Origin of the sequence: Citrobacter sp. 21OH12SH02A-Citro (genome assembly GCF_027919895.1) — a bacterium.
GTDB classification, from domain to species: Bacteria; Pseudomonadota; Gammaproteobacteria; order Enterobacterales; family Enterobacteriaceae; genus Citrobacter; species Citrobacter braakii.
This window is the reverse complement of sequence record NZ_CP114801.1, coordinates 1672092-2130049: the sequence shown is the minus strand read 5'-3', so window position 1 is coordinate 2130049 and position 457958 is coordinate 1672092. Positions and strand designations below refer to the sequence as shown.

The window sequence follows — 457958 nt, the reverse complement described above, 5'->3', positions numbered from 1 at the left end:
AATCCAAACAGCGAAGCGACAGAACTTACATCATACAATAATTGTGCTGTGTATTTATATTAATGTGCTATCTCATTAGACGTCATCAGCCGTATAACGTAACACTATTTCCAGGGTTTTTCTGATAATGTCTGCCTTGACAACGTCAGTTGTTGACTCCAGAGAACTAATCAGGCTTAAAATGATGTTTTTATTATTAACATTATCACCTGCCAGAATTACATTTGTTACCGCCTGCCCCAATACCACTGACTCATCTGCTAATAGTTCACCTGCATTATGGAAGTAACTTGATAAAGCTTTATCCGTCATTACACTGTGGACATTAATTTCATGAAGCATGGTAACCTCGCTTGTATAGTCTGGAGAATTATCTTTAATGTAATTTAGGGTTTTTGCTGGCACTGAAAGCACTCTCATCTCTCGTTTTTTCCGGTTTTCTGCTTATCTTCCCCGGATTAACATTTGTGAAATCATTGATAACGCTGTCAATTAATTGTTTACGTGTACCATCCATTTCACTGGCATGCATAAGCCGCAATTGCTTAATCAGTGCAGCTAACGAAACGTCTTTATGCATTCGCAAAATTTCTAGCACAGCCAAACCTGTAATTTCATGTTTCAAGCGTTCACTGTCAGGTTTCTTCATAACTCCTTCACTACTTACCCATAATCATAGTAGGGCTTTATTTTATTCGAAAAGCAGGCCGATTAACGCATTGTAATGTTTCTGTTCATTCTCACCTGATGCATTTTCAAGACGGTGCAGAAGTTTGGTACACAGTGATTTGCGACTGAGATTGCGCCCATCTTTTAGTATCTCAGTCACGATTTCGCCCAACGTTTCCTGTTGGGTTGGCAGATGCGCTTTAGCAAAGTAACGAGAAATCGCGCTTGCAGAATCAGTGCGAACGGTATGCTGCTGCATGGAGTGCTCCTGTAACAAAATGCTGGTGAATATTAAGTTTTATAACAGTAGCAAAGCTGTACCGAAAATGTGTACAACATAGCACGCTAATTTTTAGCAAAAAATGCTAAACCAATTAAATCATGTGGTTACGATAGTTAAAATCTCCATGAAATTCAATTTCTTTGTACAAATCACTTTGTGTTATCAATGAAATTGATCTGTATTAGCCCGATTACTTGTAAAGACAAAGTTAGAATTATGTATTAAAATCAGGGCGTAACCTGGTTTGTCTGATACTGACCAGACCTCTTCTCTTTCCTTGATCCCGGACTGTCCATGCTCACGACCATTATTTACCGTAGCCATCTACGTGAAGACGCCCCTCTCAAAGCGCTTGAGGATATGGTGACAGCCGCAAATATCAAAAACAGGCGATCAGATGTTACGGGGATCTTACTCTTTAACGGCCATCACTTTTTCCAACTGCTTGAAGGCCCAGAGGAACAGGTAAAAGAGATCTATCGTTGTATTTGTAACGACCCTCGGCACCACAATATCGTTGAACTGATGTGTGATTACGCGCCTGCGAGAAGATTCGGAAATGTAGGGATGGAGTTATTTGATTTACAAAAACATGAACGGAATGACGTCCTGCAAGCTGTACTCAATAAGGGTACGTCCAAATTTCAGCTCACGTATGATGACAGAGCATTACAGTTTTTCCGCACATTTGTCCTCGCCACGGAAAAATCGAGCTATTTTGAAATACCTGCGCCTGATTACTGGAGTTTTATAACCGACAATACCTGTACCATCCTGGATGAAAGCACACTCCCGTCAGATACAGATTTCAGCTTTGCTTTTCAACCAATTATCGATCCTATGTCACAGCGCGTCATTGCGCTGGAAGCCCTTATTCGCGGTAAAGACGGTGAAACGCCCGCAACGTATTTTGACAAATTCAAACCTGAAGATGTGTATACCGCTGATCTGCAGAGCAAAAAGACTGCATTTGCAATGGCAAGCGCACTGGGTCTTAATCACAAAATGCTGTCGGTTAATCTGTTACCCATGACCCTGGTAAACAGACCCGATGCAGTCAGCTTTCTTATAAACGAAATCGCGGCGCATGGACTGGTACCTGAACAAATCATTGTTGAGTTTACCGAAAGTGAAGTTATTTCGCGTTTTGATACGTTCGCGCAGGCCGTGAAGTCACTCAAGGCAGCGGGTATATGTGTGGCGATAGATCATTTCGGGGCAGGTTTTGCCGGGCTTCAGCTTTTGTCTCGCTTTCAACCGGACCGAATTAAGATAAGCCGCGAACTCATCACTGATGTGCATAAAAGTGGACCACGGCAGGCCATCATTCAGGCCATAATCAAATGCTGCGCTTCACTGGAGATTATGATTTCTGCGGTCGGCGTCGAAAAACCTGAAGAGTGGATGTGGCTTGAATCCGCGGGTATTGAGATCTTCCAGGGTAACCTGTTTGCAAGAGCCTGCCTGAATGGTACTCCGTCTGTCGCGTGGCCAGAGAAAAAATGATTTCTCAGCGTTATAATAATTAACGTATTGTTATTACACAATAATCCCGCCACCTCTTTTATGCTGAACATAAAAATTCAGCATTTACTCCCTACGTGATAGTAAAGTAAATCTTAATTTTGCTAGAATCCTATGTATGTTTTGTACAATTTGATGCATGTTGTACAAAGTAGCAGGAACCGCATATCGGTGACGGAGAATCAGGAGTGTCTGGGGGAATTATGGCTTATTACAGCATTGGGGATGTCGCAGAACGTTGCGGGATAAATCCTGTCACCCTTCGGGCATGGCAACGACGTTACGGTTTACTCAAACCTCAACGCAGCGAAGGTGGCCACCGACTCTTTGATGAAGAGGATATTCAACGTATTGAAGAAATAAAACGTTGGATTAGCAGTGGCACACCCGTTGGCAAAGTTAAAGCATTGCTGGAAACCAGTACCCGTGAAACTGACGACGACTGGAATCAATTGCAAGAAGAGATGATGGGCATTCTTCGTATGGCGTATCCCCCGAAGCTGCGAGCCAAAATTATCGCACTCGGTCGCGCCTACCCCGTAGATGCGTTGATTGATCGCGTTTATCTTCCTGTGCGTCAGCGGTTGATACTTGACCATAATACATCCCGCATCATGAACAGTATGCTTGATGGCGCATTGATTGAATATGTAGCCACCCTGCTGTCTGAAACGCGCCGCAAATCAGGGAAAGATGCCATCCTGATGGCTTGGGATGTTGAAGACCGAACCCGTTTATGGCTCGAAGCCTGGCGTTTATCGCAATCGGGCTGGCATATTGCCGTGCTTGCTGAACCCATTGAATCGCCAAGACCTGAACTTTTCCCCGGGCAAACGCTTTTTGTCTGGACTGGTATTACGCCAACCCGCAGACAAAATGAACTTCTACAACACTGGAACGAACAAGGTTATAAAGTCATTTTTCACAGCCCGTAACCAACATGTATCGCAGTAATGAGCTGAGTGAGATAAATCTTACTAATTCTCATTTTTTGGGTGGTTATTTTGAATGCCATCCAATGAATCTGTGTTCACCACCAGCCTGACTTAATACCCGCAGTAGCATAAAAACAAAACAATATACTCACCCGTGGGTATTATTTTTTTGCAAACGACATCACCTTTTTCCTAAGTAAAATTTATTAGATCAACTGGCGCACGCCTAATACTTATTCTAGGGTTAAACCATGTCTTCTTGTACCACATTATTGTTTTTCTAAAGTAATAAATGTGGTTATTTGAAAAAGGTAAAGGATATGGCTCTAGTCTTAGACAAACGCTTAATTCTTTGTTGCTGCGCCTTTTCCATTATTCCCGTGGCAAATGCAGCAACCGTTAACGGAACATTTCAGGTACTGATGACGATTCAAAAGGCCTGTACCGTGACTGCCGGTTCGGCTTCAAATATCACGCTTGGGCCGGTGAATACCACGGCAACAAATACCAATGCAAGCAACACGATTTCGATTAATTGTTCTAAAACCACGCCCTATTTTATCGGTCTGGCGCCGTCGGCCGCCAATGGGGGGACGACGACGGGCTCAGGCGCCATGTCCTCCGTGGCTAACGCAGCCACCAATACCGATAAAGTGCCCTACCAGCTAAATCGAACATCAGCAACAGGCCCGGTGTGGGGGAACACCGCCACCGACACCGCGCCTGGAAACGGCGTAGCGGCGACGGGGACCGGGCTGGTGCAAACGTTTACGGTTTATGCCACCGCACCGAGCGCCAACTTCACTCCTGACGACTATGCCGACACGGTAACGGTTAACGTTAACTACTAACTTCAGGAAGCCACATGAGAGTAAAACTGCCTGTTCAGCAGTGTGCCTGCGCATGCCTGTTAGGGATGGTTGCGAGCCTCACCCCTGCTGCCGCCAGCGGGCTGCAAATCGCCCCGGTCACGTTAACTTTGCTCGCGACGCAAAATGCCGATGGTATCTGGCTTAGTAATGCGGGTGAAAACGCGCTCAATGCCCAGGTTCGGGTTTTTCGCTGGAGCCAGAGCGCTTACGGCGACAAACTTTCCCCCTCTCAGGGGCTGGTTATTAGCCCGCCGATGCTGGCATTAGCCCCCGGAGAACGTCAGTTGATTCGCGTTATTCGGACCGGCCCACCTTCGGCACATGCTGAAGACGCTTATCGGTTATCGATAGATGAGTTACCGCCTGCAAAAGTAGAAAAAAATAAGCTTCAGTTTGTGCTGCATTATTCCGTCCCCGTTTTCATTCAACCAACATCAGCGGCGCAAACGCAGGCAAAATTGCAATGGAAATTACAACAGCTTGATGGCAAAAAATTTATTGAAGTGAGTAACCAGGGAAATGGGCATGCACAATTATCTGCTGCAACATTTATAAGCCCTGACGGTGCTAAAAAAGTTATTACGCCCGGACTGTTAGGCTACGTTTTACCCGGCTCAACGATGCGCTGGATAGTCTCTCCGTCGGCCAGTAATACTCATGATGGCGGGAAAGTTGAAGTCACAATCAATGGCCAAAAAACAGTACAAGATCTGTAACAGATCCTGGCTTCTGGTGAAATATTGCTTTCTCAATGGAGTATTAATATCGGGAATGGTTTGCGCACAAACGCTGAATAATAACCAGAACGAAGATGGTGTTATTAATGGCGCAGCGCAGCTCGTGGGGGTCAATTTGTATCTCGACGTCACCTTAAATGGGAATCCCGTTGGGCTGGTGCATTTGGGTTACGATAATGGAAAGCTCTATGCTGGGGCAGATACCCTGCGAAAAATGGGCTTTCGCTTTGCGCCTGACGCCACTCACGCCGTCTGCCTGAACGATATCCCCGAGCTAACGATTGACTATAACGTTCAGTTGCAAACGCTTTCGCTTACTGCGCCACTCAGTTCACTCGATCTTGCGACCACGCAGCATAACTCCCCCGTAGAGACCGCGCCGACGGCGACAACATCACGCGGAGCGCTGCTCAATTACGATATCTATACCCAACAGGGGGATGAAAGCGCAATAAATACCTTCAGCGAACTCCGCGCTTTCAATGCTGCAGGCGTGCTCAGCACCACCCAGTTGACGCAGTATTCCACCGAGGAAAATGCGGATAACAGCGTTGAGCGACTCGATACCAGCTGGCGTACGTCATTTCCCGAAACGATGCTGGCGGTAACCGTTGGCGATACCCTGACCAGTTCACTTATCTGGTCCCGGCCGACGCGTATCGGCGGCATTCAGATAGGAACCGATTTTGGTTTGCGGCCCTATATGCCAACCACCCCGCTCCCTGCATATCTTGGCTCCGCGACGTTGCCGTCAAACGTTGAGCTGTACGTCGACGGCGTCAGGTACTACAACGGAGAAGTCCCCGCGGGTAGCTTTCAGATCAACACAATGCCGAACATCAGTGGCGCGGGAACGGGTCAGGTGATGATGACGGATGCGCTGGGCAGAACGAGCGTACAAAATTTTTCGTTCTACAACGATCAGCAACTGCTGCGGGAAGGATTAACTGCCTGGTCTGCAGAACTGGGTACGGTACGCGAAAACTATGGTTACTCCTCTTTTGATTATGCCAGCGCACCGGTACTGAGCGGTACATGGCGTCGTGGGTTTAGCAATACGTTCACCGCCGGGACTCACGCTGAAACCAGCGATGGACTGATTAACGCGGGCTTCAGTGACGACTGGATCCCAGGCACCCGCAGCGGCACGTTTTCGACCTCAATTGCCGCAAGTACCGACGCAGGAAAGAACGGTTTTCTGTACAGTTTCGGTTATCGTTGGTCCGGTGAACGGTTTAATTTCAGTACCAGTACGACGGCCACTTCCGGCGATTATCGTGATGTCGCCACCCATTATGGCGAGCCGCCACCGACGCTTAACAGCAATACGGTCATTGGCTATTCGCTGGAAGCTGCCGGTAATGTCAGCCTGAGTTACCTGCAGTTTCGTTATCCGCACGAAAATGCGGTGCGCTACGCCAACGCCAGCTGGTTCAAATCGATTACCGACAACATTTCACTGAATGCCGGATTCAACCAAAACATCGACGATAACCGCGATCGCAGTCTCTATTTGATGGTGACAATAACCACTGATAATAATCTCAGTGCCAGCAGCACCCTACAACGCACCAATGATGAGACCGGCTACCAGCTCAACGCCAGCCTGACGCCCCCTGCCGACGGTGGTTGGGGCTGGAATCTGGCCGCCAGTCAGCAGGCTTCCCGGCAAAGCGGTCAGGGAGAAGTGGGATATCTGGGTCGTTATGGTAAAGCGTACGCGGGATTCAGCCGTTTACCGGATAACCATTACGGCTACGCAGGCGCCACCGGATCGCTTGTTACCATGGGAGGCGGCCTGTTTGCAGCACGTGAAATCAACAATGGCTTTGCCGTCGTATCAACTGACGGCGTTCCTGACGTCCCGATTAAATTACAAAATAACCTGATTGGTCGCAGCGACGACCAGGGGCTATTGCTGGTCACGCCGCTGAACAGTTATCAAAAAAACCTGATCAGTATTGACCCAATGGATCTCCCCGCCAATATGCGGATCGCACGCGTTGAGACGAATGCAACGCCTGCCGATCGTTCCGGTACATTGGTTAGCTTTGGCATCACCCCGGTACGCGCTGCGCAGGTCATCCTCGTCGACAATCAGGGTAAACCCATTCCCGAAGGCAGCATGGCATACGCCATCAGCGGAGCAGGACAATCGTCTGTCGTTGGTTTTGATGGGATGACCTGGTTCGACACGCTGGAACAGCACAACGCGCTGCGCGTTGAGACAGACACCGGCAGTTGTCGCGTGCAATTTGACTATCCCGCTTCCGCAAAGGGGATTGTGCAAATAGGTCCACTGGTTTGCCGGCCACACTAACAGGAGTGCGCTCATGAGGTTAAGGCATCTGTTACTCATCGCAGCCGTACTCTTTTGTCCGGCGATTAGCCATGCCGTAACCTGTTCGGTGAGCAATGTACAACCCATAAATTTGGGCTCAGTCAATCCGCTGTCTGCGACAGGCGCAACGTCATCAATGACGTTCAACTACACCTGCACCAAAGAGCTTGGCGACGCGCTGGCAGGGATCAACCTCTGTTTTAATATTGGCGCCTCAGCCGTCAGTGGCCAGGTGACACCTCGAAATATGTCATTAAGCGGAACACCTGCCAGAACGCTGGCATACCAGCTTTACCAGGATGCCGGACACACCAAAGTCTGGGGGAGTCAGTATCAGTCGGGAACGACTTTTCCAATGGTACAGCTTAACCTGCTGAATCTGACGCCAGTGACGGGCTCACTCACGGTATCAGCACAGATTGTCACGCCACAAACCTCAGCGGTCCCCGGAAGCTATCAGGATAGCTATACGGCGGCGACAGCCCTCGTCACCCTCAATCCTGGATTGCTTTTCCCGCCGACCACCTGTGGCGATACCGTTGCCGCCAGGCTTCCCTTCACCGTATCGGCGACGGTCAGCAAACAGTGCAATATCACCTCTGCAACCAATATTAGCTTTGCGCCAGCCGGGGCGACCGGGCGTAACCTAACGGCTTCAAATACCGTGGGCGTAGCATGTTCCAATAACACGCCTTACACCATCGGACTTCAGCCCTCTAACGGCAATACGGCAGGCAGCGGCGTGATGGCCGGCACGGGGTCAAATACGGACAAGGTCCCCTACCAACTTAGCTCGACGCCAGGGCCGTCCGGTACGGTTTGGGGCAATTCATCGCTCAATACCGTCGCGGGCAACGGTACGGGAACCACCACCACCTACCCGGTTTACGCCACCGTTCCCAGCGCGAACTACACGCCTGACAACTATGCTGATACCGTTACCATCGCCGTGACCTACTGACCCCAGCTTAATCGCAATAAAGCAAATACATTTTATTATCATATTATTTACTTTTAGAGGTGCGTCATAAATCTGACAAATTGCGATTTTTATAAATCATGCATATTAAATTATCTAGCCAGCAAAATTACCGAAATATCAGCACAATCAGAGAATAACTATTCACCTCCCAGGCAAAGCCCACACGCTTCATGCCGATAAACCGTGTTAGCCGGACAGGCCATTCTATGAAATAAATGTTAAATTTAGGTTCATATGGTGTGATTCACTGTATACCACGGCCAAATTAAGAACATATTACTTTTATAACTAAGGTTTATCATGGATAAGTTATCTTACGCTTCAGATAGCAGCACATCTGCCTGGAATACCTACCTGCAACAAATCGAGCGTGTGGCCCCTTACCTGGGCGAACTTTCCCATTGGGTGGATACCCTGCGCCACCCAAAACGCGCGCTGATTGTCGATATCCCGGTGCAGATGGATGACGGTACTATCCGTCATTTTGAAGGGTATCGCGTGCAACATAACCTCTCCCGCGGGCCGGGCAAAGGCGGTGTGCGTTATCATCCTGATGTTGATCTTAATGAAGTGATGGCCCTGTCCGCATGGATGACCATCAAATGCGCAGCGTTGAACCTGCCGTACGGCGGTGCGAAAGGTGGCGTGCGCGTCGATCCGTTCTCGCTTTCCGAAGGTGAACTGGAGCGTTTAACCCGCCGTTATACCAGCGAAATCGGCATTATCATCGGGCCGCAGAAAGACATTCCTGCGCCGGATGTGGGGACTAACGGAAAGGTAATGGCCTGGATGATGGATACCTACTCCATGAACCACGGCACCACCGTGACCAGCGTGGTCACCGGTAAACCTATTCACCTCGGCGGCTCGTTAGGTCGTGATAAAGCCACCGGTCGTGGTGTTTTCGTCAGCGGTCTGGAAGTGGCGCGTCGTGCCAACATCGACGTTGAAGGCGCTCGCGTAGCGGTGCAAGGTTTTGGTAACGTCGGCAGTGAAGCCGCCCGCCTGTTCGCGGCAGCAGGAGCACGCGTGGTCGCGATTCAGGATCACACCGCAACGCTGTTTAACTCAACGGGTATCGACATGGCCGCGTTGTCTGCCTGGCAGCTGGAGCACAAACAGATTGCCGGTTTCCCGGGCGCTGAAACCATTGCCAGCGAAGCCTTCTGGAGCCTGGAGATGGATATTCTGATCCCGGCCGCGCTCGAAGGCCAGATCACCCGTCACCGCGCGGAAACGCTGACCTGTAAACTGGTACTCGAAGGCGCTAACGGCCCAACCTATCCCGATGCCGACGACGTTCTGGCAAGCCGCGGTATCGTGGTTGTCCCAGACGTTGTTTGTAACGCCGGCGGCGTAACCGTCAGCTACTTCGAATGGGTTCAGGACATGGCTAGCTTCTTCTGGAGCGAAGAAGAGATTAACAATCGCATGGACAAAATCATGACCGATGCGATGGTACACGTGTGGGAAAAAGCGGCAGAGAAATCCTGCTCACTGCGTACGGCAGCCTACATTGTTGCCTGCGAACGCATTCTGCTGGCACGTAAAGATCGCGGAATTTATCCGGGCTAACGCCGAAATCGACCATGCCTACAAACCACCTGCTCTGCAGGTGGTTTGTTTTCCATAAACACCCGTGAATCAGCTTCCCGGCCAAATACGGCCCAACCTCTCATTTTCGCTGTTTTATGCACCATGACGTTCCAATACGGAACATTATTATGTTGCTACGTTTCGTATTGAAACGCCCATTACAGCAATTTTCTTTTGCCAACCCGTGTGCAAAATTACCTTATCGGCAGCGAGCAGTCGCCGTGGCGTTGTATAACCCGATACCCTACATCAGATGCCTGCCCGAATCTGGCAGCCATCCAGGACTGTCTGCGGAGCATAAATAATGAAAAAATTGATTAACCGTGTTGAAGACGTACTGACTGAACAACTCGCCGGACTGGCGAAAGCGTATCCTTCCCTGGCACTGCATCAGGATCCGGTATATGTCACCCGCGCAGATGCGCCGGTAATGGGCAAAGTGGCGCTGCTTTCCGGCGGCGGCAGCGGACACGAGCCTATGCACTGCGGCTATATTGGTCAGGGCATGCTCTCTGGTGCCTGCCCGGGTGAAATTTTTACCTCACCCACGCCGGATAAAATGTTCGAATGCGCCATGCAAATTGATGGCGGCGAAGGCGTACTGCTGATCATCAAAAATTACACCGGCGATATTCTTAATTTCGAAACCGCCACCGAGCTGTTGCATGAAAGCGGCGTCAAAGTCACCACCATGGTAGTGGATGACGACGTGGCGGTGAAAGACAGTCTGTATACCGCCGGTCGTCGTGGTGTGGCGAATACCGTATTGATCGAAAAACTGGTCGGCGCGGCCGCCGAACGCGGTGACTCACTGGAAGTCTGTGCGGCGCTGGGTCGTAAACTGAATAATCAGGGCCACTCCATTGGGATAGCCATTGGCGCCTGTACCGTTCCGGCCGCCGGACAACCGTCGTTCACGTTGCAGGATAACGAAATGGAGTTTGGCGTGGGTATCCACGGGGAACCGGGCATTGACCGCCGCACCTTCACTTCCCTCGATCAGACCGTTGATGAAATGTTCGATACCCTGCTGGAAAACGGCAACTACAGCCGTACGCTCCGCCACTGGGACAACGTTCAGGGCGCGTGGCAGGAAGGCAAAGAAAGCAAACGCGCGTTGCAAAGCGGCGATCGCGTCATTGCGCTGGTCAATAATCTCGGTGCGACGCCGCTGTCAGAACTCTTCGGCGTGTATAACCGCCTCGAAAGCCGTTGCCAGGACGCCGGCATCGTCATTGAGCGCAATCTGATCGGTTCTTACTGTACCTCTCTGGATATGACCGGCTTCTCAATCACCCTGTTACAGGTGGATGACGACACGCTGAGCTTATGGGATGCACCGGTTCACACCCCTGCTCTCAACTGGGGTAAATAAGGAGATACATGATGTCCCTCAACAGAACACAAATTGTTAACTGGCTCTATCGCTGCGGTGAGATCTTCACCACCGAAAGTGATTTTCTCACCGGTCTTGATCGGGAAATTGGTGATGCCGACCACGGTCTGAACATGCACCGCGGCTTTAGCAAAGTCGTCGAAAAGCTGCCGTCCATCGCCGATAAAGACATTGGTTTTATTTTGAAAAACACCGGCATGGTGCTGCTCTCAAGCGTCGGGGGGGCCAGCGGTCCACTGTTTGGTACCTTTTTTATCCGCGCCGCCCAGGTGACCCAGGCTCATCAAAGCCTGACGCTTGAGGAGTTGTATCAAATGATTCGTGATGGCGCAGAAGGTGTGATTAGCCGCGGTAAAGCTGAACCTGGCGACAAAACCATGTGCGATGTCTGGCTGCCGGTAGTGGAATCTTTACGCCAATCCTGCGAGCAAAAGCTGAGCGTACAGGCGGCGCTGGAAGCGGCAAGCCAACAAGCGGAAGCAGCAGCGCAAAGCACCATCACCATGCAGGCCCGCAAAGGCCGCGCCAGCTATCTCGGTGAGCGCAGCATTGGGCATCAGGATCCCGGCGCAACGTCCGTAATGTTTATGATGCAAATGCTGGCTCAGGCGTCCAGAGAGTAAGGATAAAGCGATGGTAAACCTGGTTATTGTTTCTCACAGCGCCCAGTTGGGCGAAGGCGTCGGCGCGCTAGCCCGGCAGATGTTAATGGGTGATGGATGCAAAATCGCTATTGCCGCAGGCATTGACGATCCTGAGAATCCGATTGGTACCGATCCTATCAAGGTGATGGAAGCCATTGAGTCCGTGGCCGATACGGATCACGTGCTGGTGATGATGGATATCGGTAGTGCGCTACTGAGTGCGGAAACCGCGCTGGAACTGCTCGATCCGGCCATTGCCGCCAAAGTACGTTTGTGCGCCGCGCCGCTGGTCGAAGGCACGCTCGCCGCAACGGTTAGCGCTGCCGCAGGTGCTGACATCGAGCGGGTCATCTGTGATGCCATGAATGCCCTCGACGCCAAATGTGAGCAACTGGGTTTACCTTCGCCATCTGCAGCAAAGCCGACATCTGCCGAATTCGCGCCCGATGCAGATGCTCATTCAGTGGCCATTGTGGTGAAAAACCCAAACGGCATTCATGTGCGTCCGGCTTCACGGCTGGTTTCCGCGCTGTCTGGCTTTAACGCCGATATGTGGCTGGAGAAAAATGGCAAGTGCGTCGTCCCTGATAGCCTGAATCAGATTGCCCTGCTGCAGGTACGCTGTAACGACACGCTGCGCCTGATTGCCAAGGGCGAACAGGCAGAGGATGCACTGGCCGCATTCAAACAGCTGGCGGCTGAGAATTTTGGTGAATCGCTCGAGCCCGCGCATGCTGATACCGTGGTGACGAAGGTTCCCTCACAGGTCACGGGGACGGCATTCTGTTACACACCGTTCTCACCACAGGTAAGCCAGCAGCCTGTAGCCTCACTCCAGATTGAGCAGCAACGGTTACGGGTCGCTATCCAAAGCACGCTGAACGACTTAAGCGAGCTAACCGCGCTTGCAGAAGAGAGATATTCCGCAGATATCGCCGCTATTTTCTCCGGTCACCACACGCTGTTGGACGATCCGGATCTGTTCGATATGGCTTGTGATCTAATGCGTGAAACGCAGTGCAGCGCGGCCTGGGCCTGGCATCAGGTGCTGAGCGATCTCAGCCAGCAGTATTTACAGCTCGACGATCCTTACCTGCAGGCGCGATACATCGATATTGAAGATTTGTTGTCTCGTTCACTGCAGTATTTAACGGGAGAGACTGCACAAATTCCCGCGTTCATCCGCCCCACTATTTTGGTCGCGGAGGTCATCTATCCATCTACGGTGCTGCAACTCGATCCGAAGACCATCAAAGGCATCTGCCTGCGGGACGGGAGCGAAGCGTCCCACCCGGCGATTATCGCCCGTGCAATGGGGTTATGTTGGTTATGTCAGCAAGGCGAGGCCATCGAGAGTATCACGATGGGTGATACCCTGACCCTTGACAGCGTGGCCCAGCGGATAACCCGCGCGGACTGATGTCGGTTGCACGCCCTTTGCCGACAAAGGGTGTGCATCTTTTCGATTCGCGTCGGGAAATGTCTGTTTATTCGCAAAATGGGGCGTCGATCACGCGCAACGGTCGATCCTGAACTAAGGTTTTCTCATGGTAAATGCCGCTGCTTCGGCACACCCTAAGGAGATTAACCGATGATAACGCCTGCAACTCGCCATCCAGGCCTGCTCTCTGTTGCAATAAAACTGACGCTCGCAAGCACCTTTTTTGCCCTTTCCTCTTTTGCCGTCAACGCCGAGGACGCGCCAACCGCAACGCCTCAGCCGCCTGATATTTTGCTTGGCCCACTGTTTAACGATGTACAAACGGCCAAACTGTTTCCTGACCAGAAAACCTTTGCTGACGCCGTCCCTAACAGCGATCCATTAATGATCCTTGCCGATTACCGGATGCAGAAAAATCAGTCCGGATTCGACTTACGTCATTTTGTGGAAGTGAATTTCACCTTGCCGAAAGCTGGCGAGAAATACGTCCCTCCAGCCGGGCAATCGCTGCGCGAGCATATTGACGGACTGTGGCCGGTACTCACTCGTTCGACAACCGACGCTGAAAAATGGGACTCTCTGCTGCCGCTCCCGGAACCGTATGTCGTGCCTGGCGGGCGTTTTCGCGAAATATATTATTGGGACAGCTATTTCACCATGCTGGGGCTTGCCGAGAGCAATCACTGGGATAAGGTCTCCGACATGGTGGCAAACTTCGCTTACGAGATTGATTCCTGGGGGCACATTCCTAACGGCAACCGCACCTACTATCTGAGCCGTTCTCAACCGCCATTCTTTGCCTTTATGGTGGAACTGCTGGCGCAGCATGACGGGGATGACGCGCTGAAAAAATACCTCCCGCAGATGCTCAAAGAATACACCTACTGGATGGAAGGCGTCGAAACGCTCCAGCCCGGTCAGCAGAATAAGCGCGTGGTTAAACTGGATGACGGCACCATTTTGAATCGCTACTGGGATGACCGCGATACGCCGCGGCCAGAGTCTTGGGTGGAGGATATCGCCACAGCGAAAAGCAATCCGAACCGACCGGCCACAGAAATCTACCGCGACCTGCGTTCTGCCGCCGCGTCGGGTTGGGACTTTAGTTCCCGCTGGATGGATAACCCCAATCAACTAGGCACCCTACGCACCACCAGCATTGTTCCAGTCGATCTCAATGCGTTGATGTACAAAATGGAAAAGATGATCGCCCTCGCCAGCAAGGCCGCCGGGGATAATGCCAAAGCTGCACAATATGAAGGCTTCGCTAATGCCCGACAAAAAGGGATCGAAAAGCACCTGTGGAACGACAAAGAAGGCTGGTATGCCGATTACGATCTGAAGAGCCACAAAGTACGTAACCAACTCACGGCCGCCGCCTTGTTCCCGTTGTATGTCAATGCAGCAGCAAAAGATCGCGCCAGTAAAGTGGCCGCGGCAACCCAGGCGCATTTGCTGCAACCCGGCGGCCTGGCCACCACGTCAGTGAAAAGCGGCCAGCAGTGGGATGCTCCCAACGGCTGGGCCCCGCTCCAGTGGGTCGCCGCATCGGGATTACAGAATTACGGTCAGGATAACGTCGCCATGGACGTGACCTGGCGATTCCTCACCAACGTGCAGCACACCTACGATCGTGAGAAAAAGCTGGTTGAAAAGTATGACGTGAGTAGCACAGGCACTGGCGGAGGCGGCGGCGAATATCCGTTGCAGGATGGTTTTGGCTGGACCAACGGCGTAACGCTAAAAATGCTCGACCTGATCTGCGCCAAAGAAAAGCCCTGTGACAGCGTGCCCGCATCGCGCCCGGCCCCGGCAAGTACCACGCCAGTCGAGCCTAAAAAACAGGCTCAGCCGACGTCTTAATGCCGTTACCTGAAGCGTTTTACTCCCCGAATCCGCGCTGCGTCGCGGATTTTTTCAGGCTTATATTTCGCCATTCCTGTTGTCTCTACGCCATCTAGCCCTTATGGGGTATTCCGGGTTTTCATCCGTGAGAAATTGATTCTGAACATGTTTTTATTCGCTGTATATGTAAATATATAGCGATTTTATCACCTTCAGGATAACAATTATGCCACTGACAAGACGGATGTTTGCCCAGCTTGTGGCATCTGCACTGCTGCTACGCCATCTTCCCGCCTTGGCTCAAACGCCGCTAACCGTTGCCGTTGGAGGCCACCCAGCGCCAGAGGCGACCCAACGCGTGGTCAGCGCAGGCGCACCCGCCGACATGCTGCTGCTGGCCGTCGCGCCGGAAAAACTGGTTGGTTTTTCATCCTTTGATTTTTCTCGTCAGACCGCCATCCCGTTTCACGAAGACATTCGGGCTTTACCGAAACTGGGCAAGCTGGCGGGGCGCGCCAGCACACTCTCGCTTGAAGCGCTACTGGCGCTTAAACCCGACCTGGTGATTGACTGCGGCAATGCCGATGAAACCTGGCTTTCTCAGGCCAGACAAGTGAATGCGCAAACGCAAATTCCCTGGCTGCTGATTAATGGCGAACTGCGGCTCAGCCCGCAACAGCTACTCGCGGCAGGTGAAGCGCTGGGAGTCGCAACACGGGCCAGGACTCAGGCCAAACTGGCCCAGCGTTTTATTGATGAAGCCCTCGCGTTTTCACACTCTCCCGCAGCAAAGCTGCGTTTTTATGCCGCGCGCGGCGCCCGCGGACTTGAAACAGGATTACAAGGTTCATTGCATACCGAAGCGGCAGAACTACTGGGATTACACAATGTGGCGCAAATTCCTGGGCTGCACGGGCTGGCGCAGGTTTCAATGGAAAACCTGTTGAGCTGGCAGCCCGATATTATTCTGGTACAGGATGCGATTACGGCACAGTACCTGCGAGAAGATCCCGTCTGGCAAGGAGTCAAAGCGGTTGCCGATCGGCGCATTCTGTTTCTCAGCGGCCTGCCGTTTGGCTGGCTGGACGCGCCTCCCGGCATCAATCGTTTGCTGGGGTTACGCCGTCTGCATGCCTGGCTTGATCCACAGGTTGAAGCGGGCTTTAAAACCGATATGCAGCGCTACAGTGAACTGTTCTGGCACACCACGTTAAGCGACGCACAGTATCAACAACTGGTGAGCGTCTGATGAAAACATCTACCCTCGGTTTTCTGATGATTACGACGGTGGTGCTTTGCGCGAGCATCGCCGCGGTGTCGGGTGCTTATCGCCTCGATGCACAACAGGTCGTGGATCTTATTGCGGGCAGGGATGGCGTCCCGATGCAGGACAAAATCGTCTTCTGGCAAATCCGACTGCCGCGCATTCTGGCTGCATTGTTACTCGGCGCAGCGCTGGCTGGCGCAGGAACCACTTATCAGGGAATGTTCCGTAACCCACTGGTTTCGCCGGATATCCTCGGCGTGGCGGCCGGTGCCGGTTTGGGCGCCTGTACGGCAATCCTGCTGGGGCTACCAATCCTGTTTATTCAGCTGTATGCGTTCACTGGCGGTTTGTTAGTGGTCGCCGGTGTCTGGCTGATTACCCGGCGAGTCAAGCGTCACGATCCGGTGTTAACACTGGTGCTGGTCGGGATTGCGCTGGGTACGGTCTGCGGTGCGGGAATTTCGCTCATCAAAACGCTGGCCGACCCGTATACCCAACTTCCGTCGATCACCTTCTGGCTGCTCGGCGGTTTATCGACAATTACTCTGCACGATCTGTGGTTCTCAGCACCGCTGATCCTTGCTGGACTGGTCCCGTTATTGCTGTTGCGCTGGCGCATGAACCTGCTCACCCTGTCGGATGATGAAGCCCGATCGCTTGGGATCAACGTCTCCCGACTGCGGCTGGGACTGATCGTCTGCGCAACGTTAGTCACCGCCTGTACCGTCGCCATTGCCGGCATTATCGGCTGGATTGGACTGGTGGTGCCGCACATCGGCAGACTCCTCAGCGGGAATAACCACCAGCAGTTATTGCCGGTGTCCATGGGGATCGGCGCCATTTTACTCCTGCTCACCGACACCCTCGCCCGCACGCTGAGCCGCACGGAAATCCCGCTGGGGATCCTGACTGCATTTATTGGCGCACCGTTCTTTTTGCTGCTTTTGCTGCGGGGAAACCGCCCATGACGCTATTACTCGTGCGCCACGCGTCGCTGGGATACCACAGTAAACAACCCGTGTTACGTGATATCTCCTTTCAGGTTTCGCCCGGTTCTGTCTGTTGTCTGATTGGTGCTAACGGCAGCGGTAAAACCACCCTGATGCGCACCATTCTCGGCGTTCTTCCGCCGCTTCGCGGTGACATTCTGCTTGATGGCGTCGCAGTGAATCATCTCTGCGATCGGGAACGCGCCGCAGCCATCGCCTGGGTTCCTCAGGCGCACGACGGCGCGTTTGCCTTCACCGCCCTGGACATGGTGATGATGGGACTGGCCCCGCAACTGGCGGCATTTGCGGTTCCCGGCGCTAAAGAGCGTGAAATTGCGCATCAGCAACTGGCGATGCTGGAGATTTCTCACCTGGCACTTCGACGCTGGAACACCCTGAGCGGCGGCGAACGGCAACTGGTGTTGATCGCTCGCGCGCTGGCGCAACGTCCGCGTCTTTTATTGCTGGATGAACCCGCATCCAGCCTTGATTTTGGGCATCAAATCCGTCTGCTCGACACGCTGGTGACGCTGAAAAATTCCGGTATGGCCCTGCTGATGTCGACCCATCACCCGTTGCACGCCCGGGCAATCGCCGACAGCGTGGTACGGGTTGAACCAAACGGCGAGGTGTCGCAGGGTCTGCCTGAACATCAGCTCGCCGCCGACCGCCTGGCCGCGCTGTATCGCGTTACACCGTCACAAATTACCCACCATCTTTATGGTTCACTCAATTAAGGAATACTCATGCTCATTGACGACATTGATTTTGCCGATCTTTACCGTAAGCAATTACAGTTGGCGAACAGAACCGAGAAAAAGCCGGAGCACTGGGACAAACGTGCGGAAAAAATGGCGGAGAATTGCGCCTCATTAACCGACAGCTATCTGCTGCAACTGCTGGGGAAAATCGACCTGCAAGGTGCAGAGTCGCTGTTTGATATGGGTTGCGGCCCCGGTACAGTCTCGCTGGCGCTGGCTAAAAAAATGCCAATAATTTACGGCGTAGATTACAGCCAGGGAATGCTGAGCGTAGCTGCCCGCCGCGCCGCACAAATGAACGCCCGTCACGTACAATGGGTGCAACGAGCCTGGGAAGAGCACTGGGATGATTTACCCCAGTGCGATATCGCCGTCGCCTCGCGCTCCACGCTGGTTGCCGATATGCGCCAGGCAATGAGCAAGCTGAATAATCAGGCCCGGCTGCGGGTTTATACCACCCACCTTGTCAGTTCATCTTTCGTTTCTCCCACCATTCAGCGCGCACTTGGCCGCGAAGTGATTGAACTGCCCAACTATATCTATGCGCTTAATGTTCTGTATCAGATGGGGATCCACGCGCATGTTGATTTTATCCGCGGTCCCAACTGTCAGCAGGACAACAGCACCTGGACGCGTTTTCTGGAAAACGTGCGCTGGAGTATGGGTGAACTGAGCGCCGACGAGGTCGAACGTCTGGAAAACTGGTATCAACAGCAGGATCCACGCGCTATTGCCCCCGCCAGCCGTGACTGGGCGCTTATCTGGTGGGACAGCATCCCGCGGGAGGCGCTGCGATGATCTACTTTTCGCAGGCGCAAACTGACGCGCTGCTGCTGGAAGATATTCAGGGCGGCGATCTGACCACCCGCGCGCTGGGTATCGGCGCCCAACCAGGCGTCATCGAGTTTAACCATCGCCAGGGCGGATGCGTTAGCGGTACCGCTGTTGCCAGACAAATGCTGACGTCATTGGGATTAACCGTCACCGATATTTTGTCTGATGGCGAACGGGCGAACGCCGGACAGCGACTGATTCGCGCACACGGACCGGCGGCGGCGCTGCACCAGGGCTGGAAAGCGGTACAAAATGTACTGGAGTGGAGCTGCGGCGTGTCGGGCTATCTCGTCGAGATGCTGAGCATGCTGCATCAACGCTATCCCGATGGGCAGATTGCCTGCACCCGCAAAGCCATTCCCGGTACGCGTTTACTGGCGACTCAGGCAATACTTGCCGCCGGGGGCATTATCCATCGGGGAGGATGCGCCGAAACGGTACTGCTGTTTGCTAATCACCGCCGTTTTCTTACCAACCCAAACGACTGGACAGGCGCGATTGCGCGCTTACGCAGCCATGCGCCAGAAAAAAAGATCGTGGTCGAAGCGGATACGCCAGATGAGGCATTGGCCGCCCTACGCGCCGCCCCTGATGTCCTACAACTCGACAAATTTACCCCCGAGCAGGCGGCAGAAATTGCCCGTCAGGCCCCTGCTCTGGCCCCCCATTGCACGCTGGCACTGACCGGCGGCATTACCCTCGCCTCGCTGGCGGGTTATCTCGACTGCGGTATCAGACTCTTTATCACTTCCGCGCCTTACTACGCTCCACCTGCGGATATCAAAGTGAGCCTGAGCCCGGACGCACGTGGCCTATAACATCAAAAAATGGACTAAAAATAATGAATTTCAACAAAAGTTGTCTTTACACAGCCCTGTCGTTTGCTTTCGCGCACAGTGCTTTTGCTGGGCAGGAAAGCGAAAACATGACCGTCTGGTCTAGTCCGGTCTCCGCGGCAACCACCACGGTTCTCGGCCAGGAAACGATACAACAGCTGGATAAACAGAACGTGGCGCAGGCGCTGAGCGTCGTCCCCGGCGTCGTGCTGCAAAAGTCAGGCAACCGCAACGAGCAACAGGTAAAAGTGCGCGGATTTGACAGCCGTCAGGTTCCCGTCTTTTTTGACGGCGTGCCGGTGTACATCCCCTATGACGGCAACCTCGATTTAGGCCGTTTTCTGACATCCGATATCGCTTCGGTTGAAGTCTCCAAAGGCTACTCGTCTCTGTTGCAGGGGCCAAACCAGATGGGCGGTGCCATCAATATCACTACAAAAAAACCGACCAAACCGCTTGAAGGCAGCATTGGCTATCGCCAGGGCTGGAGTCGCAGCAAAGACAACGCCCACGATATGCACGCTTCATTTGGCGCCAGTAACGATCTCGGCTATATCCAGCTCAGCGGCAGTCAGTTGAAGCAGGATTTTCTTGGATTACCGCATGGCGTGGACAACCCGGTTGCGGGCAGTCACGGCAAGATGATCAACTCTTCCGCTGATGACAAGCGTGGCATCGTGAAGCTGGGCTTTACCCCTCGTGGAGATGATGAATATGTGCTGACCTATATAAATCAGGACGGTGAAAAAGATAATCCACCGTACGCCGGAACCAGCAGCCAGAAATCACGCTACTGGCAATGGCCACAATACGATAAAGAGAGCTATTACTATCAGGGAACCACGCATCTGGGCGACCGTTTTACTCTGAAAAGCCGTCTGTATCGCGACACCTTTGAAAATACGTTGATGATGTACAACTCGCTGGCCGATCTGAAAAATAAGAAAGGCAGCTACAGCCATTATTCGGACTATAGCGATGGGGCTGGCCTGCAGCTCGCTGCGGATATGCGAGAAAACGATCTGCTCTCTTTCGCCGTGAACTGGAAGGACGATGTTCACCGCGAGAAAGGCGCACCGAATGCGGCTTACGACCGCTACGAAGACCGCACCTGGTCCGTGGCCAGTGAATACCAGTGGGCTGCGGCGGATAATGTCGATGTGGTGGCGGGAATAAGCTATGACTGGCGAGACAGTCTGGAAGGTATGAAGCACGAGAAAAACGGCAGCGTCACGCACTACGATGACAACAATCAGTCGGCCTTTAACTGGCAGGTGATGACCAAATACCACTTTGAAAATTCAGACACATTAGCGCTGTCTTACTCTGACAGAACGCGTTTCCCAACGTTAAAAGAACGCTACACGACCTCGAAACCGGCCTATAACCAGGTAGCCCTGGTCAATCCACAGCTTAAACCGGAGCGCGCCCGCAGCGTGGACCTGACATGGAATGGTTCACTTAGCCAGAACTGGGGATTCGAAGCCAGCGTGTATTACAACCGCATCAGCGACGCGATTCTTTCGCACAATATTGATGCCGATACCATCCAGAATCAGAACAGTGGTCGGGTGGATTACACCGGCCTGGATGCAGGCGTTAAAGGTAAAGTTTTTAATATGCTGGACGTCGGGCTGAGCTACGGCCTTATTCATGCGGACGCCAAACGCAGCGATATCGGTAAGATTACCGATCTGCCGACGCAAACCCTGACCGCCTGGATGACGCTGAAACCGTGGGAGCCACTCAGCATTACGCTGTCCGAAGAGGCCCGTTCGTCAAGCTATAGCAATACCGACGGCTCGCAGAAAGCCGCTGGTTTCGCCATTACCCATTTGCGCGCTGATTACGCCATTGGCCACGGGTTTAGCGTTAACGCTTCGGTCAATAACCTGTTCGATACGCAGTACGTTTACAGTGAAGGATTTATTGAAGAGGGGCGTAATTACTGGGCGGGCATTGAGTATCAGTTCTGACTTAACAATGCAGAAAAACGGCCCCGTCAGGGGCCGTTCGATTAATCTCGTCGTACAAGCCGAAAGACACCCAGCACAACAATCGCGCCGACCACGGCCACCAGGAAGCTGTGGAGATTAAACCCGCTGATATCGCCGCCGATACCGAACATCGTAGCCAGCCATCCACCGACCACCGCACCGATAATACCGAGAATGCAGGTCAGGATAAATCCACCGCCATCGCGCCCCGGCATAATCAGTTTGGCGATAACCCCCGCAATCAGACCAAAAATAATCCAGGTAATAATTCCCATTTCCAGGCCCTCTTTCCAGTGAACGCACGCGCAAGACATTCTTGCGCCAGCACGTTAAGTATAGGCAAGCCATCGCTACGTGCTTTTTCCCTCAGACTTAATTCATTGGGTTTGGTAAAAAATTTCATCCATTTGTATTAAGTTCCGTTGATTGATGCCGATAATCCAACGATAAACCAGGCATCCAGGAGTCATTAGGTGTGAGTAACTACAATGAGCAGTTCCTGAAGCAAAATCCGTTAGCGGTGTTAGGCGTACTCCGGGACTTAAATTCGCAGCAGGTTCCGCTGCGTATTTCCTGGTCAGGTGGCCAGTTCATCAGCAAAATACTGGCGGTCAGCCCGGACGAACTGATCATGGATTTTGGTAGTCAGGAATATGAAAACCAGGCCGTGCAGCGGGCCAGTCAGATAAAGATTATCGCCGAAACGCAGGGAGCCAAAGTGGAGTTCACCCTGCCACAGCTGAAAAAAGGCGAATACCAGCGGCTACCCGCATTTATCTCATCATTGCCGCCATCTCTGTGGTTCGTCCAGCGTCGGGAATATTTCCGTATCGGTGCTCCACTGCATCCCCCCTATCGCTGCACGGTAAAAATGCCGGATAACAGCACGCTGTGTTTTCGCTTATTCGATTTGTCTCTTGGCGGTATGGGCGGGCTGTTAGAAACGGCAAAACCAGAGGGACTGGTAGAAGGCATGCGCTTTTCACAGGTTGAACTGAACATGGAGCAATGGGGAGTGTATCAGGTGGACGCCCAGCTAATTTCCATTAGCGAACGCAAAGTTATCGACGGGAAAAACGAAACAATTACCACTCCCCGCCTGAGCTTTCGTTTTCTCAACGTCGGCCCGGCGGTGGAGCGTAACCTACAGCGGATTATTTTTTCCCTCGAGCGCGAGGCCCGGGAAAAGTCGAATAAGGTGCGCGATTAGCATCACCTGAATTACATCACATCCAGCGCTTGTTGAAGCTTCCAGATATAGCGCGGAGCCTGCGGCGCCGGATGATTATCCGCAACATGTTCAATAAATTCATCCGGGCTGAGATCGTTTATCTTATTAATGGCTTTTTTCCTGTCAGAGGAGAACGTTCGCAGCAGCGCGCCCGCACCGTTGGCGTACGATACCACCAGCGCATATTGCATCACCTGCGGATCTTCGATCCCGGCCAGCGGCCCGGTCTCAAGAATGCTCAGGTATGCGGCCCCCATCGAGATATTGCGCTCAGGATTTTTCAGCTCGCTGGTCGACGGCTCGCCACTCCACCCCATGCGACGATAAACATCACGCCCTGACGTAGAGGCTTTTAACTGCATCAGGCCAATCGCATTAGACTTACTGACCGCATTCGGGTTTCCACCTGATTCAATGGCGATGATAGCGGTAATCAATTGTGGACTGACACCCCAGGCCGCACCGGCTTTTTCGCTGATCGGCATCCATTGCATTGCGCGTTTAACCGGAACTTCAGCATTCCACGGCGAATTTTTGTAATCCTGTTTTGAACTACAGCCCGCAAGTAATACAACCAAAAAAGCAAACCATCTCAATTTCACGTCATCTATCCTTATAGCCGGAACCTGTCGCTGAGGTGACAACGACATACCTACGCGGCATGATATACATTTGGTTTTAGTTGTAGCAAGGAAATGCCATGTCCCGGTTTCACTTAATTGCCCCGTCGGGCTACTGTATCAACCAGCAGGCTGCCTTACGCGGGCTGGCGCGTCTTACTGAGGCCGGTCATCAGGTCGACAATTCAGCGGTCATTGCGCGCCGCTGCCAGCGTTTTGCGGGTACAGAAGCAGAACGGCTTGCTGATGTGAACGCGCTCGTAAATCTGAACACGCCCGATACCATTGTGATGGCAGTACGCGGCGGCTATGGCGCGAGCCGTTTACTGGCAGAGATTGACTGGCAGGCGCTGGCGAACCGTCAGCAACACAACCCGCTGCTGCTGTGCGGACACAGCGATTTTACCGCGATCCAGTGTGGTCTGCTGGCGCAGGGGAATGTGATTAGCTTCAGCGGCCCGATGCTGGCGGCTAACTTTGGCGCCGAGGAGATGAACGCATTTACCGAGCACCATTTCTGGCAGGCTGTTCGCAATGCCCAATTTACCCTCGAGTGGCAAGGTAACGGTCCGGCATGTGCGACCGAAGGTACGCTATGGGGCGGAAATCTGGCGATGCTCATTTCTCTGATGGGCACGCCGTGGATGCCCGCTATCGAAAACGGCATTTTGGTGCTGGAAGACATTAACGAGCATCCTTTTCGCATTGAACGCATGCTGCTGCAACTGTATCACGCAGGAATACTGGCCCGACAAAACGCCATTATCCTCGGCAGTTTTAGCGGCAGCGCACCTAATGATTACGACGCGGGTTACAGTCTTGACTCAGTTTGTGATTTTCTACGCGCCAGGTTATCGGTTCCGGTGATCGACGGCCTCGATTTTGGTCATGAACAACGCACCGTCACCTTGCCGTTGGGGGCAAGAGCGGTACTGAAAAATGATAAAAACGGCGCTCAGCTCACCTTAAGTGGGCATCCGGTACTTAAATCGTAAAAAAAGCGGTTAACAGGGCTAAGTAAAACGCTGTTTCTGTCGTTATTATGTTAGGGTTTATAAATACGAAACAGCGTAATTCAGGAGTAACCGAACGTTGGATGCCGCAGCAATAATTAGCCTTTTTATTTTGGGTTCCGTACTCGTCACCTGCAGTATCTTACTCAGTTCATTCTCATCACGTCTTGGTATCCCTATTCTGGTGATATTTCTCGCTATCGGTATGTTAGCGGGAGTCGACGGCGTGGGCGGTATTCCTTTCGATAACTACCCTTTCGCCTATATGGTGAGTAACCTGGCGCTGGCGGTTATCCTGCTCGACGGCGGGATGCGCACCCAGGCCAGCTCATTTCGTGTCGCGTTAGGCCCGGCGCTGTCGCTGGCGACCGTCGGGGTGCTGATTACCTCCGGACTCACCGGCATGATGGCCGCGTGGCTGTTTCATCTGGATCTTATTGAAGGACTCCTGATTGGCGCGATTGTCGGTTCAACCGATGCCGCGGCGGTTTTTTCCCTGCTCGGCGGCAAGGGGCTTAACGAACGTGTTGGCTCTACGCTGGAAATTGAATCCGGGAGTAATGACCCGATGGCGGTGTTTTTAACCATCACGCTTATCGCCATGATTCAAAATCACGAGACTGGATTAAGCTGGATGTTTGCGGTGCATATTATCCAGCAGTTCGGCTTAGGGATCATACTGGGCCTCGGTGGGGGCTACCTGCTTCAGCAAATGATTAACCGCATTTCACTGCCTGCCGGGCTTTATCCGCTACTGGCCTTAAGCGGTGGGATACTGATTTTTGCCCTGACCACTGCACTGGAAGGCAGCGGTATTCTGGCGGTCTATCTGTGTGGTTTCCTGCTGGGTAATCGCCCCATCCGCAACCGATTTGGCATTCTGCAAAACTTCGACGGTCTGGCATGGCTGGCGCAAATCGCCATGTTCCTGGTGCTGGGACTGCTGGTTACGCCGTCCGACCTGCTGCCTATCGCGATCCCTGCGCTGATTTTGTCTGCATGGATGATATTCATTGCCCGTCCGCTTTCGGTCTTCGCCGGACTGCTGCCGTTTCGTGGCTTCAATCTGCGCGAGCGCATTTTCATCAGTTGGGTGGGCCTGCGCGGTGCAGTCCCCATCATCCTCGCCGTGTTCCCAATGATGGCGGGTCTGGAGAATGCGCGCCTGTTCTTTAACGTCGCGTTCTTCGTGGTTCTGATCTCGCTGCTGTTTCAGGGAACGTCGCTTTCCTGGGCCGCCAAAAAAGCCAAAGTGGTGGTTCCTCCCGTCGGCTGGCCCGTTTCGCGCATTGGTCTGGATATTCACCCGGAAAACCCCTGGGAGCAGTTTGTTTATCAGCTCAGCGCGGATAAGTGGTGTGTAGGAGCCGCATTGCGTGACCTGCATATGCCGGAAGAGACGCGAATTGCCGCCCTGTTTCGGGACAACGTGCTGTTTCACCCATCCGGCAGTACGCGGCTGCGTGAAGGCGATGTTCTGTGCGTCATTGGCCGCGAGCGCGATCTCCCTGCTCTCGGCAAGCTGTTCAGCCAGTCGCCGCCGGTGTCGTTAGACCAGCGCTTCTTCGGTGATTTTATTCTCGAGGCCAGCGCAAAATATGCCGATGTGGCACTGATTTATGGCCTGGAAGATGGCACAGAGTATCGTGATAAACAGCAAACGCTGGGTGAAATTGTCCAGCATCTGCTTGGCGCCGCGCCGGTCGTCGGTGACCAGGTCGAATTTGCTGGCATGATCTGGACGGTTGCTGAGAAAGAAGATAATGCGGTGCTGAAGGTCGGTGTTCGCGTTGCTGAAGATGAGGATGAGGCGCGTTGATGCTTTTTGCCGGGCGGCGGCAGCGCTTTGCCCGGTTTGCGCTCTGCGTCGCATAAACGGTGGAGCCGGATGAAGCGCATCAGCGTCGACATCCGGCTTCATATACGTTACACCGTCACAACCGGCACGCGCAGCGCCAGAGAACACATCAACTCGTAGCCCACCGTACCCGCTGCGCTGGCCACATCGTCAATTTTAATCTCTTTGCCCCACAGCTCTACCGGCGTCCCGATCCCCGCCTGCGGACACGGTGTCAGATCTACCGCCAGCATATCCATTGAGACCGTCCCCACCGTTGTAGTGCGTACGCCGTCCACCAGCACCGGCGTTCCGCTTGGCGCATGGCGCGGATAACCGTCTGCATACCCGGTCGCCACAATGCCAATACGCTGCTCGCCACTGGCGGTATAGCGTCCCCCGTAGCCCACCCGGTCTCCTGCTTTCAGCGTCTGTATGCCGATTATCTCGCTGCTCAGGGTCATGACCGGTTTCAGGCCAGTATTGGCGATGTCCCGCCACTGTCCCGAAGGTGATGCACCATACAAAATAATGCCCGGGCGCACCCAGTCATAATGTGCTTCAGGGTGCCACAGCGTGGCGGCCGAATTGGACAGCGACCGTCTGCACTCCAGCCCTTCTGTCGCCTGTGCAATCCGCGCCATAGCTTCCTGAATACCTTCCGGGTGCTCCGCATCTGCAAAGTGGGACATCAGCGTCATTTCACCGACGTTGGGCATTGCCCGCAGCTGTTGCCAGACCGTTGATACTCTTTCCGGTAAAAAACCCAGTCGGTTCATGCCGCTGTTCACCTTCAGGTAAACATCCAGCGGCGCGTTGAGGCGCGCATTCTGCAGCGCTTTTAATTGCCAGTTACTGTGTACACAAGTGGTCAGACGATATTTGTCATACACCATCAGGTCTTCGGCGTGGAAAAATCCCTCCAGCATGAGTATCGGGCCTTTCCACCCGCGCTCACGCAGGGTTATCGCTTCTTCAAGATTGAGCATGGCAAAACCGTCGGTTGTGCCCAGCGCATTCCAGACACGTTCAATGCCGTGTCCGTATGCATTGGCTTTCACCACCGACCAGACGCGGGCGTCCGGCGCGGCCTGGCGGGTAATGGTCAGGTTTTGTTTCAACGCCTGCAGGTCAATGCTGGCCAGTATCGGGCGAGTCATCTCACGTCCTTATCAGTTATGTGCGCCATGTAAATGCCGTGGACGAGATGGGGTAAACCCCGGGCTGTAACGCGCCACGCTCAGATCGTCGTAAGGAATGGCTGGTGTGCGGCCAGACAGAATGTCGCTCAGCAACTGACCCGAACCGCAGGCCATGGTCCAGCCCAGCGTGCCGTGGCCGGTATTAAGCAGTAGATTCTTAAAGCGCGTTCGCCCGATCACTGGCGTACCGTCCGGCGTCATCGGACGCAGCCCGGTCCAGAAGGTTGCCTGCTCCACATGCCCACCGCGTGGGAAGAGATCGCGAACGACCATCTCCAGCGTTTCACGGCGGGGTTGCAGCAATTCCGTATTGAAGCCGACAATCTCCGCCATGCCGCCAACGCGAATACGGTTATCAAAGCGGGTAATGGCGATTTTGTAGGTTTCATCAAGGATCGTTGAAACCGGCGCGCCGTCATCTTGCGCCACCGGAATGGTCAATGAATAGCCTTTGAGCGGATAGACCGGAATATCAACGATCCCCTTCAGCATCGCCGTAGAGTACGAGCCGAACGCCATTACATAGGCATCGGCTTTGACTATCTCCTCGCCACACTGAACGCCATAAATCTGCTCACCATCGCTCAACAGCTTATCGACCGGAGTATTAAAGCGAAATTTCACACCCGCCTGCTCCGCCATCAGCGCCAGACGCTGGGTAAACAGCTGGCAGTCACCCGTTTCGTCATTCGGTAAACGCAGACCACCGGTCAGCTTGTGTGCCACTTCCGCCAGCGCCGGTTCAACTTCCGCCAGGCGGCTTGCTTCCAGGAGCTGATACGGCACGCCGGCGTCTTCGAGGACGGCGATGTCGCGGGTCGCGTTCTCATACTGTTGAGCGGTACGGAACAGTTGCAACGTTCCACCCTGGCGTCCTTCGTACTCGATACCGGTAGAGGCGCGTAGCGCTTTCAGGCAATCACGGCTGTATTCCGCCAGTCGCACCATCCGGCCCTTGTTTTCCATGTAATGGCTGGTGTCGCAGTTGCGTAGCATCTGCCACATCCATTTCAACTGGAACTGCGTCCCGTCGAGGCGAACGGCCAGCGGCGCATGGCGCTGAAACATCCATTTAATTGCTTTAAGCGGTACGCCTGGCGCCGCCCAGGGTGCTGCATAACCTGGAGAGATTTGCCCCGCGTTCGCCGCACTGGTTTCCAGTGCCGGACCGGGCTCACGATCAATGACGGTGACTTCGTGTCCAGCCTGACTTAAGTACCAGGCGCTGGTCACGCCAACGACACCACTTCCCAGTATGACAACTCGCATAGCCACTCCGTTAACAGTAAAAGAACAATCATCTAATTACATCTTGATAACTCAGTTGAAAATATTATTCAACATATGGCTTTTTTATGGTGACTTATCTCACATATGGCGGTGATGGCGGGGAACTCCCTGCTTTGGTATCTCCTGCTGTGCGTTATTTTTATCCAGCATAAAATTTTGCGGCCATACCGTTTTTCGACGCCTCGCTAACAAGAAATCGCAAAGAAAAAAATTCAGCCGCAGCACGTTTTTTAACACCATGATCTATGCTTGAAATGAGGTACTCCAGACAGAGAGTGCCGCCAACAATGAGGGTGCGCGAATGGCTACGATTGATTCCATGAACAAGGACAGCACACGGTTAAGCGATGGACCCGACTGGACGTTTGATCTGCTGGATGTCTATCTGGCGGAAATAGACCGCGTGGCGAAACTCTACAGACTGGATACCTACCCGCACCAAATCGAGGTGATCACCTCCGAACAAATGATGGACGCTTACTCCAGCGTCGGGATGCCAATCAACTATCCGCACTGGTCGTTTGGTAAAAAATTTATTGAAACCGAGCGTTTGTATAAGCATGGTCAGCAGGGGCTGGCCTATGAGATTGTTATCAACTCCAATCCGTGTATCGCGTATCTGATGGAGGAGAACACCATCACCATGCAGGCGTTGGTGATGGCGCATGCCTGCTACGGACATAACTCCTTCTTTAAAAACAACTATTTGTTCCGTAGCTGGACGGATGCCAGCTCCATCGTTGATTACCTGATCTTCGCGCGAAACTATATTACCCAGTGTGAAGAGCGTTACGGCGTGGATGAAGTCGAAAAGCTCCTCGACTCCTGTCACGCGCTGATGAACTACGGCGTGGATCGTTACAAACGCCCGCAAAAAATCTCCCTACAGGAAGAGAAAGCCCGACAGAAAAGCCGTGAAGAGTATCTGCAAAGCCAGGTAAATATGTTGTGGCGTACGCTGCCGAAGAAAGAAGAAGAGAAAACCGTTGCAGAAGCCCGACGTTATCCTTCTGAACCGCAGGAGAACCTGCTGTACTTCATGGAGAAGAACGCCCCGCTGCTGGAATCCTGGCAACGCGAAGTGCTGCGCATTGTGCGCAAGGTCAGCCAGTATTTTTATCCGCAGAAACAGACCCAGGTGATGAACGAAGGGTGGGCCACTTTCTGGCATTACACCATCCTTAATCACCTTTATGACGAAGGTAAAGTCACCGAACGGTTTATGCTGGAGTTTTTACATAGCCATACCAATGTGGTGTTCCAGCCGCCGTACAACAGCCCGTGGTATAGCGGGATAAATCCCTATGCTCTGGGTTTTGCCATGTTCCAGGATATTAAACGAATTTGTCAGTCGCCTACCGAAGAGGACAAATACTGGTTCCCGGATATAGCGGGTTCTGACTGGCTGGAAACCCTGCATTTCGCGATGCGCGATTTCAAAGATGAGAGCTTCATCAGCCAGTTCCTGTCACCGAAGGTTATGCGTGATTTCCGCCTGTTCACCGTGCTGGATGACGATCGTCATAATTATCTGGAGATTTCCGCGATTCACAACGAGGAAGGATATCGTGAGATCCGCAACAGGCTGTCGTCGCAATATAACCTGAGCAACCTTGAGCCGAATATTCAAATCTGGAATGTCGATCTGCGCGGCGACCGCTCGCTCACCTTGCGCTATATTCCGCATAACCGCGCTCCGCTGGATAAAGGACGCAAAGAGGTGCTCAAGCATGTGCACCGGCTCTGGGGTTTTGACGTGATGCTGGAGCAGCAGAATGAAGACGGCAGTGTGGAACTGCTGGAGCGTTGCCCGTCGAGGATGAACGGTCTGTAAATCTTATTGCCGGATGGCGACGCGAAAACGTCTTATCCGGCCTACAAAGCATTTCGTAGGCCGGATAAGCTGCGATTAGCGCCCCTGAATAGCTAAATCGCCCGGCAGGTTTTTCTGCATACGATGCCAAATTTCGCCGCTGTCGTGACCATAGCGACGCACCGTTTCATATACCTGCTCATGAGCACCCTGATCACAAAGTTCTGACAGCTTACGGTAAAAGCTCAGCGCCAGCGCGCGGGCTTCCGGATTGGCGAAATAATGGCGGCCAATGCGGGTATATAATCCCTTCATTCCATTGAGGATCAAACCGTAAATCGGATTGCCAGAGGCAAATGCCAGACCGCGGAAAATGTTATAGTCCAGATCGGCGAACGCATCAGCATGGTCGGCCACCTGATTTGCCGTTGCCAGAACCTCCTGTGCTTTATCAGGATGCTGGCGAAACGCGGTACGAACAAAGATCGTCGAGATGTTGGTACGCACGGACAGCAGATTATCAATAAGCTGCGGCACGCTCTCGTGATCGAGACGCGCCAGCGTTTCAAGGATATTTAGCCCGGAGGTTTCCCAGAAGTTATTCACCTTCGTCGGCTTGCCGTGTTGAATGGTCAACCAGCCGTCCCGCGCCAGACGCTGTAATACCTCGCGTAACGTGGTACGTGTCACTCCAATCAGTTCAGAGAGTTCACGTTCAGCAGGCAAAATAGTGCCAGGTGGGAAGCGGTTATTCCAGATACTTTCAATGATGTACTCTTCCGCGAACCCAGCCGGGCTTTGCGCCTTAATGACCATAGTGATAATTCCATTACACAGCAAAACATAGTTACAGTTATCATACCAGACGGGCTACATGGCTGATAGCTGACGCAATGAAGAAAAAGTGGATCAAGGCTTCATTTTCCAGATTACGCTGAAGCACAGCCAGCCTTGTCCGTCGCGTGAATAGCTTGCCTGTACTCCCTCCTCCCGCTAAGCTTTGCGGTCAAACATAAAAACATGATTTCATTTTTAAAGGTAGGGAAATCACCATGGAGCTATCATGGGGCCGCGCTATGTGGCGCAATTTTTTAGGTCAATCACCTGACTGGTACAAACTTGCACTACTCGTATTCTTAGTCGTTAACCCGGTTATATTTTTCATCAATCCCTTTATTGCGGGCTGGCTGTTGGTGGCCGAGTTCATTTTTACGCTGGCGATGGCGTTAAAATGTTACCCGCTGCTACCAGGCGGGCTGCTAGCCATCGAGGCGGTCATCATCGGCATGACCAGTGCCACACATGTGCGTGAAGAGGTTGCCGCTAACCTTGAGGTGCTATTGCTGCTGATGTTTATGGTGGCTGGCATCTACTTTATGAAGCAGTTGCTGCTGTTTATTTTCACCCGCCTACTGCTTACGATTCGCTCCAAGATGCTGCTGTCGCTGGCATTTTGCGTTGCCGCCGCCTTCCTTTCTGCATTCCTGGATGCGCTGACCGTCGTTGCCGTGGTAATCAGCGTAGCGGTTGGTTTTTATGGTATCTACCATCGTTTCGCCTCTTCCCGCACGGAAGACAACAATATGCTCGATGACAGCCATATCGATCAGCACAATAAGGTCGTACTGGAGCAGTTCCGTGGTTTTCTACGCAGCCTGATGATGCATGCGGGTGTCGGTACGGCGTTAGGCGGCGTAATGACTATGGTCGGCGAACCGCAAAACCTGATTATCGCCAAAGCGGCTGGCTGGCATTTTGGTGACTTTTTCCTGCGCATGTCGCCGGTCACCGTCCCGGTGCTGATTTGCGGCCTGTTAACCTGCATGCTGGTTGAGAAATTGCGCTGGTTTGGCTATGGCGAAACGCTGCCGGAGACCGTCCGCGATGTCCTGCAACAGTTTGACGATCAAAGCCGTCAGCAGCGTACTCGTCAGGAAAAAATCAAACTGATTGTCCAGGCGATTATCGGTATCTGGCTGGTGGTTGCCCTGGCCCTGCATCTGGCGGAAGTCGGATTAATCGGTCTGTCCGTCATTATCCTGGCCACGTCGTTGACCGGCGTTACTGACGAACACGCGATTGGTAAAGCGTTTACCGAGTCGCTGCCTTTCACCGCCCTGCTGACCGTGTTCTTCTCTATCGTTGCGGTGATTATCGATCAACAGCTCTTTTCACCGATTATTCAGTTTGTTTTGCAGTCTTCTGAACATGCTCAACTGACGCTGTTCTACCTCTTTAACGGTCTGCTGTCTTCAATCTCGGATAACGTGTTTGTCGGCACCATCTACATTAACGAAGCCAAAGCCGCGTTGGAACATGGGACCATCAGCCTTAACCAATTTGAGCTGTTAGCGGTGGCGATCAATACCGGGACTAACCTGCCTTCCGTTGCTACACCAAACGGCCAGGCGGCATTCCTGTTCCTGCTGACCTCCGCGCTGGCACCATTGATTCGACTCTCTTATGGCCGCATGGTGTGGATGGCTCTGCCTTATACTCTCGTCCTGACGCTGGTTGGTCTGATATGCGTCGAGTTCACGCTTGTTCCGGTGACTGAGTGGATGACCCAGGCGGGCTGGTTAGCTACACTTTCATAACAATTTACCGGGCAAATCACTGCCCGGTTTGACTTTTTGCATGATAATTATCCGATTACTCAAATTTTCAATTCCTGCTAGTGGCGCATAAATTGAATTGGTTTAAACTGCGCTCTCTACGCATGTTGCAGGGAAATTATTATGTTGCGATTTTTAAACCAGTGCTCCCGAGGTCGTGGTGCATGGTTATTGTTGGCGTTAACCGCCTTTGCGCTGGAGCTTGTCGCGCTGTGGTTCCAGCACGTCATGCTGCTAAAACCTTGCGTGTTGTGTATTTACGAACGTAGCGCATTATTTGGCGTGATGGGCGCGGGGCTGGTGGGGGCTATCGCACCAAAAACGCCGCTGCGCTATGTGGCGATGATTATCTGGATTTACAGTGCCTGGCGCGGGCTGCAGTTAGCTTATGAGCACACCATGATTCAGTTGCACCCATCACCGTTTATGACCTGTGATTTTGCAGCACGCTTCCCGAGCTGGCTGCCGCTGGACAAATGGCTGCCGCAGGTGTTTTTAGCATCCGGTGACTGTGCTGAACGCCAGTGGTCTTTTTTAACCCTGGAAATGCCACAGTGGCTGTTGGGGATCTTCGCCGCTTACCTGGTGGTCGCCGTGCTGGTAGTCATAGCACAGCCGTTTAAACCGAAAAAACGTGACCTCTTCGGTCGCTAACAGAGACGCTCCTTCGGGAGCGTTTTTTTTGCCTTAAATTCATTGCCTGCTGGCATCTATAAGATGTATATTAAATGCATCTTATAGATGCCACACCAAGGAGATGTCTGATGTCCCATTTACGCATCCCGGCAAACTGGAAAGTAAAACGCTCTACTCCCTTCTTTACCAAAGACAACGTCCCGGCAGCACTTCTTTCTCACCATAACACCGCAGCAGGCGTGTTTGGACAGCTCTGCGTAATGGAAGGTACGGTAACGTATTATGGCTTTGCCAATGAAGACGCAAAAGAACCTGAAGTGAAAGTGGTGATTAATGCCGGTCAGTTCGCAACCAGCCCACCGCAGTACTGGCATCGCGTTGAATTAAGCGACGATGCGCAATTCAACATTAACTTCTGGGTGGAAGATGACAACCACTCCGATGAGATGTATCAGGCGAAAAAGTCTTAACCCTTAACGCCTGCTAATCGATGGGCGGCTCAGTCCGCCCATGAAGGTTTGTTCAGGATATGATCCTGCCAGTCACGCACTTCCGATTCTTTCACCGCAATATGACGAACTGAGATACGTTCACCGTGCATCGCCGCTTTTGATCCTGTCAGCAACGGGTGCCACTCCGGCAGCCCTTTTCCTTCTGCGAGCAGACGATAGGCGCAGGTCATCGGCAACCATTCAAAAGTCGGCAGATTATCACGCGTCAGTTTGATGCAGTCAGGCTCGTACTCGAATCGACGTTCGTAATTACGACACTGGCAGGTTTTAATGTTGAGCTGACGACAGGCGACGTTGGTAAAGTAGATTTCGTCAGTGTCTTCATCCATCAGCTTATGCAGGCAGCATTGACCGCACCCGTCACATAATGACTCCCACTCGGCATCGGTCATTTCATCAAGGGTTTTACTTTGCCAGAAAGGTATGTCGCTCATCAGGGTTTCCGCTATTGCAATAAAGCTGCACCTTATAACCAGTCTGGCACGCTGATGCAAGTTTTGCCGCCCGAAAAGGCGGCAAGCAGAGATTACAGCACGCGGGTTGTTAGCGTTTGACCGTGAAAACTGATGGCCAGTTCGTCGCCGCTGCTTAAAGGTCCCACGCCTGCTGGCGTTCCCGTTAGCACCACATCGCCCGCTTTGAGGGTAAAGAAACGGCTCATATAAGCAATCAAGGGAACGATGTGATGGATCATGTCCGCCGTGGAGCCGTGCTGGCGAGTTTCACCGTTGACCGTTAATCCAAGCATCGTATCCTGCGGATCGCCATTAAATTCCGCCACCGGAATAAATCCAGACAGCGGGCAAGAGTTATCAAAACCCTTCGCTTTTTCCCATGGCTGCCCCGCCTTCTTCATTTTGCCCTGAATATCGCGCAGGGTCAGATCCAGCGCGACACCATAACCGGCAATGGCTTTGCGCACATGATCTTCTGTCGCTTGCCGCAGGGTCGCGCCGATCAGCACAGCCAGCTCAACTTCATGGTGGACAGACCCCATATCAGATGGGATCACCAGCGGCTGGCGCAAATCGCACAGCGCGGTTTCCGGTTTAATAAACAGAACCGGTTCTTCCGGGGTGGTTCCGCCCATCTCTTTAATATGGTTGGCATAGTTACTCCCTACGCAAACCACCTTACTCACCGGATAATCCAGCAGAGCACCATGCCAGTTGTGATGTTGATACATTACTTTCCCCTAACGTAGTCATAGATTTCAGGTACTGCATCGATGGAACGTGCTGCTGCCGGATGCAGTTTAACGTTTAGCGTCTGGTGTATTTTGTTTTGCCGCTGCCAGATGCTGTTTAAGTAAATCTTCTGGCGGCGGGGGTATTTGTAAATAATAGCCCTGCTCAGTCAGGGCCTGTTTTACTTTTTCAAGATCGGCATTAACTAATTTTTTACGCCCATCAAGCGGTAACATCATTGCCAGCGTCGGCTGACCAAATCCTCTCATCAGTTCTTCAGGAACGCGCGAGAAATCGTCTTTTTTTTCGACATATAAATAGGTCTGGTCACGTTTGCTGCTTCGGTAGATCACACAAAACATATCTTTTACTCTGAATTCACGGAATGGTGGCTTGCCTCAATATAATACTGACTATAACATGCCTTATAGTCTTCGGAATATCACCCCGCGCTGGGGATGATAAATAGCAAATTGAGTAAGGCCAGGATGTCAAACACGCCAATCGAGCTTAAAGGCAGTAGCTTCACCTTATCAGTGGTTCATTTACATGAAGCAGAACCCGAGGTTATTCGTCAGGCGTTGGAAGACAAAATCGCGCAGGCACCGGCTTTTTTAAAACATGCTCCCGTGGTGGTTAACGTGAGTGGTCTTGAAAGCCCGGTAAACTGGTCAGCGCTGCAGAAAGTTGTCGCGTCTACCGGATTGCGCATTATTGGCGTTAGCGGATGCAAAGACGCCAGACTAAAGGCAGAAATCGACGAAATGGGTCTTCCTTTACTGACTGAAGGTAAAGAAAAAGCTATTCGTCCTGCGCCTGTTGAGGTCCCGGCTCCCGTCGCTCCGCCGCAAAACGTTACTCCCATCACAAAAACACGATTAATAAATGTGCCGGTTCGTTCCGGTCAGCGCATTTATGCTCCACAATGTGATCTGATTGTTACAAGCCACGTCAGTGCGGGCGCAGAGCTTATCGCTGATGGCAATATTCATGTTTATGGAATGATGAGAGGCCGTGCGCTGGCAGGTGCAAGCGGCGATCGTGAAGCGCAAATTTTTTGTACCCATCTGACGGCAGAACTGGTGTCTATCGCAGGTGTTTATTGGCTGAGTGATAAAATCCCAGCAGAATTTTATGGCAAAGCGGCCCGTCTGCAATTAGCAGAGAACGCTTTGACAGTTCAACCGTTGAATTGATCCCTTTTTAACAAGGAATTTCTATGGCACGCATTATTGTTGTTACTTCGGGTAAAGGGGGCGTTGGCAAAACCACCTCCAGCGCGGCCATCGCTACAGGTTTGGCCCAGAAGGGAAAGAAAACTGTCGTTATTGATTTTGATATCGGCCTGCGTAACCTCGATCTGATTATGGGTTGTGAACGCCGCGTCGTTTACGACTTCGTCAACGTTATTCAGGGCGATGCGTCGTTAAATCAGGCGTTAATCAAAGATAAGCGTACCGAAAATCTCTTTATTCTTCCGGCCTCACAGACTCGCGATAAAGACGCGCTGACGCGTGAAGGCGTCGCGAAAGTTCTGGACGACCTGAAAACGATGGAATTCGATTTCATCGTCTGCGACTCCCCAGCGGGTATTGAAACCGGCGCGCTGATGGCCCTGTATTTTGCCGATGAAGCGATTATCACCACTAACCCGGAAGTCTCCTCTGTACGTGACTCTGACCGTATTCTGGGTATTCTGGCGTCGAAATCTCGTCGTGCGGAAAACGGTGAGGATCCGATTAAAGAGCATTTGTTGCTGACGCGCTACAACCCTGGCCGCGTAAATAAAGGTGACATGCTGAGCATGGAAGACGTACTGGAAATTCTGCGAATCAAGCTGGTTGGCGTGATTCCTGAAGATCAGTCAGTCCTGCGCGCGTCTAACCAGGGTGAGCCGGTTATTCTCGACATCAATGCTGATGCCGGTAAAGCCTATGCTGATACCGTAGACCGTCTGTTGGGAGAAGAACGTCCTTTCCGCTTCATTGAAGAAGAGAAGAAAGGTTTCCTCAAACGCCTGTTCGGAGGATAAGTTATGGCATTACTGGATTTTTTTCTCTCGCGGAAAAAGAGCACAGCGAACATCGCTAAAGAGCGACTGCAGATTATTGTTGCGGAACGTCGTCGTAGTGACGCCGAGCCACATTATTTACCGCAACTGAGGAAAGATATTCTCGAGGTTATCTGCAAGTATGTACAAATTGATCCCGAAATGGTCACCGTACAGCTTGAACAAAAAGACGGCGATATTTCTATCCTCGAACTTAACGTGACATTACCTGAAGCTGAAGAGTCTAAATAACGGCTTTGCTCAGTGAGTTATAGTTGCAAAAAAGGCAGATTATTCTGCCTTTTTTATTTTCAGTTTCTTGCCAGCTGTTGCGGATTTATTCCAAAGTAAACTTTGGATAGTTTTCGGCAAAATAGCGGCGCAAATACTCAACCGTAATACGGATTTTTGCCGACGTCGCCAGCCGAGAAACATAAACCGCCCATATATTTGCTGGTTGATAATACTCGGGTAATACGTGTACCAGATGTCCACCGGCAATGTTGTCGCAAACGTCCCACCACGAACGCAGGGCAATTCCCTGCCCATCAAGACACCACTGATGTACCACTTCGCCATGATTAGACGACAGAGGCCCCGTAACTTTAATTGAGTGAGCGCCCTCTTTATTACGCATTTGCCAGATGCCAAACGGATGGTCGCGCTCTTTGATAACCAGACAAGGAAAAGTGGAGAGATCGTTGAGTTGCTTCGGCGTCCCGTGCTGCGCCACAAATTCCGGCGAAGCGCACAGAATACGGTAGTTAGTCGCCAGCTTGCGGGCAATCAGGTTCGGCGCGATATCATCCCCGATACGAATATCAAGATCGACGCCCTCATTCACCATATCCACCAGGCGGTCTTCAACATCGAACCTCAGTTCTAACTGCGGGTACGCTTTTGCCAGCGCAGACAGCGCCGGAGCCACCACCCGACGGCCAAAACCAAAGCTACTAATAATGCGTAGCATCCCCTGCGGGATCTGCCTGGCATCAGACAACTCGTCCATCATCTGATCGACATCCTGCAGGATCCGCTGCGCCCATTCGTAGATCCGCTCCCCCTCTTCCGTGATGGTTACACGCCGCGTTGTCCGGTGCAGCAGCACCACGTTCAGCGTCTGCTCCAGCAGGGCTACTCGCTTACTGATAAAAGCCGGTGATACACCCAGTTCCTCGGCAACGGCGGCAAATCCTGCCCGACGGGCAACCAGCATAAAGACGCGTAAATCATTTAGCAGCGGCAGATTATTCATGATCTGTGTTTTATGTTTCACCAGTTAGGGGGATTAACTATTAATCAGTCAATTATAGGATAAGGGGAAAGTCAATTTTGATGGCGTACAAGTGAGAGCTGCTATGAAGAAAACCTGTCGTATTGCCGCTATCCCCGGAGATGGCATTGGTAAAGAAGTGCTGCCTGAAGGCATTCATGTGTTACAGGCAGCCGCCGAGCGTTGGGGGTTGTCGCTCAGCTTTGAGCAAATGGAATGGGCGAGCTGCGAGTACTACACCCATCACGGTAAAATGATGCCGGATGACTGGCATGAGCAGTTGCAATCCTTTGATGCTATCTATTTTGGCGCCGTTGGCTGGCCGGACACCGTACCGGACCACATCTCTTTATGGGGCTCGCTGCTTAAGTTTCGCCGCGAATTCGACCAGTACGTCAACCTGCGTCCGGTACGCCTGTTCCCGGGAGTCCCTTGCCCACTGGCGGGCAAACAGCCAGGCGACATTGATTTCTACGTCGTACGCGAGAACACCGAGGGAGAATACTCTTCTCTCGGCGGACGCGTGAGTGAAGGGACGGAACACGAGGTGGTTATCCAGGAGTCGGTCTTCAGGTGATGCTGCCAACTTACTGATTTAGTGTATGATGGTGTTTTTGAGGTGCTCCAGTGGCTTCTGTTTCTATCAGCTGTCCCTCCTGTTCAGCTACTGACGGGGTGGTGCGTAACGGCAAAAGCACCGCCGGACATCAGCGCTATCTCTGCTCTCACTGCCGTAAAACATGGCAACTGCAGTTCACTTACACCGCTTCTCAACCCGGTACGCACCAGAAAATCATTGATATGGCCATGAATGGCGTTGGATGCCGGGCAACCGCCCGCATTATGGGCGTTGGCCTCAACACGATTTTCCGCCATTTAAAAAACTCAGGCCGCAGTCGGTAACCTCGCGCATACAGCCGGGCAGTGACGTCATCGTCTGCGCGGAAATGGACGAACAGTGGGGATACGTCGGGGCTAAATCGCGCCAGCGCTGGCTGTTTTACGCGTATGACAGGCTCCGGAAGACGGTTGTGGCGCACGTATTCGGTGAACGCACTCTGGCCACACTGGAGCGTCTTCTGAGCCTGCTGTCGGCCTTTGAGGTCGTGGTATGGATGACGGATGGCTGGCCGCTGTATGAATCCCGCCTGAAGGGAAAGCTGCACGTTATCAGCAAGCGTTACACTCAGCGCATTGAGCGGCATAACCTGAATCTGAGGCAGCACCTGGCAAGGCTGGGACGGAAGTCGCTGTCGTTCTCAAAATCGGTGGAGCTGCATGACAAAGTCATCGGGCATTATCTGAACATAAAACACTATCAATAAGTTGGAGTCATTACCGGTCTTCACCCGTCGCGGCGTGGATCGTATATTGCGTTACGCTTTCGAGCTGGCGCAAAACCGCCCGCGCAAAACCCTGACCTCGGCGACCAAATCCAATGGTCTGGCCATCAGCATGCCTTACTGGGACGAGCGTGTTGAAGCAATGGCGGCTAACTATCCTGAGATCCGTTGGGATAAACAGCATATCGATATACTGTGCGCCCGCTTTGTGATGCAGCCGGAGCGCTTTGACGTTGTGGTTGCTTCCAACCTGTTCGGCGACATCCTCTCCGATCTGGGTCCGGCCTGTACCGGGACGATTGGCATCGCACCTTCTGCCAACTTAAACCCGGAACGCACCTTCCCGTCCCTGTTCGAGCCAGTACATGGTTCGGCTCCCGATATTTACGGAAAAAACATCGCCAACCCGATTGCCACTATCTGGGCTGGCGCCATGATGCTGGACTTCCTTGGCAACGGTGATGCCAACTATAAGGCTGCCCACGACGGTATTCTGGCGGCAATTGAGCACGTTATTGCCAGTGGCCCGAAAACACCGGATATGAAAGGCTGCGCCACCACGCAACAGGTGGGAGAAGCCATCTGTCAGGCACTACGTTAGAGGTCAAACCACGAAATATGAGCCGCGTCACTGACGCGGCTTTTTTATGCGCTTTGTGGAGCCAATAACCTGCGCTAATTCACCTTTTATTATTTCCGTTCCGTGTTTTATTGCTTCACACATCGGGCAATTGTTTAATTCATGTAAAGAACAAATAATAAAATTGTTAAATAAAAAATAACTCATTCTACCCCTACAGCATGATAACAACGACAGGCTAATGCCATACGCGGGCAACTGTGCCCAGGAGATCCCATGTTGAGCAACGTCAAGAAAAAAGACATGCCGCTGATAGCCATCAGCCTGGTGGCTATTCTTTTCATCGCCGCCACACTTAGTCTCTTCCCTCAGCAGTCTGCACAAGTCGCAAATACCCTTTTTAACGGCGTTACCCGGATGCTGGGTTCCGCCGTGCAGATCCTCGTTCTGATGGCTATGGGTCTGGTCGTCTGGCTGGCTACCAGCAAATACGGCAACATCCGTCTGGGAGAAGGTAAAGCGGAATACAGCACGCTCTCTTGGCTGTTTATGTTTATATGCGCCGGATTAGGCTCCTCCACGCTCTACTGGGGCGTTGCTGAGTGGGCCTATTATTACCAGACCCCGGGTCTGAATATCGCGCCGCACTCGCAAAAAGCGCTGGAATACAGCCTGCCCTATTCCTTTTTCCATTGGGGGATCAGCGCATGGGCGACCTACACGTTGGCCTCATTAACCATGGCCTACCACTTCCATGTGCGTAAAAACAAAGGACTGAGCCTGTCCGGGATTATCGCCGCTATTACCGGCGTGCATCCGCAGGGTGTCTGGGGTCGCCTGGTTGACCTGATGTTCCTGATCGCGACAGTTGGCGCGTTAACTATCTCTCTGGTCGTCACCGCCGCCACCTTTACCCGCGGTTTGTCTGCCCTGACGGGGTTACCGGATAACTTCACGGTGCAGGCGTTTGTGATCCTGTTCTCTGGCGGCATTTTCTGCCTGAGTTCCTGGATTGGCATCAATAACGGTTTGCAACGTCTGAGCAAAATGGTCGGCTGGGGGGCGTTTTTACTGCCGCTGCTGGTGCTGATCGTCGGCCCGACCGAGTTCATCACCAATAACATCATCAACGCCATCGGCCTGACGACACAAAACTTTTTGCAAATGAGCCTCTTCACCGACCCGCTTGGCAACGGTGAGTTCACCCGTAACTGGACAGTGTTCTACTGGCTGTGGTGGATCTCCTACACGCCGGGCGTGGCAATGTTTGTCACTCGCGTATCTCGTGGTCGCAAAATCAAAGAGGTTATCTGGGCATTAATCCTCGGTAGCACTGTTGGCTGCTGGTTCTTCTTTGGCGTGATGGAAAGCTACTCCATTCACCAGTTTGTGAACGGTGTGATCGACGTACCGCAGGTTATGGCGACGCTGGGCGGTGAGACAGCCGTACAGCAAGTATTGATGTCGTTGCCTGCCGGGAAACTGTTTCTGGTGGCGTATCTGGCGATCATGATTATATTCCTCGCCTCACACATGGATGCTGTGGCCTACACCATGGCGGCCACCAGCACGCGCAACCTGCAGGAAGGGGAAGATCCGCAGCGCAGTCTTCGTCTGTTCTGGTGCGTGGTCATCACCCTGATCCCATTATCGATTTTGTTCACCGGCGCGTCCCTGGAAACCATGAAGACCACGGTGGTTCTGACCGCTCTTCCATTCCTCGCCATCCTGTTGGTGAAGGTTGGCGGTTTTCTGCGCTGGGTACGGCAGGACTATGCCCACGTTCCTGCGCATCAAATTGAAAGTCATATTCCCGAAGCGCCCGTTGACGTCCCGGTCGCGCCACCGGCCGGGACACTACTCAAAGGCGACAATTAAGCGCCAGTACAAAAATCCTCTTACTCACAAATTAAAGGTATTCCAATGAGCAATCTGAGCCCTGAGTTTATTCTGCCGCAAAATTTCTGTGCCAACCCGCAGGATGCCTGGACTATTCCGGCCCGGTTTTATACCGACCACCAGGCTTTCGAACACGAACAAGAAAAGGTGTTCGCTAAAAGCTGGATTTGCGTCGCCCACAGTAGCGAACTGGCGAAACCCAATGATTATGTTACCCGAGAAGTGATTGGCGAGAATATCGTGCTGGTACGTGGGCGCGATAACGTGCTGCGGGCCTTCTACAACGTCTGCCCGCATCGCGGTCATCAGTTGTTGAGCGGTGAGGGGAAAGCGAAAAATGTGATTACCTGCCCTTACCACGCATGGGCGTTCAAACTTGACGGCAATCTGGCGCATGCGCGTAACTGCGAAAACGTCGCCAACTTCGACAGCGAAAAAGCGCACCTTACACCGGTACGCCTGGAAGAATATGCCGGATTCGTGTTTATTAACATGGATCCGAACGCGGGCAGCGTGGAAGAACAACTCCCTGGACTTGCGGACAAAGTTATCGAAGCCTGCCCAGACGTGCATGACCTGAAACTTGCTGCACGTTTTACTACCCGTACCCCAGCCAACTGGAAGAATATCGTCGATAACTATCTGGAGTGCTACCACTGCGGTCCGGCCCATCCAGGTTTTTCCGACTCGGTCCAGGTTGACCGTTACTGGCATACCATGCACGGCAACTGGACGCTGCAATACGGTTTCGCCAAACCTTCAGAACAGTCATTTAAGTTCGAAGAAGGGGTTGATGCCGCCTTCCACGGTTTCTGGCTGTGGCCGTGCACCATGCTCAACGTGACGCCAATCAAAGGCATGATGACCGTTATCTACGAATTCCCGGTAGATGCGGAAACCACGCTGCAAAACTATGACATCTACTTCACCAACGAAGAGCTGACCGAAGAGCAGAAACAACTGATCGAATGGTATCGCAACGTCTTTCGTCCTGAAGATTTACGTCTGGTTGAAAGCGTACAAAAAGGGCTGAAATCGCGCGGGTATCGCGGCCAGGGACGCATTATGGCGGACACCAGCGGCAGCGGCATCTCCGAGCATGGCATTGCCCATTTCCATAATCTGGTCGCCCAGGTTTTTCAGGAATAACCCGGGGCTTTTACGACAGATTCCGGCGCGTCGCTGAGCCGCGTCGGACAGATTTTTTAGGGAGGCCGCAATGTCTGATTATCAAATGCAAGAAGTCCGGGTCAGCCGGATTGAGACGATTACCGCGCAGGTAAAATGCTTCACTTTAACGGCGACCTCAGGCCAGCCGTTGCCTGCGTTTCAAGGTGGCAGCCATATTATCGTGCAGATGCGCGATGGCGAGAATCTGTACAGCAATGCGTACTCGCTGATGAGTTCACCACGCGATACGCGCGCCTATAAAATCGCCGTACGCCTGGAGGAGGCGTCCAAAGGCGGCTCACGATATCTGCATCAAAACGTGAAGCCCGGCGACACGCTCACGATCTCCACACCAAATAATCTCTTCGCCCTCGCTCCTCAGGCACAAAAACATCTGTTAATTGCCGGAGGTATCGGCATCACACCGTTTTTATCGCAACTCCCGGAGCTGGAACAATCTCAGACGCAATGGCAACTGCACTATTGCTCTCCCAGCAAGGAGACCTGCGCGTTTCATGACGAACTCATGCAACACCCCAGCGCCAATCGCATTCATCTGCACCTGTCGAACGCAGGCACCCGCCTCGATTTAGCCCGTCTGCTGGCAGATGTTGAACCCGGCACGCATATCTACACCTGTGGCCCTGCGGTGCTCAACGATGCTGTCAGAGAAGCGGCTTCCCGCCTTGGGCTGGACAGCAATACGCTACATTTCGAACAATTTGCCGTGGAAGAGAAAGGCGGCGACGCCTTCACCCTGGTGCTGGCGCGTTCCGGGCGCGAGTTTGTGGTCCCGGAAGAGATGACCATTTTGCAGGTTATCGAAAATAACAAAGCCGCCCGGGTTGAGTGCCTGTGCCGGGAAGGTGTTTGCGGCACCTGCGAAACGACGATTCTCGAAGGGGAAGCGGATCACCGCGATCAGTATTTCAGCGACGACGAAAAAGCCAGCCAACAAAGCATGCTCATCTGCTGCTCGCGCGCCAAAGGTAAGCGCCTGGTGCTCGATCTGTAGCGTTGCGCAGGCCGGGTCAGCAAACGCGCGACCCGGCGAGCCTGGTGACTTACTGCGGGTATTCCTGCAGCAGCGCGTTGAGGCGATCGGACATCAATTCGCCACGCCAGCCGGAAACCAGCTCTGGCAGGGATTGCTGCGGCTTTAATTTCCAGTGCCAGTTGAGCAACTGGTTGATCTGGCGACGCGAAGCAAGCAGTTCGACGCTGAGATTATGTTCCGCACTCACCTCGGCAACCAGCGCTTTGATGGCTTTGAACGCTTTGCGATACCCTGGCATATCCATCAAATTCAGCAGCGGCTGCGGTAGCGACTCTTCCGGTAAAGCCTGTGCCTTTTCCACCAGGGCGATCAGCGTTTTACCGTGGAAACGAATTTCACTCCCGGAAAGACCCAGGCTATCCAGTTCACCCAGGCTGCCCGGCATATAACGCGCCACCGCCCACAGGTGCTCTTCACGCACCACGAAGTTTACCGCCAGATCGCGCTCGCGTGCTTTACGCAGTCGCCAGTCGGCAAGCAATTGCAGGCAGGCTAGCTGACGGGTGCGCAGTTGCCATGCGTTGGTGATGTCACGCCAGGCGTCTTCTGGCGCCAGAATCTCCTGGCGACGCTGCTGCATTAAGCGGCATTCGTCCAGCGCAGCTGGCAGCCAGCCGCTGGCTTCGGTTTCAGCCATCAGTTTTGTGGTGATCGGTAACAGATACCAGACGTCAGCCGCCGCGTATTCGCACTGACGCTCGGTCAGCGGTCTGGCCAGCCAGTCGGTACGCGATTCACTTTTGTCGAGCGCCACACCCGTAAACTCTTCCACCATCGAGGCGAAGCCCCACGACAGCGGACGACCGCAAAACGCGGCCAGGATCTGTGTGTCAATTAACGGCTGCGGAAGTTCGCCAAAAGCGTTGAGAAACACTTCCAGGTCTTCACTTCCCGCATGCAGGAATTTGGTGATGGCGGTATCACGCAGAATATCGCGCAGGGGCGACCAGTCGGTGATCCCTAGCGGATCAATCAGAGCAACGTGTTTGCCATCAAACAGCTGGATCAGCCCCAACTGCGGATAATAGGTACGTGTGCGAACAAATTCGGTATCCAGGGCTATCGCCGGAAATTCACGGACGGCTTCGCACAGCGTGGCTAACGCGTCGTCCGTGGTGATCATTTGATAATTCAAATCGTGCTCTCTTAGGTTTGCGCCAAAAAAAACGCCGGTTTACCCGGCGTTTTCTGCTGGCTGACTTAACGCTCAGCCTTTATTGTCCACTTTGGCGCGCGCTTCGTCACGTAATTCTCGTCGCAAAATTTTACCGACGTTAGATTTCGGCAACTCGTCGCGAAACTCCACCAGCTTCGGTACTTTATAGCCCGTCAGGTGACGACGGCAGAAAGTGATAAGCGCCTCATCAGTTAACGAGGCATCTTTCTTCACCACAAAAATTTTCACCGCTTCACCGCTGCTGCCCGACGGAACGCCGACCGCAGCCACTTCCTGTACGCCAGGATGTTGCATAACCACGTCTTCAATTTCGTTTGGATAGACGTTAAAGCCGGACACCAGGATCATATCTTTCTTACGATCGACAATACGCAGGAAGCCTTCATCATCCATCACCGCAATATCGCCGGTGTGTAGCCAGCCGTCTTTAACGATTTCGTCGGTGGCGTCTGGTCGCTGCCAGTAGCCCAGCATCACTTGCGGACCTTTCACGCACAGTTCGCCCGGTTCTCCCGGCGGCACTTCGTTATCGTCGTCATCCACCAGTTTGACCTCGGTGGAAGGAACCGGTAACCCGATACTGCCGCTGTGGTAGTCGATATCATGAGGATTGACGCTCACCAGAGGGGCACACTCCGTCAGGCCATAGCCTTCCAGCAGATACTGACCGGTCAGCTTCACCCAACGTTCAGCTACCGCCTGTTGAACCGGCATCCCGCCGCCTGCCGAAAGGTGCAGTGACGAGAAGTCCAGTTGTTGGAACTCTTTGTTATTCAGCAGCGCGTTAAACAGCGTGTTGACGCCGGTCATAGCGGTGAACGGATACTTCGCCAGCTCTTTTACCAGTCCCGGAATATCACGCGGGTTGGTAATCAGCAGGTTTTGACCGCCCAGCTCAATAAACAGCAGACAGTTCATCGTCAGCGCAAAAATGTGATACAGCGGTAGGGCCGTTACCACCAGTTCTTTACCCGGATGCAGCAACGGGCCATAAGTGGCGTTAACCTGCTCAAGGTTAGCCAGCATGTTACGGTGCGTAAGCATCGCGCCCTTCGCCACACCGGTAGTCCCCCCGGTATATTGCAGGAACGCCAGATCTTCCGACACCACTTCGGGTTTCACATACTGCATGCGATAACCGTTTTGCAGCGCACTACGAAAAGAGATGGCATCCGGCAGGTGGTATTTCGGCACCAGACGCTTGATATACTTGACGACGAAGTTAACCAACGTCCCTTTGGCGGTCGACAGCTGATCGCCCATACGCGTCAGGATCACGTGTTGCACCGACGTTTTGTCGACGACTTTTTCCAGCGTGTGGGCAAAGTTAGACACGATGACAATCGCCGACGCGCCGCTGTCGTTGAGCTGATGTTCCAGCTCGCGAGGCGTGTACAGCGGGTTCACGTTCACGACGATCATGCCAGCACGTAAAATCCCAAACAGTGCGACCGGATATTGCAGCAGGTTCGGCATCATCAATGCGACGCGATCGCCCTTCTTCAGCCCGAGTCCCTGTTGCAAATAGGCCGCAAATGCCCGGCTACGCTCTTCAAGCTTGCGGAAGGTCATCACCTCCCCCATGTTTACAAACGCGGGCTGATCGGCATACCGTCTTACTGAGTGTTCAAAGAGTTCCACCAGGGATTGATAACGGTCAGGATTGATCTCCGCAGGAACACCAGCGGGATAACGGTTAAGCCAAACCTTTTTCAATACATCACCTCTAAAATGCGTATTCGTCGTCATCACAACCCCAGGCAATAAACAAACTGTTAACATAATATTAACTCAGCGTACCAGTTTGTTTATTACACAACGACAAGGTTGCGAAGCACGTCACTATTTATTTTTCTTATATCCACGTTAATGCAGAAACAGCGGACGAGCCGCTGTTTCTTTTACTCATAAAACAAAGAGTTACTCAGTTACTATGGTCTGAACCTGTGCCGGGCCGGGATTGTACCATCCCCATCCACCGTAGCCACCGTAAGGCCAGCCACGCGCACCGTAGAACCAGGGGTCGATCGGCTGAGGCGGCATAACAATTTGCTGAGTAATATGCCAGCGTTTATAGCCAGTTACCTGCATCAGCATGAATTTATACGGCGTATTACCGATTTTTCCATCCACAGTACCGCTAATCGGACCGACGACGGTAACCAGTTGACCGCGGAAGTCCACCGGGTCGAGGAAACCATTTACATCAGCATAAATTCGCCCGCGGGAGGCTTCGCCCAGCACCGGTCGCGCCCCGCTATCAAGAGGAACAGTGGCAATTTCCAGACGGGATTTCCCCTGCTGGTTCTGAATATCCACCACTTTACCGCCGAAACGCGCTTCCTGTCCGACATACAGCTGCGGGGCATTCATCACCCGCACCAGATCCTGCTGCGGCGTAGGGCTCGAACCTTTAATCGCGTCCGGGATGGTGACACAACCGCTAAGCATTAACGCGAATGCGCCCGCCAACACACCTTTCAATAACTGCTTTTGCACCGCCATATTGCGACTCCCTTTTCTTAGCTTCTGCCCCGACCAATTCACCATGCTGCGCACTGACGGCTGTGCGAATTGACCAGGGATGTACTACTAAGATTCATTCTTTACCGGGAAGTTTCTTCCATGCCACGGTGTTACGTAAATAAACCGGTTCCGCATGTTCAACCGCCACGGTCTTACCGGCAGCCAGCATTTGCGTGGCAACAGGCAGCATATCTTCAGCCGCCGGAAGCAAAACGTCGCCATCGCTCAGCGTCAGACCACTGTCTTTACCGAGCTCAGGCCAGGCAGGCCAGCCCGTTCCGACCGTTACCCACTCGCCAGACAGTTGCAGTAAACGCGCATGCACCTGCTCGGGGGTTAGCACCGCTTCGGTTTCTTCACCGTGCCAGTTGCCGTGCTCATCACGCAGGTATTCGGCCCAATAGACTTCGCCCATTCGCGCGTCGATCGCGGCCAGTACGCGGGTCGCGCCCGACTTACGCCAGGCGCCCTGCGCCATTGTTGCCAGGGTGGAAACGCCGATCATCGGTAAATTCGCGCCTAACGCCAGCCCCTGAGCAATGCCAATCCCAATACGTACACCGGTGAAACTGCCAGGACCGCGACCAAACGCCAGAGCGTCGATATCGGTTAACGTAAGACCGCCAGCGGCCAGGATTTCCTCGACCATTGGTAAAATTCGTTGGGTGTGTTCTCGTGGGCAAAGCTCGAAATGAGCCTTGGTAGTACCGTCATTCCACAGGGCAACAGAGCACGCCTCTGTGGCGGTATCGATAGCCAGAATTCGCATGGGTGTTTGTGATCAGGTCAATAAATTTGGCGCGCATCTTACCACACTCCGTAACAAATTACTCAGTCGTTGGTATGGCAAGAAAACGAACAGCGCGAGCAATATCACGCGTCCGCGGCGCAGGCGGAAGACTTGCCAGGAAAGTGGCACCGTAAGGTCGCATCACCAGACGGTTGTCGCAAATCACCAGCACCCCGCGGTCGTCAGCGTCACGAATCAGACGCCCCACGCCCTGTTTCAGGGTGATTACCGCATCCGGCAACTGAACGTCTTCAAACGGATCGCCGCCGCGCAAACGGCAGTCCTCCATCCGCGCTTTTAACAGCGGATCGTCCGGCGAGGTGAACGGCAGTTTATCAATAATCACCAGCGACAACGTATCGCCACGCACGTCCACCCCTTCCCAGAAGCTGCTGGTGGCAACCAGTAACGCATTACCTGCGCTGACAAACTGCTGTAACAGTTGCCCTTTACTGGTTTCGCCCTGCAGCAGCACGGGAAGGGTCATGGTGGCGCGGAATTGTTCCGCCAGATCGCGCATCATCGCGTGCGAGGTACACAGCATAAAGCAGCGACCGTTGTTCGCTTCGATAATGGGACGCAGCATGGATGCCAACTGACGCGCCGCTCCCGGTTGGTTTGTTTGCGGGAGATTACGCGGCACGCACAGCAGCGCCTGGCGGGTGTAATCAAATGGGCTTGGCAGCAGCATCGACTCGGCATCTTCAATACCCAGCCGCGCGGTGAAATGATGAAGATCATCGTTTACCGACAGCGTCGCGGAGGTAAAAATCCAGCAGCCCGGCTTCTGTTCCATCACTTCTTTGAATTTATCCGCCACCGTGAGCGGCGTCAGCGCAAGGGTGAAATGCCGCGAGGTGCATTCATACCAGTAGCTGAAACCTGGCTGGTTGATCTCTTTCAGGCGCTTCAGACGAGTACGGTAAAGCGTGGCACGTTCAAACGCGGCATCCAGCAAGGCGGAACGTCCGAGAGACAGTTTCGCCACGTCGTAACACAGCTCCAGCGTGTCATCGAGCAACAAAAACGCGCGCTGCACGCGCGGGTCGGCCAGCAGTTCCCGCAAGTTTCCTCGATAGCCCGGCTCGCCCAGTTGCAGGCGGAAGTCCTGCGCGCTTTGCGCCAGCCGGTCGGCGCATTTTTGAAGCTGCTGAGTGTCTTTCAGCTCGGTGCGATAGGCAATGGTGATGTCTTTCGCCAGATCCAGCAGTTGGCGACTGGAGAGCGATTGACCAAAATATTGGCTGGCGATATCCGGTAACTGATGCGCTTCATCGAAGATCATCACTTCAGCTTCCGGGATCAGCTCGCCAAACCCACTCTCTTTTACCACCATATCAGCGAGAAACAGATGGTGGTTTACCACGACGACATCTGCATCCATCGCCTTCTTGCGCGCTTTAACGACAAAGCACTCTTTGTACAGCGGGCAGTCGCTCCCAAGGCAATTATCGTTTGTGCTCGTCACCAGCGGCCAGGCCTGAGAGTCTTCCGCCACGCTGACGCAGGTGCTGATGTCACCATCAAGGGTTTGATTTGACCAGGAGCGTAGCAGAATGACGTCACTTAAAGTTTGTACCGGCAGGTCACCGCCCGCCAGCGCCTGTTGTTCGAGACGCTCAAGACACAGATAGTTTGAACGCCCTTTCAGCAGCGCCAGTTTACCCGTGAATTCCAGAGCCTTCGCTACTGTGGGTAAATCGCGGCTGTATAGCTGATCCTGCAACGCCTTCGAGCCCGTGGAGACAATTACTTTCTTTCCGGCACGCAGCGCAGGGGCAAGATAAGCGTAGGTTTTACCCGTTCCTGTTCCGGCTTCGACAACAAGCGGCTGTGATTTTTCGATAGCATGACTGACGGCGAAGGCCATCTGCCGCTGTGGTTCACGCGGTTTAAAACCGGGTATCGCTTTAGCCAACTGACCGTCTGCTGCAAAATCGTCCGTCACACTGCCCCCTGTTCATTTGAACAGGGATTATGTCAGGCCAGCGGCTCTTTCGCCAGTTGAAGAGGTGACGTGGACACAACATTATGGCAGTCTTGGCGCAACCCGAAGCCATTATGAAAAAACGTAAATGAGGAATGATTTATGACGATTGTGCGCATTGATGCCGAAGCGCGTTGGTCCGACGTGGTTATCCACAACAACACGTTGTATTACACCGGCGTACCGGAAAATCTGGATGCCGACGCCTTTGAGCAAACGGCAAATACGCTGGCGCAAATTGATGCGGTGCTGGAAAAACAGGGCAGCAGCAAGTCACGTATTCTTGATGCCACCCTGTTCCTGGCGGACAAAAATGATTTTGCCGCCATGAACAAAGCCTGGGACGCATGGGTTGTTGCTGGTCACGCGCCGGTACGTTGTACCGTTCAGGCCGGGTTAATGAACCCGAAATACAAAGTTGAAATTAAGATTATCGCTGCGGTATAAGCGGCGTTATTCGTCTTCATCTTCAAAACGCGCCACGATCCGCTCGCCGGTATGGCTGGCGCGTAATTCAGCAGCCACTTTCGTAATCGCCTCGCCACTGCTCATCCCCTGGGATATCAGTTCATGAATGCGTTCAACCGCCTGTTGCTGCTGATCGTGCGTGAGTGAAGGTAAACCTGCAATCATGGTGAACTCCTGCTAAATTATTAGCGCTAATTATTTCATGCTACCCGGCACATAGCCAGTGAAGTAGCAACGAGTCAGGACTGATGAAGACGTTATCTCCCGCTGTAATCACACTCCCCTGGCGTCTGGACGCCGCTGAGCACTATTTTGCCACATTAAGCCACCAGCCCTGGGCAATGCTTTTGCATTCAGGCCATGCCGACCATCCGCATAATCGCTTTGATATTCTGGTCGCCGACCCCATTACAACGCTGGTCACACATGCAGAAGAGACCGTTGTGCATGACCATCACGGCACTATGCAAACGGTTGATGATCCGATGACAGTTTTACGTTCGGCGCTGACATCGCTGACTATTCAGCCCGATTATAATCCCGATTTTCCCTTCCAGGGAGGCGCATTGGGTCTGTTCGGTTATGACTTAGGCCGTCGTTTTGAATCTCTGCCAACGGAAGCCGAACAGGATATCACGCTACCGGACATGGCGGTTGGCATTTACGATTGGGCGCTGATTGTCGATCATCAGTTGCAAAGGGTGTCGCTACTTAGCCACTCCGATGTACAGGCACGACACCGTTGGCTGGAAAATCAACAGATACCCGTGCGCGAACCGTTTTCGTTAACATCCTCGTGGCAGTCAAACATGACCCGCGAGCAGTATGGTGAAAGGTTCCGTCAGGTGCAGCGTTATCTGCACAGCGGCGATTGCTATCAGGTCAATCTTGCCCAGCGCTTTCAGGCGCATTATCAAGGCGATGAGTGGTTGGCGTTTGTACGTCTCAACCATGCGAACCGCGCCCCGTTCAGTGCGTTTTTACGTCTTGAGGAAGGGGCGATTCTCAGCCTTTCACCTGAGCGTTTTATTCTGCTGGAAAACCAGCACATCCAGACGCGCCCGATTAAAGGCACGCTGCCCAGACTTGAAGATGCCGATGCCGATCGTCTACAGGCTCAATCACTGGCGAACTCCCCAAAGGATCAGGCGGAAAACCTGATGATCGTCGATTTAATGCGTAATGATATCGGCCGCGTTGCCGAACCCGGTTCGGTACAGGTTCCGGAACTGTTCGTTGTCGAACCGTTCCCTGCCGTTCATCATTTGGTCAGCACCATTACCGCGCGTCTGCCAGAATCATTGCACGCCACTGACCTGCTGCGCGCCGCCTTCCCCGGCGGCTCTATTACCGGTGCGCCAAAAGTGCGGGCAATGGAAATTATTGACGAACTGGAACCGCAAAGACGCAACGCCTGGTGCGGTAGCATTGGCTATCTGAGCTTTTGCGGCAATATGGATACCAGCATCACCATTCGCACGCTGACAGCCACCAACGGACGCATTTATTGTTCCGCTGGCGGTGGCATTGTGGCGGACAGCCAGGAAGATGCGGAGTATCAGGAAACATTTGATAAAGTGAATCGTATTTTGCACCAACTGGAGAACTGACACGTGGAATACAGCAGCCTGACGCTTGATGATTTTTTATCGCGCTTTCAACTCCTGCGCCCGCAGGTTAATCATACTGCGCTAAACCAGCGTCAGGCCGCCGTACTGATCCCCGTCGTGCGTCGTGCACAGCCGGGGTTACTATTAACTCAGCGTTCCGTTCATCTGCGCAAGCATGCCGGACAGGTCGCCTTTCCCGGCGGCGCGGTGGATAGCAGCGATGCCTCGTTAATTGCCGCCGCCCTTCGCGAAGCGCAGGAAGAAGTGGCGATCCCACCATCCTGCGTGGAGGTGATTGGCGTTCTGCCGCCGGTCGACAGCGTGACCGGTTTCCAGGTCACGCCGGTGGTAGGCATTATCCCGCCAAATTTGCCATATCGCGCAAGTGTTGATGAAGTTTCCGCCGTGTTCGAAATGCCGCTGGCACAAGCCCTGCATTTAGGTCGTTATCATCCGCTGGATATCTACCGTCGCGGCGATTCACATCGTGTATGGCTTTCCTGGTATGAGCAATATTTCGTCTGGGGAATGACCGCCGGAATAATTCGTGAGCTGGCGCTGCAAATTGGCGTCAAGCCCTGACTATACTTATCTTTACGCACACCATAGACAACTTGAAACTCAGGTCACAACATTAGTAAAACCGCGGTTATCTATTAGTTTAATTCATGTGAATAGTTAAGCCGATCGCCGCGTTCCCTCTTACACTATGCGCAGTTATAACATCGTTACTGGAAACCCCAGTCGCCCTGTAGGAGTATTATCGTGATTAGTCTATTCGACATGTTTAAGGTGGGGATTGGTCCCTCATCTTCCCATACCGTAGGGCCTATGAAGGCGGGTAAACAGTTCGTCGATGACCTGGTCGAAAAAGGATTACTGGACAGCGTTACTCGTGTCGCCGTCGACGTGTATGGTTCACTGTCGCTCACGGGTAAAGGTCACCATACCGATATCGCCATTATTATGGGTCTGGCGGGCAATGAGCCTGCTACCGTGGATATTGACAGCATCCCCGGATTTATCCGCGACGTAGAAACGCGTGGACGCCTGCTGCTTGCGCAGGGCCAACACGAAGTGGATTTCCCGCAGAATGACGGAATGCGTTTTCACAACGGCAACCTGCCGCTGCATGAAAACGGAATGCAGATCCACGCGTACAGTGGCGAAACCGTCATTTACAGCAAAACCTACTACTCTATCGGCGGTGGATTCATCGTTGATGAAGAACATTTTGGTCAGGATGCCGCGGGCGAGGTCAGTGTGCCTTATCCGTTCAAATCCGCCACTGAAATGCTGGAATACTGCAACAGCACCGGCCTGTCTCTCTCTGGCATGGCGATGCAGAACGAACTTGCTCTGCACAGTAAAAAAGAGATTGAAGAGTACTTTGGTAACGTCTGGCAAACCATGCAGGCTTGTATCGATCGTGGTATGAACACCGAAGGCGTGCTGCCGGGTCCGCTGCGCGTTCCTCGTCGTGCTTCAGCCCTGCGTCGTATGCTGGTTTCCAGCGACAAGCTGTCCAACGATCCGATGAACGTGATCGACTGGGTGAACATGTTCGCGCTGGCCGTTAACGAAGAAAACGCCGCGGGTGGTCGCGTAGTTACTGCGCCAACCAACGGTGCTTGCGGTATCGTGCCTGCGGTACTGGCCTATTACGATCATTTCATCGAGTCCGTCAGCCCGGATATCTATACTCGTTATTTCCTGGCGGCCGGCGCGATTGGCGCGTTGTATAAAATGAACGCGTCTATCTCTGGTGCAGAAGTGGGTTGTCAGGGTGAAGTGGGCGTAGCCTGTTCCATGGCTGCCGCGGGTCTGGCTGAACTGTTAGGCGCAAGCCCTGAGCAGGTGTGTGTTGCTGCTGAAATCGGCATGGAACATAACCTCGGCTTAACCTGCGATCCGGTGGCGGGACAGGTACAGGTTCCGTGCATCGAACGTAATGCCATTGCGTCAGTGAAGGCGATCAACGCTGCGCGTATGGCAATGCGCCGTACCAGCGCTCCGCGCGTCTCGCTGGATAAAGTCATTGAGACCATGTACGAAACAGGTAAAGACATGAACGCCAAATACCGTGAAACGTCACGCGGTGGTCTGGCAATCAAAGTTCAATGTGACTAATACTTATTTTTCGCCCATCTGCGACGGATGGGCGAATTTGCCCCCTCTCCCTCGTCTGGCGTAATTTTCCCCACTACACTTGCTCTGTTGCTGTTGGCTACTGTGACCAACGGCTTATCGGGCGGCCCGCATGCAAACAGCGCAAAGGATCATCAAGAACTATCGCCGGAATCGCTTAATCGTCTGCACATTATGTGCACTACTGACGCTCATTCTCACATTAACTGTCCGATTTATTTCGGAGCGTAATTTAAATCATCGCAATACCGTTACCTTTGCCAACCACGCCGTTGAAGAGTTGGATGACGTGCTTTTGCCCCTACAGACCGGACGCGATGTACTGCTACCGCTGATTGGGCTTCCCTGCTCAGTTGCGCGTTTACCTCTGAGTAAGCATGCAGCCAGACTGCAAACGGTACGTTCTATCAGCCTGATTCAGAGCGGGATCCTTTATTGTTCCAGCATTTTTGGCTATCGCAATGTGCCTATTCGCCAACTGGAGCCTGAGTTACCCAGTCGGGAGCCGCAATTGCTGCTGTCTACCGACCATTCGTTGATTAAGGGCAGTCCGATTCTGACGCAATGGTATCCAGCATCTGCCGATGGCTCAGATGGCGTGCTGGAAATCGTTAACATTGATTTATTATCGTCCATGTTGCTTGAACCCCAGCCACCGCAAATTACCCATGCCAGCTTAACCGTCGGTAATCGCCATTTGCTATATGGACAGGGTGTTGTCGATACGCTACCTGAACTGGATAATGAAAAACGCTACCAGCTCTCATCGCAACATTTCCCCTTTACTATCAGCGTCACCGGTCCGGGTGCCAGCGAACTGGCTATAAAACATCTACCAACACAACTGCCGCTGGCGGTGATCCTAAGTTTTTTAGTGGGCTACCTGGCATGGCTGGCGACCGCCAGCAGAATGAGCTTCTCCTGGGAGATAAATCTGGCCCTTGCTGCACGGGAATTCGAGCTGTTTTGCCAGCCGCTACTTAATGCGCAAACCCAGCAATGTATGGGAGTGGAAATCCTTTTACGCTGGAATAACCCGCGCCAGGGTTGGATCTCTCCCGAAGTGTTTATTCCCATCGCAGAGGAGCACAACCTGATTGTGCCGCTTACCCGTCATGTCATCGCAGAAACCATTCAGCAACGGCACGTATTCCCGATGAGCAGCCAGTTTCATATTGGGATAAATGTTGCCGCCAGCCATTTTCGTAACGGTACGCTGCTAAAAGATCTCAACCAGTACTGGTTCAGCCAGCACCCTATTCAGCAGTTGGTTATCGAACTCACCGAGCGCGATGCGTTGCTGGATGTGGATTATCGGGTCGTGCGCGAGTTAAATCGGCTTGGCGTAAAGCTGGCAATTGACGATTTCGGCACCGGCAACAGCTCGCTCTCCTGGCTGGAAAAGCTTCGCCCGGATGTGCTGAAGATTGATAAATCATTTACCTCGGCAATCGGGACAGACGCCGTGAACTCAACCGTCACAGACATCATTATCGCTTTGGGGAAAAAACTGAATATCGAACTGGTGGCGGAAGGCGTTGAAACACAGGCGCAGGCACAGCATTTGCGCCGACACGGAGTACATTTATTGCAAGGCTTTTTGTATGCAAAGCCGATGCCGCTGCGCGATTTTCCCAAATGGCTGGCGGGCAGCACGCCGCCGCCCGCCCGGCATAACGGGCGACACAGTATGCACGTTATGCCGTTTCGCTAACCCCGCTTACTCGTCTTCGTCGTGAGCGGGTTGTTCTTTAACAATGCGAACTAAATCCACACGATAGTCATTGGCTTCGACAATCGTAATGCTCAACGGTGCAACATCGATAACATCACCTACGCGTGGAATATGGCCGTTAGCGGCAATGACTAAACCTGCCACCGTGGCGATGTCTTCATCTTCATTCACTAACGTATCCACGTCCAGCGCCTGTTGCAACGCATGCAGATCGGTACCACCTTTCACCAACCAACCGCCTGCATCAGCAATAATTTCAGGCGTTTCATCAGCATCCGGGAATTCACCGGCAATAGCTTCTAATACGTCCAGCGGCGTGACCAGACCCTGGACTACACCAAACTCGTTAGTGACGATAACAAAGCTGCCGCGGGCGCGTCGCAGAACACCTAACAGATTGATAGGATCCAGCGTTTCCGGGACAATAATAGCCGGAGACGCGGAGGCAATGGCCGCCACATCCACACCGTCTTCCAGCGCGACCAGTAGCTCTTTAGCACGCACAATACCGATGATTTCATCCAGTTCGCCACGACACACCGGGAACAGGCTGTGTGGTGACGAGAGCAATTGCTCGCGAATTTCCTCCACGCTCAGGTCTGCATCAACCCAGCTAATTTCGCCACGAGGCGTCATAATGCCGCGTAATGAACGCGATGCCAGAGAAAGGACGCCGTTGATCATATAGCGTTCTTCTTCCACAAATGCGCCTTCCGGGACGGGAACCGGCACCGGGTTGTCGGATTCCATCTGCGCGCTGGCCTGACTTTTACCCCCCATCAGACGCAGGATTGCATCGGCAGTGCGCGCACGCAGCGGCAGCGTCGACTGGTGGCGAATAAAGTTCCGACGGGCAATCTGGTTAAACAACTCAATGATGATTGAGAAGCCAATCGCCGCATACAGATAGCCTTTCGGAATATGGAAGCCAAACCCTTCGGCAACCAGGCTCAGACCGATCATTAACAGGAAGCTCAGACACAGCACCACCACCGTCGGATGTTGGTTCACAAATCGTGTCAGCGGCTTAGAAGCCAGCAGCATCACGGCCATAGCAATCACGACCGCCGCCATCATCACCGGCAGATGGTTGACCATACCGACCGCCGTAATAACGGCATCCAGCGAGAATACCGCGTCGAGTATGACAATCTGCGTCACAACAACCCAAAAACTCGCATACCCTTTTGCCTGGCCGGTATCATGTTCACGGTTTTCCAGCCGCTCATGCAGCTCTGTCGTGGCCTTGAACAAGAGGAAAATCCCCCCCAGCAGCATGATCAGATCGCGCCCCGAGAACGAGTAGTCCATTACCGTAAATAGCGGCTTAGTTAGCGTCACCATCCACGAAATCACGGACAACAAGCCCAGGCGCATAACCAGTGCCAGTGACAAACCGATTAAACGCGCTTTATCTCGCTGTTTTGGCGGCAGCTTATCAGCCAGGATCGCAATGAAGACCAGGTTATCGATACCCAGAACAATTTCGAGAACGACAAGCGTGAGCAAACCCACCCAAATCTGCGGGTCCATTAATAATTCCATGACAAGCTCCTGCTTAAGGAATGACCAAACTGCGCGCTGAGGATCTCAGGCGTTGAAGCGATATGCAGAGAAAATTTGTGGCAAAAAGTGCCAATCTGACAGGCTTGATACGGCCTGATAGTGAAATGACGTCGGTGACGATCCATATGGTGAGCTACTGCCCTATACTCCTGAGTAATTAAACCGATGCTAAACATAACAGAGACAACCGTTTTTTAGCAAAGATTTACCTTCCTTTGCAATAAGTTGTTTCGGAGATATTTTACCCTTCGAAATTTCTTTTTATCGGAAGTTAAATTACGGATCTTCATCACATAAAATATTTTTTTCGATATCTAAAATAATTCACGAAAATCATAGGTTTTTCTTTGTAACCCTTATCTGAATCGATTCGATTGCGGACGACGATTCAAATACATCTTCACGTTGATGTGTTAACGATAATAAAGGAGGTAGCAAGTGACCATTGCTATTGTAATAGGCACACATGGTTGGGCTGCAGAGCAGTTACTTAAGACAGCAGAAATGCTGTTAGGCGAGCAGGAAAACGTCGGCTGGATCGATTTCGTTCCAGGCGAAAATGCCGAAACGCTGATTGAAAAGTACAACGCTCAGTTGGCAAAACTCGATACCAGTAAAGGCGTGCTGTTTCTCGTTGACACATGGGGAGGCAGCCCGTTTAACGCTGCGAGCCGCATTGTCGTCGATAAAGAGCATTACGAAGTCATCGCCGGTGTGAACATTCCCATGCTGGTTGAAACCTTCATGGCGCGTGATGACAACCCCAGCTTCGATGAATTAGTGGCACTGGCCGTTGAAACCGGTAGTGAAGGCGTGAAAGCGCTGAAAGCAAAACCGGTGGAGAAAGCCGCTCCAGCCCCAGTCGCGGCGCCAAAAGCAGCAGCTCCCGCCAAACCGATGGGTCCGAACGATTATATGCAGATCGGCCTGGCGCGTATTGATGACCGCTTAATCCATGGTCAGGTGGCAACTCGCTGGACCAAAGAAACCAACGTAACACGCATTATCGTCGTCAGTGATGAAGTTGCCGCCGATACCGTGCGTAAAACGCTGCTGACCCAGGTTGCACCTCCGGGTGTGACGGCGCATGTGGTTGATGTCGCGAAAATGATCCGCGTCTACAACAACCCGAAATATGCAGGTGAGCGTGTGATGCTGTTGTTTACCAACCCGACCGACGTAGAACGTATCGTTGAAGGTGGTGTGAAAATTACCTCTGTAAACATTGGCGGTATGGCTTTCCGTCAGGGTAAAACGCAGGTAAACAACGCAATTTCTGTCGATGAAAAAGACATCGAAGCCTTCAAGAAACTCAACGAACGCGGTATTGAGCTCGAGGCTCGTAAGGTTTCTACCGATCAGAAACTGAAAATGATGGATTTGATTGCCAAGGTGAAATAACGCCCTGGCATTTACTTAGTTTTCACACTTAAGTCTGTATAGCAATAGGAGAAGTACAATGGAGATTACCACTCTTCAGATTGTGCTGGTGTTCATCGTCGCATGTATCGCGGGTATGGAGTCGGTACTCGATGAATTTCAGTTCCACCGTCCGTTGGTGGCCTGTACGCTGATTGGTGCCGTTCTCGGTGATATGAAAACCGGTATCATCATCGGTGGTACCCTGGAAATGATCGCCCTGGGCTGGATGAACATCGGTGCTGCGGTTGCACCTGATGCCGCATTGGCCTCAATTATCTCTACCGTTCTGGTTATCGCGGGTCACCAAAGCATTGGTGCAGGTATCGCGCTGGCTATCCCACTGGCAGCAGCAGGCCAGGTACTGACCATCATCGTTCGTACTATCACCGTAGCATTCCAGCACGCAGCGGATAAGGCGGCAGAAAACGGTAACCTGACGGCGATCTCCTGGCTGCACGTATCCTCCCTGTTCCTGCAGGCTATGCGTATCGCTATCCCGGCGGTAATCGTGGCGATTTCTGTTGGTACCAGTGAAGTTCAGAGCATGCTTAATGCCATTCCGGAAGTTGTGACCGGCGGTCTGAACATCGCAGGGGGTATGATCGTAGTGGTTGGTTATGCGATGGTCATCAACATGATGCGCGCAGGCTACCTGATGCCATTCTTCTACCTCGGCTTCGTCACCGCGGCATTTACTAACTTCAACCTGGTTGCTCTGGGTGTGATTGGCGCAGTAATGGCTATCCTCTACATTCAGCTGAGCCCGAAATATAACCGCGTAGCCGGTGCACCTGCTGCTGCGGCTGGCAATAACGATCTCGATAACGAACTGGACTAGCAGGTGAGCGAAATGGTTGATATGACTAAAACTACCACCGAGAAAAAACTCACTCCGAGTGACATTCGTGGCGTGTTCCTTCGTTCTAACCTGTTTCAGGGTTCCTGGAACTTCGAACGTATGCAGGCGCTGGGTTTCTGTTTCTCCATGGTGCCGGCTATCCGCCGCTTGTACCCGGAAAACAACGACGCACGTAAGCAGGCTATTAAGCGTCACCTGGAATTCTTTAATACCCATCCGTACGTAGCGGCCCCCGTATTGGGCGTTACGCTGGCGATGGAAGAGCAGCGTGCAAACGGCGCAGAGATTGACGATGGTGCCATCAACGGTATCAAAGTTGGTCTGATGGGACCGCTTGCAGGCGTGGGCGACCCGATCTTCTGGGGTACCGTACGTCCGGTATTCGCCGCACTTGGCGCAGGTATCGCGATGAGCGGCAGTCTGCTTGGACCACTGCTGTTCTTCATCCTGTTTAACCTGGTTCGTCTGGCAACCCGTTACTACGGTGTGGCATACGGCTACCGTAAAGGTATCGATATCGTTAAAGATATGGGCGGCGGCTTCCTGCAGAAACTGACTGAGGGGGCGTCAATCCTCGGCCTGTTTGTCATGGGGGCATTGGTTAACAAGTGGACGCACGTAAACATCCCGCTGGTGGTTTCCACCATCACCGGTCAGGATGGTCAGACTCGCGTCACCACTGTGCAGACTATCCTTGACCAGCTGATGCCGGGTCTGGTTCCTCTGCTGTTGACTTTCGCCTGTATGTGGCTGCTGCGTAAAAAAGTGAACCCGCTGTGGATCATCGTTGGCTTCTTCGTCATCGGTATCGCGGGCTACGCTGTCGGACTGCTCGGCCTGTAAGACTGTTGTACACCGCCGGGGGCTTGCCCCCGGTTTTTCTATTTAGAGGGTTGAGGATTCATGACTATCACGGACCTGGTGCTGGTTCTTTTTATCTTTTCGCTGCTGGCGTATGCCATTTACGATCAGTTCATCATGCCCCGCCGTAATGGCCCTACTCTGTTGTCTGTCGCCCTGCTTCCTCGTAGCAGAGTCGACAGCGTTATCTTCCTTGGCTTGATTGCTATTCTTATCTACAACAACATCACCAGCCACGGCGCGCAATTTACCACATGGTTATTATGTGCACTGGTATTGATGGGACTGTATCTGTTTTGGATCCGTACGCCAAAAATCATCTTCAAACAGAAAGGCTTTTTTTTCGCCAATGTCTGGATTGAATATAACCGGATTAAAGAGATGAATTTATCTGAAGACGGCGTCCTGGTGATGCAATTAGAACATCGAAGATTACTGATTCGCGTACGGAATATAGACGATCTCGAAAACATATATAAACTTTTAATTTCAAATCAGTAAGTTACAAATATAGCCTGAACTATGTTTTTTATATATCCATTCAAAAATAAACATAGCTAAGGCTATATCCCACCGCTCATAATGTTATTTATTTTAACGTTTTATTTATAAATAAATCTAAATGAAAATCGTTTTCAATTAGAGGCCAAATATTATTTCTGCGTTTCTTGTTTTATATTCTCAAAATATGTTAAGGTTGCGCCCGTCGTTGGGGAGTAGCCGATTTCCAGACTCCGGAAATGTACGTGTCAACATACTCGTTGAAAAACGTGGCGCGTACGGACTGATCTTACAGGTTCAGTCAGGCGAGACCATAGGCACATCAACTGCAATGCATACCTGAATGGCGCTGTATTTACAGTGATTCCAGCCTGTATGCATGGTTACTGGGGGCAGTGATGTGTGTTATGGATACCCCGGTCAGGACGCTGTTATGAATCTCACCGCTACTGTTCTTCTTGCTTTCGGCATGTCGATGGATGCTTTCGCTGCATCAATTGGCAAAGGCGCCACCCTGCATAAACCCAAATTTTCTGAAGCACTGCGCACCGGCCTTATTTTCGGTGCCGTTGAAACGCTTACGCCGCTCATTGGCTGGGGCATGGGTATGCTCGCCAGCAAATTTGTACTGGAGTGGAACCATTGGATCGCCTTCATTCTGCTGATCTTTTTAGGCGGACGAATGATAATAGAAGGCTTTCGCGACGACGGGGATGAAGATGAAGAGCCACAGCGCCGCCATGGCTTCTGGCTGCTGGTCACCACCGCCATTGCAACCAGTCTCGACGCAATGGCCGTCGGGGTGGGTCTGGCTTTCCTGCAGGTCAACATTATTGCCACAGCGCTGGCCATCGGCTGCGCCACGTTGATTATGTCTACGCTCGGCATGATGATCGGTCGTTTCATTGGCCCGATGCTGGGCAAGCGAGCTGAAATTTTGGGCGGGGTGGTACTGATAGGTATTGGCGCCCAGATCCTCTGGGCACACTTCCACGGTTAATTCAGGCGCTGCCAGATATGAATACTAAAGTCTGTCTGGCAGTCAAACGTCGTTTTACCGGCTAACGTTTCCCACACTTCCGGCTTTGCCCGCCAGGCGAACGGCGTCATTTGCAGTAACGCAACGGCCTCGCTACCTTTGAGCTGCATCTGATACCCCAGCGCAAGACTCTCTTGCAGAACAAAACCGTCCAGTTGCTCAGTGTGCGGCGCATGCAAACGCACCTCATCATAAATCAGCCCTTTCAGCTCCATTAAATGACGCGGACCCGGCGTGGCGGTAATAACCCAGCCCCCCGGTTTGACCACGCGAGCCAGCTCCGGCGCTTTACAGGGAGCGTAGATCCGGATGATGGCATCCATTGACTCGTCGGCAAACGGCAGGCGATGGCTGGAGGCAACGCAAAAGGTCACCTGCGAATAACGTCGGGCTGCGGACTTAATCGCCACTTTAGAGACGTCAAGACCAAAGGTTGTACAGCCCGTCAGCGCATCGGCAAACGCATGGGTGTAATACCCTTCCCCACAGCCAATATCCAGGATCGCCGCATCTTCTGAACTCAACCTCTGGGTGAGCGCATCCACAATTGCATCGCGCAGCGGCTGATAATGTCCGGCATCGAGAAATGCCCGGCGCGCCTGCATCATCTCCGCGCTATCACCCGGATCGCGCGACCGTTTGTGCTGAACCGGCAGTAAGTTGACATACCCTTCTTTCGCCACGTCAAACTGGTGCCGCCCAGGGCAGACAAAACTGTTATTCGCTTGAGTAAGAGGCTGGTGGCAAAGAGGACAGGAAAACGACATGACAACTCCGGCAGGTGACTTAAGGGCGCAAGTGTAACGCGAATTACGCCCTGGGAAAATAACTTACAGCGACGGCGAGGATACGTTGCTGCCGTGCATTACCAGCAGATGCTCGGAGTCGGCAGGCATACCGTCAGGCTTTACGTTTTCCAGACGCAGGACATCACCCATTATCTGGCTGAATACCGGTGCGGAGACTGCCCCCCCATAATAAGCACCGTTTTGCGGGTTATTTATAACCACAACCAGCGCGAACTTTGGGTCGCTTGCTGGCGCAACGCCCGCCGTATAGGCCACATATTTATCGACATATTTGCCGTCATCGCCAATTTTCTTTGCCGTTCCGGTCTTAACCGCGACGCGATAATCTCTGACCGCAGCCTTGGTTCCCCCGCCGCCGGGTAGCGCGACGCTTTCCATCATATGTTCAACCTGGTGAACCAACGCCTCCGGCATCACCCGCGTACCTATTACCGGCGGATCGATACGCGTAATAGAAAGGGGTCGATAGATACCAAAACTGCCGATGGTGGCATATACATGCGCCAGTTGGAGCGGCGTCACCATTAATCCATAGCCAAATGCGAAGGTTGCCCGGTCCAGATCGCTCCAGTAGCGGCGTTGAGGCATTAATCCGCGACTTTCCCCGGTTAAACCCAGTCCGGTTGGATCGCCAAAGCCAAAGCTTTTATAGGTATTCAGTAATTTCTGTACCGGCATCGCCAGCGAAAGGTGTGACACGCCGGTATCGCTCGATTTCTGCAAGATCCCGGTCAGCGATAGCTCCGGGTAAAATCCGACGTCGCGGATGCGATGCCCATCAACAATAAAAGGATGAGTATCAATCACGCTGTCAGGCTGTACTATCCCCTGCTGCAGAGCGGTCATAATCACCAGTGGTTTTACGGTTGAACCGGGTTCAAAGGTATCGCTAATTGCACGATTACGAAAATCATCCAGTACCGCGCCATCACGGTTATTGGGATTGAAATCGGGAAAGCTTGCCATGGAGAGTATTTCGCCGGTGGCAATGTTGACCAGCACTGCGGCCCCTGATTCCGCTTTATTCCATGTCACGGCATTGTCCAGCGAGTCTTCAGTAACCGTCTGCAAACGCTCATCAATGCTGAGCTGTAATTCATGCGCCGGCACCGGCATCACTTCCGTGATATTTTCGATGACATGGCCAAATTTGTCTTTCCGTACCAGGCGGGAGCCAGGTTTGCCCATCAACTGGCTATTGAAGCTTTTCTCCAGCCCTTCAATCCCCTGACCGTCAATGTTGGTGAAACCAATCAGATTGGCCGCAACATGTCCGGCGGGATAAAAGCGGCGGGACTCTTCACGCAGGTTGATTCCCGGCAGATCCAGTTTATCGACCCATTCTGCCTGCTGAGGAGAGATCTGGCGCGCCAGATAGATAAACCGCCCGGCTGGATTGCTGTTAACGCGTTCAGCCAGCGTGCTGAGCGAAATATGCAGCGTTTTCGCTAACGCCTGCCAACGTTCGTTATAGCCAACGCCACCCTTGCTGATAATCGTCTTCGGATCGGCCCAGACGGCGTTAACCGGAACGCTTACCGCCAGCGGTCGCCCTTCTCTGTCGGTTATCATTCCGCGTGGCGAAGCGATGGACACCTCGCGTAAGGAACGCATGTCTTCCTGTTTCACCAGATTCGTCGGCGTGACAATTTGCAACCACGCAACCCGCCCCAGCAGCAATCCAAGGCTCAATAATATTGCCACGCAAAGCAGGGCAAAACGTACGGGAGTAAAATTGCGCGCATCGCCGTCGTTTTTCTTTTTCACCCGAACTCCAACAAGATAGTTATTCAGGTGTCTGATTTAACGGGAAATGCCGTAAGAAAGCGGGGAAAACTATGCTACGAACATCACGCCTTTGCAACAAAGCGCTAATGGATGGGCATTCAGTAATATTTTGACGTAATTTGAATTAAAAAGCCCCGCATAAGCGAGGCTTTATATCTGAGATGGATGCGCAAAAGCGCTTCAAATCAGTGGTGTCGATCAGATAGCTGTTACGTTAACAGCAGCCGGACCTTTCTGGCCGTCCTGAATTTCGAACTCAACGTTCTGGCCTTCAGCCAGAGTTTTGAAGCCGTTACCCTGGATAGCGGAGAAGTGTACGAACACGTCTTTGCTGCCATCAGCCGGAGTAATGAAACCAAAACCTTTAGACTCGTTGAACCACTTAACTTGACCTTTAATCTTTGCCATTTGCAAAATTCCTTAGAGTATTTTCTTCGCCCGCGGGCATAACATAGATAAAACTGAGACATTACTGCTTGAGGCACTAATATAAGGTTCGGCAGAGAAGCGGTATTCAACGTCAACGTGTTTACTCAGGACTTCTTTACTGAAAATGCCACACATAAACAGAACTGTACCTCGTTTAACCCAAAACGTGTTATCACATACAACGTTAATAATGGCAAGCCATTTTTAAACGTGTCTCGATCGGTCGCACAAATCCCGTCGTCCATCAAACAGCAACTGCACAGTTATGCGCCAGATCGAGTAGAATTATATTCTCGCCTCTCTCCCCTATCCCCGCCTGACTTGCGCCATAGCCGGGATATTTCTACCATAGCTCAATAGCTTCAGTTGTTCCAGGTTATCTGTTACGGGTTCTGCCAGATATCATTTTTTATGCTTAGTAATGCATAAAATGTCACAAGCGTAAAAATGAGATCCGCCTTCTGGTTTTGCACCAAAATAATGAAAGAATGATGACAAGGCACAAAAAAAGTAAGAGAAACGTTTCGCTGTTAATAAAACGATCGTTATCACAAAAATGACATAATCATATTTTTTACGTATGGAAGATTATATTTATATCAGACTGGGGATAAGATATTAATTAGTCGGAGCATCTGAAAATACTGAGAATAGATGACTGCCCGGCCGCCAATTACACGACGGGGACAGAAGAAAATAATCTGACGCGCTGACGACAGGATGAAGCAACTGAGAACAACAACAGCCTTTCCTCATCCTGCCATACCTTTTTTACCGCTCAGCTACCAGGCGGATGATGTCATCGTCTTCATCCTTAATGGGCAGTGCAGTAGGCTCTGCTGCTTTCTCGGGTTCGTTAGCTTCGCAAAGGCGACGTAACAAAGCGTTCTGTCTTTTTTGCTGATCTAACAATGCTTCAAGCAGCTCAATCTGCTCGTTAGTACGCGAACTTGCCCGATTGATAAAAAACCAAAGAACAAGCCCAACAATCAGAACCACCACCGATACCGCTAAAGACGCAAAACTCAACGCGCCAGAATTCAAAACTTCGTTCATTTTACCACCTCAATGTAGACAGTGTAGTTTACCACTGCCGCACAAGAAGGTAATCAACTGTTGCGAAAATGCGCTTACCAGGGAATAAATTTATTGAAGGCACAAATACCGCTGAAAAATTGTACGTCCTGATCGCACATGATGTTGAACACCTGCGCCCACATCAGTATGCATACCAGTACAACAACAATCAGCACTACCCAGCGAATTTTTTTCACTCCAGCTCCACTCTTCAACTCCACATCTTATGTCTATAAATTATCATGCGTTACCTAAACCCAGCGTTAACTGTATAGGCATTCAATCTTTTTAGGAATGATTGACTTGTTTCATACCGTGTACAGGCTAATCTAATAACAATGAGAAAAGATAAGAGGTTGTAATGCGTCTGATTATCCGCGCTATTGTGTTGTTAGCTCTGGTTTGGATCGGTTTATTATTGAGCGGCTATGGAATTTTGATTGGAAGTAAGGAGAATGCTGCCGGTCTGGGTCTGCAATGCCAATATCTGACTGCCCGTGGAACCAGCACGGCACAGTACGTCCACACCAGTAGCGGTATCATTGGCCTGTCGGATTGTCCCCTGTTAAGGAAAAGCACGGTCATTATCGATAACGGCTAATAATGCAACATTACATTCGATACGTTTTTTACGCCAGGTAACGTTATGACTGTTCATAAAAAACCCCAGGTACAAAATACTTGGGGTTTTTTACATTCGCGATTACGTCAGATTAGAACGGATAGTCGTTATAGCCCATTTGTTCTGAAATCTTGCGCGCTGCCGTATGCAGCATTGCCACATACTCGTGTAAACGCTCTTCTGAGAAACGCAGCGTTGGGAATGAAATACTCAACCCCGCAATAACCACGCCGAAACGGTCAAACACCGGTACGCCGATGCAGCGCAGGCCTTCTTCCTGTTCTTCGTTATCTTCGCCGTAACCCTGCTCACGTACTTTATCCAGCAGTAGCAGTAATTCATCAGTATTCGTAATGGTACGATCGGTGCTGCGTTTGTACTCAATGCCATCCAGAATCTGCTTCACTTCATCGCGGTCACGCCATGCCAGTAGAACTTTACCGATAGCTGTACTGTACAGCGGATTACGACGACCAACGCGGGAATACATGCGCAGATTGTACATAGAGTCGATTTTGTGAATGTAGACAATGCTGTCTTCATCCAACGCACCGAGGTGTACAGTCTCTTTAGTCAGGCGCGAAAGTTCGCGCATCTGAATGTCAGCGCTACGGATAAGATCGACGTTTTGCAACGCGCGCGCGCCCAGCTCGAATAATTTCAGGGTCAGTGAGTATTTCTCTGACTCCCCTTCCTGTGCCACATAACCCAGCGTTTTCATGGTCTGCAAAAAGCGATAAACGGTGCTTTTCGACATCATGACGCGTTGCGACAACTCGGTAATACCAATTTCGCGCTCTTCACCCAGCGCCTGCAGAATGCCAAAAACTTTCAGCACGGAAGATACAGAATCGGGTTGCTTATCCAGATCTGCGATTGCCATTTATCACCCCTTTCGAGTGTTTTATAAAAATCAGAACCGGTTTTTATTATAATTTCACGTACCAACCCTCGCAATCGCTCTTTGCTCACTTAGTTACAAATCTGCGACCTAACACCTGAATATCAATGCTAAAATTATTACTCTCATCATAAATTCCACAAATATCGACTTTCTATGGAAAAAATTCAGGCCGATGGTCTGCCATTGCCCCAGCGATATGGCGCAATTTTAACCATTGTTATTGGCATTTCTATGGCAGTACTCGACGGTGCAATAGCGAACGTGGCCCTGCCAACTATCGCCGCCGATCTTCAGGCCTCACCTGCCAGCTCAATCTGGATTGTGAACGCCTATCAAATCGCGATCGTCGTTTCGCTCCTGTCCCTCTCTTTTTTAGGCGATATGTTCGGTTACCGGCGCATTTATAAGTGTGGCCTGGTCGTGTTCCTGCTTGCATCGCTATTTTGTGCCTTGTCAGATTCGTTGCACATGCTGACGCTGGCTCGCGTCGCCCAGGGTTTTGGCGGTGCGGCGCTAATGAGCGTGAATACGGCATTGATCCGACTTATTTATCCCCAGCGTCAGCTTGGGCGGGGGATGGGGATTAACTCTTTTATCGTCGCGGTCTCCTCGGCTGCGGGTCCGACCATTGCCGCAGCAATTCTTTCTATTGCCTCCTGGAAATGGCTGTTTCTAATTAACGTCCCGCTGGGAATAGTTGCCCTGTTGCTGGCGATGCGCTTTTTGCCGCCCAATGCGTCCCGCGGCACTAAACCACGCTTTGACCTGCCCAGTGCGATAATGAATGCCTTAACGTTTGGCTTGTTAATTACGGCGCTCAGCGGCTTTGCACAAGGACAGTCGCTAAAACTGATTGGTGCCGAGCTTGTGGCGCTTATGGTGGTAGGTTTTTTCTTTATCCGACGCCAGCTCGCGCTGGAGGTGCCGTTACTGCCGGTTGACCTGTTACGCATTCCACTGTTTTCACTCTCGATTTGTACCTCGATATGTTCATTCTGCGCACAAATGCTGGCATTGGTTTCCCTGCCCTTCTTTATGCAAACGGTGCTCGGACGCAGCGAGGTCGAAACAGGCCTGCTGTTGACGCCATGGCCGCTGGCAACCATGGTGATGGCGCCGCTGGCGGGATATCTGATTGAACGCATTCACGCCGGGCTGTTGGGCGCACTGGGCATGGCGTTGATGGCCAGTGGGTTGTTTTCGCTGGTGCTGCTGCCCGTTTCCCCCTCCGATTTTAATATCATCTGGCCGATGATTCTGTGCGGCGCGGGCTTTGGCTTGTTCCAGTCCCCAAATAATCACACCATCATCACCTCCGCGCCGCGTGAACGCAGCGGTGGGGCGAGCGGAATGCTGGGGACGGCGCGCTTGCTGGGTCAGAGTACCGGGGCCGCGCTGGTCGCGCTGATGCTAAACCAGTTTGGCGACAGTGGAACGCACGTCTCGCTGATAGCCGCAGGCATTCTGGCCTCGCTGGCAGCAATTGTGAGTGGTTTACGTATTACGCAACCGCGAGTTCAGGCATAAAAAAAACGGGAACCTCTCGGTTCCCGTTTTCACACAACCCAGTATCTGGATTACATGTTTTCGATGATTGCGTCGCCAAACTCTGAACATTTCAGCAGTTTAGCGCCATCCATCAGGCGTTCGAAATCGTAAGTTACGGTTTTCGCGTTAATCGCGCCTTCCATACCTTTAACAATCAGGTCAGCCGCTTCAACCCAACCCATGTGGCGCAGCATCATTTCAGCGGACAGAATAATGGAACCTGGGTTCACTTTATCCTGACCTGCATACTTCGGTGCAGTACCGTGGGTTGCTTCGAACAGCGCACATTCGTCACCGATGTTCGCGCCCGGCGCGATACCAATACCACCAACCTGTGCGGCCAGCGCATCGGAGATGTAGTCGCCGTTAAGGTTCATACAGGCAATCACATCATATTCAGCCGGACGCAGCAGGATCTGTTGCAGGAACGCATCGGCGATAACATCCTTAACCACGATCTCTTTACCGGTTTTCGGGTTCTTGATTTTCACCCACGGACCGCCGTCGATCAGTTCACCACCGAATTCTTCACGCGCTAACTGGTAGCCCCAGTCTTTGAACGCGCCTTCGGTGAATTTCATGATGTTACCTTTGTGTACCAGGGTAACAGAATCACGATCGTTAGCGATGGCGTATTCGATCGCCGCACGGACCAGACGTTTAGTCCCTTCTTCAGAACACGGTTTGATACCAATACCGCAATGCTCCGGGAAGCGGATTTTCTTCACGCCCATCTCTTCGCGCAGGAATTTAATCACTTTCTCGGCATCTGCAGAGTCCGCTTTCCATTCGATACCTGCGTAGATATCTTCGGAGTTTTCACGGAAGATGACCATGTCGGTCAGTTCAGGGTGCTTAACCGGGCTAGGCGTGCCCTGGTAATAACGCACCGGGCGCAGGCAGACATACAGGTCAAGTTCCTGACGCAGGGCAACGTTCAGAGAGCGAATACCGCCGCCAACTGGGGTGGTCAGTGGGCCTTTGATGGCAACACGATATTCACGAATCAGATCAAGGGTTTCAGCAGGCAGCCAGACGTCCTGGCCATAAACCTGAGTGGATTTCTCGCCGGTGTAGATTTCCATCCAGGAGATTTTACGCTCGCCTTTATAGGCTTTCTCGACAGCAGCATCGACAACTTTGATCATCGGTGGGGTTACATCAACGCCGATACCGTCGCCTTCAATGAACGGGATAATCGGATTTTCAGGAACGTTGAGTTTGCCGTTTTGCAGGGTGATCTTCTTACCTTCCGCCGGAACAACTACTTTGCTTTCCATTCACCTCTCCTTCGAGCGCTTCTGGTTCTGCTCGTCTGTCATCGCGCTGCATGTGCGTTTGCGTCCTGCTGCACGAATGCGTTAGAGCAATTTTTTGTTAATGTTTTGTAATGAGCATGTCAATACTACCCTAATGTTCGTCGCCATGAAAGACACTCGTTCTTAGGCTATAATGCGGCAATTGATATAATCTGAAAATACCATGCAAAAAACTTCTTTTAGAAATCACCGGGTTGAGCGATTCAGCTCACGACAAGTCACCAGGCAGCGTAAAGAAAACCAGCCAAAACGCGTGGTTTTGTTCAATAAACCCTACGATGTTTTGCCACAATTTACTGACGAGGCGGGCAGAAGCACGTTAAAAGATTTTATTCCCGTGCCGGGAATCTATGCTGCGGGCCGACTCGACCGGGACAGCGAAGGACTTTTGGTGCTGACCAATGACGGCGCGCTGCAGGCGCGGTTAACGCAACCTGGCAAGCGCACGGGGAAAATCTATTACGTCCAGGTCGAAGGCGAGCCGACAGCAGAAGCGCTGGATGCGCTGCGTACCGGGGTGACGCTCAATGATGGTCCCACGCTGCCCGCAGGTATTGAAATAGTAGAGGAACCCACCTGGCTGTGGCCGAGAAACCCGCCTATTCGGGAACGGAAAAATATCCCCACCAGTTGGCTGAAAGTTACTTTATATGAAGGCCGTAACCGCCAGGTTCGTCGTATGACAGCGCATGTTGGATTCCCGACGCTGCGCCTCATCCGCTATGCCATGGGAGATTACACGCTGGAAAATCTCGCCAACGGTCAATGGCGGGATGCAACTAACTGAATAAGGAACAGGTATGTTCAAACCGCACGTCACGGTCGCCTGCATTGTGCATGCAGAAGATAAGTTCTTAGTCGTTGAGGAAACAATCAATGGCAAAGCCCTGTGGAATCAACCTGCAGGACATCTGGAAGCGGATGAAACCCTGGTGCAAGCCGCCGCTCGCGAACTGTGGGAAGAGACGGGCATCAAAGCGCAGCCGCAAAACTTCATCCGGATGCATCAATGGATCGCGCCGGACAAAACGCCCTTTTTACGTTTTCTGTTTTCTATCGAGCTTGCCAATATGTGCGCTACTGAACCTCATGACAGCGATATAGATTGCTGTCGCTGGGTCAGCGCAGAAGAGGTTCTCTCAGCGCCAAATCTGCGTTCGCCGTTGGTTGCGGAGAGTATTCGTTGCTATCAGAGCGGACAGCGCTACCCGCTGGCGATGATCGGCGAATTTAACTGGCCGTTTACAGAGGGTGTCAAGTAAGGGGCTGCGTGCTAGAATATGCCGCCTTGAAGTTCAATGTCGTGAGTATTCCTATGTCTGAAAGCCCAAAAAAAGTGATCGTCGGCATGTCCGGCGGTGTCGATTCCTCCGTTTCTGCCTGGCTGTTGCAACAACAGGGTTATCAGGTAGAAGGCCTGTTTATGAAGAACTGGGAAGAGGACGATGGCGAGGAATATTGCACAGCGGCCGCCGATCTTGCGGATGCGCAGGCTGTCTGTGACAAACTCGGCATTGAACTGCATACCGTCAACTTTGCTGCAGAATACTGGGACAACGTCTTTGAACTGTTCCTTGAAGAGTACAAAGCGGGCCGTACGCCAAACCCCGATATTCTGTGCAATAAAGAAATCAAGTTTAAAGCCTTCCTCGAGTTTGCCGCCGAAGATTTAGGTGCCGATTATATCGCCACCGGTCACTACGTGCGCCGCGCCGACGTCGACAGCAAAAGCCGCCTGCTGCGTGGACTCGATGGCAATAAAGACCAGAGCTATTTCCTCTACACGCTCGGTCATGAACAAATCGCGCAGAGCCTGTTCCCGGTAGGCGAACTGGAAAAACCGCAGGTGCGTAAAATTGCCGAAGATCTCGGTCTGATTACGGCCAAGAAAAAAGACTCAACCGGTATCTGCTTCATCGGCGAACGTAAGTTCCGCGAGTTTCTCGGTCGTTATCTGCCGGCTCAGCCAGGCAAAATCATCACCGTTGATGGCGAAGAGATTGGCCAGCATCAGGGCCTGATGTACCACACGCTGGGTCAGCGTAAAGGTCTGGGCATTGGCGGGACGAAAGAAGGCACGGAAGATCCGTGGTACGTGGTGGATAAAGACGTCGAGAACAACATTCTGGTTGTTGCTCAGGGTCATGAACACCCGCGTCTGATGTCCGTTGGCCTGGTGGCGCAACAGCTGCACTGGGTCGATCGCGAACCGTTCACCGGCACAATGCGCTGCACGGTGAAAACCCGCTATCGTCAGACCGACATTCCGTGCACCGTTAAGGCGCTGGATGCTGAGCGTATTGAAGTCATTTTCGACGAGCCAGTCGCGGCGGTAACGCCGGGTCAGTCGGCTGTCTTTTACAATGGCGAAGTGTGCCTCGGCGGCGGCATTATCGAACAACGATTGCCTCTGCCGGTATAATTACTTACACATCTAATACAAGGAAGCAGTGAACGTGGCAAAGAATTATTATGACATCACCCTCGCTCTGGCAGGCATTTGTCAGTCGGCACGCCTGGTGCAGGAACTGGCGCACCAGGGGCATTGTGATGCCGATGCATTGCACGTTTCACTGAACAGTGTCATCGACATGAATCCCAGCTCTACGCTGGGCGTGTTTGGCGGTAGCGAGGCCAACCTGCGTTTAGGTCTGGAAACGATGCTCGGCGTGCTCAACGCCAGCAGTCGTCAGGGGCTGAACGCGGAACTCACCCGCTACACGTTAAGCCTGATGGTGCTGGAGCGTAAGCTGTCAGCCGCTAAAGGCGCTATGGACACGCTGGGAGACCGCATCAACGGCTTGCAGCGCCAACTGGACCATTTTGATTTGCAGTCAGAAACGTTGATGAGTGCGATGGCAGGCATTTATGTTGACGTCATCAGCCCACTCGGCCCACGTATTCAGGTTACGGGCTCCCCGGCCATCCTTCAGAGCCCACAGGTTCAGGCTAAAGTACGCGCTTCCCTGCTGGCTGGCATTCGCGCTGCCGTGCTCTGGCATCAGGTTGGTGGAGGCCGTCTGCAACTCATGTTTTCTCGTAATCGCCTGACGACTCAGGCTAAACAAATTCTTGCTCATTTAACCCCGGAGTTGTGATCTATGGAATTATCCTCACTGACCGCCGTTTCCCCTGTCGATGGACGCTACGGCGATAAAGTCAGCGCGCTGCGCGGGATTTTCAGCGAATACGGTTTGCTGAAATTCCGTGTACAAGTTGAAGTACGCTGGCTGCAAAAACTGGCCGCGCACGCAGCGATCAAGGAAGTTCCTGCTTTTGCTGCCGACGCAATCGGTTTCCTTGATGCGATTGTCGCTAACTTCAATGAAGAAGATGCCGCGCGTATCAAAACCATTGAGCGTACGACCAACCATGACGTGAAGGCAGTTGAGTATTTCCTGAAAGAGAAAGTGGCGGATATCCCGGAACTGCACGCTGTTTCCGAGTTCATCCACTTCGCGTGTACCTCAGAAGACATCAACAACCTGTCTCACGCGCTGATGCTGAAAACCGCCCGTGACGAAGTGGTTCTGCCGTACTGGCGCAAACTTATCGACGCGGTTAAAGATTTGTCCGTACAGTATCGCGATATTCCTCTGCTCTCCCGTACCCACGGTCAGCCAGCCACCCCGTCTACGCTGGGCAAAGAAATGGCTAACGTGGCTTACCGTATGGAGCGTCAGTACCGCCAGCTCAATCAGGTCGAAATCCTCGGCAAAATCAACGGTGCAGTCGGTAACTATAACGCCCACATCGCCGCTTATCCGGAAGTGGATTGGCATCAGTTCAGCGAAGAATTTGTCACCTCGCTGGGCATCCAGTGGAATCCGTACACCACGCAGATTGAGCCGCACGACTATATTGCCGAGCTGTTTGATTGCATCGCCCGTTTCAACACTATCCTGATCGACTTCGACCGCGATGTCTGGGGTTACGTGGCGCTGAACCATTTCAAACAGAAAACCATCGCGGGTGAAATTGGTTCCTCCACCATGCCGCACAAGGTGAACCCAATCGATTTCGAGAACTCCGAGGGTAACCTGGGCCTGTCTAACGCGGTTCTGCAGCATCTGGCGAGCAAACTGCCGGTCTCCCGCTGGCAGCGCGATCTGACGGACTCTACCGTTCTGCGTAACCTGGGCGTGGGGATTGGCTATGCGCTGATCGCTTATCAGTCCACGCTGAAAGGTGTGAGCAAACTGGAAGTGAACCGCGATCACCTGCTGGATGAACTGGATCATAACTGGGAAGTGCTGGCAGAGCCGATCCAGACCGTGATGCGTCGCTATGGCATTGAAAAACCATACGAGAAGCTGAAGGAACTGACCCGCGGCAAACGCGTTGACGCCGAAGGTATGAAGCAGTTTATCGACGGTCTGGCGCTGCCTGAAGACGAGAAAACACGCCTGAAAGCAATGACGCCGGCCAATTACATTGGTCGCGCCGTCACCATGGTTGATGAACTGAAGTAATCTGTTTTACGCCTGTCAGGCCTGCATCATATCGTAGGCCTGACAGGCGTAGCGCCATCAGGGATTATTGAGTCTTATGGCATTTCCGGCGGTGTAATACCAAAGTGGTTCCACGCCCGCACCGTTGCCATACGTCCGCGCGGAGTTCGCTGCAGAAAACCTTGCTGAATCAGATACGGTTCCAGCACGTCCTCAATGGTTTCACGCTCTTCCCCAATCGCCGCCGCCAGGTTATCCAGTCCGACCGGTCCACCGAAGAACTTATCGATAACCGCCAGCAGCAGCTTACGGTCCATATAATCGAATCCTTCCGCATCCACATTGAGCATATCCAGTGCCTGAGCGGCGATATCTGCTGAAATTGTGCCGTCATGCTTCACTTCGGAGAAGTCGCGTACCCGGCGTAATAAACGGTTGGCGATACGCGGCGTACCACGGGCGCGGCGTGCCACTTCCAATGCGCCTTCATCGCTCATTTCCAGCCCCATAAAGCGGGCGCTGCGTCCAACAATGTGCTGCAGGTCTGCCACCTGATAGAATTCCAGGCGCTGTACAATACCGAAGCGGTCACGCAGCGGAGACGTTAACGAACCGGCGCGCGTCGTCGCCCCGATCAGGGTAAACGGCGGCAGATCGATCTTAATCGAACGTGCGGCTGGTCCTTCGCCAATCATGATATCCAGCTGATAATCTTCCATCGCCGGATACAGCACCTCTTCCACCACCGGTGACAGGCGATGGATTTCATCGATAAACAGCACATCGTGCGGTTCAAGGTTGGTGAGCATTGCCGCCAGATCGCCCGCTTTTTCCAGTACCGGACCGGAAGTGGTGCGCAGATTAACGCCCATTTCATTGGCAACAATATTGGCAAGCGTGGTTTTACCGAGACCTGGAGGACCGAAAATCAGCAGGTGATCGAGGGCTTCACCGCGCAGCTTCGCCGCCTGGATAAAAATCTCCATTTGCGAACGCACCTGAGGCTGGCCAATATACTCTTCCAGCAACTTGGGGCGGATCGCGCGATCCACCAGATCTTCAGGGGTCGTGCTGACAGCCGAAATCAGGCGATCTGCTTCAATCATCCTTTACCTCACAATGCCGCGCGAAGCGCTTCACGAATCAGGGTTTCACTGCTGGCATCAGGGCGAGCGATTTTGCTCACCATGCGGCTGGCTTCCTGTGGTTTATAGCCTAACGCCACCAGCGCAGCAACCGCTTCCTGCTCGGCGTCATCCGTTGCAGGACTGGCCGGAGAGGTCAGGACCAGATCCGCCGCCGGCGTGAAGAGATCGCCATGCAGGCCTTTAAAGCGGTCTTTCATTTCCACAATCAAACGCTCTGCGGTTTTCTTACCTATGCCCGGTAATTTCACCAGCGCGCCAAGCTCTTCGCGCTCAACGGCATTAACGAACTGCTGTGCAGACATACCGGAGAGGATCGCCAGCGCCAGCTTCGGCCCGACGCCATTGGTTTTGATTAACTCTTTAAACAGCGTGCGTTCTTGTTTGTTGTTAAAACCATATAGCAGTTGAGCGTCTTCACGCACCACAAAATGGGTGAAGATAATCGCTTCCTGCCCGGCTTCCGGCAACTCGTAGAAACAGGTCATCGGCATATGGACTTCATAGCCTACTCCGCCGGTTTCCAGAAGGACCAACGGGGGTTGTTTTTCAAGAATGATGCCTCTGAGTCTGCCTATCACGTGACGCTCCTGCGTTAAGGGCTAAAAGGTAATGCGCTATCATAAAAAAAGGCTGGATAGATATCCAGCCTCATTTGTCACTAACGTAACCGACCTCGCGCCAGATTCAGCCGCGACTCGCTCATTTGCATGGCGTTCTGGCTGACGTGGCAATGGGTAATAGCAATCGCCAGCGCATCCGCGGCATCCGCCTGCGGATTTGCCGGGAGTTTTAGCAGCGTGCGTACCATATGCTGAACCTGGCTTTTTTCCGCGCTGCCGATACCCACCACGGTCTGTTTTACCTGGCGGGCCGCGTATTCAAAGACCGGAAGATCCTGATTAGTAGCCGCAACGATTGCCACGCCGCGCGCCTGCCCCAGCTTTAGCGCCGAGTCGGCATTCTTCGCCATAAAGACCTGCTCAATGGCAAAATAGTCGGGCTGGAACTGGGTGATGATTTCCGTCACGCCTGCATAAATCAACTTCAGACGTGAAGGAAGATCGTCGACTTTGGTGCGAATGCAGCCGCTACCGAGGTAGGTCAGCTGTCTGCCGACCTGACGAATTACGCCATAACCGGTGATGCGCGACCCCGGGTCAATGCCGAGAATGATAGACATCACGCATCTCCTGTTAGTTTATGGCTTAACCACATCATTCGAGCGTTGCAGCAACCTCATCGGAGATTTCGCCGTTGTGGTAAACTTCCTGCACGTCGTCGCAGTCTTCCAGCATATCGATCAGACGCATCAGCTTCGGCGCCGTTTCTGCATCCATATCCGCTTTGGTGGAGGGGATCATAGACACTTCAGCCGCGTCAGCTTTCAGACCAGCCGCTTCCAGCGCATCACGCACTTTGCCCATCTCTTCCCACGCGGTGTAAACGTCAATCGCGCCATCGTCGAAGGTCACAACGTCTTCAGCGCCCGCTTCCAGTGCCGCTTCCATAATGGCGTCTTCGTCGCCTTGTTCAAAAGAGATCACGCCTTTTTTGCTGAACAGGTAAGCTACGGAACCGTCGGTACCTAGGTTGCCGCCCGTTTTAGTGAATGCGTGACGCACTTCCGCAACGGTACGGTTACGGTTGTCAGACAGACACTCAATCATAACGGCTGTTCCGCCAGGGCCGTAACCTTCATAGATGATGGTTTCCATGTTCGCATCATCGTCGCCACCAACACCACGCGCGATTGCACGGTTCAGGGTGTCACGGGTCATGTTATTTGCCAGCGCTTTATCAACCGCGGCGCGCAGACGTGGGTTAGCATCCGGATCGCCGCCGCCCAGTTTGGCTGCCGTCACCAGCTCACGAATGATTTTGGTGAAAATTTTACCGCGTTTAGCATCCTGCGCTGCTTTACGATGTCTGGTGTTGGCCCATTTACTATGACCTGCCATAAATAATCTCTCCAAAAAGCGCGCCTTCTCAGGCGACGTTAATTACAAACTCTTCAATCGCCTGCCGGTTACTCCACGACTTGGTTAACTGCGCGGCTTCGTGCGCATTAACCCAACGGTAGGTCAGATGTTCGGTGAACACGATCTCTCGTTCAGAGGGAAGTGCCAGGCAAAACCAGGATTCAGTATTACGCTCAATTCCCGGCGCATAGCGATGACGTAAATGGCTAAAAATCTCAAATTCCACCGTGCGCTGACAGTCAATTAAGGTCAGTTGCTCAGTCGCAACATCAATGGCGACCTCTTCCTTTACTTCGCGCATCGCGGCTTGCGACGCGGTTTCACCCTCTTCAAGGCTGCCGGTGACCGACTGCCAGAAATCAGGATCGTCGCGTCGCTGTAACATCAGCACTCTCCCGGTGTCCTTTGCATAAATCACGACTAACACCGAGACAGGCTGTTTGTATCTCATATCAGTTATTCTCGGCCTTCTTAACAACCTGAATGCTCAGTTCCGCCAGCGCGGCTTCATTGGCAAAGCTTGGTGCTTCAGTCATCAGACATGCTGCAGCCGTGGTTTTCGGGAAGGCAATAACGTCACGAATGTTGTCAGTACCGGTCAGCAGCATAGTCAGACGATCCAGACCAAACGCCAGGCCCGCATGCGGCGGTGTACCGTATTTTAGCGCATCCAGCAGGAAGCCGAACTTCTCGCGCTGTTCTTGCTCGTTAATGCCCAGAATGCCGAATACAGTCTGCTGCATATCACCGTTGTGAATACGCACGGAACCACCGCCCACTTCATAGCCGTTGATGACCATATCGTACGCGTTGGCAACCGCGTCTTCCGGCGCAGCTTTCAGCTCAGCGGCAGTCATGTCTTTTGGCGCGGTGAACGGGTGGTGCATCGCGGTCAGACCGCCTTCACCATCATCTTCAAACATCGGGAAGTCGATAACCCACAGCGGCGCCCATTTGGCTTCGTCGGTAATGTTCAGGTCTTTGCCCAGTTTCAGACGCAGCGCGCCCATCGCGTCGGCAACCACTTTCTTGTTGTCGGCACCGAAGAAAATCATGTCGCCGTCTTGCGCACCAGTACGCTCCAGAATCGCATCTACGATTTCTGCGTTCAGGAACTTAGCAACCGGGCTGGTGATGCCTTCCAGGCCTTTCGCACGCTCGGTGACTTTGATGTAAGCCAGACCTTTCGCGCCGTAAATCTTAATAAAGTTACCGTAATCGTCGATCTGCTTACGGCTTAAGCTCGCACCGCCCGGTACACGCAGGGCAGCCACGCGGCCTTTCGCATCGTTCGCCGGACCAGAGAACACGGCGAACTCAACGCCTTTCACCAGATCGGCAACGTCAACCAGTTCCATCGGGTTACGCAGGTCTGGTTTATCAGAACCGTAACGACGCTCGGCTTCGGCAAAGGTCATGATCGGGAAATCACCCAGATCCACACCTTTAACTTCCAGCCACAGGTTACGCACCAGCGCTTCCATCACTTCACGCACCTGCGGCGCGGTCATGAAGGAAGTCTCAACGTCGATCTGAGTAAATTCAGGCTGACGGTCAGCACGTAAGTCTTCATCACGGAAGCATTTTACGATCTGATAGTAGCGGTCAAAACCGGACATCATCAGCAGCTGTTTAAACAGCTGAGGAGACTGCGGCAGCGCGTAGAACTTACCTTTATGAACACGAGAAGGAACCAGGTAATCGCGCGCGCCTTCCGGCGTAGCTTTGGTCAGCATCGGAGTTTCGATGTCGAGGAAGCCGTGATCGTCCATAAAACGACGCACCAGGCTGGTAATTTTTGCACGCGTTTTCAGGCGCTGCGCCATTTCAGGGCGACGCAGATCCAGGTAGCGATACTTCAGTCGCGCTTCTTCGGTGTTTACGTGGTTAGAGTCCAGCGGCAGCGAGTCTGAACGGTTGATGATGGTCAGATCGGAGGCCAGCACTTCAATTTCGCCAGTCGCCATATCGGCGTTGACGTTTTTCGCGTCACGCGCACGCACGGTGCCCGTAACCTGGATACAGAACTCATTACGCAGTTCGGAGGCCAGCTTTAACGCATCCGCACGGTCCGGATCGAAAAATACCTGCACGATACCTTCGCGGTCGCGCATATCGATAAAGATCAGGCTACCAAGATCACGACGACGGTTGACCCAACCACACAGAGTCACCTGCTGCCCCTCGTGGGACAGACGTAGCTGTCCGCAATATTCTGTACGCATGAGATATCCCTTAACTTTGCCGCAGGCGGATTGTCACCTGTCTCGCAGGTGACGAAGTCGCAGCTTTAGCTGAATGTCACAACTGAATGAAAAAAGGCGGCTATTATACTGGAAATTCTGCCGCACGATAAGTCCGGTACTGACTGTACGCCTGTTTCCTGGACGGGCATTGCGTAATCTCACAAAAAATAACAAAAATTGTCGTCCCTTTCACACTGATTCGCGATTAAGGTGTAACGGAATTCTTTTTTTACTGGAGTGATCATGCTGGAACTGAACGCAAAAACAACCGCTCTTGTTGTTATTGATCTACAGGAAGGTATCCTGCCTTTCGCTGGCGGCCCATACTCGGCAAACGACGTGGTTGCCCGCGCCGCGCAGTTGGCGGAAAAATTCCGTGCCCACGGTTCCCCGGTGGTAATGGTGCGCGTCGGCTGGTCTGACGATTATGCCGAAGCGCTGAAACAGCCAGTTGATGCTCACGCTCCGGCCAAAGCGTTACCCGAAAACTGGTGGAATTACCCGAGCGCTCTGGGTAAATGCGCCAGCGACCTCGAAGTGACCAAACGCCAGTGGGGGGCTTTCTACGGCACCGATCTGGAATTACAACTGCGTCGTCGGGGCATCGAGACCATCGTCCTGTGCGGCATTTCCACAAATATTGGCGTGGAGTCAACGGCGCGAAATGCGTGGGAGCTGGGTTTTAATCTGATCGTTGCAGAAAACGCCTGTAGTGCCGCCAGCGCTGAGCAACATCAGGGCAGCATGACGCATATTTTCCCGCGTATCGCACGCGTACGCAGCGTGGACGAGATCCTGCAAGCGCTATGATTTATATCGGTTTACCCCAGTGGGCGCATCCCAAATGGGTGCGTCTGGGGATCACCAGCCTTGAAGAGTATGCCCGCCACTTTAACTGTGTGGAGGGCAATACCACGCTGTACGCGCTGCCAAAAGCCGACATTGTGGCCCGCTGGCATGCGCAGACTACCGATGCGTTTCGATTTTGTTTTAAGTTTCCGGCCACCATTTCGCATCAGGCCGCACTGCGTAATTGCGATGACCTGGTACAAGAGTTTTTCACGCGCATGTCGCCACTTGAATCACGCATTGGGCAATACTGGCTGCAATTACCCGCAACTTTTGGCCCGCACGACCTGCCAGCCTTGTGGCAGTTTCTCGATGCGCTCCCCAAATCCTTTACCTACGGTGTGGAAGTTCGCCATCCGGACTTCTTTGCCAAAGGCGAAACAGAGCAACGATTCAATCGAGGCCTACATGAGCGCAGGGTAAATCGGGTGATTCTGGACAGTCGACCGGTACATGCCGCAATACCACATACTGAAGCGATACGTGACGCCCAGCGCAAGAAGCCAAAGGTTCCGGTGCATGCAGTGGTGACGGCAAACCATCCGATGGTACGCTTTATCGGCAGCGATAATATGGCACAAAACAGCGCGCTTTTTGCCGTCTGGCTGACCAAGCTGTCGCAATGGCAACAAACCACAACGCCGTATCTGTTTTTACATACCCCGGATATCGCGCAGGCCCCGGAGCTTGTCGATACGCTATGGGCAAATTTACGCAGCGCCCTGCCAGAGATCGGATCAGCTCCGTCTATTCCACAGCAATCTTCTCTTTTCTGAAAATGCCACCTATCATAGTCAATGCCATCAGCCATTTTAAAAGGGAGTTTGTATGGTAAGCGCGCTTTATGCCGTATTGGGTGCGTTATTGTTAATTAAGTTCTCCTTTGACGTCGTTCGCCTGCGCATGCAATACCGCGTTGCATATGGTGACGGAGGTTTTAGCGAACTACAAAGCGCTATCCGCATTCACGGTAATGCGGTGGAATATATTCCCGTCGCATTGGTGCTGCTGTTATTTATGGAAATGAACGGCGCAGAAACGTGGATGGTGCATATTTGCGGGCTGATTCTGATTGCCGGGCGACTGATGCATTATTACGGATTCCACCACCGGCTTTTCCGCTGGCGCCGTTCAGGCATGAGCGCGACCTGGTGTTCGCTGTTGCTAATGGTGCTGGCGAATCTTTGGTATATGCCCTGGGAGTTGGTTTTCTCCCTGCATTAGCGCACAATACGCCACTTTATTTTTCCCGGATTTTTACGTTATGTCTCACCGCGACACGCTTTTTTCTGCGCCTATCGCCAGTCTGGGTGACTGGACCTTTGATGAACGGGTAGCTGAAGTCTTCCCGGATATGATCCAGCGATCCGTTCCTGGCTATTCCAATATCATTTCTATGATTGGGATGTTGGCCGAACGTTTCGTACAACCCAACACACAGGTCTACGATCTGGGCTGTTCTCTGGGCGCGGCGACGCTCTCGGTGCGTCGCAATATTCATCACGAGAATTGCAAAATTATTGCCGTCGATAACTCCCCGGCCATGGTTGAGCGCTGCCGCCGTCATATTGACGCCTATAAAGCGCCGACACCGGTTGACGTTGTCGAAGGCGATATTCGCAACATTACTATCGAAAACGCCTCGATGGTGGTGCTGAATTTTACCCTGCAATTCCTTGAGCCACCTGAGCGCCAGGCATTGTTGGATAAGATTTATCAGGGGCTGAACCCCGGCGGCGCGCTGGTACTGTCTGAAAAATTCAGTTTCGAAGACGCTAACGTTGGCGAGCTGCTGTTCAACATGCACCACGATTTCAAACGGGCAAATGGCTATAGCGAGCTGGAAATCAGCCAAAAGCGCAGCATGCTGGAGAACGTGATGCTGACCGATTCGGTCGAAACGCACAAAGCGAGACTGCATCAGGCGGGCTTTGAACACAGCGAATTGTGGTTCCAGTGCTTTAACTTTGGTTCTCTGGTGGCACTGAAAGCTGAGGTTAGCGCATGATCGACTTTGGTAACTTTTATCAACTGATTGCCAAAAATCACCTTTCCCATTGGCTGGAAACGCTCCCGGCGCAAATCGCGACCTGGCAGCGCGATCAGCACGGCTTGTTTAAGCAGTGGTCAAATGCCGTCGAGTTTCTGCCCGAGCTGACGCCGCATCGCCTGGACTTACTGCATAGCGTTACCGCCGAAAGCGATGAGCCGCTCAGCGACGGTCAGCTCAAACGTATCGACACCCTGATGCGTAACCTGATGCCATGGCGTAAAGGGCCGTACTCGTTGTACGGCGTCAATATAGATACCGAGTGGCGCTCGGACTGGAAATGGGATCGCGTTCTGCCGCACTTGTCTGACCTCACCGGGCGCACCATTCTTGATGTCGGCTGCGGGAGTGGATATCACATGTGGCGCATGATTGGCGCGGGGGCGCATCTGGCAGTTGGTATCGATCCTACCCAGCTGTTTCTGTGCCAGTTTGAGGCAGTACGTAAACTGCTGGGCAATGACCAACGCGCTCACCTGCTGCCGCTGGGTATTGAGCAGCTTCCGGCGCTCAACGCCTTTGATACCGTATTCTCCATGGGAGTGCTTTATCACCGCCGTTCACCGCTGGAACACCTGTGGCAGTTGAAGGATCAGTTGGTGAAAGATGGCGAACTGGTACTGGAAACGCTGGTCGTCGAAGGTGATGAAAATACCGTACTGGTACCGGGCGATCGCTACGCGCAGATGCGTAACGTTTACTTTATTCCTTCTGCGCTGGCGTTAAAAAATTGGCTGGAAAAATGTGGGTTTGTTGATGTGCGCATTGCTGATGTCTGCGTCACCACCACCGAAGAGCAGCGCCGCACCGAGTGGATGATAACCGAATCACTGGCCGACTTCCTCGACCCGAACGATCACAGCAAAACGGTGGAAGGCTACCCGGCCCCATTACGCGCGGTATTGATTGCACGTAAGCCGTAGTTATTTTTGCCAGATAGCACTCTTTCTGCAAAATAGTTCAACTTGCAGCAAGGCAGACAACTCCGCTGCGGCTTGAAATATGCAGGATAAAAAAAGGCCCCTGTTGAAATTGCAGGGGCCTGGTACGAGCAAGCATCATATTGGGCGACATGATGCAACGGTAAAATCAGCTGGCCTGGTGGTGTGCAATGATTGCTTTCATTTCCGCAACCGCCGCCCCGTCTACTGCATAGCGTGAATACTCATCCGCCTGTGCATCCGAAGACATCGACAACCCCGAATTGCGATAACGCATGGGGGAAGCCAGCCATACTCCGGCAGAACTGTGGACTTCCTGCACTCCAGCATCAAGGAACAGGGACAAATTCGAGGCGCGAACCCCCGCTCCGGCCATAATGATTGGAGCATTCACCTGCGCAATAAGTTCCATAATTTTTGTTAAACCTTGCGCCGCATCTGATTTTTGCCCGGAAGTCAGCACTCTGGCGATGCCCAAATCAGCTAATTTTTTTAGCGCATTGAGTGGGTTAGCGCACATGTCAAAGGCCCGATGAAAAGTGACGTGCAGCGGTCCCGCCGCGATCATTATTTTCTCCATGCGCGGCATATCGACATCACCATCTGCATCTAAAATGCCGGTTACCAACCCTGAGAACCCCAGATCTCTTACCATTGCAATATCATCCAGCATTGCAGCGAATTCACCGTCGGTGTAACAAAAGTCGCCCCCACGCGGGCGAATAATGGGATTGACCGGAATCGAGATATGCTGGCGAACCGAACGCAAGACGCCCAGGGACGGCGTTAAGCCCCCCTCTTTGGGCGCCGAGCAAAGCTCAATGCGATCCGCGCCGTTTTGCTGCGCCGTGCGCGCGCACTCCATGCTGTAACAGCAGATTTCCAGTAATGCCATACTCACTCCTGACGTTCGCTTGCCACAATGGCCTCAATCGACCACGGATGGAATTTTATCGTCACGCTGCCATCGCTGACCGCCAGCGTTGGATTCGGTAAACGTTCGCGCTCGCCTTTTGGCGAACTGGTTTTTACAAATATACCCGGCTGGCTCAGCCCGTGATCTGAAAGCAGCGCCAGCGCTCGTGCATTCAGCGTCTCCACCTCACCCGGCAGAACAATTTCAACATGCTCCCAGCCTTCATGCGGATAACGCTTTTCGCCCGGCCACGGCAGTTCTACGATAGTAAATTGCCAGTGTTGCACACAAACTGGCTCATCGAGTTTGAACAAGCAAATCGGTCGGCCATTGATGATATTTTCTGACAACAATTCGCCACACTGTTCAAACCCACGACGCCAGCGCTCTGCGGTGGTATTTTGATGACAACGCAGAGAAATGTGATCGGCTTCAAGCGATGAGATATCCAGCCCAAGGCGAGTGGAAAGATCCGTTAACGCCTGAATGAAATGCGGTAAATCTGCGGAAATATCATGCAATTCTGCAACTGTCTGCCAGTTCGCCATAATGAAAGCTCATATCCATATTCAAAGCCGCTAATTTACCTTGTTGCGCAGCCCCAACCAACTGCTGATTTTCTTAAGCGCAATATGAATAATTATACGTAATGACAATGTTTATATTTCAGGCTGCTGGCGATACTCGCAATGCTGACGGCAACGGGCATTTGCAGTATACTCCCGCCCTTAATTCTTAAACTGGTGCGGTGCATTTTAAGCCGCTTCATAAATGTAAGGTATTCCGGTGAATATTCAGGCTCTTCTCTCAGAAAAAGTCAGTCAGGCCATGATTGCTGCAGGCGCGCCTGCAGATTGCGAACCGCAGGTTCGTCAGTCAGCAAAAGTACAGTTCGGCGACTATCAGGCTAACGGCATGATGGCTGTCGCTAAAAAACTGGGTATGGCGCCGCGACAACTGGCTGAGCAGGTGCTGACTCATTTGGATCTCAACGGGATCGCCAGCAAAGTTGAAATTGCAGGCCCGGGCTTTATCAATATTTTTCTCGATCCGGCATTTCTGGCGCAGCACGTTCAGCAGGCGCTGGCTTCCGATCGTCTGGGCGTCACCCAACCGGCTAAACAAACCGTTGTGGTTGATTACTCCGCACCTAACGTAGCGAAAGAGATGCACGTTGGTCACCTGCGTTCCACCATCATCGGTGACGCTGCGGTGCGTACGCTGGAGTTCCTCGGTCACAATGTTATCCGCGCCAACCACGTCGGCGACTGGGGTACTCAGTTCGGTATGCTCATCGCATGGCTGGAAAAACAGCAGCAGGAAAATGCTGGCGAGATGGCGCTGGCTGACCTTGAAGGTTTCTACCGTGATGCGAAAAAACATTACGACGAAGATGAAGCCTTCGCGGAACGTGCCCGGAGTTATGTCGTGAAGCTGCAAGGCGGCGACGAGTACTTCCGTGAGATGTGGCGCAAACTGGTCGACATCACCATGTCGCAAAACCAGTTAACCTACGATCGCCTGAACGTCACCCTGACCCGTGACGACGTCATGGGTGAAAGCCTGTACAACCCGATGCTGCCTGGCATCGTGGCCGATCTCAAAGCTAAAGGCCTGGCTGTTGAAAGCGAAGGCGCTACCGTCGTATTCCTTGATGAGTATAAGAACAAGGAAGGTGAACCGATGGGCGTAATCATTCAGAAGAAAGATGGCGGCTATCTCTACACCACGACCGACATCGCCTGCGCCAAGTACCGTTATGAAACGCTGCATGCCGACCGCGTACTTTATTACATCGACTCCCGTCAGCATCAGCACTTAATGCAGGCCTGGACCATCGTGCGTAAAGCCGGTTATGTGCCGGACTCTGTGCCGCTGGAACACCACATGTTCGGTATGATGCTGGGTAAAGACGGCAAGCCGTTCAAAACCCGTGCGGGTGGCACGGTTAAACTGGCCGATCTGCTGGATGAAGCGCTGGAACGCGCACGCCGTCTGGTAGCGGAGAAGAACCCGGACATGCCTGCCGACGAGCTGGAAAAACTGGCGAATGCGGTCGGTATCGGCGCGGTGAAATATGCCGATCTGTCCAAAAACCGTACCACCGACTACATCTTCGACTGGGACAATATGCTGGCGTTCGAAGGGAACACTGCGCCGTATATGCAGTACGCCTACACCCGCGTACTGTCCGTGTTCCGTAAAGCGGATATCGACGAAAGCGCGCTGGCAAATGCGCAGGTGATTATCAGTGAAGATCGCGAGGCTCAGCTGGCTGCGCGTCTGCTGCAGTTTGAAGAAACGTTGACCGTTGTTGCACGTGAAGGTACGCCGCACGTGATGTGTGCTTACCTGTACGACGTTGCCGGTCTGTTCTCCGGCTTCTACGAGCACTGCCCAATCCTTAGCGCTGAAAACGAAGAGATTCGTAACAGCCGCCTGAAACTGGCACAGTTGACGGCGAAAACCCTGAAGCTGGGTCTGGATACGCTGGGTATCGAAACCGTAGAACGTATGTAAATCAGCTCACCTATCAGGTCTGACTCCGAAATTCGGACTCAGGCCTTTTTTATTTCTGTAACAGGCCATCTGTAACAACTCACAAGGAATGACACATTTCCGTAGAGATATGGAACATTTTTTGCCTGTCATCCCGTTTAAGCCTCCGTATCATGAGGCGGCGAATTAATCGGGTACGGGTCAATGACATTCAGAGATTTTGAGGCGGAGGAAAAACTCTTCCAGCGGCGTGTATTGGTGGCCTTTGGCCTGGTGGTCATCTGCTTTGGCATCCTGATTTACAATCTCTACAACTTACAAATCTGTCAGCACCAGTATTACACCACCCGCTCAAATGCAAACGACATCAAAATGCTGCCCGTGGCCCCGACGCGCGGCATGATTTACGATCGCAACGGCATCCCGCTGGTGCGCAACGTAACCTGGTACGACATTTCCGTTACGCCTTATAAAATCAGTGATATGAATGCCCTGATCAGGCAGCTCACGCCTATCATTGACCTCACTCCTGATGACATTGACCAGTTTCGCCATGCGCTGAAAGCCAGCAGCCGCTATCGCCCGGTCGTGCTAAAAAATGCGCTGACCGATGTGGAAATCGCCCGCTTCTCGGTTAACCAGTTTCATTTCAGCGGCGTCAATATCAATAGCTATGAAGACCGCCAGTACCCTTATGGCGCAGCGCTGGCGCATGTCCTTGGCTATGTGTCAAAAATCAATGACAACGACCTGAAAGCGCTCGATCAAAAAGGCCTGACAGAGAACTACGCCGCCGATCACAACATCGGTAAGCAGGGTATCGAGCACTACTATGAAAATGAACTGCATGGGAAAACCGGTTATCAGGAGGTCGAAGTTGATAACCACGGACGCATCGTACGCCTGATCAAAGATGTGCCGCCCGTTGCCGGAAAAGATATCCATCTGACGCTGGACCTCCATTTACAGCAATATATTGAGAGTCTGTTGGTGGGCCAGCGGGCCGCCGTTTTGGTTGAGGATCCACATGACGGTTCCGTGCTGGCAATGGTTTCGAACCCCAGCTATGACCCCAACCCGTTTGTCAAAGGTATCAGCTATCAGGACTATAACAAGCTGCTTCAGGATAAGGACCTGCCGTTAATCAACCGCGTCACGCAGGGGTTGTATCCTCCCGCCTCCACGGTCAAACCGTATATGGCGATGTCAGCATTACTGGACGGCGTGATCACGCCGCAGACCCGTTTCTTCGGCGCCCCCACCTGGACGCTCCCCGGCACGGAGCGACATTACCGTGACTGGAAAAAAACGGGCCACGGTATGCTGGATGTCACCAAAGCAATTGAAGAATCTGCCGACACATTCTTTTATCAGGTGGCGTATATGATGGGGATTGACCGTATTAACAGCATGCTCAGCCAGTTTGGCTATGGCAAGCCGACCGGCATCGATCTTGGTGAGGAGTATAACGGCCTGCTCCCGAGCCGCGAATGGAAGCAGAAAGTGCATAAAAAAGCCTGGTATCAGGGAGATACCATTTCGGTTGGCATCGGCCAGGGCTACTGGATTGCCACGCCGATCCAGATGGTTAAAGCCATGGTCGCGCTGATTAACAACGGCAAGGTTATCGCCCCTCACCTGCTACGTGATGAAGAGAGCGGAAAAGTCATCACGCCGTACCAGGCTCCCGAAGCACCGTCACAAATTGCCTCTGCTTCGTCCCCCTACTGGGGACTGGTGCGTCAAGCGATGTTCGGCATGGCGAATGAGCCAAACGGTACCGGTTATAAGTTCTTTCACACCGCGCCTTACGGCATTGCAGCGAAAAGTGGCACATCACAGGTCTTTAGCCTGAAAGAAAATCAGACCTACGATGCGAAAATGATCCCCGTACGTCTTCGCGACCACGTGTTCTATACCGCATTTGCGCCATATAAGAACCCGAAAGTCGCCATAGCGTTAATTCTGGAAAACGGCGGCAGCGATGGCGTCACCGCCGCACCAGTCATGCGTCAAATCATGGATCATCTGTTTGCTGCGCAGGACGACGACGCACAAGCGGGTCCGATAGCCGCAACGCCATCGGACACCGATATCAAAAATACTTACGCAAGTATTCGGTAAGGCACAGCATCGCCATCGCCTGACCGTAAGGCATGGAGGTCCGGGGGATGTTGCGGTAGAAATCGAGATTGTGGCCCATCCCGGTACCAAACGAGGTATGCAGCAATTCACCTTCCGGCGAAATATGTTGCACAATGCCTCTGATGGCTTTTTCGGCTACAGCCGCATAGTCTTGTCCGACATAGCGTTTACGTACCGCTTTGAGGATCCCATAGGCAAATCCGGCGGTTGCCGAGGCTTCCAAATACGACTGCGGGTCGTCCAGCAAGGTGTGCCACAGTCCGCTTTCATCCTGGCACTTCGCCAGCGCCGCGATTTGCGCGTTCAAAACCTGCACCAGATAGCGGTGCACTGCATTGTTTTCCGGCAAATCAAGTAATTCGAGGAAATCCGGGATGACTATAGTTAACCAGCTGTTGCCACGCGCCCAGCGAGCGTTGGCGAAGTTATGCTGTCCTTCATAGCTCCAGCCGTGGAACCACAGCCCCGTTTCTTTATCCATCAGGTTTTGCACGTGCAGCAGGAACTGATAGGTTGCCTCTTCAATATACTCGGGACGGTTGAGCAACTTGCCAATCTTCGCCAGCGGTAAGACCGTCATCATCAACGTGTCATCCCACATCTGCTGGTGATTTTCTTCCGCCAGCGTAATGTGCTGCATACCGCCGAATTGGGTACGCGGCATGTCATGCATTGCCCACTCAGCCCAGCTGTCGAGCCACGGCAGATACGCGGGATTACGCGTCTCTTCATAGCGATATGCCAGCGTTAAAAACGGTGCCATGGTGTTGACGTTTTTGGTCGTTGCACCTTCCGCAAAGCGATCGGCAAACCAGCTGTCGATAATATCGCGCATCGCGGCATCGCCGGTTTGCTGATAATATTGATACATCCCGTACAAGCCGATGCCGTGCGTCCACTCCCATCCCGCCCAGCCTTTGGTATCAATAACGCGTCCGTCATCCAGACGTAGCAAGAACTCGCCGGTCTCATCATGAATATTGACCAGATTATGCGTCACCTTTTTGATCAACGCTTTTAATTCATCCCTGGCAATAAAATGTTCTGGCTGGCGCAACAATGGGCTGTGTTTAACCGGATAAACAATCATTTACTTAACCTCTGTCAATGTCGAATTCAATACAGCACCCTTTTCCAGTTTCGGTGCAGCTGGTTTATTACGATTCAGGTAACCAATATTGTTGTTACCCCAAAGTGATTCATAAGGCATGCCCGATAGCATCTCTACGGTCGCGCGTCCTTTAGCGGATAGTCCTTCCAACACGGGTTGCCCGGACTCACGCATTTTTGCTGTCTCTTCACGCAGGGTGCTGTGCGTTTGCAGGTTCAGTTTGAAGCGCAAGGAAACCAGGAAACCCATCGCCAGAACAATCAGCGTTCCGCAGCTCAGAATTAACAGGATGGTATGACTGACCGCCGCGGGTTGTGCGCTCTGACCGGAGACAAAACCAGACAACTGCATCACAATCCCCACCAGCATCACCGCTCCCGCCTGCGACGCTTTACGCGTTAACGTCATAATGCCGGCGAAGATCCCTTCCCGACGCTGACCGGTAATCACTTCGTCAACGTCGGCAATATAGGTGTAGATATTCCAGGGAACGTAGTTGATACCACCGCGTCCTAAACCCGCAACGGCGGAAACCAATAGCAACAGAGAATAAACATCGCTTAATCCGGCGTAATACAGCCCCGCATAGGAGAGTGAACTGAGGCCAAACAGGACGACCACCATGCGATAAGACGGCGCAGGTCCGAAACGGATGCACAATGGGATCATGGCGATAACGGCAATAAACTGGAAGATAGCCATCGTACCCAGCAGGTTTGACGCCATTGATGCTTCCTGCATCAGCACAAACACCACATAGTAAGTAAAGACGGCGTTAAAGACGTCCTGGGCAATATAGCCGCCAAGATACATTCCTAAATGCTGGCGAAAGATACGGATGCGCAGTGTTGAACTCAGTTCCACAAATAAACGGTTCATACTCTGACTCAAGGTCAGGCTTTTCTTCTCTTCTTCGGCTCGCAGCGCCGCCTCAGTCCACTCTTCCCGTGGGCGTTCCCAGGTAAAGAACCAGACGAAGGTCAGCATCAGTGCACACAGCACAGAAAACACCAGGCTGGCGTAGAAAAAAGAGACGGGGTTGTCCTTGCCAAACAGCGTCAGCAGAACGCCAGGTAAGAATGAGGCCAGAATGGCAGACATTTGCGCCATCGAAATGCGCGCGCCGGAGAATTTGGTTTTCTGTTTAAAGTCATCGGTCATTTCGGGTACCAGCGTTTCGTATGGCACCAGAATCATGGTGTAGACCACGTCAAAAATCAGATAGGTGAGCAGGTAGTACCAGAACCCCATATCACCCACCCACATTAGTGAGTAGCTAAAGACACAGGGGATCCCCAACAAAATAAAAAACTTACGTCGCCCAAAGCGTTTGCCGAGCCAGGTGGAGCCAAAGTTATCGGTTAAAAAACCCATTAATGGGCTAACAACGGCATCCAACACCCTGGCGGTAGCGAAGATAAAGGTTGCTTCGATTGGCGTCAGGCCACAGAACGTCGTGTAAAAATAGAGTAGCCAGGCAGCGGTTAACGCCGTGGTGCCTGCGCCTAAAAAATCCCCCGAACCGTAGGCAAAATAGTTAACCAACCCAATTTTACGTGTATTCATTGCCGTTACCCCTGCACATTATTGGGAGGCCCCGCAATCCTCGCTTTGACATTGGGCCTCCTTACAGGGCCACAGTAAAAGCTAACAGCAAGTGAAACCTTTCTATTTTTGCCAGGGGTATTCGTGAAATGGCAACAGCACAAAGAGTCCGGCAACGTATGTCACCTATTTTATAAAACAGCGTTTCTATTTAATCAAAGAGGCGGACTAGAATTGCGAAGCAGCCAGCAGTTTCTGCTGCTGGCCGGAATGAAGGGAGGCGTTAACGATAGTTCACAATCACCTGATTGCTCTGAACTTGCAAGGCGGGGATCAAGCGACCGCCACCGGGTACTTCCCAGACAAAATGCATCGGTTCGATGGCGGGAACATTATTGAATCCGTTGGTGGTCCCGCTTTGCCCGTCCAGCTCAACACAGCGGGACTGAGAACATAAACGCACCCGTAAACCCGCGGGCGTTGGGCCATTGAGCTCATAGCGCCAGGCCACCAGCGTCATCAACCCCGAGACCGGCTGGCTGGGCGTCAGAGGTGAAGACGAGGCTGACTGGCCGCGGTGATTTAAAGTAATCCCCATACCGCTGGCCTGCCAGGCGCCTTCTCCGGCAGCCTGCGCTACCAGAGGAAAAAACAACAACCACAGTAATTTACGCATTACTTACCTCCAATAGTCGCCGTCATACGGATATGGCGGTTGTCAGACAGCTCCATGTTCGATAACACCACCAGTTGCGGAATGCTGCGACGTAAAAAGCGAGCCAGTAACGGACGCAACGCGTGGTTAACCAGTAAGACCGGCGGCGCACCCAACATTTCCTGACGGGACAGCGCTTCCTGAGTCTGGGCCAGCAGTCGGTCTGCAAGACCCGGCTCCAGACCGCCGCCGCCCTGCAGCGCCTGCAGAAGCAAACGTTCGAGCGGAGTATCAAGGCCGATAACCTGAACCTCTTCATTACCCGGGAACCACTGCTGAGTGATGGCGCGTCCCAACGCAACACGTACCACCGCGGTAAGCTCATGCGGATCGTTTTGCAGCGGTGCATGTTCAGCCAGCGTTTCGAGAATGGTGCGCATATCGCGAATCGGTACTTTCTCATCCAGTAAGTTCTGCAGCACTTTATGCAGCGTAGTGAGCGTCACGACGCCCGGGACCAGGTCTTCTGTCAGTTTTGGCATCTCCTGCGAAACGCGGTCCAGTAGCTGTTGCGCCTCCTGACGGCCAAACAGCTCAGCAGCGAACTGCCCAATCAGGTGATTAAGGTGCGTGGCGACAACGGTACTGGCTTCAACAACCGTAAAGCCCTGAATCTGCGCCTGTTCCTTCAATGCGCTTTCAATCCAGATAGCGTCCAGACCGAAAGCCGGATCGACCGTTTTCTCGCCCGGCAGTGACCCGGCGGCAGTACCAGGGTTAATGGCCAGCCAGCGTCCCGGATAGGCGTCACCGCTGCCAATTTCCACCCCTTTCATCAAAATACGATAGCGGGCTGGCTGCAGATCCATATTGTCGCGGATATGTACCACCGGCGGCAGAAAGCCCATATCCTGGGCAAATTTCTTACGAATACTGCGAATTCGCCCCAGCAACTCGCCATCTTGCTGAAAGTCCACCATTGGGATCAGGCGGTAGCCTACCTCCATACCCAGGGAATCCTCCAGCTGTACGTCATTCCATGTTGCTTCCACCACGGAGTTGTTTTCCGGCATTTTCACCGGCTGCGGCTCATCGGGAGCTTTTTGCTCACGACCACGCATCCACCAGGCCAGACCCAGTAACGCGGCGGTAAACATCAAAAATACCAGGTTCGGCATCCCCGGAACCAAACCCAAAAGACCAAGCACCGCCGCACTAAGCAGCATGACACTAGGATTACTGAACAGTTGGGTCACCATCTGTTCGCCTACATCCTGGTCGGTACTCACGCGGGTCACGATTACCCCCGCCGCGGTGGAGATTACCAGCGCAGGAATTTGCGCCACCAGCCCGTCACCGATGGTCAGCAGGGTATAACTTTCCGCTGCGCTACCCATGCTCATACCATGCTGCAACACCCCGACTAACAGACCGCCGACCACGTTGATCACCATAATCAAGATACCGGCGATGGCATCTCCACGTACGAATTTACTCGCACCGTCCATAGAGCCGTAGAAATCCGCTTCCTGCGTCACCTCCGAGCGCCGTTTTTTGGCTTCATCTTCGCCAATCAGACCCGCATTCAAATCCGCATCAATCGCCATTTGCTTGCCTGGCATACCATCCAGCACAAAGCGCGCGCCAACCTCGGCGATACGTCCGGCACCTTTGGTGATAACCATAAAGTTGATAATGACGAGAATAACGAAGACCACGATACCGATCGCAAAGTTACCGCCCACCAGGAAGTGACCAAAAGCTTCAACCACCTTTCCCGCCGCCGCCGCGCCGGTATGCCCTTCCATTAAAATGATACGCGTCGACGCAACGTTCAGGGCGAGGCGTAATAATGTGGTAAACAGCAAAATCGTCGGGAATGCGGCAAACTCCAGCGTACGCTGGGTGAACATCGCCACCAGCAGCACCATGATCGACAGCGCAATGTTAAACGTGAACAGCAAATCGAGGACGAAAGCCGGCAACGGCAACACCATCATCGACAAGATCAGCAGGATAAGGATCGGTCCGGCAAGGATTTGCAGTTGCGTGGATTTCAGGTTGCTGGGCAAACGCAACATCGCGACCAGATTAGCCATCAGTATTCTTCTCGTTCATGAAATCCAGTGCTTCAGGCACCGGAAGGTTTTCAGGTTGTGGTGGACGCTTGCCGCCGGCGAGACGCCAGCGTTTTAGCTGCCATACCCATGCCAGCACTTCGGCAACGGCGGCATATAATTGACCCGGTATTTGTTGCCCAATCTCAGCATGACGGTATAGCGCACGCGCCAGCGGCGGCGCTTCTAACGTAGGGACTCGATGTTCAGCGCCAATCTCACGAATGCGCAGCGCCACCAGCCCCGCGCCTTTGGCAACAACTTTCGGCGCGCTCATTTTGTTCTCGTCATACTTCAACGCCACCGAATAGTGCGTGGGGTTGGTAACAATCACGTCCGCTTTCGGCACATCCGCCATCATGCGACGCTGCGCGGCCGCGCGCTGCATTTGGCGTATTTTGCCCTTAACGTGCGGGTCGCCTTCGCTTTGCTTAAATTCGTCACGAATATCCTGACGCGACATGCGCAGCTTTTTCAGATGGCTGTAAATCTGGAAAAAAACGTCGAACCCCACCATCGGAATAACGCCAAGCACCACCAACAGCGCGCACATGCCAACTAAATCCAGAGCGTTGCCCATCGCCGTAATCGGCGACTCCGCCATCAAACGCATCATCGCCGGCCAGTTATGCCAGAGATAAAATCCGGCCACGCTCCCCACCAGCGTGGATTTCAGTATCGCTTTGAGCAGTTCCGCTCCGGTTTGCGCTGAAAACATGCGTTTAATGCCCGGCAACGGATTCAGCTTAGAGAACTTGGGCTGCAGAGATTTACCGCTGAAAATCAAGCCGCCAAGCATCACCGGGGAGATTAATGCCACCAGAACGACGCCGGTAATCAACGGTAACAGCGCAATCATCGCGTCTTTAATCAGCAGGATGATTTGGCTGAGGATCAGGTTAGGGTCATTGACCATACTGTGGTCAAAACGTAATCCGGCCGACAGCATACCGGCCAGTCTGCGGGCAAGCGACTCCCCGCCAATCCAGATAATGCACACGCCCACCAGCAAAATAAGCAGTGAGGTCAGCTCTTTGGATCGGGGGACTTGCCCTTCTTCCCGTGCTTTTTCAAGTCGGTGGGGTGTGGGGGCTTCTGTTTTGTCGTCGTCGCTTTCTTCTGCCACGGCATTACTCTCGTCGTCACGGTCACGAGTATTATCGCGACCGCAACCATTGCCAATGCGTCGAATAGCGAAACGAAAACAGAGGAATTCGAGCGTTCGTTTGCCACGACAGCGCGAACGCTGCCGTGACAATCACGCGGTTAGCGCTGCCAGATAACGCGATAATGGCCCGATCCCACCTGCGCGCCATAGCCGCCATCTACTGGCGCGAAGTCGAGGCCATCGGTATCGAGCAGCGTTTGTGCGCCATCGAGGATCACCATTGAGTGAGTATTCGGTGGAATATCTACCTCAAGAGTGATGGTCTGCAAGCCATCGCGCGCCGGTTCCTGCGTCCAGTAGACGGCAATATCACCATATACCGAGCCGTATCGCGCTTTCAGCCATGTCAGGCCACCGCCCGGAATAGGCCGCAGTACCGAAGATTTAAATCCCGGCGCGTGTTCTTCGGTATTTATTCCCGCCGCCACGCGATACAGCCATTCACCGATCGCCCCGTAGGCATAATGGTTGAAGGAGTTCATGTCCGGGCTCCACATTGTGCCGTCCGGTTTCACGCCATCCCAGTGTTCCCAAATCGTCGTCGCCCCAGCTTTTACCTGATACAACCAGCTTGGGAAATCCTCTTTCATCAGTAATTGCCACGCCGCGTCGGCCTGCCCGTTTTCGCTCAATGCGAGACAGAAATAGGGGGTGCCGACAAACCCCGTCACCAGATGACCGTCATTTTCCGCCAGCAGTTCCAGCAGCGTTTGCACGGTGCGCTCGCGGTGCGCGTCCGGCACTAACTGGAAGTAAAGCGCCAGAATATGCGCCGTTTGCGTGCGTGCCGCCAGCCGCCCGGTGGCGGTAAAAAACTCATTGCGGAAGCTTTCGACAATCGCGGTATGCAGCGCCTGATAATGAGTGTGGTCAACGTCATTTCCCAGTGCTTTGGCTGATTTCGCCAGCAGCAGCGTGGACAACGCATAGTAGGCCATGCAGGTCAGTTCATTCGGCGTTGCGCCAAAATAGCTGCCCTCTTTGGCATCCAGCGCAACCCAATCGCCAAACTGCAGTTTCCACGACCACTGGTTCTCAACAGCGTTGTCATGCATAAACTCCACCCAGGCTTTCATGCTGTCGTACTGGCGGGCCAGCGTCTGTTTATCGCCGTACATCAGGTACAGCGTCCACGGGTTAATCACCGCCGCATCGGCCCAGGCTGCGGCGGAATGGGTGCGCCCGTGGGATAAAAAGCGGTCGTTGTCGCATTTGCCGGTAAGGATATCGGGGATGACGTGCGGCACACCGCCCTCCGGCGTTTGGTCGTGCTGAAGATCGGTCAGCCATTTGGCAAAAAAAGTGCGCGTCTGCATCAGATAACTGGCGGTGCGGCAGAAAATTTGCGCATCGCCCGTCCATCCCAGACGTTCATCGCGCTGCGGGCAGTCGGTTGGGATATCGACGAAATTGCCCTTAAGCCCCCACATGATGTTGTGATGCAGTTGGTTGAGATCCGCATTTGAGGTTTCAATGTGACCCGTCGGCGTCATCGCGGAATGCAGCACAACCGCGACAAAATCATCCCGCGTCGGCGTGCCAGGCCAACGTTCAATCAGCACATAACGGAAACCCTGAAAGGTAAAATGCGGGTGAAAACATTCTTCACCCTCGCCGCGTAAGGTGTAATCAATGCACTGTTTGGCGGTGCGCAGGTTCGCCAGATAAACATTGCCTTCGGCATCCAGCACTTCAAAATGGCGCAGCACCACGCGCTCACCTGCCGCACCGCGCACCCGAAACTCCACCCAGCCGCTGAGATTCTGGCCAAAATCAAGCACCGTCTCACCTTTTGGCGTCGTGATGATTGAGCACGGCGCAAGCCGTTCTATTTCTTGTACCGGGCAGGCCGTTTGCGGTTGCAGCACCGAAGTCTCTGCCGCAAGCGTCGTCACCGCGCGCCAATGCCCGGCGCTAAACGCAGGCTCGCTCCAGCCACGCTGCTCCCGACGTGCGTCATACACTTCGCCATCATAAATTTCAGCAAACAAAATGGCGTCATCGCTGCCCTGCCAGTGTGCATCCGTGGCGATTATCCGCTGGCTACCATCGCGGAGCGTCACCACCATATGGCAAATAAACCCCGTCTGCTGGCCGTAATAGTTGCGATAGCGGTTGAAGCTCATATCCCCTTTATACCAACCCGCCCCCACCATCGCGCCAATCACGTTTTCGCCTTCTCGCAGGTGCTCGGTCACATCCCTGGTTTGATACAACAGATGGTGGTGGTAGCTCGTCCAGCCGGGCGATAACTCATCACGCCCGACTTTTTCGCCGTTGATCCACAGTTGATACAGCCCCAGCGCGCTGGCATGTACCACCGCCGAAACAATGTCATCACCGTCGGGCAAACTGAACGCATGGCGCAACAATGTGCCTTTTGAGTTGTCTTTATCCTGCGGCGTTTCAGCCGAGATAAACACCCCTTGCCACGCTCGCGCTGGCAGGCCGGTAATAAACGTTGCCGCCGGGCTCCAGCCGCTCTCTTCACCGTGGTTGTCGGTAATATGCACCCGCACAAAATAGCGCGTCGAGTGCTGGCAGGCGACGTCGGGCAATTCGATATTACTGGAGCGGTCATCGTGCATTTCGCCGCTGTCAAACAGGCATTGGGCAAAATCTTCTTGCGCCGACAGCTGCAAACGCCAGCTACGCTGCTGTACATCGCGCAAGGTGCTGGTGATTATCCAGCCGAAAACCGGCAACGTTTCGCAGCCCGTCAGCGTGGTTTCATAGTTGAGCGTAATCTTTTCTACTGCCAACATAATTTTTCCCTCAGTGGCTCATATTCAGGCTTTGGCCCGCAAAGTATCGTGCGACGCCTGTCCGTTATCAGGCGTCGCCACCATTTCTGTTTCTGCATTAAATTCATTACGTTGCTTGCCGTGGAAGCACAGCCAGCCGATAACCATGCCTATCGCCACAATCGCCGTCAGCAGGCAATAAAGAACCACCGGCCCCGCGCTCAACAGCACAGGAGTGACGAACGCCAACAAGCCGCAGGTCAGACGGGCGACACCGACAATCACCCCTTGCGCGGTGGCGCGGAGCATGGTGGGGAATGACTCTTGCGCCCACACTTTCATGATGCCTTCGAAGGCAAATCCTGTGCCGATATTGGTAAACAGCAGGCAGCAGAACCAGGAGAGTGGCGAGAAATTAAACAATACCGGCACGAAATAACCACCGGACATCATCACCGCGCCAAAAATAAAGAATGGAACCCGTTTTGAGGTATCAACGACGCGCATAAACATCAACCCAGACGCCACGCTCACTGGCAGAATCAACAGCCCCCACAGAGAGTGCGTGCTGACCGAAATGCCCACCACATTTACCGCTACATAAGCCCCAAACTGCCCGCCGGTATTGGCCGCCAGATTGGTGAAGGTATAAAAGATACACAGCGAGATAAACGGCCACAGGTATTTGCCTTCAAGCAGATCGCGCCAGCCGGTTTTCTGCGCCCGCACGGTGGCGATGCCACGACGCAGTTCATCCTTTGCCGCCAACCACAGCGGCGACTCAGGGATAGACCAACGCAGGATCATCAGCACAACCGCCACCAGCCCAACGTGCATATACATGATTTGCGCGCCAATCAGCCCCCAGTCGCCGACGATAGCGGAGATCCCCATCGTGGCACCAATTCCCACCAGCCAGAGTAAATTGGACAAGCCGATAATCTTGCCGCGGTTTTCATCGTTCGCCGCTTCGGAGATAGTCGCCAGAGAGACAGGTAAATCAGCCCCTGTCGCCAGCCCCACCAAGAGTGTGCCCAGCACCAGGAACGGGAAGTTCAAACCAAAGGCCAGCGCCAGCGTGCCGATAAAAATCATCGCCATCGTAATAATAAAAACATTACGACGACCAATACGGTCTCCAAGACGACCGCCACCAAAAGCCCCAGCGGCAATACTCAGCGTTAATAATCCAGATAAAATGCCAATTTGTAGTGCAGTAATACCCATTGTTTTTTGATAAATGACTAAGGCTGTACCACTGGAAACAATAGCCGCCGAATCAATATATGATGCCATTCCAGACACCACCCCAATATACCAGGGGTTAGGTGTTTTATTTTTTGACATAACGATTCCCTTAAATTTACAGATAGTAAGGCGAGAAATAAGCGTATGGCCTACCCCCGTCACGATGGATGGTAGTAATAATTTTTTATTGTTATTAACCTAACAATTAAATCGCTATTAAAACTCGTGAATGAAGTTCACGTTCATGGCTTGGAGGATAATGAAAATACCGTCGATACGATTCAGTCAACCTGATCGCATTCATAAAACCACAACGTGCCGCAATTTCACTGATGGTTTTATCCGTAGTGCGCAGTAATTCTTGAGCTTTTAATACACGATACAACATCTGGAATTTAACCGGAGTATAACCGGTCACTCGCTTAATTAAGCGATACATCGTGCGCCTGGCGACACCGTTATCATCACTCAACACATTCCAGTCCAAATGACGCAAGCTACTGGTCTTGAGCATACGGATCAGGTTGGCTCGCCCTCGCTCATCAGGGCTAAGCGCCTCGGTCTGGCGGTCGCACTGGCAAAGCGTGTTGATGATGTTCAGCAAAGCGACTTCACACAATGAAAAATAGAGCACGTCATAGTTACTCTCGTTACGTGAGATTATCTCCTGGCTCAATACCTCAATACGCGCCAGCGCTCCCTGAGTTAGCGCCAGCGCGGTAGGCTGTAGAAGTTTTTCTTTTATACAATCGAGCAAATTATCAATGTGCTGTAAAAAATGAAAACTGCGCGGGCGACGAATTAATATATTAATAACCGACAGATTATTAGTTGAAACATAACTATGGGTATCGTTAGCGGTCACTAAAAAAAAGTCACCCTGGCAGATAAAACGAACCAAGTCATTAATAATATGAAACCCGCTACCGCTACGGACAATCACCAGTTCATCAAAATCATGCCCGTGCACACCTTCCATTAATTGGTTATTCATCGAAAAAAGACAAAACGCATGTTGCTCTGAATGAAAAAAATCATTCTCACGTAAAATTCGCATATCTCCCCCGCCGCTATTCGAGTAAAAACACTCGGGATATCGATAAATAACCTACTGACATAATATATTGCCTTGCACTGATAACCATTTAACTGCAATTATTATGACAAGTCTATATATCGCACTGTCACTCAGGCGTAACCTGCTGTGACCTCAGCATCATTTCGGTAAATAACCGCCAAGTTATGGCATAAAAAAGAGGATATACGCCGTGCAGATGAACCCACTTCATCCTGGCATTCAACCGGGTACGAATCATAGTGCAGGGCACATTGTCCCGACTGGCGGCCCAATAACCCTGCGGGATCCACAAAAGCGCCGCGCTCGGTATGCAGCGAGCGAACCCGTTCTGGCAACGTCACCGAAAAAATGGATAGTAAATAAAGAGAACGATAGGTATCTGTAGGCCGGATAACGCGCAAACCGTTATCGGTTAGAATGCCCGGCGGCGAGCGCCTGCCGGGCCAGCAAATAAAAACGCTACGGATCAGAACCCGAGGCTATCCAGCAGGTCGTCAACCTGATCCTGACTTGCCACCACGCCGGCTTTTGAGGTGTCAACCTGCGGGCCGTTAAGCAAGCTTTCGTTTTCACGTTTTGGACGAGCGCCCTGCTCTGGAATGTTTTCCAGCAGAACCATCAGCAGCTGACGTTCAATCTCCTGGATAACATCCATCATGCGCTTGATGACCTGACCGGTGAGGTCCTGGAAATCCTGCGCCATCATGATGTCCAGCAGTTGAGCGTTAGTAAAGCTGGTATGCCCTGGCACATCACCCAGAAACTGGCGGGTATCGGTGACCAGTTCACGGGCGTCAGACAGCTCGATCGGATTTTCGAACCATTCATCCCAGCGTTTGGTCAGGTCTTTGGCCCCTTTTTCCATCGCGTCCTGGTGCGGCTGCGAAGCTTCCACACTGTTCAGCGCGCGCTCTGCCGCCTGTGCGGTCATCTGCACAACGTAATCGAGACGATCGCGGGCATCGGGAATCGCTTCTGCCGCTTCGGCAATAGCCTGATCCAGCCCCAGTTCACGCAGGCTGTCGCGCAGCATTCGGGTCAAACTGCCGATGCGCGCGATGATGTCCCCGGCTGAATGTTCGTCAGCAGGTTTAATTTGTGGTTGCATCATCATTATCACACCCTCACATGCCCAGTTTCTCAAAGATTTTATTGAGTTTCTCTTCTAGCGTCGCCGCCGTGAACGGTTTCACGACATAGCCACTGGCGCCAGCCTGTGCCGCCGCAATGATATTCTCTTTCTTCGCTTCTGCCGTAACCATCAGCACCGGCAGGGCGGACATTCCGCCATCAGCACGAATGGTTTTCAGCAGTTCCAGGCCATCCATGTTCGGCATATTCCAGTCGGAAATGACAAAACCAAATCCCCCAGCCTGCAGCTTATTCAGCGCGTCCACGCCGTCTTCGGCCTCTTCAACATTGTTGAAACCCAGTTCTTTGAGCAGGTTACGCACGATGCGACGCATGGTGGAAAAGTCATCCACAACCAAAAACTTAAGCTCTTTATCCGCCATAAAAAATAAACTCCTGATTCAAATACGTATTGCCTGTCCGGCACTGATTTTCGCCAGCATTTGCTGGCTTACCTGGCTAAGATCGACCACTTCGCTTACGCCACCCATATTGATGGCCTCGCGCGGCATGCCGAACACCACACAACTTGCTTCGTTTTGCGCAATGGTCCAGGCACCCGCCTGGTTCATCGCTAACATTCCGGCGGCGCCATCGTTGCCCATACCCGTCAGGATCACTCCCACGGCATTACGCCCCGCATGTTTTGCCACCGAATGGAACAGCACATCCACTGAAGGTCGATGCCGGTTAACCGGTGGACCATCATGAATTTTGATCTGGTAGTTCGCCCCGCTGCGCGCCAGTTCCATATGCTTGTCACCAGGGGCGATATACGCATGCCCTGGAAGCACGCGCTCCCCGTCCTCAGCCTCTTTCACGGTGATCTGACACAGTTTGTTCAGACGCTCGGCGAATGAGCGGGTAAATCCTGGCGGCATATGCTGGGTAATAAGAATACCGGGACTTGAAAGCGGCAATGGCTGGAGTACATGGCGAATTGCCTCTGTTCCTCCGGTTGAGGCGCCAATCGCCAGCAGTTTTTCAGAACTGAGTAACGGCCCCGCTTTCAAGGTCACCTGTGCCGTCATGGGTTTGTGGGCCGCCAGTTTTGCCCGCGACGCGGTGCGGATCTTCTCAGCGATCATTTCGCTGTAGGCCAACATCCCTTCACGGATCCCCAACTGTGGTTTGGTGACAAAATCAATCGCCCCCAACTCCAGCGCCCGCAGCGTGACCTCAGAACCTTTACCGGTCAGCGAAGAGACCATAACCACTGGCATCGGACGCAGACGCATCAGCTTCTCAAGAAAGTCGAGGCCGTCCATGCGCGGCATTTCCACATCCAGCGTCAGGACGTCGGGATTGAATTTTTTGATTAAATCCCGGGCAACCAACGGATCCGGCGCCGTCGCCACCATTTCCATATCACTGTGGCTGTTAATAATTTCGGTCATGATTTGACGCATCAATGCAGAATCATCAACCGATAAAACCCTGATTTTACTCATGCTTTATCCTTACCTGGCGCATGCGCATACACCGTCTGTCCACGCAAGCTAAACTCGCGCACGAGGTTGCTAAAGTTTTCTGAATGACCTGCAAACAGCAGCCCATCTGGTTTAAGAAGTGGAACAAAACGGTGCAAAATGTCCTGCTGCGTCGTTTTATCAAAATAGATCATCACGTTACGGCAAAATATGGCATCGAAGGGGCCTGGCACGTTGTACTGCTTATCCAGTAAATTCACGCTGGAAAATTCAACATGCCCCGCCAGTTCCTGCCGAACGCGTACCAGTCCTTCATGCGGTCCGGTGCCACGCATGAAATAACGCTGTAGCTGCTGCGGTGACAGCGTCTTTAGCTCATCAAGGCGGTAGATGCCGCTTCTGGCTTTTTCCAGCACTTCGGTATCAATGTCGCTGGCAAAAACACGCCAGCGGCCCGGAGCCATACCTAAGGTATCGGCGAGCGTAATCGCAATGCTGTACGGCTCTTCTCCGGTTGACGCCGCCGCGCTCCAGACACGGTATTCACCGCTGCGCCGACGAGCATGATCTGACAGCACTGGAAAATGATGCCCTTCGCGAAAAAACGCGGTCAGATTGGTAGTCAGGGAGTTAATAAAAGCCTGCCACTCAGCACTGTTCTGATTAGCTTCCAGCATGCTGAGATAGCGACCAAAGTCATCCAGTCCCAGGGTTCGCAGACGGCGGACCAGGCGGTTATAAACCATGTCCCGCTTATGGTCGGCCAGTACGATCCCCGCACGCTGGTAGATTAATTGACATATCCGACGAAAATGCGCGTCAGACAGCGCGAGGCGCTGTGTCATCTGTAACAATAATGACGTTTGCCCAGGGGGCAGAGATGATGTCATAGCGCCTTCTCAATCACATTCAGGATACAACGGGCACAACCTGCGGCTGCGCCAATTCTTGTTTTGCTACGGTTTGCTCTTCAAGCTTAAAAAATGCGACACAAGCAGAAAGATTATCGGCCTGCATGGCAAGTTGTCCGGTGGCGGATGCGGCTTCTTCCACCAGCCCGGCGTTTTGCTGCGTCACAGAGTCCATCTGGCTGACGGCCTGCGCCACCTGCTCGATGCCTCTGCGCTGTTCATCAGAAGCAGAAGCAATCTCGCCCATGATGTCGTTAACCCGGGTAACCGAGCTGACAATTTCCGTCATGGTACGCGCTGCCATATCAACCAACTGCGAGCCCTGATGCACTCGGGTGACAGACTCCTCAATGAGCCCCTTAATTTCTTTCGCCGCCTGTGCGCTACGGCTTGCCAGATTGCGCACTTCGCCCGCAACCACGGCAAAACCACGCCCCTGCTCACCCGCGCGAGCGGCCTCAACCGCAGCATTCAGCGCGAGGATATTGGTCTGAAAGGCAATGCTGTCAATCACGCCGATGATGTCGCCAATTTTCTGCGAGCTCGCGGAAATCTCATGCATGGTGCTGGCGACCCGGGAGGTCTGTTCGCCGCCTTTATGCGCTGTATCTGCCGCACTTTTGGCAATTCCTGACGCCTGGCGCGCGTTATCCGCATTCTGTCCTACGGTGGCGGTCAGTTGTTCCATGCTGGCTGCCGTTTGCGCCAGCGCGGCCGCCTGCTGTTCAGTGCGCGAAGACAAATCGTTATTACCCATCGCGATTTCTGAAATGCCGCTATGCATGGCTGAGCTGCCCAGGCGTACTTCGCTTACCGTTTCACGCAGTGCCTGCTGCATTTTCTTCAGACTGGCAAAAATGGCTGAGATCTCATTGCGCCCATAAACCGCTACCGGCCGGGCCAGATTACCCGCGGCAATGCTGTCGAAATGACTGCCCACGATCGCCAGCGGCTGGACAATCATCTTGCGCGACCAGTACAGCGCACCGCTGGTGAGCAGTGCCGCCAGTACCACCATGGCGGCGAAAATCACCCCCGACATATGGTAATTTCGCTGGCTCTGCTCTCCTGCCGTTTGCAACACGCGATCGATGTTGCTCTGCCACGCATTCACATTTGCATCAAAAGCATCCTGAGCAGCCTGCACCGGCGCGGTCAGAAAATCTGACAACTGATTGTTTTCAAGCCAGGTGGCCTGATGCGCGAGAGCGCTGTGCCACTGGCTGAAACTTTTCTCCGTTGCGCCAAACAGCGCCTTCCCTTGTGCCGTCGTATCCGATGTCGCCATAAAGCGTTTAAACATCAATTCAGACTGCGCCAGGCTATCACGTGCGAGGGTCATCAGCGTGTTGATATCCTCTGGCGGATAGCTCAGGGCGGTCAGCGTCCCTGCCTTATTAAGGGCCGTACTGGCCTGTAATAACACAGCGCGGGTTTGGGCCAGCGCAGCGCGTTGCTGATTACTTCGTTCGACCTGATTCAGGTTCTGAAAACCGTCCCGAAATGCCCAGAAGGACAAGCCATTACTGCCAATCTGCAAAACACCGCAGAGGATTAAAATCAAAAACAGCGTGGTCGAAATTCGAATACGATTAAACATCAACGCTCCCATTGGGCGGCACTGGCCGCGGTTTAACTATCAGTCAAAATGTTTCCCAATTCGTATCTTGTTCATTGTTCTGGCGCGGATAGGATGCGGCCGCCGTTGCAGGTAATCGTGTATCGTGCGGCTTAGCCGACGCCGGACGTGACGCGAGGCGGAAAGTCGACACCGACTGCGTCAGGCGGCTGGCCTGTTCTTCAAGAGCAGCGGCAGCGGCAGCCGATTCCTGTACCAACGAAGCGTTCTGCTGCGTAACGCGATCCATCTCGGATACCGCAAGCGCCACCTGATCAATCCCCCGGCTTTGCTCGTCGGAGGCCGAGGCAATCTCGCCCATAATGTCGGTCACCCGCGTTACGGCATTTACGATGTCGTTCATCGTTTCGCCTGCGCTTTCTACCAATACGGACCCGGTATCCACTCGGGAAACCGAATCCTCAATCAACGCTTTGATCTCTTTCGCCGCCTGCGCACTGCGACTTGCCAGATTACGCACTTCGCCCGCCACCACGGCAAAGCCACGGCCTTGTTCACCGGCACGCGCCGCTTCAACCGCCGCGTTCAGTGCGAGAATGTTGGTCTGGAAAGCAATACCATCAATAACACTGATGATGTCGGCGATTTTCTTCGAGCTATCGGCGATTTCGTGCATGGTGTTCACCACGCTATCAACCACTTTGCCGCCATGCTGTGCGGTATCGGAGGCGCTTTTCGCCAGTTGCGAGGCCTGACGCGCGTTGTCCGCATTTTGCTTCACGGTTGCGGTCAACTGTTCCATGCTGGCTGCGGTCTCTTCCAGCGCAGAGGCCTGCTGTTCAGTACGAGATGAAAGGTCGGTGTTCCCGCTGGCAATTTCGCTGGTCCCGGAATAAATCGCATCAGAACCTTCACGCACCAGGGTGACGGTTTCCGTCAGCGAGCGCTGCATATGATCAACCGTACTGGCCAGCTCGCCGATTTCATTACGACCGCTGACGGCCAGGGTCGCGGTCAGGTTACCGCTGGCGATTTCCCGAATATGGGCAATGACGCGAGACAGAGGATTAAGCAGGGTATGGCGGATGCCGTACCACACCACCACCAGAATCAGCACCAGCACTACGGCCAGCACGCCAAGCTGCCATTGGGCGAAGTGGTAATCCCGCGCACTTTTATCGAATGCCTGAGCGTAAAGTTTTTCGCTAACGCTGGCGTACTTGCCCAGCGCCTCACCGAGCGCGTTTTGCATTCCCTGAGTCGGTTGCGCGAAATAGGCGTCCATATTGCCGTTCTCCAGAAACTGAACCAGTTCGGTTAAGGCCGCATGGTACTGCTGATATTTCTCCTCAACGTTGCCGCTGGCTTCTGCCATCTCGGGTAACGGTGTGATGTTTTTAAATTTTGCGTAATGTGTTTCGGCCTGCGCCAACGATGCTTTCGCATTCTTCAGCAGATCGTTTTTCGCGCTGCTTTGCTGGTTGGACGCGTCCATCATCATGCGTGCAGAAGAGCGGCTTAAATTGATACGTGTTTGCAGCATCAGATCCCATGTTGAGGTGAGTTCACTTTGCTGCTGTCGAAGATCGTTAGAAATAACAAAACTTTGCTGATTCTGCTGCAATGAAGAAAACAACAGACCACCGGAAACAAGCTGTAGCAGTGCGAAAACCCCCAGCACCATCATCAGCATTGTGACAACGCGGATACGGTTAAACATAAGGCACCTTCCTGAAAACGAGTTATCAACGTTATCGGCAGTCGCTGAGATAACTTTACGTTTGCGAAAAGGAAATCCTGAAGGGACGTGAAGCCTCGCGGAAGGAGGGGAAGACGGGTGTACGGCAACCACAAATCATTCACATAAAAACGTCACAATTATCATGTGAATAACATTCAAATTTATCTGTGGGCGCGGTCATATTGGATGAAATAGTCATTATTTCGTGACCAAGATCACAAATACATATCCTCTGCACCACAACAAAATGGATAAAAAATTAAAAAAAGTTGTATCAGCTGGCGCTTTAATTCAATTTATATGATGAATACTTAGTTACCAATTAATAAATATAAAAAATGAGTAACCGAACAATAAATGTTAAATCCTTACTGAGGGCTTTTTAGTGGCAAATGCAAACAAACTCACGTTGTTTATCGTGATCTTCATGTTGGCGGGGATCCTGTCAGGGGCGGTGATCCACTCTTATGCCGCCCCCGGCGTAGTGTCCGCCTGGGCCGATAATATTACGCTTCTCACCGACATCTTTTTGCGCCTGATTAAAATGGTGATCGCACCTTTAGTATTCAGCACCCTGACCGTCGGTATTATGCGCCTGGGGGAAACGTCCACCATCGGGCGCGTAGGCGGCAAAGCGATGATCTGGTTTATCAGCTCTTCCATACTGTCTATTCTGGTCGGTCTGTTTGTGGTTTCTCTTGAGCAACCCGGCAGCGGGCTGAACCTGGCGATCCCGCTGGAAGCCACTGATACCGGCCTGGCCGTGAGCGGCATGAGCCTGAAAGGTTTCCTGACTCACACCATCCCAACCAGCATAGCCGAGGCGATGGCCAACAATGAGATCCTGCAAATTGTGGTGTTCTCGATGTTCTTCGGTATTGGTGGCGCATCCCTTGGTGAGAAGTTCAATGCCCCGCTGGTTGCCGCGCTGGATGTGGTCTCCCACATTATGCTTAAGGTGACTGGCTACGTGATGTACGTTGCGCCGCTGGCCATTTTCGCCGCCATTTCCTCCGTTATCTCCACCCAGGGTCTGGGGATCCTGCTTAACTATGCGTCGTTCATCGGCGGCTACTATGTGGCTATTTTGCTGACCTGCCTGGTTCTGCTGGCGGTCGGTTATGTCATGCTGAAAAAAGAGGTTTTTCGTCTGGTAAGCATGCTGAAAGATCCGGTTCTGGTCGCATTTACTACCAGCAGCTCGGAAGCCGCCTATCCGAAAACGCTGGAGCAATTAACCAAATTTGGTTGCTCGCCTAACATCGTGTCATTTGTATTGCCTATCGGTTATTCATTTAACCTGGTCGGCTCGATGGTTTACTGTTCATTTGCCTCGATGTTTATCGCGCAGGCCTATAACATTCACCTCTCCTTTGCAGAAATCACCGTCCTGATGCTGACGCTGATGCTGGCGTCAAAAGGGATTGCCGGCGTGCCGCGTTCTGCGCTGGTGGTGCTGGCAGCAACCATTCCGAGCTTTAATATTCCGGTTGCCGGGATTCTGTTACTGATGGGTATTGACCACTTCCTGGATATGGGACGTTCAGCAATCAACGTATTAGGTAACGGGATTGCAACGGCGATGCTGGCACAAGATGAAGGTTTACTGGAAGAAGAACCGGAGCTGGTTGAGCGGGAAGCGTAAGGGGAAATCTGCCGGATGTGCTACGCGTATCCGGCCTACAACCGCAATCATTGTAGGCCGGATACGGTATAGCGGTTACGCGACGTGACTGGCGGCAATATCCAGCAGCGCCATTTCTTCGCTATTGAGCAGCTTCTCAATGTTAACCAGGATCAGCATCCGGTCACCCAGAGCCCCCAGTCCCGTCAAGTATTCCGTCGACAGCGTTACGGCAAATTCCGGTGCCGGACGGATTTGATCCGTTGTCAGCGACAGCACATCCGAGACGCCATCGACCACAATCCCGACCACCCGCTGGCCCAGATTCAGCACAATCACCACGGTGTTTTCGTTGTAATCCACATCGCTCTGGCTAAACTTCACGCGCAGGTCAACAATCGGCACAATCACACCGCGCAGATTGGTGACACCTTTGATAAACGCAGGCGTGTTAGCAATACGCGTCACCTGATCGTACCCTCGGATTTCCTGCACTTTCAGGATATCGATACCGTACTCTTCATCTCCCAGCGTAAACACGAGGAATTCCTGACCTGACGGTTCGCCGGCCAGTTTAGTTACATTACTCATACCGGTCATATTATTCCCTTCTCACTCAATCAGGCGGCTGTGATCGCCACACGTTGTTCGCGGTTTAATCCCTGCAATGCAGAGACATCGACAATCAGCGCGACGCTGCCGTCGCCGAGGATCGTTGCTGCAGAAATACCTGGCACTTTGCGGTAGTTGCTTTCCAGGTTTTTGACGACCACCTGGTGTTGACCAATTAACTGATCGACCAGCAGCGCGTAGCGACGCCCTGCACTTTGCAAAATCACCACAATGCCTTGAGTCGCTTCGGTTTTTGCGCCTTCAACCTCAAAGACTTTCCACAGCTCAACCAGCGGTAAATATTCGCCACGCACTTCCAGCACGCGCTCTCCTCCGGCCAGCGGATGGAGATCTTCTTCGCGCGGTTGCAGTGATTCCATAACGGCATTCAGCGGCAGAATAAAGACTTCGTCGGCCACGCGCACGGACATGCCGTCGAGGATCGCCAGCGTCAGCGGCAGCAGAATTCGGATAGTCGTCCCCTGTCCCTGTTTGGACTGGATCTCAACATGGCCCCCCATCTCCTGGATATTTCGCTTCACCACATCCATACCCACGCCGCGGCCAGAGACATCCGTCACCTGTTCAGCAGTCGAGAAGCCCGGAGCGAAGATCAGCATACCGACTTCGTCATCGCTCATGTTTTCGTGGATCGGCATCCCCTGGGAGATAGCTTTGGCGAGGATTCGTTCACGGTTCAGACCGGCGCCATCATCGGTGACTTCAATACAGATATTCCCGCCCTGGTGCTCCGCGGAAAGCGTCAGATTACCGATTGGGCTTTTCCCGGCTTCAAGGCGTTTTTCCGGCAGTTCAATTCCGTGATCGAGGCTGTTACGCACCAGGTGCGTCAACGGATCGATGATGCGTTCAATCAGGCTCTTGTCGAGTTCGGTTGAGCTTCCCACCTGTGTCAGTTCGACCTGTTTACCCAGCTTACCGGCCAGGTCGCGCACCAGACGCGGAAAACGGCTGAACACGTACTCCATGGGCATCATACGAATCGACATCACCGACTCTTGCAAGTCGCGGGCGTTACGTTGTAACTGACCCATACTGGTGATGAGATCGCCATGATTGACGGGATCCAGTTCGTTAGAACGTTGTGCCAGCATAGACTGGGTGATGACCAACTCACCGACCAGGTTAATGAGCTGATCGACCTTCTCAACCGCTACGCGGATGCTGGTTGACTCGCTGGCGCGGGCGGGTTTGTCGCGTTCCGCGCGTCCGTTTGGCGCTTCGCTGGCGGCGGCTTTCGCCGCTGGCGCAACGGCAACCGGCTGCGGCTTCGCGACAACGGCTACCGTTTCAGCTTCAGCTTCAGCTTCAGTTTCAACGGCTACGGGCGCTGCGCTGACGGTTTCGAATTCAATCTGATCAGCTTCAATCACAAAGCACAGCACCGCGATGATGTCATCTTCCGCGAGGTTGCCATCAAGCGTTGCTGACAACGTGTCGCTCCCTTTCACCACATCGGTTAAGGTCGCCAGGTTCCCCAGCTCCTCTTCCAGTAAATCCACTTCATTGGCTTTCAGGCGCGTGAGAATAATGCGTTTCTTGCTCTCTTCGCTTGCGGACTCAGGCTGTGCAACCGCCTCTTCCTGCATTGCAGCGCTGTCAACAACGCTCAGTTTTGCGGTGTTGACGACTGCCGGTGCGGTTTCACCTTTCGCTTCGAGCGCTAGCTGTCGTAACGCATTACAAATGTACTCAAAGCTGGCGGCATCCGGCTCCTCTGAGTTTTTATAGGCGTCGAGCTGTTCCTGCATAATATCTTTCGTTTCCAAAAACAGGTTGATAATGTCGGCATTGAGCTGCATCTCGCCACGCCGCGCTTCATCCAGCAGGTTTTCCATCAGATGGGTCGTTTCCTGCAAAATGGTAAAGCCGAAGGTGCCCGCCCCGCCTTTTATCGAGTGCGCAGCACGAAAAATTGCATTCAGCTGTTCGGAATCCGGGGCTTCAGGAACCAAATCAAGCAGGTGTTGCTCCATGTCAGCCAACAGTTCGTCAGCTTCATCAAAAAATGTTTGATAAAAATCGCTTATATCCATGCTCACGCTATCACCTCGGATTGGCTGGTGGCGATGTGGGAACGCTTGCCGGCGGGAGTTCCGCTGGCTGTTGTAAGACACTTACCGGCTCATTCTGGCTTTCAGCGTTTTCATGCAAAATGGCCTCTTCCGCCTGCTTATTGAGAACCAGCAGGCTAATACGGCGGTTGATAGCGTCTTCAGGACCGCGATCGCTCAGACGCATCGTGGCGGCCATACCTACCACACGTAATACTTTTCCATCATCCAGACCGCCGCTAACCAGTTCGCGACGCGACGCGTTAGCGCGATCGGCGGACAACTCCCAGTTGCTATACCCTTTTTCACCATTGGCGTAAGGGTAATCATCCGTATGGCCGGAAAGGCTGATTCGATTAGGAATGCCGTTAAGCACTGGCGCTATGGCTCGCAGGATATCGCGCATATACGGTTCCACCTCAGCGCTACCGGTTTTAAACATCGGGCGATTCTGACTGTCGATAATCTGTATCCGCAGCCCTTCCTGAACTAAATCAATTTTCAAATGCGGGCGCAGCGCACGCAGTTTGGGGTCAGATTCAATCAACTGATCGAGATCGCCGCGAAGTTTGCTCAAGCGGCTTTGTTCCATGCGTTTTCTCAGATCATCGATATTCGGCTGCTTGTTCACCTCTCCCTGCTGCTGGGTGTAATCATCCCCGCCGCCTGGAATGGGACTTTGGCTATTCGAAATACGATTTCCCCCGGTTACCGCAGTAGCCAGCGGCGTACGGAAATATTCGGCAATCTGGATCAATTCTTTAGGGCTAGAGATGGAAATGAGCCACATCACCAGAAAGAAGGCCATCATCGCGGTCATAAAATCGGCGTAGGCGATTTTCCACGAACCATGCGCCCCACCACCGTGACCTTTATGCTTGCGTCGCTTTACAACGATAATGGGATGGGCCTGATTTTTCATGCGTCCTCGGTCGTCTGCTGCGCAGTTGGATTTCTCACCGCACGAACATGCTCTTCCAGTTCGATAAACGATGGACGTTCGCTGGAATACAGAGTCTTACGACCAAATTCGACGGCAATTGGCGGCGCGTAACCATTCAGATTGGAGAGCAGAGTTATCTTCACACACTGCATCATTTTGGTGGTTTCAGCGCTTTTCTGGCGCAGAACGCTGGCAAGCGGAGAAATAAATCCATAGGCCAGTAAAATACCGAGGAATGTCCCTACCATGGCATGTGCAATCAGCGAACCCAGTTCAGCCGCCGGACGATCGGCAGAAGCCAGCGCATGGACAACCCCCATGACCGCCGCCACGATCCCGAACGCCGGTAATGAATCCCCCACCATCGCCAGACTGTTGGCCGGGACTTCGGCCTCACTTTCGTGAGTCTCAATCTCTTCATCCATCAGCGCTTCAATTTCAAACGTGTTCATGTTGCCGCTGATGATCAGACGCAGATAATCGACAATGAAATCAAGCATCACGGCATCAGCAAGAATGCGCGGATAGCTGGCGAAAATTTCACTCTCTTTGGGGTTTTCGATATCGCGTTCAAGCGAGAACATGCCCTGCTGACGTGACTTGGCCATCAGGCGATACAACAGCGCCAGCAGATCCATATACATCGCTTTGGTGTATTTTGAACGACGAAAAAGCATCGGGATGGCTTTCATCGTCCCCTTAATGGCTTTCCCGTTATTGCCGACGATGAATGCCCCAATACCCGCGCCACCGATAATCACCAGCTCAGCCGGTTGATAGAGTGCCCCAAGGTGTCCGCCGGTCATCATGTAACCGCCGAAAACTGTACCAATAACAACCAGGTAACCTAATAAGATAAGCACGACATCATCCTTTCGCAATTGACTATGACAGGATGCGCAGTCGGGCAGTTAACTCGAGGTCAGGACAAAAAAAAGCAGCGGTAATCGCTTACCGCTGCTGGAGTGTTTGTCCACACCGTATCAGTTAAACAGCCTGTTCGATCTGTTCATCCAACAGTTGTGGAATAATATCGGCAGCATTCTGGGAAAGTTTACGTCTTTTTACGGCGCGTGATGGCGGTTGGCATAAACTGCAGGCAAAGCTGCCTGCGGGTTGGTGAGCGTGGGTAATAAAATTCCCACCGCAGCAATTGCATCGGGACAACTCCAGCAATCCGCTGTCGACAAAACGCACCAACGTCCATGCGCGAGTTAACGCCAGCAGTGGCCCTTCTTCTGGCTGCGGGCACTGCTCAAGGTATAAACGATACGCTTTGATCACGGCATCCACGCCGCTGCACAAACCAGTTTTGAGCAGGAATTGCCATGCGTTGCAAAACATCGAAGCATGAATGTTTTGTTCCCACGTCATAAACCAGTCGGTGGAGAAAGGCAGCATCCCTTTTGGCGGAGGGCTGCCGCGTAATTCTTTATACAGCTTGATAAGTCGGCCACGGCTTAATTGCGTTTCGCTTTCCAGCATTTGCAAACGGGCGCCCAATGTGATTAATTCCATCGCTAGCTGGATATCACGCGCTTCCTGAACAATGCTTTTTTCGCTCATCATCAAGCCCTTTTCTTGCGCGCTGCTTCATCGATGTCGCTTAACAGTCGCGTTGAAAGCATGATACCGGTATGAATTTGCTGAAGATCGTCAACGCGGGAGTCTTGCGTCAGGCGAGTAACGGTCTGGTGATCGTCGAAACGGAAATGACAGACCAGTTGGTTTGTTTCAGCCAGTTTGACCATTTGTGGAAGTGTTAATGTTGCCAACGTGTCCGCCATTTCTTCGCTGATACCAAGGCGAAACATCGCAGATGCTTTGTCCTGAACGATCAAACGCTGTGCAAGCAATAAATATGACAAATTGATGTCATAGATGTGTTTCAGCAACTCGGATGTATGCATTATTTGCATCCATAATAACCAACATTGTTTTCATGCGGTGAAACCGCACCCCGTGATGTCGCCGGGAAGGCCCGGTAAAAAAAAGCAAAAGGTCAAATACATAGCAGCGTGACGGCACTTACGCGTTGTCTAAACATTCCCTTTTCAGAAAGCCGCGCCCCTTACAAGCTCACATCAATTCTTACAAATGTCTAAGATTTTTCCTAATTCGACGCAACTCTACCCGCCGCCCGTTACACATACAACGTAGCTATGCTGCGAATTTGAAGAATATGTGACATAGATCACATAAACCAGCTAAACACTTAACATAAATCCATCAGCACAGCTTTTACTTTGCTTATTTTTTAATCTCAAGTTCGCCATTTCAATTCCTGACATACGAATATTCTTGCAATAAAAGCGAATAGTATTTTGTTCACAAACGTTAATATCACCTTGTGAAATAGCGAGCTTGATCACATATTTAATGTAAAACACTATTTTAATTAAATCCTTTATAAACAATGACTTAAATATTAAGGGTGATTAATTAATACCGGGTAGTGATAACCCGTTAAATGTTAACTTATGTTAATTTTTAATTAACACATTGTTTTCATTAGCGGTGAGTTTTACTTAAGTAAGCTGAACGTATTTCCAAGTTATATGACGCAATTATTCTATTTATAAGAATAATTAATGAATAAGCATGATGACATTCACACTATCCGGGAAGGAAACGTTGCAGTATGGAGTAAGCCGAGCAATGCTGAGAAACCCTCTCATAATTCTTGAAAAAAGGAGCGAGTTATGAGCTATACACACATTCTTGTGGCCGTTGCCGCCACCCCTGAAAGCCAGCAGTTGTTAGCCAAGGCGGTTTCAATCGCTCGCCCTGTCAACGCTCGTATTAGCCTGATAACCCTGGTCTCAGACCCTGAACTGTATAATCAGTTTGCAGCACCTATGCTGGAGGACCTGCGTGAAGTGATGCAAGAGGAGACTCAGGATTTTATCGACAAGCTCAGCAAAGAAGCACAGTACCCCATTGAGCATACCTTTATTACCTATGGGGCACTGAATGAACATATTCTGGATGTATGCCGTAAACACGCGGTCGATCTGGTCATTTATGGCAACCATAACCACAGCTTCTTTTCGCGCGCATCCTGCTCAGCAAAAAGCGTGATCGGTGCCAGCCACGTGGATGTTCTGCTGGTTCCACTGGCTGGAGATTGACCTGCGTTTTCTGAGCGTTACGCCAGTTTAGTGCAGGGAGAAACGTTGTCTGGCAATGGCTGTTTACTCTGACGTTGGATAACTTTTTCCAGATCGCAAATGAACCTCGCCTGCCAGTTGTCGATATCGTTTTTAATGATAGTTTCGAGCATCTCAGCGTGGCGGGAGATACGCTCAGCAAGCGGCATCGTCAGAGCCTGGTTTAATGCGCCAGCCACTTCGTCGCGGTCATAAGGATTAACAATAAGCGCGGCAGTTAGCTCATTCGCGGCCCCGGCAAATTGCGATAACACCAGCACGCCGGGGTTGGCAGGATCCTGCGCGGCCACGAATTCTTTCGCAACCAGGTTCATACCATCTCGCAGCGGCGTCACCAGCCCTACATCAGAGTAGCGGAAGATTTTCATCAGCAATTTACGATCAAAGTACTGGTTCAGATAATAGAGCGGCGTCCAGCCCAACTGCCCATATTTACCGTTAATCCTCCCCGCTTCAGTCTCCAGTTGGTGCCGAATATCCTGGTAGGCCTGCACCTCTTCACGCGAAGTTGGCGCTATCTGGGTGTAGCGAATTTTACCATGGTGCTGCGGATAGTGTTCCAGCAGAGCCTCATAGGCCTGAAAGCGCTCCGGCAAACCTTTAGAATAATCCAGACGCTCAACGGAGAAGATATTCTGCACATTTTTAAGTTCTGCTTTCAGTTGCGCCAGCTTCGGCGGCAAAGGGCCGGAAGCCTGACGGGCGATCTCATCCGGCTCAATACCGATGGGATAGACCTGGGTACGAAACGCTTTTCCCCATGCACGGTGGTGTTGCTCGCTCTGAGTGGTTACCTGAGTCTGGGCTGCCAGACAATCCAGAAAAGCCTGACGATCGTTTTCGGTCTGGAAACCGAGTAAATCAAAGTCACACATCTGCTCAAGTAGCGTCTGATGTGGGGGTAAGGCATTAAAGATTTCCGGCGTCGGAAAAGGGATATGCAGGAAAAAACCGATACGGTTATTCACGCCGCGTTTACGCAGCTCGCTGGCAAACGGCAACAGATGGTAATCATGAACCCAGATTATGTCGTCATCGTTGAGCAGCGGCAGCAGTTTATCTACCAGCAAGGCATTCACCCGCTGATAGCCCTCCCATGCAGGACGCTGAAACTGCACCAAATCGAGGCGATAATGAAATGCAGGCCATAAAACCGCATTAGAAAACTGGCAGTAATACTCTTCGTAATCCTGTTCACTCAAATTAAACGAAGCCCAGGTAATGTTGCCACGCGTGACTTTTTTTAATGGTTTGTCCTCATTACCCGTGTCGCCACTCCAGCCAAACCACAGGCCACCAGCAGCCTTCAACGCGCCAAGCACACCGACGGCAAGCCCACCTGCGCTCCCTTTGTCATCGGGTGAGGCGATACGATTAGATACTACGACTAAACGACTCATAGCCACCTCTTCTGTTATTCGTTGCTTTCGATTCTTGCTGCGAAGAGTTAATTTGTTCCAGCCAGTGCCAGACATCACTCACGCCATCCAGACGCCATGTCGCCTGCGTCGCTCCATTCCCCACCTTCACGGAAATGCCCCCTGCGCGATTAACCACGCCAAATCCTGTTTCGTCCGTCAGATCGTCACCAAAAAAAACGGGGATCCGTCCGGCAAAAGGTGCTTCCTGCATAAATGCGGCAATTGCGTCGCCTTTGTTCGTACCCTTTGGTTTTATCTCCACAACGCATTTTCCGTGCTGTAAAGCCAACTGCGGCCATCTGTGCGTGATGCGCTCAGCCAGATTAATTAGCGCCGCTTCATGTTCTGGGGCCTGGCGATAGTGCAGTGCGAACGCCATCCCTTTTGCTTCAAGCGTTGTACCCGGCATCGTCGCCAAGGCGGTACTTAATAGCTCTCCTGCTTCGCGCTCTATTGCCGCAGCCAGGCGCACTATATGAGTTTGACCATTGATGTCACGGCGCTCTGCCCCATGCACTCCGGCGAGCGGAAAACGAAAGGGAGTGGTAAGCGCGTCAAGCTCAGCCATCGAGCGCCCTGAAATCAATGCCAGCGCACCCGCATTATGCGTCGCCAACTGATGTAATAACTGCAGGATTGTCTGAGGGACAACGACCTGGTCTGGATAAGGTTTGATCTCAGCCAGTGTTCCATCGAGATCAAAAAAATAAGCACAGCTTGCAGATTGTTCAGGGGGTAAGATCAGTGATGCTGTCACCCGGTTATCCTCCTCATCATGGTCTGTACGCCGCGCGGATCGCGCCGTATATATGATGTATGACGGATATAAGTATAGACAGTGTGACCATGCTCGCCATTTGGAAAAACAATCGCCAGCCGGGTAGCGGCTGGCGATGAGCTAAAGCTAGACTAAAAAGTTGGGGTTAAAATCATCAAACAGTACGCTTCGCTTTTTGCTTGTAACGGTCGAAGATCACCGCCGCCAGCAGGATCAGACCACGTACGACATACTGTGCGAACGGAGAGATGTTCAGCAGGTTCATTGCATTCTCAACCGTTCCCAGAATCAACACTCCGGCTACCACATATGAGATTTTTCCGATGCCGCCTTTAAGCGAAACGCCCCCTAACACGCACGCGGAAATCACGATCAGCTCATAGCCGATTGAGGTCATTGGCTGGCCGCTGGTCATACGTGATGCGAGGATAATCCCGGCGATGGCGGATACCAGCCCGGACAGAATAAAGATAATAATTTTGGTACGAACGACCGGAACCCCAGCCAGACGTGCCGCCTCTTCATTCCCCCCAATGGCCAGCGTGTTACGACCAAACGTGGTTTTATTGAGCAGTAAGCCAAAAACGATGAAACAGACGACCGTGATCCAGATAGGTGCCGGCAGACCAAACCAGTTGGCGTAGCCGAGAGTGAAGAAGCACTCGTCTTCAATCCCTACCGCCTTACCGTCGGAAATAATGTAGGCCAGACCACGCACAATCTGCATCGTCGCAAGGGTCGTGATCAGGGCGTTAATTTTCAGCCGCGCAATCACGAACCCATTCACCAGACCACATAGAATACCGAGCAGTAGCCCGGCAGCCACGCCAATCCACAGGCTTTCGGTCATATTAATGACCACGGCTGTAGTGACCCCGGCGCAGGCAATCACGGAGGCAACGGACAGGTCAAAGTCACCGGATGCCAGGCAAAACAGCATCCCACACGCGACCATACCCGACATCGATACCGCCAGCCCCAGCCCCTTCATGTTGATGAAAGTGGCAAAGTTAGGCACAAAGAGGGAACAAACCAGGAACAGCGCGGCGAACACGACCAGCATCCCGTATTGATCCCAAATGCGACCAAGATTTAGCGCCGACTTTGCAGCACCTGAACCCGATGTTGAAACGGAAGACATCATTCTCTCCTTATTCAGGCTACAGCCTGGCTAACTTTTGGCATAGCAAGGCTTAACGCCTGGCGCTCATCCGCCTGTTCATGAAGTAACTCACCGGCAATTTCGCCTTCTCTCATCACCACAATACGGTCGGCGACACCGAGCACTTCTGGCAGATCGCTGGAAGCAAACAGCACGGCCACGCCGCGCGCCGCGAGGGCATAAATCACGTTATAAATTTCATGCTTGGCGCCCACATCAATACCGCGTGTAGGTTCGTCCAGCAAAATCACTTTCATCTCTTCCGATAACCAACGGCCGAGAATAGCCTTCTGTTGATTACCCCCGGAGAGGTTCATAATCAGTTGCTCCGCGCCCGGCGTTTTAATATTGAGTGAGCGAATATGGTGATCGGCATTGGTCTCTTCCCAGCCGTTGTTGATCACGCATCCGCCCAGAACATGTTTACGACGGGCACTGATGTTGATGTTGTTACGCACCGAATGGACCGGAATGATCCCTTCAGCCTTGCGATCTTCCGGGCACAGCATCATCCCCGCTTCAATGGCGTGGCTCGGTTTACGGATATCAATAGGCTGTTCATCGATAAACACCTGGCCTGCCGTGATACGCGTGCCGCCAAACAGACCTTTCATTAATTCGCTACGTCCGGCGCCCACCAGTCCAAACAATCCGACAATTTCACCACTGCGCACTGATAAACTGATCGGGGTACGCACGCCTGGGGCTTTGACGTCATGCAAACGCAGGCGCTCTGCACCATAAGGTCTGGATTTCCAGCCATAAATATCACCGAGGTCGCGTCCGACCATCGCCTGCACCAGCGCGTCGTGATCGACCTGCTGCATATCCGTGAACGTTTTGACGTAATGACCATCTTTAAACACGGTGATGGCATCGCTAAGGGCAAAGATCTCCTCCATACGGTGCGAAACGTACAGGATGATGCGCCCTTCGTTGCGTAGCTCACGGATGACGCGAAACAGATTCTCAATCTCGCGCGCTGAAAGGGAGCTGGTCGGTTCATCAAACGCGATAATTTTGGCGTTGCGCGCCAGCGCTTTCGCAATCTCCACCATCTGCCATTGACCAATGGAGAGGTATTTCAACGGCGTATCGGGATCGATATCCATGCCCAGATGCTTAAGCTGGAGACCCGCTTCATAGTTCAGCAGCGAGCGGTTCACAATCCCGCCTTTGTGCGGCATCTGCCCTAAATAAATATTCTCGGCAACGGTCATTTCCGGGACGAGATGCAGCTCCTGGTAAATAATGGCAACACCGGCGTTCAGCGCGGCATTGGTGTCCGCAAACGAAACCTCTTGTCCGCGGATCGCCAAAGATCCCGTCGTTGGCGCATAGTTGCCGCTGAGAATTTTTAATAGTGTTGATTTCCCGGCACCATTTTCGCCCATCAGCGCATGCACCTGACCGGCATAGCAGTCGAAACTGATATCCGTGAGCGCTTTAACGCCGGGGAACGTTTTGCCAATGCCGCGAAATGAGAGATACGGGGTAGACTGTTGCATAACGTCTCCGTGAGTCAGATCTTTATGCCGGATAGCGGCTTTGCCTTATCCGGCCTACTGAGTACGCAATTCGTAGGCCGGATAAGACGCGTTGGCGTCGCATCCGGCATTTGTGTTATTTACCGCCTAAGCCTTTCTTCGCCAGTTCTTCTTTAAAGTTATCGCGGGTAATCAGCACCACATCCGTCACTTCAGTAAACGCCGGTGGCTCTGCACCTTTCGTTACCCAGTTGTAGAGCATCTCACTTGATTTGTAGCCGTGAACGTCCGGGCTTGGCAGGAGTGAACCGTAGAACCCGGTCGCTTCGCCTTTGGAGAGTTCGCTCACGGCATCAACGCCGTTGATGCCGATACCAATGACATTCGGCGCTTTGAAGCCCTGCCCTTCGGTCGCACGTACGCCGCCCAGCACGGTGTTGTCGTTCATGCCAACAATCAGCCAGTGTTTGACTTCAGGGTGCTGAACCAGCATGGAGTTAGCGGCATCGAATGCCCCGGGGATATCATTCGATTTAGTGGGGACCTGGTAGATCTGTTTTTCCGGGAAGCCAGCGGCTTTAAGCGCGTCCATTGAACCCGATGTACGGCGACGCGCGGTATCGAGTTCATTCGCGGTAATGGCCATTACGGCTGTGGATTTCACATCCCAACCGCGCTTTTGCATCTCCTTATACAGCTCCTGGCCCTGGCGCTCACCAATTTTGGTTGCAGCCATCATCACCAACGGCACGGTATCCATCGGCTTACCTTTGGCGTTAGCAAACTGGTCATCGACGGCAATGACTTTCATATCGTAGCCACGCGCCTTGGCCATAATGGCAGGCCCGAGTTTGGGGTCCGGCGTACAAATCACAAACCCTTTTGCGCCACTTGCAGCCAGGCTGTCGATGGCGTTAAGGGTCTTCTCACCATCCGGGACGGCAATTTTAATCACCTCAAAGCCAAGGTCTTTACCGGCTTTATCGGCAAATTTCCATTCAGTCTGGAACCACGGTTCTTCCGGTTGTTTGACCAGGAAACCGAGCTTCATGGATTCAGCGATAGCGGATTGTGACATAATGGCAGCCAGACCGATGGCAGCCAGCGCTTTAGTGAATTTGTGCATGGTTAACTCCAGCTTTAACGTTCTTTTATGTAGGGTAAAATCAGACGATTTTTTGTAATTCGGACGTAAAACAAGGCATTACCTTTTAGTGATAAGATCAATGCCAGTGCTGAGAGTAGTTTTAGCGGGAAATTGATTCTCCATAAGAGAGCGGCATCACACCACAGAATTACAGTAATTGCGTACATAAATTCAGCGGGAAATGACATAAAAAAACGCGGTTTTGACGACGGGAAAAAAGAGGGATAGCAGATTAATCCATAACATCAGCTAACGAATCCTTGTTCCCGAATACCGAAGCATTCGGGAACATGATTACCATCGGTAATAAATGTGGTCAGCGTGATCGCGAACCGGAATGTCATCTCCCAGCAGGCGCGCCGCAAGCGTCAATGCAAAATCGAAAATATGCCCTAACCCTTTGCCGCTGATCAGATTGCCATCTTCAACAACCGGCGCATCGATATATTCCCCGTCCGTGACGTTTTGCCACAGATCTCCTGAGCAAACATAGCGACGCCCCTTCAGCAGACCGTTGCCGCCCAACACGCGCGCGGCCGCAGAACATACCGGGCAAATGAGCTTTCCTGCCTGATCATGACGAGATACAAACTGGATGACCGCATCACTGGCGGCAAGATTAACGCTGCCCTGCGGCCCGCCTGGCAATACGACGGCATCGTAGAGATATGTCTGGCGCGCGGCCAACGTGCTATCCATTACCATCGGTACGTCATGATAACTCACCACCGCACGTGACTCTGCGCAGGCCAGGGTTTCGACTTCGATATTCAGGCGACGCAGAATATCCAGGGTAACAATCGCCTCCGCCTCTTCAAAACCGGGTGCCAGCAGCACCGCAACCTTCTTCATATGTAACTCCTTGCTTAATCCACATAAACGAAACAATTAATGACGACCAGTGCAGACTGTTAAATTTCTCAATTTGATTAAAACTGATCTGGCGCAAAAAATTAGCCATCAGATAATTTGTACTAATCCATCCCGATCGTGAAATTGCCTTTCAACTTGGGCAGATAATCATCAGATGCCAGACAATACCTTATTGTGGAATTTAATTTTGTGATATGAAACACCATTTCATTATCATGAAAATCATTTAATAACATAAATTTCAACCTCTTACATTCATGTCATCTATATGCCAAAACAGCAGAAGCATGAATACTGTTATGACAATATGTAAAAAAACATAAATACGCAGATTTAAGGATTTTCTTATACCAGGGCAAGCGTTATGCTGAATCTCGATCGGAGCGAATATAATTCGTGATCACTAAAGGACCGGCGGAACGGATTTATTCTGCTAACAGTTTTAATTGTACGTAGAGGTGAAGTGCAGCGGCAGCCCGCTGTACTGGCGTGAGTAACGTACATCCCCCTTTCTGGAAATAAGGATATTGATATGGCTGCAGTTGGAATTGTTCATAAACTCAATACACAAATGAATCTCGAGTTCTACGCCTCGAATCTTTACCTGCATCTCAGCGAATGGTGCTACGAGCATAGCCTGACAGGTACAGCCACGTTTCTACGCACGCAGGCGCAGGGTAACGTGACTCAAATGATGCGTATGTTCAATTTTATGAAAAGTGCCGGGGCTAATCCCATCGTCAAGGCCATGGATGTGCCGGGTGATGAACTGAGTTCCCTTGAAGAATTGTTTCAGAAAACGTTGGATGAATATCAGCAGCGTTCGAGTAAGCTCTCGCGTTTAACCAATGAAGCTGAAGCATTAAACGATGCGCCAACCATTGATTTTCTTCACGACCTGGAAAAAGAGCAGCAGCAGGATGGCGTGCTGTTACAGACGATTCTTGATGAAGTCCGCAGCGCCAAACGCGCGGGGTTGTGCATGGCGCAAACCGATAAGCACTTGCTCAACGTCGTTAACTACCAGCATCACTAATCTTCAGTTTTCATCGCGTTAATGCCGGATAGCGATGCTGCGCACCTTATCCGGTCAACCTCTGATTTTCCCTGGCACGCGCCTCCCATTCTGCGAGGCGCAAAAAAACCTTTCTAAAACCTGAAACAACGGTTTATTTTAGTGGGATTCATTCTGCGGCGTGAATTTCAACTCGATCAAGGCAACCGCTTTTTGTATTGCGCGCATAGTGACCGGATCGGCCCCTGCAGGATGGCTGGAAAAATCGATGTTTTTCAGTTGGCTGGACATTTTTTCCCGAACTTCTACCGGGGCAATAACATCAAGAACATCCAGAATTTGCTTGATAACCAGCTGACAGGCAACAACGTCCGAGAGCAGTTCCTGATCGGCATTCAATGTTTGGGACATAGTGAGCTCCTTATAGAAAGGTCGTCATAGTACCTATTCAGCGATCGAAACGATAGCCGCGCACACATTACAAATGCGCTGAAAATAAAAAAGGTCCAGTCAGTTTCTTTTGAGATGGCAAGCACAACATGAGTGAACAGTTAGCGGTTGAGAACCAACGCGGTCTTTCCCCGGCAGCATTACTTGTTGCCGGGGCTTTCTTTATGGAATTTATTGACGGCACGGTGATTGCCACAGCCCTACCCGACATGGCCAAAAGCTTTGGCGTACAGGCGGTAGACCTGAACATTGGTATCAGCGCCTACTTGATCACCCTCGCGGTGCTTATCCCCGCCAGCGGCTGGATTGCGGATCGCTTCGGCGCCCGAAAAGTGTTTACCCTGGCGCTGGCGATTTTTACTCTCGCTTCGGTTTTATGCGGTTTGTCCGAAAGCCTTGAGAGCTTTGTAGCAATGCGAATTTTACAGAGTGTAGGTGGCGCGCTAATGGTTCCTGTTGGCCGTCTCGCGGTACTGCGCACCACGCCTAAACATCAGCTGCTCACCGCCATTGCGACCCTGACCTGGCCCGCGTTAGTCGCGCCTATCATCGGGCCACCGCTTGGAGGATTCATTACCAGCTATGCTAACTGGCGTTGGATCTTCTTTATTAACGTACCGCTGGGAGTTTTGGCGATCGCGCTGGCGCTACGTTTTATCCCAGATATTCATGACGACGAGCGCCGTCCATTTGATATAGCGGGTTTTATCGCGACCTCAGTTGCGATGGTTAGCCTGGTGTATGCCATGGAGTTACTGGGAACCCAGCAGCCGCAGGGCTGGCTAACCGCCGGGCTGCTGGCGCTAGGAACCGTGACCTTTCTGTTTGCCCTGCATCATTTTCGTCGCACTACCTGGCCGATGATTCGTCTTGATGCCATGAGCGTCCCTACTTTTCGCGTCACCCTGTACGGCGGGTCGCTATTTCGAGCCTCTATTAGCGCTGTACCATTTCTGCTGCCGTTAATGTTCCAGGTCGGTTTTGGCATGAACGCTTTTCACGCGGGTTCGCTGGTTCTGGCGGTGTTTGTGGGCAATCTGACGATAAAACCTGCCACCACGCCGTTGATACGCTGGCTGGGCTTTAAGAAACTACTGTTAATCAACGGTGCGCTAAACGTCCTGGCGCTGTTGGCCTGTGCATTAATTACGCCGCAGACCCCGGTGTGGGTTATTTTGTTGGTGTTGTATCTGGGCGGCGTGTTCCGCTCAATTCAGTTTACCGGCATCAGCACGCTTGCCTTTGCGGACGTCCCCGGACCACAAATGAGCTACGCCAATACGCTGTTCAGTACGGCAACACAATTAGCGGTAGGCTTGGGCATTTCGTTGGCCGCTATCGGGATCCGTATCGGTGATGAGGTGAGTGAATGGCTGGCGTTAGGCAATATTCCGGGGATCAGTTTCCGGCTGGCCTTTGTCGCTATTGCGATTATTTGTCTGGTAGGTATGGTTGATACGCTGCGGCTTGCCCATGATGCTGGAAGCGCGGTATCTAGCAAGAACAAATAGCCCGGCAAGCGAACACCGCCGGGCCAACAGGATTTAGCCAACTATCTCGCGTACAAACGCTTCGATCGCTTTGTCCTGGCAGTTTTCAAAGAAGCACTGCTGGAAGCGCGGACCAGATACGGCGGTTTTTACCAGTTCAGGATCGATAGCGCGCAGAGTGTCCAGATAGTTTTCTTTTACCACCGCCGCTTTCACCTGGTTCAGGATCCCCGCGTTACGCACCTGCGGCTCTTTACGCTCTGGTGGATACCCTTCGCCGTTACGACCAGTGAATGCTTTTTCAAACATATAGCGCACATTCAGCTCAGCACCCCAGCCAAAACCTTTGGCGAATGCCAGAGAAAGCGCATTCCCGTTGTTGATCTGAGAGAACAAGAATGCGTCTGCCGGATCGAGACAGTAACCACACACCACGCCCGGATGAATATTCAGTGACATCATTGCCCCCTGACCCGTACCGCAACCCGTAACCACAAAATCCACGGCTTTGGAATTGAGCAGGATGCTGGCCATAATCCCTAAATGGATGTAGGTCAGATGATGGTCATTTTCGTCGCTCATCCCGACGTTATACACTGGAAAACCTTTCTCATCCGCAACGGCTTTAAGCTCGTTATGAATGATGGCATTTTTGCTTGCCTGGCTGTTTTCCATCATCAATGCAATTTTCATTCTGTAATCTCCTGAATGCGCTGCGGAGGCCCGCTGAAAGTCATAACATTCAGGCCACATTACTATTTTGCAAACTCACTTTCAAATTTAATGAAATTTTGTTTTATAAAATAATGAGGTGCTCACATTTTTCCTGAGACAGCTCAGAATAGCCTCAATAAAATGACGTCGTTGCGATTAATCGCAGGTGATCTTCAGGCTATTCAAGCCATTGATGCGCCCCACATATGCCATGATAGCCTATCTCCGAACTTTCAGAGCGATCACATGAAGACCTTTATCCTTGCCCTTTTGCCGCTCGTGCTGACAGGATGCACTATTACTAAACAGGCGCAGGTCAGCGAAGCCAGTGCCATCACCGGCGTCGTTCGCCTGACCTACAACCAGGCCATGCTACAAACGGCGCGTACCGATAACTACGTGACCCAAGGCACAGCCACCAAAGAGTGTCAGCGCCTGGGTTATGCCAACGCCATGGCGTTTGGTCAGCCGGTATCAACCTGTAGCGTATATGCCGGTTCTCTGTGTTTAAATACCAAAATCACGCTCGCCTGGCAGTGTCACGGCGTTGCGGTATCCCAATCGCCTGCCTTCAATTATTAATATTTTCGACCAGCACATTATTGCTGGTCTTCTGCCTTTTCATTATTTATATTCTCCGCTTAATAGCGTTAATGCGTTTTATTCCCATTCGCATTTTTAATAAATAAATTTATTATTTTACCTTTTGCAAATAATTAAATAACAAATTATAGTGACGCCACGCTAATATATAATAACGTTTGTGGAGCACAACCATGCTGAAAACAGAAATGATCGACCAACTGAATGAGCAAATGAACCTTGAATTATATTCATCTCTGCTCTACCAACAGATGAGCGCGTGGTGCAGCTATCACAGCTTTGAAGGTGCCGCCGCGTTCCTGCGCCGTCACGCCCAGGAAGAGATGACGCATATGCAGCGTCTGTTTGACTACCTGACCGATACCGGCAGCTTGCCGTGTATTAACACCGTTCCTTCCCCCTTTGCTGAATATGCGTCTCTGGACGAACTGTTCCGTGTTACTTACGAACACGAGCAGTTGATCACCCAGAAAATTAATGAGCTGGCACACGCGGCAATGACCCACCAGGATTATCCGACGTTTAATTTCCTGCAATGGTATGTTGCCGAGCAGCATGAAGAAGAAAAATTATTTAAATCTGTCATTGATAAGTTATCGCTGGCAGGGAAAAGTGGCGAAGGTCTTTATTTCATCGATAAAGAACTGGCTACGCTTGATACACAGAATTAATGTTGTGGGGTAATGAAGGCAACCCGCCATCATTACCCGCTAAAATCAGTGACGGCAGATCTTGCTTTCGTGCGTAGAGAAGCCGTCTTCTTTTGCAATAAACTTTCCCTTCGCCGCTAAAAACGCCACCAGCTCAGCTGCCGACATATCCGCCGCAGAACAGGTGTGAAAACGAGCCTGCTCGCCAAACCGTGCCGTTATCGCCGCTTCAAGGCTGGCATTTGAATACTGCTCGCCAGATTCAATCATCATGTTGAGCACTTCGTGACCGTGAATAGATTCCATACTACCTCCTCAATAAAGTCCGTAGCCTAATGTGAACGGCACGGCCTTGCTTTGCGCTAACGCAGGTTTACCCGCAGATAAATATCATTTGTGATACATCTTAACGCGCCAAACATCGTAAAGATTAATGTACATTCATTGTAACGGTGATTTGACGAAAATAGCGTTTTGCCTTAACCTGCGCCGCAGATATAACCGTTGATTATCTCTGGGACAGAGGAAAGCGTGAAAAACAGAACCCTGGGTAGTATTTTTATCGTGGCGGGAACCACGATTGGTGCCGGTATGTTGGCAATGCCGCTGGCCGCGGCAGGCGTGGGGTTTAGCGTCACGCTGGTATTGTTAGTGAGTCTTTGGGCGCTAATGTGCTACACCGCTCTGTTGCTGCTTGAAGTGTATCAACACGTACCGGCAGACACCGGGTTGGGTACGCTGGCAAAACGTTATCTTGGTCGCTACGGACAATGGGTAACGGGCTTTAGCATGATGTTTTTAATGTACGCGTTGACGGCAGCGTATATCAGTGGCGCTGGTGAGTTGCTGGCTTCCAGCATCAGCGACTGGACCGGGACAACGCTCTCCCCGACAACAGGCGTACTGCTGTTCACCTTTGTTGCCGGTGGCGTGGTTTGCGTTGGCACATCTTTGGTCGATCTGTTCAACCGCCTGTTGTTCAGTGCCAAGATAATCTTTCTGGTGGTGATGCTGGCCCTGTTAATGCCGCATATCCATAAAGTAAACCTGCTTACGTTGCCGCTTCAGCAGGGGCTGGCACTTTCTGCAATCCCGGTTATCTTCACTTCGTTCGGTTTTCACGGCAGCGTCCCCAGTATCGTCAGCTATATGAACGGTAACATCCGTAAACTGCGTTGGGTGTTTATCACCGGTAGTGCCATTCCGCTAGTCGCCTATATCTTCTGGCAACTGGCCACGCTTGGCAGTATTAACTCCTCAACGTTCATGGGGCTGTTAGCCAACCACGCTGGTTTAAACGGTTTATTACAAGCATTACGTGAAGTCGTGGCTTCGCCGCACGTCGAACTGGCGGTGCATCTGTTTGCCGACCTTGCGCTGGCAACCTCTTTCCTCGGCGTCGCATTGGGATTATTTGACTACCTGGCCGACCTCTTCCAGCGCCGCAATACCGTAGCAGGAAGAATGCAAACCGGCGTGGTGACCTTCCTGCCGCCGCTGGCATTCGCGCTGTTCTATCCGCGTGGTTTCGTCATGGCCCTGGGGTATGCGTGCGTTGCCCTGGCGGTGCTGGCGCTGCTCATTCCCTCGATGCTGGCATGGCAGAGCAGAAAACAGAATCCACAGGCTAAATATCGCGTGGCAGGGGGTGCTCCGGCGCTGGCGCTGGTATTTTTGTGCGGCATTGTGGTGATAGCCGTACAGTTTTCTACTGTAGCAGGATTACTACCGGAAGTGGGTTAAAACAAAAGGGGCTTAACGCCCCTTTTTCTTAATGCAAACAACACTGCTTATATTTTTTACCGCTACCGCACGGACAAGGGTCATTGCGCCCTACTTTGGCATCCACTTTGACCGGTACTTTAACCGGCGTTTCCTGAGGATGCGCCATCCAGTAAGCATGCAGATCCAGCGCCGCCAGGCGGATGGCATCCACGCTATCTTCGAACGCTTCTGGCGTCATTTTCTCAACGACCGCAAAGTTTTCTTCCGTACCGTGCAGCGCAATAGCCTCGAGCGCCGGTTTTAACGAGTCTGGTAACGCGGACCAGTCCGACAGCGCGACGCCGCGCATATAACCAAAACACCACTCTTCAACGATGGTCAGTTCATGCTCGTCAATTTCACGCAAACCAAACAGCGGCTCAAACTGCTCAGGATATTCATCCAGGCGATCGGCCGTATCCGCCATATGTTGAAACGCCAGGTTCATGAAACGCGTCATTTCTTTTTCGGAGGACCAGCGAGGAACATACTGCGCGCCGCCCCAAATAGCGACCAGCCACTGCTCCGGTTCAATTTCATACGGTGAACTCAGTACCGCCGTCAGTAAACCATCCAGTTCTGACACATCCAGAATAGCCTTATCTGTATTGTACTTAGTCAGTACATCATCCAGCCATTCCAGTTCGCTCTCGTTTAATGGTCCCGTTTTCATAACGCTTTTCCTTAGTCAAAAAATCTTGCCTGTGATCATCCTACATGGCTGGAGGGATAACAGATATAAATGGGCATTTGCGGCTTACAGCAGCCGCCTGTTCAGGTTAACAGGAAAAGAGGGGAATTCCGGTAGTTAACGCACAAAAGAGAACACTAAGCCGCCGGGCATCATACCGGGAAAACACAATAAAACCACCCGCAGGTGGTTTACTGTTGTTCAATACGGTTGAGCGTTGCGGTATAGCCCGTTTTCGCTACTGCGTTAAGTAGAGTATCGGTTGGGAAACCTTCTGGCACGATGGCTTCTGCCTGCCGGGTTTTGAGAGAGGATTTTGCTTTAATCACGCCGTCGGTTTCACGTAGCGCCTGATTGACTGAAATAACGCATAACGAGCAGGTCATATTTTGTATATCCAGCACCACTTTTTGATTGGCCGCCTGAGCCCACAGCGGCAACAGCAAGCATGCAACTAACGCGAAGATCTTCATTCAAATACCTCATAAAACCAGGCAACAAGCGTTGGGTAAAATAGCACCGGCAAAATCAATGCCAGCGCGCACCAGTAGAGAACGCGCGCTTGCTTCAGAGTTAACCACCCGGAGCACCACAACCGTTTGGAAAAATAGAGCCGCCAGAAGACACGCAGTAATAATCCCAGGGACAGCAGTACCAGAGGAGTTCGCAAAAACTCAAACCGGGTGAAAACGGCGAAGCTCGCCGCCGAAATACCAAACAGCAGGTAAAGTAGCGGTCCAACACAGCATAAGCCAGCGGTGACGGCGGCCGCAGCAGCCGTCAACAGGGTAAGCCCCGCACCTTTAGCGTTGTTCTGTGGCGACATAGCTGTAGGAGAACGCTTTAGGATCATAAAAATTGATCGGGTCGCCATCGACTTCAGCGTAAGGATAACCAAAGTTATTCATGGCCCCCTGCTCCGTTGCCGGATACAACTCGAAATCACGTCCGTAGTTGAATCCAACCCAGTTCATTTCCCAGTTACCAAACAGGTAAGCGTTAACCGCCTGGACATCGGCATCCTGATGCGTTTTTTTCTCTGCCAGACGCATTTTGGTCACGTCAGCAGGATCGCACGGTAACCAACCGTAACCTGCCAGATAGAACTCAGCACGGCAGTGTTGACCGCCGCTCACATTGGCAACGCCTGCACTGTCGGCTGTGCCAAAAGCACTTTTCGAGTAACGTTCGAGCTTATTGGCCTTGCCCAGACGGATGCCAAACAGTTCGCGCGCCGGAATACCGCTGGCCCGCGCCAGAGCAACAAAAACGGAGCTCATGTCGGTGCATTTTCCTTTGAGCTTACCGCTTTTTAATATCTCCGCCACATCCCCCGTGCCGCAGCCAATAACGTCGTTGTCACGCTCCATATGTCTGCTGACCCATTCGTAAATCAGGCGCGCTTTTTTCAGCGGATCCTGCTCATTACCGGTGATTTTACGCGCGGTTTCCAGGACCAGTCCATCAACTGGGGTATGTGCCGTCGGCAACAGATACGGTTTTACATCCAGCGGATAAATAATCTGCTCAGGTGCCTGCCAGTTTTTCAGCGCGTCCTGCTTCAGCGGTTCCCAGTCGGCGGTTTCAATGTCGATATCAACGTTAACCAACAATTCACCCTGCGAGTCAGCCCAGGTGGCAAACAGCGTTTTCGCGCCGTAGGTATTATTGGTGGTGACGTACGCCTGCTTATAGTTTCCGCTAAAGGCAAGCGCCGTCATTTGTTGAAACGCGGTATCCACCGGTAGCGGGATCCACAGTTTCACCACGCCGCTCGATCCCTTAGGAGGATTAAGTTTATACGTTTGAGATAAGACAAAGCGTCGACGAGCTATTGGCGCAACGGATGGCTCCGCGGCACGTACCGTCTGGCTAATGACTGCAGGGCCGACTAATCCGGCGGCGGAAAGGAGAACGCTATTTTTGAGAAACTGACGACGTTGCATTGCTGTCTGTCCAGGTTGTAAGAGTTGAGCTACGGCTAAAGGGGAAACCGTACGCGATCATCACAGCAGACAGAGGCTGGCATAAAAAGGCGAGTCGATGGAGATTATTCATCAATAACAGACCTGTTAACTGTGAATGAAGTGAGAAACTGCAAGGTCGCTATTAAGCCATTTACAGCCAAAAAAGTACAGCAGCGGAGATACGTTCAGACTATATACACAGTCGTTGCCAGTTTGCGGGCTAACCCTCTTGCCCCCTCGCGCATGACCGTGTTGTGATTCCAGCGAAATACAGGTGCTGCCAGCGGGGCAAGATAATTCATCCAGCGGATCGTGGTACGCACATTCCAGTCATATCTGACAATAGTCGCTGTACCATTGGCAGTAAAAGACCATACCCCTCGCCCTTCCACCGCGCCGCTGGCTTGTCCTTCAAGCAGTGTGCAAGGCCGTATTTTCAACACATTGATATCAAAGGTTAAGCGATAAGGAAGCGCCCCTTTCCAGGTATAACGATGCAACGCCCCAATACCCCGTAAATCCCCTTTCCTTATCTCAACGATGCGTTCCAGACTTCCCCACCATTCAGGCCACCTGTCCGGCTGGGAAAAAACATCCCATACCTCCTGAATGGAAGCCTCAACCCGCCAGACTGTGGAAAACTGATAGTCAGCCATAGTGCAGGCTCCTTCAAGGCGTGAAAAAATTGACGGGGAAACGGGTGTTGATAACCATAGCATCCAGAAGAACAGTTTCTAATCTCTGCCCATCTGGCGCATAGCTGATCACTTTGGCAGGGAGTCCGTGATAATTATCCAGCCAGATGTCGTAGCGGTGAACGCAACTCGCGGAGAAAATGAGACGCGCATAACCGCCCCCTGTATCGGTACTATCTGCAAACTGGAGTCATCAGCTGTCGACTGTTTTTATTATAGTTCTTAATTGCGCGGCACTCCTCTCCCGGCCCCTCAGACTCCGTACAGGCAACAGGCTTAAACTGTTCATTTTCTATTCAGATGAGATGACGACATAAGACTATACTTTAATAGCCATACTTTTAATGGGTATTAATCATGAAACTGCCACCGGTATTTTCATGCGCCGTCCTCGTATTGCTGCTGGCGTCATCGTCTGCCGCAGCCAGCGCGTTACAAAACCAGGCCGCAAGAGAGCAAGAGTTAAGCGCGGCACTTCTTGCAGGAAATGGCGTCATCATCATTGGCGGGACGGATGATTTCGCTTTCACATTCAGGACACGTAACCGAATCCACAGACATTTGGCGATTCAGGATGGCATAGGCGATCCCATCATGATGAATGGTTTTCAGGACCACAACTATAACCCCGCCCGGGATGGCTTTATCAACAACCCAGCCCGGGGAAGGTTTATGTTTAATGCACCGATTCGTCGATAGATTGATTGGCAATGGGGAGTGTGTAGCGGGCGGCTTAACGTATCTGGCAGGCTTACTTGACGCAAAATACCTATGGTTCGTCAAAAGCCGGCACAAAAAAACCACCCGTAGGTGGTTTCGCGACACTGCTTATTGCTTTGATTCTTCTATTCTTTCCCATGGTTCCGGTGTGGGATTTGCCCCCACACAGCACGAACGCCGAGCAGTTCAGAATATTTTTCAAGAAGTTAATATGTAACTTACTTCTGCGTAAACACCTTTGTTAATCAGGTATGCGGGGTCGGAAGTCCGGCAACAGAAAACTGGTGATTCGATTATTTTTAACCTGCGTGGTTAAGCTTGTTGCAGACCGTTCAAATCGTTAAGCATCCGCTTGAGACATTTGATTTTATTCTTATCGCGAACTGATTGCGAAAGCTTACTGAGTTGAAAAAACGTTTTGTCACCAAACCCGTCAATGACTTTGAAGCGATAATCCTGACGCTCGCTATCCCAGGCATAAACAATGTTTTTACAATGCAAGGAGTTAATAATGACTTTGGTGCTGACAAACCATGCTAAAAAAGCATTCAGCTTCTGCAATTTGCTGTCATCGAGTTCTTTTTTGAGAGCAAGCTGATAAAGAGTTTGAGCAAGGTTGCCATGCTCATCGCACTCCTTCACAGTGATCTGCCCTAGACCTTTATTTGTTTCAACAAGGCCTTCGATCTTTTGCATATAAAGAGAGTCTGTTTGATGACCAGGCTTGCATTCTTTGAGGTCCCGGAAGACTTCCCGTAACTTGCTTTTATAGTTCGCAATATCTGAAATAACGATTTTGATCAGCAGGTTACTATCCTGTGGATGCTGAAAGACGTAACGATCGTTACCTCGTGCAAGTAAGTCTTCATCTGTCAATACAAGCTCTTGTTTCATGATAGTTTTTGACTCTTACCCTAAGGGAAATGAAATTGCCTCAACTGACCTGCATCGGTAAGTTCTGCTAATCAAAAACTATTATGTATATATTTATTTCAATAATTGATAAACGAAATGCATTCGGAGTGAGACAAATGTCTCTTCAGGCAAGTGGGCAGGCTAATGAACCTGTTTTGATCCCCCGCAAATACGCTTCTCCAGTCGTGAACGAGGGTTATCAGCAAAGAGCAGGCACCGGTATGAAGTCAACAGGCACCCGATAATATTAAGCGGAAAGATTACTTAACCCGTTTCCCCGTTTCGTCAATGACCTTTTCGCCATCCTCTTTGGTAAAAGAGCCTTTCTGAGCTTCAGGTAAAATATCCAGCACAATTTCTGAGGGACGACAAAGACGCGTGCCAAGCGGCGTCACTACAATCGGCCGATTAATCAGGATCGGATGCTGAATCATAAAATCGATCAACTGCTCATCAGAAAACTTATCTTCATCAAGACCAAGCTGCTCATAAGGTTCAACGTTCTTCCGCAGCAATGCGCGTACTGAAATGCCCATATCTGAAATCAGTTTGGTCAGTTCATCACGAGTCGGGGGCGTATCGAGATAATAAATAATAGTTGGTTCGTTACCGCTGTTACGGATCATCTCCAGCGTGTTACGTGAGGTGCCACAGGCCGGGTTGTGATAGATGGTAATGTTGCTCATATCAATATCTCATTACAAAGTGACAGAGAGCCGCCACGCCAGCGCGGCCAGAGTGACGAATAGCACGGGCAGAGTCATGATAATGCCGGTGCGGAAGTAATATCCCCAGGTGATGGTCATATTTTTCTGTGCCAACACATGAAGCCACAGCAGAGTTGCCAGACTGCCTATCGGGGTGATTTTAGGCCCTAAATCGCAGCCAATCACATTGGCATAAATCATCGCCTCTTTGACGACGCCGGTCGCAGCACTCCCGTCAATGGACAATGCACCAATCAGCACCGTCGGCATATTGTTCATCACAGACGACAGGAAGGCAGTCAGGAAGCCGGTACCGAACGTGGCAGCCCATAAACCTTTGTCTGCCAGCATATTGAGTACGGCAGAAAGATACTCAGTGAGTCCTGCATTACGCAGGCCGTAGACGACCATATACATACCCAGCGAGAAAATCACGATCTGCCAGGGCGCCCCGCGCAGCACTTTCCCGGTATTAATGGCGTGGCCACGCTTGGCTACCACGAACAGCACCGCAGCCCCAACTGCTGCTATCGCGCTTACTGGGATCCCCAGCGGCTCCAGAACAAAGAAACCGACCAGCAGGAACAGCAGAACAATCCAGCCCGCCCTGAACGTCGCCGGATCTTTAATCGCACTGGCAGGCATCTTGAGCAGTGAAACGTCATAACTGGCCGGGATGTCGCGGCGGAAGAAGAGATGGAGCATGACCAGCGTGGCAGCAATGGCCGCCAGGTTCACAGGAACCATCACGGAGGCATACTGTGTAAAGCCCAGGCCGAAGAAATCCGCCGAGACAATATTGACCAGGTTAGAGACAATCAGCGGCAGGCTGGCAGTATCTGCGATAAATCCTGCAGCCATGACAAAGGCCAGCGTCGTCGCCTGGCTGAACCCCAGGGCGAGTAGCATCGCAATCACAATCGGCGTCAGTATCAGTGCTGCACCGTCGTTAGCAAACAGCGCAGCAACAGCAGCGCCAAGCAGTATTATCCAGGTAAACAGCAGGCGACCACGCCCGTTACCCCAGCGGGAGACATGCAGCGCGGCCCATTCAAAGAAACCGGACTCATCGAGCAGCAGGCTGATGATAATCACCGCGATGAATGCCGCTGTTGCGTTCCAGACGATATTCCAGACTACGGGAATATCATCAATGTGGATGACCCCCGTCCCCAGTGCCAGTAAGGCTCCGATACTTGCGCTCCAGCCAATGCTGAGACCTCTGGGCTGCCAGATGACCAGGACCAGCGTCAGTATAAAAATACTCCCTGCCAAAAGCATTTTAGATTCCTTTATATATGATTATGCGTATGTAAAAAATTCTCTCAACAGGATGTGCAGGCTGATTTTTTCAGCCATTCACCCACATCTTTCCTCAGACACTGCCAGGACGTCGTGATCGTCTCAGCGGCCCACGCAGGCATGTGGGGAGACAGACGGTAGTGAATCCATTTGCCTTCCCGGCGTTCAAGCACCAGTTCCGCTTCTCGCAGAATAGCCATGTGGCGAGAAATTTTAGGCTGTGATTCAGAGGTCGCCGCGCATATATCGCATACGCACAGTTCGCCGGATTCCCGGAGAAGCATAACAATGGCGAGACGGGTTTCATCCGACAGGATTTTAAAAAGCTGAACTGGCTGTAGCATTTTTTACTCCGTTCCCTTTAGAATACATATATGATAAATCATATGTGTTGAATTTGAAATCACAGAACCTCCCGGAGGAGTAAAAAATGGAACACTTTCCTGCACTGAATGCTGATTGCTTCGATCAGCAGATTGCTGAACGCCTGCAGCTCCAGGAACCGCCACGCATACTGATTCTGTATGGCTCGGTAAGAGAGCGTTCTTACAGTCGTTTTGCCGCAGAAGAAGCGGGACGCCTGCTGACGGCGATGGGGGCGGAAGTAAGACTGTTTAATCCCTCAGGTTTACCCCTGCCGGATGATGCCCCAGATACGCACCCAAAAGTCACCGAGCTGCGCGAGCTGGTCAGATGGTGTGATGGGATGGTGTGGAGTTCCCCGGAGCGGCATGGGGCAATGAGTGCGGTGATGAAGGCACAGATCGACTGGATACCCTTAAGCGAAGGGGCCGTTCGCCCTTCACAGGGAAAAACACTGGCGGTGATGCAGGTCTGCGGCGGGTCTCAATCTTTTAACGCCGTGAACCAGATGCGTATCCTTGGGCGCTGGATGAGGATGTTCACGATCCCTAACCAGTCCTCAATAGCCAAAGCCTGGCAAGAATTCGATGAGAACGGGCGAATGAAACCTTCGTCCTGGTATGATCGTATCGTCGATGTCGCCGAGGAGTTGTTTAAAATCACGCTGCTGCTCAAGGGGCAAACCGATTACCTTGCCGATCGCTACAGCGAACGAAAAGAGAGCCATCAGGAGCTTTCATCTCGCGTCAATCAGGCCAAAATATAACGGCCTTTTTTACTGAGCTCAAAAACGTCCGCTTTTTGCTGTGCGTTCAACCGCTGGATGCAACAATGTTAATTCTTTGCTGGCTGCGAACCGATAAGCCAGCTCCTTTTGGAAAATACTGTCTGAGCAATCTGTTCGTATTTTCATTAGAACCACGCAGCCAGGGAGATTGAGGATTACAGAAATAAATTTGGGAAGCCGCCCTTATCATCAGGCTCTTTGCGATACCTTTTCTTTATATTTACATATCCAAAACATCATAAAGTTAAGATTTTTTGGACGAATTAGGGTATGGTTGAAGTTCATCCACTCAAGGAAAAGCCTATGTCAGAACGTAAAGACTCTAAATCACGCCGCAACTATCTTGTCAAATGCACCTGCCCAAACTGTACCCAACAATCTGAACACAGTTTTTCAAGAGTACAAAAAGGTTCTCTTTTAATCTGTCCTCATTGCAATAAAGTATTCCAGACAAACCAAAAAGAAGCAGCCTGAATCCGTTTTAGACTCTATTTCTGGAACAGAATCAACACATCTGTATTTTAAGATTTATCAAGCTACAGATAATAGAAAACCCGCTGGCTGCGGGTTTAGTATTTTCATATTTAAAAATAAAAAATATGGTGATATCTGGGAAAAGCTATCTTCTTGCGTATGTTGTCGTGCAAAGCAAGTGGTTAGACTTTTCGTGCAGCGAACCTACACGTACTCACAATGGTCAGCATACTTTCTCATGCAAAAGAGAGATGAAATATGCTGACCGTTGCCCTGAATGCCGGATCAGTAACATTTCATCTCTACTGACCCAACAATACATCCATTGCTTCTGTCAGTATGTCTACTCAGGCTTTAGCCTTCTTCGTTATCGCATACAGACAAAAAAAGGATTTACTCTGTAATAACTACATTGCCAGCAACCGGACCTTTAGTACCATTCTCAATGGAGTAAGAGACTTTTTGCCCTTCAAACAAGGTGCGGAAATTATCGCTCTGGATAGCAGAAAAATGTACAAATAAATCTTTACTACCGTCAACAGGAGAAATAAAACCGAATCCCTTATCGGCATTAAACCATTTTACTAAACCATTCATCTTTTTTGACATTTTGTATTCCTTAATTTGGCCTTCCGGCGAACATGGTTTTATTACAGAAACTACTTAGTGCTTAGTGGGGAGACTCAAAGAAGGGATAAATATAAAACACCTGAAATGAGAACTGCTTTAGTAAACTACTTTGTATTTTGTCTGTTCTTTAAACCGACGCGACCATTAACGCACGGGCGTATATAATAATCAATGTTTATTTTAGTTATCCAGATCTCACGATAGCTGAAAAATATTTCTGGCATTATCCCGGGGTATGTGTATAGTGCAACACGTTATTAGTTTTAAGGAATTTTTTTGTCTCGTAAAATGACAGGAATTGTCAAAGCCTTTGACTGCAAGAGCGGTAAAGGCCTTATCTCCCCCTCCGATGGTCGCAAAGATGTACAGCTTCACATTTCAGCCTTAAGTCTCCGTGACTCAGAAGTACTCATCCCCGGATTACGCGTTGAGTTTTGTCGAATAAATGGTCTTCGAGGCCCCTCGGCTGCGAACGTTTATCTCTCATGACCTGTAGCCGCCCCTCCTGACTTCTGGAATCATAAAAGAGAATTTCAAAACAGGGAGAGTTTCATATGTATCAGAAAATCTATCTCAACGACTGGCTGACAGGCCTTAAGAGTTCATGCTGCACGCTGATAGTGACTCTGCTTGTTTTCATCTAACCTGTTAGTTCAAGACCGGTAAGAGTTGCAATAGCGTTGGCGTATCTATGTTGAGCCCGTCAGGGTGATATGCTTGCGTTACACCCCAAATGCCTGTGATGTACATAGGATGAAAGCCAGGGGATTTCTGAGCTTGAAGGTTCGCTGAGCGAGAAATTTCAGGCACAAAAAAACCACCCGTAGGTGGTTTCACGACACTGCTTATTGCTTTGATTATTCTTTTCTTTCCCATGGTACCCGGAGTGGGACTTGAACCCACACAGCGCGAACGCCGAGGGATTTTAAATCATGCGTGTTATCAATAGTAATCAACAAGCTAAAGGATTCTTTCACCATTAATTCATTTTTTTATTATCTGAACATTCAAAAGGTTACCGCTAACCACCGGCCACAATGGTGAAGCTTTTACAGTCGTGAAGATCCACTGTGCGTGACTACTAAGCACTATTCAACATAATCTGATGAAGTGATCCTACTAACCCAATCAAACATGATTTGCATATGGTTGCCTTCAGGTACTTTAATTCCAACATGGCAAGCATTAACACCCGTGGTATCCCCTACAATAATTCTGCCATCAAGCATATAAACCCTTATGCCTACCCCTTGCTTGAAACACTTATTGCATATTGAAAAGAAATCCTGCTTTGTTGGCTCATATGGCTGGGTATTGAATGCCCCGTTCATCACTAACGCAGTACAAATATCAGAGTTATCGTTTAGCTCTTCAAGAGAGGCAAGAGACTCAAGTTTTACTTCGATTCTGTTGCTTCCTTTGGGAACATCTGACGCCAGAATTAAGTTCTCATTCTGATTGAATTTTGAGATGTAACCAATGATCAACTGCCCATTGCAGCTAACCATCTTAACCGGACAATCATGAAAACGCAGAAACTGTATCCGACGAGCGAGCATTGAATAGTCACGTGGCCACTTTTCAGCCACTCGCCCATAAGAAATATCATTCATTACCAGAACATCCATTCAATCCTGAAAACATTATTCTAAACGAAAAAAACCCCGCCGGAGCGGGGTTTGCGCGATAAGTGTAAATTAACGCAGCAGAGACAGGACGTTCTGCGTGGTCTGGTTAGCCTGCGCCAGAACAGAAGTACTCGCCTGTTGCAGAATGTTTGCACGAGACATGTTGGACACTTCGGTCGCGTAGTCAGCATCTTCGATACGGCTACGGGCTTCAGACAGGTTGTTGACGGTGTTACCCAGGTTAGTGATGGTAGAGTTGAAACGGTTCTGTACCGCACCCAGGTCTGAACGCAGGTCAGCAACTTTCGCCAGCGCCGCGTCGATTTTAGCCAGCGGGCTTTCGGTAGTAGCAGTCGCAATTTCATTCACTTTAGGTTCAGTTTTGAAATTGTGATTTTTTACTTTCTCTGCAAGATAGTCTTTACCACCGATGTTAGCAATTTCGGTTTTACCATTGACACCGCCGAGTTGAACTGCAGCAGTTGCGGCCTTTCCATTTGCATCGGTATATGCTACTTCTTTAATGGATACTTTGTTAGATTCGTCAACTGATGCAGCATAATATTTACCGCTTGTAGTTTTCAGCGCGTAACCGCCATCAATGGCTTTATCATTTTTATCAGTGAAGGACACCTTAACCAAAGTTGCTGAAGCAGCTTCAGTAGAAGAAACCCCGCCTTTTTCGAGAGCAGCTTTTGCCGCAGTAATGTCAGGCGTTACTTTCTCTTGCAGTTTGGTTACGACTTTAGCACCTGCAGGAACTTTGTCAGTAGCACCATCAGTTAGAGTTACTTTACCGTCAGTATCTACAGATACTTCATAAGTCCCATTTTTACCCGGTGCGCCAGTAGAAACAACGTCCGCATAGTATTTGTTATTAGCAGAATCAAATCTTACGTTACTATAGCTTGCACCTGTTGCTCCAGCACCAAGCTTAGTTCCGCCTACCGCATCTGTAGCAAAATCGCTGTTATCTAATGCTTTTGTTGAATCTTTATAACCAAAATCAGTAACGGCTACATCAGAAACATCATATTTTTTCTGCACGTTCAGGGAATCCAGCCCCAGGGTTTTGGAGTTGATTTCCTGCAGGTTGATATCGATGGTTTCGCCATCGTTGGCACCAACCTGGATGGTCAGGGTGTTGTCTTTCGCCAGTACTTTCACGCCGTTGAACTGAGTCTGACCGGATACGCGGTCGATTTCGTTCAGACGCTGAGTGATTTCAGCCTGGATGGAGTCGAGGTCAGACTGGGAGTTGGTACCAGTAGAGGACTGAACCGCCAGCTCACGAACACGCTGCAGGTTGTTGTTGATTTCAGACAGAGAACCTTCAGTGGTCTGCGCGATGGAGATACCATCGTTGGCGTTACGGGACGCCTGAGTCAGACCTTTGATGTTAGAGGTGAAACGGTTAGCAATCGCCTGACCTGCAGCATCGTCTTTCGCGCTGTTGATACGCAGACCGGAAGACAGACGCTCGATAGCGGAGCTCAGAGAAGACTGAGATTTGTTCAGGTTGTTCTGGGTCAACAGCGACAGGCTGTTTGTATTGATAACTTGTGCCATAAAATATTCCTTTTGGGTTATTACGCCAGGCTTGCCTGTGTCATTCAAGTTATCGTCATCAATCAATTAAACTTTACTATTTTTTTTAATCTCAACAACCAACTGTTTCCAAAAGAACTTAAACAAAACCTACTCTTAAATCAGGTGGATTACTTCTTTTTTTTGCTCCTTTTGCGAGGGCATCGTTCTTAAAAAATGCAAAATACATACGACACAGAAACTGTCACTCTCCGTAATCACTCGAAATTAATTTCCTTGCTAAGAATTTTTCCACTCAGCACTAAATTAGTCATTGTTAATGCCGATACTCAATTCGCCCATAATAAATTTGAACACAAAATAAGCATGTTATTGCCCGCCCGTGCGGGCTTTTTTGTTTTTGCCGTCACATGACAGGACAGTCATCAAACTCCCCTAGCCTCGCATCATTAATAATGTAGGTGATCACCCCGAATACCGGGAGCGAAGTGCCGTATCCTTCCTTTTCGGCTGGTATCGCTTCCCTTCTCCCGTTCTCCAGGTTTATCAGGTGCGGCTTCGGGTGCACCCGGTAACGCTTAATCCTGAATTCTCCATCCATCGCACATATCAGCAACGAACCATCGCATGGCGATAAGGATGAGTCGATAACCAGCAGCGCACCGTTCAGTATCCCTTCACGATAATATGAAGCCGCCGCCCGCATAAAATACGTTGCTGATGGATGACGAATAAACTGCTGATCGAGGGAGATTCGTGTTTCAACATAATCTGCCGCAGGTGATGGGAATCCCATGTCAGTGCCCTCTCTTGAATGACGGATAGAAATACAGTATAAATACTGTATATCCATCCAGTAAAGAGGTAGTGCTCAATGTTTGTAGAACTCGTTTATGACAAAAGGAATTTTGATGGTCTGCCCGGTGCAAAAGATATCATTCTGGGCGAATTGAGTAAGAGGGTTCACCGGATCTTCCCCGATGCTGATGTTCGGGTTAAACCGATGATGACACTGCCGGCGATCAACACTGACGCCAGCAAGCATGAGAAAGAACAGATAAGCCGAACGGTGCAGGAAATGTTTGAAGAGGCTGATATGTGGCTGGTAGATGAATGATGGACATCGACAACATAATTATTTCCGGGATAAGAATTTACTTCCCGCCAGATAATGTGCTTCCAGAGCCATCAAAGGACATGCTCACGTTTGCCGTTGTTTTCGATGCTGATACCTTAAAACAATATTTACTGTTAGTTCACAAAGAAAACAAGTGGCAGATGGCAGCGCAGCAACTGTTCGGCAGTACAGCACAAGCAATTACAGCCGCGACAAAAATAGGAAAAGGAATCTGGCAATAACTTCATGCGCTTATACACTCATCACTGCGCCATGACATGAAAACTAAACCTAGCCGCGCCCAGGGCTCGCATATGCAGGTCGCGGCAAGTAGATCATTCAGGGGCATCGGGCCAATCAATATTTGGTGCGGTGCCGGTATCTATTGCTGTCACAGCATCGATATAATCCATCCATATATTCAGGCTTGCTGATTCAACATCCGTTAGCGCACGCCCCATCAGTAGCTTAGTTTGCCAGACGGTAATCTTCTGCCTGGACTTCTCCAGCAAGAATTGTTTATGCGTCTCAGCCTGAGCAATATATTGTTCTCGCGTCGGTTCTGGAACAGGAATGACAGTAACAATTCCGGAGTCATCGACTGAAAATGTGGAGCCGGGGGCGCGGCCCATTGCTTTTCTGTACTCATCCTCTGATACATCTATCGCGCCAGCAGGTATTGACTCATAGCTGCCATCTTCAGGATAAAACAGCCCTTCAAAATATTTATATTTCATTTTAGTTCACCTTATTACCAGCCAATTGCCCACCAAAAACAGTTCTCCGGTACACCACCTGGTGCATAGTTCTGTATTCTTATTTGTTGAGTGCCCTCCGGGCTCACCCCCATTCCGGCATTTGAGCCTGGAGCGCCCCGGCCGCCACTGGCCCACAAAATTTCATTTGGAAACGCTTCATTGACGTTATATACAGCATTACTGCCCGGAGCAGTAGCAGTTATGCCCCACTGAAATACCAGTTTCTGTTTGCCTCCCCCGGCACCGATAACATCTATCTTAAAAACCCCGTTGGGTAGCACAGTAGCCCGAAAGCTGGCCATGTCCGGAATGCCATTAATTAGCCCTGCATCAACATTCCGTTTTGCCGCTGTTCCCAAACCAAGGTTTGAGAGAGCCTCTGCAATTGCTGCAGACCCGTCTGCTTTGATATCTGCAAAAGGATGTGCGCGGCTTAACAGCAGTGCCTTCAGGGCTGTCAGTAACTGGTTATGTTTTGATTTTTCCAGATTAACGCCAGTTGCTTCTACCACTCCTGCCAGTTCTTCCTGCAACATATCAAAATAATCATCATCCAGGTCTGTGGCAGGCGTTCCTGTCTGTGGGTTTCCACGCGTGAAACCATTTTTACCCACGCCGAATTTATCTTTCTGCGCAGTAGGTGTGTCAATGCGATGCATAATGTCTCCGGTTACGGATATTTGAATATTATGTAGGTATGGGACGGGCACAGTTTATTGATAACGCACTCGGCAACAGTATCGCCCCAGTAACGAATGGGCGTTTCGCAATTGTCTGAGCAGGTCATCCAGGTGGTGTTTGTTGAAGCAGGCATATTTACCTGCCAGTAGTAACGCCATTCAGTCGAATAGGTCGCATCCATACACGATGACGTACACTTGAAGGGTCCCTTGTTATAGCGCGTGATAGTGGCTCCGGGCTTCCCCAGTGCAGCCAGTTGACGAAGGTAGAAATCTTCGTTTATCCCTCCGGTAAGGTTCGCTTTTGCATCCAGTCGCTGCTGTCGCTGCCGTAACGTCTGTGCTCCTGATGGAATGCATTCATCAGGCAGGCCGCAGCACCGCTCCCATCGGTCAATAAGTTCTGTTGTGGTGCGCGGATCAAGTTCCAGCATCAGTTCATCAGCACGTTGATGCACCCTGAGCAAAGAAGGCGCTACGCCACTTATCGCAACATCATCAACTGACCATGCCGGCCCTGGCGGAAGCAGCGCGCTCAGTAACTGGACATAATCATCATTACTCACGCCCACGTTATTACCCCCAGTACAGCCAGTTCATTTTTTGCGATTGCCGTATCAGCTGTTGGCGAAAGCAGCTTATGGCTGTACTCACCGGCCGCTATAGAAATCGCCTCGTTTGTACGGGACAGTTCAAGCGTTCCTTCCGGATAGCCATCACGCAACAGGAATGAACGAAGCTCGGCCTCAACTGCGGCGCGTATTTCAGGAGTATCCGGATTCAGGTCAATGGTGTAATCGACCGTTTTTGGCGTTCCCTTAAATACATAGAGGTCTGAACCCGCTACGGGGGCCAGCGGTTCAATATGCGCCTGAGTTGCAGCCACTGTTGCATCATCAAGAATCGGGTTAATCAGGTCGCTACTGGCAATCATAACGCCAACCGTTCCCGTCCCCATCCAGTGCCGGTAAGTCCACGTGCGCGTTACGCCAGGCACTTCTTTTGCCCAGACAACATAATCTCCGTCAGCGCCGCCTTGCGGGGTCCAGTAGTAGCGCTCCAGAATACGGGCACGCCAGACCTCAAGGTCTTCAATATCAAAACCGCCAGCGATCGTATCGGCCATGCCACCAGAAGGAAGTCCGTTAACCGGCGTAACCAGTGAGAGCGTCTCACCATCATCCATATTTCCGGTCGTACCTGTCACGCTGCAGGCAACGGGTACACGAAGCACGCCACCAGCACTCGTTGCATCTGCCTGGGCGATGTACTGAACAAGGTCGTCACGCTGAATGACCGATCCTGCACTCACCTTAAGCCCATTCGTTACGCCATCCCATCGCATAAAACCTGATGCGGCCACGGCATCTTTTCTCGGACATCGTTTCATCGCCGCATGCCGATAAAGCCATGACTCGTCGCAAAGATCAGGCAGCATATTCATCGCCAGATAATCGATATAGCCATAAACCGTATGCAGCGCCCCTGCATAAACTTTGGCCCTGACATCTTCATCCATGCGGCGAAGCTCATCATTGATGTCAAGCCGAGCAAAAAGGTCGGTGCGGATCATGCTGATGTTTTCGGCCAGCGTTGGCCGCTGAAATTCACTGTCCGCCATTTGCAATCACGCTCCAGAAATCGTTAAAAGAAATTGTTACCGGACCATCCCGGCGCCACAGAACAATGCTGTTTCCCAGTTCATTGATACCGGTTCGCTGTATATCTATATCTATCCTGGACACAACACCGTCATCGAGCATCCACTGAAGGGATTCGCGGAGATACGTTCGCACCGTATTCACCAGCGCGTTTGTGAGCTTGCTCCGTTGTAAAAGCCATAGCTTTGACCCATAGCGATCGTTGGCCACCATCGGCCAGGTATCTCCCCACCACCCCATCGGTACATCAGCATTGTCGTCAGGGTCTGCGCGCCGGTGAGTGAAGAACGAAATCACCACTGCGCGAGTAAGTGGGTCAAGTTGAGAACTGGCATTTACCCGGGTTCCGTTGACTGTCAGCCAGAGTTCCATCACACCTCCATCTTGTTATCGGGTGCATCGGTTTTATTTCCCTGCCCGTTTTCTTTGTGATGGTGTCCGTTGTAGGCAACGCGCATGGCTGACATTGTCAGACCACCAGAATCGCAGAGGTCTTTGACCTGACCAGTAACATCAAGATCCATTTCAAAACGGGCTTTTGGCGCGTTTTTGAACGTAATCACCCTGCCACCACCATCTACAACAATCCCGGCGCGTGTGAGCGTGACTGACTGTCCCTGGTCATCGTAGAGAGCGACCTCCCCCGTTTTGAGCCCCTTCATGCGATAGCGACGATCAGACACGGTGATCGCAACGGCGTGAGAACGGTCGCCATCAGGAAACAGAACAACAGCCTCAGCACCCGGTTTTGCACGAGAGGTGAAGCCATAGGGTTCAAGGTGCTCAATGCCCGCCTTTTGCTGCCCAGCCAGTAACTCAACATCTATCATCTGGCACTTAGAAGCCGCGTTGATACTCTTCACCACAGCGCGGCCAATGAGTCCTAACAGTTGCCTTTGCAGACTTTGCATCACGCTCATCAGAACGGGTCCTCTTTGACTTTCCGTTTTTTGCCATGCTTCTTGCTGTCATTTTCAGGTTCTGGCAGATAGGCATCCGGCGGCCCGACACGTAGTTCGGTTATTGTGCCGTTGTTGTCTTTAGTGAATGACACTTCAGAAATGAGCAGCTCGCGGTTATTGAAACCACAAATGGGGTCATAGACGATAACGCGCTGGTTTGGTTGCCACAGTGAACCGTCACCCTGCCGCCAGCCCCACACTGTGTATGTGGTTTCATCAGTACGTGCAGCTCGCTGGCGCGCCTCGAATTCAGCACGAGCAATGCAACTGGCTCCTGTTGACTGCCCCGTCTGCTGTACTGCCATGGGACGATAGCGGCCAATTGATGCGTCTGTTGTTTTTGCGCGAAGCGCCGTTGTTGTCGCAGCCCCAAAATCATCATCGTTTCCGGCACGCTGCCCCGAGACCTGGTACGTTGAAAAACGTTCACGGATGCTTTTCTCGGTATCGCAGGAAATAACGTTTTTACCCAGCACCAGAGCTGTATGAGCGCGCGTGCTACCAATGCCGCCGATAACAAGCCTGCCCCGAGGGTCGTCGTAGGCCAGCGCCTGCTGTTGTCCAAGCATCTTGTTGAGGACTTCGATAACTGTTTCACCGTGATCGGGTTGTACTCCGGGAATAGCGCCACCCGGTGCGCCAGCGTTTACAACCGCTATACCGAAAGGTCTGGCAAGCGCAGCGGCCACCTGAACGAGTGATTGCCCATTGAATTGTGTCGGCTCAGCAGCGCAATCAATCAGATCGGCAGTCAGGCTGCGCCCGCTAATTCCAACGCTAATTGAGCGCGCATCGTAGCGAACCGGCGTTGCTTCAATCCAGCCAGTGACCACCAGATCATCACCAATCAGTATTTCTGCTTTATCTCCGCTTTTTACCCGAGGTTGCAATGAGGAAATTCCATCTCCACCAGGCCATTGTCGGGTGATCTCAACGCTAAAATCGCGCGCCAGCCGCTCGATGCCAGCGCCGATACGTGTCGAAGTCCAGCCGCCCCATTCACGTCCGTTAACCCTCAGCGTTACGTTATCGTTCATCGTACAGGAACCCTCAGTGGAGATACCGGCACAAAGCCTGGGTGAGCCACAGCATTACGCCTGACAATGTCAGACTCCCGTGCAGCGTTATCGAACCAGGTCGCTGCCAGAACCAGTGCCGGAGTTACCTCATCAGGTGTCCTGATAACTGTCTTTTGGGTCTGTACAAGGCGGTGTTTTATATCGTTGTTAAGGTCCGACTTCACCCGGCGCAAAGCCAGAAACAAACGGTCATCGGTAGTGCGGGATAGTTCTTTATCGATAGCGGTATTCAGCGTGTCGCGGATATCAACGAGGTCATCCCACGTCGGCACATCAACCACCGCCGTCTCATCCGGTGCGTTATTCAGCGCAGGGTGTGTCACAGCAGGCCATCCAGAAGACTGCTGAGTTTGTTCCTTTGTCGTTATTGCAGGTGTTGGCAGTGTTGTAACAGCGTAAACCGCTTCGCTTATGGCGGTTGTGCGTACTGCACTGGCAACATAATTCCCCTGTTCCTTGCTGCTCTGTGTGCTTTTGCTGTCCGTTTTCCATATACCTCGCGGGGCCATATCTGATCCCAACGAAATCCCGGCGAACCCCTTAATCATTTTCATAACGTCAGAAGCATTTCCGGATAGTCTGTTCGCCGTGCGCCACACTTTCTGAATAGCTTCGACATATCCTTTTCCTGATGACGGAGGAGGAAGAAGAACAGAAATATCACCCTGCATAAGTCTCGCTGCGTCTGCGACATAGCTGTCGACCATCGCCATAGAATCAGAAACAAAGTCCAGGATGCCAGTTGCACGCTCAAGCACATCTCCCTGAGCGAAGTCAGGCAAACCACCCATGCCGAACTGTTCAAAGTTGTCGCTGATACAATCATCAAGTGCTGAACAGGAAGATGCCAGCGTGTTAGCTGTTGCTGCGCCAGCCGTTGGATATTCAAGTTCACCCGCTTCGACGAACTGTAGATCAAAGCGCACCATCCGCCCCTCACTACTGGTCGTACTAACACGGATCTCACCATCAACACAGACGTTAAGCTCACCATATGTTGGATGTACCAGAGTGCCTGGTCCTGGTTTATTCAGTGCTTCAATTAGTCTGTCACGCTGTTCGAAACAATCGTCGCCGACGACATAGGCGGTGATATTTGGCCGGAAGGTGACCTTACCGAGATCTTCGGTGTAGGGTTTATCGCGGTTGGGGTATTCGTGTGTTTCAACTCGACGGCCAACCGCCGCCCCTTCACCTTCGAACTTAAATGGTACGCCACGGAATGACGCATCCTGAAGTCTGTCTTTCCACGCCATATAAACTCCGGGCATTAAAAAACCCGCCGAAGCGGGTTAAATTATCGATATGGGAATTCACATATCGCCTGTATGGTAGCCAAAACCGGAAACGATGCTTATACCTAACTCACGTCCCGCTCAGTCCACGGCAGAAGTTATTTCATGATGCAACGAGCGTTCCTGCCAGACAATCCAGGCAACCGCTGCCTCCCATGATATATATCCGTTATCGCCATTTGTCGCCCGGCGGAGATCAACTGCATCGCCAAACCTTTCAATGATGAATTTTTCAAATTCTGTGCGTTTTTCTTCGTCGTGCGTTGAATCCATGTTCTCCCCAGCGGCATTCTGATCATCGCTCTGATTGCATAAAAAATAGCATACCCGTTAGGGTGTGGAAAACCCACTCTGGCGGGTTACACTGAACATGACAGATGGGTTAACTATCTCTGCTAAAGCGACTGTATCCCACATCATAAGAAAGCCACGGTGTCGCACTTCCGGCAGGTGTCGCAACGCGTATTCCTGGAGGCGCATTATCGAAAGACACGTTAAGTTCGCTACGCTGCGTCTGTGGGGATTGCGCCCGGTCCATAACCGCTCCTGGCCGCAGCAGCGGAACGGTGGGTTGGTAGTTATCCCTTGTGGTCTGACCGGCAAACATTTCTCTTTGCTGCCTGTTGTTATACCAGCCGCCTGAATTCCAGCGATTCTTCAGGGAATCCCAGAATGAGTCGGTATGATCGGCCTCTTTTGCCGCATCGGCGATTTCCTTGAGTTTCTCAAACATATAAATGGCAACCGCAATCTGAACTGTCGTGGCGCCCAGCATGGCGATTTTCCCAAGAACACCTGATAACTGACTGGCAAGAGCAAAGGCTGTACGCAGTGAACCGATGGTTTTCACTGTAAATGCACCGGTCATGTACATCCCAACACCACCCAGTACGGTTTCCCATCCCCCCATTGCCTGCGCAACACTATCCACCTCCTGCCAGACCTCTTTAATCACCGGTGCAACATCATCCCAGTTATTAATGATCAGCATGGCGCCGGATGCCAGTACAGCAATCGCCAGTTTCGCGGGCGAAAGATTGATAACACTATTCAGTATCCGGAAGGCACGCGACAGAACGCCAACGGCACTGCCGGCTACCAGGAGTACTGCGGCGAATTTCGCGACTGACTTCACCATCTCAGGATTTTCCCTGACCAGGTCGCGGACATGATCCAGTAATGGCATCACGTCCTCTGCGGCTTCATTAATAACCGGAAGGAAGGTATCCCCCAGTGTGACAGAAATGGCGTTAACACTGTTTCTCAGCAGGGTTAACTGGTTTTCAGTGGTAGCCGCACGAGAAGCATATTCCTTTTGCATCGAGCCACCGTACTGCTGGGCGTCTGCCACTCGCTCAAAGTTGATACGCAGCAGGTCCATATTGGTGAGAAGCGGTGCTATCGCACCAGCAGACTCACTGCCAAACAACATATTCATTGCCGCAGCCTGCTTTTCTTTCGGGATTTTTGATATCCCGTCAAGCACCTTCAGCATCGTGCCTTTCGAATCTTTCTGCATATCTGCAGCCAGCTTTTTCGGGTCAATCTTCAGCGCAGCAAGAACCGTCCTCTGCGCTTTGGTTGCCGCGCCGCCTGACGTTAAGGCTTTCATGAAGTTTTTGATGCCCGTTGCAGCAATTTCTGGCTCCACACCCATACCGGCAATCGTTGCACCTAATGCTGCAATTTCCCCCGAAGCAACTCCCGCAATCTCACCAAGAGGTCCAATTCGGGTCACAATCTCTGATATTTTTCCGGCATTTGCTGGCCCGGTATTCCCCAGATAGTTAATTTTATCAGCCAGAACAACCACATCATCCTGGGTCAGTTTAAACGCCGTTCGCCACTGCGCCATCATCTGACCAGACTCTTCAGCGGTGGTGTCAAACGCCACGCCCATTTTTACCGCGTCGCTGGCAAACTGCATTAGATCGCTTCGCGCGATGCCCGCCTGACCACCTGCCGCGACGATCTCTGCAATCCCTTCCGCTGCCATCGGTAACTGAGTGGAGAGCGTCAGGATATCATCGCTCATTGCGGCAAATGCGTTCCTGTCGTCCAGACCGTCAACAACCTTGCGGATGTCAGCCATCTTCGACTCAAAACCCATCGCCGCAGTAACAGGCATAGCCAGCGCACCGAGAATGGCCGCCCCGGCAGCGGTAGCGCCCACTGACAGTCCGGCCATTTCCTTCTGAAATCCCTTTAACTTTTTCTGCATTCCCTTCATTGGCCCAGACAACCGGTCAACGGCGGTAATAATCGCTTTTAGTTGAAAGTCATCAGCCATGTTTTATTTCCTCGTTGATGCGAACAGCCTCTGACTCCAGCGTCAGGAACTCAGAAATCGCCGTCCGCCGGAGATCAAGAGGGTTTATTCGCCAGAAGTAAGCGGTGTTGTAGAAGCGTTGTCGGAGGTTTGCTCCGTCCCCGATCGGGTAAAAAAATTCAGGATCAACATGCAGGCTTTAAAAATATCAAGCTTAGCCATCTGCGCTGCAGAAGAACGGGGGATCCCGGCAAGTAAAGGGATGTATTTCAGCGAAACAGCGCTGTCCAGTCTGACACCACCATCCGCAGATACTGTAAACGGAAATCCCACGCCCTCTATTTCGTCATATGTGGGTTCCCGTAACTCCAGTACATGGAGATCTTCACCATGAGCTTTAACCGGTTTGCTGAGTTTGAGTTCTTTCATTACTGGTAATCCCCTTCTTCACCGTGGAATTCAAGATCCGCCGTACCTTCTTCGGCGTTGTGGTTTGCTTCACCGTGCAGCCAGGCTGACGACAGGACATAAACCTGACCGTTTGCCAGTTCGGCTGTAATGGTCATCTGGTCTGAGGTAGTGACCTTGTTGACCGGAAAATCTTTCGGCACTTTAAAGGTGCCTTTGATATAGGGCGCGCGGTGCGTTTCTTTACGATCCACCGAGCCATCAAGGCCAATGACATCATCATTGACCTTCGTGTTCATCGGCACCTCAATACCGCCGGTCATGGATAATTGCTGACCATCAATTTTGAAATAACAGGTACCTGCAATGCGCGCCATTATGCGGACTCCTCTTGATACTGAAGGCGGAACTGGTTAACGACCGCAAACACTCGCAGCTGGTTAACATAGTCAGGCGGGAACAGAGTGTTGATACGGTTTGGGTTTGTCGCGTCGCGTTCAACCTTCAGGTATTGCTTGAACAGGTCGTAATTTTCAACGATCCCGGCGCGCTCCATCTGTCGGTAAGTCGCCAGCAGTTCCCCTTTGATAACAGCCGGGGTAACAATCGCCTGACCAGGACCGAAGCGCGTACCGTCGTTCGCCAGTTTATGACGGCCATATTTGCTGGTAATAACCGATTTCAGACGGCGCAGGACATAAGCGCTGGTATGCAGAGTCTCGCTGTCGAGATAGCTGTTATCGGCAACACCATAGGCGTTTTTCTTGTACGTTGTAACGTCGCGCTGAATGCGCAGCGTGCCGCTTTCAACGTATGACGTTGCAATCCCATGCGACAGCAGAGACTGCTGTTCGGTCATCGTGAAGCGCTTCCCTTTTGGTGCCGGTAGCATATCCACGAGTTCACCTGTCTGGGTTGGTCGCGCCGGATCGTTACGGATAAAGACCGCATTACGTGCGGTGCGACTGGCTGCCAGTTCATCTGCCGGGGTCTGAGTTTCTTTCTCGTACCCGGCCAGGGTGATGTGCTGTTGGTTAAGCTGATCACCTGCGGCAACCAGATCAGAAAGCGTTCCGAGTTTTGCGGTATAAACGTGGCCATAAAGCTGGCGCGCATAGCTCCAGCGACCGCTGGTATCGTTCATTTCGCTGACAAATGCATTCACCGAAGCCAAATCGCTGAACGGATGACCAATATAATCAAACGGCTCATCGGCCATGGCGGCAATAGCACCGTTGAGTACCGGAGCCCCCGTTCCGGCAGTGCCTGCAGCGACGGCTACAGCTATGCCTGCGGGCAAAACTTCCCCGCCACCGTACCCGTAATAATTCAGAACCACGGGGATGTCATTCCCGCTCAGACCTTTGTGACGCGCTGTCAGAGTGACCACGCCAGCAGCAGACGAAGCGATAACCGGCAATGTCGGATCAGCATTGATTGCATCTTTAATGCCCGATGCCACAGCCTCAACATCATCACCGCTTACAACTGCTGCCTGAATACGAGTACGCCCGACATAAACATTCACCGTGCCGCTCTCAGTTGCTGCGCCAGTTACGGTCAGGATATACGTGGCCGCCACTCCTTCCGCTGGCTCAGGAACAGCAATGATGTAAAGCTCACCAAAAGGATCGGTTTTGCGATACGCAGCAACCATGCGTGCAAGCTGACTGCCGGTACCACAAATCTGTTTCGCATAATCAGCGGAGGGCATCAGTACCAGCGAATCAGGCTCAATTGCCGCACCGGTGTTTGCGTGCCCCAGCAGCAACGACGGCGCTGACTCCTGACTTGTATTTGCCGCCGAATTATCCATCTCAGCATAAAACAGTGGCACCAGCGTATTTGCCGGGATAGTGCTGAAACTAACGGTCATTGGTTTCCACCTTTTTTTGTTTAACTTTGTTCACGCGCCTGATATCGCCAGCGGCTTCCCGGCGCAGCCAGTAGCTGCTTTCTTCAACATTTCGCCCTTCAACAGGCAAAAGGTCGCCTCGGGCTGGGTCAGGTACTGACCGCCCTTTTTGGGGTTTTACAAACATGGTTTTCCTCAGGAGGGAAGAGTTATCTCTGTGTGATGCTCGGGCTCCCCATCGGGGCCATGTCCCGGATCGATAAAATCAACATCAATCGCCAGCGTTTTAAAATCAGCCAGATCGTTCAGTTCATCCTGCTGGCGGGTGTCATCTTCTGACAGCTCATTCAATACAGTGAAGTCGAACTGGTAGCTCAGTTCATGCCGGTTCACATCGAGAAGCGTACCCCCGGCATAGGTGATCGGGTTTCCGCACTCTTCAGGATTCCAGCCCAGAAGCGCTTTAAACAGTGACTGTCGCACATCGTGAACAACATCATATGAGGCAAACTGACCACGCTCATCCCGGCCATTGCTGACAAACACAATGACGGAAAACCCTTCAGTTAAATCCTGCCAGTAGTCAGTCTGGCTCTTCTGTTCCCCTGGCGAATCATCTCCGGGAACAACATAAGCCGCCGGCAGTTTCATCTTTCCGACTTCCGGCAAGTCCTTAAACTGCGCAGCACCCGCTACACGATTCTGGAATTCCGGGCAACGCGCCCGAAGTGCTGCAATAATCGGGACCAGTTTCATCAGCGTCGTTTCTCCGGTTTGAGTGAGAGCCGCAATTCACGCGCAAGGTAATAGCGCGTCCACGGGTTGTTTTTGTTGAGTGTCTCAACCATAAAATTATTACGCGGAGCCATGCGCCAGCCGCTACCACCAGAAGCGCCGCGATGATGACTGCGGCGGCGCTTAGCGCCCCCACGGACGCCGTAAAACAGGAATGCCGGATAGAAATCGCCCTTAATCAGCCGGTTTCCGTGTCCGTTCCGCTGGTTTGGTGCAATTTTAGTCATAAAGCCAGGACGCTTCTTACTGGCCTTTGGCACCATATAACCAATGGATTTTGCCAGCCGCCCCGTCTGATATCCGGGGTTTTCCCCGGGCTCAGAGCGACCGCGCCGCATGACCAGACGGCGTGCATCGCGCATATGACGCTGACCAATAGTGATAAATGCCCGCCGGACACGCGAGCGGTTAAAGCGCATTTCGTTCGGCTGCTGAAAATCAACGTGAAAAAAGGGTCCCGCCACTGGAATTTCCCCCGGTATTTTCTGTAAATGAACCCAGTTCGGTGCACTCAAGAAGCAGAAACCGCCGTTTACTGTTTAGATCACGAACACGTTTAACGCGGTACACTTCATCCCCCTTCGCCACTTCAAAATCGCTGGTAATTCCGCGGCGCCAGCGAATGGTGATGTAATGCGTGATCACGTTATCGGTCTGAGCCGTTTCCTGGTATGTCGTCGCGCTGGTTTGAACCACCTTTGCCCAGGCGTTGAATGAAACCGGGTATTCAGGTTCAGTTCCGAAATCATCTGAGGGGACATCGACTCGTTTACGGATCAACACCCGTTTATCCAGTTCACCCGGGTCCGGCAGCATATAAGTCGCACTGGTCTGTGCCTGACGTAGTTTCATTGTGAATAAAACCTGTAAGGAGTCGCGATCCATTTATACGCGAGTGGAGTATCCAGCATCTCAACTTCAGACACTGCAGAGCGATTCTCATAAAAATGAGTCACCAGCATAAGCATCGCAAGACGGAGATCGTCTGGAACGACAAGGCCGTCTATATCTGTTTCAGGAACGCTTTCCCCCTTTCTATATAGCCGCCGATTAAGAAAGGTACTCGTTCTGGCTTCTGCTGCCGCACCCAGAGCATTAAGCAGCGTATCTTCTGAGTCATCATCTTCTTCAAGCTTGAGCTGCCGCTTGATTTCTTCAGTAGACAAAATCATAGGCGTACCTGTAAAAAACCCGCCTAAGCGGGTTGTTTTTTGGCTTTTTTATCAGTTTTTTCGGGCTCCGGTTGTTCCGAGACAATCTCCCGTTCATTCTCGGTGTCAACACCAAGAATCCCAAGTTGAGCGGCAATCTCAATTGCACGGGAAGGCAATTCTTCGTACTCACCAGCCTGGATAGTTTCTACGCGACAACCATCAGGCGACCACTTAAGGCTTTGTTTCAATACAGGCATGCTTCACCTCATAAAATAGGGACCTTAGCCCCAGGCAGTTATGGAGCTACTGGCGCACCAATTTGCAGGAGTTTGATTGCCTGAGAATCAGCAAGCATGCCACCAGTACGTTTAGTGGTATAAAAACCCACGTATGGCTTGTTGGTATACGGATCACGCAAAATACGGGTGCCAATACGGTCAACAATGGTGTAGCCACGTTTGAAGTTACCAAACGCAATTGCCTTAGCATCTGCCGCAATGTCTGGCATCTGTTCATTTTCTGAAATACCGTATCCCAGCAAGGTAGACGGCTGATTCAGCTCCAGTCCAGGACGCCACAGGTAGTTACCTTCGGCATCTTTCAGGATGCGAATTTTGAACAGGCTGTTGTTGTTCATCATGAACTTAGCGCCGTTACGATGTGTTTTGCGCAGGGTATAGACCAGTTTAATGATAGAATCAGCAGTCACTGCAGCAGCCGAGCCGGACAGAATATGCTGCAGCGTACCAAATGCTCGTGTCTTGTCATCATCCAGACTGGACGCATAAGCCAGGAAACCTTTCGGCTTCTTGGTGCCATTCCCGCTGGTAAATGCAATCTCTTCCTGTTCGGCAAACTCAATTGCCAGCTCGCTATTAATCCAGTCTTCAGCGTTGAAAAACACATCATCCAGCATTTTTTGCGTGGCCTGCGGGTTGCCGTAAATCTCCCCCATAAAGGGTTCGATTAGTTTGAGTTTCGATGCGTCAGTCGCAGGACGGGCGTCTGTTTCACCAACCCAACCAGAAGCAGTACCGCCAACATTCACTAACTTTTTATAATCGGAGCCGCCAATAGTGATTACAGTAGCTTCCTGACGCATCACTACCTCATCTTTAAGTAGGGTGAGGATATTGCGGTCAAGCTCTTCAGGAACGGCATAACCACCGTCTTCATCAGTTCCAATCTGCAGCGCCTTACGCTCCAGATCGCGCAGTCCGTCATCATCCCCCTTGCGCATAAATTGCATGAAGGCCGTTTTGTGTTCAGTTGCAGCTTTAGATTGCTGTTGCGGACCGCCAGGACGCTTAACCGCCGCAAGTTCTGTTTCGAGGTCTGATTTGAGGCTTTCCAGCTCGGAGAGTTTCCCGTTAAGGGTCTCAACCTGCCCTGCCAGTTTGCCTTTTTCAGACTCAAGCGCGTCAATACGCTTATCGTTTTTCGATTTGAAGTCATCGAACTTCGACTGCAGTTCCTGCGCGACCTGTTCTACATCTTTGATATCGACTGCCATAAGCATTTTCTCCTGATTAAAAATTGATGTTTTTAAGTGCATTCAGTGCAGAGTCCACGTCATCAGCGTCGCGCAGATTAAGTGTGCTATACCCCCCAGCCATGAATGCTTTGGCCTGGGTTCTTGAGAGCCCTACATCGCGCAGGACTCTTTCGATACTTTTCTGAGAAGGCATTTCGCCGCGAGCAAACGCACTTTTCACATCACTAATTCGTGCCTCATCATTCGACGGGAACGTCACAGGACTCACCTCCCAGAGGTCGATTTCTTTGAGAAGAAATACCTCTTTGGTTCGGTCGTGCTCCCAGTCCTTCAGCATATAGCCAATAGAAAGGCCGGTTAAAGAACCGGCCTTCATGTGAGCATGTGCGCGCTTTGCCAGAGGATCGTCGTCAATGAGAAGTCGCCCCTTCACATACAACCCGACATCATCCTCTTTCATATCGGTATAGATACCGATCGGCTCATCCATCCGATGCTGCCAGAGCATGGCAGGAAGAGATTTCTTCTCACGCCATGCCTCTAGAGACTTGCTGAACGCGCCGGGAACAACCACATCGTCGTAGCTATCCTTCACCCCAAACACAGAGCCATAGCCTTCAAACTCTCCGTTATCGCTGACGGATTTCAGTTTCAGCGGAATGTCCAACCGCTGTTTAGTCATCGGCATCTTGTCGTTCCTCCGTTTTGGCTTGCTTACTTCCGTCAGATGGTTTCGTTGTCATGTTCATTGGTGTTAGATAAACATCGCCACCAGGGCGGGGATTGCGATCCTCAAGTTCAAGGCAGTCATTCGGTGAATACATGCCCCAGTTGATTGCAGTCGCATAGGCATCAAACCGTGACTTCATATCGCCACGAAGTAACGCACCAACATTAAACTTCGCGTAGTACGTTCCCTGCTTTGAATCACGAATGAGTCCGACATTAATACGCTGCTCAATGCGGGTCAGGTAGGGAACCAGTGAATAGTTTATGAACCCCATCCCCAGCTCTTCGATATTGCTGAATGTTGCGCGGTCAGTGTTCTGGACCATATGCATTGGCACCCGAAACAACCGACAAATCTCCTCAAGCTGAAATTTGCGCGTTTCCAGAAACTGGCTGTCTTCGGCGCTAAGAGCCATAGATTTCCAGTCAAGGCCCATTTCAAGAATCATTGGTCGGTGAGCGTTACCCAGCCCTTGGTGCTTTTCTTCAAAATCAGCCTTCAGACGGGCATAAGCGGCATCACTTAATTCACTATCAGTACGTAGCACCCCAGATGTAACAGCACCATTGCTGAACAACCTTGCACCATGTTCCTCAGTTGCAAGACCAAGCGAGATAGCCTCTCTTGCATAGGCTATAGGGTTCAACCCCACCAACCCATCCAACGTAAGTATACGAATGTGCCAGATATCATCCTGACCCAGCACATCCGTCGAACCATCAGGAAAAGTCACCTGGTAAACAGGCTCCCAATTGCTATTAAGCTTTGGCTGAACGCATCCAGGATCAAGCGGGAGAAGTTCAACGACCTCACCTAACGCCTTAACTTTATAAGCGTAAAAATTTCCACGAAGACACAGGCAAACAACAATTAACTCCCAGAACTCCTGGGGGGTCATGTAACCGTTGGGCTTTAAAGAGACCAACTTCTGGAGGCGCTCTCCCGTGGCCTTTTCCTTACCTTTACCTGCCGTTTTAAAGATATTGCAGGGAAGCATGCCTATGGATTCAGCCAATACACGCACGCAACCAAATACCGCAGTTAGCCGCATAGCTCGCTGGCTGCTTACTCGCTTCCCTGTATAAGTGTCATATGACAGCCCGACCTCCTGCGCCAGATCGGCCGCGGTGTATACTGGCTGACTACTTTTTGAAAACATACCGGGGAAGAACATCAGTCACCTCCCGATTGTTTCTCTGATGTGGAGGATATAAATTTTGCCACCATCCATGACCAGGCCAGACACAGTAGACCTCCGGCAATATAGCCTGCAGGGGGATAAATCATCCACGCCCCAAATGAGAGCAACAGTGCCCCCAGCACTCCGACCAATGGAGTGAGTATTGTCAGGATCATAAACGCCTCGGTTTAAAGTGAACGAATGCCGCGGGATTCGATACGATCGGAGATAGAGTCCACTTTTTCGTAAAGCATTGAACGTCCAATCGCCATAATCAGCGCAACCGCGCCGTCGATTTTGTTTTCGTTCTGCTCCTTAATGGGTTTTACAACGTCGTCATTACCCGGCAGATACTTCCCGACCACGTTGCTGATACACCAGCTCATGATCGGGTTACCGTCGTGATGAAAACGCCCAGACTCAATGGCTGCTTCCAGCTCTTTCATTGGGTCTGACATATTGGTGTAGTTCTGAACGATAGTGATCGGATTAAGACTTTCATCAGCCAGATCATGTGAAAGCCCCGTCGCGCCGAATGGGTCAATCGGTGACTCACTGACCGGGTTGAGTTTGTTTGCTGCTTTGGCCTCTTCAAGGATGTAGCGGTAATCCACTTCAGCGCCATCAGTAACTGTAAGCAGTTCCATTTCAACCCATTTCTGAAATCGCTCCGCAGTACGACGATCTTCATTCTTTTCAACGCTGAATACTGTGTCGTAGGGAACCCAGAAGCGGGGAGCAACGCTGTAGTAATGTGTCTTGCCGTCAATTTCTCTGGTGAACAACCGCGCCATACTGTTCATATCCAGCTTACGCGCCAGGTCGAAAGACAGAACACATGGCTGTCCTTCGAATTGCTCCAGCGTCAGTGTCTTATCCTCGCAGTTCTGCCAGGAAACCAGGTTGTAGAAAGCTGCACGGGCTGCAACCCAGATATTGAGGTGTTTGGTTTTAAATACGCCAGCCTGACGAGCGTTATTAATAGCTCGCTGTTGCTGGCTGAGGAGAAAATCACGATAGACCGACACGCCCATATTCGGGTTAGCCTTTTCCAGCACTTTAGGATCGGTCCAGTCATCCCCCTCGTCGACGGTGTATATCACGCCGAACAATTCCTCATTCGGTACCGTGCCGTTAAGCATCTCAATCACTTCACGCCGTTTGTCGTAGCATGGCCCCTCAATGTTGTAACCTGCCGTCGTTATCGCCCACATTAGCGGCTGTCGCCGCGCCCCCATACCAGTCAGCATTGTGGTGTAGAGCGAATCTGTTGGGTGTTCGTGATACTCGTCAACAATCGCACAGTGCGGTGAAGCGCCGTCCCCAGGGTTACCAATCAGCGGCTCAAAACGCGCGCCATCTTCTGGCCGGTTCAGGTTGGACGCATTAACTTCAATCCCGAACGCTTCCACCAGCAGCGGGGTGCGTTTACACATCAGACGAGCGGGTCTGAATACTTCCCACGCCTGTTTTTCAGTTGTGGCCCCGGAATATACTTCAGCGCCAAACTCGTTATCACAGGTAAAACAGAACAGCGCCACACCTGCCGAAATAGCTGATTTCCCATTTTTACGCGGTATCTCCGTGTAAACCTCGCGAAATCGACGAAGCTTCGACCCTTTCTGGACCCAGCCAAAAGCGCAGCACACAATAAACAGTTGCCATGCCTCCAGAGTGATCGGCATCCGCTTGAATGCCCACTCTCCTTTTGTATGTGGCAACAACTGGATAAATTTCGCGGCCTTTTCTGCCATGTCTTTATCGAAGCGGTAACGAAATTTCTTACTCTTTTCAGCCGCCATGTCATCGATATGACGCTGGCAGGCCTGAATGACAAACTGGCACGCCGGAATTTTCCCCCGCACAACGTTGCGGGCGTATTGATTCGCGGCGTTTACGTTGGGGTACGATTTCCGGCTCATGAGTTGATCATCTTCAGGAATGGGTTAGAGGTTTTCTTCTGTCCGGCAAGGCCGATCAGTCGCTGACGACTGCTGGGGTCAAGGCCAAGCATGGAGCCGGTAGAACTCATCTCCGATTCCTGCTCTTTCTTTGCGGTTAGCTCAGGGTTTTTTATCTTCCCCCCCATAGCACCAGTGATGGACAGCCCATCTCTGGCGATATTTTTAACCGCCCTGCGCCAGAACTCATATGCAACACACCAGCGCTCAAGTACGGCAAGATCGGTAACACAGAGTAGCCCCTGTCCGCATAATTCTTTCGTGGTCAGTTCCCACATAACGGCCGCCATTGGCAGACCTTCATCCTCAGAAAACCAGTCAGGTGGTGCCACGCCTTTAATCGGTGTGAATACAGGTTCCTCTTTATTCAGGGCTCGTTTGCCGGGGTTCCCTGCCAGCTCCTTGCGCGCCGTTGGCTTGGGGCGACGCCCGGAACGCCCCGCCGTTCCAGCCATAAGCGACACTCCTGGTTAAATTTCATTTTTCGCGGGTATAAAAATACGAGGAGGCGGGCAGTCCGGAAGGCGCGCGGTCACAGAGATTTGACCTCCCCCTCCCCTGGATGATGATGACACCGATTCTCACTTGAGCCGCTCACGCGCAGTCTTCGCGGCGTGACACGACCAGCACAGGCTTTCAAGGTTGCTGTCTTCATCAGTACCGCCGTGGGCCTTCGCTTTGATGTGATCCACGCAGGACGCCTGCTTCACGACTCCCTGACGAAGATGGTTCTGACACAACCCTTTGTCTCGCTTCAGTATGCGGGCTCGTATGACTTCCCACTTTGAACCATATCCGCGCTGCTGTCTGGATTGTCCCGGTTTATAGGATTTCCAGCCCTCGCCTTTGTGATTTTCACAGTAGCCAGATGGGTCTGTTGTGGTAAAACGGCAGCCGCGAACACGGCAGGCTTTTGGTGTTCGAGGTGGCATACTTTCTCCAATAAAAAACCACCAGCAGTGGCCAGTGGTTTTAGTGGGTAACTATTATAAATTAACCAGCTTTGAGCTCTTTCCTTGATATTTTAAGTACCTTTTCGAAAAGTGTCTTAGTCATTGATAATAGATGCTCTTCTGCTTCTTCCGTGTCCCAGCCCTGGTAGTGCACATCATGATCAACCTTACGCTCTTCTGTGAGGTAATCCCTTAACAAGGTTGATACTGATTCTGGTATAAGGAGCTGCCCTGCATGGCTGTACTTAGTGATTAAACTTTTTGCCTTTGAAGCAGCTAATTTCAACTCTTTTACATGAGCCCCATCAAGCACAACAAAATCAGGAAACTCTGCCGGCCCCTCTCGTTGATATAACTTTAAATCAGAGTAGTACTCCTGTAACACTTTCAATTGGTAGATTGAATCTGTGAGCTCAATGACAGCCGCAGCTCTTTTTTCCCACCATTTTTCACTATAGAACCGTTTCAATGCGAAAAATGTTGCGACCCATGCCCCAAATGCACCTGAGGATAAGGCCAACAGAAATTGCCAAACGTAGTTCATCTATACCCCCGAATTTTTTATCAGAGATATTTTGCACTATCGCAGGCACTCAGTGAATGCCTGCTGTAATACCCATAATGATGACCATTAAAAAAGCCACTCGAAAGTGGCCTTTGTGATGGCAATAAAAAACCGCCCAGAGGTGGTTTAAAAATTTCAGTTACAGATCTTCAAATTGGTTTTATTTGGCATCCATGAAGGACTGGATGGCTGATGCCAAGGTTGCGATTTCCTTAGCTGCACTTTTCAGATCGCACTCGACCTTATCACCGCGAGCCAATGCTGTCGAAGCAGAGGCTGATGCCTTTGCAATCTCTAATGCAGCATTCATCGCGAGGATACGCTTATGATTCTCGTCAGAAACGCGGCCATCTGTTGAATTGTAATAACCTTGAAGCATACAACCTCCTTTTAAAATAGAGGCTTAATCTTATCGCGATGAAAGTGGTGATAAAGAGATTTGCCTCTTGTTTTCTACCTATTTTGACAGTTCATCTGCCACGCTATGTTGTGCGCCAGAATGTCCCGCTTCGTCTGCTTATCCAGCACGGTAATATCGTGCTCAGTGAGATAAATGATGTTCACCCAGTCACAGGCCGTGTCCGTTACTTCAGGTTTTGCGGGTAAAGTTTTCGAGCAACTCACGGTCAACATCGTCATCAGGAAGATGGTTAACAGTCTGCTGTACATCCCTGGCTCCTTTTGTTGTCTCTACCCGGCGTTCGGCTACCGCTTCAGTAGCTGCTGCACGTTCTTCAGTGCGCTGCTGGTCCACTTTTGTTTCGGCGATACTGGTACCGCGAGATTTACCCAGACCAAAAGCACCGGCAATTGCTGCCAGCGCGGCAACAATCAGGCCGATAATCATTTCAAGTCCCATACTGACCTCACACCAGTGCGGCTTTAGCTTTGGCGTAACGTTCACGGCGGTCTTTAATGCCGTTCTGCCCGCCGTTAATAATCTGCGTGACGCGTTCCACATCCCCCGAATAGAGGAGACAACCACACAAAGTGAAGTACCATGCCGCCGAACGGGCCGCGTGTCGCTCTTGGGTCAACAGTTCCGGAGTGCTGACAAGGTCAAGCTTCAGTGCTGCACCACATTTGGTGTAGTTCTCACGACCCGTGATTTGCAGCAGACCGCGACCACGATATTTCCAGCCATCACCCGGGCTGTTATTTCCCATGCGGTCACCGTAAACCAGATTGGCTATTTGTGGCTGGTGAGCGACCTGCTTACCATCTACTCGCCCCAGCATTTCACACTGATACGGTGTGAGGCGTTTACCAAAGGTTTTCTTTAGCCCGTCTACCGAGTAGTTGAAGCTCTCGACCAGAGAGGTAAAACCAGCAGATTCATGCCCAACTTGCGCAATGAACATGGCCTGATCGTTAACTGCTGTGATTCCAAACTCTTTCATTGCCGCATCAATGTGCGGAAACCAGCGTGCAGAAAGCCCGGCGCTGATACCAGCCGCCTGCTGAAATTGTGATTGGTTCATTATTGCCTCAGATGATCAACCAGGCGTGCCACGTTGCCTCTGACGGCGACCAGCACTGACAGGAAAATAATGTTGGCCCCGATAGTGGCCCATGATGAGTACGGGTAAATACCGCACAGATACGCTAGCGGAACGGCGCTATAGATGACTGTAAGCAGCCACGCTAAGCGAGATATCCACGGTCGATGTCGTGAGTCGCCGCGACGGTAAAACATCAGGGTCAGCACTACCCCAGCGCAGAGCAGCGCATTGATTGTTGCCGATGGGTCATTTAGTACCACCTGAACCTCCCCGGCGCGTTATCAGCGCCACCAGCGAGCCGATATCCTGATTATTCAGGAACGTCAGGATTTTGACGGCTAAAGCAGAAACAATTACGGCGCCAATGGCATCCAGTGGTTTATCACTGTAGCCAGTCCAGTTAGCCAGCTTTGAACCAACCAACCCTGAGCAGATGATCCCTGCGATGTAGGACACGACAAAATACGCCAGCCGACGTGCTGCGCTAAGATCCGCAGCCGTTGCAATGTAAAATACAGCTCCGGCAAACGCGCCAAACACCACGCCGTAATCGGTTCCGGATAGAAATCCATAGACGCTGGCGCCCGTCAGGACACCACCAGCCAGACCAGTACCGGAAATCGGATCGGACATTTATCCCCCTCATATTGGTATGACTCCGCTCTGAATAGAGGGGATACAATGAAAAAATTGTTAGTTATAATGGTTTACTTTTAACTAATGGGATAATGATGTGGATTCGAATAACTTAACAATAGTAGCGACTCTATTTGTTGCATTAATCACGGGGCTACTTGCTTATACATCAGCATTATCATCAAAAGAAAAGGAGGTGAAGCTATCAGTTTATGAAAGACTTGGAATAGATGTACATGCAGCACTTGAGTCATTACAAAACAACACTGAATATCTAATTCAAATAATCCTTTTCTCTCCACACACTAATAGATTGGCGTTATTGGATGCTAACAAAAAAGTACCCGCATCACATGATAAGTTAAGAGAGTTGAAAGTGCGAGTTATGTTTTTTGATCGGAAATTATTCAAAAAATACAATGAAACAATAAATGCTCACGGAAACCTTACCCCAAAGTTATTTGGTCTTGGCGATGCAACTGGTACAAAACCAATAGATCCAAGAAAATCATTAACCATATATGAAAGAAAAAAATATTTATTTGAACTTAGAAAAGTTCTTTATTTAATCGAGAAAACAAAGGAACAATTGATTAATGAAACGTCCGAAAAATATAACAAAACATTAAATTCATCGAGAGCCATTAACAAACTAATTTACATAATTATTTTCGCTGTTTTATTTTTTTTATTTTTCTTACCATCAAAAAAAGAAAATGAACAAAAACCAAGTACAACAAATATTTACATCCTAAAATAAAACCCGCTCAATGGCGGGTTCTAAGAGTTCTGTTGCTCAGTTCGCTTTAACTTCCCGAGCCTATCACAATTTAAGCACTTACCGGCTCATTTTTCAAGTGGAATTTGCCGCCATTTGTGTCAAACGCGTCACAAAGTGGTGCGTAAAGCATCGATTCTGCAAGACTTACCCATGTATCAATTCGGCGGCGGCAGGTCATGAAGGTCCATTCAGGGTGTTTTTTCTGTAGCTCAGTTGCCATCTGGCGCTTGCTCTTGCGCAGGCGGTGACGGTCAATGATCACGCCATAGAGAGAACGGTTATCATCATTCATCAGGACGGCAGCAATGACGCCGTCGATTTTCAAGCCCTCATCATCAGAGCAGAAAGCTAAGCCGCTTTTGTTCTTCCCTTCCAGAATCTCTCTGAAGAATGCTTCCAGCTCGGGTTTGCTGATACCCGCTTTCTTCATCCGTCGTAGTGCTTCGTTAATTGCCGTTTTGGTGATTTTTCCGGATGCCAGTAGCTGGTTAAACATGTTCCCACCACTACCACCGCCGATATAAGACCAGCGGCCCCACATGCGCAACTTGCCCTGTATCCAGATGCTTTCCAGAGTACGAAGACGAACCATTTCACCAGATTTACCAACTTCAGAAGGATTAATCATTTAGCGTTCTCCACTTACGCCAGTACGCCAATTGCCAGCGCACGATCTATAACCCGAAACACCAGGACCAGTTGGTCACCGTATTTCGCTTCAAATGCCACAGGATCAGCATGCAACTCGTCGTGATGCTCTCTGCACAGAGGAATCACAAACAGGTCGTGTGCTTTTGTACCCATTCCACCCTGCCCGTGGCCAATCAGGTGGTGGGGGTCGTCAGCTTGCTTGTTACAGCAGACGCACGGCTGGGCCTTAACCCATCTCGTGTATTTCTCATTCACCCAGCGGCGACGCTTGGGTTTTAGCATGAAGGATTCCGGCGTTTCCGGGTCTACCTTCATTGCCACTATCTTTTTCGCTTTCTCCTGTACCAGTTGTTGAGCAGGTAATGCCGGAACAATATCGCTTTCACGTGTTACCGACTGGTGAGTCTCTTCATTCAGACGAAGAGCTTTATGGGCTAAGGCTTCAGGTATTTCGTCAGCCAGGTCGTTCCTGACCATCCACCAGCAAAACTCCGGCAGCGTCAGAATGTGGTCCTCACTGAAACCTAATTGGCCGTTTACAACCTTCAGTAGCCAGGATACCAGGTTTTCACGTGCTATACCCGCCAGACCTTCAGTGAACTGATCACGAATTTTTAAGTCACAGCCCCAGCATGTGCGGATTGAGCCAGGTGCATGCCGGGTGATGGTGTAGTTGCGATCGTGCCACTCGCTGTGTGGGTACTGACATTCCAGTTTCCTTTCGAGCCAGACATCCAGTGAATTGAGTCCACCAGCACGATGTATGACCTTCTGATTTTCGAAGACATCACGCATTAACGGATCGTTCTGAAGCTCCTGAGCAGTCTCTGGCAGCAGACCAGACGGCAACTCAGCCATTGACTCGGCCTGTGGCTCGATAAGAACACGCCCACGTCTGAACAGATGCATCAGTTCACTGCCAGGGCGAAATATCACTACCCCGGTCATCGGTGCCACTTCAGGTGTCAATAATGCCCTCACGCTACCTGCCCCTTAGCAATATGCTCTGCCCACAGGCCGCCAATCCAGCGAACACCCTTGGCAGTGAAGCGGGACTGATTAAACGCGTAATTTGTCTGGTTTGTCGTTCCTGTCTTCACCTCGAAGCGTCCTGCCTCGATATGCTTGCTCTTTGGCGTGAGAACACGGTTAAGCCGGTACATTATGCCGTTCTCAATCAGGAACATCGCAAACTCCGGCTCTTTGGCGTTAAGCAGCTTGGCAACCTGTCGGAAAGTCATTGACCCAGTAGCCGTAACATAACGATCTACAAACTCGGCCTTCGGTGCGGCTACTGCCAGTTCTTCACTCAGGCGCTGTTTCTGTTCTGCCAGATCAGCAGCAAGGCGCAGGGCCTCAGGAAGTGACTGGGGAACAATCATTCCACCGTTGCTCTCCAGTTCCTGCCAGCGGTCAACAAGTCGGGCGGTGAACTCAGGCGATAACTGGGCAACGATCACATAGCTGTCTCGTTTGTTCACTTCATAGTGATGGTAGACCTGCCCGTTCTGGGGGTGGGTGTACTGCAATGCAGCATACCCTCCAATCACACCGGAATTCATGAGGCGCTCTATCGTTACGCAGACATTGCTGTGCCGGGAATCAACCAGCTTCGCAATCTCACGGCTGGACATGGTGATCTGCTGCCCTACCGTTGCTGCATGATGGGTCGGACACGTTACTGTTATGCTCATCTGTTGCATGCTCTGTCTCCACTTATCAGGCGACTGCACCCGCCATTGGTACATTTAGTGATCGATATTTCTACCCGTCCACCAGGTACTTTCGGTCCCCACTCCACCAGCATGCGTCGCACCTGGCTGTCGTCCTCCCAGATGCCTGCATGTGTAAGCGCGTCAAACAGCGCTTTGTTGTAGTTGTCTATGTCGCGGCGGCGTTCATCGGGTGGATAGAGCACAATCTCTACTGATGCCGGTGATGATGACGGCTTAGGGAGAATGCGAAGTTGATCAACGATAGCCACGCATGCTGCGCTCTGGTATGCCCTACCTTTGGCACTGATGAGGTGACGGCCAGCCAGCGGCCCCTTGTTAGGAGCACGCCAGTAGGTGTTCACGCTGGGTGGAAATGGGAGTACCAGTTTCATCATGATTCCACTCCAAAGCGCCCGTTCATGCGCCCTATTTTTCCTACGAACTCCAGCAGGGTTACCCCCAGCGGCCTTATCTTCTCGTGATGCTTCTTCAGGATCGGCGGTACTGTCTCGTTCCAGTTAGGTTTAGGCTTCACCTTCATTGCTTTTCTGATCTCGTCGCTGCAACGTTTGGCCTGAGCCTGAATGGCGTTCTTAGTTTCCTGGTTCATGCGCCTGCTCCTTTCGCCCAGTCGATATGCATTACGCTGCCCGGAATCAGATGCAGGTCTGGTTTAACAGACTGGTTTCCCCAGTGGTGCCAACCAGGTGCCGCGCAGCGGCTGAACAATTCAATGCGTGACACATCGCCATATAACTGCTCCAGACGGTAACGCGCTTCTGCAGGCTTCTGGCTGTGCTCGCCGAGTGGACTGTAGATAACCTGTTTTATGCTGGCGTTCTGACGCTCAAGACCTTTCCCTCTGGTGGCAATTAGCAGATCCTCGGTATTGGCGCGGGTATGGTTACCACCGTTCATTCGTGTCTGAGCGTTCAACAGGTCGAGGAAGTCGTAAAAGCCCTCTACTCCACCAGCCTGTAGCGCTTTATTGATGTGCTGCTCTGCCAGTGCGTTAAGCTTCACCCATGTGAATCCCTTCATGGTTCTGACCTTAAATCCCCACGCTTCGGCAAGCTCGATCGCTTCACGTGCATGTGTACCGGTGAACCACATGGCCAGAACGGAATCTTCCGCAGCCAGATCCCAGACAGGCAGGCGTTTTATGTCGATGAGTTTCATCGTGCCGTAATGGTTTTCCGCAGCACCATTGCTGATGGTGTTTCCGTATTCCCACGGCGGATCGGCGTAAATCAGTGAGTAGTCCATTAACGACCTCCCGAAAATCGACCAGCCAGATAGCATCCGTCTTCGGCAATAACCGCTGGTTTAGCCAGGCCAAGGCAGCGCTGACGTTCTGCCAGTATTGCTGCTCGCTCTGATTCAATGGCTGATGCGCTGAACGCCTCCATGTAAATCGTCGCAGCACGGTGAAAGAGACCTTTCGACTCCAGACCTTTCGCCGTTTCCATCAGGGCGCTGACTTCAGGAGTAGGTTCAAACACTTCGAAGTGGCAATCTGCTGGCGGTTCCGCGTAGTAACGGAATTGGCGACCGTCGCGTTTACGCGTTGCCAGCCCTGAACCATGTAAGCGGCAAACGGCGAGTTGAAGTCTGTCCTGGCTGAATTGGGTCAGACCTTCGATGATGTCCCTGGTCGTGGAGCCGGGATTCATGGCAATAAACATCTGCACTGTTTTCAGAATGCTCATCATTACCCCCTGAATCCTTCAGGAATGCGTGTATCGCACTCGTATTTGGATTTAAACATTGGGTCCTCTCGAACCTCATTTTTGCTCGCTGACGCTGATAACTTCAGAGACAACTCATCCCATTTTTCACGCAGCTTCGAAGGACTGAGAATGTTTTTGCACCAGAAGGGATCACGATTTACACGACCGTACAGCTCGCAGATCTGGCGGTGATTGCGATTATCCTGAGTGCACATCAGACGAACCTCGTTAGCCCAGGAAACCCAGTTAGGTTCTTTAGGGCGAACCAGTTCACCGTCAGACTCAGCCGCTTGTTCGTAAAGTCGTATAATCTTTCCCCAGATCCATTCTGCGCAGGTTAAATCTTCCTGAGTTCCCCACTGCCGTTTCGCAGCGCTGAAAACTACAGCTGTTGGATGGCGAGACATAAAATCATTTGGATTAACTAAAGCGTCCGGTTGCGAAGCTTCCGGACAAGAAGGGGTTTTATTCTCTGTAGTACTCTCTGTTGTATTCTCTGTAGGATCATCAGTGCATTTTGACCTGATGACAGCGGTTCGTTTTGACCTGATGGAGTGTGTCACTTTGACCTCTTCCATCGTGTCATTTTGACCTGATGGAACAGCGCATTTTGACCTCTTCGATTCGGTCACTTTGACTTCATCTAAAAGCTCGCTTTCATAGTTGATCGTGTAGAAGTTGGTCATGTCTCGTTGAGACTTGTTCAGTTGCTCAATTTTGAGCACACCGAGTGTCTTCAGGCGGGTGAAGGTACGCTTCAGGGTCGACTCAGACCAGAACGGGAACTGTTCCAGCCACTGTTCAGTCGTGTTGTAAATCCAGCGAACACCATCACGCTCCATGCCAGACGTTGTTTCTTTCAGCCAGTAGTTAATCTGCTGCAATGCAATAGCCTCGTTCAGGCCAATGCTGTATGCAAGGTCAGGATTTATCACTATTGGGCGGGATGTCATTAACAGGCTCATTCGGACCCTCTATTTCCCTGAATTTACGCTGAAACTGTTCGAGAGGGCTGAAGCACTCATGCTCGTATCCGTCGCGCAGGTATATAACCCGTTGAGTTTCTGGCTCCCACCGGATAACCCTGACTGGGACGCCGTAGCTGTCCTTAAACCGTCTGTTGAGTGCTCGCATATGCGTCTCGCCCTCCTCTGGAACACACCCACAATTGCGATAGCTCTACTGTGGTTACAAGGAATCCACCGACCTGATACCATGCGTTCATACCGAAACAACGAGGTTCCATGCACTGGAATTCCACGGAGTTGCGGAAGGCGGTTATTTGCCGTTAAACTGTTCATGCGTTAGTTTCTCCACTGATACGACACGCCACGGAGCCCGGAGCTGCACACTCGCGGGCTTCATTCTTTTCTGGAAGGCAATAAACACGTGAAATCAGGTTCAGGAACGTCATAAGGGTTACCCGGAACTGGTAGGCTATTTCGTTCAGGCTGTCCCATTCCCCTTTATCAACCACGCCATCATCGATGTACCGCCGATATGCGTTGACTAAATCACCGAGCCTGCCCACCAACTCAGCCAGCTTTAAGCCAATCTCCTCGTTCTCTGTTTCTGGTGCCGCGCCAGGGATATGAATGCCGTTATCTGTTTGCCGAGAAAACGCATCGGCTATGTGACTAACACCAGCAGCTTTTTGTAGTACCATCGCCCACCCCATAGGGAAGATTTGATCCCCATCCACACGGAGGCGGTTAAAAAGCGCGTTCTCTGTTACCCCCAGCCATTCCGCAGCTTCGGCATAACCACCAGGTAGATCGGTGATCGTCTTTTTTATCGCAGCCACCAGCCAGGCTGGCTGACGTTCGACTTTCCAAATAGGTTCGTTACCCACGGTTAACCCCTTATTTCTGTGGTTATAAAAATCAGCTCGTCTGCTACTGTTTAGGGTAAATGTCAGGACGAAGATCAGATTTGCTGATAATCCCAGCAGTTGTTTCCTCCAGCTTTTTAGCCAAGGAAAAACCTGCCTTTTTGTAGCCATTGAAAACTAAACGCAGGTAGCCTGGCGTGGAACCTACGCTTCCAGCTAATTCACCTTGCTGCTCTTTAGTTAAAGAGTCCCAATACTCTTTCATGATATGTACCTCCTGTGTACATATTACACGAAAGAAATGAACCCACAAGGTACTTGTACCATAGAGGTACACATTGTTTAATTTACTGATGAAAACTATCCAGGAAATCAGGCGATTAAACGCCCGAAAATTGAGAGATGGTGTTGGGGGTAATAGTTACTTCGCTAACATGATCGATCGTGAACCTACACAAACCAGCCGGTTCATGGGTGAAGGTGCCACCAAAGGTATTGGTGACGCCATGGCAAGGCATATCGAAAAATGTTTTGACTTGCCTCAAGGCTGGCTAGATACCGAACATCAAACTACCAATATTGCTAAATCACCTGACGTTTCAGACGTCAATAGATCCATTACGATGGTCCCGGTTATATCCTGGGTGCAAGCCGGAGCATGGACGGATGCTGGTTATGCAGAGGTAGATTTGAGTAGTGTAGAGACATATCCTTGTCCCGTTCCGTGCGGGCCAATGACTTATATCTTACGCGTCATTGGTGATTCAATGATTGATGAGTATCGTCCTGGCGATATGATTTTTGTTGATCCAGAGGTTGCAGCTTCTCATGGCGATGATGTTATTGCTTTAATGCATGATTCTGGTGAAACAACGTTTAAGCGATTAATAGAAGATAGTGGCGAAAAGTTTCTTAAAGCTTTAAACGCCAACTGGCCAGAGCCATATATTAGGATCAATGGTAATTGCTCCATTATTGGCACCGTTGTTTTCTCAGGAAAACCACGACGGCACAGACATAAGCTTTAACCCATCATCACAAACCTGCTTCGGCAGGTTTTTTTATCCTTGACAATGTACCCCAAAGGTACATAATGTACCTATACGAAACAGCGAACAGGCAGGACGCCCACGAAGTAGCCGCCGGTGGCATATGAATAACCGGATGATTCGCAACTGTGGTTTAGATGCCTATGGAGGCAGTGATGCAGAAGAAAGAACCAGGACGAACGATTGAAGTTCGGGTGAATGGTGCCTTACTGGCAGCGCTGAAAACTGAAACTTCCGTAGCTGCTGATTACATCAGCTTTATGGATGTGGTGATCAAAGCATTGATGGATAAGGAAGCGCTGGAAGATGAAGCCAACGCATCCGGAAAGACGATTATGCACCCAGGGTTTGCAACTTTTGGATCAGCTGCAATTAGTAATCCCAGAGATCCTCAATGAAGAAATTAACCTTGATAGTGCCGGCTCCATTCGCAGCCTCAAGGTAGTGCTGAACAATATCTTCATTAAGATTTGTGTTCCATTTTTCAAAGCTATGGCGCGGGAAATATTCTTCAAAAATTTCTCGAACAGCATTCTCACCAGAGTTCAAGTCTGGAAGCAGTTGGCATTTGGTGAGGCATTTAGCAATAAGCGTTGACTTAAGCATCTGTTTTCCTTGCTTGGTTTGAACTCCCGCAAGGATACCACCGAGCCTGATGTGGTGAAAAGACAGGCGAACAACATGAAAGCGCACTCCTTCTCTATCAGTTGTAGATGACAGATGTGAAACAAACATGGAGTGGGCTTCCATATTGAGTGGGGAAGCTAACAGGCGATGGCAGTCGCCTTATTTAAATAATTTATAAATGATCACTAAGGTGCAAAATGAAGCTTGGATTTCTATTTCGCAAAGTAGTTTTGTTAGAGTTCAACAGGATTCCAACAAAAATCCCGAACAATAATCACGTTGTTATTTGCATAAATAATGTGCAGGTCGTTCTTTTTAAGCTGGGTCGCAATATTTTCCATAACTACTGGAGCAATCCTGCTTCGATCACATAATTCATAGAATTGCTCCCATTTAAGAGTGATTCCTTCATTTCCATTCATTCTCATTAAATCATTGATATTTGATGAAATACTTGAAGCTGAGCGAGGCATTATGAGTCCTTATTTTTATTAGAGAGATCTTACAATGCACTTAGATTAGTGTTGCACGCAGTTTAAAACAAGACAATTTTTCCAAAAAATTATTTCTCGCAGGAGTTGTCGCCAACTGGAGAGGGATTCGTGCAACCAAAATTCAGCGCCGTGCAGGGCGCATATAACACGGAGAAACTAACAATGGGTAACTTAGTAGTCGTTTCAGAGCAACAACCACGCATGACCAGAGAGCAGTTGATTGATGCTGCTCGTAAGGCCGCCCCTCTACTTCCAGCCGCTTCCCAGTGGCTGATGAACGAGTTGGCGAATCGCTACGATGTAGCCTGCGTGGCGCTGTGTGAATCCATGGAACAGCGCAAGGCACTCCAAGGTGACGTCATCAACTGGGCCAGAGAATGTGATCGGGTCACTGAACGTCATACCAAGTCACCGTGCAACCTTCACGTCCTATCAGCTCAAAGAGAAATGCGGGAACTTGACCCAACAACTGCTGTTGTGATTAGCGAAGGGGCTCTGTGATGGCTGCTAACTCATTCAAACAGATGTCCCGCGACGGGACCATCAAGCGCACCGATACCGGGATGTTTATCAGCCTTGAACATATCCACGTGCGTGAAGGTTTCAACAAGCGTGAAGACGACGAACGCACCCGCCAGGCAGATGACGACCTGTTTAACTATCTGATGAACGGTGGCACCGTTCCTCCACTGGAGGTTATTGCACGTGATGAAGGTGGTGTGTGGGTTGTTGAAGGCCATCGCCGCCGTCGCTGCTACGCACGTTGTGCTGAAGCTGGTAAGCCAGTTGACCGCATTCATATCATGCCTTTCAACGGTAACGATGTGCAGCGTCTGGCTCGAATCATGACCAGTAATAACCAACTCCCTCTTTCTGATATTGAACAGGCCGCTGTTATTCAGGAGCTTCATAACGCTTTCAACCAGACCACCAGCGAGATTGCAAAACTGGTCAATAAATCCGTGGCCACTGTTGAGAAGTTGCTTCTCCTCAGCACAGCGAACCATGACGTTCAGCAGGAAGTTAAATCCGGTGCAGTGTCTGTCGATGTTGCTGTTGATCGCGTTATCGAGTATGGCGAAAAGGCTGGGGAAGTTCTCCAGCACGATAAAGCCGTAGCAGCCGCCCAGGGTAAAACTAAAGTTACCCGCAGTTCTATAGCGCCAGAGCTCAGCATCAAGAGTGCTCGCCGTTTCGTTGAGCTTATGGCTCAAGCCTCGATCAGTGACGAAGGTGTTTTCACTCTCGAAGGCGCAGCCCTAGCTGAAGCACTTTCTATTATGGATGAGCACAAAGCGATTGCTGAAGCGCGTGAAACGTACCGCCTATCACAGCCAATACCTTCAGCAGAAGTAAGAGGGAAAACCCTTCACGTAAGCCTCGAAGGGATTGAAATTGGTACCGCACAAATATATCGCGGAAAGAACGTCATCCTTAATGGGATCGTAACCAGCCAGTCAAAAGCTGTGGCCCACTTCGTTAAGCAATACAAACTGCAGCAGGAAAATCATCATGACAGCAACCAATAAACCAATGACCGGTGCACAACTGAATGAACTGATGGCAGTCGCCATGCGCATGCAGTCTGACAGTGAAAAGATGGGGGAACGTCCTGTGTCCTTGTTTGCCTATGCGGTTCAGATTGCTGTTTTAGAAATTCGCGAAGTGCGCAGTAAGTACGAAGAACTGCAATCACAAAACGCAGACATGGCAGTACAACTCGCTAACGCCGAGAGCAAGTGCAGGGAGCTGGCGGCGGAGAACTCGGCGCTAAAAAATCCAGATAACTGGCTGTCACAGAGTGATTACGGTTACGAAGCTGCTGAGGTTGCAACGCAAAACGGAGCAACTGAAGACGAGTCCCTGAGAGCAGGGATGGTCGCAATTATTAATCGAATTGAAACCCCAGCTACAGATGCGCACCTGGCTGAAGTGCGGGCCAGTGCAATTCCTGAAGGTTACGTACTCGTGCCTCAACAAATCTTTCTTGACCCATCCGACATTGAGTCTATTTGCTCGCAATGCGGTGACGGCCATGAATCCGGGTACGGTGATTTTACTGACGGACTGTTGTGGGTTGGCAACATTCAACGTGACGACGGAAGTATTGTCCACGGTCTGCATATCTCGTCAGCAGACTACACAGAGGAAGGTGGTGTAACAGTCTATGAGTTCGCCGCCCAACTTCGCAAAGGAGCCAAATCATGATTTGGATTCTGTTGTCACTTAGCGCTGGTTACTACAACAGCGGGAATATTTCCGGCGTTGAGTTTAATTCTCATGACGCATGCATTGAGGCCAGAGAAGAGGTGCGTAAGCACGACAGGATGAATGTCGTGGTTATGTGCGTGAAAAAAGGGGAGACAGCCCAATGACAGCACTCAACAAACAGGCGCTGATTGCAAAAATCAAAAAGCAGACCGAGAGCTTTGACACTGTAGTGCTGAAAGAGGATGAAGCTCTCGCGCTGATAGAGGCGCTGGAAGCGCCAGAGAATCGCAATGCTGAATTACAGAGAGAGAATGTATACATCCGGAACCGGTACAAAGAACTGGACCTGTTAATCGGGAAGAACATTCTGGTCATGCAGGCAGCGATTATCGAATGGCAGGCAACTGGCGACGCTAAGAACGGACTGGCATGGATTTATAACACGCTGTTTGGTCCTGGAGAATTACCGGACGAAGCAGAGAAAGATGCTCAGGCCTACTTTGACCGCAAATATGCACCGATTGACGAAAAGCTTATGGCGCTTCACAAGTGGTTTTGGGAACAAAGTGAAGCCGAACGCGCCGCCGCTGGCATTGGCGTGAAGGGGGAGTGAGATGATTCACTATCACGGCGGACCAATAACGCCGGATACGTGCGCCATGAAAGCGTGGAAAGGACGCCATGCGTTTATCAGTTTCGCGCACTCCGGGCAAATTAACCTCGCAGCTGAATACTGCCAGTCATTCGCGCTGGACAACGGTGCATTCACTGCGTGGAAAGCAGCTGGCAAAAACAAAATCGACTGGAGCGATTACTACGAGTTTGTGGCCCGCTGGAAAAATCATCCCGGCTTTGATTTCGCCATCATCCCGGATGTTATCGACGGCGGCGAGGAAGAGAACGAAGCGCTTCTTGATGAGTGGCCGCATGGGGAGTTTTTCGGCGTTCCTGTCTGGCACATGAATGAAAGCGACGAGCGTTTTATCAGGCTCTGCAATGAGTATCCCCGCGTTGCAATCGGTTCATGTGGTGACTATGACGTTAAGCGTCCCAACCTTGCTGTAGCCAGAATGAAAGACCTGATTCGTCATGTTGTTGATGCTCACAGCCAGCCTGTCACTAAGTTGCACGGTTTGCGCATGTTAAACCCGCTGATATTCACAAAGTTACCGTTAGCCAGCGCTGATAGTACAAATGTCGCCCGTAACATCGGCATCGATAAAGCATGGTCTGGTGCTTACGCGCCAGCTTCAAAAGAAACCCGCGCCGCGTTAATGGTAGAGCGCATTGAATCGCATAACAGCCCCGGCTCTCTTGCGTACTGCGAGCAGCGTGACCGGTTCGACATGCAACTGCAATTAGCAGTTTAAGGAATAACCCATGACAACTAACCACCCGGCCCACGGTCCTGTATCACTCGCTCGCCTGCACCAGATAAGCGAAATACTCAGTAAAGCATCAGCACAAAGTGACGGCGGTAATCTCGGCTACGCAATGGCTGATGCTGTGAAGGTGATTAATGGGGCTATTGCGGCATTTGGTGCTGAGCCTGTGGCGTGGATAGTTCACGCTCGCACTGGTGACAAATTAACCACAGACGGCGGCTATGTCGCCAATGCCGAGGGGATATTAGGCCTTCATTCGACGCCCCTCTACGCTGCCCCGCTAGCGTCGGACAACAAACAGACGGACGAACTTGTTATGTGGGTTAAGCGTTTAGCCCACTCACTGAGAAAAGCTAACCCTGACAGTAAGTTGCAGAATGATGCAATGGACTACCTGAGCCGTAAAGGATTAATCAGCGTGGAGGACGTATTGGGATGAATGAATTTACCAGAGAAGAACTGGAAAAAATTGCAGACACTGACCATGTGCAATGTGGTGATGCTTCTGCACTGGCACGCATGGCACTGGCCGCGATGGACAGCGAGCCTGTTGGTGAATTTTATGAGGACGGGCCACTGAACTGGTATCAAATTTCCGAAGGCGACAAGGTTCCAGATAACAGGCGTATCCCGCTCTATCGCCACGCGCAGCCAGCACAAACCGGCGTAGATGACGATGTGCGCAACATCATTGGGTTATTAGAAACCAATGAATGGGCTGAGCATTGCACTGAAACGGTTTTAGGCTCGCGTCTGGAAGCGGAAATAACGCGACTCGTTGGTAGTTCGCAGCCAGCGCCGGTAGTGCCGGATGAAGATCCGCGAGATGCATTCGAGCGAACATTCAAAATGCCGGAGCATGTCACCCGCTGCGGTACCGGATATGCAGTAACGGCATATTCCGCATGGTTAGCCCATGATTTCGTCAGGATGTGGGAGGGCTGGAACGCTTGCCGCGCCGCCATGCTTCAGGCTGGCAACCATACCGAGCAACACCTCGACATGGTAGACCATTCTGGTGATGCCAACAAAATGGTGGCTGGCAACTCTCCGGTAATCGGCGTTGACCTGGCATCTGGTCCAGATCGCACAGTTGAGGTTCGCTATGTTGCACCTCCCGGCTACGTGATGGTGCCGAAGGAGCCGACAGAGGCGATGATTAACGCTTGGCTCTCTGAGGTTGCCAACTGGCGGGGCCACGTTGCCGGGTACAAGGCAGCACTTGCAGCAGCACCGCAGCAGGAGGTGAATCGTGGCTAACCTTCAACTGGCAGTTAACGGTGAATACTTCGACCAGATGAAGTCTGGTGAGAAGACGGAAGAGTATCGACTGGTTAATCCGTACTGGGGACGACGCATTCATGGCAAAGACTATGACCGTCTGATCATCACTCGTGGTTATCCGAAGCGCGGCGATATGAGCAAGCGTATCGACATCCCGTATGACGGTTACGAAATCAAGGTGATCACACATCCTCACTTTGGGCCAGAACCGGTGAAAGTGTTCGCTATCAAGGTTAATATTCATGCCCAGTAAACTCAAGCAGCGGCGTGTGCGTCGCCTCAAAACGGATGTGGCATGGTGGAAATCTGAAGCTGAATACTGTAAGGCGCGAGTGTTCGAACAGGCAAACGAAATTGCTGAACTCAGAAGCATGGTGATTCGTGTACCAATGCCGGTAATGGTGCCAGTAGAGATATTTCATCAGCTAAATGGGAAGGATTCGAAAGAATATCCATTATGTCGCAATTGCAACGATGGAACCCGTCACGGATGTTCATCGTGTGCTTACAGAATGAAGTAACCGGGTGCAGCCGGTTTAAGTGGAGAACTATCTATGAGCGGACAAATCCAACGTTTTCTTACTCCAGATGACCTCTATCAATTAACTGGTTATCGTCGCCCTTCCTTACAGTGCAAAGCTCTCAGGGATAGTGGAGTATTTTTTATTCCACGTAAGGACGGCAGACCTGGAACAACATGGGATCATGTATCAAACCCGGTTGGCCTTAAGTTGATAGTGAGCAATCCAGAGGAAGAAGAACCAAACTTTAAGGATATGTAATGTCTAGAGCTCGCAAAAACCCCGATGATAACTGGATGCCTCCCCGCGTTCGTCGGGGAAAATCTGCTTATGAGTTTCGTACAACAGATGGTCGTACCATCAGGTTGTGCAATCCTGATTTAACAAAATCGCAGGTATGGGCAGCTTACGAAAACTTCATTAACGATTTAAAGGTTGGTACGAACTTCAACGCACTTTGTGAGGAGTTTTTTAATTCAGGTGATTTCCACGAATTAGCAACAGAAACAAGAAAAGACTATAGAAAATACGGTTCAAAGATAAATGTTGTCTTCGGGAAAATGAAACCGGATAACATTAAGCCAGAACACATCAGAAAATATATGGATAAAAGAGGTGTTAAGAGCAGAGTTCAGGCAAACCGCGAGAAAGCATTTATGTCCAGAGTTTTTCGGTGGGCATACGAACGAGGAAAGGTGAAGATGAATCCTTGCCAGGGCGTTAAGCAATTTAAAGAGCAGGCTCGAACACGTTATATTAGCGATAGGGAATATGATGCACTTTATAGCGTTGCTTCTATTCCTGTAAAAGTTGCAATGGAGTTGGCATATCTATGTTGCGCCCGCCAGGGAGATATTCTTGACCTCAAAAAGAGTCAAATATTGAACGAAGGAATTTTAATCCAGCAGAGCAAAACAGCAGTTAGCCAGATCAAGGCCTGGACAAAACGTCTGGAGGATGCCGTTAATCTTGCTGACAGCATTCCTCTCAACAGCGGTATGGTCAGTATTTTTGTCATCCACCAGCCATCAGGTCTTCGATACACCCGCGATGCTTTTAATGCGCAATGGATGAAGACCAAAAAACTTGCTGCTGATAAATATCCAGACCTAGATTTCCAGTTCACTTTCCATGATCTAAAAGCCAAAGGAATTTCGGATCTTGAAGGTACGCTGAGTGAGAAGCAGGAAATTTCAGGTCATAAAAACGCCTCACAAACAGCGAGATATAATCGAAGAATTTCTGTTGTTCCGGTCGTTGGGGGGCAGTAATGCCCTCTTTTTATGGCGAAACTGAATGGCGAAACAATGGTGAACATGTATCACAAAAACAAAAAAACCACCCGTAGGTGGTTTCACGACACTGCTTATTGCTTTGATTATTCTATTCTTTCCCATGGTACCCGGAGTGGGACTTGAACCCACACAGCGCGAACGCCGAGGGATTTTAAATCCCTTGTGTCTACCGATTCCACCATCCGGGCTCGGGAAGAAATTGGAGGCGCGTTCCGGAGTCGAACCGGACTAGACGGATTTGCAATCCGCTACATAACCGCTTTGCTAACGCGCCGAAATCTTCTGGCTTTTCAGCCGACATCCGCTATTGCCGATGTCTTTAATTTGGAGCGGGAAACGAGACTCGAACTCGCGACCCCGACCTTGGCAAGGTCGTGCTCTACCAACTGAGCTATTCCCGCATCACCAAGTAACTTTGTTAATCACTTGATTTTGTTATCGTCTGGCAATCAGTGCTGCCGTTCGATGCGTTGCATTCTACTTACCTGACGCAATGAGTCAACGATATTTTTCACCACTGACGATCGTTTGCTGAAATTTGCGCCGAAACGATCACTGTTCAAGCAAATCTCCCCACGCAGCGCTCAAATACTGGAACATTGACCACAACGTCAGTATCGCGGCGACGAAGAAAAGTGCGATCCCGGCGTACTCTACCCAAATATTTGGACGCCACAGCAGCCATGCGAGCGCGGCCATTTGCGAAGTGGTTTTCACTTTGCCGATCCAGGACACCGCCACACTGCTACGTTTACCCAGTTCAGCCATCCACTCACGCAGCGCGGAGATAATAATTTCACGCGCGATCATCGTGGCGGCAGGAAGCGTTACCCACCAGCTGTGATAGTGCTCGGTCACCAGCACCATCGCGATAGCCACCAGTACCTTATCAGCGACCGGATCGAGGAAGGCGCCAAAACGCGTGCTTTGGTTCCAGCGACGCGCCAGATAGCCGTCAAACCAGTCGGTGACCGCCGCAATACAGAAGATCAGCGCACAAACGAAGGGAGCCCAGGTGAATGGCAGATAAAAAGCCAATACAAAGAATGGGATCAGGATGACGCGAAACAGCGTGAGCAACGTAGGGATATTAAATTGCATATGACGGATAACTATCTGTTGTCAGTAAAATTACCCCTATGTTGCTACAGAGGGCCTAATGTTTCAACGAGTAGAAGATCTTTTCTGCCAGAGCTTGCGAAATACCCGGCACTTTTGCAATTTCTTCAATACTCGCGTTACGAAGACCTTGCAAACCGCCCATATATTTCAACAACATCTGCCGACGCTTCGGCCCGACACCTTCAATAGTCTCCAGCGTGCTGGTACTTTTCACCTTCGCCCGTTTTTTACGGTGCCCGCTAATTGCATGATCGTGAGATTCATCGCGGATATGCTGGATAACGTGCAATGCAGGCGAATCCGGCGGTAGGCTAAAGCCCTCACCTTCCGGCTCAAAGAACAGCGTTTCCAGGCCTGCTTTACGATCGGCCCCTTTTGCCACACCCAACAAAAGCGGGTGCTGTTTGTCCCAGGGAACGTCCAGCTCAGCAAACACGGCTTTCGCCTGCCCCAGTTGACCTTTCCCGCCGTCGATCAATATGACGTCCGGAATCTTGCTTTCTTCAATCGCCTTACCGTAGCGCCGACGGAGAACCTGATTCATTGCCGCATAATCATCACCCGGCGTAATACCCGTGATGTTATAGCGGCGATACTCGGCGCGCAGTGGTCCATTGGCATCGAATACCACGCAGGAGGCTACCGTCTGCTCGCCCATCGTGTGGCTGATATCAAAGCACTCCATGCGTTTCACTGCGGGTAACTTGAGTACTGATGCCAGCGCCGTCAGGCGTTGAGTAATGGTCGACTGCTGGGAAAGTTTTGTGGTTAACGCCACCGCCGCGTTGGTACGCGCCAGCTTCAGATACCGCGCGCGATCGCCTCGCGGTTTCGTCTGAACGTTGATCTTCCGCCCGGCCAGCTCAGACAGAGAGTCTGCCAGCAGGGTTTTATCGCTAAGATTAAAATCGAGCAGGATCTCACCGGGTAAGGTGCGCATCTGACTTCCCTGCAGATAAAACTGTCCGACAAAGGTTTCAACGACCTCGCCGAGTTCTGTTCCACCAGGGACTTTCGGGAAATAGCTACGACTGCCTAACACTTTACCCTGGCGAATAAACAGCACGTGCACACAGGCCATGCCGGCGTCAAACGCCACGCCGATGACGTCCAGATCGTCTCCGGTATTAGAGACAAACTGTTTTTCGGTCACGCGGCGTACGGCCTGAATTTGGTCACGAATGCGGGCAGCCTCTTCAAACTCGAGATTTTGGCTGGCCTTTTCCATCCGGGCGATCAGCTGCGTTAATACCTGATCGTCTTTCCCGGACAGGAACAGACGAACGTAATCAACCTGCTGCGCATACTCTTCCTCACTCACCAGACCCGCCACACACGGACCGAGGCAGCGGCCAATCTGATATTGCAGACAGGGCCGCGAGCGATTGCGATAAACACTATTTTCGCACTGACGAATAGGGAAGATTTTCTGCAGCAACGCCAGCGTTTCGCGTACGGCGTAGCCGTTAGGAAACGGTCCAAAGTACTCGCCTTTGGCATGCTTGGCCCCGCGATGCATTGCCAGGCGAGGATGGGTATCGCCGCTGAGGAAAATAAAAGGATAGGATTTATCGTCGCGCAGCAAAACGTTATAACGCGGCTGATACAGCTTGATGTAGTTGTGCTCAAGCAATAACGCCTCGGTTTCGGTGTGCGTTACCGTGACATCAATCTGCTGTATTTGCGCGACCAGTGCTTCGGTCTTACGCGATGCGAGGTTGCTACGGAAGTAGCTGGAAAGCCTTTTTTTCAGGTCTTTCGCTTTCCCGACGTAGATGACCGTCCCGGCGTCATCATACATACGATAAACGCCGGGCTGACTGGTCACGGTTTTCAGGAACGCTTTGGCATCAAACTGATCGGTCACTGGCTTGTTAATGTCTCCGCATTACACAGGCCATGGCGAATTGCCAGATGAGTCAGCTCAACATCGCCGTGAATGTTTAATTTACTGAACATTCGATAGCGATAGCTGTTCACCGTTTTAGGACTAAGATTCAGTTGCTCTGAGATCTCATTGACCTTCTGACCTTTGGTGATCATCAGCATAATCTGCAACTCACGTTCAGACAAACTGGCAAAGGGGGTTTCCGTTTTCTCAGGCTCAATCTGGCTAAGCGCCATCTGCTGAGCGATATCGGAGGCAATATAACGTTGGCCAGAATAAACCGAACGAATCGCACTCACGACCTCCTGGGGCGCAGCCCCCTTACTGAGATAGCCCGCGGCTCCCGCCTGCATGACTTTTGCAGGTAACGGGTTTTCGGTATGGACAGTCAGCATGATCACTTTAATGTCAGCCGTTGAACGCGCAATTTTACGCGTTGCCTCAAGGCCACCAATACCGGGCATATTCATGTCCATCAGCACAACGTCAACGGAATTTGAGCGGCACCATTTTACCGCATCTTCACCGCAGCACGCCTCACCGACAACTTTAATGCCTTTTATATCTTCAAGAATGCGTCGTATCCCTGCGCGCACCAGTTCGTGGTCATCAACAAGAAAAACGTTGATCAAAGGAATATCTCCAGAATAGGGATAACGCTACCGATAGTTAATCGGTCCTATGTTAACGGGTTTTATCTCAACTTTGAAATGTAAAAATCGCCGTCTTTCGATTTTGCTCTCGTTTTTGGAAATTAGAAGGTACGACGAGTGGAAACTTTCTGTTATGGCAACCTTTTGCCACGGTTATATCTGCATAGCTGTTTCAGAATAGTGACAAAAAATTCATATTCGTCCGTTGAATGCAAAATAGGCAGCTAAAGTTGTAACAATAATTAACGAGTAAAATACTCGAAATAAACAACAGATGGAGAAAATATATGCAGTGCAACATGTTGTTTATTTTAATGTCCGCGGCTTATGTTTGCACAGAAAACAACCGCTGATATTTTTAGCCTCGCTTATGGTATACTCCGGCGCCTTAAGATTTGACATCGCACTTTTTCATTGAAACATAACGAGGAAAATAAATGAGTACGCCTGACTTTTCCACTGCTGAGAATAACCAGGAACTGGCCAATGAAGTCACCTGCCTGAAAGCCATGTTAACGCTGATGCTGCAGGCAATGGGCCAAGCCGATGCAGGGCGCGTGATTCTTAAAATGGAAAAACAGATCGCGCTGATTGAAGATCAATCACAGGCTGCGGTATTTTCCAGCACTGTTAAGCAAATTAAACAGGCCTACCGCCAGTAATAAGAACCCGGCTGACAGCGATGCTCTCAGCCGGGTTTGCGTCTGACACTCAGAACGATAATTTACTCAGATCAGCCCGGTTGCCGCGGCATAACAGGCGATCTGCGTTTTGTTGGGTGCATTAAATTTCTTTTGCATATTTTTCTGGTGAAAGTTAACGGTATTTTCAGAAATCGACAGAATTATCGCTATCTCTGAAGAGGTTTTCCCCTCTGCCGTCCATTTCAATATCTCTTTTTCCCGCTTGCTAAAGCGCATCTCTGGCGCCATGACCATGTCATCTTGCAGCCGCGTCAGTACCGACAAGCTTTCCCGCACCAGCAGTTGCATCCTGAGCTCTACCTCATCGTTTGCAAAGCGACTATTACGGACACTCGCACGCGATACCGATAAAAAACCCAACGCCCGATTAGGCAACATTAAGCATTGCGTCATCCCTTTACGTAAACCGTGATTGCGCGCGGCATCCCACAGGGGCTGTGCATCGCGAAATAAGGTATCGTTCCAGGGTAAATGCCCCTGACTGAAGTTTTCAGGCTTCAGCACCGGATCAATAGCGAAATAATTCTCGGACTGATAATGCGCCACCCATGCTTTGGGATAGGTCGTGTGAAGCGACGTTTTAGGTCGGGTAAAAGGTACGGGATGACGAACACAGAGCGCGTAAAAATCGAACTCTAAATGCTGCGTCTGTTGTTGTAATTCATTATAGACATCCTCTGCCGTCGCCATTTCCTGAAAGCGTAACAGCATACTCCGTCGCCAGGTGAAGAAATCATGACCCTGCATACTAAGTGGTAATACCCCTGAGATTGATAATCATCCAAACATATGAAACAAGCTAACACATAAATGTATTTTATATATGCAAATTATCGGACAAATGAACAATTACTTGAGCATTACTCAACGGCGGCAGGAAGTAACAGTATTGGGAGTTAATAATAAAGCAATAATTATAAATAGTTATGCGAACAACACTCGTCAAAAAACAATTTCGACGAGTGCTGCATGCACTATTTATTGCATCAGAAACTTTTCAAGAAACTGACGGGTTCGCGGCTGCTGCGGATGCGTGAATAAGGATTTAGCTGGCCCCTGCTCCACTATCCGTCCTTGATCCATAAATATCGCCCGATCGGCAACGTCGCGCGCAAAGCTCATTTCATGCGTCACAATCACCATGGTGCGTTTTTCCTGCGCCAGTTGGCGGATGGTATTAAGTACCTCACCAACCAGTTCAGGATCAAGCGCGGAGGTCGGTTCATCAAAAAGAATAACCTCAGGTCGCATCGCCAACGCCCGGGCAATAGCCACGCGCTGCTGCTGCCCGCCGGACAAACGCCGCGGATAGCTGGTTTCTTTACCAGCTAACCCGACTTTCGCCAGCAGTTCGCGCGCACGGGCTGTCGCTTCGGCTTTCGGTTCGCCTTTAACAATCACCGGACCTTCAATAATGTTTTCCAGCACCGTGCGATGCGGGAACAAATTAAAGTTCTGGAACACAAAGCCCACGTGCTGGCGCAACTGACGAATCAGACCTTTCTGCTGAGTTAACGAACGCGCGGTATCAATGGTAATCTCACCCACCTTAATGGTGCCCGCCTCGGGTTGCTCCAGCAAATTAATGCTGCGCAGCAGCGTCGTTTTGCCCGAACCGCTCGGCCCGATAATCGCCACAACTTCACCGGGTTTGACGTCAAGATCGATCCCATGCAGCACCGTTTGCCCATGGAATTTTTTGACCAGGTTTCTGACTTCGATAGCACTCATTTCGGCTCTCTCTCCTGGCGATTCAGTTGCTCTTCAAAATAGTTTTGCAGTGCAGAAAGCACCGTCGCCATCACCCAATAAATCAACGAGGCTGCCAGATACATCGTGAATACCTCCAGCGTACGCGAGGTAATCAACTGCGCCTGACGGAACAGTTCCGGTACCTGAATAGTCGCGGCCAGAGAGGTGTCTTTCACCAGGCTAATAAAGCTGTTACTCAGCGGCGGGAGTGCAACCCGCGCAGCCTGCGGCAGGATTGCCCGGCGCATGGTTTGCCACCGCGTCATACCAATACTGGCGCCCGCTTCCCACTGCCCTTTATCGATGGAGGAGATTGCCGCACGCAGCGTTTCCGCAGCGTAGGCCGCCGTATTAAGCGATAAGCCAATCATCGCCGCCGGAATAGGATCAAGCTCAATACCAAACTGCGGCAGACCGTAATAGATCATGAACAGTTGGGCAATCAACGGCGTTCCGCGAAAGATAGAGATATAAAAGCGCGCCAGCCAGCGCACAGGCAGCAGCGGCGACAGACGCATCAGCGCCAGGATAAAACCCAGCACGAGGCCAAAGAACATCCCACCGATACTCAGTTGCAGCGTAAACACTGCGCCCTTGAGCAGATACGGCAGAGAATCAATCACCAGTTGGATACTTTCATGCATTAGCGTTTTTCTACCTGGTCGTTACACGTGAGGATGGTAGGCAAACAGCGCAGGTGCCCCACCAGTATGAATAAAGAGAATTGGCCCTTCATCCTTGAAGCGCTTCTGGCTAATGCCATCAATCAGACCCGCCATCGCCTTGCCGGTATACACCGGATCCAACAAAATACCTTCTAGGCGCGCCAGCAGTTTTACCGCCTCCATGCCCTCTTCGTTTGGCGTACCGTAGCCCGGCGCATAATAATCGTCCCATAACTGGATTTCCGCTGAGGCCGTCAGTTCCAGCTCCCGGGCAATATCCTGCTGCAGTGCAACAACTTTGGGCTTTTGATCCGCCACGCTGCGTGAGACGGTCACGCCGATAAGTTCGACGTCAGGCATCAATTGCTCCAGGCCCACGGCCAGTCCGGCATGGGTTCCCGCACTACCCGAGGCCACCACTACGGAAGAGAGCGAAACGGCCCCTTCACACTGTTGGGCAATTTCCAGCGCGCTTTCCACATAGCCCAGCGCACCCAGTGCATTGGAGCCCCCAACCGGGATCACATACGGGCGGAACCCTTGCGCTTCAATCCGCGTCGCCAGATCCTGCAGCTGTGCATTCGGATCGGTCAGCGCATCGCACATTTCAATCTGCGTATTAAACAGATCCAGCAGCAGACGGTTGCCATTGGTGAGATAGTTTTCGGCAGTGGTGCCTATCGGATTTTCCAACAGCGCCACGCAGTGCAGGCCAAGCTTAGCGGCGACCGCCGCCGTCTGGCGAACATGGTTAGACTGAATCGCACCCGCGGTTATCAGCGTATCCGCGCCTTCACGCAGCGCGTCTGCGGCCAGAAACTCCAGCTTACGCAGCTTATTGCCGCCCATAGCCATCGGCGTGACGTCATCGCGTTTAATGAAAATATCACGCCCGAGGTAATCTGAGAGGCGCGGAAGATATTCGAGTGGCGTTGGCGCGCCAATAAATTCCAGACGTGGAAAGCGCGTTAAATTATGCAGCGGCATACAGCCTCCGGTATTCGTTGTTGTGATGTTCTTTTATTATGCACGTTCAGGCGCAATGAAATAAAAAAAGGCGCTGTTAAAGGCGCCTTTTTTCATCAGATGACGATTATTTCGTCACATCTGCTCCAAACCATTTTTCAGACAGAGCTTTCAGTGAACCGTCTTTCTGCATTTCAGCAATGGCTGCATCCACCGCTTTCAGCAGATCTTCATTGCCTTTACGCAGCGCCACGCCGGACTCCTGGCGGGAGAATGCTTCACCGGTAACGGCCAGCGTATCCTTGGTTTTTTTCACCAGATCCAGCGCGGCCAGACGGTCAACCAGGATGGCGTCGATACGACCTACGCGCAGATCCTGATATTTGGTCGGGTCATCATCATAGGTACGAATATCCACGCCCTGCACGTTCTGGCGCAACCACTCTTCATAGTTGGTTCCCAGACCAACGCCGACTTTTTTACCTTTCAGATCGGCAGCAGTCTTAATAACGCCTTCATTGCCTTTCTTCACCAGCGCCTGGATACCAGAGACCGTATACGGGGTAGAGAAATCGTATTTTTTCTTACGATCATCAGAGATAGTCACCTGGTTGATGACCACGTCAATGCGTTTGGAATCAAGAGAAGCCAGCATACCGTCCCATTTGGTCGGCTTCAGCGTGGCTTTCACTCCGAGATGCTTGGCCAGTTCCTCGGCAAACTCCACTTCGAAACCGGTCAGCTTGCCGTCATCGCCCTGAAAACTAAACGGGGGATAGGTCCCTTCCAGGCCCACCAGCAGCGTGCCGCGCTCTTTAACTTTATTTAACAGACCTTCATCTGCATAAGTCTTCACGCTCATTCCGGCGACAAGTGCAACAGCCATTACACCCATCAGAGCCTGACGTCCCAGAAGTGCTAATTTCATAGTTACCCCGAATATTGTCATTAGTGACTATCATTTATGACTACAGTGTAAAGCGTTTGCCGTGATCCACAAACACGACTCTGTTACACCTTATTCGTTTTTAATATATATCAGAACTGGCTGTCCAGGAGGATTTCTGCATATGTCCCATATGCGTATGAGCTTTAAACTGCTCATACTTACGCAAGGCGATGCGGTAATTGTTGGTGCTGGTTTCCGGTAGCCACGGGGCAAGGTTTTCGTCGAGAAACCCTTCCTGCAGCAGATCGTGAGAGATATTTTGTTCGGTCAGATGATTCCCGAGGCGACGCAGGCGCACAACGTATTCGCGTACCGTGCCGTGACTCATTTCGGTCTGCTCGAATAAAAATTGCTTGAAGCCGATAATGTCAAAAAAGTCGCTCTGCTCTTTGCAGTGCAAATCACCGCAAAAACGACACAGTGCCACCCACTCTTTTTTCTCCTGTTCCCACTCTGCTTCATTCAGCAACGTGTCCAGTCGGGCGATGGCGATTTTATTCACAATTTGCCCTCGGCGAACCAGTGTGATCCTGTCGAGCAACTTAAAGCAATGGGCGCAATGCGTCTGGCTGTGTTTGAAATCTTTGAGGTAGCGGCTTAGAGGCCGTCTTTTTGATTGCTGCACCGTCATGAGAACTCCTGGTAGTCAATTCGTAATGCGGCATTGTTCAGGGGTAATGATGTACCCCTATAGCTTACCCAGCTTGGTGCGTAGACGTTTGATGGCCTGACTGTGCAACTGGCTAACCCGTGACTCCCCCACTTCCAGTACCGCGCCAATCTCTTTCAGATTCAGCTCTTCCTGGTAGTACAGCGTTAACACCAGCTTTTCGCGTTCCGGCAACGCTTCGATCGCGTCCATCACGCGCTGGCGGAGGTTACCCTCAAGTAGCTGCTGTAACGGGTTTTCCTGCTGATGTTCTTCCGTCACCAGCTCAATACTATCGCCATGCTCTTCCCGCCACTCGTCGTAGGAGAAGAGTTGGCTATTATTGGTATCAAGCAACATCTGACGATACTCTTGCACAGGAATAGCCAGACGCTCCGCCACTTCGGTTTCCGTCGCGTTACGCCCTAATTCCTGCTCCAGTTGCCCCATCGCCTGTGCCACTTCGCGAGCATTGCGCCGAACGCTACGCGGCACCCAATCCCGGCTACGTAGTTCGTCCAGCATCGCTCCACGAATACGCTGCACTGCGTAAGTGGTAAATGCCGTTCCTTGCAAAGCGTCATATCGGTCGACTGCATTCAATAACCCGATGCCGCCCGCTTGTAGCAGGTCATCCAGTTCTACGCTCGCCGGCAAACGCACCTGAAGGCGCAATGCTTCGTGACGCACCAACGGTACATAACGCTGCCACAGCGAGTGTTTATCCATTACACCTTCAGCGGTATACAGTGAATTCACGATAAACAGCCCTGCGTTAAATGAGTTATCGGCATGATTATCCGTTTCTGCAGGGGTTTTAATCGGGTGAATAGTGGGTGAAATGAGGGGTTATTTAGGGGTTACGGGTAAAGCTAGATGTAAAAAACCCCGCCGGAGCGGGGTTTGCGCGATAAGTGTAAATTAACGCAGCAGAGACAGAACGTTCTGCGTGGTCTGGTTAGCCTGTGCCAGTACAGAAGTACCTGCCTGTTGCAGAATGTTTGCACGAGACATGTTGGACACTTCGGTCGCGTAGTCAGCATCTTCGATACGGCTACGTGCTTCAGACAGGTTGTTTACGGTGTTACCCAGGTTGGTGATGGTAGAGTTGAAACGGTTCTGTACCGCACCCAGGTCGGAACGCAGGTCAGCAACCTGAGCCAGCGCTGCGTCAATTTTAGCCAGCGGGCTATCGGTTTTCGCGGTAGCGACTTCGTTCAGCGCTGCCCCAGATTTGAAATCGTGACCTTTAACGCTGGAGGCCAGGTACTGTTTGCCGTCAACAGTTGCTACTTCAGTTTTGCCGTTCACACCGCCAAACTGAACCGCTGCCTTCTGAGAAACGCCTGCATTATCAGTGTAACCTACTGTTTTAGCAGTGATAGTACCGGTTTTTGCATCGTAATCAGCAGCGTAGTATTTGCCGTTGTTTTCCAGTGCATAACCGCCATCAATTGCTTTGCCGTTTTTGTCTTCAAAAGACATCTTAACCAGCGTAGTGTTAGCCCCGGTAGCACCAGTAACACCCGCGCCAGCCAACGCAGTTGCTGCAGCAGTAGTGTTTGGTTTGGTACCAGCAACATCCACAATCTGATTCTTGGTAATTGTTGTGGTATCAGCTTTGGTAACGGTGTTATCGATTGCACCAATGGTAACAGCAGTACCAGCAACAGTGGCTTTGTACATACCATCAGCACCACCAGTGGTACCAGTAATATTTACATAATAGTTACCGTCTTTAAATTCAACAGTTGCTGCACCACCGGTACCACCTGCCGCTGCAGTGATAGCAGCAGCATTAGGTGTTACTAAAGTATCTGTACCATCTTTATACGTATCAGGAGTACCAACAGCAGTTGCTTTAGTGGTGTAAGCATCCTGCACACTCAGGGTGTCCAGACCTAAAGTTTTGGAGTTGATTTCTTTCAGGTTGATATCGATGGTTTCACCATCGTTCGCACCGACCTGGATGGTCAGGGTGTTGTCTTTCGCCAGTACTTTCACGCCGTTGAACTGTGTCTGACCGGATACGCGGTCGATTTCGTTCAGACGCTGAGTGATTTCAGCCTGGATAGAGTCGAGGTCAGACTGGGAGTTGGTACCAGTTGAGGACTGAACCGCCAGCTCACGAACACGCTGCAGGTTGTTGTTGATTTCAGACAGAGAACCTTCAGTGGTCTGCGCGATGGAGATACCATCGTTGGCGTTACGGGACGCCTGAGTCAGACCTTTGATGTTAGAGGTGAAGCGGTTAGCAATCGCCTGACCAGCAGCATCGTCTTTCGCGCTGTTGATACGCAGACCAGAGGACAGACGCTCGATAGCGGAGCTCAGGGAAGACTGAGATTTGTTCAGGTTATTCTGGGTCAACAGCGACAGGCTGTTTGTATTGATGACTTGTGCCATGATCTTTTCCTTATCAATTACAACTTGATGTTATTGGGCTGTTGCCCACGGTTTCTCACCGTAACCCTTGTATCGGCACCTTAATTTCGAACTTTAGAAAATTTTTACTTTCCGTCGTTTTTTTTCTTAGCCGCTGAAATACCCTCTATATGCACCACTATTCCGCGCATTATTTTTGCAAAACTATTATTAAACTTTGCGCGCAGATTGCCGATAAAGCGGTTAACTACTGTTTGCAATCACAAGGAATTAGGCATGCCTTCATTTACATCACTGGGCGTTGGTTCGAACTTACCGCTGGATACATTGCTGACAAACTTAACCACTGCTGAGAAAAAGCGTTTAACGCCGATTACTCAGCAGCAGAGCGCTAACACCTCGCGTCTGACCGCGTATGGCACGCTAAAAAGTGCATTAGAAAAATTTCAGACTGCGAATACCGCACTGAACAATGCCGATCTGTTTAAAAGCACCACTGCCACCAGCAGCACAGAAGATTTAAAAGTCAGCACCACCGCGGGCGCTGCTCCAGGGAAATACACCGTCAGCGTCACTCAACTGGCGCAGGCACAGTCATTATCGACTACGGCGAAAATTACCTCGACTAAAGAGCAGTTGGGCGATACCAGCGTCGATGAACGTACGATTACGATTTCGCAACCGGGCCGTAAAGAGCCACTGGAAATCAAATTAGGCAAAGGCGAAACCTCACTGGAAGATATTCGCGATGCCATAAATGATGCCGACAGCGGTATTTCCGCAAGTCTGGTGAAGGTTAAAGAAGACGACTACCAGTTGGTGTTAACCGCAGAAAGCGGCACTGAAAGTGAAATGACCATCTCGGTGTCCAACGACGCAAAACTGAGCGATTTACTGTCCTATGACAGCAAAGCCGGCAGCGGGAAAATGAAACAGCTGGTCGGGGCGCAAAATGCCCAATTGACGGTCAACGGCATTTATATTGAACGTCAAAGCAATACCGTAACTGACGCTCCACAGGGCATCACGCTCCAGCTGACCAAAGAAGTAAAAGATGCGTCTATCACGGTAACAAAAAGTGATGAAAAGGCCACTACGGCGATCAAGGCCTGGGTAGAAGCCTATAACTCACTGGTGGATACCTTTGGCACGCTGACGAAATATAAAGAAGTTGAACCGGGCGAAGCGGCCAGCGCCGATAACGGCGCGTTGCTGGGCGATAGCGTTCTCCGTACCATTCAAAACGGCATTCGTGCGCCATTTGCTAACAGCGGCAGCGAATCCCCGTTTAAAACCATGTCTGAGATTGGCATTACACAGGACGGTGGTACCGGCAAGTTAAAAATCGATGAAGAAAAGCTGGCTAAGGCACTGAAAGATAATACCGCTGCCACTCGCGAACTGCTGGTTGGCGATGGCAAAGAGACCGGTATTACCACTAAGATTGCCACCGAAGTAAAAAGCTATCTGGCCGATGACGGCATTATCGATAATGCGCAAGACAATATTAACGCCAACCTGAAGCTGCTGACTAAACAGTATCTGACCGTCAGCAACAGTATTGATGAAGTCGTTGCTCGTTATAAAGCCCAGTTTACCCAACTGGATTCCATGATGAGTAAGCTGAACAGCACCAGTACGTATTTGGGTCAACAATTTTCAGCGATGAGTAATTCCTGATAACACGAGGTAAGCATGTATACCGCGAGCGGTACCAAAGCCTATGCACAGGTCAGCGTGGAAAGCGCCGTGATGAGCGCCAATCCACATCAGCTGATTGAAATGTTGTTTGATGGTGCGAACAGCGCCCTGGTGCGCGCTCGCCTGTTTATGCAGCAGGGTGATATCGTCGCCAAAGGTGAAGCGTTAAGTAAAGCCATCAATATTATTGATAATGGCCTGAAAGCCGGCCTGGACCACGAAAAAGGGGGAGAACTCGCCACCCATCTCTCTTCATTGTATGACTATATGGTTCGCCGCTTACTGCACGCTAATCTGAATAATGATTGTCAGGCCATTGAAGAAGTCGAAGGGTTACTCGGCAACATTGCAGATGCCTGGAAACAGATCTCACCGAAAGCATCTTCCCAGGAGTCTCGTTAATGACCTCAGCCGTGGAGTTTATCAACCGTTGGCAGCGCATCGCGCTGCTCAGTCACTCACTGCTGGAACTGGCGCAGCGCGGTGAATGGGACCTTTTACTGGAACAGGAAGTTACCTATCTGCAAAGTATTGAAGTGGTCATGGAAGAGCAAACTCCACCAGGCATTACGCGAAGTATTCAGGATTTAGTGGCCGGGTACATTAAACAGACGCTGGATAACGAACAACTGCTCAAAACATTGTTGCAGCAACGTCTGGATGAACTCAGCAATCTCATCGGTCAGTCGACGCGCCAAAAGACGCTAAATAACGCTTATGGCCGTCTTTCAGGCATGCTGTTAGTTCCCGACGCCCCCACTGCCCCACAATAATTTCCCGTCTCGTCTGAATAATCTTCCATACTCCAGAGGTCGGCCAAACGACTTCTGGAGCACGGAAGATGAAAAATCCCACGTTATTGCAGTATTTTCACTGGTATTACCCCGAGGGCGGTCAACTCTGGCCCGAACTTGCCGAACGCGCAGGTGGACTTAATGACATCGGCATCAATATGGTGTGGTTACCTCCCGCTTATAAAGGCGCATCCGGCGGCTATTCCGTTGGCTACGACTCCTACGATCTGTTTGATCTGGGCGAATTCGACCAAAAGGGAACCATCGCTACCAAATATGGCGATAAAAACCAACTGCTGGCGGCGATAGACGCGCTAAAACACAATGATATTGCCGTACTGCTCGACGTGGTGGTTAACCACAAAATGGGTGCAGATGAGAAAGAGAATATTCGTGTACAGCGGGTTAACGCCGAGGATCGCACGCAAATAGACGATGAGATTGTCGAATGCGAAGGCTGGACGCGCTACACCTTCCCTGCCCGCGCGGGCCAGTACTCGCAATTCATTTGGGACTTTAAATGCTTCAGCGGTATTGACCATATCGAAAACCCAACCGAAGACGGCATTTTTAAAATCGTGAACGACTACACCGGCGAAGGCTGGAACGATCAGGTTGATGATGAGTTGGGTAATTTTGATTATCTGATGGGCGAAAACATCGATTTTCGCAATCACGCGGTCACCGAAGAGATCAAATACTGGGCGCGTTGGGTGATGGAGCAAACCCAGTGTGACGGCTTTCGGTTAGATGCCGTGAAACATATTCCGGCATGGTTTTATAAAGAGTGGATTGAGCACGTGCAGGAAGTCGCCCCCAAGCCGCTGTTTATCGTCGCGGAATACTGGTCGCATGAAGTCGACAAGCTGCAAACCTACATTAATCAGGTAGAGGGGAAAACCATGCTGTTCGACGCCCCTTTGCAGATGAAATTCCACGAAGCCTCTCGTCAGGGTCGCGATTACGACATGAGTCAGATTTTCACCGACACTCTGGTGGAAGCCGATCCGTTCCATGCCGTCACGCTGGTCGCCAATCACGACACTCAGCCCTTGCAGGCGCTGGAAGCCCCTGTCGAACCGTGGTTTAAGCCGCTGGCCTATGCGCTGATCCTGTTGCGCGAAAACGGCGTGCCGTCAGTGTTTTATCCTGACCTCTACGGAGCGCATTACGAAGACACCGGCGGCGATGGCGAAACCTATCCTATCGACATGCCGATCATTGAACAGCTTGATGAACTGATCCTCGCGCGCCAGCGCTTCGCACACGGGGTACAGACGCTCTTTTTCGATCACCCTAACTGTATCGCTTTTAGCCGCAGCGGAACGGACGAGGATCCCGGCTGTGTGGTTGTTCTGTCTAACGGCGATGACGGGGAAAAGACCATCAATCTCGGTGCGAATTACGGGAATAAAACCTGGCGCGACTATCTGGGAAATCGCGAAGAAAGCGTGGTCACCGATGAAAACGGTGAAGCGACGTTTTATTGTAACGGCGGTAGCGTCAGCGTGTGGGTGATTGAAGACGTGTTGTAAAATTCAACCCCGGTAGCCGTGGGCTACCGGGGCGTATAGCTTATGGCAATGGCGTGGCCAGCGGCGTTTTCTTTAGCGCATCAGCACATTCCTGCGTCGGACGGTCGACCCGCTGCAGCGTCATACCATCATATTCCAGCGTATTGCCTTCACGCTCAATCTCATACAGCTCGCGTTTCACCGTCACGTTGGTGAGATCGCCAGAGATCATCGTCAGTTTCCCCGGCAGCGCGATCACTCGCTGCCACTGGCGACAATCCAGCGTGTCGCCCTCTTTTGTTACCACCAGGCTGGCAATCGCTTCCGGGCTCACCAGACTGCGTTGCGGACCTTTTGACTGCCAGTATCCTTCCAGACCGGCTGGCGCTGGCGTTTTCACCACGTCGTTATAATTTTCTACTTCGGCGCATCCGGTAAGCGCCAGAAATACAGCAACGATTGCTAATTTTTTCATCATTCATCCTGCATGCGAAGAAAATGGGATTGTGGCATTAAAGGCCTGATGTCGCCAGCCTTTCGGCAGGGTTGAGAAAGATTGATCCAGACGGTGTTACCTCTTATTACTCATAGTCAAAAATTCTGATCGGTGTAGTATCCACACTTCTTGTTACATACCTTCTGAGTTCAGAGGCACAACGCATGTCATGGCAACATTTCAAACAGGCCTGGTTAATTAAATTTTGGGCCCCCGCCCCTGCGGTCATCGCAGCGGGTATTCTCTCTACCTACTATTTCGGCATTACGGGAACCTTCTGGGCCGTTACCGGCGAATTCACTCGCTGGGGTGGTCAAATCCTGCAACTGTTTGGCGTTCACGCCGAAGAATGGGGATACTACAAGCTGATCCATCTCGAAGGCTCACCCCTGACCCGCATTGACGGCATGATGATCCTCGGTATGTTCGGTGGCTGTTTTGCTGCCGCATTGTGGGCAAACAACGTCAAATTACGCATGCCGCGCAGTCGGGTGCGCATTATGCAGGCGATCGTCGGCGGGATGATTGCCGGATTCGGCGCCCGGCTGGCAATGGGCTGTAACCTGGCCGCATTCTTCACCGGTATTCCACAGTTCTCGCTACACGCCTGGTTTTTCGCCCTGGCAACGGCTATTGGCTCATGGTTTGGCGCACGCTTTACCCTGCTGCCGATGTTTCGTATTCCGGTTAAAATGCAGAAAGTCTCCGCTGCTTCTCCGTTAACACAAAAGCCGGATCAGGCCCGTCGCCGTTTCCGCCTCGGCATGCTGGTGTTTATCGCCATGATCGGCTGGGCGCTCCTCACTGCGATGGATAAGCCCAAACTTGGTTTGGCCATGCTGTTCGGCGTCGGGTTCGGGCTGCTGATTGAACGGGCGCAAATCTGCTTCACCTCCGCCTTCCGCGATCTGTGGATTTCCGGTCGCACCCATATGGCGAAAGCGATCATCTTCGGGATGGCGGTCAGCGCCATTGGTATCTTTAGCTACGTACAACTGGGCGTCGAGCCTAAAATCATGTGGGCAGGTCCGAATGCGGTGATCGGCGGCTTGCTGTTCGGCTTCGGCATTGTTCTGGCGGGCGGGTGTGAAACGGGCTGGATGTACCGCGCCGTTGAAGGCCAGGTGCATTACTGGTGGGTGGGACTGGGCAACGTTATTGGCTCGACCATTCTGGCCTACTACTGGGATGATTTTGCTCCCGCGCTTGCCACCAGTTGGGACAAAGTGAATCTGCTCAACACCTTCGGCCCGCTCGGTGGCCTGCTGGTAACCTATCTGCTGTTATTTACCGCGCTGATTCTCATCATCGGCTGGGAAAAACGCTTCTTCCGTCGCGCTGGGCTGACGCCTGCCAAGGAGTCTGTATGAAAAATATCGTGCCTGATTATCGCCTCGATATGGTCGGCGAGCCGTGTCCGTACCCGGCTGTCGCCACACTGGAAGCGATGCCGCAATTGAAGAAAGGTGAGATTCTGGAAGTGGTGAGCGATTGCCCGCAGTCAATCAACAATATTCCACTGGATGCGCGTAATCACGGCTACACGGTGCTGGATATTCAGCAGGATGGTCCAACGATTCGTTATTTAATTCAGAAGTAATGCGATTCTCCCGTTGCCCGACGCAGCGGGAGAATGTTCAGCTTGCTACACCTGCATCGACATCACTTCCTGATACGCCGACACCAGTTTGTTGCGCACCTGGATCCCCATCTGCATCGATACCGACGCTTTTTGCATATCGGTCATCACATCGTTCAGCGCAATACCCGGTTCACCGAGGGTAAATTTCTCAGCCTGCACACGGGACGCGGTTTGTACATCGCTGATCCTGTCTAACGCCGCATGCAGTTGACCAGCAAAGCTCACGGTCGGTTGTGGCTGCATATCCTGCATTTTTGCTGACATCGCCGTGGTCTGTAGCTGGCTGATGACCCCTTCAATCCCCTGTATTGCCGACATTCTGATCCCCTGGATAATTTTTTACGTAGTTGAGATTACCAGTTAGTCAATAAGATAAAGGCGTTAAATAACGATAAAAAACCACGGTTTTTAACGCATAGAAAAATTCGAAACCGCAAATAATGAGACCGTCAATTTTTCGAGTTTGCTGACCCGGGAGTGAGTCTTGTTCCACTTTGCAAAAAACGCCGTCCACGATAAGCCACGAGGTGCGAGATGAGTGCGACAGCATCGACTGCAACCCAGCTTAAACCTCTCGAGTGGTTAAACCGCCTGCGCGCGAATCCCAGAATTCCTCTGATTGTGGCGGGAGCCGCTGCCGTCGCGATCATCGTGGCGATGGTCCTGTGGGCCAAAGCACCTGACTACCGCACGCTGTTCAGCAATCTTTCCGATCAGGATGGTGGCGCGATCGTCACCCAACTGACGCAGATGAACGTTCCCTACCGTTTTACTGAGGGAAGCGGCGCCATTGAAGTTCCTGCCGATAAAGTCCACGAACTGCGTTTACGTCTGGCGCAGCAAGGTCTGCCCAAAGGCGGCGCGGTGGGTTTTGAACTGCTGGATCAGGAAAAGTTTGGTATCAGCCAGTTTAGCGAGCAGGTCAACTACCAGCGCGCGCTGGAAGGTGAATTAGCCCGTACGATTGAAACGTTGGGACCGGTAAAACGCGCCCGCGTGCATCTGGCTATGCCGAAGCCGTCGCTGTTTGTGCGTGAGCAAAAAGCGCCTTCAGCCTCCGTCACCGTCAATCTGGAGCCGGGTCGCGCGCTGGATGAAGGTCAGATCAGTGCGGTCACGCATTTGGTTTCCAGCGCTGTTGCAGGCTTGCCGCCGGGCAACGTTACGCTGGTCGACCAGGCGGGACATCTGTTAACCCAGTCAAATACCAGTAGCCGCGATCTTAACGATGCGCAGCTGAAATACGCCAGCGACGTCGAAGGCCGCGTTCAGCGTCGTATCGAATCGATTCTGTCGCCGATTGTCGGCAACGGTAACGTACATGCGCAGGTCACCGCGCAGCTGGATTTTGCCAACAAAGAGCAAACCGAAGAACAGTACCGTCCAAACGGTGATGAGTCCCAGGCCGTGCTGCGTTCTCGTCAGTTGAACGTCAGTGAGCAGGTCGGTAGCGGAGCACCAGGCGGCGTCCCGGGCGCGTTGTCAAATCAGCCCGCTCCGGCAAATACTGCGCCAATCGCCAACCCACCCGCTAATCAGCAAAACGCGCAAAATACGCAAAACGCGCAGACGGCGAATAACAGTAATAATGCCGGCCCGCGCAATACTCAGCGCAATGAAACCAGCAACTATGAAGTTGACCGCACCATTCGCCATACCAAAATGAACGTTGGCGATGTGCAGCGTCTCTCGGTGGCTGTCGTGGTCAACTACAAAACGTTACCAGACGGCAAACCGTTGCCGTTAACCGCCGAGCAGATGAAACAGATTGAGGATCTAACCCGCGAAGCGATGGGATTCTCCGACAAGCGTGGCGATACCCTGAACGTGGTGAACTCTCCCTTCACGGCGACCGACGATTCCATTGGCGAGCTACCGTTCTGGAAACAGCCGTTCTTTATTGATCAGTTAATGTCCGCAGGTCGTTGGTTGCTGGTTCTGTTGGTGGCGTGGATCCTGTGGCGGAAAGCCGTTCGTCCGCAGTTGGTCCGTCGCAGTGAAGAAGCGAAAGCCGTACAAGAACAAACGCGTGTCCGTCAGGAAACCGAAGAAGCGGTAGAAGTTCGCCTCAGCAAAGACGAACAAACCCAGCAGCGTCGTACTAATCAGCGTCTGGGAGCAGAAGTCATGAGTCAGCGTATTCGTGAAATGTCAGATAACGATCCGCGCGTCGTGGCGCTGGTCATTCGCCAGTGGATGAGTAACGATCATGAGTAATCTTACCGGTACCGATAAAAGCGTCATCCTGCTGATGACCATTGGCGAAGATCGCGCGGCGGAGGTGTTTAAGCACCTTTCCACGCGCGAAGTTCAGGCGCTCAGTACGGCGATGGCCAACGTTCGCCAGATTTCCAACAAGCAGTTGACGGAAGTGCTGGCCGAATTTGAACAAGAAGCCGAACAGTTTGCCGCGCTGAATATCAACGCCAACGAATATCTGCGCTCCGTGCTGGTGAAAGCGCTGGGCGAGGAACGTGCCTCCAGTCTGCTGGAAGATATTCTGGAAACCCGCGATACCACCAGCGGCATTGAAACGCTTAACTTTATGGAGCCGCAAAGCGCCGCCGACCTTATCCGCGACGAGCATCCGCAGATTATCGCCACCATTCTGGTGCACCTCAAGCGGGGCCAGGCTGCCGATATTCTGGCACTGTTCGACGAGCGTTTACGTCACGACGTGATGCTGCGTATCGCCACCTTTGGCGGCGTACAGCCTGCCGCGCTGGCAGAACTGACCGAGGTACTCAACGGCCTACTCGATGGCCAGAACCTCAAGCGCAGCAAAATGGGCGGCGTGAGAACGGCGGCAGAAATTATCAACCTGATGAAAACCCAGCAGGAAGAAGCGGTTATTACCGCCGTACGCGAATTCGACGGCGAGCTGGCGCAGAAAATTATCGACGAGATGTTCCTGTTCGAGAACCTGGTGGATGTCGACGATCGCAGTATCCAGCGCCTGCTGCAGGAAGTGGATTCCGAATCGTTGCTGATTGCCTTGAAAGGTGCCGAACAGCCGCTGCGCGAGAAGTTCCTGCGCAACATGTCGCAACGTGCTGCCGATATTCTGCGCGACGACCTCGCCAACCGCGGTCCGGTGCGTTTGTCGCAGGTGGAAAACGAACAGAAAGCCATTCTGCTTATTGTGCGTCGTCTGGCGGAAACCGGCGAGATGGTGATAGGCAGCGGCGAGGATACCTATGTCTAACGAACTGCCGTGGAAAGTCTGGACCCCGGACGACCTCGCCCCACCGATGGCGGAGTTCGTCCTGGCTGACCACAGCGAAAACCCGCTGTCAGAAGAAACAGAAGAACCAGAGCTTTCCGCAGAGCAACAGCTTGAACAGCAGCTCGCACAGCTGCAACTGCAGGCCCATGAGCAAGGTTATAACGCGGGTCTGGCGGAAGGTCGACAAAAAGGCCACGAACAAGGTTATCAGGAAGGCCTGAGTCAGGGGCTGGAGCAAGGCCAGAACCAGGCGCGCGCTCAGCATGCGCCGATCCACGCCCGCATGCAGCAACTGGTGAGCGAGTTTCAGAATACGCTGGACGCGCTGGACAGCGTCATTGCCTCGCGTCTGATGCAAATGGCGCTGGAAGCTGCGCGTCAGGTTATAGGTCAGACGCCTATTGTGGATAACGCTGCGCTGATTAAACAAATCCAACAGCTGTTGCAGCAAGAACCGCTGTTTAGCGGTAAACCGCAGCTACGCGTACATCCGGACGATCTCCAGCGTGTAGAGGAGATGCTCGGTGCGACCCTCAGCCTGCACGGCTGGCGGCTGCGCGGCGATCCGACGCTGCATCACGGCGGCTGTAAAGTCTCAGCCGATGAAGGCGATCTGGATGCCAGCGTTGCCACTCGCTGGCAAGAACTCTGCCGTCTGGCAGCGCCGGGAGTCGTGTAATGACCACTCGCCTGACTCGCTGGCTCAACACGCTGGACAGCTTCGAAGAGAAAATGTCGCTACTGCCTGCGGTGCGCCGTTACGGTCGCCTGACCCGCGCCACTGGGCTGGTGCTGGAGGCCACTGGATTACAGTTGCCGCTGGGCGCCACCTGCGTTATTGAACGCCAGGACGGCAACGAAACCCAGGAGGTCGAAAGTGAAGTCGTGGGCTTTAACGGTCAGCGTCTGTTTCTGATGCCCCTCGAAGAGGTTGAAGGCGTTCTGCCCGGCGCACGCGTGTACGCAAAAAACATTGCCGGAGAAGGTCTGCAAAGCGGGAAGCAATTACCGCTTGGCCCTGCATTGCTGGGTCGTGTGCTTGACGGTAGCGGAAAACCGCTCGACGGTCTGCCCGCCCCGGATACCACCGAAACCGGGGCGCTGATTACGCCGCCGTTTAACCCGCTACAACGCACCGCGATTGAACACGTCCTGGATACCGGCGTACGTCCCATCAACGCGTTGTTAACCGTCGGTCGCGGTCAGCGTATGGGACTTTTCGCGGGCTCCGGTGTCGGTAAAAGCGTTCTGCTCGGCATGATGGCGCGCTATACCCAAGCCGATGTTATCGTCGTAGGTCTGATTGGCGAACGTGGTCGCGAAGTTAAAGATTTTATTGAAAATATTCTCGGTACCGACGGTCGTGCACGCTCGGTGGTGATTGCCGCTCCCGCAGATGTCTCGCCGCTGTTACGTATGCAAGGTGCGGCCTATGCCACGCGTATCGCCGAAGATTTTCGCGATCGTGGACAGCACGTATTGCTGATTATGGATTCCCTCACCCGCTACGCGATGGCACAACGTGAGATCGCCCTGGCGATCGGAGAGCCGCCGGCAACGAAAGGTTATCCCCCCTCAGTATTCGCCAAATTACCGGCACTGGTCGAACGTGCCGGGAACGGTATTCACGGCGGCGGTTCCGTTACCGCGTTTTACACGGTACTGACCGAAGGTGACGACCAGCAGGACCCCATTGCGGATTCCGCGCGCGCGATTCTGGACGGCCACATTGTGCTGTCCCGTCATCTGGCCGAAGCGGGTCACTATCCGGCCATCGATATTGAAGCTTCGATCAGCCGCGCCATGACCGCGCTTATTAGTGAACAACACTATGCGCGGGTACGTAACTTTAAACAGCTGCTATCCAGCTTCCAGCGCAACCGCGATCTGGTCAGCGTGGGGGCGTATGCCAAAGGCAGCGATCCCATGCTGGATAAAGCCATCGCCCTATGGCCACAACTGGAAGCATTCTTACAGCAAGGCATTTTTGAACGGGCGGACTGGGAAGATTCTCTGCACGCGTTAGAACTGATTTTCCCTGGTGTGTGAGTAAGCAGGAGAGCATAGGTCATGGCACAACATGGTGCATTAGCCACACTGAAAGACCTGGCTGAAAAAGAGGTAGATGACGCCGCTGTCTTATTGGGAGAGATGCGTCGTGGCTGTCAGCAGGCGGAAGAGCAGTTGAAAATGCTGATCGATTATCAGCATGAGTATCGCAACAATCTGAACAGTGACATGGGTCAGGGTATTACCAGTAATCGCTGGATCAATTACCAACAATTTATTCAGACGCTGGAAAAAGCGATTGAGCAACACCGCCAACAGCTCAATCAGTGGACGCAGAAAGTAGACCAGGCATTGAACAGTTGGCGCGACAAAAAACAACGTTTACAGGCGTGGCAGACTCTGCAGGACAGACAAACCTCGGCGGCGTTACTGGCCGAAAACCGCCTGGATCAGAAAAAAATGGATGAATTTGCTCAGCGCGCAGCTATGAGGAAACCCGAATGATTACTTTACCCCAACTGATTACCACCGACACCGACGTAGCCGCAGGTCCTCAGTCAGGCAAAACGGTTGATTCACCCGAGGATTTTTTAGCGCTGCTGGCGGGTGCATTAGGTGCGGACAACGCGCAGGGTAAAGACGCCCCGCTGTCGTTTGCCGACTTACAGGCGGCCAGTAGCAAACTGCAAAAAGGGTTATTGCAAAAAAATGGCGATTCAGCACCGTCGCTCAAGTTGACCGAACTACTGGCGCAAAAAGAGATGCAAACTGATGCTTCTCTTGTCGACATGACAGACGCTCAGCAACTGTTGTCTGCCCTCACGCCCTCACTGAAAGTTAATGCCCTGACGACTCTGGGCAAAGTCGCTCAGCAGGATGAAAAAAACACCGCACTGAGCGATGAGGATCTCGCCAACCTGAGCGCGTTGTTCGCCATGCTGCCAGGACAACCGCAGACCACGCCTGCCGTCGACAGCGCGCCAGCCCCCGTTGATGCGACACTTTCGGCGTTTTCACGAGGTTCGGTACACAGCGCTATCGCCGATAATGCTGGCGAATTGCTGCCAGGTGATGCCAAAAAAGGCAAAGCGGATATTGCAACGCCTGCCAGCAGCGTAGATCAGACAAACAATCCGACATTAACCCCGTTGACGGCAGCGGCGACGACCAGAGCGGAAATTGAAAGCTCCCCTTCGCCGACCAGCATTGGCATGACGACAGCGCCGTTAAGTGGCCCGCAGTCCCACGCTCAACCGTTACCGACCGCCGCACCTGTGCTAAGCGCACCATTGGGTAGCCAGGAATGGCAGCAATCACTGAGCCAGCACGTCACTCTGTTTACTCGTCAGGGCCAGCAAAGCGCAGAACTGCGTCTGCATCCACAGGATCTGGGCCAGGTGCACATTTCCCTCAAGCTGGATGACAATCTCGCGCAGTTGCAAATGGTATCGCCACACAGTCACGTGCGCGCTGCGCTGGAAGCTGCGTTACCGATGCTGCGTACGCAGTTGGCTGAAAGCGGGATCCAGCTTGGGCAAAGCAGTATCAGCAGTGAAAGCTTTGCCGGTAATCAGCAGTCTTCCGGGCAGCAACAGCAGGCAGGTCGCGCTCAGGGACAAGACATTTTTGCCGCTGAAGATGACGCCGTACTGGCAGCGCCAGCCTCACTGCAAGCCGCAGCACGCGGTGATGGAGCAGTAGACATCTTCGCCTAACGCCAGAGGTAGCATGATTATCCGCGTCTTTTCCACGCTTTGTCGTGGACAGGACACGGGATAATCAGCCCATAAGCTGTACCGAAACAGGAAGCCCGTATCTGATGACTGACTCCGCGATTAACAAAAAAAGTAAACGCGCTATTTGGATCCCTCTGCTGGTATTGATTACCCTCGCCGCCTGCGCAACTGCGGGTTATAGCTACTGGCGCATGCAGCAGCAGCCGTCCGCCAGCGTCAAAGCGGAACCGGCTCCACCGCCAGCCCCGGTATTCTTTGCGCTGGATACCTTTACCGTCAATCTGGGTGATGCGGACCGTGTACTGTATATCGGTATCACGCTGCGCATGAAAGACGAGGCAACGCGTTCACGTCTTAACGAATATCTGCCGGAAGTGCGCAGCCGCTTGCTGCTGCTGTTCTCTCGCCAGAACGCGGCTACGCTCGCCACCGAAGAAGGTAAGCAACAGCTCATTGCCGCCATCAAAGAGACGCTCGCGACTCCGCTCGTTGTTGGGCAACCCAAACAGGTTGTCACCGACGTTCTTTATACAGCTTTTATTCTGCGGTAAAGACATGGGCGACAGTATTCTTTCTCAGGCTGAAATCGACGCATTGCTTAATGGCGATAGCGAAACTAAAGACGAACCTATTTCCGGTATCGCAAAAGAAAGCGATATTCGTCCTTACGATCCCAACACCCAGCGCCGCGTGGTACGTGAGCGTTTACAGGCGCTGGAGATCATTAACGAACGCTTCGCGCGCCAGTTCCGTATGGGATTATTTAACCTGTTGCGCCGTAGCCCGGATATCACCGTGGGTGCGATCCGTATCCAGCCATACCACGAGTTTGCGCGCAACTTACCGGTTCCGACCAACCTGAACTTAATCCACCTGAAGCCGCTGCGCGGTACGGGTCTGGTGGTGTTCTCACCGAGTCTGGTATTTATCGCCGTCGATAACCTGTTCGGCGGTGATGGCCGCTTCCCGACGAAAGTGGAAGGCCGTGAATTTACCCATACCGAACAGCGCGTTATCAACCGCATGCTGAAGCTGGCGCTGGAAAGCTACAGCGACGCGTGGAAGGCCATCAATCCGCTGGAAGTGGAATACGTTCGTTCCGAGATGCAGGTGAAATTTACCAATATCACCACGTCTCCTAACGACATCGTGGTCAATACCCCATTCCACGTTGAAATTGGCAACCTGACCGGTGAATTTAACATCTGTCTGCCATTCAGCATGATTGAACCGTTGCGTGAGCTGCTGGTGAACCCGCCGCTGGAAAACTCGCGTAATGAAGATCAGAACTGGCGCAATAATCTGGTGCGTCAGGTTCAGCATTCTGAGCTGGAGCTGGTGGCAAACTTTGCTGACATTCCGCTGCGGCTATCCCAGATTTTAAAACTGAAACCCGGCGATGTACTGCCGATTGAAAAACCCGACCGCATTATTGCTCATGTGGACGGCGTGCCTGTACTGACCAGCCAGTATGGCACGGTGAACGGTCAGTATGCGTTACGCGTAGAACATCTGATAAACCCGATTTTGAATTCGCTGAATGAGGAACAGCCCAAATGAGTGATATGAATAATCCGTCCGATGAGAACACTGGTGCATTGGACGATCTGTGGGCTGACGCGTTAAACGAGCAAAAAACCACGCCCACCAAAAGTGCGGCCGATGCGGTATTCCAGCAGTTAGGTGGCGGCGACGTCAGCGGTGCCTTGCAGGACATCGACCTGATCATGGACATTCCGGTCAAACTGACCGTCGAATTGGGCCGAACCCGCATGACCATCAAAGAGCTGCTGCGTCTGACGCAGGGTTCGGTCGTCGCGTTGGATGGGCTGGCGGGCGAGCCGCTGGATATCCTGATCAACGGTTACCTGATTGCCCAGGGTGAAGTGGTGGTTGTCGCAGACAAATACGGCGTACGTATCACCGACATTATTACCCCATCTGAACGCATGCGCCGTCTGAGCCGTTAATCATGAATACCCAGGCTACAGTTTCTCAGCCAGCCGCCGTACCCGGCTCACCGCTGGTTCAGGTAAGCGGCGCGCTGCTTGGGATCATCGTATTGATCCTGGCTGCAGCCTGGGTGATTAAGCGTATGGGGTTTGCCCCCAAAAGCGCCGGTACGCGCGGACTGAAAGTTGCGGCAAGTACCTCACTGGGTCCACGTGAGCGCGTGGTGATTGTTGAGGTTGAAGATGCGCGCCTGGTACTGGGCGTCACGGCCTCGCAAATTAACGTGTTGCACACCCTGCCCCCGGCGCCTGCTGATGCAGAAGAAAAACCGGCCTCCCCCGCGGATTTCCAGGCCATGATGAAGAGTTTGCTTAAGCGTCCCGGGAGATCCTGATGCGCCGTTTGTTATCCATCACGCTGGCAGGCTTATGGCTTTTCAGCCCAGTAGCCCTCGCCCAGCTCCCGGGTCTGGTTAGCCAGCCACTGCCTGGCGGCGGACAAAGCTGGTCTTTGCCCGTGCAAACGCTGGTGTTTATCACCTCGCTGACGTTCCTGCCCGCCATTTTATTGATGATGACCAGCTTCACCCGCATCATCATCGTTTTCGGTCTGTTACGAAATGCGCTGGGAACCCCTTCGGCCCCCCCGAACCAGGTGCTACTGGGCCTGGCGCTATTTTTGACCTTTTTCATCATGTCGCCGGTAATCGACAAAATCTACGTCGACGCATATCAGCCGTTCAGCGAAGAGAAAATCTCTATGCAGGAAGCCATGGAGAAAGGCGCACAGCCGCTGCGCGAGTTTATGTTGCGCCAGACCCGTGAAGCCGATCTGGCACTCTTCGCGCGCTTAGCAAACAGCGGTCCCCTACAGGGACCAGAAGCCGTACCGATGCGGATTTTGCTTCCAGCCTATGTCACCAGCGAGCTGAAAACGGCATTCCAGATAGGCTTTACCATTTTTATTCCGTTTCTGATTATCGACCTGGTCATCGCCAGCGTGCTGATGGCGCTCGGGATGATGATGGTCCCCCCGGCCACGATCGCGCTACCGTTCAAGCTGATGCTGTTTGTGTTGGTAGACGGTTGGCAGTTGCTTGTCGGCTCGCTAGCTCAAAGCTTTTACAGTTAGAGGCGCGAAATGACACCTGAATCGGTCATGATGATGGGCACAGAGGCGATGAAAGTCGCCCTGGCCCTTGCCGCGCCTTTGCTGTTGGTCGCCCTCGTCACAGGTCTTATCATCAGTATTTTGCAGGCGGCGACCCAGATAAACGAAATGACGCTGTCCTTCATTCCCAAAATTGTCGCGGTTTTTATTGCCATCATTGTTGCCGGCCCGTGGATGCTTAACCTGCTGCTCGACTACGTGCGTACGCTGTTCAGCAATATCCCCTACATCATCGGGTAGATGACATTATGCTGCAGGTGACCAGCGTTGAGTGGCTCCACTGGCTGAATCTTTACTTCTGGCCTTTGCTGCGCATCCTGGCGCTCATCTCAACGGCTCCAATTCTCAGCGAGCGCGCGATCCCCAAACGAGTAAAACTGGGGCTGGGGTTAATGATAACCGTCGTTATCGCTCCGTCGATTCCCCCGGTAGACGTCCCTATCTTTTCTATCGTGGCGCTATGGCAGGCAATGCAACAAATCCTGATCGGCATCGCTCTGGGGTTCACTATGCAGTTTGCCTTCGCGGCAGTACGTACCGCCGGGGAATTGATTGGTCTGCAAATGGGTCTCTCCTTCGCAACCTTCTTTGATCCCGGCAGCCGTCTGAATATGCCGGTACTGGCGAGACTGATCGACATGCTCGCCATGCTGTTATTCCTGACTTTTAACGGCCATTTGTGGCTTATTTCGCTGTTGGTGGATACATTTCATACCTTGCCAATCGGCGGCAATCCGGTGAACAGCAATGCGTTTCTCGCGCTGGCGCGGGCGGGTAGCCTGATTTTCCTCAACGGGCTAATGTTGGCCCTGCCGATAATGACGCTGCTACTCACCCTAAACCTCGCACTCGGTCTGCTGAATCGCATGGCTCCTCAGCTGTCGATTTTCGTCATCGGTTTTCCACTCACCCTCGCCGTGGGTATTTCATTAATGGCAGCCCTGATGCCATTAATTGCGCCATTCTGCGAGCGATTATTCAGCGAAATTTTTAATTTGTTGGCTGATATTGTCAGCGAAATGCCCGGAAAATAATAACCCTTAATTTTTACCCTGTTTTACTAAGGATTGTCCTAAATTTAAAAAGTGACAACATCCACCAAGATATCTCTGTCGCGGTTTATTTATTATTGACTCACTCACATAACACAACATTTACTTTACTTTAAGATGTTTCCTGGCAAATTATACGCAACTTTACGGGATAGTAATTTCGCCTGAAAAACAGCGAAAGCGTCATCTTGGGTCGTTATTATTCCGTTTAGTTGTGATGAAAATAATCAGGTAAGGGGAATTATCGTTACGCATTGAGTGAGGGTATGCCATGTCAACGATTATTATGGATTTGTGCAGTTACACCCGGCTAGGGTTGACCGGATATCTGGTAAGTCGGGGGGTGAAGAAAAGGGAAATCAACAACATTTCCAACGTTGAGGAGCTCAGTCTCGCCTGTGTCTCTCAACAGCCCACTGTGGTGTTTATTAATGAGGACTGCTTTATCCACGATCCTGCTAATAGCCAGCAAATAAAGCAAATCATTAATCAGCATCCCGGCACATTATTTATTGTGTTTATGGCAATTGCCAACGTGCATTTTGATGAGTATCTATTAGTCAGAAAAAATTTATTGATTAGTTCTAAGTCGATTAAACCAGATTCACTGGATGAACTCCTTGGCGATATTCTGAAAAAAGAAGTAGATTTTGTCATTGATGTGAATCTACCGACATTATCATTGAGCCGTACCGAGTCCAGCATGCTACGCATGTGGATGGAGGGTCAGGGAACAATACAGATATCCGACCAAATGAATATCAAGGCCAAGACCGTGTCATCCCATAAGGGGAATATAAAACGAAAGATAAAGACGCATAATAAGCAAGTTATCTATCACGTTGTGAGACTCACCGATAACGTTACCAATGGTATCTTTGTGAATACGCGCTAACACGTTCTGACTGGTGGCGAATCCACCAGTCAGGATCATGCAGCAAAACTCACCTTATTCTACTTTTTCCACGAAGATACCATCCTGATGACCTGTTTCATTAAAGAACCAGATACCGAGCGGGTAGTCTTCCAGCGAAACCAGGTACATGGTGCCTTCACTAAACTCTTCGATAGCCAGTACCACGCCCGGTCGACGAGGACCGCCGTCCGTTTTGACTGTGACCCGATCATTCACCTTCATAGTTTTCCTCCTGTGGCTTTGTGCCAGTGTAGAACAATTTCCTTTTTCTGGCAGCGCCCGCCTCGCGCGATTGCGGGTTTTATCGACGGTCTATACTTAAGTTGTGCGTATCTGATGTTTGGATGCGCTCCCCCGGTATCCTTAACGGTTGAGAGGTATGAGGATGAAAACCGCGAAAGAGTACAGCGATACGGCCAAACGTGAAGTCAGCGTCGATGTGGACGCGCTACTGAAGGCAATCAACGAAATCTGCGAGAGTGAAATTCATCGCAGTCAGGATGACCCTGAACGCGTCAGCGTCGACGGACGTGATTACCACACGTGGCATGAACTGGCCGACGCGTTCGAGCTTGATATCCATGATTTTAGCGTGTCGGAGATCAATCGCTGACTGAGGGCGAAAAAAATCCCGGCCCTTATCGGGTCGGGATCAAGCTTGCTTATGCAAGAAGCACTTGAAAATTCGTTACACCAGGAAATCTGATGTGAAACAAACCTTATCTGCAATTTTTTTGCCTGACAAGTAAATAATTCTCACCAAAATGATAAATATAACTAATGATTGAAAGATCACCCGGTTACGCGCACCCCAGGTGTTCAGGCATCCTGGCAGAGCTTTCTTCGCTCGCCCGGCACCAGTTCATCTTCACGGAATGCTTCCCGTTTGACGCCAAAGCCGTCGTACCAGCGACACTCCACCATTCCGCTGGCATACCCGGTAACGATCATGCGTGGGCCACCCTCTTTGGAGGTGACTTCCTCACTGACAGAAAAGACCATACCTGCCTCCTGTATCAAGAGAAACCTTTACACCTTAGACGACAAAGAAGGGTTTTGCGTAATCAACCCTGCGACAATTAGTGCGAAACTCCGCGCACTCTGGCGACACCTTTCACCAGCAGCACCACTATTGCGCCAATGATAAATCCGAGCACCAGATTCAGCAGGGTCGGAAGCATCAGCGCAATCAATGCACTTTGCTGTTGGGCAAAATGTTCAATCGCATGATGCAGCGGTGTTATTCCGTGCACCACAATTCCGCCGCCAACCAAAAACATCGCCAGCGTGCCGACCACGGAAAGTGTTTTCATAAGCCAGGGAGCAACTACCAGCAACCCTTTACCCAGCGACTGGGCCAGCGTACTGCGCTTTTCTGCCAACCAGTATCCGATATCATCGAGCTTAACGATAATCCCGACCAGGCCGTAGACGCCCACAGTCACCACTAACGCGATGCCTGATAACACCAACACCTGATTCAACAATGGCGCATCCGCTACGATCCCCAGCGTAATCGCGACAATCTCAGCAGATAAAATAAAGTCGGTACGTATCGCCCCTTTAATTTTGTCTTTCTCAAAGGTGAGTGGATCTTGCGCTGCCAATGATGTCAGACGCTGCTGACGCTCTTCCGGGGTTTCTTTGTGCTTACGCGCTTCCAGGGTATGGAGAACTTTTTCTACACCTTCAAAACAGAGGAACGCCCCGCCTACCATTAATAAGGGGGTGATCGCCCAGGGAATGAAGGCGCTTATCAATAGCGCCAACGGCACAAGGATAACTTTGTTAACAAACGATCCTTTCGCGACGCTCCAGACCACCGGGAGTTCGCGGTTCGCCCGCACACCCGACACCTGCTGCGCGTTAAGCGACAGATCATCGCCCAGCACACCCGCGGTTTTTTTCGCGGCCAGTTTTCCCATGACAGAGATATCATCCAGCAAGGTGGCGATATCATCGAGTAAGGTCAATAAGCTACTTCCTGCCAAAATTTTTACCCTCAATATTATTTTTTTGCAGTCATAAGTATGAAGTAAAACACGCAATGCTGAAACTGACCTTTCTGGTCAACAAATTTTTAACATCAGCACGTAATTATAAATCTCGCCAGCAAGATAGTTTTGACGTTTACTATGTTGCACCTTTTTATTTCCACCGTGAGGGATTATGCGTTTCAGGCAATTGCTACCGCTTTTCAGTGCGCTTTTCGCGCTGTACATCATTTGGGGTTCCACGTACTTCGTTATTCGCATTGGCGTTGAAAGCTGGCCACCGTTGATGATGGCTGGCGTTCGTTTTCTCTCTGCGGGGATTTTATTAACAGCATTCTTACTTATCCGCGGACATAAGCTGCCGCCTCTGCGCGTGCTCTTGAACGCCGCGTTAATTGGTATCCTGCTGCTGGCTGTCGGTAACGGACTGGTCACCGTCGCAGAACATCAAAACGTCCCTTCCGGTATTGCCGCCGTAGTGGTCGCTACCGTCCCGCTGTTTACGCTGTGTTTTAGCCACTTTTTTGGCATCAAAACACGCAAACTTGAATGGATGGGGATCGCAATTGGACTCGCAGGGATCATCATGCTGAACAGCGGTGGTAATTTGAGTGGTAATCCATGGGGAGCAATTTTAATCCTGATAGGTTCGATAAGCTGGGCGTTTGGCTCAGTGTACGGCTCGCGCATAACGTTACCCGTTGGCATGATGGCCGGAGCCATTGAAATGTTAGCCGCCGGTATTGTGCTGATGTGCGCCTCGCTGATTTCCGGGGAAAAGTTGACCACTATGCCGACGTTTTCAGGCTTTATGGCGGTCGCCTATCTGGCCGTGTTTGGTTCTATTATTGCCATCAACGCGTATATGTACTTGATCCGCAACGTCAGCCCGGCATTAGCCACTAGCTATGCCTACGTTAATCCGGTTGTCGCCGTACTGTTAGGTACCGGCCTGGGAGGAGAAAGTCTGGCGCCCATCGAATGGCTGGCGCTTGGCGTGATTGTATTTGCGGTGGTACTGGTCACACTCGGTAAATACTTATTTCCCATTAAAGCGGACGCCGTTGCGACCCCGTCGGAAAAGACGTTACAGTAAATGGATACCGAGGGTGTCGATCTGCGCACTGTCGCCACCGCCGCAGATCCACTCGATGACGCGTTCGGACAACGCGTCATCCCCCAGCTTTTCGCGCCCACGCAGGGCGCACTCCCAGACAATCAGTACGCGCCAGCCCAAAGCCTGCAATTTTTCACAATCCCGCGCCTCACGCTGGACATTTTTGCCTATTTTTTCCAGCCAGAACGCTGTTCGTGTGGCGGGGACTTTGAATAGATAGCAGTTGTGATGATGCCAGAAACAGCCGTGGGTAAAAATCACACAACGATAATCATCCACCACGAAATCGGGACGACCGGGTAACGTCGCATCCTGCACGCGAAACGTTACCCCCTGCTCTGCCAGTACGCTGGCAAGGCGTTTTTCAATTGCGGTATCGCGGGTTGCTATCGCCCGCATATTTTTACTGCGCGTCGCTTTATCGTGAACGTCTGCCATGCAGTTTCTCTTTCTCGCGAATAGCAACCGCCTGTTTGATTTTTGGCTCCAGCAGTCTGGCAACCGCCGCAAATGCCGGGACGACCACCGAATTACCAAACTGACGATAAGCCTGTGTGTCCGACACCGGGATCCTGAACTGATAGCCCTGAGGTGATTCAAATCCCATCAGGCGCGCGCACTCTCTGGGCGTCAGCCTGCGCGGACGGTATCGCTGATTGTGCGGATCATCAAAATCCTTTTCACCCAGCGCCATATCCCAACCGCGGTCGATCAAGATCTCCGCCCCATCTTTATAGTAACGCGCCGATAATGTGCGCGTTACGCAATCGGGATTGCCGGGATACACCATGCCATAGCCAAATCCATTGCCCCGTGCCTGATGCTTTTTCGCATAGCGATACAGATATTTCCACAGCACTGGCGTGAGCACATATTTTGCGTCGACGGTCGGCTCAAGTAGCTCCGCCAGCGTCGTACGCCGCTGAGGATAGCGGGAGACAATATCGCGCAGCGTGAAGTCTGATTTCAGATTCAGATCGCGGCGAAAGCCGACGAGCACAATACGTTCGCGATGCTGGGGCAAAAAATGTTGCCCATCGATAATTTTCGGATCGTCCGGCCCGTTATCGTGTGCATCAGCCACGTCATAACCCAGCTCATCCAGCGTTTGCATAATGATGCGGAACGTTTTCCCCTGATCGTGACTCTTCAGGTTTTTGACGTTTTCGAGCACAAATATTGCCGGCCGACGCGCATTGATGATGCGCACCACGTCAAAAAAAAGTGTGCCTTGCGTATCGCAGGCGAAGCCATGAGCCCGCCCTAACGCGTTTTTCTTTGATACACCGGCCAGAGAGAATGGCTGACAAGGAAATCCCGCCAGCAGCACGTCATGCTGCGGAACATGCTGGCGGATATGTTCCGCCGCCTGCTGGTCGCTCACCCCATCATGATGACTGAGGGTGATATCGCGAATATCTTCATTAAAATGGTGCTGGTGAGGATCACAGTAGTGATTCGCTTTGTAGGTGCGCACCGCATGCTTGTTCCACTCACTGGTAAACACGCACTGCCCGCCAATCGCCTCAAAGCCGCGACGAATGCCGCCAATACCGGCAAAAAGATCGATAAAGCGAAAAGCATAATGTGGATGATGCGCAGGCGGCCTCGGCAGCAAGTCGTTCAGATGAGCCAACTCACCGTCGCTGAGGCGATGCCACGTTTCATTGGCAACCACTCGCTTGAAGATGGCCGGACTCCAGCGGTTCTCGCCAACACCATTCAGATGAGCAACCAGCGTTTTCACGTCATATATTTCAAGCAACTTAGCCAAAATCACCTGTGCGGCGGCCTCGTTATCATCTGTCATCGGGTTCATGGAACCTGCTACTGAAAAATTATCCTGCATACATTTAACCGGCCGAAATGGATAGCTGACAGGTTAACATAATTTAGCGCGGTTGACGTTGCGGCTGTACTGGCGACTAACGCAACTTAAAGGGTTGAATCGCGTCAAGATCCAGCATTTCATATTCTCCTTTTAACTCCGCACTCAGCTTCGCCATGTACGTCAGTAAGAAGTCAGCATTATGTTGCGCCAAATGCCGACCGTGTTCAGTTTGCATCGTCAGCGGCAGCGTCAACAATTTGGTCTGGAAGTGATCGAGTGCGTACTGTTTATCATCAAGGCTACGCTGTCGGGCAAACGGATCTTCCGCATCAAACAGCGCCACGCCTAACGCGCCGGACACGGCAAATACCCGTGCTAAACCAATTGCCCCCAACGCCTCAAGCCGGTCAGCATCCTGCACGATTTTGGCTTCAAGGGTTTCTGGTACGATTTTGGCGCTGAAACTGTGCGCCTCAATAGCATGGCACACGGCAGGTAATCGTTGTTGTGGAAAATCAGGGAAATCGCGCATCAAAACGCGACGCGTTTCCTGGGCTGCCAGTACCGACGAACGATGACGATCGGGATGGTTCTTCGGCAAACTGACGAGATCGTGAAAGTAGCACGCCGCCAGCACCACCAGCCAGTCTACGGTCACATCCATGCTCAACTTTTGTGATGTCATCCAGACGCGACGAAAATGAAAGATGTCATGGGCAGCGTCGTGCCCGGAATGATTGTCACGTAACCAGGCTTCAAATTTCGACTGCCAGTACTGTAGTTCCATACTCTCGCTCTTCGCAGAAAGAAAACCACCTTAGCAACAATTCTTATGTCAGACTACCGTCGACGCTTTTTATCATCAATACATATTATTCACTCAATAAGTATCACTATAATTGATATATAAATCCATTATTCAAAACAAGCAGATCAATTATAATCCCGCATGCAAAATAAATAACAAATATCAATAATATACATTTAACAAGATAGAATAAAAGAAATCATAACTATATGATAAAAAATACATTTATGTGGATAATATTAATTCAAACGCCATGCAATCTTAATTATACAAAAGCAACAATGAAATATTTTGAAATATCTTAAATACATTTGTTACATGTTATATTTAAAATTAAATGAACTTCATAGATAGTATTCAAATTTAGTCTTTCAGATAGCGCTACATATTCATTTTAATTATTATATAAAGGGAATACATAATGAAAAGAAAAGTACTGGCACTGCTTCTCCCTGCCTTATTCGCTGCAAGCGCAGCAAATGCGGCTGAAATTTATAATAAGAACGGCAATAAAATTGATTTTTACGGCAAGATGGTAGGCGAACGCATCTGGTCGAATACGGATAGCAGTAACAGTGAAAATGCTGACACCTCTTACGCCCGTTTTGGGGTGAAAGGTGAAACCCAGATCAGCAACGAGTTGACAGGTTTTGGTCAGTTTGAACACAACCTCGACGCCAGCAATGCGGAAGGAGTTCAGGAGCAAAAAACCCGTCTGGCCTTCGCGGGCCTGAAATATGCGGATTACGGCTCATTTGATTACGGTCGTAACTATGGCGTAGCCTACGATGCGGCAGCCTACACCGATATGCTGGTTGAATGGGGTGGCGATTCATGGGCTGCGACGGATAATTTCATGACCGGTCGTACCAACGGCGTGGCGACCTACCGCAACACAGACTTCTTCGGCATGGTTGAGGGTCTTAATTTCGCGCTGCAGTACCAGGGCAAAAATGACGATCACGCTGCCACTAAAGCAAATGGCGACGGCTACAGCATGTCGGTGGACTATAACGTGGATGGCTTTGGTGTCGTCGCGGTGTATGGTAAATCCGACCGTGCGGACAAACAATCCATTGATGGCTATGGCAGCAACGCTGAAGTCTGGTCCCTGGCAGCAAAATATGACGCTAACAGCATTTATGCGGCAGCGATGTATGGCGAAACGCGTAATATGACCAGAACCGGAACCGCTCAGGGTTTTGCAAACAAAACGCAAAACGTTGAAGCAGTCGTTCAATATCAGTTCGACTTTGGTCTGCGTCCATCTCTGGGTTACGTTTACTCGCAGGGTAAAGACCTGGCCGGCGGTGTTAACGCTGACCGCGTGAATTACGTCGAACTCGGCACCTGGTACTACTTCAATAAAAATATGAACGTCTACACAGCGTATAAATTTAACCTGCTGGATAAAGAAGACGGCGCAATTACTGGCAACGCAATTGACGATCAGTTTGCCATGGGTATTGTGTACCAGTTCTAATCTCCACAAACTCAAAAGCCCGCGCTGCGGGCTTTTTTTTGTTCAACGAAGAGTATTTTTTACCACACGGGCATTACAACGATAAACTTGTGAGGATACTCAAAGAAAAAGACATCCATGAGAACTGTCGTTGAAAGCAAGGCGTGCAAGTGCTTGAATAGTGGCGGAGAGAGGGGGATTTGAACCCCCGGTAGAGTTACCCCTACTCCGGTTTTCGAGACCGGTCCATTCAGCCGCTCTGGCATCTCTCCGTTTTGGCGGTTGCCATGATGCCAGGTAATTTGGCATTTTAACAGACCCAGTTCCGTCAATTTCGTTCAAGTGACGAGTTTGCGAGCAAAACGATGATTAAGTGGCCCTGGAAAGAACAAGAAGCAACCCGGAGTGACGATTGGCCGTGGGACGACGCCCTGGCTATTCCCCTTTTGGTGAATCTCACCGAGCAAGAACAAGCCCGACTTATTGCCCTGGCCGAGCGCTTTTTACAACAAAAAAGATTAGTCGCTCTTCAGGGGTTTGAGCTGGACCCGCTAAAAAGTGCGCGCATTGCTCTGCTATTCTGTTTACCTGTTCTGGAAATGGGGATTGAGTGGCTCGACGGGTTTCATGAAGTTCTCATCTACCCTGCCCCATTTGTCGTAGACGATGAATGGGAAGACGATATTGGGCTGGTGCATAATCAACGCGTGGTACAGTCCGGGCAGAGTTGGCAACAAGGCCCGATAATCCTCAACTGGCTTGATATTCAGGATTCCTTCGATGCCTCCGGCTTTAATCTGATCATCCATGAAGTGGCGCACAAGCTTGATATGCGTAATGGCGATCGTGCCAGCGGTACTCCGGCGATTCCCCTGCGCGATATCGCCGGTTGGGAACACGACCTGCATGCTGCAATGAACAATATTCAGGATGAGATCGATCTGGTTGGTGAAACTGCGTGCAGTATAGATGCCTACGCAGCGACCGATCCTGCTGAATGCTTTGCCGTGCTATCCGAGTATTTTTTCAGTGCTCCTGAATTATTTGCTCCGCGTTTTCCTGCCTTATGGCAGCGTTTCATCCAGTTTTATCGCCAGAACCCCATGGAGCGGTTACGCGATACCCGGGGAGACGACGATTATCGCTCACCAAACACGCATTAATACTGAATTTGAAGATTAATTAACCAATTGAAATGACGCGCTAATTTTACTGTTGACACCTCATGATGAGGTCAGTAATATGCGCCTCGTTCACACGATTCCTCTGTAGTTCAGTCGGTAGAACGGCGGACTGTTAATCCGTATGTCACTGGTTCGAGTCCAGTCAGAGGAGCCAAATTTAAGAAGCCCGCTTAAGGAAACTTAAGCGGGCTTTTTGCTTTTAACGTCTGTGTAAAAGCTGCCTCTATAAGCGCTCAGTCTGCCATAACTCCCCATTCCATGCCGCATCACATCGTTGATTAAAGTTGTGTAAATGTAAATCGTTTAAACTTTGCAATTATTGTAAGTGCTAGTGATTATCATTTATTGTACGCGAGCCAAAAGAACGAGCCCCGACTCGGTTCACTGTATGTTCCAATTACTCTGGGATAAAAACGATGAATGCTCTGACTCGCACCGGATTGCGCCGTATCACGCTTGCCTCTGCCCTCCTCTTCTCTGTCAGCCTGCCGGCTTTCGCTCAGGAAACGTTAACGCTTTACACCACCCGTGAACCGGGCCTGATCCAGCCTTTACTTGATAGCTGGACTAAAACCAGCGGTATCAAAGTAAGTACGGTCTATATCAAAGACGGTATGCTTGAGCGTGTTAAGGCGGAAGGCAAAAACTCCCCTGCCGACCTGCTGATGACCGTCGATGCCGGAAATCTCATCGATTTAGTTGAAGCCGGCGTCACTCAGCCGGTAGAGTCAGAAGCGCTGAAAGCCGCCATTCCGGCGAATCTGCGCGGTGCGGATAATCAGTGGTTTGCGCTTTCAATGCGCGCCCGCGTACTGTATGCCGAGAAGTCGCTGCCAATCGATAACTGGCATTACGAACAGCTCGCCAGTCCTGAATACAAAGGTAAAGTTTGTATTCGTTCCGGTCAGCACCCCTACAACACGGCGCTGATCGCCGCGATGATTGCCCATCATGGTGAAGCTAAAACCGAAGAATGGCTACGCGGTGTCAAGGCTAACCTGGCGCGTAAAGCCACCGGCGGCGATCGCGATGTTGCCCGCGATATCCTCGGTGGAATTTGTGATATTGGTCTGGCCAACTCCTATTATGTCGGCCATATGAAAAACGCCAAAGAAGGCAGCGATGCTCGTCAGTGGGGCGATGCCATTAAAGTCGTTAAACCAACCTTTGAAAATGGCGGTACGCACGTCAACATCAGCGGCGCTGCCGTTGCCCGCTATGCGCCAAATAAAGCCGATGCCGTTAAGCTGATGGAATATCTGGTTTCCGCGCCTGCCCAGCAGCAGTATGCGAAAGCGAACTTCGAATATCCGGTACTGAAAGGCGTAACGCTTGACCCGGTCATTAGCGCCACAATCGGTGAAATCGAGGTCGATAAAACACCGCTCACAGAGATCGTGAAGTATCGTAAACAAGCTAGCCTGCTGGTAGATAAAGTTGGATTCGATCAATAAATCGCTGCAGTTTCCGACGTTACGCGGCCTGGTTTCCGGGCCGCAGTCATTATTAACGCCGTTGCATCTTGGCGCGTTGTGCGTCGCGCTTGGCGTCCTGACCCCCATCGTTGCGCTGATCTGGCAGGCCACCCAGGCTGATTTATCCCACTGGGATAATCTTATGACATATGTACTGCCTTCAGCGCTCAAAAACACCGTGCTGTTGCTAGCGGGTGTCGCGATAATGGTTGGCGTCATTGGCGTAGGCAGCGCATGGGCGGTAACGGCATGGGATTTCCCTGGCCGAAAAATTCTCAGTTGGGCGCTGCTGTTGCCGCTGGCAATGCCGACCTACATCGTTGCCTTTGCATGGCTCGATCTGCTGCATCCGATTGGCCCCCTGCAAACCTTTATCCGTTTCATACTGGGCTTTGACAGCCCGCGACAGTTCCGTCTGCCCGATTTACGTTCCCTTTCCGGCGCAATAATCTTGCTCGGATTAGTACTTTATCCTTACGTGTACCTGACAACCCGCGCCATGTTTATCAGCCAGCCGGCCCATCTGTTGGAAGCTGCACGTACGCTGGGTTGCAGCGCAACCGGGACCTTTTTTCGTGTTGCTCTCCCCATGGCACGCCCGGCACTGGCCGTCGGGATCAGTCTGGCGCTGCTGGAGACGCTTAACGATATCGGCGCGTCGGAATTTCTCGGGGTACAAACGTTAACAGTTACCGTATACACCACGTGGATCTCTCGCTCTGATTTATCTGCCGCAGCGCAAATCGCCTGCATGATGCTGATGTTTATATTCTTTATTCTGACGCTGGAATTTTATGGCCGCAGAAAACAGGGATTCAGCAGCCGTAGCCTGCGGGAGATTCAACCCACCCGCGTGCAAGGCTGGCGTGGCTGGCTACTCGGTGTCGTTATTTCGCTGCCAGTTGTGCTGGGCTTTCTGGCCCCGGTGCTGTTTTTAATCTGGGAAAGCGCCAAACATATAGGTGACGAGAGCCCTATATCCTCCTCGTTACTGGCTGCATTACAAAATACGTTATCACTGGCCGCGGGAACCACGTTGGTGGTGGTTTGCGTCAGTATGTTGGTGGCCTGGAGCGCGCGGCATAGCGCCGCAGATAACGCGATGCCAGGATTTCGCCGTGGTGTGATGCGTCTGGCTTCTTTAGGCTACGCGGTTCCCGGTACAATTCTGGCGATTGGTTTTTTAACCCCCGCGATGGCAGTCGACCGCTGGCTGGCAGATTTACTGGATGTTCGCGGCCTGCCGCTGATGTCTGCCGGGATCCTGCTGGTAATTTGTTGTGCCATGCGTTTCCAGGCGATTGCTATCGGCGCACTGGATTCCGGCCTGGGCCGCATTCCGCCTTCGCTGGAGCAGGCTTCTCGTCTGTTGGGTGAGAATGGTGCGGGCACATTTGCACGGGTTCATTTCCCATTGCTGCGCCCGGCGTTAGTGAGTAGCGCCCTGCTGGTTTTTGCCGATGCCATGAAAGAACTGCCAACAACGTTGCTGTTGCGCCCGGTAAACTTCGAAACGCTGGCTACGTTGCTGTATGCAGAAGCCGCCCGTGGAACCTATGAAGAAGGTGCTATCGCCGCGCTAATGATTGTTTTAGCTGGCACGCTACCGGTTATTTTGTTGGTGCGTCACCAGATGACTCGCCGTGGTTAAGAGAGTAACAATGTCAGAAATTGCATTACGACTCCAGGATGTGCATGTTGCCTACGGCAACAGCCAGCAATCGGTGCTGAGCGGGTTTTCAATGTCGGTACGTAAAGGAGAGATCGCTTGTTTACTGGGCGCTTCAGGTTGCGGAAAAACCACCGTGTTACGCGCAGTTGCCGGATTTGAACGGCTGCGAAGCGGAGATATCTATGTGTCGCAGCGCCGCGTTGCCGGTTCCGGTGTTCATCTGCCGCCGGAAAAACGGCATGTCGGCATGGTCTTTCAGGAATATGCGTTATTCCCTCACCTGACCGCGCAACAAAACGTGGCCTTTGGGTTACGACGTATGCCGCGTGAGCAGCAGCAGGTCCGGGTGGCGGAGCTGTTAAAAATGGTGGAGTTGCACAGTCATGCCAGCCGTTATCCGCATGAACTGTCCGGCGGTCAACAGCAGCGTATCGCTCTTGCGCGCGCGCTGGCGCCGCATCCGGAAATCCTGCTGCTCGATGAGCCTTTCTCCAGCCTTGATAAGCGCACGCGTGAGCGTCTTGGCAACGAGGTACGGGATATTTTGCGTGCCGCCGGGCAAACGGCACTGCTGGTTACACACAGCGAACACGAGGCGCAGCTAATGGCAGACCATATTGGCGTGGTAAAAATGGGACAGTATCAAATTAAAAAAGCGACCCACCCAGGCTAAAGATCACAGGGTCGCCTTGAAAATTAGTAATGGGTCTGAATCAGACTGATATTCACCGGCATGCCGGAGCGTCTTTCCAGTGCCTGATTTCCGCGACTCATATCCACGTCATTCCCGCTGATGAAGGTGCGCAGCGCGGGGGTGACTGGCAAGGGAACTTTTCTGTCAGACTCGTATTCCGACCGGTTTCGTGACAGTGGTTCATGCACTTCCACCCAGCGACTACCGTCCGGCTCTACGCTGTATTTCACCGGTCGGTCTATCAGTTGCACACGCGTCCCTACCGGTACGGTATCAAACAGATATTTAATGTCGTCATTACGCAAACGGATACACCCCTGACTTACCCGCAGACCAATACCGAAATTCGCATTTGTGCCATGAATGGCATAAAGCCTGCCGATATAAATCGCATACAGTCCCATCGGGTTATCAGGCCCGGCAGGAACAAACGCCGGCAGGCTTTCCCCACGCGCTGCGTATTCGCGCCGGGTATTCGGCGTAGGCGTCCAGCTTGGTGCTTCCTGCTTACGTTCTACCGCCGTCACCCAGTTACGCGGCGTTTCTCTACCCGCCTGGCCAATGCCAATGGGTAAAACCTCAACCGTATTGCTGCCAGCGGGATAATAGTAAAGGCGCATTTCTGCGACGTTGATTACGATCCCCTCGCGTACAGTATCCGGTAATATCAGTTGCTGTGGCACAACCAGCGTCGAGCCAGACTTAGGCAGAAAAACATCCACGCCGGGATTGGCCTCCAGCATATTGCTCAACCCCTGTCCGTACTGCGCGGCAAAAGCTTCCAACGGCTGAGTGTTTCCTGAAGGTACCGTAATGGTCAAAGGGCTCCCCACCAGGCGACTGCCTTCAGGCGGGAGCGGATAACTCACCGCCTGCGCGCTCTGACTCACGAGCAGCATAATGAGTGAACAAAGCAGTTTTACACGACGCATCTTTTTCCTTTCCTTCGCCGCAGCAGATATCCGTTAATTATAGCTTTTATTATCTGTTTTAGTGGGTTACGACTAAAATCCGCATAAAAAAACCCGCCATAAGGCGGGGTCAGGAACTCACGTAACTATGCTTCCTTACCATCCGGAAGCACAATGTTGCTGGCGGCAAGCTGCCCCATGTTGTTGTACATTGCACAGGCGGCTTCAACAATCGGCATCGCCAGCGCGGCCCCGCTGCCTTCGCCCAAACGCATCCCCATATTGAGATACGGCTCCAGTTCAAGATGCGCCAGCGCGGTGCGAGCCCCCTTCTCGGCGGAGAAATGTGACGGGATCAGGTAAGGTTTAATCTGCGGCGCAATCTGGCAGGCTGCCAGCGCAGCGGAATAAGAGAGAAAACCGTCCAGCACGACCGGCAGGCCGCAGGAGGCCGCCCCCAACATCACCCCCGCCATGCCGACCAGATCAAACCCGCCTACCTTAGCCAGCACATCGATACCGTCATTACGATCCGGTTGATTGACGGCAATTGCTCGCCGCACAACATCGACTTTATTGCCTACTCTTGAAAGCGGCAGGTTAGCGCCGATACCCACCACATCCTCGGCATCGCTGCCGGTCAGCACGCTGACGATTGCCGCCGCTGGTGTCGTATTTGCCATACCAAGTTCACCGACGCCAAACAGCGTTACGCCATCTTTGGCCAGCTCATGGGTATAGCGGATAACCTCCAGCAGCAGCTCCTCGGCCTGCGAACGACTCATTGCCGGGCCTTGTGCAATATTGCCGCAGCCGCGCGCCACGCGCATATTCACCACGCCAGGGATAAGCTCAGCATCGATGCCGACATCAATCACATGTACCTTTGCCCCCGCCTGAGCGGCAAGCACACAAACGCCTGTCGTCCCACGCGTCATATTAGCAGCCTGAATAGCCGTGACGATTTTAGGCGAAACAGCAACCCCTTCATCCCATACACCGTGATCGGCGCACATCACCAGCATCGCTTTGCCATTCACATGCGGTACGCCCTTCAGACCCGGCATTCCGGCCAGTTGCACGGCGAGCGACTCGAGTCGACCAAGACTTCCTGGCGGTTTAAGCAAGCCATCGACATGCTGCTGTGCACGCAGCATCGCAGCACTATCAGGTGAAGGGATTGCGTGGAGTAAAGAGGTTAAAGTCTGCATAAGGGTTCCAGTATGTTGGCTGACTCAGAGCAGAGCCAGCAGGAAAATCAACTCGCCAAGTTCAATGGCAGCGCCCAGCGTATCGCCGGTTTGCCCACCCAACGTGCGTTTTAATAACTGCCCAAGAATAAAAATCGCCACCATCGTAACAACCAGCGCCGCCACGCCGCGCATGCCAGGAAGAAGCACGGCAGCCAGGATCGCCGCGAATCCCAACGTGATGCAGGTTTGACGCCCGGTGACTTTACCGATAAAAACGTTGCCCAGCCCTTCTTCGCGGGCGTAGCGATGTCGATACATCAGCAAAACAGCGGTACCCCGCCCGGCGACACAAGCGGCTGCAAGCGCCGCCAGCATCGGCGTGCCCCGCAAAGCCAGTTCACTCACCACCAGCACTTTTGCCAGCAACACGAAAATTAACGCCAGTCCACCGTGAGTCCCCAGGCGGCTGTCACGCATGATTTCCAGCATCCGCTCGCGTCGACGGGCCGAAAAAATACCGTCACAGGTATCCGCCAGACCGTCGAGATGAAATCCCCCGGTCAATAACGCCAGCGTGAGGACTGCAAACAGGGCCGCCAATGGCACCCCACACCAGGGCTGCAGCGCCATAAAGACCAGCCCCGTCAGCCCTCCCAGCACCACGCCAATTAGCGGGAACATCACAATGCCACGCGAATAGTGCTCGAAATCCAGTCCTTGCGACCAGCGAGCAGGAACGGGCAAGCGACTAATAAAAGAGAGCATTGCCCAGAACAACTTACTCATTTAATTTTGACTCCAATTCCTGATACCACCAGCCAGACCTCATCAGCCGCCGCCGCCAGTCGCTGGTTCACGCGTCCTGCAATATCGCGAAAATGCCGTGCCAGACGGTTCTCCGGAACAATCCCCATTCCGACTTCGTTAGTGACCAGCACAACCTTCGCCGGACAGCGCTGACAGGCCGCAATCAGCGAACGAATTTCATCCTCAATAGATTGCTCCATCGCCGCGTAATCCCAGCTATCCGGGTCGCTATCACCGCCCAGCGCAAACAGCAGGTTGGTCACCATCGTGGTGATGCACTCCAGCAGAATGGCTTCTTGTGGATCGTTTGCTGCCGTAATCAGTTCATCGAGATGTTGCCAGCGTTCGGCTGTCCGCCAGTGCGCAGGACGTCCGTCACGATGATGCTGAATTCGCGCAGCCATCTCCTCATCAAAAATCTGCGAAGTCGCGATATACAAAACGTTTGGAGAATCTGCGATCAGCGCTTCCGCATGCCGACTCTTGCCGCTTCGTGCGCCGCCAGTCACCAGAATCATCATACTGGCTCCCGGTGTTGCTGCATGATGGTATAAATTTTCTCAATATCGATGTGTTGCCGCATCGCATCCGCCAGCAGATCAAACTGCTGCGATTTATATTGCGCGTAATGGAAGGTGGAATCCAGCGGCGCTAACCCTTTACGTTCTCGCAGGCCATTAACCAGCGCACGGGTAAATTCATCGCTGTCGAACAGACCGTGAAGATAGGTGCCGAACGTCAGGCCATCGGCAGTGACCGCGCCATCAGCCACGTTACCGCCGTCTTTACGCAGCGTCATCACCGACCGGCATTCCTCGGTTAATGCCGTTTCACCCATATGAATTTCATAACCGCGAACGGATAATCCCGCGGTACCCGCCAGCCAGTCCGGCAGCGAGGAGGACATTTGCCCCTCAACCAGGGTCGTGGTTTTGTGCTGGGCAAAATGCGTTACGGTATTGAGCAAGCCCAGCCCCGGCAACGTACCGAGTCCTGACTCAACTTCATCAATGATGGTTTCGCCGAGCATTTGATAGCCACCGCAAATCCCCACCACGGGTACGTGATTACGATGTAATTGCACCACGCCATGCGCCATCCCGCTTTCACGCAGCCACACCAGATCGCCCAGGGTGTTTTTGCTGCCGGGCAGAATCACCAGATCGGCCCCCGCCAACTCTTCAGGCTGGCGAACATAGCGCACGCGCACATCCGGCTGTGCGGCAAGCGCATTGAAATCAGTAAAGTTAGAAATGTGTGGTATCTGAACAACGGCGATATCGATGTCGCGTTTGTCTGTGCGCAAATATTTGCCCTTTTGCAGCGCAACGCCATCTTCATCTTCCAGATCAACGTCCAGCCATGGCATGACGCCCAGGACCGGAACGCCGGTCAGCGCTTCAATTTGCTCAATCCCGGAATACAGCAACGCCACATCACCGCGAAATTTATTGATGATCACCCCTTTTACCCTGGCGCGTTCATGGTCGTGCAGTAGCGCCAGCGTGCCGTAAATGGAGGCAAACACCCCGCCGCGGTCGATATCCGCTACCAGAACGACAGGGCACTGTGCCATTTCTGCCATCCCCATATTGACGATATCGCGATCGCGCAGGTTAATCTCAGCCGGGCTTCCCGCCCCTTCCAGTACCAGCACATCGAACTCCTGCGCCAGACTGTTATAAACAGACAGGATTTGATCCCGTAGTTTCGGTTTGTACTCGTGGTAGCTCACCGCATCCATATCGGTTGCCACTTTGCCCATCAGCACAACCTGCGCTTTACGATCGCTGGTCGGCTTAAGCAGCACCGGATTCATACGCACATCTGGCGTAATACCGGCGGCCTCAGCCTGAAAAATTTGCGCGCGGCCCATCTCTTTGCCCTCTGGCGTAATGCCAGAGTTCAGCGCCATGTTCTGCGATTTGAACGGTGCGGTACGCAGTCCATCCTGATAAAAAATTCGACACAGACCGGCGACCAACACGCTTTTACCTACATCAGATGCCGTTCCCTGCAACATTATTGCCTGCGTCATGACGCCTCCTTCAGTGCGTTCTCTCGCATACAGCTAAAAAATTCAGCCTCTGTTTTACACAGCGGGAAGCCCAGCTCGGTATGCAGCTTCACCAGCCAGGGCTGAGTTAATCCCGCTTGTTCAATAAGATCCGTCCGGGCAAACACATCACCCGGCGAGCCGTGCGTTAGCACTTCACCCCGGCGTAAAACGTACACTGCATCGCTGACTTCATAGATAAGATCGATATCATGGCTGGAGATAACCACGTGGTTTCCTTGCGCTACGATGCGTTTGATTATCTCAATCATCTGCGTGCGACCTGATGGGTCAAGGCCCGCAGTAGGCTCATCCAGTAGCAAATACTGCGCCTGCAACACCAACGCCCCGGCAATCGCCACACGTTTTTTTTGCCCGTGGCTTAAACACTGAATTGGCTGATGGCGAAAATGCTGGGCATCAACCAGCGTGAGCGCATCATCCACCCGGCGGGAGATTTCAGTCTCATCCACCCCAAGGTTGCGCAGGCTGAAGGCAATATCGCTGTCGATATCGGTATAAAAAATTTGCTGGTCGGGATCCTGAAATACGGTTGCCACCTGCTGACGCAGCGCCAGCAGGCCGCGCTTGCTGTAATCCAGCGGTTTGCCTTGCCACATCACCGCGCCTTCCTGCGGGCGCAGTAAACCACTCAGGTTCATAAACAGCGTGGATTTCCCGCAGCCATTAGCACCGACCAGCCCGGTGACGGCATGCGTTGAAAAGTCCAGCGTTAGCCCTTTGAGGATTGGGTCATCCTGATAGCGAAACCAAAGCGCTGAAGTGGCAAGCATACTTTTCCTTACAGGTGAAAATCACCCTGATACAGTTTGATATCCAGTGTGGTGGTCATTTGCTGGTAGCGGATCAACACGCGAGTAAACAGCAATCCCACCAGCATCGCCAGCGAGCGATAGCCCAACGGCAAGCTACGATAACCAAAACGTAGCGTTTGTGCGCGATGAATAGCCAGCGCCTCGTCTAACAGGATAAAAATAAAGCGCCAGGTTAGCAGGATCTGCTCAGTGAGCAGGCGAGGAACGTGCGCGCGTTTGAGCAAGATAATCAATTGCGGAAACGGCAGATTCAGTACCAGCCAGAACGTTGCCGCCAGCGCAGCCAGGCTGCGCCAGAAGGTTTCATTGGCGGTGACAAGCCCTGGCGCGCTAACGCCTAACCAATAGCTTCCAACGGGGATGCTGGCCAGCAGCGTCTGCGGATCGCGGCTAAAACTAAACAGAATGGTCACGACGCCGACCGTCAGAAAACCAAACGGTAATGCCATCCAGCGACACCAGCGCCAGAAGGAAATGCGCAGCAGCCAGCAGCTCAGCGCGGCAATCAGTAACAGCTCAATACCCTGCCCCAACGGGGGCAGAGTAAACGCCAGAATCATCATCATCAGCCAGAGCAGAAATTTCCGCACGGGTGAGACATGAAACCAGCGGCTTTGATAGCTAAGCCTGTCAAGCCCGGTCATCACGGCGTTGCCTGCCCTTGGTGTAACCCAGAATGTAGAAAATCACGGCTGCGCCCAGCGATCCCTGGAGCGTAAACAGCAGGCTTTCAATCTCACCGCTTGCCGGTTCATACAACGGCTGGAACCACGGCTCATAATGTGGGGCAATTGCCTGAATCTGACTCTCCGCCTCACCGTCTGAGCCACCGTACTCTCCACCATGGTTGATAAAGAACGGCAGGATCACCAGCGCCACTACCATCCCTAACAAAATCAGCGTCTTTTTCATCGTTAATGTCCTTGAGCGGTAATCAACTGCCGTTTGGTTAACTGGTCATAAATCATTACGGTGAGCAGACCTTCCGCTATCGCAATTGGGATCTGCGTCAGGCAGAAAATCCCCATGAACTTGATGATTGACCCCGTAGCACCGGCGGATGGGTCCGGGAACGCCACGCCCAGTTGCACCGAGGTCACGAAATAGGTGACGAGATCCGCCAGCATCGCGCACAGGAAGACGCAAACATCACGACGCAACCCCGCACGGCAGGCCATTTTCCATACCATGTAACCCACTACCGGGCCAATCACCGCCATCGACATGCCGTTAGCGCCAAGCGTTGTCAAACCACCGTGCGCCAGCAACAGCGCCTGGAACAGCAGGACGATTGCCCCGAGGATTGCCACCACGCCCGGTCCAAACAGGATAACCGCCAGGCCTACCCCGGTAGGGTGCGAACAACTTCCGGTAACAGAAGGAATTTTCAGCGCCGACAGCACAAAAATAAACGCGCCGCACAGAGCCAGTAACACTTTTTGGTGACTATCTTGCTGCACGATTTGCCGCAGCCGCACCAGCCCGTACCACAGGCACGGCAAAAACAGCAGCCACCAGGCCAGCGCCCACATCGGCGGCAAGAAACCTTCCATTATGTGCATGGCGAACGCTTGTTCAGGAACAACCATCAGTAATAGCGCCGCAGCCAACCCGCTGAAAGACAGCTGTTTTAGCTGTTGTTCAAGCTTCATTGTGCATACTCCCACTGTTTATTGACCAGAATGGTCGAGAAATAAGGCAGCGGCTGATCGTCGCTCACCTCATCGAGATGACGCCAGCACTGTTCACCCGGCAGCGTGGCTTCAGACATCATCAATGCACAGCCCAACAAACCCTCTTGTTGCAGCAGCGCTTTGATGCGCGCAAAACGACCGTATACCTTCATCAGCACCAGACTGTCATGCTGCTTTAACGCCTGCTGGATTTCCGCTTCCGGCGCGGTACAGGAGACCACGGCCAGTGACTGTTGCTCCATGGCGAGCGGCGTTTTTGACCGCGCGGCAATCGCAGCGAAAGAGGTCACGCCCGGGACGATTTCTAACCAGTCAGGACAGCCAATACGCTGGAGTAAAAAAACCCAGGTGCTGAACAGCATGGCGTCGCCGAGTGTAATAAAGCCCACCTGCTTACCCGCTTCGACTTCCTGAACCAGCGCGGCCGCAACGTCATCCCATACCGCCTCTTTTTCGGCGCTGTCAGCACTCATAGGAAAATGGCAGCAGCGAACTTCGGTCTGCTCGCCGATATATTCACGTACGATCGACAGCGCCAGACTGTCGCCACCTTTGCGCCCGGCGGGCGCATAGAGAATATCCAGCGTACCCAGCGTGCGTGCGGCCCGCACGGTGATAAGATCGGAAGCGCCTGGCCCGGTGCTTAATGCGTACAGTTTTCCGCTCATGCTGCTTCCTCCAGCGCCACATTAAGCGCCTGTTGTAAATGCGCCACGAACATAGCGCGAACCGCCGGATTCTCACCCAGACCACTGAGCCACGGCGTAGCCGGTATCCCGGCCGCATTGAACAATGTTTTCCAGGAATCCTCTTCGTCAGAGGCCATATCATTGATGGCATGATCGCCAGCAACTAACATCAGCGGCATCAGATGCACCGCCGTCACCCCTTCCTGAGACAAACTTTCAATCAGCACATCGACTTCCGGGTAGCTTTCCACCGCCCCAACCCGCGCCGGGTAGCGCTGTGCCGTCATCATATGGTCGAGGCAGGCATAGGCGGCAAAGGCATGATGGCTGGCACCGTGTCCCATAAACACCACTTTTTCATTTTCGCCAAGCACCGGCATTTGCTGTTGCAGCGCCAGCATCAGCTGGGCGTAATCGTCATGGCTGCTCAGCAGCGGAACACCCAGCGTCAGGCGAGAAAAAAGCGGGCGCATGCTTTGCACTTCGCGGACAATTTTTTCGTATTCATCACCGTTGATAATGTGCAACGACTGAATAGCCACGTCCTGATACCCCTGATCCGCCAGCTTTTGCAGCGCCTGCAGCGGCGTGTCGATCTCAATGCCGTCGCGCTGCTTGAGCTTGCGGATAATCATCCCGGAGGTAAACGCCCGAAACAGGTCGCGGTCAGGGCAACTGGCTGCGAGATCGCTCTCGCAAGCCACAATATTTTTCTCACAGGTGTCGTGATAGCTGGTGCCAAAGCTGACCACCAGAAGCGCCTTTTTCATCTCTAACTCCTTAAGCAGCGGCCAGCCAGCGCGTTAAACGCGCCCCAAAGGCGGCCTGACTTTCCAGTAACTCTTCTCCCGTCACCAACGGTGCCGGACGTGTAATCACGATGCAGGGGATACCAGCATCCAGACAAGGTTGAACTTTTTCCTGATAACCACCTTCCGCACCGGATGCCTTAGTGATCACCACATCAGCCTGACACTGGCGATAAAACGCAGCGTTGAACTCGGCGCTAAACGGCCCGCACAATGCAAAAATCTCACCGACGCCAAATCCCAGGTCCGCGCATTGCTGAATAACCTCGGGTACAGGCAGGACGCGCGCCAGCAGCGTTTTTTCAGGCAACCCTTCGCGCCAGATAGCCAGATCTTTACTGCCGGTCGTCAGCAGCACGCGGTCACCGAAGCGGCGCGCAACCTCGCAGGCTTGCTGAATACTCTGTACGGTATAAAGCTGCGGATGGGTTAAACCGCTCAACTGCTCAGGACGTTGATAGCGGCTCAGCAGTACCCCCGCCGCTTCGCAGGCGTTCATGATGTTGCGACTCACCACCTCGGCATACGGATGCGAGGCGTCTATCACCCAGCGCGTCCGATTCTCCTGTAGCCAGGCAATCATTTGTTCGCGCTCCAGACGCCCGCAGCGCACCTGACCTTTGATATCTCCCGCCAGTTGCTTCCCCGTTGGAGTCGCAACTGACAGGGTGTAGGCCACATTGGCTGCGTCCAGTTGCTGGCACAGCATGCGCGCATCGCTGGTACCGCCCATGACCAACACATCACCGTAATTCACAGCACATAACCTCGTGGCGTGATCATCAGGCCGTCCTGAACATAGGTTGTTTTGTTGCCAACGATCACAAGGCTGGTCATATCAACCGGTTCAAAGTCCATTTCACCCAGGGTGGTCAACCATTTTTCCTGTTTTTTACGTCCGGCTGACTTCACAATACCCACCGGCGTTTGCGCGCTCTTGCTGGCAGAAAGCAGCTCAAATGCGCGTGCCAGATGTCCTTCGCGACCCCGACTGCGCGGGTTGTAGAAACAGATTACAAAGTCTGCTTCGCCGGCAGCCACTATACGTTTTTCGATAACTGGCCACGGTGTTAACAGATCGCTCAAGCTGATGTGGCAGAAGTCGTGCATCAACGGCGCGCCCAGCAAAGAGGCGGCGGCAATGCTGGCCGTCATTCCTGGGATCAGCCTGACCTCAACGTCCAGCTTTTGCTTGCTGACCAGCTCAAGCACCAGCCCGGCCATACCGTAAATCCCTGCATCACCGCTGCTGATCAGCGCCACATTGTGACCTGCCTGCGCCAGTTCGATCGCCGCCTGGCAGCGTTCAATCTCTTTGCACATCCCGGTTTTGATCACCTGCTTGTCGCCAGTGAACGCTTTTACCAGGTGGGTGTAGGTTTTATAGCCAACGATGATTTCCGCTGCCTGCAATGCTTCAACGGCTTCCATGGTCATCATTGCCTGCGAGCCAGGGCCAATTCCAATTACGCTTAACATCAGTGTGAAACTCCCAAAGTGATAGTGACGCCCTGTTCTCGCAGGGTCTCGCCTAACAGTTTTCCGTGGCTCAGCAGCCAGGCTGCAGGACCGGAAACGCTTCCTGTACCCACCGTTTTGCGAACAAACGATGAGGCCGGAAAACGGTGTTCATGCTCACGCAGCGCGTCAGCAGTAAAGGTTTCGAAAGGAACGCGACAGCACGAAGCCAGTTGGATAAGTCCCTGTTCATCTTTTTTCAGCGTGATACTGCCAATCGCTTTAAGCGCCAGCGGATCGAGCTGCTGGGCTTCGAGTTGCCTGGCAAGCAGCGCGGCCAGCAACGGGAACGGCGTGTCACGACGACAACCAATTCCGGCCACAACACGTTGTGGCACCAGCTTCCAGTGCGGAACAGGCAGATCGGGCAAATTGGTGCGTAAGGTGATACACACCAGCGCATCCAGTTCAGGAAGCTGATTGAGATCGGTTACCGTGATAAATCCGCGCCGGTCGCAATGACTGACATCCTGCGTCAGTTCATCATCCCACCACAGCCCCACCCGCTTATTACTGACCAGCATCTGATTAACGATCTTCACCGCCGAACGGAAATCACACATCCGGGCATTCAGTTGAAATGCCAGCGTATCCAGTGCCGCCATATCGTTGACATCCGTCGCAGTGGTGATCACCGGATCGGCGCCCAACATGCCCGCCAGATACCGCGCCAGCGCATTGGCACCGCCCGCGTGACCGGAGAGCAGGCTGATGACATGCTGGGCGCGTTCATCAATGACCACCACCGCCGGATCGCAAAATTTGTCGTTGACCAGCGGGGCCAGCACGCGCACCGCAATGCCGGTCGCACCGATAAAAATCAGCGCCGAGTAATTCGCAAACGCTTCGCGGGCGGTATTCGCAAAGCCGTTTTCGAAAGGAATGAATCCCTCCTCCAGCAGCTTTTCACTGGTAAAACAGGTGACCGGCAGCATGGCCGCCAGACGTTTTGCCAGCGTAACGCCTCCCGGGGTCAGGCAAAAAAGCGCAATTGACTCAGGCTTTACGGTATTCATGGCTAAAGTCCGCCGCATAGAGTTTGGAGTAGTGATACTCCGAGCCCAGGAAATTACCGACCAGAATAAGGGCCGTTTTACGGATGCCCGCATCACGAACCTTGTCGCCAATATCCGCCAGGGTACCGCGCACGGTCTGGCTTTCCGGCCAGGTTGCCTTGTAGATCACCGCCACGGGCGTGGTCGCCGGATAACCGCCTTCAATCAAACGCTCGGCCACACGATGAATACGCTGAACGGACAGATAAATCGCCATAGATGTCTGGTGACTGGCAAATGACTCCAGCTGTTCGCGCTCCGGCACCGGCGTGCGTCCTTCCAGGCGGGTAATGATCAGGCTCTGTGAGACCTCAGGCACGGTATACTCAACGCCCAACTCCGCCGCCGCACCAAGGAATGCGCTGACGCCGGGCACCACCTGCCAGTCAATCCCACGTTTGGTCAGTTCCTCGCCCTGCTCGCGCACGGAACCGTACAGCGAAACATCGCCGGTTTGCAGACGCACCACGGTCTTACCCGCTTTCACTCCGGCTTCCATCAGATCAAGGATCTGCTCCAGATGCAGTTCAGCGCTGTCGTGGCATTCAGCACCAGCAGGACAATATTCCAGCAGTTCGGTGTTAATCAGCGATCCGGCGTAGATAACAACCTGCGCCTGCTGTAGCAACCGGTAACCTTTGAGGGTAATCAGCTCGCGATCGCCAGGACCTGCGCCAACAAACCACACGCTACGGGGATCAAAAATCTCAGACATGGTTTCCTTCCTTCTGACAGGCGATAACAAATACGGGGTTATTCGGTTTGAAATAGTGACCACTGCCAAGCGTGGTAAGCGAGGAAACCTGTAGCTGCAGGCAATCCACTCCCGGTACGCCAAGATGGTCCAGATGTGCCAGCGCGGTGTTGAGGTTTTCCTGGAGGATGAATGTCATCACCAGCCGCCCTGCGGGATGCAATTGACGCATTGACCAGTCAATCAGTTCAGTCAAATGGCCACCGCTGCCGCCCATGAAAATAGCGTCGGCTTTTTCAGCGATGGTCATCGGCGCAACACCGGGAAAAATGTCGATGTTTGCACAGGCAAAATGCTGGCGGTTTTCATCCAATAACCTGAGCGCCGCCGGGTTACGCTCGATTGCCGTCACGCGCAATCCAGGGTATTGCAGCGCGGCTTCTATCGACACGCTGCCGGTTCCCGCGCCAATATCAATCAGGTGACTGGCGCGGTGTAATTCAAGTTTTGAGAGGGCAAGTGCACGTACCGCTTCTTTGGTCATCGGCACTTTCTCTCCACGTAAAAACAGCTCATCTTTCATCAAGGATCACCACTGCATTCATGTCATAGTCGGCGTTAACTTCGCTCACAGGCAGGAAATGGATCCGTTCGTTTTCCATTGCCAGGTTTTCGCCAATCACCATCCAGCGATGTCCCTTGCCTCGTGTAATGAGCTGCTGCGCAATTTCACGCGGGCCGCACTGCGCATCTGTCACCATCGCCACCTTGTTATGTCGCGCCAGTTCATCGAAACAGACGCTGCGACCATGGCTACTGGTCAGCCACATATCGTTCATATCAATACCGGACTGCGCACACAGGTACTGCACCGCGCTAATACCGGGAATAATGCGCACATTTTCAATACCGAAATGTGCCACCATGCGCGTCCCGATGCCGTAAAACAGCGGATCGCCAGATGCCAGCACCACAACGCGTTGCTCCTGGTGCGCGCAAATCCAGTTCAAAAGTTCGAGAATATTGGCGCCGAGAACAAACTGTTCACCGGTAAAATCCGGGAATTGCTGCAAATGTCGCTTTCCACCGACCAGAACATCAGCCGTTGCGACCGCTTCACGCGCCGCAGGCGTCATCAAATGCAAACCGGCTGGCCCCATCCCTACAACGGTTAACATTGCATCTCCTCAGCAATCTCTGCGACCGGGCGATTACTTCCAAGCACCTGATTATCAAAAGAGAACATGATGGCGTCACAGGTCGGGGGATTTTTGGTAAAGCGCAACGTTTGCAGGACGCGCATACAGATGCGCTTAGCCAGATGGTTGTAAATGTGCTGAAAACCGTATGCTTCTATGTGTTCCATCGCCGCCTCGGTGGTATCGCAGTCGCTGACCAGCGTGAGCAGCTCCAGCGGCGCCCCCAGTAACGCGAGGTGGGCCACCAGCGTTTCCATGCGAGCATCGGCAATATGGCTGTGGGTATGAAAGATCCCCGCCGCAATTTTGACGAGCTTACCAGGGTGTCCCACCAGCACAATTTGTCGGAACCCCAGACGTACGGCTTCTTCAATCATGTAGCCGACAAAATTGCTCATAGTGACCACAACCTGGGTGTCGATCCCCATCTGCTCACGCACAAAACGTTCGCCGTGGTTTCCTGGCACCAGTACGACACGCTCCAGCCCCGCCGCTCGCTTAATTTCCAGCTCCAGCGACAGTGAACGTTTCCAGCTTTCTTCAGACATCGGCGTGACGATCCCAGTCGTACCAATGATCGAAATGCCGCCCAGAATGCCAAGGCGGGAGTTGTAGGTTTTTTGCGCCCGCTCTTCGCCTTCCGGCGCGAAAATTTCAATTTGCGCCCCACGATTCGGACCAATCGCCTCACGAACCGCAGACTCAATGGTCTGACGAGGTGTGCGATTAATCGCCGAACTGCCCACTGGCAGGCCGATCCCTTTGCGGGTTACCGTGCCAACGCCTTCCCCGCCCTGAAGGGTTATCTCTTTGCTATCGTTTAACGTCACGCGGGCAAAAATCAGCATGCCGTGAGTGGCATCCACATCATCGCCACCGTCTTTGCGGATGGCGGCTATCGCCTGCTGTCCTTCGATATGCGGTGACTCTACGTTCAGACACAGCGTCACACCTGATGGCGTCACGATAGAAACCTGATGGATCAGGTGTTGGCGCAATACCATCAGCGCCGCCACTTTTGCCGCCGCCGTCGCGCACGATCCCGTGGTATATCCTTTACGCAGCGCTTTACCGTTGTGCCACACAGGCGTATCGAAGGACTCGCTCATCGCGCCCCCTGCATGTGATAAAGCATGGCGTTGACGATCGCGGCGGCGACGTTACTTCCTCCTTTACGACCTAACGCAGCAATGGCGGGCAGATTGCTTTGGGTCAGTGCATCTTTCGACTCTTCTGCACCGACGAACCCAACCGGTACACCAACTACGCCACTGACGGCCACATCATGCTCAAGCAGGCGGAACAGCGCTGTCGGCGCGTTGCCAAACACAAACAGCTTTTCCCCCTCTTCCTTCACCGCAATGTCAACGGCCGCCATTGACCGGGTAATGCCCTGCTCTTTTGCCGTCCGCACGACCCGCGGGTCGCTGATGTAGCAGCGGCATTCGCCACCGAATTTTGCCAGCAGCGTTTTATTAATCCCGGAAAGGGCCATAGTGGTATCGGTATAAATCACGCTCGAACGGCTAAGCGCCGCACAGAACTGCTCCAGCACATCACTGGAAAACCACAGAATGTCCAGCCAGTCGAAATCCGCTGTCGTGTGAATAACCCGCTTGATAATGGCTTCATGTAACGGGCTGGCAAACTGATAGTCCGGGCGGGTTTCACGGATGATCTCGCCAATAATGTCGAAACTTTTGGCCTCAATCGCCTGGGGTTGCTGGATATATTGCATTGTGTTGTCCTCAGGCTACACCGACCAGCAGCCACCGCAGCGCAATAAACAGCGCCAGTGCCAGCATCGATGCCACCCACATCAATCGAATCGTATGGGAAATGTCGTCTACCGAAATGTCGCGTTGTGCATCACCGATCCACGGTTTCTCAACGCGCTCGCCAAAGTAGTCATTAGGACCACCCAGACGAATTCCTAATGCCCCGGCAACGGACGCTTCTGACCACGCGCAGTTTGGGCTGCTGTGGTTGTAGCGATCGCGCCAGCCAATCTGCAAAGCACGCGCGCCGTCCTGGCGACATAAAAATGCCGCTGCGCCCAGCAGCAGCCAACTTAGTCTCGCGGGAATATAATTTGCGACATCGTCCAGACGAGCGCTGACCATACCGATAGCGCGGTATTTTTCATGTTTGTAACCCACCATGGAGTCAAGGGTGTTTACCGCTTTGTAGGCCATCGCCAGAGGCGCACCGCCGAGGAGCAAGAAGAACAGCGGCGCGATGATGCCATCAACGGTGTTCTCTGCCACGGTTTCCACTACGCCGCGATTGATCTGCTGTGGCTGTAATTGCGAGGTATCACGTCCTACAATCCATGACAGCTTTTCCCGACTTGCAGCAAGGTTACCGGCACGTAGCGGACGCTCGACATCCTGCGCGGCATTTGCCAGGCAGCGCCCGGCCAGCACGGCAAAGATCATCCAGACCTCAACCACCCAACCAAGCCAGGGATGAATAGAGTGCGCCAGCGCCAGTACTCCCCAGGACACAGCCCAGGTCAGCCCCACCACCACAATCCACATCACCGCGCCACCGATGCGTAGCGCACGGTCGCTATGGCAGTAACGCCGAACAACCCGTTGCACCGCAGAAATCAGATTGCCAATCCAGCGCACCGGATGCGGCCAGTTCTGCGGATCGCCGATGATAAAATCAAGCAGCCAGGCAACACACCACGCGAGGATGGTCATAGTGCGCTCCTCGCGGCTGCCAGCCAGTGGTTAAGCATCTGCGGACGTTGAGCAAAATGAACGTGTAGATAGCTGGCAAAGGTATTTCCCACCTGCCAACCGCCGGACCAGGCTTGCAGCGTTTTGCCATCGCGCACTTTGCGACAGTTCATCACCGCGGGGGTTTCAGGGGTAAAATCGGAGTAGTGGAATTCATGTCCGCGCAGCACTTCACCTTCTGCAGCTAACAACGTTTGCTGCGCGGCCTGCGCTTCGCAGTAGCCAAATCGGGTCAGACGTTTTCCCATTTTGCTGTGACCGGGAATGATATCCGCCATCAGCCAGGTATCACCCTGGCTGTCTTCCAGCGAACTGCCGAGATACATCAGCCCCCCGCACTCGGCATAAATCGCGACACCCTGCTGGTGCGCCGCCCGCAGTTGGTTAAGCATTGCAATATTACGGGCCAACGCCGCAGCATGTAACTCAGGATAGCCACCCCCCAGCCAGATCATCTGACAGTCGGGTAAACAGGTGTCGTGCAACGGGCTAAAACGGACAATCTTAAGCCCCGTGCGCTCCAGAAGCGTAATGTTGTCCGGGTAGTAGAAATTGAACGCTTCGTCATCGGCGATGGCAAGCGTTAGCCCTGCCCCGGCGTCTGCGGCGGGCAGCGCTGGCCATTCACCAGCAGGAAGCGTATCTAACTGGCTTAATCTCAGCAGCGCGTCGATATCAAGGGTTTGCTCCAGCGTCGCGGCAAACGCCTGCCACGGCTGCTGGTTGATAACCGACTCACGCGCGGTAACCAAACCCAGATGACGCTCGGGAAGCGCAACGCCTTCCATACGGGGAACGTAGCCTAAGACGGGTACAGCGCAGTAACGCTCAATCGCCACTTTCAGGAGCTGGTAATGCGTTTCGCTGTTAACCCGGTTAACAATAACGCCGGCAATATTCAGGGTTGGATCAAAATGCTGAAACCCCATTACCGTCGCGGCGATCGAAGTGGAAACGGCTTTGCCATCAACCAGTAGGATAACCGGACAGCCTAACTGTTTGGCCATCGCGGCGGTGCTGCAGTAGTTTGGGTCGGTGCCGTATCCGTCATACAACCCCATAACGCCTTCAATAACGGCGATATCCGCATGTTGCATGTGCTCGCGAAATAAAGCATTCAGGGTGGGGACGGGAAGCATGAAGCTATCAAGATTGCGGGAAGCAGTGCCGCATACCGCGGTATGCCAGCCGGTATCAAGGTAATCGGGGCCTACTTTGCAAGGCTGGACGCGTAAACCGCGTTTTTTCAACAAGCTCAACAAGCCCAGCGTCACCGTGGTTTTACCACAGCCGCTTCCGGTACCTGCAAGAACAAAAGCGTGAAAATTGGCCGCCATACCCTGATCCTGTTCAGGGTGGTAGGGGTGTAAAGATACCCAGTCTCTCGACTGTATGCATCTGAACCACCCACTTCCCACCGAAGTTGTTGGTAGTCACTGACAGGCAGGTCTTCTGGCTTAGCGTCATCCTCACCCGTCCTTCCCAATCTTGCGATCAGTGGTCAATACGGGGTCGTCAGCATCACAGCAGCGGGGGCTGCGGGGGATTCTCACCCCCTTCCCTACCACAAATGTGGCAAACCTGTCAGTTCAAGAGCCTGATTAATTAAGCTCTCTGTTATGAGGTAAATTCACGACCTCATGACAATAATTCAATTTAATATCTTGCCGGGTTCATTCAACCAATTACCTGGCATAAACCCACTTATTCATATGCTCGCATTCTGAATGAAAGTGCCAACAAAGAATAAAGAAAGTCATTCACAGAGACACTGTATCTCATCACAAAAATAAAAACTGGTGCAGTTTATCCCTCTAATACTAATATTTTGTTGCGCTATGACAATTTATTGACTGCTGTCGCTACTTTTCATTTTATAATGACTGGCATAGCGCCCTATATCAAAAATCGGCAATAGCAAAATATTGCCATTTAAGCGGATTCGCCACGTGAAATGACATTTATTTGTTGGCGAAATGCCTGCGGCGTGACCTGATACGTTTGACGAAAAACTTTGCAAAAATAACTGGTTTGCGAAAATCCTAAATTACGCGCAATGCTGGCTATGCTCCAGTCACTGTGGCAAAGCAGCTCTTTTGCACTGGCCATTCGCTGCTGGTTTACCCATGCGTTAAAACCGATACCATGATATTTTTTGAACAATTTGCTGAAATAGTAAGGGCTAAGGTAAACATGAGAGGCGACATCCTCCAGACGCAATTCGTCTGATAAATGCGCATCAATATAACGCAGTGCTTTTTTCATTTTGCTGTCATGAGGATTGGTACTGCGGTTAGCGCGTACCGGCTCTGACTGCTGCGGGTTATCTTTGATAACCACAAAATTAAGTTGTTTCTTAAGGCAATTTTCTACGATGAGCTTCAGCAGATCCGCTGAGGCGATGACTCGCGAATAGTCCATTTCCGGTACATTACGAAACTCGTTGACCAGTTCGGGATCGGCTTGCCAGCGGTCATCTACATTCAGAATATCAACCAAACCAACATCGTTACTTAAGCGTACCTGGCCACAAAGCACAAACCCTACCAGGTGCCCCGCAATGACCAGCGGAATTGAGAAATCGGTAAGTCCGGCGTGACAGCGATAGATGCAGGGTTGATCGGATTTAGAGGCTTCCAGCCCTCCACAGCGATCGCTCATACGACAACGGGTACTGTGCTGAGGATGCTGACGCATCAACTGGCAAAAAGGGGTGAAATTAAAAAGCTCAGAAATTTCATCACCGTGAATATTGACAACCACAACGGCCAGACTGGTGGCCTGCGCAAAATCCTGTGCGATTTTATTAATGAGTTCTGAGTTCAGGGCACTCGCAGAAATCATGATAAAACCTCTCAGTTAATTTATTGTTATAAATAAAACATATTATTCACATTCATTTTCACCCTGCCATCCTGAGCATTGATGAAAGTCGTAATTGAACATAACAAAAGTCTCCCATTCTTGGGAGACTTTTTGGGCAGTTCAGGATACCGGATCACGAAAACAGTTTTTACTTTTCAAAAATAAACTTCTTCTGTGAAGCTAGCTCTCATTTTCGTCCAGCTTACACGTATTACACGGTAAATTTTTGCCAATCAAATAACGATAAATTGCTGCACCCGCGCACGCGCCGATGATAGGGGCCACAATCGGTACAATGAAATAAGGGATATCACGCCCGCCGGTCATCGCAACATCTCCCCATCCGGCCATCCAGGCAAACAATTTAGGACCAAAATCACGCGCCGGATTCATCGCAAATCCGGTGAGCGGACCGGTGGATGCGCCGATAACAGCAACCAGAATACCAATCAGCAATGGTGCCAACGGACCTTTAGGAACGCCGTTACCGTCGTCAGTCAGCGCCATGATCATCCCCATAAGAATGGAGGTAATCACCACTTCGACCAACGCTGCCTGCCAGACGCTGAGCGCCGCCGCAGGATAAGTACTAAAAATACTGGCAAGGTGCAGGCTTTCCAGACTGCCGCGCACCATCTGGTGGACCGACTCATACTCGGTAAACAGACTGCCGTAGAGCAAATAAGCCAGCAAAGCGCCACCAAAGGCCCCCGCGACCTGCGCCACAGTGTAAGGTAATACTTTGCGCCCCGGAAAACAGGCAAACAGCCACAGTGCGATGGTGATAGCAGGGTTGAGATGCGCGCCAGAAATCCCGGCCGTCAGGTAGACTGCAAGCGAGATCCCCAGCCCCCAAATGATGCAGATCTCCCACAATCCCAGGCTGGCACCTGCGACTTTCAGAGCGCTCAGGCAGCCAATACCAAAAAACAAAAACAGCCCGGTACCCAAAAACTCAGCAATGCATTGCGCTTTTAGTGAATCGTTCATTGTGACACCTTCTAAGCAGAGTTCGTGTCTTTACCAGCGGACTCCTTACTGGCAAGTAGAATACTTCGAGGCTTACTATAAAAGGCCGTATCAGTAAATTGTTGGCATTCTGCGGATAGCTTGCCCTTTAAAATCGTGGCGCAATAGCAAATTCTTGCTACGCACTTTATTAAAACATTAGAGACAATCGGGATTACGCGTATTACACGGACATTTTCAAAACAATAAAATATTGCTATTAGCAGAAATCCGTTTTCAAACCACCATCACAATTTCATTTTTTTCGCATAGCAAATGATATTTATAATGTCACCAGAAAAAGTGTAAATGTGGAACTAACATAACTAAATAATCATATTAATGAAATTTAATATACCCATTAAAAACAACAATTTAAAATAATTAATAGCAATTTTATATCACCTTACCTCTATTATTTTTTCACTCTCAATTTCAAGTCAGCCATTCTTTTTCCTCGCTTCTTTTTATAGTCATGAACATCGGGACAACCCAGGCGAGGTCTTTATGCAACAAGAAGCGTTAGGAATGGTAGAAACCAAAGGCTTGACTGCAGCCATAGAGGCCGCAGATGCAATGGTGAAGTCAGCCAATGTAATGCTGGTCGGCTACGAAAAAATTGGTTCGGGGCTGGTAACAGTCATTGTCCGCGGCGATGTTGGCGCAGTCAAAGCAGCAACAGATGCAGGTGCCGCCGCAGCACGTAATGTGGGAGAAGTGAAAGCCGTACACGTCATCCCGCGCCCTCACACCGATGTAGAAAAAATCTTACCGAAGGGAATTAGCTAATGAGCAGCAATGAGCTGGTTGATCAGATCATGGCGCAGGTGATTGCTCGCGTGGCAACGCCGGAACAGCAGGCTATCCCTGAAAATAATCCTCCAACACGAGAAACGGCTATGGCAGAGAAAAGCTGCAGTTTAACGGAGTTTGTCGGTACTGCGATTGGCGACACCGTCGGTCTGGTAATCGCCAACGTGGACAGCGCCCTACTGGACGCAATGAAACTTGAAAAACGGTATCGCTCCATTGGCATCCTTGGCGCGCGTACTGGTGCAGGCCCGCACATCATGGCCGCAGATGAAGCGGTAAAAGCCACCAATACTGAAGTCGTCAGTATTGAGTTGCCACGTGATACCAAAGGCGGCGCGGGTCACGGTTCGCTGATTATTCTCGGCGGCAACGATGTTTCCGACGTGAAACGCGGAATTGAGGTTGCGCTGAAAGAACTGGATCGCACCTTTGGCGATGTGTATGCCAACGAAGCCGGTCACATCGAGATGCAATACACCGCACGCGCCAGCTACGCGCTGGAAAAAGCCTTTGGTGCACCGATTGGCCGTGCCTGTGGCGTGATCGTCGGCGCCCCGGCATCCGTTGGTGTCCTGATGGCTGATACTGCGCTGAAATCCGCCAACGTGGAAGTTGTGGCCTACAGCTCCCCTGCCCATGGCACCAGCTTCAGTAACGAAGCCATTCTGGTCATTTCAGGCGATTCCGGCGCTGTGCGTCAGGCCGTTATCTCCGCCCGCGAAATCGGTAAAACCGTACTCGGGACCCTCGGCTCAGAACCGAAAAACGATCGTCCGTCCTACATCTGATATCAGTGAGGCTGATTCATGAGATCGAAAAGATTTGAAGCACTGGCGAAGCGCCCTGTGAATCAGGATGGCTTCGTTAAGGAGTGGATCGAAGAAGGCTTCATTGCGATGGAAAGCCCGAACGACCCTAAACCGTCGATTAAAATCGTCAACGGTACAGTCACAGAACTGGACGGCAAATCCGCCAGTGAATTTGACTTAATTGACCATTTCATTGCCCGCTATGGCATTAACCTGGCGCGCGCTGAAGAAGTCATGGCGATGGACTCAGTAAAACTTGCCAATATGCTTTGCGACCCTAACGTGAAGCGCAAAGACATTGTGCCGCTGACCACCGCAATGACCCCGGCAAAAATTGTCGAAGTGGTGTCCCATATGAACGTCGTTGAGATGATGATGGCCATGCAGAAAATGCGTGCTCGCCGTACACCGTCTCAGCAGGCGCACGTCACTAACGTTAAAGATAATCCAGTGCAGATTGCCGCTGATGCGGCTGAAGGCGCCTGGCGCGGATTTGACGAACAGGAAACGACGGTTGCCGTTGCGCGTTATGCACCCTTTAACGCCATTGCGCTGTTAGTCGGCTCACAGGTTGGGCGCCCTGGCGTATTAACCCAGTGCTCGCTGGAAGAAGCGACCGAACTTAAACTCGGTATGTTAGGCCACACCTGTTATGCGGAAACCATTTCTGTTTATGGTACTGAACCCGTCTTTACCGACGGCGATGACACGCCATGGTCGAAAGGTTTCCTCGCCTCTTCCTACGCCTCACGCGGTCTGAAAATGCGCTTTACCTCCGGCTCTGGCTCAGAAGTTCAGATGGGTTACGCCGAAGGTAAATCGATGCTTTACCTTGAAGCCCGCTGTATTTACATCACCAAAGCCGCTGGCGTACAGGGTTTACAAAATGGTTCAGTAAGCTGCATCGGCGTGCCTTCCGCTGTGCCATCAGGCATTCGTGCGGTGTTAGCTGAAAACCTGATCTGTTCCTCCCTGGATCTGGAGTGTGCCTCCAGTAACGACCAAACCTTTACCCACTCGGATATGCGTCGTACTGCCCGCCTGCTGATGCAGTTCCTGCCGGGTACTGACTTCATTTCTTCCGGTTATTCCGCTGTACCGAACTACGACAATATGTTTGCGGGTTCGAACGAGGATGCCGAAGATTTTGACGACTACAACGTTCTCCAGCGAGACCTCAAGGTAGATGGGGGTCTGCGTCCGGTTCGTGAAGAAGACGTTATCGCCATTCGTAATAAAGCGGCACGTGCACTGCAGGCCGTCTTTGCCGGGATGGGATTACCGCCAATCACTGATGAAGAAGTGGAAGCGGCGACTTACGCCCACGGTTCGAAAGATATGCCGGAGCGAAACATCGTTGAAGATATCAAGTTTGCGCAAGAGATCATCAATAAAAACCGTAACGGTCTGGAAGTGGTGAAAGCCCTTGCTCAGGGCGGGTTTACCGATGTCGCTCAGGACATGCTCAACATCCAGAAAGCCAAGTTAACCGGGGATTATCTGCATACCTCCGCCATTATCGTTGGCGACGGACAGGTGCTATCCGCAGTAAATGACGTCAATGACTATGCCGGTCCGGCTACAGGTTATCGCCTACAAGGCGAACGCTGGGAAGAGATCAAAAACATCCCTGGCGCACTTGATCCCAACGAACTTGGCTAAGGGGTGAAAAATGGAAATCAATGAAAAGCTGCTGCGCCAGATAATTGAAGACGTACTGTCTGAAATGCAAACCAGCGACAAACCCGTCTCATTCCGCGCATCGACAGCGGCTAGCGCACCACAGGCTGCAGCGGCGCAGGGCGACAGCTTTCTGACCGAGATTGGCGAAGCCAAACAAGGCCAGCAGCAAGACGAAGTGATTATTGCCGTAGGTCCCGCGTTTGGACTGTCGCAAACCGTCAATATCGTAGGGATCCCGCATAAGAACATCTTGCGCGAAGTGATTGCGGGTATTGAAGAAGAAGGCATTAAAGCGCGCGTTATCCGCTGCTTTAAATCCTCCGATGTGGCATTTGTCGCCGTGGAAGGTAACCGTCTGAGCGGTTCCGGGATCTCTATCGGCATCCAGTCAAAAGGCACCACGGTAATCCACCAGCAGGGGTTACCGCCGCTTTCTAACCTGGAGCTGTTCCCTCAGGCACCACTTCTGACGCTGGAAACCTATCGTCAGATCGGTAAAAACGCCGCGCGTTATGCCAAGCGTGAATCTCCGCAACCGGTCCCTACTCTGAATGACCAGATGGCTCGTCCTAAGTACCAGGCGAAATCGGCCATTCTGCACATTAAAGAGACCAAATACGTCGTGACGGGCAAAAACCCGCAGGAACTGCGCGTGGCGCTTTGATAAAGGATAACTCCATGAATACCGACGCAATTGAATCGATGGTTCGGGATGTGCTGAGCCGGATGAACAGCCTGCAAGGCGAGCCCGCGACGCCGGCCGCGGCGAGTTCATCAGCACATACCGCGAAAGTCACGGATTACCCTCTCGCGAATAAACATCCTGAGTGGGTAAAAACCGCAACCAACAAAACTCTGGATGACTTCACGCTCGAAAATGTTCTGAGCAACAAAGTGACGGCGCAGGACATGCGCATCACCCCTGAAACGCTGCGCCTTCAGGCGGAAATCGCCAAAGATGCCGGACGTGACAGACTGGCGATGAACTTCGAGCGCGCCGCTGAGCTAACCGCTGTACCTGACGATCGCATTCTTGAGATCTACAACGCGCTGCGCCCATACCGCTCAACGAAAGACGAGCTGATGGCTATCGCTGACGATCTCGAAAATCGTTATCAGGCAAAGATCTGTGCAGCTTTCGTTCGTGAAGCGGCAGCGCTGTACGTTGAGCGTAAAAAACTCAAAGGCGACGACTAACTCAGGGACAGGATCATGCGATATATAGCTGGCATTGACATAGGCAACTCATCAACGGAAATCGCTCTGGCTACCCTCGATGAGTCTGGCGCACTGAGCATCACCGGCAGCGCGCTGGCAGAAACCACCGGAATTAAAGGCACATTACGTAATGTGTTTGGTATTCAGGAGGCACTTTCGCTGGCAGCAAAAAACGCCGGTATCAATGTCAGCGATATTTCGCTCATCCGTATCAATGAAGCCACCCCGGTCATTGGTGACGTCGCGATGGAAACGATAACCGAAACCATCATCACTGAATCCACCATGATCGGCCATAACCCTAAAACGCCGGGCGGCGTCGGATTAGGCGTTGGCGTCACTATTACGCCGGAAGACCTGCTCAGCCGTCCGGCGGATACGCCCTATATTCTGGTGGTGTCATCGGCCTTTGATTTCGCCGATGTCGCCACGATGATTAATGCCTCCGTCCGCGCCGGATACCAGTTAACTGGCGTTATTTTGCAGCAGGACGATGGCGTATTAGTCAGTAATCGTCTGACTCACCCCCTGCCTATCGTCGATGAAGTCCTTCATATCGACCGCATCCCGTTAGGTATGCTGGCTGCCATTGAGGTCGCAATTCCAGGAAAAGTCATTGAAACGCTTTCTAACCCTTACGGGATTGCGACCGTTTTTGGCCTCAACGCCGACGAGACTAAAAACATTGTCCCGATGGCGCGGGCGCTGATCGGCAATCGTTCTGCCGTGGTCGTGAAAACACCGTCAGGTGATGTGAAAGCACGAGCCATTCCTGCCGGAAATCTGGAGCTACAGTCGCAGGATCGTACCGTACGGGTCGACGTTGCAGCTGGCGCTGAAGCGATTATGAAAGCGGTTGGCGAATGCCCGAAACTGGATAACGTCACCGGAGAGGCTGGCACCAATATTGGCGGCATGCTGGAGCATGTGCGCCAGACAATGGCTGAATTAACCAACAAACCCAGCCACGAAATTTTTATTCAGGACCTGCTGGCAGTCGATACCTCGGTTCCCGTCAGCGTGACCGGCGGGCTAGCCGGTGAGTTCTCGCTGGAACAGGCTGTCGGCATTGCTTCCATGGTGAAATCAGACCGCCTGCAAATGGCGATGATTGCTCAGGAAATCACGCAAAAGCTCAATATTGACGTCCAGGTTGGTGGCGCCGAAGCCGAAGCTGCCATTCTGGGGGCATTAACCACCCCCGGCACGACGCGGCCACTGGCTATTCTGGACCTCGGTGCAGGATCGACTGACGCCTCCATCATCAACCCGAAAGGCGAAATTATCGCCACGCACCTGGCGGGTGCGGGCGATATGGTCACGATGATTATTGCCCGTGAACTGGGGCTGGAAGACCGTTATCTCGCTGAAGAGATCAAAAAGTACCCGCTGGCTAAAGTCGAGAGCTTGTTCCATCTTCGCCACGAAGATGGCAGCGTCCAGTTCTTCCCTACACCTCTCCCACCAACGGTTTTTGCCCGCGTATGCGTAGTAAAACCCGATGAACTGGTGCCACTGCCAGGCGAACTGGCGCTGGAGAAAGTCCGGGCCATTCGCCGCAGCGCTAAGGAACGCGTTTTCGTCACCAACGCACTCAGAGCGCTACGTCAGGTGAGTCCGACCGGGAACATTCGGGATATTCCCTTTGTGGTGCTGGTTGGCGGCTCATCCCTGGACTTTGAAGTTCCGCAACTGGTCACCGATGCGCTGGCGCACTATCGCCTGGTTGCCGGGCGCGGCAACATTCGTGGCACCGAAGGTCCGCGCAACGCGGTCGCGACAGGGCTGATTCTCTCCTGGTACAAGGCATTCGCTCATGGAAAGTAATCTCACCACGCCAGCCATCGTTATCTTCGCCACTGCTGGATGCACTGACGTCTGGAGTGATGTGCTGCTGGGTATTGAAGAAGAAGGGATCCCCTTTGTGATTCAGGAGAGCCCGTCAACTGACGTTATCCACAACGCATGGCTGGCAGCTTGCCAATCGCCACTGCTGGTTGGCATTGGCTGCAGTCGCGAAAAACTGGTCGTGCACTATAAAAACTTACCCACATCAGCGCCACTATTTACGCTGACGTATCAACAAGATAACCATGCCAGACGCAGCATTGGTAATAACGCTGCGCGGCTGGTTAAAGGCATTCCGTTTCGGGAATGCCACTCATAACCCACAGGAGAAAAGCAGTATGAATAACGCACTGGGACTGGTTGAAACAAAAGGGCTCGTCGGCGCTATTGAAGCCGCTGATGCCATGGTGAAATCCGCAAACGTGCAGTTGGTTGGTTACGAAAAAATCGGCTCAGGCCTTATCACCGTTATGGTTCGCGGCGATGTCGGCGCAGTGAAAGCTGCCGTAGATGCAGGAAGCGCTGCAGCAAGCGCCGTTGGCGAGGTGAAATCCTGCCACGTTATCCCACGTCCGCACAGCGACGTTGAAGCCATTTTACCTAAATCCGCATAAGTCGTTGCAACCAAGGAGCACAGCGTGAAGCAATCACTGGGATTACTTGAAGTTAGTGGTCTGGCATTAGCCATCAGTTGCGCGGACGTCATGGCGAAAGCCGCCTCCATCACGCTGGTGGGCCTCGAAAAAACCAACGGTTCAGGCTGGATGGTGATCAAGATAATCGGGGATGTGGCCTCCGTCCAGGCGGCCATTTCCACCGGTGTCAGTTTCGCTGACCAGCGAGATGGACTGGTGGCTCATAAAGTCATATCCAGACCAGGGGATGGCATTCTGTCACATAGCGTCACCCCGGAGTCTGAGCCAGCGCCCGCCCCGACACCGGTCGTACCACATGAAGAGATGACTGAGGACCATGCAGCGCCCGAAGTGCCGCAAGATGCAGAGTTGATTAGCTGCAATCTGTGTCTTGACCCTGCCTGCCCCCGTCAAAAGGGCGAGCCGCGCTCTCTTTGTCTGTACTCAGGCAAACGAGGTGAAGCGTGATGGATAAACAGCAACTGGAGACAACGGTCACCAAAGTTCTGGATGAAATGCGTGAGCGCCCTATTCCGCTAGGGATCTCTAATCGTCATATTCATCTATGCGCTGAAGATTACGACCGCTTGTTTCCCAATCACCCTATTAGTGAGAAAAAAGAGCTGCTGCAGCCCGGACAATATGCAGCAGACCAGACCGTCACACTGGTGGGACCAAAAGGTCAGTTAAAAAATGTGCGCTTACTCGGCCCACTGCGTAGCACCAGTCAGGTCGAAATTTCTCGTACCGACGCTCGTACGTTGGGAATTGCTGCTCCACTACGGATGTCAGGCAGTATCGAGGGCACGCCAGGCGTTCGCCTTATCAGTCCATTTGCTGAACTGGACTTAGCATCCGGGGTAATCGTCGCCCAACGCCATATCCATATGTCGCCGCTCGATGCCCTAATCCTGCGCGTTTCCCATGGCGATAAAGTCTCTGTTGCCATTAATGGCGATGAACGTCGACTGATTTTCGATAACGTCGCCGTACGCGTTTCGCCGGATATGCGCCTTGAAATGCATATCGATACCGACGAAGCCAATGCTGCGGGCGCAGATAATCCGCAGGCATTTGCCACACTGGTGAGCCCACGATGAACAACGAACTGCTGCAACGCATTATCGAGGAGGTTGTTTCCCGATTAAAAAAACGCGCGGAAAGCACGCTCTCGCTTAGCGTCGCGCAGTTACGGGAAATCGAACCACGGACATTGTGCTGCCAGTACTCGTCGCTCCACCTCCTGCAGGCGGACCTGCCATTGCTGGAGCAAATTGCCGAGGGCTGCGCGGACAACATATCGGTGGTAACGATCCACGAAGCGCTGGCATGCGGAGTCCGCGTGAAAATTTCACTACAACACCGATTGTTACCCGCAATCCCCGTTAGAAAACTTGCGCGTCTGCCTCTGGAGTTCAGTGACGAGCTGGGCCGAATCATCGTTTTGCATCCTGACAAACTTCTCAGCTATGCCGACGTCGCCCAACTGAAGGGCGGCGTTCTGGTGCTACGTCGTCGATGTGTCGTGACGGCTCTGGCTCAGGACGCCGTCGGTACGCGAAATGTCCAATTAATTAAGCAGGAGTGAGCTATGCATCTGGCACGGGTTACAGGCGTTGTGGTTTCCACGCAAAAATCTTCATCACTGGTGGGGAAGAAACTGTTGCTGGTACGTCGGGTGAGTGCGGACGGAGAACTTCCCGCGTCCCCTGTGAGTGGAGATGAAGTCGCGGTTGATTCTGTCGGCGCTGGAACTGGAGAACTGGTATTACTCAGCAGTGGCTCCAGCGCCAGACACGTTTTTTCCGGCCCTAATGAGGCCATCGATCTGGCTATTGTCGGCATTGTCGACACGCTTTCTCGTTAGGAGGAACTATGGCGATTTATACCCGCACTGGCGATGCCGGCACAACGGCCCTCTTTACCGGGCAACGCGTGAGCAAAACGCACCCGCGCGTCGAGGCTTACGGTACGCTGGACGAACTTAATGCGGCGCTTAGCCTGTGTGTTTGCGCAGCGAAAAACCCACAGCACCGCCAGTTACTCGAAAACATTCAACTGCAGCTTTTTTGGTTCAGCGCCGAGCTGGCAAGCGAAAGCGAACAGCCAGCGCCAGAGCAGCGCTACATCAGCTCAGAAGAAATTGCCGCGCTGGAGGCCGCCATTGATACCGCGATGGGGAGAGTGCCCCCCCTACGCAGCTTTATTTTACCTGGCCGCAGCGAAGCCGCCAGCCGTCTGCACTTTGCCCGCACGCTGGCCCGCCGCGCAGAGAGGCGACTGGTCGAACTCTCCACCGAGATTTCCGTCAGACACGTGCTGATGCGTTATATCAATCGCCTCTCCGACTGCTTATATGCGCTTGCACGAGCAGAAGATCATGACGCCCATCAAAACAACATTATTCAGAAAGTGGCGGAGCGTTATCTCGCAGCCATCCGTACATCAGCCACCAGGGAGCCGGCTATGTCTCTGTCTTTTCAGGAACTCCACCAACTCACTCGCGCTGCGGTAACGAGAGCAGAAGAACTTCAGGTTCCGGTCGTCATCAGCATTGTTGATGCGAATGGGACCCAAACGGTGACCTGGCGCATGCCTGACGCATTACTCGTCAGTAGCGAACTGGCACCGAAAAAAGCCTGGACCGCCGTGGCAATGAAAACCGCCACGCATGAGCTGACATCGGCAGTGCAGCCAGGCGCCGCGCTTTACGGTCTGGAAAGCCATATGCAGGGAAAAGTCGTCACCTTCGGTGGCGGGTACGCATTATGGCGTGAGGGGTTACTCCTTGGGGGTCTTGGCATCAGCGGGGGAAGCGTTGAGCAGGATATGGACATTGCAGAAACGGCCATTGCGGCAATTAACGTGAGAATACATCAATGAACACTTCAGAACTTGAAACCCTTATTCGTAACATTTTGAGTGAGCAACTTGCCCCGGCAAAAGCAGAAGTTAAGGGTAATGGAATTTTTCCGTCCGTTAGCGAAGCGATCGATGCCGCTCATCAGGCTTTTCTGCGTTATCAGCAATGTCCATTGAAAACCCGCAGCGCCATCATTAACGCCCTGCGAGAAGAGCTGACGCCTCACCTTGCTTCATTGGCTGCTGAAAGCGCTGCCGAAACGGGAATGGGCAACAAAGAGGATAAGTTCCTTAAAAATAAAGCTGCGTTGGATAATACCCCGGGTATCGAAGATCTCACCACTACGGCGCTTACCGGTGACGGCGGCATGGTGTTATTCGAGTATTCACCCTTTGGCGTGATTGGTTCCGTCGCCCCCAGTACCAACCCGACTGAAACCATTATTAACAACAGCATCAGTATGCTGGCTGCGGGAAATAGCGTTTATTTTAGCCCACATCCAGGTGCAAAAGCGGTCTCACTGAAGCTGATTACCATGATTGAAGATATTGCTTTTCGCTGCTGCGGGATTCGGAATCTTGTCGTCACGGTCACAGAACCCACTTTTGAGGCTACCCAGCAGATGATGGCGCACCCTAAAATCGCAGTTCTGGCGATTACCGGTGGTCCAGGCATTGTTGCTATGGGCATGAAAAGCGGGAAAAAAGTCATTGGCGCAGGCGCAGGCAATCCTCCCTGCATTGTTGATGAAACAGCCGACCTGGTTAAGGCGGCGGAAGATATCATCAATGGCGCATCCTTTGATTACAACCTCCCCTGCATTGCTGAGAAGAGCCTGATTGTTGTTGATGCCGTTGCCGAACGACTGGTTCAACAAATGCAGTCTTTTGGCGCGATGCGACTCAATAGCGAAGAGACAGACAAACTGCGCGCAGTTTGTCTGCCAGAAGGAATAGCCAATAAACAACTGGTAGGGAAAAGCCCGGCAACCTTACTGGAAGCCGCGGGAATACCGGTTCCGGCAAAAGCACCTCGATTACTGATAGGTATCGTCAAGGCTGACGACCCATGGGTTACCAGCGAGCAACTGATGCCAATGCTCCCCATCGTAACGGTGAGCGATTTTGACAGCGCGTTAACGTTGGCCCTGAAGGTTGAAGAGGGATTGCATCACACCGCCATTATGCATTCGCAAAATGTGTCACGTCTGAACCTTGCCGCGCGCACGCTTCAGACCTCCATTTTTGTGAAAAATGGCCCCTCTTATGCTGGGATTGGCGTTGGTGGTGAAGGCTTTACCACCTTCACCATCGCAACGCCGACCGGTGAAGGAACGACATCTGCGCGCACTTTCGCACGCTCTCGTCGTTGCGTGCTGACAAACGGTTTTTCTATTCGCTAATGGGGCCGTTATGAAAAGCTTTTCACTGCAAACTCGATTGTACAGCGGCCAGGGAAGCCTGGATGTGCTTAAGCGCTTCACGAATAAGCATATCTGGATTATCTGCGATGGTTTTCTCGCGCGTTCTCCCCTGATTGAAAAGCTGCGCGACGCGCTGCCAGCGGATAACCGCATCAGCATTTTCAGCGATATCACCCCCGATCCCACCATTAGCACGGTAGTACAAGGGATTGCGCAAATGCAGTCCCTACGACCGGACGTCGTCATTGGTTTTGGCGGTGGCTCTGCACTGGACGCCGCAAAAGCCATCGTCTGGTTCAGCCGACAGTTCGGTATTGAGATTGAAACCTGCGTTGCAATTCCCACCACCAGCGGCACGGGATCGGAGGTGACCAGCGCCTGCGTGATTAGCGATCCGGATAAAGGCATTAAGTATCCATTATTTAATAATGCGCTTTATCCGGACATGGCCATCCTTGATCCGACGCTGGTCGTCAGCGTTCCGCCAGCCATAACCGCGAATACCGGCATGGACGTATTAACGCATGCGCTGGAGGCTTACGTGTCCACGAAAGCCAGCGACTTCACCGATGCACTGGCTGAAAAAGCGGCACAAATTGTCTTCCAGTACCTGCCTGTCGCCGTCAGCAAAGGCGACTGCCTGGCAACCAGAGGAAAAATGCACAACGCGTCAACGCTCGCGGGAATGGCATTCAGTCAGGCTGGTCTGGGTATCAATCATGCGATTGCCCATCAGTTGGGCGGCCAGTTTCATCTGCCCCACGGACTTGCCAATGCGCTGCTGCTGACCCATGTCATTCATTTTAATGCCCGCGATCCGCGGGCTGCGAAGCGCTATGCCCGTTTCGCTAAAGCCTGCCACCTATGCCCGGATAACGCGAACGATACGGCGGCACTGAATGCGCTAATTCGTCATATAGAGCTACTCAAAAAACAGTGTGCGTTACCTTCTTTTGCTGACGCGCTTAAAGACGGAAAGCAAGCCTGGTCACAACGTATACCGTCGATGGTTCAGGCCGCGCTGGCTGATGTCACGCTGCAAACCAATCCTCGTGTTGCCGACGCCAGCGCCATGCAGGAACTGCTTGAGGAATTATTATGAAGACAGCCATGACGGCAGAGTCCACGCTTTATGATGCGCAGACAATTCGCGAACGCGTTCGCGCAGCGGGTGTTGTCGGGGCCGGAGGCGCAGGCTTTCCTGCTCACGTAAAATTACAGGCGCAGGTCGATACGTTTCTGGTCAATGCGGCAGAATGTGAACCGATGCTGAAAGTTGACCAGCAATTGATGGCCGTTCAGGCAGAGCGACTTATCCGTGGCGTTCAATATGCCATGACGGCTACCGGGGCCAGGGCCGGTATTATTGCGCTGAAAGAGAAATATCAAAGGGCTATCAATGCATTAACGCCCCTTCTGCCTGCCGGGATCCGCTTACATATTTTGCCTGATGTCTACCCGGCTGGTGACGAGGTTTTGACCATCTGGATGGCAACGGGCCGGCGAGTTCCGCCTGCCGCGCTGCCGGTCAGCGTCGGCGTGGTGGTCAATAACGTCCAGACGGTGCTCAACATCGCCAGAGCCGTTGAGCAGCAGTATCCGGTTACGCGCCGTACCCTGACCGTTAACGGCGCGGTCGCCAGACCAATCACTCTTACCGTCCCTATCGGAATGTCTTTACGTGAGGTTCTGGCGCTGGCCGGTGGTGCTACCGTTGACGATCCCGGTTTTATTAACGGTGGTCCGATGATGGGCGGGCTGATTACCTCACTGGATACCCCAGTCAGCAAGACCACCGGGGGACTGCTGGTTTTACCAAAGTCTCATGCGTTGATTCAGCGGCGAATGCAGGATGAACGCACCGTGCTTTCCGTCGCAAAAACCGTTTGCGAGCAGTGTCGGTTGTGTACGGATTTGTGCCCAAGACATTTGATCGGCCATGAATTATCGCCGCACCTGCTGGTTCGCGCGGTTAATTATCAGCAGGCGGCCACACCGCAGTTACTGCTCACGGCCCTGACCTGTTCAGAATGCAATGTATGTGAAAGCGTAGCCTGTCCGGTTGGGATTTCACCGATGCGAATCAACCGCATGCTTAAACGCGAGCTACGGGCGCTCAACCATCGTTATGAAGGGCCGTTAAATCCTGAGGATGAAATGGCGAAGTATCGGCTTATTCCGGTGAAGCGCCTTATTACCAAACTGGGCCTTAGCGACTGGTATCACGATGCGCCACTGACTGAGACTGATTATCCCACGGATAAAACGACGCTGTTGCTACGCCAGCATATTGGTGCCAGCGCCATCCCATGTGTACTGCAGGGCGAACACGTTGTTCGCGGTCAATGCGTTGCCGATGTGCCCTCCGGTGCATTAGGCGCACCTGTCCACGCCAGTATTGACGGTATTGTCAGCGAAATTACTGAGCAATCCATCACGGTAATAAGAGGTTAATCATGTCTCAGGCTATAGGGATTTTAGAACTCACCAGCATTGCCAAAGGAATGGAAGCGGGCGATGCCATGTTAAAAAGCGCGAATGTGAATTTACTTGTCAGCAAGACCATCTGCCCGGGTAAATTTCTGCTCATGCTCGGTGGTGACGTAGGCGCAGTACAACAGGCGATCGCCACCGGAACTTCTCTTGCTGGCGATATGCTCGTTGATAGTCTGGTACTACCCAACATTCACGCCAGCGTACTTCCTGCGATCAGTGGACTTAACAGCGTGGATAAGCGTCAGGCCGTTGGCATTGTTGAAACATGGAGCGTTGCGGCCTGCATCTGCGCCGCCGACCGTGCGGTTAAAGCCTCCAATGTCACGCTGGTACGCGTCCATATGGCATTTGGTATCGGTGGCAAGTGCTACATGGTTGTCGCTGGCGATGTGTCTGATGTGAATAACGCAGTGACAGTTGCCAGTGAAAGTGCGGGTGAAAAAGGTCTGTTGGTTTACCGTTCGGTCATCCCTCGTCCGCATGAAAGCATGTGGCGACAGATGGTGGAGGGATAATGGAAAGACAACCCACCACGGATCGTATGATTCAGGAATATGTTCCTGGCAAGCAGGTTACGCTGGCGCATCTTATCGCTAATCCAGGTAAAGATTTGTTCAAGAAACTGGGATTACCAGAGTCGGTTTCCGCAATCGGTATTCTGACGATTACCCCCAGCGAAGCCTCAATCATCGCCTGTGATATCGCCACGAAATCCGGGGCGGTAGAGATTGGTTTTCTCGACCGTTTTACCGGCGCAGTGGTACTGACAGGCGATGTTTCCGCTGTTGAGTACGCGCTGAAACAGGTAACCCGGACGCTGGGCGAAATGATGCGTTTTACCGCCTGTCCCATCACCCGGACATAATCTCATGAAACGCATAATGCTAATTGGCCCCAGCCAGTGCGGTAAAACGTCACTCACGCAGTGCATGCGGGGAGAGGCGCTTCACTATCAGAAGACCCAGGCCATTGTCTGGTCTCCCACAACGATAGACACACCGGGTGAATATCTCGAAAACCGCTGCCTGTACAGCGCGCTGCTGGCCAGCGCCTGTGAAGCAGACATCATCGCGCTGGTTCTCAATGCTGACGCGCCGTGGTCACCTTTTTCTCCAGGTTTTACTGGCCCGATGAACCGACCCGTTATCGGCCTCGTCACCAAAGCCGATTTAGCCAGCCCGCAGCGTATTTCTCTCGTGGAGAGTTGGTTAGTTCAGGCTGGCGCGCAAAAAGTATTTTTCACCAGCGCGCTGGAGAATACCGGGGTCGATGAGATGTTCATTTTTCTGAATGCAAAGGAATCTTCATGTCTCACAAAATAATGGCCATTAATGCAGGTAGTTCCTCGCTTAAGTTTCAGCTCCTGGCGATGCCGCAGGGTGAAATGATTTGCCAGGGACTGATCGAGCGTATCGGTATGTCTGATGCGCAGGTCACCCTAAAAGCACCAGCGCAAAAATGGCAGGAGACTTTGCCCGTAGCCGATCACCGTGAAGCAGTAACGTTGCTACTGGAAAAACTGCTCAGCCACAATATTATCAGCAGTCTGGAAGAGATCGACGGCGTTGGCCATCGCGTCGCACACGGTGGAGAATCCTTCAAAGATTCCGCGCGGGTAACTGATGAAACACTGGCGGAAATCGAACGCCTTGCGGAACTGGCACCGCTTCATAACCCGGTTAATGCGTTGGGGATTGCGGTATTTCGCCAGCTACTGCCGAAAACGCCGGCCGTTGCGGTTTTTGACACGGCTTTTCATCAGACCCTTGATGAGCCTTCTTTCATCTATCCTCTGCCCTGGCGCTACTATTCAGAGCTGGGTATTCGTCGTTATGGTTTTCATGGTACCAGCCACAAGTATGTCAGCGCTCAGCTTGCTGAAAAGCTGGGCGTGCCGCTCAGCGCCCTGCGGGTTGTTTGTTGTCATCTGGGCAACGGCAGCAGCATCTGCGCTATTAAAGGCGGACATTCGGTGAATACCTCCATGGGTTTTACGCCGCAGTCTGGCGTAATGATGGGCACGCGAAGTGGCGATATTGATCCATCCATTCTGCCGTGGATTGCCCTGCGTGAAGGCAAAACCCCGCAGCAGCTCAACCAATTGCTCAACAATGAGTCCGGATTACTCGGAGTTTCTGGTGTTTCACCCGACTACCGGGACGTTGAACATGCCGCAGATACGGGCAATCACCAGGCAGCACTGGCGTTGACGCTTTTTGCCGAGCGGATTCGCGCCACTATTGGCAGCTATATTATGCAGATGGGCGGTCTGGATGCGCTGGTGTTTACCGGGGGAATTGGTGAAAATTCAGCGCGTGCTCGCGCCGCGATTTGCCACAACCTGAATTTCTTAGGTCTGGCCGTTGATGAAGAAAAAAATCAGCGTAACGCCACCTTTATTCAAACGGAAAATGCGGTGGTTAAAGTGGCGGTGATTAATACCAATGAAGAGCTGATGATAGCCCAGGACGTTATGCGTTTAGCGATATCAGAAACTGTGACATTGGGCATTCCCGCCTGATATTGCCGCACCGCAAATTGCGGCAAATCATGGTAATAGCGCGATCGCCATGACACTATGCGCCGAGGATTGCTGAACACAAAGGTGAAGACGTGGCTGTTGCGCAATGTCCCGCATCGTGCGGAGAACTTATCCAGGGCTGGATTCTGGGCAGTGAGAAACTGGTCTCCTGCCCGGTCGAATGGTATAGCACCGTTGAGGTTACTTCAGGCTCACCGCTGACAGATGAACGTCCACTTTCTCGGGCAATGGTTGACAGGTTATTACAGCACTGGCAGTACCCGGCGCATCTCAGTCAGGATATCCGGATAGATGTTCAGTCAACCATTCCCATCGCGAAAGGAATGGCCAGCAGCACTGCGGATATTGCCGCCACGGCCATCGCCGCAGCGCATTATCTGGGCCATCAGCTGGACGAGCCAACACTGGCACAGCTTTGCGTTTCTCTGGAGCCAACCGACAGCACCGTTTTTCGTAAGCTAACCCTTTTCGATCATAACAACGCTTCCACGCAAATTGGTTGTGAAGCTCAGCCTCAACTCGATCTGCTGGTTCTCGAAAGCCCTGAAACATTGCGTACCGCGGATTATCACCGTATTCCACGTCATTCCGGCTTGCAGGCGGGAGCTGCGGCCCTCCAACGGGCATGGGAAAAAGTACAGGAAGCCTGTATTAGCCAAAATCCTTACCGGTTGGGAGAAGCGGCTACGCTTAGCGCAATCGCCAGCCAACTGCTGTTGCCAAAGCCGGATTTTGATTCACTATTAGCACTGGTGGAAGAATGTGATTTATACGGCGTCAACGTCGCGCACAGCGGCAGCGTAGTCGGACTGATGCTGGACAGAAATCGTCATGATGTGGATTACATTAAATGGATGCTGACGCAGAAAAAACTTACGATTCACTGGCCGGAACAGCATTTGTTACGCATGGTGACGGGCGGGGTCGAACTGCAATAAGGGTCGCCGCGCGGCAGCGACCCGGACAAGCATAAAATCGTTACTCGGCTTTCGCTTCGCCGTTTTTCACTTCGCCCATGGCTTTCAGCTTTTTAGAGATATCGCGGCGTTCTTTAGAGATCTCGGCGTTTTTGATGATGTAGTCATCAACACGATCTTCATAATCGCTTTTCATGCTGGCAATGATGCCCTGAATCGCTTCCACGCTCATACCTGGCTTGATGTAGTCGCTCAGGTTGTCCAACAGCAGAACGCGTTTCTGGTTGTCACGGATCTTTTTCTCAACGTCCTGGATTTCACGTTGCAGTTTGTTTTTACGACGGAACAGACGAACAAATTCCAGCACGTCCTGGAAAGAAGGCTTGGTAGTTTCCATTTTTACACCCCTGATAATGTGAGATTCGGATTCGTTAAAACAACGGCTAAAGTGGGTCAACATTACTTTCATGCCCGCCATACTTCAAGTTGCATCTGCATCGACAATGCATGGTTGAAACCTGAGTTATCGAGGGTAAAGCTATTGCAGTTACCAATGGTTTTAGCCTTTTTCAGTATCATACCTCTAATCTTTGCTGAATCGAAGCAGCAGTAGAACCAATCCCCTCATCTGCTCTTTATTTGCGCAGTGCGCGACAGATTAAATGTGAGAGTAACTCCAGCTGTCGAGCCATCTCCATGTTCAACCAAACGTAGCCGTGAATGGGCGTTTCTGCGACATTATCGCCTTTATGCTCAGCAATAAGCTGACGCAGCTCTGCCACGGTGTCATTGAGCTTTTCCGTATTGGCAAGCACCGGCTGCGGATTACCTTCATACAAGGCGTGGGTTATTGTCAGTAGTGCCTGCTGGGTCCTGAGCTGAGTTTCACGCAGAGTATGCGCATTCAACATGACAAAGTGGCTGGTACGGCTGGCCCACAGCGCATTAATTTGCAGCTCGAGCATGCAGACCAGATTGCGATTCACCGTCTGAATAGCCTCAAAGATCGACTTTTGAATGCGGGTTTCCTTGCTGGCAGGAGCGATGAGCCCACGCATTTTGACAACGTCGCTCAACAGTTGTTGTAAATGCTTTTCCAGCCGCGGTTGCTCGAGCAGATTGGGGGATAGCGCGGCCTGATACACCCGATTGTACCCCGTTACGCAATGCGCCAGTTGGATACGCCAGTGTATAAATGCCCGCTGCGGCCAGATGCCGGTAAACAGCATCGCCAGTAACGACCCCAGAATAACATCACCACCGCGCCATAACGCGGTATTCATATCTCCGGCAGGCGCACCCACGACCACGGCAAGCGTTATGCCAATCAGCAGCGCCTGATACGGCCTTTTACCCAGCGCCAGCCAGCCGCAGAGAAACATCGCTACCGCGCACCATATCAGCATTAACGGCAGCGAGAAGAGTTCCAGACGCAGGGCAACCAGTCCCAGGACCGAGCCCAGGATCGTGCCGCCTATACGTTCAAAGGCCCTGGGAACAACGTTACCCCAAAAAGATATTGGCCCCATGATCACCACCAGCGTGATCAGAGGCCATGTACCTTCGGGAATGTTTAACAGGCGTACCAACAGAAAAGTAAGGAGAAACGCCAGCGCAATGCGAATACCATGCACCACACGATAATGACGATACAAACGAATTTCAAAAGGACTCAGCGATTTGTCTGCACGCACTCATGCACTCCGTCAGGGAATAGCAAAGAAGCGAATTGTACCTGTTTTTAGCGTGAAAAGATCATCCTGATTTACACCCCAAACAGTTACTTCGTCTGCACTGGCACGTACATTTCAATGTCCCAGTAACCGTCCTCCATGCCATTGTTCATATAAACTTCAAAGCAGGGTTTAGCTGCTATCGTATAAGTTGTATCCTGCAACAGGCGCTCGAAGAACTGATACCAAGGCGTCGCAAAATCGTGATTCTCAACGCGCGCAACAGCGACAGCATAGTCGCCACCCGCCAGTTCGGTGAGGATCACCCCTTCGCTGTTTTCCGGGATTTCAAAACCTTCAGGCACAGAAACCACGGTATCACAGCGCAATTTTTCCGCAGGAACAACATCAGGGTTGTCGTAATAAACAGCAATCCATTCCAACGGCACAATCTGTTTACCGTCGACCCACTTCATTAATTGCTCAAACCCCTGCTTCACCGTTTGTTCCCACGGTCCAACCATATGGAAACCGGCAATCATGCGTTTTTCGACCAGCTTTATCTCGTACTCCATACAACCTCCACTGTTACACTGTATTTATATACAGTATAATTTCTGGTTATGTCGGCCACAAGGAAATAGTGATTATTATGTGAGCAGATTCGCACTCTTGCCAGTCAGACGCATCAGGAAAAACTACGCCTTGTGGTGGAAATAGTCGCTCAGGCGCGAGAAAACGCCGCCTTCGCCGACGGATTCCAGCGTAACCAGAGGCCAATGTGCCACCAGCTTATCCCGATCGTAGAGTTCAATTTCCCCCACACGTTGATGCGCAGCGATGGGAGCAACCAGCTCTTTCTTATCAAGGACATATTTTGCTTTGATGTTAGGGACTTCTGCTTTAGGCAGGGCCATCCAGAAATCCTGCTCGGTTCCGAGGCTGATTTTTTCTTTATCGCCATACCAGATGCGTTCAGTGCCAACCTGCTTACCGCTACGCAAAACCTGCACTGTATCGAAGTTGTGTTGCCCCCATTGCAGCAGTTTACGCGCCTGATCTTCGCGCCCTTTCGCACTCTCCGCGCCCATCACCACCGCAATCAGGCGGCGCTGACCATCGACGGCGGAAGCAATCAGGTTAAACCCGGCACCGGACGTATGCCCTGTCTTCAGGCCATCTACGTTCATGGTTTTATCCCACAACAAACCGTTACGGTTTTGCTGTGTGATGCCGTTCCAGGTAAGGCTTTTCTCACTGTACATATGGTAGAAATCCGGTTCCCCGTGGATGATAGCGCGAGACAGCACGGCCAGGTCGTACGCCGAGCTATGCTGACCCGGCGCATCCAGACCATGTACCGTTTCAAAATGGGTGTCCTGCAGGTTCAGTTTTTGCGCATAGTTGTTCATCATCGCGACAAACTGCGGCTGCCCTCCGGCGATGTAATCCGCCAGTGCCACGCAGGCATCATTACCGGAATCAACAATTAACCCACGGCTGAGGTCGCGTACCGAAACGCGATCCCCTTCTTTCAGGAACATCAAGGATGAACCGACAAATACCGGATTATCTTTTGCCCATGCATCGCGCCCGACGGTCACAATATCTGTCGGACTAATACGCTTGCTGTCAATTGCGCGATCGACAACATAGCCAGTCATCAGTTTCGTCAGGCTGGCAGGATTGCGCTGCTGGTGTTCATTACCGGCTGTCAGGATTTGGCCCGTGGTGTAATCCATTAACACCCATGCCCCGGCAGTAATCGCAGGAGGTTGTGGGGCGAAGCTCACGGCATCGCTCGCCCAGGCGGGCGAAAAACTCATCGTTAATAGTGAAGCGGCAATAAACAAACGGCGTTTCAACAGCATGTCCTCAGGAAAGGGAGAAATAGCCGTTCTTTTTACGGAAGTTCTGTCGAACAAACATGGATAAATTGCAAGAAAATGTGACATAAGGCACATTTTCTTGCTATCAGGAAAGGGTTTCAGAGACAAATCTCGCCGGAGCTACCCTTTACGCGGCGCGGTCTCTGCATGATGACTGCGATGGCGGTGATAACCATCGATCATACTGCGAAAAATTTGCCCCGGTGTGTCACCCAGCGTGCACAGGTAAATATGCGCGCAGATGAACAGTAAGCCCACAATCGCTAACGCCATATGCAGCACCAGCATCACCGGCCCCGCCCCTACCACCTGCGGGTAGAGACATAGCAACCCGGTGATGATCAGTAGTGGAACCAGTGCGTACATGATGGCCAGGTAGGCCAGCTGTTGCAGCGGGTTAAATTTGTCCTCTGCCGTTGCGGCAAACGGGTGCGGCTCACCTTTCATAATGCCATACAGATAAAAGCGTGTTTGCAGTAGGCAGCGTGATATCAACCCGCTAAATTTCACGCGATAATGGCAGCCGTTGCCGCTGGTTGCGTTTATTAACACAAAGCCAATCCAGAAGGCCAGCAATGCGAAGCCACACCAGGTATGTACCTGCACCATTAAGGCCACCGGTCCGACAGAAAAGTGGCCAAACAGGCCGCTCAGCAGAAGCAGGATAAAGAGCAGCGCATTACCCCAGTGCCAGCGGCGGACCGCCAGCGAATAGAGGTAGTCCCGATGCTCTTCCCCGGTTGCCGTTTTGGGCGCCAGCATCCGACGTAACAGCGCGTGCGTGACCAGGCCCGCAATCATCAGCACAATAACGACGCCTGCATAAATGAGCCACAGCGGCCAGTAGTCCGGCGCATAGTTAAGCTCTGCTCCCCAGATAGAATTCATACATTACCCTCCTGATGGATCTCTTTACGCCGATAGACACTTACCGGGCCGCTACGCGTATCCTGCTGGCGATAAACCTCTTTTTGATTAATCCAGTGCTGAATTTCCGGGTCATCGCGACGACCAAATTTCAGCGCATCCGTCGGACAAACGGAAACGCAGGCTGGCGATTGTCCGACCTCCAGGCGAGTATCGGCGCAGAAGTTACATTTGTCGGCAATCCCCGTTTGTGGGTTGAGGTAGCGGACATGGAACGGGCAAGCGGCAACACAGTAGTCACAACCAATACAGCGAGACTTATCCACTTGCACAATGCCATTTTCGTCACGAAATGAAGCACCGGTGGGACAGACGCTGACGCACGGCGCATCTTCACAATGCTGACAGGAAACGCGAACAAACTGGAAGTGGGACAGCACTTCGGGTTCATGTTCGGGTGAACGGATCTGCACTTGTAGGCGACTAAATCCCTCCGGCACGTCATTCAGTACCTTGCAGGCAACCGTACACGCCTGACAGCCAATACAGCGTTTCTCGTCATGCAGCATGACATAAGGGTTTGTTGATTGATTCATGATGTTCTCCTTTCTCATGCCCGACGAAGCGTGACGCCAGCGGTGTGCACCACCGTACCTGAAACCGGACTGGTAACATGCGGAAGCAAATTACCGCAGTGAATACCGTGCGTCGTCGCCGCGGTTTTAGCTCCCGCCTTGGCGCCAAATCCCATATAAACGAACAGCGTATCGGGTCGTATTCCGGCAGTAACTAGCGCTTTGCCTTTTTCCTTACCGGTCGCATTTTCCAGCCAAATCTCATCGCCGTTTTTGATGCCTTTTTCACGGGCCGTTTGCGGGTGGATCCACACCGCGTTATCCCACATCAGCTCACTCAGCAGTGGTACATATTGCGTCGCGCCGTTGGTATGCACCGCAACTTTTCCCTGAATAAAATAGAGTTCATTGTCGCCTTTGAGGGCAAAATTGCGGGCGCGCGGAATACCGTAGCCAGGCAAAAGTGCTTCCAGCTCTTCAGAGTAGAGTTCAATTTTTCCAGACGGGGATTTAAAGCGCAGTTGCTCGCCATAGGTACCATCGCCGTCAACCGCCACTGCGCCCGGATAACGCGCCACAAACTGACGCACTGCTTCAGGTTCCCGCAGCAGCAGCGGAATCCCCCACTCCAGATATCCTTTCTGACGCAGTTCAGCGGACAGCGCATGATCGCCATTAAGCTGGTACAGCTGCCGTGTCTGCATATCCTGCCAGGGGTAGAACTGCCCAAGGCCTAACTGCACGGCCAGCTCTTTCCAGATTTGCCAGCTCGGACGCGCATCCCCAATCGGCTCTACAACCTGCTGGCGCAGGGCATAGGCCGGATTCAGGCCCGACATGTCAGAGACTTCTTCATCACGTTCAAGGTAGGTGCATTCGGGTAACAGATAATCGGCATATGCCGCGCTTTCGCTTAAATAGACATCGCAACTGACCACCAGATCGAGTTGTTCAACGGTTTTGACCAGATCAGGTCGGCAGGTCACGGTTTGGAAAGGATTGTGGCGGGACATGATCCATCCCTTCACCGGATAGGGTGTCTGGTTTAACACGGCATCGATGATGCTTTGCACCACGCCGCCGCCCGCCGCGATGTACTTGAATTGTGGGGCAACCAAATCGATGCGCTGCGCCGTTGGCTTGGGCAATTTGGCATCAGGTTTTGCCAGCACCGGAGCGACCTTCTCTCCGGCCAGCTTATTGTAGGTCGCCGCGGCTTTTTTCTGGTACAAGCCGCCTTCACGCTCAATATTTCCCAGCAGTGCATTGAGAGTGAAAATCATACGCCGCATATCAATTTCTTCTTGCGAAAACGTCGCGCGATGGCCAGGGCTGACGATAGCATGAGGCGCACAGGCGGCCATTTCGCGGGTGACCCGAACAATGACATCAGCAGGCACGTCAGCCTGCTTTTGCGCCCATTCCGGCGTGGTCTCTTGTACTGCTTCTGCCAGTTGGTCAAACCCTGTGGTGTAGCGTGCAACGAAGTCCGCGTCATACAGATGTTCATTAATCATGACGTGACACATGGCCATTAACACCGGCAAGTCGCCGCCCGGCTTGAGCGCATGCCATTCATCCGCCTTGCTGGAGAAAACTGACAAACGGGGATCGAAGCTGACCATTTTTGCGCCCTTTTCCTGCGCGGTCATCAGTTCATGCGTTTCGGCAACCTCAATACCTTCATAGAGATTGTGGCCAAAAGAGACCATATAACGGGTATTGGCGATATCCATAGCCAAATCGCCGCCCATCATCACTTTGGCGGCAATCGATTTTCCGGCAGGGCATGTCGACGCATGCGTAAAGGTGTTTGGCGATCCAAACGCCGTTGCCAGCTGAAATAAATGACCCGAAAGCGAACCGGATTTGGAAGAGAATACGACCCCCTGAGGACCATGCTGCGCTTTTATTGCCGTCATTTTTTCGGCAATTTCTTTGTAAGCCTGTTCCCAACTAATAACCTGCCATTCTCCGCTGCCGCGAGGCCCTGTGCGTTTCATGGGTTTGACAATACGGTGCGGGTCGTTGACCAGGCTAACACCACTGCCTCCTCGCGCGCAGACACGCGTGCCTTGTTGAGGCGCATTAGGGTTCCCCTGAATAAAAACCGTCTTGTTATTAATTACCTGTGCCTGTATTGGGCAACGATAAGAACACATTTCGCACAAGCTTGGCGTCAGAGATGTTTTCCCCTTAATGCTCTCTGGAGAATTTCGCGCCAGTGCGCCTGGCGGAAAACTGCCTATCGCGCAGGCTGAGCAACCGATACCCACTCCTCGCAAAAAATTACGCCGACTAATGCTCATATAACCTCCTGTTATTAGATATATCCAATTATTATGTGGTGTTTAAATTATTAATTTTTAACCTCACTCACATTTCATTAGAATATAGAGCAGCTAACCGCCAAAATAAAAACCCATTGTTTATAAAAGAATTTTAAAATTTCCAGAACACAACAAATCAGCACCAAATAACAATAATGGTTCTCATTTATATTATTTATCAGCTCATAGATTTCAGACAATTTATTCCAGTAATTTCCCTTAACAGTGCAAAATTTATTAATCAATTCTATTAAAGCCTGTTCATCTCAATTTTATTGCGTACATCATTCAGCATTGATAATCGCTTTGCTGATTACCTCGCTATTTTTTGGTATTCTTGGACGAGCGCTAAATTGATCCCGGACATAACTGAACAATGAATGACGGCAAGCAGCAACCTGGTTTTCTCTTTCACGATTACGAGACCTTTGGTACCCATCCGGCGCTGGACAGACCCGCGCAATTTGCGGCTATCCGCACAGATAGCGATTTCAACATTATCGGTGAACCTGAAGTCTTTTATTGCAAACCCGCAGATGACTATCTGCCGCAGCCTGAGGCGGTGCTGATAACCGGTATCACACCGCAGGAAGCGCGTGAAAAAGGAGAAAATGAAGCCGCCTTTGCTGCGCGCATCCACGCCCTGTTCACCGTGCCGAAAACCTGTATCCTGGGCTATAACAACGTGCGCTTCGATGATGAAGTGACGCGCAACATCCTGTATCGCAATTTCTACGATCCCTATGCCTGGAGCTGGCAGAACGATAATTCACGCTGGGATCTGCTGGATGTGATGCGCGCCTGCTATGCCTTGCGTCCTGAAGGAATTAACTGGCCGGAAAACGACGACGGCTTACCCAGCTTTCGCCTGGAGCATTTGACCAAAGCCAACGGTATTGAACATGCCAATGCCCACGATGCGATGGCCGATGTATACGCCACAATTGCGATGGCGCAATTAGTGAAGTCGCGCCAGCCGCGCCTGTTTGATTATCTCTACAGCCATCGCAATAAGCACAAGCTGGCCGCACTGATTGATGTCCCGCAAATGAAGCCGCTGGTCCATGTTTCGGGGATGTTCGGCGCATGGCGCGGCAACACCAGTTGGGTGGCGCCATTAGCCTGGCATCCTGAGAATCGCAACGCGGTAATTATGGTCGACTTAGCCGGTGATATTTCACCGCTGCTTGAACTGGACAGCGACGCGCTGCGTGAGCGGCTCTACACTGCTAAGGCTGATCTGGGAGATAACCCAGCCGTGCCGGTTAAACTGGTGCACATCAACAAATGCCCGGTACTGGCACAGGCGAATACCTTGCGCCCGGAAGATGCCGATCGCCTTGGCATTAACCGCCAGCATTGTTTGGATAATCTCAAAATACTGCGCGAAAACCCGCAGGTTCGCGACAAAGTGGTGGCCATCTTCGCCGATGCGGAACCCTTTACGCCATCAGATAACGTAGACGCACAGTTGTACAATGGTTTTTTCAGCGATGCCGATCGTGCCGCGATGAAAATCGTCCTGGAAACTGAGCCGCGCAATTTACCGGCGCTGGATATCTCCTTTGTCGATAAGCGCATTGAAAAGCTGCTGTTTAACTACCGCGCACGTAACTTTCCCGGCACGCTGGATGAAGCCGAACAGCAGCGCTGGCTGGACCATCGTCGTCAAATATTCACGCCGGAGTTTTTGCAAAATTACGCCAATGAATTGCAGATGCTGAGCCAGCAATATGCAGATAACAAAGGGAAACTGATGCTGCTGAAGTCACTCTGGCAGTATGCGCAAGAGATTGTATAACTCCCACGTATAAAAAAACCGGAGAACATGTCTCCGGTTTTTTTTATCTAAATACAGTTATTACGCGATATCTTCGTCGTACTGTGGCACCGGGTTACGGAAGCTTTTGGTCACGCAAGCCAGGTAAATCAGACCAATAGCGGCCCAGATCAGACCCAGAACCATTGAGCTCTCTTCCAGGTTCACCCACAGCGCACCAACGGTCAGCGCACCGCACATAGGCAGGAACAGATACTGGAAGTGGTCTTTCAGCGTCTTGTTACGCTTCTCACGGATCCAGAACTGGGAGATCACCGACAGGTTAACGAAGGTAAACGCCACCAGCGCACCGAAGTTAATCAGTGCCGTCGCCATCACCAGGTCGAAGTTAATTGCCAGCAGAGCAATCGCACCAACCAGAATGATGTTCATGGACGGAGTACGCCATTTCGGGTGGACATAACCGAAGAAACTTTTCGGGAACACACCGTCACGCCCCATCACATACATCAGACGCGCTACGCCTGCATGCGCCGCCATACCTGAAGCCAGTACGGTAATGGTAGAGAAAATCAGCGCGCCGACCTGGAAGAACTTACCAGCGACATACAGCATGATTTCCGGCTGCGAAGCGTCCGGATCCTTGAAGCGTGAGATATCCGGGAAGTACAGCTGCAACAGATAGGTGGAGACGATAAAGATCAGGCCACCAATCAGCGCGGTCAGGAAAATCGCCCGTGGGATCACACGTTCAGCGTCTTTGGTCTCTTCAGACAGGTTGCTGATACCGTCAAAACCGGTGAACGAGAAGCACAGGATAGTCGCTCCCGTGATCATCGGGATCACATGCGCATCACCTGACCAGAACGGACGGCTGCTCGCCAGCGTACCGGCACCTTCCCCTTCGAACACGCCATAAACGACCATGCCGAGGATCACTGCAATCAGCACCACCTGCAACAACACGATGACGGTGTTGAAATTCGCAACAGATTTCAGACTGCGCAGGTTAAAGGCGGTCATAAAGGCCACCAGCGCCACCACGAATATCCATGACGGTATCGACGGCACCAGAGCTTCAAAATAAATTTTCGCCAACAGAATGTTGATCATCGGTGCGAACAGGTAGTCCAGCAGTGATGACCAACCCACCATAAAGCCAACGGTCGGGCTAATGGATTTCTGGGCATAAGTGTAGGCAGAGCCTGCAGACGGATAGCGACGCACCAGTTTACCGTAGCTCAGTGCGGTAAAGAGGATGGCGATCAGTGCAAAGGCGTAAGCTGTCGGGACGTGACCATCGGTCATTCCTGATACGATACCGAATGTATCGAACAGCGTCATCGGCTGCATATAGGCAAGGCCCATCATGACAACCGGAACCAGCGTAAGCGTTTTACGTAATTCCACGCGAGAGGTGTTTGGAGTAGCGTTATGCGACATGGTTATCCCCCATTACGGCGAAAACCGTCGCGTAAGCAAAAAATTGCCCCATTTTTTGTTAATCCTCAGCGACAACAACTGTCGATTTTTAAGTAAGTATCTATCCGGTACGAAGCCCGGCCTCTTTTATGAATGATTGGTTTGATGCAAAAAAATAACCGACGCGTATTAAAACGTCGGTTAATGTCATTTTTTGCAAGCGGCGTATTTTGCACTAATTTGGAGAGAAATAACAAGAGATTGAAGCTACTACAAAAGAATATTTTTTCTTAACTGATTGATTTATCAGCAGCCGTTTTAACATACACCCCCGCAATAGCACTATTTGCTAAAATCTCATCCCGCCACCAGGCACTGGCCAACCCGGCAGTCTGTTCATTCCAACCTATCCACACAGGTTCAAAGATAATTTGTGCGACCACCTTTTTCTCAATCAGAGCGCCACTTTCCAGAAATCGCTGTGCCAGGTAGCGCGGAATATAGCCGCATCCCAGACCACTGATTTGCAGTTCCAGCTTGGTTTTGAAGTCAAAAACGGTGATGGCTTCCTGATCGTCAAGCACCTGGGAGCCGGAGACGTTGGCATGCTGTGCATTGTCGCCCACCACAATCGCGCGAAAACGCCGAATAGTGCGACGATTCAACGGCTCCTGTTCCTGCGCCAGCGGATGATGCGACGCAACCACAAACACCTGCTCCAGAACCCCTAGCTGCGCAAAGCCAAATTCGCTCGCGGCAGGCGGCTCATGTGTGGCGCCGACAATAATATCCGCCCGCCCCTGAGTGAGGGCATCCCAGGAGCCGCCCAGCACGCCATTGATAAATTTCAGGCGCGTCACACTGTGGTGTTGATAGAAAGATTCGATGAGTGGGGCCAGCAGCGAAAAGGGAAACGTATCATCTACGCCAATAACCAGTTCATTCTCCCAGCCTTCGTGAAGTTTAATCGCCTGCTTTTCGAGTTCGCGGACGGTGTGCAACACCTCCCGCCCCTTTTCCAGCAGCATCTGCCCGGTACGGGTAAACTTAGCCCGATGTCCGCTGCGATCGAGTAGCTGAATATTAAGATCGCTTTCCAGCTTATGGACGGTGTAGCTCAGCGCAGACGGCGTCTTAAACAATTTTGCCGACGCCGCAGCGAAACTGCCCTCTTTTTCCAACGCATCGAGGATGATAAGAACGTCCAGCAGTGGTTTCATACTCGCCCCCTGGCGGTATCAGCGGCACTCTGCTGGTCTGTCACTCCATCGGCATCACCAGCGGGTCAGGATACTGGTACTCAAACCCAAGCTCGTTACAAATACGGTTGCCATCAATGACTTTACCTTTACCGTTATCCTCATTGCCACGAAATTCCGGCGGCTCCATCCCCAACTGGCGGGCCATCTGTGGATAGAACACATTGCGCGCCGGATGCATAGGCGCACATATATTATAGATGTGTCCCCCTTTTGGCGCTTGCAGCAGCAAAGAGATGGCGGAAACCACATCATCCAGATGCACCAGATTGACGCCATGGTGTCCATCTGGCGCCGTCTTGCCAGCGAAAAAACGACCGGGATGTCTTCCTGGGCCGACAAGTCCGGCCAGGCGCAAAATATCCACCGAAGTGCCGGGTAAATTGTGCAACCAGTCTTCAAGTTCTTTCAAAACGCGACCACTTGCCGTGACCGGGTTACGCGGAGTCCCTTCTTTCACGATGCCTTGTGCATCGCCATAGACCGACGTCGAACTGGTAAAAATAATCCGCGGGATACGGTACGCCAGCGCACTGTCGACCAGCTCCTGCATAGCCTGCAGGTAAAATGTCTCCCCCGGACCGCTACGGCGCGCAGGTAGCGTAATAACCAGCGCGTCGGCGTCCATCAGTGCGTCGAGATCGTCTGTCTCACAGACCAGTTCAGGCTCCAGGCGCAGCGAGTAGCTCTCTATACCACTCATGCGGGCCGCTTCCACCCCATCCAATGTGGTTTTGCTGCCGGTAACCTGCCAGCCTCTCGCCGCCAGCGACATAGCTAACGGCATGCCTAACCAACCTAAACCGACAATTGCGACCTTTTTCATGCCTTCTCTCCTGACTTTTGGCCTATAACGCAAGGCTACGCTAGCCCACAGTGGCTGACAATTCATAGTATCAATATGAAATGAATTAATGATCAAAAAAAGCCCTTGCTTTCCGTAGCTAAAGTGGTTTAGGTTAAAAGACATCAAATGAATAAACATTCATCGAGAAAATTTATGACACGCGCTCAATTCAAACACCATCATCACCATCATCCTGACTAGTCTTTCAGGCGATGTGTGCTGGGAGACATTTAAATCTTCCAGCGGTGCATGAGCGTATGAGAAAGCCCCCGGAAGATTTCTTCCGGGGGCTTTTTTTGTGCGTGACCCAAACTGATTCAGACAGGATAACGAGGAATAAAGAATGTTAGATAACACCCGTTTACGCATAGCTATGCAGAAATCAGGTCGTTTAAGCGATGATTCACGCGAATTGCTGGCCCGTTGCGGCATTAAAATTAATCTTCACACCCAGCGCCTGATCGCGATGGCTGAGAATATGCCGATCGATATTCTGCGCGTGCGTGATGACGATATCCCGGGTCTGGTGATGGACGGCGTCGTAGATCTCGGCATCATCGGGGAAAACGTTCTCGAAGAGGAACTACTCAACCGCCGGGCACAGGGTGAAGATCCTCGCTATTTTACCCTGCGTCGTCTGGACTTCGGCGGCTGCCGTCTTTCGCTGGCTACCCCGGTTGATGAAGCTTGGGATGGCCCGGCAGCGCTGAACGGTAAGCGTATCGCTACCTCTTACCCACACCTGCTTAAACGTTATCTTGATCAAAAAGGGGTGTCGTTTAAATCCTGTCTGTTAAACGGCTCTGTAGAAGTCGCTCCCCGCGCAGGTCTGGCTGATGCGATTTGCGATCTGGTGTCAACCGGAGCCACGCTTGAAGCCAACGGTCTGCGTGAAGTGGAAGTGATTTACCGCTCTAAAGCCTGCCTGATTCAGCGCGACGGCGAAATGGCCGAAGCCAAGCAACAACTGATCGACAAACTGCTGACCCGTATTCAGGGGGTTATTCAGGCTCGTGAATCAAAATACATCATGATGCACGCGCCGAGCGAACGTCTGGACGAAGTCATCGCCCTGCTGCCAGGCGCTGAGCGCCCTACCATTCTGCCACTGGCGGGTGACCAGCAGCGCGTAGCCATGCACATGGTCAGCAGCGAAACCCTGTTCTGGGAAACGATGGAAAAACTGAAAGCGCTCGGCGCCAGCTCCATTCTGGTGCTGCCGATTGAGAAGATGATGGAGTGATAGCCATGAGCTTCAATACCCTGATCGACTGGAATAGCTGTAGCCCCGAGCAGCAGCGCGAACTGCTGATGCGCCCGGCGATATCCGCCTCTGAAAGCATCAGCCGTACGGTGGCCGAGATTCTTGAGAACGTCAAAAATAACGGCGACCGGGCGCTGCGTGAATACAGTGCTAAGTTTGACAAAACCGAGGTCGGCGCGCTGCGCGTCACCGAAGAAGAAATTCAGCAAGCCAGTAGCCGCCTGAGCGACGAGTTGAAACAAGCCATGCAGGCGGCGGTGCGTAATATTGATGCGTTCCACACCGCGCAAATTCTGCCGCCAGTGGATATTGAAACTCAGCCTGGCGTGCGCTGCCAGCAGATTACTCGCCCTATCGCCTCCGTAGGCCTGTATATTCCAGGGGGATCGGCACCGCTCTTCTCGACCGTATTAATGCTGGCGACCCCGGCGCGTATCGCCGGCTGCAAAAAAGTGGTGCTCTGCTCACCGCCGCCGATTGCCGATGAAATCCTCTACGCCGCGCAACTGTGTGGCGTAAAAGAGGTGTTCAACGTGGGCGGCGCGCAGGCCATTGCCGCGCTGGCGCTGGGTACCAAATCTATTCCTAAGGTCGATAAAATCTTCGGGCCAGGCAATGCGTATGTGACCGAAGCCAAACGTCAGGTCAGCCAACGTCTTGACGGCGCGGCTATCGACATGCCTGCGGGCCCGTCTGAAGTGCTGGTTATTGCCGACAGCGGCGCGACGCCTGACTTTGTTGCTTCCGACCTGCTCTCTCAGGCCGAACACGGCCCCGACTCGCAGGTTATCCTGCTGACGCCAGACGCTACGCTGGCCGAAGGCGTGGCCAAAGCCGTTGAACGCCAGCTTGCCGAGCTTTCCCGCGCCGACACCGCACGTCAGGCGCTCGCCGCCAGTCGACTGATCGTCGCCAGAGACCTTGAGCAATGCGTGGCCATCTCTAACGCCTACGGCCCGGAGCACCTGATTATTCAGACCCGTAACGCGCGTGAACTGGTTGACGATATCACCAGCGCTGGTTCGGTCTTCCTGGGTGACTGGTCTCCTGAGTCGGCTGGCGACTATGCTTCCGGCACCAACCACGTTCTTCCGACCTACGGCTATACCGCAACCTGCTCAAGCCTTGGGCTGGCTGATTTCCAGAAACGGATGACGGTACAGGAATTAACTCCCCAAGGTTTCTCTGCCCTGGCCTCCACCATTGAAACACTGGCCGCTGCTGAACGACTGACTGCCCACAAAAATGCCGTCACCCTGCGCGTTAACGCCCTGAAGGAGCAAGCATGAGCACTGACAACTTTCTCAGCGTCACTGATTTAGCCCGTAAGAATGTTCGCGAGTTAACGCCCTATCAGTCTGCCCGTCGTCTTGGCGGTAACGGGGACGTGTGGCTCAACGCGAATGAGTACCCAACCGCCGTTGAGTTCCAGCTACGCCAGCAGACGCTGAACCGCTATCCGGAGTGTCAGCCGAAAGCCGTAATTGAGAATTACGCGCAATATGCTGGCGTCAAACCAGAGCAGGTGCTGGTCAGCCGCGGCGCAGATGAAGGGATCGAACTGCTGGTGCGCGCTTTTTGCGAACCCGGTAAAGATGCAATTCTCTACTGTCCGCCGACTTACGGCATGTACAGCGTCAGCGCCGAAACGATTGGCGTTGAATGCCGCACCGTCCCGACCCTGGATAACTGGCAGCTGGATTTACAAGGCATCGCGGACAAGCTTGATGGCGTGAAAGTGGTCTACGTATGCAGCCCCAATAACCCAACCGGCCAGCTGATAAATCCGCAGGACCTACGTTCACTGCTCGAAATGACGCAGGGTAAAGCCATCGTGGTCGCTGATGAGGCCTATATTGAGTTTTGTCCGCAGGCTACGCTGGCAGGCTGGCTGTCTGAGTATCCGCATCTGGCAGTATTACGCACGCTGTCCAAAGCGTTTGCTCTCGCCGGTTTACGCTGCGGATTTACGCTGGCGAATGAAGAGGTTATCAATCTACTGTTAAAGGTGATTGCTCCCTACCCGCTTTCTACCCCGGTAGCGGATATTGCCGCCCAGGCGCTGACGCCACAAGGGATTTCCGCCATGCGCCAACGCGTAGAGCAGATCCTGCAAGAGCGTCAGTATCTGGTGGAGAATCTGAAAACCATTCGCTGTGTAGAGCAGGTTTTCGACTCTGAAACCAACTATGTTCTGGCGCGCTTCACCGCATCAAGCAGCGTATTTAAATCTTTGTGGGATCAGGGCATTATCTTACGAGATCAGAATAAACAACCTTCATTAAGCGGCTGCCTGCGAATTACTGTCGGAACCCGCGAAGAGAGCCAGCGCGTCATTGACGCCTTACGTGCGGAGCAAGTATGAGCCAGAAGTATCTTTTTATTGACCGTGATGGAACCCTGATTTCCGAACCGCCAAGTGACTTTCAGGTCGATCGCTTTGACAAACTCGCCTTCGAGCCGGACGTCGTTCCCGTTTTGCTGAAGCTGCAAAAAGCCGGCTTTAAGCTGGTGATGATTACTAACCAGGATGGACTCGGTACGCAGAGCTTCCCGCAGGCCGATTTTGACGGTCCGCATAACCTGATGATGCAAATTTTCACCTCTCAGGGCGTCGCGTTTGATGAGGTGCTGATCTGCCCGCACCTGCCAGCGGACGCGTGTGATTGCCGTAAGCCAAAAATGAAACTGGTTGAGCAGTATCTGGTTGAACAGGCCATGGATGTGGCAAACAGCTACGTCATTGGTGATCGGGCGACCGATATTCAGCTCGCAGAAAACATGGGCATTAGCGGATTACGCTACCACCGTGACACCCTGAACTGGGCGATGATCGGCGAACAGTTGACCAAAAGAGACCGCTACGCGCACGTTGAGCGCAATACCAAAGAGACGCAGATTGACGTCAAAGTCTGGCTGGACCGCGAAGGCCGTAGCAAAATCAATACCGGCGTTGGCTTCTTTGACCACATGCTGGATCAAATCGCCACCCACGGCGGTTTTCGCATGGAGATTGCCGTCAAAGGCGATCTGTATATTGACGATCACCACACCGTTGAAGATACCGGTCTGGCGCTGGGTGAAGCCTTAAAGCTGGCATTAGGCGATAAACGCGGTATCAACCGTTTTGGTTTTGTGCTGCCGATGGACGAGTGCCTGGCACGTTGCGCGCTGGATATCTCGGGGCGTCCGCACCTGGAATACCGCGCGGAGTTTACCTACCAGCGCGTTGGCGATCTGAGCACAGAGATGATTGAACACTTCTTCCGTTCACTCTCTTACACCATGGGTGTCACCTTGCACCTGAAAACCAAAGGGAAAAATGACCACCACCGTGTGGAGAGCCTGTTTAAAGCCTTTGGTCGTACGCTGCGCCAGGCTATTCGCGTAGAAGGCGATACGCTGCCCTCCTCAAAAGGAGTGCTGTAATGAACGTGGTGATCCTTGATACCGGCTGCGCCAATCTGCACTCGGTGAAATCCGCCGTCGCGCGCCATGGATACGACCCGGTTGTCAGCCGTGACCCGGACGTGGTGCTGCGTGCCGATAAACTGTTTCTGCCGGGCGTCGGTACCTCCCAGGCGGCTATGGACCAGTTGCACGAGCGTGAACTGATTGAACTGATTAAAGCCTGTACGCAACCGGTACTGGGGATCTGCTTAGGCATGCAACTACTTGGCCGCCGCAGCGAAGAGAGTAACGGTGTCTCTCTGCTGGGCATTATTGAGCAGGACGTTCCGAAGATGACCGATTTCGGTCTGCCGCTGCCGCATATGGGCTGGAATCGCGTCTATCCGCAGGCGGGAAATCGTCTGTTCCAGGGCATTGAAGATGGCGCATATTTCTACTTTGTACACAGCTATGCTATGCCGGTGAACCCGTGGACCATCGCCCAGTGCCACTACGGCGAACCATTTACCGCGGCAGTACAAAAGGACAATTTCTTTGGCGTGCAGTTTCACCCTGAACGCTCGGGCGCGGCTGGGGCGCAGTTGCTGAAAAACTTTCTGGAGATGTAATGATTATTCCGGCATTAGATTTAATCGACGGCACGGTGGTGCGTCTTCATCAGGGCGATTACGCAACGCAACGTGATTATGGCAACGATCCTCTCCCCCGTTTACAGGATTATGCAGCTCAGGGTGCCGAAGTACTGCACCTGGTTGATTTAACTGGCGCGAAAGACCCGGCGCAGCGGCAGATCCCGCTGATTAAAACGCTGGTCGCTGGTGTCAATGTTCCGGTACAGGTTGGCGGTGGCGTGCGTACTGAATCGGACGTTGCGGCGCTGCTTGACGCAGGCGTGGCGCGCGTGGTGGTAGGTTCGACGGCAGTAAAATCCCCCGAAGTAGTCAAGGGCTGGTTTGCCCGTTTTGGCGCCGACGCGCTGGTGCTGGCGCTGGACGTTCGTATTGACGAGCGCGGTAATAAACAGGTAGCGGTTAGCGGCTGGCAGGAAGATTCCGGGGTTTCTCTGGAAGAACTGGTTGAGACCTATCTCCCCGTCGGCCTGAAACACGTGCTGTGCACCGATATCTCCCGCGACGGTACGCTGGCTGGCTCAAACGTCGCGCTTTATGAAGAAGTGTGCGCCAAATATCCGCAGGTAGCATTCCAGTCATCTGGCGGCATTGGCGGGATCGAGGACGTAGCAGCCCTGCGTGGAACTGGGGTTGGCGGCGTGATCGTCGGACGCGCCCTGCTGGAAGGTAAGTTCACCGTTGAGGAGGCCATTCAATGCTGGCAAAACGCATAATTCCTTGTCTGGACGTTCGTGATGGACAGGTGGTAAAAGGCGTCCAGTTTCGCAATCACGAGATTATTGGCGACATTGTCCCGCTGGCAAAACGCTATGCCGATGAAGGCGCAGATGAACTGGTGTTCTACGATATCACCGCCTCCAGCGATGGCCGCGTAGTGGATAAAAGCTGGGTATCTCGCGTGGCGGAAGTGATCGATATTCCGTTCTGCGTTGCCGGTGGTATTAAATCCATCGACGATGCGGCGCGCATCCTCTCCTTCGGGGCGGATAAAATCTCTATCAACTCCCCGGCGCTGGCCGAACCGGAGCTTATCACCCGCCTGGCGGACCGCTTCGGCGTGCAGTGTATCGTGGTAGGCATTGATACCTGGTATGACGCCGAAACCGGCAAATATCATGTTAACCAATATACCGGGGATGAAAGCCGTACCCGCATCACGCAGTGGGAAACGCTGGACTGGGTGCAGGAAGTGCAAAAACGCGGCGCGGGCGAAATCGTCCTGAACATGATGAACCAGGACGGTGTACGCAACGGCTACGATCTGGAGCAACTGAAAAAAGTGCGCGACGTGTGCCACGTACCGCTGATTGCCTCCGGCGGCGCGGGCAGCATGGAACACTTCCTTGAAGCCTTCCGGGACGCCGACGTTGACGGCGCGCTTGCCGCCTCCGTCTTTCACAAGCAAATTATTAATATTGGCGAATTAAAAGCGTTCCTGGCAACACAGGGCGTGGAGATCAGGATATGTTAACGAAGCAACAATGCCGCGAGCTGGACTGGGAAAAAACCGACGGACTGATGCCAGTCATCGTGCAGCATGCGGTTTCCGGTGAGGTACTAATGCTGGGTTATATGAGCCCGGAAGCACTGGATAAAACGCTTGAAAGCGGCAAAGTGACCTTTTTCTCGCGGACCAAACAGCGCCTGTGGACCAAGGGTGAAACCTCCGGTCACTTCCTGAACGTGGTGAGCATCGCGCCCGACTGCGACAACGACACCCTGCTGGTGCTGGTTAACCCGATTGGCCCGACCTGCCATAAAGGCACCTCAAGCTGCTTTGGCGATGCCAGCCACCAGTGGCTGTTCCTGTATCAACTGGAGCAACTACTGGCCGAACGTAAAACCGCTGACCCGGCAAGTTCCTACACTGCGAAGCTGTATGCCAGCGGCACCAAACGCATTGCGCAAAAAGTGGGTGAAGAAGGCGTAGAAACCGCGCTGGCCGCAACCGTGAACGATCATTTCGAACTGACCAATGAAGCCTCTGATCTGATGTATCACCTGCTGGTTCTGCTGCAGGACCAGGACCTCGACCTGACGACGGTGATTGAGAATTTACGCAAAAGACATCAGTAATCCCCTTCCCCAACCCGGACATCGCGCCGGGTTTTCTTTAGTCTTCCTTTCGATAACCTAAATGACAGATTGCGATGTTAGACTGAAGCAGGCGCGTCTGGGCCCGTTTTGTGAAAATGAATCTCGACGATAACGCCGACATGGCTGCGTTGTCCGCCGAAGCACAGTTCGATCGCGTCATCCATCTTGCGGCACAAGCCGACGTACGTTATTCATTGGAGAATCCCCACGCCTAAGCACAGGCAACCCTCGTAGGTCACTTCAACATCCAGGAAGGCTGTCGACAACACCATTATTTGGCTGGGATCTCAAAAAAGCATGGAACTAAAACGGGTCTATTTACAGAATCGCGAGTTTTATAAGGCTTAAAAAAGAAGCCCTAATGAGGGCTTTTTCTATCGTAGCCCGGCCAAGCGAAGCGTCGCCGGGAACGGTACAAAAACTAACGTTTAATCATTACCAAACAGATCACGGGTATACACTTTATCTTCCACGTCCGCCAGCTCTTCCGCCATGCGGTTGGAGATAATCACGTCTGCTTCCTGCTTAAAGGCTTCGAAGTCGCGCACTACGCGGGAGTTAAAAAACTCATCTTCCTGCATCACCGGTTCATAAATGATTATCGTGATACCCTTGGCCTTAATACGCTTCATGATCCCTTGAATGGAGGACGCGCGGAAATTATCCGAACCCGACTTCATAATCAGGCGATAAACTCCCACCACCTTTGGCTTGCGCGCGAGAATAGATTCGGCAATAAAGTCTTTACGAGTACGATTAGCATCGACGATAGCACCGATTATGTTATTCGGCACCAATTCATAGTTGGCCAGCAGTTGCTTGGTATCCTTCGGAAGACAGTAGCCGCCGTAGCCAAATGACGGGTTGTTGTAGTGGTTGCCAATACGCGGATCCAGGCATACCCCCTCAATAATCTGTCGTGAGTTCAGGCCCAGAGTCTCGGCGTAGCTGTCCAGCTCATTAAAGTAGGCCACGCGCAGCGCCAGATAGGTATTGGCGAATAGCTTGATAGCTTCGGCTTCGGTCGAGTCGGTAAATAGGGTCGGAATATCTTTCTTAAGTGCCCCTTCCTGTAGCAGAGCAGCAAAACGCTCGGCGCGTTCTGAACGCTCGCCAATGACAATACGAGATGGGTGCAAGTTGTCGTATAGTGCTTTACCCTCACGCAGGAATTCTGGGGAAAAGAAAATATTGCTGATACCCAGTTTTTCTTTAATAGAATTAGTAAAACCTACCGGGATGGTAGACTTAATTACCATTACTGCATCTGGATTAATTGCAACCACGTCGCGAATAACAGCCTCGACACTTGAGGTATTAAAGTAATTAGTCTTTGGATCATAATCTGTTGGTGTCGCGATAATAACGTAGTCCGCATCGCAGTAGGCATCATACTTATCAGTCGTTGCACGAAAATTTAGCGACTTGGTCGTCAAATACTCTTCGATCTCTTTATCCACAATCGGCGATTGTTTCTGATTTAGCATCTCAACTTTCGTCTGGATGATATCCAGGGCGACCACCTCGTGGTTCTGAGCAATCAGAATACCATTTGACAGGCCAACATATCCGGTACCAGAAATGGTGATTTTCATTTCATTATCTCAGTGTTAACTTTTGCTCATCATGTTTGTATCATCATGACATGTATTAAAAGTTGTAACGTCTGAGTTGATGAAGTGTCAATGAAAGACAGCACAATTCAGATTTACTTCATTACTATAGACCTCAATTATTAAGTTAATATTAAGGAAAAAATTAAAATCAATAAGAATTTAGGCAAAAAAAACCCAGACACTTAGGTCCGGGCTTATAAAAACACAAGTTAATACTTAGCAATCGTGCTGAAAGAGTAATGAACTTACATATCTAAATTGACATCTACTTTAGACGTAGTCGTCCACTAGTCAAAAAAACATAAACTGGAAATTTGCATAGAAAGTTAAAGGTGTAACTATAATTTTCGCTATGATAGGCAACATTCCAAATTGCAGGGCGATGAAATCAATGAGTAGTGATGCATAGATTATAGTTTTACTCCATATTTAAAACATTTGTTGGACATAATTAAACTATCAATATCCCCCAAAGCGTTGTGTACTCGCAATCCGGAATCTTCCAGCATTTTATTATTTAAGGCGATCATGCGTAAAGACTCGATTATCAATCACGATAAATCCGGTTGCCGCCGGCGAACAACAAGGTATTTCTGATACTAAATAGGTGTCTCTGAAGGTAGTTAAGATAGGGTGGTCTATGTGTAAGTATCCCGCATAATCGTGCCATTCACATTTAGAGCTCATCCGGCATAATCAATCTGCCAACGAAGGAGATCTCTATGCGTAAAGCCCGTTTTACTGAGCATCAGATCATCGCAATGATTAAGTCGGTTGAAGCCGGACGAACTGTTAAAGATGTCTGCCGGGAGGCCGGTATCTCTGAAGCCACCTACTACAACTGGAAGTCCAGATACGGCGGCATGGAGGCTTCTGATATTAAAAAGATCAAGGATCTTGAGGACGAGAACCGACGTCTCAAACAGATGTTTGCCGACCTGAGCCTTGAGAACCGGGCGCTGAAAGACGTTATCGAAAAAAAGCTTTAAAACCAGCCTTTAAGCGTGAGCTGGTCACTCATCTGATAACGACATTTGGACTCAGTATCCGTCAGGCCTGCCGGAGTCTTAACCTGAGCAGAACGGTTTACCATTACCGTCCGGATACCACGCGTGACGAACCCGTTATTGTCGCGTTGCAGGCAGTGGCAGAGCGATACCCACGATACGGTTTTCCGAAACTTTTTCAGGTTCTGAGGCGGCAGGGACACCCGTGGAATCACAAAAGGATCCACCGTATTTACTGTCTGCTGAAGCTGAACTTTCGTCGTAAGGGCAAACAGCGGTTGCCGGTGCGTAATCCCTCGCCACTGGCCACGCCTTAAGCGCAGAACCAGAGCTGGTCTGTCGATTTTATGCTTGATGCCCTGGTCTGTGGCCGTTGTTTTCGCACGTTCAATGTTGTTGATGACTTTAACCGTGAGGCGTTGTCGATTGAAATCGATCTGAATCTGCCAGCTCTGCGCGTGGTCCGTGTACTCGACAGGATTGCGGCAAATCGCGGCTATCCGGTCATGCTGCGCATGGATAATGGTCCGGAATTTATCTCTCTGGCACTGGCTGAATGGGCAGAGAAACATGCAGTAAAACTGGAGTTTATCCAGCCAGGTAAGCCTACGCAGAACGCTTTCATTGAGCGCTTTAACCGGACATACCGTACAGAAATACTCGATTTTTATCTGTTCAGAACGCTGAATGAAGTGCGGGAAATCACGGAGAAATGGTTGTCAGAATATAACTGTGAACGCCCGCATGAATCACTGAACAATATGACACCGGAGGAATACCGACAGCACCATTATTTGGCCGGGATCTCAAAAAATGCATGGAACTAAAACGGGTCTATTTACACAGTGCATTCAAAAATGCCTGGTACCCAACTACAACTGTATACAGGGCCTGTTAATTGAAGGCCCTGCATAAACATTAGTTATTTTTTGTGTCTTTTAAACGATTTTTTGCGTCATCAATCGCTATTCTCCTTACCAATCGAGTAAAAAGCTCCATCCGTTCCTTCTCTCGAATACGAATAACAAGAAATTCAAATAAAACGAAAGTAAGGAAAATATATAATAATAGGTCCGCACCACGACCAACACCAATCCAATTTGCAACTGCTGTCAAATTTTCTGGAAACCATACGAAATAAAGACCAGTAAGGCAGACTAATGTCAGAACCAATGCAAAAAACCTAACTCGCCCCATTCTAAGCCAACAAAAAAACGAGAGGAATAAAAAACACAAAGTCAACAATATTTGAACAATCATTTGTGTAAACGCTCCAAAAGTAATTCAATTAATATATTGATAGAATTGGTGATTTTTTGCCCCTTAGCTATTGAATACTCAGTATAAGTAATTGTTACAGGCATTTCAGCCACTCTAAGTTTATGATTTGCGATCTCATCCAATATCTCGGAGGCATGAGCCATTCTATTTTGTTTGATTTCAATCTTTTTAGCTGCCGATAATGTTAAACAACGAAAGCCATTATGCGCATCAGTTACTTTTAATCCAGTCGTGAGCCTGGTGAATAAGACAGCGGCTTTCAAAACTAGCCGTTTTTTTGCTGGCATATTTTCGGTATGTCCCAAAAATCGGCTACCAATAACAATATCAATACCAGGCTCCGATGCTTTCTGAACTAGTGGAGCAATATCCTCTACATGATGTTGACCGTCTGCATCGAAGGTAACAATATATTCAGCGCCAATTTCTACACAAAATTGAATTCCTGTAGCTAGGGCTGCTCCTTGTCCTAAATTAACAGGATGTGTAATAACTAATGCCCCTGCAGAACTTGCCTCTTCACCTGTATTGTCCGAACTGCCATCATCGACAACGACAACATTAGGCCACTCTAACTTTAGATTCTCTATTACTTTTCTTATGACTACACATTCGTTATAGGCTGCTATAACGATCCAAGTATTTTTAATCATCACTAACCTCGAGTTGCAATTATCACACCAAAAACTATTATAGCGCCACCAACAAAAGTTGTAAGGCGTAGGGGCTCTTTAAAAATTACGTAATCAAGGATAGGTACAATAATAAATCCTAACGCAAACATTGGGTATGCTAATCCCAGAGATATCTTCCTTAGAATCATTACCCAAAGTAATGTTGAACCACCATAAACAGCTACGGCACAATAAAACCATGGATTAAATATTAGCCCAAATATATCCGCAGGTATAGCAATAATGGTTGAGGCTGTTTTTTTTAGCAACAGGTTACCGATAGCAAGACCAGTTACACATGACAGAAGTATGAGATACATTAACGCCGACATTCATCCCACCGATTTTAGTAAAGTTCGTTTCGATTGATTTTCTTGCCCTGTTGAAATCAAGAACAAATAAAATGTGACAAGGACAACAGGCCACATATAACGATAGTCCTGCGAACCTGACAGAATTAGCCATGAACCTGCATTCAGAATTGCAGGAGAAAATATCAAAATAGTTGCACCTCCAAATTTAAAAAAAATCAGCGTTGAAAAGAATAATCCAGCCAACAAATAACCCGCTGGCCGTATCCATTCTGCATAGTATGAAAGGATAGATTCTGTTATATTTCTGATACAATCAGAAATAAAGGGAAGTTTAGGTTTCATATGTAACCCCAACTCATTAGCCACAGGCATTGCGGTAATTTCCATAGGTGATATTGGAAAATATTCGTTAAGATTTTGTTTAATTCGCCAAACCATACCTGTTACACAAAGTTGGTGCTCAATAAATATCTGAGGATGATTAACGATACTTTTTAATGCTAATTTATTAATAGCTTTAGAATTACTCGATAAATATTCCCAAGAAATATTTTTATTCCAAAACAATGGGACTACAGAATCACATCTGTAGCCTTCTTTCCACGCTTTTTCAGGAAGTATTTTCTCCACTATGTCTCGCTCAGAAGAGCTCCATGATATATTTGCTTTTTCCATCGCGCCTATAATATGTAAACCATAAATGGCTTTGTATTGACCACCGATACCTGAAGAATGAAGCGCGCTTATGAGGATTGTTTTTGCCAAAATAAATACAAAAACCTGAAAGAGCAATAAAGAAAGAGTTACAATTTTCCCTGTTTTTTCCTTCACAAAAAATAACATTAAGAGAAAGAAAGGAATAATAATAATAATACCATTGTGTCGTGTCCCAAATACCAAAACACCAAAAAAAACAAATCCAAAACAAATGGATTTATTAAATTTAAAATCTTTCCTTATTAGATAAGAAGTTAAAATGGATATACCCAAAATACCTATTGAAAATGGTATGTCCTTCCATAGTGTAGATATTAAAAGAAATGTTGGCAGGTAAATCGGGAACAATACACTTGCAGCCAAAACAACATAACGGTTAACAAGCCAGTTTTTAGATTCACTAAGAGCCCAGCCCCACGTTATTGCCAACAGCAAGGACATAACCAGCACACACCATTGAGGCCCTGGTAGCACATGATTAATCCCAGAGTACATTAGTGTTGATATTACTGGGTGAGAGTCACTATATGTACCTTGAGTTATTTGCTCCCATTGTGCTAAGGAGTCTGGAGACATCTGAGCAGGCCAGAAAGTTAATACGGAAACTGTATATACCAATATTGAAGGAATTGAATAGAAGAAAACCTCCTTTATTTTAACATTAGGTTTCGAATTTATTTTATAAAGGTTATTTCCATTACGAAAGGTTAGAATTAAAAAGAAAAAAAAGAATGTAAAAGCACCTAAAAAATATAACAACCCTTTTGATAAGGTCTCTTTATAATCAACTTGCACACTAGGAAAATCATTTAGCCTCAAAACTAATTGTTTTCCTTCAGGCGAATATAAATCATACCGGTAGTCTACCCCATCTATTCGTACATTTACAATTCCAGAATAAGGAGTCATCGAAAAAATCAATTCAGAGAATTTATTAAACTTAAGATGTGAAACAATCTTTGCTGGTTGATCTTTATAAGAAAGAAGTTGTTTTTCACGAATATCCCACTTCGATACATCATTTTTGGAGTCGGTGAGGAATAAACTACTGGATTGCTTATCAATCCATACTTCACTTGCTGCCGCTCTCTCATTCTTCTCACCAGTTGCAGTTATAATAACTTCATTAGAAAATTTCAGAACAGGATAAACAGGCAGTAAAAATAAAAAAATAAAGGAAAACACTGTCGATACCATACAACATTTTTTCCATTGAATCTGAGTATTACTTTGTCGTATAGCTCGAATTATCTCGAAATTTAACATATCGAACCCACATGATTAAATTATAAATATCTATAATTCATAAATACAAATTAACGAATTTAATAAAAAAACAGAGCAGATCAACTGCTCTGTTTAAAAGAATATCAATTAGAACTGGAATCAGATAAAAATATATACTGTACTAAGCCTCTCAATCCAGCCATTCTGTATGGAACACGCCTTCTTTATCTGTACGTTTATAGGTGTGAGCCCCAAAATAATCGCGCTGCGCCTGAATTAGGTTCGCCGGTAGTACCGCTGCACGGTAGCTGTCATAGTAAGCAACAGCTGCGCTAAACGTCGGTACAGGGATACCATTCTGCACTGCGTAGGCTACAACATCACGCAGTGCCTGCTGGTATTCATCAGCAATATTCTTGAAGTATGGGTCCAGAAGCAGGTTCGCGATCTTATCATTATTAGCATAAGCGTCAGTGATTTTTTGCAAGAACTGTGCACGTATGATACAGCCAGCACGGAAAATCTTTGCGATCTCACCGTATTGCAGATCCCACTTATATTCATCAGAAGCAGCTCGCAATTGCGAGAATCCTTGTGCATAAGACACAATTTTCCCCAGATATAATGCACGACGTACTTTCTCAATAAATTCTACTTTGTCACTTGCAAGCTGAGCTTTAGGTCCAGTCAAGACCTTAGAAGCCGCTACGCGTTGGTCTTTCAGGGAAGAGATGTAGCGAGCGAATACGGACTCGGTGATCAGAGATAGCGGTTCGCCCAAGTCCAGAGAGCTCTGACTGGTCCATTTACCGGTGCCTTTGTTGGCAGCTTCATCGAGGATCACATCGACAAGATATTTACCCTCTTCATCTTTCTTGGTGAAAATGTCTTTGGTGATGTCAATCAGGTAGCTGCTCAGCTCGCCTTCGTTCCACTCGGTGAAAGTGGTAGCCAGCTCTTCGTTAGACAAGTTCAGACCACCTTTTAGCAAAGAATAAGCTTCTGCAATCAGTTGCATGTCGCCGTACTCAATACCATTGTGGACCATTTTCACGTAATGACCTGCACCATCAGCGCCGATATAGGTCACGCACGGTTCGCCATCTTCAGCAATGGCCGCGATTTTGGTCAATATTGGAGCAACTAACTCATACGCTTCTTTCTGACCGCCAGGCATAATAGACGGACCTTTCAGCGCCCCCTCTTCACCACCGGATACGCCGGTGCCGATGAAATTGAAACCTTCGGCAGACAGCTCCCGGTTACGGCGAATAGTATCCATGAAGAAAGTATTGCCGCCATCAATGATGATGTCCCCTTTTTCCAGGTACGGCTTCAGGGAATCAATGGCAGCATCCGTACCCGCACCCGCCTTCACCATTAACAGGATACGACGAGGAGTTTCAAGTGATTCCACAAACTCTTTTACCGTGTAGTAAGGAACCAGTTTCTTATCCGGATTCTCAGCAATCACTTCTTCGGTCTTTTCACGGGAGCGGTTGAATACTGAAACGGTATAACCACGGCTTTCAATGTTGAGCGCCAGGTTGCGCCCCATTACTGCCATACCGACGACGCCGATCTGTTGCTTAGACATTACATACTCCTGTCAGGTGTAGATACCACGAGCTTGTTAAGTTGCGATAATGATAAAAAAACTAGGACCAGGGATCAAATGATATCTTGATCACATTTTATTGCTTATCTCGCTGTGCTTTTTAGATTCTAGTACTTTGTCGAAAAAAGTCCGAAAGTTCTCAGACTTAACTTTCCAATCCCATTTTTTTATTTGTTGCAAATTTTCTGAAGATAGACATTTTACCACTGAATTACGCTTATGATAAAAATCTCTAAGTTTATCTATCAAAGTATCCTTGCTTCTAACTGGTAAAATCCATTCTTTTTGCATCTCACCAAAAGCATCTTTGACCACACCAACATCAGTACTTATCACGGGAACGCCACATGCCATAGACTCAAGGACAGGGTTTGGTGTGCCTTCAATTTTTGAAGGACAGACATATACATCAATTTGGCTATAATATTTTACCATTTCATCATGAGGAATAAATCCGAGTTGACGATCGGCAAGGACTAATTCAATATTTAATCCTTCTGATTGTAATTGCTCAACTGCAGGCTTTAATAAAGAATGGTAACCTTTGAAATCCTCTAACTCTCCCGCCCATTTAGAATTCCCAGCCCAACCTACGCGCAAGGCCCTCGATTCTATATTATCAAAACGTTCAAGATTAATTGGATAAAATAGTTTTAAATTAACCCCATCTTCCGCAAGAACTGATGGCTTAGGATACTCAACTATGGATGAGTAGATGTCATATAGTTTTGATGAACTAACCGTATAAGCAGTTATTAAATCGTTATAAAATGTCTTTCTTAATTTTATAGCTTGCTCATCCAGGAATAAATGATCATAAACGCTACTGGTTATTATTCTTCCATCCAAGAACTCTTTTTTAAAGCTGAGCTCATCAAATCCGATAGTCCGGTTATAGTTTATATAATATTCATCATATATAAGTCTAAGCGATTCACGCCAGAAGAAATGTGTTATATCATAATTTCTAGTCATCATAATAACCTGACTGATATTATCAACAATTTCAGTTGGTATTATTGTAAAGTCATATGAATCTGACAGATAATTGACTATTTGATTTGCAATATTTGAGAATGCCCAGTTTTCAGTATCAATAATCAATGCAATTTTCGGTTTTGACACAGATAAATCATAAGTCGCGCCTTTTTTATTGTCATCGAATTGGGACAAATTATCATTATGCTGAGTTGTCAGTTCAAAACTACGTTGCTTCTCTTCCAACCAATCATCAACTGGAGCTGACCAGAAAACCATTCCCCATTTGTTTTCAAGATAATCCGCGGATTCTTTTAAGATACTTCGCGTGAAGCGAATTTTCTCATAATCTTTATCTTTGTTAGAACTAGGCTTCGGGTGATCATGGATTAAAGAAATTGCACCACATGTACCAACTTTCATTCCTGACTGGTAAAGACGGATCGATAAATCAATGTCTTCAAACCCAATAAACATATTTTCGTCATACTTCCCTAAATTTTTCAGGGTCGCGATTTTAATAACACTCGCACCACCAAAAAGAAATGTAGAAAGGAAGCCTTCACCATCATATGTAATTGTTTTTTCCTGAATACATGCACTTCCTGCACCAACATGCACCGAATCATCATCAATATCGAGGAAAACATTCCCTCCATTTGCGAATAATGTTTCTCCGTCAGAATCAAGCAATGGCATATTGATAAAATGACAACCAAGTCTTGAAATATCTTTTTGCAATCTCGGAAGTGGATTATTTATGAAATAAATATCATTATCGAGAAACATTGCCCATTCTGTTTTTATATGCTCTAAAGTTTTGTTTCTTCCACCACTTACGCCAAAATTATTACCAAGCTCGACAACTCTAATATTTAACGGGATCCTATCACTTAAATTTTGTAAAATTGAAAGTTCTTCTACTGTGCTGCCATTATCAACAATCAGAATATCACCTTTAAAATAAGGTATATGCTGATATATAGAATTAACAAGTTTTTCAGTAAGAAAAACTCTGCTCATCGATAAACATGTTATTGTTAGGTTAGAACCATCACTACCAATGTTCGGACCTAAGGAACTCCCACCATTAGTATCAAGTAAAGCATGAAGATCTGAATACACATACTCAGTTGACTTTAACCCAGGCAATAATTTTAAACGTGCAGACATATTTTATTTCCTGATAAAACGCACAATTTTTAGTATAATTTTTTTCAAAAAACCCGGAAGAAGAGCAGAGAGCCTTAAATATCGATAATATGGGATTTCCATTTGCGAAATTCTTTCCATCAATAATGAATTTTTAGTTGCTAGATCCCCATGCAACGAAATTAAATCGGCGTTTTCTAATTCTAAATTATTTTTTGCATTTGTTACGTCATGATACATCGCGATTTGTTTGGCGAGTTGTTGTTGCAATTCGGAAATATTCTTACGCAGTGTAACATTTTCAATTTTTAATGCAGATAATAAAAGATTTGATTTTCTCAAATTCATTGTTAATTGTTTCATATCTTTTTTTAATATTGATATGGCTTTTTTATTTTCCGCCTGATCTTCACGAAGTACAGAACTTACATTTGACTCAAATTCTTCTGTCATGCGCGAATAAGCATCCATACTTATTGGAAAAGTACTGTTGCTAAAGTTTGTTTCAGGCGCATTCCATAAGCCCACAAAGAAACTACAATTATTTTCATTAACAGCGTCAATCTCTGTGTTTAAAACATTAATTGAATTTTCTGACTCGCTTATTTCCATCCATGAAGAACCTATCTTTTCAAGACCTCGATTGTTAGCAGAGACTGTGCCGAATCCAAAAACAGAACCACCATATGCCCATTGGACATTATTACCCAAAACCCCTGTACTAAGCTCTTTGAATTCTTGAAAAGTATACTTTCGTACATGATAAGGATTAGATTGTTCATTATTTGGATAGTACCAATAATCGTTAGGGCAAGTTATATAGAAAATCGCATTTTCTTTAGCAGTTTTTTTGATAGAACTAAGAAAGACGTCAGGGGTATTGATGTGTTCTATTGTCTCAATTGAAACAACTATATCAAAAAAGTCTTCGCCATAACGCTCTGAGATGGTATTTGCATCACTTACAATATATTCTACATCATATTTCCCAAAAAGTTTCTTTGCACGCTCGATTGACTCTTCAGAGATGTCCACCCCCACAACTCGTTTAGCTCCTGCTTTCATTAATAGTGCTGAGCCATATCCCTCACCACAGGCAATGTCCAGAACTACTTTATCTTTAACAAGATGTAAGATATTAGCATATCTGGCACAATGAATAGCCGATTCTTGTAAAGAGTGAGCAGGTTTTTCACTCAAATTTAATCTTTCCATAATCTTCCGGTGATGCTGCCAACTTACTGATTTAGTGTATGATGGTGTTTTTGAGGTGCTCCAGTGGCTTCTGTTTCTATCAGCTGTCCCTCCTGTTCAGCTACTGACGGGGTGGTGCGTAACGGCAAAAGCACCGCCGGACATCAGCGCTATCTCTGCTCTCACTGCCGTAAAACATGGCAACTGCAGTTCACTTACACCGCTTCTCAACCCGGTACGCACCAGAAAATCATTGATATGGCCATGAATGGCGTTGGATGCCGGGCAACCGCCCGCATTATGGGCGTTGGCCTCAACACGATTTTCCGCCATTTAAAAAACTCAGGCCGCAGTCGGTAACCTCGCGCATACAGCCGGGCAGTGACGTCATCGTCTGCGCGGAAATGGACGAACAGTGGGGATACGTCGGGGCTAAATCGCGCCAGCGCTGGCTGTTTTACGCGTATGACAGGCTCCGGAAGACGGTTGTGGCGCACGTATTCGGTGAACGCACTCTGGCCACACTGGAGCGTCTTCTGAGCCTGCTGTCGGCCTTTGAGGTCGTGGTATGGATGACGGATGGCTGGCCGCTGTATGAATCCCGCCTGAAGGGAAAGCTGCACGTTATCAGCAAGCGTTACACTCAGCGCATTGAGCGGCATAACCTGAATCTGAGGCAGCACCTGGCAAGGCTGGGACGGAAGTCGCTGTCGTTCTCAAAATCGGTGGAGCTGCATGACAAAGTCATCGGGCATTATCTGAACATAAAACACTATCAATAAGTTGGAGTCATTACCTAATCTTCCTACTAAATTGTGTTTTTTATAAAGTTGTATTTATATGATTTAACAGACATTAGATTTTGTATTTTCAAAATCTACACGTAGTATCTTCATTAGCTTCGAATTAACTATACTTGAGTCAAATTGTTGTAAAGCTATTTGGTGACTTGCATTCCCCATTTGGGTAATTAGCTCAGGTTGATGTAAGAAGCAGAGCATTTTTTCGGCTAAGGCATGAGAAGAACGTGGCTTAATCAAAAATCCATTAACGCCATCAACCACTGTATCTCGGCAACCTGGCACATCGCTGGTTATGACAGCGCGGCCCATGGCCATAGCCTCCTGTGTACTTCTCGGAAACCCTTCACGCCAGGAAGGCAATACGAATACACTCGCTTTAGCAAGCCACTCCTGTACGTTATCAACATGACCAGGTAACTCAATGATGTTATTACATTTCAAATCATTAAGTCGTTCTATAGTTAAGCTTCCCGGGTTATGAAGATCCAGATGGCCCAGCATACAAAAATGAGTTTCAGGAAACTTCTTTTTGACTATTTTTGCAGCCTCAATAAATTCATAAACTCCCTTTTCTTGCAAAAATCTGGCGACAAAAATGAAAGACACTGGCTCGACAGGAGGTGGGCAGTAGGGATAATCAGACATATTTAATCCAATCCCCCCTAATATATGTACCTTTTTTACTTGAATTTTTTCATTAACTAAAAGATCTCGCTTATCATCCGCATTAAGCAAGATTAGACTTTCAATGTGTCTGAAACTCACTTTGTAAAGCGAAACCAATATTTTTTTTAGTAATTTAGTTCGTAATGAAACCTGTCCTCCAGAATTGGTAAAGAAAAAACCAAGACCTTCAAGCATCGCATATCGTTTTTGTATTCTTGCGAACTTTGCTGCTAAAGTACCAAAAATGGCTGGCTTTGAAAAATAAGAAAATGCCAAGTCTAACTGAAGTGATTTTAAAATTTTATACAATTTATAGGTGTTGATAACATCAGAAAATGGATTTAGCCCTGTACGACTGAAACAATAATGTACTGGTATAGCGCCAAATGATTTAACTTTTTCTTTTGTCACATCATCATAGTCAATTGCAAATGCATATACAACATGGCCATTTTTATGTAATAAATTAATCAGTTCTTTTCTGAATTGGATTAGACTTTCTGCTGTAGTACCGATTAATGCTATTTTCATAGGTGAGTTCTAAATTCTGTTTTTCTGTATGCACAGGTATATATCTTCCCATTGAGATACGATTTTTTTAGCAGAAAATTTCTCAATGACTCTTTCCCGAGCACGATAGCCGCTTCCTTTACGTTGTTCGATATCTAATGATTCAATCTGTTGCATCGCTGCAGTTAAGTGATGTACATCATTAACCGATATTGTTATGCCAAAATCCTGTCCATTTCCAATAATTTCTGCTGGCCCACCACAATCTGTTGCGACCACTGGTAATCCACATGCCATAGCTTCGGCAACGACAAGAGCAAAACCTTCATAGTCAGAGGCCAGCACAAAGGCATCGGAATCATGGTAATAATCAACAACATTATCCTTTTTTCCCAAGAGAGTAACTCGCTCGCTGAGAGAATTTTGATCGATAAATGTTTGCAATGTAAGCCGTTCTTCGCCCTCTCCAACTATGATGAGTTCACTATGTGGCAACTGCATCATAGCTTGCAAAATCAACAGTTGGTTTTTTATTTTTACAAGCCGCCCAACTGTTATCCAGCGAAATCGTTTCCTGCCCTGTCTATCGATGATACAAAAATGATCAATATTGATACAATTATAAACAGTAAGTGTTTTCTCAGGTGGAAATACTTTGTCGTTAATAAATCGCTGCCGTGCAGCATCGCTAACAACTGTATTCAAGTCACTTAATTTATTAGTCAAACGATAGAGCCAGTCTCTGGCACTGCCACCTTCACGAACGCTGTGTGCAGTACAAATAATAGATGAACGCCTTCCCAAGAGTGCTCTTACGAAACGTACCAAGATATTGGCATGAAACATATGCGAATGCACAATATCTGGAGAGTTTTGTCTGATCAACATTGCTAATTTAAATGCAGCCATAGGTAAAGCTAATTTTGATTTCATACCCAATGAAACAACTGGTATGTCATTACTGATTAGCTTATCAATCAAATCAACTGGTGGTGTAAGCGAAATTAATCGAACAGAATGCCCACATTTTTGAAGCTCAAGAAGCAATTCGACAACCTGCATCTCAGCGCCTCCGACATCCATGCCTGTAATGACATAATCAATCTTCACTCATACCACCTATGTTTTTAAACTACGCTTTCCATATATTTATTTAATACTTCTTCCGGATCTCCAATCATCTTTGGTTTACCACCCTCTAACCACAGAACTTTATTACAAGTTTTCAGAATGACATTGTTGTCATGGGAAGATAGCACAACAACCTTTGCTCTCTCCTGCAATTCCTGGAATCTTTTCTTTGCTTTATTTAAGAAAGAAGCATCACCAGTCCCAATAATTTCGTCGAGTAAAAGTACATCTGGATCAACTGAAGTTGATACTGCAAATGCTAATCTCACGCGCATCCCGGTAGAGTAGACACGAATTGGTAGATTCAGGTAATCACCTAGTTCTGTGAAGCAAGCGATCTCTTCTATTTTGGATTCGATTTCTGCATTCGTCATACCAAGTAACAAACCGCGTAGTTTTATATTTTGGTATCCTGTGGAATCATCATCCATTCCTAGAGCGATATCCAACAGTGGAACTATCTTACCCTTTCTTTTAATTGTGCCGGAGGTTGGTTCATAGATACCAGCCAACAGCTTCAGTAGCGTAGATTTTCCCGCGCCATTGTTTCCAATAAGTCCGAGTTTATCACCTTCTTTCAGACTAAACGTTAAACCGTCTAATGATTTAACCGTAACCGTGCTGCTTTCTTTTTTTGAAGAAATAACACCGCGGGTTAAGTTAGCCACCTGCGATTTAAACGATCTACTTTTAGCGTCGTAAATGGGAAATTCGACACCCACATCTTTTAAGTCAATCAAATGAGACATAATAATTTACACCCAATATGCAATGCGATTTCTACATTTTGCAAATGTAATTAGTGAGATAACTGTTCCTACGCATGCAAGGATAATAGAATTATAATAGCAGTATAACTCGGGCATTTTCCCTACTAAAGGCGAGCGAATAATCTCGATAAACCAAGCAAATGGGTTTAACTTCAGCAGCAAGCTATATTTAGCCAACATTGTTCCAGAAAATAATATCGGCGTTATATAAAAGACAACCTGCATAAAACTCATGACCATTTGCGGAAAATCTCTAAAACGTACAGAAATTACTGCAAATAAAGTTGCAATCCAGATCAGATTAACAACTACGATCATAAATCCAAGTATAAAAAGCGGGAAATTCTTCAACGAAAAGACGTTGAATATAATCAACACACCAATCACTATTACTATATTATGGCAAAGCATCATAAAATTTCGCCATAACATTTGCATAATGTATATGAATTTTTTAGTTGATAACTGACTTATAAAAGAGCTGGACGATATGAAAGTTACACACCCTTCATTTATAACGCCACTAATAAAGTTCCAGAACACCAAACCAACTGCTAGCATCGGGAGATACTCTTTAACTTCTAATTTAAATAGTTCTCCATAAATTACCCCTAAAGCAATAATAAGGACCGCCATACTTAATGTAATCCAAAACGGTCCAACAATGGATCTTTTATATCTCTGCCTTAATTCCAACCAACCTAATGTAGTCCAAAGATGCCAGGATTTTATTGACGAATATATATCTGTTAATGATTCTTTCATTGCTTCAGCTCTTTATACATCTTCTCTTTAATTAGTTCTAATCTGGAATTGTATTCCAAAACAAATGCGTTAAGTAAAACCTTAACTTCCGCGTAATTATCACGAACTAATTGTAACCGATTCCTGATTGCAGTTGGATTATCAACCTCTTTTTCAACCAAATACAATTCTAACTCAGGAAAACCTTTATATATGTTTCCGGCTGGACCTACAACGCATGGCGTTCCAACGCTTGCTGATTCCAGCGCGATCATTGGTGAACATTCCGTATTCGTTACATAGCACACAACATGTAAACGAGATAGCAGCTCGATAAACCGCTTATTATTTAAATTCTCTGATAATGCCGTAAGTTTGATGTTTGAGGTAATCCACTTCATATTATTTTCAAGATGCAAGTTGGTAACCAACTCACACCCTTTTAATGAACCAATCGCTAGTAACTGAGGAAATGGATTTTTATACCAACTGAACATTGCGGCAAACAAACCGACGCGGAAATTGCCCGAATCAGGTACAGCTAACTTTTTAGAAAACGAAGTGCCTGATACAGCATAGTTCGATACTGAGAATGCACGAATACCGTATGCATTAAGTATTTCATCTAGCTCAGGCTTAAACGAGATGACCCCATCAACAATCCGTTCCCGATAAAGTTCATACCATCCATCAAAAGTTGAATATTGCGAGGAGTCAACCCACTGAGCAGGTGAGCCATGCCATGCAAAAAATATTTTTATTTTTGGATTTAATTCCTTAATCTTTTTAGCAAGTTCCATTTGTAATTGTGTTCCACCGCTCATGATCACACTTTTTAGTGTCTTCGAAGCAGCAAGTTTTTCAGCCAACCTGTTTAGATAGACATGGTTAGAAACTTGTGGGAACTCATATGAATAGTACGGATATTGGATACTATCATCTTTAAAGAAACTGGCTGTTGATGTGGCAACACCAGACCAATAGGCCGAGTAAAATGCTAAGACTTCTTTATCCGCTATTGCATTGCTATAGAACTCATCCAACAAATCATAATCAACTTGATTGGTAGTTGTACCAGCAACCTTATAATATATTTTTCGTAGCAGACTGTATTGCTTCAGCGTATTCATCAAATTCAAACGGAGAGCAAGCCTGCTTAGATTATAAATAGTTTTTGAAATTAAACGTTCTTTCAACGATGGCGCTTTCTGCTCGCGAAGGAATATATTCTTAAATTCATTTTGCGATTTTGAACACATGTCTTTGAAGAACAATGCCCATTTATCAGCTATAAGGCCATCATCTACAAATTGCTGACGATATGCTAAATAATTCATTCTTTGTAATTCTTTAAGACCACGTTGATCATCAAGAAGATTTCTCAAAGAATCATAAAATGCCTCGGCATCCCGAGACACAATATACTGCCGCTGCTTTTCAGGTAACACTTCATTTGCTATGCCGACGTCTGTTGACACAATAGCGCAACTGTTTGCCATTGCTTCAAGAAGTGGCAATGGCGTACCTTCACATTCAGAACTGATGAGTAGAATATCTGCATCAGACAGTGTTTTAAGAATTACTTCACGTTCGGTCTTGCCCTTAGAACTATCAAACTCAATAAAATCAAACGTATATCCAGATTTTTTTAATTTATCCAGAGCCGGCAAAACTATTTTATTCAGGCCTTTATAATCTTTATAACCAAGATATTCGCCCCATTTGCTATTTCCAATCCATACGAGTTTTTTTCTATCGCTATTATCATGACTATTTCCTTCGCTCATAGGAATTTCTGGATTATCATAGATAACACTATGAGGAGGTGGAAAATCAGACAGTTCAGAATATAGCTCTTTCAACTTTGCGGATGTAACAAAATACCCATCCACAAAATTCATAAGAGGAATTCGTCTCTCATAGTTCGCGATATCATCATAAGTGAATAGGTGATCAGGAATATGTGTGGTGACAATATTGCTGATCAAAATTTCTTTATACTGGGGATTCCGCTGAGTGAAGTTCATCACTTCCATGAGATAGTCACGCCAGAAAAAGTGTAAGATACTCTTTTCTTTTACGTTTTTATCCAAGTGTAAAACAAGGTCCGCCACCGTTTTAAAATCATCGGTGCAAACTATTTTTACATTAAAGTCACTCAACTCTTTTGCTATATTTTGGGCTATTTTTCCGAATGCCCAATCCAACTTATCGACTATGAAAAATAAATTCATTGATACGCCATTATGATATTAAATAGATAAGTACTAGCTTCCATAGCCATTAGGGTTTTGCTTTTGCCAATTCCAGGTATGAGCCATCATATCTTCAATATTGTACTTGGCTTTCCAGCCTAAAACCCTTTCTGCTTTAGAGACATCAGCCCAAGAAGATCCTATATCGCCCTCTCGCCTGGCGACAATTTCATAGTTAACTTTCTTGTCACTTGCCTTTTCAAAGGCATCAATTACTTGTAAAACTGATACACCATTGCCGGTGCCAAGATTAAAAACGTCATATCCTTGTAATTTATCAATATGCCTTAAAGCACTAACATGGCCTGAGGCAAGATCTACTACATGGATAAAGTCGCGTACCCCTGTTCCATCAATGGTTTCATAATCGCCACCATAAACGGACAATTTTTCTAATTTTCCAATAGCAACCTGAGAAATATAAGGGACAAGATTATTTGGAATGCCGTTCGGGTCCTCCCCAATAAGACCACTAGGATGTGCGCCTGTAGGGTTAAAATAACGAAGAGCAATAATCTTCAATTTATCATCAGATTTCGCGTAGTCTGATAAAACCTGCTCCAGCATGACTTTAGTAGTACCATAGGGGCAGGAAGCATTTCCAATAGGATATTCCTCCAGGTTGGGAACCGGAGAATGGTTACCATAAACAGTTGCGGACGAACTAAAAATGAACTTATAAACACTTGCTTGCTTCATAACTTCAAGCAGGGTGAGGGTCCCACTGACATTATTAATATAATATTCCAGCGGTTTTTTTACCGATTCACCCACAGATTTTAATCCTGCAAAATGAATCACTGCATCGATATCGTAGTTTTTAAAAACTTCTTCAAGTTTTTGTTTATCGTTGATATCAGCTTCAATGAATGGAATTTTTTTCGAAACCAAAGAACCAACACGATGAAGTGACTCTTGAGATGAATTACTCAGGTTATCAAGCACAACCACATCATATCCGCCCTCAATTAACTGTAAAACGGTATGTGAACCAATATAACCAGCGCCACCTGTCACAAGTATAGTCATGTAGTCTCCGAAATTGTATTAATCTTTTATGCTAATTACGTGTTAAATTATTTGATTTTATATTTTTCTAAATTAGCCTTTAACATAAAATTAGCTTATTTTGCCACAGAAATGTTAATTTAATCAGGCACGCTACCGCCCCTGGCTCAACAGCTACCAGTGTACTGTACACTCCAATTTTTGAGGGGGCTTAGCCTATCAATTATTGATTACATTTTGACACATTTAGCCCCAAAACATCCCAAATATTGTCGTATTAATCTAACTAAGAAACAAGAAGAAATCGATTTTTGCTACAAGAAAAGGTAGAGCATTGATCTTTTTACTACTTGATTTTTATCATAAAAAAGGCAGTGAAGACATGCCTGTATACTGATAGCATCATGAGTCTTCCCCTGCCATTTATCATGAAGTATTACTAATATAATTAATCTTTCGTCTTGCCTATTCTCCGAGCAACTTCTCAATGCTCTTACGGAACTTCGGCCCTTCTTTCAGGTTACGCAGGCCGTACTTAACAAACGCCTGCATATACCCCATTTTCTTCCCGCAGTCGTAGCTGTCGCCCGTCATCAGCATCGCATCTACCGACTGTTTTTTAGCCAGCTCAGCAATAGCATCCGTCAATTGAATACGCCCCCAGGCACCAGGCTGGGTATGCTCCAGTTCTGCCCAGATATCAGCAGAAAGCACGTAGCGCCCTACTGCCATCAGATCGGAATCCAGAGTCTGCGGCTGGTCTGGTTTTTCAATGAATTCAACGATACGGCTGACTTTACCTTCGTTATCTAAAGGCTCTTTGGTCTGAATAACAGAGTACTCAGACAGATCGCCTTCCATACGCTTAGCCAGCACCTGACTACGCCCGGTTTCATTAAAACGAGCAACCATGGCAGCCAGGTTGTAGCGCAGCGGATCTGCGCTCGCTGTATCAAGAACCACATCAGGTAATACGACTACGAAAGGGTTATCCCCAACAATTGGACGAGCACAAAGAATTGAATGACCCAGGCCCAGTAACTGAGCCTGACGAACGTTCATAATAGTCACGCCTGGAGGACAGATAGACTGCACCTCGGCTAATAGCTGGCGTTTAACACGCTGCTCAAGCAACGATTCGAGTTCGTAAGAGGTGTCGAAGTGGTTCTCAACCGCGTTCTTAGACGCATGAGTCACCAGCACGATTTCTTTGATACCTGCAGCTACAATTTCGTCGACAATGTATTGAATCATCGGCTTGTCTACGATCGGTAGCATCTCTTTAGGGATTGCCTTCGTGGCAGGCAACATGTGCATCCCCAGACCTGCTACCGGAATAACTGCTTTCAAATTAATCATTAAGTCATTCACCTATTCAATTGTTGCTGAATTATAGCTTTTTAGCTTGTTTTAGCCAGTATGAATTACATTACTCCGATGCAGCGTATGTTACGCCGCTTAACTTCGCAATGCAGTAATCTTAATCCCAGGGAGTGTCACTTTAGCCAGGAATGGTCGCAAAGTTACCGCTCCCGTCCCGGGAGTCGAAAATTCACCGCTTCGACATTCACCACCTGATGGTTTACCCGGTCGATGTCAACTGAGCTTTGCCCGCTTTCGTTTACCGCATGGACATTCGCCAGCGAGAGTAATGTGTCCTGTTTTGCCATAAACTTGCCGCGCAAATCCTGACGGAGATCGAAGTGCATCTTAAGCGCGGGTCCCGTCGCGGATTGCTGCATAACCCTGATGTTACGTAAAAAAAGGTGCTGTGGTTGGTTATGCAACTCAAGCGTGGCACGTTTCATCTCCACATTGGTAATCGCCACAAATGATGTCGCATTACCAGAGGAGATCTGAATACCGCGCAATTTGTATTCACGTTTCGTATTATCCAGATGGATATTATTTAACTTAAAGTTTTGTGGAATGGATAAATAACGCCCTTTGATTACGCCGTAACCAATGAGCATACCTGCGCTATTCTCCATATTGATATTATCAATTACGAAATTATCACATCCGTAAATAGCGACCGTCGCATTATCAATGCCCGCTTTCTTACTATAATCCGGGGTGATATTTCGCGCGGTAATATTACGAATAATAAAGTGTTTGCCGTTCTCCACATGGACTAACTGTCGGCAGTCGCTACCGATGATGTTCGCTACCACAAAGTTTTTTACCGCCAGTTCATCGGGATAGGTATTGTCATAGGTACTCCCCGCCAGACCGATGCCGATGCCCCAGTTCACGTTGCCGTTGGTACAGTTGATACGTTCAATGACATGGTCAGAAATGAGGATATTGCTGTCGTTTATCGCCACATTCCACTCGATAGCATCACCCTGTAAATCGCTAAAACGGCTGTTCGTGATCTTTACGCCGTCCATTCGATTATGAAAACCCTGACGCAAAATGCCATAGTTAGCACGCGTGACGGTAATATCATCGATAGTCAGATTACGCATCAGCCTCGAGGTTTTACCGCCGATATAGATTTGCGTCACCGGACCGAAACCGCTCATGGCAATCCCTTTTATCACACAGTCCGACCCCCGCACATCGAGGGTAACGTTCCTCAGGCTCCCGCCCTGCTCGCCCATCACCTTGCATCCATCCTGCAGAACAAAGCGCCCATGGCCATTGCCGCTAATTCGCCCTTGCAGGAATAGCGTTTTGCCTGGCGGAATAACGATAGCGGTATTGATATCCTTACATTCCAGGCCTGTTGGTACGACGACCGTTTGTCCTTCTTTGAACGCCAGCCTGAAAGAGGCCACCCAATCCTGTGGGTTGTAATCCTGAATGTTGACGCTGCCCGGTGATTCTAGCGCCCGAACAACGGTAGAATGCAGCACGACAAGCGCAGAGCCTGCCGTCAGAAAAGTACGGCGTGAGAGTTTTTTCTCTGACATACAACCTCGATTTACATCGTTTGCAGCAGACTGGCTAACTGTTTATTGATCGCTAACTGATTAAATTCAGTTGCAATTTTTTCTCGCGCGCACTGCACAATCGGCTGCACCTGCTCACTGTCGAGCAGGCTAAATGCCGCTAATCGCTCGGCCAGCTCCTGCGCATCGTTTTCCGGTGCCAGCCAGCCAGACTTGCCCGACTCGACCAGTTCAGGGATCCCACTATGGACGGTGGAAATCACCGGGATGCCCACTGCCATCGCCTCCATCAGCGCCACCGGGATCCCCTCCATATCGCCATCCCTTCCGGTGATCGACGGCAGCAAAAAGACATCCGCCTGCTCAAGCATTTCCTTCACCTGATGGCTGGGTTTAAAGCCGGGCATCTCAATCACATCATCAAGTTGATATTGCTCAATTAGCGTACGCAGACGACGCTCCCAGGGGCCAATGCCAAGGATGCGATAACGGAATGAGACGCCCTGCTCTTTCAACTGACGACAGGCTTCGATGGCGACGTGCAGTCCTTTTTTCTCAGTTAACCGGGCGACAGAGATAATCTCCAGCGGTGCGGCTGGCGATTTCAACTGGCGGGGCGTAAAGCGCGTCATATCGATTCCCATGCGCGAGACCGCGATTTTCTGCGGCGGGCACCCCATATTTTTTAAACGTCCGGCCCAGAGGTTGCTGATGGGTAACATCAAATCCCCACGTTCAAACAGTTGCTGATATTCAGGGGTGTAGTGGGCAAGCACATCCCGATGCGAAACATCAATGCCGTGAAATACCGTGGCGATTTTGCCGCGGATCATCCCAAGCTCACGCAGCTTGGCGGCCGTTACGCCTGCGGGTCCAAAATGAGCGATAAAGACATCCGCTTCAAACGCCCGCGGGTTCGCGCCACAAATGGCCGCCAAAATCAGATTGCGCGCCTCATCGCCATAGCGTGAAACATTCAGCGCTTTCCAGGTGGCTGCGCGGGTAATACCGCGCAGGGCCGCTACTGCCCTATACTTAAGCTTCGCCAGTTTGCTGTTCGGCTCATTCAGTAACCAGCGCGTTTTTTCACCCAGACGGTAGGTATTAAATGAAGCATGGGTATTTTCAAGATCGCCCTTGTGCAACGCGACAATTTCCACGTCGTAGCCCATGTCGATAAATGCGGTAATCTGATTGAGTACAAAGGTCTCGGAGGAGAGCGGAAATTTAAGCAGGAAAAAGCCAACCTTCATTTTTCCCCCTCAATACGCGTTAAAACCGATTGCACCATGTTCACCCCACGTTCACGCTCACGCCTAACCGCGTCGCCGAGACGTATGTTCAGCTCAGGTAGCTGTCCGAGAGCATCGGCGACCTTCCCTTCCAGGCTGCCATCGAGCAGATGGCGAATATCGACGGCCATCTCTGCTAACCCCAGTTGTTGCATGATCCCTGCCGATTTATGCTCATAATTAATGGCGATGGCTGGCGTCATAAAATTCATCGAGATGATGGCCGAGTGTAAACGAGTCCCCACCGTCAGATCGCATGCAGCCAAAATTTTCCCCATCTCCAGGTCGTTGAGTTCATCCATCACCACGTGATAACGGCCCGGGTCGTTAATATACTGGCGCAGGTTCAACGCCACCATGCGGTCATCTTTGTTGTAACTATCAATACCGGTACAGGTTGACAGCGCTATCACCTGGTAACCTTCATCAAGGATGCGGTTCACTACCCCGGCAAAGGCTTGCTCATAGGCCTGCTGCGTTGTCCCCAGACGCTTATCAAAAGGAGCCAGCTCACGCAGAGTAATGGCAACGGTCTTCTGTTTTGCCGCCATGTGTAACCAGTGCTGTACGGCATAACCAGGCTCATAATCCTCATCATGATTATTTACCAGCCAGGCGGTATCTACCCCGGTTTCGACTTTATCCGTGTTTATTGCACTACGCTTCATCAGATCCAGACTGACGGATTCACGCAAAATCAACGCATTACAGTGTCCAAAAACGTAGTTCGCCAGTTGATTAAACTGTTCATCCTGGAATGGCCCCACGCTGTGGCCAATCATGTACAGCGGTTTTTTCGCCATAAACGTACACAGGGCATGTTCAAACTGCGGTACGCCATACAGATCGACAAAAAACGATCCGCCGACCTGGATAATGGCGTCGTAGCGCGACAGCAGACGAACAAAATCGGTAAACCCCTGGGCGATCGCGATATTGCGCAGATTACCGGAATCGGTGACACGCGAGAGCAGCACCTGATGCTGATAGCGACGACGCAGCACTTTCTTCACGCGTCCCATAACGCCCGCAGCATTATTGTGTTGCTTCATCTGCGAATACAGCGGATCGCCCATCACCGGGCGGTTCAGCAACCACGAAGAACTCACCGGATAACGGCTCATAACATCCACTTCAGTCTCAGGACGCAACGCGTTAATGGCATCCAGCAAACCGCGCAGTATCGCGCTATCCCCACGGTTCCCACAGGTATGGTTGCCTAAAATTAATAGTTTCATTATGACCTCTTAAAGCGTTGTTCTTATCCTGCACGAAGCAAGGTTTTCATTTTTTCACTGCGGCAGAGCTGGCGTTTTATTTCCACCACTAACGGATGGCGCGACACCACAATCATCGCCGCAAACGCCAGCGCTCCTGCCGCTACCTGGATCCCCAGTAACGCACCTGGCGACAGTTGGCTGCGCAGCATTACGTCCAGCGCATAGCTCACCACAAGGGTAGGTAAAGAGAGATATAACGGCAGCCACAGACTGAGCATGTACTGGCGGTAGCTGGAGCCAAGAACAGGTTTGATCATCACGAAGTAACTGAGGATCGTGTTAATCACCTGGACCAGCAAAAAGCCCAGCGTCACGCCAATCGCCCCGGCCTGATGACCACCGATGAAAATGGCGGGAATAAACAGAAAGGTTTTGAACACATTGAATTTGAAGCTGATGTCGACCCGTGCTTTCGCCATCAGCAGTGAACCGATCGGATTCCCCACAGAGCGCAGCAGTCCAACAATGCACAGCAGTTGCAAAACGGGAATAATACCGTTCCACTTCTCGCCAAATACCAGCGGCACCACATTGTTCGACACCACCATCAATCCCAGTAGTACCGGGAAGTTAATGATCCCGACCACCGACAGCAGCTTGTAAAAATTCACCCGTAGCTTTTCACTGTCGTCCTGAATTTTGGCAAACGCCGGAAACAGGACACGGGTAATAATCGGGTTCAGTTTGATCGGAGGGACAACCGCCACGTTCCAGGCGAGATTGAATCCGCCCGCCACACCTGCGCCCAACGTTCTGGCTAAAACCAACGTGGAAAGGTTGGTATTGAGGTAATTGATAATGCTGTCTGCCGTCAGCCACGCACCAAAACGCAGGTTCGACGAAACGGATGCCAGCGAAAAATGCAGCCCCGGACGGTAAATCCGGCGACCAAAATAGCCGAACAGCAGCGTTCGTAGCGTACTGTTCACCAGATACCCGAGAATGGCCGTCAGCGCGAGGGGCCAGAAATAGGCGCTGACCACGGTAAAGGTAAAACCGGCCAACACCGAACTGGTTTCAATCATGCCAATTTTGTTGAAGGCCAGCTCTTTTTGCATCAGCGCGCGAAACTGCTGCCCGTGCGGTATCACCGCAAACGCCAGCGATAAGGTTTTGATGAGTGGCGCCAGTTCGGGATTGTTGAGCACGCTGGCAATCGTCCCGCTAAGCAGAAACATCACCACACATACCACCATACCCAGCCCAACGTTGAGCCAGTACAGCGTCGTCAGCTCAAGATAACCGATGTCTTTGCGCTGAATAATTGAGTTGGCAATACCGAAATCCGACAGCGTATCGGCCAGCGCAATGATCACCAGCGACACGGTTAACAACCCAAACTGGTGGTTATCAATAATCCGCGCCAGGACGGTCATCTGGATAAGTCCCAGACCAATAATGATCACCGTAGCAATCGCCGACCACTTTGCGCCATTAAGCGTTTTTTCTCGTAAGCTCATGTTAATACGCCGCTTTGTTCACAAAGCCTTTGAATACCGTCAGAAAAACAATTTTGATATCGAACCACACGCTCCACTCGCGAATGTATTCGAGATCAAACTCCACACGTTTTTCCATTTTTTCCAGCGTATCGGTTTCACCGCGCCAGCCGTTGATTTGCGCCCAGCCGGTAATGCCCGGTTTCACCTTATGGCGTAACATGTACCCCTCGATCAGTTGGCGGTACTGTTCGTTATGCGCCACCGCATGCGGACGTGGTCCGACGATAGACATCCCCCCGGTCAGGACGTTAATAAACTGCGGCAGTTCATCGAGCGACGTCCGGCGCAAGAAATTTCCCACAGGGGTAACGCGCGGATCGTTTTGCGTCGCCTGCGTTACCACCGCGTCGTTCTCCATCACCTTCATCGAGCGAAACTTCCAGACTTTAATCGGCTTCCCGTCCATGCCATAGCGGGTCTGGCGGAAAATCACCGGACCTTTGGAGGTCAGTTTTACCAGCAGCGCAATACCACATAGCACCGGGGAAATAAGCAGCAGGATCAGTGAAGCCAGCACGATATCTTCCGCGCGCTTTAACAGGCGATTAATTCCCGAGAGCGGCGTGTCATACAGCGGCACTACCGGAACGCCGTTCATCTCTTCAATCCGTGAATGCAGAATATTGAAGGTAAAGACATCAGGAATGAGGATCACCGAGCAGGTGGTGTCGGCCAACTCACGCACCAGTTTTTTTACGCTGGCGCCATCGCTCATCGACATGGCGATATAAACGTTATGAATGCGTGAAGCTTTGGCGTCGTCCACCAGTTGTTGCAGATTACCGGCCCAGTCGCGGGAGTTTTTTCCAGGGATTGGGTCGTGATAGACCCCCGCCACTTCAAATCCCAGCCACGGTTCATGGCGAAAACTGTCCAGCAGCATTTGTCCGGCGGGCAGGTCGCCAGCCACCGCCACCCGGCGGGTGTTATAACCACGATTACGCAGCCACCCCGCACCGTAGCGAATAAACGAACGACTCAACACCAGGCCGACGCTTGAAAGCAGATACCATGCCAGCCAGACGGCGAGACGGTTATCGAAATCGTTATTAAAGGCGATCAGACCTGCGCTAAAAATCAGACTCAGCGTCCAGTTTTGTAGTAACAGCACCAGCTCAGTGGAAATTTTGACGCCGCGCCAGGAGCGATAAAAATCCGTTATGCCACCGAGCATCTGAAAAACGACCAGCGTGATCAGCGCCACCAGCAGGTGCATATACAGGAAAGGCAAACCGCTTAATTCGCAGATCACCCACAACCCGCCAAACATGATGGTGATATCTGAAAAGCGTTGCACCATCGAAATTAACGACGCATTGGTTTTGGCGCGTTCGCGCTTTTTTAGATGTGTCATCGTGGTTCCTGTTAGTCACCCTTTGCCCATAAGCGGGCAAAGGAAGCACCGGCATTACTGATTCAGTAACGCCAGAAGAGTGCGCGTTCGCGCTTCCATCAACGGAATATCTCCGCGCGATTCCACGTTCAGGCGCACCACCGGTTCGGTATTGGAAGAGCGTAAATTGAAGCGCCAGTCGACAAACGCCATGCTGATACCGTCCGTTCTGTCCACCGTCAGCGCCTCACGGGAAAAGTGCTGCTCCACACGCGCAATCGCTGCCGCCGGCTCTGCCAGCGTGCTGTTGATTTCCCCACTCGCCGGATAGGCCACCATCCGGTCACGGACCAGTTCACCCAGCGACTGTCCTTTCAGACTCAGCAGTTCCGCCACCAGCAGCCACGGGATCATTCCGCTGTCGCAGTAAGCAAAATCACGGAAATAGTGATGCGCGCTCATTTCACCGCCATAAATGGCATCTTCATGGCGCATGCGCTCTTTGATAAACGCGTGCCCGGTTTTTGACATCACCGGTTTACCGCCTGCCGCCGTCACCACATCCACGGTATTCCAGGACAGGCGCGGGTCGTGGATAATTTTCGCCCCCGGATTCTTCTCCAGAAACGCTTCTGCCAGCAGGCCGACAATGTAATAGCCCTCAATGAACTGACCTTTTTCATCGAACAGGAAGCAGCGGTCAAAATCACCGTCGAAGGCAATCCCCATATCCGCACCGTGTTCAATCACCGCATTGCGCGTGTCGGCCCGGCATTCCGGCAGCAGAGGGTTGGGGATACCGTTGGGGAAGTTGCCATCCGGCGTATTGTGAATTTTGATGAACTCGACCGGCACCCCCAGCGCCTGAAAACGGGCTTCAATGGCGTCAACCACCGGACCTGCCGCACCGTTGCCGGAGTTGAGCACCAGCTTCATCGGTCTCAGGCTGCCGGGATTGATGTAACCCAGCAGGTGGTCGATGTAGGCATCGCGGGTAGTAATACGCTGGTAGTGGCCACGTTTTGTCGCATCAACCGCCGGGAAGTCGTTGGCTTCCGCCAGGCGCTGCACGTCGCGCAGACCGGTATCACCGCTGATGGGCCGCGCCCCTTCCCGCACCAGCTTCATACCGTTGTAATCCATCGGATTATGGCTGGCGGTCACTTCAATACCGCCGTCAATGCCAAGGTGGAAGGTGGCGAAGTAAATCTCTTCGGTGCCCGACATGCCAATATCCAGCACATTCACCCCCGCATCCTGCAGCCCTTTCGCCAGCGCCAGCTTTAGCGTCTCGCTGGTCAGACGCACATCGCCGCCCAGAACAATAGATTTTGGCTTCAGGAACTCGCCGTAAGCGCGGCCAATTCGCCACGCGATCTCTTCATTCAGCTCTTCGCCCAGCCTGCCGCGAATATCGTAGGCTTTGAAACAGGTTAATTTCGTCATGATTTACCCTTCTTCAGGCAACAGTTAGCCCTCTCCTGACTGGAGATATTTTTCACAAAATGACTAGCCGTTAGTTTTTAGGCCGGATAAGGTGTTCACGCCGCCATCCGGCAACGATGATGTTGTGTTACGCGCGCCCGTAGCGATCCGCAAACCGCACCACATCATCCTCATCGAGGTAAGATCCGGAGCGCACTTCAATCAGATCGAGCGGGATTTTCCCGGGGTTCTCCAGACAATGGGTCGCCCCCAGCGGAATATAGACAGACTCGTTTTCAGCAAGCAGTTTTATATCATCATTGATTGTCACCTTCGCGGTACCGGCAACCACAACCCAGTGTTCAGCCCGGTGATGATGCATCTGCACAGACAATCCCTCACCAGGCTTGACGGTAATTCGCTTCACCTGGTAACGCTCTCCGGCATCAATTGAGTCGTACTTGCCCCACGGACGATAAACTTCGCGGTGAATATGATGCTCATGACGCCCGTCAGCCTTAATTTGCTCTACCACTTTTTTGACGTCCTGCACCGCGTTGCGATCGGCTATCAGCACCGCGTCTTTGGTCTGCACCACCACCAGATCTTTCACCCCGACGGTCGTCACCAGGCCGGATTCGGCATACACGTAACTGTTTTCCGTTTTGTGGCTTATGACATCGCCGTGATGCACATTGCCTTCAGCGGTATGGGCACTGATTTCCCACAGCGATGACCAGGAGCCAACATCGCTCCAGCCTGCGTTCATTGGCATCACCACCGCATCGGCGGTACGTTCCATTACCGCATAGTCCACAGACTCTTCCGGGCAGGCGAGAAACGCCTGTTCATCAACGCGGATAAAATCGAGATCGGGGTCGACCGTGCTCATGGCGTTCTCACAGGCTTCAAGAATATCGGGACGATACTTTTTCAGTTCTTCCAGGTAACGTCCGGCCCGGAACAAGAACATGCCGCTGTTCCAGTAGTAGTCGCCGCTCGTCACGTAAGCCTGCGCGGTTTCCAGATTAGGCTTTTCAACAAACTGTGCCACTTCAAAAGCCACGGCGTCGGTATTCGTCGGCGAGACTTCCCCCCGGCGGATATAGCCATAGCCGGTTTCCGGCTGGTCCGGCACGATACCGAACGTCACCAGCTTACCCGCTCCGGCATAGGGCATCGCATTGCGAACCGCCTCGCGGAATGCCTCTTCGTCGGCAATCATGTGATCGGCCGCCAAGACCAGCAGCAGCGGATCCTCACCCGGACTTTGACGTTTTGCCGCCAGCGCGGCCAGCGCTATCGCCGGTGCCGTGTTACGCCCGGCAGGTTCGAGAATGATGTTCTCAGTCAGTTTGTGCAGCTGTCGTAACTGTTCCGCTACGATAAAACGGTGTTGTTCATTACAGATAACCACCGGGCTTTCGCACTCCACGCCGTTCAGACGGCAAATCGTCGTCTGCAGCATGGTGAGATCGCCTTTCAGGCACAGGAACTGCTTTGGGTACAGCACGCGGGACAGTGGCCATAAACGGCTACCCGAGCCACCGGCCATCACCACCGGAAAGAGTTTGCTTTGACTCATCATGTACCCCGTATATCTGCAAGAAATTGACTCAGCACGTTTTCTTTATCCAGCGTGCGTTCGGCATAATCACGTGCCACCGTGTTTACTTTTGGCATCATCAATGCCCGTTTAATACCGCAAACCAGCGCGTTTACCGACTCCGGCTCCACGCACACCGCAATGCCAGGGTGAGCGTCACAAAGCTGACCCAGCTCGGTTTCAGGTTCGGCAGTAATAACTGCGTTACCACCAACAGCGAGGATATTGGTCAATTTGGAGGGCAGTACGGCATCAGCCGCACCACGCTTTTGCACGACCAGATGACAATCCGCCATCTTGAGCAACGCTGGCAGCGCGTCATATGATTGCAGCGGAAAGAACATCACGTTATTCAGGCCGCGTTCGCTGGCCATGCTCTCCAGCCGAGCTTTACCACCGCCCTGCCCGACAATCACAAACAGCCAGGGGTGTTCGCTCAACTCGACCGCTGCGTCTATCACGCTCTCCAGCCCCTGCTTTTCACCGATATTGCCTGAGTAAAGAACGATCTTTTGATCGGCAGGCAATCCCAGTTGCCTAGACAACGCCAGGGCATCGGCGTCGCTCACATCACGAAAGCGCGTCACTTCTGACCAGTTCGGAAAGAAAATAACCTTGTGCGGCGCAACGCCTTTTTCCATGGCTTTGTGCATCATGGAACGGGAAATCGTCGAAATATGGTCCATATTCAACAGCCCACTGCGCTCAAAGGCGCTGGCCAGTTTTGCCACCATACCGCGCGTGCCTTTGCCCGCCATTCCTAGCCCCAACATGGCATCGACTTCGTAATCCTGAACGTGCAATAGCGTACGTGCGCCACAAAGCTTTGCCAGCAGGCGCATGCCCGGCGTGCAAAACAGCGTCGGCACTACGCCGATAATGCGATCCGGCTTCCAGCGACGTTGCGCCAGTAGCGGGAAAAAACTGCTCAGGGCGAAACTGCCCAAATGCAGCAGGCGCTTGAGCGTTGAGGGTTGCTCAGGCACATACAGCGGACAACGCCAGACGAGGGCATCGCCCTCTTCACGACGGTAGCGCCAGGATGAATAACTGCCGTTTACCTTCCACTGGGGATAATAAGGCGGCGCGGTGATCACCCGAACGTCATGCCCCTGCTGCGCCATCCACTCCACCATTTCACCGGTGTATTTGCCGATACCGGTCAACTCCGGCGAATAGTTGATGCCATACACGAGGATCTTCATAGCCCGGGGTACTCCGGCCTGACTTGTTTTACAGAAGTAAGCCCGACTGTTGTCGTGCACGTGGTCACTGGCCAGAATCTGTGTAGCCGCCATCCATCGGTACGCATCATGTTGGACATTGGGCAGTTGCAAGTCGTTTTCCGACACCCGCAGACGAAATCCCAGCACGATGTAATGCGTTGAGAAATCATCCCCAGAAAAGTTGTCGCCATAGAAGTGCTGCCAGACACCGTAAAACTCCGCAGCGGACAGCGGTAAACGTAACCCCAGCTCCGTTTCGGTAAGCCGCTCAAAGGCCACGTGCAGCGCTTCATCTTTTTGCACCCGACCGCCGGGCACGAACCAGTAACCCTGCGCCGGACGATTGAGACGCTTACCGAGCAGAAATTCACCGTGGGTGTTTTCCACGATCAAATCGATGGAAATCAGCGGAGTTGAACGTACTACGGTGGCAAAATCCTCATGACGTAAAAACATGCTTACCCCCGGTAGCGCTGCTGGTTTTCAAGGAACCACTGCCAGGTACTGGCAAGCCCCGCTTCCAGTGATATCTCGTGATACCAGCCCAACTGATGCAGACGCGTAACATCGAGCAATTTGCGCGGCGTTCCATCCGGTTTGCTGGCGTCGAACACCACGCGCCCCTTGTAACCCACGACCTGCGCGATGGTTTGCGCCAGTTCGCGGATGGTGCAGTCCACGCCGGTGCCCACGTTGATATGCGACAGCATCGGCTGGGTATATTCCTGCAAGACTTCCTGAGCCAGCTCCATCACGTGGATACTGGCCGCTGCCATATCGTCAACATGCAGAAATTCACGCATTGGCGTCCCGCTTCCCCACACCACCACATCCGGCGTATTGTGCTCGCGAGCGTCATGAAAGCGGCGCAGCAGCGCCGGGATCACATGCGAATTACTCGGGTGGAAGTTGTCATGCGGCCCATACAGATTGGTCGGCATCACCGAGCGATAATCGCGGCCATACTGGCGGTTATACGATTCGCACAGCTTGATCCCGGCAATTTTGGCAATCGCATACGGCTCATTGGTCGGTTCCAACTGCCCCTGCAACAGTTCGCTTTCGGCTATTGGCTGGGTGGCTTGCTTTGGATAAATACAGGATGACCCGAGAAACAGCAGTTTATTCACGTTATGCAAATGCGCAGCATGAATAATGTTGCTCTCAATCATCATGTTTTCATAAATAAAATCAGCAGGATAAGTATTATTCGCCACGATCCCGCCGACTTTAGCCGCCGCCAGATAAACCTGGTCAATACGTTCAGTGGCAAAGAACGCCTGCACCGCACTTGCGTCCAGCAGGTTAAGTTGGTCGCGGGTACGCAACACCAGCTCGACATTATCTCGCTGCGACAATTGTCTGACGATGGCGGACCCCACCATCCCGCGATGGCCCGCTACAAAAATACGTTGTGTCTTCATCCTCAGTACTCCAGCGCGATGGCGACCTCGTAACCGTGCGACTTCAGCAGGGAATGCTTCTTCGCTGCTTCAAGATCGTTGGCAACCATTTCCGAGATCATCTGGCGCAACGTGATTTCCGGCTTCCAGCCCAGTTTTTCATGTGCTTTGGCCGGATCGCCCAGCAGCGTTTCCACCTCTGCCGGACGGAAATAGCGCGGATCGACGGCAATCATGACATCCCCAGGTTTCACACCCGGCGCGTCGTGTCCGGTTACGGAAACCACGATGCCTTTCTCATTCACGCCCTCGCCTTCAAAGCGCAATTTAATCCCCAACTGAGCGGCGGCCATTTCCACAAACTGGCGCACGGAATACTGCACGCCGGTGGCAATCACGAAATCTTCCGGCTTGTCCTGCTGCAGCATCATCCACTGCATCCTGACGTAATCTTTGGCATGCCCCCAGTCACGCAGCGAATCCATATTGCCCAGGTACAGACAAGACTCCAGCCCCTGCGCGATGTTGGCGATCGCACGCGTAATTTTGCGCGTGACAAAGGTTTCGCCGCGGCGCGGAGATTCGTGGTTAAACAGAATGCCGTTACAGGCATACATACCGTAAGATTCGCGGTAGTTGACGGTTATCCAGTAGGCGTACAGCTTGGCAACGGCATACGGCGAGCGCGGGTAGAACGGCGTGCTCTCTTTCTGCGGGATTTCCTGTACCAGGCCGTAAAGTTCAGAGGTGGAAGCCTGATAAAAACGGGTCTTCTTTTCCAGGCCGAGGAAGCGGATAGCTTCCAGCAAACGCAAGGTGCCGATAGCATCGACATCCGCGGTGTATTCCGGTGAATCAAACGACACCGCGACATGACTCATGGCGCCGAGGTTATAGACCTCATCCGGTTGCACTTCCTGTAAAATACGGGTCAGGTTGGAGGAGTCCGTCAAATCGCCATAGTGCAGATGGAATTTGGGATTGCCCGAATGCGGATCCTGATAGATATGGTCCACACGTTCGGTGTTGAATGATGAAGCGCGGCGCTTAATACCGTGTACTTCATACCCTTTTTCCAGCAGGAACTCTGCCAGGTAAGAACCATCCTGCCCGGTTACGCCAGTGATGAGAGCGACTTTTGACATGTTATTACCTCTTAAATGATCCCCTCAGGGAGTAACTTTCTCGACGCGTTCGCGTGTGACTATTGCGGGATTTCCCCGACAAACGACATTGGCTGGCAGCGATTTAAATACACTGCTGCGTGCTCCGACGACGGTGCCATCGCCAATCGTCACGCCAGGCGCGACAAAGACATCTGTCGCCAGCCAGCATTTATCACCAACTACAATTGGTGTGGCGTTAATATCAAAATGTTGACTGGCATAATCATGACTCCCGGTGCATAAATAACTTTTTTGCGAAATAACCGCGTGCGCACCAATCGTAATATCACCCAGCGTATATAAAACCGCGTCATCACCCACCCAGGAATAATCTCCCAGGGTTAATTTCCACGGATAAGTAATTTTTACTGAAGGTCGAATAACTACGTTTTTTCCTATTTTTGCGCCAAACATTCGCAATAAAAACGCACGCCAGCGATACATTACCTGTGGGGACCAGCGAAATAATGTGGCTTGCACTGCCCACCATAATTGCACTTTAATGGCACCGCCGCCGCGAAAACCTCCCGGCACGTTGAAGCCGCTTAAATCCTGCATAATGTACCCTTACGCTTTTCCATATAAGGTTTTTGTTTTACCAGTTGTGCGCAGACGTAAATATTCTGACAGCCCGGTCCAAAAACCTGGCATGTGTAATATCTGGCGCTGTACCTTTTTTGCATCCCGGCACAATTCCAGATTATTCGTCGTTGACACCCCACCCATGGAAAACTCTGACACCAGCCCGCTCAGCTTTTTAAACGCGTAACCTGACTTGTATAATTTGGCTGCCAGTGCGTAATCAGACGATATCTTATATTGCAAATCATAGCGCCAGACATTCAGTCCAGAGAGAGGAAAGAAGATTGCCTGATGGCTGGCGGGAAGGCTGTGATAAATATACCAACCCGGCTTGGCCCGCCGCTTAATTTTGTTACCATTACCGAAATCCAGCAACGCATCGCCAATGACCATCGCTTTATCGCTCTGCGTTTTTAGCTGGCGGATAAAATGAGCCGCATCTGCATGCAAAATATCCCCGGAGTTGAGGAACAGCGCAAACCGCCCTCGCGCCATAGCGATACCTTTGTTCATTGCATCATAGATGCCCTTATCCGGCTCGCTGACAAACCGTAACCGGTGCTCTCCACTGAACCCTTCAAGAAAGGCCGAGGTACCGTCAGAGGAGCCGCCATCAACAACAATCCACTCAAAACTGATATCACCCGCCTGCGCCAGATGAGCTAACGACGCGTGAGTTTTGACGATCCCTTCCAGATTACGAAAGGCGACGGTAATAATACTGAGCAGCATGCGTTCTACCTCGCTATATTCAGCGCCTTGCGCAAAATAAACGGACATACAATTAAAAATGCGTATTCCGGACTAAATACTGAACCTGTAAAAAACAGCGACAGCGGCGTAAAAAGATAAAGCTGCACCCGATAATTCTGATTATCACCAAACGCATTGATCATCATCTTCATGACTTTCCCCATGTACCACAGGGCTAATATCACCGCGAACCATGAGAAATAAATAATCAGCAGATACAAGCCATTGTCTATCGTTTTACCAACATCTGCACCGTTAAAAATTCCGAATGACGCAACATATTCATAAAGTGAGCCGAATCTCACTACCCCATCAACGTTAAGTAACGAATAACCGACCATTACTAATGGTCCCACGATACGATAATACGATGATGAGCCTTCAGTTCCTAAATCTCCAAGCCGTGTCGCGATGTACGGAAACGCAAATATCACACCAACGACAAACACGCTTAATGAGATTATCGCCAGCGGCAACTTCTTTTTTATCGCATCTTTATTCAGATACTGGAACGCCCACTCCAGGAGGTAAAACAAAATAAATGTCATTACCCCTGAAAACGATCCTGATAATATTATCCCTGCCAGAATCATAGCATCGGACTTAGGCGTTTTGATACCAAACTGTTTGATACTGAGCCAAATTGAGATTAACGCCAGAGCGAAGAATGCCGGTTCGAAATAGAGTGCAGTGGTACGCTTCCCACCAAACTTAATAAAGTTCAGAACATAGCTATTACTGTAAATAAGATATTTCGAAATAACTTCCATTAAACTGCTGCCGCCACTAAGAATTATCTGCGCCATTTCCACCGCAGCTAACCCCACCACCAGGCCCACAACCAGCCAGAAAAAACGCAAGATCTTAATGTAGTTATGCGGCGAAATGGTTTTGAAGCGAATACTCCACACCATACCGATAATCACCACGGTATAGACAAACAGCATTGCGGACGTCACGTACTTGCTGGCATCCAGTGATTGTCCGAACAGATAGTTAAACGCCGTCAGTCCGCCTCCTACGCCCAGCGCAATCATTAATTTTTTAATATTGATGCGCTCGACAAACAGCAACAGCAGAACGGGCAAGAACGTGACGATAGTTATCGGGAAGCTCTCGCCAAGCTGGGCGAGTTTGACGTTAACCAGCAGATAAAGCAGCGGTAGCACCAGATAGCTACAGATTCTGATAGAACGAGACATACTCCTCCAGCATCTGTTGCCCACTGTATGCCACCCGGCTGCGCTGGCTGAACGCGGCAAGCGACGTGTCAAATACCGCCTGCGCAATGTCTGATCTTTTCAGTTGCACCAGGTGCAAAACATCCGCTTCGCTGAACGTTTTGCCGCCCGATTTCGCCAGCACTTCCTGCGCGGCATCGCTGTGCGTAGCAATCACCGGTACGCCGATGGAAAGCGCTTCGCACAGAATCAGCGGGTAGTTATCAACGCGCGAGCTGAACACCAGCCCATCCATCTCGTTAAGCGCGCTCATCAACGTGCGCTTATCGCTCTCAAACCCGTGATTGATGACGTTATCCCCTACAAACGGGGAAAATTTGCCGAAGGTATGCAGCTCAATTTTGTCTCCGAGCGCAATCATCGCTCGCACCAGTTGCTGACTGGTTTTACCGTCATAGCGCAGGTCATGGGCCACCACGGCGATTTTCGGTCTGCCGCTTTCCTCATGCTTAGCGGGAAGTTCGGCAAGTATGGCTTCCGTTGCCACATCGATGCCGTTGTTAATAATGCGGCAACGACCGGCGCCATACAGACTGTTGAATGCATCGGCCACATGCTGACTGGGCGAGATGAACTGGCAGCCCAGTGCCAGCATGGCGCGAAACATCTGCCGTTTACCAGGCAACTGTTGATGGGCTTTATCGATTTTTACCGGCGGATAGTTACTGAGCGTTGGACATTTCTGACAGCCCGTTTTCCAGCTTTCGCAGCCATCGGTAAAGGCACAGCGCCCGGTCACGCTCCAGTGATCGTGCAGCGTCCAGACAAAGGTGATATCCGGTTTATGCGCCTTCACTTTTTGGCAAAAGGCGACCACTTCTTCCAGATTCAACCAGTAGCTGTGCAACACATGAAAATGCAGTACCAGCGGGCCGGAAGTGCGGGTAACCGTACGGTACAACTTGTCGAGATTGCCAAACATGTCGCGGTTCGCGAAACGAAACAGCGCAATGTTCGCCGCCGACGTCAGACGCGGCGTATGTTTGATAACCTGCGGGTAATTCTCGTGACTGACGCTTTTCTTACCGCCTTTGCCATAGCCGTAGACAAAATGCGATGACAGCCCTTTCTCCAGCGCCCTCAGATGCAAATCTAACGCCACGCCTGCCGCCCCGCCTTCTGCGAGTCGCACATTAAACTGTAATATCTTCATTTTATTACCTTCACCCGTGCCTTCTCGCCCACGACCAGCGTATTGTCCGGGATGCTATCCACTACGACGCTCCCGGCGCCAATCGTCACGTTATCGCCAATGGCAACGCCGCCAAGCAGAGTGACATTGGCCCCCAGCTCAACGCCGTTACCGATGACCGGACAGGACAGATCGTTGCCGCCAAGATTGCCGATGGTGACGCCGTGGCGCAGGGTGAAATCATCCCCCGCCACCACGTGTTTATTGATCACCACCCCATAGCCATGATGGATGGTGAAACGACGACCAATAGATGCAGCTGCCTGGATTTCATAGCCAAACACGCATTCAGTGATAAGGCGATACATCACCAGCACCGGCGCCGCCCACAGGTTGTTCAAGACATTTTTTTTACGCCAGACGGAGCAAAAATGGGCAATCCGATAGGCCACCACCATGCAGCAGGGTCGCAGACTCCAGCCGTTCGCGCGTAAATCTTCCAGCATACTTAGCGTCCTCGCAGTCCGTCGGCCAGGCGCTTACTATTGCGAACAGAAAGCAGCGTCAGCAACGTGCGCCAGTTCATCCGTTTATTGCGGATCTGGTAGAGGGTAAACAGCTGATATTTCTTGCTGGCCCGGTCAAATTTGCCTTTGTGCTTACGGTAGAACTGAAAGTAGCCGGAGAATTTATGCGGGGATGAGGTAATACGCATTTCACCGTGATTCACATGCAGGATCTGCGTTGCCTCTTTTACCTTCCACGGTTTGCCATACGCCACCACCATGCGCAGGAAAATGTCATAATCCTGCGCCGCTTTCAGCGTGGTATCGAACAGGCATGCTTTAAACCGCCAGGCCCAGGTAAACACCTGATTACCAATAATATTGCGCTTATAAAATTTACGGCGTGAATAAACGGCCTTCGGATAGAGCGGCAAACTGGTCGGCTGCGAATATACTTCGCCTTCACAGACATAGTCATTGGCATACAGAAACGCCCGCGTAACCAGATGATGGCGATAATTGAGAAATACGCTCAGGCGGTTCGGCGTCCATTCATCATCATCATCAATACCCGTAATATATTGCCCACTGGCCTGCATGATGGCCTGATTACGCACCGCACAGGCTCCGGAATTAGTGGGATTACGCGTATACGACACACGCGGATCGTTGAGTTCTTCAACAAATTGCTGCAGTTGCTCATACGAGGAAGAGCAATCATCCACAATGATCATCTCCCAGTGAGGATAGTCCTGGCGCAGTACCGATTTAATCGCCCGGATGGCCAGTTGCTGACGGTTCCAGGTGGGCATATAAATTGAAATTAGCGGGTTGTCTGTCGTCATTTTCGTTTCCCAGATATCCCCGTCATACTTCGAGTTGCATCTGCGTTGGCTTTCCTGCAACTCGAATTATTTAGGGTATAAATATGTTTTTGTGGGCCGCTATCCGGCAATGTTCGTAACCTATTTCGTATCCGAGGTGTACTCGTATTCGTAGTAACCGTAATCCTGATACCCGCTGGCGCGGCGGAAGATCGAGTTCAGGATCACCCCTTTCACCTGAATGCCGTTTTGCTCGAAGCGACTCAGGCTGGTTTCCACCTCTTTCAGCGTGTTGACCGCGTAACGCGCCACCATCAGCGTGGTTCCAACGTGACGACCCACGATAGCCGCGTCGGTCACCGCCAGTATTGGCGGGGTATCGATCAGCACCAGGTCATAGTGCGAGCTGGCCCATGCAATCAGTTCGCCAAAGCGTTCACTCATCAGCAACTCGGAGGGGTTGGGGGGAATTTGTCCGCGAGGGATCAGATCAAAATGTGGAATCGATGTCGGTTTCGCGCTGGATGAGATATCCCCCTTGCCGATGAGGATCTCAGACAGACCGTTAACGTTATTGGTCCCCAGCAGCTCGTGGGTATAGCCTTTGCGCATGTCGCAGTCGATCAACAGCACGCGTTTGTTGGTCTGACTAACGACCGCCGCCAGGTTGGCGCAGACAAACGTTTTACCAATTGACGGGCTGACGCCGGTCAGCATCAAGACGTTGTTGCGCGCCTGCATCATGGCAAAGTGCAGGCTGGTACGCAGGCTGCGGACCGCTTCTATCGCAAGATCCGTCGGATTCCCCACTGCCAGCAACTGGCTTTGCTTGTAGCGTTTCACGCCTTTAATGGTTTGCACGTTATCGCGTGCTTTTTGCCATTCTGATAGCGGAATGCTGGCATACACGCTGATGCCATGCTCTTCCAGCGCCTGTGGGCTTTCAATGCCGCGATTAAACAGGGAACGCAGCAGTACACCCACCACTGAAAGCATCAAACCAAGAATGATGCTGCCGAGAATAATCAGCGTCGTTTTCGGCTTCAGTACGCCTGGCTGGGCAATCGCGGGATCGACGATGCGCACATCTCCGACCGTACTGGCCTCAGTAATCTTCAGCTCCTGCTGCTTGTTCAGCAGCTGCATATAGACCTGCTGGCCGGACTCCACGTCACGCGTCAGACGGACAATTTCCTGCTGCGTTTTCGGCATCGCCGTTACGCGCCCGTTCAGCTTGCTTTTCTCATCTTCCAGCGCCTGGCGTTTTTCCAGCAAGGTGCGGTACGCAGGGTGCGCTTTGGTGAACAGCTTGGAAATCTCCGCTTCTTTGAAGGTCAGCTCATTAAGCTGCGCATCAATATTCACCATGGAATCCAGCACCGCTTTGGCTTCCAGCGGCAAATCCACGGAGTCTTTGTCCTGACGAAAGGCATTCAGCTTGTTTTCGGCAACGTCCAGCCGGTTACGTACCTCGGGCAGCTGCTTTGCCAGAAACGCCAGACTTTTGGCGGCCTCTTCGGATTTACGCTCCACGTTTTGTTGCAGATAGTTGCGGGTAATACTGTCAAGGATCTGGCGGATCTGCTCGCGGTCTTCGCCGGTAAAGGTCAGGCTCAGTACGCCAGTGTCTTTGCCGGTTTCCGTCACCATCAGATTATTTTGCAAGGTGTTGATCATGCCCAGCGTGGAGAATTTGCTGACGGTAAATTGGCTCTCAGGGCTGGCATGGATCGCCTCGACCAGCATCGTCACACCGTCATGTTTCAGCACCTGTCCAACCTGCCCCTGGGCGCTAAAACCTCCGTCACTCACCAGCTGATAGCTTTTGTCATTCAGCACGCTTAGCGTGAAGGTCTGTTCATTCATTGCCTTTGGCAGCGTGAAAGTCGTCACGTTAACCGTTTCGTTCTGGCGACCCATCAACCGCTCCCAACCCGCGCCAAAAATGGGGAACGTATCTTTGGTAACCGCGATATCCAGGTTGAGATCGTCTACCGTTTTCCCCAATACCAGCCGTGACTGGATGAGCTGAATTTCCGCTTCAGAGGCCGGAGGTTTGTTCGACAACGCCGAGCCAATATCCTGCACCAGTGAATTTCCGGTATTTTGCTCAATTTGCACCAGCGCGTCCGCACTGTAGATCGGAGTGGCAAATAGCGTGTAGACCGCTGCGCATAATGCAAATGCCGCAGTAATACCAAGCACCCACCAGCGGGCTTCCACCACCGTTGCCACCAGACGACCAATATCGATTTCATCATTGCCCGTTACCGGCGCAGCAGACTGTTTTACTTTTTCTGTCATTGTTTTCCCTGCTCTGCGTTCAGTGCCTGAGCCCATTGGCGTGCAGACCGTTCAAGTAATGCGTACACCGCGTCAAACGCATCACGGCTTTTACGATACGGATCGGGAATTTCGCGCTCGCTGTCCCAGTGACCAAACAACATCACTTTGCCGCGCATCTCCGGCACCATTTCACACAGGGCAGAGATATGGCGTTTTTCCATGGTCAGGATCAGGTCATACTCCCGGCACATTCGTCCCGAGATCTGCCGGGCACAATGGTTCTCCAGTGACAGGTTGTGCGCCTGCGCCACGCTGATAGCGCACGGGTCCGCACCTTTGCCTACCAACGCCCCGAGGCCGGCAGAAGAGACCGTCAACGCCGGGTGAAATTGCCTTAACAAGCGCTCTGCCGTCGGAGAGCGGCAAATGTTCCCCACACAGACAACTAATATTTTGTTAAACATGACGATTACCAGTTGTGAAGGTCGCTGGCCGTGTCCGTCATATAGCGAACACCGCTAATAGTCGGCAGCAACTGATTGATCAAACGGTTCCAGCGAGCAACCGGCGCGGTAGTGACGTACACCACATCGTATGGCTGGAGTCGGAATGACGTCGCCATCACCAGCGATGTCGCATCGGACATATCAAGCTGATAGATATTGGCAATCTTGCCGTTGTTCCCGCCCTCGCCTTTCAATGGACGAATAACGAAAATGCCGCTGGCGTTGGAGGTGGTCAGGTCGATACCTTCCGCGTTGCCGAGTGCTTCGGTGAGCGTCATGCCGCTGAAGTCCATTTTGAGGGTGCTCTGTTTTTTCACTTCCCCCATCACGAAGACTTTCAAATCGTCATTACGCGGAACAAACAGGATGTCGCCAGGATAGAGCAGACGGTTCTGGCTCAGGTCGCCATTTTGCATTAGCGCTTGCAGTGAAATACGTTGCTCCTGACCTTTATGAGTCAGTACTACGTTACGCCAGTCTGCCGCCTCGGTGAGACCACCTGCGGCGTTAATGGCATCGAGAACGGTAAGCGGCACGTTGGTGATGGCCTGCTGGCCGGATTTGTTCACCTGCCCGGAGACATAGGCCTTCTGCGAACGGAAAGCGGCGATATTAACGTCCACCTGCGGGTCAGCAATGTACTTCGCTAAGCGCCCGGTAATATCACTACGAATTTCGGCCAACGTTTTCCCTGACACGCTAACTTTGCCGATGTAGGGGTAAAACATGGTGCCATCAGGCTGCACCCAGTTGCCGGCATCACTTGAGCTACGATACTGTCCGGCCGGCGTGGTGAGTTCAGGATGATCCCAGACGGTGACATTCAGGACATCGCCCGGGCCGACCCGGTACTGATACCCGGAAATCTCCTGGTCGAGAGACATATTAGGCTGCGCAACATTTGGTCGGGGACGTAATTGTTCGACCAGCCGTGGGGTAAGTGGATAAACATTCACCATGCGTTCGATATCAAAATCAGCATCCTGCTGTTTAATCACATCTTTGCCCATCGTAGACATATTGCTGCCCGGAAGCACGGTACAACCGTTTATCAAGATTACCGATACCAATACAGGCATCAATTTAAGTTTGGATTTCATCATTGATTATTTATCACTTTGGCAGAGTAATTATCACGTGCGATCTAAATAGCGACTTCGCCTGTACGCATTTATCTTGCCGTTAATTGAAAAGGAATTTAACTGGCATCTGTCCTAAAAAAAATGAATTCATCTGCGGTCTCTTGACAGAATAATTTAGGCTCGTCTCAGGCGACCAGACACGCTACCGCCCCTGGCTTCATTAGCTACCAATGCACTGATTAATTTAAATTTTTATCTTCCTCTTTATTTTCATCACATTCACAACGGGAACGCATCAGGAATAGCGCCGCTGGTTGATAAGGAAATATTTATCTTTTGATTATTACCGGAGGAATTGTTGCAGCTAAGCGAATATCAGGCAAGGTAACAAGTTACCGACAACTTGCTTTTAAGATTAATATTAAGCGTTGAATTTGTATATTTTTAGGATTTTATTGATATTGACAACATTAATATAGAAATATCCCACCTGCGATATTTCTTAAAGAGCTTTGAATTAATAATATTATTTCCTGTAGTTACATTAAGGCTAATATCCCGTACCTGGTTGTAATAGGCTACAGAGAAATCCCTCCTCGCCATTGCATTTTTCGCCAGTTTTAGGTGATGCTGCCAACTTACTGATTTAGTGTATGATGGTGTTTTTGAGGTGCTCCAGTGGCTTCTGTTTCTATCAGCTGTCCCTCCTGTTCAGCTACTGACGGGGTGGTGCGTAACGGCAAAAGCACCGCCGGACATCAGCGCTATCTCTGCTCTCACTGCCGTAAAACATGGCAACTGCAGTTCACTTACACCGCTTCTCAACCCGGTACGCACCAGAAAATCATTGATATGGCCATGAATGGCGTTGGATGCCGGGCAACCGCCCGCATTATGGGCGTTGGCCTCAACACGATTTTCCGCCATTTAAAAAACTCAGGCCGCAGTCGGTAACCTCGCGCATACAGCCGGGCAGTGACGTCATCGTCTGCGCGGAAATGGACGAACAGTGGGGATACGTCGGGGCTAAATCGCGCCAGCGCTGGCTGTTTTACGCGTATGACAGGCTCCGGAAGACGGTTGTGGCGCACGTATTCGGTGAACGCACTCTGGCCACACTGGAGCGTCTTCTGAGCCTGCTGTCGGCCTTTGAGGTCGTGGTATGGATGACGGATGGCTGGCCGCTGTATGAATCCCGCCTGAAGGGAAAGCTGCACGTTATCAGCAAGCGTTACACTCAGCGCATTGAGCGGCATAACCTGAATCTGAGGCAGCACCTGGCAAGGCTGGGACGGAAGTCGCTGTCGTTCTCAAAATCGGTGGAGCTGCATGACAAAGTCATCGGGCATTATCTGAACATAAAACACTATCAATAAGTTGGAGTCATTACCCAGTTTTACCCATGATCGAATTGTGACAATTGTCATACAACTATGGGTATAGCATTTACTATGGAATGGATTGCCGATCCGTCAATCTGGGCCGGACTCGTCACGCTAATCGTGATCGAACTTGTTCTTGGCATTGATAATCTTGTTTTTATTGCCATCCTCGCGGAGAAACTGCCTCCTGCCCAGCGGGATAAGGCGCGTATTACCGGGCTACTGCTGGCGATGGTCATGCGCCTGCTGCTGTTGGCATCAATATCATGGCTGGTAACGCTGACCACGCCGCTGTTCAGCATTCGCGGCCTGAGCTTCAGCGCGCGCGATCTGATCATGCTGTTCGGCGGTTTCTTCCTGCTGTTTAAAGCCACCATGGAGCTAAACGAACGGCTGGAAGGCAAAGACAGCGAGAACCCGACCCAGCGTAAAGGCGCTAAGTTCTGGGGCGTCGTCGCGCAAATAGTCGTGCTGGACGCTATCTTCTCCCTGGATTCCGTCATTACCGCCGTAGGGATGGTCGATCACCTGGCGGTAATGATGGCTGCGGTGATTATTGCCATCAGCCTGATGGTGCTTGCCAGCAAGTCGCTGACGCGCTTTGTCAACAGCCATCCAACTATCGTCATTCTGTGCCTGAGCTTCTTGCTGATGATTGGTTTCAGTCTGGTCGCCGATGGGTTTGGTTTCCATATTCCGAAAGGTTACCTGTACGCCGCCATCGGCTTCTCGGTCATGATAGAAGCATTGAACCAGTTGGCTATCTTTAACCGTCGTCGCTTCCTGTCAGCCAACCATACCCTGCGCCAGCGCACCGCCGAGGCGGTAATGCGACTGCTGAGCGGGCAAAAAGAAGACGCCGAACTGGATGCCGAAACCGCGGCAATGCTGGCAGACCATCATGAAGGACAAATTTTTGCCCCTCAGGAACGGCGGATGATTGAACGTGTGCTGAACCTTAATCAGCGTACTGTCAGCAGTATCATGACCTCGCGCCATGATATTGAGCACATCGACCTCAATGCGCCGGAAACAGAAATCCGCGCTTTGCTGGAAAAAAACCAGCATACGCGTCTGGTGGTCACCGGCGAAGATGAGCAGGAAGACTTGCTGGGCGTGGTGCATGTCATCGACCTGCTGCAGCAATCTCTTCGCGGCGAGCCGCTCGACTTACGCGTCTTGATTCGCCAGCCGTTGGTGTTCCCGGAAACTCTGCCGCTGCTTCCGGCGCTTGAACAGTTTCGTAACGCCCGGACGCACTTCGCTTTTGTGGCCGATGAATTTGGGTCAGTTGAAGGGATTGTAACGCTCAGTGACGTGATGGAAACCATCGCCGGTAACCTGCCAAATGAAGTAGAGGAGATTGACGCCCGCCATGACATTCAGAAAAACTCGGATGGTTCATGGACCGCAAACGGACACATGCCGCTGGAGGATCTGGTGCAGTACGTGCCTATCCCGTTAGATGATAAGCGTGAATATCACACCATTGCCGGACTGTTAATGGAGTATTTGCAGCGCATCCCGAAAACCGGGGAGGAAGTTCAGGTCGGCGACTATCGACTAAAAACCCTGCAGGTGGAAAATCATCGCGTGCAAAAAGTCCAACTGATACCGCTGCACAGTGAAGAAGAGATGGATTACGAGGTGTAAATCACGAGCCGGAGGCGGCATCAACCGCCATCCGGCAATATGAATCAGAGTTTATCCAGCAACTTTTTAACATCTTTACCGTTGCGGGAGTCTTTATTGCGATCGGCCCAGTCGTTAAGGCGACGTTTCGCTTCATCCTGCAAATGCTTACGCAAAATCTGGTCGACCTGCAGACTGTAGTTTAGCGCCTGCCACTGACCGTAGACTCTGAGAGGAACCGGGGTAGCCTTCAGGAAGTTAATCAGCTTACTTTCTCCATCCCAGCCGCCCAGCACGCGAATGTTAAACAGCGTGTCGCAGTTCAGCTTCACCAGATCCAGCGTTCCCTTGCCGGTCAGCGCCAGCATCGCCGACTCACCCGCCATGTTATCCAGCGTAACCTCGCCGTTATCCAGCGTCATATCGGTTACGAAATGATCCAACCGGGTCACGTTATCCAGGTTTTGCTGAGCTTTGACATCCCCACCGCTACGTTCGACGGCCTGTTGTATCATCTGCTGGAAGTTCATTCCTTCCATTCGCGTATCGCTCATTTCGACATGGGCCTGCCCTTGCCAGCTATGACGAAACGCCTGGGCATCAATATCTGAGCCAGAGAAATCCCCTGCCAGTGATAGCTTACCGGTTAGGGCGATGGGGTAGTCGAAGGCTTTCAGGATAGTACCAATTTCCACGCCTTCCAGGCGCGGATGGAAGACCGCTCGCGGCTGTCCTTTTCTGGCATCCAGCATACCAGGAAGCGACACCAGCCCGCCGTCACTTTTCCCCTGCAACTGCGTAACGTTCAACAAGCCGAACTGGTTGTCAATTTTTGCCGAGACATTGTCAAACGCCATTTTCCGCCACAGCACTTTGTCAGCTTGCAACGCGATGTCTGCCGAAAATCCCTTCAGTCCCTGATACGAAACGGCATCAACCTGAGAAGCAATGACGGGGCGCGCCAGCGTTGACTGACTCTGACCTTGCTGAACTTCACCGTTCGTCGTCACAGCCTCACGTTGTACGAGCAGATTGTCCAGATTGAGCTGACCAAACTTCAGGTCGACGGCCCATTCTGGTTTATCCAACAATGTCACATGAGCTTGCCCGGCGAGAGAGCTGTCGTTAGCGGTCAAATGAATCTGGCTAAACGCGAGCTGTTTTTTCTCTTCCAGCCACTGCGCCTGAAACTGTCCCTGACCTTTGATCCCCTGCGTCGGTAGATCGGCCCCCTGCAGTTGCCAGCTTAGCTGCTCAATATTCGCGGATAAGTTATGCGGATAGTCGGAGGCATCAACGCTGCCGTTGAAGGATAATGCGAGGTCACGCTGATCGCGGTTAACGCGCCCGGAGAAATCAAACGTGCCGCGGTGCTGATTATCCTGTTCCATGTCCAGACGAATATCGCGAACCGTGATCTGTTCATCGTCTTCATGCTGGAATACCAGAACGCTATCGGCAACACGCAGGCGGGCAATATCAAACGACCATCCTCTGTCTTCAGCCAGGTCGGGCAAGGTATTGTCTTTTGGGGCAACGGGCGCATCTTCGCCGCGCACCGCTTCAGTTTGCGGGGTCAGTTGAATCACCGCGCCTTTGAGCATCACCTGCTTCACACTGAGCTGGTGACTCAACAGCGGCCACAACGCGACGTCAAGACGCATATTGTCGGCACGAATCAGGGGTTCGCTGGCGCCTTCAGCCGTTAACACCATGCGCCCCGAGAGGATACTCAGCTGTGGCCATACGTGCCAACGCAGAGGGCCATCCAACTGCAGCTGATATCCGCTACGCGCAGCAACCTGCTTGACCATATATGCGCGGAAATCATTCGGATTAACCAACAGTACTAACGCAGAAAAACCGGCCACCAGCACGACCAGTAGAATCATCAGCGTCGTCAGAAATCGTCTCATGCTATCCCCAATGGACTGAAAATACTCAGTCTTTATCGATCCGGCTGGCAACGGCGCCCTGCTGATCGCGATACTTTGCATCCTGACGACGGTTGTAAGGTCGCGCCGCCGGACCGGAAAGCGGTTCGAAGCTTAATGCGCCAATCGGCATGCCAGGACGCAGGGCCAGCGGTAGTTTTCCGGAGTTGTAAAACTCCAGTACGATGCAGCCAGACCAGCCCGGATCGATACGGTGTGCGGTGACGTGTACCATCAGTCCCAGACGCGCCAGCGAAGAGCGGCCATCTAACCAACCCACAAGATCGGAAGGCAGCGTCACGGATTCGAACGTCACTGCCAGCGCCAGTTCGCCCGGATGCAGGAAAAATGCCTCGCCGTCTTTGAGGACGATTTCATCACTCATCACGCGATCCAGCGCGGCGCTGACTTCATCTTTCGGTCCGCTCAGATCGATATACGCCGCCGTATGCCCGCGGAACGTACGGAATTTGTTGCCAAGGCGCACATCTACCGTGGCGCCGTTGATTCGCTCGACAGGAGGGCGTGGATTGATCGACAGACGACCTTGATCCAACCAGGCTTCAATATCTCGGTCACATAAACGCATGGCACTTTCTCCTTTCGTGCTTCAACCCCTTAATGCCAGGTGCATTAAGGGTGAACCAGGTTATCACTGAACGGTACACAATTCGCTGAACTTATTCAAAGAACTGACTGATTTTAGCCTTCAGAATATCGATGGCGATGCGGTTTTTACCCCCGCGCGGCACAATGATGTCGGCGTATTGTTTTGAAGGCTCAATAAATTGCAGGAACATTGGACGGACGGTTTTCTGATATTGCGCCATCACTGAATCCATTGAACGACCACGTTCGTTCACATCGCGCTTGATACGGCGCATCAGGCAAATATCCAGCGGGGTATCAACAAAAATAGAGAAGTTCATCTCATCACGCAAACGCGCATCCGTCAGCAGCAAAATGCCTTCCAGGATGATGACTTTCTTGGGTTCGATATGAATAGTGTCTTGCGTGCGCGTGTGCTCAACGTAGCTGTACACCGGCAGCTCAATGGCACTACCGCGTTTCAGCGTTTGCAGATGTTGGAACAGCAGGCTGTGATCCATCGCGTTCGGATGGTCGTAGTTGGTTTTTACACGCTCTTCCATCGATAGATGGCTTTGATCTTTGTAATAGCTGTCTTCGGGAATAACGCCAATATGTTCGTCACCGACTTGTTCACGCAATTCGCGATAAAGAGTACTGGCAATAAGACTCTTGCCGGAAGCCGATGCGCCGGCAATGCCGATAATGACGCACTGATGGGACTGATCAGTCATAAATTTAGCGACCTGATTAACCTGGATGTTAGGAAGGGCGGCGCCGAAACGCCAAACGCGGCAATTATAGGGATTTCAGCGGCGCGACGCCAGCCCAGGCTGCACCAATGCCTTCCCTGTCGCAAATTAAAACGGTCATATTTAAAGCATGCGCTACATTTATTCGCCAGCCTTAGTAATTAATAGCTTGAGAGTGTTAATTTATGAGCAGCTGGCGTATAAATTGTAAATTATTTGTACTAGCATAAACCCAGATTAAATGTGATGCGTCCGGCATCTCTACTGGGCGACAACGGCTATTTGGGTAGAGTGGTAATGAGTAAACAATCCCAACATGTTTTAGTTACCTTACCTCATCCTCTACTGCGCCTGGCCAGTTTAGGTCTGGTGGCTTTCATCTTTACGCTGTTCTCGCTGGAACTGTCTCGTTTCGGGGCGCAGCTGGCGCCGCTGTGGTTTCCGACCTCAATCATGATGGTGGCTTTTTACCGTCATGCGGGAAAAATGTGGCCGGGGATCGCGCTGGCGTGCTCATTGGGTAACATCGCGGGTTCTTTGCTCTTCTTCCCCGGCGAGTCGCTTAGCTTTACCTACACGGCCATCAACATTATTGAGGCTGTCGTGGGGGCAATGTTATTGCGCAAACTGCTGCCCTGGTACAATCCTTTACAAAATCTCAACGACTGGGCGCGCCTGGCATTCGGCAGCGCAGTGGTCCCTCCGCTGCTGGGCGGCGTATTACTCTGGTTATTATTACCGCAAGAAACGTCGTTAAATACCTTCCTCATTTGGGTGCTGTCAGAATCCATCGGCGCGCTGGCGCTGGTACCATTAGGTTTACTGTTTAAGCCACATTATCTGCTGCGCCACCGCAATCCGCGATTACTGCTTGAAACTCTGATTACGCTTCTGGTGACGTTAACATTCAGTTGGCTGTCGATGATGTTCATTCCATGGCCGTTTACCTGCGTTATTGTCCTGTTGATGTGGAGCGCTGTCCGTCTGCCGCGTATGGAGGCGTTTTTAATTTTCCTCAGTACAGTGATGATGGTTTCGCTGATGTTGGCCGCTGACCCTTCGCTGCTCTACACCCCCAAACAGAACATGATGACCAGCATACCGTGGCTGCCGTTTTTGATGATCCTGTTGCCAGCCAATATGATGACCATGGTGATGTACGCGTTTCGGGCAGAACGCAAGCACATCTCAGAAAGCGAAGCGCGCTTTCGCAATGCTATGGAATATTCCGCAATTGGCATGGCGCTGGTCGGGACCGAGGGGCAATGGCTACAGGCCAATAAAGCCTTGTGCCAGTTTCTGGGCTATAGCCAGGAGGAGCTACGTTCGCTCACCTTCCAGCAATTAACCTGGCCGGAAGATTTGAACAATGACCTCGAACAGTTAAACATGCTGGCACGCGGGGAAATTAACAGCTATTCCATGGAGAAGCGCTATTACACGCGCGCAGGCGAGGTGGTATGGGCCTTGCTGGCCGTTTCGCTGGTGCGCCATAGCGACACCACCCCACTCTACTTTATTGCGCAGATTGAGGACATTAACGATCTGAAGCACACCGAGTGGATGAACAAACGGCTGATGGAGCGCATTACGCTCGCTAATGAAGCCGGGGGGATCGGCATTTGGGAATGGGAACTGCAGCCTGATGTGATCAGCTGGGATAAGCGTATGTTCGATCTCTACGAAGTCCCGGCACATATCAAGCCCAGCTGGCAAGTCTGGTATGAATGCGTTGTGCCTGAAGATCGCGAACACGCCGAAAATGTGATTCGCGATTCGCTGGCCGCACGAGCCCCGTTTAAGCTTGAGTTTCGTATCGCGGTAAAAGGTGGCATACGGCATATCCGCTCATTGGCCAACCGGGTACTGAATAAAGACGGTGAAGTTGAACGCTTACTTGGCATCAATATGGATATGACCGAGGTGAAGCAGCTCAACGAAGCGCTGTTTCAAGAAAAAGAGCGTTTGCATATTACACTCGACTCCATCGGCGAGGCGGTGATTTGTATTGATGTCGACATGAATGTGACCTTTATGAATCCGGTCGCTGAGAAAATGAGCGGCTGGCAGCAGGAAAACGCAATTGGCATTCCGCTCCTGACTGTACTGCGTATTACTTTCGGCGATAACGGTCCGCTGATGGAAAATATCTACAGCGCCGACATGTCGCGTAAGGCAATGGAACAAGAAGTCGTCCTGCATTGTCGCAACGGCAACAGTTATGACATTCAGTACAGCATCACGCCCCTCAGCACCCTTGATGGCGGCAGCATTGGCTCGGTGCTGGTTATTCAGGATGTCACCGAGTCACGTAAGATGCTGCGCCAGCTTAGCTACAGCGCTTCGCATGACGACCTGACGCAGTTGGCCAATCGGGTCAGCTTTGAAAACCATCTCAAACAGTTGCTGCATACGGTGCACGACGCGCACCAGAGTCATGTGCTGGTTTTTATCGATCTTGATCGTTTTAAAGCGGTGAACGATAGCGCAGGTCATGCCGCAGGCGATGCCCTGCTGCGCGAACTCTCTTCACTGATGCTAAGCATGCTGCGGTCCAGCGATATGCTGGCGCGCCTTGGCGGCGACGAGTTTGGTCTGTTGCTGCCGGATTGTAATATCGAAAGCGCCCGCTTCATCTCAGGTCGCATCATCAGTGCTATTAACGATTACCACTTCATGTGGGATGGCCGCTTGCACCGCATTGGCGCCAGTGCGGGAATTACGCTGATTGATGACAAAAACCATATCGCGACTGACGTCATGTCTCAGGCGGATATCGCCTGCTACGCGGCGAAAAACAGCGGACGTGGGCGTGTCTGCGTCTATGAGCCCCAGCAAAGCCAGGCGCATGCCGCGCGTAGCCAACTGTCATTGGACGAACAAAAGCATACCATTACGCACAGCCCGATGCTGATGATCGCCAGAGGCGTGGCTTCTCCACGTATACCTGAGACGTTTAGCTTCTGGCTTATATCGCTACGCTTAGGGACTGCTGAAGGCGAAGTGATTGAAGAGCAAACATTCCGTACCGGGCTGGTCGATCCCACATTGAATCAAGCGCTCGACCGTCGGGTATTCAGCGAATTCTTCCAGAATGCTGCCCCGGCAGTCGCCAGCAAGGGCCTCAGTGTTGCGCTCCCCCTTTCCGCCGCCGGGCTGCTCAATTCAGAACTTGTTGATGAGCTGCTGGAACAATTGCAACATAGCCCGTTACCGCCACGGCTGCTGCACCTGACCGTTCCGGCCAGCGTCATCAAAACGAATCCAACGCAGGCGATATCCGCCCTGCATCGGCTACGTCAGTTCGGTTGTCGAATTGTGTTAAGTCAGGTCGGTCGTGATTTAGAGCTTTTTGACAATCTGAAATACCACATTGTCGATTACCTGTTGCTTGACAGCGAGCTAAGCGCCAGCGCTCACGGAGACCTGATTGACGAGATGTGGGTGTCCATTATCCAGGGCCATGCCCAGCGTCTGGACATTAAAAGCATCGCCGGTCCGGTGCAGTTGCCGCTTATCATGGATGCGCTTTCTGGCATCGGTATTGACATGATTTATGGCGACATTATTGCCAACGCCCAACCGTTGGATCTGCTACTGAATACCAGTAATTTCGCCATCAACTGACGGCTGCCAGCCATCCGTGTACCAGATATGCAAGAGTGCATAGGAGCGCCAGGGTTTCCAACGCTCTGCATACCGCCGGATCTGGGCTGGCGTCATGCCGGGAAAACGCTGTTTAATCAGATAATCATCCGGCAAAAAAACATCCTTCGCCTGCCAACCACGCAGCGCAAAATAGTTGGCGGTCCAGCGCCCTATTCCGGGAAACGTTTGTAGTTGCTTAACGCCTTGCTCAATATCGTCAGGCGCTTCTGTCGCAAGCGTTCCTTCAAGCGTTGCACGCGCCAGGTGAATCAACGCTTCAGCGCGTTTGAGCGGCATCCCTAACGCTTTCAGGTGCAACGGTTCGGCGTCAGCAAGCGCTTCAGGCGTGGGAAAACAAACATACCCTGGCGCATCCTCCAGCGTGTCGCCATAAGCATGGGCGACTTTCGCTGTCAGTTTTGCCGCCATAGCCACGCTGACTAACTGCCCTAAAATCGCCCGTACCCCTTGCTCAAAAGCATCGACACATCCCGGCAGGCGCAGTCCCGGACGCGCCGCACCAAGGCTTCCCAGCGCGCTGACAATTTGCTGCGGGCAGCAGGTAAGATCAAACAAACGGGTTATTTTCGCCAGGCACTCGGGGGCGGCGGGTTGTAATCCCGAACTTAACGTCACGTGTAGCACATTGGCGTGCAAATCCGGTACGACGCGCACCAGCCCCCGATGCTCCCCTACGGACAGGCTTCTGGTATAACTCAGTTCCTCCACCGTTTCGACACCGTCAACCGCACGGGCGGCAAGAAATCCCAGCATCCAGGGCCAGTCATAAGGCGGTTGCCAGCTCAGCGTGAACATTCAGTTTTCCTTTTTATGCAAACCTACAGCATAAACGGTATTCAATCGATGCGCCTTGCTTTCATATTCCAGTTGTCGGAGCGTCAACATTTCGTTAAAGTCACGCCCCTTCTTCACTGGCATGGGGATTTTTACGGTGTTTATTGGTTTTGACTACGGTACGGCAAACTGTTCAGTGGCCGTTATGCGTGACGGGCAGCCTCACCTGCTCAAAATGGAAAATAACAGCACGCTTCTGCCTTCAATGCTGTGCGCGCCAACGCGCGAAGCGGTCAGCGAGTGGCTGTATCGCCATCACGACATCCCAACCACGGACGACGAAACGCAGGCGCTGCTTCGCCGCGCGATGCGCTATAACCGCGAAGAAGACATCGACGTTAACGCCAACAGCGTGCAGTTCGGTCTGGCATCGCTGGGTCAATATATTGAAGACCCGGAAGAGGTGTACTTCGTTAAATCGCCAAAATCATTTTTGGGTGCCAGCGGTCTGAAGCCGCAGCAGGTTGCGCTGTTTGAAGATCTGGTCTGCGCGATGATGCTGCACATACGCAACCAGGCACAAAATCAGTTGCCGGAAGCCATCACCCAGGCCGTTATTGGTCGTCCCATCAACTTCCAGGGGTTAGGGGGCGATGACGCCAACGCCCAGGCGCAGGGTATTCTTGAACGTGCGGCTAAACGCGCCGGTTTTCAGGATGTCGTCTTCCAGTACGAGCCGGTAGCGGCTGGTCTGGATTACGAAGCCACGCTGCAGGAAGAAAAACGCGTGCTGGTGGTGGATATTGGCGGGGGTACAACCGACTGTTCACTGCTGCTGATGGGGCCGCAATGGCATCAGCGCGCCGATCGCGAAAACAGCCTGCTGGGGCACAGCGGCTGCCGCGTTGGCGGGAACGATCTGGATATTGCGCTGGCGTTTAAACATCTGATGCCGCTGCTCGGTATGGGGGGAGAAACGGAAAAAGGGATCGCCTTACCTATTCTGCCCTGGTGGAACGCGGTCGCGATCAACGATGTTCCCGCGCAAAGTGACTTCTACAGTAGCGCCAACGGTCGCTTGCTCAACGATCTTGTCCGTGACGCGAAAGAAGCCGATAAAGTCGCCCTACTGCTTAAAGTCTGGCGCGAGCGTCTGAGCTATCGCCTGGTGCGCAGCGCAGAAGAGAGCAAAATCGCGCTTTCCGATCAGACCATTGTGACGGCGGCGATACCGTTTATCAGCAACACGCTGGCAACCGATATCAGTCAACACGGGCTGGAAGCTGCGCTCAATCAGCCCCTGGCGCGCATTCTGGAGCAGGTTCAACTGGCGCTTGAAAACGCGCAGGAAAAACCGGACGTGATTTACCTGACCGGCGGTAGCGCGCGTTCGCCGCTGATTAAAAAAGCCCTCGCCCAGCAACTTCCCGGGATTCCGATCGCGGGGGGCGATGATTTCGGTTCCGTTACTGCCGGACTGGCCCGCTGGGCTGACGTTGTTTTCCGCTAAGCGGCTCGCATGCTGAAAAGTACGTGTATTGACATCACCATTGCTGTGGCTTATTTTCAGGAGTGAGGGTTAGGGAGGGCTTCCCCTCCCCCTGGTGTCTTAGTAAGCCGGTAAGCTAATCACTAAGAGTATCACCAGTATGATGACCTGCTTCATCATAACCCTTTCCTTATTTTGGCCCCTTCCTCGGGAGGGGCTTTCCCGTTCCAGCGTCCCGCTGAAATCTCTGGCTTTCCTCCTTTTTGCCTTGTCAGCACTCTAACGCACAATCACGTATTCGCTATCTTCACCACCGATTGTTGCGTAACGCTTCGCAAAGCCGCATCAGCATTCAGACGAATCCCGACAGTGTTTCATAATTCCTCCATTTTTCTCCCTTGTTCGCTGGCTAAACTAGTATCATTCCGCGAATCGTTTCAGGATGAGAAACTTATAACAATGAAAGGCAGTAAAAAATCCCGCTGGGTGCTAGCAATCGCGATCGTTGTGGCCACCGTCGCCGCCATCTGGTTCTGGCAAAGCCGTAACGACGCCCAGGAAAACGCACCGGGCGCGACCAAACCAGCGCAGCACACGCCAGGTTCGGGACGGCGTGGAATGCGCTCCGGGCCGTTGGCTCCCGTTCAGGCTGCCACCGCCGCCATGGAAGCCGTTCCGCGTTACCTGACAGGACTGGGTACCATTACTGCCGCAAATACCGCCACGGTACGTAGCCGGGTGGATGGTCAGCTCATTGCCTTACACTTCGAGGAAGGACAGCAGGTAAAAGCCGGCGACCTGCTGGCAGAGATAGATCCCAGCCAGTTCAAAGTTGCTCTGGCTCAGGCGCAGGGCCAACTGGCAAAAGATAAAGCCACGCTGGCAAATGCCCGTCGCGATCTTGCCCGCTATCAACAGCTGGTGAAAACTAATCTGGTCTCCCGCCAGGAGCTGGATGCCCAGCAGGCGCTGGTAAATGAAACATTAGGGACAATCAAAGCCGATGAAGCCAGCGTCGCCAGCGCCCAATTGCAGCTTGACTGGAGTCGGATAACCGCGCCTGTAGAGGGGCGTGTCGGTCTGAAGCAGGTCGACATCGGTAACCAAATTTCCAGCGGCGATACCACCGGAATCGTCGTCATTACGCAAACCCATCCTATCGACCTGATATTCACCTTGCCTGAAAACGACATTGCCACCGTGTTGCGGGCGCAAAAATCGGGGACTCCGTTAAAGGTCGAAGCCTGGGACCGAACCAATTCGCAAAAACTGAGCGAAGGCGTCCTGCTCAGTCTCGACAATCAGATTGATGCCACGACCGGAACCATCAAAGTTAAAGCCCGTTTTAACAATCAGGATGATGCTTTATTCCCTAACCAGTTCGTTAACGCCCGCATGCTGGTCGACACGGAACAAAACGCCGTGGTGATCCCAACGGCCGCCCTGCAGATGGGCAATGAGGGCCATTTTGTCTGGGTGCTGAACAGCGAGAATAAAGTGAGCAAACATCTGGTTAAACCAGGTATTCAGGATAGCCAAAAAGTAGTGATCGCCGCCGGGTTGTCCGCAGGCGATCGGGTCATAACCGACGGTATTGACCGCCTGACGGAAGGCGCAAAAGTAGAAGTCGTAGAGGCGCATGACGCCTCTGCTCAGGATGAGAAAACTGCGCCCCGCGGATACGGCAAAAAAGGAGCTAACTCCTGATGCAGGTGTTACCTCCGCACAACACAGGCGGGCCATCACGCCTGTTTATTCTGCGACCTGTCGCCACCACGCTGCTGATGGTCGCGATTTTGCTTGCCGGTATTATCGGTTATCGTTTCCTGCCGATCGCCGCCTTACCGGAAGTCGATTACCCCACGATTCAGGTCGTTACGCTGTACCCGGGCGCCAGCCCGGACGTCATGACCTCGGCGGTAACCGCGCCGCTTGAGCGTCAGTTCGGACAGATGTCCGGCTTAAAACAGATGTCCTCGCAAAGTTCCGGCGGCGCATCGGTCGTCACGTTGCAGTTTCAACTGACGCTGCCGCTGGATGTTGCCGAGCAGGAAGTTCAGGCTGCGATTAACGCCGCCACCAATTTATTACCGGGCGATCTGCCCAATCCGCCGGTCTACAGCAAGGTAAACCCGGCAGATCCACCGATCATGACGCTGGCGGTCACGTCCAGCGCCATGCCGATGACGCAGGTGGAAGATATGGTCGAAACCCGCGTCGCGCAGAAAATCTCTCAGGTTTCCGGTGTCGGTCTGGTAACACTTTCCGGCGGGCAACGACCGGCGGTCCGCGTGAAGCTTAACGCACAGGCTATTGCCGCACTCGGTCTGACCAGCGAAACCATCCGTACAGCCATTACCGGGGCTAACGTCAATTCGGCAAAAGGGAGTCTTGATGGCCCAACGCGTGCTGTCACCCTTTCCGCCAACGACCAGATGCAGTCCGCAGACGAATATCGCCAGCTCATCGTGGCCTATAAAAACGGTGCGCCGGTTCGTCTGGGCGATGTCGCCACCGTCGAACAAGGGGCAGAAAATAGCTGGCTGGGCGCATGGGCCAATAAGCAACAAGCCATTGTGATGAATGTTCAGCGCCAGCCTGGGGCGAACATCATCTCCACGGCAGACAGTATCCGTCAAATGCTGCCGCAGCTCACCGAAAGCCTGCCCAAATCAGTTAAGGTCAGCGTGCTTTCGGATCGTACGACCAATATTCGTGCGTCCGTTGCAGACACCCAGTTTGAGCTAATGCTGGCGATTGCGCTGGTGGTGATGATCATCTACCTGTTCCTGCGCAATATTCCGGCGACGATTATTCCTGCGGTCGCCGTTCCGCTGTCGCTCATTGGCACCTTCGCGGTGATGGTATTTCTTGATTTCTCCATCAATAACCTGACCCTAATGGCGCTAACCATCGCGACAGGATTCGTAGTGGATGACGCTATCGTGGTTATCGAGAATATTTCACGCTATATCGAAAAAGGCGAAAAACCGCTGACTGCCGCCCTGAAGGGGGCTGGTGAGATTGGTTTTACCATCATCTCTCTGACATTTTCGCTAATCGCCGTGCTGATCCCACTGTTGTTTATGGGTGATATCGTTGGCCGATTATTCCGCGAGTTTGCCGTTACGCTGGCCGTGGCAATTCTGATTTCCGCCGTCGTCTCGCTCACCCTCACGCCGATGATGTGCGCGCGCATGCTTAATCAGGCCTCGTTGCGTAAGCAGAACCGCTTCTCCCGCGCCTCGGAGCGTATGTTCGATCGCGTCATTGCTGGGTACGGTCACTGGCTGGCAAAAGTGCTGAATCATCCGTGGCTCACGCTGGGCGTGGCGCTCGGCACGCTGGCACTGAGCGTTATGTTATGGGTCTTTATCCCCAAAGGGTTCTTCCCAATCCAGGACAACGGCATCATCCAGGGTACGCTGCAGGCGCCGCAGTCCAGTTCATTTGCCAGCATGGCCGAGCGCCAGCGCCAGGTTTCCGATGTCATCCTTCAAGATCCGGCGGTAGAGAGCCTGACCGCTTTTGTCGGCGTGGATGGTACTAATCCGGCATTGAACAGCGCGCGTCTGCAAATCAACCTTAAGCCTCTGGACGATCGCGACGATCGCGTGCAGAAAGTGATCGCACGCCTACAGGACGCGGTTGACAGAGTACCCGGCGTTGATCTCTATCTTCAGCCCACCCAGGACCTGACGATTGATACCCAGGTCAGCCGGACGCAATATCAGTTTACGCTGCAAGCAACGTCTCTTGACGCCCTCAGCACCTGGGTTCCACAGCTGTTAGAAAAACTTCACCAGCTACCGCAACTGTCTGATGTCAGTAGCGACTGGCAGGACAAAGGGCTGGTGGCGTATGTGAACGTCAATCGCGATAGCGCCAGCCGTTTAGGCATCAGCATGGCGGATGTCGATAACGCCCTGTACAACGCCTTCGGCCAGCGACTGATTTCAACCATCTACACCCAGGCCAACCAGTATCGCGTCGTGTTGGAACATGACACCAACAGTACGCCGGGGCTTGCTGCACTGGACACTATCCGTCTGACCAGCAGCGACGGCGGCGTGGTTCCGCTCAGCGCAATCGCCAGCATTGAACAGCGTTTCGCTCCGCTGTCGATTAACCACCTCGATCAGTTCCCGGTCACCACCATCTCGTTCAACGTACCGGACGGTCATTCGCTGGGCGATGCGGTGCAGGCAATTCTGGATGCCGAAAAAACGCTCAATCTGCCAGCAAATATTACCACCCAGTTCCAGGGCAGTACGCTCGCTTTCCAGGCCGCACTGGGTAATACCATCTGGTTGATTGTGGCTGCGGTTGTCGCGATGTATATCGTCCTCGGCGTGCTGTATGAGAGCTTTATTCACCCGATTACCATTCTCTCCACGCTACCCACGGCGGGCGTTGGCGCCCTCCTGGCGTTAATGATTGCCGGCAGTGAACTGGACGTCATCGCGATTATCGGCATTATTTTGCTCATCGGTATCGTCAAGAAAAACGCCATCATGATGATCGACTTCGCCCTTGCCGCGGAGCGCGAACAGGGCATGACCCCACGCGACGCTATTTTCCAGGCCTGTCTGCTGCGTTTTCGCCCGATTCTGATGACTACGCTGGCGGCACTGCTCGGCGCGTTGCCGCTGATGTTAAGTACCGGCGTGGGGGCCGAATTACGTCGTCCATTAGGAATTGGTATGGTCGGCGGTCTGCTGGTAAGCCAGGTATTAACCCTGTTTACCACCCCGGTGATTTATCTGCTGTTTGACCGTCTGTCGCTGTACGTGAAAAGCCGCTTCCCGCGTCAGGAAGAGGAAGCGTAGATGAAATTTTTCGCGCTTTTCATTCATCGTCCGGTGGCGACCATTCTCATTTCGGTGGCCATCACCCTGTGCGGGATACTGGGCTTTCGTCTGCTGCCGGTAGCTCCGCTGCCGCAGGTGGATTTCCCGGTGATCATGGTCAGCGCATCATTACCCGGCGCTTCCCCTGAAACGATGGCGTCTTCGGTAGCCACCCCGCTGGAGCGCTCACTGGGGCGCATCGCGGGCGTGAACGAAATGACCTCGAGCAGTTCCCTTGGCAGTACGCGCATTATTCTTGAATTCAAATTCGACCGTGACATCAATGGCGCGGCGCGGGATGTTCAGGCCGCGATTAACGCAGCGCAAAGCCTGCTACCCAGCGGCATGCCAAGCCGCCCCACGTACCGCAAAGCCAACCCTTCCGATGCGCCAATCATGATCCTGACGCTCACGTCGGACACTTACTCGCAGGGTGAGCTGTACGATTTCGCATCAACCCAATTAGCACAGACCATCGCGCAAATCGACGGCGTGGGTGACGTCGACGTTGGGGGCAGCTCTCTGCCTGCCGTGCGCGTAGGGCTTAATCCGCAAGCGCTGTTTAATCAGGGCGTGTCGCTGGACGACGTGCGTAGCGCGATTGCTAACGCCAATGTGCGTAAGCCGCAGGGAGCTATCGAGAATGATACCCACCGCTGGCAGGTACAAACCAACGATGAGCTGAAAACCGCCGCCGAGTACCAGCCGATTATCATCCACTACAATAACGGCGCTGCGGTGCGGCTAGGCGATGTTGCGTCTGTGAGCGACTCGGTGCAGGACGTACGTAACGCGGGGATGACCAACGCTAAACCGGCTATCCTGCTGATGATCCGCAAGCTGCCAGAAGCCAATATTATTCAGACGGTAGACAGCATTCGGGCCAAATTACCGGAGTTACAAACGCTGGTCCCGGCCGCCATCGATCTGCAAATTGCCCAGGACCGTTCACCGACCATTCGCGCCTCACTGGAGGAAGTCGAACAGACGCTGATTATCTCCGTTGCGCTGGTTATTCTGGTGGTCTTTGTTTTCCTGCGCTCCGGGCGCGCGACCCTGATCCCTGCGGTAGCGGTTCCGGTCTCGCTGATCGGTACCTTTGCCGCCATGTATCTGTGCGGATTCAGCCTGAACAACCTGTCATTAATGGCGTTGACCATTGCCACGGGATTTGTCGTTGATGACGCAATCGTGGTGCTGGAAAATATTGCCCGCCACCTGGAAGCGGGAATGAAGCCACTGCAGGCGGCGCTACAAGGTACGCGCGAAGTGGGATTCACGGTGCTCTCAATGAGCCTGTCGCTGGTAGCGGTGTTCCTCCCGCTGCTGTTAATGGGCGGATTGCCTGGGCGCTTGCTGCGCGAATTTGCCGTCACGCTGTCAGTTGCTATCGGTATCTCGCTGCTGGTGTCGCTGACATTAACGCCAATGATGTGTGGCTGGATGCTCAAATCCAGCGCCCCGCGTGAACAGTCTCGTAAACGGGGTTTTGGTCGTGTGCTGGTGGCACTGCAACAGAGTTACGGCACTTCGCTTAAATGGGTGCTGCGCCATACGCGACTGGTAGGCGTGGTGTTACTTGGCACCATTGCGCTGAATATCTGGCTTTATATTTCCATCCCCAAAACCTTCTTCCCGGAGCAGGATACGGGCGTGTTGATGGGGGGGATTCAGGCCGACCAGAGCATCTCTTTCCAGGCGATGCGCGGCAAACTGCAGGACTTTATGAAGATCATCCGCGACGACCCGGCGGTGAATAACGTCACCGGTTTTACCGGCGGTTCCCGGGTTAACAGCGGGATGATGTTTATCACCCTCAAGCCACGCGATGAGCGCGGTGAAACCGCTCAGCAGGTGATCGACCGCCTGCGCGTCGCGCTTGCAAAAGAGCCTGGCGCGAATCTGTTTCTGATGGCGGTGCAGGATATTCGCGTCGGCGGCCGCCAGGCCAATGCCAGCTATCAATACACATTGCTTTCCGACGATCTGGCGGCGCTGCGCGAGTGGGAACCGAAGATCCGTAAAGCGCTTGCCGCCCTGCCCCAACTGGCGGATGTCAACTCAGATCAGCAGGACAATGGCGCGGAAATGAACCTGGTCTACGATCGCGACACCATGTCTCGTCTGGGGATCGACGTTGCAGCCGCTAACAGCCTGTTGAACAACGCTTTTGGACAACGGCAAATTTCAACTATTTATCAACCGATGAACCAGTACAAAGTGGTGATGGAGGTCGATCGACGTTACACCCAGGATATCAGTGCGCTGGATAAAATGTTCGTCATCAACAATGACGGTAAGGCAATCCCGCTATCGTACTTTGCCAAATGGCAACCGGCGAATGCCCCGCTGTCGGTAAACCATCAGGGCTTGTCCGCTGCCTCAACCGTGTCGTTTAACCTGCCAACAGGTTCTTCACTGTCTGAGGCGACAGAGGCTATCAACAGAACCATGACCCAGCTCGGCGTCCCCTCCACGGTTCGCGGTAGCTTTGCCGGCACGGCACAGGTATTTCAGGACACCATGAACTCACAGGTGATCCTGATTATCGCCGCCATTGCCACAGTCTACATCGTTCTGGGGATGCTGTATGAAAGCTATGTCCATCCCCTGACCATTCTCTCCACGCTACCTTCAGCTGGCGTCGGGGCTTTGCTGGCGCTGGAGCTGTTCAATGCCCCGTTCAGCCTAATCGCCCTGATAGGGATAATGCTATTAATTGGCATTGTGAAGAAAAATGCCATCATGATGGTCGATTTTGCGCTGGAAGCACAGAGAAACGGCAAGCTGCAGCCAGAAGAAGCCATTTTCCAGGCCTGCCTGCTGCGCTTTCGCCCAATCATGATGACCACGCTGGCGGCGTTGTTTGGCGCGCTGCCGCTGGTGTTATCCGCCGGGGATGGCTCCGAACTACGTCAACCTTTGGGGATAACCATTGTCGGCGGGCTGGTCGTGAGTCAACTCCTGACGCTGTACACCACGCCTGTGGTCTATCTCTTTTTCGACCGTCTGCGTTTTTCGCGTAAAAACAGCAAACCGGTAGCAGAGTTATGACAGAACTTCCCGACAGCACCCGCTGGCAGCTTTGGATTGTGGCATTCGGCTTTTTTATGCAGTCGCTGGATACCACCATCGTGAATACTGCGCTTCCCTCGATGGCGGCAAGCCTCGGGGAAAGCCCGTTACACATGCATATGGTCATTGTGTCATATGTTTTAACCGTTGCCGTGATGCTGCCCGCCAGCGGATGGCTGGCGGACAAAGTTGGCGTGCGTAATATCTTCTTCACCGCCATCATCCTGTTTACGCTTGGCTCGCTGTTTTGCGCCGGGTCCAGCACACTCAACGAGCTGGTGATGGCGCGCGTCTTACAAGGCGTTGGCGGTGCGATGATGGTGCCGGTCGGCAGGCTAACGGTGATGAAAATCGTCCCGCGTGAGCAATATATGGCGGCGATGACGTTTGTCACATTGCCCGGTCAGATTGGCCCGCTACTGGGACCGGCATTAGGCGGTATTCTGGTTGAGTACGCCTCCTGGCACTGGATATTTTTGATTAACATTCCGGTTGGTATTGTCGGCGCAATAGCGACGTTAATGCTGATGCCCAACTACACCATGCAAACCCGACGCTTCGATCTCTCCGGATTTGCGATGCTGGCAGTCGGCATGGCGGTACTGACGCTGGCACTTGATGGCAGTAAAGGAACCGGCATCTCCAGTATCTCGCTGGCAGCGTTGGTTATCTGCGGAATGCTGGCTATTGCGCTGTATCTGAAACACGCCCATCGTAATCCACGCGCGCTGTTCAGCCTGAATCTGTTTCGCACACCGACCTTCTCGCTGGGTCTTTTCGGCAGTTTTGCCGGACGCATCGGTAGCGGTATGCTGCCGTTTATGACGCCGGTGTTTTTACAAATAGGCCTCGGTTTTTCTCCCTTTCATGCCGGGCTGATGATGATCCCGATGGTGCTCGGCAGTATGGGCATGAAGCGCATTGTGGTGCAGGTCGTTAACCGCTTTGGCTACCGTCGCGTACTGGTCGCTACAACGCTTGGCCTGTCGCTGGTCAGTCTGCTGCTGATGACCACCGCGCTGCTCGGCTGGTATTACGCCCTGCCCTTCGTACTGTTCTTACAGGGAATGGTCAACTCAACGCGTTTTTCATCCATGAACACCCTGACGTTAAAAGACCTGCCTGACGATCTCGCCAGCAGTGGTAACAGCCTGCTGTCAATGATCATGCAGCTGTCGATGAGTATCGGGGTGACCATCGCGGGACTGCTGCTAGGCATGTTCGGTCAGCAGCATAGCGTCATCGACAGCGGAAGTACGCATACCGTCTTTATGTATACCTGGCTGTGCATCGCATTCATTATCGCGCTGCCCGCCATTATTTTTGCCCGCGTGCCGAACGACACGCAAACCAACGCGGTGATTTCACGGCGCAAGAGGAGCACCTGATGAAGTTCTGGCGGCCCGGTATCACCGGCAAACTGTTTCTGGCGATTTTCGCCACCTGCATCGTATTGCTGATCAGCATGCACTGGGCCGTACGCATAAGCTTCGAACGCGGTTTTATTGACTATATCAAGCACGGTAACGAACAGCGGCTGCAAATGCTCAGCGACGCATTAAGCGAGCAGTATGAACAGCACGGCAACTGGCGATTCTTACGCAATAACGATCGGTTTGTTTTTCAGATCCTGCGCTCTTTTGAACACGACAACGACGATGATAAACCCGGCCCCGGCATGCCGCCGCACGGCTGGCGTACGCAGTTTTGGGTTGTCGACCAAAATGCCCGCGTGCTGGTCGGTCCGCGTGCTCCGGTCCCCCGTGACGGTATGCGCCATCCGATCCGCGTCAACGGTAGCGAAGTCGGTGCCGTGATTGCCTCTCCCGTGGAACGCTTAACGCGCAATACGGATATCAATTTCGACATGCAGCAAAGACGTTCCAGTTGGCTCATCGTCGCGCTCTCCACGATCCTGGCGGCGCTGGCAACGTTTACGCTGGCGCGCAGCCTGCTGGCCCCGGTCAAGCGGTTAGTGGAAGGCACGCACAAACTGGCGGCTGGCGATTTCACCACTCGCGTTGCACCGACCAGTACGGATGAACTGGGCAAGCTGGCGCAGGACTTCAACCAGCTTGCCAGTACGCTGGAAAAAAACCAGCAGATGCGGCGTGACTTTATGGCCGATATTTCTCACGAACTGCGTACGCCGTTGGCGGTGTTGCGCGGTGAACTGGAAGCCATTCAGGATGGCGTACGCCAGTTCACCCCTGACTCCGTTGCCTCTTTGCAAGCTGAAGTGGGTACGCTCACCAAGCTGGTGGACGATCTGCATCAGCTCTCCATGTCCGATGAAGGCGCGCTGGCCTACCAGAAAACATCGCTGGATCTCATCCCCCTGTTGGAAGTGGCAAGTGGCGCATTTCGTGAACGCTTTGCCAGCCGTGGACTGACGATACAACTTTCACTCCCGGACAGCATGACGGTATTTGGCGACAGGGATCGTCTGATGCAGTTGTTCAACAATCTGTTGGAAAACAGTCTGCGCTACACCGACAGCGGCGGCGGACTGCACATCAGCGCCGAACAACGCGAGCGTATGGTTTTATTAACCTTCGCTGATTCCGCTCCCGGCGTAAGTGACGACCAGTTACAGAAGCTGTTTGAACGATTTTATCGCACCGAAGGCTCGCGTAACCGTGCCAGCGGTGGTTCCGGGCTGGGGCTGGCAATTTGCGTCAATATCGTACAGGCGCATAATGGTCTGATTCGCGCCGCCCATTCGCCTTTTGGCGGGGTTAGCATTACAGTAACATTACCGCTGGAACGCGATTTACAGAGAGATGTATGACTGAGTTACCCATTGATGAAAACACGCCGCGTATTCTGATCGTGGAAGACGAGCCCAAGCTGGGGCAACTGCTTATCGACTATCTGCGCGCGGCAAGCTACGCTCCTACGCTCATCAGCCACGGCGATCTGGTTCTTCCTTACGTGCGTCAGACGCCGCCCGATCTGATCTTGTTGGATCTGATGCTGCCTGGTACCGACGGCCTGACTCTGTGCCGGGAAATCCGCCGATTCTCTGAAGTCCCCATCATGATGGTAACCGCCAAGATAGAAGAAATTGATCGCCTGCTGGGGCTGGAGATCGGTGCGGATGATTATATTTGCAAACCCTACAGCCCGCGTGAAGTTGTTGCTCGCGTGAAGACGATTCTGCGCCGTTGCAAGCCGCAGCGCGAACTGCAACAGATGGATGCTGACAGCCCGTTGATCGTCGATGAAGGTCGTTTTCAGGCGTCCTGGCGTGGGAAAATGCTCGACTTAACGCCTGCTGAATTTCGCTTACTCAAAACGTTGTCGCATGAACCGGGAAAAGTGTTCTCCCGTGAACAGTTGCTCAATCATCTCTATGACGATTACCGTGTCGTTACCGACCGAACCATCGACAGCCATATCAAGAACCTGCGACGCAAGCTGGAATCGCTGGATGCGGAGCAGTCGTTTATCCGCGCGGTCTATGGCGTAGGGTATCGCTGGGAAGCCGACGCCTGCCGGATTGTGTAAACACTCCCGTCCTGCAGGACTCCGCGGCTTCGTGGAGTCCTGTTGACTAGCAACTCTCCAAATATCGCTCATACTCTTTGTGGCAACACTGTCGTCAATAACTGTTTGATATAAAACTTTAATCAAGGAGTTCATATGGCTGGTTGGTTTGAATTAAGCAAGAGTAGCGATGATCAGTACCGCTTTGTTCTTAAGGCTGGAAACGGGGAAACTATCCTTACCAGTGAGCTTTACACGACAAAAGGGGCGGCAGAAAAAGGGATCGCATCTGTCCAGGCTAACAGCCCTCTGGCCGAGCGTTACGAGAAAAAAACGGCAGCTAATGGCAAATTGCATTTCAATCTGAAAGCAGCAAACCACCAGATTATTGGTAGCAGTCAACTGTATGCGAATGAACAGTCGCGCGAGACCGGTATTGCTTCAGTTAAGACCAATGGTGTAAGTCAGACGATAAAAGATAAAACCTGATAATGACTCGCTCAGCCGGGTAACGCCACGCTGTCGCCCGGCGTTTTTCTTTACCTGTCTTCCCCACAGCGCTACAATGCCCGCCCTTAATATGGGGGCACTCCCCTAACCGCCTCATTGAGTGAGGCGAGTCTGACCTGTCATCAGAACGAGAAAATTATGTTTAAACCGGAACTCCTTTCCCCTGCGGGAACGCTGAAAAACATGCGTTACGCTTTCGCCTATGGCGCAGACGCTGTATATGCGGGCCAACCGCGTTACTCACTGCGCGTACGCAACAACGAATTCAATCACGAAAACCTGCAGCTAGGCATTAATGAAGCCCATGAACTGGGTAAAAAATTCTATGTGGTGGTTAATATTGCCCCGCATAACGCCAAGCTGAAGACCTTCATTCGTGACCTGAAACCGGTGGTGGAAATGGGGCCGGATGCACTGATCATGTCCGACCCCGGTCTGATTATGCTGGTGCGCGAAAACTTCCCTGACATGGACATTCACCTTTCAGTACAAGCTAACGCCGTAAACTGGGCGACGGTGAAATTCTGGAAGCAGATGGGATTGACCCGTGTGATCCTGTCCCGCGAACTGTCGTTGGAAGAAATTGAAGAGATCCGCACCCAGGTGCCGGATATGGAAATTGAGATCTTTGTTCACGGCGCGCTGTGCATGGCTTACTCCGGCCGCTGCCTGCTCTCTGGCTACATCAACAAGCGTGACCCAAATCAGGGTACCTGTACAAATGCCTGCCGCTGGGAATACAACGTGCAGGAAGGCAAAGAAGACGTGGTGGGCAATATCGTGCATAAGTACGAGCCTATCCCGGTACAAAATGTTGAGCCGACGCTGGGTATTGGCGCGCCGACTGACAAAGTCTTTATGATCGAAGAAGCCCAGCGTCCGGGTGAGTACATGACCGCGTTTGAAGACGAACACGGCACTTACATCATGAACTCGAAGGATTTACGTGCCATTGCCCACGTTGAGCGCCTGACTCAGATGGGCGTGCATTCGCTGAAAATTGAAGGCCGTACTAAATCATACTACTACTGTGCACGTACCGCGCAGGTTTATCGCAAGGCCATTGATGATGCCGCTGCCGGGAAACCGTTCGACCCGCAACTGCTGGAAACGCTGGAAGGTCTGGCGCATCGCGGTTACACCGAGGGGTTCCTGCGCCGCCATACGCATGACGACTATCAGAACTACGAATACGGCTTCTCTGTTTCCGAGCGTCAGCAGTTTGTCGGCGAATTCACTGGCGAACGTAAAGGTGAACTGGCGGCTGTGCTGGTGAAAAATAAATTCACCGTCGGCGACAGCCTGGAGCTGATGACCCCACAGGGCAACATCAACTTTACCCTCGAACAGATGGAAAACGCGAAAGGCGAAGCGATGCCGGTTGCGCCGGGCGATGGTTACACCGTGTGGATGCCTGTACCGGAGGATATCGATCTGAATTATGCATTGTTGATGCGTAATTTTGCCGGTGAGTCCACGCGCAACCCACATGCTAAGTAGTTAATTACGGTTATTTTTCAGCGTTCGGAAGATTCTTAGAAATCGATCACATACCGCTTCGTTCATTAAGGGTATTATCCCATCCGCTGAAAAACATAACCCATAAATGCTAGCTGTACCAGGAACCACCTCCTTAGCCTGCGTAATCTCCCTTACGCAGGCTTATTTTTTGCCTGCCGTTTAACTCCCCCCTATTCAAATCACGACTTTCAGGCGAAAAAAAACCGGGCATTACGCCCGGTTCATTAGGTGGTTAGATATTAATGTGCTGCTTCTGGCTTGTGCTTTTGCGCACTCTGGAAACCATAGGTCAGCTCATTTTTCTCTTTATCCAGCGCAACGGTCACCTGACCGCCATCCACAAGCGAGCCGAACAGCAGTTCGTTAGCCAATGGTTTTTTCAGGTTATCCTGGACAACGCGCGTCATCGGGCGTGCGCCCATTGCGCGGTCATAGCCCTTCTCAGCCAGCCAGTCGCGGGCTTCCTGACTCACTTCCAGAGAGACACCTTTCTGATCCAACTGAACCTGAAGTTCGACGATAAACTTATCAACAACCTGATGAATCACCTCAGTAGAGAGATGATCGAACCAGATAATGTTGTCGAGACGGTTACGGAATTCCGGCGTAAACACTTTTTTGATTTCGCCCATCGCATCAGTACTGTTGTCCTGATGAATCAGCCCAATCGATTTACGCTCGGTTTCACGCACGCCGGCGTTAGTGGTCATGACCAGCACCACGTTGCGGAAATCCGCTTTACGCCCGTTATTGTCGGTCAGCGTACCGTTATCCATCACCTGCAGCAGCAGGTTAAAGACATCCGGATGCGCTTTTTCGATTTCATCCAGCAGCAGTACCGCATGCGGATGTTTAATGACAGCATCCGTCAGCAAACCACCCTGGTCGAAACCGACATATCCCGGAGGCGCACCAATCAGGCGGCTGACGGTGTGACGTTCCATATACTCGGACATGTCAAACCGCAGCAGCTCAATACCCAGCGCTTTGGACAACTGCACCGTGACTTCGGTCTTACCTACACCAGTCGGTCCGGCAAACAGGAACGAACCGACAGGTTTATGCTCGTGTCCCAGACCAGCACGGCTCATTTTGATCGCTTCAGTCAGCGCCTCAATGGCTTTATCCTGTCCGAATACCAGCATTTTCAGACGGTTGCCCAGGTTTTTCAGCGTATCGCGATCGCTCTGCGAAACGCTCTTCTCCGGGATCCGCGCAATGCGGGCCACGACGGACTCGATATCCGCCACGTTGACGGTTTTCTTGCGCTTGCTGACCGGCATCAGACGCGCCCGCGCGCCCGCCTCATCGATCACGTCAATCGCTTTGTCCGGCAGATGACGATCGTTAATGTATTTCACCGCCAGTTCGACCGCTGCACGCACCGCTTTGGCGGTGTAGCGAACGTCATGGTGCGCTTCGTATTTCGGCTTCAGACCGTTGATGATCTGCACGGTCTCTTCAACCGACGGCTCAGTGATATCGATTTTCTGGAAACGGCGTGCTAGCGCGCGGTCCTTTTCAAAGATATTGCTGAATTCCTGATAGGTTGTGGAGCCTATCACACGGATTTTACCGCTGGAGAGCAACGGTTTGATCAGGTTAGCTGCATCCACCTGGCCGCCCGATGCCGCACCCGCGCCGATAATGGTGTGGATCTCATCGATAAACAGAATGCTGTTAGTATCCTGTTCCAGTTGTTTCAGCAGCGCCTTAAAGCGTTTTTCAAAATCGCCACGGTATTTGGTACCCGCCAGCAGCGAGCCGATATCCAGAGAGTAAAGGGTACAATCAGCCATCACTTCCGGCACGTCGCCCTGGACGATACGCCAGGCGAGACCTTCCGCAATAGCGGTTTTACCGACGCCAGACTCACCCACCAGCAGCGGGTTATTTTTTCGACGACGGCACAGTACCTGAATGGCGCGTTCCAGCTCTTTGTCCCGGCCAATGAGCGGATCAATTCCGCCCACACGGGCAAGCTGGTTAAGGTTAGTCGTGAAGTTCTCCATACGGTCCTCCCCGCCAGCTTGCTCTTCGTTATTCGGCTGATTACCAGAGTCAGAGGACTGACTTGGTTCGTCTTTGCGCGTGCCATGAGAAATAAAATTCACCACATCAAGGCGACTCACTTCATGCTTACGCAGCAGATAAGCCGCCTGAGATTCCTGCTCGCTGAAGATGGCGACCAGCACATTAGCACCGGTAACTTCATTGCGCCCGGAGGACTGAACATGAAAGACCGCGCGTTGCAACACACGCTGAAAACTCAACGTTGGCTGCGTGTCGCGCTCTTCTTCACTGGCAGGCAATACGGGTGTGGTTTGTTCAATGAAGGCTTCGAGTTCCTGACGCAGCGCCACCAGATCCACGGAACACGCTTCCAGCGCTTCGCGGGCCGATGGGTTACTGAGCAATGCCAGTAGCAAGTGCTCGACGGTCATAAACTCATGTCGGTGCTCGCGCGCTCTGGCGAAAGCCATGTTTAAACTGAGCTCCAGTTCTTGATTGAGCATAGGCACCTCCCCCAATATTTATGCCTGCATTTAGGCTTTTTCTAGCGTACACAGCAACGGATGCTCGTTCTCCCTCGCATACTTGTTCACCATCGCAACTTTGGTTTCAGCCACTTCGGCAGTGAATACGCCGCAAATCGCTTTACCTTGATAGTGAACGGCAAGCATCAGTTGCGTTGCACGTTCTACATCATAAGAAAAGAATTTTTGTAACACGTCAATAACAAACTCCATCGGAGTGTAATCATCATTGACTAATATCACTTTATACATAGATGGCGGTTTTAGCGCGTCGCGCAATTTATCTTCCGCCAGCAGATCGAAATCCAGCCAGTCGTTAGTCTTACCCATTGTCAGTCGTCATCTTCAGTTACGGTTTCCGGCAGAAAATCTTGCCGCTGACAAGCAGCCTATGCGCACAATCAATCTACCTCAAGTATTAGATAACTATCATCTATTAGTGCCATCCGCGACATCTGTCACATAACCGACAATAGCGTTAACTGCTTCAAATTTTGATGCATTTTTACCCTATTCCGTCAGCCTGGCGCTTGACGCCTCGCCTGATTTCTCTAAATTGTAGTTTCGAGAGTTGGCGAGGTTTTGAACAGCCCCCACTCCGCCACCGGTTCATTCCATCTTACTTATATAAGATTTACGAAGGATGTCGAAGCATGGAAACGGGTACTGTTAAGTGGTTCAACAACGCCAAAGGGTTTGGTTTCATCTGCCCCGAAGGCGGCGGCGAAGATATTTTCGCCCATTACTCCACCATTCAGATGGATGGTTACAGAACGCTAAAAGCCGGGCAGTCTGTCCAGTTTGATGTCCACCAGGGGCCAAAAGGCAATCATGCCAGCGTCATCGTGCCTGTCATTGAAGCAGAAGCTGTCGCATAGCTCTTCTGTTTCATTGTGTACATCCCGCAGTCAAAATGCCAGCCTTTGCGGCTGGCATTTTTATCTCGATGGTATTATTCCCGCGCCAGAGCATCTACCGGATCCAGCCGCGCCGCATTTCGCGCCGGTAGCCAGCCAAACAAAATCCCGGTCGCAGTCGAACACAGAAACGCCGTCAATAAGGCTACGGGTGAGAAACCTATTTCCCAGCCAGGCAGGAATAGCTGAAGCGTAAAGGCGATCAGCATCGACAAGCTAATGCCCAGCGCGCCGCCAACCAGACACACCAGCACCGCTTCAATTAAGAACTGCTGCAGTACGTCACTGGCGCGGGCGCCAACCGCCATACGAATACCAATCTCGCGCGTTCGTTCGGTTACCGAAACCAGCATAATATTCATCACACCAATTCCACCGACCACCAGCGAAATCACGGCCACCAGCGTCAGGAAGAGTTGTAATGTACGTGTGGTCTTTTCGGCGGTTTTCAAGACACCGTCCATATTCCAGGTGAAGAAATCCTTCTTACCGTGGCGTAACGTCAGTAGTCGGGTGAGCTGCTGCTCGGCCTGGGCACTATCAAAACCGTCTTTCACCCGCACGGTGATCGAGTTCAGCCACGACTGCCCCATAATTCGCCCGGACATGGTGCTGTAAGGCAGCCAGACCCGTAGGATCTTGCTACTGCCAAACATCGACTGTTTCTCTTCTGCAACACCAATCACCGTGGCAGGCATATTCCCCACCAGCACGACTTCGCCGACAACTTTCGCTTTGTTGGGGAACAATTGACGACGGGTATTGCTGTCGAGCACCACCACCTGAGCGCGCCCCGCCAGTTGTTCAGCGTTAAAAGTGGTCCCTTCGCTAAACGTCATGCCATAGACGTTGAAATAGTCGCCGCTAACGCCATTAGCACTGGCGGCCACGTCGATATTGCCATAGCGTAGCCGCAGGTTTTTCGACACCGCAGGCGTCACCGAACTGACCCAGGGCTGCTTCTGTAACGCCGTTAAATCGTCATACTTCAGCGCCTGTTGATATTGTGGGTCGTCGTCGCCGAAATCTTTGCCAGGATAGATATCGATGGTATTGGTGCCGATAGCGCGAATATCTGCCAGCACCAGCTGTTTAGCCGCATCGCCTACCACCACAATCGACACCACCGAAGCAATACCGATGATGATCCCAAGCATGGTCAGTAGCGTTCGCATTTTATTCGCAGCCATTGCCAGCCAGGCCATAGTGAGCGCTTCGCGAAAACCGCTGACAAACTGCCCCCAGCCGGACGCCGTTTTCACCGTCGGCTCCGCGATATCGCGCCCGGTAGAGGGTTTGTGCGACGGCGGATTGCGCACAATCTCGCCGTCACGAATTTCAATGACGCGTTCGGCCTGTGCGGCAACCTGGCTGTCGTGAGTGACGATAATCACCGTATGCCCGCGATCGCGCAACTGATGCAAAATCGCCATCACCTCTTCGCCTGAATGGCTGTCCAGCGCGCCGGTGGGTTCGTCGGCGAGGATAACCTGTCCCCCGTTCATCAGCGCACGCGCAATACTGACCCGCTGCTGCTGACCACCGGAAAGCTGGGAAGGCTGATAGTCGACTCTGTCGCCCAGACCCAGTCGCTGCAGGAGTTCTTGGGCACGGGCCAGGCGCTGCTTACGATCGGTGCCAGCGTAGACTGCAGGCACCTCAACGTTTTGCGCGGCGGTTAAATGCGACAACAAATGATAACGCTGGAAGATAAAACCGAAATGTTCGCGACGCAGCTGGGCTAACGCATCGCTATCCAGCGTGGAGACATCGCGCCCGGCAACCCGATACGTACCGCTGGTGGGTTTGTCCAGACAGCCGAGAATATTCATCAGCGTCGATTTACCCGAGCCAGACGCCCCGACAATCGCCACCATTTCCCCGGCCTGAATGCTCAAGGATACGTCCTTCAATACCTCGACCTGACCTTCGCCTGACGGATAGCTGCGGCGGATATTGCTCAGTTCAAGCAATGCCGTCATTTTGGCGCTCCAGCGTTGCCCTCACCGGTGATGACTTCATCCCCCTCTTCCAGCCCTTTCACGATCTCCACATCGGTGTCATTACGCGCGCCGATAACCACTTCACGTTCACGGGTTTCGCCGTTACGCAGCAGCCTGACGTTATAACGATTGTTGCCAATAGGATCGCCCAGCGCCGACAGCGGGATCGTCAGGACATTTTTCACATCGGTGAGCTGGATATGGACCTGCGCGGTCATATCCAGACGCAGGATCCCTTTCGGGTTGGGAACTTCGAAGCGAGCATAGTAGAAAATTGCATCATTCACTTTCTCTGGCGTCGGAAGAACATCTTTGAGCTTACCTTCGTAGCGCGTCTGAGGATCGCCCAGTACGGTAAACCAGGCCTTTTGCCCGGGATGCAGGTGAATCACATCCGCCTCGGAAACCTGCGCTTTCACCAGCATGGTGCTCATATCTGCCAATGTCAGAATGTTAGGTGCCTGCTGGGCAGCAATAACGGTTTGCCCCTGAAGGGTAGTAATTTGCGTGACTTCGCCTGCCATTGGCGCGACGATGCGGGTGTAATCAAGGTTGGTTTTTGCCGTATCGAGAGAGGCCTGATTACGCTTAATTTGCGCATCAATTGTGCCGATTTGCGCCTGTTTGACCGCCATCTGAGTAGCCGCCGTGTCGAGATCCTGCTGCGAGACAGCCTGGGTTTTCGCCAGCTGTTGCTGACGGGAAAGCGTTACCCGCGCCAGCTTCCACTCGGCTTCAGCCTGTAAACGCTGAGCGCGTAATTCCATCAGCGTCGCTTCAACCTCTTTAATCTGGTTTTGCGCCTGTTCAGGATCGATAACGCCAAGCAGTTGATCTTTTTTTACTTTGTCGCCAATCGCGACCGACAGCGTTTTTAACTGCCCGCTTACCTGCGCCCCGACGTCAACTTTACGCAACGCATCCAGTTTCCCGGTTGCCAGTACGCTTTGCTGCAGATCGCCCGGACGCACAATTAACGTTTGATACTGAGGTAAAGGCGCATTAAGCGTTCGCCAAAGTGCAATTATCGCCACAATAATGATGATGGCGAAGAGAAAATAGCGCTTTTTGATTTTTCCCTTGAGCTTCATAAATGTCCCAATTTCCCCCAATACGTCCACCAGAGTGGAGTGGTAAACATCAACGTTAAATAAATAGCCGTTGAAAAACGCAAGAATAACAGAGTTATTGATGAATGGTTAAGATCCGCTGTGTTGAAATTAGTACCAGAGTATCCATCGGATTGTTATTATGAGCCAGCTAACTGACAGCACTTTTCATTCTTCAAAACCCGCCACAAGTTTTAGCCTCTTTTGTAGCCTGATGACCGGACATTGGCGCCCTGGAAAATTTTGGCATCAGCGTAGCTTCCGTCGTAAGTTTTTGTTGCGCTCAGCGCTTATGCCACGATTAATGCATGAATGGATGACTGAACTGGCGCAATGGCCTGATCTCGATAGCGTACTGGCACGCCAGCCTCGTCTGCCGGTTCGCCTACATCGCGCCTATCTCGCACAAAACCTTGATCGGAAAATGAAACTGGATGCTGTGCGTTTTCATTACAATGCTATCCGCAGCTCTTTTTCAGCCACGGAATATAAAGCTTATTTAAGTGCGGATGGATTACAACTGGCACAAATTGAAGGCAAAAATAGCGAAATATTTAGCGTAATACTGGGTAATGACTCCAACTTATTGATAGTGTTTTATGTTCAGATAATGCCCGATGACTTTGTCATGCAGCTCCACCGATTTTGAGAACGACAGCGACTTCCGTCCCAGCCTTGCCAGGTGCTGCCTCAGATTCAGGTTATGCCGCTCAATGCGCTGAGTGTAACGCTTGCTGATAACGTGCAGCTTTCCCTTCAGGCGGGATTCATACAGCGGCCAGCCATCCGTCATCCATACCACGACCTCAAAGGCCGACAGCAGGCTCAGAAGACGCTCCAGTGTGGCCAGAGTGCGTTCACCGAATACGTGCGCCACAACCGTCTTCCGGAGCCTGTCATACGCGTAAAACAGCCAGCGCTGGCGCGATTTAGCCCCGACGTATCCCCACTGTTCGTCCATTTCCGCGCAGACGATGACGTCACTGCCCGGCTGTATGCGCGAGGTTACCGACTGCGGCCTGAGTTTTTTAAATGGCGGAAAATCGTGTTGAGGCCAACGCCCATAATGCGGGCGGTTGCCCGGCATCCAACGCCATTCATGGCCATATCAATGATTTTCTGGTGCGTACCGGGTTGAGAAGCGGTGTAAGTGAACTGCAGTTGCCATGTTTTACGGCAGTGAGAGCAGAGATAGCGCTGATGTCCGGCGGTGCTTTTGCCGTTACGCACCACCCCGTCAGTAGCTGAACAGGAGGGACAGCTGATAGAAACAGAAGCCACTGGAGCACCTCAAAAACACCATCATACACTAAATCAGTAAGTTGGCAGCATCACCTAATACTGGGCTCATTTATCTCACTGGATAAAGAAGGTGAAAGTACCATTCTGGTACGCAATAGCGCTGGCGAGACTTTAGCGGAAATGACGTTTACGCTGTGCAATTATCAAGGAAGCAGCACACTGTTTATTGGCGGGTTACAGGGAGGCAGTCGATTACTGCCACATGAAGAAATTCAAAAAGCGACCAAATCATGCTACGGAATTTTCCCTAAACGTATTGTGATGGAAGCCATTTGCTGTTTTGCAGAACAATTGAATATTAAACAAATTCTGGCTGTCAGCAATGAACAGCATATCTTTCGCAGCCCGCGTTACCACGATAAAAACAAGGTGATACTTTCCGACTACAACGCATTTTGGGAGTCGGTTGGCGGTGAGTGCGACAGTCACGGCTATTACCATATCCCACGCACAATGGCGCGAAAAAGCGAAGCGGACATTGCCAGCAAAAAACGCGCGGAATACCGCCGTCGCTACCAGTTACTGGACAGCATCCACTCGCAGCTGTCGTCGATGTTTCGCAACTAATCCGCTCTGCCGCGTGCCAACCACAGCACGCGGGAAAACATTTTTCGCAGCAGCGTTGGCACCGCGTCAACGCCGCGCCGCCCGGCTTCCATCGCCACCTCAATGGCTAAATCTGGTTTTGACGACCTGTGAATCGCCTTCGAGATAATTTTGCGCATATTCATGGGCACGTTTTCGGGGATTTGCGCCACCCTGTGGAATACGTCAGCGAACCCCTGGCGATACATAAAGTGTTCCATGTCCAGCGCGGGAAGCATGGTTAAATGATCGCGCTCTTCTTCTCTGTCGTTATTCAACAAACTCCGCACCGTAGCGGCATACTTTTTCCCGGCTTCATCACCATCAACCAGCACATGCCACTCGATACCCATCCGGCGGGCGAACTTAACCAGCGGCTTAAGGCCGGACTGGGCAAATTCAATGACTTTGATACCTTCCGCATCAAAGTGGTGCCCACACTGGCGGGCCAGTTCGTTAATGACCCAGGTTTCCGTTTCGCCTTCCACCAGCAGCCAACAGCGGGCAAACAACGACGATGCACGGTTAAAACGAATATGAAAGGCAATACGCCGACCATCTTCTGCGCTGATCCCACCTGGCCCAAGCCGCCAGGCGGCGACGCGGGAGGACTCACGCACCAGGCGGACAACATGTTCCACGGGGGTGAGGGACAGTAACTCACCTGAGTTGGTGGTCGCCACCCGTTGCAGAGGAAGCAAATTCAGCAGGTGCCAGGCAACCGACAGCATAATCGGATGTAAACGCGTTTCAGGATCTTCTACCAACAGTAACGGCCGGGCGTCTTTATCGAGCCTCAGCGTACCTTTGGCCTGTAACAGCGTCGAAAACAATCCCAACAAGATCACGCGGTGCGTGCGTCCGCCCGGCCTATCAATCATACGGTTGATAATATCCAGATAGCGCCAGCTACGTTGTTCGTTATTGGAACGTCGACGCATCAGACGATAGCGGGACTGACTGGAACCCTGCTCAGAAAAATAGTGTTCCAATAGCTGTACCATGGCCGATAACCCCTGACGTATCTGCCCATCTGTCAGGTTTTGCGGTCGGGTAGCCAGTTCACGTGCCAGAAAATCCAGTTGCCGCGCGGTCACTTCGACATCCGCCGAATCCGGCACCGTCCCGTTACGGATCCGTCGCATAAAACGCGCGTCGCGCAGGCGCAGTACTGGCATCAAACGCACGAGGTGCCGCGCCTGATCGTTAATGTCGTCGAGGGGAAGCTGATGGCCCTCGCCATCCAGAAAACTGCGTAACGTCAGAACGCTACCGTCGTCCGCACATTCACCTTCCAGCCGATAGAAAATGCGGTGATAGCCATCCTGACACAGCGTCCAGCTGGCTTCCAGAGGACGATACCTGCGCACGCGGTGGCGACCCGGTTGAGACTCACGAAACGTCAGGATGATATGCAGATGATGTTCCCGGCCTTGAATATCGCCCGGCGGGAACCAGAAATCTTCGCGGTCAAAGTGGTACAAATCAGTTTCCGGCGACAGCAACAGGGTTAAAGCATCCAGCAGACTGGACTTACCCCACGCGTTCTCCCCAATCAGCACGTTGCTTTGCTCCAGCATCAACGACAGACGGTTAATACCACGAAATCCAACAATCTCAACGCGTTCGAGAATCATATAGCCTCCGGAAATGCTAACTTTTTCCTTCAAGTTATCAGGAGTATAACGGCAAGCGGGCGCTCAGGACACCCGATATGATCAGGAGGTTAGTCGCAGAAATCAAAAAATATAAGAATATTCTTCTTATGTTTTCTCCAGAATATTATTTCAGAACTCAATCATCGCCGTTTTGCTAATTGAACTATGCTTCATTCATCCAATATTCAAAAAGGAATCACAACATATTGCCTTAAATCAAATTTTTTCATCAATTTAACTGGCGAAGGGATGATGTTTTTTTCTAAAATACCGGCTCTTTCATCATCGTCCCTTTTAGCGATGAATTACCGGGTAAGGAACACGAACCCGGAACTTTTTATTGAGGTGGTTATGTTCAGGAAATTAGCAGCCGAATTCTTCGGTACGTTTTGGCTCGTCTTTGGTGGGTGCGGTAGCGCAGTTCTGGCCGCAGCATTCCCGGAGTTGGGTATTGGATTTGCCGGTGTCGCGCTGGCGTTTGGTTTGACCGTATTAACCATGGCATTCGCCGTAGGTCATATTTCCGGCGGACACTTTAACCCGGCGGTGACCTTCGGTTTATGGGCGGGCGGTCGCTTCCCGGCAAAAGACGTTATTGGTTATGTTATCGCTCAGGTTGTGGGCGGTATTGTTGCAGCAGCGGCACTGTATCTTATTGCCAGCGGTAAAGCTGGTTTTGACGCAACTGCCAGTGGTTTTGCCTCGAACGGCTTTGGTGAACATTCACCTGGCGGCTATTCAATGATGTCTGCCGTCGTAATTGAAATTATTTTGACCGCTGGTTTCTTATTAGTGATCCACGGTGCGACCGATAAACATGCTCCGGTAGGTTTTGCACCCATTGCGATTGGTCTGGCGTTAACCCTGATCCACTTGATCAGTATTCCGGTTACCAACACCTCCGTTAACCCGGCACGTAGTACCGCTGTAGCCATCTTCCAGGGCGGCTGGGCATTACAGCAATTGTGGTTCTTCTGGGTTATGCCGATTATCGGTGGGGTCCTCGGCGGTCTTATTTACCGCACTCTGCTGGAAAAACGCGATTAATCGATAACAAAAAAGGCCTGGCGCAAGTCAGGTCTTTTTTTTCCCGCTATATTTCCTTTTATTTGCAACTTTACTCCCTTCTTTGCATTGAGTAGTGTGTGCTGGCGCATTTCGTCTTACTCTCAGCAAGGATCTGGTTTTCATGTTTTCAGGGCTGTTAATCATTCTGGTTCCCCTTATTGTGGGCTACCTTATTCCGCTTCGGCACAGGGCTGCATTAAAACTCATCAATCGCCTGTTGAGCTGGATCGTCTACCTTATTCTCTTTTTTATGGGTATCAGCCTGGCGTTTCTGGATAATCTCACCAGCAACCTGTTAGCCATTCTTCATTATTCTGCGGTCAGCGTGACGGTCATTTTGTTGTGTAATATTGCGGCGCTGTTCTGGCTGGAGCGTTCACTGCCCTGGCGACATAACCACAAGCAAGAAAAGCTACCCTCGCGAATTGCGATGGCACTTGAGTCGCTCCAGCTTTGTGGCGTCGTCGTCGTGGGTTTTCTGCTCGGCCTCACCGGTCTTCCTATTCTGCAGCACGCCACCGAAGCCAGCGAATATACGTTAATCTTTTTACTGTTCCTGGTCGGGATTCAACTGCGCAACAGCGGTATGACCTTAAAGCAAATTGTGCTGAATCGCCGGGGGATGATTGTTGCGGTGGTCGTCGTCGCCAGTTCGATGCTGGCGGGGGTTATCAATGCGTTGATCCTCGGCCTGCCGCTGAAAACCGCGCTGGCGATGGCATCAGGTTTTGGCTGGTATTCCCTGTCCGGTATTCTGTTAACCGAATCCTTCGGGCCGGTGATTGGTAGCGCCGCCTTCTTTAATGACCTGGCCCGCGAGCTGATTGCCATTATGTTGATTCCTGGAATGGTGGGCCGCAGCCGCTCAACCGCGCTGGGGCTATGTGGCGCGACATCAATGGATTTCACCTTACCGGTGCTACAACGCAGCGGCGGTCTGGAGATGGTTCCGGCAGCCATCGTCCACGGCTTTATTCTGAGTCTGTTAGTGCCTTTGCTGATGGCGTTTTTCTCCGCCTGAAGTCAGGACAAATACCTCTCTGGCGGTAGTCATCTACCGCCAAAATTGCGCTAAATCAATCTCCCTGCAAGTTGTAGCAGAAATCCCTTTTATCCCTTCGCGCACAGGCATAACCTTAAACATGTATATTAAATATAACTTTAAAAGGTGTGACCATGTTTTGTGTGCAATGTGAACAAACCATCCGTACTCCGGCAGGAAACGGCTGCTCTTACGCGCAGGGTATGTGCGGTAAAACGGCTGAAACCTCCGATTTGCAGGATCTGCTGATTGCTTCCCTACAAGGTCTGTCTGCATGGGCTGTTAAGGCACGTGAATACGGCATCATCGACCATGAGGTTGATAACTTTGCGCCGCGTGCATTCTTCTCCACGCTGACCAACGTTAACTTCGATTCCCCGCGTATTGTTGGCTATGCCCGTGAAGCTATCGCCATGCGCGACGCCCTGAAAGCGCAATGCCTGAACATCGACGCGAACGCAGCGGTCGCTAACCCGATGGCCGATCTGCAACTGGTCAGCGACGATCTGGGCGACCTGCAACGTCAGGCCGCTGAATTTACCCCGAACAAAGACAAAGCAGCCATCGGCGAGAACATTCTCGGCCTGCGTCTGCTGTGCCTGTACGGCCTGAAAGGTGCGGCAGCTTACATGGAGCACGCGCACGTTCTCGGTCAGTACGACAACGACATCTACGCTCAGTACCACAAAATCATGGCATGGCTGGGAACCTGGCCTTCCGATATGAACGCTCTGCTGGAGTGCTCAATGGAAATCGGCCAGATGAACTTCAAAGTGATGAGCATTCTGGATGCTGGCGAAACCACTAAATACGGCCACCCGACGCCAACTCAGGTCAACGTCAAAGCAACCGAAGGTAAGTGCATCCTGATCTCCGGTCACGACCTGAAAGATCTGTACAACCTGCTGGAGCAGACCGAAGGTACCGGCGTTAACGTCTATACCCACGGTGAAATGCTGCCGGCGCACGGCTACCCGGAACTGCGTAAGTTCAAACACCTGATCGGTAACTACGGCAGCGGCTGGCAGAATCAGCAGGTTGAATTTGCCCGCTTCCCGGGCCCAATCGTAATGACCTCTAACTGCATCATCGACCCAACCGTTGGCGCCTACGATGACCGTATCTGGACTCGTAGCATCGTCGGTTGGCCGGGTGTAAGCCACCTCGAAGGCGACAACTTCGCTCCGGTAATTGCTCAGGCTCAGCAGATGGCGGGCTTCCCATACAGCGAAATTCCGCACCTGATCACCGTTGGTTTCGGTCGTCAGACTCTACTGGGCGCTGCTGATACCCTGATCGACCTGGTAAGCCGCGAAAAACTGCGTCACATCTTCCTGGTTGGCGGTTGTGATGGCGCGCGTGGCGAACGTAACTACTTCACCGACTTCGCCACCAGCGTGCCGGACGACTGCCTGATCCTGACTCTGGCGTGCGGTAAATACCGTTTCAACAAACTGGAGTTCGGCGATATCGAAGGCCTGCCGCGTCTGGTCGATGCAGGTCAGTGTAACGATGCATACTCTGCCATCATCCTGGCAGTAACCCTGGCTGAGAAACTGGGCTGTGGCGTGAACGATCTGCCGCTGTCTCTGGTGCTCTCCTGGTTCGAACAGAAAGCGATTGTCATTCTGCTGACCCTGCTGTCTCTGGGTGTGAAAAACATCGTCACTGGCCCGACTGCGCCTGGCTTCTTCACGCCGGACCTGCTGACCGTTCTCAACGAGAAGTTCGGTCTGCGTTCCGTGACCACCGTTGAAGAAGACATGAAGCAACTGCTGAGCGCGTAAGGAGTAAAGAATGACAATGCCAACTCATCAGTGCCCATGGCGGATGCAGGTTCATCACATCCATCAGGAAACGCCGGATGTATGGACAATTTCGTTGCTGTGCCACGACTATTATCCGTACCGCGCCGGGCAGTATGCACTGGTCAGCGTACGTAATTCAGCGGACACGCTGCGTGCTTACACCCTCTCTTCAACGCCGGGCGTTAGCGAATACATCACGCTGACCATCCGCCGCATTGACGATGGCGCAGGCTCACAGTGGTTAACCCGCGACGTGAAGCGCGGCGACTATATCTGGCTGTCCGATGCAATGGGTGAATTCACCTGTGAAGATAAAGCGGAAGACAGGATCCTGATGCTGGCCGCTGGCTGTGGCGTCACGCCAATCATGTCAATGCGTCGCTGGTTGGCAAAATACCGCCCACAGGCAGATGTGCAGGTGATCTTTAACGTCCGTTCACCGCAAGATGTCATTTTTGCCGACGAATGGCGCGAGTATCCGGTGACCTTAGTTGCTGAAAACAATGCCACTGACGGTTTTGTTTCCGGCCGACTGACCACCGAACTGCTGCAAAGCGTACCGGACCTGGCTTCGCGCACCGTGATGACCTGCGGCCCGGCTCCGTATATGGATCTGGTCGAGAAAGAAGTCAACGCGCTGGGCGTGACACGCTTCTTTAAAGAGCAGTTCTTCACCCCGGTAGCTGAAGCCGCCACCAGCGGTCTGAAGTTCACCAAACTGCAGCCGGCAAAAGAGTTTTATGCGCCGGTAGGCAGTACGCTGCTGGAAGCGCTGGAAAGCAATAAAGTGCCGGTTGTCGCCGCATGCCGTGCGGGCGTTTGCGGCTGCTGCAAAACCAAAGTGGTTGACGGTAACTACACGGTCAGCAGCACCATGACGCTGACCGACGCAGAAATTGCTGAAGGTTATGTGCTGGCTTGCTCCTGTCATCCGCAGGGTGATTTAGTGCTGGCGTAATTGGCCGATATCTGATGTAGAAAAAGGCTACCCGGTTATATCGGGTGGCCTTTTTTTATGCTGTCAGACGCTGCAAAATTCCTATTTTTTCCCCCTCCCAGGCAAAATACCGTCTTCCTCTCGCGAATTATCGACCACACTTACCTGGCACAGGTTAAGCAAAACCCCGACTACCACGTCGAACTTTCTACAAAGGATCCCCATGAAAAAAGTGGCCATCGTCGGCGTAGGTCCCACCGGAATTTATACGTTTCATGCCCTCGTTGAGCGCGGTGAACCGCTGGAGATACAGCTTTATGAGCAAGCTGAGGAAGCTGGCGTAGGCATGCCTTATAACAGCGACAACAACGCAGACCACATGCTGGCCAATATAGCCAGCATTGAGATCCCGCCGATTTATATCAGTTATCTGACGTGGCTACAGAATCAAAGCGATGAATACCTGGCGCAGTTTCGGCTTGAACGTACATCGTTGCATGAGCGGCAATTTTTGCCCCGGGTGATCCTCGGCGACTATTATCGCGATCGTTTTTTAGCCATCGTCGATAAAGCGCAAAGATCCGGGTTCACAATTCGCGTATATGAATCAAGTAAAGTCACCGACCTGCAAGCAAACCCGACAGGGGTCTCCCTGTGGATCAATCACGCGTCACAGCCCGTCGAAGTGGATTTCGCCGCTATCGCCAGCGGTCATCTGTGGCCAGAAACTGATGCTCAGGCACGCAAGTTTTTCCCCAGTCCGTGGACCGGCCTGATGGAGGCGCAGATTAGCGCTTGCAGGGTGGGTATTCTGGGCACCTCGCTAAGCGCTATCGACGCGGCGATGGCCGTGGTCAGTCAGCATGGTACCTTCACCACCAATACCGACCGTTCACTGCAGTTCACGCGTAAACCCGACAGCCAAAACCTGAAGCTGACCCTGATGTCGCGCAGCGGTGTGCTGCCTGAAGCGGATTTTTACTGCCCTCTTCCCTATGAACCGCTGAATATCGCGACGCAAGAAGCGATTGAAAACGCCATTGCCGAGGGCCAAAACGGATTACTGGACCGCATCTTCCGGCTTATTGTGCAACAACTGCAAGACGCGGCCCCAGGGTGGTGCCAACAGGTTGCACTTGCAACGCTTAACGCCGACACATTCCCCGAGGTCTATTTTGCCGACAGGCTCAAGCATGACCCTTTTGACTGGGCGAGGCGTAACCTGGTGGAGGTTGAGCGCAACAAGCAGGAACAACATACCGTCGCCTGGCGCTATACCTTATTGCGCCTCCATGAGGTTATTGAAGAGATCGTTCCTCATCTTGATGCTCGCGACGAAAAACGTTTCAGGCACGGACTGGCGCGCGTCTTTATTGATAACTATGCGGCAATCCCGTCTGAATCTATCCGCCGATTGCTGGCTCTGCACGATGCCGGGCTGATTGAGATCCTCGCACTCGGCAAGGATTATGAGCGTACAAATGAGCAGGAAAGGACGGTCATTTACCACCACGGTCAGCGCAGTGAATTTGATGTATTTATTGACGCCCGAGGACAACGGGCATTGCAGAGCAAAGATATTCCGTTCCCAACGCTACGCGATCAACTGCTGGCCTGTGGCGATGAGATCCCGGATATCGGCGAAGATTACACGCTGCAAGCGCCGGAAAACGCCCGCAACCGCATCGCCTTTGGCGGACTGCCGTGGTTGATGCACGACCGTCCCTTTATTCAGGGGCTGGTGGTTAGCGCTGAAATAGGTGCGGCGATGGCAAAGGCATTGACGCAACGAGCACTGAAACGTCGGCACAAACTGTGGAGCAGTGACGAGATGGATTAGCGGCCAGACTTAATGGCGAGGCGGAGATAGGTTATCGCGTCCCCGCCTCTGTCTTGATTCTCGGATGGCAAACTATCGCCAGGCCGAGTTTCCGGCAACGGAGAAACGCCCCGCGCCCAGAAATGCCACGGCCAGAGCGCCGATGAAGAAATACACCAGACTTTCAATTGCCCATGCGCCGGTTTTATCCAGTGACCAGGTTTCACCCATCCCGACCATCAGCCATGCCACCACCATCGTAAATGCGAGCCCCAACGCCGCCGGACGCGTCAGGATCCCAAGAATAATCAGACACGGTGCCACAACCTCTCCCAGCAGAACGCCATACGCAATAAAGCCAGGGAAACCTTTCGCTATCAGCATGCCACTGATGCCATCAATACCCGCGAACAGTTTATGCAGCCCATGAAACAGCATTAATCCCCCCACGGCAATACGTAACAAAAACTTGCCAAAATCTTCATGAGTCAGTACCCGGTTAACTGTATTTAATAGTTTTATAACCATTTGAATTTATTCCTTGTTTCACCATGTCCAATAACAAACTACGCTTAATACAGGCTTAATGAAACCTGCCGGAAATAAGAGGTAATGATAAGCATAACTATTATCTTCATCTAAACTTGTAACCGGTATCACATTAAAGGAGAAGGAAAACCATGAAACAAACGGTTGCCGCTTTTATTGCTAAAACACTCGAACAAGCTGGCGTTAAACGCATTTGGGGTGTGACGGGTGACTCGCTAAATGGCCTTAGTGACAGTCTGAATCGTATGGGAACGATTGACTGGATGCCAACCCGTCATGAAGAGGTTGCGGCCTTCGCCGCGGGAGCTGAAGCGCAGTTGACGGGAGAACTGGCCGTCTGCGCAGGCTCGTGTGGGCCAGGCAACCTGCACCTGATTAACGGCCTGTTTGATTGCCACCGCAACCACGTCCCGGTGCTGGCAATTGCTGCACACATTCCATCCAGTGAGATAGGCAGCGGTTATTTTCAGGAGACCCACCCGCAAGAGTTGTTTCGCGAATGTAGCCACTATTGCGAGCTGGTTTCCAGCCCTGAACAGATCCCACAGGTGCTGGCAATTGCCATGCGTAAAGCGGTGCTCAACCGCGGCGTCTCCGTGGTGGTATTACCCGGCGACGTTGCGCTGAAGCCAGCACCAGAAAGCGCCAGCACTCACTGGTATCATGCGCCGCTCCCGGTGGTCACTCCGGAAGAAGAAGAGCTCAGAAAACTAGCGCAACTGCTACGCTACTCCAGCAATATCGCCCTGATGTGCGGCAGCGGCTGCGCCGGTGCGCATAAAGAACTGGTTGAGTTTGCTGCTAAAATAAAAGCGCCGATTGTGCACGCCCTGCGTGGTAAAGAGCATGTTGAGTACGACAACCCTTACGACGTGGGCATGACCGGGCTAATTGGCTTTTCATCCGGCTTCCATACCATGATGAATGCCGACACGCTGATCCTGCTCGGTACCCAGTTCCCCTATCGCCCGTTCTACCCCACCGACGCCAAGATTATTCAGATCGATATCAATCCGGCAAGCATTGGCGCGCACAGTAAAGTTGATATGGCGCTGGTAGGCGATATTAAATCCACACTCCGCACCCTGCTGCCGCTGGTGGAAGAAAAAACCGATCGGCAGTTCCTGGATAAAGCGCTGGAACACTATCGTGAGGCGCGTAAAGGGCTGGATGATTTAGCCAAACCCAGCGATAAAGCCATTCATCCGCAGTATCTGGCGCAGCAGATCAGCCATTTTGCCGCTGACGACGCCATCTTCACCTGCGACGTTGGCACGCCAACGGTGTGGGCGGCACGTTATCTGAAAATGAACGGTAAACGCCGTCTGATCGGTTCGTTTAACCACGGGTCGATGGCCAATGCCATGCCCCAGGCGCTCGGCGCACAAGCGACCGAACCGGGACGCCAGGTTGTCGCAATGTGCGGTGACGGCGGTTTTAGCATGCTGATGGGCGACTTTCTGTCGGTTGTGCAAATGAAGCTGCCGGTGAAGATTATTGTCTTCAACAACAGCGTGTTGGGGTTTGTGGCGATGGAGATGAAAGCTGGCGGTTATCTGACCGACGGCACCGAACTGCACGATACAAATTTCGCACGGATTGCCGAGGCTTGCGGCATCACGGGCATTCGCGTGGAGAAATCCTCAGAGGTTGATGAAGCGCTGCAAAGGGCGATGTCGATTGACGGTCCGGTGCTGGTCGATGTGGTCGTCGCGAAAGAAGAACTGGCGATCCCGCCGCAGATCAAACTCGAACAAGCTAAAGGTTTTAGCCTGTATATGCTGCGCGCAATCATCAGCGGGCGCGGTGATGAAGTGATCGAACTGGCGAAAACTAACTGGCTCAGGTAAAACAGAGGGCATTACCTCACTTAAAAAGGAATGCCCGTGATTGATTTACGCAGTGATACCGTCACCCGACCAAGTCGCGCCATGCTCGAAGAGATGATGGCCGCCCCGGTCGGGGACGACGTCTACGGTGATGACCCTACCGTTAATGCCCTCCAGCAATACGCAGCCGAGCTTGCTGGTAAAGAAGCCGCTATTTTCTTACCCACAGGCACTCAGGCGAACCTGGTGGCTCTCCTCAGCCATTGTCAGCGCGGCGAAGAGTATATCGCCGGTCAGGGCGCGCATAACTATCTCTACGAAGCGGGTGGCGCAGCGGTACTCGGCAGCATTCAACCGCAACCTATTGACGCCATGCCGGATGGCTCTTTGCCGCTGGACAAAGTGGCGGCAAAAATCAAAGCGGACGATATCCATTTTGCCCGCACGCGTCTGCTCAGCCTGGAAAACACCCACAACGGCAAAGTGCTACCACGCGAGTATCTGAAAGAGGCCTGGGAATTTACCCGTGAGCGCAATCTTGCGCTGCATGTCGACGGCGCGCGTATTTTTAACGCCATCGTCGCCTATGGCTGTGAGTTAAAAGATGTCACGCAATACTGCGATTCGTTCACCATTTGTCTCTCCAAAGGTTTAGGAACGCCGGTAGGCTCACTGCTGGTCGGCAGCCACGAGTACATCAAGCGCGCCATTCGCTGGCGTAAAATGACCGGCGGCGGAATGCGTCAGGCCGGTATTCTGGCGGCGGCCGGACTGTATGCGCTGAAAAATAACGTGTCGCGCTTACAAGAAGACCATGACAACGCCGCCTGGATGGCGGAACAACTGCGCGAAGCAGGAGCGGACGTCATGCGCCACGACACCAACATGCTGTTTGTCCGCGTTGGCGAAGAACACGCTGCGGCACTGGGCGAGTACATGAAAGCGCAAGGCGTGCTGATTAACGCCTCGCCGATTGTGCGTCTGGTGATGCATCTGGACGTATCGCGTGAACAGCTTGCTGAAGTCGTCGCCCACTGGCGCGCTTTTTTAACCCGCTAAGGAGATGGGCGTGCCGCAACGGATTTTGGTTCTTGGCGCCAGTGGCTACATTGGTCAGCATCTGGTACAGGCGCTCAGTCAGCAAGGGCATCAGGTGCTGGCTGCGGCACGCCGCATCGAGCGGCTGGAAAAGCAGCAGTTGGCCAACGTCAGTTGCCATAAGGTCGATTTGAATTGGCCAGATAACCTAACGCCGCTGCTGACCGGCGTTGATACGGTCTATTACCTGGTCCATGGCATGGGAGAAGGCGGTGATTTTATCGCCCATGAGCGCCAGGTAGCAATGAACGTGCGCGATGCGCTACGTGATACGCCAGTCAAACAGCTTATTTTCCTGAGCTCATTACAGGCTCCCCGGCATGAACAATCCGATCATCTGCGTGCGCGACAGATAACCGCGGACACCCTGCGCGAATCAGGCGTGCCGATGACCGAATTGCGCGCTGGTATTATCGTAGGGGCAGGTTCTGCCGCCTTTGAAGTGATGCGCGACATGGTCTACAACCTGCCGGTACTCACCCCTCCGCGCTGGGTGCGCTCGCGTACCACGCCTATCGCGCTGGAGAATTTAATGTACTACCTGGTGGCGTTGTTGGACCATCCTACACGCCAACACCGTGTACTCGAAGCCGCCGGGCCGCAGGTATTGAGCTATCAGGAGCAGTTCGAGCATTTTATGGCGGTCAGCGGTAAACATCGCCTGCTCATCCCTGTCCCCTTTCCTACCCGCTGGATTTCGGTCTGGTTTTTGAACGTCATAACGTCAGTGCCGCCGACCACGGCAAAAGCGCTGATACAGGGGTTAAAACACGACCTGCTGGCCGATGACACCGAATTACGCACGCTGATCCCGCAAAAGCTGATTGCCTTTGATGACGCGGTGCGCAGCACGTTGAAAGAAGAAGAGAAGCTGGTCAATTCCAGCGACTGGGGTTACGACGCGCAGGCATTTGCCCGCTGGCGCCCCGAATATGGCTATTTCGCTAAACAAGCTGGCTTTAGCGTTGAAACCTCCGCCAGTCGGCAGGCGCTGTGGCAGGTGGTGAATCGCCTCGGCGGCAAAGAAGGCTATTTCTTTGGCAATATTTTATGGAAAACGCGCGCGGCGTTGGACCTGCTGGTCGGCCATAAGCTGGCGAAAGGCAGACCGCAACACTCTCTGTTGCAGGTTGGCGATACCGTTGATAGCTGGAAAGTTATCATCGTTGAGCCAGAAAAACAGCTGACGCTGCTGTTTGGGATGAAAGCGCCAGGATTGGGTCGACTGAGCTTCACGCTGGAAGATAAAGGCGACCACCGACGCATTGATGTCCGCGCCTGGTGGCATCCGCACGGCATGCCAGGCCTCTTCTATTGGCTGCTGATGATCCCGGCGCATCTGTTCATTTTCAGAGGGATGGCGAAGCGTATTGCTAAACTTGCAGAACAAATCACAGACTCATGATAAAAAGAGCCTGTATTCTTTCATGTTTCCCATTGCATACAGACGAAATTCACGGAAGAATGCGCACGACGTTTTTTAAACACAGTGGATTGATATGAAGGTACTGGTTACCGGAGCCACCAGCGGCTTAGGCCGAAACGCGGTTGAGTTTTTATGCAGCAAAGGCGTCAGCGTCAGAGCTACCGGTCGCAACGAAGCGATGGGCAAGCTGCTGGAGAAAATGGGCGCAGAGTTTGTGCATGCCGATTTGACCGAGCTGGTCTCTTCGCAGGCAAAAGTGATGCTCGCCGGTATCGATACGCTGTGGCACTGCTCCAGTTTTACCTCACCATGGGGAACTCAGGAAGCCTTCGATCTGGCCAACGTTCGCGCAACCCGCCGTCTGGGCGAGTGGGCCGTGGCCTGGGGCGTTCGTAACTTCATTCATATCTCATCACCGTCGCTCTATTTTGATTATCACCACCATCGCGATATCAAAGAGGACTTCCGCCCCCAACGCTTCGCCAATGAATTCGCCCGCAGTAAAGCGGCTGGCGAAGATGTGATTGCGTTGCTGACACAGGCCAACCCGCAGACCCGTTTTACGGTATTGCGTCCGCAAAGCTTGTTCGGACCACACGATAAAGTCTTTATCCCGCGCCTGGCCCATATGATGTACCACTACGGCAGCATTCTGTTGCCGCACGGCGGAAGTGCGCTGGTGGATATGACCTACTACGAGAATGCGGTGCACGCGATGTGGCTGGCAAGTCAGCAAGCCTGCGATAATCTGCCGTCGGGTCGCGCGTACAACATTACCAACGGCGAGCATCGCACCCTGCGCAGTATTGTGCAGAAACTCATCGACGAGCTAAATATTGATTGCCGTATCCGCTCCGTACCCTACCCGATGCTGGACATGATTGCCCGCAGCATGGAGCGGTTAGGCAATAAATCCGCGAAAGAGCCAAAGCTTACGCATTACGGCGTCTCGAAGCTGAATTTTGACTTTACGCTGGATACCACCCGCGCTCAGGAAGAATTAGGTTATCAGCCCGTTGTGACGCTGGATGAAGGGATTGAGCGTACTGCGGCCTGGCTGCGTGACCACGGCAAGCTGCCGCGTTAACCCTGCCCGTATTTCTCCAGTAACGCTTCGGCAATCGCCTGAGTTTCTGCATCCGCCACGCCGTTCCACAACGTCGGGCGGAAGTGCATCTGGAAGGCCATAATCACCCGCCGCTGTTCACGCGGCGTCATTTCAGGTTTTACCTCATAACCATAGCGCGACAGCAGATCGAGCAATGATGAGGTTTCTACCGGTGTATCGGGCGCTCGCCCGGCAAGATAAAACGCCACCCGCTGAGCATCCGGCCACGCGCCAATTCCTTGCGCAGCCAGTTCTTCCCATGGAAACAGTGGACCTGGATCATCCTTGCGCTGCGGTGCGACATCCGCATGGGCCACCACGTTCTGTGGTTTTATGTCATAACGGGCAATAATATCTTTCGCCAAGGGGATTAACGCCTGAATTTGCGCGGGTTCAAACGGCGCAAAATACTTGCTGCCCGCCGATTTTTGCCAGCCGCGGTTTTCCAGCTCAATGCCGATCGAGGTATCGTTAATTCGCGTAGCGCCGCGCCAAAAGCTAATCCCCGCATGCCAGGCCAGATCTTTTTCCGGCACCAGTTGCCAGATACGCGGTTTGCCGTGGTAGAGCGGCGGCACTGCCGGGATCAGATAGTGCGAGCTGACGTTTTTATCGGTCAGCGTAGCCAGAGAAGAGTCGAAATCATCGGCCGTGTAATGGATAACCAGCACTTTAATGCGCGGGTAAGCAGCCTGCGCCTGACGACGGGTATCTAACTGATACCCGTCTTTGTCGACAATCCCTTTTTCGCCAGCACATCCTACCAGCAGCAGCGTTAATGCCAGCAGAGACAGCAGACGCTTCATCGGCGAGTTTTCACCGCGGTGCCGCTGACGCTCACCATCAGCATGCTACCGTCTTTGCCCACGGTTTCGTAATCGATATCGATACCGACTACCGCATCAGCACCGAGCGCTTTTGCCTGTTCACCAAGCTCCTGAAAAGCAATTTCACGCGCTTTACGCAGCTCTTTTTCATACGCGCCGGAGCGACCGCCGACGATATCGCGAATGCCGGCGAAGAAATCGCGGAAGATATTCGCGCCTAAAATGGCTTCGCCAGTCACAACACCGCAGTATTCCACGATGCTCTGCCCTTCCAGCGTAGGGGTAGTCGAAAACTGCATGGTAAATCTCCTTTTTGCGCTAAGAGCACGATCTCAAAAGCATTATCGAACCGATCCACTATCATTGAAAGGATATATTCTTTACACAAAATAATTCGAGTTGCAGGAAGGCGGCAAGAGAGTGAATCCCCAAGAGCATAGATAACTATGTGACTGGGGTGAACGCACGTAGCCAACGCACAAGCAACTTGAAGTATGACATGTAAATCAACGTAGAACACTAATAGTAGAAAGCTAATAAGGAAATCATTATGCGCTACTCGAAACTCTCTCTGCTGGTTCCATGTGCACTACTTCTCAGCGCCTGTACTACCGTAACGCCGGCCTACAAAGATAACGGCACGCGTAGCGGCTCATGCGTAGAAGGCGGGCCAGACAGCGTGGCTCAACAATTCTATGATTACCGTATTCAGCACCGAAACAATGACATTACCCCCCTTCGTCCGTACCTCAGCGATAATCTGGCGAAACTGCTGAACGATGCCACCCGTGATAACGCGCATCGCGATCTGTTTAACAGCGATCCGTTCTCTAGTCGCGCTACGTTACCGGACAGTGCCAGCGTCGCCAGCGCATCGACCATTCCGAATAGTGATGCACGCAACATTCCGCTGCGCGTAGAGCTTAAACAGGGTGACCAAAGCTGGCGTGATGAAGTGCTGATGATCCGCGAAGGCCAGTGCTGGGTAGTTGACGATGTCCGCTATCTGGGCGGCAGCGTACACGCGCCAGCCGGGACGCTGCGCCAGTCTGTCGAAAACCGCTAACCGCCCCATTCACCCGCCTGAATCATAACCCCCATAAATTGTCTGGCATTCTGCATAGAATGCCGACAATTATTCTTGCCCACTGGTGGCCCCGCTATTTTGTGCTATGTTTAGATAAGAATGCGGTTTGCATTTAACTTTTAACGCATAAATATTGCATAACTATTCTGTCAAAGGTAGTATCTGCGGCTTCAATAGCTATCAGACTGCCAGTATCGAGTGTCAATGAGTATTCAATTAAACGGCATTAACTGCTTCTACGGCGCACATCAGGCGCTGTTCGATATCACGCTGGATTGCCCTCAGGGTGAAACACTGGTGTTACTTGGCCCAAGTGGAGCCGGGAAAAGCTCGCTGCTGCGCGTACTCAACCTGCTTGAGATGCCGCGCTCGGGCACACTCTCTATTGCGGGTAACCGTTTCGACTTCACGAAGACCCCGTCAGACAAAGCCATTCGGGAGCTGCGTCAGAACGTGGGCATGGTCTTCCAGCAATACAACCTTTGGCCGCATCTCACGGTTGTGCAGAATCTGATTGAAGCGCCCTGCCGCGTACTGGGTCTGACAAAAGATCAAGCGCTGGCGCGTGCCGAAAAATTGCTGGAACGTCTGCGCCTGAAGCCGTACAGCGATCGCTACCCACTGCATCTCTCCGGTGGCCAGCAACAGCGTGTGGCCATTGCCCGTGCGTTGATGATGGAGCCGCAGGTGCTGCTGTTTGATGAACCTACCGCAGCGCTTGATCCGGAAATTACTGCCCAAATCGTCAGCATCATTCGTGAACTGGCGGAAACCAACATTACTCAGGTGATCGTCACCCACGAAGTGGAAGTTGCACGTAAAACGGCCAGCCGTGTGGTGTATATGGAAAACGGTCATATCGTCGAGTTTGGGGATGCGAGCTGCTTTGCCAACCCGCAAACCGAAGCGTTTAAAAACTATCTCTCTCACTAAGATTCGGGACAATACAATGAAAAAAGTTCTGATTGCCGCGCTAATCGCAGGTTTTAGCCTTTCCGCTACCGCAGCCCAAACCATCCGTTTCGCCACCGAAGCGTCTTATCCTCCGTTTGAATCTATTGATGCGAATAACAAAATCGTAGGGTTTGACGTTGATCTGGCGAATGCGCTGTGTAAAGAGATTGACGCGACCTGTACCTTCACCAATCAGGCCTTCGACAGCCTGATCCCGAGCCTGAAATTCCGTCGTTTTGACGCGGTGATGGCCGGTATGGACATCACGCCAGAGCGTGAAAAACAGGTTCTGTTCACCACCCCGTATTACGACAACTCTGCCCTGTTTGTTGGCCAACAGGGTAAATACACCGGCATTGACCAGCTGAAAGGCAAAAAAGTCGGTGTACAAAACGGTACTACGCACCAGAAATTCATCATGGATAAACATCCGGAAGTGACCACCGTACCGTATGACAGCTATCAGAATGCCAAACTCGATCTGCAAAATGGTCGTATTGACGGCGTATTTGGTGATACCGCAGTGGTGACCGAATGGCTGAAAGATAATCCAAAGCTGGCCGCAGTTGGCGACAAAGTGACGGATAAAGATTACTTCGGTACGGGTCTGGGCATCGCTGTGCGCCAGGGCAATACCGAGCTGCAGCAGAAATTTAACGCTGCGCTGGAAAAAGTGAAGAAAGATGGGACTTACGAGACCATCTACAACAAATGGTTCCAGAAGTAATACTTGATGAATGAATTTTTTCCTTTAGCAAGCGCCGCCGGGATGACCGTCGGCCTTGCCGTTTGTGCGCTGATTATTGGCCTCGCGCTCGCCATGTTTTTTGCCGTCTGGGAGTCAGTAAAATGGCGTCCGGTAGCATGGACGGGTTCAGCTCTGGTCACCATCCTGCGTGGTCTGCCGGAAATTCTGGTGGTTCTGTTCATCTATTTCGGCTCTTCACAACTGCTGCTGACGCTGGCCGATGGCTTTACGATCAATCTCGGGTTTGTACAAATCCCGGTTCAGATGCAGATCGAAAACTTCGACGTCAGCCCGTTCCTGTGCGGTGTAATTGCGCTGTCATTGCTGTATGCGGCTTACGCGTCGCAAACGCTGCGTGGCGCGCTGAAGGCCGTACCACTCGGGCAATGGGAATCAGGTCAGGCGTTGGGTTTGTCTAAAGCCGCGATCTTCTTCCGCCTGGTGATGCCGCAGATGTGGCGTCACGCTCTGCCGGGACTGGGTAACCAGTGGCTGGTATTGCTGAAAGATACAGCGCTGGTCAGCCTTATCAGCGTGAACGATCTGATGTTGCAAACCAAGAGCATTGCCACCCGTACCCAAGAGCCGTTTACCTGGTACATTGTGGCGGCGGCTATTTACCTGGTGATTACGCTGGTGAGTCAGTACATTCTCAAACGCATTGACCTGCGCGCGACACGATTTGAGCGGAGACCAGGCTGATGCTTGAGTATTTACCTGAATTGTTAAAAGGGCTGCATACCAGCCTGACGCTGACGGTCGCCTCCATCGTAGTTGCTCTGGTGCTGGCGCTGGTTTTCACCGTCATCCTGACGCTAAAAACGCCGATTGTGGTCTGGTTGGTTCGCGCCTATATCACGTTGTTTACCGGTACTCCGCTGCTGGTGCAAATCTTCCTGATCTACTACGGGCCAGGGCAGTTCCCGACGCTACAGGAGTATCCGGTACTGTGGCACCTGCTCTCTGAACCGTGGCTGTGCGCCTTAATTGCGCTATCGTTAAACAGTGCGGCTTATACCACCCAGCTGTTCTACGGTGCTATCCGCGCAATCCCGGAAGGCCAGTGGCAGTCCTGTGGAGCGTTGGGGATGAGTAAGAAGGATACGCTGGCGATTCTGTTGCCGTACGCCTTTAAACGCGCCCTCTCCTCGTATTCTAACGAAGTGGTGCTGGTGTTTAAAAGTACCTCACTGGCATACACCATCACGCTGATGGAAGTCATGGGCTATAGTCAGCTGCTGTATGGTCGCACTTATGACGTCATGGTTTTCGGCGCGGCGGGTGTGATTTACCTGATCGTCAACGGTTTGCTGACGCTGATGATGCGCTTGATCGAACGTAAAGCGCTGGCGTTTGAACACCGGAATTAAATCGGTTTTTATGTCTGATGGCGCTACGCTTATCAGGCTACGATTCATCTTCCGTTGTACACTCTCCGGTGAATATGCATAAAGCCAAAATAAAAAAGACGGACAACAACCTAAATTGTCCGTCTTTTTTTATATCTTTAAAAATAACTAATCATTTTTATTGCATATAAATTCATTAAATGGCATTGTTAATTCACGCCGCAGACACGGTAAATAATCATAAGATTGACAGACGGGAGTTCCACCATGAAAAAGTTAGTACTGGCCGCATTACTTGCTACTTTCGCCGCAGGCGCCTCAGCTGCTGATAAAATTAGTTTCGGTGTATCAGCGACTTATCCGCCATTTGAGTCACTGGATGCAAGCAATAAAATTGTCGGTTTTGACATCGACCTGGCAACGGCACTGTGCAAACAAATGCAGGCTGACTGTACTTTCACCAATCATGCTTTTGATAGCTTGATTCCCGCGCTGAAATTCAAAAAATATGATGCGGTGATTTCCGGAATGGACATCACGCCTGAGCGTAGCAAGCAGGTGGCATTTACTCAGCCTTACTATGCAAACTCCGCGCTGGTGATTGCGAAAAAAGACACCTATAAAACCTTTGCCGACCTGAAAGGGAAACGCATTGGCATGGAAAACGGCACCACGCACCAGAAATACCTGCAGGACAAACACCCTGAAGTGAAAACCGTGGCCTACGACAGCTATCAGAATGCGATTATCGACCTGAAAAATGGTCGTATTGATGGCGTATTTGGCGATACCGCCGTGGTTAACGAGTGGCTGAAAACCAACCCGCAGTTAGGCGTAGCCACTGACAAAGTGACCGACACACAATACTTCGGTACTGGTCTTGGCATTGCGGTTCGCCCGGATAACAAAGCCCTGCTGGAAAAACTGAATAGCGCGCTGGCCGCAATCAAAGCTGACGGCACGTACAAAAAAATCAGCGATCAGTGGTTCCCACAGTAACGTCCGCCCAATCTGAAAAGCCGCATTCTGCGTAATGCGGTTCAGTTAACGCCTCAGTTTCAGAAAGCATCACCTGTGTTGGCAGAAGTTATGAATATGCTATCTCACGGTAAGGGTTCCGTTCACCTCATGTGCATCGTTTCTCTGAAACACCGATTCCTGTGAACGTGTAAAGGGCGTTCTCCGCCACGCCCTTTACAATCCCGGCTCCCGGCGGGAAAATTGCCGCTCCGCGGTCCCCTCCGTTTATTCCTCCAGGCTACCGGGCCGGGCGCGAGGTAGCCTCCCTGCAAAACGCGCCCTGAACCCGCATCCCTGCGGGTTCTCCCTGCCTTACGGAAACACGTCGGCAATTTTCAGCCGGACCAGCCCACACCTGACCACCTGCGTTTTTTATCTGAACAGCAAAACAGAGTTAACTGGAAGTCAGTGCGTTGCAGCGATGACCCCGTCCGGCTGAAAATCGATGAGGTGTTGACGGCTGACCGGGTTTGCCCGCAGGGATGCGGGCAGAGGGGACGGCCTGCTGGGACGCAGGCCCGGCCCCGACCCGACAGGCAGACGGCATAAGACGAATGAATCGCACAGCGACGATTTTCCCGCCGGGAGCCTGGGATGCAAGGGAGGCGGCGGTGAGCCTCTCTTGCACGTTCACGGGTATCTGCGCTTCAGAGAATTGCTACCGCCGAGGTGAACGGAACCCTGAGCAAGAATCACATGTTCCCCATAATGCTTAACTGAACAGTATTGCGCATCCTGCGGCTTTTTTTATCTCTTCGCCTTCGCTTTCAGTCAGTTCTTACGCCATAAACCCATTCCTGGCGTACACTTGTTAAAACGAAAAAAGTGAGGCAAACGGATGATAGCGTTCCCTGCCAGTTTACTGATCCTCAATGGAAAAAGTGCTGATAATCTCCCCCTGCGTGATGTCATTGCAGAGCTACGCGATGAAGGCGTGGAAATCCATGTTCGCGTTACCTGGGAAAAAGGCGACGCCCAACGCTACGTTGATGAAGCTCGCCAGTTAGGCGTTGCAACGGTGATTGCCGGCGGCGGCGACGGCACAATTAACGAAGTCTCGACGGCGCTGATCCAGTCGCAGGGCGGCAATATCCCGGCGCTAGGTATTTTACCGTTGGGAACGGCGAATGATTTTGCAACCAGCGTAGGCATACCCGACGCCCTTGATAAGGCGTTAAAACTGGCTATCGCCGGAAATGCGACTGATATCGATATGGTTCAGGTCAATGATAAAACCTGTTTTATCAATATGGCAACCGGCGGCTTCGGCACACGCATCACCACCGAGACACCAGAAAAACTCAAGGCCGCATTAGGTGGCGTTTCGTACTTTATTCACGGATTAATGCGCATGGATACGCTCAAACCCGATATCTGCGACATTCGTGGGGAAGATTTTCACTGGCAGGGTAAGGCGCTGGTCATTGGTATCGGTAATGGTCGTCAGGCCGGTGGTGGGCAACAGCTTTGCCCGACGGCGCTGATCAACGATGGTCTGCTGCAACTGCGTATTTTTACCGGCGAAGAGTTGTTGCCAGGGCTGCTTTCGGCGTTAACGCAATCCGAAGACAACCCTAACATCATCGAAGGCGCATCATCGTGGTTTGATATCCGCGCCCCGCACGAAATTACGTTTAATCTCGATGGCGAACCGCTTAGCGGACAAGAATTTCATATTGAAATCCTGCCCGCAGCGCTACGTTGCAGACTGCCGCCGGGTTGTCCGCTACTGCGTTAACACGACGACACCCCAACTGGAATCAGGCAATGGTGACTTTGCTGTCCAGATAAACATCCTGCACGGCGTTAATCAGCTTAACGCCGTCAGCCATGGTTTTCTTGAATGCTTTTCGTCCAAGAATCAGCCCCATGCCGCCAGCACGTTTGTTAATCACTGCCGTACGTACCGCATCGCTCAGATCGGTTTCGCCGCCAGCCGCACCGCCAGAGTTAATTAATCCGGCGCGCCCCATATAGCAGTTCGCCAGCTGATAACGCACCAGATCGATTGGGTTGTCGCTGGTCAGCTTGCTGTAAACACGATCGTCGGTGTAGCCAAAGTTGACTGCTTTATACCCGCCGTTATTTTCCGCCATTTTCTGCTTAACGATATCCGCCCCGATAGTGGCTGCCAGATGGTTAGCCTGCCCGGTGAGATCGGCGGAAACATGGTAATCCACGCCATCTTTTTTAAACGCGGAGTTACGCAGATACGCCCATAGCACGGTGACCATGCCCAGTTCATGAGCACGCTCGAACGCCGCAGAAATCTCTTCAATCTGGCGACGGGACTCCTCTGAACCGAAATAGATGGTTGCCCCTACCGCAACCGCGCCCATATTGAATGCCTGTTCTACGCTGGCATACAGCGTCTGGTCAAACGTATTGGGGTAGCTCAGCGTTTCGTTGTGGTTAATTTTTACAAGAAACGGAATGCGGTGCGCGTAGCGACGGGAGACGGAAGCCAACACGCCATAGGTCGATGCCACGCAGTTACACCCTGCTTCGATAGCCAGTTCCACAATATTCTTCGGATCAAAGTACAGCGGGTTAGCCGCGAACGATGCCCCCGCGGAGTGTTCCACGCCCTGATCCACCGGTAGAATTGACAGATAACCTGTCCCGGCCAGTCGGCCCGTGTTATACAGCGTTTGCATATTACGCAGCACCGCTGGCGGACGGTTGTTATCCACCATCACGCGATCGACGTAATCATGTCCAGGCAGGTAAAGTTGGTCAGAAGGAATGGTCATACAACGATGCTGTAAAAGGTTGTCGGCATCTTTGCCAAGCAACTGCGCAATATCAGTCATAGCTATGCTCCCGTAAGTTCCGATTTGAAACCGGAATGTGGATTGTCCTGACCCGCTTTGTTGCGGGCAGCAATAAGCCTGGTACCGACTGCGTTTTTTTTCCATCTTTAGCGCACTTTTCAGCAACTTCTGCTGGCTCGATTCAGGAAGAAATAATGTTAAGGCGGTCAAATTTAGACCTCAAAGGTATTTTAAAGGTATTATCGAATGGTACTATCAGTGCGTACCTTACCTGTCATGAAGGATTTAAAGATGAAAACTACAGTTAAGCTGTCGTTCATGATGTTTGTAGAGTGGTTTATCTGGGGCGCCTGGTTTGTACCGCTGTGGCTGTGGCTGAGTAAAAGTGGCTTTAGCGCCGGGGAGATCGGCTGGTCCTACGCCTGTACCGCGATTGCTGCGATCCTGTCGCCCATCCTGGTCGGTTCTGTCACTGACCGTTTTTTCTCCGCGCAAAAAGTGCTGGCGGTGCTGATGTTCGTCGGCGCTATATTGATGTACTTCGCCGCCCAGCAAACCACCTTCAGCGGATTTTTCCCGCTGTTACTGGCCTATTCGTTGACCTATATGCCGACGATTGCGCTGACCAACAGTATCGCTTTTGCCAACGTCAGTGACGTTGAGCGTGATTTCCCGCGCATCCGTGTGATGGGGACCATTGGCTGGATCGCCTCTGGTTTGGCCTGCGGTTTCTTACCGCAAATGCTTGGCTACAGTGACATCTCCCCTACCAATATTCCTCTGCTTATCACTGCCGGAAGCTCCGCTCTGTTGGGCGTCTTTGCGTTCTTTTTACCGGATACGCCGCCGAAAAGTACCGGCAAAATGGATTTCAAGGTCATGCTGGGTCTGGATGCGCTGATCCTACTGCGGGATAAGAACTTCCTCGTCTTTTTCTTTTGCTCTTTTCTGTTCGCGATGCCGCTGGCGTTCTATTACATCTTCGCCAACGGTTATCTGACAGAAGTCGGGATGAAAAACGCCACCGGCTGGATGACGCTGGGCCAGTTCTCTGAAATCTTCTTTATGCTGGCGCTACCGTTTTTCACCAAACGCTTTGGCATTAAAAAGGTATTGCTGCTTGGTCTTATTACTGCGGCTATCCGCTACGGATTTTTCGTTTACGGCGGCGCGGAAGAATATTTCACTTACGCTCTGCTGTTTCTCGGCATTCTGCTGCACGGCGTCAGTTACGACTTCTACTACGTCACAGCCTACATTTATGTCGATAAAAAAGCGCCCGTACATATGCGCACCGCGGCGCAAGGGCTTATCACCCTCTGCTGTCAGGGATTCGGTAGCCTGCTCGGTTATCGTCTGGGCGGCGTGATGATGGAAAAAATGTTTGCTTATCAGGAACCGGTGAATGGTCTTACCTTTAACTGGGCTGGCATGTGGGGATTTGGCGCAGTCATGATCGCCGTCATTGCCGTAATGTTTATGATTTTCTTTCGCGAGTCAGATAAAGAAATCACCGCCATTAAGGTGGACGATCGCGATGTAGCGTTGAAACAAGGGGAAGTAAAATGAAAGCAGAACGTATTCTCGGTGCTCTTTATGGGCAGGCGTTAGGGGATGCGATGGGTATGCCGTCGGAACTGTGGCCAAGAACCCGGGTTAAAGCCCATTTCGGTTGGATCGACCGTTTTTTACCCGGCCCTGCGGAGAATAATGCCGCCTGCTATTTTAACCAGGCGGAGTTCACTGATGACACCTCCATGGCGCTGTGTCTGGCTGATGCCCTGCTTGAGTGCGACGGAGAGATTGTACCCGACGTTATTGGCCGCAATATTCTGGCCTGGGCCGAACGTTTTGATGCTTTTAATAAAAACGTGCTCGGCCCGACCTCAAAAATTGCGCTAAAAGCCATTCGCGACGGCAAACCTGTCGCCGAACTGGAAAATAACGGCGTTACCAACGGAGCGGCAATGCGCGTTTCACCGCTGGGATGCCTGCTCCCCGCGCGCGATCTCGATGCCTTTATCGATGATGTGGCATTAGCCTCCAGCCCGACACATAAATCGGATTTGGCTATCGCTGGCGCAGTGGTGGTCGCGTGGGCGGTATCACGCGCTATCGACGGCGGAAAATGGTCAGAGATTGTCGACGCGCTGCCAGCCATTGCCCGGCATGCGCAGCAAAAAAGGATCACTACCTTTAGCGCATCGCTCTGTGCACGCCTTGAGCTGGCGCTGAAAATTGTCCGTAACGCTGACGGCATTGAGTCTGCCTGCGAGCAGTTGTATCAGGTTGTGGGGGCCGGAACCAGTACCATTGAATCCGTGCCTTGCGCCATCGCTATGGTTGAGCTGGCGCAGACCGATCCTAACCGCTGCGCCATTCTGTGCGCGAACCTCGGGGGCGATACCGACACCATCGGGGCGATGGCAACTGCCATTTGTGGCGCGCTCCACGGCGTAAGTGCGATTAATCCGGCATTGAAACATGAGCTCGATGCGGTAAATCAGTTGGACTTTATCCGCTACGCCAGTGGATTGATGCGACTGCGCGAGCAGCGGGAGGCACTATGAGCACCACGCGTCTGCAACAACTTCTCCCGCAGTTACGCACACAGCGACCCGTTACGGTGGTGGGTGCGGCGGTGATTGATGTCATTGCCGATGCGTATGCCCTTCCCTGGCGCGGATGTGACATTGAACTCAAACAGCAAGGGGTGAACGTTGGCGGCTGCGCGCTCAATATTGCCGTAGCACTCAAGCGGTTAGGTATCGACGCCAGTAATGCTTTACCGCTGGGTCAGGGGGTGTGGGCCGATATTATCCGCAACCGGATGGCAAAGGAGGGACTGCACAGCCTGATCGATAACGCCACAGGCGATAACGGCTGGTGCCTGGCTCTGGTCGAGCCGGATGGCGAACGTACCTTTATGTCCTTTAGTGGCGTCGAAAATCAGTGGAACGCTGACTGGCTGGCACAGCTGGAGATCCCACGTCACAGCCTGGTTTATCTCTCGGGCTATCAGTTAGCCTCTCCGTGTGGTGAGTTGCTGGTGCATTGGCTGGAAGGGCTGGAGGAAGTGACGCCGTTTATCGATTTTGGCCCACGCATCGGCGACATTCCCGAGCCCTTACTGGCAAGAATTATGGCCTGCCGTCCACTGGTATCGCTCAATCGGCAGGAGGCGGAAATTGCCGCCGAGCGGTTTGCATTAAGCCAGGATATAGAAGGTTTTGGCGCACAATGGGTGCAACGTTTTGCCACACCGGTGGTGGTACGCCACGATAAAGACGGTGCGTGGTATTTCAGCACCCAAACTTCCGGTTGCATACCGGCATTTTCGACAGCGGTCGTTGATACCATTGGCGCAGGTGACAGCCACGCTGGCGGCATGCTGGCTGGACTGGCGTCTGGCTGGTCGCTGGCTGACGCGGTACTGCTTGGAAACGCCGTGGCGTCCTGGGTGGTAGGGCATCGCGGGGGCGATTGCGCCCCTACGCGCGAGGCGTTACTCCTCGCACACAAACACGTATAGGTCGCTTCGACAATAGCTGATGCTGTATTCAATGGGCCGTTGCTGCTGGTCAAGCGCTACCTGCTTGATCACCAGCACCGGCACTTTGCTGTCCATTTGAATGTGCGCCTGGAACTCTGCGTCAGGCATTCGGGCACTGACACGTGAGCGGGTGCGCTGCGGGAAAATATGCTGGCTGCGAAAATAGTCATACAGTGAAACGCCGATGGCATCCACGTCATGAATTAGATGGGCAGGAACCCATGACTCTTCAATAGAAACCGCATCTTCATCTACGTAGCGAATGCGCTTGAGCAAGAAGACGTCACTCCCCGTGGCAACAGCCAGCTGTTGCGCTACCTCTTCCGGGCAAGGCACAATCCGCTTGTTAACCCACAGCGTATCTGGTTTTTTACCGCGCAACACCACCTGCTGTGAAAAACCACGCGCTTCTTTTAGCGAATACTCGAAGATGTTGTTGATCTGCGTCCCGTAACCGCGGGCGCGCGTCACGACGCCTTCTTCTTCCAGGGCTTGCATCGCCTTACGAACCGTAATTCGCGAAACGCCAGTCAATTGGCTGAGATCGCGCTCGCCGGGCAGGATGTTTCCATGCTCCAGAATCCCGCTGCGCACAGCGTTTTTCACCGTTTGCGCAAATTTCATATACAGCGGCGTGTTATCTGCCGCGGAAATACGTTCATTCAGTTGCGCGATAAGCTGGGTATGCGCTTGTTCCATTTATCTTTTTCCTGCAGCCGTTTCTGCAGCCAGTATACTCATTACCACCACGCGTGGAAATGATGCACCGGACCAATTCCCTCACCGACTTCCAGGGTGTCGGCCTGCGCCAATGCCGCTGAAAGCCACAACTTAGCTTCCTGCACTGTCTGTGCCCAGTTGTCATGGCGCGGACGCAGCGCCGCCAGTGCCGCCGATAGCGTACAGCCAGTACCGTGGGTATTTTTGGTCATCACCCTTGGCGCGGTAAAACGCTGCTCGCCATCACGGGTAAAGAGCCAGTCGGGGCTTTGCGCATCCTCCAGATGACCGCCTTTCATCAACACCGCCTCGCAACCCAGCGCCCGCAGCGCCCTTCCCTGCTCTAACATCTCCTGCTCAGTCTGCGCATGGGGAGCCCCGAGCAGCGCCGCAGCTTCGGGTAAATTTGGGGTGATAATCGAAACCTGCGGCAGCAAATGGGTACGCAGCGTTTCAACCGCCGAAGGAGACAGCAACGGATCGCCGCTTTTCGCCAGCATCACTGTATCCAGCACGACATTTTGCACCCGATGGCGACGCAAGCGTTCGGCGACCGCTTCAACAATATCCGTTTCCGCCAGCATACCGATTTTAGTGGTGTCGATACGCACATCACTGAACACCGAATCCAGCTGCGCGGCGACAAAGTCAGGTTCAATGCGATACACCGACTGCACCCCGCGCGTATTTTGCGCCACCAACGCCGTAATAACCGAGCAGCCGTAAGCGCCAAGCGCCGAGAACGTTTTTAAATCGGCCTGAATACCTGCGCCACCGCTTGGATCGGTTCCGGCAATCGTTAATGCGTTAATCCGTTTCATAGTTGCTCCTGCGCGTTCAGGTTATAGAGGGCGTCAATAAATGCCGGGACAAAACTGCCCGGTCCGGTTGATTGTCGAGTGGCTATTTGTCCGGCCTGTTTCATCCAGCTACAGGCGGAGGCGACGTTATCAAGCCGGTCACCGTGCAGGGCGCAACTGGCCGCAACGACCGCCGACAGCGCGCATCCGGTGCCCACCACGCGCGTCATCAACGGATCACCGCCGTTCACGCAGACGGTACGCTGACCATCGGTGACATAGTCAATTTCGCCGGTAACCACGACAATGGTCCCAACCTGACGAGCCAGTGCCTGCGCTGCGGGAAGCGCAGCGGCTGCCGTATCGGTCGTATCCACGCCGCGTCCCCCGCCGTTCATACCCGCCAGAGCCAGTATTTCCGAAGCGTTGCCGCGGATAGCCGCAGGCTGTAGCGCCAACAAATCCAGACAGAAGCGACGACGAAACTCCAGCGCCCCCACGGCAACGGGATCGAGCGTCCACGGGGTTTTAGCAAGTTGTGCCCGCTCAACTGCGGCGCGCATCGCCGTAGCCCGTTCCCGGGTTAAGGTGCCGACATTAATCAGTAATGCACTGGCAATAGACGCGAACTGACTGGCTTCCTCGGGCTCGATTACCATTGCTGGTGATGCGCCCAGCGCCAACAGCGTATTGGCCGTAAAGCTTTGCACGACCTCGTTGGTCATGCAGTGTGTGAGAGGGGAAAGCGTTCTAAATTGGTGTAAGGTGTGAGCCGCGAGTGTGCGGCTGTGCAGGTCAGGCTGCATGGTTCAGCTCCTGCCCGCGCGAAGAAGGGACACGAGCAGTGTCAGACTTCCCTACGCTGGCATTATCCAGATCAGGTGGTACGGGTATTTCTCAGCCTTCACCAGGAAGGGCACCCCGAGTCGTTGAAACACAAGTTTCGGTAACAGAATACTGCCTACGCTTGATGATGTAAATTAGCGCAGCACCATGGCCCTCCACGAAATTACGGGGTAAGGTTGCAGCTATTCTGTACATTCATTTACACTTTTTACGAAATGACTGGCGTGATCACAAAAAAGTTCTTGTCAGATGCCCTATAAGCCAGGAATGATACACGACTGATGTTGATGACCCGAACAGGTAAAGAGGATGGGTATGAAGAATAAAATGTTGCTGGGTGCACTCCTGCTTGCAAGCAGCGTCGTCTGGGCCGCACCGGCCGCAACAGCTGCTCCCACCGGAATTGATAAGTATGAGTTGAGCGGTTTCATCGCCGACTTTACCCATTTTAAACCTGGTGACACGGTCCCACCGCTGTACCGTACTGACGAATATGCGATTAAGCAATGGAACCAACGCAACCTGCCAGCCCCTACCGCCGGTACCCACTGGACCTATATGGGTGGTGCGTACGTGCTGATCAACGATGCTGACGGTAAGATCATTAAAGCCTACGACGGCGAGATTTTTTATCATCGTTAATAGAAAAAACACGTACTTTCAGCAAGAAAGTACGTGAAATACCCGCAAATCAATTAGTCATAAGATACTGCAAATATCACTTTACTTTGTATTTCACCAGGCAGTAATGATTCCCCTGTCACGCGAACATATTTCGCAGTAATAGGGAAAGTATACTGATTACTGATTGCTCCCAGTTTGGTCATTCTGTTCATCAGATTATCCCCCTGTTTTAGAGGAGAAGTCGCGGTGCCATTATATATCTGGAACCCCACCCCTTTGGCGCCATTCGCTATCGTGTTTTTTAGTATTTTCCCGCTTTCATCCCAGTCACCGCGCACCACTTTAAAAGTGACGGGATTGGTAGTAACGTTATATATACTTTCGCAATTCAATACCAGATTTGTGGAACCCGATTTGGTATTATTAACCGTGAGCATCTCATTCAATGTGGTATCTGGCATTTTAATTTCGTATCGGGGTAATGAAAACTGACACGTGGTGGGTTGATGCGTTACTGTAAAGCTTAAATTCTGTGTAAAAGCTGAATTACTCGATAAACGTCCGGTAACCCAGCAATAAAGATAAGCTAGCCAGTTTGAAGTACAAGAATTATCAGAGGTAATACTTACTGCCGGGTCGCTCAGACTAAACGCATCACCGGATACTGTCTGCTTAATAGTCCCTGAATTTACATATCTTGCTGAGATGGTGAAACTTTTGGTATCCAGCACTTCGCCGGCACTAACCGTTTTCTTACCAACACTTACTGGAAAATCATTGCTGGTCAGATTGATATTAATTAAAACCTTCTTGCCGCTGCCCCCCTGAATTGCAACAATGTAATCCTTGAGCGGTGTTGTATAATATAAGCTATCACTGTTGGCTGTACATACTATATTGCCACTGGAACTGAGATTGATTTGATTCGTTGCTGTTCCAGATGTCATATCCAGATTAATTGTCGTTAACCCGCCATTTTTTTCCTGAAATGTACACCCGGCATCAGCACCAAAGGATGACAGCAGCAAAAATATCAAAAATACGTATCCTTTCATATCTTGCATCCTTATCGGCAAATATAGACTTTATTCTCATCAATCACCCTATCGAAGGTAATTTTACAGAACTGTCCCTGCTGTTTATTAACTGCAACATGTACCGACGCGGGAATGTCGTTGGTGCGAATAAATAACCGACTACCCTGCCCCACCAGGCCAACATTATTACCGATATCATCTTCCACTTCATAACCGAAAGATAACGGAGAGCCGTCCGGACGCTCGGCAAGGAAGTACCAGGGTTTGCGCCGATCGGTTTCAAACTCCGTCATCACGACCGCACCGCGATAAGGTACTGTACCTTTTCGATTGCCCAGTAATGCCACATCGCTATTAGTGTCGGAAAGATCCAGCATCAGCATATTTTCACGGTACGGCGTCAGACTGTCGTAAACCGCGTAACCTTTACTGTTGGTTGTTAGGTAACGATGCCCTTGCACAGCCGCACCCTGTAACCCAGGCGCTTTAACAATGGCGAATGTATCTGAAAGCCGGGGAGTCAGAGCCACGCCCTCAGACCACACCACGATCCCCCCCTGAATATTGCCGCTGGCCTGTTGATACTTATTCGATTGGCTGTAACTACTGCCTACAGTCGCCACTGGCGCGCGCCAGACCATGCTAACGCCCGCCGTTGTCTCGTTCCCCTGTCGTTGCTGACTGAGGTTGGCACCATAGCTGAATTGATCGCGATTACCCGTCACCCCGCTTAAGCTGGTGTTATTCGACTGAAAGCCGTCATTATCAAACGTCGTGGAATTAGAGACGAACAGATCGCGTCGAGGAGTGGAAATACCGTCCCCCCACGAGAACGGGATGGAGATATACAGGTTAAAACGCTTATCCTCGTGGTTGTCCTCATCGTACGTTTGACTCACGGCAAAGGTATAGCTAACTCGCTGCCAGGCGTTAGAGTAGCTAAGCTGATAATCTTTGCCGTTTCCACTGCGTTGCCAATAGTCGCGCCACAGGCCACTGACCGCCAGGGATCCCCAGTTTTCGGGTAACGCTTGATTTATATTCAGTGAAAAACTGTTCTTGCGGCCAAAGTCGTTTTGATAGTAGTCCGCAATGTCATAAACATCGTTTTTATCGCGATTATAGTTATTTTTATTATTCGCCCACACGTAGTCATTAAAGGTACGATAATCCCGCGAGGAGTAACGATAAGCTGCAAGTGCAAACTGCGTACCGGTCTGCGTGACATATTTGTTCCATGCAACCTGATAGCTCTGACCATCAAAAACATCACCATTATCCTGCTCGCTATGCGATCGCGTGGCGTCTACCGATACTGCGCCAATGGGGGTATTCCAGCCAGTCCCAAGCACAAATGAAGAATAGTTTTGCGAAAGCATTGTGCCGCTATAGACCGTTAGCAGATTGTTCAGACCATACTGATAACTCCCTTGCAGGAAATCATACTGATTGCCAGCCCCTTCAATATGACTTCGCCCTGCAGCGAAATCATATTTCGATACGCCCGACTGCAGCATATTTGGCACAGATGAAAAAGGCACCAGATAATGAGATATCGAACCGTTAGCCTCTTTCACACTGACATCTAAATCCGAACCGCCGCCAGCGAGTTGTAGATCATCAATAGCAAATGGACCTGGTGGTACTTCTTTCTGGTAAATAACAAAACCATTTTGTTCGATGGTTACCAGGGCGTTGCTCTGGGCAATCCCACGAACTACAGGGGTAAAATTCTGTTTTGAGTTTGGTAACATTTGCATATCGCGCCAGATACGCACACCACGAAAACGTACGGCATCAAAAATATCTGCCCCGGTATACATGTCACCGGCGCGCAATGTACCAAGAATCGACGGCACACCACGTTCCACATATAACGTGTTGCTCTTCCATTTGCCGTTGCCCTCGTTACCTTTCGTATAGTTGTCACTTGAATGCAACTGCCACCCCAGCAGGTTCAACCCGCTATTCAGGTTCACATAGCTGCTTTTATCATCACCACCGTGTTTATAATTACTGTAATACTGGCTGGCGTAATAAGAGGTATAAAAAGCGTTCACCCCACGATCCCAGGTTTCAGGCGGCATATATCCTGGTTCATATTCAATCACATACGCCTGAGGTACGCTTATATTTAGAATAAACTCCCCAATGTCATAACTAACACTGCCGCCCTGCACTGCTGCACGCAGCGGCACGCAGCCTTCTTGTTTATCCGTTTTAATGTTCCCGGTGCGAATACCAATTTGCTGCAATTGTGCCCAGGACAGACATGTCAGTTCGGGATCGTCTTTAATATCAATATCGTACCGACCACGCCACTTATTATTAAGATAAACATCCATTTCATATATACCGGGCATTGGCTTATCGCCATCAATTTGATAGCGAGAGATTTTCTCACCATTCAAACCGCCGATCATAAAGTGGGTATCAAACGTGTCTTCTTCAGCCCATACGGATGAAGCGGCCAACACCGACAGGATTGACAGTGTAATAGAATTTATCTTTGACATAATCAATCCTTGACTATCTTTCCGTTTTTATTTTTTCACTTAAGTAGTTTCCGTGATCATCAATAAGAGTAACCTTGTAATGATTAACGACAGCAGTGGTGACGACCTTTTTATCTGACCACGGAGCAAGTAACACTGTCTCGCTGTTTATTTTTGAATTACCCACTAGTTCAGGAATAGTAATCCAGTTAGCAGAATTATTTTTGATATTAATGCCACCGCTGATATCTCTGACGCTTAAGCGAGAAAAGCTTTTTTCATCTACACCGGCGATACCCTGCGGGCGATATATAAATTTGATGCGATTCTGCATAGCAAATTTAATCATGTTCTTGCCTTCTGATTCCGCAGAATTAGGAGGAATATCTAACACATTCAGGAAAAAAAGACTTTCACGATCTTCCGGTAGCGTATTTGCCAATTGCTTAATTTTCAGTTGTTGACCAGAGCCTCCGCTGACCTTTGCCACCGGAGGGCTCATTACAAATGGCACGTGGATTTTTTCGGGTGGCAGACTGGTATCTCCGTCATCTATCCAGGATTGAACCAGCGAGCTGCGACTGCCTTCATTCATTAATTGCACGGTAATTTCTTTTTTCTGTGCCGGATAAATGACACGGGTGCCGTAAATGTAATGCCGCCCCACGCAGGCATTACTGTACCGGCCAGTAAAAACACGAGTATTTTTTTCATTATAATTATCCTTACTGCGGAAATAATCGGCGGCCGGAGCCGCCGACAAACAGGATAGTCATCTTAATCAGTAACAACAGTCATCGTCAGCGAAGAGGCCACATCACCAGCGGAGACATCGGCAGAACCAATTTTCGCGTAGCGTGCGCTAAAGTTCAGAGTATATTTATTGTCCGCAGTTTTAGTTAACTCAATACCTGTATCGGGGTTAACCTGTTTAGTAAAATCATCACCATAGTAAACGGTGAAGCCAGCACCATTATTTGCTGCGGTATTTCGTGTAATATATTTATTATTGCTGTCAAATTGAGAACTGGAGAAAGTAATTTTTGGTGCTTTACTTCCTGTACATTCAACCGTCAATGGCACGGTGGTTTTATTTGAGTATCCTTCATAAACACCACCAGCACTTAAGGCATTTAATCTGTCAGCACCAATTTGGTTCATACCAATGGTCGCAGTGGTATCCCCTGTAAATTTACAGGTGGTCCCTACTACCTTACCAGTAATAATCAGTTCACCCTGATCAGAATCAGCAGCAAAAGCCCCAGCGCTCATAACTACAGCGGACAGAACAGCAGCGGAAATAATTGAACGTTTCATCGTATATTCCTTAATGAATTAACTTCTATTGGTTAAGAGGACTTAACCCGTGAAATTAAATTCGCACACCAGAAACGTTACCGCAATGTAAACGCGTTGTTTTATTGATTTAAAACAAATTGCAAAGCGCAATATAATAGAAACAAATCAGTCGATTTTTTTATTCTTTTAAATTAATAAATTTACGAGATTAACTGTCGAAATGGAATTCTTCAGAGAAATGATCAGCCACTTATTATTCACAATAATAATGCATGGCTGATAAAAGACGTTTAATCGTAACGCGTCATCACAATTTGTCGTGTAGCGTCACCGGTGATAGTAACAATTTCAGTTACCGCACCTTTTGTTGGATTGTAAACACCCGCTCTGACGTTTGAAAAGGAAATGGCATTGCCACAGCGTTGCTGCACTTCGTTATTTACAACATCAGCGCTACAGGTGGGTTCAGTTACCCGACCATTGATATTCAGGGTGGCAGTATCTGTGGCGAAAGCAGAAGCGCTCATTCCATAAGCCAAAGTAATAACTCCCAAGAATAAATTTTTTTTCATTACGTTCATTATTCCTGTATCGGTTGGGAAACAGCACACAAGCCGTCTTTCCAGTAGATTATGGATTAACTGCCTCGCTAAGACTAATTGAGATTGTAGATTAATTCGACCAATTTGATCAATTTAAATGATGCATTGAGGGTGTTTATTCAGAAAAAGACATGAATTATACAGTCCGGATAAATAATTGAGTGAGATTTTTCATCCAATATATTCACTGCATCAATGAATTATTGATACAGTGAATATTTGTAACGCTATTAATTACACCGCGCGGAAGGCAATTTCACCTGGGATCACTTCCCCTTGCCAGTAGAGCTGGGCAGCGACACGTCCTGCAAGGTCGCGGTAAATGGCGGTAAATTCGCTGTCAGGACGGCTGATGACCGTCGGCGTACCACGATCCAGGTCTTCACGCAGAGAAATATGCAGCGGCATCTGTCCCAGCAGTTGGGTGTGATACTGCTCAGCCAGTTTCTGCGCGCCACCGGTGCCGAAGATTGGCTCGTGATGACCGCAGTTGCTGCAAATATGCATACTCATATTCTCAACAATACCCAGCACTGGCACTTCGACTTTTTCGAACATCGCGATGCCTTTTTTCGCATCGATCAGCGCGATGTCCTGCGGAGTGGTCACCACAACAGCCCCCGTGACCGGAATGTTTTGCGCCAGCGTCAACTGGATATCACCCGTACCCGGCGGCATATCCAGTACCAGGTAATCAAGATCCGGCCATAAGGTTTCTTGCAGCATCTGCAGCAGGGCTTTGCTGGCCATCGGGCCACGCCACACCATCGCATTATCGTCAGTAACCAGATAACCAATAGAGTTTGTCGCCAGGCCGTGAGACATGATCGGCGCCATATGGGTACCGTCTGGAGAGGTTGGACGCTGGTTTTCCGCACCGAGCATCGTCGGGATTGACGGGCCATAAATATCGGCGTCCAGTATCCCTACCTTCGCCCCTTCCGCAGCCAGCGCCAGCGCCAGGTTCACGGCAGTAGAGGATTTACCCACGCCACCTTTACCCGAACTGACGGCGATGATGTTTTTTACACCATTAATGCCCGGCTGGTTTTTCACGCGTTTCAGCGTCGCAATGTTATGCGACAGTTTCCAGTCGATCGCTTTCGCACCAGTAATACGCAGCAGATCGGCGCTACATTGCTCTTTTAAGTCCTCAAACGCGCTCTGCCAGACAAACGGCATGACCAGCTCAACGTGCAACGTGTCATCCATCCAGGCGACGTGGTGCAACGCTTTAAGCGTCGTCAGATTATGCTTCAGGGTTGAATGCTGAAAATTCGCCAGCGTCCCGGCAACCATCGCGCGCAGGGTCTCTGGTGATTTGGCCTGGGATTGTGCGTTCATCCCGACTCCTTTTTGTTGTTCTGAAAATACAATAGTCACCAGGTAGTTTACTCCAACCGCAACAATTATTCATTTACGGATAAATGCCCTTATCGCTTGGCGCAGTAATTACCATTTTGGTACTATCAAAGCCCTTTTCACTACAAAAGAAGTAATTGCCCACTATGACTCAAGTCGCGAAGAAAATTCTGGTAACGTGCGCGCTGCCGTACGCCAACGGCTCTATCCACCTCGGCCATATGCTGGAGCACATCCAGGCTGATGTCTGGGTCCGTTACCAGCGAATGCGCGGCCACCAGGTTAACTTCATCTGCGCGGACGACGCACACGGTACGCCAATCATGCTGAAAGCACAGCAGCTTGGGATCACGCCAGAGCAGATGATCGGTGAAATGAGTCAGGAGCATCAGACTGATTTTGCGGGTTTTGACATCAGCTATGACAACTACCACTCTACGCACAGCGAAGAGAACCGTGAGCTGTCTGAACTGATTTACACGCGCCTGAAGGAGAACGGTTTTATTAAGAACCGTACTATCTCCCAGCTTTACGATCCGGAAAAAGGCATGTTCCTGCCGGACCGTTTCGTTAAAGGCACCTGCCCGAAATGTAAATCTCCGGATCAGTACGGCGATAACTGTGAAGTCTGCGGCGCAACCTACAGCCCGACCGAACTTATCGAGCCGAAATCCGTCGTTTCTGGCGCGACGCCGGTAATGCGCGACTCCGAACACTTCTTCTTTGACCTGCCGTCATTCAGCGAGATGCTACAGGCCTGGACACGCAGCGGCGCGTTGCAGGAGCAGGTCGCCAACAAAATGCAGGAATGGTTCGAATCCGGCCTGCAGCAGTGGGATATTTCCCGCGATGCCCCATACTTCGGTTTTGAAATCCCGGATGCGCCAGGCAAGTACTTCTATGTCTGGCTGGATGCACCAATTGGCTATATGGGTTCGTTCAAAAACCTGTGCGATAAGCGCGGCGACACGACCAGTTTTGATGAGTATTGGAAGAAAGATTCCGACGCTGAGTTGTATCACTTCATCGGTAAAGACATCGTCTACTTCCATAGCCTGTTCTGGCCGGCGATGCTGGAAGGCAGCAACTTCCGTAAGCCGACCAACCTGTTCGTACACGGTTATGTGACGGTAAACGGTGCGAAGATGTCCAAATCTCGCGGTACCTTCATTAAGGCCAGCACCTGGCTGAAGCACTTTGACGCCGACAGCCTGCGCTACTACTACACAGCGAAGCTTTCTTCACGCATTGATGATATCGACCTGAACCTGGAAGACTTCGTTCAGCGTGTAAACGCCGATATCGTCAACAAAGTAGTCAACCTGGCATCACGTAACGCAGGCTTTATCAGCAAGCGTTTTGACGGCGTACTGGCTGCTGAACTGGCCGACCCGGCGTTGTATAAAACCTTCACTGACGCTGCTGCGGTGATTGGCGAAGCATGGGAAAGCCGTGAATTTGGTAAAGCTATCCGTGAAATCATGGCGCTGGCCGATGTGGCAAACCGCTACGTTGACGAACAGGCTCCGTGGGTCGTTGCTAAACAGGAAGGCCGCGATGCCGACCTGCAGGCGATCTGCTCCATGGGTATCAACCTGTTCCGCGTCCTGATGACTTACCTGAAACCGGTTCTGCCAACGCTTGCTGAACGTGTAGAAGCTTTCCTGAACAGCGAGCTGAGCTGGGATGCCATTAAGCAACCGCTGCTCGGTCACAAGGTCAACACCTTTAAGGCGCTCTACAATCGCATCGACATGAAACAAGTTGAAGCGCTGGTGGAAGCGTCGAAAGAAGAAGTGAAGGCCGCTGCCGCACCGGTAACCGGCCCGCTGGCGGATGACCCGATTCAGGAAACCATTACCTTTGACGATTTCGCCAAAGTTGACCTGCGCGTGGCATTGATTGAAAACGCCGAGTTTGTGGAAGGTTCTGACAAACTGCTGCGTCTGACGCTGGATCTTGGTGGCGAGAAGCGTAACGTCTTCTCTGGTATTCGTTCTGCCTATCCGGATCCGCAGACCCTGGTTGGACGTCAGACAATTATGGTTGCTAACCTGGCACCTCGTAAGATGCGCTTCGGCATTTCTGAAGGGATGGTCATGGCGGCAGGTCCTGGCGGGAAAGATATCTTCCTGTTAAGCCCGGACGAAGGCGCAAAACCTGGCCAACAGGTGAAATAAATCAGACATCTCGAGCGCTGCAACTGCAGCGCTTTTTTTGCTGAGTGATTTACCTTTAATCTTAAACACACTCCCCCACTCCATTTTCGGACTGCTTAGCCATCGCTATTAGATTTATTCTATACTGCTCTGCTATTAAGGCCGCCCGGCCCTCATATTCATTGGCGTTATTATTTAGCATTCGATATTCATAAAATGGAGTTTTACATGACAGCGTTACAAAAATTAGTTTCTCTCGCCGTGGCATCGGTTGTGGTTTTTTCCCTGGCGGGTTGTGGTGATAAAGAAGAAACGAAAACATTCAATGCCAATCTTAACGGTTCGGATATCACCGTCTCTTACACCTATAAAGGTGACAAAGTTCTGAAACAAAGCTCCGAAAGTAAAATCAGCTATGCGTCTGTCGGCGCCAGCAATAAAGAGGAAGCCGCAAAAGTATTCGATGCGTTAAGCGCCAAATATCAAAATATTGCAGGCGTAGAAGAAAAGCTCACCTATACAGATACCTACGCACAGGAAAATGTCACTATTGATATGGAAAAAGTCGATATAAAAGCGTTGCAGGCAATTTCCGGGATGAAGCTTTCTGAGAAAGCCGATAAAAATATCAGCATGAAGCAAATGCAAACGGTAATGGAATCGGCGGGTTTTAAAGAAGTGAAATAACACCCTGGCGACCCGATATTCATCGCGGTCGCCAGCGTCGTTTTACGCTTTCGTTTTGTGCACTCGCGACGTCAAACCCCGCAGGAAGTAACGCAGAAACTGATCGCCGCATTCGCGATAGTTCTTATGATCCGGCGCGCGCATCATGGCGGTAATTTCAGGCATCGACACACGAAACTTCTGCTCGGTCATAATGGCAAGAATATCATCGGTTTTCAGCGAAAAGGCGATACGCAGCTTTTTCAGCACCGTGTTGTTGTTAACACGACGCTCAAGCGCCAGTTCCGGCGCAGACTCGTCTTTACCACGCAGATGATAAATCAGACCGTTTAAAAATCCGGAGAGAATGATATCCGGGCAGCGAATAAACCCGGCTTCATCTTCTTTTGTCATCCAGGTATCAAAACCTGCGGAGGTGGATTCCATGTCAGCAAGCGCAAGAATACGCACCATGTCGTTATTGTTCGCTTTCAGGGTGTAGCGCAGGCTACGAAGAATATCGTTACTTAGCATAGAGCCTTCAACTGTCGGTGATGCAATGGCGCGCAGTGTATCAGTTTTACAGTCCAATCGCCTCTTTTAGGCTTTTAAGATAACGGCGACTTACCGGAACTGTCAGCCCGTTGCGTAAAATCAGTTCGGCCTGACCGTTTTCTTCCAGACGGATCTCCCGCAATTGCGCCATATTCACCAGATATTGCCGATGGCAGCGCAGCAAAGGTGTACGGCTTTCCAGCGTTCTGAGCGTCAGTTCGGTGAAACCTTCTTTACCATCGCTGCTGGTCACATACACGCCGCTCATGCGGCTGCTGATAAACGCCACGTCATCCATTTGCAGCAGATAGATTCGGCTGTGGCCGCTGCACGGAATAAACTTCAGCGCCTGCTGATTCTCCGGCAGTAGCGATACATCCTGCTTCGTGCGCTCCTGACGCAAACGGCTCAGCGTTTTTTCCAGTCGCGCCTCTTCAATCGGTTTGAGAAGATAATCAAACGCGTGTTCTTCAAAAGCTTTCACCGCATATTCATCAAAGGCAGTAAGGAAAACAATATACGGACGATGCTCAGGATCAAGCATGCCAACCATTTCCAGACCGCTGATACGCGGCATCTGAATATCAAGGAACAGGACATCCGGACGCAGTTTATGTACCGCGCCGATGGCTTCCACCGCATTCGAACATTCGCCGACGATCTCGATGTCGCTTTGCGCCTGCAACAGGATCCGCAGATTCTCCCGCGCTAACGGTTCGTCATCGACAATCAGCACTTTGATCATGCCAGTTCCTCCAGAGGAAGTCGTAAAGTGATTCGGGTAAAGCGGTCAGGTTCACACGCTACGCTGATGCCAAAATCGTCGCCAAACCGCTCGCGCAGTCGTTTATCAACCAGATTCATACCCAATCCGCTGGCCTCAGACGTTGGCTGATACAACCCGGCGTTATCTTCAATATCCAGCATCAGATACTGCCCTTCGCGGCGGGCGGTAATCGACACTTCGCCGGTATCCAGTAGCTGAGAGGTACCGTGCTTAATGGCATTCTCCACAATAGGTTGTAGGGTAAAGGCAGGTAATTGCTGATACGAAAGCGCATCTGGCACCGTTAAAGTCACCTGCAGGCGCGACTGAAATCGCGCCTTTTCAATTTGCAGATAGGCATTAACGTGCTCAATTTCATCAGCCAGCGTCACAATCTCCGACGGACGTTTTAAGTTTTTGCGAAAGAACGTCGACAGATACTGCACCAGTTGGCTGGCCTGCTCGCTATCACGTCGGATCACGGCTTTGATGGTGTTGAGCGCATTAAACAAAAAATGGGGGTTCACCTGTGCATGCAGGAGTTTGATTTCCGACTGCGTGAGCATCGCTTTTTGCCGCTCATACTGCCCGGCCAGAATCTGCGCCGAAAGCAGTTGAGCGATCCCTTCCCCCAGCGTGCGGTTGATCGAGCTAAAGAGGCGGTTTTTGGCTTCATACAGTTTGATGGTCCCCATCACCCGCTGGTTTTCCCCCCGCAAAGGGATCACCAGCGTCGAGCCTAATTTGCATTGCGGGTGCAAAGAGCAGCGGTAAGGGACTTCATTCCCATCGGCATACACCACCTCTCCGGTTTCTATCGCCCGTTGGGTGTACGACGACGAAATAGGTTTTCCGGGTAGATGGTGATCGTCACCAATGCCGGTAAATGCCAGCAGCTTCTCGCGGTCGGTAATTGCCACAGCACCGATATCCAGCTCTTCATACAGCACCTGAGCGACCTTCATGCTGTTAACCTCGTTAAACCCCTGGCGCAAAATCCCCTCCGTTGAGGCGGCAACTTTGAGCGCAGTGGCAGAAAAAGCAGAGGTATATTTTTCAAACATCGCCCGTTTATCGAGCAAAATACGCATAAATAAGGCTGCGCCCACGGTATTCGTCACCATCATCGGCGCGGCGATATTACTGACCAGCCGAAACGCATCGTCAAACGGCCGGGCGATTAACAAGATGATCAGCATCTGCACCAGTTCGGCGACAAAAGTAATGGCACCCGCGGTCAGTGGACTAAAGACTTTATCGGTACGGCCACGACGGGTGAGCACGCTGTGCACCAGCCCGCCGAGCAAACCTTCGACAATGGTCGAAATCATGCAACTGAGCGCCGTCATTCCGCCCATTGAATAACGATGTAAGCCACCGGTTAGGCCGACCAAACCGCCGACCACCGGGCCGCCAAGCAGCCCGCCCATCACCGCGCCGATAGCTCGGGTATTAGCAATAGAATCATCAATGTGCAGCCCGAAATAGGTGCCCAAAATGCAGAAAATGGAAAAGGTAACGTAGCAAAGCAGCTTGTGCGGGAGCCGAATCGTGACCTGCATCAGCGGGATAAACAAACGCGTTTTGCTCATGAGCCACGCGATAACGAGAAACACACACATCTGCTGAAGCAGCAGCAACACCAGATTAAACTCGTACATACCTGCCAACCACACATCACTTAAAAGCGCGTAACATACATGGGCTGCGCGTAACTTTCTTTGAAGTGTTGCAAAAAAAAAGGAATTTGTGAGAACGATCACTCGAAAGCGCGAGCATGACTACAAATTCACCCATTTGTTGATCAAAAAACAGACAAAACTACCTGGTTCGCAAAAGAGCGTCTAAAGTAAAACTGGGACCTCGCGAGCATAAGTGAGACGACGATGGCGCTTTACACAATAGGTGAAGTGGCTTTGCTTTGTGATATCAACCCTGTCACTTTACGCGCGTGGCAGAGGCGTTACGGATTACTGAAACCGCAGCGAACAGACGGCGGGCATCGCCTGTTTAACGACGCGGATATCGACCGGATCCGTGAGATAAAACGCTGGATAAATAACGGCGTTCAGGTCAGTAAGGTAAAAATGTTGCTCAGCAATGAGAACATTGATGTGCATAACGGCTGGCGCGAACAGCAAGAAACGCTGTTGAGCTATTTGCAAAGTAATAATCTGCATAGCCTCAGGATGTGGATCAAAGAGCGCGGTCAGGATTATCCCGCACAAACGCTCAACACCCATTTGTTCATTCCGTTACGCCGCCGCCTGCAATGTCAGCAGCCGATCCTGCAGGCGTTACTGGGGATCCTCGACGGTGTCCTCATCAACTACATCGCGATTTGTCTGGCCTCTGCGCGCAAGAAACAGGGGAAAGATGCCCTGGTTGTCGGCTGGAACATTCATGATACCACCCGCTTATGGCTGGAGGGTTGGGTAGCCAGCCAGCAGGGATGGCGCGTTGACGTCCTCGCCCACTCGCTAAACCAATTGCGACCAGAGCTGTTTGAAGGCCGAACCTTACTGGTCTGGTGCGGCGAAAGCCAAACGCCCGCTCAGCAGCAACAACTGAACGAATGGCGCGCGTTAGGTCACGATATTTATCCACTCGGTATTTAAAGCCAACCAGGATCGGCTCTTAATATTCTGTTAACAAACGTGTACAATCCTTAGATTCACATAAGGAGTGCATAATGAGCGCAGCTAAAATCGGTGTCATTACCCTCTTCCTGCTGATGGCCATCGGCGGTATCGGCGGCGTCATGCTGGCAGGCTACACATTCATTTTACGTGCCGGGTAAGGTGGCTCGCTAATCGCTCAAACCCGCGGTCAACTATCACCGCAGCCAGCGCGACCAGCAGTGCCCCCTGAATCACATAGGCGGTATTGAACCCGCTCAGGCCGATGATAATCGGCGTGCCCAGCGTGTTCGCCCCGACGGTTGACGCGATCGTAGCGGTGCCGATATTAATAATCACCGACGTGCGAATTCCCGCCAGAATAACCGGTGCCGCCAGCGGCAACTCCACTTTACGCAGCCGCTGGCCCTGACTCATGCCCATTCCGCTGGCGATATCCATCACGCTGGGAGAAATTCCGCCGAGTCCTGCCAGAGTTGCCTGCAAGATTGGTAACACGCCATACAAAATCAGCGCGATAATCGCGGGTTCAAGCCCAAACCCCATCACCGGTACGGCGATCGCCAGCACGGCGACCGGAGGAAATGTCTGCCCCACGGCGGCAATCGTTTCCACCATCGGCCTGAATTCCGCGCCCCAGGGCCGGGTTACCGCTATTCCCGCGCCGGTGCCAATGATGACGGCAATAAGGCTTGAAATCCCCACCAACGCAAAATGACTCAACGCCAGCGCCGTAAAACTTTCCTGCTGATACACGGGACGCGGCAGCGCCGGAAATAGCGAACTAAACAGGGCCTGACTGTGGGGCAACCCCACCAACAGGATCAGAAACAGCGCAACAAGCCATAGCAATGGATCAGCAAGACGTTTCACGGGTCGGCGTCTCCGAAAGCAAATCGCGAAAATGAAGCGTCCCGCAGGGTAACCCCTGCGGCGTCACGACCGGCAAGACATCGCAGCCACGCGCCACGAACACCGACAATGCATCACGTAGCGTCATCTCATCCACCAGCGGCTCGCCGTCTGAGTGTTCACCGCGACGGATAAAATCCCCTACCGTACGCAGCGACAACAGCCTTACGCCCAGTTCACTGCGGCCAAAAAAAGTTTGCACGAAATCATTCGCTGGCGCAGTGAGCATCGACAGCGGCGTGCCTTGCTTCACAACTTTTCCCGCATCCATCAAAATCAGATGCTCCGCCAGTCTCAGCGCCTCGTCGATATCATGCGTCACCAGCACAATGGTACGTCCCAATAAACGGTGGATACGCGTCATCTCCTGCTGCAGCGCGCCGCGGGTGACCGGGTCCAGCGCGCCAAAAGGCTCATCCATCAGTAGCACCTGCGGATCTGCGGCCAACGCACGCGCAACCCCAACCCGCTGCTGTTGTCCACCGGAGAGCTGATGCGGATAACGGTGACGCAAACTCGCCTCGAGGCCCAGTAGCGCCATTAGTTCATCTGTTCGGTCATCAATACGTGAACGTGACCACTTTTGCAGCTGCGGTACGGTGGCAATATTCTGCGCGACGGTCCAGTGGGGAAACAAACCAATAGACTGAATCGCGTACCCCATGCGCCGTCGTAACTCCAGCACCGGCAGGCTGCGGATCTCCTCCCCGGCGAAACGGATCTGCCCGCTGTCATGTTCAACCAGCCGGTTGATCATCTTTAGCGTGGTAGACTTGCCCGAACCTGACGTGCCAATTAATACCGAAAAGCTGCCTTCTCCTAACTGCAGGTTCAGGTCGTCGACGGCTTTTTGCTGGCCATAGGTTTTACTGACATGGCGAAATTCAATCATTATTCGATACCTTTAGCAGCGCGATCCCTAAATCAAACAGCGCATCAATCAACACAGCCAGCACAACGACCGGGATCACGCCCAACAGCACTAAATCAACGGCGCTACTGAGCAATCCCTGAAAGACCAGCGCGCCAAATCCCCCTGCACCAATCAGCGCGGCTATCACCGCCATTCCCACCGTCTGGACCATCACCACTCGCAAACTGCGCAAGAAGACCGGCAGCGCCAGTGGAAACTGCACCGAGATAAACCGCTGACGCGCGCTCATCCCCATCGCCCGGGCGCTTTCAAGTACATCGCGTGGAACCTGATTCAATCCAGCCACTACGCCGCGAACCAGCGGTAAGAGCGCATACAGCACCAACGCAATAAGCGCAGGCGTCAGACCGGTTCCCGCTACGCCAAGTGAACCCAGCAAGGGAAAGTGCTTCACCAGTCCGGCAAGCGGCGCAATTAACAGGCCAAACAGCGCGACGGAGGGAATAGTCTGGATGATGTTCAGTACCGCGAATACCGGCCCCTGACGGGAGACAGAAAAAGTACACCAGACGCCCAGCGGCACGCCAATGAGCAGCGCGGGCACCACGGTAGCGAACAGAATCGTCAGATGCTGCGCCAGCGCGTCGTTAAAGACATCCTGGCGGTTGGCATATTCTTTAAGCAGAGAAAGATCGTTAAACGTACCGGAGAGCAGTAACACCAGCGGCAAAATGAATATTTGTGCGTGCAATAACCAACGCCACGACGCCCGTTCGGTGATGCGACGAATGGCGTCACTGGCTGCCAGCAGCATCACTCCCAGCCCTAACCAGAACCCACTGCCCAGGCTGGTTCTGGCCAGAGGACTACCCGTCTGGGCCAAATACGTTGCCGTTGTGCCGGCGATGACCAGCACCGCAATCACCAACAGTTGGCTAACGATAAGCGTCAATATATTGCCGGATTTTCCCGGTACAAAGCACAGAAGAAACAGCAGCACACAGGCCGCCGCTAATCCCCATGCCATGTCGGGTTTGATATCCCAGAGTTGACGCCCTTCACCGGAAACCAGGCGATTGGGAGCATAGCTGATGAAAGGAAGCGCTGCCGCCGCGATGGTAAGAAACACCAGCAGCAACAGCACCCGATTTACTGAAATATTCGACAAAACACCCACCTGCTGCAAACTCCGTTACTTCACCCATCCTTTTTGCTTCAGGTAGTCTGCTGCGACTTTTTTCGCATCCAGCCCCTCCACGGCGATACTGGCATTCAGCCGTTGCAGCGTTTTTTCATCCAGGCTGGCAAATACCGGTTGTAGCCATTCTGCCATTTGCGGGTAGTCCTTCAGCACCGATTCACGCACAACGGGCGCTGGCGCATAAATGGGCTGGACCCCTTGCGGATCGCTTAATGTTTGCAGACCGAGCGCCGCAACCGGACCGTCGGTACCGTAGGCCATCGCTGCATTGACCCCAGAGGTCTGCTGCGCCGCTGCTTTAATCGTCACCGCGGTATCCCCCCCCGCCAGCGACAACAGCTGATTCTGATTCAGTTTGAAACCATAGGTTTTTTCAAAGGCAGGCAGCGCGTCAGCCCGTTCGATAAATTCCGCAGAGGCGGCAAGTTTGAACGTCCCCCCGTCTTTCAGGTAACGGCCTAAATCGGCAAGGGACTCAAGCTTATTCTTTTGCGCGACATCCTGGCGAACCGCAATGGTCCAGGTGTTGTTGGCGGGCGCAGGCGTTAGCCAGATCAGCTTATTTTGCTCTGCGTCCAGCTTTTTCACTTTGTCATAACCGGCCTGCGCATTTTTCCATGCAGGATCATTCTCATCTTTAAAAAAGAATGCGCCATTGCCGGTATATTCCGGATAAATATCCAGTTCACCAGAGGTGATTGCCCCACGCACCACCGGAGTGGTACCCAACTGTACTTTATTAACGGTTTTCACGCCGTGACTTTCGAGCACCTGCAAAATAATGTTGCCGAGCAGCGCCCCTTCGGTATCTATTTTTGAACCGACCGTGACGGGTGACGCGGCCTGTAAGGGCAAGCTGATCGCGGCTAATAACGCCAGCGAACCCACCCAAACTTTTGAAATTATCATGCTGCACTCCTCATTCTTTTACGGCCCTTTTCAGAGACTTGAGGAAAAAGCATAGTCGAAAAATCAAGCCTTAACCTGGCAATTGGGTAGTAACACTGAGAGTTACTCGCGGTAAGGCGATAATACAATAAAAAAAATCCGGCAAACCCAAAGTGAGTTTACCGGATGGTACGATTTCGCAGGCCTGATAAGCGTCACGCTATCAGGCATGATATCAATTACAGCAGTTCAAATTCGCCCTGCTTCACTCTGGCAGAATCCACGCCGATAAAGACGTTGAACTTGCCCGGTTCGGCATCGTATTGCATACGCTGGTTCCAGAATTTCAGCGCTTCAACATCAATTGGGAAGCTAACGGTTTGGGTTTCACCCGGCTTAAGATTCACCTTCTCAAAACCTTTCAGCTGTTTTACCGGACGACTCATTGAAGCGGTAACATCCTGCAAATACATCTGAATCACCGTCGCACCTTCGCGTTTGCCGGTGTTGGTCACCTGCACGCTGGCCGTCACGGTCCCGTCACGCTTCATCGTCGGAGAAGAGAGTTTCACATCAGAAACCGTGAATGTGGTGTAGCTCAGGCCATAGCCAAAGGGATACAACGGACCGTTCGCTTCGTCAAAGTAGCGCGACGTGTACTTATTCGGCTTATCGGCATTATACGGGCGACCGGTATTAAGATGGCTGTAATAGACCGGGATCTGTCCGACAGAGCGCGGGAAAGACATCGGCAACTTGCCTGACGGGTTGTAATCGCCAAACAGCACATCGGCGATGGCGTTACCGCCTTCCGTCCCGGCAAACCAGGTTTCGAGGATCGCATCGGCCTGTTGATCTTCCTTAACCAGCGCCAGCGGACGACCGTTCATCAGTACCAGAACCAGCGGTTTGCCCGTGGCTTTCAGCGCGGTAATCAGGTCACGCTGACTCTGCGGAATGGTGATATCGGTGCGGCTGGAGGCTTCATGCGCCATACCCTGCGCTTCACCAACTACCGCGACGACTACGTCAGACTGCTTCGCGGCGTTAACCGCTTCATCAATCATCGCCTGCGGCGAACGCGGGTCAACCTTCACCGCCTCTTCATACTGGTTGAGGAAGTCGACAATGCCTTTGTCGTTGGTGATGTTCGCCCCTTTGGCGTATACCACTTTGCCCTGCTCGCCGATGGCATTTTTAATCCCCGTCAGCACCGTTACCGACTGATCGGCAACCCCGGCAGCAGACCAACTCCCCATCACATCACGCTTGCTGTCGGCCAGCGGACCGACAACCGCTACGGTGGCGGATTTTTTCAGCGGCAATGTTTCCAGACGGTTTTTCAGCAGCACCAGGCTTTCACGCGCCACTTCACGCGCCTCTTTGCGGTGCAAACGGCTTTCCGCGTTGGTGTCCTGCGGGTCAGATTCTTTGGCCCCCAGATGGCTGTACGGATCGTTAAACAGGCCCATATCATATTTCACGTTCAGCACATGACGCGCAGCGTCGTCTAGCTCCGCCATCGTCACCTTACCTGACTTAATCAACCCCGGCAGGTATTTGCTGTAATACTCATCGCTCATGCTCATGTTGATGCCGGACTTGATCGCCACACGCACCGCATCTTCAGGATCGGCGGCAGTGCCGTGCTTAATCAGTTCCTTAATCGCGCCATGATCGGAAACGGTAATGCCCTTAAAGCCCCACTCATCGCGCAGGACGTCTTTTAACAGCCATGCATCCGAAGTCGCCGGCGTGCCGTTCAGCGAATTAAGCCCCACCATCACCGCACCGCTACCGGCGTCCAGTCCGGCTTTGTACGGTGGCATATAGTCGTTGAACAAACGCTGCGGGCTCATATCGACAGTGTTGTATTCCTTGCCGCCTTCAACCGCGCCATAGGCGGCATAGTGCTTGACGCTGGTCATCACCGAATAGCGATCGGCCGGGCTTTTACCCTGCATCGCTTCCACCATGGTTTTGCCCATCGTGGCGGTCAAATACGTATCTTCGCCAAACCCTTCCGAGGCGCGGCCCCAGCGCGGATCGCGCGAGACATCGACCATCGGCGCCCAGGTCATATTCAGACCATCATCGGCGGCTTCATACGCAGACACTCGACCAACGGTTCTGACCGCATCAAGATTAAAGGAGGACGCCAGACCGAGGCTTATCGGGAATACGGTACGCTGACCGTGCAATACGTCGTAGGCAAAAAAGAGAGGGATTTTCAGGCGGCTGAGATCCATCACCTGATCCTGCATTTTGCGGATATCCTGGCGCGTGACGGTGTTAAAAATTGCCCCAACCTGCCCGTCTTTGATCATCTCGCGGATGGCTTCTTTCGGGTTATCAGGCCCGACGCTTATCAAACGCAGTTGCCCAATCTTCTCATCCACGGTCATCTGCTTGAGTAAATCGGTAACGAAGGCATCCCGCGCTTCTGGCGTCAGTGGATGGTTACCAAACAGAGTGTCCGCCAACGCTGGTTGCAATGCCAGACTCACCGCGACACCTACAGAACATAGCCATTTCATGTTGATTCTCTCTTTATTTTTTCCCGACGAGGCAGCGAAAATATAACAAAAACCGCAGTTTGCCGTAAGACTAAACGGGAGCGATAAAGAAAGCTAAGGTTATTCTCCTAATTTTCGAAACCAGCGCGAATCAGTAAAAGACGAACCAGAGACAATATGAATGAGAAAGCGTATTGTCATACAAAGCGCTATGCTTGTTCCTGATATTGAGTCCCACCACAAGGAGTGGAGAATGTCTTCCATTACAACAGATAATAAAGCTTTCCTGAATGAACTGACCCGTCTGGTGGGTCATTCACACCTGCTGACAGAACCTGCTAAAACCGCCCGCTATCGCAAGGGATTCCGCTCCGGCCAGGGCGATGCGCTTGCCGTCGTGTTCCCCGGGTCGCTTTTAGAACTGTGGCGCGTTTTGAGCGCCTGCGTCGCCGCGGATAAAATTATCCTGATGCAGGCCGCTAACACCGGCCTGACCGAAGGGTCTACGCCGAGCGGTAATGATTACGACCGCGAGATTGTCATTATCAGCACCCTGCGTCTTGATAAGTTGCACGTCATCGGCAAAGGTGAACAGGTGCTGGCCTATCCAGGAACCACGCTCTATTCGCTGGAAAAAGCGCTCAAACCGTTTGGCCGTGAGCCGCATTCGGTAATCGGATCTTCCTGTATCGGCGCTTCGGTTATCGGTGGCATTTGCAACAACTCCGGCGGCTCGCTGGTACAGCGCGGCCCGGCATACACGGAGATGTCGCTGTTTGCGCGTATTGACGAACAGGGAAAATTACAGCTGGTTAACCATCTGGGTATTGAGCTGGGCCAGACCCCGGAGCAGATCCTGAGCAAACTGGATGACGAGCGTATTAGAGATGACGATGTTCGCCACGACGGGCGTCACGCGCACGATCACGACTACGTTACCCGTGTCAGAGATATCGACGCGGACACGCCCGCACGCTATAACGCCGACCCGGATCGCTTGTTTGAATCGTCCGGTTGTGCAGGCAAGCTCGCGGTCTTTGCCGTGCGTCTGGACACCTTCGAAGCCGAAAAAAACCAGCAGGTCTTTTACATCGGCACCAACCAGCCAGAGGTGCTGACGGAGATCCGCCGTCATATTCTGGCAAAATTCGAGCATCTGCCGGTCGCCGGTGAATATATGCACCGCGATATTTACGACATCGCTGAGCAATACGGCAAAGATACGTTTCTGATGATCGACAAGCTCGGCACCGACAAAATGCCGTTCTTCTTCACCCTGAAAGGCCGCACCGATGCGATGCTGGAAAAAGTGAAAATTTTCCGTCCTCACTTCACCGACCGGGCAATGCAGAAATTTGGTCATTTGTTCCCCAGCCACTTACCGGCGCGCATGAAAAGCTGGCGCGATAAGTACGAGCATCACCTGCTGTTAAAAATGGCCGGTGGCGGCGTGGCTGAAGCCCAAAACTGGCTAAGCGAGTATTTCAAAACCGCTGAAGGCGACTTCTTTGCCTGTACGGCGGAAGAAGGCAGCAAGGCGTTCTTGCATCGCTTTGCGGCGGCTGGCGCGGCTATTCGTTATCAGGCCGTGCATGCGGATGAGGTGGAAGATATTCTGGCGCTGGATATCGCGCTGCGCCGTAACGACACCGAATGGTACGAGCATCTGCCTCCAGAGATCGACAGTCAACTGGTGCACAAACTCTATTACGGTCACTTTATGTGTTACGTTTTCCATCAGGATTACATCGTGAAAAAAGGCGTGGATGCGCATGCGCTCAAAGAGCAGATGCTGGAACTCCTGCGTGAGCGTGGGGCGCAGTATCCGGCAGAGCATAACGTCGGGCATCTGTATCAGGCACCGGAAACCTTGACCCGTTTTTACCGTGAGAATGACCCCACCAACAGTATGAATCCGGGTATTGGGAAAACGAGTAAGCAGAAGTTCTGGAAAGAATCGTAAACCTGAAAAAGATAAGCGCTACCGGGCATGTTGCCGGGGCGCTTCGCTTGCCCGGCCTACTGCTACATTCGCTATGCGTAGGCCGGATAAGACATCTTATTTAATCGTTCTGTGCGGTTTGCTCGCCCTTCGCCGAACCTGCCGCCGCCATCTGCGCAGCTTTTTGCTTTTTATAGCTCAGCGCCGCCGCCGGAACCGGCATCACCTTGCCCGTTTCAATCCAGGTACGTAAACGGCTGGCATCGGCAAAGTGAGTATATTTGCCAAAGGCATCCATCACCACCAGCGCCACCGGCTTGTTGTTAATCACCGTGCGCATCACCAGACAGTGACCTGCCGCATTGGTAAACCCGGTTTTCGTTAACTGAATATTCCAGTTATCGCGGTATACCAGATGGTTGGTGTTACGAAACGGCAGCGTATACGCAGGGTTGGCAAACGTCGCCATATCTTCACGCGTGGTACTTAGCTGGCCGATCAGCGGATACTGTTTGCTGGCGATCAGCAGCTTGGTTAAGTCACGGGCGGTCGAGACGTTATGAATCGACAAACCAGTGGGTTCCACAAAGCGTGTCTGAGTCATGCCGAGCGCTTTCGCTTTGGCATTCATGGCTTTGATAAACGCGTTGTATCCGCCCGGGTAATGATGCGCCAGGCTCGCCGCCGCGCGGTTTTCTGATGACATCAGCGCCAGCAGTAACATGTCTTTACGGCTGATTTCACTGTTCAGTCGTACGCGAGAGTAAATGCCTTTCATCTCCGGCGTCTGGCTAATATCGACTTTCAGCTTTTCATTCAGCGGCAGTCGTGCATCAAGCACCACCATCGCCGTCATTAATTTGGTAATCGACGCAATCGGACGCACAAGGTCCGGGTGGTTCGAATAGATAACTTTGTTGGTATTCAGATCAACGATCATCGCGCTACCGGACGCTATCTCAGGTTGAGAAGCCGCTGCGGTAGTTGCCGTTTTCGCCACGGCTTGGGGTGCAAAAGGAACGGCCAGCACCAGGGCAAGGCTTAATAATGAAACTCGGAATTTCAGCATGATGAGATTTCTGATAATGGTTCACGCACGTCACAACGCACACCGCCAGAGATTAAGTATTATCTCAAGCTAGCTCAGGCATCATAACGATCCGGCAGGTTTGCTGCCACAGGAGAATCGTCTCGAAATGCTGCGTTGCTGACTTTTACGTCAACAACGCAGCGTAGACAGGTTTATCCGTCAGAATAACCGATAGCCGTAACCCCACAGGATTACCGTAATAGCCAGCAGTACCTCCAGTACCAGCACACCGATCGCCAGCGTCGAACTGGAAAAACTCAACCCTTCCTCACGAGTGATATTCAGGAACGTTGGAATGCCGAGATAAAGTAAATAGCCGGTGTAAAACAGCGCGAGAGTCCCGACTAATGCGCACAGCCAGACCAGCGGATAAAGTGCGACCAGCCCGCTTAAAAAAAGCGGCGTCGCGACATATCCGGCAAAGACCATACAATGCGCCAGCGACGGACGCTGCGGGTAGTTACGCGCCATCCACCAGATAACCCGGCCCATGACGGCAACGCCCGCCAGCATCACCCCGTAAAACAGAATCGCCATTGCAAATCCAGTCAACAGGGATAATTTCAGGATATTGCCATCGCCAAAATCCCAGCCGATTTGTGTGGTACCGATGAACGCACAAACAACCGGGATTGCCGCCATCAGCAGTACATGGTGGGTATAGTGATGCGAAACGCTTTCGTTTTCGCTGTTGATCACATGCATTTCACGATCGGGATGGGAAAACAGCCCCCAGACATGGTTCATACCGCCCCCTTCTTGTCAGCTCCGGACCTCAACAGTTCAAGTATAATTCAGCTTTGGATTAATTTTTGTACAACAACAAAAATGACGAACCGCTAATTCAGCGCTTTTAAACCCCACGATGATTCACAGGGTGTATGCTTAACGTCGGGAGGTCATCCAGACATATGGATATAAACAGTCTTATTGCACATTACGGTTACGCCGCATTGGTCATTGGCAGTTTGGCCGAAGGTGAAACCATTACCCTGCTGGGCGGCGTGGCGGCACATCAGGGATTACTTAAATTTCCTCTGGTGGTTATCTCTGTGGCCCTGGGCGGGATGATTGGCGATCAATTGCTGTATCTGCTTGGGCGTCGTTACGGTGGAAAAATTTTGCGTCGTTTCTCAAAACATCGCGACAAAATCCGCCGGGCGCAGAAAATGATCCAGCGCCGTCCTTATCTGTTCGTAATTGGCACCCGTTTTATGTATGGTTTTCGCGTGATCGGCCCGTTGCTGATTGGCGCAAGCCATTTACCGCCTAAAATTTTCCTGCCGTTGAATATTCTGGGGGCGCTGGCGTGGGCGCTGATATTTACCACTCTGGGTTACGTGGGGGGAGAAGTCATTGCGCCGTGGCTACACAATCTCGACCAGCATATTAAGCACTGGATATGGCTGGCTCTGGTGATTGTGCTGGTGCCAGGCGTTCGGTGGTGGTTAAAAAAACGCAGCAGCAAAAGTACGGCCCGATAGCGCGATGTCTACCGGGCGGGTGCGTTACGAAGCGTGGTAGCCGCCCCCCAGCGCACGGTTCAACTGAATTGAGGCATCCAGCCATTGCCCTTGTAAAAGCAGAGCGTTGCACCGTTCACGTAATGCCGGGATCTTTGCCTCACTGACCCGGGAGCCCGCAATAATTCCGGCATTGAAGCGCGCCTGCGCCAGACCCACTACGCGCAGTGCATCATGCTCAATCTGCTGCTGATGCTGATTCTTCTGCGCCAGTGTTTCTACCTGCGATGCTGCACGCGCCACGTCATTCACCGCATCCACCACGGCTTTGTTGTAATTCGCCACCGTCAGGTTGCTTTGCGCTTGAGTAATGTCGAGATTCGCGTTCAGCCTGCCGCTATCAAAGATAGGCAGCGTCAGCCCGGCCGTTACGCCCATTTGCTGCGCGGAATGGCGAAACAAGTCGCTCAGATGTAACGCATCCTGTTGTAAAAATGCCATCAGATTTACATCGGGATAAAACGCCGCTTTCGCCGCATCAATGCTGCTCAGCGATGACTCAATGTACCAGTGCGCCGCCTGCAAATCCGGTCGGCGGGCCAGCAGCGAATAACCTAGCTGGGACGGGAGCTGGCTTTCCACCGCGGGCAGCGGGGTCGAATGGAGTTTCAGGGCTGTGGACTGCGAGTTGGTCAGCGCGCTCAACCGCGCTTCAATCACCTTCATTTTACCGCTGACATCGTTCAGCTGCTGCTCTGTTTTGCTGGAATCGATATCGGTTTCAACGCCTTCCACCGAAGAAGTAAGACCATTTTGATACAGTTGACGATCAACGTTAATGACGTTCTGCTGCTCGGTTTCGATTTGCGTCAACACGGTTTTCAGCCCGGCCTGCGTTTGCCATTCCCAGTAAAGACGAGCCACACCACTCGCCAGCACCTGTCGCGTTTGCTCGCGCTCGGCTTCACGCGCCTTAACGGCCCCAATACGTGCCGTCACTTCGGCCCGATTTTTACCCCACAGATCCAGATTCCAGCCAGCAGTTAAACCCAAGGTGCCGTTGGTGTACCACGGCCCGGTCGTCCCGGCGGCCGGATCGGTAATGGCAAACGGACCCATCAGCCCTTCGGCTGACATTCTCTGACGCTCTACATCTGCTGAGAAATCGATCTCCGGGCCATCCTGCGCCTCCACAGCCTTAGCCTGCGCCTCCGCCAGTTGAATGCGCTGTTCCGCGACCTGCATATCAGGGGAGTTGCGTAACGTGCTGTCAATCAGCGCATTAAGCTGGGGGTCATGGTATGCCTTCCACCATTGGCTGTCCGGCCAGCCATTTTTTAACGCCGCAGGCAATGTGGTATCGACATTCGCAGCGGGGGTCTGCTGTGACAGAGACTGGCGGTCATCATGCATCGGCGCGCAACCTGACATCAAAATAAAAAGCGGCAACAATGCCGTCGTGACAAAAGCAGAATTACGATTCATGGAGAGACACAGGTAAGAAAAGATGTGCTGAGATTACGACTTGTCGCGTTTCCTTTTTTAGTTACGCGTGGCAATACACCTTTGGCAATAAAAATATATAATCGGAAAAATATACACCCAACAAATAATTTAGATTAATTAATTTTAATAATTTATGGATGGAGACATTATGTCACAGAATATCTATGACGATCCCGAGTTCTTTGCCGGATATGCCACGCTGGACCGTTCAGTAAAAGGGCTCGACGGTGCGCCAGAATGGCCGACAATACAAGCGATGCTCCCCGCTCTACAGGGAAAAAATATCCTCGATTTGGGTTGCGGATATGGCTGGTTTTGCCGCTACGCGCGCGATAACCAGGCGGCCAGCGTAGTGGGACTGGATATTTCACAAAAGATGTTAACTCAGGCGCACAGCATGACGCAGGGTAATGGCATCGTTTATCGCCGTGAAGATCTCGAGACGCTTTGCCTGTCGCCAAATTCCTTTGACCTGGTTTATAGCTCACTTGCCCTGCACTATTTGCGCGATATCGCGCGATTATTCGTAACGATTTACCAGTCGTTAACACCGGGAGGCATGTTGGTATTCTCTGCCGAGCATCCCATTTATACTGCACCGCTTAATCAAGGTTGGATAAAAGATAAAACCGGGCAACAGTCCTGGCCGGTCAATCATTATCAGCAGGAAGGCACACGCATCAGTAACTGGTTCGCGGAGGGTGTCAAAAAACAGCACCGTAAGCTGGCGACCTGGATTAATGCGCTGATAGCCGCCGGATTCGAAATCGTTTGTGTCGATGAATGGGGACCGTCCGCTGAACAGATTGCTGAAAACCCGGCGCTGGATGAAGAAAAAGAGCGGCCAATGGTGTTTCTGCTCAGCGCACGTAAACCGGAGTAAGGTCATTACAGGAAGATTTTCAGAGGCTTTCCTATACTTAACCTGAACTCACCAAAAAAGGAACGCTGATGAAAATCTTACTGTGGATTATTTTAGTTATTTTTCTGATTGGGTTATTGGTGGTAACTGGCGTGTTTAAGATGATTTTTTGAAACAAAGGCCACTCCGGTGGCCGATTAATGTGTTAATGCAATTTAGCGATATCAATGGCCTGAATCGCGCGCGCGATATCCGGTGAATTGTTTAATGCGCGGATTTCCTGAAACAGCGCGGTTGCCTCTGAGTATTCTTTACGCAAATACCCTAACCATTGTTTAATCCGCGCCACGTGATACAGCCCGGTATCACCCTGCTTTTCAAGACGAGTATATTTTTGCAACAGCATCACGACATCAGGCCACGGCATACGCGGCTCGTTGTACTTCACCACACGACTCAGGTTCGGAATATTTAATGCCCCACGGCCAATCATCACCGCATCGCATCCGCTGATAGCCATACAGTCCTGGGCGCTTTGCCAGTCCCAGATTTCGCCATTCGCGATAACCGGAATGGTAAGCCGCTGGCGGATCTCACCGATCGCCCGCCAGTTGATATGTTCGGCCTTATAGCCCTGTTCCTTGGTTCGGCCATGCACCGCCAGCTCGCTGGCGCCCGCCTGCTGAACGGCATCAGCAATTTCAAACTGCCTGTCGCTGTTGTCCCAACCCAGACGCACTTTCACCGTCACGGGGAGATGATCCGGAACCGCCTCGCGCATGGCTTTTGCGCCCCGGTAGATGAGTTCAGGATCTTTTAATAACGTTGCGCCACCGCCGCTGCCGTTGACCAGCTTCGACGGGCAGCCACAGTTCAGATCGACACCAAACGAGCCCAGTTCTACCGCGCGCGCCGCGTTCTCCGCCAGCCACAGCGGATACTGCCCCAGCAACTGTATGCGCACCCGCGTGCCGGATGGCGTCCGGCTATTGTTATGCAGTTCCGGGCAGAGCCGATGGAATACTTTTGCCGGCAGGAGCTGATCTACCACGCGCACAAACTCGGTGATGCACAGATCGTAATCATTCACTTCAGTCAGCAGCTCGCGCACCAGTGAGTCGAGCACGCCTTCCATCGGCGCCAGTAAAACACGCATATCGTCACCCGCAAAAAAAGAGGCGCTATGGTAGCGCCTCCGTTCGGGAGATTAAAGAGGCTCAGCGCGGCAACAGGCAGTTATCTTCTTTCCAGCCGTACAGCCATTCCATACCACGATAAAATTCCGCCTGAGATTTGCCTTTCCACAGCAGATTACGCACCTGGCGCTCGACGCCTGCGGCGTGGTACACACGTCCCATTTCGCGCGTCGACCAGACGATGCGCGCAGTACGCGGAATACGCACCGACTCATACAAGGCAAAGGCATCAGCCGCATCGCCGTCACACTGCTGTAACGCCTTACCGAGAGTGACAGCATCTTCAAGCGCCATACAGGCGCCCTGCGCCATATATTGTGCCACCGGATGCGCAGCATCACCCACCAGCGTAATGCGGTCGGTCCCCCATTTCTCTACCGGTTCGCGGTCAGCGGTGGACCAACGACGCCATGAGGTCGGCTTATCCAGCATCTGACGCGGACGCGCATGAATACCGGCAAAATAGGAGAGCACTTCCTCTTTACTGCCATCCTTTACCCCCCACTCCTCCTGCTGACGACTGTGGAAGGTCACCACCAGGTTATACTGCTTGCCGCCGCGCAGTGGATAGTGCACCAGGTGGCAGTGCGGTCCGGCCCATAGCACCGGCGCGTTAATGCGCAAATCTTCCGGCATATCATCGCAATCAATCACCGCGCGATAGACCACGTGCCCGGTCACGCGTGGCGCATCGCCAATCAGAGACTGACGCACAACCGACTTCACACCGTCACAGCCCACCAAAATATCCGCTGTCCAGCTGTTACCGTGCTCATCAAATACCGTCACATCATCTTCTGTCTGGCGAATATCAACCACGTTAGTTGAAGTGCGATACTCAACGTTGGGATGAACCAGTGCCGCTTCCCAGACAGAAGCATGAATATCAACCCGATGGATAACCGCATAAGGACCGCCAAAGTGATCGCGGAACGCCTGCCCGGTTTCAATATGTACAACCTCTTTCGCGTTTACCGCATCCATCATGGTGATGTGATCGGTAAAAACGGCGCGCTGACGAGCGACGTCACCCACGCCAAGGCTGTCCAGAGCAGAAAACGCGTTCGGCCCGAGCTGAATGCCCGCACCAATCTCACCAATCTCGTGCGCTTTCTCCAGCAACATCACTTTAATGCCTTGACGGGCCAGCGATAGCGCGGTCGCCGCGCCGCCAATCCCGCCACCCACGATAATTGCGCGTGTCACTTTAGCCATTGTCGTTCTCCTTATCAGGCTGGAATTTTGTCTTGTTGATTCTCGGGTGCGGCGGCGATAAACGCCGGAAGCTGGGTACAGGCATCATATACCGCCTTACAGCGCGGATAACCGCTCAGATCACAGCCCATACGTAACGCGTTCGCCCACTGCGGGATCAGACAGCAATCCGCCAGCGTCGGCGCATTCCCCACGCAGAACGTCCCCGAGTGACTCTGGCGCAGCATCTGTTCAACCGCGCTTAACCCTTGCTGGATCCAGTGCGCATACCAGCGTTTTTTATCCTCTTCACTGACCTTTAGCTCTTCGCTCAGGTAGCGCAGTACCCGCATGTTATTCACGGGATGGATATCACAAGCGATGGCATAAACAATTTCCAGCACCCGGCTGCGCGTCGGGAAGTCGGCTGGCAGCAGCGGCGACTGCGGAAAGTGACCATCCAGCCAGTCGGTTATCGCCAGCGACTGCCCGAGTGATTCTCCCTCATCAGTGACCAGCGTCGGTACAAGCCCTACCGGGTTCATCCGCCGGTAGGCCAGCTCGTTCTGCTGACCGATGCGAATGTTGACGCCCACCGTCTGGTAATCAAGCCCCTTCAGCGCCAGCGCAATGCGTACGCGATATGACGCGGAGCTGTTAAAGAAACTGTACAGCTTCATCATCCACCTCAGACAATCTTCACAGCGATGGGGGTTAAACCGTCTACATTGCCGGTGATCACATCTCCTTTCACCACTGCGCCCACGCCCTCTGGCGTGCCTGTGTAGATCAAATCACCCGGCTGTAGTTCGAAAAAGCCGGACAGATAGCTAATCGTTTCATTAACGGACCAGATGAGGTGGCGAATATCGCTACGCTGATGATCGTCGCCGTTGACCTGCAACCAGATAGGCGCGTTGTTAACATCCGCACTTTCGCTGGCTTTATGCAGCGGCGCGATGGGGGCTGAGAGATCAAATGCTTTGCCGATTTCCCACGGACGCCCCATCTGGCGCATCTCCATCTGCCTGTCGCGGCGGGTCATATCCAGACCAGTGGCATAGCCCCAGATATATTCGTGCGCTTTTTCCAGCGGTATATCGCTGCCCTTTTTACCGATCGCCACCACCAGCTCTATCTCATAGTGATAGTTATCGGTCTGCGACGGGTATGGCAGCTCGAGGGTTTGACCGGCCGCCACCGGAACCACCGCATCGGCAGGTTTACAGAAGAAGAACGGCGGTTCGCGATCCGGATCAAAACCCATTTCACGCGCATGAGCGGCATAGTTGCGGCCCACGCAGTAAACGCGACGCACGGGAAACTGTTCATTACTGCCAACGACCGGAACGGTAACAGGCGCTTGTGGTTCGAATACGTATTGCGTCATTTTCTCTCTCCCAAATTAATAACGTGCTTCACGGAACAACCCCAGCGCTTCCTGAACCGGTCTGTCCGAAAAACTAAATAAGACGGCATCTTCGTGGGCCTGGAATGACACGCCGTGCCAGGTTGGCACCACGAAGATATCTTTTGGCGAAAAATTTAAAGTCTCGGTGCCGATGGTGACCTGCCCGCTTCCTTCCACCACGTGATAGATAGTGCTGTCGGTGGTACGCGCCATCCGCGAGGAAAAGCCCTTCGGCAACAGTTGTAAAAAGGTCCCCATTGAAGGCATGGGATAACCACCGGTTACCGGGTTGACGTAACGCATCTTGTAACCGTCCCACTCATCGGCGTCGCCCATGCGGGTCAGGTCATGCAGCGCTTCACGGCTGCGATCGTAGCGATAGTTGAAAATTGGCGATGAGTTACCCTTCTGATGACGCAGCGGCAGCATATTGGCCGCGTAGCGTGGTAAGTAATCCCCTTCCTTGCGCGTGACTGGTTGCTGATCCTCCGGGTAATCTTCCGCAAAGCCGCAACCCAGCAGATTCACCAGTGGCAGATCCAGACCGTCCAGCCACACCACCGGTTCACTGCCTGGGTTGCCGTGGTCGTGCCAGCGCCACTGTGGCGTCAGAATAAAATCGCCTTCATGCATTTGGGTGCGCTCGCCATCCACCGCAGTAAATGCCCCTGTCCCTTCGACAATAAAGCGCAGCGCAGACTGATTATGCCGGTGACTCGGGGCAACCTCGCCCGGCATGATTAACTGCAATCCGGCGTACAGCGTTGGGGTGATTGAAGACTGTCCGCGCAGCATGGGGTTTTCCAGCACCAGTACGCGACGAATCGCCTCTTTCGCGCCAATCAGATCGCCGCTTTCCAGCAGCAACGGGCGGATCTCCTGATAGTTCCAGTACGCAGGAGCACAATGTGCGTTCGGCGTTGGCGGTACCAGGCGGTGCAGAGACTCCCACAGAGGGGTCAGATTCTGCCCGGAAATATGCTGGTAAAACTGCTGACGGCTGTTCTTAACATCCTGATTAAGTTCTGACATAGAGATTCTCCTTATTTGTTCACGATGCCTACGCGTGACAACGCGTCAGGGACAGAGGCCGACTGGCGGATAACAACCGTCAGCAGCATAAGCATCACCGCGCTGATGGCCGCCGGAACGGCAATAATGAAAAACAGGTTATCGAATGAGAAATTCATCGCCATCATCACGCCGCCGGAGAGCGAGCCGACAATCGCGCCGCAGCGGCCAATCGCATTAGACCAGCTGACGCCCGTGGCCCGGCTCTGCGTCGGATAAAGCGTGGCGGTTAAAGCATTCAGGCCCACCTGCGAACCGCTGATGCCGATGCCGGTGCCAAAAATGGCCAGCGCCATCAGCCACAGGCCGTTCTCGCTCAGGCCAATCATGACAATACACACCGCACCCAACGCATAGCTCACTGCCAGCACGCGAAAAGGATTGTATTTATCCATCAGCACTCCCAGCACCAGCGCACCGAGCGTACCGCCAATCTGAAAGGCGGCGGTCACCCATGAGGCATGCTGCAGGTCAATTCCGCGATGGTTAAGCAGCGTTGGCATCCAGCTGGAGAGCAGATAAATAATCAGCAGGCTCATAAAGAACACCACCCATAACATCAGGGTAATGGGCAACTGTTGCCCGACGAACAGCTGGCGAATGCTGCCTTTGGCAATCGCGGCGCCCTCGTTGAGATAAAATTGGGTATTGTCATAACGTTCCCGGGTGATGGCGCTGACGGTTCTGGCAATCACGTTTTGCGGCAACTGACGACGAACCTGCCAGCGCGGGGATTCCGGCAGCGCAAACAGCAGAGCCACAAACAGCATCAGCGGTAGCACGCCTCCCAGCACCAGGATGCCGTGCCAGCCAATAACCGGCACCAGCTGTGCGCTGACAATCCCACCCATCGCCGAGCCCAGGGTAAAACCGCAGAACATCATGGTGACCAGTGCGCCACGCCGACGCGCTGGCAGGTATTCTGAGGTCATAGTGATAGTATTTGGCATCGCGCCGCCCAGGCCTAACCCGGTAAGGAAGCGCAAAAAAACCAGCGTTTGCAGATCGGGGGAAAAAGCCGAAATCAGGCTCAGTGCGCCGAACAGCGCCACGCAGAGTTCAATCACCCGTTTGCGGCCAAAACGATCCGATAGCGGACCGCAGAGCAGTGCGCCAGCGGTCAGACCCAGCAGGCCTGCGCCAAACAGCGGCGCCAGATCTCCGGCCGTCAGTTGCCAGTGGGTGCGAATGTCGGGCGCGATAAAACCAATAGCTGCGGTATCAAAACCGTCGAGCATGACGACCAAAAAACAGCAAATGATAACGCGCCACTGGGTCTTACCGACGGGGGCGGAATCGATCAGTGCTTGTAGATCACGTTGTTGAGTCATAGTGAATGCCTCAGTGCAGGTAGAGTAGATGTCTGTTTTGTTTTAGGTATGTTGCGACTTTGTATGTTTGGAGATGAAATGTACAATGGCTTTTCATGCAGAGGCATAACCTGGAGGTTATAGCAAATGGCTAACTGGGCGCAGAAACTTAAGTTACACCACCTGCAAACGCTTATTGCGCTGGGCGAACAGGGGAATTTGACTCACGTCGCCCGAATGATGAATATCACCCAGCCAGCGTTGTCAAAATGGTTATCACAGCTCGAAGATGAGATGGGTATCACACTCTTTGAACGTCATAGCAAAGGCTTACGCCCTTCAGAAGGCGGCAAGCTGCTACTGCAGCATGCCCAACGCCTGATCAATGATATGGAACGTTCACAGTATGAAATCGCCCGTTTTAAGCAGGGAGGCCTGGTAGGGAGTCTGAAGATTGGCTGCTCGCCGGTGGCGACGGACTGCGTTTCACAGGCGATACTGGGTTTGCTCACAGAGCTGCCGACCTTGCATCTTAATATTGAAGAGAAGGTGATGACCCCGCTGCTGCACGATCTGCTCGCGGGTTCGGTGGATGTGGTGGTCGGACGCGTCGGTGGCCGGGCGCTTCAGTTGCCGCTCAATTACCAGGTGCTGTATACCGAGCCGGTCTGTTTCGTCGCGCGCCCCGACCATCCGCTGGCAAAATATCCCCTGCTCACCTGGCATGATCTGGCTAACTGGCGCTGGATTGTCTGGCCGACGGGAACGCCCATCCGGATAAGCATTGACAACGCGCTGGTAGATAACGGCGTCATGCTACCGGAAAACATCATTGAATCGGCATCGATAAACGTCAGCACCAACCTGCTGCAAAGTAGCGACATGATCTCTATTCTTTCTCTACGCCTGGCGCAGCGTTATGCCGCCCAGGGACAGCTGGCTATCCTGAATCTGCCGAAGATTGAACAAAAAGGCAGCGTAGGCGTGTTCTGGCGCAACAATGAAACGCCCACGACCGCCCTGAATCGTTTTCTGTATTACCTGGCACAGGTTTAACGTGAACAGTTAGGGCCATCGCCCAATGTTCCAGATATCTATTTCTTCTATGCTTAGAATTCATGATGTGATCGGTAGCACGTTTTGAAGTTTAATTGTATGATGAATCAGTCTCGTCAAGGGTTTCAACTATGAGCAAAGCACTGAACATTATCTGGCAATATTTGCGCGCATTCGTCCTGATTTATGCCTGCCTCTATGCAGGTATTTTTCTTGCATCGCTACTCCCCATCACCATTCCGGGCAGCATTATCGGCATGCTGATTCTGTTTGTCTTACTGGCTTTGCAGGTGTTACCGGCAAAATGGGTTAACCCCGGCTGCTATGTGCTGATTCGCTATATGGCCCTGCTGTTTGTCCCGATTGGCGTGGGGATCATGCAGTACTTTGATCTGCTCCGTGCGCAATTTGGTCCGGTGGTGGTGTCCTGTACCATCAGTACGCTGGTCGTTTTCCTGGTGGTGAGCTGGAGTTCTCACATTGTGCACGGTGAGCGCAAAATCGTTGGGCAAAAAGGGTCTAAAGAATGATGTCGTATATCTGGTGGTCGTTACCCCTTACGCTGGCGGTATTTTTTGGCGCACGTAAGCTGGCTGCACGATTTAAAATGCCGCTATTGAACCCGCTACTGGTCGCCATGGTGGTGATCATTCCCATTCTGATGCTGACCGGAATTCCCTACGATCACTATTTCAAAGGCAGTGAGGTGCTGAACGATTTACTGCAACCTGCCGTGGTCGCGCTGGCCTATCCGTTATACGAACAGCTGCACCAGATTCGCGCTCGCTGGAAATCAATTATTGCCATCTGCTTTGCGGGGAGCCTTGTGGCGATGGTCACAGGTACAACAATCGCCTTGTTGATGGGCGCATCGCCGCAAATTGCTGCGTCAATCATGCCGAAATCGGTAACCACGCCTATCGCTATGGCAGTGGGAGGCAGTATTGGTGGTATTCCGGCCATCAGCGCCGTGTGCGTCATTTTTGTTGGTATCCTCGGGGCTGTGTTTGGTCATACTTTGCTCAATGCGATGCGTATTCGCACCAAAGCCGCACGTGGACTGGCTATGGGTACCGCGTCGCACGCCCTGGGTACCGCACGCTGTGCAGAGCTGGACTATCAGGAAGGCGCGTTTAGCTCTCTGGCGCTGGTTATTTGCGGCATTATCACCTCGTTGGTCGCCCCATTCCTGTTCCCGATTATTCTGGCCCTGGTCGGTTAACCTTCAATTTTTGGCTAATTATTTGCGATGCGTTGCACATTTTTAATTTAAGTTTCATAAGTTGCATACACAATGAGATTTGGATCACATATAAAGCCGTAACAGGCCCGTAAACTACGATTCCATTACATTGTTATGAGGCATCGCCATGCATCCACGTTTTCAAACTGCTTTTGCCCAACTCGCGGATAACTTGCAATCAGCCCTGGCGCCTGTTCTGGCGGATGCGCATTTCCCCGCCATGCTGACTGCTGAGCAGGTCTCTTTGCTGAAACGCGAATCGGGACTGGACGAAGACGCGCTGGCATTCGCTCTACTGCCGCTGGCTGCGGCCTGCGCGCGTACTCCGCTGTCCAACTTCAACGTTGGGGCAATTTCTCGCGGCATCAGCGGCACCTGGTACTTCGGTGGGAACATGGAGTTCCTGGGGGCGACCATGCAGCAAACCGTTCATGCCGAGCAAAGCGCCATTAGCCATGCCTGGCTGCGCGGTGAAAAAGGGCTCGCCGCCATCACCGTCAACTACACGCCGTGCGGCCACTGTCGCCAGTTTATGAACGAACTGAACAGCGGACTGGATTTACGTATTCATCTGCCGGGACGTGCGCCACACGTGCTGCGCGATTACCTGCCAGATGCCTTCGGACCGAAAGATCTGGAGATTAAAACGCTGCTGATGGACGATCAGGATCACGGCTTCGCGCTGCAGGGCGATGCGTTGACCCAAGCGGCTATCACCGCCGCCAACAGATGTCATATGCCGTACAGCAACTCCCCAAGCGGCGTGGCGCTGGAATGTAAAGATGGTCGAATTTTTAGCGGTAGCTATGCGGAAAATGCCGCCTTCAACCCGACCCTGCCGCCGCTGCAAGGCGCGTTAAACCTGTTGAACCTTAACGGTTATGACTACCCGGATATCCAGCGTGCTGTGCTGGCTGAAAAAGCCGATGCGCCGTTGATTCAGTGGGATGCGACCTCCGCTACCCTGAAAGCGCTGGGCTGCAATAATATTGAGCGCGTGCTGCTCGGTTAATTGCCTGGCGCTACGCTTATCTGGCCTGCAATCGCTCCAGGTTGTCGGCCAGATTTGCTGTTGCTACCATCCAACAGGGCCGTTTTGCTGAAAATCCCCTCAATCAGATTGCTGTTTCTTGCGCTACGTCTTCCGGTACAGTAGCCTGATTGAAATTCCATCCAAATAACGAGTTTTCTGCATGTTAAAGCGCGTGTTTTACAGCCTGTTAGTCCTGGTAGGCTTGTTGCTTTTGACTGTGCTTGGGCTCGACAGGTGGATGAGCTGGAAGACCGCTCCCTACATCTACGACGAATTGCAGGATTTACCCTACCGCCAGGTCGGTGTGGTCCTGGGCACGGCGAAATACTATCGCACCGGCGTCATCAACCAGTATTACCGCTACCGCATTCAGGGCGCATTGAACGCCTATAACAGCGGAAAGGTAAACTATCTGCTGCTGAGCGGCGACAACGCGCAGCAAAGCTACAACGAACCCATGACGATGCGTAAAGATCTGATTGCCGCAGGTGTCGATCCCGCTGACATCGTGCTTGATTACGCCGGGTTCCGGACGCTCGATTCAATTGTACGAACCCGCAAGGTGTTCGATACCAACGATTTCATCATTATTACTCAGCGATTCCACTGTGAGCGCGCCTTGTTTATTGCGCTGCATATGGGCATCCAGGCCCAGTGCTATGCGGTGCCCTCACCAAAAGATATGCTCACCGTGCGGGTACGTGAATTTGGCGCCCGCTTTGGCGCACTGGCCGATCTCTATATTTTCAAACGTGAACCCCGCTTTTTAGGTCCGCTGGTGCCCATCCCTACCATGCATCAGGTACCGGACGATGCACAGGGATATCCGGCGGTCACGCCTGAACAACTACTCGAATTACAAAAGAAACAAGGAAAATAAGCATGGATGTACAAACCCTTTTCGTCGTGTTGGCCTTTCTGCTCATTCCCGTATTTTGTTTTCGCGAAGCATGGAAAGGCTGGCGCTCTGGGGCAGTAGATAAAATTAAAAAGAATGCGCGCGAACCGGTTTACGCTTATCGCAATCAAGAGCCCCTGCAATTTTGGTCTTATGTGCTGGTTTATGCCGGGTGCGGATGTTTATCCTTCGGGATGGTTATTTACTTAGTCTTTTATCGCTAAAGAATTTTCCTTTATATTAGCATTTGAGAATAGCTAATATTTTGATAATAGTTACCATTTCAATGTAAGGGATTAATGCTGCCCGCCAGCATTTCCCTCAGACTATCTTCTATTTGTGAATCCTTTCACAGAATACTCTTCCTGCAGTGCTTAGCCTTAAGAATAGCCTTCACTTTTTATATTTTGTTATTAACGGTTTGCCTTAATTTACTCAAGCATTAAGGAAGAAAATATGCCACAACAAAATTATCTGGATGAGCTCACGCCTGCTTTTACCCCATTATTAGCAATAAAAGAGGCTTCCCGCTGTTTATTATGTCACGACGCCCCCTGTAGTCATGATTGCCCGGCGCAAACAGACCCAGGGAAATTTATTCGCTCTATTTATTTTCGTAATTTTAAAGGCGCTGCCGAAACTATCCGCGAAAATAATGCGCTCGGTGCGGTGTGCGCCCGGGTTTGCCCAACCGAAAAATTATGCCAGCGCGGATGTACGCGCTCAGGAATTGATAAACCTATCGATATTGCACGTCTGCAACGCTTTATTACCGATTTTGAACAGCAGACCGCAATGAAAATCTATCAGCCGGCAACAAAAACGCTCGGCAAGGTAGCTATCATCGGGGCGGGTCCGGCAGGGTTACAGGCCAGCGTAACGCTAAGTAATCTTGGTTATGATGTCACAATCTTCGAAAAACAGGCCCAGCCAGGTGGCTGGTTGCGTTATGGCATTCCTGAGTTTCGTCTGCCGCAGGCAGTTTTGGATCTTGAAATTGCCCGTATCGTTGAAATGGGCGTGACCATCAAGTGCAATTGTGAAGTCGGCAATGCCCTTTCCGTTGAGCAACTCAAAGCAGAATACCGCGCCGTACTGGTTACCGTAGGGATGTCTTACGGTTCAACATTACCTCTGTTTGAGAGGGCGAATCACGTCGAAATCGCCGTCGATTTTCTGCAACGAGCCCGCCAATCCAACGGCGATATTACCGTCGCACAAAGTGCATTAATCATCGGAGGTGGCGACGTGGCGATGGATGTCGCCAGTACGTTGAAGCTGCTGGGCTGCCCGTCAGTCACCTGTGTCGCGCGTGAAGAACTCGCCGACTTCCCGGCCAGCGACAAAGAATTCAGCAGCACACAGGCTTTAGGGGTGTCGATAATTGACGGCTTCACGCCCGTGGCGGTTAGCGGAAATCGAGTCACCTTTAAGCACGTACGTCAGCCTGGAGAACTCACGCTTGAAGCCGAACAGATTATTCTCGCCGTCGGCCAACATGCTCAGCTTGATAATTTCGCCGCGTTAAAACCACAGCGCAATCTTATCGATACGCACAATTATCAAACCGCCGATCCGGCTCTGTTTGCTGCGGGCGATATTGTTAAAGGCGATAAAACCGTTGTTTACGCCGTGAAAACGGGAAAAGAAGCCGCTCAGGCCATTCATCACTATTTAGAGGGAGCTTGCTCATGTTAACGAAAGATCTTTCTATTACTTTTTGCGGCGTCAAATTCCCCAACCCGTTCTGCCTCTCTTCCTCTCCGGTGGGCAACTGTTATGAAATGTGCGCCAAAGCCTATGATAGCGGCTGGGGTGGCATTGTTTTTAAAACGATCGGGTTCTTTATTGCTAATGAAGTCTCCCCACGTTTTGACCATCTCACCAAAGAAGATACCGGCTTTATTGGCTTCAAAAACATGGAACAAATTGCCGAGCATCCGTTGGAGGAGAATCTGGCCGCAATTCGCCGACTGAAACAGGACTACCCGGACAAAGTCCTGATTGCGTCGATTATGGGGGAAAATGAGCAGCAATGGCAGGAACTGGCCCGCCTGGTTGAAGACGCGGGTGCAGACATGATCGAGTGTAACTTCTCGTGCCCGCAAATGACCTCACATGCCATGGGTAGCGATGTAGGGCAAAGCCCTGAGCTGGTTGAAAAGTATTGTCGGGCCGTTAAACGCGGCTCGTCCCTGCCGATGCTGGCGAAAATGACACCGAACATTGGTGATATGTGTGAGGTGGCTCTGGCAGCAAAACACGGAGGTGCCGACGGTATCGCGACCATCAATACGGTTAAATCCATCACGAATATCGATCTGAACCGAAAAATCGGGATGCCGGTCGTCAACGGTAAATCCAGTATTTCCGGCTACTCCGGCAAGGCCGTTAAACCTATTGCTTTGCGATTTATCCAACAACTGCGCATGCACCCTGAACTGCGCGATTTCCCGATTAGCGGCATCGGGGGAATTGAGACCTGGGAAGATGCCGCCGAGTTTTTACTGTTAGGCGCGGCCACGCTGCAGGTGACCACCGGGATCATGCAGTACGGCTACCGGATTGTGGAGGACATGGCCAGCGGGCTGTCACATTACCTCGCCGATCAAGGGTTTGACTCACTGGAGGAGATGGTTGGTCTTGCCAATGCCAATATCATCCCCGCGGAGGATCTTGACCGTAGCTACATCGTCTACCCGTACATCCATCTTGATAAATGCGTTGGCTGTGGCCGCTGCTACATCTCCTGTTATGACGGCGGACATCAGGCGATGGAATGGAATGAGGAAACCCGCACACCGCATTGCAACACAGAAAAATGTGTGGGATGCCTGTTGTGTGGTCACGTTTGTCCGGTAGCCTGTATTGAGCTGGGTGAAGTGAAATTTAAACCCGGTGAGAAAGAGCATGCGTTAACGTTGTAACGCTGACAAAAAAGCCCGGTACAGATTACGCTGCACCGGGCTTTTTGCGGTATACGATTACTTCTTACGCGCGTACTTCAGTGAGTCCAGCGCAACCGCGAAGATGATAATGCCGCCCTTGATAATGTACTGCCAGTAAGGGTTCACGCCAATGTAGGTCAGACCGTAGTTGATGACGGTGAAGATAATCACACCGGTCACCACGCCAAACACGGTCCCTACCCCGCCGCTGAACGACACGCCGCCAACCACGCACGCCGCAATCGCATCCAGCTCATACATAAAGCCGAGGTTGTTAGTCGCCGAGCCGATACGCCCGGCTTCGAGCAAACCACCGAAGGCATAAAACACGCCAGACAACGCATAGATGATCAGCAGGTTCAGCGCAACGTTGACCCCGGACACTTTTGCGGCTTCAGGGTTTCCGCCGATGGCGAAAATGTTTTTACCGAAGCGGGTCTTGTTCCACAGCACCCAGACAAACGCCACCGCAATCAGCGCATAGAAGGTAATGTAGGAGAGGCGGAAACTACCCAGCGCAATAAAGCCCTGTGCGAAGGTGGAGAATCCGCTGTCAAAGCCAGAAATTGGCGATGCGCCGACAAAGTCGTAGTACAGGGAGTTGATCCCGTAAACGATGATCATCGTACCCAGGGTGGTAATAAACGGCGTCACATTCAGATAAGCAATGATAATACCGTTCACCAGACCGATAATGGCGCCAATCACGCAAACAATCAGCACGACTACGATGATTGGCATTGTAGCCATTTCCGGGAACACCTTGTTGGCGTTCTCCATCGACTGTAGCAAGGTTGCCGCCACGACTGCCGCCAGGCCAACCTGACGTCCCGCCGACAGGTCTGTCCCTTGGGTAACAATCAGCCCGGCCACGCCCAATGCGATAATAATACGCACCGAGGATTGCGTCAGAATATTACTCAGGTTCAGTAAGCTTAAGAAAGTGGGATCCTGGAAAATAATAATCGCCAGCAAAACTAAAAGAACAACGTAAATTCCGCCTTCTTTCAGATAAGTAAGAAAACTTTTCTTATTTAACGCACTCATGAGGAGCCCCTAATCTTAAAGGTGCAAAGACGCAAGACGGAGGATTTCGTTTTGCGTTGTTGTTTTAGTGTCAACAATTCCGGCAACGAGACCATTGCTCATCACCAGAATACGATCGGTAATACCTAGCAGCTCCGGCATTTCAGAGGAAATAATAATAATCCCCTTATCCTTTTTCGCGAGTTCAGCAATCAGCTGATAAATTTCAAATTTCGCGCCGACATCGATACCACGCGTGGGTTCATCTAACATCAGGATTTCTGGCTGCGTTAATAACCAGCGACCAATAACCACCTTTTGCTGATTACCACCGGACAGTGAACCGATTTGTGTTCGATGGCCCGGCGTTTTCACCCTCATTGAGTCAATTACCCACTGGGTATCACTCTTCATGCGGGAATTATCCAGCAGACCAACTTTATTTTTATAGTTTTGGATATTGGAGATTAACGAGTTAAAACCAATATCCAGATACGCGTAAATACCGGTTGAGCGGCGCTCTTCCGTGACCAGTGCAAAACCATGGTTAATGGCCTCATTTGCGCTGTGGTTATTAATCTTTTTGCCGTGTAGCGTAATCGTACCCGATGATTTCTCACGAATACCAAAAAGCGTTTCAACGATATCAGTACGTTTTGCGCCGACCAGCCCGGCAATCCCGAGAATTTCCCCTTTGTGCAAATCAAACGAGATATCACGAATCGACGGCTGACGCAGCGAGGTCAGGTTACGCACTTGCAGAATGACTTCACCGGGTTTGTTTTCTTTATCCGGAAAACGTTGGTTCAGTGAACGGCCGACCATCATGGAGATGATCTTATCCATATCCAGCCCTTCCAGCGGCTGGGTCGCAATCCACTGGCCATCGCGCAGCACGGTAATTTCATCGCATAGCTGGAAGATTTCTTCCATCTTGTGAGAAATATAAACAATACCGCATCCACGCTCTTTCAGCTTACGGATAATGGTAAACAGATGATTAACTTCTTTCTCGGTTAACGATGACGTTGGCTCATCCATGATGACGATTTTTGCGTCATAGGAGAACGCTTTCGCAATTTCAATCATCTGCATTTGAGAAACGGATAATGTACCAACGCGCGCACGCGGATCGATATCAATATCCAGCTCATCAAATATCGCTTTGGTATCGCGGTACATTTTGTCCTGATCGACAAACATGCCTTTGGTGGGATAGCGTCCCAGCCACATGTTATCCATCACAGAACGTTGTAATACCAGGTTTAATTCCTGGTGTACCATCGAAATACCATTTTCAAGCGCTTCTTTAGCAGAATGAAAATCGATTTCTTTACCCTGAAATAAAATACTACCGGAATCTTTTTGATAGATGCCGAAAAGACATTTCAATAATGTTGATTTCCCCGCGCCATTCTCCCCCATTAAGGCATGAATAGAATGTGGGCGGACTTTTAAATTGACATTATCAAGAGCCTTAACGCCGGGGAAGGACTTGTTGATGCCGGTCATTTCCAACAAGTATTCGCCTGACGACTGAGTATGTGTGCTGACCATAATTATACCTTGTTGGCCTTGCAGAGTGCGTTATTAAGGGCGCAATGACATTGCGCCCAAAGACGGAGTATTTACTTATTGGTAAACTCTGCCAGATTATCTTTATCGACACCTACGTACGGAACGCGAACAATTTTGTTCTCAATTTTCCAGTTAGTGCCATCTGCCGCACCTTTGCCGTCAGCCAGGTTTTTCGCCAGATCGAAGGTGGCTTTCGCCTGGTTGTTGGCGTCGTTCAGCACGGTACCAGCCATTGCGCCAGATTTCACCAGAGCCAGCGCTTCAGGCAGCGCATCCACACCAAATACCGGTACGCTGGTTTTGTTGTGCGCTTTCAGCGCTTCAACTGCGCCCATTGCCATCGCATCGTTGTTTGCGATAACCACTTCGATTTTGTTGGCGTTCGGACCGGACATCCACGCATCCATTTTATCTTTTGCCTGAGCGGTATCCCACATTGCAGTATCTAACTGCAGTTGCTCAGTTTTAATGCCTTTATCGTTCAGCTCTTTAATCACGTAAGTGGTACGTGCTTCAGCGTCCGGGTGTCCCGGTTCGCCTTTCAGCAGAACAAACTGAATTTTGCCGTCTTTGTTCAGGTCCCAGTTCGGATTCGCTGCCCAGTGTTTGGCGATCAAATCACCCTGAATAATACCGGACTCTTTAGAGTCGGTACCGACGTAAAACGCTTTGTCATAGCTGTCCAGCGCCTTACGAGAAGGTTCTTTGTTAAAGAACACGATCGGTACGTTCTGCCCGCGTGCTTTTTCAATGACCGTGCCTGCCGCTGCCGGGTCAACCAGGTTAATCGCCAGTGCTTTAACGCCTTTTGCCAGCAGCACGTCGATCTGGTCGTTTTGTTTGGACTGGTCGTTCTGCGAGTCATTCATCAGCAGCTGTACATCTGGCGCCGCTTTGGCATCTTTTTCAATAGCCTTACGTACTACAGACATAAAGTTATCGTCATACTTATAGATAGTCACACCAATGCGGGTATCAGCAGCGTGCGCAGCCGCGCCGAATAACATGCTTGCCATTACAGCAGACAGGGTCAACACCTTCTTATTCATGGTATCTCCGGTTTTATTATGCAGGGTAGTACTTGAGATAAATGCTCGGCAGGCAGAACGTTACTGAAGTGTTACTGAACGCCGAAGCTCACTTTTAAAAAATATTTCTTCCGTGTCTGGCAACGCTCCAAAAACAGGCTTTAATTTTTGTTTAAGGCACCTTTACCTCGGTGAAAGTGATTATTCACCGTTACATAGTAGTTACAGCGCAACAAACAGTGTCATCATAGCTATCGCATTGTTAATATACTGTGAATTTACTCACATATTGAAAGCGGTTACATCGCGCAACGTTATGAGTTAGTGATCGGTGCCGCATTCTGCCGAAGCGCCACAGAATGGCGACGCACCAGCGTCGGCATAAAGCAATGCGTCGCCTCCGGGTCTAACGTGCCTGCAGCCCCCTGTAGCGCAAGCTCCGTCGCCATTTTTGCCATGGAGGCAATGGGATAGCGTACGGTGGTCAGTTGCGGATCGGTGTAACGCGCGATAGGAATATCATCAAAGCCAATGATAGAAAGGTGTATTGGAATAGCGATGCCGTTATCTTTTAGCGCAGTCAGCGCGCCGGCAGCCATATTGTCGTTATAGGCGAAAACCGCCGTCAGTTGTAAGTTACGTCCCAGCAGTTCTACCATCGCAGACTCTCCGCCCTGCATATCGGGCGAACCGGTGCCGACCCAACTTTCTGCCGCAACAATCCCCTGCTCTTTCAGGGCTGTTAACCACCCTTCTTTGCGCATGGTGTCATCTTCAATGCGGTGGCTTGACGCCAGATAACCGATGCGTTGATGACCATTATTCAGCAGCATTCGGGTCGCCATTTTGGCACCGCTGATGTCATCCAGACAGACGCAGCGGTGGGCGTAACCCGGCACCAGACGATTTATCAGCACCATGCCGGGGATCTGATCCATAAACTCGGCCAGTTCCCGATCGCTCAGTGCTTTCGAGTGTACAATCAGTGCGTTACAGCGCTGACGAATCAACACCTCAATGGCATGACGTTCTTTTTCAGCCTCATGATAGCTGTTGCCAATCAGGACATACTTCTGATGCTGCTGGGCAACCATATCCACGGCTTTTACCAGCGCGCCAAAAAAGGCGTCTGATACATCCATGACCACAACACCAATCGTGTCGCTCACCTGCGTCGCCAGCGCTTGCGCGTTGGCATTAGGTCGATAGCCCAGCAGAGTAACTGCCTTCATTACCGCTTCACGCGTATCGGGACGCACCAGCGCACTGTTGTTCAGTACGCGGGAAACGGTCGCTACAGAAACGCCAGACTGTCGTGCCACATCACGTATGGTGATCATATTCACTGCCCTGTTTTAGATTGCGGTTGCCCGCAGACACCCCAGGCTGGGTATTTTGTCAGCACAATGAAACGCACTGCGTGAGAGATGTCACAGGAATGAAAGCGCTTACATCCGTTTTGTTAATGAATGTGATCCAGATCGTTATCTGGATGTACGCGGCAATGATGTCCCCGCAGCACGCAGGGTTAATTGACGCCACAGCCATTCCACCGGGCCCTGGCGGTAAAAACGTAGCCATATGACGGAGAAAAGTAGGTTAACGGCCCAAACCGGAATGACGAAATACAGCAGCTCCAGTCGGTCAAATTTCATAAATAAGCCGACCTGGTAAAACAGCGTGGTGCAGATTAAGGTTTGTAACAGATAGTTAGTTAATGCCATGCGCCCCACACAGGCGATGGCAATGACCCATTTTAAGCGGCTAAGCTGCGGCCAGAAGCCGAACATCAGCGCGGCATAACCGATGGTTTGCAACGGCGCGCCCAGCTCTCGCGGGGCTTGTAGCAAGAAGGCACACCAGCGATATGCCCAGCCCAGATGCCACTGAGCGACGATAGCAGGCAGGTTAATCGCCATCCCGAGAATGACCAGCAGTACACCGGTGCGTCGGTAATGCTGTAAGCTGTACTGCCCTTTTAACCAACCGCTGCGCATCAATGCCGCGCCGAGCAGCATCATCCCCGCCAGTTGCCAGCCGTACTGTGCGCCCAGCGCCAGCAAGCTAGTGGACATCATATCCACGCGATTGCTGACGGCTTCCATTCCACAGTTTATTTTCCAGTATTTTTCATACAGCAACGCTGAGGCATCCGGCGTCCAGGCACGACTGGTTTCACTCCCGGAGATTACCCCCAGCAGCAGCAATACGCCAACTCCCACCAGATAAAGCAGTACGCCGGTGTTAAATAAGCTTTTTACCGACGGCGCATCACGGATCAACCGCCAACAAATCAGGCCGATTAAGCCATATGCCAGCAGAATATCGCCATCCCAGAAGAGTAAACCGTGAATAAAACCCAATAGAACCAGCAGCGTAAGCCGCGACTGGATCCAGCGTTTACCGCGCGGGAGCAGCATTTGCAGGCCGGCACCGAACAGCAGCGCAAACAGCGTGAGGAATTTTACCTGTGCAAAGAGATCGAGCAGCGCCCAGGTCCAGGCGTCGGATAAGGTGATGTTGCCATACCACGCGGGATTGAGGTATGCCGCCTTTGGCAAGCCAAAGGCGCTAATATTGAGAAGCAGGATACCAAGAATGGCGACGCCACGAATAAAATCCAGCGTGACATTACGCTCCATGGTCCCTGCCCTAATCAGTTGTGATGACGTACTGCGCGCAGGAATTCCTGACGCGTGTTCTGGCTGGACTTAAACAATCCGCCAAGAGAAGTGGTCGTGGTCGCACTGGTCGCATCGCGAATGCCACGCGCTTTCACACAGTAATGTACCGCATCAATCGACACCGCCACATTATTCGTCCCGAGCAGAGTTTGCAGCGCGGTGAGAATTTGCTGGGTGAGACGTTCCTGAACCTGCGGACGCTGTGCGAAAAACTGCACAATGCGGTTAATCTTCGACAGACCAATGACCGAATCTTTTGGGATATACGCCACCGTCGCTTTGCCATCGATAGTAACAAAGTGGTGTTCGCAGGTGCTGGTCAGCGTGATATCGCGAACCGTGACCATCTCGTCCACCTTCATTTTGTTTTCAATGACGGTAATTTTCGGGAAGTTGGCGTAGTCGAGGCCGGAGAAAATCTCATCGACATACATTTTCGCAATGCGATGCGGAGTTTCCATCAAACTGTCATCGCTCAAATCGAGATTGAGCAACTGCATAATCTCGGTCATATGGCCCGAGATAAGACGTTTGCGCGTTTCGTTATCCATCTCTTGCACGGGCGGGCGTAGTGGCGTTTCAAGACCACGCGCGACCAGCGCTTCATGAACCAGGGCCGCTTCTTTACTGAGTGATGACATTTCTTCTTCTCCTGCAGGTGGGGCGCCTCTGCCCTGCATGGGGCAAAGTTTTTAGGCTGTATCACAGCCAGAACATTGTGCGTGAGGCGGCGCACATAATCCAGTATTCACCGCGATAATTATTGAAATTGGCACAGCCTTTCAGCGTAGCGATTTCACTTGTCGTTCTACCCGGCGACGTCGAGTGTTAATGTAAAGTTATATAGATGATGAAGTATGTTTGCTCAATGCGGAAGTGAAAGTTGCTCACAGTGCCATGAATAATCTGTATTATGGTGAGTTCGCAAACATATTCAGGTTCAACACAACAAGGAGCCCCGCATGGAAATGCTTGAAGAGCACCGCTGTTTTGAAGGCTGGCAGCAACGCTGGCGTCACGACTCCGCCACGTTAAATTGCACCATGACCTTCAGTATTTTTCTTCCTCCCCCGCGCGATAACACTCCGCCTCCGGTGCTGTACTGGCTGTCGGGTCTGACATGCAATGATGAAAACTTCACGACTAAAGCCGGCGCACAACGCATCGCGGCTGAGCTTGGCATTGTACTGGTGATGCCGGACACCAGTCCGCGCGGCGAGCAGGTTGCCAATGATGATGGCTACGATTTAGGCCAGGGGGCGGGATTTTACCTCAATGCCACCCAACAGCCGTGGGCAACGCATTTTCGCATGTATGACTATCTGCGTGATGAGCTGCCGGCACTGATTCAATCGCAGTTTAACGTCAGCGATCGCTGCGCCATCAGTGGACACTCCATGGGCGGTCACGGCGCATTGATTATGGCGCTGAAAAATCCCGGGAAATACACCAGCATTTCCGCCTTTGCACCGATCGTAAATCCTTGCCGCGTTCCGTGGGGGGAGAAGGCTTTTAGCGCGTATCTGGGTGAAGATAAATCACAGTGGGCCGCGTGGGACAGCTGCGAGTTAATGTTGGCCAGCAAGCCCGCAGACGCGATTCCGACGCTTATTGATCAGGGAGACAGCGATCAGTTTCTCGCCGATCAGCTGCAACCCGCGGTACTAGCCGAAACGGCCCGTCAAACCGCATGGCCAATGACGCTACGCATCCAGCCAGGTTACGACCATAGCTATTACTTTATTGCGTCGTTTATTGAGGATCACCTGCGCTTCCACGCCCAGTATTTGTTGAAGTAACGCCTGAGTGAGGGCGCCAGCCCTCTTCATTTCTCCATCATTCCTTCACTTTTTCTCCTTTTTTCTTTCTCCACTATCCTATTGATTTAAAAGCATTACCCTCAAAACAAGATCAAACACAAATGATTTCGATTATCATTTGTGTTTACAAACATTCATACTTTTGTACAATCCATTCGCTTCTTTACTGAAAAGAGTCCTTAAAAGACAAATACATACAATTGTCATGGCCTTTCACATGACGCGCTGATCGTTACCCTAAATAATTCGAGTTGTATGAACGCGCGTAGCCACGCATCTGCAACTTGAAGTATGCCGGGTAAATTCATTTAAATGGAATGATACAAATGACTATACCTCACGTTAAGGCTGTAGCTGCCGCAGTATGCGTCGCCAGTCTCCCATCACTCGGGCATGCCGCTGAACAAGACACCGTGGTGGTTACCGCCACCGGCTTCGAGCAGAAAATTCAGGACGCCCCCGCTTCGATATCTGTTATTACCAAGCAGCAGATTGAGGACAAAGCCTATCGCGATGTTACCGATGCGCTAAAAGATGTCCCTGGCGTCGTCGTCACCGGCGGGGGTAGCAGCAGCGATATCAGTATTCGTGGTATGGCTTCGCAATACACGCTCTTCCTAGTCAACGGTAAACGCATCAGCACACGCGGCACACGTCCTAACAGCGACAACTCAGGTATTGAGCAAGGTTGGCTGCCGCCACTGGAATCCATCGAGCGTATCGAGGTAATCCGTGGCCCAATGTCATCTCTGTACGGCTCCGATGCGATGGGCGGCGTCATTAACGTCATCACCAAGAAAGTGTCGAATACCAAAGCCTGGACCGGCTCTCTGCACGGCGATGCCACTTTCCAGGAAGACAGAGACTCCGGCGATATTTATCAGACCAATGCCTATGCGTCTGGGCCCCTGATTGACGGATTACTCGGCGCGAAAGTGACCGGGTTATTCTCTCATCGGGCAGAGGACAAAATCCTCAATGGCTACAATGAACAGCGTATGCGTAACGGGGGCTTAACCCTGAACTTTACGCCAGATGATAAAAATGACATCGACTTCGATTACGCACGTGAACTGCAGGATCGCGACAGTACGCCAGGCAAATCCATGGCCGAGGAAAGCTGCCGCAACGGAAGCTGCAAGCCCAACAGTAAAAGCGAAAACAAGTATGTGCACACAACGTATTCACTAACCCACAGCGGTTATTACGACGACTTCAACTCCACCAGCTATGTCCAGCAGGAAGAGACCGAAAACCCAGGTCGCCAGATGAAGTCCTACAACACGATTTTCAATAACCAGAACCAGGTCTTCCTTGGGGCGCACACCCTGACGTTGGGCGGGCAATACCGTTATGAAAAACTGAGTGATAACGGCAACCAGCTGCAAGCTGCTGATGGACTGAACAAACTGACCCGCTGGAGCTGGGCGCTGTTTGCTGAAGATGAGTGGGCCGTTACCGATACCTTCACGCTGACTGGCGGTCTGCGTATGGATAAAGATGAAAACTACGGCGACAACTGGACGCCGCGCGGTTATGGCGTATGGCATCTGAGCGATCAATGGACCTTAAAAGGCGGCGTTTCAGCGGGCTATCGCGCACCGGACCTGCGCCAGTCGTCTGCCAGTTGGGGACAGGTCACCGGCGGCGGTAGACTGAACGGAATCATTGTCGGCAACCCGGACCTGAAGCCGGAGAAAAGCCTCAGCGAAGAGATCGGTTTACTGTGGGATAACGGCAACGATCTCAACGCGGGCGTCACGCTGTTCAATACTGACTTCAAAGACAAAATTACCGAAGTGCGCCGCTGTAACAGCAGCTCCGATCCGGCCTGTACCATCGGCAATACCCACTATGACTTCGTCAGCGATCGCGTTAACGTCGATAAAGCCAATATGCGCGGCGTAGAATCCACTTTCGGCTGGAAGATGACTTCCGACATCAACTGGACGGCGAACTACACTTACACGGAATCTGAACAGAAAAGCGGTCAGTTCTCCGGTCAGCCATTGAACAAAATGCCAAAGCATATGTTCAACACCACGCTGGACTGGCAGGCCACGCAGGATCTCGGTTTCTGGAGCCGTCTGAATCTGCGCGGGAAAACGTCTGAATACCTGAGCCGTACCTCCATGGCGCAGGGCACCCCGTCCTATACTCAGGTCGATGTTGGTTTGCGCTACTATGCTAACAAAGATCTGCTGATGACCGCTGGCGTGTATAACGTGCTGGATAAGCAAATCGATTACGATACCTACGACACTGTTCTCGATGGTCGTCGTTACACGGTTGGCCTGACTTACAGCTTCTAAGCCTGGCGCAATAAAAAAAACCCGGCACTCATCATGCCGGGGTTTTTGTTATGCTTTTTATACTGTTATTTCTTCACGCGATCCGGGAATTTCATTTCGCTGTAGCGAACAAAATGAGTTCCTTTCGCCAGCTTATAGCCAAACCAGATAATCAGGAACAGCGGGATACCGATATAGGTTGCCATCACGCCGCCCCAGTCAATGCTATCTTTCAGGAACGCTTCGTAGTTCTGGCCCAGAGTGATAATCAGGCACAGCACAAAGGCGAAGATCGGACCCAGCGGGAAGAAGCCAGAACGGTACGGCAGATCCTTAACATCGTGACCCTGCAACACATAACCGCGACGGAAACGATAGTGGCTAATAGCGATCCCCAGCCAGGCGATAAAGCCCGTCATCCCGGAGGTGTTCAGCAGCCAGAGGTACACGGTCTGGTTACCAAACATCGAGGTCAGGAAACACAGCCCCGCCACCACGGTCGTCGCATACAGCGCGTTACGCGGTACGCCGCCACGAGACAGTTTGCCGAAAATACGCGGCGCTTTACCGTCGCATGCCAGGGTGTAAAGCATACGCGTGGAGGCATACATCCCGGAGTTACCCGCTGACAGTACCGCCGTCAGGATAACCGCGTTCATTACTGCTGCGGCTGACAGCAGACCCGCATGCTGGAATACCAACGTGAACGGGCTAACGCTGATGTCTTTCACATCGTTGCGCAGCAGGCTCGGATCGGTGTACGGGATAATCAGGCTGATAATCAAAATCGCGAACACATAGAACAGCAGGATTCGCCAAAACACCTGACGCACCGCACGTGGAATGTTCTTTTCAGGATCTTCAGATTCGCCTGCCGCGATACCGATCAGCTCTGTTCCCTGGAAGGAGAAGCCGACGATCATCGCCACGCCAATCATAGCGGCAAAACCCCCGGCAAACGGAGCATCACCGGTCGTCCAGTTGCTCCAGCCCACCGGCTGAGTGCCTTTGAAGATACCGAAAATCATCATCACGCCAACCACGATGAAGATAATTACAGTGGTAACTTTGATCAGCGAGAACCAGTATTCCGCTTCACCAAATCCGCGAACGGAAATGTAGTTCAGCAGGAAGATAACGCCGAGGAACAGTGCGCTCCAGATCCAGCCCGGCGTGTCCGGGAACCACCAGCTCATCACCAGTTGTGCGGCCACCAGGTCAACGGCAATCGTTACCGCCCAGTTGTACCAGTAGTTCCAGCCCAGCGCGAAGCCAAAGCCTTCTTCTACGTAGTTTTGACCGTAAGTGGAGAACGAGCCGGAAACCGGCATATAGGCAGCCAGTTCACCGAGGCTGGTCATCAGGAAGTACACCATCAGACCGATCAGGATATAAGAGAACAACGCGCCGCCAGGACCCGCCGCAGAAATAGTTGCACCAGATGCAACGAAAAGACCTGTACCGATGGAGCCTCCAATGGCAATCATCGTCAGGTGACGCGCCTTCAGTTCACGACGTAGCGTGGGCGCTTCTGTGGTTTTAGTTTCGGAAACCATGTGAAAATGCTATCCATCCAAAAAATGAGGCGCGATTGTAGCAGACGAAATGGCATTCTTCCGGCACAAATGCGCTGTTATAAGAGACCTTCATGACTGGCCGCGGATTATAAGTAAAGCAGAAAACGGGCGGCACAAGGCGGTTAAGACGTAACAGCCATTATGGATAGGGTGGCCTGACGAGAGTTAGCGCGCTATTCGCCCTACTCAACCTGGTCGCTGTAATATAAAAAACGCGTAATGGCATTGGAGATATGTTTTTGCCGGTGATGAACGCGCCAGAGAGTGCGCACTAAACGCGGTAGTGGCACGGTAACTTCGCTCAGCGTCCCTGCCTGTAACTGCTCCGCAATGACCCGACGCGACAAACAGCTGATCCCGAGACCATGGCGCACCGCATGCTTGATGGCCTCGGAGTTCCCCAACTCCATCGCCATCTGAAATCTTGGCAGATGAGACAACAGCAGGTAATCCACCAGTTCACGCGTCCCCGATCCTCGCTCACGCAGGATCCACGGCGAAGCAGCCAGCTGTTCCAGCGTAACGGGCCCCTTTGTGAGCGGTGACGACGGTGCGGCAAACACCACCAGTTCGTCCTCCAGCCACGGTTCAGAGATGATTTCCGTACTGTGACACGGCCCTTCTATCAGCCCGATGTCTACCCGAAAATCCAGCACCGCATTGATCACGTCCTGGCTGTTGCCCACGCTAAGTTCCAGCGGCAAATCGGGGAAATCCTGGCGATAACGGGCGATCATGGCGGGCAGAATATAATTACCGATGGTGCTACTGGCATAGACCCGAATGGCGCCATTATCTTTGCGAAAAAGCTGTTCGATTTCGGTCGTTTGCTCAAGTAACGCCAGCGCGCGCGGATAAAGCAAGCGTCCGTGTTCGTTAACCACCAGCCGTTTGCCGACACGGTCAAACAGTTGCACGCCAAGTTGCCCTTCCAGATCGGTAAGCGCCGCACTCACCGCCGACTGCGACAATGCCAGCATGACAGATGCCTGGGTCGTTGAGCCGCTTTTTAGTACCTCAGCAAACACTTCAAGTTGTCGCAGGGTGATATGCATAGTCGTTTTCCACCGGATAGCCGTTACTTATACCCTAAATAATTCGAGTTGCAGGAAGGCGGCAAGAGAGAGCATCCCCCGGAGCGTACTTAAGTACGTGACTGGGGTGAACGAGCGCAGCCAACGCACATGCAACTTGAAGTATGACGGGTATACCACTTATATAGATTAATTATAAATATATAATCAATTTTATTTTTAAACCACTTCGCCTTACTCTTTTACCCAGATAAAGGAGAAGGATATGACAGAACTCACCTTACAGACTCATCGTCGTACAGCGTGGCATTTTATTCCGGGGCTTGCCCTGAGTGCAGTTATCACTGGGGTCGCCTTATGGGGAGGATCCATTCCCGCCGTCGCAGGTGCCGGGTTCAGCGCCCTCACCTTAGCCATCTTATTGGGGATGATTCTCGGCAACACCGTCTATCCGCACATCTGGAAAAGCTGTGACGGCGGCGTGCTGTTCGCGAAACAACATTTATTACGTCTGGGGATTATCCTCTACGGTTTCCGCCTCACCTTCGCGCAAATTGCTGACGTCGGCGTCAGCGGTATCGTGATTGATGTGTTAACGCTAAGCAGTACCTTTATGATTGCCTGTTTCCTGGGGCAGAAAGTATTTGGTCTGGACCGTCACACCAGCTGGCTGATTGGCGCGGGTAGCAGCATTTGTGGTGCCGCCGCCGTGCTGGCAACCGAACCAGTGGTGAAAGCAGAAGCCAGTAAAGTGACCGTCGCTGTCGCCACCGTGGTTATCTTCGGTACTATCGCTATCTTCCTGTATCCGGCGATGTATCCGTTGCTTTCACACTGGTTTAGCCCAGAAACCTACGGCATTTACATTGGCTCCACCATGCATGAAGTTGCACAGGTTGTGGCTGCCGGGCACGCCATTAGCCCGGATGCGGAAAACGCCGCGGTTATTGCCAAAATGCTGCGCGTCATGATGCTGGCACCGTTCCTTATCCTCCTGGCCGCACGCGTTAAACAACTGTCTCCGGCCACGGGCGGTGAGAAGAGCAAAATAACCATTCCATGGTTTGCCATCCTGTTCATTGTGGTCGCAATTTTTAACTCGTTCCACCTGCTGCCACAGTCAGTAGTGAACATGCTGGTAACGCTGGACACCATTTTGCTGGCAATGGCGATGGCTGCCCTGGGGTTGACCACGCACGTTAGCGCGCTGAAAAAAGCCGGTGCCAAACCGTTACTGATGGCCCTGCTGCTATTTGTCTGGCTGATTGTGGGTGGCGGTGCGATTAACGTCGCTATCCACGCGCTGATGGCATAAACGATCACGACTCACCTCTATTAACCCGCTATACTCTCCCTTTTTGTATTTGAGTATGGCGGGTTAAATTTATGAAATATATCGGAGCGCACGTAAGCGCCGCTGGCGGTCTGGCTAACGCCGCTATTCGAGCCGCAGAAATCGAAGCGACCGCATTCGCCCTGTTCACCAAAAATCAGCGCCAGTGGCGTGCCGCGCCGCTGACCACCGAAATCATTGATGATTTTAAATCTGCCTGCGAGAAGTATCATTATACTGCCGCCCAGATCCTGCCTCACGACAGTTACCTGATTAACCTCGGTCATCCGGTTAGCGATGCGCTGGAAAAATCACGTGATGCGTTTATAGATGAAATGCAGCGCTGTGAACTGCTGGGCTTATCCTTGCTGAACTTTCACCCGGGCAGCCATTTGATGCAGATCCCGGAAGATGAGTGTCTGGCGCGCATTGCCGAATCCATCAACATCGCCCTTGCTCAGACCCAGGGCGTTACGGCAGTTATCGAAAATACCGCCGGACAAGGCAGCAACCTTGGATTTAAGTTTGAGCACCTTGCCGCCATTATCGACGGCGTCGAAGATAAGTCCCGCGTCGGCGTCTGTATTGATACCTGCCATGCCTTCGCGGCCGGTTACGATTTGCGCTCCGTCGAGGAATGCGAAAAGACGTTTACGGAATTTGAACGTATTGTCGGCTTCAGGTACCTACGCGGTATGCACCTGAACGACGCCAAGAGCGCATTTGGCAGTCGCGTTGACCGTCACCACAGCTTAGGTGAAGGCAATATTGGCCACGATGCCTTTCGTTGGATCATGCAGGACAATCGTTTTGACGGCATTCCGCTGGTGCTGGAAACGATTAATCCGGATATCTGGGCAGAAGAGATTGCCTGGCTGAAAGCCCAGCAAACAGAAAAAGCGGTGGCATAATCATGAACGACAGGGAAAAGCAGATCCTTAAGATCCTGCGTCGCAATCCGTTGATTCAGCAGAATGAAATCGCCGATATTTTGCAGATCAGCCGTTCACGCGTTGCTGCGCATATTATGGATTTGATGCGTAAAGGCATGATCAAAGGTAAAGGTTATATCCTTACCGAACAGGATTATTGCGTGGTTGTCGGGGCGATCAATATGGATATTCGTGGTGTTGCTGACATCCACTATCCTCAGGCTGCCTCTAACCCTGGTAGCATTCACTGCTCGGCAGGTGGCGTGGGACGCAACATCGCCCACAACCTGGCGCTGCTGGGCCGTGACGTCCACTTAATTTCCGCTGTTGGCAGTGATTTCTATGGCGAAACATTGCTGGAACAAACGCGTCAGGCCGGTGTTAACGTTTCCAGTTGCATACGCCTGCATGGACATAACACCTCAACTTACCTGTCGATCGCTAATCAGCAGGAAGAGACCGTACTGGCAATTAACGATACCCATATCCTGCAACAATTGACGCCGCAGTTACTGAACAGTTCGCGAGATTTGATCCGCCATTCCGGTGTCGTACTGGCAGATTGCAATCTGACTGCCGAAGCCATTGAGTGGGTCTTTACTATTGCTGATGATATTCCGGTATTCATTGACACCGTTTCAGAGTTTAAAGCGGCAAAAATGAAGACCTGGTTTACGCGTATTCATACGCTAAAACCAACGCAGAAAGAGCTGGCGATTTTGTGGGGTCAACCTATTCATTCAGATGCCGATCGCGTACTGGCCGTTAATAGTCTCCATCAGCAAGGGGTAAAACGAATCTTTGTTTGCCTGGAAGATGAATCCGTTTTTTGCAGCGAAAAGGACGGAGAACAGTTTTTACTGACGCCTCCTGAGCATACGGTTGTAGACAGTTTTGGCGCCGACGATGCTTTTATGGCGGGATTGCTGTACTGCTTTCTGGAAGGTAGTGAATTTCGTGAAAGCGCTCACTTTGCCATGGCCTGCGCGGCATTATCGCGAGCCAGCGTCAGCATCAATAACCCAACCCTCTCAGCAGATAACGCCTTGTATTTGCTACAAACTGCTTAAATGTAATGCCGGATGGCGCTACGCGTATCCGGCATTATTTTCGCTATGCCAGCCCGATAAAGAAACCGGCTATAGTGGCGCTCATCAGGTTTGACAGCGTTGCTGCTGCCAGCGCGCGCATGCCAAGCTGCGCGATTTCTGGGGCACGCTGTGGCGCTATCGCCGAAAATGCCCCGACGACAACGCCAATCGAACCAAAGTTAGCGAAACCGCACAGCGCAAACGAGATAATCGCAATGGTCTTCACATCCAGCGTTCCACCCGTTTGCAGATACGGCGAGAAGTTGAGATAAGCGACAAACTCATTAATCGCCAGCTTCTGTCCGATCAGGCTGCCTGCCAGCGTCGCATCGCTCCAGTCCACACCCATAATCCACGCCAGCGGGGCTAGCGCATAGCCAAAGATCCCTTCCAGAGTGGCGTGACCAAAGCCAAACCACCCACCAATTCCGCCAATAATGCCGTTAATCAGCGCGATAATGGCGACAAATGCCATTACGACCGTCGCCACGCCAGCGGCAATTTTCAGCCCGGTCATCGCTCCGCTCGCCGCTGCTTCGATGATGCTTTTCGGTGGCGTTTCAGTAAATGACAGGTTCTCAAAGGTGACGCGAGATTCTTCAGTTGCCGGACTCAGCATACGCGCGAACAAAATCCCGCCAGGGATTGCCATCAACGATGCCGCCAGCAAATAGTCAATCGGAACGCCCATTCCGGCGTAACCAATCATCATTGAGCCAGCAATCGAGGCCATCCCACTACAAATAGCGGTAAACAGCTCATTGCGATTCAGGCGGTCAATAAACGGCTTCACGATCGCCGGGATCTCGTTTTGCCCGAGGAAAATCGTCGTTACGGCGACAAATGACTCGATCTTACTGATGTTCAGCGCTTTCTGGAAAATACCGCCGAGGATGCGGATCAACAGCCCCATCACGCCAATGTAGTAGAGAAGACTGATCAGTGCGGTCACAAAAATGATGGCCGGTAGCACCCGAAAAGCAAAGATAAACCCGGCTCCGTCAAACAGCACATCCATTTTTGGCCCAACCAGGGAGCCAAAGATAAATGCGCTTCCCGCGTCACTGTATGACATCACCTTGTGGACACCGAGCGCAGCCTGTTCAACCAGCCATTTTCCCGGCGGGAAGTACAGCATAATGCCGCCGATTGCGATTTGCAGTACCAGTGCAGCCCCGACCGTGCGCAGACTTATACGTTTTTTATTTACTGACAGCAGAAACGCGATGGCCAGTAATACCACCATACCCACAACACTTCTCATTATATCCATAATGAAATTCCCTTCATGCCAGGAAACCCGGCGTTATCGCCAGGTTTTGGTAGGTTTGATATTCGCGGGCGACCGCATTCTGCCCGGGAAATTCTGTCAGACGAGGCGCTGATACTCCTTCGCAATTTCACAGGCCAGTACCGCATTGTTGAACACCAGCTGAATATTTGATTTCAGGCTGTCACCACCGGTCAGCTCTGCAACCCGCGCTAACAGGAACGGCGTACTCTCTTTGCCCACGACGCCCTGATCTTCCGCTTCTTTTACCGCCCGATCGATTGCCGCATTAATTTTCTCTTCAGCCATCGCAAACTGCTCTGGGATGGGGTTCGCAACAACCAGACCGCCGTCGAGACCCGTTTGCCATTTCACCGCCATGGCACGGGCAATCTCTTGCGCACTGTCCAGACGGATACTGACCTCAAACGGACTGGTACGGCAGAAAAATGCTGGCAACGCGTTGGTTTGATAACCAATTAACGGCACACCAAAGGTTTCTAAATATTCAGTAGTTAAGCCGAGATCAAGAATAGATTTCGCCCCGGCACAAATTACCGTGACATTGGTATGCGCCAGTTCTTGCAGATCCGCGGAAATATCAAAGGTATGTTCAGCACCACGATGAACCCCACCTATTCCCCCTGTCGCAAATACTTTAATTCCCGCCAGTGCGGCAATAATCATGGTTGAGGCAACCGTCGTTGCACCATTTTTTCCTGCCGCAACCACAAACGGCAAATCACGACGACTTACTTTCGTAACGCTATGACCTTCTCGCCCAAGCAGCTCAATTTCATCTTTGCTTAAACCAACTTTCATTATTCCGCCAATAATGGCAATGGTCGCAGGAACCGCACCGTGTTTACGAATAGTTTCTTCTACTTCAATCGCTGTCTGGGCATTCTGCGGAAATGGCATACCATGAGAAATAATGGTTGATTCAAGTGCAACAATCGGCTTCTTACTGTTTAATGCTTCCTGTACTTCTGGAGATATTTGTAATAATTCAGAGGAAAGAGTTAATTCAGACATTCTGTGTTCTCCACTAATGAGCTTACATTCGCAACAGACAAATCAGGGTTATTGGTATATTCACAGGCTAACGCCATTGATGAACAACCCTGCGCAAATCGAACCGAATCAATAAAGGGCATGCCGTCTACCCAGCAGGAAGCCAGTCCAGCCATCATTGCATCGCCAGCCCCGGTAACATTAATGACGTGAGTTTTAATCGGCAGCGACCAACCACGACTCCCCGCAATATCACTGTAATAAACACCGTCACCGCCCATGCTGAGCACCAGCCTATTTAAGCCGCGATCATGAAACCAGGCGGCGACTTTACCCACGTCATCACGCCCGGAAAGCGCAATACCGCTTAGCGTTTCGGCTTCAAGCCGGTTGGGTTTAAGAGTGTGAATTTGTCCAAGCCGCTCGCGAATTTTGACGCATTTCCATGCCGATACCGGGTCAACAAACACCGGAACCTCTCCGGCATTTTCCAGCACCCATGCCAGGGCATCTTCGCTGATATTGCAATCGGCGACGATGACTTTCGCCTGCCGAATAAAATCATGATGCTGTGATAAAAAATCTGCTGAAATATGTTCGGTAATACTCATATCATTAATGGCAACCAACATTTCACCGGTGTTATCAAGCAATGATAAATAACTGGACGTATTCTCTCCGGGAACGATAAGACACTTATCAACATGAACTCCGGATTGATTGGTTTGCGCCAATAACGATTGTCCATAAAAATCATTACCAACCGCCGTCAGTAACCATGAATTTTTCCCCAGCAGCGCGAGATTATGTGCAATGTTACGTCCAACTCCGCCGGGGGTGAATTTTATCTTTCCTGGATTCGAATCCGCATAATTTAGAGAAGCATGCGAATACCCAGCAACATCCATATTGGCCGAGCCAATAGTTACTATGTATTCCTTTTCACGCATAGCACGTCCCCTGGCAATTAACTTGCCACAAATGAGTTCGTTAAAAATAACCAACGCCACACATCAGGTTATTAGAGCACATGTCCACTATCAAACACATGTTCATAGTAAGCGTGTTTTTGACAAAGTAAATCCATATTCAAGATCTAAACTCAATAGATATGAACAGAATCACAATTTTTTATAGATACAGTCTGTAAAGGAAAGAGAAAATGAGAGGTAGTACACAATTCAAGCAGTCTAAAGAGTTTAACTCCTGCATAACCGGAGATTTTTCAGATGCGCCAGACGATCCGGTTCGTATCAACTGAGCGAAACAAGGTCCTCTGGCATATGGTTGTACAAAATCCGCCAGAAGTGCTCAGCCGTTTTATTCAACCGGGTATCCATTCGGTAAATATAAGCCTGAATAGGCACCATCAGTTCCGGCGTCTGCAGACAAACCAGCCGCTTTTCGCGCAGTTCGTTTACGATTGTCCACGCCGGCAGCCAGGCGATACCATGCCCATCCAATGCCATATTTTTTAATAACTCACTCATCGAAGACATAAACAGCGTACGGGCTGAAATGCCGCCTACTTCCGCCAGATGACGGTTTACCAATCTTCCCATGTAGGATGTGCTGGTATAGTTCAGAATCGGCGCCTGCGACTGATAGATATCAAACAACGCCTTACCCTGCGCATCAACTGCACACACGGGGTACAGTTCAGACTCAAAAACCTTCAAGCCGCAGAAAGGTGACTGCATTAAGTCTTCATCCCGAAAGGAGATAATAAAATCGCTTTTCCCCTCGCGCAGAGTATTCACCGCCTGAACAACATCAATAGCTTCAACGTGATAGACAAACTCCTCACCCCAGGCCGCCATTGAGTGCACCAATCTGGGCAACATCGTCAGCGACAGAGAATGTGCCGCCGCTATTTTGATATTGGGTACACCCAGTAAATTGTGGCCGCTTAGCTCATCCAGATTGCATTCCAGCTGTTGCAACAAACTACGGGTTTGCGAATGAAATAGCTTGCCCTCTTCCGTGAGTTGCAGTGGGCTCGTTGTGCGATCAAAAAGCAGCACACCCACGGCTGATTCGAGCGCCTTGATCCGCCGACTAAATGCCGGTTGGGATATGTTGCGCTCCTCAGCCGCCTGGGAAAAATGACGGCATGCCTCCAACGTCAAAAAGTCATATAACCATTTTGTCTCAATATTTTTCATGCTTATCACGCAGATATTTAAATATGCCTATTAGCCTTAAAGCATCATGCCTGAATAGTTCCGGAGATGACATTCATCATTAGCGCCTGGTGATTCGTTTTTTGCATCAAGGCTTCATTTTTAACATTAACATACTTCTCTCCCTATCGGTTACGACCGCTTGCCCGCCGCGTAACGCGTAGCCTCTGGCCGAATACCGGCCTGCTGAGGTTACACAATAAACCACAGTCATGCGGTTTTTGCATTGAACCATACATTATTGCATTTCTCCTCACGTCACACTGCTGTTAAACATTATCAGCAGACACAACCCGGCTCTGAATATTAATCATCGGTGAATTGAGGTATATATCGTGAAAGGTTTAATTGGCGTGCTTGGTGGTATGGGACCTGCTGCAACGGTCGATCTGTTTAATAAATTCGTCACTTTTACCGCTGCGCAACGTGACCAGGAACATATCCCCTTAATTATTTCATCTATTCCTGACATTCCTGACCGAACCGACGCGTTAATGCATCATGGTCATTCCCCACTTCCGGCAATGCGCGATTATATGCATAAACTCGAAGATGCTGGCGCCGAGTGTATTGTGATCCCCTGTAACACCGCCCACTTTTGGTTTAATGAATTAAAAGCGTGCTGCCATACAGAGCTGCTCAGTATCGTTGAAACGACCATCAATGAGGTTAAAAACTGCGGGAAATCGCAAATCGGATTACTCGCCACCAACGCCACTTTATACATGGGCCTCTATCAAAAAGGCATAGAATCTCTTGGGTTAACCTGCATCAGCCCTGACTCATCCAGTCAGGAAAAAGTGATGGAAAGCATCTATTGCTTAAAAGCTGGTGATGCTAAGCGGGCACAAACGCTGATGAATGAACAGGCTGAAGCACTCTTCTCACGCGGGGCACAAGTCATCGTGCTCGGATGTACTGAAGTTCCTGTCATTCTTGCTGAAGCAGTCAAAAAGTTACCTGAAAAATATATTGATTCAACCGGTTCGTTGGTTCGTGCCGGTATTAAATGGTACGAGAAACGCGTGGGTAAAAATCACCTTTTGGCACAATGAATGTCCATACCTGTTTAATTGTTGCATTAAATAAAAATCCATTTTAATTACAAATTACTCTCTGGCGGAGGCCATTATGATTTGGCTAGAAATTATCGTAGTGTTGGGCGCAATATTTTTCGGTATCCGCCTTGGCGGAATTGGTATTGGTTTATGCGGCGGGCTGGGGCTGGCTATTTTAACGCTGGGATTTGGGCTGCAAATTGGTTCGCCACCCGTTGACGTTATTCTCATTATTATGACGGTGGTGGTGGCGGCATCGGCGCTACAGGCCGCCGGAGGCATGGATTATCTGGTTCGCATTGCCGGTAATTTTATGCGCCGTAACCCTAAATATATCAATATTATTGCGCCGATTATCACCTGGTCGATGACGATTATGGCAGGAACAGGGTTCATCGTCTTTTCTACTCTGCCAGTGATTGCCGAAGTTGCCAAAGAGTCAGGTATTCGCCCTTCCCGTACGCTCGCAGGCTCCGTAGTCGCTTCGCAGGTGGCGATATCCGGTTCGCCGATCAGTGCCGCAATGGCCGCTATGCTGACTATTATGGAAGGCAACGGTATCAGCTTTATTCAGGTCATGGCGGTTTGTCTGCCTGCCTCATTTGTCGCCGCGATGGTCGCCGCTTTTATAGCCTCACGTCAGGGATGTGAGCTACAGGATGATGAAGTCTATCTGGAACGCCTGCAAAAAGGACTGGTGCGTAAATATGCAGGGCAAAACAGCACAACGCTAGGTGCCAGACTGTCAGTCGCCCTGTTTATGCTGGCAACGGTGGTCATCGTTATTCTTGCCGCATGCCCTCAATTGCGCCCTGGATTCGATGCAGGTAATGCAATGAATACCCGGGATATTATCATTATCTGCATGCTAGCTGCCGCGTGTCTGATGGTGGTGCTATGCAAAACATCAACAGACGCGATTGTCCTGACATCCACGTTTCGCGCGGGTATGAGTTCGTTGGCAGTGATTCTGGGGATTGTTACGCTGGGCACAACTTTCATTGATGCCCACTTAACGGAGATAAAGGATATCGCGGGCGATATCCTACGGGCTTATCCGATGCTGTTGGCGCTGGTGCTGTTTGGTACCTGCGCGCTTCTCTATTCGCAGGGAGCCACCACGCCGCTGATTATCCCTCTTGCCGTCGCGCTCGGCGTACCCACATGGGCCATTCTGGCTTCCTATGTCGCAGTGACCGGCGTGTTTGTTCTGCCAACTTATCCGACTTCGCTGGCGGCAATGGAGTTCGACACCACCGGGACAACGCGCGTGGGTAAGTATGTCTTAAACCATCCGTTTATGTTGCCAGGGCTTGGCGGGATCATTGCTGGCGTTGCCTTTGGTTTTATCATCGCGCCAATGATTGCCTGAACCGGTTTAACACTGCCAGGCAGATTTAATGGATAAAAAAAGGGGCAGAGAAATCTCTGCCCCGGATGTCAGCGTTAAATCAGGCCGCCTTTGCCACAACCTCTGCTTCCGGGCGTTTCAGCACCGCGTAGGAGAGACCGGCTACCAGCGTACCGGCAATAATGGCCAGCAGGTATCCAACCACCGGAGTGATTGCGCCAGGGATTAACAGCACGAACAGACCGCCGTGCGGCGCCATCAGCTTAGCCCCCACCGCCATAGAGATAGCCCCGGTAATCGCGCCGCCAACGATACAGCAAGGCAAAACGCGCATCGGGTCACGGGCAGCGAATGGGATAGCCCCTTCGGTAATAAAGCACAGGCCCAGTACCAGCGCAGCTTTACCGCCTTCCTGCTGCGCTTTGTCGAACTTACGACGCGCCACCAGCGTTGCCAGCCCCAGGGCCAGCGGAGGCACCATACCCGCCGCCATAATCGCCGCCATCGGCGCATAGGTTTGCGTACTAAGCAGGCCCACACCGAAAGCATACGCCGCTTTGTTAACCGGACCGCCCATATCGGTACACATCATGCCGCCCAGAATCGCTCCAAGCAGCACCGCGTTCGCGGTTCCCATGGTTTGCAGCCAGTGGGTCAGACCTTCCAGAATGCCCGCCACTGGTTTACCGATCAGGTAGATCATGGCCAGACCAACCACCAGGCTTGAGAGCAGCGGAATGATCAGGATCGGTTTCAGCGCTTCCATACTCTGCGGGAGTTTCAGCTTCGTGCTGATGAGCTTCGCCACATAACCGGCAAGGAAACCGGCAATAATCCCGCCAATAAAGCCGGAACCGGTGCTCACCGCCAGCATACCGCCGATAAGACCAGGCGTCAGACCCGGACGGTCAGCGATGGAAAACGCGATGTAGCCCGCCAGAACCGGCACCATCAGCGCGAAAGCTGAACCACCGCCAATCTGCATCAGCGCCGCCGCCAGCGTACCCTGCTCCTTGAACGCTTCGATACCAAAAGCGAATGAGAGTGCAATACACAGACCGCCAGCAACCACCATCGGCAGCATGTAGGATACGCCCGTCAGCAGGTGACGATACGCGCCAGCGCTCTCTTTCTTACCTTCAGTGGTTGCAGACTGCGCTTTGCCGGCTGGCTGGTACGGCGTTGCTTCTTCCAGCGCTTTATCCAGCTCCTGCTTCGTTTTCTTCAGCGCAAGGCCAGTAGAAGTACGGTACATTGGTTTTCCGGCAAACTTCGCCAGATCAACTTCAATGTCAGCCGCCACAATCACCAGATCCGCCTGAGCCACCTCTTCCGGCGTAATGGCATTGCCTGCGCCAACAGACCCACGGGTTTCAACCTTCACCCACCAGCCACGTTTTTTCGCTTCTGTTTCAATAGCTTCAGCGGCCATAAACGTATGGGCAACGCCAGTTGGACAAGCCGTCACCGCCACCACGCGTTTTGGACCACTACTGGCCACGGACGCTGTCGCAACCGGAGCGCTATAAGGTTTTGCGTGGCCTTTCGCTTCGCTGAGGAAAAGTTCAGGATGCGCAACCGCACGACCAATATCGCCCAGCCAGACTTTTTTGCCGTTCAGCGAACTGTCGGCAGGAAGCGTGTCGCCCAGAACAATTGCCAGTTCGGCATCATTAGGATTATCAATAATTTCCAGATGTGCTTTCTGCGCCGCCGCTCCAAGCAGGGTTTTCGCCATATAAGCGCGAGCCTGGCCGAGATTAGCGTCAATAATCAGCAGCGTTTTCATTATGCCTCTCCTGCTGTCAGTTAAACGGTTTTAAGTCGACACGCGCCATCATTGCGGCCAACTGAGGACGATCGGTAATGCCCACATTGCTTTGGCTTACCGCCAGGGCGGCAACAGCGGTTGCCAGACGCAGGGTGTGTTCACTGGATTCACGCATCAGCAGGCCGTAAATCAGGCCGCCAACCATTGAATCACCCGCGCCTACGGTGCTTACCACCTCGACTGACGGCGGTTTAGCAATCCACTCACCCGAAGCGTTAACCCACAGCGCACCTTCCGCGCCAAGTGAAATCACCACGTGAGCAATACCCTGCTCGCGCAACGCATGTGCAGCTTCAATCACATCTTTCATTTCTGGCAGCTTACGGCCAGCCCAGATTTCCAGTTCACGACGGTTTGGTTTTACCAGCCACGGCGCCGCTTTCAGACCGGCCACCAGTGCTTCACGACTACTATCAAAGATAATGCAAGGACACTGACTGCGCAGGCGCGTCATCCAGTCGGTGAATGCTTCCGGGCTAACGCCGGTCGGCAAACTGCCGCTGACGCACACCATGTCGAACTGGCCCAGCCAGCTCAGCGAGTCATTCACAAAGCGTTCCCAGTCAGCCGGGGTGACTTCAAAGCCGGAGAAATTGAAATCGGACACTTCGCCGTCTTTTTCGGTCAGCTTGACGTTGATACGCGTACGCCCCTGTACAACCTGAAAACGGTTGGCGATACCCAGCTCGCTGAACAACTGCTGAAAACCATCCTGGTTGTCTTTACCGAGGAAACCACCCACCGTTACATCGATACCTAAATCTTTCAAAACCTTAGCGACGTTAATCCCTTTCCCTGCCGCGTGCAGACCGGTCGTTTTAACCAGGTTCACTTCACCGCGTTCAATTTCCGGGCAGAAACCCACCAGATCGTAGGCTGGGTTAAGGGTGATAGTAGCAACACGTCTGCTCATTACGCGCCCTCCCCAAGACCCGCCGCGATGGCTTCGCCAATCGCTTTCAGCGCCTGTTCAGCATCTTCACCCTGGGCGGTAAAGCGCAGGTGATGTCCTTTCTTCACGCCTAATGCCACAACTTTCATCAGACTGCGTCCATTCGCCGGCTTGCCGGTTCCATCAAGATTTGTCACGGTAATTTCACTGTTAAATTGTTTAATCGTATTCACCAGCATGGTGCCCGGGCGGGCGTGTAAACCATGCTCATTGCGCACAATAAATTCGGCGCTCAGTACATCATCAGTTAAGGCATCATCGCTGGTCAGCAGCGCCAGCACCGTTGCCGCATCGGCTTTCAACAAACGGTCAGCTTTATTATTCAGCAGCAGATCGCCAAGGCGCTTCAGCACCGCAACCGGTTGTTCGTCATTCATGGCGACGGTCACCAGCAGGGCTGCAGCTTCACCTTGTACATCGAACGCTGTTGCTGCGCGGCTGACCGCAACGGCGCTGCGCACATTGCCTTCAGCACAGTCATTCAGCCAGATCCCCTGACCGAGATTCATCGGTTGCTCATTAATGGCTCTGGCCACAAAGGTGGCGTCAACCGCGCCGACCTCTTTCAGCCGTGCGGCGTTGAGCGCCTGCAGCGTGACCAGCGAGTTGGCAACGACGTCCAGCGACAGCGTTTCGTTATCAAGCTTCAGCTGTTCGCTTTGCTTTTCCCCCATCAGCAACGCGCGCAACTCTTCCGCCGTGGTCGCAGATTTCAGCTGTTCAGCAACGGAGTCATCGCTCAGCACATGCGTCAGCTGACGCAGTAAACCGAGGTGCTCATCAGAGCTGGCGGCGATGCCGATTGCCACATAAGCAACCTGCCCTTCACCCCAGATCACGCCCTGCGGAAACTGAAACACCTGCACGCCGGTTTTCAGCACCCGATCGCGCGTGTCCGTCGTACCGTGAGGAATAGCAATACCGTTGCCGAGGAACGTGGACGTCTGTTGTTCACGCGCCAGCATGCCATCGACGTAGCCTTCCGCTACGTTACCTGCCAGCACTAAGGCAGCGGCAACCTGGCGAATAGCCTCTTCTTTATTCCCGGCCTGTTCGCCCGGGTGAATATCCTGAACAGATAACTGGAACATGGTTCTCCTCTCCCGCTGATTTGAAACGATTCAGCTAACATGAGAAAAAAGGCGTCACCTGACTCCATCAGTTATGGCGAGATGACGCTGAAACGTTTCAAGAAGTCTTGCTCTTTTTTCTTCAGCACACAAGTAAAGTTCACAAATTACTTGCTGAATTTAGAGATAACGCACATTTTTTCCGCGGAGGAGAAAAAATTGCTGACGCAAAAACGGCGTCAGCCTGTCAGATTCAGCAGCGTCAGCAAACTGCTTTCTCTGACTGAAATGCTATTTTGATTTTTGATGCCGATTTTGATTTGGCTCCCTGTTTATTTTCTGACAAGCAGCGTAAACTCCGCGTCTCTTCACATTATTGATATCAAAACATGCACAACACCCCCGTAGCCGCCACACCCAAGGCGTTTGATTTAACGTCT

464 protein-coding genes, 5 tRNA genes, 12 pseudogenes, 2 riboswitches and 1 other annotated feature (1 of these 484 only partly in view) are annotated in these 457958 nt (G+C 51.6%); of the genes and pseudogenes, 207 read left to right on the top strand and 274 right to left on the bottom strand.

Translation table 11 applies throughout. The features are described from left to right. Positions 1-75 precede the first annotated feature (75 nt). From O6D90_RS10335 to ycgZ, 3 genes are read right to left on the bottom strand one after another with little or no spacing between them, the layout of a single operon-like run. Positions 76-342, bottom strand: a complete 267-nt coding sequence (locus O6D90_RS10335; protein WP_016153343.1) for a biofilm development regulator YmgB/AriR family protein — start codon at positions 340-342, stop codon at positions 76-78. A 34-nt stretch (positions 343-376) separates the two neighbouring features. Further along, on the bottom strand, positions 377-649 hold the full coding sequence (locus O6D90_RS10330; protein ID WP_016153344.1) for a hypothetical protein: 273 nt from the start codon (positions 647-649) through the stop codon (positions 377-379). 42 nt (positions 650-691) lie between these two features. Beyond that, a complete protein-coding gene (gene ycgZ, locus O6D90_RS10325; RefSeq protein WP_016153345.1) occupies positions 692-928 on the bottom strand; it encodes a regulatory protein YcgZ in 237 nt (78 codons plus the stop codon). Between the two features lie 318 nt (positions 929-1246). Between ycgZ and O6D90_RS10320 the strand changes: the two genes are divergently transcribed. The 17 genes from O6D90_RS10320 to O6D90_RS10240 all read left to right on the top strand — a co-directional run bounded on the left by O6D90_RS10320 (position 1247) and on the right by O6D90_RS10240 (position 21928). Next, positions 1247-2458: a diguanylate phosphodiesterase gene (locus O6D90_RS10320; RefSeq protein WP_016156768.1), complete on the top strand. Its 1212-nt coding sequence runs from the start codon at positions 1247-1249 to the stop codon at positions 2456-2458. 221 nt (positions 2459-2679) lie between these two features. After that, positions 2680-3411, top strand: coding sequence for a MerR family transcriptional regulator (locus O6D90_RS10315; RefSeq protein WP_032931597.1), 732 nt, complete (start codon positions 2680-2682; stop codon positions 3409-3411). Positions 3412-3731: 320 nt separating this feature from the next. Beyond that, the gene (locus O6D90_RS10310) at positions 3732-4262 is read left to right on the top strand and encodes a Csu type fimbrial protein (protein WP_016153348.1); all 531 of its coding nucleotides are present in this window, start codon (positions 3732-3734) and stop codon (positions 4260-4262) included. A gap of 14 nt (positions 4263-4276) precedes the next feature. Beyond that, positions 4277-4999, top strand: a complete 723-nt coding sequence (locus O6D90_RS10305; RefSeq protein ID WP_016156769.1) for a fimbrial biogenesis chaperone — start codon at positions 4277-4279, stop codon at positions 4997-4999. A gap of 55 nt (positions 5000-5054) precedes the next feature. Next, positions 5055-7340 (top strand): fimbria/pilus outer membrane usher protein, encoded by a 2286-nt coding sequence (locus tag O6D90_RS10300; protein WP_016156770.1) that lies wholly within the window; start codon positions 5055-5057, stop codon positions 7338-7340. Between the two features lie 13 nt (positions 7341-7353). Further along, positions 7354-8322, top strand: coding sequence for a Csu type fimbrial protein (locus O6D90_RS10295; protein WP_016156771.1), 969 nt, complete (start codon positions 7354-7356; stop codon positions 8320-8322). Positions 8323-8643: 321 nt separating this feature from the next. After that, the gene (locus O6D90_RS10290) at positions 8644-9918 is read left to right on the top strand and encodes a Glu/Leu/Phe/Val family dehydrogenase (RefSeq protein WP_016153352.1); all 1275 of its coding nucleotides are present in this window, start codon (positions 8644-8646) and stop codon (positions 9916-9918) included. 325 nt (positions 9919-10243) lie between these two features. After that, positions 10244-11314 (top strand): dihydroxyacetone kinase subunit DhaK, encoded by a 1071-nt coding sequence (gene dhaK, locus O6D90_RS10285; protein WP_016153353.1) that lies wholly within the window; start codon positions 10244-10246, stop codon positions 11312-11314. 11 nt (positions 11315-11325) lie between these two features. Further along, the gene (gene dhaL, locus O6D90_RS10280) at positions 11326-11958 is read left to right on the top strand and encodes a dihydroxyacetone kinase subunit DhaL (RefSeq protein ID WP_016153354.1); all 633 of its coding nucleotides are present in this window, start codon (positions 11326-11328) and stop codon (positions 11956-11958) included. A gap of 10 nt (positions 11959-11968) precedes the next feature. After that, entirely contained in the window at positions 11969-13399 is a 1431-nt protein-coding gene (gene dhaM, locus O6D90_RS10275; RefSeq protein WP_016156772.1) for a dihydroxyacetone kinase phosphoryl donor subunit DhaM, read from the top strand. Between the two features lie 171 nt (positions 13400-13570). Beyond that, a complete protein-coding gene (locus O6D90_RS10270; protein WP_016153356.1) occupies positions 13571-15283 on the top strand; it encodes an alpha,alpha-trehalase in 1713 nt (570 codons plus the stop codon). Between the two features lie 208 nt (positions 15284-15491). Further along, entirely contained in the window at positions 15492-16514 is a 1023-nt protein-coding gene (locus tag O6D90_RS10265) for an ABC transporter substrate-binding protein (protein ID WP_016156773.1), read from the top strand. A 26-nt stretch (positions 16515-16540) separates the two neighbouring features. Further along, complete coding sequence (locus O6D90_RS10260) at positions 16541-17500, top strand: FecCD family ABC transporter permease (protein ID WP_369707202.1); 960 nt, start codon at positions 16541-16543, stop codon at positions 17498-17500. After that, entirely contained in the window at positions 17497-18258 is a 762-nt protein-coding gene (locus tag O6D90_RS10255) for an ABC transporter ATP-binding protein (protein WP_016156775.1), read from the top strand. The genes O6D90_RS10260 and O6D90_RS10255 overlap by 4 nt, the downstream gene beginning before the upstream one ends. Positions 18259-18267: 9 nt before the next feature. Continuing rightward, complete coding sequence (locus tag O6D90_RS10250; protein ID WP_016156776.1) at positions 18268-19080, top strand: class I SAM-dependent methyltransferase; 813 nt, start codon at positions 18268-18270, stop codon at positions 19078-19080. Then, the gene (modD, locus tag O6D90_RS10245; protein ID WP_016156777.1) at positions 19077-19934 is read left to right on the top strand and encodes a ModD protein; all 858 of its coding nucleotides are present in this window, start codon (positions 19077-19079) and stop codon (positions 19932-19934) included. Before O6D90_RS10250 ends, modD begins: the two co-directional genes overlap by 4 nt. A 23-nt stretch (positions 19935-19957) precedes the next feature. Then, positions 19958-21928, top strand: coding sequence for a TonB-dependent receptor plug domain-containing protein (locus O6D90_RS10240; protein WP_016156778.1), 1971 nt, complete (start codon positions 19958-19960; stop codon positions 21926-21928). Between the two features lie 41 nt (positions 21929-21969). On the opposite strand, the gene O6D90_RS10235 is transcribed toward O6D90_RS10240, so the two are convergent. Then, on the bottom strand, positions 21970-22224 hold the full coding sequence (locus O6D90_RS10235; protein WP_016153363.1) for a GlsB/YeaQ/YmgE family stress response membrane protein: 255 nt from the start codon (positions 22222-22224) through the stop codon (positions 21970-21972). Positions 22225-22424: 200 nt separating this feature from the next. Between O6D90_RS10235 and ycgR the strand changes: the two genes are divergently transcribed. Then, a complete protein-coding gene (gene ycgR / locus O6D90_RS10230; RefSeq protein WP_016156779.1) occupies positions 22425-23159 on the top strand; it encodes a flagellar brake protein YcgR in 735 nt (244 codons plus the stop codon). An 11-nt stretch (positions 23160-23170) separates the two neighbouring features. Here ycgR and emtA read toward each other — a convergent pair whose 3' ends face one another. After that, positions 23171-23782, bottom strand: coding sequence for a membrane-bound lytic murein transglycosylase EmtA (gene emtA, locus O6D90_RS10225; RefSeq protein WP_016156780.1), 612 nt, complete (start codon positions 23780-23782; stop codon positions 23171-23173). Positions 23783-23880: 98 nt separating this feature from the next. Here emtA and ldcA point away from each other — a divergent pair, with 98 nt between their 5' ends. Continuing rightward, positions 23881-24795 carry a muramoyltetrapeptide carboxypeptidase gene (ldcA, locus tag O6D90_RS10220; RefSeq protein ID WP_016156781.1) on the top strand — a complete coding sequence of 305 codons (915 nt, stop codon included), beginning with the start codon at positions 23881-23883 and terminating at the stop codon, positions 24793-24795. 97 nt (positions 24796-24892) lie between these two features. After that, positions 24893-26632: a potassium/proton antiporter gene (locus tag O6D90_RS10215; RefSeq protein WP_016153367.1), complete on the top strand. Its 1740-nt coding sequence runs from the start codon at positions 24893-24895 to the stop codon at positions 26630-26632. Here the strand turns inward: O6D90_RS10215 and O6D90_RS26345 are convergent. The 3 genes and pseudogenes from O6D90_RS26345 to O6D90_RS10205 form a co-directional block, all read right to left on the bottom strand. Next, positions 26570-26734, bottom strand: a pseudogene (locus tag O6D90_RS26345) (hypothetical protein); the annotation flags it as partial. The gene O6D90_RS10215 and the pseudogene O6D90_RS26345 sit on opposite strands and share 63 nt — an antisense overlap. Positions 26735-26739: 5 nt before the next feature. Continuing rightward, a complete protein-coding gene (gene dadX / locus O6D90_RS10210; protein ID WP_016156782.1) occupies positions 26740-27810 on the bottom strand; it encodes a catabolic alanine racemase DadX in 1071 nt (356 codons plus the stop codon). A gap of 12 nt (positions 27811-27822) precedes the next feature. Continuing rightward, complete coding sequence (locus O6D90_RS10205) at positions 27823-29121, bottom strand: D-amino acid dehydrogenase (protein WP_016156783.1); 1299 nt, start codon at positions 29119-29121, stop codon at positions 27823-27825. A gap of 322 nt (positions 29122-29443) precedes the next feature. On the opposite strand from O6D90_RS10205, the gene O6D90_RS10200 reads away from it, so the two are divergent. After that, positions 29444-30976 (top strand): SpoVR family protein, encoded by a 1533-nt coding sequence (locus O6D90_RS10200; RefSeq protein WP_016156784.1) that lies wholly within the window; start codon positions 29444-29446, stop codon positions 30974-30976. A gap of 75 nt (positions 30977-31051) precedes the next feature. On the opposite strand, the gene fadR is transcribed toward O6D90_RS10200, so the two are convergent. Continuing rightward, the gene (gene fadR, locus O6D90_RS10195; protein ID WP_016153370.1) at positions 31052-31771 is read right to left on the bottom strand and encodes a fatty acid metabolism transcriptional regulator FadR; all 720 of its coding nucleotides are present in this window, start codon (positions 31769-31771) and stop codon (positions 31052-31054) included. A 236-nt stretch (positions 31772-32007) separates the two neighbouring features. Here fadR and nhaB point away from each other — a divergent pair, with 236 nt between their 5' ends. From nhaB to O6D90_RS10180, 3 genes are all read left to right on the top strand, one after another. Further along, complete coding sequence (gene nhaB / locus O6D90_RS10190) at positions 32008-33552, top strand: Na(+)/H(+) antiporter NhaB (RefSeq protein ID WP_016156785.1); 1545 nt, start codon at positions 32008-32010, stop codon at positions 33550-33552. A 141-nt stretch (positions 33553-33693) separates the two neighbouring features. Beyond that, positions 33694-34224: a disulfide bond formation protein DsbB gene (dsbB, locus tag O6D90_RS10185; protein WP_003844060.1), complete on the top strand. Its 531-nt coding sequence runs from the start codon at positions 33694-33696 to the stop codon at positions 34222-34224. A gap of 110 nt (positions 34225-34334) precedes the next feature. Continuing rightward, entirely contained in the window at positions 34335-34676 is a 342-nt protein-coding gene (locus tag O6D90_RS10180; protein WP_016153372.1) for a DUF1971 domain-containing protein, read from the top strand. Between the two features lie 29 nt (positions 34677-34705). Here O6D90_RS10180 and O6D90_RS10175 read toward each other — a convergent pair whose 3' ends face one another. The 3 genes from O6D90_RS10175 to O6D90_RS10165 all read right to left on the bottom strand — a co-directional run bounded on the left by O6D90_RS10175 (position 34706) and on the right by O6D90_RS10165 (position 36267). Beyond that, positions 34706-35152 carry a YcgN family cysteine cluster protein gene (locus O6D90_RS10175; protein WP_016153373.1) on the bottom strand — a complete coding sequence of 149 codons (447 nt, stop codon included), beginning with the start codon at positions 35150-35152 and terminating at the stop codon, positions 34706-34708. A gap of 92 nt (positions 35153-35244) precedes the next feature. Then, positions 35245-35904, bottom strand: a complete 660-nt coding sequence (locus O6D90_RS10170) for a fumarylacetoacetate hydrolase family protein (protein WP_016156786.1) — start codon at positions 35902-35904, stop codon at positions 35245-35247. A gap of 69 nt (positions 35905-35973) precedes the next feature. Further along, positions 35974-36267 carry a YcgL domain-containing protein gene (locus tag O6D90_RS10165; RefSeq protein WP_016153375.1) on the bottom strand — a complete coding sequence of 98 codons (294 nt, stop codon included), beginning with the start codon at positions 36265-36267 and terminating at the stop codon, positions 35974-35976. Positions 36268-36393: 126 nt separating this feature from the next. On the opposite strand from O6D90_RS10165, the gene minC reads away from it, so the two are divergent. The 3 genes from minC to minE are packed head-to-tail and all read left to right on the top strand — an operon-like array spanning position 36394 to position 38207. Beyond that, positions 36394-37101 carry a septum site-determining protein MinC gene (gene minC, locus O6D90_RS10160; protein ID WP_016153376.1) on the top strand — a complete coding sequence of 236 codons (708 nt, stop codon included), beginning with the start codon at positions 36394-36396 and terminating at the stop codon, positions 37099-37101. Between the two features lie 23 nt (positions 37102-37124). Further along, a complete protein-coding gene (gene minD, locus O6D90_RS10155; RefSeq protein WP_003020956.1) occupies positions 37125-37937 on the top strand; it encodes a septum site-determining protein MinD in 813 nt (270 codons plus the stop codon). 3 nt (positions 37938-37940) lie between these two features. Beyond that, on the top strand, positions 37941-38207 hold the full coding sequence (minE, locus tag O6D90_RS10150) for a cell division topological specificity factor MinE (RefSeq protein ID WP_001185666.1): 267 nt from the start codon (positions 37941-37943) through the stop codon (positions 38205-38207). A gap of 85 nt (positions 38208-38292) precedes the next feature. Here minE and O6D90_RS10145 read toward each other — a convergent pair whose 3' ends face one another. After that, positions 38293-39210, bottom strand: a complete 918-nt coding sequence (locus tag O6D90_RS10145) for a LysR family transcriptional regulator (RefSeq protein WP_016153377.1) — start codon at positions 39208-39210, stop codon at positions 38293-38295. A gap of 103 nt (positions 39211-39313) precedes the next feature. Here O6D90_RS10145 and O6D90_RS10140 point away from each other — a divergent pair. From O6D90_RS10140 to O6D90_RS10115, 6 genes and pseudogenes are all read left to right on the top strand, one after another. Then, positions 39314-39799 (top strand): annotated as a pseudogene (locus tag O6D90_RS10140) (isocitrate/isopropylmalate family dehydrogenase); the annotation flags it as partial. Positions 39800-39855: 56 nt separating this feature from the next. Then, positions 39856-40553, top strand: a protein-coding gene (locus O6D90_RS10135; RefSeq protein WP_151884388.1) for an IS1 family transposase whose coding sequence is annotated in 2 segments (ribosomal slippage) — positions 39856-40105 and positions 40105-40553 — 699 coding nt in all. Because the reading frame shifts where the segments join, the coding sequence is not laid out codon by codon here. A 16-nt stretch (positions 40554-40569) separates the two neighbouring features. Next, positions 40570-41172, top strand: a pseudogene (locus O6D90_RS10130) (isocitrate/isopropylmalate family dehydrogenase); the annotation flags it as partial. A gap of 255 nt (positions 41173-41427) precedes the next feature. After that, the gene (locus O6D90_RS10125) at positions 41428-43029 is read left to right on the top strand and encodes a BCCT family transporter (protein ID WP_016153380.1); all 1602 of its coding nucleotides are present in this window, start codon (positions 41428-41430) and stop codon (positions 43027-43029) included. 45 nt (positions 43030-43074) lie between these two features. Beyond that, the gene (gene yeaW, locus O6D90_RS10120) at positions 43075-44199 is read left to right on the top strand and encodes a carnitine monooxygenase, oxygenase subunit YeaW (RefSeq protein WP_003833746.1); all 1125 of its coding nucleotides are present in this window, start codon (positions 43075-43077) and stop codon (positions 44197-44199) included. A 70-nt stretch (positions 44200-44269) separates the two neighbouring features. Further along, positions 44270-45235, top strand: coding sequence for a PDR/VanB family oxidoreductase (locus O6D90_RS10115; RefSeq protein ID WP_016156788.1), 966 nt, complete (start codon positions 44270-44272; stop codon positions 45233-45235). A 49-nt stretch (positions 45236-45284) separates the two neighbouring features. On the opposite strand, the gene rnd is transcribed toward O6D90_RS10115, so the two are convergent. From rnd to O6D90_RS10090, 5 genes are all read right to left on the bottom strand, one after another. Next, complete coding sequence (gene rnd, locus O6D90_RS10110; RefSeq protein WP_016156789.1) at positions 45285-46400, bottom strand: ribonuclease D; 1116 nt, start codon at positions 46398-46400, stop codon at positions 45285-45287. A gap of 84 nt (positions 46401-46484) precedes the next feature. After that, the gene (fadD, locus tag O6D90_RS10105; protein WP_131379489.1) at positions 46485-48170 is read right to left on the bottom strand and encodes a long-chain-fatty-acid--CoA ligase FadD; all 1686 of its coding nucleotides are present in this window, start codon (positions 48168-48170) and stop codon (positions 46485-46487) included. 204 nt (positions 48171-48374) lie between these two features. After that, on the bottom strand, positions 48375-48959 hold the full coding sequence (locus tag O6D90_RS10100; RefSeq protein WP_016153384.1) for a Slp family lipoprotein: 585 nt from the start codon (positions 48957-48959) through the stop codon (positions 48375-48377). A gap of 94 nt (positions 48960-49053) precedes the next feature. Continuing rightward, entirely contained in the window at positions 49054-49749 is a 696-nt protein-coding gene (gene tsaB, locus O6D90_RS10095) for a tRNA (adenosine(37)-N6)-threonylcarbamoyltransferase complex dimerization subunit type 1 TsaB (protein WP_016156791.1), read from the bottom strand. A gap of 58 nt (positions 49750-49807) precedes the next feature. Next, on the bottom strand, positions 49808-51718 hold the full coding sequence (locus O6D90_RS10090) for an ATP-dependent DNA helicase (protein ID WP_016156792.1): 1911 nt from the start codon (positions 51716-51718) through the stop codon (positions 49808-49810). A 141-nt stretch (positions 51719-51859) separates the two neighbouring features. Between O6D90_RS10090 and O6D90_RS10085 the strand changes: the two genes are divergently transcribed. Continuing rightward, positions 51860-52204, top strand: coding sequence for a RidA family protein (locus O6D90_RS10085; protein WP_016153387.1), 345 nt, complete (start codon positions 51860-51862; stop codon positions 52202-52204). Between the two features lie 6 nt (positions 52205-52210). On the opposite strand, the gene O6D90_RS10080 is transcribed toward O6D90_RS10085, so the two are convergent. Next, positions 52211-52390: a YoaH family protein gene (locus tag O6D90_RS10080; RefSeq protein WP_016153388.1), complete on the bottom strand. Its 180-nt coding sequence runs from the start codon at positions 52388-52390 to the stop codon at positions 52211-52213. An 83-nt stretch (positions 52391-52473) separates the two neighbouring features. Here O6D90_RS10080 and pabB point away from each other — a divergent pair, with 83 nt between their 5' ends. From pabB to O6D90_RS10060, 4 genes are all read left to right on the top strand, one after another. Continuing rightward, positions 52474-53835: an aminodeoxychorismate synthase component 1 gene (gene pabB / locus O6D90_RS10075; RefSeq protein ID WP_016156793.1), complete on the top strand. Its 1362-nt coding sequence runs from the start codon at positions 52474-52476 to the stop codon at positions 53833-53835. 3 nt (positions 53836-53838) lie between these two features. Then, on the top strand, positions 53839-54417 hold the full coding sequence (locus O6D90_RS10070) for a CoA pyrophosphatase (protein ID WP_016153390.1): 579 nt from the start codon (positions 53839-53841) through the stop codon (positions 54415-54417). Positions 54418-54600: 183 nt separating this feature from the next. Then, positions 54601-55965 (top strand): L-serine ammonia-lyase, encoded by a 1365-nt coding sequence (gene sdaA, locus O6D90_RS10065; RefSeq protein WP_016153391.1) that lies wholly within the window; start codon positions 54601-54603, stop codon positions 55963-55965. 130 nt (positions 55966-56095) lie between these two features. Beyond that, positions 56096-57697: an EAL domain-containing protein gene (locus tag O6D90_RS10060; protein ID WP_016156794.1), complete on the top strand. Its 1602-nt coding sequence runs from the start codon at positions 56096-56098 to the stop codon at positions 57695-57697. Between the two features lie 6 nt (positions 57698-57703). Here O6D90_RS10060 and yoaE read toward each other — a convergent pair whose 3' ends face one another. Next, positions 57704-59263, bottom strand: coding sequence for a CNNM family cation transport protein YoaE (yoaE, locus tag O6D90_RS10055; RefSeq protein WP_016153393.1), 1560 nt, complete (start codon positions 59261-59263; stop codon positions 57704-57706). Beyond that, positions 59251-59409 carry a protein YoaL gene (locus O6D90_RS26340; protein ID WP_371745393.1) on the bottom strand — a complete coding sequence of 53 codons (159 nt, stop codon included), beginning with the start codon at positions 59407-59409 and terminating at the stop codon, positions 59251-59253. The genes yoaE and O6D90_RS26340 overlap by 13 nt, the downstream gene beginning before the upstream one ends. A 313-nt stretch (positions 59410-59722) precedes the next feature. Here O6D90_RS26340 and manX point away from each other — a divergent pair, with 313 nt between their 5' ends. The 5 genes from manX (at position 59723) to mntP (ending at position 63927) form a co-directional block, all read left to right on the top strand. Further along, positions 59723-60685 (top strand): PTS mannose transporter subunit IIAB, encoded by a 963-nt coding sequence (gene manX / locus O6D90_RS10050; RefSeq protein WP_016153394.1) that lies wholly within the window; start codon positions 59723-59725, stop codon positions 60683-60685. A gap of 58 nt (positions 60686-60743) precedes the next feature. Then, positions 60744-61544, top strand: coding sequence for a PTS mannose transporter subunit IIC (gene manY / locus O6D90_RS10045; protein ID WP_016153395.1), 801 nt, complete (start codon positions 60744-60746; stop codon positions 61542-61544). A 12-nt stretch (positions 61545-61556) separates the two neighbouring features. Then, positions 61557-62408 carry a PTS mannose transporter subunit IID gene (locus O6D90_RS10040; protein WP_016153396.1) on the top strand — a complete coding sequence of 284 codons (852 nt, stop codon included), beginning with the start codon at positions 61557-61559 and terminating at the stop codon, positions 62406-62408. A 60-nt stretch (positions 62409-62468) separates the two neighbouring features. Next, complete coding sequence (locus tag O6D90_RS10035) at positions 62469-62927, top strand: DUF986 family protein (RefSeq protein WP_016153397.1); 459 nt, start codon at positions 62469-62471, stop codon at positions 62925-62927. Positions 62928-63360: 433 nt separating this feature from the next. Beyond that, positions 63361-63927 (top strand): manganese efflux pump MntP, encoded by a 567-nt coding sequence (gene mntP, locus O6D90_RS10030; RefSeq protein WP_016153398.1) that lies wholly within the window; start codon positions 63361-63363, stop codon positions 63925-63927. On the opposite strand, the gene rlmA is transcribed toward mntP, so the two are convergent. The 6 genes from rlmA to mgrB form a co-directional block, all read right to left on the bottom strand. Further along, positions 63924-64733, bottom strand: a complete 810-nt coding sequence (gene rlmA / locus O6D90_RS10025; protein WP_016156795.1) for a 23S rRNA (guanine(745)-N(1))-methyltransferase — start codon at positions 64731-64733, stop codon at positions 63924-63926. The two genes, mntP and rlmA, sit on opposite strands and share 4 nt — an antisense overlap. A gap of 63 nt (positions 64734-64796) precedes the next feature. Further along, complete coding sequence (gene ftsI / locus O6D90_RS10020; protein ID WP_016156796.1) at positions 64797-66542, bottom strand: peptidoglycan glycosyltransferase FtsI; 1746 nt, start codon at positions 66540-66542, stop codon at positions 64797-64799. Between the two features lie 219 nt (positions 66543-66761). Continuing rightward, the gene (gene cspE, locus O6D90_RS10015) at positions 66762-66971 is read right to left on the bottom strand and encodes a transcription antiterminator/RNA stability regulator CspE (protein ID WP_001062678.1); all 210 of its coding nucleotides are present in this window, start codon (positions 66969-66971) and stop codon (positions 66762-66764) included. A 12-nt stretch (positions 66972-66983) separates the two neighbouring features. Further along, the gene (locus tag O6D90_RS10010; RefSeq protein WP_006684179.1) at positions 66984-67127 is read right to left on the bottom strand and encodes a DUF2627 domain-containing protein; all 144 of its coding nucleotides are present in this window, start codon (positions 67125-67127) and stop codon (positions 66984-66986) included. A gap of 636 nt (positions 67128-67763) precedes the next feature. Further along, positions 67764-68048, bottom strand: a complete 285-nt coding sequence (locus O6D90_RS10005; RefSeq protein ID WP_016156797.1) for a YebO family protein — start codon at positions 68046-68048, stop codon at positions 67764-67766. 74 nt (positions 68049-68122) lie between these two features. Beyond that, positions 68123-68266, bottom strand: coding sequence for a PhoP/PhoQ regulator MgrB (mgrB, locus tag O6D90_RS10000; RefSeq protein ID WP_016153402.1), 144 nt, complete (start codon positions 68264-68266; stop codon positions 68123-68125). Positions 68267-68430: 164 nt separating this feature from the next. On the opposite strand from mgrB, the gene O6D90_RS09995 reads away from it, so the two are divergent. Continuing rightward, the gene (locus O6D90_RS09995; protein WP_016153403.1) at positions 68431-68670 is read left to right on the top strand and encodes a YobH family protein; all 240 of its coding nucleotides are present in this window, start codon (positions 68431-68433) and stop codon (positions 68668-68670) included. 112 nt (positions 68671-68782) lie between these two features. Here the strand turns inward: O6D90_RS09995 and kdgR are convergent, their stop codons facing one another. After that, positions 68783-69574, bottom strand: coding sequence for a DNA-binding transcriptional regulator KdgR (gene kdgR / locus O6D90_RS09990; protein ID WP_016156798.1), 792 nt, complete (start codon positions 69572-69574; stop codon positions 68783-68785). 174 nt (positions 69575-69748) lie between these two features. On the opposite strand from kdgR, the gene O6D90_RS09985 reads away from it, so the two are divergent. Next, on the top strand, positions 69749-71122 hold the full coding sequence (locus O6D90_RS09985) for an MFS transporter (protein ID WP_016156799.1): 1374 nt from the start codon (positions 69749-69751) through the stop codon (positions 71120-71122). 50 nt (positions 71123-71172) lie between these two features. On the opposite strand, the gene icd is transcribed toward O6D90_RS09985, so the two are convergent. Further along, positions 71173-72423 (bottom strand): NADP-dependent isocitrate dehydrogenase, encoded by a 1251-nt coding sequence (icd, locus tag O6D90_RS09980; protein ID WP_003030769.1) that lies wholly within the window; start codon positions 72421-72423, stop codon positions 71173-71175. A 202-nt stretch (positions 72424-72625) separates the two neighbouring features. Between icd and rluE the strand changes: the two genes are divergently transcribed. Genes rluE through purB form a run of 5 tightly spaced genes read left to right on the top strand, consistent with a single transcriptional unit; the run spans position 72626 to position 76934 of the window. Then, positions 72626-73249: a 23S rRNA pseudouridine(2457) synthase RluE gene (rluE, locus tag O6D90_RS09975; RefSeq protein WP_016156800.1), complete on the top strand. Its 624-nt coding sequence runs from the start codon at positions 72626-72628 to the stop codon at positions 73247-73249. A 13-nt stretch (positions 73250-73262) separates the two neighbouring features. Further along, on the top strand, positions 73263-73724 hold the full coding sequence (locus O6D90_RS09970) for an NUDIX hydrolase (protein ID WP_016156801.1): 462 nt from the start codon (positions 73263-73265) through the stop codon (positions 73722-73724). A 53-nt stretch (positions 73725-73777) separates the two neighbouring features. Continuing rightward, positions 73778-74884, top strand: coding sequence for a tRNA 2-thiouridine(34) synthase MnmA (gene mnmA, locus O6D90_RS09965; protein ID WP_016156802.1), 1107 nt, complete (start codon positions 73778-73780; stop codon positions 74882-74884). 34 nt (positions 74885-74918) lie between these two features. Continuing rightward, positions 74919-75560 carry a high frequency lysogenization protein HflD gene (gene hflD / locus O6D90_RS09960; protein WP_016153409.1) on the top strand — a complete coding sequence of 214 codons (642 nt, stop codon included), beginning with the start codon at positions 74919-74921 and terminating at the stop codon, positions 75558-75560. A gap of 3 nt (positions 75561-75563) precedes the next feature. After that, the gene (gene purB, locus O6D90_RS09955; RefSeq protein ID WP_016153410.1) at positions 75564-76934 is read left to right on the top strand and encodes an adenylosuccinate lyase; all 1371 of its coding nucleotides are present in this window, start codon (positions 75564-75566) and stop codon (positions 76932-76934) included. Positions 76935-77008: 74 nt separating this feature from the next. Here the strand turns inward: purB and ruvB are convergent, their stop codons facing one another. From ruvB to aspS, 6 genes are all read right to left on the bottom strand, one after another. After that, positions 77009-78019: a Holliday junction branch migration DNA helicase RuvB gene (ruvB, locus tag O6D90_RS09950; protein WP_016153411.1), complete on the bottom strand. Its 1011-nt coding sequence runs from the start codon at positions 78017-78019 to the stop codon at positions 77009-77011. 8 nt (positions 78020-78027) lie between these two features. After that, positions 78028-78639, bottom strand: coding sequence for a Holliday junction branch migration protein RuvA (gene ruvA, locus O6D90_RS09945; RefSeq protein WP_016153412.1), 612 nt, complete (start codon positions 78637-78639; stop codon positions 78028-78030). An 80-nt stretch (positions 78640-78719) separates the two neighbouring features. Beyond that, positions 78720-79241: a crossover junction endodeoxyribonuclease RuvC gene (gene ruvC, locus O6D90_RS09940; protein WP_003034867.1), complete on the bottom strand. Its 522-nt coding sequence runs from the start codon at positions 79239-79241 to the stop codon at positions 78720-78722. Between the two features lie 34 nt (positions 79242-79275). Continuing rightward, on the bottom strand, positions 79276-80019 hold the full coding sequence (locus O6D90_RS09935; protein ID WP_016153413.1) for a YebC/PmpR family DNA-binding transcriptional regulator: 744 nt from the start codon (positions 80017-80019) through the stop codon (positions 79276-79278). Between the two features lie 28 nt (positions 80020-80047). Beyond that, positions 80048-80491 (bottom strand): dihydroneopterin triphosphate diphosphatase, encoded by a 444-nt coding sequence (nudB, locus tag O6D90_RS09930; protein ID WP_016153414.1) that lies wholly within the window; start codon positions 80489-80491, stop codon positions 80048-80050. Position 80492: 1 nt separating this feature from the next. Continuing rightward, on the bottom strand, positions 80493-82265 hold the full coding sequence (gene aspS / locus O6D90_RS09925) for an aspartate--tRNA ligase (protein ID WP_016153415.1): 1773 nt from the start codon (positions 82263-82265) through the stop codon (positions 80493-80495). A gap of 264 nt (positions 82266-82529) precedes the next feature. On the opposite strand from aspS, the gene O6D90_RS09920 reads away from it, so the two are divergent. The 5 genes from O6D90_RS09920 to cmoB are packed head-to-tail and all read left to right on the top strand — an operon-like array spanning position 82530 to position 86108. Next, positions 82530-83096, top strand: coding sequence for a hydrolase (locus O6D90_RS09920; RefSeq protein WP_016156803.1), 567 nt, complete (start codon positions 82530-82532; stop codon positions 83094-83096). Beyond that, positions 83093-83911, top strand: coding sequence for a DUF72 domain-containing protein (locus O6D90_RS09915; protein WP_016156804.1), 819 nt, complete (start codon positions 83093-83095; stop codon positions 83909-83911). The genes O6D90_RS09920 and O6D90_RS09915 overlap by 4 nt, the downstream gene beginning before the upstream one ends. Before the next feature lie 52 nt (positions 83912-83963). Next, entirely contained in the window at positions 83964-84359 is a 396-nt protein-coding gene (locus O6D90_RS09910; RefSeq protein ID WP_016153418.1) for an MAPEG family protein, read from the top strand. Between the two features lie 40 nt (positions 84360-84399). Then, a complete protein-coding gene (gene cmoA, locus O6D90_RS09905) occupies positions 84400-85143 on the top strand; it encodes a carboxy-S-adenosyl-L-methionine synthase CmoA (RefSeq protein ID WP_016153419.1) in 744 nt (247 codons plus the stop codon). Further along, complete coding sequence (gene cmoB, locus O6D90_RS09900) at positions 85140-86108, top strand: tRNA 5-methoxyuridine(34)/uridine 5-oxyacetic acid(34) synthase CmoB (RefSeq protein WP_016153420.1); 969 nt, start codon at positions 85140-85142, stop codon at positions 86106-86108. Before cmoA ends, cmoB begins: the two co-directional genes overlap by 4 nt. A gap of 166 nt (positions 86109-86274) precedes the next feature. On the opposite strand, the gene cutC is transcribed toward cmoB, so the two are convergent. Beyond that, positions 86275-87021: a copper homeostasis protein CutC gene (gene cutC, locus O6D90_RS09895; RefSeq protein WP_016153421.1), complete on the bottom strand. Its 747-nt coding sequence runs from the start codon at positions 87019-87021 to the stop codon at positions 86275-86277. A gap of 2 nt (positions 87022-87023) precedes the next feature. Next, on the bottom strand, positions 87024-87590 hold the full coding sequence (locus O6D90_RS09890) for a VOC family protein (RefSeq protein ID WP_016153422.1): 567 nt from the start codon (positions 87588-87590) through the stop codon (positions 87024-87026). Between the two features lie 238 nt (positions 87591-87828). Between O6D90_RS09890 and argS the strand changes: the two genes are divergently transcribed. Continuing rightward, positions 87829-89562, top strand: a complete 1734-nt coding sequence (argS, locus tag O6D90_RS09885) for an arginine--tRNA ligase (RefSeq protein ID WP_016153423.1) — start codon at positions 87829-87831, stop codon at positions 89560-89562. Between the two features lie 183 nt (positions 89563-89745). After that, positions 89746-91665, top strand: a complete 1920-nt coding sequence (gene mrdA / locus O6D90_RS09880; protein WP_016156805.1) for a penicillin-binding protein 2 — start codon at positions 89746-89748, stop codon at positions 91663-91665. Here mrdA and O6D90_RS09875 read toward each other — a convergent pair. The 14 genes from O6D90_RS09875 to tar form a co-directional block, all read right to left on the bottom strand. Continuing rightward, a complete protein-coding gene (locus O6D90_RS09875) occupies positions 91637-92776 on the bottom strand; it encodes a glycoside hydrolase family 88/105 protein (RefSeq protein ID WP_016156806.1) in 1140 nt (379 codons plus the stop codon). The two genes, mrdA and O6D90_RS09875, sit on opposite strands and share 29 nt — an antisense overlap. Continuing rightward, entirely contained in the window at positions 92777-94363 is a 1587-nt protein-coding gene (locus O6D90_RS09870) for an MFS transporter (protein ID WP_016156807.1), read from the bottom strand. Between the two features lie 262 nt (positions 94364-94625). Continuing rightward, positions 94626-95018, bottom strand: coding sequence for a flagellar protein FlhE (flhE, locus tag O6D90_RS09865; RefSeq protein WP_016153427.1), 393 nt, complete (start codon positions 95016-95018; stop codon positions 94626-94628). After that, entirely contained in the window at positions 95018-97096 is a 2079-nt protein-coding gene (flhA, locus tag O6D90_RS09860) for a flagellar biosynthesis protein FlhA (protein WP_016153428.1), read from the bottom strand. Before flhA ends, flhE begins: the two co-directional genes overlap by 1 nt. Beyond that, positions 97089-98240, bottom strand: a complete 1152-nt coding sequence (gene flhB, locus O6D90_RS09855) for a flagellar biosynthesis protein FlhB (protein ID WP_016153429.1) — start codon at positions 98238-98240, stop codon at positions 97089-97091. Before flhB ends, flhA begins: the two co-directional genes overlap by 8 nt. A gap of 140 nt (positions 98241-98380) precedes the next feature. Beyond that, positions 98381-101047, bottom strand: a complete 2667-nt coding sequence (locus O6D90_RS09850) for an alpha-L-rhamnosidase (protein WP_016156808.1) — start codon at positions 101045-101047, stop codon at positions 98381-98383. A 24-nt stretch (positions 101048-101071) separates the two neighbouring features. Further along, positions 101072-102322 (bottom strand): MFS transporter, encoded by a 1251-nt coding sequence (locus O6D90_RS09845; protein ID WP_230675900.1) that lies wholly within the window; start codon positions 102320-102322, stop codon positions 101072-101074. A 157-nt stretch (positions 102323-102479) separates the two neighbouring features. Beyond that, positions 102480-103331: a helix-turn-helix domain-containing protein gene (locus O6D90_RS09840; RefSeq protein WP_016153432.1), complete on the bottom strand. Its 852-nt coding sequence runs from the start codon at positions 103329-103331 to the stop codon at positions 102480-102482. 487 nt (positions 103332-103818) lie between these two features. Then, positions 103819-104463, bottom strand: a complete 645-nt coding sequence (cheZ, locus tag O6D90_RS09835) for a protein phosphatase CheZ (RefSeq protein ID WP_029139578.1) — start codon at positions 104461-104463, stop codon at positions 103819-103821. Positions 104464-104476: 13 nt separating this feature from the next. Next, positions 104477-104866 (bottom strand): chemotaxis response regulator CheY, encoded by a 390-nt coding sequence (gene cheY / locus O6D90_RS09830; RefSeq protein WP_016153434.1) that lies wholly within the window; start codon positions 104864-104866, stop codon positions 104477-104479. Between the two features lie 18 nt (positions 104867-104884). Further along, positions 104885-105934 carry a protein-glutamate methylesterase/protein-glutamine glutaminase gene (locus O6D90_RS09825; protein ID WP_016153435.1) on the bottom strand — a complete coding sequence of 350 codons (1050 nt, stop codon included), beginning with the start codon at positions 105932-105934 and terminating at the stop codon, positions 104885-104887. Beyond that, complete coding sequence (cheR, locus tag O6D90_RS09820; protein ID WP_016153436.1) at positions 105931-106803, bottom strand: protein-glutamate O-methyltransferase CheR; 873 nt, start codon at positions 106801-106803, stop codon at positions 105931-105933. Before cheR ends, O6D90_RS09825 begins: the two co-directional genes overlap by 4 nt. A gap of 19 nt (positions 106804-106822) precedes the next feature. Further along, a complete protein-coding gene (gene tap, locus O6D90_RS09815; protein WP_016156810.1) occupies positions 106823-108424 on the bottom strand; it encodes a methyl-accepting chemotaxis protein IV in 1602 nt (533 codons plus the stop codon). Positions 108425-108467: 43 nt separating this feature from the next. Continuing rightward, complete coding sequence (gene tar, locus O6D90_RS09810) at positions 108468-110123, bottom strand: methyl-accepting chemotaxis protein II (RefSeq protein WP_016156811.1); 1656 nt, start codon at positions 110121-110123, stop codon at positions 108468-108470. Between the two features lie 406 nt (positions 110124-110529). On the opposite strand from tar, the gene O6D90_RS09805 reads away from it, so the two are divergent. Beyond that, positions 110530-111789 (top strand): dicarboxylate/amino acid:cation symporter, encoded by a 1260-nt coding sequence (locus tag O6D90_RS09805; RefSeq protein ID WP_016156812.1) that lies wholly within the window; start codon positions 110530-110532, stop codon positions 111787-111789. Positions 111790-111864: 75 nt separating this feature from the next. Here the strand turns inward: O6D90_RS09805 and cheW are convergent, their stop codons facing one another. The 6 genes from cheW to flhD form a co-directional block, all read right to left on the bottom strand. Beyond that, positions 111865-112368, bottom strand: coding sequence for a chemotaxis protein CheW (cheW, locus tag O6D90_RS09800; protein ID WP_003034638.1), 504 nt, complete (start codon positions 112366-112368; stop codon positions 111865-111867). Between the two features lie 20 nt (positions 112369-112388). After that, a complete protein-coding gene (gene cheA, locus O6D90_RS09795; protein ID WP_016156813.1) occupies positions 112389-114443 on the bottom strand; it encodes a chemotaxis protein CheA in 2055 nt (684 codons plus the stop codon). Between the two features lie 4 nt (positions 114444-114447). Continuing rightward, positions 114448-115377 (bottom strand): flagellar motor protein MotB, encoded by a 930-nt coding sequence (gene motB, locus O6D90_RS09790; protein WP_016153441.1) that lies wholly within the window; start codon positions 115375-115377, stop codon positions 114448-114450. Further along, on the bottom strand, positions 115374-116261 hold the full coding sequence (motA, locus tag O6D90_RS09785; protein WP_016153442.1) for a flagellar motor stator protein MotA: 888 nt from the start codon (positions 116259-116261) through the stop codon (positions 115374-115376). The genes motB and motA overlap by 4 nt, the downstream gene beginning before the upstream one ends. Before the next feature lie 124 nt (positions 116262-116385). After that, positions 116386-116970, bottom strand: a complete 585-nt coding sequence (gene flhC / locus O6D90_RS09780; protein ID WP_085951062.1) for a flagellar transcriptional regulator FlhC — start codon at positions 116968-116970, stop codon at positions 116386-116388. Further along, positions 116967-117308, bottom strand: a complete 342-nt coding sequence (gene flhD / locus O6D90_RS09775) for a flagellar transcriptional regulator FlhD (RefSeq protein ID WP_016153444.1) — start codon at positions 117306-117308, stop codon at positions 116967-116969. The genes flhC and flhD overlap by 4 nt, the downstream gene beginning before the upstream one ends. A gap of 792 nt (positions 117309-118100) precedes the next feature. On the opposite strand from flhD, the gene uspC reads away from it, so the two are divergent. Next, positions 118101-118529 carry a universal stress protein UspC gene (uspC, locus tag O6D90_RS09770; RefSeq protein WP_016153445.1) on the top strand — a complete coding sequence of 143 codons (429 nt, stop codon included), beginning with the start codon at positions 118101-118103 and terminating at the stop codon, positions 118527-118529. Positions 118530-118546: 17 nt separating this feature from the next. Here uspC and otsA read toward each other — a convergent pair whose 3' ends face one another. The 6 genes from otsA to O6D90_RS09740 all read right to left on the bottom strand — a co-directional run bounded on the left by otsA (position 118547) and on the right by O6D90_RS09740 (position 125415). Beyond that, positions 118547-119968, bottom strand: coding sequence for an alpha,alpha-trehalose-phosphate synthase (gene otsA / locus O6D90_RS09765; RefSeq protein WP_016156814.1), 1422 nt, complete (start codon positions 119966-119968; stop codon positions 118547-118549). After that, complete coding sequence (otsB, locus tag O6D90_RS09760) at positions 119943-120746, bottom strand: trehalose-phosphatase (RefSeq protein ID WP_016156815.1); 804 nt, start codon at positions 120744-120746, stop codon at positions 119943-119945. Before otsB ends, otsA begins: the two co-directional genes overlap by 26 nt. A gap of 175 nt (positions 120747-120921) precedes the next feature. Next, positions 120922-121908 (bottom strand): L-arabinose ABC transporter permease AraH, encoded by a 987-nt coding sequence (araH, locus tag O6D90_RS09755; RefSeq protein WP_016156816.1) that lies wholly within the window; start codon positions 121906-121908, stop codon positions 120922-120924. A 14-nt stretch (positions 121909-121922) separates the two neighbouring features. Beyond that, on the bottom strand, positions 121923-123437 hold the full coding sequence (gene araG / locus O6D90_RS09750; RefSeq protein WP_016156817.1) for an arabinose ABC transporter ATP-binding protein AraG: 1515 nt from the start codon (positions 123435-123437) through the stop codon (positions 121923-121925). Positions 123438-123552: 115 nt separating this feature from the next. Beyond that, complete coding sequence (locus tag O6D90_RS09745; RefSeq protein WP_016156818.1) at positions 123553-124542, bottom strand: arabinose ABC transporter substrate-binding protein; 990 nt, start codon at positions 124540-124542, stop codon at positions 123553-123555. Positions 124543-124857: 315 nt separating this feature from the next. Continuing rightward, positions 124858-125415: a DJ-1/PfpI family protein gene (locus O6D90_RS09740; protein ID WP_016156819.1), complete on the bottom strand. Its 558-nt coding sequence runs from the start codon at positions 125413-125415 to the stop codon at positions 124858-124860. A gap of 553 nt (positions 125416-125968) precedes the next feature. Between O6D90_RS09740 and O6D90_RS09735 the strand changes: the two genes are divergently transcribed. Beyond that, positions 125969-126472 (top strand): non-heme ferritin-like protein, encoded by a 504-nt coding sequence (locus O6D90_RS09735; protein WP_016153451.1) that lies wholly within the window; start codon positions 125969-125971, stop codon positions 126470-126472. Positions 126473-126610: 138 nt separating this feature from the next. Here the strand turns inward: O6D90_RS09735 and O6D90_RS09730 are convergent, their stop codons facing one another. After that, positions 126611-126862, bottom strand: a complete 252-nt coding sequence (locus O6D90_RS09730) for a DUF2766 family protein (protein ID WP_016153452.1) — start codon at positions 126860-126862, stop codon at positions 126611-126613. Between the two features lie 128 nt (positions 126863-126990). On the opposite strand from O6D90_RS09730, the gene O6D90_RS09725 reads away from it, so the two are divergent. After that, positions 126991-128412 (top strand): MFS transporter, encoded by a 1422-nt coding sequence (locus O6D90_RS09725; protein WP_016156821.1) that lies wholly within the window; start codon positions 126991-126993, stop codon positions 128410-128412. Between the two features lie 33 nt (positions 128413-128445). On the opposite strand, the gene O6D90_RS09720 is transcribed toward O6D90_RS09725, so the two are convergent. Then, a complete protein-coding gene (locus O6D90_RS09720) occupies positions 128446-129084 on the bottom strand; it encodes an RpiB/LacA/LacB family sugar-phosphate isomerase (RefSeq protein WP_016153454.1) in 639 nt (212 codons plus the stop codon). Between the two features lie 267 nt (positions 129085-129351). Between O6D90_RS09720 and yecR the strand changes: the two genes are divergently transcribed. Then, positions 129352-129687, top strand: a complete 336-nt coding sequence (yecR, locus tag O6D90_RS09715) for a YecR family lipoprotein (RefSeq protein ID WP_016156822.1) — start codon at positions 129352-129354, stop codon at positions 129685-129687. 194 nt (positions 129688-129881) lie between these two features. Further along, entirely contained in the window at positions 129882-130379 is a 498-nt protein-coding gene (gene ftnA / locus O6D90_RS09710; protein WP_016153456.1) for a non-heme ferritin, read from the top strand. A 45-nt stretch (positions 130380-130424) separates the two neighbouring features. Here the strand turns inward: ftnA and O6D90_RS09705 are convergent, their stop codons facing one another. Further along, positions 130425-130664, bottom strand: coding sequence for a YecH family metal-binding protein (locus O6D90_RS09705; protein WP_016153457.1), 240 nt, complete (start codon positions 130662-130664; stop codon positions 130425-130427). 225 nt (positions 130665-130889) lie between these two features. Here O6D90_RS09705 and tyrP point away from each other — a divergent pair, with 225 nt between their 5' ends. After that, a complete protein-coding gene (tyrP, locus tag O6D90_RS09700) occupies positions 130890-132101 on the top strand; it encodes a tyrosine transporter TyrP (protein WP_271143298.1) in 1212 nt (403 codons plus the stop codon). Positions 132102-132129: 28 nt separating this feature from the next. On the opposite strand, the gene O6D90_RS09695 is transcribed toward tyrP, so the two are convergent. From O6D90_RS09695 to O6D90_RS09675, 5 genes are all read right to left on the bottom strand, one after another. Then, positions 132130-132795, bottom strand: coding sequence for a YecA family protein (locus tag O6D90_RS09695; protein ID WP_088582990.1), 666 nt, complete (start codon positions 132793-132795; stop codon positions 132130-132132). Positions 132796-133004: 209 nt separating this feature from the next. Beyond that, a complete protein-coding gene (locus O6D90_RS09690) occupies positions 133005-133286 on the bottom strand; it encodes a heavy-metal-associated domain-containing protein (protein ID WP_016153460.1) in 282 nt (93 codons plus the stop codon). Then, entirely contained in the window at positions 133283-133639 is a 357-nt protein-coding gene (locus tag O6D90_RS09685; RefSeq protein ID WP_016153461.1) for a mercuric transporter MerT family protein, read from the bottom strand. The genes O6D90_RS09690 and O6D90_RS09685 overlap by 4 nt, the downstream gene beginning before the upstream one ends. Continuing rightward, complete coding sequence (locus O6D90_RS09680) at positions 133617-134759, bottom strand: transglutaminase-like domain-containing protein (protein ID WP_016156825.1); 1143 nt, start codon at positions 134757-134759, stop codon at positions 133617-133619. Before O6D90_RS09680 ends, O6D90_RS09685 begins: the two co-directional genes overlap by 23 nt. Positions 134760-134965: 206 nt before the next feature. Then, positions 134966-135436, bottom strand: a complete 471-nt coding sequence (locus O6D90_RS09675; protein WP_016156826.1) for an SRPBCC family protein — start codon at positions 135434-135436, stop codon at positions 134966-134968. A gap of 396 nt (positions 135437-135832) precedes the next feature. Here O6D90_RS09675 and O6D90_RS09670 point away from each other — a divergent pair, with 396 nt between their 5' ends. Then, on the top strand, positions 135833-136174 hold the full coding sequence (locus O6D90_RS09670) for a hypothetical protein (RefSeq protein ID WP_016156827.1): 342 nt from the start codon (positions 135833-135835) through the stop codon (positions 136172-136174). 333 nt (positions 136175-136507) lie between these two features. On the opposite strand, the gene O6D90_RS09665 is transcribed toward O6D90_RS09670, so the two are convergent. The 4 genes from O6D90_RS09665 to O6D90_RS09650 all read right to left on the bottom strand — a co-directional run bounded on the left by O6D90_RS09665 (position 136508) and on the right by O6D90_RS09650 (position 139463). Beyond that, positions 136508-137089, bottom strand: a complete 582-nt coding sequence (locus O6D90_RS09665; protein WP_016156828.1) for a YrbL family protein — start codon at positions 137087-137089, stop codon at positions 136508-136510. Between the two features lie 281 nt (positions 137090-137370). Next, on the bottom strand, positions 137371-137796 hold the full coding sequence (gene arsC, locus O6D90_RS09660; RefSeq protein ID WP_016153466.1) for a glutaredoxin-dependent arsenate reductase: 426 nt from the start codon (positions 137794-137796) through the stop codon (positions 137371-137373). A gap of 12 nt (positions 137797-137808) precedes the next feature. Next, positions 137809-139098, bottom strand: coding sequence for an arsenic transporter (locus tag O6D90_RS09655; protein WP_016156830.1), 1290 nt, complete (start codon positions 139096-139098; stop codon positions 137809-137811). A gap of 44 nt (positions 139099-139142) precedes the next feature. After that, complete coding sequence (locus O6D90_RS09650; RefSeq protein ID WP_016156831.1) at positions 139143-139463, bottom strand: metalloregulator ArsR/SmtB family transcription factor; 321 nt, start codon at positions 139461-139463, stop codon at positions 139143-139145. 86 nt (positions 139464-139549) lie between these two features. Here O6D90_RS09650 and arsH point away from each other — a divergent pair, with 86 nt between their 5' ends. Further along, positions 139550-140248, top strand: a complete 699-nt coding sequence (arsH, locus tag O6D90_RS09645; RefSeq protein WP_016156832.1) for an arsenical resistance protein ArsH — start codon at positions 139550-139552, stop codon at positions 140246-140248. Positions 140249-140306: 58 nt separating this feature from the next. Here arsH and O6D90_RS09640 read toward each other — a convergent pair. Beyond that, positions 140307-140441 (bottom strand): annotated as a pseudogene (locus tag O6D90_RS09640) (IS30 family transposase); the annotation flags it as partial. Between the two features lie 131 nt (positions 140442-140572). On the opposite strand from O6D90_RS09640, the gene O6D90_RS09635 reads away from it, so the two are divergent. Then, positions 140573-140743 (top strand): YnfU family zinc-binding protein, encoded by a 171-nt coding sequence (locus tag O6D90_RS09635; RefSeq protein WP_162835200.1) that lies wholly within the window; start codon positions 140573-140575, stop codon positions 140741-140743. Positions 140744-141136: 393 nt separating this feature from the next. On the opposite strand, the gene cspA is transcribed toward O6D90_RS09635, so the two are convergent. Then, positions 141137-141352, bottom strand: coding sequence for an RNA chaperone/antiterminator CspA (cspA, locus tag O6D90_RS09630; RefSeq protein WP_016153470.1), 216 nt, complete (start codon positions 141350-141352; stop codon positions 141137-141139). A gap of 297 nt (positions 141353-141649) precedes the next feature. On the opposite strand from cspA, the gene cspH reads away from it, so the two are divergent. Next, positions 141650-141862, top strand: a complete 213-nt coding sequence (gene cspH / locus O6D90_RS09625) for a cold shock-like protein CspH (protein ID WP_049040548.1) — start codon at positions 141650-141652, stop codon at positions 141860-141862. 65 nt (positions 141863-141927) lie between these two features. Next, entirely contained in the window at positions 141928-142017 is a 90-nt protein-coding gene (locus O6D90_RS26335; RefSeq protein ID WP_016153471.1) for a hypothetical protein, read from the top strand. 444 nt (positions 142018-142461) lie between these two features. Here the strand turns inward: O6D90_RS26335 and O6D90_RS09620 are convergent, their stop codons facing one another. The 3 genes from O6D90_RS09620 to O6D90_RS09610 all read right to left on the bottom strand — a co-directional run bounded on the left by O6D90_RS09620 (position 142462) and on the right by O6D90_RS09610 (position 145402). Further along, the gene (locus O6D90_RS09620; protein WP_109018038.1) at positions 142462-142986 is read right to left on the bottom strand and encodes a phase 1 flagellin transcriptional repressor; all 525 of its coding nucleotides are present in this window, start codon (positions 142984-142986) and stop codon (positions 142462-142464) included. Positions 142987-143070: 84 nt separating this feature from the next. Continuing rightward, entirely contained in the window at positions 143071-144570 is a 1500-nt protein-coding gene (locus tag O6D90_RS09615; protein WP_271143297.1) for a FliC/FljB family flagellin, read from the bottom strand. A 385-nt stretch (positions 144571-144955) separates the two neighbouring features. Next, positions 144956-145402 carry a S24 family peptidase gene (locus tag O6D90_RS09610; protein ID WP_239176443.1) on the bottom strand — a complete coding sequence of 149 codons (447 nt, stop codon included), beginning with the start codon at positions 145400-145402 and terminating at the stop codon, positions 144956-144958. A gap of 21 nt (positions 145403-145423) precedes the next feature. Between O6D90_RS09610 and O6D90_RS09605 the strand changes: the two genes are divergently transcribed. Then, on the top strand, positions 145424-145666 hold the full coding sequence (locus tag O6D90_RS09605) for a DinI family protein (RefSeq protein ID WP_088582995.1): 243 nt from the start codon (positions 145424-145426) through the stop codon (positions 145664-145666). Next, complete coding sequence (locus tag O6D90_RS09600) at positions 145663-145908, top strand: hypothetical protein (protein ID WP_109018028.1); 246 nt, start codon at positions 145663-145665, stop codon at positions 145906-145908. Before O6D90_RS09605 ends, O6D90_RS09600 begins: the two co-directional genes overlap by 4 nt. A 93-nt stretch (positions 145909-146001) precedes the next feature. Here the strand turns inward: O6D90_RS09600 and O6D90_RS09595 are convergent, their stop codons facing one another. The 33 genes from O6D90_RS09595 to O6D90_RS09435 all read right to left on the bottom strand — a co-directional run bounded on the left by O6D90_RS09595 (position 146002) and on the right by O6D90_RS09435 (position 167601). Beyond that, entirely contained in the window at positions 146002-146403 is a 402-nt protein-coding gene (locus O6D90_RS09595) for a tail fiber assembly protein (RefSeq protein ID WP_088582997.1), read from the bottom strand. Between the two features lie 14 nt (positions 146404-146417). Beyond that, a complete protein-coding gene (locus tag O6D90_RS09590) occupies positions 146418-147083 on the bottom strand; it encodes a hypothetical protein (RefSeq protein WP_271143296.1) in 666 nt (221 codons plus the stop codon). A gap of 11 nt (positions 147084-147094) precedes the next feature. Continuing rightward, complete coding sequence (locus tag O6D90_RS09585; protein WP_109018027.1) at positions 147095-147676, bottom strand: YmfQ family protein; 582 nt, start codon at positions 147674-147676, stop codon at positions 147095-147097. Continuing rightward, positions 147667-148725, bottom strand: coding sequence for a baseplate J/gp47 family protein (locus O6D90_RS09580; protein ID WP_109018026.1), 1059 nt, complete (start codon positions 148723-148725; stop codon positions 147667-147669). The genes O6D90_RS09585 and O6D90_RS09580 overlap by 10 nt, the downstream gene beginning before the upstream one ends. Continuing rightward, positions 148712-149137, bottom strand: a complete 426-nt coding sequence (locus O6D90_RS09575; protein ID WP_145981106.1) for a phage GP46 family protein — start codon at positions 149135-149137, stop codon at positions 148712-148714. Before O6D90_RS09575 ends, O6D90_RS09580 begins: the two co-directional genes overlap by 14 nt. Continuing rightward, positions 149137-149685 (bottom strand): phage baseplate assembly protein V, encoded by a 549-nt coding sequence (locus tag O6D90_RS09570; RefSeq protein ID WP_109018024.1) that lies wholly within the window; start codon positions 149683-149685, stop codon positions 149137-149139. Before O6D90_RS09570 ends, O6D90_RS09575 begins: the two co-directional genes overlap by 1 nt. After that, positions 149685-150764 carry a phage baseplate assembly protein gene (locus O6D90_RS09565; protein ID WP_109018023.1) on the bottom strand — a complete coding sequence of 360 codons (1080 nt, stop codon included), beginning with the start codon at positions 150762-150764 and terminating at the stop codon, positions 149685-149687. Before O6D90_RS09565 ends, O6D90_RS09570 begins: the two co-directional genes overlap by 1 nt. After that, entirely contained in the window at positions 150761-152062 is a 1302-nt protein-coding gene (locus tag O6D90_RS09560) for a DNA circularization protein (protein WP_088583002.1), read from the bottom strand. The genes O6D90_RS09565 and O6D90_RS09560 overlap by 4 nt, the downstream gene beginning before the upstream one ends. Before the next feature lie 120 nt (positions 152063-152182). Then, positions 152183-152374 (bottom strand): hypothetical protein, encoded by a 192-nt coding sequence (locus O6D90_RS09555; protein WP_086550238.1) that lies wholly within the window; start codon positions 152372-152374, stop codon positions 152183-152185. A gap of 109 nt (positions 152375-152483) precedes the next feature. Further along, a complete protein-coding gene (locus O6D90_RS09550; RefSeq protein ID WP_088583003.1) occupies positions 152484-154391 on the bottom strand; it encodes a phage tail tape measure protein in 1908 nt (635 codons plus the stop codon). 84 nt (positions 154392-154475) lie between these two features. After that, a complete protein-coding gene (locus O6D90_RS09545) occupies positions 154476-154799 on the bottom strand; it encodes a phage tail assembly protein (protein ID WP_086550240.1) in 324 nt (107 codons plus the stop codon). Next, positions 154799-155155, bottom strand: coding sequence for a phage tail tube protein (locus O6D90_RS09540; RefSeq protein WP_088583004.1), 357 nt, complete (start codon positions 155153-155155; stop codon positions 154799-154801). Before O6D90_RS09540 ends, O6D90_RS09545 begins: the two co-directional genes overlap by 1 nt. Continuing rightward, positions 155155-156654: a phage tail sheath subtilisin-like domain-containing protein gene (locus O6D90_RS09535; RefSeq protein WP_088583005.1), complete on the bottom strand. Its 1500-nt coding sequence runs from the start codon at positions 156652-156654 to the stop codon at positions 155155-155157. The genes O6D90_RS09540 and O6D90_RS09535 overlap by 1 nt, the downstream gene beginning before the upstream one ends. Continuing rightward, positions 156644-156820, bottom strand: coding sequence for a DUF2635 domain-containing protein (locus O6D90_RS09530; protein WP_088583006.1), 177 nt, complete (start codon positions 156818-156820; stop codon positions 156644-156646). Before O6D90_RS09530 ends, O6D90_RS09535 begins: the two co-directional genes overlap by 11 nt. An 8-nt stretch (positions 156821-156828) precedes the next feature. Next, the gene (locus tag O6D90_RS09525) at positions 156829-157389 is read right to left on the bottom strand and encodes a phage tail terminator protein (protein WP_088583007.1); all 561 of its coding nucleotides are present in this window, start codon (positions 157387-157389) and stop codon (positions 156829-156831) included. Beyond that, on the bottom strand, positions 157389-157892 hold the full coding sequence (locus O6D90_RS09520) for a hypothetical protein (RefSeq protein ID WP_088583008.1): 504 nt from the start codon (positions 157890-157892) through the stop codon (positions 157389-157391). The genes O6D90_RS09525 and O6D90_RS09520 overlap by 1 nt, the downstream gene beginning before the upstream one ends. Then, the gene (locus O6D90_RS09515; RefSeq protein WP_088583009.1) at positions 157867-158280 is read right to left on the bottom strand and encodes a phage head closure protein; all 414 of its coding nucleotides are present in this window, start codon (positions 158278-158280) and stop codon (positions 157867-157869) included. Before O6D90_RS09515 ends, O6D90_RS09520 begins: the two co-directional genes overlap by 26 nt. After that, a complete protein-coding gene (locus tag O6D90_RS09510) occupies positions 158277-158600 on the bottom strand; it encodes a head-tail connector protein (protein WP_088583010.1) in 324 nt (107 codons plus the stop codon). The genes O6D90_RS09515 and O6D90_RS09510 overlap by 4 nt, the downstream gene beginning before the upstream one ends. A 23-nt stretch (positions 158601-158623) precedes the next feature. Continuing rightward, the gene (locus O6D90_RS09505; RefSeq protein WP_088583011.1) at positions 158624-158839 is read right to left on the bottom strand and encodes a hypothetical protein; all 216 of its coding nucleotides are present in this window, start codon (positions 158837-158839) and stop codon (positions 158624-158626) included. A gap of 38 nt (positions 158840-158877) precedes the next feature. Further along, a complete protein-coding gene (locus tag O6D90_RS09500; RefSeq protein WP_088583012.1) occupies positions 158878-160095 on the bottom strand; it encodes a phage major capsid protein in 1218 nt (405 codons plus the stop codon). Positions 160096-160111: 16 nt separating this feature from the next. After that, positions 160112-160765: an HK97 family phage prohead protease gene (locus O6D90_RS09495; protein ID WP_088583013.1), complete on the bottom strand. Its 654-nt coding sequence runs from the start codon at positions 160763-160765 to the stop codon at positions 160112-160114. After that, positions 160752-161981: a phage portal protein gene (locus O6D90_RS09490; RefSeq protein ID WP_088583014.1), complete on the bottom strand. Its 1230-nt coding sequence runs from the start codon at positions 161979-161981 to the stop codon at positions 160752-160754. The genes O6D90_RS09495 and O6D90_RS09490 overlap by 14 nt, the downstream gene beginning before the upstream one ends. Beyond that, entirely contained in the window at positions 161981-162163 is a 183-nt protein-coding gene (locus tag O6D90_RS09485) for a hypothetical protein (protein ID WP_088583015.1), read from the bottom strand. Before O6D90_RS09485 ends, O6D90_RS09490 begins: the two co-directional genes overlap by 1 nt. A 12-nt stretch (positions 162164-162175) precedes the next feature. Beyond that, positions 162176-163909, bottom strand: a complete 1734-nt coding sequence (locus O6D90_RS09480; RefSeq protein WP_088583016.1) for a terminase large subunit — start codon at positions 163907-163909, stop codon at positions 162176-162178. After that, the gene (locus O6D90_RS09475; RefSeq protein WP_075848475.1) at positions 163906-164403 is read right to left on the bottom strand and encodes a phage terminase small subunit P27 family; all 498 of its coding nucleotides are present in this window, start codon (positions 164401-164403) and stop codon (positions 163906-163908) included. Before O6D90_RS09475 ends, O6D90_RS09480 begins: the two co-directional genes overlap by 4 nt. A 126-nt stretch (positions 164404-164529) precedes the next feature. Further along, positions 164530-164880, bottom strand: a complete 351-nt coding sequence (locus O6D90_RS09470; protein WP_053286220.1) for an HNH endonuclease — start codon at positions 164878-164880, stop codon at positions 164530-164532. 61 nt (positions 164881-164941) lie between these two features. Then, positions 164942-165445, bottom strand: coding sequence for a hypothetical protein (locus O6D90_RS09465; RefSeq protein ID WP_109018020.1), 504 nt, complete (start codon positions 165443-165445; stop codon positions 164942-164944). A 181-nt stretch (positions 165446-165626) separates the two neighbouring features. Continuing rightward, entirely contained in the window at positions 165627-165845 is a 219-nt protein-coding gene (locus tag O6D90_RS09460; RefSeq protein ID WP_109018019.1) for a hypothetical protein, read from the bottom strand. A gap of 74 nt (positions 165846-165919) precedes the next feature. After that, positions 165920-166099: a hypothetical protein gene (locus tag O6D90_RS09455; protein ID WP_109018018.1), complete on the bottom strand. Its 180-nt coding sequence runs from the start codon at positions 166097-166099 to the stop codon at positions 165920-165922. After that, entirely contained in the window at positions 166056-166325 is a 270-nt protein-coding gene (locus O6D90_RS09450; RefSeq protein ID WP_109018017.1) for a hypothetical protein, read from the bottom strand. Before O6D90_RS09450 ends, O6D90_RS09455 begins: the two co-directional genes overlap by 44 nt. 7 nt (positions 166326-166332) lie before the next feature. Further along, positions 166333-166947 carry a glycoside hydrolase family 19 protein gene (locus tag O6D90_RS09445; protein ID WP_271143295.1) on the bottom strand — a complete coding sequence of 205 codons (615 nt, stop codon included), beginning with the start codon at positions 166945-166947 and terminating at the stop codon, positions 166333-166335. Then, positions 166947-167228: a phage holin family protein gene (locus O6D90_RS09440; protein WP_072161075.1), complete on the bottom strand. Its 282-nt coding sequence runs from the start codon at positions 167226-167228 to the stop codon at positions 166947-166949. The genes O6D90_RS09445 and O6D90_RS09440 overlap by 1 nt, the downstream gene beginning before the upstream one ends. After that, positions 167215-167601 (bottom strand): phage holin family protein, encoded by a 387-nt coding sequence (locus O6D90_RS09435; RefSeq protein WP_109018015.1) that lies wholly within the window; start codon positions 167599-167601, stop codon positions 167215-167217. The genes O6D90_RS09440 and O6D90_RS09435 overlap by 14 nt, the downstream gene beginning before the upstream one ends. Before the next feature lie 100 nt (positions 167602-167701). On the opposite strand from O6D90_RS09435, the gene O6D90_RS09430 reads away from it, so the two are divergent. After that, positions 167702-168364: a hypothetical protein gene (locus tag O6D90_RS09430; protein ID WP_271143294.1), complete on the top strand. Its 663-nt coding sequence runs from the start codon at positions 167702-167704 to the stop codon at positions 168362-168364. Between the two features lie 70 nt (positions 168365-168434). Here O6D90_RS09430 and O6D90_RS09425 read toward each other — a convergent pair whose 3' ends face one another. The 11 genes from O6D90_RS09425 to O6D90_RS09375 form a co-directional block, all read right to left on the bottom strand. Next, positions 168435-169013 carry a DUF1133 family protein gene (locus O6D90_RS09425; protein WP_271143293.1) on the bottom strand — a complete coding sequence of 193 codons (579 nt, stop codon included), beginning with the start codon at positions 169011-169013 and terminating at the stop codon, positions 168435-168437. 14 nt (positions 169014-169027) lie between these two features. Then, positions 169028-170017 (bottom strand): DUF968 domain-containing protein, encoded by a 990-nt coding sequence (locus O6D90_RS09420; protein WP_202195352.1) that lies wholly within the window; start codon positions 170015-170017, stop codon positions 169028-169030. Then, positions 170014-170730: a phage antirepressor KilAC domain-containing protein gene (locus tag O6D90_RS09415; protein ID WP_271143314.1), complete on the bottom strand. Its 717-nt coding sequence runs from the start codon at positions 170728-170730 to the stop codon at positions 170014-170016. The genes O6D90_RS09420 and O6D90_RS09415 overlap by 4 nt, the downstream gene beginning before the upstream one ends. Further along, positions 170727-171143, bottom strand: coding sequence for a RusA family crossover junction endodeoxyribonuclease (locus tag O6D90_RS09410; RefSeq protein ID WP_271143292.1), 417 nt, complete (start codon positions 171141-171143; stop codon positions 170727-170729). Before O6D90_RS09410 ends, O6D90_RS09415 begins: the two co-directional genes overlap by 4 nt. Beyond that, positions 171143-171361: a hypothetical protein gene (locus O6D90_RS09405; RefSeq protein WP_088583026.1), complete on the bottom strand. Its 219-nt coding sequence runs from the start codon at positions 171359-171361 to the stop codon at positions 171143-171145. The genes O6D90_RS09410 and O6D90_RS09405 overlap by 1 nt, the downstream gene beginning before the upstream one ends. After that, positions 171358-172017 (bottom strand): MT-A70 family methyltransferase, encoded by a 660-nt coding sequence (locus tag O6D90_RS09400; RefSeq protein ID WP_271143291.1) that lies wholly within the window; start codon positions 172015-172017, stop codon positions 171358-171360. Before O6D90_RS09400 ends, O6D90_RS09405 begins: the two co-directional genes overlap by 4 nt. Further along, the gene (locus O6D90_RS09395; RefSeq protein ID WP_225836881.1) at positions 172017-172463 is read right to left on the bottom strand and encodes a hypothetical protein; all 447 of its coding nucleotides are present in this window, start codon (positions 172461-172463) and stop codon (positions 172017-172019) included. The genes O6D90_RS09400 and O6D90_RS09395 overlap by 1 nt, the downstream gene beginning before the upstream one ends. After that, entirely contained in the window at positions 172463-173446 is a 984-nt protein-coding gene (locus O6D90_RS09390; RefSeq protein ID WP_088583028.1) for a hypothetical protein, read from the bottom strand. Before O6D90_RS09390 ends, O6D90_RS09395 begins: the two co-directional genes overlap by 1 nt. Next, positions 173403-173615, bottom strand: a complete 213-nt coding sequence (locus O6D90_RS09385) for a DUF4222 domain-containing protein (RefSeq protein WP_088583029.1) — start codon at positions 173613-173615, stop codon at positions 173403-173405. The genes O6D90_RS09390 and O6D90_RS09385 overlap by 44 nt, the downstream gene beginning before the upstream one ends. Before the next feature lie 163 nt (positions 173616-173778). Continuing rightward, the gene (locus tag O6D90_RS09380) at positions 173779-174333 is read right to left on the bottom strand and encodes a YmfL family putative regulatory protein (RefSeq protein ID WP_088583030.1); all 555 of its coding nucleotides are present in this window, start codon (positions 174331-174333) and stop codon (positions 173779-173781) included. A gap of 43 nt (positions 174334-174376) precedes the next feature. Next, positions 174377-174577, bottom strand: coding sequence for a YdaS family helix-turn-helix protein (locus O6D90_RS09375; protein ID WP_053390031.1), 201 nt, complete (start codon positions 174575-174577; stop codon positions 174377-174379). 88 nt (positions 174578-174665) lie between these two features. Between O6D90_RS09375 and O6D90_RS09370 the strand changes: the two genes are divergently transcribed. Further along, positions 174666-175340, top strand: a complete 675-nt coding sequence (locus O6D90_RS09370) for a LexA family protein (RefSeq protein ID WP_088583031.1) — start codon at positions 174666-174668, stop codon at positions 175338-175340. A gap of 176 nt (positions 175341-175516) precedes the next feature. Beyond that, positions 175517-175759, top strand: a complete 243-nt coding sequence (locus O6D90_RS09365) for a hypothetical protein (RefSeq protein ID WP_088583032.1) — start codon at positions 175517-175519, stop codon at positions 175757-175759. Here O6D90_RS09365 and O6D90_RS26235 read toward each other — a convergent pair. Both O6D90_RS26235 and O6D90_RS09355 read right to left on the bottom strand, forming a co-directional pair. Continuing rightward, the gene (locus O6D90_RS26235) at positions 175734-176096 is read right to left on the bottom strand and encodes a hypothetical protein (RefSeq protein ID WP_318655838.1); all 363 of its coding nucleotides are present in this window, start codon (positions 176094-176096) and stop codon (positions 175734-175736) included. The genes O6D90_RS09365 and O6D90_RS26235 overlap by 26 nt on opposite strands. Positions 176097-176221: 125 nt before the next feature. Further along, complete coding sequence (locus O6D90_RS09355) at positions 176222-176461, bottom strand: hypothetical protein (protein ID WP_088583034.1); 240 nt, start codon at positions 176459-176461, stop codon at positions 176222-176224. A gap of 183 nt (positions 176462-176644) precedes the next feature. On the opposite strand from O6D90_RS09355, the gene O6D90_RS09350 reads away from it, so the two are divergent. The 11 genes and pseudogenes from O6D90_RS09350 to O6D90_RS09300 all read left to right on the top strand — a co-directional run bounded on the left by O6D90_RS09350 (position 176645) and on the right by O6D90_RS09300 (position 183154). Next, positions 176645-176983 (top strand): hypothetical protein, encoded by a 339-nt coding sequence (locus O6D90_RS09350; RefSeq protein ID WP_225836883.1) that lies wholly within the window; start codon positions 176645-176647, stop codon positions 176981-176983. Beyond that, positions 176983-178011, top strand: coding sequence for a chromosome partitioning protein ParB (locus O6D90_RS09345; protein WP_088583036.1), 1029 nt, complete (start codon positions 176983-176985; stop codon positions 178009-178011). Before O6D90_RS09350 ends, O6D90_RS09345 begins: the two co-directional genes overlap by 1 nt. Continuing rightward, positions 177995-178690 (top strand): hypothetical protein, encoded by a 696-nt coding sequence (locus tag O6D90_RS09340; protein ID WP_225836885.1) that lies wholly within the window; start codon positions 177995-177997, stop codon positions 178688-178690. The genes O6D90_RS09345 and O6D90_RS09340 overlap by 17 nt, the downstream gene beginning before the upstream one ends. After that, on the top strand, positions 178687-178857 hold the full coding sequence (locus O6D90_RS09335; protein WP_192575224.1) for a hypothetical protein: 171 nt from the start codon (positions 178687-178689) through the stop codon (positions 178855-178857). Before O6D90_RS09340 ends, O6D90_RS09335 begins: the two co-directional genes overlap by 4 nt. A 101-nt stretch (positions 178858-178958) precedes the next feature. Further along, positions 178959-179306: pseudogene (locus O6D90_RS09330) on the top strand (ead/Ea22-like family protein); the annotation flags it as partial. Position 179307: 1 nt separating this feature from the next. Further along, complete coding sequence (locus O6D90_RS09325) at positions 179308-180063, top strand: hypothetical protein (RefSeq protein ID WP_088583037.1); 756 nt, start codon at positions 179308-179310, stop codon at positions 180061-180063. 10 nt (positions 180064-180073) lie between these two features. Further along, positions 180074-180517 carry a hypothetical protein gene (locus O6D90_RS09320; protein WP_088583038.1) on the top strand — a complete coding sequence of 148 codons (444 nt, stop codon included), beginning with the start codon at positions 180074-180076 and terminating at the stop codon, positions 180515-180517. Next, the gene (locus O6D90_RS09315) at positions 180514-181338 is read left to right on the top strand and encodes a hypothetical protein (RefSeq protein WP_225836887.1); all 825 of its coding nucleotides are present in this window, start codon (positions 180514-180516) and stop codon (positions 181336-181338) included. The genes O6D90_RS09320 and O6D90_RS09315 overlap by 4 nt, the downstream gene beginning before the upstream one ends. After that, a complete protein-coding gene (locus O6D90_RS09310) occupies positions 181331-181615 on the top strand; it encodes an RNA-binding protein (RefSeq protein ID WP_088583039.1) in 285 nt (94 codons plus the stop codon). Before O6D90_RS09315 ends, O6D90_RS09310 begins: the two co-directional genes overlap by 8 nt. Before the next feature lie 301 nt (positions 181616-181916). Next, positions 181917-182144, top strand: a complete 228-nt coding sequence (locus O6D90_RS09305; protein WP_065944714.1) for a DUF4224 domain-containing protein — start codon at positions 181917-181919, stop codon at positions 182142-182144. Continuing rightward, on the top strand, positions 182144-183154 hold the full coding sequence (locus tag O6D90_RS09300) for a tyrosine-type recombinase/integrase (RefSeq protein ID WP_105607099.1): 1011 nt from the start codon (positions 182144-182146) through the stop codon (positions 183152-183154). The genes O6D90_RS09305 and O6D90_RS09300 overlap by 1 nt, the downstream gene beginning before the upstream one ends. Before the next feature lie 125 nt (positions 183155-183279). On the opposite strand, the gene O6D90_RS09295 is transcribed toward O6D90_RS09300, so the two are convergent. The 6 genes from O6D90_RS09295 to uvrY all read right to left on the bottom strand — a co-directional run bounded on the left by O6D90_RS09295 (position 183280) and on the right by uvrY (position 186820). Beyond that, positions 183280-183366 (bottom strand) — tRNA-Leu (locus O6D90_RS09295). A gap of 12 nt (positions 183367-183378) precedes the next feature. After that, positions 183379-183452: transfer RNA gene (locus tag O6D90_RS09290), tRNA-Cys, on the bottom strand. A gap of 51 nt (positions 183453-183503) precedes the next feature. After that, positions 183504-183579 (bottom strand) — tRNA-Gly (locus O6D90_RS09285). A 151-nt stretch (positions 183580-183730) separates the two neighbouring features. Further along, positions 183731-184279 (bottom strand): CDP-diacylglycerol--glycerol-3-phosphate 3-phosphatidyltransferase, encoded by a 549-nt coding sequence (gene pgsA, locus O6D90_RS09280; RefSeq protein WP_016153472.1) that lies wholly within the window; start codon positions 184277-184279, stop codon positions 183731-183733. A gap of 55 nt (positions 184280-184334) precedes the next feature. Continuing rightward, on the bottom strand, positions 184335-186167 hold the full coding sequence (gene uvrC / locus O6D90_RS09275) for an excinuclease ABC subunit UvrC (RefSeq protein WP_016153473.1): 1833 nt from the start codon (positions 186165-186167) through the stop codon (positions 184335-184337). Next, on the bottom strand, positions 186164-186820 hold the full coding sequence (gene uvrY / locus O6D90_RS09270; RefSeq protein ID WP_006684079.1) for a UvrY/SirA/GacA family response regulator transcription factor: 657 nt from the start codon (positions 186818-186820) through the stop codon (positions 186164-186166). The genes uvrC and uvrY overlap by 4 nt, the downstream gene beginning before the upstream one ends. Positions 186821-187115: 295 nt before the next feature. Here uvrY and O6D90_RS26330 point away from each other — a divergent pair, with 295 nt between their 5' ends. Both O6D90_RS26330 and O6D90_RS09265 read left to right on the top strand, forming a co-directional pair. Further along, on the top strand, positions 187116-187259 hold the full coding sequence (locus O6D90_RS26330) for a hypothetical protein (RefSeq protein ID WP_419879749.1): 144 nt from the start codon (positions 187116-187118) through the stop codon (positions 187257-187259). 19 nt (positions 187260-187278) lie between these two features. Continuing rightward, positions 187279-187503 (top strand): DUF2594 family protein, encoded by a 225-nt coding sequence (locus O6D90_RS09265; protein ID WP_016153474.1) that lies wholly within the window; start codon positions 187279-187281, stop codon positions 187501-187503. 66 nt (positions 187504-187569) lie between these two features. Here the strand turns inward: O6D90_RS09265 and sdiA are convergent, their stop codons facing one another. From sdiA to O6D90_RS09225, 8 genes are all read right to left on the bottom strand, one after another. Continuing rightward, positions 187570-188292 (bottom strand): transcriptional regulator SdiA, encoded by a 723-nt coding sequence (gene sdiA / locus O6D90_RS09260; RefSeq protein WP_016156833.1) that lies wholly within the window; start codon positions 188290-188292, stop codon positions 187570-187572. Positions 188293-188523: 231 nt separating this feature from the next. Then, positions 188524-189276, bottom strand: a complete 753-nt coding sequence (tcyN, locus tag O6D90_RS09255; protein WP_003030477.1) for an L-cystine ABC transporter ATP-binding protein TcyN — start codon at positions 189274-189276, stop codon at positions 188524-188526. Next, positions 189273-189941: a cystine ABC transporter permease gene (tcyL, locus tag O6D90_RS09250; RefSeq protein WP_003030474.1), complete on the bottom strand. Its 669-nt coding sequence runs from the start codon at positions 189939-189941 to the stop codon at positions 189273-189275. Before tcyL ends, tcyN begins: the two co-directional genes overlap by 4 nt. A gap of 21 nt (positions 189942-189962) precedes the next feature. Beyond that, the gene (gene dcyD, locus O6D90_RS09245; protein WP_016156834.1) at positions 189963-190949 is read right to left on the bottom strand and encodes a D-cysteine desulfhydrase; all 987 of its coding nucleotides are present in this window, start codon (positions 190947-190949) and stop codon (positions 189963-189965) included. A 106-nt stretch (positions 190950-191055) separates the two neighbouring features. After that, a complete protein-coding gene (gene tcyJ, locus O6D90_RS09240; RefSeq protein WP_016156835.1) occupies positions 191056-191856 on the bottom strand; it encodes a cystine ABC transporter substrate-binding protein in 801 nt (266 codons plus the stop codon). A gap of 100 nt (positions 191857-191956) precedes the next feature. After that, positions 191957-192508: a flagella biosynthesis regulatory protein FliZ gene (fliZ, locus tag O6D90_RS09235; protein ID WP_016153478.1), complete on the bottom strand. Its 552-nt coding sequence runs from the start codon at positions 192506-192508 to the stop codon at positions 191957-191959. A gap of 57 nt (positions 192509-192565) precedes the next feature. Beyond that, positions 192566-193285, bottom strand: coding sequence for an RNA polymerase sigma factor FliA (gene fliA / locus O6D90_RS09230; protein ID WP_016153479.1), 720 nt, complete (start codon positions 193283-193285; stop codon positions 192566-192568). A gap of 162 nt (positions 193286-193447) precedes the next feature. Continuing rightward, complete coding sequence (locus O6D90_RS09225) at positions 193448-194932, bottom strand: FliC/FljB family flagellin (RefSeq protein WP_016156836.1); 1485 nt, start codon at positions 194930-194932, stop codon at positions 193448-193450. Positions 194933-195187: 255 nt separating this feature from the next. Between O6D90_RS09225 and fliD the strand changes: the two genes are divergently transcribed. The 4 genes from fliD (at position 195188) to amyA (ending at position 198941) form a co-directional block, all read left to right on the top strand. Continuing rightward, the gene (gene fliD, locus O6D90_RS09220; protein ID WP_218731529.1) at positions 195188-196591 is read left to right on the top strand and encodes a flagellar filament capping protein FliD; all 1404 of its coding nucleotides are present in this window, start codon (positions 195188-195190) and stop codon (positions 196589-196591) included. Between the two features lie 15 nt (positions 196592-196606). After that, the gene (gene fliS / locus O6D90_RS09215) at positions 196607-197014 is read left to right on the top strand and encodes a flagellar export chaperone FliS (protein ID WP_016156838.1); all 408 of its coding nucleotides are present in this window, start codon (positions 196607-196609) and stop codon (positions 197012-197014) included. After that, positions 197014-197385 carry a flagella biosynthesis regulatory protein FliT gene (gene fliT, locus O6D90_RS09210; RefSeq protein WP_003030458.1) on the top strand — a complete coding sequence of 124 codons (372 nt, stop codon included), beginning with the start codon at positions 197014-197016 and terminating at the stop codon, positions 197383-197385. Before fliS ends, fliT begins: the two co-directional genes overlap by 1 nt. 68 nt (positions 197386-197453) lie before the next feature. Continuing rightward, entirely contained in the window at positions 197454-198941 is a 1488-nt protein-coding gene (gene amyA / locus O6D90_RS09205) for an alpha-amylase (protein ID WP_016156839.1), read from the top strand. Between the two features lie 40 nt (positions 198942-198981). Here the strand turns inward: amyA and yedD are convergent, their stop codons facing one another. Then, the gene (gene yedD, locus O6D90_RS09200; RefSeq protein WP_016153484.1) at positions 198982-199395 is read right to left on the bottom strand and encodes a lipoprotein YedD; all 414 of its coding nucleotides are present in this window, start codon (positions 199393-199395) and stop codon (positions 198982-198984) included. 185 nt (positions 199396-199580) lie between these two features. On the opposite strand from yedD, the gene yedE reads away from it, so the two are divergent. Both yedE and yedF read left to right on the top strand, forming a co-directional pair. Then, positions 199581-200786 (top strand): selenium metabolism membrane protein YedE/FdhT, encoded by a 1206-nt coding sequence (gene yedE, locus O6D90_RS09195; protein WP_016156840.1) that lies wholly within the window; start codon positions 199581-199583, stop codon positions 200784-200786. After that, positions 200783-201016, top strand: coding sequence for a sulfurtransferase-like selenium metabolism protein YedF (yedF, locus tag O6D90_RS09190; RefSeq protein ID WP_000790504.1), 234 nt, complete (start codon positions 200783-200785; stop codon positions 201014-201016). The genes yedE and yedF overlap by 4 nt, the downstream gene beginning before the upstream one ends. A 45-nt stretch (positions 201017-201061) precedes the next feature. On the opposite strand, the gene fliE is transcribed toward yedF, so the two are convergent. Beyond that, positions 201062-201376 carry a flagellar hook-basal body complex protein FliE gene (gene fliE, locus O6D90_RS09185; protein ID WP_016153486.1) on the bottom strand — a complete coding sequence of 105 codons (315 nt, stop codon included), beginning with the start codon at positions 201374-201376 and terminating at the stop codon, positions 201062-201064. Between the two features lie 216 nt (positions 201377-201592). Between fliE and fliF the strand changes: the two genes are divergently transcribed. The 14 genes from fliF to rcsA all read left to right on the top strand — a co-directional run bounded on the left by fliF (position 201593) and on the right by rcsA (position 213100). Next, positions 201593-203275 (top strand): flagellar basal-body MS-ring/collar protein FliF, encoded by a 1683-nt coding sequence (fliF, locus tag O6D90_RS09180; RefSeq protein ID WP_016156841.1) that lies wholly within the window; start codon positions 201593-201595, stop codon positions 203273-203275. Further along, positions 203268-204263 carry a flagellar motor switch protein FliG gene (fliG, locus tag O6D90_RS09175; protein WP_016153488.1) on the top strand — a complete coding sequence of 332 codons (996 nt, stop codon included), beginning with the start codon at positions 203268-203270 and terminating at the stop codon, positions 204261-204263. Before fliF ends, fliG begins: the two co-directional genes overlap by 8 nt. Then, positions 204256-204963 (top strand): flagellar assembly protein FliH, encoded by a 708-nt coding sequence (gene fliH, locus O6D90_RS09170; RefSeq protein WP_016156842.1) that lies wholly within the window; start codon positions 204256-204258, stop codon positions 204961-204963. Before fliG ends, fliH begins: the two co-directional genes overlap by 8 nt. Beyond that, positions 204963-206333 (top strand): flagellar protein export ATPase FliI, encoded by a 1371-nt coding sequence (gene fliI, locus O6D90_RS09165; RefSeq protein WP_016153490.1) that lies wholly within the window; start codon positions 204963-204965, stop codon positions 206331-206333. The genes fliH and fliI overlap by 1 nt, the downstream gene beginning before the upstream one ends. A gap of 21 nt (positions 206334-206354) precedes the next feature. Further along, positions 206355-206798, top strand: coding sequence for a flagellar export protein FliJ (fliJ, locus tag O6D90_RS09160; RefSeq protein WP_016153491.1), 444 nt, complete (start codon positions 206355-206357; stop codon positions 206796-206798). Continuing rightward, a complete protein-coding gene (gene fliK / locus O6D90_RS09155) occupies positions 206795-208009 on the top strand; it encodes a flagellar hook length control protein FliK (RefSeq protein ID WP_016156843.1) in 1215 nt (404 codons plus the stop codon). Before fliJ ends, fliK begins: the two co-directional genes overlap by 4 nt. A gap of 104 nt (positions 208010-208113) precedes the next feature. Continuing rightward, a complete protein-coding gene (gene fliL / locus O6D90_RS09150) occupies positions 208114-208581 on the top strand; it encodes a flagellar basal body-associated protein FliL (RefSeq protein ID WP_016153493.1) in 468 nt (155 codons plus the stop codon). Between the two features lie 4 nt (positions 208582-208585). Continuing rightward, positions 208586-209590, top strand: a complete 1005-nt coding sequence (fliM, locus tag O6D90_RS09145) for a flagellar motor switch protein FliM (RefSeq protein ID WP_003030434.1) — start codon at positions 208586-208588, stop codon at positions 209588-209590. Then, positions 209587-210000, top strand: coding sequence for a flagellar motor switch protein FliN (gene fliN, locus O6D90_RS09140; protein ID WP_003030433.1), 414 nt, complete (start codon positions 209587-209589; stop codon positions 209998-210000). The genes fliM and fliN overlap by 4 nt, the downstream gene beginning before the upstream one ends. Continuing rightward, positions 210000-210377, top strand: coding sequence for a flagellar biosynthetic protein FliO (fliO, locus tag O6D90_RS09135; protein ID WP_029139581.1), 378 nt, complete (start codon positions 210000-210002; stop codon positions 210375-210377). Before fliN ends, fliO begins: the two co-directional genes overlap by 1 nt. Further along, entirely contained in the window at positions 210377-211114 is a 738-nt protein-coding gene (gene fliP, locus O6D90_RS09130) for a flagellar type III secretion system pore protein FliP (protein ID WP_006684053.1), read from the top strand. Before fliO ends, fliP begins: the two co-directional genes overlap by 1 nt. A 9-nt stretch (positions 211115-211123) precedes the next feature. Further along, positions 211124-211393 (top strand): flagellar biosynthesis protein FliQ, encoded by a 270-nt coding sequence (gene fliQ / locus O6D90_RS09125; protein WP_003030425.1) that lies wholly within the window; start codon positions 211124-211126, stop codon positions 211391-211393. An 8-nt stretch (positions 211394-211401) separates the two neighbouring features. Then, on the top strand, positions 211402-212187 hold the full coding sequence (gene fliR / locus O6D90_RS09120) for a flagellar biosynthetic protein FliR (RefSeq protein ID WP_016153496.1): 786 nt from the start codon (positions 211402-211404) through the stop codon (positions 212185-212187). Between the two features lie 289 nt (positions 212188-212476). Continuing rightward, complete coding sequence (rcsA, locus tag O6D90_RS09115) at positions 212477-213100, top strand: transcriptional regulator RcsA (protein ID WP_016156845.1); 624 nt, start codon at positions 212477-212479, stop codon at positions 213098-213100. A gap of 54 nt (positions 213101-213154) precedes the next feature. On the opposite strand, the gene dsrB is transcribed toward rcsA, so the two are convergent. Next, positions 213155-213343 carry a protein DsrB gene (dsrB, locus tag O6D90_RS09110; RefSeq protein ID WP_016156846.1) on the bottom strand — a complete coding sequence of 63 codons (189 nt, stop codon included), beginning with the start codon at positions 213341-213343 and terminating at the stop codon, positions 213155-213157. Positions 213344-213506: 163 nt separating this feature from the next. Between dsrB and yodD the strand changes: the two genes are divergently transcribed. After that, complete coding sequence (gene yodD / locus O6D90_RS09105; protein WP_003030417.1) at positions 213507-213734, top strand: YodD family peroxide/acid resistance protein; 228 nt, start codon at positions 213507-213509, stop codon at positions 213732-213734. Positions 213735-213940: 206 nt separating this feature from the next. On the opposite strand, the gene O6D90_RS09100 is transcribed toward yodD, so the two are convergent. Together O6D90_RS09100 and O6D90_RS09095 are read right to left on the bottom strand one after the other, a co-directional pair. After that, the gene (locus tag O6D90_RS09100) at positions 213941-214123 is read right to left on the bottom strand and encodes a YodC family protein (RefSeq protein WP_016153498.1); all 183 of its coding nucleotides are present in this window, start codon (positions 214121-214123) and stop codon (positions 213941-213943) included. Between the two features lie 77 nt (positions 214124-214200). Beyond that, the gene (locus O6D90_RS09095) at positions 214201-215112 is read right to left on the bottom strand and encodes a DUF808 domain-containing protein (RefSeq protein WP_016156847.1); all 912 of its coding nucleotides are present in this window, start codon (positions 215110-215112) and stop codon (positions 214201-214203) included. A 178-nt stretch (positions 215113-215290) separates the two neighbouring features. Between O6D90_RS09095 and yedA the strand changes: the two genes are divergently transcribed. Then, positions 215291-216211: a drug/metabolite exporter YedA gene (yedA, locus tag O6D90_RS09090; RefSeq protein WP_016156848.1), complete on the top strand. Its 921-nt coding sequence runs from the start codon at positions 215291-215293 to the stop codon at positions 216209-216211. On the opposite strand, the gene O6D90_RS09085 is transcribed toward yedA, so the two are convergent. From O6D90_RS09085 to O6D90_RS09075, 3 genes are all read right to left on the bottom strand, one after another. Continuing rightward, positions 216203-216670 (bottom strand): very short patch repair endonuclease, encoded by a 468-nt coding sequence (locus tag O6D90_RS09085; protein ID WP_016156849.1) that lies wholly within the window; start codon positions 216668-216670, stop codon positions 216203-216205. The genes yedA and O6D90_RS09085 overlap by 9 nt on opposite strands. Beyond that, positions 216651-218081, bottom strand: coding sequence for a DNA cytosine methyltransferase (locus O6D90_RS09080; protein WP_032931639.1), 1431 nt, complete (start codon positions 218079-218081; stop codon positions 216651-216653). Before O6D90_RS09080 ends, O6D90_RS09085 begins: the two co-directional genes overlap by 20 nt. Before the next feature lie 76 nt (positions 218082-218157). Next, the gene (locus tag O6D90_RS09075; protein WP_016156851.1) at positions 218158-218850 is read right to left on the bottom strand and encodes a phosphohydrolase; all 693 of its coding nucleotides are present in this window, start codon (positions 218848-218850) and stop codon (positions 218158-218160) included. A gap of 442 nt (positions 218851-219292) precedes the next feature. Between O6D90_RS09075 and O6D90_RS09070 the strand changes: the two genes are divergently transcribed. Further along, complete coding sequence (locus tag O6D90_RS09070) at positions 219293-220354, top strand: porin (protein WP_016156852.1); 1062 nt, start codon at positions 219293-219295, stop codon at positions 220352-220354. A 161-nt stretch (positions 220355-220515) separates the two neighbouring features. Here the strand turns inward: O6D90_RS09070 and O6D90_RS09065 are convergent. Continuing rightward, positions 220516-220605, bottom strand: a tRNA-Ser gene (locus tag O6D90_RS09065). 93 nt (positions 220606-220698) lie between these two features. Between O6D90_RS09065 and mtfA the strand changes: the two genes are divergently transcribed. The 5 genes from mtfA to O6D90_RS09040 all read left to right on the top strand — a co-directional run bounded on the left by mtfA (position 220699) and on the right by O6D90_RS09040 (position 225337). Further along, a complete protein-coding gene (mtfA, locus tag O6D90_RS09060) occupies positions 220699-221496 on the top strand; it encodes a DgsA anti-repressor MtfA (RefSeq protein WP_016156853.1) in 798 nt (265 codons plus the stop codon). Positions 221497-221595: 99 nt separating this feature from the next. Further along, positions 221596-221671, top strand: a tRNA-Asn gene (locus tag O6D90_RS09055). Positions 221672-221933: 262 nt separating this feature from the next. Next, a complete protein-coding gene (locus O6D90_RS09050) occupies positions 221934-222971 on the top strand; it encodes an extracellular solute-binding protein (RefSeq protein WP_016156854.1) in 1038 nt (345 codons plus the stop codon). After that, the gene (locus tag O6D90_RS09045; protein ID WP_088583043.1) at positions 222955-224643 is read left to right on the top strand and encodes an ABC transporter permease; all 1689 of its coding nucleotides are present in this window, start codon (positions 222955-222957) and stop codon (positions 224641-224643) included. Before O6D90_RS09050 ends, O6D90_RS09045 begins: the two co-directional genes overlap by 17 nt. Positions 224644-224653: 10 nt before the next feature. After that, positions 224654-225337, top strand: coding sequence for an ABC transporter ATP-binding protein (locus O6D90_RS09040; RefSeq protein ID WP_016156856.1), 684 nt, complete (start codon positions 224654-224656; stop codon positions 225335-225337). 23 nt (positions 225338-225360) lie between these two features. Here O6D90_RS09040 and ldtA read toward each other — a convergent pair whose 3' ends face one another. The 23 genes from ldtA to pduF form a co-directional block, all read right to left on the bottom strand. After that, the gene (gene ldtA / locus O6D90_RS09035) at positions 225361-226290 is read right to left on the bottom strand and encodes a L,D-transpeptidase (protein WP_016153509.1); all 930 of its coding nucleotides are present in this window, start codon (positions 226288-226290) and stop codon (positions 225361-225363) included. A 125-nt stretch (positions 226291-226415) separates the two neighbouring features. After that, positions 226416-227480, bottom strand: coding sequence for a nicotinate-nucleotide--dimethylbenzimidazole phosphoribosyltransferase (gene cobT / locus O6D90_RS09030; RefSeq protein WP_016156857.1), 1065 nt, complete (start codon positions 227478-227480; stop codon positions 226416-226418). 24 nt (positions 227481-227504) lie between these two features. Beyond that, complete coding sequence (gene cobS, locus O6D90_RS09025; protein ID WP_016156858.1) at positions 227505-228248, bottom strand: adenosylcobinamide-GDP ribazoletransferase; 744 nt, start codon at positions 228246-228248, stop codon at positions 227505-227507. Further along, a complete protein-coding gene (gene cobU / locus O6D90_RS09020) occupies positions 228245-228790 on the bottom strand; it encodes a bifunctional adenosylcobinamide kinase/adenosylcobinamide-phosphate guanylyltransferase (RefSeq protein ID WP_016156859.1) in 546 nt (181 codons plus the stop codon). The genes cobS and cobU overlap by 4 nt, the downstream gene beginning before the upstream one ends. Next, positions 228787-230307 carry a cobyric acid synthase gene (locus O6D90_RS09015; protein ID WP_016156860.1) on the bottom strand — a complete coding sequence of 507 codons (1521 nt, stop codon included), beginning with the start codon at positions 230305-230307 and terminating at the stop codon, positions 228787-228789. The genes cobU and O6D90_RS09015 overlap by 4 nt, the downstream gene beginning before the upstream one ends. Next, on the bottom strand, positions 230304-231119 hold the full coding sequence (locus tag O6D90_RS09010) for an energy-coupling factor ABC transporter ATP-binding protein (RefSeq protein WP_016153514.1): 816 nt from the start codon (positions 231117-231119) through the stop codon (positions 230304-230306). The genes O6D90_RS09015 and O6D90_RS09010 overlap by 4 nt, the downstream gene beginning before the upstream one ends. Before the next feature lie 8 nt (positions 231120-231127). Continuing rightward, positions 231128-231805 carry an energy-coupling factor ABC transporter transmembrane protein gene (locus O6D90_RS09005; protein WP_016156861.1) on the bottom strand — a complete coding sequence of 226 codons (678 nt, stop codon included), beginning with the start codon at positions 231803-231805 and terminating at the stop codon, positions 231128-231130. Further along, positions 231792-232073 (bottom strand): energy-coupling factor ABC transporter substrate-binding protein, encoded by a 282-nt coding sequence (locus O6D90_RS09000; protein ID WP_006683999.1) that lies wholly within the window; start codon positions 232071-232073, stop codon positions 231792-231794. Before O6D90_RS09000 ends, O6D90_RS09005 begins: the two co-directional genes overlap by 14 nt. A 2-nt stretch (positions 232074-232075) precedes the next feature. Further along, positions 232076-232813: a cobalt ECF transporter S component CbiM gene (gene cbiM, locus O6D90_RS08995; protein WP_016156862.1), complete on the bottom strand. Its 738-nt coding sequence runs from the start codon at positions 232811-232813 to the stop codon at positions 232076-232078. Further along, entirely contained in the window at positions 232810-233523 is a 714-nt protein-coding gene (locus O6D90_RS08990) for a cobalt-factor II C(20)-methyltransferase (RefSeq protein WP_016156863.1), read from the bottom strand. The genes cbiM and O6D90_RS08990 overlap by 4 nt, the downstream gene beginning before the upstream one ends. Continuing rightward, positions 233520-234314, bottom strand: coding sequence for a sirohydrochlorin cobaltochelatase (gene cbiK / locus O6D90_RS08985; RefSeq protein WP_016156864.1), 795 nt, complete (start codon positions 234312-234314; stop codon positions 233520-233522). The genes O6D90_RS08990 and cbiK overlap by 4 nt, the downstream gene beginning before the upstream one ends. A gap of 10 nt (positions 234315-234324) precedes the next feature. Next, a complete protein-coding gene (locus O6D90_RS08980; RefSeq protein WP_016156865.1) occupies positions 234325-235110 on the bottom strand; it encodes a cobalt-precorrin-6A reductase in 786 nt (261 codons plus the stop codon). Beyond that, a complete protein-coding gene (locus O6D90_RS08975; RefSeq protein WP_003030278.1) occupies positions 235107-235832 on the bottom strand; it encodes a precorrin-3B C(17)-methyltransferase in 726 nt (241 codons plus the stop codon). Before O6D90_RS08975 ends, O6D90_RS08980 begins: the two co-directional genes overlap by 4 nt. Then, positions 235832-236887: a cobalt-precorrin 5A hydrolase gene (cbiG, locus tag O6D90_RS08970; protein WP_016156866.1), complete on the bottom strand. Its 1056-nt coding sequence runs from the start codon at positions 236885-236887 to the stop codon at positions 235832-235834. The genes O6D90_RS08975 and cbiG overlap by 1 nt, the downstream gene beginning before the upstream one ends. Beyond that, positions 236868-237641, bottom strand: coding sequence for a cobalt-precorrin-4 methyltransferase (locus O6D90_RS08965; protein WP_003030275.1), 774 nt, complete (start codon positions 237639-237641; stop codon positions 236868-236870). Before O6D90_RS08965 ends, cbiG begins: the two co-directional genes overlap by 20 nt. Next, entirely contained in the window at positions 237634-238203 is a 570-nt protein-coding gene (locus tag O6D90_RS08960) for a decarboxylating cobalt-precorrin-6B (C(15))-methyltransferase (protein ID WP_016153521.1), read from the bottom strand. The genes O6D90_RS08965 and O6D90_RS08960 overlap by 8 nt, the downstream gene beginning before the upstream one ends. Next, positions 238193-238798 carry a cobalt-precorrin-7 (C(5))-methyltransferase gene (locus O6D90_RS08955; RefSeq protein ID WP_016156867.1) on the bottom strand — a complete coding sequence of 202 codons (606 nt, stop codon included), beginning with the start codon at positions 238796-238798 and terminating at the stop codon, positions 238193-238195. The genes O6D90_RS08960 and O6D90_RS08955 overlap by 11 nt, the downstream gene beginning before the upstream one ends. Continuing rightward, entirely contained in the window at positions 238792-239928 is a 1137-nt protein-coding gene (gene cbiD, locus O6D90_RS08950; RefSeq protein ID WP_016153523.1) for a cobalt-precorrin-5B (C(1))-methyltransferase CbiD, read from the bottom strand. The genes O6D90_RS08955 and cbiD overlap by 7 nt, the downstream gene beginning before the upstream one ends. Next, a complete protein-coding gene (locus tag O6D90_RS08945) occupies positions 239925-240557 on the bottom strand; it encodes a cobalt-precorrin-8 methylmutase (RefSeq protein ID WP_008785140.1) in 633 nt (210 codons plus the stop codon). Before O6D90_RS08945 ends, cbiD begins: the two co-directional genes overlap by 4 nt. 10 nt (positions 240558-240567) lie before the next feature. Further along, positions 240568-241527, bottom strand: coding sequence for an adenosylcobinamide-phosphate synthase CbiB (cbiB, locus tag O6D90_RS08940; RefSeq protein ID WP_016156868.1), 960 nt, complete (start codon positions 241525-241527; stop codon positions 240568-240570). Next, on the bottom strand, positions 241524-242903 hold the full coding sequence (locus O6D90_RS08935) for a cobyrinate a,c-diamide synthase (protein WP_016156869.1): 1380 nt from the start codon (positions 242901-242903) through the stop codon (positions 241524-241526). The genes cbiB and O6D90_RS08935 overlap by 4 nt, the downstream gene beginning before the upstream one ends. A gap of 88 nt (positions 242904-242991) precedes the next feature. Next, positions 242992-243166, bottom strand: a riboswitch (cobalamin riboswitch). A gap of 332 nt (positions 243167-243498) precedes the next feature. After that, the gene (pocR, locus tag O6D90_RS08930) at positions 243499-244410 is read right to left on the bottom strand and encodes a transcriptional regulator PocR (protein ID WP_016153526.1); all 912 of its coding nucleotides are present in this window, start codon (positions 244408-244410) and stop codon (positions 243499-243501) included. 201 nt (positions 244411-244611) lie between these two features. Beyond that, complete coding sequence (gene pduF, locus O6D90_RS08925; RefSeq protein ID WP_016156870.1) at positions 244612-245421, bottom strand: propanediol diffusion facilitator PduF; 810 nt, start codon at positions 245419-245421, stop codon at positions 244612-244614. Between the two features lie 525 nt (positions 245422-245946). Between pduF and pduA the strand changes: the two genes are divergently transcribed. From pduA to O6D90_RS08820, 21 genes are all read left to right on the top strand, one after another. Beyond that, positions 245947-246228, top strand: a complete 282-nt coding sequence (pduA, locus tag O6D90_RS08920) for a propanediol utilization microcompartment protein PduA (protein ID WP_003030255.1) — start codon at positions 245947-245949, stop codon at positions 246226-246228. Continuing rightward, the gene (pduB, locus tag O6D90_RS08915; RefSeq protein ID WP_016153528.1) at positions 246228-247040 is read left to right on the top strand and encodes a propanediol utilization microcompartment protein PduB; all 813 of its coding nucleotides are present in this window, start codon (positions 246228-246230) and stop codon (positions 247038-247040) included. The genes pduA and pduB overlap by 1 nt, the downstream gene beginning before the upstream one ends. A gap of 18 nt (positions 247041-247058) precedes the next feature. Next, on the top strand, positions 247059-248723 hold the full coding sequence (pduC, locus tag O6D90_RS08910) for a propanediol dehydratase large subunit PduC (protein WP_003030249.1): 1665 nt from the start codon (positions 247059-247061) through the stop codon (positions 248721-248723). 10 nt (positions 248724-248733) lie between these two features. After that, complete coding sequence (gene pduD, locus O6D90_RS08905; protein ID WP_003844241.1) at positions 248734-249408, top strand: propanediol dehydratase medium subunit PduD; 675 nt, start codon at positions 248734-248736, stop codon at positions 249406-249408. A gap of 14 nt (positions 249409-249422) precedes the next feature. Then, positions 249423-249941 (top strand): propanediol dehydratase small subunit PduE, encoded by a 519-nt coding sequence (pduE, locus tag O6D90_RS08900; RefSeq protein WP_016156871.1) that lies wholly within the window; start codon positions 249423-249425, stop codon positions 249939-249941. A gap of 15 nt (positions 249942-249956) precedes the next feature. After that, positions 249957-251789: a diol dehydratase reactivase subunit alpha gene (locus O6D90_RS08895; RefSeq protein ID WP_088583044.1), complete on the top strand. Its 1833-nt coding sequence runs from the start codon at positions 249957-249959 to the stop codon at positions 251787-251789. Beyond that, entirely contained in the window at positions 251779-252129 is a 351-nt protein-coding gene (locus O6D90_RS08890; protein ID WP_016156873.1) for a glycerol dehydratase reactivase beta/small subunit family protein, read from the top strand. The genes O6D90_RS08895 and O6D90_RS08890 overlap by 11 nt, the downstream gene beginning before the upstream one ends. A gap of 19 nt (positions 252130-252148) precedes the next feature. Further along, positions 252149-252424 (top strand): propanediol utilization microcompartment protein PduJ, encoded by a 276-nt coding sequence (gene pduJ, locus O6D90_RS08885; RefSeq protein WP_001057752.1) that lies wholly within the window; start codon positions 252149-252151, stop codon positions 252422-252424. Between the two features lie 24 nt (positions 252425-252448). Beyond that, positions 252449-252913: a BMC domain-containing protein gene (locus tag O6D90_RS08880; protein WP_016156874.1), complete on the top strand. Its 465-nt coding sequence runs from the start codon at positions 252449-252451 to the stop codon at positions 252911-252913. Next, on the top strand, positions 252913-253545 hold the full coding sequence (locus tag O6D90_RS08875; protein WP_016153533.1) for a phosphate propanoyltransferase: 633 nt from the start codon (positions 252913-252915) through the stop codon (positions 253543-253545). The genes O6D90_RS08880 and O6D90_RS08875 overlap by 1 nt, the downstream gene beginning before the upstream one ends. After that, entirely contained in the window at positions 253542-254033 is a 492-nt protein-coding gene (pduM, locus tag O6D90_RS08870) for a microcompartment protein PduM (RefSeq protein ID WP_016156875.1), read from the top strand. Before O6D90_RS08875 ends, pduM begins: the two co-directional genes overlap by 4 nt. Before the next feature lie 3 nt (positions 254034-254036). After that, positions 254037-254312 carry a EutN/CcmL family microcompartment protein gene (locus O6D90_RS08865; RefSeq protein ID WP_016156876.1) on the top strand — a complete coding sequence of 92 codons (276 nt, stop codon included), beginning with the start codon at positions 254037-254039 and terminating at the stop codon, positions 254310-254312. An 8-nt stretch (positions 254313-254320) separates the two neighbouring features. Then, positions 254321-255328: a two-domain cob(I)yrinic acid a,c-diamide adenosyltransferase PduO gene (pduO, locus tag O6D90_RS08860; RefSeq protein ID WP_016156877.1), complete on the top strand. Its 1008-nt coding sequence runs from the start codon at positions 254321-254323 to the stop codon at positions 255326-255328. After that, positions 255325-256710 carry a CoA-acylating propionaldehyde dehydrogenase PduP gene (gene pduP / locus O6D90_RS08855; protein WP_046275686.1) on the top strand — a complete coding sequence of 462 codons (1386 nt, stop codon included), beginning with the start codon at positions 255325-255327 and terminating at the stop codon, positions 256708-256710. The genes pduO and pduP overlap by 4 nt, the downstream gene beginning before the upstream one ends. Positions 256711-256720: 10 nt before the next feature. Beyond that, a complete protein-coding gene (locus O6D90_RS08850; RefSeq protein WP_016156879.1) occupies positions 256721-257833 on the top strand; it encodes a 1-propanol dehydrogenase PduQ in 1113 nt (370 codons plus the stop codon). Next, positions 257830-259185, top strand: coding sequence for a cobalamin reductase PduS (pduS, locus tag O6D90_RS08845; protein ID WP_016156880.1), 1356 nt, complete (start codon positions 257830-257832; stop codon positions 259183-259185). Before O6D90_RS08850 ends, pduS begins: the two co-directional genes overlap by 4 nt. Positions 259186-259187: 2 nt before the next feature. Further along, positions 259188-259742: a propanediol utilization microcompartment protein PduT gene (pduT, locus tag O6D90_RS08840; protein ID WP_003030201.1), complete on the top strand. Its 555-nt coding sequence runs from the start codon at positions 259188-259190 to the stop codon at positions 259740-259742. Next, positions 259742-260092: a propanediol utilization microcompartment protein PduU gene (pduU, locus tag O6D90_RS08835; RefSeq protein WP_016156881.1), complete on the top strand. Its 351-nt coding sequence runs from the start codon at positions 259742-259744 to the stop codon at positions 260090-260092. Before pduT ends, pduU begins: the two co-directional genes overlap by 1 nt. Positions 260093-260096: 4 nt before the next feature. After that, on the top strand, positions 260097-260549 hold the full coding sequence (pduV, locus tag O6D90_RS08830) for a propanediol utilization protein PduV (RefSeq protein ID WP_016156882.1): 453 nt from the start codon (positions 260097-260099) through the stop codon (positions 260547-260549). Further along, positions 260534-261748, top strand: coding sequence for an acetate/propionate family kinase (locus O6D90_RS08825; RefSeq protein ID WP_016156883.1), 1215 nt, complete (start codon positions 260534-260536; stop codon positions 261746-261748). The genes pduV and O6D90_RS08825 overlap by 16 nt, the downstream gene beginning before the upstream one ends. A gap of 92 nt (positions 261749-261840) precedes the next feature. Continuing rightward, entirely contained in the window at positions 261841-262707 is an 867-nt protein-coding gene (locus tag O6D90_RS08820) for an L-threonine kinase (RefSeq protein WP_046275680.1), read from the top strand. A gap of 40 nt (positions 262708-262747) precedes the next feature. Here O6D90_RS08820 and O6D90_RS08815 read toward each other — a convergent pair whose 3' ends face one another. The 7 genes from O6D90_RS08815 to phsA all read right to left on the bottom strand — a co-directional run bounded on the left by O6D90_RS08815 (position 262748) and on the right by phsA (position 269999). Next, positions 262748-263083, bottom strand: a complete 336-nt coding sequence (locus O6D90_RS08815) for a DUF496 family protein (protein WP_003834176.1) — start codon at positions 263081-263083, stop codon at positions 262748-262750. Between the two features lie 238 nt (positions 263084-263321). Beyond that, positions 263322-264380 carry an FUSC family protein gene (locus tag O6D90_RS08810; protein ID WP_016156885.1) on the bottom strand — a complete coding sequence of 353 codons (1059 nt, stop codon included), beginning with the start codon at positions 264378-264380 and terminating at the stop codon, positions 263322-263324. A gap of 86 nt (positions 264381-264466) precedes the next feature. Then, the gene (gene sbmC, locus O6D90_RS08805) at positions 264467-264934 is read right to left on the bottom strand and encodes a DNA gyrase inhibitor SbmC (protein WP_016156886.1); all 468 of its coding nucleotides are present in this window, start codon (positions 264932-264934) and stop codon (positions 264467-264469) included. Positions 264935-265057: 123 nt separating this feature from the next. Continuing rightward, on the bottom strand, positions 265058-266230 hold the full coding sequence (gene dacD, locus O6D90_RS08800) for a serine-type D-Ala-D-Ala carboxypeptidase DacD (protein ID WP_032931656.1): 1173 nt from the start codon (positions 266228-266230) through the stop codon (positions 265058-265060). A gap of 138 nt (positions 266231-266368) precedes the next feature. After that, positions 266369-267136, bottom strand: a complete 768-nt coding sequence (phsC, locus tag O6D90_RS08795; RefSeq protein ID WP_016156888.1) for a thiosulfate reductase cytochrome B subunit — start codon at positions 267134-267136, stop codon at positions 266369-266371. Further along, positions 267133-267711 (bottom strand): thiosulfate reductase electron transport protein PhsB, encoded by a 579-nt coding sequence (gene phsB / locus O6D90_RS08790; protein WP_016153548.1) that lies wholly within the window; start codon positions 267709-267711, stop codon positions 267133-267135. The genes phsC and phsB overlap by 4 nt, the downstream gene beginning before the upstream one ends. A 14-nt stretch (positions 267712-267725) precedes the next feature. After that, positions 267726-269999, bottom strand: coding sequence for a thiosulfate reductase PhsA (phsA, locus tag O6D90_RS08785; RefSeq protein WP_016156889.1), 2274 nt, complete (start codon positions 269997-269999; stop codon positions 267726-267728). A gap of 397 nt (positions 270000-270396) precedes the next feature. Between phsA and sbcB the strand changes: the two genes are divergently transcribed. Continuing rightward, positions 270397-271821 (top strand): exodeoxyribonuclease I, encoded by a 1425-nt coding sequence (gene sbcB / locus O6D90_RS08780; RefSeq protein WP_016156890.1) that lies wholly within the window; start codon positions 270397-270399, stop codon positions 271819-271821. Between the two features lie 60 nt (positions 271822-271881). Here the strand turns inward: sbcB and plaP are convergent, their stop codons facing one another. From plaP to O6D90_RS08765, 4 genes and pseudogenes are all read right to left on the bottom strand, one after another. Further along, positions 271882-273243 (bottom strand): putrescine/proton symporter PlaP, encoded by a 1362-nt coding sequence (gene plaP / locus O6D90_RS08775; protein ID WP_016153551.1) that lies wholly within the window; start codon positions 273241-273243, stop codon positions 271882-271884. Then, the gene (gene yoeI / locus O6D90_RS26325) at positions 273233-273295 is read right to left on the bottom strand and encodes a membrane protein YoeI (protein ID WP_099045591.1); all 63 of its coding nucleotides are present in this window, start codon (positions 273293-273295) and stop codon (positions 273233-273235) included. Before yoeI ends, plaP begins: the two co-directional genes overlap by 11 nt. A 162-nt stretch (positions 273296-273457) precedes the next feature. Further along, positions 273458-274442, bottom strand: a pseudogene (locus O6D90_RS08770) (LysR substrate-binding domain-containing protein). Between the two features lie 40 nt (positions 274443-274482). Then, the gene (locus tag O6D90_RS08765) at positions 274483-275307 is read right to left on the bottom strand and encodes an SDR family oxidoreductase (RefSeq protein ID WP_016156891.1); all 825 of its coding nucleotides are present in this window, start codon (positions 275305-275307) and stop codon (positions 274483-274485) included. A 174-nt stretch (positions 275308-275481) separates the two neighbouring features. Between O6D90_RS08765 and hisL the strand changes: the two genes are divergently transcribed. From hisL to O6D90_RS26320, 10 genes and pseudogenes are all read left to right on the top strand, one after another. Beyond that, on the top strand, positions 275482-275529 hold the full coding sequence (hisL, locus tag O6D90_RS08760) for a his operon leader peptide (protein ID WP_100250077.1): 48 nt from the start codon (positions 275482-275484) through the stop codon (positions 275527-275529). Further along, positions 275505-275627 (top strand) — a sequence feature (His leader region). Its footprint overlaps the gene before it by 25 nt. A 44-nt stretch (positions 275628-275671) precedes the next feature. After that, positions 275672-276571, top strand: a complete 900-nt coding sequence (gene hisG / locus O6D90_RS08755; RefSeq protein ID WP_003834191.1) for an ATP phosphoribosyltransferase — start codon at positions 275672-275674, stop codon at positions 276569-276571. Positions 276572-276576: 5 nt separating this feature from the next. Then, positions 276577-277881, top strand: coding sequence for a histidinol dehydrogenase (gene hisD, locus O6D90_RS08750; RefSeq protein ID WP_016156892.1), 1305 nt, complete (start codon positions 276577-276579; stop codon positions 277879-277881). Beyond that, the gene (hisC, locus tag O6D90_RS08745; RefSeq protein WP_016156893.1) at positions 277878-278957 is read left to right on the top strand and encodes a histidinol-phosphate transaminase; all 1080 of its coding nucleotides are present in this window, start codon (positions 277878-277880) and stop codon (positions 278955-278957) included. The genes hisD and hisC overlap by 4 nt, the downstream gene beginning before the upstream one ends. Beyond that, on the top strand, positions 278954-280021 hold the full coding sequence (hisB, locus tag O6D90_RS08740; protein WP_016156894.1) for a bifunctional histidinol-phosphatase/imidazoleglycerol-phosphate dehydratase HisB: 1068 nt from the start codon (positions 278954-278956) through the stop codon (positions 280019-280021). The genes hisC and hisB overlap by 4 nt, the downstream gene beginning before the upstream one ends. After that, positions 280021-280611, top strand: coding sequence for an imidazole glycerol phosphate synthase subunit HisH (gene hisH, locus O6D90_RS08735; protein WP_271143290.1), 591 nt, complete (start codon positions 280021-280023; stop codon positions 280609-280611). Before hisB ends, hisH begins: the two co-directional genes overlap by 1 nt. Next, on the top strand, positions 280611-281348 hold the full coding sequence (gene hisA / locus O6D90_RS08730; RefSeq protein ID WP_016156895.1) for a 1-(5-phosphoribosyl)-5-[(5-phosphoribosylamino)methylideneamino]imidazole-4-carboxamide isomerase: 738 nt from the start codon (positions 280611-280613) through the stop codon (positions 281346-281348). Before hisH ends, hisA begins: the two co-directional genes overlap by 1 nt. Beyond that, a complete protein-coding gene (hisF, locus tag O6D90_RS08725) occupies positions 281330-282106 on the top strand; it encodes an imidazole glycerol phosphate synthase subunit HisF (protein ID WP_016156896.1) in 777 nt (258 codons plus the stop codon). The genes hisA and hisF overlap by 19 nt, the downstream gene beginning before the upstream one ends. Then, positions 282100-282711 carry a bifunctional phosphoribosyl-AMP cyclohydrolase/phosphoribosyl-ATP diphosphatase HisIE gene (hisIE, locus tag O6D90_RS08720; protein WP_016156897.1) on the top strand — a complete coding sequence of 204 codons (612 nt, stop codon included), beginning with the start codon at positions 282100-282102 and terminating at the stop codon, positions 282709-282711. Before hisF ends, hisIE begins: the two co-directional genes overlap by 7 nt. A 107-nt stretch (positions 282712-282818) precedes the next feature. Next, positions 282819-283034, top strand: a pseudogene (locus O6D90_RS26320) (GDP-mannose 4,6-dehydratase); the annotation flags it as partial. Between the two features lie 126 nt (positions 283035-283160). Here the strand turns inward: O6D90_RS26320 and ugd are convergent. Then, on the bottom strand, positions 283161-284327 hold the full coding sequence (gene ugd / locus O6D90_RS08710) for a UDP-glucose 6-dehydrogenase (RefSeq protein ID WP_271143289.1): 1167 nt from the start codon (positions 284325-284327) through the stop codon (positions 283161-283163). 743 nt (positions 284328-285070) lie between these two features. On the opposite strand from ugd, the pseudogene O6D90_RS08705 reads away from it, so the two are divergent. Continuing rightward, a pseudogene (locus tag O6D90_RS08705) lies at positions 285071-286182 on the top strand (IS3 family transposase). 91 nt (positions 286183-286273) lie between these two features. On the opposite strand, the gene O6D90_RS26315 reads toward O6D90_RS08705, so the two are convergent. From O6D90_RS26315 to O6D90_RS08675, 7 genes are all read right to left on the bottom strand, one after another. Continuing rightward, positions 286274-286552 (bottom strand): DUF2304 family protein, encoded by a 279-nt coding sequence (locus tag O6D90_RS26315; RefSeq protein ID WP_423244287.1) that lies wholly within the window; start codon positions 286550-286552, stop codon positions 286274-286276. Between the two features lie 59 nt (positions 286553-286611). Further along, positions 286612-287289, bottom strand: coding sequence for a glycosyltransferase family 2 protein (locus O6D90_RS08700; RefSeq protein ID WP_016156903.1), 678 nt, complete (start codon positions 287287-287289; stop codon positions 286612-286614). Positions 287290-287291: 2 nt separating this feature from the next. Further along, the gene (locus tag O6D90_RS08695; RefSeq protein WP_016156904.1) at positions 287292-287642 is read right to left on the bottom strand and encodes a hypothetical protein; all 351 of its coding nucleotides are present in this window, start codon (positions 287640-287642) and stop codon (positions 287292-287294) included. Continuing rightward, positions 287643-289538 (bottom strand): hypothetical protein, encoded by a 1896-nt coding sequence (locus O6D90_RS08690; protein WP_032931662.1) that lies wholly within the window; start codon positions 289536-289538, stop codon positions 287643-287645. Between the two features lie 220 nt (positions 289539-289758). Next, complete coding sequence (gene gndA, locus O6D90_RS08685; RefSeq protein ID WP_016156906.1) at positions 289759-291165, bottom strand: NADP-dependent phosphogluconate dehydrogenase; 1407 nt, start codon at positions 291163-291165, stop codon at positions 289759-289761. 90 nt (positions 291166-291255) lie between these two features. Beyond that, on the bottom strand, positions 291256-293337 hold the full coding sequence (locus O6D90_RS08680; protein ID WP_016156907.1) for a glycosyltransferase: 2082 nt from the start codon (positions 293335-293337) through the stop codon (positions 291256-291258). A 3-nt stretch (positions 293338-293340) separates the two neighbouring features. Next, a complete protein-coding gene (locus O6D90_RS08675) occupies positions 293341-294531 on the bottom strand; it encodes a class I SAM-dependent methyltransferase (RefSeq protein ID WP_016156908.1) in 1191 nt (396 codons plus the stop codon). A gap of 63 nt (positions 294532-294594) precedes the next feature. Between O6D90_RS08675 and O6D90_RS08670 the strand changes: the two genes are divergently transcribed. After that, positions 294595-295292, top strand: a protein-coding gene (locus O6D90_RS08670) for an IS1 family transposase (RefSeq protein ID WP_151884388.1) whose coding sequence is annotated in 2 segments (ribosomal slippage) — positions 294595-294844 and positions 294844-295292 — 699 coding nt in all. Because the reading frame shifts where the segments join, the coding sequence is not laid out codon by codon here. Between the two features lie 63 nt (positions 295293-295355). On the opposite strand, the gene O6D90_RS08665 is transcribed toward O6D90_RS08670, so the two are convergent. The 27 genes and pseudogenes from O6D90_RS08665 to O6D90_RS08535 all read right to left on the bottom strand — a co-directional run bounded on the left by O6D90_RS08665 (position 295356) and on the right by O6D90_RS08535 (position 326460). Beyond that, a complete protein-coding gene (locus tag O6D90_RS08665; RefSeq protein WP_000684771.1) occupies positions 295356-296510 on the bottom strand; it encodes a glycosyltransferase family 4 protein in 1155 nt (384 codons plus the stop codon). 9 nt (positions 296511-296519) lie between these two features. Further along, entirely contained in the window at positions 296520-297599 is a 1080-nt protein-coding gene (locus O6D90_RS08660) for a glycosyltransferase (protein ID WP_000687349.1), read from the bottom strand. Between the two features lie 17 nt (positions 297600-297616). Beyond that, positions 297617-298369, bottom strand: a complete 753-nt coding sequence (wzt, locus tag O6D90_RS08655; RefSeq protein WP_016156909.1) for an O89/O101/O162 family O-antigen export ABC transporter ATP-binding subunit — start codon at positions 298367-298369, stop codon at positions 297617-297619. 6 nt (positions 298370-298375) lie between these two features. After that, on the bottom strand, positions 298376-299155 hold the full coding sequence (gene wzm / locus O6D90_RS08650) for an O89/O101/O162 family O-antigen export ABC transporter permease subunit (RefSeq protein ID WP_271143288.1): 780 nt from the start codon (positions 299153-299155) through the stop codon (positions 298376-298378). Continuing rightward, the gene (locus tag O6D90_RS08645) at positions 299152-301368 is read right to left on the bottom strand and encodes a glycosyltransferase (RefSeq protein WP_001048111.1); all 2217 of its coding nucleotides are present in this window, start codon (positions 301366-301368) and stop codon (positions 299152-299154) included. Before O6D90_RS08645 ends, wzm begins: the two co-directional genes overlap by 4 nt. A 33-nt stretch (positions 301369-301401) precedes the next feature. Further along, positions 301402-302418 carry a UDP-glucose 4-epimerase GalE gene (gene galE, locus O6D90_RS08640; protein ID WP_000154260.1) on the bottom strand — a complete coding sequence of 339 codons (1017 nt, stop codon included), beginning with the start codon at positions 302416-302418 and terminating at the stop codon, positions 301402-301404. 444 nt (positions 302419-302862) lie between these two features. Beyond that, complete coding sequence (galF, locus tag O6D90_RS08635; protein WP_000609089.1) at positions 302863-303756, bottom strand: GalU regulator GalF; 894 nt, start codon at positions 303754-303756, stop codon at positions 302863-302865. Between the two features lie 164 nt (positions 303757-303920). Then, positions 303921-305315 (bottom strand): colanic acid biosynthesis protein WcaM, encoded by a 1395-nt coding sequence (wcaM, locus tag O6D90_RS08630; protein ID WP_218731537.1) that lies wholly within the window; start codon positions 305313-305315, stop codon positions 303921-303923. Positions 305316-305326: 11 nt separating this feature from the next. Continuing rightward, entirely contained in the window at positions 305327-306547 is a 1221-nt protein-coding gene (gene wcaL, locus O6D90_RS08625; protein WP_271143287.1) for a colanic acid biosynthesis glycosyltransferase WcaL, read from the bottom strand. Next, a complete protein-coding gene (gene wcaK, locus O6D90_RS08620) occupies positions 306544-307824 on the bottom strand; it encodes a colanic acid biosynthesis pyruvyl transferase WcaK (RefSeq protein WP_016156912.1) in 1281 nt (426 codons plus the stop codon). The genes wcaL and wcaK overlap by 4 nt, the downstream gene beginning before the upstream one ends. 23 nt (positions 307825-307847) lie before the next feature. After that, positions 307848-309326, bottom strand: coding sequence for a colanic acid undecaprenyl disphosphate flippase WzxC (gene wzxC / locus O6D90_RS08615; RefSeq protein ID WP_016156913.1), 1479 nt, complete (start codon positions 309324-309326; stop codon positions 307848-307850). A gap of 1 nt (position 309327) precedes the next feature. Next, complete coding sequence (wcaJ, locus tag O6D90_RS08610; RefSeq protein ID WP_016156914.1) at positions 309328-310722, bottom strand: undecaprenyl-phosphate glucose phosphotransferase; 1395 nt, start codon at positions 310720-310722, stop codon at positions 309328-309330. 54 nt (positions 310723-310776) lie between these two features. Then, entirely contained in the window at positions 310777-312147 is a 1371-nt protein-coding gene (gene cpsG / locus O6D90_RS08605) for a colanic acid biosynthesis phosphomannomutase CpsG (RefSeq protein WP_016156915.1), read from the bottom strand. Positions 312148-312274: 127 nt separating this feature from the next. After that, positions 312275-313711, bottom strand: a complete 1437-nt coding sequence (gene cpsB, locus O6D90_RS08600) for a mannose-1-phosphate guanyltransferase (protein ID WP_019077131.1) — start codon at positions 313709-313711, stop codon at positions 312275-312277. Further along, complete coding sequence (gene wcaI / locus O6D90_RS08595; RefSeq protein WP_016156917.1) at positions 313711-314937, bottom strand: colanic acid biosynthesis fucosyltransferase WcaI; 1227 nt, start codon at positions 314935-314937, stop codon at positions 313711-313713. The genes cpsB and wcaI overlap by 1 nt, the downstream gene beginning before the upstream one ends. A gap of 15 nt (positions 314938-314952) precedes the next feature. Further along, a pseudogene (locus tag O6D90_RS08590) lies at positions 314953-315414 on the bottom strand (GDP-mannose mannosyl hydrolase); the annotation flags it as partial. Between the two features lie 2 nt (positions 315415-315416). Then, positions 315417-316382, bottom strand: a complete 966-nt coding sequence (gene fcl / locus O6D90_RS08585) for a GDP-L-fucose synthase (RefSeq protein WP_016156919.1) — start codon at positions 316380-316382, stop codon at positions 315417-315419. Between the two features lie 2 nt (positions 316383-316384). Beyond that, complete coding sequence (gene gmd / locus O6D90_RS08580; RefSeq protein ID WP_016156920.1) at positions 316385-317506, bottom strand: GDP-mannose 4,6-dehydratase; 1122 nt, start codon at positions 317504-317506, stop codon at positions 316385-316387. Between the two features lie 24 nt (positions 317507-317530). Continuing rightward, positions 317531-318085, bottom strand: a complete 555-nt coding sequence (wcaF, locus tag O6D90_RS08575; protein ID WP_016153587.1) for a colanic acid biosynthesis acetyltransferase WcaF — start codon at positions 318083-318085, stop codon at positions 317531-317533. A gap of 9 nt (positions 318086-318094) precedes the next feature. Further along, positions 318095-318841, bottom strand: a complete 747-nt coding sequence (gene wcaE, locus O6D90_RS08570; protein WP_016156921.1) for a colanic acid biosynthesis glycosyltransferase WcaE — start codon at positions 318839-318841, stop codon at positions 318095-318097. Between the two features lie 5 nt (positions 318842-318846). Further along, complete coding sequence (wcaD, locus tag O6D90_RS08565) at positions 318847-320064, bottom strand: colanic acid polymerase WcaD (RefSeq protein WP_016153589.1); 1218 nt, start codon at positions 320062-320064, stop codon at positions 318847-318849. Continuing rightward, positions 320039-321256, bottom strand: coding sequence for a colanic acid biosynthesis glycosyltransferase WcaC (wcaC, locus tag O6D90_RS08560; protein ID WP_016156922.1), 1218 nt, complete (start codon positions 321254-321256; stop codon positions 320039-320041). Before wcaC ends, wcaD begins: the two co-directional genes overlap by 26 nt. After that, positions 321253-321741, bottom strand: coding sequence for a colanic acid biosynthesis acetyltransferase WcaB (gene wcaB / locus O6D90_RS08555; RefSeq protein WP_016156923.1), 489 nt, complete (start codon positions 321739-321741; stop codon positions 321253-321255). The genes wcaC and wcaB overlap by 4 nt, the downstream gene beginning before the upstream one ends. A gap of 2 nt (positions 321742-321743) precedes the next feature. Continuing rightward, positions 321744-322586 (bottom strand): colanic acid biosynthesis glycosyltransferase WcaA, encoded by an 843-nt coding sequence (gene wcaA, locus O6D90_RS08550; RefSeq protein ID WP_016153592.1) that lies wholly within the window; start codon positions 322584-322586, stop codon positions 321744-321746. 120 nt (positions 322587-322706) lie between these two features. Further along, on the bottom strand, positions 322707-324869 hold the full coding sequence (gene wzc / locus O6D90_RS08545) for a tyrosine-protein kinase Wzc (protein WP_218731539.1): 2163 nt from the start codon (positions 324867-324869) through the stop codon (positions 322707-322709). Continuing rightward, entirely contained in the window at positions 324866-325315 is a 450-nt protein-coding gene (wzb, locus tag O6D90_RS08540) for a low molecular weight protein-tyrosine-phosphatase Wzb (protein WP_016156925.1), read from the bottom strand. The genes wzc and wzb overlap by 4 nt, the downstream gene beginning before the upstream one ends. Positions 325316-325320: 5 nt before the next feature. Further along, entirely contained in the window at positions 325321-326460 is a 1140-nt protein-coding gene (locus O6D90_RS08535; protein ID WP_016156926.1) for a polysaccharide export protein, read from the bottom strand. A 657-nt stretch (positions 326461-327117) separates the two neighbouring features. On the opposite strand from O6D90_RS08535, the gene O6D90_RS08530 reads away from it, so the two are divergent. Together O6D90_RS08530 and O6D90_RS08525 are read left to right on the top strand one after the other, a co-directional pair. Beyond that, positions 327118-327815 (top strand): IS1 family transposase gene (locus tag O6D90_RS08530; RefSeq protein ID WP_151884388.1). Its coding sequence is split into 2 segments (ribosomal slippage): positions 327118-327367 and positions 327367-327815, totalling 699 coding nucleotides; the frame shifts between segments, so codons are not numbered across the junction. Between the two features lie 75 nt (positions 327816-327890). Continuing rightward, positions 327891-329474: a TerC family protein gene (locus O6D90_RS08525; protein ID WP_032931668.1), complete on the top strand. Its 1584-nt coding sequence runs from the start codon at positions 327891-327893 to the stop codon at positions 329472-329474. A gap of 44 nt (positions 329475-329518) precedes the next feature. Here the strand turns inward: O6D90_RS08525 and asmA are convergent, their stop codons facing one another. The 3 genes from asmA to udk form a co-directional block, all read right to left on the bottom strand. Further along, positions 329519-331369, bottom strand: a complete 1851-nt coding sequence (gene asmA / locus O6D90_RS08520; RefSeq protein WP_016156928.1) for an outer membrane assembly protein AsmA — start codon at positions 331367-331369, stop codon at positions 329519-329521. Between the two features lie 25 nt (positions 331370-331394). Beyond that, positions 331395-331976, bottom strand: a complete 582-nt coding sequence (gene dcd / locus O6D90_RS08515) for a dCTP deaminase (RefSeq protein WP_016153598.1) — start codon at positions 331974-331976, stop codon at positions 331395-331397. Positions 331977-332067: 91 nt separating this feature from the next. Beyond that, on the bottom strand, positions 332068-332709 hold the full coding sequence (gene udk, locus O6D90_RS08510) for a uridine kinase (RefSeq protein ID WP_003036776.1): 642 nt from the start codon (positions 332707-332709) through the stop codon (positions 332068-332070). Positions 332710-333024: 315 nt separating this feature from the next. Between udk and O6D90_RS08505 the strand changes: the two genes are divergently transcribed. Beyond that, positions 333025-336354, top strand: a complete 3330-nt coding sequence (locus tag O6D90_RS08505) for a diguanylate cyclase (RefSeq protein ID WP_032931985.1) — start codon at positions 333025-333027, stop codon at positions 336352-336354. Here the strand turns inward: O6D90_RS08505 and alkA are convergent. Beyond that, the gene (alkA, locus tag O6D90_RS08500; RefSeq protein ID WP_016156930.1) at positions 336322-337191 is read right to left on the bottom strand and encodes a DNA-3-methyladenine glycosylase 2; all 870 of its coding nucleotides are present in this window, start codon (positions 337189-337191) and stop codon (positions 336322-336324) included. The two genes, O6D90_RS08505 and alkA, sit on opposite strands and share 33 nt — an antisense overlap. Positions 337192-337327: 136 nt before the next feature. Between alkA and yegD the strand changes: the two genes are divergently transcribed. Beyond that, positions 337328-338680: a molecular chaperone gene (yegD, locus tag O6D90_RS08495; protein ID WP_016156931.1), complete on the top strand. Its 1353-nt coding sequence runs from the start codon at positions 337328-337330 to the stop codon at positions 338678-338680. A gap of 99 nt (positions 338681-338779) precedes the next feature. Here the strand turns inward: yegD and O6D90_RS08490 are convergent, their stop codons facing one another. Next, positions 338780-338839, bottom strand: coding sequence for a type I toxin-antitoxin system Ibs family toxin (locus O6D90_RS08490; protein ID WP_109017525.1), 60 nt, complete (start codon positions 338837-338839; stop codon positions 338780-338782). Positions 338840-339118: 279 nt separating this feature from the next. Here O6D90_RS08490 and O6D90_RS08485 point away from each other — a divergent pair, with 279 nt between their 5' ends. The 8 genes from O6D90_RS08485 to yegQ all read left to right on the top strand — a co-directional run bounded on the left by O6D90_RS08485 (position 339119) and on the right by yegQ (position 352083). Further along, the gene (locus O6D90_RS08485) at positions 339119-340366 is read left to right on the top strand and encodes an MdtA/MuxA family multidrug efflux RND transporter periplasmic adaptor subunit (protein WP_016156932.1); all 1248 of its coding nucleotides are present in this window, start codon (positions 339119-339121) and stop codon (positions 340364-340366) included. Continuing rightward, positions 340366-343488 carry an MdtB/MuxB family multidrug efflux RND transporter permease subunit gene (locus tag O6D90_RS08480; RefSeq protein ID WP_016156933.1) on the top strand — a complete coding sequence of 1041 codons (3123 nt, stop codon included), beginning with the start codon at positions 340366-340368 and terminating at the stop codon, positions 343486-343488. The genes O6D90_RS08485 and O6D90_RS08480 overlap by 1 nt, the downstream gene beginning before the upstream one ends. Continuing rightward, entirely contained in the window at positions 343489-346563 is a 3075-nt protein-coding gene (gene mdtC / locus O6D90_RS08475; protein ID WP_016156934.1) for a multidrug efflux RND transporter permease subunit MdtC, read from the top strand. Beyond that, complete coding sequence (locus O6D90_RS08470) at positions 346560-347972, top strand: MFS transporter (RefSeq protein WP_016156935.1); 1413 nt, start codon at positions 346560-346562, stop codon at positions 347970-347972. The genes mdtC and O6D90_RS08470 overlap by 4 nt, the downstream gene beginning before the upstream one ends. After that, complete coding sequence (gene baeS, locus O6D90_RS08465; protein ID WP_016153606.1) at positions 347972-349375, top strand: two-component system sensor histidine kinase BaeS; 1404 nt, start codon at positions 347972-347974, stop codon at positions 349373-349375. Before O6D90_RS08470 ends, baeS begins: the two co-directional genes overlap by 1 nt. Next, entirely contained in the window at positions 349372-350094 is a 723-nt protein-coding gene (gene baeR, locus O6D90_RS08460) for a two-component system response regulator BaeR (protein WP_016156936.1), read from the top strand. Before baeS ends, baeR begins: the two co-directional genes overlap by 4 nt. Before the next feature lie 135 nt (positions 350095-350229). After that, positions 350230-350562, top strand: coding sequence for a YegP family protein (locus O6D90_RS08455; RefSeq protein ID WP_016153608.1), 333 nt, complete (start codon positions 350230-350232; stop codon positions 350560-350562). Between the two features lie 159 nt (positions 350563-350721). Next, positions 350722-352083 (top strand): tRNA 5-hydroxyuridine modification protein YegQ, encoded by a 1362-nt coding sequence (gene yegQ / locus O6D90_RS08450; protein ID WP_006683890.1) that lies wholly within the window; start codon positions 350722-350724, stop codon positions 352081-352083. Between the two features lie 260 nt (positions 352084-352343). Here the strand turns inward: yegQ and clpA are convergent, their stop codons facing one another. Beyond that, a complete protein-coding gene (clpA, locus tag O6D90_RS08445) occupies positions 352344-354620 on the bottom strand; it encodes an ATP-dependent Clp protease ATP-binding subunit ClpA (protein WP_016153651.1) in 2277 nt (758 codons plus the stop codon). A gap of 30 nt (positions 354621-354650) precedes the next feature. After that, positions 354651-354971, bottom strand: coding sequence for an ATP-dependent Clp protease adapter ClpS (gene clpS / locus O6D90_RS08440; protein WP_003036810.1), 321 nt, complete (start codon positions 354969-354971; stop codon positions 354651-354653). A 323-nt stretch (positions 354972-355294) separates the two neighbouring features. On the opposite strand from clpS, the gene cspD reads away from it, so the two are divergent. Next, positions 355295-355519: a cold shock-like protein CspD gene (cspD, locus tag O6D90_RS08435; RefSeq protein WP_003036813.1), complete on the top strand. Its 225-nt coding sequence runs from the start codon at positions 355295-355297 to the stop codon at positions 355517-355519. A 74-nt stretch (positions 355520-355593) separates the two neighbouring features. On the opposite strand, the gene macB is transcribed toward cspD, so the two are convergent. Beyond that, complete coding sequence (gene macB / locus O6D90_RS08430) at positions 355594-357540, bottom strand: macrolide ABC transporter ATP-binding protein/permease MacB (RefSeq protein WP_016156937.1); 1947 nt, start codon at positions 357538-357540, stop codon at positions 355594-355596. After that, entirely contained in the window at positions 357537-358652 is a 1116-nt protein-coding gene (gene macA, locus O6D90_RS08425) for a macrolide transporter subunit MacA (protein ID WP_016156938.1), read from the bottom strand. The genes macB and macA overlap by 4 nt, the downstream gene beginning before the upstream one ends. 160 nt (positions 358653-358812) lie before the next feature. Here macA and O6D90_RS08420 point away from each other — a divergent pair. Further along, positions 358813-359238, top strand: a pseudogene (locus O6D90_RS08420) (DUF535 family protein); the annotation flags it as partial. 15 nt (positions 359239-359253) lie between these two features. Here the strand turns inward: O6D90_RS08420 and O6D90_RS08415 are convergent. Continuing rightward, a protein-coding gene (locus tag O6D90_RS08415) for an IS1 family transposase (protein WP_151884388.1) occupies positions 359254-359951 on the bottom strand; the annotation gives its coding sequence in 2 pieces (ribosomal slippage) (positions 359254-359702 and positions 359702-359951; 699 coding nt in all). Between the two features lie 54 nt (positions 359952-360005). Between O6D90_RS08415 and O6D90_RS08410 the strand changes: the two are divergent. Then, positions 360006-360539, top strand: a pseudogene (locus O6D90_RS08410) (VirK/YbjX family protein); the annotation flags it as partial. Here O6D90_RS08410 and O6D90_RS08405 read toward each other — a convergent pair. Next, positions 360536-362194 carry an ATP-dependent endonuclease gene (locus tag O6D90_RS08405; RefSeq protein WP_016153655.1) on the bottom strand — a complete coding sequence of 553 codons (1659 nt, stop codon included), beginning with the start codon at positions 362192-362194 and terminating at the stop codon, positions 360536-360538. The pseudogene O6D90_RS08410 and the gene O6D90_RS08405 sit on opposite strands and share 4 nt — an antisense overlap. A 372-nt stretch (positions 362195-362566) precedes the next feature. Here O6D90_RS08405 and aqpZ point away from each other — a divergent pair, with 372 nt between their 5' ends. The 5 genes from aqpZ to O6D90_RS08380 all read left to right on the top strand — a co-directional run bounded on the left by aqpZ (position 362567) and on the right by O6D90_RS08380 (position 368910). After that, positions 362567-363262 (top strand): aquaporin Z, encoded by a 696-nt coding sequence (gene aqpZ / locus O6D90_RS08400; protein ID WP_016156940.1) that lies wholly within the window; start codon positions 362567-362569, stop codon positions 363260-363262. 142 nt (positions 363263-363404) lie between these two features. Continuing rightward, the gene (locus O6D90_RS08395) at positions 363405-364304 is read left to right on the top strand and encodes a lysine exporter LysO family protein (protein WP_016156941.1); all 900 of its coding nucleotides are present in this window, start codon (positions 363405-363407) and stop codon (positions 364302-364304) included. 155 nt (positions 364305-364459) lie between these two features. Then, the gene (hcp, locus tag O6D90_RS08390) at positions 364460-366112 is read left to right on the top strand and encodes a hydroxylamine reductase (RefSeq protein ID WP_016156942.1); all 1653 of its coding nucleotides are present in this window, start codon (positions 364460-364462) and stop codon (positions 366110-366112) included. A gap of 10 nt (positions 366113-366122) precedes the next feature. Then, complete coding sequence (hcr, locus tag O6D90_RS08385; RefSeq protein ID WP_016156943.1) at positions 366123-367091, top strand: NADH oxidoreductase; 969 nt, start codon at positions 366123-366125, stop codon at positions 367089-367091. Positions 367092-367293: 202 nt separating this feature from the next. Then, positions 367294-368910: an FAD-NAD(P)-binding protein gene (locus O6D90_RS08380; RefSeq protein ID WP_016156944.1), complete on the top strand. Its 1617-nt coding sequence runs from the start codon at positions 367294-367296 to the stop codon at positions 368908-368910. Positions 368911-368982: 72 nt separating this feature from the next. On the opposite strand, the gene O6D90_RS08375 is transcribed toward O6D90_RS08380, so the two are convergent. After that, positions 368983-369417 (bottom strand): DoxX family protein, encoded by a 435-nt coding sequence (locus O6D90_RS08375; protein WP_016156945.1) that lies wholly within the window; start codon positions 369415-369417, stop codon positions 368983-368985. A gap of 152 nt (positions 369418-369569) precedes the next feature. Here O6D90_RS08375 and poxB point away from each other — a divergent pair, with 152 nt between their 5' ends. From poxB to O6D90_RS08355, 4 genes are all read left to right on the top strand, one after another. Beyond that, the gene (poxB, locus tag O6D90_RS08370) at positions 369570-371288 is read left to right on the top strand and encodes a ubiquinone-dependent pyruvate dehydrogenase (RefSeq protein ID WP_016156946.1); all 1719 of its coding nucleotides are present in this window, start codon (positions 369570-369572) and stop codon (positions 371286-371288) included. A gap of 36 nt (positions 371289-371324) precedes the next feature. Then, the gene (ltaE, locus tag O6D90_RS08365) at positions 371325-372326 is read left to right on the top strand and encodes a low-specificity L-threonine aldolase (RefSeq protein ID WP_016153662.1); all 1002 of its coding nucleotides are present in this window, start codon (positions 371325-371327) and stop codon (positions 372324-372326) included. Between the two features lie 10 nt (positions 372327-372336). Beyond that, complete coding sequence (locus O6D90_RS08360) at positions 372337-373770, top strand: SDR family oxidoreductase (protein ID WP_016156947.1); 1434 nt, start codon at positions 372337-372339, stop codon at positions 373768-373770. Between the two features lie 94 nt (positions 373771-373864). Further along, entirely contained in the window at positions 373865-374878 is a 1014-nt protein-coding gene (locus O6D90_RS08355; RefSeq protein WP_016153664.1) for an NAD-dependent epimerase/dehydratase family protein, read from the top strand. Here O6D90_RS08355 and O6D90_RS08350 read toward each other — a convergent pair. Then, positions 374875-375705: an N-acetylmuramoyl-L-alanine amidase gene (locus tag O6D90_RS08350; RefSeq protein ID WP_016156948.1), complete on the bottom strand. Its 831-nt coding sequence runs from the start codon at positions 375703-375705 to the stop codon at positions 374875-374877. The genes O6D90_RS08355 and O6D90_RS08350 overlap by 4 nt on opposite strands. Continuing rightward, on the bottom strand, positions 375702-376025 hold the full coding sequence (locus O6D90_RS08345; protein ID WP_001160725.1) for a heavy metal-binding domain-containing protein: 324 nt from the start codon (positions 376023-376025) through the stop codon (positions 375702-375704). Before O6D90_RS08345 ends, O6D90_RS08350 begins: the two co-directional genes overlap by 4 nt. 251 nt (positions 376026-376276) lie before the next feature. Here O6D90_RS08345 and O6D90_RS08340 point away from each other — a divergent pair, with 251 nt between their 5' ends. The 7 genes from O6D90_RS08340 (at position 376277) to yegS (ending at position 382622) form a co-directional block, all read left to right on the top strand. After that, the gene (locus O6D90_RS08340) at positions 376277-376792 is read left to right on the top strand and encodes a lipoprotein (protein ID WP_016156949.1); all 516 of its coding nucleotides are present in this window, start codon (positions 376277-376279) and stop codon (positions 376790-376792) included. Between the two features lie 225 nt (positions 376793-377017). Further along, positions 377018-377746: an arginine ABC transporter ATP-binding protein ArtP gene (gene artP, locus O6D90_RS08335; protein WP_016156950.1), complete on the top strand. Its 729-nt coding sequence runs from the start codon at positions 377018-377020 to the stop codon at positions 377744-377746. Positions 377747-377762: 16 nt separating this feature from the next. Continuing rightward, the gene (artI, locus tag O6D90_RS08330) at positions 377763-378494 is read left to right on the top strand and encodes an arginine ABC transporter substrate-binding protein ArtI (protein WP_016156951.1); all 732 of its coding nucleotides are present in this window, start codon (positions 377763-377765) and stop codon (positions 378492-378494) included. A gap of 6 nt (positions 378495-378500) precedes the next feature. Beyond that, positions 378501-379217 carry an arginine ABC transporter permease ArtQ gene (artQ, locus tag O6D90_RS08325; RefSeq protein ID WP_016153668.1) on the top strand — a complete coding sequence of 239 codons (717 nt, stop codon included), beginning with the start codon at positions 378501-378503 and terminating at the stop codon, positions 379215-379217. Continuing rightward, entirely contained in the window at positions 379217-379885 is a 669-nt protein-coding gene (artM, locus tag O6D90_RS08320) for an arginine ABC transporter permease ArtM (RefSeq protein WP_016153669.1), read from the top strand. Before artQ ends, artM begins: the two co-directional genes overlap by 1 nt. A 246-nt stretch (positions 379886-380131) precedes the next feature. Beyond that, positions 380132-380863: an arginine ABC transporter substrate-binding protein ArtJ gene (artJ, locus tag O6D90_RS08315; RefSeq protein WP_016156952.1), complete on the top strand. Its 732-nt coding sequence runs from the start codon at positions 380132-380134 to the stop codon at positions 380861-380863. Positions 380864-381722: 859 nt separating this feature from the next. After that, complete coding sequence (yegS, locus tag O6D90_RS08310; RefSeq protein ID WP_016156953.1) at positions 381723-382622, top strand: lipid kinase YegS; 900 nt, start codon at positions 381723-381725, stop codon at positions 382620-382622. A gap of 22 nt (positions 382623-382644) precedes the next feature. Here yegS and fbaB read toward each other — a convergent pair whose 3' ends face one another. Continuing rightward, complete coding sequence (fbaB, locus tag O6D90_RS08305; RefSeq protein WP_016153672.1) at positions 382645-383697, bottom strand: class I fructose-bisphosphate aldolase; 1053 nt, start codon at positions 383695-383697, stop codon at positions 382645-382647. Between the two features lie 252 nt (positions 383698-383949). Between fbaB and O6D90_RS08300 the strand changes: the two genes are divergently transcribed. From O6D90_RS08300 to O6D90_RS08290, 3 genes are read left to right on the top strand one after another with little or no spacing between them, the layout of a single operon-like run. Continuing rightward, complete coding sequence (locus O6D90_RS08300) at positions 383950-385227, top strand: nucleoside permease (protein ID WP_016153674.1); 1278 nt, start codon at positions 383950-383952, stop codon at positions 385225-385227. Further along, positions 385224-386228, top strand: coding sequence for an ADP-ribosylglycohydrolase family protein (locus tag O6D90_RS08295; RefSeq protein ID WP_016156954.1), 1005 nt, complete (start codon positions 385224-385226; stop codon positions 386226-386228). The genes O6D90_RS08300 and O6D90_RS08295 overlap by 4 nt, the downstream gene beginning before the upstream one ends. Then, positions 386225-387190, top strand: a complete 966-nt coding sequence (locus tag O6D90_RS08290; protein ID WP_016156955.1) for a PfkB family carbohydrate kinase — start codon at positions 386225-386227, stop codon at positions 387188-387190. The genes O6D90_RS08295 and O6D90_RS08290 overlap by 4 nt, the downstream gene beginning before the upstream one ends. Here the strand turns inward: O6D90_RS08290 and O6D90_RS08285 are convergent. Genes O6D90_RS08285 through thiM form a run of 3 tightly spaced genes read right to left on the bottom strand, consistent with a single transcriptional unit; the run spans position 387164 to position 389537 of the window. Then, positions 387164-387910: a GntR family transcriptional regulator gene (locus O6D90_RS08285; protein ID WP_016153677.1), complete on the bottom strand. Its 747-nt coding sequence runs from the start codon at positions 387908-387910 to the stop codon at positions 387164-387166. The genes O6D90_RS08290 and O6D90_RS08285 overlap by 27 nt on opposite strands. Positions 387911-387951: 41 nt before the next feature. Next, positions 387952-388752, bottom strand: a complete 801-nt coding sequence (gene thiD / locus O6D90_RS08280) for a bifunctional hydroxymethylpyrimidine kinase/phosphomethylpyrimidine kinase (protein WP_016156956.1) — start codon at positions 388750-388752, stop codon at positions 387952-387954. Continuing rightward, positions 388749-389537 carry a hydroxyethylthiazole kinase gene (gene thiM, locus O6D90_RS08275; RefSeq protein ID WP_016156957.1) on the bottom strand — a complete coding sequence of 263 codons (789 nt, stop codon included), beginning with the start codon at positions 389535-389537 and terminating at the stop codon, positions 388749-388751. Before thiM ends, thiD begins: the two co-directional genes overlap by 4 nt. A gap of 31 nt (positions 389538-389568) precedes the next feature. Next, a riboswitch (TPP riboswitch) is annotated at positions 389569-389665 on the bottom strand. Between the two features lie 221 nt (positions 389666-389886). Here thiM and O6D90_RS08270 point away from each other — a divergent pair. Further along, the gene (locus O6D90_RS08270) at positions 389887-390219 is read left to right on the top strand and encodes an RcnB family protein (protein ID WP_019077205.1); all 333 of its coding nucleotides are present in this window, start codon (positions 389887-389889) and stop codon (positions 390217-390219) included. 53 nt (positions 390220-390272) lie between these two features. Here O6D90_RS08270 and O6D90_RS08265 read toward each other — a convergent pair whose 3' ends face one another. The 6 genes and pseudogenes from O6D90_RS08265 to apbC form a co-directional block, all read right to left on the bottom strand. Continuing rightward, entirely contained in the window at positions 390273-391256 is a 984-nt protein-coding gene (locus tag O6D90_RS08265; RefSeq protein WP_016156958.1) for a fimbrial protein, read from the bottom strand. An 11-nt stretch (positions 391257-391267) separates the two neighbouring features. Then, the gene (locus O6D90_RS08260; protein WP_016156959.1) at positions 391268-393754 is read right to left on the bottom strand and encodes a fimbrial biogenesis outer membrane usher protein; all 2487 of its coding nucleotides are present in this window, start codon (positions 393752-393754) and stop codon (positions 391268-391270) included. A gap of 13 nt (positions 393755-393767) precedes the next feature. After that, a pseudogene (locus O6D90_RS08255) lies at positions 393768-394447 on the bottom strand (fimbrial assembly chaperone). 63 nt (positions 394448-394510) lie between these two features. Continuing rightward, a complete protein-coding gene (yehD, locus tag O6D90_RS08250; protein WP_016156961.1) occupies positions 394511-395050 on the bottom strand; it encodes a fimbrial protein YehD in 540 nt (179 codons plus the stop codon). A 272-nt stretch (positions 395051-395322) separates the two neighbouring features. Beyond that, a complete protein-coding gene (locus O6D90_RS08245) occupies positions 395323-395604 on the bottom strand; it encodes a DUF2574 family protein (RefSeq protein WP_016156962.1) in 282 nt (93 codons plus the stop codon). Positions 395605-395868: 264 nt separating this feature from the next. Beyond that, positions 395869-396978 (bottom strand): iron-sulfur cluster carrier protein ApbC, encoded by a 1110-nt coding sequence (gene apbC, locus O6D90_RS08240; RefSeq protein ID WP_271143285.1) that lies wholly within the window; start codon positions 396976-396978, stop codon positions 395869-395871. A gap of 164 nt (positions 396979-397142) precedes the next feature. Here apbC and metG point away from each other — a divergent pair, with 164 nt between their 5' ends. Together metG and O6D90_RS08230 are read left to right on the top strand one after the other, a co-directional pair. Further along, positions 397143-399176 carry a methionine--tRNA ligase gene (metG, locus tag O6D90_RS08235; protein WP_016156963.1) on the top strand — a complete coding sequence of 678 codons (2034 nt, stop codon included), beginning with the start codon at positions 397143-397145 and terminating at the stop codon, positions 399174-399176. Between the two features lie 207 nt (positions 399177-399383). Next, positions 399384-399842, top strand: coding sequence for a YehR family lipoprotein (locus tag O6D90_RS08230; RefSeq protein ID WP_016156964.1), 459 nt, complete (start codon positions 399384-399386; stop codon positions 399840-399842). 42 nt (positions 399843-399884) lie between these two features. Here O6D90_RS08230 and O6D90_RS08225 read toward each other — a convergent pair whose 3' ends face one another. From O6D90_RS08225 to O6D90_RS08215, 3 genes are read right to left on the bottom strand one after another with little or no spacing between them, the layout of a single operon-like run. Beyond that, the gene (locus O6D90_RS08225; RefSeq protein WP_016156965.1) at positions 399885-400355 is read right to left on the bottom strand and encodes a DUF1456 family protein; all 471 of its coding nucleotides are present in this window, start codon (positions 400353-400355) and stop codon (positions 399885-399887) included. A gap of 46 nt (positions 400356-400401) precedes the next feature. After that, positions 400402-401121, bottom strand: a complete 720-nt coding sequence (gene btsR / locus O6D90_RS08220; RefSeq protein WP_016153690.1) for a two-component system response regulator BtsR — start codon at positions 401119-401121, stop codon at positions 400402-400404. After that, positions 401118-402803 (bottom strand): sensor histidine kinase, encoded by a 1686-nt coding sequence (locus O6D90_RS08215; RefSeq protein ID WP_016153691.1) that lies wholly within the window; start codon positions 402801-402803, stop codon positions 401118-401120. The genes btsR and O6D90_RS08215 overlap by 4 nt, the downstream gene beginning before the upstream one ends. A 225-nt stretch (positions 402804-403028) precedes the next feature. Between O6D90_RS08215 and mlrA the strand changes: the two genes are divergently transcribed. Together mlrA and O6D90_RS08205 are read left to right on the top strand one after the other, a co-directional pair. Next, positions 403029-403760, top strand: a complete 732-nt coding sequence (mlrA, locus tag O6D90_RS08210) for an HTH-type transcriptional regulator MlrA (protein ID WP_016153692.1) — start codon at positions 403029-403031, stop codon at positions 403758-403760. Between the two features lie 74 nt (positions 403761-403834). Next, positions 403835-403942, top strand: a complete 108-nt coding sequence (locus O6D90_RS08205) for a protein YohO (RefSeq protein WP_003027354.1) — start codon at positions 403835-403837, stop codon at positions 403940-403942. Here O6D90_RS08205 and O6D90_RS08200 read toward each other — a convergent pair. From O6D90_RS08200 to bglX, 5 genes are all read right to left on the bottom strand, one after another. Continuing rightward, complete coding sequence (locus O6D90_RS08200; protein ID WP_016156966.1) at positions 403923-404654, bottom strand: ABC transporter permease; 732 nt, start codon at positions 404652-404654, stop codon at positions 403923-403925. The genes O6D90_RS08205 and O6D90_RS08200 overlap by 20 nt on opposite strands. Beyond that, complete coding sequence (locus O6D90_RS08195) at positions 404638-405585, bottom strand: ABC transporter ATP-binding protein (protein WP_016153694.1); 948 nt, start codon at positions 405583-405585, stop codon at positions 404638-404640. Before O6D90_RS08195 ends, O6D90_RS08200 begins: the two co-directional genes overlap by 17 nt. Continuing rightward, entirely contained in the window at positions 405578-406744 is a 1167-nt protein-coding gene (locus O6D90_RS08190; RefSeq protein ID WP_016156967.1) for an ABC transporter permease, read from the bottom strand. The genes O6D90_RS08195 and O6D90_RS08190 overlap by 8 nt, the downstream gene beginning before the upstream one ends. Before the next feature lie 15 nt (positions 406745-406759). Further along, positions 406760-407677: a glycine betaine ABC transporter substrate-binding protein OsmF gene (gene osmF, locus O6D90_RS08185; protein ID WP_016156968.1), complete on the bottom strand. Its 918-nt coding sequence runs from the start codon at positions 407675-407677 to the stop codon at positions 406760-406762. Positions 407678-407895: 218 nt separating this feature from the next. Further along, complete coding sequence (gene bglX, locus O6D90_RS08180; RefSeq protein ID WP_016153697.1) at positions 407896-410193, bottom strand: beta-glucosidase BglX; 2298 nt, start codon at positions 410191-410193, stop codon at positions 407896-407898. A gap of 232 nt (positions 410194-410425) precedes the next feature. Here bglX and dld point away from each other — a divergent pair, with 232 nt between their 5' ends. Further along, the gene (dld, locus tag O6D90_RS08175; protein WP_016153698.1) at positions 410426-412135 is read left to right on the top strand and encodes a D-lactate dehydrogenase; all 1710 of its coding nucleotides are present in this window, start codon (positions 410426-410428) and stop codon (positions 412133-412135) included. A 100-nt stretch (positions 412136-412235) separates the two neighbouring features. On the opposite strand, the gene pbpG is transcribed toward dld, so the two are convergent. Next, positions 412236-413183, bottom strand: coding sequence for a D-alanyl-D-alanine endopeptidase (gene pbpG, locus O6D90_RS08170; RefSeq protein ID WP_016153699.1), 948 nt, complete (start codon positions 413181-413183; stop codon positions 412236-412238). Positions 413184-413363: 180 nt separating this feature from the next. After that, positions 413364-413951 carry a Yip1 family protein gene (locus tag O6D90_RS08165; protein WP_016153700.1) on the bottom strand — a complete coding sequence of 196 codons (588 nt, stop codon included), beginning with the start codon at positions 413949-413951 and terminating at the stop codon, positions 413364-413366. Between the two features lie 164 nt (positions 413952-414115). On the opposite strand from O6D90_RS08165, the gene O6D90_RS08160 reads away from it, so the two are divergent. Then, complete coding sequence (locus tag O6D90_RS08160) at positions 414116-414688, top strand: DedA family protein (RefSeq protein ID WP_016153701.1); 573 nt, start codon at positions 414116-414118, stop codon at positions 414686-414688. 24 nt (positions 414689-414712) lie between these two features. Here O6D90_RS08160 and mdtQ read toward each other — a convergent pair whose 3' ends face one another. After that, positions 414713-416152, bottom strand: coding sequence for a multidrug resistance outer membrane protein MdtQ (gene mdtQ / locus O6D90_RS08155; protein WP_032931687.1), 1440 nt, complete (start codon positions 416150-416152; stop codon positions 414713-414715). Between the two features lie 169 nt (positions 416153-416321). Here mdtQ and O6D90_RS08150 point away from each other — a divergent pair, with 169 nt between their 5' ends. Then, positions 416322-417056 (top strand): class I SAM-dependent methyltransferase, encoded by a 735-nt coding sequence (locus O6D90_RS08150; protein WP_016156970.1) that lies wholly within the window; start codon positions 416322-416324, stop codon positions 417054-417056. A gap of 184 nt (positions 417057-417240) precedes the next feature. On the opposite strand, the gene dusC is transcribed toward O6D90_RS08150, so the two are convergent. The 6 genes from dusC to mhbT form a co-directional block, all read right to left on the bottom strand. Continuing rightward, a complete protein-coding gene (gene dusC, locus O6D90_RS08145) occupies positions 417241-418191 on the bottom strand; it encodes a tRNA dihydrouridine(16) synthase DusC (protein WP_218731542.1) in 951 nt (316 codons plus the stop codon). Between the two features lie 61 nt (positions 418192-418252). Continuing rightward, positions 418253-419446: a 3-hydroxybenzoate 6-monooxygenase gene (locus O6D90_RS08140; protein WP_016153705.1), complete on the bottom strand. Its 1194-nt coding sequence runs from the start codon at positions 419444-419446 to the stop codon at positions 418253-418255. Positions 419447-419460: 14 nt separating this feature from the next. Beyond that, positions 419461-420105: a maleylacetoacetate isomerase gene (maiA, locus tag O6D90_RS08135; protein ID WP_016156972.1), complete on the bottom strand. Its 645-nt coding sequence runs from the start codon at positions 420103-420105 to the stop codon at positions 419461-419463. Between the two features lie 8 nt (positions 420106-420113). After that, positions 420114-420815, bottom strand: coding sequence for a fumarylacetoacetate hydrolase family protein (locus tag O6D90_RS08130; protein WP_016153707.1), 702 nt, complete (start codon positions 420813-420815; stop codon positions 420114-420116). Between the two features lie 15 nt (positions 420816-420830). After that, entirely contained in the window at positions 420831-421868 is a 1038-nt protein-coding gene (gtdA, locus tag O6D90_RS08125) for a gentisate 1,2-dioxygenase (protein ID WP_016156973.1), read from the bottom strand. An 11-nt stretch (positions 421869-421879) separates the two neighbouring features. Next, a complete protein-coding gene (gene mhbT, locus O6D90_RS08120; protein WP_016153709.1) occupies positions 421880-423238 on the bottom strand; it encodes a 3-hydroxybenzoate transporter MhbT in 1359 nt (452 codons plus the stop codon). Between the two features lie 126 nt (positions 423239-423364). On the opposite strand from mhbT, the gene O6D90_RS08115 reads away from it, so the two are divergent. From O6D90_RS08115 to preA, 8 genes are all read left to right on the top strand, one after another. Continuing rightward, entirely contained in the window at positions 423365-424273 is a 909-nt protein-coding gene (locus tag O6D90_RS08115) for a LysR substrate-binding domain-containing protein (RefSeq protein WP_016153710.1), read from the top strand. Between the two features lie 131 nt (positions 424274-424404). Then, positions 424405-424803, top strand: coding sequence for a CidA/LrgA family protein (locus tag O6D90_RS08110; protein ID WP_016153711.1), 399 nt, complete (start codon positions 424405-424407; stop codon positions 424801-424803). Further along, on the top strand, positions 424800-425495 hold the full coding sequence (locus O6D90_RS08105; RefSeq protein ID WP_016156974.1) for a CidB/LrgB family autolysis modulator: 696 nt from the start codon (positions 424800-424802) through the stop codon (positions 425493-425495). The genes O6D90_RS08110 and O6D90_RS08105 overlap by 4 nt, the downstream gene beginning before the upstream one ends. Positions 425496-425643: 148 nt before the next feature. Next, positions 425644-426528, top strand: coding sequence for a cytidine deaminase (cdd, locus tag O6D90_RS08100; RefSeq protein WP_016153713.1), 885 nt, complete (start codon positions 425644-425646; stop codon positions 426526-426528). A gap of 181 nt (positions 426529-426709) precedes the next feature. After that, entirely contained in the window at positions 426710-427429 is a 720-nt protein-coding gene (gene sanA / locus O6D90_RS08095; RefSeq protein WP_016153714.1) for an outer membrane permeability protein SanA, read from the top strand. A 2-nt stretch (positions 427430-427431) separates the two neighbouring features. Then, positions 427432-427671, top strand: a complete 240-nt coding sequence (locus tag O6D90_RS08090) for a DUF2542 family protein (protein ID WP_016153715.1) — start codon at positions 427432-427434, stop codon at positions 427669-427671. A 232-nt stretch (positions 427672-427903) separates the two neighbouring features. Then, positions 427904-429145, top strand: a complete 1242-nt coding sequence (locus O6D90_RS08085; protein ID WP_016156975.1) for an NAD(P)-dependent oxidoreductase — start codon at positions 427904-427906, stop codon at positions 429143-429145. Next, complete coding sequence (preA, locus tag O6D90_RS08080) at positions 429139-430374, top strand: NAD-dependent dihydropyrimidine dehydrogenase subunit PreA (RefSeq protein ID WP_016156976.1); 1236 nt, start codon at positions 429139-429141, stop codon at positions 430372-430374. Before O6D90_RS08085 ends, preA begins: the two co-directional genes overlap by 7 nt. Before the next feature lie 57 nt (positions 430375-430431). On the opposite strand, the gene mglC is transcribed toward preA, so the two are convergent. The 6 genes from mglC to folE all read right to left on the bottom strand — a co-directional run bounded on the left by mglC (position 430432) and on the right by folE (position 437352). Then, a complete protein-coding gene (gene mglC / locus O6D90_RS08075) occupies positions 430432-431442 on the bottom strand; it encodes a galactose/methyl galactoside ABC transporter permease MglC (protein WP_003027393.1) in 1011 nt (336 codons plus the stop codon). A gap of 15 nt (positions 431443-431457) precedes the next feature. Further along, the gene (mglA, locus tag O6D90_RS08070) at positions 431458-432978 is read right to left on the bottom strand and encodes a galactose/methyl galactoside ABC transporter ATP-binding protein MglA (protein WP_016153718.1); all 1521 of its coding nucleotides are present in this window, start codon (positions 432976-432978) and stop codon (positions 431458-431460) included. A gap of 71 nt (positions 432979-433049) precedes the next feature. After that, entirely contained in the window at positions 433050-434048 is a 999-nt protein-coding gene (gene mglB / locus O6D90_RS08065) for a galactose/glucose ABC transporter substrate-binding protein MglB (protein WP_016153719.1), read from the bottom strand. A 293-nt stretch (positions 434049-434341) separates the two neighbouring features. Next, positions 434342-435367 (bottom strand): HTH-type transcriptional regulator GalS, encoded by a 1026-nt coding sequence (gene galS, locus O6D90_RS08060; protein ID WP_271143284.1) that lies wholly within the window; start codon positions 435365-435367, stop codon positions 434342-434344. Positions 435368-435511: 144 nt separating this feature from the next. Then, a complete protein-coding gene (gene yeiB, locus O6D90_RS08055) occupies positions 435512-436669 on the bottom strand; it encodes a DUF418 domain-containing protein YeiB (protein WP_271143283.1) in 1158 nt (385 codons plus the stop codon). Positions 436670-436683: 14 nt separating this feature from the next. Then, positions 436684-437352, bottom strand: coding sequence for a GTP cyclohydrolase I FolE (gene folE / locus O6D90_RS08050; RefSeq protein ID WP_003027410.1), 669 nt, complete (start codon positions 437350-437352; stop codon positions 436684-436686). A gap of 321 nt (positions 437353-437673) precedes the next feature. Between folE and fghA the strand changes: the two genes are divergently transcribed. Both fghA and O6D90_RS08040 read left to right on the top strand, forming a co-directional pair. After that, the gene (gene fghA, locus O6D90_RS08045; protein WP_016153722.1) at positions 437674-438510 is read left to right on the top strand and encodes an S-formylglutathione hydrolase; all 837 of its coding nucleotides are present in this window, start codon (positions 437674-437676) and stop codon (positions 438508-438510) included. Between the two features lie 347 nt (positions 438511-438857). Then, a complete protein-coding gene (locus O6D90_RS08040) occupies positions 438858-440843 on the top strand; it encodes a ligand-gated channel protein (protein ID WP_016156980.1) in 1986 nt (661 codons plus the stop codon). Positions 440844-440908: 65 nt separating this feature from the next. Here the strand turns inward: O6D90_RS08040 and lysP are convergent, their stop codons facing one another. Both lysP and yieE read right to left on the bottom strand, forming a co-directional pair. Next, positions 440909-442378, bottom strand: a complete 1470-nt coding sequence (gene lysP, locus O6D90_RS08035) for a lysine-specific permease (protein WP_016153724.1) — start codon at positions 442376-442378, stop codon at positions 440909-440911. Between the two features lie 203 nt (positions 442379-442581). Continuing rightward, positions 442582-443454 (bottom strand): DNA-binding transcriptional regulator YeiE, encoded by an 873-nt coding sequence (gene yieE, locus O6D90_RS08030; RefSeq protein ID WP_016153725.1) that lies wholly within the window; start codon positions 443452-443454, stop codon positions 442582-442584. A 244-nt stretch (positions 443455-443698) separates the two neighbouring features. Here yieE and O6D90_RS08025 point away from each other — a divergent pair, with 244 nt between their 5' ends. The 3 genes from O6D90_RS08025 to O6D90_RS08015 all read left to right on the top strand — a co-directional run bounded on the left by O6D90_RS08025 (position 443699) and on the right by O6D90_RS08015 (position 446768). After that, positions 443699-444748, top strand: a complete 1050-nt coding sequence (locus tag O6D90_RS08025) for a YeiH family protein (RefSeq protein WP_016153726.1) — start codon at positions 443699-443701, stop codon at positions 444746-444748. Positions 444749-444819: 71 nt separating this feature from the next. Then, complete coding sequence (gene nfo, locus O6D90_RS08020) at positions 444820-445677, top strand: deoxyribonuclease IV (protein WP_016156981.1); 858 nt, start codon at positions 444820-444822, stop codon at positions 445675-445677. A gap of 2 nt (positions 445678-445679) precedes the next feature. After that, entirely contained in the window at positions 445680-446768 is a 1089-nt protein-coding gene (locus O6D90_RS08015; protein ID WP_016156982.1) for a sugar kinase, read from the top strand. 43 nt (positions 446769-446811) lie between these two features. On the opposite strand, the gene O6D90_RS08010 is transcribed toward O6D90_RS08015, so the two are convergent. The 4 genes from O6D90_RS08010 to hypT all read right to left on the bottom strand — a co-directional run bounded on the left by O6D90_RS08010 (position 446812) and on the right by hypT (position 451238). Beyond that, a complete protein-coding gene (locus tag O6D90_RS08010) occupies positions 446812-448062 on the bottom strand; it encodes a NupC/NupG family nucleoside CNT transporter (RefSeq protein WP_003027431.1) in 1251 nt (416 codons plus the stop codon). Between the two features lie 96 nt (positions 448063-448158). Continuing rightward, positions 448159-449094: a pseudouridine-5'-phosphate glycosidase gene (locus tag O6D90_RS08005; RefSeq protein WP_016156984.1), complete on the bottom strand. Its 936-nt coding sequence runs from the start codon at positions 449092-449094 to the stop codon at positions 448159-448161. Beyond that, positions 449082-450023 (bottom strand): pseudouridine kinase, encoded by a 942-nt coding sequence (locus tag O6D90_RS08000; RefSeq protein ID WP_016153731.1) that lies wholly within the window; start codon positions 450021-450023, stop codon positions 449082-449084. The genes O6D90_RS08005 and O6D90_RS08000 overlap by 13 nt, the downstream gene beginning before the upstream one ends. Before the next feature lie 303 nt (positions 450024-450326). Then, the gene (gene hypT, locus O6D90_RS07995) at positions 450327-451238 is read right to left on the bottom strand and encodes a hypochlorite stress DNA-binding transcriptional regulator HypT (RefSeq protein ID WP_016153733.1); all 912 of its coding nucleotides are present in this window, start codon (positions 451236-451238) and stop codon (positions 450327-450329) included. Between the two features lie 353 nt (positions 451239-451591). Here hypT and O6D90_RS07990 point away from each other — a divergent pair, with 353 nt between their 5' ends. Both O6D90_RS07990 and O6D90_RS07985 read left to right on the top strand, forming a co-directional pair. Then, on the top strand, positions 451592-452311 hold the full coding sequence (locus O6D90_RS07990) for an aspartate/glutamate racemase family protein (protein WP_016156986.1): 720 nt from the start codon (positions 451592-451594) through the stop codon (positions 452309-452311). Between the two features lie 76 nt (positions 452312-452387). Beyond that, entirely contained in the window at positions 452388-453686 is a 1299-nt protein-coding gene (locus O6D90_RS07985) for an anaerobic C4-dicarboxylate transporter (protein ID WP_016156987.1), read from the top strand. Between the two features lie 79 nt (positions 453687-453765). Here O6D90_RS07985 and fruA read toward each other — a convergent pair whose 3' ends face one another. From fruA to fruB, 3 genes are read right to left on the bottom strand one after another with little or no spacing between them, the layout of a single operon-like run. Continuing rightward, positions 453766-455454: a PTS fructose transporter subunit IIBC gene (fruA, locus tag O6D90_RS07980; protein ID WP_016153736.1), complete on the bottom strand. Its 1689-nt coding sequence runs from the start codon at positions 455452-455454 to the stop codon at positions 453766-453768. A gap of 16 nt (positions 455455-455470) precedes the next feature. Further along, positions 455471-456409 carry a 1-phosphofructokinase gene (gene fruK, locus O6D90_RS07975; protein ID WP_003834544.1) on the bottom strand — a complete coding sequence of 313 codons (939 nt, stop codon included), beginning with the start codon at positions 456407-456409 and terminating at the stop codon, positions 455471-455473. After that, positions 456409-457539 (bottom strand): fused PTS fructose transporter subunit IIA/HPr protein, encoded by a 1131-nt coding sequence (gene fruB, locus O6D90_RS07970; RefSeq protein ID WP_016156988.1) that lies wholly within the window; start codon positions 457537-457539, stop codon positions 456409-456411. The genes fruK and fruB overlap by 1 nt, the downstream gene beginning before the upstream one ends. A gap of 368 nt (positions 457540-457907) precedes the next feature. Here fruB and setB point away from each other — a divergent pair, with 368 nt between their 5' ends. Next, a protein-coding gene (gene setB, locus O6D90_RS07965; protein WP_016156989.1) for a sugar efflux transporter SetB crosses the window boundary here: on the top strand, positions 457908-457958 show its beginning. 1131 nt of this gene lie beyond the right edge of the window; the window shows 51 of its 1182 coding nt (coding positions 1-51); the start codon lies at positions 457908-457910; the stop codon falls past the right edge of the window.

What these genes read in the sequence shown, in the direction of transcription:
- O6D90_RS10335 (WP_016153343.1), bottom strand. Translation starts at nt 342, where the DNA reads ATGCTTCATGAAATTAATGTCCACAGTGTAATGACGGATAAAGCTTTA.
- O6D90_RS10330 (WP_016153344.1), bottom strand. Translation starts at nt 649, where the DNA reads ATGAAGAAACCTGACAGTGAACGCTTGAAACATGAAATTACAGGTTTG.
- ycgZ (WP_016153345.1), bottom strand. Translation starts at nt 928, where the DNA reads ATGCAGCAGCATACCGTTCGCACTGATTCTGCAAGCGCGATTTCTCGT.
- O6D90_RS10320 (WP_016156768.1), top strand. Translation starts at nt 1,247, where the DNA reads ATGCTCACGACCATTATTTACCGTAGCCATCTACGTGAAGACGCCCCT.
- O6D90_RS10315 (WP_032931597.1), top strand. Translation starts at nt 2,680, where the DNA reads ATGGCTTATTACAGCATTGGGGATGTCGCAGAACGTTGCGGGATAAAT.
- O6D90_RS10310 (WP_016153348.1), top strand. Translation starts at nt 3,732, where the DNA reads ATGGCTCTAGTCTTAGACAAACGCTTAATTCTTTGTTGCTGCGCCTTT.
- O6D90_RS10305 (WP_016156769.1), top strand. Translation starts at nt 4,277, where the DNA reads ATGAGAGTAAAACTGCCTGTTCAGCAGTGTGCCTGCGCATGCCTGTTA.
- O6D90_RS10300 (WP_016156770.1), top strand. Translation starts at nt 5,055, where the DNA reads ATGGTTTGCGCACAAACGCTGAATAATAACCAGAACGAAGATGGTGTT.
- O6D90_RS10295 (WP_016156771.1), top strand. Translation starts at nt 7,354, where the DNA reads ATGAGGTTAAGGCATCTGTTACTCATCGCAGCCGTACTCTTTTGTCCG.
- O6D90_RS10290 (WP_016153352.1), top strand. Translation starts at nt 8,644, where the DNA reads ATGGATAAGTTATCTTACGCTTCAGATAGCAGCACATCTGCCTGGAAT.
- dhaK (WP_016153353.1), top strand. Translation starts at nt 10,244, where the DNA reads ATGAAAAAATTGATTAACCGTGTTGAAGACGTACTGACTGAACAACTC.
- dhaL (WP_016153354.1), top strand. Translation starts at nt 11,326, where the DNA reads ATGTCCCTCAACAGAACACAAATTGTTAACTGGCTCTATCGCTGCGGT.
- dhaM (WP_016156772.1), top strand. Translation starts at nt 11,969, where the DNA reads ATGGTAAACCTGGTTATTGTTTCTCACAGCGCCCAGTTGGGCGAAGGC.
- O6D90_RS10270 (WP_016153356.1), top strand. Translation starts at nt 13,571, where the DNA reads ATGATAACGCCTGCAACTCGCCATCCAGGCCTGCTCTCTGTTGCAATA.
- O6D90_RS10265 (WP_016156773.1), top strand. Translation starts at nt 15,492, where the DNA reads ATGCCACTGACAAGACGGATGTTTGCCCAGCTTGTGGCATCTGCACTG.
- O6D90_RS10260 (WP_369707202.1), top strand. Translation starts at nt 16,541, where the DNA reads ATGATTACGACGGTGGTGCTTTGCGCGAGCATCGCCGCGGTGTCGGGT.
- O6D90_RS10255 (WP_016156775.1), top strand. Translation starts at nt 17,497, where the DNA reads ATGACGCTATTACTCGTGCGCCACGCGTCGCTGGGATACCACAGTAAA.
- O6D90_RS10250 (WP_016156776.1), top strand. Translation starts at nt 18,268, where the DNA reads ATGCTCATTGACGACATTGATTTTGCCGATCTTTACCGTAAGCAATTA.
- modD (WP_016156777.1), top strand. Translation starts at nt 19,077, where the DNA reads ATGATCTACTTTTCGCAGGCGCAAACTGACGCGCTGCTGCTGGAAGAT.
- O6D90_RS10240 (WP_016156778.1), top strand. Translation starts at nt 19,958, where the DNA reads ATGAATTTCAACAAAAGTTGTCTTTACACAGCCCTGTCGTTTGCTTTC.
- O6D90_RS10235 (WP_016153363.1), bottom strand. Translation starts at nt 22,224, where the DNA reads ATGGGAATTATTACCTGGATTATTTTTGGTCTGATTGCGGGGGTTATC.
- ldcA (WP_016156781.1), top strand. Translation starts at nt 23,881, where the DNA reads ATGTCCCGGTTTCACTTAATTGCCCCGTCGGGCTACTGTATCAACCAG.
- dadX (WP_016156782.1), bottom strand. Translation starts at nt 27,810, where the DNA reads ATGACTCGCCCGATACTGGCCAGCATTGACCTGCAGGCGTTGAAACAA.
- O6D90_RS10205 (WP_016156783.1), bottom strand. Translation starts at nt 29,121, where the DNA reads ATGCGAGTTGTCATACTGGGAAGTGGTGTCGTTGGCGTGACCAGCGCC.
- O6D90_RS10200 (WP_016156784.1), top strand. Translation starts at nt 29,444, where the DNA reads ATGGCTACGATTGATTCCATGAACAAGGACAGCACACGGTTAAGCGAT.
- fadR (WP_016153370.1), bottom strand. Translation starts at nt 31,771, where the DNA reads ATGGTCATTAAGGCGCAAAGCCCGGCTGGGTTCGCGGAAGAGTACATC.
- nhaB (WP_016156785.1), top strand. Translation starts at nt 32,008, where the DNA reads ATGGAGCTATCATGGGGCCGCGCTATGTGGCGCAATTTTTTAGGTCAA.
- dsbB (WP_003844060.1), top strand. Translation starts at nt 33,694, where the DNA reads ATGTTGCGATTTTTAAACCAGTGCTCCCGAGGTCGTGGTGCATGGTTA.
- O6D90_RS10180 (WP_016153372.1), top strand. Translation starts at nt 34,335, where the DNA reads ATGTCCCATTTACGCATCCCGGCAAACTGGAAAGTAAAACGCTCTACT.
- O6D90_RS10175 (WP_016153373.1), bottom strand. Translation starts at nt 35,152, where the DNA reads ATGAGCGACATACCTTTCTGGCAAAGTAAAACCCTTGATGAAATGACC.
- O6D90_RS10170 (WP_016156786.1), bottom strand. Translation starts at nt 35,904, where the DNA reads ATGTATCAACATCACAACTGGCATGGTGCTCTGCTGGATTATCCGGTG.
- O6D90_RS10165 (WP_016153375.1), bottom strand. Translation starts at nt 36,267, where the DNA reads ATGTTTTGTGTGATCTACCGAAGCAGCAAACGTGACCAGACCTATTTA.
- minC (WP_016153376.1), top strand. Translation starts at nt 36,394, where the DNA reads ATGTCAAACACGCCAATCGAGCTTAAAGGCAGTAGCTTCACCTTATCA.
- minD (WP_003020956.1), top strand. Translation starts at nt 37,125, where the DNA reads ATGGCACGCATTATTGTTGTTACTTCGGGTAAAGGGGGCGTTGGCAAA.
- minE (WP_001185666.1), top strand. Translation starts at nt 37,941, where the DNA reads ATGGCATTACTGGATTTTTTTCTCTCGCGGAAAAAGAGCACAGCGAAC.
- O6D90_RS10145 (WP_016153377.1), bottom strand. Translation starts at nt 39,210, where the DNA reads ATGAATAATCTGCCGCTGCTAAATGATTTACGCGTCTTTATGCTGGTT.
- O6D90_RS10125 (WP_016153380.1), top strand. Translation starts at nt 41,428, where the DNA reads ATGTTGAGCAACGTCAAGAAAAAAGACATGCCGCTGATAGCCATCAGC.
- yeaW (WP_003833746.1), top strand. Translation starts at nt 43,075, where the DNA reads ATGAGCAATCTGAGCCCTGAGTTTATTCTGCCGCAAAATTTCTGTGCC.
- O6D90_RS10115 (WP_016156788.1), top strand. Translation starts at nt 44,270, where the DNA reads ATGTCTGATTATCAAATGCAAGAAGTCCGGGTCAGCCGGATTGAGACG.
- rnd (WP_016156789.1), bottom strand. Translation starts at nt 46,400, where the DNA reads ATGATCACCACGGACGACGCGTTAGCCACGCTGTGCGAAGCCGTCCGT.
- O6D90_RS10100 (WP_016153384.1), bottom strand. Translation starts at nt 48,959, where the DNA reads ATGGCGGTGCAAAAGCAGTTATTGAAAGGTGTGTTGGCGGGCGCATTC.
- tsaB (WP_016156791.1), bottom strand. Translation starts at nt 49,749, where the DNA reads ATGCGAATTCTGGCTATCGATACCGCCACAGAGGCGTGCTCTGTTGCC.
- O6D90_RS10085 (WP_016153387.1), top strand. Translation starts at nt 51,860, where the DNA reads ATGACGATTGTGCGCATTGATGCCGAAGCGCGTTGGTCCGACGTGGTT.
- O6D90_RS10080 (WP_016153388.1), bottom strand. Translation starts at nt 52,390, where the DNA reads ATGATTGCAGGTTTACCTTCACTCACGCACGATCAGCAGCAACAGGCG.
- pabB (WP_016156793.1), top strand. Translation starts at nt 52,474, where the DNA reads ATGAAGACGTTATCTCCCGCTGTAATCACACTCCCCTGGCGTCTGGAC.
- O6D90_RS10060 (WP_016156794.1), top strand. Translation starts at nt 56,096, where the DNA reads ATGCAAACAGCGCAAAGGATCATCAAGAACTATCGCCGGAATCGCTTA.
- yoaE (WP_016153393.1), bottom strand. Translation starts at nt 59,263, where the DNA reads ATGGAATTATTAATGGACCCGCAGATTTGGGTGGGTTTGCTCACGCTT.
- O6D90_RS26340 (WP_371745393.1), bottom strand. Translation starts at nt 59,409, where the DNA reads ATGGATCGTCACCGACGTCATTTCACTATCAGGCCGTATCAAGCCTGT.
- manY (WP_016153395.1), top strand. Translation starts at nt 60,744, where the DNA reads ATGGAGATTACCACTCTTCAGATTGTGCTGGTGTTCATCGTCGCATGT.
- O6D90_RS10040 (WP_016153396.1), top strand. Translation starts at nt 61,557, where the DNA reads ATGGTTGATATGACTAAAACTACCACCGAGAAAAAACTCACTCCGAGT.
- O6D90_RS10035 (WP_016153397.1), top strand. Translation starts at nt 62,469, where the DNA reads ATGACTATCACGGACCTGGTGCTGGTTCTTTTTATCTTTTCGCTGCTG.
- mntP (WP_016153398.1), top strand. Translation starts at nt 63,361, where the DNA reads ATGAATCTCACCGCTACTGTTCTTCTTGCTTTCGGCATGTCGATGGAT.
- rlmA (WP_016156795.1), bottom strand. Translation starts at nt 64,733, where the DNA reads ATGTCGTTTTCCTGTCCTCTTTGCCACCAGCCTCTTACTCAAGCGAAT.
- cspE (WP_001062678.1), bottom strand. Translation starts at nt 66,971, where the DNA reads ATGGCAAAGATTAAAGGTCAAGTTAAGTGGTTCAACGAGTCTAAAGGT.
- O6D90_RS10010 (WP_006684179.1), bottom strand. Translation starts at nt 67,127, where the DNA reads ATGTGTGGCATTTTCAGTAAAGAAGTCCTGAGTAAACACGTTGACGTT.
- O6D90_RS10005 (WP_016156797.1), bottom strand. Translation starts at nt 68,048, where the DNA reads ATGAACGAAGTTTTGAATTCTGGCGCGTTGAGTTTTGCGTCTTTAGCG.
- O6D90_RS09995 (WP_016153403.1), top strand. Translation starts at nt 68,431, where the DNA reads ATGCGTCTGATTATCCGCGCTATTGTGTTGTTAGCTCTGGTTTGGATC.
- kdgR (WP_016156798.1), bottom strand. Translation starts at nt 69,574, where the DNA reads ATGGCAATCGCAGATCTGGATAAGCAACCCGATTCTGTATCTTCCGTG.
- O6D90_RS09985 (WP_016156799.1), top strand. Translation starts at nt 69,749, where the DNA reads ATGGAAAAAATTCAGGCCGATGGTCTGCCATTGCCCCAGCGATATGGC.
- icd (WP_003030769.1), bottom strand. Translation starts at nt 72,423, where the DNA reads ATGGAAAGCAAAGTAGTTGTTCCGGCGGAAGGTAAGAAGATCACCCTG.
- rluE (WP_016156800.1), top strand. Translation starts at nt 72,626, where the DNA reads ATGCAAAAAACTTCTTTTAGAAATCACCGGGTTGAGCGATTCAGCTCA.
- O6D90_RS09970 (WP_016156801.1), top strand. Translation starts at nt 73,263, where the DNA reads ATGTTCAAACCGCACGTCACGGTCGCCTGCATTGTGCATGCAGAAGAT.
- mnmA (WP_016156802.1), top strand. Translation starts at nt 73,778, where the DNA reads ATGTCTGAAAGCCCAAAAAAAGTGATCGTCGGCATGTCCGGCGGTGTC.
- purB (WP_016153410.1), top strand. Translation starts at nt 75,564, where the DNA reads ATGGAATTATCCTCACTGACCGCCGTTTCCCCTGTCGATGGACGCTAC.
- ruvB (WP_016153411.1), bottom strand. Translation starts at nt 78,019, where the DNA reads ATGATTGAAGCAGATCGCCTGATTTCGGCTGTCAGCACGACCCCTGAA.
- ruvC (WP_003034867.1), bottom strand. Translation starts at nt 79,241, where the DNA reads ATGTCTATCATTCTCGGCATTGACCCGGGGTCGCGCATCACCGGTTAT.
- O6D90_RS09935 (WP_016153413.1), bottom strand. Translation starts at nt 80,019, where the DNA reads ATGGCAGGTCATAGTAAATGGGCCAACACCAGACATCGTAAAGCAGCG.
- nudB (WP_016153414.1), bottom strand. Translation starts at nt 80,491, where the DNA reads ATGAGATACAAACAGCCTGTCTCGGTGTTAGTCGTGATTTATGCAAAG.
- aspS (WP_016153415.1), bottom strand. Translation starts at nt 82,265, where the DNA reads ATGCGTACAGAATATTGCGGACAGCTACGTCTGTCCCACGAGGGGCAG.
- O6D90_RS09920 (WP_016156803.1), top strand. Translation starts at nt 82,530, where the DNA reads ATGCTGGAACTGAACGCAAAAACAACCGCTCTTGTTGTTATTGATCTA.
- O6D90_RS09915 (WP_016156804.1), top strand. Translation starts at nt 83,093, where the DNA reads ATGATTTATATCGGTTTACCCCAGTGGGCGCATCCCAAATGGGTGCGT.
- O6D90_RS09910 (WP_016153418.1), top strand. Translation starts at nt 83,964, where the DNA reads ATGGTAAGCGCGCTTTATGCCGTATTGGGTGCGTTATTGTTAATTAAG.
- cmoA (WP_016153419.1), top strand. Translation starts at nt 84,400, where the DNA reads ATGTCTCACCGCGACACGCTTTTTTCTGCGCCTATCGCCAGTCTGGGT.
- cmoB (WP_016153420.1), top strand. Translation starts at nt 85,140, where the DNA reads ATGATCGACTTTGGTAACTTTTATCAACTGATTGCCAAAAATCACCTT.
- cutC (WP_016153421.1), bottom strand. Translation starts at nt 87,021, where the DNA reads ATGGCATTACTGGAAATCTGCTGTTACAGCATGGAGTGCGCGCGCACG.
- O6D90_RS09890 (WP_016153422.1), bottom strand. Translation starts at nt 87,590, where the DNA reads ATGGCGAACTGGCAGACAGTTGCAGAATTGCATGATATTTCCGCAGAT.
- mrdA (WP_016156805.1), top strand. Translation starts at nt 89,746, where the DNA reads ATGACATTCAGAGATTTTGAGGCGGAGGAAAAACTCTTCCAGCGGCGT.
- O6D90_RS09875 (WP_016156806.1), bottom strand. Translation starts at nt 92,776, where the DNA reads ATGATTGTTTATCCGGTTAAACACAGCCCATTGTTGCGCCAGCCAGAA.
- O6D90_RS09870 (WP_016156807.1), bottom strand. Translation starts at nt 94,363, where the DNA reads ATGAATACACGTAAAATTGGGTTGGTTAACTATTTTGCCTACGGTTCG.
- flhE (WP_016153427.1), bottom strand. Translation starts at nt 95,018, where the DNA reads ATGCGTAAATTACTGTGGTTGTTGTTTTTTCCTCTGGTAGCGCAGGCT.
- flhA (WP_016153428.1), bottom strand. Translation starts at nt 97,096, where the DNA reads ATGGCTAATCTGGTCGCGATGTTGCGTTTGCCCAGCAACCTGAAATCC.
- O6D90_RS09850 (WP_016156808.1), bottom strand. Translation starts at nt 101,047, where the DNA reads ATGTTGGCAGTAGAAAAGATTACGCTCAACTATGAAACCACGCTGACG.
- O6D90_RS09845 (WP_230675900.1), bottom strand. Translation starts at nt 102,322, where the DNA reads ATGGCATCATATATTGATTCGGCGGCTATTGTTTCCAGTGGTACAGCC.
- O6D90_RS09840 (WP_016153432.1), bottom strand. Translation starts at nt 103,331, where the DNA reads ATGCGAATTTTACGTGAGAATGATTTTTTTCATTCAGAGCAACATGCG.
- cheZ (WP_029139578.1), bottom strand. Translation starts at nt 104,463, where the DNA reads ATGATGCAACCACAAATTAAACCTGCTGACGAACATTCAGCCGGGGAC.
- cheY (WP_016153434.1), bottom strand. Translation starts at nt 104,866, where the DNA reads ATGGCGGATAAAGAGCTTAAGTTTTTGGTTGTGGATGACTTTTCCACC.
- O6D90_RS09825 (WP_016153435.1), bottom strand. Translation starts at nt 105,934, where the DNA reads ATGAGTAAAATCAGGGTTTTATCGGTTGATGATTCTGCATTGATGCGT.
- cheR (WP_016153436.1), bottom strand. Translation starts at nt 106,803, where the DNA reads ATGACATCATCTCTGCCCCCTGGGCAAACGTCATTATTGTTACAGATG.
- tap (WP_016156810.1), bottom strand. Translation starts at nt 108,424, where the DNA reads ATGTTTAATCGTATTCGAATTTCGACCACGCTGTTTTTGATTTTAATC.
- tar (WP_016156811.1), bottom strand. Translation starts at nt 110,123, where the DNA reads ATGTTTAACCGTATCCGCGTTGTCACAATGCTGATGATGGTGCTGGGG.
- cheW (WP_003034638.1), bottom strand. Translation starts at nt 112,368, where the DNA reads ATGACCGGTATGAGTAATGTAACTAAACTGGCCGGCGAACCGTCAGGT.
- motB (WP_016153441.1), bottom strand. Translation starts at nt 115,377, where the DNA reads ATGAAAAATCAGGCCCATCCCATTATCGTTGTAAAGCGACGCAAGCAT.
- flhD (WP_016153444.1), bottom strand. Translation starts at nt 117,308, where the DNA reads ATGCATACATCCGAGTTGCTGAAACACATCTATGACATCAATTTGTCA.
- uspC (WP_016153445.1), top strand. Translation starts at nt 118,101, where the DNA reads ATGAGCTATACACACATTCTTGTGGCCGTTGCCGCCACCCCTGAAAGC.
- otsA (WP_016156814.1), bottom strand. Translation starts at nt 119,968, where the DNA reads ATGAGTCGTTTAGTCGTAGTATCTAATCGTATCGCCTCACCCGATGAC.
- araH (WP_016156816.1), bottom strand. Translation starts at nt 121,908, where the DNA reads ATGTCTTCCGTTTCAACATCGGGTTCAGGTGCTGCAAAGTCGGCGCTA.
- araG (WP_016156817.1), bottom strand. Translation starts at nt 123,437, where the DNA reads ATGCAACAGTCTACCCCGTATCTCTCATTTCGCGGCATTGGCAAAACG.
- O6D90_RS09745 (WP_016156818.1), bottom strand. Translation starts at nt 124,542, where the DNA reads ATGCACAAATTCACTAAAGCGCTGGCTGCCATCGGTCTGGCTGCCATT.
- O6D90_RS09740 (WP_016156819.1), bottom strand. Translation starts at nt 125,415, where the DNA reads ATGAAGAAGGTTGCGGTGCTGCTGGCACCCGGTTTTGAAGAGGCGGAG.
- O6D90_RS09735 (WP_016153451.1), top strand. Translation starts at nt 125,969, where the DNA reads ATGGCTGCAGTTGGAATTGTTCATAAACTCAATACACAAATGAATCTC.
- O6D90_RS09730 (WP_016153452.1), bottom strand. Translation starts at nt 126,862, where the DNA reads ATGTCCCAAACATTGAATGCCGATCAGGAACTGCTCTCGGACGTTGTT.
- O6D90_RS09725 (WP_016156821.1), top strand. Translation starts at nt 126,991, where the DNA reads ATGAGTGAACAGTTAGCGGTTGAGAACCAACGCGGTCTTTCCCCGGCA.
- O6D90_RS09720 (WP_016153454.1), bottom strand. Translation starts at nt 129,084, where the DNA reads ATGAAAATTGCATTGATGATGGAAAACAGCCAGGCAAGCAAAAATGCC.
- yecR (WP_016156822.1), top strand. Translation starts at nt 129,352, where the DNA reads ATGAAGACCTTTATCCTTGCCCTTTTGCCGCTCGTGCTGACAGGATGC.
- ftnA (WP_016153456.1), top strand. Translation starts at nt 129,882, where the DNA reads ATGCTGAAAACAGAAATGATCGACCAACTGAATGAGCAAATGAACCTT.
- O6D90_RS09705 (WP_016153457.1), bottom strand. Translation starts at nt 130,664, where the DNA reads ATGGAATCTATTCACGGTCACGAAGTGCTCAACATGATGATTGAATCT.
- O6D90_RS09695 (WP_088582990.1), bottom strand. Translation starts at nt 132,795, where the DNA reads ATGAAAACGGGACCATTAAACGAGAGCGAACTGGAATGGCTGGATGAT.
- O6D90_RS09690 (WP_016153460.1), bottom strand. Translation starts at nt 133,286, where the DNA reads ATGAAGATCTTCGCGTTAGTTGCATGCTTGCTGTTGCCGCTGTGGGCT.
- O6D90_RS09685 (WP_016153461.1), bottom strand. Translation starts at nt 133,639, where the DNA reads ATGTCGCCACAGAACAACGCTAAAGGTGCGGGGCTTACCCTGTTGACG.
- O6D90_RS09680 (WP_016156825.1), bottom strand. Translation starts at nt 134,759, where the DNA reads ATGCAACGTCGTCAGTTTCTCAAAAATAGCGTTCTCCTTTCCGCCGCC.
- O6D90_RS09675 (WP_016156826.1), bottom strand. Translation starts at nt 135,436, where the DNA reads ATGGCTGACTATCAGTTTTCCACAGTCTGGCGGGTTGAGGCTTCCATT.
- O6D90_RS09670 (WP_016156827.1), top strand. Translation starts at nt 135,833, where the DNA reads ATGAAACTGCCACCGGTATTTTCATGCGCCGTCCTCGTATTGCTGCTG.
- O6D90_RS09665 (WP_016156828.1), bottom strand. Translation starts at nt 137,089, where the DNA reads ATGAAACAAGAGCTTGTATTGACAGATGAAGACTTACTTGCACGAGGT.
- arsC (WP_016153466.1), bottom strand. Translation starts at nt 137,796, where the DNA reads ATGAGCAACATTACCATCTATCACAACCCGGCCTGTGGCACCTCACGT.
- O6D90_RS09655 (WP_016156830.1), bottom strand. Translation starts at nt 139,098, where the DNA reads ATGCTTTTGGCAGGGAGTATTTTTATACTGACGCTGGTCCTGGTCATC.
- O6D90_RS09650 (WP_016156831.1), bottom strand. Translation starts at nt 139,463, where the DNA reads ATGCTACAGCCAGTTCAGCTTTTTAAAATCCTGTCGGATGAAACCCGT.
- arsH (WP_016156832.1), top strand. Translation starts at nt 139,550, where the DNA reads ATGGAACACTTTCCTGCACTGAATGCTGATTGCTTCGATCAGCAGATT.
- O6D90_RS09635 (WP_162835200.1), top strand. Translation starts at nt 140,573, where the DNA reads ATGTCAGAACGTAAAGACTCTAAATCACGCCGCAACTATCTTGTCAAA.
- cspA (WP_016153470.1), bottom strand. Translation starts at nt 141,352, where the DNA reads ATGTCAAAAAAGATGAATGGTTTAGTAAAATGGTTTAATGCCGATAAG.
- O6D90_RS26335 (WP_016153471.1), top strand. Translation starts at nt 141,928, where the DNA reads ATGTATCAGAAAATCTATCTCAACGACTGGCTGACAGGCCTTAAGAGT.
- O6D90_RS09620 (WP_109018038.1), bottom strand. Translation starts at nt 142,986, where the DNA reads ATGAATGATATTTCTTATGGGCGAGTGGCTGAAAAGTGGCCACGTGAC.
- O6D90_RS09615 (WP_271143297.1), bottom strand. Translation starts at nt 144,570, where the DNA reads ATGGCACAAGTTATCAATACAAACAGCCTGTCGCTGTTGACCCAGAAC.
- O6D90_RS09610 (WP_239176443.1), bottom strand. Translation starts at nt 145,402, where the DNA reads ATGGATATACAGTATTTATACTGTATTTCTATCCGTCATTCAAGAGAG.
- O6D90_RS09605 (WP_088582995.1), top strand. Translation starts at nt 145,424, where the DNA reads ATGTTTGTAGAACTCGTTTATGACAAAAGGAATTTTGATGGTCTGCCC.
- O6D90_RS09600 (WP_109018028.1), top strand. Translation starts at nt 145,663, where the DNA reads ATGATGGACATCGACAACATAATTATTTCCGGGATAAGAATTTACTTC.
- O6D90_RS09595 (WP_088582997.1), bottom strand. Translation starts at nt 146,403, where the DNA reads ATGAAATATAAATATTTTGAAGGGCTGTTTTATCCTGAAGATGGCAGC.
- O6D90_RS09590 (WP_271143296.1), bottom strand. Translation starts at nt 147,083, where the DNA reads ATGCATCGCATTGACACACCTACTGCGCAGAAAGATAAATTCGGCGTG.
- O6D90_RS09580 (WP_109018026.1), bottom strand. Translation starts at nt 148,725, where the DNA reads ATGGCGGACAGTGAATTTCAGCGGCCAACGCTGGCCGAAAACATCAGC.
- O6D90_RS09575 (WP_145981106.1), bottom strand. Translation starts at nt 149,137, where the DNA reads ATGGAACTCTGGCTGACAGTCAACGGAACCCGGGTAAATGCCAGTTCT.
- O6D90_RS09570 (WP_109018024.1), bottom strand. Translation starts at nt 149,685, where the DNA reads ATGAGCGTGATGCAAAGTCTGCAAAGGCAACTGTTAGGACTCATTGGC.
- O6D90_RS09565 (WP_109018023.1), bottom strand. Translation starts at nt 150,764, where the DNA reads ATGAACGATAACGTAACGCTGAGGGTTAACGGACGTGAATGGGGCGGC.
- O6D90_RS09560 (WP_088583002.1), bottom strand. Translation starts at nt 152,062, where the DNA reads ATGGCGTGGAAAGACAGACTTCAGGATGCGTCATTCCGTGGCGTACCA.
- O6D90_RS09555 (WP_086550238.1), bottom strand. Translation starts at nt 152,374, where the DNA reads ATGGATTCAACGCACGACGAAGAAAAACGCACAGAATTTGAAAAATTC.
- O6D90_RS09550 (WP_088583003.1), bottom strand. Translation starts at nt 154,391, where the DNA reads ATGGCTGATGACTTTCAACTAAAAGCGATTATTACCGCCGTTGACCGG.
- O6D90_RS09545 (WP_086550240.1), bottom strand. Translation starts at nt 154,799, where the DNA reads ATGAAAGAACTCAAACTCAGCAAACCGGTTAAAGCTCATGGTGAAGAT.
- O6D90_RS09540 (WP_088583004.1), bottom strand. Translation starts at nt 155,155, where the DNA reads ATGGCGCGCATTGCAGGTACCTGTTATTTCAAAATTGATGGTCAGCAA.
- O6D90_RS09535 (WP_088583005.1), bottom strand. Translation starts at nt 156,654, where the DNA reads ATGACCGTTAGTTTCAGCACTATCCCGGCAAATACGCTGGTGCCACTG.
- O6D90_RS09530 (WP_088583006.1), bottom strand. Translation starts at nt 156,820, where the DNA reads ATGTTTGTAAAACCCCAAAAAGGGCGGTCAGTACCTGACCCAGCCCGA.
- O6D90_RS09525 (WP_088583007.1), bottom strand. Translation starts at nt 157,389, where the DNA reads ATGAAACTGGTCCCGATTATTGCAGCACTTCGGGCGCGTTGCCCGGAA.
- O6D90_RS09515 (WP_088583009.1), bottom strand. Translation starts at nt 158,280, where the DNA reads ATGAAACTACGTCAGGCACAGACCAGTGCGACTTATATGCTGCCGGAC.
- O6D90_RS09510 (WP_088583010.1), bottom strand. Translation starts at nt 158,600, where the DNA reads ATGATTTTGTCTACTGAAGAAATCAAGCGGCAGCTCAAGCTTGAAGAA.
- O6D90_RS09505 (WP_088583011.1), bottom strand. Translation starts at nt 158,839, where the DNA reads ATGCCTGTATTGAAACAAAGCCTTAAGTGGTCGCCTGATGGTTGTCGC.
- O6D90_RS09500 (WP_088583012.1), bottom strand. Translation starts at nt 160,095, where the DNA reads ATGGCAGTCGATATCAAAGATGTAGAACAGGTCGCGCAGGAACTGCAG.
- O6D90_RS09495 (WP_088583013.1), bottom strand. Translation starts at nt 160,765, where the DNA reads ATGCCGATGACTAAACAGCGGTTGGACATTCCGCTGAAACTGAAATCC.
- O6D90_RS09490 (WP_088583014.1), bottom strand. Translation starts at nt 161,981, where the DNA reads ATGTTCTTCCCCGGTATGTTTTCAAAAAGTAGTCAGCCAGTATACACC.
- O6D90_RS09485 (WP_088583015.1), bottom strand. Translation starts at nt 162,163, where the DNA reads ATGATCCTGACAATACTCACTCCATTGGTCGGAGTGCTGGGGGCACTG.
- O6D90_RS09480 (WP_088583016.1), bottom strand. Translation starts at nt 163,909, where the DNA reads ATGAGCCGGAAATCGTACCCCAACGTAAACGCCGCGAATCAATACGCC.
- O6D90_RS09475 (WP_075848475.1), bottom strand. Translation starts at nt 164,403, where the DNA reads ATGGCTGGAACGGCGGGGCGTTCCGGGCGTCGCCCCAAGCCAACGGCG.
- O6D90_RS09470 (WP_053286220.1), bottom strand. Translation starts at nt 164,880, where the DNA reads ATGCCACCTCGAACACCAAAAGCCTGCCGTGTTCGCGGCTGCCGTTTT.
- O6D90_RS09465 (WP_109018020.1), bottom strand. Translation starts at nt 165,445, where the DNA reads ATGAACTACGTTTGGCAATTTCTGTTGGCCTTATCCTCAGGTGCATTT.
- O6D90_RS09460 (WP_109018019.1), bottom strand. Translation starts at nt 165,845, where the DNA reads ATGCTTCAAGGTTATTACAATTCAACAGATGGCCGCGTTTCTGACGAG.
- O6D90_RS09455 (WP_109018018.1), bottom strand. Translation starts at nt 166,099, where the DNA reads ATGTTGACCGTGAGTTGCTCGAAAACTTTACCCGCAAAACCTGAAGTA.
- O6D90_RS09450 (WP_109018017.1), bottom strand. Translation starts at nt 166,325, where the DNA reads ATGGGACTTGAAATGATTATCGGCCTGATTGTTGCCGCGCTGGCAGCA.
- O6D90_RS09445 (WP_271143295.1), bottom strand. Translation starts at nt 166,947, where the DNA reads ATGAACCAATCACAATTTCAGCAGGCGGCTGGTATCAGCGCCGGGCTT.
- O6D90_RS09435 (WP_109018015.1), bottom strand. Translation starts at nt 167,601, where the DNA reads ATGTCCGATCCGATTTCCGGTACTGGTCTGGCTGGTGGTGTCCTGACG.
- O6D90_RS09425 (WP_271143293.1), bottom strand. Translation starts at nt 169,013, where the DNA reads ATGATTAATCCTTCTGAAGTTGGTAAATCTGGTGAAATGGTTCGTCTT.
- O6D90_RS09415 (WP_271143314.1), bottom strand. Translation starts at nt 170,730, where the DNA reads ATGAGCATAACAGTAACGTGTCCGACCCATCATGCAGCAACGGTAGGG.
- O6D90_RS09410 (WP_271143292.1), bottom strand. Translation starts at nt 171,143, where the DNA reads ATGAAACTGGTACTCCCATTTCCACCCAGCGTGAACACCTACTGGCGT.
- O6D90_RS09405 (WP_088583026.1), bottom strand. Translation starts at nt 171,361, where the DNA reads ATGAACCAGGAAACTAAGAACGCCATTCAGGCTCAGGCCAAACGTTGC.
- O6D90_RS09400 (WP_271143291.1), bottom strand. Translation starts at nt 172,017, where the DNA reads ATGGACTACTCACTGATTTACGCCGATCCGCCGTGGGAATACGGAAAC.
- O6D90_RS09395 (WP_225836881.1), bottom strand. Translation starts at nt 172,463, where the DNA reads ATGATGAGCATTCTGAAAACAGTGCAGATGTTTATTGCCATGAATCCC.
- O6D90_RS09390 (WP_088583028.1), bottom strand. Translation starts at nt 173,446, where the DNA reads ATGAGCCTGTTAATGACATCCCGCCCAATAGTGATAAATCCTGACCTT.
- O6D90_RS09385 (WP_088583029.1), bottom strand. Translation starts at nt 173,615, where the DNA reads ATGCGAGCACTCAACAGACGGTTTAAGGACAGCTACGGCGTCCCAGTC.
- O6D90_RS09375 (WP_053390031.1), bottom strand. Translation starts at nt 174,577, where the DNA reads ATGAAAGAGTATTGGGACTCTTTAACTAAAGAGCAGCAAGGTGAATTA.
- O6D90_RS09370 (WP_088583031.1), top strand. Translation starts at nt 174,666, where the DNA reads ATGAAAACTATCCAGGAAATCAGGCGATTAAACGCCCGAAAATTGAGA.
- O6D90_RS09365 (WP_088583032.1), top strand. Translation starts at nt 175,517, where the DNA reads ATGCAGAAGAAAGAACCAGGACGAACGATTGAAGTTCGGGTGAATGGT.
- O6D90_RS26235 (WP_318655838.1), bottom strand. Translation starts at nt 176,096, where the DNA reads ATGTTTGTTTCACATCTGTCATCTACAACTGATAGAGAAGGAGTGCGC.
- O6D90_RS09355 (WP_088583034.1), bottom strand. Translation starts at nt 176,461, where the DNA reads ATGCCTCGCTCAGCTTCAAGTATTTCATCAAATATCAATGATTTAATG.
- O6D90_RS09350 (WP_225836883.1), top strand. Translation starts at nt 176,645, where the DNA reads ATGGGTAACTTAGTAGTCGTTTCAGAGCAACAACCACGCATGACCAGA.
- O6D90_RS09345 (WP_088583036.1), top strand. Translation starts at nt 176,983, where the DNA reads ATGGCTGCTAACTCATTCAAACAGATGTCCCGCGACGGGACCATCAAG.
- O6D90_RS09340 (WP_225836885.1), top strand. Translation starts at nt 177,995, where the DNA reads ATGACAGCAACCAATAAACCAATGACCGGTGCACAACTGAATGAACTG.
- O6D90_RS09335 (WP_192575224.1), top strand. Translation starts at nt 178,687, where the DNA reads ATGATTTGGATTCTGTTGTCACTTAGCGCTGGTTACTACAACAGCGGG.
- O6D90_RS09325 (WP_088583037.1), top strand. Translation starts at nt 179,308, where the DNA reads ATGATTCACTATCACGGCGGACCAATAACGCCGGATACGTGCGCCATG.
- O6D90_RS09320 (WP_088583038.1), top strand. Translation starts at nt 180,074, where the DNA reads ATGACAACTAACCACCCGGCCCACGGTCCTGTATCACTCGCTCGCCTG.
- O6D90_RS09315 (WP_225836887.1), top strand. Translation starts at nt 180,514, where the DNA reads ATGAATGAATTTACCAGAGAAGAACTGGAAAAAATTGCAGACACTGAC.
- O6D90_RS09305 (WP_065944714.1), top strand. Translation starts at nt 181,917, where the DNA reads ATGAGCGGACAAATCCAACGTTTTCTTACTCCAGATGACCTCTATCAA.
- O6D90_RS09300 (WP_105607099.1), top strand. Translation starts at nt 182,144, where the DNA reads ATGTCTAGAGCTCGCAAAAACCCCGATGATAACTGGATGCCTCCCCGC.
- pgsA (WP_016153472.1), bottom strand. Translation starts at nt 184,279, where the DNA reads ATGCAATTTAATATCCCTACGTTGCTCACGCTGTTTCGCGTCATCCTG.
- O6D90_RS26330 (WP_419879749.1), top strand. Translation starts at nt 187,116, where the DNA reads ATGGAGAAAATATATGCAGTGCAACATGTTGTTTATTTTAATGTCCGC.
- O6D90_RS09265 (WP_016153474.1), top strand. Translation starts at nt 187,279, where the DNA reads ATGAGTACGCCTGACTTTTCCACTGCTGAGAATAACCAGGAACTGGCC.
- sdiA (WP_016156833.1), bottom strand. Translation starts at nt 188,292, where the DNA reads ATGCAGGGTCATGATTTCTTCACCTGGCGACGGAGTATGCTGTTACGC.
- tcyN (WP_003030477.1), bottom strand. Translation starts at nt 189,276, where the DNA reads ATGAGTGCTATCGAAGTCAGAAACCTGGTCAAAAAATTCCATGGGCAA.
- tcyL (WP_003030474.1), bottom strand. Translation starts at nt 189,941, where the DNA reads ATGCATGAAAGTATCCAACTGGTGATTGATTCTCTGCCGTATCTGCTC.
- dcyD (WP_016156834.1), bottom strand. Translation starts at nt 190,949, where the DNA reads ATGCCGCTGCATAATTTAACGCGCTTTCCACGTCTGGAATTTATTGGC.
- tcyJ (WP_016156835.1), bottom strand. Translation starts at nt 191,856, where the DNA reads ATGAAATTAGCACTTCTGGGACGTCAGGCTCTGATGGGTGTAATGGCT.
- fliZ (WP_016153478.1), bottom strand. Translation starts at nt 192,508, where the DNA reads ATGACGGTGCAGCAATCAAAAAGACGGCCTCTAAGCCGCTACCTCAAA.
- O6D90_RS09225 (WP_016156836.1), bottom strand. Translation starts at nt 194,932, where the DNA reads ATGGCACAAGTCATCAATACAAACAGCCTGTCGCTGTTGACCCAGAAT.
- fliD (WP_218731529.1), top strand. Translation starts at nt 195,188, where the DNA reads ATGCCTTCATTTACATCACTGGGCGTTGGTTCGAACTTACCGCTGGAT.
- fliS (WP_016156838.1), top strand. Translation starts at nt 196,607, where the DNA reads ATGTATACCGCGAGCGGTACCAAAGCCTATGCACAGGTCAGCGTGGAA.
- fliT (WP_003030458.1), top strand. Translation starts at nt 197,014, where the DNA reads ATGACCTCAGCCGTGGAGTTTATCAACCGTTGGCAGCGCATCGCGCTG.
- amyA (WP_016156839.1), top strand. Translation starts at nt 197,454, where the DNA reads ATGAAAAATCCCACGTTATTGCAGTATTTTCACTGGTATTACCCCGAG.
- yedD (WP_016153484.1), bottom strand. Translation starts at nt 199,395, where the DNA reads ATGAAAAAATTAGCAATCGTTGCTGTATTTCTGGCGCTTACCGGATGC.
- yedE (WP_016156840.1), top strand. Translation starts at nt 199,581, where the DNA reads ATGTCATGGCAACATTTCAAACAGGCCTGGTTAATTAAATTTTGGGCC.
- yedF (WP_000790504.1), top strand. Translation starts at nt 200,783, where the DNA reads ATGAAAAATATCGTGCCTGATTATCGCCTCGATATGGTCGGCGAGCCG.
- fliE (WP_016153486.1), bottom strand. Translation starts at nt 201,376, where the DNA reads ATGTCGGCAATACAGGGGATTGAAGGGGTCATCAGCCAGCTACAGACC.
- fliF (WP_016156841.1), top strand. Translation starts at nt 201,593, where the DNA reads ATGAGTGCGACAGCATCGACTGCAACCCAGCTTAAACCTCTCGAGTGG.
- fliG (WP_016153488.1), top strand. Translation starts at nt 203,268, where the DNA reads ATGAGTAATCTTACCGGTACCGATAAAAGCGTCATCCTGCTGATGACC.
- fliH (WP_016156842.1), top strand. Translation starts at nt 204,256, where the DNA reads ATGTCTAACGAACTGCCGTGGAAAGTCTGGACCCCGGACGACCTCGCC.
- fliI (WP_016153490.1), top strand. Translation starts at nt 204,963, where the DNA reads ATGACCACTCGCCTGACTCGCTGGCTCAACACGCTGGACAGCTTCGAA.
- fliJ (WP_016153491.1), top strand. Translation starts at nt 206,355, where the DNA reads ATGGCACAACATGGTGCATTAGCCACACTGAAAGACCTGGCTGAAAAA.
- fliK (WP_016156843.1), top strand. Translation starts at nt 206,795, where the DNA reads ATGATTACTTTACCCCAACTGATTACCACCGACACCGACGTAGCCGCA.
- fliL (WP_016153493.1), top strand. Translation starts at nt 208,114, where the DNA reads ATGACTGACTCCGCGATTAACAAAAAAAGTAAACGCGCTATTTGGATC.
- fliM (WP_003030434.1), top strand. Translation starts at nt 208,586, where the DNA reads ATGGGCGACAGTATTCTTTCTCAGGCTGAAATCGACGCATTGCTTAAT.
- fliN (WP_003030433.1), top strand. Translation starts at nt 209,587, where the DNA reads ATGAGTGATATGAATAATCCGTCCGATGAGAACACTGGTGCATTGGAC.
- fliP (WP_006684053.1), top strand. Translation starts at nt 210,377, where the DNA reads ATGCGCCGTTTGTTATCCATCACGCTGGCAGGCTTATGGCTTTTCAGC.
- fliQ (WP_003030425.1), top strand. Translation starts at nt 211,124, where the DNA reads ATGACACCTGAATCGGTCATGATGATGGGCACAGAGGCGATGAAAGTC.
- fliR (WP_016153496.1), top strand. Translation starts at nt 211,402, where the DNA reads ATGCTGCAGGTGACCAGCGTTGAGTGGCTCCACTGGCTGAATCTTTAC.
- rcsA (WP_016156845.1), top strand. Translation starts at nt 212,477, where the DNA reads ATGTCAACGATTATTATGGATTTGTGCAGTTACACCCGGCTAGGGTTG.
- dsrB (WP_016156846.1), bottom strand. Translation starts at nt 213,343, where the DNA reads ATGAAGGTGAATGATCGGGTCACAGTCAAAACGGACGGCGGTCCTCGT.
- yodD (WP_003030417.1), top strand. Translation starts at nt 213,507, where the DNA reads ATGAAAACCGCGAAAGAGTACAGCGATACGGCCAAACGTGAAGTCAGC.
- O6D90_RS09100 (WP_016153498.1), bottom strand. Translation starts at nt 214,123, where the DNA reads ATGGTCTTTTCTGTCAGTGAGGAAGTCACCTCCAAAGAGGGTGGCCCA.
- yedA (WP_016156848.1), top strand. Translation starts at nt 215,291, where the DNA reads ATGCGTTTCAGGCAATTGCTACCGCTTTTCAGTGCGCTTTTCGCGCTG.
- O6D90_RS09085 (WP_016156849.1), bottom strand. Translation starts at nt 216,670, where the DNA reads ATGGCAGACGTTCACGATAAAGCGACGCGCAGTAAAAATATGCGGGCG.
- O6D90_RS09080 (WP_032931639.1), bottom strand. Translation starts at nt 218,081, where the DNA reads ATGCAGGATAATTTTTCAGTAGCAGGTTCCATGAACCCGATGACAGAT.
- O6D90_RS09075 (WP_016156851.1), bottom strand. Translation starts at nt 218,850, where the DNA reads ATGGAACTACAGTACTGGCAGTCGAAATTTGAAGCCTGGTTACGTGAC.
- O6D90_RS09070 (WP_016156852.1), top strand. Translation starts at nt 219,293, where the DNA reads ATGAAAAGAAAAGTACTGGCACTGCTTCTCCCTGCCTTATTCGCTGCA.
- mtfA (WP_016156853.1), top strand. Translation starts at nt 220,699, where the DNA reads ATGATTAAGTGGCCCTGGAAAGAACAAGAAGCAACCCGGAGTGACGAT.
- O6D90_RS09050 (WP_016156854.1), top strand. Translation starts at nt 221,934, where the DNA reads ATGAATGCTCTGACTCGCACCGGATTGCGCCGTATCACGCTTGCCTCT.
- O6D90_RS09040 (WP_016156856.1), top strand. Translation starts at nt 224,654, where the DNA reads ATGTCAGAAATTGCATTACGACTCCAGGATGTGCATGTTGCCTACGGC.
- ldtA (WP_016153509.1), bottom strand. Translation starts at nt 226,290, where the DNA reads ATGCGTCGTGTAAAACTGCTTTGTTCACTCATTATGCTGCTCGTGAGT.
- cobT (WP_016156857.1), bottom strand. Translation starts at nt 227,480, where the DNA reads ATGCAGACTTTAACCTCTTTACTCCACGCAATCCCTTCACCTGATAGT.
- cobS (WP_016156858.1), bottom strand. Translation starts at nt 228,248, where the DNA reads ATGAGTAAGTTGTTCTGGGCAATGCTCTCTTTTATTAGTCGCTTGCCC.
- cobU (WP_016156859.1), bottom strand. Translation starts at nt 228,790, where the DNA reads ATGATGATTCTGGTGACTGGCGGCGCACGAAGCGGCAAGAGTCGGCAT.
- O6D90_RS09015 (WP_016156860.1), bottom strand. Translation starts at nt 230,307, where the DNA reads ATGACGCAGGCAATAATGTTGCAGGGAACGGCATCTGATGTAGGTAAA.
- O6D90_RS09010 (WP_016153514.1), bottom strand. Translation starts at nt 231,119, where the DNA reads ATGCTTGCCACTTCAGCGCTTTGGTTTCGCTATCAGGATGACCCAATC.
- O6D90_RS09005 (WP_016156861.1), bottom strand. Translation starts at nt 231,805, where the DNA reads ATGACCGGGCTTGACAGGCTTAGCTATCAAAGCCGCTGGTTTCATGTC.
- O6D90_RS09000 (WP_006683999.1), bottom strand. Translation starts at nt 232,073, where the DNA reads ATGAAAAAGACGCTGATTTTGTTAGGGATGGTAGTGGCGCTGGTGATC.
- cbiM (WP_016156862.1), bottom strand. Translation starts at nt 232,813, where the DNA reads ATGAAGCTTGAACAACAGCTAAAACAGCTGTCTTTCAGCGGGTTGGCT.
- O6D90_RS08990 (WP_016156863.1), bottom strand. Translation starts at nt 233,523, where the DNA reads ATGAGCGGAAAACTGTACGCATTAAGCACCGGGCCAGGCGCTTCCGAT.
- cbiK (WP_016156864.1), bottom strand. Translation starts at nt 234,314, where the DNA reads ATGAAAAAGGCGCTTCTGGTGGTCAGCTTTGGCACCAGCTATCACGAC.
- O6D90_RS08975 (WP_003030278.1), bottom strand. Translation starts at nt 235,832, where the DNA reads ATGTTAAGCGTAATTGGAATTGGCCCTGGCTCGCAGGCAATGATGACC.
- cbiG (WP_016156866.1), bottom strand. Translation starts at nt 236,887, where the DNA reads ATGAATACCGTAAAGCCTGAGTCAATTGCGCTTTTTTGCCTGACCCCG.
- O6D90_RS08965 (WP_003030275.1), bottom strand. Translation starts at nt 237,641, where the DNA reads ATGTCTGAGATTTTTGATCCCCGTAGCGTGTGGTTTGTTGGCGCAGGT.
- O6D90_RS08960 (WP_016153521.1), bottom strand. Translation starts at nt 238,203, where the DNA reads ATGAAAGATGAGCTGTTTTTACGTGGAGAGAAAGTGCCGATGACCAAA.
- O6D90_RS08955 (WP_016156867.1), bottom strand. Translation starts at nt 238,798, where the DNA reads ATGTTAACCGTTGTAGGGATGGGGCCAGCCGGTTTGCATTTGATGACG.
- cbiD (WP_016153523.1), bottom strand. Translation starts at nt 239,928, where the DNA reads ATGAGCGAGTCCTTCGATACGCCTGTGTGGCACAACGGTAAAGCGCTG.
- O6D90_RS08945 (WP_008785140.1), bottom strand. Translation starts at nt 240,557, where the DNA reads ATGCAATATATCCAGCAACCCCAGGCGATTGAGGCCAAAAGTTTCGAC.
- cbiB (WP_016156868.1), bottom strand. Translation starts at nt 241,527, where the DNA reads ATGACCATCCTCGCGTGGTGTGTTGCCTGGCTGCTTGATTTTATCATC.
- O6D90_RS08935 (WP_016156869.1), bottom strand. Translation starts at nt 242,903, where the DNA reads ATGGCGGCCAATTTTCACGCTTTTGTTCTTGCAGGTACCGGAAGCGGC.
- pocR (WP_016153526.1), bottom strand. Translation starts at nt 244,410, where the DNA reads ATGATTTCTGCGAGTGCCCTGAACTCAGAACTCATTAATAAAATCGCA.
- pduF (WP_016156870.1), bottom strand. Translation starts at nt 245,421, where the DNA reads ATGAACGATTCACTAAAAGCGCAATGCATTGCTGAGTTTTTGGGTACC.
- pduA (WP_003030255.1), top strand. Translation starts at nt 245,947, where the DNA reads ATGCAACAAGAAGCGTTAGGAATGGTAGAAACCAAAGGCTTGACTGCA.
- pduB (WP_016153528.1), top strand. Translation starts at nt 246,228, where the DNA reads ATGAGCAGCAATGAGCTGGTTGATCAGATCATGGCGCAGGTGATTGCT.
- pduC (WP_003030249.1), top strand. Translation starts at nt 247,059, where the DNA reads ATGAGATCGAAAAGATTTGAAGCACTGGCGAAGCGCCCTGTGAATCAG.
- pduD (WP_003844241.1), top strand. Translation starts at nt 248,734, where the DNA reads ATGGAAATCAATGAAAAGCTGCTGCGCCAGATAATTGAAGACGTACTG.
- pduE (WP_016156871.1), top strand. Translation starts at nt 249,423, where the DNA reads ATGAATACCGACGCAATTGAATCGATGGTTCGGGATGTGCTGAGCCGG.
- O6D90_RS08895 (WP_088583044.1), top strand. Translation starts at nt 249,957, where the DNA reads ATGCGATATATAGCTGGCATTGACATAGGCAACTCATCAACGGAAATC.
- O6D90_RS08890 (WP_016156873.1), top strand. Translation starts at nt 251,779, where the DNA reads ATGGAAAGTAATCTCACCACGCCAGCCATCGTTATCTTCGCCACTGCT.
- pduJ (WP_001057752.1), top strand. Translation starts at nt 252,149, where the DNA reads ATGAATAACGCACTGGGACTGGTTGAAACAAAAGGGCTCGTCGGCGCT.
- O6D90_RS08875 (WP_016153533.1), top strand. Translation starts at nt 252,913, where the DNA reads ATGGATAAACAGCAACTGGAGACAACGGTCACCAAAGTTCTGGATGAA.
- pduM (WP_016156875.1), top strand. Translation starts at nt 253,542, where the DNA reads ATGAACAACGAACTGCTGCAACGCATTATCGAGGAGGTTGTTTCCCGA.
- O6D90_RS08865 (WP_016156876.1), top strand. Translation starts at nt 254,037, where the DNA reads ATGCATCTGGCACGGGTTACAGGCGTTGTGGTTTCCACGCAAAAATCT.
- pduO (WP_016156877.1), top strand. Translation starts at nt 254,321, where the DNA reads ATGGCGATTTATACCCGCACTGGCGATGCCGGCACAACGGCCCTCTTT.
- pduP (WP_046275686.1), top strand. Translation starts at nt 255,325, where the DNA reads ATGAACACTTCAGAACTTGAAACCCTTATTCGTAACATTTTGAGTGAG.
- O6D90_RS08850 (WP_016156879.1), top strand. Translation starts at nt 256,721, where the DNA reads ATGAAAAGCTTTTCACTGCAAACTCGATTGTACAGCGGCCAGGGAAGC.
- pduS (WP_016156880.1), top strand. Translation starts at nt 257,830, where the DNA reads ATGAAGACAGCCATGACGGCAGAGTCCACGCTTTATGATGCGCAGACA.
- pduT (WP_003030201.1), top strand. Translation starts at nt 259,188, where the DNA reads ATGTCTCAGGCTATAGGGATTTTAGAACTCACCAGCATTGCCAAAGGA.
- pduU (WP_016156881.1), top strand. Translation starts at nt 259,742, where the DNA reads ATGGAAAGACAACCCACCACGGATCGTATGATTCAGGAATATGTTCCT.
- pduV (WP_016156882.1), top strand. Translation starts at nt 260,097, where the DNA reads ATGAAACGCATAATGCTAATTGGCCCCAGCCAGTGCGGTAAAACGTCA.
- O6D90_RS08825 (WP_016156883.1), top strand. Translation starts at nt 260,534, where the DNA reads ATGTCTCACAAAATAATGGCCATTAATGCAGGTAGTTCCTCGCTTAAG.
- O6D90_RS08815 (WP_003834176.1), bottom strand. Translation starts at nt 263,083, where the DNA reads ATGGAAACTACCAAGCCTTCTTTCCAGGACGTGCTGGAATTTGTTCGT.
- sbmC (WP_016156886.1), bottom strand. Translation starts at nt 264,934, where the DNA reads ATGGAGTACGAGATAAAGCTGGTCGAAAAACGCATGATTGCCGGTTTC.
- dacD (WP_032931656.1), bottom strand. Translation starts at nt 266,230, where the DNA reads ATGCTGTTGAAACGCCGTTTGTTTATTGCCGCTTCACTATTAACGATG.
- phsC (WP_016156888.1), bottom strand. Translation starts at nt 267,136, where the DNA reads ATGAATTCTATCTGGGGAGCAGAGCTTAACTATGCGCCGGACTACTGG.
- phsB (WP_016153548.1), bottom strand. Translation starts at nt 267,711, where the DNA reads ATGAATCAATCAACAAACCCTTATGTCATGCTGCATGACGAGAAACGC.
- phsA (WP_016156889.1), bottom strand. Translation starts at nt 269,999, where the DNA reads ATGAGCATTAGTCGGCGTAATTTTTTGCGAGGAGTGGGTATCGGTTGC.
- sbcB (WP_016156890.1), top strand. Translation starts at nt 270,397, where the DNA reads ATGAATGACGGCAAGCAGCAACCTGGTTTTCTCTTTCACGATTACGAG.
- plaP (WP_016153551.1), bottom strand. Translation starts at nt 273,243, where the DNA reads ATGTCGCATAACGCTACTCCAAACACCTCTCGCGTGGAATTACGTAAA.
- O6D90_RS08765 (WP_016156891.1), bottom strand. Translation starts at nt 275,307, where the DNA reads ATGAAAAAGGTCGCAATTGTCGGTTTAGGTTGGTTAGGCATGCCGTTA.
- hisG (WP_003834191.1), top strand. Translation starts at nt 275,672, where the DNA reads ATGTTAGATAACACCCGTTTACGCATAGCTATGCAGAAATCAGGTCGT.
- hisD (WP_016156892.1), top strand. Translation starts at nt 276,577, where the DNA reads ATGAGCTTCAATACCCTGATCGACTGGAATAGCTGTAGCCCCGAGCAG.
- hisC (WP_016156893.1), top strand. Translation starts at nt 277,878, where the DNA reads ATGAGCACTGACAACTTTCTCAGCGTCACTGATTTAGCCCGTAAGAAT.
- hisB (WP_016156894.1), top strand. Translation starts at nt 278,954, where the DNA reads ATGAGCCAGAAGTATCTTTTTATTGACCGTGATGGAACCCTGATTTCC.
- hisH (WP_271143290.1), top strand. Translation starts at nt 280,021, where the DNA reads ATGAACGTGGTGATCCTTGATACCGGCTGCGCCAATCTGCACTCGGTG.
- hisA (WP_016156895.1), top strand. Translation starts at nt 280,611, where the DNA reads ATGATTATTCCGGCATTAGATTTAATCGACGGCACGGTGGTGCGTCTT.
- hisF (WP_016156896.1), top strand. Translation starts at nt 281,330, where the DNA reads ATGCTGGCAAAACGCATAATTCCTTGTCTGGACGTTCGTGATGGACAG.
- hisIE (WP_016156897.1), top strand. Translation starts at nt 282,100, where the DNA reads ATGTTAACGAAGCAACAATGCCGCGAGCTGGACTGGGAAAAAACCGAC.
- ugd (WP_271143289.1), bottom strand. Translation starts at nt 284,327, where the DNA reads ATGAAAATCACCATTTCTGGTACCGGATATGTTGGCCTGTCAAATGGT.
- O6D90_RS26315 (WP_423244287.1), bottom strand. Translation starts at nt 286,552, where the DNA reads ATGGGGCGAGTTAGGTTTTTTGCATTGGTTCTGACATTAGTCTGCCTT.
- O6D90_RS08700 (WP_016156903.1), bottom strand. Translation starts at nt 287,289, where the DNA reads ATGATTAAAAATACTTGGATCGTTATAGCAGCCTATAACGAATGTGTA.
- O6D90_RS08695 (WP_016156904.1), bottom strand. Translation starts at nt 287,642, where the DNA reads ATGTCGGCGTTAATGTATCTCATACTTCTGTCATGTGTAACTGGTCTT.
- O6D90_RS08690 (WP_032931662.1), bottom strand. Translation starts at nt 289,538, where the DNA reads ATGGTATCGACAGTGTTTTCCTTTATTTTTTTATTTTTACTGCCTGTT.
- gndA (WP_016156906.1), bottom strand. Translation starts at nt 291,165, where the DNA reads ATGTCTAAGCAACAGATCGGCGTCGTCGGTATGGCAGTAATGGGGCGC.
- O6D90_RS08680 (WP_016156907.1), bottom strand. Translation starts at nt 293,337, where the DNA reads ATGTCTGCACGTTTAAAATTATTGCCTGGGTTAAAGTCAACTGAGTAT.
- O6D90_RS08675 (WP_016156908.1), bottom strand. Translation starts at nt 294,531, where the DNA reads ATGGAAAGATTAAATTTGAGTGAAAAACCTGCTCACTCTTTACAAGAA.
- O6D90_RS08665 (WP_000684771.1), bottom strand. Translation starts at nt 296,510, where the DNA reads ATGAAAATAGCATTAATCGGTACTACAGCAGAAAGTCTAATCCAATTC.
- wzt (WP_016156909.1), bottom strand. Translation starts at nt 298,369, where the DNA reads ATGTCTCATTTGATTGACTTAAAAGATGTGGGTGTCGAATTTCCCATT.
- wzm (WP_271143288.1), bottom strand. Translation starts at nt 299,155, where the DNA reads ATGAAAGAATCATTAACAGATATATATTCGTCAATAAAATCCTGGCAT.
- O6D90_RS08645 (WP_001048111.1), bottom strand. Translation starts at nt 301,368, where the DNA reads ATGAATTTATTTTTCATAGTCGATAAGTTGGATTGGGCATTCGGAAAA.
- galE (WP_000154260.1), bottom strand. Translation starts at nt 302,418, where the DNA reads ATGACTATACTTGTGACAGGTGGCGCTGGTTATATTGGTTCACATACC.
- galF (WP_000609089.1), bottom strand. Translation starts at nt 303,756, where the DNA reads ATGATTAATTTGAAAGCAGTTATTCCGGTAGCAGGTCTGGGGATGCAC.
- wcaM (WP_218731537.1), bottom strand. Translation starts at nt 305,315, where the DNA reads ATGTCAGAGAAAAAACTCTCACGCCGTACTTTTCTGACGGCAGGCTCT.
- wcaL (WP_271143287.1), bottom strand. Translation starts at nt 306,547, where the DNA reads ATGAAGGTTGGCTTTTTCCTGCTTAAATTTCCGCTCTCCTCCGAGACC.
- wcaK (WP_016156912.1), bottom strand. Translation starts at nt 307,824, where the DNA reads ATGAAACTATTAATTTTAGGCAACCATACCTGTGGGAACCGTGGGGAT.
- wzxC (WP_016156913.1), bottom strand. Translation starts at nt 309,326, where the DNA reads ATGAGCTTACGAGAAAAAACGCTTAATGGCGCAAAGTGGTCGGCGATT.
- wcaJ (WP_016156914.1), bottom strand. Translation starts at nt 310,722, where the DNA reads ATGACACATCTAAAAAAGCGCGAACGCGCCAAAACCAATGCGTCGTTA.
- cpsG (WP_016156915.1), bottom strand. Translation starts at nt 312,147, where the DNA reads ATGACGAAATTAACCTGTTTCAAAGCCTACGATATTCGCGGCAGGCTG.
- cpsB (WP_019077131.1), bottom strand. Translation starts at nt 313,711, where the DNA reads ATGAGTCAAAGCAAACTCTTTCCGGTGGTGATGGCCGGTGGCTCGGGT.
- wcaI (WP_016156917.1), bottom strand. Translation starts at nt 314,937, where the DNA reads ATGAAGATCCTCGTGTATGGCATCAACTATTCGCCGGAGTTGACCGGT.
- fcl (WP_016156919.1), bottom strand. Translation starts at nt 316,382, where the DNA reads ATGAAGACACAACGTATTTTTGTAGCGGGCCATCGCGGGATGGTGGGG.
- gmd (WP_016156920.1), bottom strand. Translation starts at nt 317,506, where the DNA reads ATGTCAAAAGTCGCTCTCATCACTGGCGTAACCGGGCAGGATGGTTCT.
- wcaF (WP_016153587.1), bottom strand. Translation starts at nt 318,085, where the DNA reads ATGCAGGATTTAAGCGGCTTCAACGTGCCGGGAGGTTTTCGCGGCGGC.
- wcaE (WP_016156921.1), bottom strand. Translation starts at nt 318,841, where the DNA reads ATGCTGCTCAGTATTATTACCGTCGCCTTTCGTAATCTGGAAGGGATC.
- wcaD (WP_016153589.1), bottom strand. Translation starts at nt 320,064, where the DNA reads ATGTCTCGTTCTATCAGAATCTGTAGCTATCTGGTGCTACCGCTGCTT.
- wcaC (WP_016156922.1), bottom strand. Translation starts at nt 321,256, where the DNA reads ATGAAGATATTACAGTTTAATGTGCGACTCGCAGAAGGCGGGGCGGCA.
- wcaB (WP_016156923.1), bottom strand. Translation starts at nt 321,741, where the DNA reads ATGCTGGAAGATTTACGCGCGAACGGCTGGAGTCTGCGACCCTGCTGC.
- wcaA (WP_016153592.1), bottom strand. Translation starts at nt 322,586, where the DNA reads ATGACGACAGACAACCCGCTAATTTCAATTTATATGCCCACCTGGAAC.
- wzc (WP_218731539.1), bottom strand. Translation starts at nt 324,869, where the DNA reads ATGACAGAAAAAGTAAAACAGTCTGCTGCGCCGGTAACGGGCAATGAT.
- wzb (WP_016156925.1), bottom strand. Translation starts at nt 325,315, where the DNA reads ATGTTTAACAAAATATTAGTTGTCTGTGTGGGGAACATTTGCCGCTCT.
- O6D90_RS08535 (WP_016156926.1), bottom strand. Translation starts at nt 326,460, where the DNA reads ATGATGAAATCCAAACTTAAATTGATGCCTGTATTGGTATCGGTAATC.
- O6D90_RS08525 (WP_032931668.1), top strand. Translation starts at nt 327,891, where the DNA reads ATGGAATGGATTGCCGATCCGTCAATCTGGGCCGGACTCGTCACGCTA.
- asmA (WP_016156928.1), bottom strand. Translation starts at nt 331,369, where the DNA reads ATGAGACGATTTCTGACGACGCTGATGATTCTACTGGTCGTGCTGGTG.
- dcd (WP_016153598.1), bottom strand. Translation starts at nt 331,976, where the DNA reads ATGCGTTTATGTGACCGAGATATTGAAGCCTGGTTGGATCAAGGTCGT.
- udk (WP_003036776.1), bottom strand. Translation starts at nt 332,709, where the DNA reads ATGACTGATCAGTCCCATCAGTGCGTCATTATCGGCATTGCCGGCGCA.
- O6D90_RS08505 (WP_032931985.1), top strand. Translation starts at nt 333,025, where the DNA reads ATGAGTAAACAATCCCAACATGTTTTAGTTACCTTACCTCATCCTCTA.
- alkA (WP_016156930.1), bottom strand. Translation starts at nt 337,191, where the DNA reads ATGTTCACGCTGAGCTGGCAACCGCCTTATGACTGGCCCTGGATGCTG.
- O6D90_RS08485 (WP_016156932.1), top strand. Translation starts at nt 339,119, where the DNA reads ATGAAAGGCAGTAAAAAATCCCGCTGGGTGCTAGCAATCGCGATCGTT.
- O6D90_RS08480 (WP_016156933.1), top strand. Translation starts at nt 340,366, where the DNA reads ATGCAGGTGTTACCTCCGCACAACACAGGCGGGCCATCACGCCTGTTT.
- mdtC (WP_016156934.1), top strand. Translation starts at nt 343,489, where the DNA reads ATGAAATTTTTCGCGCTTTTCATTCATCGTCCGGTGGCGACCATTCTC.
- O6D90_RS08470 (WP_016156935.1), top strand. Translation starts at nt 346,560, where the DNA reads ATGACAGAACTTCCCGACAGCACCCGCTGGCAGCTTTGGATTGTGGCA.
- baeS (WP_016153606.1), top strand. Translation starts at nt 347,972, where the DNA reads ATGAAGTTCTGGCGGCCCGGTATCACCGGCAAACTGTTTCTGGCGATT.
- baeR (WP_016156936.1), top strand. Translation starts at nt 349,372, where the DNA reads ATGACTGAGTTACCCATTGATGAAAACACGCCGCGTATTCTGATCGTG.
- O6D90_RS08455 (WP_016153608.1), top strand. Translation starts at nt 350,230, where the DNA reads ATGGCTGGTTGGTTTGAATTAAGCAAGAGTAGCGATGATCAGTACCGC.
- yegQ (WP_006683890.1), top strand. Translation starts at nt 350,722, where the DNA reads ATGTTTAAACCGGAACTCCTTTCCCCTGCGGGAACGCTGAAAAACATG.
- clpA (WP_016153651.1), bottom strand. Translation starts at nt 354,620, where the DNA reads ATGCTCAATCAAGAACTGGAGCTCAGTTTAAACATGGCTTTCGCCAGA.
- clpS (WP_003036810.1), bottom strand. Translation starts at nt 354,971, where the DNA reads ATGGGTAAGACTAACGACTGGCTGGATTTCGATCTGCTGGCGGAAGAT.
- cspD (WP_003036813.1), top strand. Translation starts at nt 355,295, where the DNA reads ATGGAAACGGGTACTGTTAAGTGGTTCAACAACGCCAAAGGGTTTGGT.
- macB (WP_016156937.1), bottom strand. Translation starts at nt 357,540, where the DNA reads ATGACGGCATTGCTTGAACTGAGCAATATCCGCCGCAGCTATCCGTCA.
- macA (WP_016156938.1), bottom strand. Translation starts at nt 358,652, where the DNA reads ATGAAGCTCAAGGGAAAAATCAAAAAGCGCTATTTTCTCTTCGCCATC.
- O6D90_RS08405 (WP_016153655.1), bottom strand. Translation starts at nt 362,194, where the DNA reads ATGATTCTCGAACGCGTTGAGATTGTTGGATTTCGTGGTATTAACCGT.
- aqpZ (WP_016156940.1), top strand. Translation starts at nt 362,567, where the DNA reads ATGTTCAGGAAATTAGCAGCCGAATTCTTCGGTACGTTTTGGCTCGTC.
- O6D90_RS08395 (WP_016156941.1), top strand. Translation starts at nt 363,405, where the DNA reads ATGTTTTCAGGGCTGTTAATCATTCTGGTTCCCCTTATTGTGGGCTAC.
- hcp (WP_016156942.1), top strand. Translation starts at nt 364,460, where the DNA reads ATGTTTTGTGTGCAATGTGAACAAACCATCCGTACTCCGGCAGGAAAC.
- hcr (WP_016156943.1), top strand. Translation starts at nt 366,123, where the DNA reads ATGACAATGCCAACTCATCAGTGCCCATGGCGGATGCAGGTTCATCAC.
- O6D90_RS08380 (WP_016156944.1), top strand. Translation starts at nt 367,294, where the DNA reads ATGAAAAAAGTGGCCATCGTCGGCGTAGGTCCCACCGGAATTTATACG.
- O6D90_RS08375 (WP_016156945.1), bottom strand. Translation starts at nt 369,417, where the DNA reads ATGGTTATAAAACTATTAAATACAGTTAACCGGGTACTGACTCATGAA.
- poxB (WP_016156946.1), top strand. Translation starts at nt 369,570, where the DNA reads ATGAAACAAACGGTTGCCGCTTTTATTGCTAAAACACTCGAACAAGCT.
- O6D90_RS08355 (WP_016153664.1), top strand. Translation starts at nt 373,865, where the DNA reads ATGAAGGTACTGGTTACCGGAGCCACCAGCGGCTTAGGCCGAAACGCG.
- O6D90_RS08350 (WP_016156948.1), bottom strand. Translation starts at nt 375,705, where the DNA reads ATGAAGCGTCTGCTGTCTCTGCTGGCATTAACGCTGCTGCTGGTAGGA.
- O6D90_RS08345 (WP_001160725.1), bottom strand. Translation starts at nt 376,025, where the DNA reads ATGCAGTTTTCGACTACCCCTACGCTGGAAGGGCAGAGCATCGTGGAA.
- O6D90_RS08340 (WP_016156949.1), top strand. Translation starts at nt 376,277, where the DNA reads ATGCGCTACTCGAAACTCTCTCTGCTGGTTCCATGTGCACTACTTCTC.
- artP (WP_016156950.1), top strand. Translation starts at nt 377,018, where the DNA reads ATGAGTATTCAATTAAACGGCATTAACTGCTTCTACGGCGCACATCAG.
- artI (WP_016156951.1), top strand. Translation starts at nt 377,763, where the DNA reads ATGAAAAAAGTTCTGATTGCCGCGCTAATCGCAGGTTTTAGCCTTTCC.
- artQ (WP_016153668.1), top strand. Translation starts at nt 378,501, where the DNA reads ATGAATGAATTTTTTCCTTTAGCAAGCGCCGCCGGGATGACCGTCGGC.
- artM (WP_016153669.1), top strand. Translation starts at nt 379,217, where the DNA reads ATGCTTGAGTATTTACCTGAATTGTTAAAAGGGCTGCATACCAGCCTG.
- artJ (WP_016156952.1), top strand. Translation starts at nt 380,132, where the DNA reads ATGAAAAAGTTAGTACTGGCCGCATTACTTGCTACTTTCGCCGCAGGC.
- yegS (WP_016156953.1), top strand. Translation starts at nt 381,723, where the DNA reads ATGATAGCGTTCCCTGCCAGTTTACTGATCCTCAATGGAAAAAGTGCT.
- fbaB (WP_016153672.1), bottom strand. Translation starts at nt 383,697, where the DNA reads ATGACTGATATTGCGCAGTTGCTTGGCAAAGATGCCGACAACCTTTTA.
- O6D90_RS08300 (WP_016153674.1), top strand. Translation starts at nt 383,950, where the DNA reads ATGAAAACTACAGTTAAGCTGTCGTTCATGATGTTTGTAGAGTGGTTT.
- O6D90_RS08295 (WP_016156954.1), top strand. Translation starts at nt 385,224, where the DNA reads ATGAAAGCAGAACGTATTCTCGGTGCTCTTTATGGGCAGGCGTTAGGG.
- O6D90_RS08290 (WP_016156955.1), top strand. Translation starts at nt 386,225, where the DNA reads ATGAGCACCACGCGTCTGCAACAACTTCTCCCGCAGTTACGCACACAG.
- O6D90_RS08285 (WP_016153677.1), bottom strand. Translation starts at nt 387,910, where the DNA reads ATGGAACAAGCGCATACCCAGCTTATCGCGCAACTGAATGAACGTATT.
- thiD (WP_016156956.1), bottom strand. Translation starts at nt 388,752, where the DNA reads ATGAAACGGATTAACGCATTAACGATTGCCGGAACCGATCCAAGCGGT.
- thiM (WP_016156957.1), bottom strand. Translation starts at nt 389,537, where the DNA reads ATGCAGCCTGACCTGCACAGCCGCACACTCGCGGCTCACACCTTACAC.
- O6D90_RS08270 (WP_019077205.1), top strand. Translation starts at nt 389,887, where the DNA reads ATGGGTATGAAGAATAAAATGTTGCTGGGTGCACTCCTGCTTGCAAGC.
- O6D90_RS08265 (WP_016156958.1), bottom strand. Translation starts at nt 391,256, where the DNA reads ATGAAAGGATACGTATTTTTGATATTTTTGCTGCTGTCATCCTTTGGT.
- O6D90_RS08260 (WP_016156959.1), bottom strand. Translation starts at nt 393,754, where the DNA reads ATGTCAAAGATAAATTCTATTACACTGTCAATCCTGTCGGTGTTGGCC.
- yehD (WP_016156961.1), bottom strand. Translation starts at nt 395,050, where the DNA reads ATGAAACGTTCAATTATTTCCGCTGCTGTTCTGTCCGCTGTAGTTATG.
- O6D90_RS08245 (WP_016156962.1), bottom strand. Translation starts at nt 395,604, where the DNA reads ATGAAAAAAAATTTATTCTTGGGAGTTATTACTTTGGCTTATGGAATG.
- apbC (WP_271143285.1), bottom strand. Translation starts at nt 396,978, where the DNA reads ATGAACGCACAATCCCAGGCCAAATCACCAGAGACCCTGCGCGCGATG.
- metG (WP_016156963.1), top strand. Translation starts at nt 397,143, where the DNA reads ATGACTCAAGTCGCGAAGAAAATTCTGGTAACGTGCGCGCTGCCGTAC.
- O6D90_RS08230 (WP_016156964.1), top strand. Translation starts at nt 399,384, where the DNA reads ATGACAGCGTTACAAAAATTAGTTTCTCTCGCCGTGGCATCGGTTGTG.
- O6D90_RS08225 (WP_016156965.1), bottom strand. Translation starts at nt 400,355, where the DNA reads ATGCTAAGTAACGATATTCTTCGTAGCCTGCGCTACACCCTGAAAGCG.
- btsR (WP_016153690.1), bottom strand. Translation starts at nt 401,121, where the DNA reads ATGATCAAAGTGCTGATTGTCGATGACGAACCGTTAGCGCGGGAGAAT.
- O6D90_RS08215 (WP_016153691.1), bottom strand. Translation starts at nt 402,803, where the DNA reads ATGTACGAGTTTAATCTGGTGTTGCTGCTGCTTCAGCAGATGTGTGTG.
- mlrA (WP_016153692.1), top strand. Translation starts at nt 403,029, where the DNA reads ATGGCGCTTTACACAATAGGTGAAGTGGCTTTGCTTTGTGATATCAAC.
- O6D90_RS08205 (WP_003027354.1), top strand. Translation starts at nt 403,835, where the DNA reads ATGAGCGCAGCTAAAATCGGTGTCATTACCCTCTTCCTGCTGATGGCC.
- O6D90_RS08195 (WP_016153694.1), bottom strand. Translation starts at nt 405,585, where the DNA reads ATGATTGAATTTCGCCATGTCAGTAAAACCTATGGCCAGCAAAAAGCC.
- osmF (WP_016156968.1), bottom strand. Translation starts at nt 407,677, where the DNA reads ATGATAATTTCAAAAGTTTGGGTGGGTTCGCTGGCGTTATTAGCCGCG.
- bglX (WP_016153697.1), bottom strand. Translation starts at nt 410,193, where the DNA reads ATGAAATGGCTATGTTCTGTAGGTGTCGCGGTGAGTCTGGCATTGCAA.
- dld (WP_016153698.1), top strand. Translation starts at nt 410,426, where the DNA reads ATGTCTTCCATTACAACAGATAATAAAGCTTTCCTGAATGAACTGACC.
- pbpG (WP_016153699.1), bottom strand. Translation starts at nt 413,183, where the DNA reads ATGCTGAAATTCCGAGTTTCATTATTAAGCCTTGCCCTGGTGCTGGCC.
- O6D90_RS08165 (WP_016153700.1), bottom strand. Translation starts at nt 413,951, where the DNA reads ATGAACCATGTCTGGGGGCTGTTTTCCCATCCCGATCGTGAAATGCAT.
- O6D90_RS08160 (WP_016153701.1), top strand. Translation starts at nt 414,116, where the DNA reads ATGGATATAAACAGTCTTATTGCACATTACGGTTACGCCGCATTGGTC.
- mdtQ (WP_032931687.1), bottom strand. Translation starts at nt 416,152, where the DNA reads ATGAATCGTAATTCTGCTTTTGTCACGACGGCATTGTTGCCGCTTTTT.
- O6D90_RS08150 (WP_016156970.1), top strand. Translation starts at nt 416,322, where the DNA reads ATGTCACAGAATATCTATGACGATCCCGAGTTCTTTGCCGGATATGCC.
- dusC (WP_218731542.1), bottom strand. Translation starts at nt 418,191, where the DNA reads ATGCGTGTTTTACTGGCGCCGATGGAAGGCGTGCTCGACTCACTGGTG.
- O6D90_RS08140 (WP_016153705.1), bottom strand. Translation starts at nt 419,446, where the DNA reads ATGGCTAAAGTGACACGCGCAATTATCGTGGGTGGCGGGATTGGCGGC.
- maiA (WP_016156972.1), bottom strand. Translation starts at nt 420,105, where the DNA reads ATGAAGCTGTACAGTTTCTTTAACAGCTCCGCGTCATATCGCGTACGC.
- O6D90_RS08130 (WP_016153707.1), bottom strand. Translation starts at nt 420,815, where the DNA reads ATGACGCAATACGTATTCGAACCACAAGCGCCTGTTACCGTTCCGGTC.
- gtdA (WP_016156973.1), bottom strand. Translation starts at nt 421,868, where the DNA reads ATGTCAGAACTTAATCAGGATGTTAAGAACAGCCGTCAGCAGTTTTAC.
- mhbT (WP_016153709.1), bottom strand. Translation starts at nt 423,238, where the DNA reads ATGACTCAACAACGTGATCTACAAGCACTGATCGATTCCGCCCCCGTC.
- O6D90_RS08115 (WP_016153710.1), top strand. Translation starts at nt 423,365, where the DNA reads ATGGCTAACTGGGCGCAGAAACTTAAGTTACACCACCTGCAAACGCTT.
- O6D90_RS08110 (WP_016153711.1), top strand. Translation starts at nt 424,405, where the DNA reads ATGAGCAAAGCACTGAACATTATCTGGCAATATTTGCGCGCATTCGTC.
- O6D90_RS08105 (WP_016156974.1), top strand. Translation starts at nt 424,800, where the DNA reads ATGATGTCGTATATCTGGTGGTCGTTACCCCTTACGCTGGCGGTATTT.
- cdd (WP_016153713.1), top strand. Translation starts at nt 425,644, where the DNA reads ATGCATCCACGTTTTCAAACTGCTTTTGCCCAACTCGCGGATAACTTG.
- sanA (WP_016153714.1), top strand. Translation starts at nt 426,710, where the DNA reads ATGTTAAAGCGCGTGTTTTACAGCCTGTTAGTCCTGGTAGGCTTGTTG.
- O6D90_RS08090 (WP_016153715.1), top strand. Translation starts at nt 427,432, where the DNA reads ATGGATGTACAAACCCTTTTCGTCGTGTTGGCCTTTCTGCTCATTCCC.
- O6D90_RS08085 (WP_016156975.1), top strand. Translation starts at nt 427,904, where the DNA reads ATGCCACAACAAAATTATCTGGATGAGCTCACGCCTGCTTTTACCCCA.
- preA (WP_016156976.1), top strand. Translation starts at nt 429,139, where the DNA reads ATGTTAACGAAAGATCTTTCTATTACTTTTTGCGGCGTCAAATTCCCC.
- mglC (WP_003027393.1), bottom strand. Translation starts at nt 431,442, where the DNA reads ATGAGTGCGTTAAATAAGAAAAGTTTTCTTACTTATCTGAAAGAAGGC.
- mglA (WP_016153718.1), bottom strand. Translation starts at nt 432,978, where the DNA reads ATGGTCAGCACACATACTCAGTCGTCAGGCGAATACTTGTTGGAAATG.
- mglB (WP_016153719.1), bottom strand. Translation starts at nt 434,048, where the DNA reads ATGAATAAGAAGGTGTTGACCCTGTCTGCTGTAATGGCAAGCATGTTA.
- galS (WP_271143284.1), bottom strand. Translation starts at nt 435,367, where the DNA reads ATGATCACCATACGTGATGTGGCACGACAGTCTGGCGTTTCTGTAGCG.
- yeiB (WP_271143283.1), bottom strand. Translation starts at nt 436,669, where the DNA reads ATGGAGCGTAATGTCACGCTGGATTTTATTCGTGGCGTCGCCATTCTT.
- folE (WP_003027410.1), bottom strand. Translation starts at nt 437,352, where the DNA reads ATGTCATCACTCAGTAAAGAAGCGGCCCTGGTTCATGAAGCGCTGGTC.
- fghA (WP_016153722.1), top strand. Translation starts at nt 437,674, where the DNA reads ATGGAAATGCTTGAAGAGCACCGCTGTTTTGAAGGCTGGCAGCAACGC.
- O6D90_RS08040 (WP_016156980.1), top strand. Translation starts at nt 438,858, where the DNA reads ATGACTATACCTCACGTTAAGGCTGTAGCTGCCGCAGTATGCGTCGCC.
- lysP (WP_016153724.1), bottom strand. Translation starts at nt 442,378, where the DNA reads ATGGTTTCCGAAACTAAAACCACAGAAGCGCCCACGCTACGTCGTGAA.
- yieE (WP_016153725.1), bottom strand. Translation starts at nt 443,454, where the DNA reads ATGCATATCACCCTGCGACAACTTGAAGTGTTTGCTGAGGTACTAAAA.
- O6D90_RS08025 (WP_016153726.1), top strand. Translation starts at nt 443,699, where the DNA reads ATGACAGAACTCACCTTACAGACTCATCGTCGTACAGCGTGGCATTTT.
- nfo (WP_016156981.1), top strand. Translation starts at nt 444,820, where the DNA reads ATGAAATATATCGGAGCGCACGTAAGCGCCGCTGGCGGTCTGGCTAAC.
- O6D90_RS08015 (WP_016156982.1), top strand. Translation starts at nt 445,680, where the DNA reads ATGAACGACAGGGAAAAGCAGATCCTTAAGATCCTGCGTCGCAATCCG.
- O6D90_RS08010 (WP_003027431.1), bottom strand. Translation starts at nt 448,062, where the DNA reads ATGGATATAATGAGAAGTGTTGTGGGTATGGTGGTATTACTGGCCATC.
- O6D90_RS08005 (WP_016156984.1), bottom strand. Translation starts at nt 449,094, where the DNA reads ATGTCTGAATTAACTCTTTCCTCTGAATTATTACAAATATCTCCAGAA.
- O6D90_RS08000 (WP_016153731.1), bottom strand. Translation starts at nt 450,023, where the DNA reads ATGCGTGAAAAGGAATACATAGTAACTATTGGCTCGGCCAATATGGAT.
- hypT (WP_016153733.1), bottom strand. Translation starts at nt 451,238, where the DNA reads ATGAAAAATATTGAGACAAAATGGTTATATGACTTTTTGACGTTGGAG.
- O6D90_RS07985 (WP_016156987.1), top strand. Translation starts at nt 452,388, where the DNA reads ATGATTTGGCTAGAAATTATCGTAGTGTTGGGCGCAATATTTTTCGGT.
- fruA (WP_016153736.1), bottom strand. Translation starts at nt 455,454, where the DNA reads ATGAAAACGCTGCTGATTATTGACGCTAATCTCGGCCAGGCTCGCGCT.
- fruK (WP_003834544.1), bottom strand. Translation starts at nt 456,409, where the DNA reads ATGAGCAGACGTGTTGCTACTATCACCCTTAACCCAGCCTACGATCTG.
- fruB (WP_016156988.1), bottom strand. Translation starts at nt 457,539, where the DNA reads ATGTTCCAGTTATCTGTTCAGGATATTCACCCGGGCGAACAGGCCGGG.